This window comes from Olleya sp. NP1-10, from assembly GCF_055804415.1.
This window is the reverse complement of sequence record NZ_CM147840.1, coordinates 2,629,045-3,090,417: the sequence shown is the minus strand read 5'-3', so window position 1 is coordinate 3,090,417 and position 461,373 is coordinate 2,629,045. Positions and strand designations below refer to the sequence as shown.

General features: G+C 30.6%; 412 protein-coding genes, 2 other RNA genes, 32 pseudogenes and 1 riboswitch (2 of these 447 cut by a window edge). Of the genes and pseudogenes, 253 read left to right on the top strand and 193 right to left on the bottom strand.

Annotation, left to right across the window (positions count from 1 at the left end):
* Nucleotides 1–208: the beginning of a heparan-alpha-glucosaminide N-acetyltransferase domain-containing protein gene (locus tag AC0L4B_RS14525; RefSeq protein ID WP_473437559.1), read on the bottom strand. The gene continues 881 nt to the left of window position 1, outside the view; the window shows 208 of its 1,089 coding nt (coding positions 1–208); it begins with the start codon at nucleotides 206–208; its stop codon lies beyond the left edge, outside the window.
* A 65-nt stretch (nucleotides 209–273) separates the two neighbouring features.
* Here AC0L4B_RS14525 and AC0L4B_RS14520 point away from each other — a divergent pair, with 65 nt between their 5' ends.
* Together AC0L4B_RS14520 and AC0L4B_RS14515 are read left to right on the top strand one after the other, a co-directional pair.
* On the top strand, nucleotides 274–1,650 hold the full coding sequence (locus AC0L4B_RS14520) for an alanine/glycine:cation symporter family protein (protein ID WP_473437558.1): 1,377 nt from the start codon (nucleotides 274–276) through the stop codon (nucleotides 1,648–1,650).
* Nucleotides 1,651–1,779: 129 nt separating this feature from the next.
* Nucleotides 1,780–2,853: a right-handed parallel beta-helix repeat-containing protein gene (locus AC0L4B_RS14515; RefSeq protein WP_473437557.1), complete on the top strand. Its 1,074-nt coding sequence runs from the start codon at nucleotides 1,780–1,782 to the stop codon at nucleotides 2,851–2,853.
* Between the two features lie 132 nt (nucleotides 2,854–2,985).
* Here the strand turns inward: AC0L4B_RS14515 and AC0L4B_RS14510 are convergent, their stop codons facing one another.
* The 4 genes from AC0L4B_RS14510 to AC0L4B_RS14495 all read right to left on the bottom strand — a co-directional run bounded on the left by AC0L4B_RS14510 (nucleotide 2,986) and on the right by AC0L4B_RS14495 (nucleotide 8,190).
* The gene (locus AC0L4B_RS14510) at nucleotides 2,986–3,702 is read right to left on the bottom strand and encodes a hypothetical protein (protein ID WP_473437556.1); all 717 of its coding nucleotides are present in this window, start codon (nucleotides 3,700–3,702) and stop codon (nucleotides 2,986–2,988) included.
* Nucleotides 3,703–4,188: 486 nt separating this feature from the next.
* Nucleotides 4,189–4,911 carry a hypothetical protein gene (locus AC0L4B_RS14505; protein WP_473437555.1) on the bottom strand — a complete coding sequence of 241 codons (723 nt, stop codon included), beginning with the start codon at nucleotides 4,909–4,911 and terminating at the stop codon, nucleotides 4,189–4,191.
* A 238-nt stretch (nucleotides 4,912–5,149) separates the two neighbouring features.
* Entirely contained in the window at nucleotides 5,150–6,925 is a 1,776-nt protein-coding gene (locus tag AC0L4B_RS14500; protein ID WP_473437554.1) for a transglutaminase-like domain-containing protein, read from the bottom strand.
* Between the two features lie 344 nt (nucleotides 6,926–7,269).
* On the bottom strand, nucleotides 7,270–8,190 hold the full coding sequence (locus AC0L4B_RS14495; protein WP_473437553.1) for an AraC family transcriptional regulator: 921 nt from the start codon (nucleotides 8,188–8,190) through the stop codon (nucleotides 7,270–7,272).
* A 172-nt stretch (nucleotides 8,191–8,362) separates the two neighbouring features.
* Here AC0L4B_RS14495 and AC0L4B_RS14490 point away from each other — a divergent pair, with 172 nt between their 5' ends.
* From AC0L4B_RS14490 to acs, 10 genes and pseudogenes are all read left to right on the top strand, one after another.
* A complete protein-coding gene (locus AC0L4B_RS14490) occupies nucleotides 8,363–9,862 on the top strand; it encodes an aldehyde dehydrogenase family protein (RefSeq protein ID WP_473437552.1) in 1,500 nt (499 codons plus the stop codon).
* Between the two features lie 66 nt (nucleotides 9,863–9,928).
* Complete coding sequence (locus tag AC0L4B_RS14485; protein ID WP_473437551.1) at nucleotides 9,929–10,282, top strand: DUF779 domain-containing protein; 354 nt, start codon at nucleotides 9,929–9,931, stop codon at nucleotides 10,280–10,282.
* Between the two features lie 160 nt (nucleotides 10,283–10,442).
* Nucleotides 10,443–10,862, top strand: a complete 420-nt coding sequence (locus AC0L4B_RS14480) for a transposase-like zinc-binding domain-containing protein (RefSeq protein ID WP_473437550.1) — start codon at nucleotides 10,443–10,445, stop codon at nucleotides 10,860–10,862.
* Nucleotides 10,863–10,968: 106 nt separating this feature from the next.
* Nucleotides 10,969–12,216 carry a hypothetical protein gene (locus AC0L4B_RS14475; protein WP_473437549.1) on the top strand — a complete coding sequence of 416 codons (1,248 nt, stop codon included), beginning with the start codon at nucleotides 10,969–10,971 and terminating at the stop codon, nucleotides 12,214–12,216.
* Between the two features lie 12 nt (nucleotides 12,217–12,228).
* Nucleotides 12,229–12,489 (top strand): DUF4212 domain-containing protein, encoded by a 261-nt coding sequence (locus AC0L4B_RS14470; RefSeq protein ID WP_054851225.1) that lies wholly within the window; start codon nucleotides 12,229–12,231, stop codon nucleotides 12,487–12,489.
* 32 nt (nucleotides 12,490–12,521) lie between these two features.
* Nucleotides 12,522–14,288 (top strand): sodium:solute symporter family protein, encoded by a 1,767-nt coding sequence (locus tag AC0L4B_RS14465; protein ID WP_473437548.1) that lies wholly within the window; start codon nucleotides 12,522–12,524, stop codon nucleotides 14,286–14,288.
* Nucleotides 14,289–14,645: 357 nt separating this feature from the next.
* Nucleotides 14,646–17,335: pseudogene (locus AC0L4B_RS14460) on the top strand (ATP-binding protein).
* A 17-nt stretch (nucleotides 17,336–17,352) separates the two neighbouring features.
* Nucleotides 17,353–17,718, top strand: a complete 366-nt coding sequence (locus tag AC0L4B_RS14455) for a response regulator transcription factor (protein ID WP_028606278.1) — start codon at nucleotides 17,353–17,355, stop codon at nucleotides 17,716–17,718.
* A 292-nt stretch (nucleotides 17,719–18,010) separates the two neighbouring features.
* Nucleotides 18,011–19,906 carry an acetate--CoA ligase gene (locus AC0L4B_RS14450; protein WP_473437547.1) on the top strand — a complete coding sequence of 632 codons (1,896 nt, stop codon included), beginning with the start codon at nucleotides 18,011–18,013 and terminating at the stop codon, nucleotides 19,904–19,906.
* Between the two features lie 52 nt (nucleotides 19,907–19,958).
* Nucleotides 19,959–21,866 carry an acetate--CoA ligase gene (acs, locus tag AC0L4B_RS14445; RefSeq protein WP_473437546.1) on the top strand — a complete coding sequence of 636 codons (1,908 nt, stop codon included), beginning with the start codon at nucleotides 19,959–19,961 and terminating at the stop codon, nucleotides 21,864–21,866.
* Between the two features lie 163 nt (nucleotides 21,867–22,029).
* Here the strand turns inward: acs and AC0L4B_RS14440 are convergent, their stop codons facing one another.
* A complete protein-coding gene (locus AC0L4B_RS14440) occupies nucleotides 22,030–22,644 on the bottom strand; it encodes a fumarylacetoacetate hydrolase family protein (RefSeq protein ID WP_473437545.1) in 615 nt (204 codons plus the stop codon).
* 143 nt (nucleotides 22,645–22,787) lie between these two features.
* Between AC0L4B_RS14440 and AC0L4B_RS14435 the strand changes: the two are divergent.
* From AC0L4B_RS14435 to AC0L4B_RS14420, 4 genes and pseudogenes are all read left to right on the top strand, one after another.
* Nucleotides 22,788–23,359 (top strand): annotated as a pseudogene (locus AC0L4B_RS14435) (Crp/Fnr family transcriptional regulator).
* A gap of 60 nt (nucleotides 23,360–23,419) precedes the next feature.
* Nucleotides 23,420–24,153, top strand: a pseudogene (locus tag AC0L4B_RS14430) (acyl-CoA desaturase).
* A gap of 55 nt (nucleotides 24,154–24,208) precedes the next feature.
* Nucleotides 24,209–25,273 (top strand): class I SAM-dependent rRNA methyltransferase, encoded by a 1,065-nt coding sequence (locus AC0L4B_RS14425; protein WP_473437544.1) that lies wholly within the window; start codon nucleotides 24,209–24,211, stop codon nucleotides 25,271–25,273.
* A 4-nt stretch (nucleotides 25,274–25,277) separates the two neighbouring features.
* Nucleotides 25,278–25,433, top strand: a complete 156-nt coding sequence (locus AC0L4B_RS14420; RefSeq protein WP_473437543.1) for a hypothetical protein — start codon at nucleotides 25,278–25,280, stop codon at nucleotides 25,431–25,433.
* Nucleotides 25,434–25,659: 226 nt separating this feature from the next.
* Here AC0L4B_RS14420 and AC0L4B_RS14415 read toward each other — a convergent pair whose 3' ends face one another.
* Nucleotides 25,660–27,561 carry a DUF294 nucleotidyltransferase-like domain-containing protein gene (locus AC0L4B_RS14415; protein WP_473437542.1) on the bottom strand — a complete coding sequence of 634 codons (1,902 nt, stop codon included), beginning with the start codon at nucleotides 27,559–27,561 and terminating at the stop codon, nucleotides 25,660–25,662.
* 153 nt (nucleotides 27,562–27,714) lie between these two features.
* Here AC0L4B_RS14415 and AC0L4B_RS14410 point away from each other — a divergent pair, with 153 nt between their 5' ends.
* Complete coding sequence (locus AC0L4B_RS14410; protein WP_473437541.1) at nucleotides 27,715–28,347, top strand: MarC family NAAT transporter; 633 nt, start codon at nucleotides 27,715–27,717, stop codon at nucleotides 28,345–28,347.
* Here the strand turns inward: AC0L4B_RS14410 and AC0L4B_RS14405 are convergent.
* From AC0L4B_RS14405 to AC0L4B_RS14375, 7 genes and pseudogenes are all read right to left on the bottom strand, one after another.
* Nucleotides 28,344–29,558 (bottom strand): multidrug effflux MFS transporter, encoded by a 1,215-nt coding sequence (locus tag AC0L4B_RS14405; protein WP_473437540.1) that lies wholly within the window; start codon nucleotides 29,556–29,558, stop codon nucleotides 28,344–28,346. The two genes, AC0L4B_RS14410 and AC0L4B_RS14405, sit on opposite strands and share 4 nt — an antisense overlap.
* 124 nt (nucleotides 29,559–29,682) lie before the next feature.
* Nucleotides 29,683–31,224 carry an acyl-CoA carboxylase subunit beta gene (locus tag AC0L4B_RS14400; protein ID WP_473437539.1) on the bottom strand — a complete coding sequence of 514 codons (1,542 nt, stop codon included), beginning with the start codon at nucleotides 31,222–31,224 and terminating at the stop codon, nucleotides 29,683–29,685.
* Nucleotides 31,225–31,284: 60 nt separating this feature from the next.
* Nucleotides 31,285–32,726, bottom strand: a pseudogene (gene accC, locus AC0L4B_RS14395) (acetyl-CoA carboxylase biotin carboxylase subunit).
* A gap of 1 nt (nucleotide 32,727) precedes the next feature.
* Nucleotides 32,728–33,213: a biotin/lipoyl-containing protein gene (locus tag AC0L4B_RS14390; protein WP_473437538.1), complete on the bottom strand. Its 486-nt coding sequence runs from the start codon at nucleotides 33,211–33,213 to the stop codon at nucleotides 32,728–32,730.
* A 65-nt stretch (nucleotides 33,214–33,278) separates the two neighbouring features.
* Nucleotides 33,279–33,956 (bottom strand): PrsW family intramembrane metalloprotease, encoded by a 678-nt coding sequence (locus AC0L4B_RS14385; RefSeq protein ID WP_473437537.1) that lies wholly within the window; start codon nucleotides 33,954–33,956, stop codon nucleotides 33,279–33,281.
* A gap of 9 nt (nucleotides 33,957–33,965) precedes the next feature.
* Nucleotides 33,966–34,520, bottom strand: a complete 555-nt coding sequence (locus AC0L4B_RS14380; protein ID WP_473437536.1) for an NUDIX hydrolase — start codon at nucleotides 34,518–34,520, stop codon at nucleotides 33,966–33,968.
* 62 nt (nucleotides 34,521–34,582) lie between these two features.
* Nucleotides 34,583–35,674: a M42 family metallopeptidase gene (locus tag AC0L4B_RS14375; RefSeq protein WP_473437535.1), complete on the bottom strand. Its 1,092-nt coding sequence runs from the start codon at nucleotides 35,672–35,674 to the stop codon at nucleotides 34,583–34,585.
* 164 nt (nucleotides 35,675–35,838) lie between these two features.
* On the opposite strand from AC0L4B_RS14375, the gene AC0L4B_RS14370 reads away from it, so the two are divergent.
* Together AC0L4B_RS14370 and trhA are read left to right on the top strand one after the other, a co-directional pair.
* Nucleotides 35,839–36,468 (top strand): DUF4294 domain-containing protein, encoded by a 630-nt coding sequence (locus AC0L4B_RS14370; protein WP_473437534.1) that lies wholly within the window; start codon nucleotides 35,839–35,841, stop codon nucleotides 36,466–36,468.
* 11 nt (nucleotides 36,469–36,479) lie between these two features.
* Nucleotides 36,480–37,106 carry a PAQR family membrane homeostasis protein TrhA gene (gene trhA, locus AC0L4B_RS14365; RefSeq protein WP_473437533.1) on the top strand — a complete coding sequence of 209 codons (627 nt, stop codon included), beginning with the start codon at nucleotides 36,480–36,482 and terminating at the stop codon, nucleotides 37,104–37,106.
* Here the strand turns inward: trhA and AC0L4B_RS14360 are convergent.
* The 8 genes and pseudogenes from AC0L4B_RS14360 to AC0L4B_RS14325 form a co-directional block, all read right to left on the bottom strand.
* Nucleotides 37,107–37,708 (bottom strand): annotated as a pseudogene (locus AC0L4B_RS14360) (short chain dehydrogenase).
* Between the two features lie 18 nt (nucleotides 37,709–37,726).
* Nucleotides 37,727–38,437, bottom strand: a complete 711-nt coding sequence (locus tag AC0L4B_RS14355) for a flavodoxin family protein (protein ID WP_473437532.1) — start codon at nucleotides 38,435–38,437, stop codon at nucleotides 37,727–37,729.
* An 84-nt stretch (nucleotides 38,438–38,521) separates the two neighbouring features.
* The gene (locus AC0L4B_RS14350) at nucleotides 38,522–39,187 is read right to left on the bottom strand and encodes an aspartate/glutamate racemase family protein (RefSeq protein WP_473437531.1); all 666 of its coding nucleotides are present in this window, start codon (nucleotides 39,185–39,187) and stop codon (nucleotides 38,522–38,524) included.
* Between the two features lies 1 nt (nucleotide 39,188).
* Nucleotides 39,189–40,139 (bottom strand): L-histidine N(alpha)-methyltransferase, encoded by a 951-nt coding sequence (locus tag AC0L4B_RS14345; protein WP_473437530.1) that lies wholly within the window; start codon nucleotides 40,137–40,139, stop codon nucleotides 39,189–39,191.
* Nucleotide 40,140: 1 nt separating this feature from the next.
* Complete coding sequence (egtB, locus tag AC0L4B_RS14340) at nucleotides 40,141–41,289, bottom strand: ergothioneine biosynthesis protein EgtB (RefSeq protein WP_473437529.1); 1,149 nt, start codon at nucleotides 41,287–41,289, stop codon at nucleotides 40,141–40,143.
* A 277-nt stretch (nucleotides 41,290–41,566) separates the two neighbouring features.
* Nucleotides 41,567–41,995, bottom strand: coding sequence for a DUF4268 domain-containing protein (locus AC0L4B_RS14335; protein WP_473437528.1), 429 nt, complete (start codon nucleotides 41,993–41,995; stop codon nucleotides 41,567–41,569).
* A gap of 40 nt (nucleotides 41,996–42,035) precedes the next feature.
* Nucleotides 42,036–42,707, bottom strand: a complete 672-nt coding sequence (locus AC0L4B_RS14330) for a ZIP family metal transporter (protein ID WP_473437527.1) — start codon at nucleotides 42,705–42,707, stop codon at nucleotides 42,036–42,038.
* A gap of 8 nt (nucleotides 42,708–42,715) precedes the next feature.
* Entirely contained in the window at nucleotides 42,716–43,447 is a 732-nt protein-coding gene (locus AC0L4B_RS14325) for a class I SAM-dependent methyltransferase (protein WP_473437526.1), read from the bottom strand.
* Nucleotides 43,448–43,615: 168 nt separating this feature from the next.
* Between AC0L4B_RS14325 and AC0L4B_RS14320 the strand changes: the two genes are divergently transcribed.
* Nucleotides 43,616–44,776: a THUMP domain-containing class I SAM-dependent RNA methyltransferase gene (locus AC0L4B_RS14320; RefSeq protein WP_473437525.1), complete on the top strand. Its 1,161-nt coding sequence runs from the start codon at nucleotides 43,616–43,618 to the stop codon at nucleotides 44,774–44,776.
* On the opposite strand, the gene AC0L4B_RS14315 is transcribed toward AC0L4B_RS14320, so the two are convergent.
* A complete protein-coding gene (locus tag AC0L4B_RS14315; RefSeq protein WP_473437524.1) occupies nucleotides 44,724–46,055 on the bottom strand; it encodes a DUF6048 family protein in 1,332 nt (443 codons plus the stop codon). The two genes, AC0L4B_RS14320 and AC0L4B_RS14315, sit on opposite strands and share 53 nt — an antisense overlap.
* Before the next feature lie 12 nt (nucleotides 46,056–46,067).
* Nucleotides 46,068–47,480, bottom strand: coding sequence for a 23S rRNA (uracil(1939)-C(5))-methyltransferase RlmD (rlmD, locus tag AC0L4B_RS14310; RefSeq protein ID WP_473437523.1), 1,413 nt, complete (start codon nucleotides 47,478–47,480; stop codon nucleotides 46,068–46,070).
* 184 nt (nucleotides 47,481–47,664) lie between these two features.
* On the opposite strand from rlmD, the gene rocD reads away from it, so the two are divergent.
* The 4 genes from rocD (at nucleotide 47,665) to AC0L4B_RS14290 (ending at nucleotide 49,836) form a co-directional block, all read left to right on the top strand.
* Nucleotides 47,665–48,945, top strand: coding sequence for an ornithine--oxo-acid transaminase (gene rocD, locus AC0L4B_RS14305; RefSeq protein ID WP_473437522.1), 1,281 nt, complete (start codon nucleotides 47,665–47,667; stop codon nucleotides 48,943–48,945).
* Between the two features lie 146 nt (nucleotides 48,946–49,091).
* Nucleotides 49,092–49,280, top strand: coding sequence for a hypothetical protein (locus tag AC0L4B_RS14300; protein WP_473437521.1), 189 nt, complete (start codon nucleotides 49,092–49,094; stop codon nucleotides 49,278–49,280).
* Entirely contained in the window at nucleotides 49,277–49,519 is a 243-nt protein-coding gene (locus tag AC0L4B_RS14295) for a hypothetical protein (protein WP_473437520.1), read from the top strand. The genes AC0L4B_RS14300 and AC0L4B_RS14295 overlap by 4 nt, the downstream gene beginning before the upstream one ends.
* Before the next feature lie 26 nt (nucleotides 49,520–49,545).
* Nucleotides 49,546–49,836 carry a Smr/MutS family protein gene (locus tag AC0L4B_RS14290; protein ID WP_473437519.1) on the top strand — a complete coding sequence of 97 codons (291 nt, stop codon included), beginning with the start codon at nucleotides 49,546–49,548 and terminating at the stop codon, nucleotides 49,834–49,836.
* On the opposite strand, the gene AC0L4B_RS14285 is transcribed toward AC0L4B_RS14290, so the two are convergent.
* Nucleotides 49,833–50,765: a hypothetical protein gene (locus AC0L4B_RS14285; protein WP_473437518.1), complete on the bottom strand. Its 933-nt coding sequence runs from the start codon at nucleotides 50,763–50,765 to the stop codon at nucleotides 49,833–49,835. The two genes, AC0L4B_RS14290 and AC0L4B_RS14285, sit on opposite strands and share 4 nt — an antisense overlap.
* A 111-nt stretch (nucleotides 50,766–50,876) precedes the next feature.
* On the opposite strand from AC0L4B_RS14285, the gene AC0L4B_RS14280 reads away from it, so the two are divergent.
* Together AC0L4B_RS14280 and AC0L4B_RS14275 are read left to right on the top strand one after the other, a co-directional pair.
* The gene (locus AC0L4B_RS14280) at nucleotides 50,877–52,019 is read left to right on the top strand and encodes a cysteine desulfurase family protein (RefSeq protein ID WP_473437517.1); all 1,143 of its coding nucleotides are present in this window, start codon (nucleotides 50,877–50,879) and stop codon (nucleotides 52,017–52,019) included.
* A 39-nt stretch (nucleotides 52,020–52,058) separates the two neighbouring features.
* Nucleotides 52,059–52,847 (top strand): alpha/beta fold hydrolase, encoded by a 789-nt coding sequence (locus tag AC0L4B_RS14275; protein ID WP_473437516.1) that lies wholly within the window; start codon nucleotides 52,059–52,061, stop codon nucleotides 52,845–52,847.
* Here AC0L4B_RS14275 and AC0L4B_RS14270 read toward each other — a convergent pair.
* The 4 genes from AC0L4B_RS14270 to AC0L4B_RS14255 form a co-directional block, all read right to left on the bottom strand.
* Nucleotides 52,844–53,014, bottom strand: a complete 171-nt coding sequence (locus tag AC0L4B_RS14270; RefSeq protein ID WP_473437515.1) for a Lacal_2735 family protein — start codon at nucleotides 53,012–53,014, stop codon at nucleotides 52,844–52,846. The two genes, AC0L4B_RS14275 and AC0L4B_RS14270, sit on opposite strands and share 4 nt — an antisense overlap.
* 60 nt (nucleotides 53,015–53,074) lie before the next feature.
* Complete coding sequence (locus AC0L4B_RS14265) at nucleotides 53,075–53,461, bottom strand: DUF2306 domain-containing protein (RefSeq protein ID WP_473437514.1); 387 nt, start codon at nucleotides 53,459–53,461, stop codon at nucleotides 53,075–53,077.
* Between the two features lie 97 nt (nucleotides 53,462–53,558).
* Entirely contained in the window at nucleotides 53,559–56,024 is a 2,466-nt protein-coding gene (locus AC0L4B_RS14260; RefSeq protein WP_473437513.1) for a TonB-dependent receptor, read from the bottom strand.
* 11 nt (nucleotides 56,025–56,035) lie between these two features.
* Nucleotides 56,036–57,724 (bottom strand): M23 family metallopeptidase, encoded by a 1,689-nt coding sequence (locus AC0L4B_RS14255; protein WP_473437512.1) that lies wholly within the window; start codon nucleotides 57,722–57,724, stop codon nucleotides 56,036–56,038.
* A 174-nt stretch (nucleotides 57,725–57,898) separates the two neighbouring features.
* Here AC0L4B_RS14255 and AC0L4B_RS14250 point away from each other — a divergent pair, with 174 nt between their 5' ends.
* The 4 genes from AC0L4B_RS14250 to rny all read left to right on the top strand — a co-directional run bounded on the left by AC0L4B_RS14250 (nucleotide 57,899) and on the right by rny (nucleotide 60,306).
* Nucleotides 57,899–58,189, top strand: a complete 291-nt coding sequence (locus AC0L4B_RS14250) for a hypothetical protein (protein WP_028606247.1) — start codon at nucleotides 57,899–57,901, stop codon at nucleotides 58,187–58,189.
* A 16-nt stretch (nucleotides 58,190–58,205) separates the two neighbouring features.
* Nucleotides 58,206–58,499 carry a cell division protein ZapA gene (locus tag AC0L4B_RS14245; protein WP_473437511.1) on the top strand — a complete coding sequence of 98 codons (294 nt, stop codon included), beginning with the start codon at nucleotides 58,206–58,208 and terminating at the stop codon, nucleotides 58,497–58,499.
* Nucleotides 58,500–58,558: 59 nt separating this feature from the next.
* Nucleotides 58,559–58,684, top strand: a non-coding RNA gene (ssrS, locus tag AC0L4B_RS14240) — 6S RNA.
* 50 nt (nucleotides 58,685–58,734) lie between these two features.
* Nucleotides 58,735–60,306, top strand: a complete 1,572-nt coding sequence (rny, locus tag AC0L4B_RS14235; protein ID WP_473437510.1) for a ribonuclease Y — start codon at nucleotides 58,735–58,737, stop codon at nucleotides 60,304–60,306.
* A 34-nt stretch (nucleotides 60,307–60,340) separates the two neighbouring features.
* On the opposite strand, the gene AC0L4B_RS14230 is transcribed toward rny, so the two are convergent.
* From AC0L4B_RS14230 to xerD, 4 genes are all read right to left on the bottom strand, one after another.
* Nucleotides 60,341–60,640, bottom strand: coding sequence for an ATP-binding protein (locus AC0L4B_RS14230; RefSeq protein WP_473439447.1), 300 nt, complete (start codon nucleotides 60,638–60,640; stop codon nucleotides 60,341–60,343).
* Between the two features lie 149 nt (nucleotides 60,641–60,789).
* Entirely contained in the window at nucleotides 60,790–61,455 is a 666-nt protein-coding gene (locus AC0L4B_RS14225) for a PAS domain-containing protein (RefSeq protein ID WP_473437509.1), read from the bottom strand.
* Between the two features lie 136 nt (nucleotides 61,456–61,591).
* Nucleotides 61,592–62,725, bottom strand: coding sequence for a PAS domain-containing sensor histidine kinase (locus tag AC0L4B_RS14220; protein ID WP_473437508.1), 1,134 nt, complete (start codon nucleotides 62,723–62,725; stop codon nucleotides 61,592–61,594).
* An 89-nt stretch (nucleotides 62,726–62,814) separates the two neighbouring features.
* A complete protein-coding gene (xerD, locus tag AC0L4B_RS14215; RefSeq protein ID WP_473437507.1) occupies nucleotides 62,815–63,711 on the bottom strand; it encodes a site-specific tyrosine recombinase XerD in 897 nt (298 codons plus the stop codon).
* Between the two features lie 183 nt (nucleotides 63,712–63,894).
* Between xerD and AC0L4B_RS14210 the strand changes: the two genes are divergently transcribed.
* The 5 genes from AC0L4B_RS14210 to AC0L4B_RS14190 all read left to right on the top strand — a co-directional run bounded on the left by AC0L4B_RS14210 (nucleotide 63,895) and on the right by AC0L4B_RS14190 (nucleotide 69,318).
* Complete coding sequence (locus AC0L4B_RS14210) at nucleotides 63,895–64,545, top strand: porin family protein (protein ID WP_473437506.1); 651 nt, start codon at nucleotides 63,895–63,897, stop codon at nucleotides 64,543–64,545.
* Between the two features lie 423 nt (nucleotides 64,546–64,968).
* Nucleotides 64,969–65,565 carry an outer membrane beta-barrel protein gene (locus tag AC0L4B_RS14205; protein WP_473437505.1) on the top strand — a complete coding sequence of 199 codons (597 nt, stop codon included), beginning with the start codon at nucleotides 64,969–64,971 and terminating at the stop codon, nucleotides 65,563–65,565.
* Nucleotides 65,566–65,647: 82 nt separating this feature from the next.
* Entirely contained in the window at nucleotides 65,648–66,064 is a 417-nt protein-coding gene (gene aroQ, locus AC0L4B_RS14200) for a type II 3-dehydroquinate dehydratase (protein ID WP_473437504.1), read from the top strand.
* A gap of 720 nt (nucleotides 66,065–66,784) precedes the next feature.
* Nucleotides 66,785–68,074, top strand: coding sequence for a S8 family serine peptidase (locus AC0L4B_RS14195; protein ID WP_473437503.1), 1,290 nt, complete (start codon nucleotides 66,785–66,787; stop codon nucleotides 68,072–68,074).
* 602 nt (nucleotides 68,075–68,676) lie between these two features.
* Nucleotides 68,677–69,318, top strand: a complete 642-nt coding sequence (locus AC0L4B_RS14190; RefSeq protein WP_473437502.1) for a porin family protein — start codon at nucleotides 68,677–68,679, stop codon at nucleotides 69,316–69,318.
* Between the two features lie 75 nt (nucleotides 69,319–69,393).
* Here the strand turns inward: AC0L4B_RS14190 and lpdA (AC0L4B_RS14185) are convergent, their stop codons facing one another.
* Nucleotides 69,394–70,770 (bottom strand): dihydrolipoyl dehydrogenase, encoded by a 1,377-nt coding sequence (lpdA, locus tag AC0L4B_RS14185; RefSeq protein WP_473437501.1) that lies wholly within the window; start codon nucleotides 70,768–70,770, stop codon nucleotides 69,394–69,396.
* A gap of 117 nt (nucleotides 70,771–70,887) precedes the next feature.
* On the opposite strand from lpdA (AC0L4B_RS14185), the gene AC0L4B_RS14180 reads away from it, so the two are divergent.
* Nucleotides 70,888–72,171, top strand: a complete 1,284-nt coding sequence (locus tag AC0L4B_RS14180) for an NAD(P)/FAD-dependent oxidoreductase (protein ID WP_473437500.1) — start codon at nucleotides 70,888–70,890, stop codon at nucleotides 72,169–72,171.
* Between the two features lie 3 nt (nucleotides 72,172–72,174).
* Here the strand turns inward: AC0L4B_RS14180 and AC0L4B_RS14175 are convergent, their stop codons facing one another.
* Genes AC0L4B_RS14175 through msrB (AC0L4B_RS14165) form a run of 3 tightly spaced genes read right to left on the bottom strand, consistent with a single transcriptional unit; the run spans nucleotide 72,175 to nucleotide 73,571 of the window.
* Nucleotides 72,175–72,705: a DUF1572 family protein gene (locus AC0L4B_RS14175; protein ID WP_473437499.1), complete on the bottom strand. Its 531-nt coding sequence runs from the start codon at nucleotides 72,703–72,705 to the stop codon at nucleotides 72,175–72,177.
* Complete coding sequence (msrB, locus tag AC0L4B_RS14170) at nucleotides 72,698–73,093, bottom strand: peptide-methionine (R)-S-oxide reductase MsrB (RefSeq protein WP_473437498.1); 396 nt, start codon at nucleotides 73,091–73,093, stop codon at nucleotides 72,698–72,700. Before msrB (AC0L4B_RS14170) ends, AC0L4B_RS14175 begins: the two co-directional genes overlap by 8 nt.
* Entirely contained in the window at nucleotides 73,086–73,571 is a 486-nt protein-coding gene (msrB, locus tag AC0L4B_RS14165) for a peptide-methionine (R)-S-oxide reductase MsrB (RefSeq protein ID WP_473437497.1), read from the bottom strand. The genes msrB (AC0L4B_RS14170) and msrB (AC0L4B_RS14165) overlap by 8 nt, the downstream gene beginning before the upstream one ends.
* Before the next feature lie 128 nt (nucleotides 73,572–73,699).
* Here msrB (AC0L4B_RS14165) and AC0L4B_RS14160 point away from each other — a divergent pair, with 128 nt between their 5' ends.
* The 7 genes and pseudogenes from AC0L4B_RS14160 to AC0L4B_RS14130 all read left to right on the top strand — a co-directional run bounded on the left by AC0L4B_RS14160 (nucleotide 73,700) and on the right by AC0L4B_RS14130 (nucleotide 84,075).
* Nucleotides 73,700–75,103: a glycogen synthase gene (locus AC0L4B_RS14160; protein ID WP_473437496.1), complete on the top strand. Its 1,404-nt coding sequence runs from the start codon at nucleotides 73,700–73,702 to the stop codon at nucleotides 75,101–75,103.
* Nucleotides 75,104–75,109: 6 nt separating this feature from the next.
* Nucleotides 75,110–76,375: a glucose-1-phosphate adenylyltransferase gene (locus tag AC0L4B_RS14155; protein WP_473437495.1), complete on the top strand. Its 1,266-nt coding sequence runs from the start codon at nucleotides 75,110–75,112 to the stop codon at nucleotides 76,373–76,375.
* 3 nt (nucleotides 76,376–76,378) lie between these two features.
* Nucleotides 76,379–78,298, top strand: coding sequence for a 1,4-alpha-glucan branching protein GlgB (gene glgB, locus AC0L4B_RS14150; protein WP_473437494.1), 1,920 nt, complete (start codon nucleotides 76,379–76,381; stop codon nucleotides 78,296–78,298).
* Between the two features lie 171 nt (nucleotides 78,299–78,469).
* On the top strand, nucleotides 78,470–80,875 hold the full coding sequence (locus AC0L4B_RS14145; RefSeq protein ID WP_473437493.1) for a glycoside hydrolase family 31 protein: 2,406 nt from the start codon (nucleotides 78,470–78,472) through the stop codon (nucleotides 80,873–80,875).
* Between the two features lie 131 nt (nucleotides 80,876–81,006).
* Nucleotides 81,007–81,837 carry a M48 family metallopeptidase gene (locus AC0L4B_RS14140; protein WP_028290912.1) on the top strand — a complete coding sequence of 277 codons (831 nt, stop codon included), beginning with the start codon at nucleotides 81,007–81,009 and terminating at the stop codon, nucleotides 81,835–81,837.
* A gap of 90 nt (nucleotides 81,838–81,927) precedes the next feature.
* Nucleotides 81,928–83,228: pseudogene (locus AC0L4B_RS14135) on the top strand (MFS transporter).
* A 34-nt stretch (nucleotides 83,229–83,262) separates the two neighbouring features.
* Nucleotides 83,263–84,075 carry a hypothetical protein gene (locus tag AC0L4B_RS14130; RefSeq protein WP_473437492.1) on the top strand — a complete coding sequence of 271 codons (813 nt, stop codon included), beginning with the start codon at nucleotides 83,263–83,265 and terminating at the stop codon, nucleotides 84,073–84,075.
* A 66-nt stretch (nucleotides 84,076–84,141) separates the two neighbouring features.
* Here the strand turns inward: AC0L4B_RS14130 and AC0L4B_RS14125 are convergent, their stop codons facing one another.
* The 11 genes from AC0L4B_RS14125 to AC0L4B_RS14075 all read right to left on the bottom strand — a co-directional run bounded on the left by AC0L4B_RS14125 (nucleotide 84,142) and on the right by AC0L4B_RS14075 (nucleotide 91,154).
* Nucleotides 84,142–85,680: a polyamine aminopropyltransferase gene (locus AC0L4B_RS14125; protein ID WP_473437491.1), complete on the bottom strand. Its 1,539-nt coding sequence runs from the start codon at nucleotides 85,678–85,680 to the stop codon at nucleotides 84,142–84,144.
* An 85-nt stretch (nucleotides 85,681–85,765) separates the two neighbouring features.
* Nucleotides 85,766–86,152 (bottom strand): hypothetical protein, encoded by a 387-nt coding sequence (locus tag AC0L4B_RS14120; protein ID WP_473437490.1) that lies wholly within the window; start codon nucleotides 86,150–86,152, stop codon nucleotides 85,766–85,768.
* A gap of 13 nt (nucleotides 86,153–86,165) precedes the next feature.
* Entirely contained in the window at nucleotides 86,166–86,450 is a 285-nt protein-coding gene (locus AC0L4B_RS14115) for a hypothetical protein (RefSeq protein WP_473437489.1), read from the bottom strand.
* Nucleotides 86,451–86,471: 21 nt separating this feature from the next.
* Nucleotides 86,472–86,930: a DUF4178 domain-containing protein gene (locus AC0L4B_RS14110; protein ID WP_473437488.1), complete on the bottom strand. Its 459-nt coding sequence runs from the start codon at nucleotides 86,928–86,930 to the stop codon at nucleotides 86,472–86,474.
* Between the two features lie 4 nt (nucleotides 86,931–86,934).
* On the bottom strand, nucleotides 86,935–87,729 hold the full coding sequence (locus tag AC0L4B_RS14105) for an ion transporter (RefSeq protein ID WP_473437487.1): 795 nt from the start codon (nucleotides 87,727–87,729) through the stop codon (nucleotides 86,935–86,937).
* A 2-nt stretch (nucleotides 87,730–87,731) separates the two neighbouring features.
* Nucleotides 87,732–88,094, bottom strand: a complete 363-nt coding sequence (gene speD / locus AC0L4B_RS14100; protein ID WP_473437486.1) for an adenosylmethionine decarboxylase — start codon at nucleotides 88,092–88,094, stop codon at nucleotides 87,732–87,734.
* A 121-nt stretch (nucleotides 88,095–88,215) separates the two neighbouring features.
* Nucleotides 88,216–88,950 (bottom strand): head GIN domain-containing protein, encoded by a 735-nt coding sequence (locus AC0L4B_RS14095; RefSeq protein ID WP_473437485.1) that lies wholly within the window; start codon nucleotides 88,948–88,950, stop codon nucleotides 88,216–88,218.
* Nucleotides 88,951–88,977: 27 nt separating this feature from the next.
* Nucleotides 88,978–89,691, bottom strand: a complete 714-nt coding sequence (locus tag AC0L4B_RS14090) for a DUF4097 family beta strand repeat-containing protein (protein ID WP_473437484.1) — start codon at nucleotides 89,689–89,691, stop codon at nucleotides 88,978–88,980.
* Nucleotides 89,692–89,693: 2 nt separating this feature from the next.
* Nucleotides 89,694–90,059 carry a hypothetical protein gene (locus tag AC0L4B_RS14085; protein WP_473437483.1) on the bottom strand — a complete coding sequence of 122 codons (366 nt, stop codon included), beginning with the start codon at nucleotides 90,057–90,059 and terminating at the stop codon, nucleotides 89,694–89,696.
* On the bottom strand, nucleotides 90,043–90,594 hold the full coding sequence (locus AC0L4B_RS14080; protein ID WP_473437482.1) for a hypothetical protein: 552 nt from the start codon (nucleotides 90,592–90,594) through the stop codon (nucleotides 90,043–90,045). Before AC0L4B_RS14080 ends, AC0L4B_RS14085 begins: the two co-directional genes overlap by 17 nt.
* Nucleotides 90,595–90,599: 5 nt before the next feature.
* Nucleotides 90,600–91,154 carry an RNA polymerase sigma factor gene (locus AC0L4B_RS14075; RefSeq protein ID WP_028290901.1) on the bottom strand — a complete coding sequence of 185 codons (555 nt, stop codon included), beginning with the start codon at nucleotides 91,152–91,154 and terminating at the stop codon, nucleotides 90,600–90,602.
* Nucleotides 91,155–91,426: 272 nt separating this feature from the next.
* Here AC0L4B_RS14075 and lon point away from each other — a divergent pair, with 272 nt between their 5' ends.
* From lon to porQ, 3 genes are all read left to right on the top strand, one after another.
* On the top strand, nucleotides 91,427–93,874 hold the full coding sequence (gene lon, locus AC0L4B_RS14070; protein ID WP_473437481.1) for an endopeptidase La: 2,448 nt from the start codon (nucleotides 91,427–91,429) through the stop codon (nucleotides 93,872–93,874).
* 204 nt (nucleotides 93,875–94,078) lie between these two features.
* Nucleotides 94,079–95,134: a LysM peptidoglycan-binding domain-containing protein gene (locus tag AC0L4B_RS14065; protein WP_473437480.1), complete on the top strand. Its 1,056-nt coding sequence runs from the start codon at nucleotides 94,079–94,081 to the stop codon at nucleotides 95,132–95,134.
* Nucleotides 95,135–95,189: 55 nt separating this feature from the next.
* Nucleotides 95,190–96,212 carry a type IX secretion system protein PorQ gene (gene porQ, locus AC0L4B_RS14060; RefSeq protein ID WP_473437479.1) on the top strand — a complete coding sequence of 341 codons (1,023 nt, stop codon included), beginning with the start codon at nucleotides 95,190–95,192 and terminating at the stop codon, nucleotides 96,210–96,212.
* A gap of 9 nt (nucleotides 96,213–96,221) precedes the next feature.
* Here porQ and AC0L4B_RS14055 read toward each other — a convergent pair whose 3' ends face one another.
* A complete protein-coding gene (locus AC0L4B_RS14055; protein WP_473437478.1) occupies nucleotides 96,222–96,788 on the bottom strand; it encodes a GNAT family N-acetyltransferase in 567 nt (188 codons plus the stop codon).
* A 44-nt stretch (nucleotides 96,789–96,832) separates the two neighbouring features.
* On the opposite strand from AC0L4B_RS14055, the gene AC0L4B_RS14050 reads away from it, so the two are divergent.
* The 6 genes from AC0L4B_RS14050 (at nucleotide 96,833) to AC0L4B_RS14025 (ending at nucleotide 101,545) form a co-directional block, all read left to right on the top strand.
* Nucleotides 96,833–97,258, top strand: coding sequence for a PaaI family thioesterase (locus tag AC0L4B_RS14050; protein ID WP_473437477.1), 426 nt, complete (start codon nucleotides 96,833–96,835; stop codon nucleotides 97,256–97,258).
* A 3-nt stretch (nucleotides 97,259–97,261) separates the two neighbouring features.
* Nucleotides 97,262–98,377 (top strand): chorismate-binding protein, encoded by a 1,116-nt coding sequence (locus AC0L4B_RS14045; protein ID WP_473437476.1) that lies wholly within the window; start codon nucleotides 97,262–97,264, stop codon nucleotides 98,375–98,377.
* Between the two features lie 42 nt (nucleotides 98,378–98,419).
* A complete protein-coding gene (locus AC0L4B_RS14040; RefSeq protein ID WP_473437475.1) occupies nucleotides 98,420–99,373 on the top strand; it encodes a thiamine pyrophosphate-binding protein in 954 nt (317 codons plus the stop codon).
* 86 nt (nucleotides 99,374–99,459) lie between these two features.
* A complete protein-coding gene (locus AC0L4B_RS14035; protein WP_473437474.1) occupies nucleotides 99,460–100,170 on the top strand; it encodes a thiamine pyrophosphate-dependent enzyme in 711 nt (236 codons plus the stop codon).
* A 125-nt stretch (nucleotides 100,171–100,295) separates the two neighbouring features.
* On the top strand, nucleotides 100,296–100,637 hold the full coding sequence (locus AC0L4B_RS14030; protein ID WP_028290893.1) for a DUF2853 family protein: 342 nt from the start codon (nucleotides 100,296–100,298) through the stop codon (nucleotides 100,635–100,637).
* A gap of 68 nt (nucleotides 100,638–100,705) precedes the next feature.
* On the top strand, nucleotides 100,706–101,545 hold the full coding sequence (locus AC0L4B_RS14025; protein WP_473437473.1) for a CvfB family protein: 840 nt from the start codon (nucleotides 100,706–100,708) through the stop codon (nucleotides 101,543–101,545).
* Here the strand turns inward: AC0L4B_RS14025 and AC0L4B_RS14020 are convergent.
* From AC0L4B_RS14020 to AC0L4B_RS14010, 3 genes are all read right to left on the bottom strand, one after another.
* A complete protein-coding gene (locus tag AC0L4B_RS14020) occupies nucleotides 101,529–101,966 on the bottom strand; it encodes a hypothetical protein (RefSeq protein WP_473437472.1) in 438 nt (145 codons plus the stop codon). The genes AC0L4B_RS14025 and AC0L4B_RS14020 overlap by 17 nt on opposite strands.
* A gap of 176 nt (nucleotides 101,967–102,142) precedes the next feature.
* A complete protein-coding gene (locus AC0L4B_RS14015) occupies nucleotides 102,143–102,565 on the bottom strand; it encodes a hypothetical protein (RefSeq protein WP_473437471.1) in 423 nt (140 codons plus the stop codon).
* Between the two features lie 214 nt (nucleotides 102,566–102,779).
* Nucleotides 102,780–103,190 carry a hypothetical protein gene (locus AC0L4B_RS14010; protein ID WP_473437470.1) on the bottom strand — a complete coding sequence of 137 codons (411 nt, stop codon included), beginning with the start codon at nucleotides 103,188–103,190 and terminating at the stop codon, nucleotides 102,780–102,782.
* Nucleotides 103,191–103,469: 279 nt separating this feature from the next.
* Between AC0L4B_RS14010 and AC0L4B_RS14005 the strand changes: the two are divergent.
* From AC0L4B_RS14005 to AC0L4B_RS13975, 7 genes and pseudogenes are all read left to right on the top strand, one after another.
* Nucleotides 103,470–104,308 (top strand): annotated as a pseudogene (locus AC0L4B_RS14005) (1,4-dihydroxy-2-naphthoyl-CoA synthase).
* 3 nt (nucleotides 104,309–104,311) lie between these two features.
* Entirely contained in the window at nucleotides 104,312–105,214 is a 903-nt protein-coding gene (gene menA / locus AC0L4B_RS14000; RefSeq protein ID WP_473437469.1) for a 1,4-dihydroxy-2-naphthoate octaprenyltransferase, read from the top strand.
* A gap of 13 nt (nucleotides 105,215–105,227) precedes the next feature.
* On the top strand, nucleotides 105,228–105,905 hold the full coding sequence (locus AC0L4B_RS13995; RefSeq protein WP_473437468.1) for a metal-dependent hydrolase: 678 nt from the start codon (nucleotides 105,228–105,230) through the stop codon (nucleotides 105,903–105,905).
* Nucleotides 105,906–105,920: 15 nt separating this feature from the next.
* Complete coding sequence (locus AC0L4B_RS13990; RefSeq protein ID WP_473437467.1) at nucleotides 105,921–106,955, top strand: o-succinylbenzoate synthase; 1,035 nt, start codon at nucleotides 105,921–105,923, stop codon at nucleotides 106,953–106,955.
* A gap of 3 nt (nucleotides 106,956–106,958) precedes the next feature.
* Nucleotides 106,959–107,915 (top strand): lysostaphin resistance A-like protein, encoded by a 957-nt coding sequence (locus AC0L4B_RS13985; RefSeq protein ID WP_473437466.1) that lies wholly within the window; start codon nucleotides 106,959–106,961, stop codon nucleotides 107,913–107,915.
* A gap of 3 nt (nucleotides 107,916–107,918) precedes the next feature.
* Entirely contained in the window at nucleotides 107,919–108,977 is a 1,059-nt protein-coding gene (locus tag AC0L4B_RS13980) for an AMP-binding protein (RefSeq protein ID WP_473437465.1), read from the top strand.
* A 91-nt stretch (nucleotides 108,978–109,068) separates the two neighbouring features.
* Nucleotides 109,069–111,171 (top strand): vWA domain-containing protein, encoded by a 2,103-nt coding sequence (locus AC0L4B_RS13975; protein ID WP_473437464.1) that lies wholly within the window; start codon nucleotides 109,069–109,071, stop codon nucleotides 111,169–111,171.
* Nucleotides 111,172–111,243: 72 nt separating this feature from the next.
* On the opposite strand, the gene AC0L4B_RS13970 is transcribed toward AC0L4B_RS13975, so the two are convergent.
* From AC0L4B_RS13970 to AC0L4B_RS13950, 5 genes are read right to left on the bottom strand one after another with little or no spacing between them, the layout of a single operon-like run.
* Complete coding sequence (locus AC0L4B_RS13970) at nucleotides 111,244–112,128, bottom strand: hypothetical protein (RefSeq protein WP_473437463.1); 885 nt, start codon at nucleotides 112,126–112,128, stop codon at nucleotides 111,244–111,246.
* Entirely contained in the window at nucleotides 112,128–112,268 is a 141-nt protein-coding gene (locus tag AC0L4B_RS13965; protein ID WP_473437462.1) for a hypothetical protein, read from the bottom strand. Before AC0L4B_RS13965 ends, AC0L4B_RS13970 begins: the two co-directional genes overlap by 1 nt.
* 44 nt (nucleotides 112,269–112,312) lie before the next feature.
* Nucleotides 112,313–112,957 carry a hypothetical protein gene (locus AC0L4B_RS13960; RefSeq protein ID WP_473437461.1) on the bottom strand — a complete coding sequence of 215 codons (645 nt, stop codon included), beginning with the start codon at nucleotides 112,955–112,957 and terminating at the stop codon, nucleotides 112,313–112,315.
* Nucleotides 112,958–112,970: 13 nt separating this feature from the next.
* Nucleotides 112,971–114,962: a DUF3352 domain-containing protein gene (locus AC0L4B_RS13955; RefSeq protein WP_473437460.1), complete on the bottom strand. Its 1,992-nt coding sequence runs from the start codon at nucleotides 114,960–114,962 to the stop codon at nucleotides 112,971–112,973.
* 6 nt (nucleotides 114,963–114,968) lie between these two features.
* On the bottom strand, nucleotides 114,969–116,597 hold the full coding sequence (locus AC0L4B_RS13950) for an acyl-CoA carboxylase subunit beta (RefSeq protein WP_473437459.1): 1,629 nt from the start codon (nucleotides 116,595–116,597) through the stop codon (nucleotides 114,969–114,971).
* A 152-nt stretch (nucleotides 116,598–116,749) separates the two neighbouring features.
* On the opposite strand from AC0L4B_RS13950, the gene AC0L4B_RS13945 reads away from it, so the two are divergent.
* From AC0L4B_RS13945 to ettA, 5 genes are all read left to right on the top strand, one after another.
* Nucleotides 116,750–117,283, top strand: coding sequence for an NADPH-dependent FMN reductase (locus AC0L4B_RS13945; RefSeq protein ID WP_473437458.1), 534 nt, complete (start codon nucleotides 116,750–116,752; stop codon nucleotides 117,281–117,283).
* 8 nt (nucleotides 117,284–117,291) lie between these two features.
* Entirely contained in the window at nucleotides 117,292–117,732 is a 441-nt protein-coding gene (locus tag AC0L4B_RS13940) for a MarR family winged helix-turn-helix transcriptional regulator (protein WP_473437457.1), read from the top strand.
* A gap of 2 nt (nucleotides 117,733–117,734) precedes the next feature.
* Nucleotides 117,735–118,451, top strand: a complete 717-nt coding sequence (locus AC0L4B_RS13935) for a pirin family protein (RefSeq protein ID WP_473437456.1) — start codon at nucleotides 117,735–117,737, stop codon at nucleotides 118,449–118,451.
* 97 nt (nucleotides 118,452–118,548) lie between these two features.
* On the top strand, nucleotides 118,549–118,731 hold the full coding sequence (locus AC0L4B_RS13930) for a CAL67264 family membrane protein (protein ID WP_473437455.1): 183 nt from the start codon (nucleotides 118,549–118,551) through the stop codon (nucleotides 118,729–118,731).
* A 28-nt stretch (nucleotides 118,732–118,759) separates the two neighbouring features.
* Nucleotides 118,760–120,451, top strand: coding sequence for an energy-dependent translational throttle protein EttA (gene ettA, locus AC0L4B_RS13925; RefSeq protein ID WP_473437454.1), 1,692 nt, complete (start codon nucleotides 118,760–118,762; stop codon nucleotides 120,449–120,451).
* Nucleotides 120,452–120,620: 169 nt separating this feature from the next.
* Here ettA and AC0L4B_RS13920 read toward each other — a convergent pair whose 3' ends face one another.
* The gene (locus AC0L4B_RS13920; RefSeq protein WP_473437453.1) at nucleotides 120,621–121,403 is read right to left on the bottom strand and encodes an MBL fold metallo-hydrolase; all 783 of its coding nucleotides are present in this window, start codon (nucleotides 121,401–121,403) and stop codon (nucleotides 120,621–120,623) included.
* 167 nt (nucleotides 121,404–121,570) lie between these two features.
* On the opposite strand from AC0L4B_RS13920, the gene AC0L4B_RS13915 reads away from it, so the two are divergent.
* The 8 genes from AC0L4B_RS13915 to AC0L4B_RS13880 all read left to right on the top strand — a co-directional run bounded on the left by AC0L4B_RS13915 (nucleotide 121,571) and on the right by AC0L4B_RS13880 (nucleotide 131,387).
* Nucleotides 121,571–122,908, top strand: coding sequence for a microtubule-binding protein (locus tag AC0L4B_RS13915; RefSeq protein ID WP_473437452.1), 1,338 nt, complete (start codon nucleotides 121,571–121,573; stop codon nucleotides 122,906–122,908).
* 412 nt (nucleotides 122,909–123,320) lie between these two features.
* Entirely contained in the window at nucleotides 123,321–124,376 is a 1,056-nt protein-coding gene (locus AC0L4B_RS13910; RefSeq protein WP_473437451.1) for a hypothetical protein, read from the top strand.
* 65 nt (nucleotides 124,377–124,441) lie between these two features.
* Nucleotides 124,442–126,397, top strand: coding sequence for an AAA family ATPase (locus tag AC0L4B_RS13905; protein ID WP_473437450.1), 1,956 nt, complete (start codon nucleotides 124,442–124,444; stop codon nucleotides 126,395–126,397).
* A 35-nt stretch (nucleotides 126,398–126,432) separates the two neighbouring features.
* Complete coding sequence (locus AC0L4B_RS13900) at nucleotides 126,433–127,020, top strand: NUDIX domain-containing protein (RefSeq protein WP_473437449.1); 588 nt, start codon at nucleotides 126,433–126,435, stop codon at nucleotides 127,018–127,020.
* A 13-nt stretch (nucleotides 127,021–127,033) separates the two neighbouring features.
* Entirely contained in the window at nucleotides 127,034–127,663 is a 630-nt protein-coding gene (locus AC0L4B_RS13895) for a hypothetical protein (RefSeq protein WP_473437448.1), read from the top strand.
* Between the two features lie 5 nt (nucleotides 127,664–127,668).
* On the top strand, nucleotides 127,669–128,904 hold the full coding sequence (locus AC0L4B_RS13890) for a DUF6638 family protein (RefSeq protein WP_473437447.1): 1,236 nt from the start codon (nucleotides 127,669–127,671) through the stop codon (nucleotides 128,902–128,904).
* Nucleotides 128,905–129,092: 188 nt separating this feature from the next.
* Nucleotides 129,093–129,503 (top strand): hypothetical protein, encoded by a 411-nt coding sequence (locus AC0L4B_RS13885; protein ID WP_473437446.1) that lies wholly within the window; start codon nucleotides 129,093–129,095, stop codon nucleotides 129,501–129,503.
* Between the two features lie 123 nt (nucleotides 129,504–129,626).
* Nucleotides 129,627–131,387, top strand: coding sequence for a hypothetical protein (locus AC0L4B_RS13880; RefSeq protein ID WP_473437445.1), 1,761 nt, complete (start codon nucleotides 129,627–129,629; stop codon nucleotides 131,385–131,387).
* 1 nt (nucleotide 131,388) lies between these two features.
* On the opposite strand, the gene AC0L4B_RS13875 is transcribed toward AC0L4B_RS13880, so the two are convergent.
* From AC0L4B_RS13875 to AC0L4B_RS13865, 3 genes are read right to left on the bottom strand one after another with little or no spacing between them, the layout of a single operon-like run.
* Entirely contained in the window at nucleotides 131,389–131,868 is a 480-nt protein-coding gene (locus AC0L4B_RS13875) for a GNAT family N-acetyltransferase (RefSeq protein ID WP_473437444.1), read from the bottom strand.
* A gap of 1 nt (nucleotide 131,869) precedes the next feature.
* Nucleotides 131,870–132,160: a hypothetical protein gene (locus AC0L4B_RS13870; RefSeq protein ID WP_473437443.1), complete on the bottom strand. Its 291-nt coding sequence runs from the start codon at nucleotides 132,158–132,160 to the stop codon at nucleotides 131,870–131,872.
* Complete coding sequence (locus tag AC0L4B_RS13865) at nucleotides 132,153–133,181, bottom strand: formimidoylglutamase (RefSeq protein WP_473437442.1); 1,029 nt, start codon at nucleotides 133,179–133,181, stop codon at nucleotides 132,153–132,155. The genes AC0L4B_RS13870 and AC0L4B_RS13865 overlap by 8 nt, the downstream gene beginning before the upstream one ends.
* Before the next feature lie 99 nt (nucleotides 133,182–133,280).
* Between AC0L4B_RS13865 and AC0L4B_RS13860 the strand changes: the two genes are divergently transcribed.
* Entirely contained in the window at nucleotides 133,281–133,406 is a 126-nt protein-coding gene (locus tag AC0L4B_RS13860; protein ID WP_473437441.1) for a hypothetical protein, read from the top strand.
* Nucleotides 133,403–134,164, top strand: coding sequence for a chromosome partitioning protein ParA (locus AC0L4B_RS13855; protein WP_473437440.1), 762 nt, complete (start codon nucleotides 133,403–133,405; stop codon nucleotides 134,162–134,164). Before AC0L4B_RS13860 ends, AC0L4B_RS13855 begins: the two co-directional genes overlap by 4 nt.
* A 74-nt stretch (nucleotides 134,165–134,238) precedes the next feature.
* On the opposite strand, the gene hutI is transcribed toward AC0L4B_RS13855, so the two are convergent.
* On the bottom strand, nucleotides 134,239–135,474 hold the full coding sequence (hutI, locus tag AC0L4B_RS13850; RefSeq protein WP_473437439.1) for an imidazolonepropionase: 1,236 nt from the start codon (nucleotides 135,472–135,474) through the stop codon (nucleotides 134,239–134,241).
* Between the two features lie 158 nt (nucleotides 135,475–135,632).
* Between hutI and AC0L4B_RS13845 the strand changes: the two genes are divergently transcribed.
* Nucleotides 135,633–136,223, top strand: coding sequence for a Crp/Fnr family transcriptional regulator (locus AC0L4B_RS13845; protein ID WP_473437438.1), 591 nt, complete (start codon nucleotides 135,633–135,635; stop codon nucleotides 136,221–136,223).
* A gap of 159 nt (nucleotides 136,224–136,382) precedes the next feature.
* Here the strand turns inward: AC0L4B_RS13845 and fumC are convergent, their stop codons facing one another.
* Nucleotides 136,383–137,780, bottom strand: coding sequence for a class II fumarate hydratase (fumC, locus tag AC0L4B_RS13840; RefSeq protein ID WP_473437437.1), 1,398 nt, complete (start codon nucleotides 137,778–137,780; stop codon nucleotides 136,383–136,385).
* Nucleotides 137,781–137,965: 185 nt separating this feature from the next.
* On the opposite strand from fumC, the gene AC0L4B_RS13835 reads away from it, so the two are divergent.
* From AC0L4B_RS13835 to AC0L4B_RS13820, 4 genes are all read left to right on the top strand, one after another.
* Nucleotides 137,966–138,271 (top strand): hypothetical protein, encoded by a 306-nt coding sequence (locus tag AC0L4B_RS13835; RefSeq protein ID WP_473437436.1) that lies wholly within the window; start codon nucleotides 137,966–137,968, stop codon nucleotides 138,269–138,271.
* Nucleotides 138,272–138,309: 38 nt separating this feature from the next.
* On the top strand, nucleotides 138,310–138,612 hold the full coding sequence (locus AC0L4B_RS13830) for a hypothetical protein (RefSeq protein ID WP_473437435.1): 303 nt from the start codon (nucleotides 138,310–138,312) through the stop codon (nucleotides 138,610–138,612).
* A 230-nt stretch (nucleotides 138,613–138,842) separates the two neighbouring features.
* Nucleotides 138,843–139,613 carry a sensor histidine kinase gene (locus tag AC0L4B_RS13825; protein ID WP_473437434.1) on the top strand — a complete coding sequence of 257 codons (771 nt, stop codon included), beginning with the start codon at nucleotides 138,843–138,845 and terminating at the stop codon, nucleotides 139,611–139,613.
* Nucleotides 139,614–139,723: 110 nt separating this feature from the next.
* Entirely contained in the window at nucleotides 139,724–139,909 is a 186-nt protein-coding gene (locus AC0L4B_RS13820) for a hypothetical protein (RefSeq protein WP_473437433.1), read from the top strand.
* Between the two features lie 157 nt (nucleotides 139,910–140,066).
* Here AC0L4B_RS13820 and AC0L4B_RS13815 read toward each other — a convergent pair whose 3' ends face one another.
* From AC0L4B_RS13815 to prfB, 4 genes are all read right to left on the bottom strand, one after another.
* Nucleotides 140,067–142,526: a TonB-dependent receptor gene (locus AC0L4B_RS13815; RefSeq protein ID WP_473437432.1), complete on the bottom strand. Its 2,460-nt coding sequence runs from the start codon at nucleotides 142,524–142,526 to the stop codon at nucleotides 140,067–140,069.
* A gap of 86 nt (nucleotides 142,527–142,612) precedes the next feature.
* Complete coding sequence (locus AC0L4B_RS13810) at nucleotides 142,613–142,990, bottom strand: ArsC/Spx/MgsR family protein (protein ID WP_473437431.1); 378 nt, start codon at nucleotides 142,988–142,990, stop codon at nucleotides 142,613–142,615.
* A gap of 46 nt (nucleotides 142,991–143,036) precedes the next feature.
* Complete coding sequence (gene arsC, locus AC0L4B_RS13805; RefSeq protein ID WP_473437430.1) at nucleotides 143,037–143,378, bottom strand: arsenate reductase (glutaredoxin); 342 nt, start codon at nucleotides 143,376–143,378, stop codon at nucleotides 143,037–143,039.
* A gap of 3 nt (nucleotides 143,379–143,381) precedes the next feature.
* Nucleotides 143,382–144,489 (bottom strand): peptide chain release factor 2 gene (prfB, locus tag AC0L4B_RS13800; protein WP_473437429.1). Its coding sequence is split into 2 segments (ribosomal slippage): nucleotides 143,382–144,425 and nucleotides 144,427–144,489, totalling 1,107 coding nucleotides; the frame shifts between segments, so codons are not numbered across the junction.
* A gap of 100 nt (nucleotides 144,490–144,589) precedes the next feature.
* Here prfB and AC0L4B_RS13795 point away from each other — a divergent pair.
* Both AC0L4B_RS13795 and AC0L4B_RS13790 read left to right on the top strand, forming a co-directional pair.
* A complete protein-coding gene (locus AC0L4B_RS13795) occupies nucleotides 144,590–145,609 on the top strand; it encodes a threonine aldolase family protein (protein WP_473437428.1) in 1,020 nt (339 codons plus the stop codon).
* A 213-nt stretch (nucleotides 145,610–145,822) separates the two neighbouring features.
* Nucleotides 145,823–148,054 (top strand): OmpA family protein, encoded by a 2,232-nt coding sequence (locus AC0L4B_RS13790; RefSeq protein ID WP_473437427.1) that lies wholly within the window; start codon nucleotides 145,823–145,825, stop codon nucleotides 148,052–148,054.
* Between the two features lie 68 nt (nucleotides 148,055–148,122).
* On the opposite strand, the pseudogene AC0L4B_RS13785 reads toward AC0L4B_RS13790, so the two are convergent.
* Nucleotides 148,123–148,445, bottom strand: a pseudogene (locus AC0L4B_RS13785) (YbaB/EbfC family nucleoid-associated protein).
* A gap of 136 nt (nucleotides 148,446–148,581) precedes the next feature.
* Between AC0L4B_RS13785 and AC0L4B_RS13780 the strand changes: the two are divergent.
* The 3 genes from AC0L4B_RS13780 to AC0L4B_RS13770 all read left to right on the top strand — a co-directional run bounded on the left by AC0L4B_RS13780 (nucleotide 148,582) and on the right by AC0L4B_RS13770 (nucleotide 153,202).
* Nucleotides 148,582–150,645, top strand: coding sequence for a S9 family peptidase (locus AC0L4B_RS13780; RefSeq protein WP_473437426.1), 2,064 nt, complete (start codon nucleotides 148,582–148,584; stop codon nucleotides 150,643–150,645).
* A 68-nt stretch (nucleotides 150,646–150,713) separates the two neighbouring features.
* Entirely contained in the window at nucleotides 150,714–151,757 is a 1,044-nt protein-coding gene (locus AC0L4B_RS13775; protein WP_473439446.1) for a PLP-dependent cysteine synthase family protein, read from the top strand.
* 185 nt (nucleotides 151,758–151,942) lie between these two features.
* The gene (locus AC0L4B_RS13770) at nucleotides 151,943–153,202 is read left to right on the top strand and encodes an aminotransferase class I/II-fold pyridoxal phosphate-dependent enzyme (RefSeq protein WP_473437425.1); all 1,260 of its coding nucleotides are present in this window, start codon (nucleotides 151,943–151,945) and stop codon (nucleotides 153,200–153,202) included.
* Nucleotides 153,203–153,284: 82 nt separating this feature from the next.
* Here AC0L4B_RS13770 and AC0L4B_RS13765 read toward each other — a convergent pair.
* Nucleotides 153,285–154,402: pseudogene (locus tag AC0L4B_RS13765) on the bottom strand (GTP cyclohydrolase).
* A gap of 18 nt (nucleotides 154,403–154,420) precedes the next feature.
* Complete coding sequence (locus AC0L4B_RS13760; RefSeq protein WP_473437424.1) at nucleotides 154,421–155,482, bottom strand: transporter; 1,062 nt, start codon at nucleotides 155,480–155,482, stop codon at nucleotides 154,421–154,423.
* Between the two features lie 119 nt (nucleotides 155,483–155,601).
* On the opposite strand from AC0L4B_RS13760, the gene AC0L4B_RS13755 reads away from it, so the two are divergent.
* From AC0L4B_RS13755 to AC0L4B_RS13740, 4 genes and pseudogenes are all read left to right on the top strand, one after another.
* The gene (locus tag AC0L4B_RS13755; RefSeq protein WP_028290847.1) at nucleotides 155,602–155,853 is read left to right on the top strand and encodes a DUF4834 family protein; all 252 of its coding nucleotides are present in this window, start codon (nucleotides 155,602–155,604) and stop codon (nucleotides 155,851–155,853) included.
* A gap of 30 nt (nucleotides 155,854–155,883) precedes the next feature.
* Nucleotides 155,884–158,322 (top strand): YfhO family protein, encoded by a 2,439-nt coding sequence (locus AC0L4B_RS13750; protein ID WP_473437423.1) that lies wholly within the window; start codon nucleotides 155,884–155,886, stop codon nucleotides 158,320–158,322.
* 56 nt (nucleotides 158,323–158,378) lie between these two features.
* Nucleotides 158,379–159,643: pseudogene (locus AC0L4B_RS13745) on the top strand (glycosyltransferase family 4 protein).
* 26 nt (nucleotides 159,644–159,669) lie between these two features.
* Nucleotides 159,670–161,121, top strand: a complete 1,452-nt coding sequence (locus AC0L4B_RS13740) for a lipopolysaccharide biosynthesis protein (protein ID WP_473437422.1) — start codon at nucleotides 159,670–159,672, stop codon at nucleotides 161,119–161,121.
* Between the two features lie 71 nt (nucleotides 161,122–161,192).
* Here AC0L4B_RS13740 and AC0L4B_RS13735 read toward each other — a convergent pair whose 3' ends face one another.
* The 3 genes from AC0L4B_RS13735 to uvrA form a co-directional block, all read right to left on the bottom strand.
* Nucleotides 161,193–162,209, bottom strand: coding sequence for a hypothetical protein (locus AC0L4B_RS13735; RefSeq protein ID WP_473437421.1), 1,017 nt, complete (start codon nucleotides 162,207–162,209; stop codon nucleotides 161,193–161,195).
* A gap of 162 nt (nucleotides 162,210–162,371) precedes the next feature.
* On the bottom strand, nucleotides 162,372–163,019 hold the full coding sequence (locus tag AC0L4B_RS13730) for a hypothetical protein (protein WP_473437420.1): 648 nt from the start codon (nucleotides 163,017–163,019) through the stop codon (nucleotides 162,372–162,374).
* 253 nt (nucleotides 163,020–163,272) lie between these two features.
* Nucleotides 163,273–166,056, bottom strand: coding sequence for an excinuclease ABC subunit UvrA (uvrA, locus tag AC0L4B_RS13725; RefSeq protein WP_473437419.1), 2,784 nt, complete (start codon nucleotides 166,054–166,056; stop codon nucleotides 163,273–163,275).
* 233 nt (nucleotides 166,057–166,289) lie between these two features.
* Here uvrA and AC0L4B_RS13720 point away from each other — a divergent pair, with 233 nt between their 5' ends.
* Nucleotides 166,290–166,874: an RNA polymerase sigma factor gene (locus tag AC0L4B_RS13720; RefSeq protein ID WP_289044354.1), complete on the top strand. Its 585-nt coding sequence runs from the start codon at nucleotides 166,290–166,292 to the stop codon at nucleotides 166,872–166,874.
* A 56-nt stretch (nucleotides 166,875–166,930) separates the two neighbouring features.
* A complete protein-coding gene (locus AC0L4B_RS13715; protein ID WP_473437418.1) occupies nucleotides 166,931–167,086 on the top strand; it encodes a hypothetical protein in 156 nt (51 codons plus the stop codon).
* Between the two features lie 87 nt (nucleotides 167,087–167,173).
* On the opposite strand, the gene AC0L4B_RS13710 is transcribed toward AC0L4B_RS13715, so the two are convergent.
* Nucleotides 167,174–167,824, bottom strand: coding sequence for an endonuclease III domain-containing protein (locus AC0L4B_RS13710; RefSeq protein ID WP_473437417.1), 651 nt, complete (start codon nucleotides 167,822–167,824; stop codon nucleotides 167,174–167,176).
* A 35-nt stretch (nucleotides 167,825–167,859) separates the two neighbouring features.
* Between AC0L4B_RS13710 and bcp the strand changes: the two genes are divergently transcribed.
* Entirely contained in the window at nucleotides 167,860–168,315 is a 456-nt protein-coding gene (gene bcp, locus AC0L4B_RS13705) for a thioredoxin-dependent thiol peroxidase (RefSeq protein WP_473437416.1), read from the top strand.
* Nucleotides 168,316–168,387: 72 nt separating this feature from the next.
* On the opposite strand, the gene AC0L4B_RS13700 is transcribed toward bcp, so the two are convergent.
* The 9 genes from AC0L4B_RS13700 to AC0L4B_RS13660 form a co-directional block, all read right to left on the bottom strand.
* Complete coding sequence (locus AC0L4B_RS13700; protein ID WP_473437415.1) at nucleotides 168,388–169,107, bottom strand: YebC/PmpR family DNA-binding transcriptional regulator; 720 nt, start codon at nucleotides 169,105–169,107, stop codon at nucleotides 168,388–168,390.
* Between the two features lie 124 nt (nucleotides 169,108–169,231).
* Nucleotides 169,232–171,277, bottom strand: a complete 2,046-nt coding sequence (locus tag AC0L4B_RS13695; protein ID WP_473437414.1) for a S41 family peptidase — start codon at nucleotides 171,275–171,277, stop codon at nucleotides 169,232–169,234.
* Between the two features lie 17 nt (nucleotides 171,278–171,294).
* Entirely contained in the window at nucleotides 171,295–171,588 is a 294-nt protein-coding gene (locus AC0L4B_RS13690; protein WP_054851113.1) for a 4a-hydroxytetrahydrobiopterin dehydratase, read from the bottom strand.
* A 26-nt stretch (nucleotides 171,589–171,614) separates the two neighbouring features.
* Nucleotides 171,615–172,445, bottom strand: a complete 831-nt coding sequence (locus tag AC0L4B_RS13685; protein WP_473437413.1) for a sugar nucleotide-binding protein — start codon at nucleotides 172,443–172,445, stop codon at nucleotides 171,615–171,617.
* Nucleotides 172,446–172,460: 15 nt separating this feature from the next.
* On the bottom strand, nucleotides 172,461–173,375 hold the full coding sequence (locus AC0L4B_RS13680) for a glutaminase (RefSeq protein WP_473437412.1): 915 nt from the start codon (nucleotides 173,373–173,375) through the stop codon (nucleotides 172,461–172,463).
* Between the two features lie 7 nt (nucleotides 173,376–173,382).
* The gene (gcvT, locus tag AC0L4B_RS13675; RefSeq protein ID WP_116822857.1) at nucleotides 173,383–174,453 is read right to left on the bottom strand and encodes a glycine cleavage system aminomethyltransferase GcvT; all 1,071 of its coding nucleotides are present in this window, start codon (nucleotides 174,451–174,453) and stop codon (nucleotides 173,383–173,385) included.
* Between the two features lie 153 nt (nucleotides 174,454–174,606).
* Complete coding sequence (locus tag AC0L4B_RS13670) at nucleotides 174,607–175,737, bottom strand: YARHG domain-containing protein (RefSeq protein ID WP_473437411.1); 1,131 nt, start codon at nucleotides 175,735–175,737, stop codon at nucleotides 174,607–174,609.
* Between the two features lie 144 nt (nucleotides 175,738–175,881).
* On the bottom strand, nucleotides 175,882–176,802 hold the full coding sequence (locus AC0L4B_RS13665; RefSeq protein WP_473437410.1) for a YeiH family protein: 921 nt from the start codon (nucleotides 176,800–176,802) through the stop codon (nucleotides 175,882–175,884).
* A 75-nt stretch (nucleotides 176,803–176,877) separates the two neighbouring features.
* Entirely contained in the window at nucleotides 176,878–177,762 is an 885-nt protein-coding gene (locus AC0L4B_RS13660; protein ID WP_473437409.1) for a LysR substrate-binding domain-containing protein, read from the bottom strand.
* A 176-nt stretch (nucleotides 177,763–177,938) separates the two neighbouring features.
* On the opposite strand from AC0L4B_RS13660, the pseudogene AC0L4B_RS13655 reads away from it, so the two are divergent.
* Nucleotides 177,939–178,585 (top strand): annotated as a pseudogene (locus AC0L4B_RS13655) (SDR family oxidoreductase).
* 142 nt (nucleotides 178,586–178,727) lie between these two features.
* On the opposite strand, the gene AC0L4B_RS13650 reads toward AC0L4B_RS13655, so the two are convergent.
* The 5 genes from AC0L4B_RS13650 to AC0L4B_RS13630 form a co-directional block, all read right to left on the bottom strand.
* Nucleotides 178,728–179,249, bottom strand: a complete 522-nt coding sequence (locus tag AC0L4B_RS13650) for a hypothetical protein (protein WP_473437408.1) — start codon at nucleotides 179,247–179,249, stop codon at nucleotides 178,728–178,730.
* A 1,446-nt stretch (nucleotides 179,250–180,695) separates the two neighbouring features.
* Nucleotides 180,696–181,061, bottom strand: coding sequence for a hypothetical protein (locus AC0L4B_RS13645; RefSeq protein ID WP_473437407.1), 366 nt, complete (start codon nucleotides 181,059–181,061; stop codon nucleotides 180,696–180,698).
* Between the two features lie 141 nt (nucleotides 181,062–181,202).
* Complete coding sequence (locus AC0L4B_RS13640) at nucleotides 181,203–181,880, bottom strand: hypothetical protein (protein WP_473437406.1); 678 nt, start codon at nucleotides 181,878–181,880, stop codon at nucleotides 181,203–181,205.
* A 6-nt stretch (nucleotides 181,881–181,886) separates the two neighbouring features.
* Nucleotides 181,887–182,687 (bottom strand): hypothetical protein, encoded by an 801-nt coding sequence (locus AC0L4B_RS13635; protein WP_473437405.1) that lies wholly within the window; start codon nucleotides 182,685–182,687, stop codon nucleotides 181,887–181,889.
* 579 nt (nucleotides 182,688–183,266) lie between these two features.
* Nucleotides 183,267–184,184 carry a DUF1963 domain-containing protein gene (locus tag AC0L4B_RS13630; protein WP_473437404.1) on the bottom strand — a complete coding sequence of 306 codons (918 nt, stop codon included), beginning with the start codon at nucleotides 184,182–184,184 and terminating at the stop codon, nucleotides 183,267–183,269.
* Nucleotides 184,185–184,624: 440 nt separating this feature from the next.
* On the opposite strand from AC0L4B_RS13630, the gene AC0L4B_RS13625 reads away from it, so the two are divergent.
* The 4 genes from AC0L4B_RS13625 (at nucleotide 184,625) to AC0L4B_RS13610 (ending at nucleotide 188,810) form a co-directional block, all read left to right on the top strand.
* The gene (locus tag AC0L4B_RS13625; protein ID WP_473437403.1) at nucleotides 184,625–186,679 is read left to right on the top strand and encodes an ATP-binding protein; all 2,055 of its coding nucleotides are present in this window, start codon (nucleotides 184,625–184,627) and stop codon (nucleotides 186,677–186,679) included.
* 5 nt (nucleotides 186,680–186,684) lie between these two features.
* Nucleotides 186,685–187,326 carry a response regulator gene (locus AC0L4B_RS13620; RefSeq protein WP_473437402.1) on the top strand — a complete coding sequence of 214 codons (642 nt, stop codon included), beginning with the start codon at nucleotides 186,685–186,687 and terminating at the stop codon, nucleotides 187,324–187,326.
* Nucleotides 187,327–187,674: 348 nt separating this feature from the next.
* A complete protein-coding gene (locus tag AC0L4B_RS13615; RefSeq protein ID WP_473437401.1) occupies nucleotides 187,675–188,094 on the top strand; it encodes a hypothetical protein in 420 nt (139 codons plus the stop codon).
* 35 nt (nucleotides 188,095–188,129) lie between these two features.
* Entirely contained in the window at nucleotides 188,130–188,810 is a 681-nt protein-coding gene (locus AC0L4B_RS13610) for a Lipl32 family lipoprotein (RefSeq protein ID WP_473437400.1), read from the top strand.
* A 218-nt stretch (nucleotides 188,811–189,028) separates the two neighbouring features.
* Here AC0L4B_RS13610 and AC0L4B_RS13605 read toward each other — a convergent pair whose 3' ends face one another.
* The 25 genes from AC0L4B_RS13605 to AC0L4B_RS13485 form a co-directional block, all read right to left on the bottom strand.
* On the bottom strand, nucleotides 189,029–189,697 hold the full coding sequence (locus AC0L4B_RS13605; RefSeq protein WP_473437399.1) for a hypothetical protein: 669 nt from the start codon (nucleotides 189,695–189,697) through the stop codon (nucleotides 189,029–189,031).
* 36 nt (nucleotides 189,698–189,733) lie between these two features.
* The gene (locus tag AC0L4B_RS13600) at nucleotides 189,734–190,483 is read right to left on the bottom strand and encodes a L,D-transpeptidase family protein (protein ID WP_473437398.1); all 750 of its coding nucleotides are present in this window, start codon (nucleotides 190,481–190,483) and stop codon (nucleotides 189,734–189,736) included.
* A gap of 152 nt (nucleotides 190,484–190,635) precedes the next feature.
* A complete protein-coding gene (locus AC0L4B_RS13595; RefSeq protein WP_473437397.1) occupies nucleotides 190,636–191,265 on the bottom strand; it encodes a hypothetical protein in 630 nt (209 codons plus the stop codon).
* 51 nt (nucleotides 191,266–191,316) lie between these two features.
* A complete protein-coding gene (locus AC0L4B_RS13590; RefSeq protein ID WP_473437396.1) occupies nucleotides 191,317–192,036 on the bottom strand; it encodes an SH3 domain-containing protein in 720 nt (239 codons plus the stop codon).
* Between the two features lie 115 nt (nucleotides 192,037–192,151).
* Nucleotides 192,152–192,532, bottom strand: a complete 381-nt coding sequence (locus AC0L4B_RS13585; RefSeq protein ID WP_473437395.1) for a hypothetical protein — start codon at nucleotides 192,530–192,532, stop codon at nucleotides 192,152–192,154.
* A 26-nt stretch (nucleotides 192,533–192,558) separates the two neighbouring features.
* Nucleotides 192,559–192,960, bottom strand: a complete 402-nt coding sequence (locus AC0L4B_RS13580) for a hypothetical protein (protein ID WP_473437394.1) — start codon at nucleotides 192,958–192,960, stop codon at nucleotides 192,559–192,561.
* A gap of 1,597 nt (nucleotides 192,961–194,557) precedes the next feature.
* Nucleotides 194,558–194,767: a hypothetical protein gene (locus AC0L4B_RS13575; protein WP_473437393.1), complete on the bottom strand. Its 210-nt coding sequence runs from the start codon at nucleotides 194,765–194,767 to the stop codon at nucleotides 194,558–194,560.
* A 219-nt stretch (nucleotides 194,768–194,986) separates the two neighbouring features.
* Entirely contained in the window at nucleotides 194,987–195,592 is a 606-nt protein-coding gene (locus tag AC0L4B_RS13570; RefSeq protein WP_473437392.1) for a hypothetical protein, read from the bottom strand.
* 262 nt (nucleotides 195,593–195,854) lie between these two features.
* Nucleotides 195,855–196,160: a hypothetical protein gene (locus tag AC0L4B_RS13565; RefSeq protein ID WP_473437391.1), complete on the bottom strand. Its 306-nt coding sequence runs from the start codon at nucleotides 196,158–196,160 to the stop codon at nucleotides 195,855–195,857.
* A complete protein-coding gene (locus AC0L4B_RS13560) occupies nucleotides 196,127–197,266 on the bottom strand; it encodes an SH3 domain-containing protein (RefSeq protein ID WP_473437390.1) in 1,140 nt (379 codons plus the stop codon). The genes AC0L4B_RS13565 and AC0L4B_RS13560 overlap by 34 nt, the downstream gene beginning before the upstream one ends.
* Nucleotides 197,267–197,692: 426 nt before the next feature.
* Nucleotides 197,693–198,160 (bottom strand): hypothetical protein, encoded by a 468-nt coding sequence (locus AC0L4B_RS13555; RefSeq protein WP_473437389.1) that lies wholly within the window; start codon nucleotides 198,158–198,160, stop codon nucleotides 197,693–197,695.
* Nucleotides 198,161–199,025: 865 nt separating this feature from the next.
* Nucleotides 199,026–199,583, bottom strand: coding sequence for a hypothetical protein (locus AC0L4B_RS13550; RefSeq protein ID WP_473437388.1), 558 nt, complete (start codon nucleotides 199,581–199,583; stop codon nucleotides 199,026–199,028).
* 134 nt (nucleotides 199,584–199,717) lie between these two features.
* Complete coding sequence (locus tag AC0L4B_RS13545) at nucleotides 199,718–200,530, bottom strand: hypothetical protein (RefSeq protein ID WP_473437387.1); 813 nt, start codon at nucleotides 200,528–200,530, stop codon at nucleotides 199,718–199,720.
* Between the two features lie 160 nt (nucleotides 200,531–200,690).
* Nucleotides 200,691–201,410, bottom strand: coding sequence for a hypothetical protein (locus AC0L4B_RS13540; protein ID WP_473437386.1), 720 nt, complete (start codon nucleotides 201,408–201,410; stop codon nucleotides 200,691–200,693).
* A 283-nt stretch (nucleotides 201,411–201,693) separates the two neighbouring features.
* Complete coding sequence (locus AC0L4B_RS13535; protein ID WP_473437385.1) at nucleotides 201,694–202,614, bottom strand: competence protein CoiA family protein; 921 nt, start codon at nucleotides 202,612–202,614, stop codon at nucleotides 201,694–201,696.
* Nucleotides 202,615–202,773: 159 nt separating this feature from the next.
* Complete coding sequence (locus AC0L4B_RS13530; RefSeq protein WP_473437384.1) at nucleotides 202,774–204,033, bottom strand: DUF6161 domain-containing protein; 1,260 nt, start codon at nucleotides 204,031–204,033, stop codon at nucleotides 202,774–202,776.
* Between the two features lie 218 nt (nucleotides 204,034–204,251).
* Nucleotides 204,252–204,776: a hypothetical protein gene (locus tag AC0L4B_RS13525; protein ID WP_473437383.1), complete on the bottom strand. Its 525-nt coding sequence runs from the start codon at nucleotides 204,774–204,776 to the stop codon at nucleotides 204,252–204,254.
* A 575-nt stretch (nucleotides 204,777–205,351) separates the two neighbouring features.
* On the bottom strand, nucleotides 205,352–206,038 hold the full coding sequence (locus AC0L4B_RS13520; protein ID WP_473437382.1) for a hypothetical protein: 687 nt from the start codon (nucleotides 206,036–206,038) through the stop codon (nucleotides 205,352–205,354).
* A 155-nt stretch (nucleotides 206,039–206,193) separates the two neighbouring features.
* On the bottom strand, nucleotides 206,194–208,032 hold the full coding sequence (locus AC0L4B_RS13515) for a hypothetical protein (RefSeq protein ID WP_473437381.1): 1,839 nt from the start codon (nucleotides 208,030–208,032) through the stop codon (nucleotides 206,194–206,196).
* Between the two features lie 132 nt (nucleotides 208,033–208,164).
* Nucleotides 208,165–208,602 carry a hypothetical protein gene (locus AC0L4B_RS13510; RefSeq protein WP_473437380.1) on the bottom strand — a complete coding sequence of 146 codons (438 nt, stop codon included), beginning with the start codon at nucleotides 208,600–208,602 and terminating at the stop codon, nucleotides 208,165–208,167.
* A 292-nt stretch (nucleotides 208,603–208,894) separates the two neighbouring features.
* On the bottom strand, nucleotides 208,895–209,152 hold the full coding sequence (locus AC0L4B_RS13505) for a DUF6952 family protein (protein ID WP_028606173.1): 258 nt from the start codon (nucleotides 209,150–209,152) through the stop codon (nucleotides 208,895–208,897).
* Between the two features lie 88 nt (nucleotides 209,153–209,240).
* Nucleotides 209,241–209,549 (bottom strand): thioredoxin family protein, encoded by a 309-nt coding sequence (locus AC0L4B_RS13500; protein ID WP_473437379.1) that lies wholly within the window; start codon nucleotides 209,547–209,549, stop codon nucleotides 209,241–209,243.
* A 6-nt stretch (nucleotides 209,550–209,555) separates the two neighbouring features.
* The gene (locus AC0L4B_RS13495; protein ID WP_028290820.1) at nucleotides 209,556–210,200 is read right to left on the bottom strand and encodes a peroxiredoxin; all 645 of its coding nucleotides are present in this window, start codon (nucleotides 210,198–210,200) and stop codon (nucleotides 209,556–209,558) included.
* 145 nt (nucleotides 210,201–210,345) lie between these two features.
* Nucleotides 210,346–212,013, bottom strand: coding sequence for a Na+/H+ antiporter NhaC family protein (locus tag AC0L4B_RS13490; RefSeq protein ID WP_473437378.1), 1,668 nt, complete (start codon nucleotides 212,011–212,013; stop codon nucleotides 210,346–210,348).
* 230 nt (nucleotides 212,014–212,243) lie between these two features.
* Nucleotides 212,244–213,443 (bottom strand): aminotransferase class I/II-fold pyridoxal phosphate-dependent enzyme, encoded by a 1,200-nt coding sequence (locus AC0L4B_RS13485; RefSeq protein WP_473437377.1) that lies wholly within the window; start codon nucleotides 213,441–213,443, stop codon nucleotides 212,244–212,246.
* 162 nt (nucleotides 213,444–213,605) lie between these two features.
* Between AC0L4B_RS13485 and AC0L4B_RS13480 the strand changes: the two genes are divergently transcribed.
* From AC0L4B_RS13480 to AC0L4B_RS13415, 14 genes are all read left to right on the top strand, one after another.
* Nucleotides 213,606–214,064 carry an Lrp/AsnC family transcriptional regulator gene (locus AC0L4B_RS13480; protein ID WP_473437376.1) on the top strand — a complete coding sequence of 153 codons (459 nt, stop codon included), beginning with the start codon at nucleotides 213,606–213,608 and terminating at the stop codon, nucleotides 214,062–214,064.
* A 65-nt stretch (nucleotides 214,065–214,129) separates the two neighbouring features.
* Nucleotides 214,130–214,576, top strand: a complete 447-nt coding sequence (locus AC0L4B_RS13475; RefSeq protein ID WP_473437375.1) for a porin family protein — start codon at nucleotides 214,130–214,132, stop codon at nucleotides 214,574–214,576.
* A gap of 209 nt (nucleotides 214,577–214,785) precedes the next feature.
* Nucleotides 214,786–216,186, top strand: coding sequence for a dihydrolipoyl dehydrogenase (gene lpdA, locus AC0L4B_RS13470; RefSeq protein WP_473437374.1), 1,401 nt, complete (start codon nucleotides 214,786–214,788; stop codon nucleotides 216,184–216,186).
* A 133-nt stretch (nucleotides 216,187–216,319) separates the two neighbouring features.
* Nucleotides 216,320–217,018: a type VI secretion system tube protein TssD gene (gene tssD / locus AC0L4B_RS13465; protein ID WP_473437373.1), complete on the top strand. Its 699-nt coding sequence runs from the start codon at nucleotides 216,320–216,322 to the stop codon at nucleotides 217,016–217,018.
* A gap of 2 nt (nucleotides 217,019–217,020) precedes the next feature.
* The gene (locus AC0L4B_RS13460; RefSeq protein ID WP_473437372.1) at nucleotides 217,021–217,887 is read left to right on the top strand and encodes a hypothetical protein; all 867 of its coding nucleotides are present in this window, start codon (nucleotides 217,021–217,023) and stop codon (nucleotides 217,885–217,887) included.
* A gap of 1 nt (nucleotide 217,888) precedes the next feature.
* On the top strand, nucleotides 217,889–218,665 hold the full coding sequence (locus AC0L4B_RS13455; protein WP_473437371.1) for a hypothetical protein: 777 nt from the start codon (nucleotides 217,889–217,891) through the stop codon (nucleotides 218,663–218,665).
* An 82-nt stretch (nucleotides 218,666–218,747) separates the two neighbouring features.
* The gene (locus AC0L4B_RS13450) at nucleotides 218,748–219,254 is read left to right on the top strand and encodes a hypothetical protein (RefSeq protein WP_473437370.1); all 507 of its coding nucleotides are present in this window, start codon (nucleotides 218,748–218,750) and stop codon (nucleotides 219,252–219,254) included.
* Between the two features lie 252 nt (nucleotides 219,255–219,506).
* Nucleotides 219,507–220,118: a toxin-antitoxin system YwqK family antitoxin gene (locus tag AC0L4B_RS13445; protein WP_473437369.1), complete on the top strand. Its 612-nt coding sequence runs from the start codon at nucleotides 219,507–219,509 to the stop codon at nucleotides 220,116–220,118.
* Nucleotides 220,119–220,208: 90 nt separating this feature from the next.
* Nucleotides 220,209–220,376, top strand: coding sequence for a hypothetical protein (locus AC0L4B_RS13440; RefSeq protein ID WP_473437368.1), 168 nt, complete (start codon nucleotides 220,209–220,211; stop codon nucleotides 220,374–220,376).
* Nucleotides 220,377–220,427: 51 nt separating this feature from the next.
* Entirely contained in the window at nucleotides 220,428–220,619 is a 192-nt protein-coding gene (locus tag AC0L4B_RS13435) for a hypothetical protein (protein ID WP_473437367.1), read from the top strand.
* Nucleotides 220,620–220,624: 5 nt separating this feature from the next.
* Nucleotides 220,625–220,876, top strand: coding sequence for a hypothetical protein (locus tag AC0L4B_RS13430; RefSeq protein WP_473437366.1), 252 nt, complete (start codon nucleotides 220,625–220,627; stop codon nucleotides 220,874–220,876).
* A complete protein-coding gene (locus AC0L4B_RS13425; protein WP_473437365.1) occupies nucleotides 220,861–221,235 on the top strand; it encodes a toxin-antitoxin system YwqK family antitoxin in 375 nt (124 codons plus the stop codon). Before AC0L4B_RS13430 ends, AC0L4B_RS13425 begins: the two co-directional genes overlap by 16 nt.
* 200 nt (nucleotides 221,236–221,435) lie before the next feature.
* Nucleotides 221,436–221,771 (top strand): hypothetical protein, encoded by a 336-nt coding sequence (locus tag AC0L4B_RS13420; protein WP_473437364.1) that lies wholly within the window; start codon nucleotides 221,436–221,438, stop codon nucleotides 221,769–221,771.
* 371 nt (nucleotides 221,772–222,142) lie between these two features.
* Nucleotides 222,143–222,490 carry a hypothetical protein gene (locus AC0L4B_RS13415; protein ID WP_473437363.1) on the top strand — a complete coding sequence of 116 codons (348 nt, stop codon included), beginning with the start codon at nucleotides 222,143–222,145 and terminating at the stop codon, nucleotides 222,488–222,490.
* 54 nt (nucleotides 222,491–222,544) lie between these two features.
* Here AC0L4B_RS13415 and AC0L4B_RS13410 read toward each other — a convergent pair whose 3' ends face one another.
* Together AC0L4B_RS13410 and AC0L4B_RS13405 are read right to left on the bottom strand one after the other, a co-directional pair.
* Nucleotides 222,545–223,897, bottom strand: a complete 1,353-nt coding sequence (locus AC0L4B_RS13410; RefSeq protein ID WP_473437362.1) for a DEAD/DEAH box helicase — start codon at nucleotides 223,895–223,897, stop codon at nucleotides 222,545–222,547.
* 42 nt (nucleotides 223,898–223,939) lie between these two features.
* On the bottom strand, nucleotides 223,940–224,830 hold the full coding sequence (locus tag AC0L4B_RS13405) for an aldose 1-epimerase family protein (RefSeq protein ID WP_473437361.1): 891 nt from the start codon (nucleotides 224,828–224,830) through the stop codon (nucleotides 223,940–223,942).
* A 79-nt stretch (nucleotides 224,831–224,909) separates the two neighbouring features.
* Between AC0L4B_RS13405 and AC0L4B_RS13400 the strand changes: the two genes are divergently transcribed.
* From AC0L4B_RS13400 to AC0L4B_RS13345, 12 genes and pseudogenes are all read left to right on the top strand, one after another.
* Nucleotides 224,910–226,217, top strand: a complete 1,308-nt coding sequence (locus AC0L4B_RS13400) for an anthranilate synthase component I family protein (protein WP_473437360.1) — start codon at nucleotides 224,910–224,912, stop codon at nucleotides 226,215–226,217.
* 91 nt (nucleotides 226,218–226,308) lie between these two features.
* A complete protein-coding gene (locus AC0L4B_RS13395; protein ID WP_473437359.1) occupies nucleotides 226,309–226,662 on the top strand; it encodes a four helix bundle protein in 354 nt (117 codons plus the stop codon).
* A gap of 17 nt (nucleotides 226,663–226,679) precedes the next feature.
* Nucleotides 226,680–228,017, top strand: coding sequence for a tRNA lysidine(34) synthetase TilS (gene tilS, locus AC0L4B_RS13390; RefSeq protein WP_473437358.1), 1,338 nt, complete (start codon nucleotides 226,680–226,682; stop codon nucleotides 228,015–228,017).
* On the top strand, nucleotides 228,018–230,393 hold the full coding sequence (locus tag AC0L4B_RS13385; RefSeq protein ID WP_473437357.1) for a protein-disulfide reductase DsbD family protein: 2,376 nt from the start codon (nucleotides 228,018–228,020) through the stop codon (nucleotides 230,391–230,393).
* Between the two features lie 49 nt (nucleotides 230,394–230,442).
* Nucleotides 230,443–232,068: an adenine deaminase gene (ade, locus tag AC0L4B_RS13380; RefSeq protein ID WP_473437356.1), complete on the top strand. Its 1,626-nt coding sequence runs from the start codon at nucleotides 230,443–230,445 to the stop codon at nucleotides 232,066–232,068.
* Between the two features lie 26 nt (nucleotides 232,069–232,094).
* A complete protein-coding gene (locus AC0L4B_RS13375) occupies nucleotides 232,095–233,054 on the top strand; it encodes a YheT family hydrolase (protein ID WP_473437355.1) in 960 nt (319 codons plus the stop codon).
* 62 nt (nucleotides 233,055–233,116) lie between these two features.
* Nucleotides 233,117–234,992: pseudogene (locus AC0L4B_RS13370) on the top strand (CocE/NonD family hydrolase).
* Nucleotides 234,993–235,038: 46 nt separating this feature from the next.
* A pseudogene (locus AC0L4B_RS13365) lies at nucleotides 235,039–236,573 on the top strand (YifB family Mg chelatase-like AAA ATPase).
* 75 nt (nucleotides 236,574–236,648) lie between these two features.
* Complete coding sequence (locus tag AC0L4B_RS13360) at nucleotides 236,649–237,008, top strand: hypothetical protein (protein WP_473437354.1); 360 nt, start codon at nucleotides 236,649–236,651, stop codon at nucleotides 237,006–237,008.
* A gap of 979 nt (nucleotides 237,009–237,987) precedes the next feature.
* Nucleotides 237,988–238,350, top strand: coding sequence for a hypothetical protein (locus AC0L4B_RS13355; protein WP_473437353.1), 363 nt, complete (start codon nucleotides 237,988–237,990; stop codon nucleotides 238,348–238,350).
* A gap of 9 nt (nucleotides 238,351–238,359) precedes the next feature.
* Nucleotides 238,360–239,067: a hypothetical protein gene (locus AC0L4B_RS13350; protein ID WP_473437352.1), complete on the top strand. Its 708-nt coding sequence runs from the start codon at nucleotides 238,360–238,362 to the stop codon at nucleotides 239,065–239,067.
* 352 nt (nucleotides 239,068–239,419) lie between these two features.
* Entirely contained in the window at nucleotides 239,420–240,076 is a 657-nt protein-coding gene (locus AC0L4B_RS13345; RefSeq protein WP_473437351.1) for a sensor histidine kinase, read from the top strand.
* A gap of 13 nt (nucleotides 240,077–240,089) precedes the next feature.
* Here the strand turns inward: AC0L4B_RS13345 and AC0L4B_RS13340 are convergent, their stop codons facing one another.
* The 3 genes and pseudogenes from AC0L4B_RS13340 to panB all read right to left on the bottom strand — a co-directional run bounded on the left by AC0L4B_RS13340 (nucleotide 240,090) and on the right by panB (nucleotide 243,135).
* Entirely contained in the window at nucleotides 240,090–241,460 is a 1,371-nt protein-coding gene (locus AC0L4B_RS13340; protein WP_473437350.1) for an aldehyde dehydrogenase, read from the bottom strand.
* A 140-nt stretch (nucleotides 241,461–241,600) separates the two neighbouring features.
* Nucleotides 241,601–242,294 (bottom strand): annotated as a pseudogene (locus tag AC0L4B_RS13335) (RluA family pseudouridine synthase).
* 22 nt (nucleotides 242,295–242,316) lie between these two features.
* On the bottom strand, nucleotides 242,317–243,135 hold the full coding sequence (panB, locus tag AC0L4B_RS13330) for a 3-methyl-2-oxobutanoate hydroxymethyltransferase (RefSeq protein ID WP_473437349.1): 819 nt from the start codon (nucleotides 243,133–243,135) through the stop codon (nucleotides 242,317–242,319).
* 143 nt (nucleotides 243,136–243,278) lie between these two features.
* On the opposite strand from panB, the gene AC0L4B_RS13325 reads away from it, so the two are divergent.
* Complete coding sequence (locus tag AC0L4B_RS13325; RefSeq protein WP_473437348.1) at nucleotides 243,279–243,701, top strand: nuclear transport factor 2 family protein; 423 nt, start codon at nucleotides 243,279–243,281, stop codon at nucleotides 243,699–243,701.
* On the opposite strand, the pseudogene AC0L4B_RS13320 reads toward AC0L4B_RS13325, so the two are convergent.
* Nucleotides 243,698–245,118, bottom strand: a pseudogene (locus AC0L4B_RS13320) (L-serine ammonia-lyase). The gene AC0L4B_RS13325 and the pseudogene AC0L4B_RS13320 overlap by 4 nt on opposite strands.
* Before the next feature lie 180 nt (nucleotides 245,119–245,298).
* Between AC0L4B_RS13320 and dnaK the strand changes: the two are divergent.
* The 4 genes from dnaK to cmk all read left to right on the top strand — a co-directional run bounded on the left by dnaK (nucleotide 245,299) and on the right by cmk (nucleotide 249,506).
* Nucleotides 245,299–247,203: a molecular chaperone DnaK gene (gene dnaK, locus AC0L4B_RS13315; RefSeq protein ID WP_028290782.1), complete on the top strand. Its 1,905-nt coding sequence runs from the start codon at nucleotides 245,299–245,301 to the stop codon at nucleotides 247,201–247,203.
* A 146-nt stretch (nucleotides 247,204–247,349) separates the two neighbouring features.
* The gene (locus tag AC0L4B_RS13310) at nucleotides 247,350–248,297 is read left to right on the top strand and encodes an NAD(P)H-dependent flavin oxidoreductase (protein ID WP_473437347.1); all 948 of its coding nucleotides are present in this window, start codon (nucleotides 247,350–247,352) and stop codon (nucleotides 248,295–248,297) included.
* A gap of 9 nt (nucleotides 248,298–248,306) precedes the next feature.
* Nucleotides 248,307–248,747, top strand: a complete 441-nt coding sequence (locus tag AC0L4B_RS13305) for a hypothetical protein (protein WP_473437346.1) — start codon at nucleotides 248,307–248,309, stop codon at nucleotides 248,745–248,747.
* A gap of 69 nt (nucleotides 248,748–248,816) precedes the next feature.
* On the top strand, nucleotides 248,817–249,506 hold the full coding sequence (gene cmk, locus AC0L4B_RS13300; RefSeq protein WP_473437345.1) for a (d)CMP kinase: 690 nt from the start codon (nucleotides 248,817–248,819) through the stop codon (nucleotides 249,504–249,506).
* An 84-nt stretch (nucleotides 249,507–249,590) separates the two neighbouring features.
* On the opposite strand, the gene AC0L4B_RS13295 is transcribed toward cmk, so the two are convergent.
* On the bottom strand, nucleotides 249,591–249,971 hold the full coding sequence (locus AC0L4B_RS13295; RefSeq protein WP_473437344.1) for a LysM peptidoglycan-binding domain-containing protein: 381 nt from the start codon (nucleotides 249,969–249,971) through the stop codon (nucleotides 249,591–249,593).
* A gap of 342 nt (nucleotides 249,972–250,313) precedes the next feature.
* Here AC0L4B_RS13295 and rpsA point away from each other — a divergent pair, with 342 nt between their 5' ends.
* The 6 genes and pseudogenes from rpsA (at nucleotide 250,314) to AC0L4B_RS13265 (ending at nucleotide 255,662) form a co-directional block, all read left to right on the top strand.
* The gene (gene rpsA, locus AC0L4B_RS13290; RefSeq protein ID WP_473437343.1) at nucleotides 250,314–252,152 is read left to right on the top strand and encodes a 30S ribosomal protein S1; all 1,839 of its coding nucleotides are present in this window, start codon (nucleotides 250,314–250,316) and stop codon (nucleotides 252,150–252,152) included.
* A gap of 475 nt (nucleotides 252,153–252,627) precedes the next feature.
* Nucleotides 252,628–252,738, top strand: a pseudogene (locus tag AC0L4B_RS13285) (T9SS type A sorting domain-containing protein); the annotation flags it as partial.
* 150 nt (nucleotides 252,739–252,888) lie between these two features.
* Complete coding sequence (gene pyrR / locus AC0L4B_RS13280; RefSeq protein ID WP_473437342.1) at nucleotides 252,889–253,428, top strand: bifunctional pyr operon transcriptional regulator/uracil phosphoribosyltransferase PyrR; 540 nt, start codon at nucleotides 252,889–252,891, stop codon at nucleotides 253,426–253,428.
* 60 nt (nucleotides 253,429–253,488) lie between these two features.
* Complete coding sequence (locus AC0L4B_RS13275) at nucleotides 253,489–254,418, top strand: aspartate carbamoyltransferase catalytic subunit (RefSeq protein WP_473437341.1); 930 nt, start codon at nucleotides 253,489–253,491, stop codon at nucleotides 254,416–254,418.
* Nucleotides 254,419–254,420: 2 nt separating this feature from the next.
* Complete coding sequence (locus tag AC0L4B_RS13270) at nucleotides 254,421–254,753, top strand: ribonuclease Z (RefSeq protein WP_473437340.1); 333 nt, start codon at nucleotides 254,421–254,423, stop codon at nucleotides 254,751–254,753.
* Between the two features lie 3 nt (nucleotides 254,754–254,756).
* The gene (locus AC0L4B_RS13265) at nucleotides 254,757–255,662 is read left to right on the top strand and encodes a ribonuclease Z (protein WP_473437339.1); all 906 of its coding nucleotides are present in this window, start codon (nucleotides 254,757–254,759) and stop codon (nucleotides 255,660–255,662) included.
* Here AC0L4B_RS13265 and AC0L4B_RS13260 read toward each other — a convergent pair.
* Nucleotides 255,659–255,967 (bottom strand): DUF3784 domain-containing protein, encoded by a 309-nt coding sequence (locus AC0L4B_RS13260; RefSeq protein ID WP_473437338.1) that lies wholly within the window; start codon nucleotides 255,965–255,967, stop codon nucleotides 255,659–255,661. The two genes, AC0L4B_RS13265 and AC0L4B_RS13260, sit on opposite strands and share 4 nt — an antisense overlap.
* A gap of 44 nt (nucleotides 255,968–256,011) precedes the next feature.
* On the opposite strand from AC0L4B_RS13260, the pseudogene pdxH reads away from it, so the two are divergent.
* Both pdxH and AC0L4B_RS13250 read left to right on the top strand, forming a co-directional pair.
* A pseudogene (gene pdxH, locus AC0L4B_RS13255) lies at nucleotides 256,012–256,658 on the top strand (pyridoxamine 5'-phosphate oxidase).
* 158 nt (nucleotides 256,659–256,816) lie between these two features.
* The gene (locus AC0L4B_RS13250; protein ID WP_473437337.1) at nucleotides 256,817–257,308 is read left to right on the top strand and encodes a CAP domain-containing protein; all 492 of its coding nucleotides are present in this window, start codon (nucleotides 256,817–256,819) and stop codon (nucleotides 257,306–257,308) included.
* A gap of 233 nt (nucleotides 257,309–257,541) precedes the next feature.
* On the opposite strand, the gene AC0L4B_RS13245 is transcribed toward AC0L4B_RS13250, so the two are convergent.
* Genes AC0L4B_RS13245 through AC0L4B_RS13235 form a run of 3 tightly spaced genes read right to left on the bottom strand, consistent with a single transcriptional unit; the run spans nucleotide 257,542 to nucleotide 270,455 of the window.
* Complete coding sequence (locus AC0L4B_RS13245) at nucleotides 257,542–259,488, bottom strand: OmpA family protein (protein WP_473437336.1); 1,947 nt, start codon at nucleotides 259,486–259,488, stop codon at nucleotides 257,542–257,544.
* Between the two features lie 3 nt (nucleotides 259,489–259,491).
* Nucleotides 259,492–260,439 carry a PorP/SprF family type IX secretion system membrane protein gene (locus AC0L4B_RS13240; protein ID WP_473437335.1) on the bottom strand — a complete coding sequence of 316 codons (948 nt, stop codon included), beginning with the start codon at nucleotides 260,437–260,439 and terminating at the stop codon, nucleotides 259,492–259,494.
* Between the two features lie 8 nt (nucleotides 260,440–260,447).
* Complete coding sequence (locus AC0L4B_RS13235) at nucleotides 260,448–270,455, bottom strand: DUF7507 domain-containing protein (RefSeq protein WP_473437334.1); 10,008 nt, start codon at nucleotides 270,453–270,455, stop codon at nucleotides 260,448–260,450.
* 532 nt (nucleotides 270,456–270,987) lie between these two features.
* Here AC0L4B_RS13235 and AC0L4B_RS13230 point away from each other — a divergent pair.
* The 4 genes from AC0L4B_RS13230 to AC0L4B_RS13215 all read left to right on the top strand — a co-directional run bounded on the left by AC0L4B_RS13230 (nucleotide 270,988) and on the right by AC0L4B_RS13215 (nucleotide 274,925).
* Nucleotides 270,988–271,287 (top strand): hypothetical protein, encoded by a 300-nt coding sequence (locus AC0L4B_RS13230; protein WP_473437333.1) that lies wholly within the window; start codon nucleotides 270,988–270,990, stop codon nucleotides 271,285–271,287.
* A gap of 41 nt (nucleotides 271,288–271,328) precedes the next feature.
* The gene (gene ppk1, locus AC0L4B_RS13225) at nucleotides 271,329–273,389 is read left to right on the top strand and encodes a polyphosphate kinase 1 (protein ID WP_473437332.1); all 2,061 of its coding nucleotides are present in this window, start codon (nucleotides 271,329–271,331) and stop codon (nucleotides 273,387–273,389) included.
* Nucleotides 273,382–274,293, top strand: a complete 912-nt coding sequence (locus AC0L4B_RS13220) for a Ppx/GppA phosphatase family protein (RefSeq protein ID WP_473437331.1) — start codon at nucleotides 273,382–273,384, stop codon at nucleotides 274,291–274,293. The genes ppk1 and AC0L4B_RS13220 overlap by 8 nt, the downstream gene beginning before the upstream one ends.
* Nucleotides 274,294–274,388: 95 nt before the next feature.
* Nucleotides 274,389–274,925: a porin family protein gene (locus tag AC0L4B_RS13215; protein WP_473437330.1), complete on the top strand. Its 537-nt coding sequence runs from the start codon at nucleotides 274,389–274,391 to the stop codon at nucleotides 274,923–274,925.
* A gap of 74 nt (nucleotides 274,926–274,999) precedes the next feature.
* Here AC0L4B_RS13215 and AC0L4B_RS13210 read toward each other — a convergent pair whose 3' ends face one another.
* Genes AC0L4B_RS13210 through dnaX form a run of 3 tightly spaced genes read right to left on the bottom strand, consistent with a single transcriptional unit; the run spans nucleotide 275,000 to nucleotide 277,862 of the window.
* Nucleotides 275,000–275,581 carry a MiaE family protein gene (locus tag AC0L4B_RS13210; protein ID WP_473437329.1) on the bottom strand — a complete coding sequence of 194 codons (582 nt, stop codon included), beginning with the start codon at nucleotides 275,579–275,581 and terminating at the stop codon, nucleotides 275,000–275,002.
* A 19-nt stretch (nucleotides 275,582–275,600) separates the two neighbouring features.
* Nucleotides 275,601–276,134 carry a hypothetical protein gene (locus tag AC0L4B_RS13205; protein WP_473437328.1) on the bottom strand — a complete coding sequence of 178 codons (534 nt, stop codon included), beginning with the start codon at nucleotides 276,132–276,134 and terminating at the stop codon, nucleotides 275,601–275,603.
* A gap of 3 nt (nucleotides 276,135–276,137) precedes the next feature.
* Nucleotides 276,138–277,862, bottom strand: a complete 1,725-nt coding sequence (gene dnaX, locus AC0L4B_RS13200) for a DNA polymerase III subunit gamma/tau (protein ID WP_473437327.1) — start codon at nucleotides 277,860–277,862, stop codon at nucleotides 276,138–276,140.
* A 191-nt stretch (nucleotides 277,863–278,053) separates the two neighbouring features.
* Between dnaX and rnpB the strand changes: the two genes are divergently transcribed.
* Nucleotides 278,054–278,363, top strand: an RNA gene (gene rnpB, locus AC0L4B_RS13195) — RNase P RNA component class A.
* A 35-nt stretch (nucleotides 278,364–278,398) separates the two neighbouring features.
* Here the strand turns inward: rnpB and rsmD are convergent.
* From rsmD to AC0L4B_RS13180, 3 genes and pseudogenes are all read right to left on the bottom strand, one after another.
* Nucleotides 278,399–278,956, bottom strand: a complete 558-nt coding sequence (gene rsmD / locus AC0L4B_RS13190) for a 16S rRNA (guanine(966)-N(2))-methyltransferase RsmD (RefSeq protein WP_473437326.1) — start codon at nucleotides 278,954–278,956, stop codon at nucleotides 278,399–278,401.
* A pseudogene (locus AC0L4B_RS13185) lies at nucleotides 278,956–279,776 on the bottom strand (DUF3822 family protein). Before AC0L4B_RS13185 ends, rsmD begins: the two are co-directional and overlap by 1 nt.
* The gene (locus tag AC0L4B_RS13180) at nucleotides 279,760–280,503 is read right to left on the bottom strand and encodes a hypothetical protein (protein ID WP_473437325.1); all 744 of its coding nucleotides are present in this window, start codon (nucleotides 280,501–280,503) and stop codon (nucleotides 279,760–279,762) included. The pseudogene AC0L4B_RS13185 and the gene AC0L4B_RS13180 overlap by 17 nt, the downstream one beginning before the upstream one ends.
* Nucleotides 280,504–280,623: 120 nt before the next feature.
* On the opposite strand from AC0L4B_RS13180, the gene AC0L4B_RS13175 reads away from it, so the two are divergent.
* From AC0L4B_RS13175 to AC0L4B_RS13150, 6 genes are read left to right on the top strand one after another with little or no spacing between them, the layout of a single operon-like run.
* Nucleotides 280,624–282,054, top strand: a complete 1,431-nt coding sequence (locus tag AC0L4B_RS13175; protein WP_473437324.1) for an ATP-dependent DNA helicase — start codon at nucleotides 280,624–280,626, stop codon at nucleotides 282,052–282,054.
* A gap of 35 nt (nucleotides 282,055–282,089) precedes the next feature.
* Entirely contained in the window at nucleotides 282,090–282,818 is a 729-nt protein-coding gene (gene kdsB, locus AC0L4B_RS13170) for a 3-deoxy-manno-octulosonate cytidylyltransferase (protein WP_473437323.1), read from the top strand.
* A complete protein-coding gene (locus AC0L4B_RS13165; protein ID WP_473437322.1) occupies nucleotides 282,809–283,516 on the top strand; it encodes an HAD family hydrolase in 708 nt (235 codons plus the stop codon). The genes kdsB and AC0L4B_RS13165 overlap by 10 nt, the downstream gene beginning before the upstream one ends.
* A complete protein-coding gene (locus AC0L4B_RS13160) occupies nucleotides 283,517–284,134 on the top strand; it encodes a CatA-like O-acetyltransferase (protein ID WP_473437321.1) in 618 nt (205 codons plus the stop codon).
* A gap of 28 nt (nucleotides 284,135–284,162) precedes the next feature.
* A complete protein-coding gene (locus AC0L4B_RS13155; protein WP_473437320.1) occupies nucleotides 284,163–285,245 on the top strand; it encodes an iron-containing alcohol dehydrogenase family protein in 1,083 nt (360 codons plus the stop codon).
* Nucleotides 285,246–285,248: 3 nt separating this feature from the next.
* Nucleotides 285,249–285,797 (top strand): 1-acyl-sn-glycerol-3-phosphate acyltransferase, encoded by a 549-nt coding sequence (locus AC0L4B_RS13150; RefSeq protein ID WP_028289854.1) that lies wholly within the window; start codon nucleotides 285,249–285,251, stop codon nucleotides 285,795–285,797.
* A gap of 192 nt (nucleotides 285,798–285,989) precedes the next feature.
* Here the strand turns inward: AC0L4B_RS13150 and AC0L4B_RS13145 are convergent.
* Nucleotides 285,990–287,443, bottom strand: a pseudogene (locus tag AC0L4B_RS13145) (TonB-dependent receptor).
* Nucleotides 287,444–287,536: 93 nt separating this feature from the next.
* On the opposite strand from AC0L4B_RS13145, the gene AC0L4B_RS13140 reads away from it, so the two are divergent.
* Together AC0L4B_RS13140 and AC0L4B_RS13135 are read left to right on the top strand one after the other, a co-directional pair.
* Nucleotides 287,537–288,298, top strand: a complete 762-nt coding sequence (locus AC0L4B_RS13140) for an MBL fold metallo-hydrolase (protein ID WP_473437319.1) — start codon at nucleotides 287,537–287,539, stop codon at nucleotides 288,296–288,298.
* Nucleotides 288,299–288,312: 14 nt separating this feature from the next.
* The gene (locus AC0L4B_RS13135; protein ID WP_473437318.1) at nucleotides 288,313–288,810 is read left to right on the top strand and encodes a hydrolase; all 498 of its coding nucleotides are present in this window, start codon (nucleotides 288,313–288,315) and stop codon (nucleotides 288,808–288,810) included.
* A gap of 141 nt (nucleotides 288,811–288,951) precedes the next feature.
* Here AC0L4B_RS13135 and AC0L4B_RS13130 read toward each other — a convergent pair whose 3' ends face one another.
* The 4 genes from AC0L4B_RS13130 to AC0L4B_RS13115 are packed head-to-tail and all read right to left on the bottom strand — an operon-like array spanning nucleotide 288,952 to nucleotide 293,111.
* Nucleotides 288,952–289,599: an alpha/beta hydrolase gene (locus AC0L4B_RS13130; RefSeq protein ID WP_473437317.1), complete on the bottom strand. Its 648-nt coding sequence runs from the start codon at nucleotides 289,597–289,599 to the stop codon at nucleotides 288,952–288,954.
* Nucleotides 289,599–289,931, bottom strand: coding sequence for a hypothetical protein (locus tag AC0L4B_RS13125; protein WP_473437316.1), 333 nt, complete (start codon nucleotides 289,929–289,931; stop codon nucleotides 289,599–289,601). Before AC0L4B_RS13125 ends, AC0L4B_RS13130 begins: the two co-directional genes overlap by 1 nt.
* Nucleotides 289,932–289,935: 4 nt before the next feature.
* Nucleotides 289,936–291,186 (bottom strand): dihydroorotase, encoded by a 1,251-nt coding sequence (locus AC0L4B_RS13120; RefSeq protein WP_473437315.1) that lies wholly within the window; start codon nucleotides 291,184–291,186, stop codon nucleotides 289,936–289,938.
* Nucleotides 291,183–293,111, bottom strand: coding sequence for a vWA domain-containing protein (locus AC0L4B_RS13115; protein ID WP_473437314.1), 1,929 nt, complete (start codon nucleotides 293,109–293,111; stop codon nucleotides 291,183–291,185). The genes AC0L4B_RS13120 and AC0L4B_RS13115 overlap by 4 nt, the downstream gene beginning before the upstream one ends.
* Before the next feature lie 154 nt (nucleotides 293,112–293,265).
* Here AC0L4B_RS13115 and AC0L4B_RS13110 point away from each other — a divergent pair, with 154 nt between their 5' ends.
* On the top strand, nucleotides 293,266–295,161 hold the full coding sequence (locus AC0L4B_RS13110) for a M61 family metallopeptidase (RefSeq protein ID WP_473437313.1): 1,896 nt from the start codon (nucleotides 293,266–293,268) through the stop codon (nucleotides 295,159–295,161).
* A gap of 105 nt (nucleotides 295,162–295,266) precedes the next feature.
* Nucleotides 295,267–295,590, top strand: a complete 324-nt coding sequence (locus AC0L4B_RS13105) for a DUF6799 domain-containing protein (protein WP_473437312.1) — start codon at nucleotides 295,267–295,269, stop codon at nucleotides 295,588–295,590.
* A 50-nt stretch (nucleotides 295,591–295,640) separates the two neighbouring features.
* Here AC0L4B_RS13105 and AC0L4B_RS13100 read toward each other — a convergent pair whose 3' ends face one another.
* The 9 genes and pseudogenes from AC0L4B_RS13100 to AC0L4B_RS13060 form a co-directional block, all read right to left on the bottom strand.
* Complete coding sequence (locus AC0L4B_RS13100; protein WP_473437311.1) at nucleotides 295,641–296,342, bottom strand: sensor histidine kinase; 702 nt, start codon at nucleotides 296,340–296,342, stop codon at nucleotides 295,641–295,643.
* A gap of 53 nt (nucleotides 296,343–296,395) precedes the next feature.
* A complete protein-coding gene (locus tag AC0L4B_RS13095; protein ID WP_473437310.1) occupies nucleotides 296,396–296,833 on the bottom strand; it encodes a GAF domain-containing protein in 438 nt (145 codons plus the stop codon).
* A 26-nt stretch (nucleotides 296,834–296,859) separates the two neighbouring features.
* Nucleotides 296,860–297,561, bottom strand: coding sequence for a cupin domain-containing protein (locus AC0L4B_RS13090; protein WP_473437309.1), 702 nt, complete (start codon nucleotides 297,559–297,561; stop codon nucleotides 296,860–296,862).
* 124 nt (nucleotides 297,562–297,685) lie between these two features.
* Complete coding sequence (locus tag AC0L4B_RS13085; protein ID WP_473437308.1) at nucleotides 297,686–298,456, bottom strand: TIGR02757 family protein; 771 nt, start codon at nucleotides 298,454–298,456, stop codon at nucleotides 297,686–297,688.
* Between the two features lie 52 nt (nucleotides 298,457–298,508).
* Nucleotides 298,509–299,021, bottom strand: a pseudogene (locus AC0L4B_RS13080) (DUF2400 domain-containing protein); the annotation flags it as partial.
* Nucleotides 299,022–299,032: 11 nt separating this feature from the next.
* On the bottom strand, nucleotides 299,033–299,179 hold the full coding sequence (locus tag AC0L4B_RS13075; protein ID WP_473437307.1) for a hypothetical protein: 147 nt from the start codon (nucleotides 299,177–299,179) through the stop codon (nucleotides 299,033–299,035).
* Between the two features lie 180 nt (nucleotides 299,180–299,359).
* A complete protein-coding gene (locus AC0L4B_RS13070) occupies nucleotides 299,360–299,905 on the bottom strand; it encodes a CPBP family intramembrane glutamic endopeptidase (RefSeq protein ID WP_473437306.1) in 546 nt (181 codons plus the stop codon).
* Nucleotides 299,906–299,907: 2 nt separating this feature from the next.
* Nucleotides 299,908–300,567, bottom strand: coding sequence for an ABC transporter ATP-binding protein (locus tag AC0L4B_RS13065; RefSeq protein WP_473437305.1), 660 nt, complete (start codon nucleotides 300,565–300,567; stop codon nucleotides 299,908–299,910).
* 59 nt (nucleotides 300,568–300,626) lie between these two features.
* Nucleotides 300,627–303,080, bottom strand: a complete 2,454-nt coding sequence (locus tag AC0L4B_RS13060) for a DUF5916 domain-containing protein (protein WP_473437304.1) — start codon at nucleotides 303,078–303,080, stop codon at nucleotides 300,627–300,629.
* Nucleotides 303,081–303,255: 175 nt separating this feature from the next.
* On the opposite strand from AC0L4B_RS13060, the gene msrA reads away from it, so the two are divergent.
* The 4 genes from msrA (at nucleotide 303,256) to AC0L4B_RS13040 (ending at nucleotide 306,271) form a co-directional block, all read left to right on the top strand.
* Complete coding sequence (gene msrA, locus AC0L4B_RS13055) at nucleotides 303,256–303,810, top strand: peptide-methionine (S)-S-oxide reductase MsrA (protein WP_473437303.1); 555 nt, start codon at nucleotides 303,256–303,258, stop codon at nucleotides 303,808–303,810.
* Between the two features lie 372 nt (nucleotides 303,811–304,182).
* On the top strand, nucleotides 304,183–304,347 hold the full coding sequence (locus AC0L4B_RS13050) for a hypothetical protein (RefSeq protein WP_473437302.1): 165 nt from the start codon (nucleotides 304,183–304,185) through the stop codon (nucleotides 304,345–304,347).
* Nucleotides 304,348–304,433: 86 nt separating this feature from the next.
* Nucleotides 304,434–305,624 carry an MFS transporter gene (locus tag AC0L4B_RS13045; protein WP_473437301.1) on the top strand — a complete coding sequence of 397 codons (1,191 nt, stop codon included), beginning with the start codon at nucleotides 304,434–304,436 and terminating at the stop codon, nucleotides 305,622–305,624.
* The gene (locus AC0L4B_RS13040) at nucleotides 305,621–306,271 is read left to right on the top strand and encodes a helix-turn-helix domain-containing protein (protein WP_473437300.1); all 651 of its coding nucleotides are present in this window, start codon (nucleotides 305,621–305,623) and stop codon (nucleotides 306,269–306,271) included. The genes AC0L4B_RS13045 and AC0L4B_RS13040 overlap by 4 nt, the downstream gene beginning before the upstream one ends.
* A gap of 159 nt (nucleotides 306,272–306,430) precedes the next feature.
* On the opposite strand, the gene AC0L4B_RS13035 is transcribed toward AC0L4B_RS13040, so the two are convergent.
* From AC0L4B_RS13035 to AC0L4B_RS12995, 9 genes and pseudogenes are all read right to left on the bottom strand, one after another.
* Nucleotides 306,431–307,009, bottom strand: coding sequence for a type 1 periplasmic binding fold superfamily protein (locus AC0L4B_RS13035; protein WP_473437299.1), 579 nt, complete (start codon nucleotides 307,007–307,009; stop codon nucleotides 306,431–306,433).
* Between the two features lie 15 nt (nucleotides 307,010–307,024).
* Entirely contained in the window at nucleotides 307,025–309,424 is a 2,400-nt protein-coding gene (locus AC0L4B_RS13030) for a TonB-dependent receptor (protein WP_473437298.1), read from the bottom strand.
* A gap of 31 nt (nucleotides 309,425–309,455) precedes the next feature.
* Nucleotides 309,456–309,794 (bottom strand): hypothetical protein, encoded by a 339-nt coding sequence (locus tag AC0L4B_RS13025; protein ID WP_473437297.1) that lies wholly within the window; start codon nucleotides 309,792–309,794, stop codon nucleotides 309,456–309,458.
* The gene (locus AC0L4B_RS13020; RefSeq protein WP_473437296.1) at nucleotides 309,795–310,286 is read right to left on the bottom strand and encodes a DUF6787 family protein; all 492 of its coding nucleotides are present in this window, start codon (nucleotides 310,284–310,286) and stop codon (nucleotides 309,795–309,797) included.
* 36 nt (nucleotides 310,287–310,322) lie between these two features.
* Nucleotides 310,323–310,754, bottom strand: coding sequence for a DUF6146 family protein (locus AC0L4B_RS13015; protein ID WP_473437295.1), 432 nt, complete (start codon nucleotides 310,752–310,754; stop codon nucleotides 310,323–310,325).
* 102 nt (nucleotides 310,755–310,856) lie between these two features.
* Nucleotides 310,857–311,489 (bottom strand): DUF937 domain-containing protein, encoded by a 633-nt coding sequence (locus AC0L4B_RS13010; protein WP_473437294.1) that lies wholly within the window; start codon nucleotides 311,487–311,489, stop codon nucleotides 310,857–310,859.
* Between the two features lie 120 nt (nucleotides 311,490–311,609).
* Entirely contained in the window at nucleotides 311,610–312,566 is a 957-nt protein-coding gene (locus AC0L4B_RS13005) for a D-2-hydroxyacid dehydrogenase (protein WP_054850928.1), read from the bottom strand.
* Between the two features lie 82 nt (nucleotides 312,567–312,648).
* Nucleotides 312,649–313,709 (bottom strand): annotated as a pseudogene (gene serC, locus AC0L4B_RS13000) (3-phosphoserine/phosphohydroxythreonine transaminase).
* A 109-nt stretch (nucleotides 313,710–313,818) separates the two neighbouring features.
* Nucleotides 313,819–314,880, bottom strand: coding sequence for an acyl-CoA reductase (locus AC0L4B_RS12995; RefSeq protein ID WP_473437293.1), 1,062 nt, complete (start codon nucleotides 314,878–314,880; stop codon nucleotides 313,819–313,821).
* 76 nt (nucleotides 314,881–314,956) lie between these two features.
* Here AC0L4B_RS12995 and AC0L4B_RS12990 point away from each other — a divergent pair, with 76 nt between their 5' ends.
* A complete protein-coding gene (locus AC0L4B_RS12990) occupies nucleotides 314,957–315,310 on the top strand; it encodes a 4Fe-4S dicluster domain-containing protein (protein WP_473437292.1) in 354 nt (117 codons plus the stop codon).
* Nucleotides 315,311–315,410: 100 nt separating this feature from the next.
* Here the strand turns inward: AC0L4B_RS12990 and AC0L4B_RS12985 are convergent, their stop codons facing one another.
* Nucleotides 315,411–318,293 (bottom strand): TonB-dependent receptor, encoded by a 2,883-nt coding sequence (locus AC0L4B_RS12985; RefSeq protein WP_473437291.1) that lies wholly within the window; start codon nucleotides 318,291–318,293, stop codon nucleotides 315,411–315,413.
* 227 nt (nucleotides 318,294–318,520) lie between these two features.
* Between AC0L4B_RS12985 and ychF the strand changes: the two genes are divergently transcribed.
* From ychF to AC0L4B_RS12960, 5 genes are all read left to right on the top strand, one after another.
* On the top strand, nucleotides 318,521–319,615 hold the full coding sequence (gene ychF, locus AC0L4B_RS12980; protein WP_473437290.1) for a redox-regulated ATPase YchF: 1,095 nt from the start codon (nucleotides 318,521–318,523) through the stop codon (nucleotides 319,613–319,615).
* A gap of 73 nt (nucleotides 319,616–319,688) precedes the next feature.
* Nucleotides 319,689–320,147 (top strand): SRPBCC family protein, encoded by a 459-nt coding sequence (locus AC0L4B_RS12975; RefSeq protein ID WP_473437289.1) that lies wholly within the window; start codon nucleotides 319,689–319,691, stop codon nucleotides 320,145–320,147.
* Nucleotides 320,148–320,259: 112 nt separating this feature from the next.
* Nucleotides 320,260–322,119 carry a DNA topoisomerase IV subunit B gene (locus tag AC0L4B_RS12970; RefSeq protein WP_473437288.1) on the top strand — a complete coding sequence of 620 codons (1,860 nt, stop codon included), beginning with the start codon at nucleotides 320,260–320,262 and terminating at the stop codon, nucleotides 322,117–322,119.
* Entirely contained in the window at nucleotides 322,120–324,807 is a 2,688-nt protein-coding gene (locus tag AC0L4B_RS12965) for a DNA gyrase/topoisomerase IV subunit A (protein WP_473437287.1), read from the top strand.
* 90 nt (nucleotides 324,808–324,897) lie between these two features.
* Nucleotides 324,898–325,938: a hypothetical protein gene (locus tag AC0L4B_RS12960; protein ID WP_473437286.1), complete on the top strand. Its 1,041-nt coding sequence runs from the start codon at nucleotides 324,898–324,900 to the stop codon at nucleotides 325,936–325,938.
* Nucleotides 325,939–325,984: 46 nt separating this feature from the next.
* Here AC0L4B_RS12960 and AC0L4B_RS12955 read toward each other — a convergent pair whose 3' ends face one another.
* The 3 genes and pseudogenes from AC0L4B_RS12955 to AC0L4B_RS12945 form a co-directional block, all read right to left on the bottom strand.
* The gene (locus AC0L4B_RS12955) at nucleotides 325,985–326,770 is read right to left on the bottom strand and encodes a TerC family protein (protein ID WP_473437285.1); all 786 of its coding nucleotides are present in this window, start codon (nucleotides 326,768–326,770) and stop codon (nucleotides 325,985–325,987) included.
* A gap of 3 nt (nucleotides 326,771–326,773) precedes the next feature.
* Entirely contained in the window at nucleotides 326,774–327,148 is a 375-nt protein-coding gene (locus AC0L4B_RS12950) for a DNA topoisomerase IV (protein ID WP_473437284.1), read from the bottom strand.
* Nucleotides 327,149–327,371: 223 nt separating this feature from the next.
* Nucleotides 327,372–327,817: pseudogene (locus tag AC0L4B_RS12945) on the bottom strand (helix-turn-helix domain-containing protein).
* A 312-nt stretch (nucleotides 327,818–328,129) separates the two neighbouring features.
* Here AC0L4B_RS12945 and AC0L4B_RS12940 point away from each other — a divergent pair.
* The 4 genes from AC0L4B_RS12940 to AC0L4B_RS12925 all read left to right on the top strand — a co-directional run bounded on the left by AC0L4B_RS12940 (nucleotide 328,130) and on the right by AC0L4B_RS12925 (nucleotide 330,413).
* On the top strand, nucleotides 328,130–328,327 hold the full coding sequence (locus AC0L4B_RS12940) for a hypothetical protein (RefSeq protein ID WP_473437283.1): 198 nt from the start codon (nucleotides 328,130–328,132) through the stop codon (nucleotides 328,325–328,327).
* Nucleotides 328,327–329,265, top strand: a complete 939-nt coding sequence (locus tag AC0L4B_RS12935; RefSeq protein WP_473437282.1) for a M14 family zinc carboxypeptidase — start codon at nucleotides 328,327–328,329, stop codon at nucleotides 329,263–329,265. The genes AC0L4B_RS12940 and AC0L4B_RS12935 overlap by 1 nt, the downstream gene beginning before the upstream one ends.
* Nucleotides 329,266–329,338: 73 nt before the next feature.
* A complete protein-coding gene (locus tag AC0L4B_RS12930; protein WP_028289815.1) occupies nucleotides 329,339–329,818 on the top strand; it encodes an Lrp/AsnC family transcriptional regulator in 480 nt (159 codons plus the stop codon).
* Between the two features lie 79 nt (nucleotides 329,819–329,897).
* Nucleotides 329,898–330,413, top strand: coding sequence for a DinB family protein (locus AC0L4B_RS12925; RefSeq protein ID WP_473437281.1), 516 nt, complete (start codon nucleotides 329,898–329,900; stop codon nucleotides 330,411–330,413).
* On the opposite strand, the gene AC0L4B_RS12920 is transcribed toward AC0L4B_RS12925, so the two are convergent.
* Together AC0L4B_RS12920 and aroB are read right to left on the bottom strand one after the other, a co-directional pair.
* Nucleotides 330,414–330,710: a hypothetical protein gene (locus AC0L4B_RS12920; RefSeq protein ID WP_473437280.1), complete on the bottom strand. Its 297-nt coding sequence runs from the start codon at nucleotides 330,708–330,710 to the stop codon at nucleotides 330,414–330,416.
* A gap of 85 nt (nucleotides 330,711–330,795) precedes the next feature.
* Entirely contained in the window at nucleotides 330,796–331,860 is a 1,065-nt protein-coding gene (gene aroB, locus AC0L4B_RS12915; protein ID WP_473437279.1) for a 3-dehydroquinate synthase, read from the bottom strand.
* Between the two features lie 95 nt (nucleotides 331,861–331,955).
* On the opposite strand from aroB, the gene AC0L4B_RS12910 reads away from it, so the two are divergent.
* Nucleotides 331,956–333,131, top strand: a complete 1,176-nt coding sequence (locus AC0L4B_RS12910) for a proline dehydrogenase family protein (RefSeq protein ID WP_473437278.1) — start codon at nucleotides 331,956–331,958, stop codon at nucleotides 333,129–333,131.
* Nucleotides 333,132–333,580: 449 nt separating this feature from the next.
* On the opposite strand, the gene AC0L4B_RS12905 is transcribed toward AC0L4B_RS12910, so the two are convergent.
* From AC0L4B_RS12905 to porX, 5 genes and pseudogenes are all read right to left on the bottom strand, one after another.
* Nucleotides 333,581–334,780: an alanine dehydrogenase gene (locus AC0L4B_RS12905; RefSeq protein WP_473437277.1), complete on the bottom strand. Its 1,200-nt coding sequence runs from the start codon at nucleotides 334,778–334,780 to the stop codon at nucleotides 333,581–333,583.
* A gap of 237 nt (nucleotides 334,781–335,017) precedes the next feature.
* A complete protein-coding gene (locus AC0L4B_RS12900; protein WP_236011255.1) occupies nucleotides 335,018–335,539 on the bottom strand; it encodes a hypothetical protein in 522 nt (173 codons plus the stop codon).
* Nucleotides 335,502–335,645 (bottom strand): hypothetical protein, encoded by a 144-nt coding sequence (locus AC0L4B_RS12895; protein ID WP_473437276.1) that lies wholly within the window; start codon nucleotides 335,643–335,645, stop codon nucleotides 335,502–335,504. Before AC0L4B_RS12895 ends, AC0L4B_RS12900 begins: the two co-directional genes overlap by 38 nt.
* 169 nt (nucleotides 335,646–335,814) lie before the next feature.
* On the bottom strand, nucleotides 335,815–336,228 hold the full coding sequence (gene tsaE, locus AC0L4B_RS12890) for a tRNA (adenosine(37)-N6)-threonylcarbamoyltransferase complex ATPase subunit type 1 TsaE (RefSeq protein WP_473437275.1): 414 nt from the start codon (nucleotides 336,226–336,228) through the stop codon (nucleotides 335,815–335,817).
* 19 nt (nucleotides 336,229–336,247) lie between these two features.
* Nucleotides 336,248–337,800, bottom strand: a pseudogene (porX, locus tag AC0L4B_RS12885) (T9SS response regulator signal transducer PorX).
* A 37-nt stretch (nucleotides 337,801–337,837) separates the two neighbouring features.
* On the opposite strand from porX, the pseudogene AC0L4B_RS12880 reads away from it, so the two are divergent.
* From AC0L4B_RS12880 to hisIE, 21 genes and pseudogenes are all read left to right on the top strand, one after another.
* A pseudogene (locus AC0L4B_RS12880) lies at nucleotides 337,838–339,066 on the top strand (HD domain-containing protein).
* A gap of 25 nt (nucleotides 339,067–339,091) precedes the next feature.
* A pseudogene (lpxD, locus tag AC0L4B_RS12875) lies at nucleotides 339,092–340,090 on the top strand (UDP-3-O-(3-hydroxymyristoyl)glucosamine N-acyltransferase); the annotation flags it as partial.
* A 15-nt stretch (nucleotides 340,091–340,105) separates the two neighbouring features.
* Nucleotides 340,106–341,512 carry a bifunctional UDP-3-O-[3-hydroxymyristoyl] N-acetylglucosamine deacetylase/3-hydroxyacyl-ACP dehydratase gene (locus tag AC0L4B_RS12870; RefSeq protein WP_473439445.1) on the top strand — a complete coding sequence of 469 codons (1,407 nt, stop codon included), beginning with the start codon at nucleotides 340,106–340,108 and terminating at the stop codon, nucleotides 341,510–341,512.
* Between the two features lie 11 nt (nucleotides 341,513–341,523).
* Nucleotides 341,524–342,309, top strand: a complete 786-nt coding sequence (gene lpxA, locus AC0L4B_RS12865) for an acyl-ACP--UDP-N-acetylglucosamine O-acyltransferase (RefSeq protein WP_028289802.1) — start codon at nucleotides 341,524–341,526, stop codon at nucleotides 342,307–342,309.
* A gap of 21 nt (nucleotides 342,310–342,330) precedes the next feature.
* Nucleotides 342,331–342,897 (top strand): elongation factor P, encoded by a 567-nt coding sequence (gene efp / locus AC0L4B_RS12860; protein WP_028289801.1) that lies wholly within the window; start codon nucleotides 342,331–342,333, stop codon nucleotides 342,895–342,897.
* Nucleotides 342,898–342,908: 11 nt separating this feature from the next.
* A complete protein-coding gene (locus AC0L4B_RS12855; protein ID WP_473437274.1) occupies nucleotides 342,909–343,844 on the top strand; it encodes a UDP-3-O-(3-hydroxymyristoyl)glucosamine N-acyltransferase in 936 nt (311 codons plus the stop codon).
* Nucleotides 343,845–344,234, top strand: a complete 390-nt coding sequence (locus tag AC0L4B_RS12850; RefSeq protein WP_473437273.1) for a nuclear transport factor 2 family protein — start codon at nucleotides 343,845–343,847, stop codon at nucleotides 344,232–344,234.
* Between the two features lie 98 nt (nucleotides 344,235–344,332).
* Nucleotides 344,333–345,205 (top strand): succinate--CoA ligase subunit alpha, encoded by an 873-nt coding sequence (gene sucD, locus AC0L4B_RS12845; RefSeq protein ID WP_473437272.1) that lies wholly within the window; start codon nucleotides 344,333–344,335, stop codon nucleotides 345,203–345,205.
* A 105-nt stretch (nucleotides 345,206–345,310) separates the two neighbouring features.
* A complete protein-coding gene (locus AC0L4B_RS12840) occupies nucleotides 345,311–348,280 on the top strand; it encodes a M16 family metallopeptidase (protein ID WP_473437271.1) in 2,970 nt (989 codons plus the stop codon).
* Nucleotides 348,281–348,442: 162 nt separating this feature from the next.
* Nucleotides 348,443–349,189 (top strand): 3-oxoacyl-[acyl-carrier-protein] reductase, encoded by a 747-nt coding sequence (gene fabG, locus AC0L4B_RS12835; RefSeq protein WP_028289796.1) that lies wholly within the window; start codon nucleotides 348,443–348,445, stop codon nucleotides 349,187–349,189.
* Nucleotides 349,190–349,197: 8 nt separating this feature from the next.
* Nucleotides 349,198–351,231 carry a VWA domain-containing protein gene (locus AC0L4B_RS12830; protein ID WP_473437270.1) on the top strand — a complete coding sequence of 678 codons (2,034 nt, stop codon included), beginning with the start codon at nucleotides 349,198–349,200 and terminating at the stop codon, nucleotides 351,229–351,231.
* A 14-nt stretch (nucleotides 351,232–351,245) separates the two neighbouring features.
* Nucleotides 351,246–352,058 carry a prohibitin family protein gene (locus AC0L4B_RS12825; protein ID WP_028289794.1) on the top strand — a complete coding sequence of 271 codons (813 nt, stop codon included), beginning with the start codon at nucleotides 351,246–351,248 and terminating at the stop codon, nucleotides 352,056–352,058.
* Between the two features lie 270 nt (nucleotides 352,059–352,328).
* Nucleotides 352,329–353,186 carry an ATP phosphoribosyltransferase gene (hisG, locus tag AC0L4B_RS12820; RefSeq protein ID WP_473437269.1) on the top strand — a complete coding sequence of 286 codons (858 nt, stop codon included), beginning with the start codon at nucleotides 352,329–352,331 and terminating at the stop codon, nucleotides 353,184–353,186.
* Nucleotides 353,187–354,470 carry a histidinol dehydrogenase gene (gene hisD, locus AC0L4B_RS12815; RefSeq protein ID WP_473437268.1) on the top strand — a complete coding sequence of 428 codons (1,284 nt, stop codon included), beginning with the start codon at nucleotides 353,187–353,189 and terminating at the stop codon, nucleotides 354,468–354,470.
* A gap of 333 nt (nucleotides 354,471–354,803) precedes the next feature.
* Nucleotides 354,804–355,838, top strand: a complete 1,035-nt coding sequence (gene hisC / locus AC0L4B_RS12810) for a histidinol-phosphate transaminase (protein ID WP_473437267.1) — start codon at nucleotides 354,804–354,806, stop codon at nucleotides 355,836–355,838.
* Between the two features lie 43 nt (nucleotides 355,839–355,881).
* On the top strand, nucleotides 355,882–357,021 hold the full coding sequence (hisB, locus tag AC0L4B_RS12805) for a bifunctional histidinol-phosphatase/imidazoleglycerol-phosphate dehydratase HisB (protein ID WP_473437266.1): 1,140 nt from the start codon (nucleotides 355,882–355,884) through the stop codon (nucleotides 357,019–357,021).
* Nucleotides 357,021–357,602 carry an imidazole glycerol phosphate synthase subunit HisH gene (gene hisH / locus AC0L4B_RS12800; RefSeq protein ID WP_473437265.1) on the top strand — a complete coding sequence of 194 codons (582 nt, stop codon included), beginning with the start codon at nucleotides 357,021–357,023 and terminating at the stop codon, nucleotides 357,600–357,602. The genes hisB and hisH overlap by 1 nt, the downstream gene beginning before the upstream one ends.
* A 167-nt stretch (nucleotides 357,603–357,769) precedes the next feature.
* On the top strand, nucleotides 357,770–358,504 hold the full coding sequence (hisA, locus tag AC0L4B_RS12795) for a 1-(5-phosphoribosyl)-5-[(5-phosphoribosylamino)methylideneamino]imidazole-4-carboxamide isomerase (RefSeq protein ID WP_473437264.1): 735 nt from the start codon (nucleotides 357,770–357,772) through the stop codon (nucleotides 358,502–358,504).
* Nucleotides 358,505–358,625: 121 nt separating this feature from the next.
* Nucleotides 358,626–360,737, top strand: a complete 2,112-nt coding sequence (locus AC0L4B_RS12790; protein WP_473437263.1) for a NosD domain-containing protein — start codon at nucleotides 358,626–358,628, stop codon at nucleotides 360,735–360,737.
* Between the two features lie 83 nt (nucleotides 360,738–360,820).
* Nucleotides 360,821–361,576, top strand: coding sequence for an imidazole glycerol phosphate synthase subunit HisF (gene hisF / locus AC0L4B_RS12785; RefSeq protein WP_473437262.1), 756 nt, complete (start codon nucleotides 360,821–360,823; stop codon nucleotides 361,574–361,576).
* A gap of 116 nt (nucleotides 361,577–361,692) precedes the next feature.
* A pseudogene (hisIE, locus tag AC0L4B_RS12780) lies at nucleotides 361,693–362,291 on the top strand (bifunctional phosphoribosyl-AMP cyclohydrolase/phosphoribosyl-ATP diphosphatase HisIE).
* A gap of 105 nt (nucleotides 362,292–362,396) precedes the next feature.
* Here the strand turns inward: hisIE and AC0L4B_RS12775 are convergent.
* Nucleotides 362,397–363,272 (bottom strand): T9SS type A sorting domain-containing protein, encoded by an 876-nt coding sequence (locus AC0L4B_RS12775; RefSeq protein WP_473437261.1) that lies wholly within the window; start codon nucleotides 363,270–363,272, stop codon nucleotides 362,397–362,399.
* A 309-nt stretch (nucleotides 363,273–363,581) separates the two neighbouring features.
* On the opposite strand from AC0L4B_RS12775, the pseudogene AC0L4B_RS12770 reads away from it, so the two are divergent.
* Nucleotides 363,582–363,805, top strand: a pseudogene (locus tag AC0L4B_RS12770) (phosphoribosyl-ATP pyrophosphatase); the annotation flags it as partial.
* On the top strand, nucleotides 363,802–365,217 hold the full coding sequence (locus AC0L4B_RS12765) for a right-handed parallel beta-helix repeat-containing protein (protein ID WP_473437260.1): 1,416 nt from the start codon (nucleotides 363,802–363,804) through the stop codon (nucleotides 365,215–365,217). The pseudogene AC0L4B_RS12770 and the gene AC0L4B_RS12765, both read left to right, overlap by 4 nt.
* A gap of 69 nt (nucleotides 365,218–365,286) precedes the next feature.
* On the opposite strand, the gene AC0L4B_RS12760 is transcribed toward AC0L4B_RS12765, so the two are convergent.
* Nucleotides 365,287–365,703: a hypothetical protein gene (locus AC0L4B_RS12760; RefSeq protein WP_473437259.1), complete on the bottom strand. Its 417-nt coding sequence runs from the start codon at nucleotides 365,701–365,703 to the stop codon at nucleotides 365,287–365,289.
* Nucleotides 365,704–365,795: 92 nt separating this feature from the next.
* Between AC0L4B_RS12760 and AC0L4B_RS12755 the strand changes: the two genes are divergently transcribed.
* The 7 genes from AC0L4B_RS12755 to AC0L4B_RS12725 all read left to right on the top strand — a co-directional run bounded on the left by AC0L4B_RS12755 (nucleotide 365,796) and on the right by AC0L4B_RS12725 (nucleotide 369,714).
* Entirely contained in the window at nucleotides 365,796–366,575 is a 780-nt protein-coding gene (locus AC0L4B_RS12755) for a tRNA pseudouridine synthase A (RefSeq protein WP_473437258.1), read from the top strand.
* A gap of 177 nt (nucleotides 366,576–366,752) precedes the next feature.
* A complete protein-coding gene (locus AC0L4B_RS12750; RefSeq protein ID WP_473437257.1) occupies nucleotides 366,753–367,256 on the top strand; it encodes a Dps family protein in 504 nt (167 codons plus the stop codon).
* Between the two features lie 45 nt (nucleotides 367,257–367,301).
* Nucleotides 367,302–368,207: a mechanosensitive ion channel family protein gene (locus tag AC0L4B_RS12745; protein WP_473437256.1), complete on the top strand. Its 906-nt coding sequence runs from the start codon at nucleotides 367,302–367,304 to the stop codon at nucleotides 368,205–368,207.
* Nucleotides 368,208–368,258: 51 nt separating this feature from the next.
* Entirely contained in the window at nucleotides 368,259–368,420 is a 162-nt protein-coding gene (locus AC0L4B_RS12740) for a DUF1328 domain-containing protein (protein WP_028289780.1), read from the top strand.
* Between the two features lie 96 nt (nucleotides 368,421–368,516).
* Nucleotides 368,517–368,726: a hypothetical protein gene (locus tag AC0L4B_RS12735; protein WP_028289779.1), complete on the top strand. Its 210-nt coding sequence runs from the start codon at nucleotides 368,517–368,519 to the stop codon at nucleotides 368,724–368,726.
* Nucleotides 368,727–368,779: 53 nt separating this feature from the next.
* Nucleotides 368,780–368,920, top strand: a complete 141-nt coding sequence (locus AC0L4B_RS12730; RefSeq protein WP_473437255.1) for a hypothetical protein — start codon at nucleotides 368,780–368,782, stop codon at nucleotides 368,918–368,920.
* A 122-nt stretch (nucleotides 368,921–369,042) separates the two neighbouring features.
* Nucleotides 369,043–369,714 (top strand): DUF2461 domain-containing protein, encoded by a 672-nt coding sequence (locus AC0L4B_RS12725; protein WP_473437254.1) that lies wholly within the window; start codon nucleotides 369,043–369,045, stop codon nucleotides 369,712–369,714.
* 69 nt (nucleotides 369,715–369,783) lie between these two features.
* On the opposite strand, the gene AC0L4B_RS12720 is transcribed toward AC0L4B_RS12725, so the two are convergent.
* The gene (locus tag AC0L4B_RS12720; RefSeq protein WP_473437253.1) at nucleotides 369,784–370,200 is read right to left on the bottom strand and encodes a glyoxalase; all 417 of its coding nucleotides are present in this window, start codon (nucleotides 370,198–370,200) and stop codon (nucleotides 369,784–369,786) included.
* Nucleotides 370,201–370,318: 118 nt separating this feature from the next.
* Here AC0L4B_RS12720 and AC0L4B_RS12715 point away from each other — a divergent pair, with 118 nt between their 5' ends.
* A complete protein-coding gene (locus AC0L4B_RS12715) occupies nucleotides 370,319–370,705 on the top strand; it encodes an acyl-CoA thioesterase (protein ID WP_473437252.1) in 387 nt (128 codons plus the stop codon).
* 6 nt (nucleotides 370,706–370,711) lie between these two features.
* Here AC0L4B_RS12715 and AC0L4B_RS12710 read toward each other — a convergent pair whose 3' ends face one another.
* Complete coding sequence (locus tag AC0L4B_RS12710) at nucleotides 370,712–370,987, bottom strand: DUF3817 domain-containing protein (protein ID WP_028289775.1); 276 nt, start codon at nucleotides 370,985–370,987, stop codon at nucleotides 370,712–370,714.
* Between the two features lie 92 nt (nucleotides 370,988–371,079).
* On the opposite strand from AC0L4B_RS12710, the pseudogene AC0L4B_RS12705 reads away from it, so the two are divergent.
* Together AC0L4B_RS12705 and AC0L4B_RS12700 are read left to right on the top strand one after the other, a co-directional pair.
* Nucleotides 371,080–372,020 (top strand): annotated as a pseudogene (locus AC0L4B_RS12705) (EamA family transporter).
* A gap of 184 nt (nucleotides 372,021–372,204) precedes the next feature.
* Nucleotides 372,205–372,658 (top strand): annotated as a pseudogene (locus AC0L4B_RS12700) (cold-shock protein).
* 66 nt (nucleotides 372,659–372,724) lie between these two features.
* Here the strand turns inward: AC0L4B_RS12700 and AC0L4B_RS12695 are convergent.
* Entirely contained in the window at nucleotides 372,725–373,456 is a 732-nt protein-coding gene (locus AC0L4B_RS12695) for an NUDIX hydrolase (protein WP_473437251.1), read from the bottom strand.
* Between the two features lie 250 nt (nucleotides 373,457–373,706).
* Between AC0L4B_RS12695 and AC0L4B_RS12690 the strand changes: the two genes are divergently transcribed.
* The 17 genes and pseudogenes from AC0L4B_RS12690 to AC0L4B_RS12610 all read left to right on the top strand — a co-directional run bounded on the left by AC0L4B_RS12690 (nucleotide 373,707) and on the right by AC0L4B_RS12610 (nucleotide 392,005).
* Nucleotides 373,707–374,528 carry a hypothetical protein gene (locus AC0L4B_RS12690; protein WP_473437250.1) on the top strand — a complete coding sequence of 274 codons (822 nt, stop codon included), beginning with the start codon at nucleotides 373,707–373,709 and terminating at the stop codon, nucleotides 374,526–374,528.
* 55 nt (nucleotides 374,529–374,583) lie between these two features.
* Complete coding sequence (locus AC0L4B_RS12685) at nucleotides 374,584–375,642, top strand: substrate-binding domain-containing protein (RefSeq protein WP_473437249.1); 1,059 nt, start codon at nucleotides 374,584–374,586, stop codon at nucleotides 375,640–375,642.
* 15 nt (nucleotides 375,643–375,657) lie between these two features.
* Nucleotides 375,658–377,181, top strand: coding sequence for a sugar ABC transporter ATP-binding protein (locus AC0L4B_RS12680; RefSeq protein ID WP_473437248.1), 1,524 nt, complete (start codon nucleotides 375,658–375,660; stop codon nucleotides 377,179–377,181).
* A gap of 20 nt (nucleotides 377,182–377,201) precedes the next feature.
* Nucleotides 377,202–378,170: an ABC transporter permease gene (locus tag AC0L4B_RS12675; protein WP_473437247.1), complete on the top strand. Its 969-nt coding sequence runs from the start codon at nucleotides 377,202–377,204 to the stop codon at nucleotides 378,168–378,170.
* Between the two features lie 14 nt (nucleotides 378,171–378,184).
* Nucleotides 378,185–379,669, top strand: coding sequence for a mannitol dehydrogenase family protein (locus tag AC0L4B_RS12670; RefSeq protein WP_473437246.1), 1,485 nt, complete (start codon nucleotides 378,185–378,187; stop codon nucleotides 379,667–379,669).
* Between the two features lie 11 nt (nucleotides 379,670–379,680).
* Nucleotides 379,681–380,568, top strand: coding sequence for a carbohydrate kinase family protein (locus AC0L4B_RS12665; RefSeq protein ID WP_473437245.1), 888 nt, complete (start codon nucleotides 379,681–379,683; stop codon nucleotides 380,566–380,568).
* Nucleotides 380,569–380,705: 137 nt separating this feature from the next.
* Complete coding sequence (locus AC0L4B_RS12660; RefSeq protein ID WP_473437244.1) at nucleotides 380,706–382,043, top strand: DEAD/DEAH box helicase; 1,338 nt, start codon at nucleotides 380,706–380,708, stop codon at nucleotides 382,041–382,043.
* Between the two features lie 5 nt (nucleotides 382,044–382,048).
* Nucleotides 382,049–383,359 (top strand): DEAD/DEAH box helicase, encoded by a 1,311-nt coding sequence (locus tag AC0L4B_RS12655; RefSeq protein WP_473437243.1) that lies wholly within the window; start codon nucleotides 382,049–382,051, stop codon nucleotides 383,357–383,359.
* Between the two features lie 221 nt (nucleotides 383,360–383,580).
* Nucleotides 383,581–384,086 (top strand): annotated as a pseudogene (locus tag AC0L4B_RS12650) (peroxiredoxin-like family protein).
* Nucleotides 384,087–384,133: 47 nt separating this feature from the next.
* The gene (locus AC0L4B_RS12645; RefSeq protein WP_473437242.1) at nucleotides 384,134–385,531 is read left to right on the top strand and encodes an NAD-dependent succinate-semialdehyde dehydrogenase; all 1,398 of its coding nucleotides are present in this window, start codon (nucleotides 384,134–384,136) and stop codon (nucleotides 385,529–385,531) included.
* Nucleotides 385,532–385,840: 309 nt separating this feature from the next.
* A complete protein-coding gene (locus AC0L4B_RS12640; RefSeq protein WP_028289761.1) occupies nucleotides 385,841–386,032 on the top strand; it encodes a cold-shock protein in 192 nt (63 codons plus the stop codon).
* A gap of 318 nt (nucleotides 386,033–386,350) precedes the next feature.
* Nucleotides 386,351–387,496 carry a hypothetical protein gene (locus AC0L4B_RS12635; RefSeq protein ID WP_473437241.1) on the top strand — a complete coding sequence of 382 codons (1,146 nt, stop codon included), beginning with the start codon at nucleotides 386,351–386,353 and terminating at the stop codon, nucleotides 387,494–387,496.
* Nucleotides 387,486–387,656, top strand: a complete 171-nt coding sequence (locus AC0L4B_RS12630) for a hypothetical protein (protein ID WP_473437240.1) — start codon at nucleotides 387,486–387,488, stop codon at nucleotides 387,654–387,656. The genes AC0L4B_RS12635 and AC0L4B_RS12630 overlap by 11 nt, the downstream gene beginning before the upstream one ends.
* Before the next feature lie 27 nt (nucleotides 387,657–387,683).
* Complete coding sequence (locus tag AC0L4B_RS12625; RefSeq protein WP_473437239.1) at nucleotides 387,684–388,106, top strand: hypothetical protein; 423 nt, start codon at nucleotides 387,684–387,686, stop codon at nucleotides 388,104–388,106.
* A gap of 544 nt (nucleotides 388,107–388,650) precedes the next feature.
* Nucleotides 388,651–389,793, top strand: coding sequence for a Shedu anti-phage system protein SduA domain-containing protein (locus AC0L4B_RS12620; RefSeq protein WP_473437238.1), 1,143 nt, complete (start codon nucleotides 388,651–388,653; stop codon nucleotides 389,791–389,793).
* Between the two features lie 639 nt (nucleotides 389,794–390,432).
* On the top strand, nucleotides 390,433–391,350 hold the full coding sequence (locus AC0L4B_RS12615) for an IS3 family transposase (protein ID WP_473439444.1): 918 nt from the start codon (nucleotides 390,433–390,435) through the stop codon (nucleotides 391,348–391,350).
* A gap of 52 nt (nucleotides 391,351–391,402) precedes the next feature.
* Nucleotides 391,403–392,005 (top strand): hypothetical protein, encoded by a 603-nt coding sequence (locus tag AC0L4B_RS12610; protein ID WP_473437237.1) that lies wholly within the window; start codon nucleotides 391,403–391,405, stop codon nucleotides 392,003–392,005.
* A 154-nt stretch (nucleotides 392,006–392,159) separates the two neighbouring features.
* On the opposite strand, the gene AC0L4B_RS12605 is transcribed toward AC0L4B_RS12610, so the two are convergent.
* Nucleotides 392,160–393,152, bottom strand: a complete 993-nt coding sequence (locus tag AC0L4B_RS12605) for an IS110 family RNA-guided transposase (protein WP_473437236.1) — start codon at nucleotides 393,150–393,152, stop codon at nucleotides 392,160–392,162.
* A gap of 211 nt (nucleotides 393,153–393,363) precedes the next feature.
* On the opposite strand from AC0L4B_RS12605, the gene AC0L4B_RS12600 reads away from it, so the two are divergent.
* The 6 genes and pseudogenes from AC0L4B_RS12600 to AC0L4B_RS12575 all read left to right on the top strand — a co-directional run bounded on the left by AC0L4B_RS12600 (nucleotide 393,364) and on the right by AC0L4B_RS12575 (nucleotide 398,038).
* A complete protein-coding gene (locus AC0L4B_RS12600; protein ID WP_473437235.1) occupies nucleotides 393,364–393,966 on the top strand; it encodes a hypothetical protein in 603 nt (200 codons plus the stop codon).
* A gap of 172 nt (nucleotides 393,967–394,138) precedes the next feature.
* Complete coding sequence (locus AC0L4B_RS12595) at nucleotides 394,139–394,732, top strand: hypothetical protein (RefSeq protein WP_473437234.1); 594 nt, start codon at nucleotides 394,139–394,141, stop codon at nucleotides 394,730–394,732.
* Nucleotides 394,669–395,352, top strand: a complete 684-nt coding sequence (locus AC0L4B_RS12590) for an RNA-directed DNA polymerase (RefSeq protein WP_473437233.1) — start codon at nucleotides 394,669–394,671, stop codon at nucleotides 395,350–395,352. The genes AC0L4B_RS12595 and AC0L4B_RS12590 overlap by 64 nt, the downstream gene beginning before the upstream one ends.
* A gap of 503 nt (nucleotides 395,353–395,855) precedes the next feature.
* Nucleotides 395,856–396,955, top strand: a pseudogene (locus AC0L4B_RS12585) (RNA 2'-phosphotransferase).
* Nucleotides 396,956–397,052: 97 nt separating this feature from the next.
* Nucleotides 397,053–397,400: a hypothetical protein gene (locus AC0L4B_RS12580; RefSeq protein WP_473437232.1), complete on the top strand. Its 348-nt coding sequence runs from the start codon at nucleotides 397,053–397,055 to the stop codon at nucleotides 397,398–397,400.
* Between the two features lie 260 nt (nucleotides 397,401–397,660).
* Entirely contained in the window at nucleotides 397,661–398,038 is a 378-nt protein-coding gene (locus AC0L4B_RS12575; protein WP_473437231.1) for a hypothetical protein, read from the top strand.
* A 269-nt stretch (nucleotides 398,039–398,307) separates the two neighbouring features.
* Here AC0L4B_RS12575 and AC0L4B_RS12570 read toward each other — a convergent pair whose 3' ends face one another.
* Nucleotides 398,308–398,652, bottom strand: a complete 345-nt coding sequence (locus tag AC0L4B_RS12570) for a mannan-binding lectin (RefSeq protein WP_473437230.1) — start codon at nucleotides 398,650–398,652, stop codon at nucleotides 398,308–398,310.
* Nucleotides 398,653–399,093: 441 nt separating this feature from the next.
* Between AC0L4B_RS12570 and AC0L4B_RS12565 the strand changes: the two genes are divergently transcribed.
* From AC0L4B_RS12565 to AC0L4B_RS12510, 12 genes are all read left to right on the top strand, one after another.
* On the top strand, nucleotides 399,094–399,519 hold the full coding sequence (locus AC0L4B_RS12565) for a lipocalin-like domain-containing protein (protein ID WP_473437229.1): 426 nt from the start codon (nucleotides 399,094–399,096) through the stop codon (nucleotides 399,517–399,519).
* 99 nt (nucleotides 399,520–399,618) lie between these two features.
* A complete protein-coding gene (locus AC0L4B_RS12560) occupies nucleotides 399,619–400,182 on the top strand; it encodes a 2OG-Fe(II) oxygenase (protein ID WP_473437228.1) in 564 nt (187 codons plus the stop codon).
* Between the two features lie 297 nt (nucleotides 400,183–400,479).
* Nucleotides 400,480–400,800: a DUF7677 family protein gene (locus AC0L4B_RS12555; RefSeq protein ID WP_473437227.1), complete on the top strand. Its 321-nt coding sequence runs from the start codon at nucleotides 400,480–400,482 to the stop codon at nucleotides 400,798–400,800.
* The gene (locus AC0L4B_RS12550) at nucleotides 400,801–401,130 is read left to right on the top strand and encodes a hypothetical protein (protein WP_473437226.1); all 330 of its coding nucleotides are present in this window, start codon (nucleotides 400,801–400,803) and stop codon (nucleotides 401,128–401,130) included.
* 653 nt (nucleotides 401,131–401,783) lie between these two features.
* Complete coding sequence (locus tag AC0L4B_RS12545; RefSeq protein WP_473437225.1) at nucleotides 401,784–402,026, top strand: hypothetical protein; 243 nt, start codon at nucleotides 401,784–401,786, stop codon at nucleotides 402,024–402,026.
* 3 nt (nucleotides 402,027–402,029) lie between these two features.
* Nucleotides 402,030–402,536, top strand: a complete 507-nt coding sequence (locus AC0L4B_RS12540) for a DUF4272 domain-containing protein (protein WP_473437224.1) — start codon at nucleotides 402,030–402,032, stop codon at nucleotides 402,534–402,536.
* Between the two features lie 149 nt (nucleotides 402,537–402,685).
* On the top strand, nucleotides 402,686–403,135 hold the full coding sequence (locus tag AC0L4B_RS12535) for a hypothetical protein (RefSeq protein WP_473437223.1): 450 nt from the start codon (nucleotides 402,686–402,688) through the stop codon (nucleotides 403,133–403,135).
* A 147-nt stretch (nucleotides 403,136–403,282) separates the two neighbouring features.
* Entirely contained in the window at nucleotides 403,283–403,726 is a 444-nt protein-coding gene (locus AC0L4B_RS12530; protein ID WP_473437222.1) for a hypothetical protein, read from the top strand.
* A 38-nt stretch (nucleotides 403,727–403,764) separates the two neighbouring features.
* Nucleotides 403,765–404,334 carry a hypothetical protein gene (locus AC0L4B_RS12525; protein WP_473437221.1) on the top strand — a complete coding sequence of 190 codons (570 nt, stop codon included), beginning with the start codon at nucleotides 403,765–403,767 and terminating at the stop codon, nucleotides 404,332–404,334.
* A gap of 102 nt (nucleotides 404,335–404,436) precedes the next feature.
* Nucleotides 404,437–405,420 (top strand): TolB-like translocation protein, encoded by a 984-nt coding sequence (locus tag AC0L4B_RS12520; protein WP_473437220.1) that lies wholly within the window; start codon nucleotides 404,437–404,439, stop codon nucleotides 405,418–405,420.
* Between the two features lie 50 nt (nucleotides 405,421–405,470).
* Nucleotides 405,471–405,707, top strand: a complete 237-nt coding sequence (locus AC0L4B_RS12515) for a Sir2 family NAD-dependent protein deacetylase (RefSeq protein ID WP_473437219.1) — start codon at nucleotides 405,471–405,473, stop codon at nucleotides 405,705–405,707.
* The gene (locus tag AC0L4B_RS12510) at nucleotides 405,704–406,225 is read left to right on the top strand and encodes an SIR2 family NAD-dependent protein deacylase (protein ID WP_473437218.1); all 522 of its coding nucleotides are present in this window, start codon (nucleotides 405,704–405,706) and stop codon (nucleotides 406,223–406,225) included. Before AC0L4B_RS12515 ends, AC0L4B_RS12510 begins: the two co-directional genes overlap by 4 nt.
* A 258-nt stretch (nucleotides 406,226–406,483) precedes the next feature.
* Here AC0L4B_RS12510 and AC0L4B_RS12505 read toward each other — a convergent pair.
* The 7 genes and pseudogenes from AC0L4B_RS12505 to AC0L4B_RS12475 form a co-directional block, all read right to left on the bottom strand.
* A pseudogene (locus tag AC0L4B_RS12505) lies at nucleotides 406,484–407,289 on the bottom strand (type 1 glutamine amidotransferase domain-containing protein).
* A gap of 106 nt (nucleotides 407,290–407,395) precedes the next feature.
* A complete protein-coding gene (locus AC0L4B_RS12500) occupies nucleotides 407,396–408,556 on the bottom strand; it encodes an iron-containing alcohol dehydrogenase (RefSeq protein WP_473437217.1) in 1,161 nt (386 codons plus the stop codon).
* Between the two features lie 21 nt (nucleotides 408,557–408,577).
* Nucleotides 408,578–409,573, bottom strand: coding sequence for an NADP-dependent oxidoreductase (locus AC0L4B_RS12495; protein WP_473437216.1), 996 nt, complete (start codon nucleotides 409,571–409,573; stop codon nucleotides 408,578–408,580).
* A 12-nt stretch (nucleotides 409,574–409,585) separates the two neighbouring features.
* A complete protein-coding gene (locus tag AC0L4B_RS12490) occupies nucleotides 409,586–410,218 on the bottom strand; it encodes an NAD(P)H-dependent oxidoreductase (RefSeq protein WP_473437215.1) in 633 nt (210 codons plus the stop codon).
* A 9-nt stretch (nucleotides 410,219–410,227) separates the two neighbouring features.
* A complete protein-coding gene (locus AC0L4B_RS12485; RefSeq protein WP_473437214.1) occupies nucleotides 410,228–410,893 on the bottom strand; it encodes an NAD(P)H-binding protein in 666 nt (221 codons plus the stop codon).
* Nucleotide 410,894: 1 nt separating this feature from the next.
* Nucleotides 410,895–411,479 carry a TetR/AcrR family transcriptional regulator gene (locus tag AC0L4B_RS12480; protein ID WP_473437213.1) on the bottom strand — a complete coding sequence of 195 codons (585 nt, stop codon included), beginning with the start codon at nucleotides 411,477–411,479 and terminating at the stop codon, nucleotides 410,895–410,897.
* Nucleotides 411,480–411,617: 138 nt separating this feature from the next.
* Nucleotides 411,618–412,820: a sensor histidine kinase gene (locus tag AC0L4B_RS12475; RefSeq protein WP_473437212.1), complete on the bottom strand. Its 1,203-nt coding sequence runs from the start codon at nucleotides 412,818–412,820 to the stop codon at nucleotides 411,618–411,620.
* 256 nt (nucleotides 412,821–413,076) lie between these two features.
* Here AC0L4B_RS12475 and AC0L4B_RS12470 point away from each other — a divergent pair, with 256 nt between their 5' ends.
* Nucleotides 413,077–414,165 (top strand): alkene reductase, encoded by a 1,089-nt coding sequence (locus AC0L4B_RS12470; RefSeq protein WP_473437211.1) that lies wholly within the window; start codon nucleotides 413,077–413,079, stop codon nucleotides 414,163–414,165.
* 76 nt (nucleotides 414,166–414,241) lie between these two features.
* On the opposite strand, the gene AC0L4B_RS12465 is transcribed toward AC0L4B_RS12470, so the two are convergent.
* Entirely contained in the window at nucleotides 414,242–415,561 is a 1,320-nt protein-coding gene (locus AC0L4B_RS12465; RefSeq protein WP_473439443.1) for a Na+/H+ antiporter NhaC family protein, read from the bottom strand.
* Between the two features lie 50 nt (nucleotides 415,562–415,611).
* Nucleotides 415,612–415,708: riboswitch (SAM-I-IV-variant riboswitch) on the bottom strand.
* A 189-nt stretch (nucleotides 415,709–415,897) separates the two neighbouring features.
* Here AC0L4B_RS12465 and AC0L4B_RS12460 point away from each other — a divergent pair.
* The 11 genes from AC0L4B_RS12460 (at nucleotide 415,898) to AC0L4B_RS12410 (ending at nucleotide 426,722) form a co-directional block, all read left to right on the top strand.
* Nucleotides 415,898–417,217 carry a TolC family protein gene (locus AC0L4B_RS12460; protein WP_473437210.1) on the top strand — a complete coding sequence of 440 codons (1,320 nt, stop codon included), beginning with the start codon at nucleotides 415,898–415,900 and terminating at the stop codon, nucleotides 417,215–417,217.
* Between the two features lie 28 nt (nucleotides 417,218–417,245).
* Complete coding sequence (locus AC0L4B_RS12455) at nucleotides 417,246–418,433, top strand: efflux RND transporter periplasmic adaptor subunit (protein ID WP_473439442.1); 1,188 nt, start codon at nucleotides 417,246–417,248, stop codon at nucleotides 418,431–418,433.
* A gap of 6 nt (nucleotides 418,434–418,439) precedes the next feature.
* Nucleotides 418,440–419,183, top strand: a complete 744-nt coding sequence (locus AC0L4B_RS12450; RefSeq protein WP_473437209.1) for an ABC transporter ATP-binding protein — start codon at nucleotides 418,440–418,442, stop codon at nucleotides 419,181–419,183.
* Between the two features lie 2 nt (nucleotides 419,184–419,185).
* Nucleotides 419,186–420,406: an ABC transporter permease gene (locus AC0L4B_RS12445; RefSeq protein ID WP_473437208.1), complete on the top strand. Its 1,221-nt coding sequence runs from the start codon at nucleotides 419,186–419,188 to the stop codon at nucleotides 420,404–420,406.
* Nucleotides 420,407–420,510: 104 nt separating this feature from the next.
* The gene (locus AC0L4B_RS12440; protein ID WP_473437207.1) at nucleotides 420,511–421,521 is read left to right on the top strand and encodes a hypothetical protein; all 1,011 of its coding nucleotides are present in this window, start codon (nucleotides 420,511–420,513) and stop codon (nucleotides 421,519–421,521) included.
* 13 nt (nucleotides 421,522–421,534) lie between these two features.
* Nucleotides 421,535–422,134: a YbhB/YbcL family Raf kinase inhibitor-like protein gene (locus tag AC0L4B_RS12435; RefSeq protein WP_473437206.1), complete on the top strand. Its 600-nt coding sequence runs from the start codon at nucleotides 421,535–421,537 to the stop codon at nucleotides 422,132–422,134.
* 11 nt (nucleotides 422,135–422,145) lie between these two features.
* Nucleotides 422,146–423,450 (top strand): YHYH protein, encoded by a 1,305-nt coding sequence (locus tag AC0L4B_RS12430; RefSeq protein WP_473437205.1) that lies wholly within the window; start codon nucleotides 422,146–422,148, stop codon nucleotides 423,448–423,450.
* 453 nt (nucleotides 423,451–423,903) lie between these two features.
* On the top strand, nucleotides 423,904–424,737 hold the full coding sequence (locus AC0L4B_RS12425; RefSeq protein ID WP_473437204.1) for a sensor histidine kinase: 834 nt from the start codon (nucleotides 423,904–423,906) through the stop codon (nucleotides 424,735–424,737).
* A gap of 3 nt (nucleotides 424,738–424,740) precedes the next feature.
* Entirely contained in the window at nucleotides 424,741–425,469 is a 729-nt protein-coding gene (locus tag AC0L4B_RS12420) for a LytR/AlgR family response regulator transcription factor (protein ID WP_473437203.1), read from the top strand.
* Nucleotides 425,470–425,601: 132 nt separating this feature from the next.
* Nucleotides 425,602–425,901, top strand: coding sequence for a hypothetical protein (locus tag AC0L4B_RS12415; RefSeq protein WP_473437202.1), 300 nt, complete (start codon nucleotides 425,602–425,604; stop codon nucleotides 425,899–425,901).
* A gap of 230 nt (nucleotides 425,902–426,131) precedes the next feature.
* Nucleotides 426,132–426,722: a DUF6515 family protein gene (locus AC0L4B_RS12410; RefSeq protein ID WP_473437201.1), complete on the top strand. Its 591-nt coding sequence runs from the start codon at nucleotides 426,132–426,134 to the stop codon at nucleotides 426,720–426,722.
* A gap of 72 nt (nucleotides 426,723–426,794) precedes the next feature.
* Here the strand turns inward: AC0L4B_RS12410 and AC0L4B_RS12405 are convergent, their stop codons facing one another.
* A complete protein-coding gene (locus AC0L4B_RS12405) occupies nucleotides 426,795–427,505 on the bottom strand; it encodes a hypothetical protein (protein WP_473437200.1) in 711 nt (236 codons plus the stop codon).
* Between the two features lie 305 nt (nucleotides 427,506–427,810).
* Here AC0L4B_RS12405 and AC0L4B_RS12400 point away from each other — a divergent pair, with 305 nt between their 5' ends.
* Entirely contained in the window at nucleotides 427,811–428,626 is an 816-nt protein-coding gene (locus AC0L4B_RS12400; RefSeq protein WP_473437199.1) for an aspartate/glutamate racemase family protein, read from the top strand.
* Here AC0L4B_RS12400 and AC0L4B_RS12395 read toward each other — a convergent pair.
* Entirely contained in the window at nucleotides 428,562–429,458 is an 897-nt protein-coding gene (locus AC0L4B_RS12395; RefSeq protein WP_473437198.1) for an AraC family transcriptional regulator, read from the bottom strand. The genes AC0L4B_RS12400 and AC0L4B_RS12395 overlap by 65 nt on opposite strands.
* Nucleotides 429,459–429,636: 178 nt before the next feature.
* Between AC0L4B_RS12395 and AC0L4B_RS12390 the strand changes: the two genes are divergently transcribed.
* From AC0L4B_RS12390 to nfsB, 3 genes are all read left to right on the top strand, one after another.
* Nucleotides 429,637–431,124 carry a BCCT family transporter gene (locus tag AC0L4B_RS12390; protein ID WP_473437197.1) on the top strand — a complete coding sequence of 496 codons (1,488 nt, stop codon included), beginning with the start codon at nucleotides 429,637–429,639 and terminating at the stop codon, nucleotides 431,122–431,124.
* A gap of 5 nt (nucleotides 431,125–431,129) precedes the next feature.
* The gene (locus AC0L4B_RS12385) at nucleotides 431,130–431,759 is read left to right on the top strand and encodes an alpha-ketoglutarate-dependent dioxygenase AlkB family protein (protein ID WP_473437196.1); all 630 of its coding nucleotides are present in this window, start codon (nucleotides 431,130–431,132) and stop codon (nucleotides 431,757–431,759) included.
* Between the two features lie 217 nt (nucleotides 431,760–431,976).
* On the top strand, nucleotides 431,977–432,636 hold the full coding sequence (nfsB, locus tag AC0L4B_RS12380) for an oxygen-insensitive NAD(P)H nitroreductase (protein WP_473437195.1): 660 nt from the start codon (nucleotides 431,977–431,979) through the stop codon (nucleotides 432,634–432,636).
* A 249-nt stretch (nucleotides 432,637–432,885) separates the two neighbouring features.
* On the opposite strand, the gene AC0L4B_RS12375 is transcribed toward nfsB, so the two are convergent.
* The 3 genes from AC0L4B_RS12375 to AC0L4B_RS12365 all read right to left on the bottom strand — a co-directional run bounded on the left by AC0L4B_RS12375 (nucleotide 432,886) and on the right by AC0L4B_RS12365 (nucleotide 435,043).
* Nucleotides 432,886–433,167, bottom strand: coding sequence for a hypothetical protein (locus tag AC0L4B_RS12375; RefSeq protein WP_473437194.1), 282 nt, complete (start codon nucleotides 433,165–433,167; stop codon nucleotides 432,886–432,888).
* Nucleotides 433,168–433,707: 540 nt separating this feature from the next.
* Nucleotides 433,708–434,610 (bottom strand): EamA family transporter, encoded by a 903-nt coding sequence (locus AC0L4B_RS12370; RefSeq protein WP_473437193.1) that lies wholly within the window; start codon nucleotides 434,608–434,610, stop codon nucleotides 433,708–433,710.
* A gap of 49 nt (nucleotides 434,611–434,659) precedes the next feature.
* On the bottom strand, nucleotides 434,660–435,043 hold the full coding sequence (locus AC0L4B_RS12365) for a DUF983 domain-containing protein (RefSeq protein ID WP_473437192.1): 384 nt from the start codon (nucleotides 435,041–435,043) through the stop codon (nucleotides 434,660–434,662).
* A gap of 144 nt (nucleotides 435,044–435,187) precedes the next feature.
* On the opposite strand from AC0L4B_RS12365, the gene AC0L4B_RS12360 reads away from it, so the two are divergent.
* Complete coding sequence (locus tag AC0L4B_RS12360; protein WP_473437191.1) at nucleotides 435,188–435,451, top strand: AraC family ligand binding domain-containing protein; 264 nt, start codon at nucleotides 435,188–435,190, stop codon at nucleotides 435,449–435,451.
* Nucleotides 435,424–436,065, top strand: coding sequence for a helix-turn-helix domain-containing protein (locus tag AC0L4B_RS12355; protein ID WP_473437190.1), 642 nt, complete (start codon nucleotides 435,424–435,426; stop codon nucleotides 436,063–436,065). The genes AC0L4B_RS12360 and AC0L4B_RS12355 overlap by 28 nt, the downstream gene beginning before the upstream one ends.
* Here AC0L4B_RS12355 and AC0L4B_RS12350 read toward each other — a convergent pair whose 3' ends face one another.
* The 8 genes from AC0L4B_RS12350 to AC0L4B_RS12315 form a co-directional block, all read right to left on the bottom strand.
* A complete protein-coding gene (locus tag AC0L4B_RS12350; RefSeq protein WP_473437189.1) occupies nucleotides 436,066–436,599 on the bottom strand; it encodes a thiamine phosphate synthase in 534 nt (177 codons plus the stop codon).
* The gene (locus AC0L4B_RS12345) at nucleotides 436,568–436,714 is read right to left on the bottom strand and encodes a hypothetical protein (protein WP_473437188.1); all 147 of its coding nucleotides are present in this window, start codon (nucleotides 436,712–436,714) and stop codon (nucleotides 436,568–436,570) included. Before AC0L4B_RS12345 ends, AC0L4B_RS12350 begins: the two co-directional genes overlap by 32 nt.
* An 82-nt stretch (nucleotides 436,715–436,796) precedes the next feature.
* The gene (locus AC0L4B_RS12340; RefSeq protein WP_473437187.1) at nucleotides 436,797–437,795 is read right to left on the bottom strand and encodes a PorP/SprF family type IX secretion system membrane protein; all 999 of its coding nucleotides are present in this window, start codon (nucleotides 437,793–437,795) and stop codon (nucleotides 436,797–436,799) included.
* Nucleotides 437,796–437,818: 23 nt separating this feature from the next.
* A complete protein-coding gene (locus tag AC0L4B_RS12335; RefSeq protein ID WP_473437186.1) occupies nucleotides 437,819–451,654 on the bottom strand; it encodes a T9SS type B sorting domain-containing protein in 13,836 nt (4,611 codons plus the stop codon).
* Nucleotides 451,655–451,724: 70 nt separating this feature from the next.
* Nucleotides 451,725–454,454 carry a PorP/SprF family type IX secretion system membrane protein gene (locus tag AC0L4B_RS12330; RefSeq protein ID WP_473437185.1) on the bottom strand — a complete coding sequence of 910 codons (2,730 nt, stop codon included), beginning with the start codon at nucleotides 454,452–454,454 and terminating at the stop codon, nucleotides 451,725–451,727.
* A 1-nt stretch (nucleotide 454,455) separates the two neighbouring features.
* Nucleotides 454,456–455,925, bottom strand: coding sequence for a T9SS type B sorting domain-containing protein (locus AC0L4B_RS12325; protein WP_473437184.1), 1,470 nt, complete (start codon nucleotides 455,923–455,925; stop codon nucleotides 454,456–454,458).
* Nucleotides 455,926–455,993: 68 nt separating this feature from the next.
* Entirely contained in the window at nucleotides 455,994–457,289 is a 1,296-nt protein-coding gene (locus AC0L4B_RS12320) for a hypothetical protein (RefSeq protein ID WP_473437183.1), read from the bottom strand.
* Between the two features lie 167 nt (nucleotides 457,290–457,456).
* Entirely contained in the window at nucleotides 457,457–457,963 is a 507-nt protein-coding gene (locus tag AC0L4B_RS12315; RefSeq protein ID WP_473437182.1) for a hypothetical protein, read from the bottom strand.
* Between the two features lie 394 nt (nucleotides 457,964–458,357).
* Between AC0L4B_RS12315 and AC0L4B_RS12310 the strand changes: the two genes are divergently transcribed.
* Both AC0L4B_RS12310 and AC0L4B_RS12305 read left to right on the top strand, forming a co-directional pair.
* Nucleotides 458,358–459,368, top strand: a complete 1,011-nt coding sequence (locus AC0L4B_RS12310) for an LLM class flavin-dependent oxidoreductase (RefSeq protein ID WP_473437181.1) — start codon at nucleotides 458,358–458,360, stop codon at nucleotides 459,366–459,368.
* Between the two features lie 50 nt (nucleotides 459,369–459,418).
* Complete coding sequence (locus AC0L4B_RS12305; protein ID WP_473437180.1) at nucleotides 459,419–460,465, top strand: ArsO family NAD(P)H-dependent flavin-containing monooxygenase; 1,047 nt, start codon at nucleotides 459,419–459,421, stop codon at nucleotides 460,463–460,465.
* Nucleotides 460,466–460,596: 131 nt separating this feature from the next.
* Here the strand turns inward: AC0L4B_RS12305 and AC0L4B_RS12300 are convergent, their stop codons facing one another.
* A protein-coding gene (locus tag AC0L4B_RS12300; protein ID WP_473437179.1) for an outer membrane beta-barrel protein crosses the window boundary here: on the bottom strand, nucleotides 460,597–461,373 show its 3' portion. Its footprint extends 87 nt past the window's final position; the window shows 777 of its 864 coding nt (coding positions 88–864); the start codon falls outside the window, past its right edge; the stop codon is at nucleotides 460,597–460,599.

Here is a 461,373-nt window from a genome sequence, read left to right as displayed (position 1 = left end):
TTAATAATAAATACACAAAAACTAAACCTGTAATTGTAAAAAAAGTAGGAGCAGTAATCCCTCTAAAGTAATTCCAGATATTATAAATAGTGTTATTTGTGTCTCTGTAAATTGGATTTAATAGGGTGTCAATAAAATGACCTTGAAGCATCATTAAAATAGCAAATGCACGTACAGCATCAAGAAAAAATAGACGAGTTGGTTTCAATGGATAATAGTTGTTAGCGATGTAAAGATAATGGTTATATTTAAAGTCTAAAACTTTGTATTTGTATGTACGATAAAATAAACGATTTTATAGCTGACTTTGCCACATTTGTTTGGGGTTTACCTTTATTAATTTTATTAATTGGTGGTGGATTATATCTGCTTATTCTTTCTAGATTTTTACCATTTAGATATCTAGGACATGCCATACAAGTGCTGAGAGGTAAATATGATAATAAGGATGACGAAGGAGAAATCACCCATTTTCAAGCTCTAACTACAGCATTATCTTCTACCATTGGTATGGGGAACATTGCAGGAGTGGCAGTTGCTATTTCAATTGGTGGTCCTGGAGCAGTATTTTGGATGTGGATTAGCGCAATAGTAGGTATGTCAACTAAATTTTTCACCTCTAGTTTAGCTATAATGTATAGAGGTAAAGACAGTGCAGGAAACACTCAAGGAGGACCAATGTATTTTATAACGGAAGGTTTGGGTAAACACTGGAAACCGCTAGCTATCTTATTTAGTTTTTGTGGATTGATTGGTGCTTTACCTGTGTTTAATGTCAATCAATTAACTCAAGCCATAAATGATATTGTTTTAAAGCCAAACGGAATTACAGTAAATTTCACCTCTAATTTAATCATTGGATTAGTATTAGTAACCATTACATCGGTTGTTATTTTAGGTGGATTAAACAGAATTAGCAAAGTAGCATCCAAATTAGTACCAAGTATGGTGTTGCTATATTTTGTTTTAATACTTGTTATTTTGTTCGCTAATGCGGAAGTCGTGCCAACGTATTTTAAACTTATTTTTACAGATGCTTTTGCAGCAGAAAATTATAAAGGCGATGCATTTTTAGGTGGTCTTTTAGGCGGATTGATCGTGCTTGGAATCCGAAGAGGTGCGTTTTCAAACGAAGCTGGTATTGGTACAGCACCTTTAGCACATGGAGCTGCAAAAACAAACGAGCCTATTCGTGAAGGTTTAGTAGCCATGTTAGGACCAGCAATAGATACTTTAATTGTATGTACACTAACAGCTTTAGCAATTCTAGTTACAGGTGTTTGGCAAACAACAGAAGCTAATGGTGTAAGTCTAACAGCTAACGCTTTTGGAGTAGCGATGCCAACTTTTGGTCGCTATTTGTTACTGCTATGTATTATCATTTTTAGTGTGTCATCATTATTTTCTTATGCATATTATGGAGGGAAATGTCTGTCGTTTTTAATAGGAGATAAATACAAACACTACTACAACTATTTTTATATTTTAAGTATAATCCTAGGTGCAACAACATCTCTTGCATTAATGATTAATTTAATTGATGGTGTATTTGCTTTAATGGCAATTCCAACCATGACAGCTACATTAATTCTAGCTCCTAAGGTTTTAAAAGAAGCCAAAGCATATTTTAAAAGGATGAGAGAATCATAAATATAGTTATTAATGATCTAGATTTTTTATGTTAAAATAATAGCTATTAAAAGTTTTTTTGTTAGATGATCCAAAAAGTAAACTTCATACGTACATAATGTTTAATTAATCCTTTAAATTATATTTTGTATGAAACAATTATTTACTTTTCTATTTTTATTATCGTTTGTTAATGGTTTTTCTCAAGTTAAACCCGATTTAACAAATACAGGGACAACTGGTACATTAACAGCATACACTGGAACAACCACAATAACTACAGATAATTTTATTCTGGAGAATGCAATTATTTCAGGTTCTTTAAATATTAAAGCAAATAATGTCACCATTAAAAATTGTTTAATAGAAACTGGCGGTTATTATGGTATACGTTGTAACTACGAAGACTCTAACGGTAATGATTATACTAATTTATTAATTGAAGATTGTGAAATTAGAGGAATGCAAAGCGCAGCTATTTATGGAGATAATTTTACAGCCAGAAGATGTAATATATGGAATAGTGGAAATGATGGATTAAAACCAGTAAGTAATTTTTTAATCGAATCCTGCTATATTCACGAGTTAGGTTATGCAGATGGAGCTCATGCAGATGGAGTACAAATGGTAAATGGAGGCAATGGTATAATGAGATGGAATAATTTTGATATGCCTTGGGATAATCCTACTTATGCTAATAGTCAGTGTATTATAATGTCTACTAATGTTGGAATTATAGACGATGTTTTAATTGAAGAAAATTGGATTAACGGAGGAGGTTATAGTGTGCAGATAATTGATAAAGGAAATGGTTTTGGTGTTCCTACAAACGTTTCTGTTATAAATAATTTATTTGGTAGAGATCATCAATTTGGTCCTCAAAGAACAGATGCAGGTGTCGTTTGGCAATGTAATACGTATGAGGATGATGGTGAAGCTATTGGTGAGTGTCCTTCGTTAACAGTAGAGAGTTTAACTACTTCTAAAGGAATTAAAATGTATCCAAATCCAGCGTCAGATAATTTAAACTTTAATTTCTCAATTGATTTTTCTGGTACGTTATTTATGTATGATGTAACGGGAAGACAAGTGTTAGAGTTAACACTTGAAAATACTTTAGACAAGACAGTTTCTGTAAATTGTTCTGAATTTACTCCTGGAATGTATTTTGTTAAAATGAATAGTAAAAACAAATCGTATGCTACTAAAATTCTTATTGAGTAATTAGCGTATGTAAACGATAAGAGAATATTTATTATTGAAGGCTAGATAACTTCTCAAGATTGATAATAAGTATTACGTATAATAAAAAGGTCACATTTGTTTAAAATGTGACCTTTTTATTAATAAGCTTTTTTAAGCTTTCTTTAAAAGAATTTTTTCATGAGTAAATTGTAAGGCTTCTTCTAAAAACTTAACTAATAGTGGCCAATCTTTGTTTAGAAGAAAAGAACTTTTGTACGCTTTTTTAGTATCAATAATAAGAAGTTTTCCCTCTAATTTAGCAGTGCTAATAAAAGAACCTGCACTATTATCTACTGACTTGTTTAATTTATCCAATCCATTAACAATATAACCTTCTGGAATTTCTAGTTTTATTTGGTAGTTTATTGATCGTGGAAATTTCATATGGACATTTTCGGTTCTTATCTTTTGGTCTTTGTCAAGATCAATTTGTCCACCAATAAATTTTCCTATTTCAAAAATATAATTTGGACCAGCTTTTTTAATTAAACTATTTTCTATGCTATAAGTTTCTTCAAATGAAAAAGTAGAGTTTAGACCATAACGTCCTGTACTTTTAATATCATAGTTGTAACCTTTTGCATCTTGTATATTAAATTCATTTTCAATACTTTTTTTAAGATTTTCTTTTTGTCTTTTCTCTAGTTTTTCAATTAAAGCGCTAAATTCTTTTTCAAATTTGTTTTTTATCTTTTTATTACGAATAAGTTCTAGTAAAGATTCTGTTCCATATTTATCATAATCTTCATATACATAGTCGTGAAGTAATAAGGTAGAGTATTGTTCGTCTTCTTTAAAGTGACCTTTGAATTTATTTAATGTTACCACATTTATTTTTGAAAAATCCTGATTTAATGATAATGAGATTTCTTTTTGTGTTACATTATCTTTAAAAGTTGAACTTGGTAACTTACTTTTAGTAATACCATCAATACGACCTTTAGAATTAGAAAGTAAATAAACATCAGTACCTTCTAAATAGGGCGAATATTGATTGATACTTGTATGTGGTCCAAAAAAGAGGCATATAAAGGAGAAGGTGTTTTCACCTTTAAAAGTACAGAAACATTTTGTTCTATTAAAAGATCATCGATGGTGCCATCATACTTTTTCTTAGCAATTACTATGTCATAATCTATTTTTTGACGTTTTAGAAAGGATGTAAAGTGTCTGATAAACTGTTTCTCGTTTTCAATAAATACAGGGGAATTTCCATAGTAAGAAAATGGATAATTTAGTATACTTGCCTCATTTGAAAAAAAGCTTCAATAAATCGTGTTAAGTAGTAATGGCGCATATAATAATACGCATCTGTTACTTTTTTAGAGTCATCAGTATATTTCTTTTTTTGAAAAAACCTTTAAGGTCTCCAATATCTCCTTGTGGTTTAAAACGATGTTCATAAAGTTCTAAAACGTCCTCTTCAGATACACTTTTTTTTACTATAGCTTCTTTTGGAGACAAAAATGCTAAGGCTCTTTTTTCATAAGTACTTCTTCTTGCAAAGAAAACCTGAAATTTATAGGATGGTAATTCTAATAGTGAATAATACCAAATAGGAAATTCTATTTTTTCAATATCGTTTACTTCTAATTTATACCGACGTTGATTGTTTTTTTCAGAAGCTAACTCTTCTAATTCAGGCGCACCATTATATGTGTTGAAGTTTAAAAAATCATTTTCAGTTTCAAAAAAGAGTTTAAATTCTAAGATAGGATATTCTTCAGATAAGGTGTTTTCAACAGGGTCAAAGCCTACAGGGTAAGTAGACTTGAAAGGTTCTACTTTGTAAAAGTAATAATCTATAATATCTCCAACTTCAAGATTAGATATGGCTAATTTATTTTCTCCATCGACTGTAACTGCATCTTTAGAAACATCAATGATAATTTCTTTCCCATCAGGTTTTACTATTTTAACTCCAATCACATTATTACCCTTACTTCTCCAAGTATAGCGTCCTTTATTTGATCTAAATCTATTTACAAAAGAAAATTCAGAAAATTCTTCTACAGCAGCAGCATCTAATAATTTCACACGTTTTCTAATAGAAGTTGTATAGGTTACATTTTTTCCAAACTTATGGAAATCGTAATTTTCATTTTTATAGAGGATTACAGCAGATTCGTTAGCCCATTTTTTCGGGATATCAAAACTTGATTTATGTGTATCATTTGCTCCCCAAAAAAAGCTTCTGCCTCTTTTGCGATTTTTGTTTGACTAAATAATTGAGTCGAAAGAATAAAAGCGAACGTTAGTATTAGTGATTTTTTCATTATTGCTTGGTTAGGATAATTTGTTCTTTATATAGATTAGAAAGTTGTGAGATAAAATTATTCCATTCAGGGAAATCTTTTTTCTCAATTTTAGCATTTGTAATTTTGAAAGATTTACTGTACTTTATAATGTTGTTTTCTTTCAAGAAACTTACAGATAAATTATAATTCTCATTTTTTATACTTATATCTTTAGGTAACTCTGAAACGGTATACCCTGAAGGAATTTTTAAGCGTGTATTAGATTCTATATGTTTTTTAGAACTAAAAACAAAGTCGGTCTCTCGGTCTTTAAAGTCATAGTTTAAAAATTCTTTATCAAAATCTAAGTCCACGTATAACGTGTTGTCAAATGAAGATACAGCATTGTTTACTTTAACATCATATGATATGTCAATATTTGATTCTCTATTGTTTAAGTCTGTTGTATTAATGTTTGAAACTATAATATTATTATTTCCTTCATTTAAATAATATTCTAAAAACGTATTTTTTTTATCATTTTCAATAGTATTAAAGTAATACAGTAAACTTGATCGACTTTCTCCATTATATTGTTCTGTAGCTTTCCCTATTATGGCTTCTCCTTTTAATGACAGGTCATAATTAAAGACTTCTTTGTTAAAGGAGGCTTTGCTGATTGGTACTGTTTTTATAATATATTTATTAGAATCTTCAATTAAAACTTGTTTACCTTGAATGCGATCTGCATATTCTCCATATGGATTAAATTTTTCTGTAGCATCTAAAAAGATGGTTTTTCCATCTTTAAATAAAGTGCATATCATATGGTTGTCAACGGATAAACTTGGTATAGAATAATCATAAGCAATTCTTTTAGTACCAATCCAAGTTAATCTAGCGTCAAATCCAGCCTCAACAAGCATTTGTTTAGTCAGGTTTGCCATACCTTTACAATCTCCAAAGCGTTTAGTGAATACAGAGGAAGCTTCATCAGGCTTAAAACCTGCAATGCCATCTTCAAAAGCAATATATCTAATATTATCTTGAACCCAATAATAGATGTTTTTTATTTTATCTTCATCAGTTTTTGCGTTTTGTGTCAGTTCAATAACTTTATTTTTTAGTATTGAATTATCATTTTTTAATTCATTAACAAGAGATTTATACCAATTGTATAAGTCTAGAGTATTTGCAAAAAGTACTTTTTTATCATTTTTTATAGTATATGATTTAGCAAGTATTAAAATGTGAGGATAAATATAAGTTGGGCCAGGAGAATTTCTCTCTTTAGACATTGCTTTTATATTTGTAATGTTGTAAGTATGTGTGTTGGACTTTCTTTTTGGATTATTTATGATTGTTTTTTTGATGTCGTAACCATCAAAATTCACCTCTTTTAATTCAATATCTAACCAGTCAGGTACTTCAATTTTAATGGTTTTATTGACGGTAGGATAATTACTATTAAAATATAATTTAGTCAGATATTTTACATCTAAATATTTTTTGTTAATGGTATTATGATATTTGTATCCTAATAAAGGAAAATCTATATTAGTGTATTTTACACGAGTGTCGACGTGAAATAAACCTTGACTAGTGTAGGCTTCATCTTTAATGTAAAATTGGGTGTCCTTATTTGTTTTATATGTTATATTAAATTCATTTACTTCAGTTTGATCATCATAAAAACAGTATAATTGAATATCCGAACGTGAATCTAAATTGATAAGTGTTTCTTTTAAGATATGATTAACAGTGACTTTGTCGTTGTTTTTATTATAGTTAAAAGTAAGAATATCCTTACTCATATCTAAAGCGATATTATCATCCGGAAATTGTTTTTTTAATTGCTCAGCGTAGTGTTGTTCTGAGTCTGTTGGATCTGCTTTTTTTGAGCTAATAAAAATTGAAAAGAAAATAAGGTTAGAATAAGGTAGACTGTAATCTTGAGCATAGCGTTTATTTAGAAAACGAATATAATTTTTTTCAAACGTTTACAAAAATAGTATCCTGTATTTTCGATAGATTATATTGATAGTTACTAGTAAATTTAATTTTATGAGGCAAGTAATTACATGTAAATATCTTTAATATATTCTGCAAAAAATAGTTGAAATAAAATATATTCTACATCGTAACTATTGCAAAAAAATTACCCTTTATTTATCGAAGCCTTAAATTGTTGAGGTGTCATTAGTTCCATTTTTTTAAATTGTCGGTTAAAATAACTGGTATTATTAAAACCAGATTTAAAAGCAATTTCGGACATTCTAAAATCTTTAGATTCTTTAATTAGTTTTTTAGAAAATTTGATTTTTTCAGAATTTATGTAGTCTATCGGAGAAATTCCTAAAGTGTTTTTAAACTGTTTATGGAAGTGAGACGTGCTCATGTAAGCTTTTTTGGCCAATAAGTCAACACTAATATCTTTGTTAGTTAAGTTATTTTTAATAAATTTTATAACATTTCCAATCCTAGTGTCGTTAAACACCTGATTGGGATCATTTATAATTAATGACTTAGCTTTAGTTTGGAGTAGTCTGACAATCAATTCTTGTATCATCAAATCCAATAATACATCTTTAGATTTATTGTTATTGGTAAACGTATAGGTTAATCTTTCAATTAAATGATTAACGTCTGTGTTATTTATTAAATGCGATGTACTTTGATCTAAATCCCAATTGTTATTCTCGTTTTCAATAGCGACATGTTGGTTAAATTTTTCGACAACTTCGTCAATTTTAAAAGCATCAATACCTAAGGCTAAACATTGCGTTGGTTGTTGTTTTGTAGCAATAGGAAAATCGATAATCATTTCCTTGTTAGTTGGCATGACTACGGATTCACCAGGAAAAAAATTAAAAGCTTCAAAACCATCGATATGCATAATTTTCTGTCCAGTTAACATACTTGCAATAATCGGGAAGTTAAAAGTTAACGACACTTTTTCCGCGAAAGCGTGTGTTTCATAAATATTAAGTTCTGCATAATCTGCATTATAGGTCGTTCTGTTCTCCACTAAGGTGGTCAGTTTTCGGTTGTTTCTATGATGATTTAATAAGGACTGCATATTCAATACTACAAAAAATTAATACACTTATCTGTTAATAATAGATATGTTCAAGATTATGATAATTATGTTCAGGATAATTAGAATATGATAAAATAACTTTATCAAAAATAAATATAATATATTTTTTAAACTAAAAAATTATCTATTCACTAATTTAACAAGAAATTATATGAGTTATTCTAAACCAAAATTTAAAGAAAAATATGGCAATTTTATAAACGGAAAATTTGTAGAACCCTTAGATGGTCAATATTTTGAAAATACGTCTCCAATAGACAACAGTTTAATAGCTAAATATCCAAGATCGCAAAAGGAAGATGTCGAAATGGCTTTGGATGCAGCTAATGCAGCAAAAGAAGCTTGGGGAAACACCTCAGCTACAGAAAGAGCAACGTTGTTAAATAAAGTAGCAGATATTATTGAAGCCAATTTAGAGGAATTTGCTATTATGGAAACCTGTGATAATGGTAAACCTATTAGAGAAACTTTAAACGCAGACATGCCATTATGTGTGGATCATTGGCGTTATTTTGCAGCTTGTATTAGATCTGAAGAAGGCAGTGCAACCGAGTTAGACCAACACACATTATCCATGAATATTAAGGAACCACTAGGTGTGGTTGGACAAATTATTCCTTGGAATTTTCCTCTATTAATGTTGTCTTGGAAGTTGCCTCCAGCTTTAGTCACAGGAAATTGTGTGGTTTTAAAACCAGCAGAACAAACACCATCAACAGCCACTTTGTTAATGGAAAAAATAGCTGATGTATTTCCTCCTGGTGTTATAAATATTGTACACGGATTTGGTCCTGAAGCAGGTAAACCATTGGCATCAAGCCCTAAAGTAGATAAAGTGGCGTTTACAGGCGAAACTACAACAGGTCAATTAATTATGCAGTACGCCTCTAAAAATTTAAATCCTGTAACAATGGAATTAGGTGGTAAATCGCCAAACGTATTCTTTAATTCGGTTATGGATCACGACGATGCTTTTTTAGATAAAGCAATTGAAGGCGCTGTTTTATTTGCCTTTAATCAAGGAGAGGTGTGTACCGCTCCTTCTAGAATTTTGGTTCAAGAGGATATTTATGATGCTTTCATGAAGCGTGTAGTTGAAAGAACGAATGCTATAATACAAGACAATCCACTAGATGTAAATACAATGGTTGGTGCTCAAGCGTCCAAAGATCAATACGAAAAAATACAATCTTATATAGAGATAGGAAAAGAAGAAGGTGCAAAAGTGCTGGCAGGAGGATCTGCTAATACATTATCGGGTAATTTAGCTGAAGGGTTTTATATCAAACCAACAATACTAGAAGGTCATAATAAAATGCGAGTGTTCCAAGAAGAAATTTTTGGGCCTGTAGTTTGTGTTACAAAATTTAAAGACGAAGCTGAAGCTTTAGAAATAGCAAATGATACACTTTATGGGCTTGGAGCAGGAGTATGGACCAGAGATGCACATCAATTATACCAAATACCAAGAGCTATTAAAGCGGGTCGTGTATGGGTAAATTGTTATCATTCTTATCCAGCACATGCGCCATTTGGTGGTTATAAAAAATCTGGTTTTGGTAGAGAGAATCATGTGATGATGTTAAATTATTATCGTCAAACTAAAAACATGTTAATCTCTTACGATAAAAATAAATTAGGTTTCTTTTAGTAGAAACAGATTAATAGCATAAAGGCTGATTTATTTAATAATTCAGCCTTTTTAATAACTTAAATTATGGAAAGAGTAGCAATTACAGAAAAAGCAGCAAAAGTTTTAGACCAATTAAAAACAAAACATGGAGGTTTAATTTTTCATCAAAGTGGAGGTTGTTGCGATGGTTCTGCACCTATGGTTTTTGAAAAAGGTGATTTATATTTAGATGAAAGTGATATATTGTTAGGGACCTTAAACGGTGTTAATTTTTATATGAATCAGGATCAATTCGAATATTGGAAACATACGCACTTAACGGTAGATATTACGGAAGGTAGAGGTGCAAGTTTCTCGTTAGAGATTCCGTTAGGATTACGTTTTTTTATTCACTCAAGACTATTAACTAAAGATGAAGACATATTTTTTAATAAGTGATTCTGTGTAAATTTGTTGTTTTATGTTTTTAATAATTTAAGCTTTAAAAATTAGTGATATTCACTATTTTAAGGCTTTTTTTATGTGTAAAATTTAATTATTTAAGTAATTAATGTTTAATTTATTGCTAAATTGATATATTTATGCTAAATTAATATATATGACTGTAGATTTATGTCCTAATTGTGGGGCAGACCATTACATTAAAAGCGGAATTGTTAACAACAGACAACGTTATAAGTGTAAAAAATGCAACTATTTTTTCTCTGTTAATAAGATAGGTAAAAAGATAGACGACTACTATGTTAACAAGTCACTGCAACTATATTTGGAAGGGTTGACTTATAGAGAAATAGAGCGTATTTTAGGGATTTCTCATGTTAGTATCATGAATTGGGTAAAAAAATACAATATCAAACGTCCTAATAACTCTAATTATCATCCTACTTATAAAATTTTAAATGCTTCAGAGCTTGCTGTTTACTTTTCAGAAGCTTCTAATATAAAAGGGGCAGGTGTTGTAGTCACAGAGTTAGGAGATAAATTTATGTTAATTAAATGGGAGCGTTTTAAGGATTAGTATATTAAATTAACAGTTAGATATATTAATTTTCTGTTAATACATTGTTTTTAAGAGCTTAGTAGTGCACACAAAATCAATTAATTACTAATTAATCCCTTAAACAATGAAAAAACAAACCTTAATATTGTTTGGACTCTTATTAGTGTCTATTCAATTAATCAAGGCTCAAGGCTCTCCTGATTATGATGGAGGTCTTAAGTTTAAATTTAACGAAGATGGTTCTAAATATCTTCGGCTTATTTCTTGGGCACAAGTCCAAGCTAATTACAACACAGATGACACTTTTGATGCTAACGGAAACGAAAACAGTAAATTAGATTTTAATTTACGTCGTGCTCGTATTTTAATGTTTGCACAAATTAATAAAGACTTTTTAATCGTTACACATTTCGGGTTAAACAGTTTAACAAGTGCTACACTTAGTCCAACCGGAAAAGGAGATGGTTCTCAACTCTTTTTTCATGATGTATGGGCACAATACAATTTAGGTAAGGACCACACAATTGGTGGTGGTTTGCATTATTTTAATGGTATTTCTAGATTAAATAACCAAAGTACCCTTAATATGATGACGTTGGATAACAACCGTCAGTCTTGGGCAACAATTGGGTTATCAGATCAATTTGCACGTCATTTAGGTGTCTTTGCAAAAGGTAAATTTGATAAGTTTCAATATCGCGTTGCTATTAATGATGCTTCAGTTTCAACTTTAGATGCTCGAACTGCTGTTGCAGGAGGAGAAGCAGTCTATAATGGACGTGCAACTTTAGGTTCTAAAGCTGCTGGTAAAACATACGCTGGTTATTTTGATTATAATTTCTTAGATCAGGAATCCAATTTTCTGCCTTATAAAGTAGGTAGTTATTTAGGTGGAAAAAAGATTTTTAATGTTGGAGCAGGTTTCTTCTTGCATCCAAAAGGCGCTGTAATAGATACAGGAACAGTATTAACGCCAAATTTAGAAGGAGAAGACGTGTCTATATTTGCAGTAGATGCTTTTTATGATGCTCCAATTGGAGAAGAAGGAAGTGCAATTACTGCCTATGCTGTTTATCAAAACAGTGATTACGGTAAAGACTATTTATATAGTGCGTATGGGACAAGTAGCATGGTTTATGGTCATGTTGGCTATGTTTTTAAAGGCGATAATACCAAAACAAGATACCAGCCTTACGTTAGTTATGGTACGCATAGTTATGATGCGGTAAGTGACGATAGGTCTACTTTAGGTATTGGTGTAAATGCTTATATGAGTGGGCATAATTCAAAATTAACTTTAGAATATAAAAATCAAGAATTTGGAGCATTAGATTCTAATACTATTTCGCTTCAAGCTATGATATATCTATAAAAACTAACAACTATGAGTGATAAACAAAAACACGCGTCAGCGTATTGGAAAGAAAATATTAAATATTTAGCCATATTACTAGTCATATGGTTTGCAGTGTCTTTTGGATGCGGAATCTTATTTAGAGAAGAATTGGATCAATTTAGGTTGGGTGGTTTTAAACTAGGTTTCTGGTTTGCACAACAAGGCTCAATATACGTATTTGTAATATTAATATTTGTATACGTAAGATTAATGAATAAACTAGATAAAAAATACGGTTTTGACGATTAGTCTTAACTAATAACTTTAAAAACAATAATATTATGAGTGTACAATTTTGGACATGGTTATTAGTAGGACTTACTTTTGCCTTATATTTTGGAATCGCAATTTGGGCAAGAGCAGGCTCAACTAAAGAGTTTTATGTTGCTGGTGGAGGTGTTTCTCCCTTAGCAAATGGTATGGCTACAGCAGCTGATTGGATGAGTGCAGCCTCTTTTATTAGTATGGCTGGTATCATTTCCTTTTCAGGTTATGATGGTTCTGTTTACCTTATGGGTTGGACAGGTGGATATGTGCTTTTAGCACTATTATTAGCACCATATTTAAGAAAATTTGGAAAGTTTACAGTTCCAGATTTTATTGGAGATAGATATTACTCAAATACAGCAAGAACAGTAGCAGTCATTTGTGCATTAATTGTTTCGTTTACTTATGTTGCAGGACAAATGCGTGGTGTTGGTATTGTGTTTTCTCAATTTTTACAGGTAGATATTAATATAGGTGTAATAATTGGTATGGCAGTGGTTTTAACCTTTGCTTTATTAGGAGGAATGAAAGGTATTACATACACACAAGTGGCTCAGTATTGTGTATTAATATTTGCATTTATGGTTCCTGCGTTTTTTATCTCAATGCAAATGACCGGAAATATCATCCCTCAAATAGGGATGGGAGGAAAAGTTGAAGGTGGCGCTTTTTTACTAGATAAATTAGATACTTTGCATACTCAATTAGGTTTTAACGAATATACAAGCGGTACCAAAAGTACTTGGGATGTTTTTGCTATTACCTTAGCATTAATGACAGGTACAGCAGGATTACCACACGTAATTGTCCGTTTTTTCACTGTTCCAAAAGTAAAAGATGCTCGTAAATCTGCTGGTTATGCTTTGTTTTTAATAGCTATTTTATACACAACAGCACCTGCAATTGCAGTATTTTCAAGAACTAATTTAATTGAAACTGTTAGTAATAAAGAATATAAAGAAATTCCAGAATGGTTTAAAAATTGGGAAAACACAGGATTGATAGCCTGGTCTGATAAAAATGGAGATGGAAAAATTCAATATGTTGCAGGAAACGCTTTATCAGGTAAAAAACCAGAATATACTGATGCAAGAGGAGCAAATGGAGAGCGTGTAGTAGCTAACGTAAGTGATGCTTCAAACGAGTTATACGTAGATAGAGATATTATGGTATTAGCAAATCCAGAGATTGCTAATTTACCTAATTGGGTTATTGGCTTAGTCGCAGCAGGAGGATTGGCAGCAGCATTGTCTACAGCAGCAGGATTACTATTGGTGATTTCGACATCTGTATCTCACGATTTAGTTAAAAAACAATTAAAGCCAGATATCTCTGATAAAGACGAATTAAAAGTAGCTAGAATAGCCATATTTGTAGCTATATTAATTGCAGGTTATTTTGGTATTAATCCACCCGGATTTGTGGCAGCAGTCGTCGCGCTAGCATTTGGTTTGGCAGCAGCCTCCTTTTTTCCTGCTATTATCTTGGGTATTTTTGATAAACGTATGAATAGCCAAGGAGCCATTTCAGGTATGGTTGTAGGTATTGTACTAATGCTATTTTACATGATGAAATTTAAACTAAATATGTTTGGTGGTGGTACAAGTGCAGATTGGTGGTTTGGTACTTCTCCAGAAGGATTTGGTACTATTGCAATGTGCGTAAATATTGTAATATCATTAGTCGTTTCTAGATTAACACCAGCACCTCCACAAGATGTACAAGATATGGTTGAAAGTATTAGAATCCCTTCAGGAGCAGGTGAAGCTCAAGACCATTAAAATATTGAGTTCTGTCTGAATATTTTTTAACAAAAGCTAAAGAAGAATATTGAACTTAATTTAAATTTAGTTAGTTAGGAAGTCAGCATTACATTTAGTAGTGCTGATTTTCTTATATTAGTGATATCATAAAATTTTCGCTTTCGCGGAAAAGAAATTCAATAAACCAAATGAAAAAAAGACACGAACAAAAGCTAGTAGTTTTATCTATAGCATTGTGTTTAATTTTTAATGTACCATTCATATTAATTTTTAATTTTGAAGGCGCTCTTTTTGGTATCCCGACCTTATATTTTTCAATATTTTCAATTTGGTTGCTATCCATCGTTATTTCATATATTGTATTAAAACGCCATTATGAATAACTACGCATTAGTAATCATAATTATAATGTACTTAGCAGTGTTATTTTACATTGCTTTTCTTGCTGAAAAAAACGACAAAGTAAGTGGGTAAATAATCCATATGTGTATACATTATCATTGGCAGTCTATTGTTCTGCTTGGACGTATTATGGTAGTGTTGGTATTGCAGCAAATTCGGGTATTAATTTTTTACCTATTTATTTAGGGCCAGTTATTGCTGCACCTTTATGGATTGTTGTACTTAGAAAGATTATCAGGATTTCAAAACAACATAAAATCTCATCTATTGCAGATTTTATTTCATTACGTTATGGTAATAGTAGATTTCTAGGTGCTTTAGTAACCATTGTATGTTTATTTGGGACGTTGCCATACATTTCATTACAATTAAAAGCAGTCTCTGAAACGTTTGAGATCATGTCCGACGATACTAGTTATGTCTCCACAACAGTAATAGACGATTCCACATTTTACGTTGCGTTATTATTAGCCATATTTGCTACTTTTTTTGGAACACAAAATGCTGATGCTTCCGAAAAACATAAAGGAATCATTGCTACTGTAGCTTTTGAGTCAATTTTAAAACTGGTCTTCTTTTTGGCAATAGGAGTTTATGTGACGTTTTATCTATTTGATGGTACAACAGATATTTATGAGAAAATTTCAGTTACCGAAAATTTTAAACAGCTCACCACACTAAGTGGAATAGAAGATGGTTTTAATTGGTTTTTCTTAATTGGTTTGTCTTTTATGGCCATATTTTTACTACCAAGACAATTTCAGGTTTCGGTTTTAGAAAACAACAGAGAAAAGCATTTAAAAAAGGCAATTTGGTTGTTTCCTTTGTATCTTTTATTATTTAATCTGTTTGTTGTTTTTATTGCTTGGGCTGGTAAGCTAACCTTTGGTGAGACGCAAAACTCAGAATATTATTCGTTACTACTTCCTTTAGAAAACGGAAATTCGTTTCTAGCAACATTGGTGTTTTTGGGTGGTTTTTCGGCTGTAATATCAATGGTTATTGTCTCTACTTTAGCATTGTCTACAATGGTAAGTAATAACTTAATTATTCCTTATGGTTTTTTAGAGAAGTTTATAAAAAACCAGCCAGAACGCAATTCTAAATACATTAAAAACATTCGTCGTATTTCTATTTTTACCATCATAATAACTGCATATTTCTTTTATGTGATTTTTTCAAAAGAATTGTCATTGTATTCTATTGGTTTAATATCGTTTGTTATTATATCACAATTAGCTCCTTCTTTTTTTATTGGTTTGTATTGGAATCGTGGATCGTCAAAAGCAGCAATTATAGGTATACTAGTTGGTTTTTTTATAGCAATATATACTTTGATATTGCCATTTACATTACAAGTATATACAGGAACAGATAATTTTACACAATTTGGGTTGTTTGGTATTTCAGCTTTAAAACCTTACGCTTTATTTGGTATAGATTTTTTAAGCCCTCCAGCGCATGCTTTTTTCTGGAGTATGACGTTTAACATCATGAGTTATTTAGTGTTTTCATTAACCTCAAAAGGAAATTACCGAGAACGTAATTATGCAGAGATGTTTGTAGATAGCAATAATTTTACAACGCTTCAGGATAGTGCGTTGGTTTGGAAAGGAGAAGCATATGTTGCAGATATTAAAAATGTATTGATTCGTTTTTTAGGTGAAAAAAGAGCCACTCGAGCATTAAAAATATTCTTCACAAAATATAAATTGCCTCAGGACACCCAATTAGCAGACGCACGATTAATTAATTTTTCTGAAAAATTGTTAACAGGAAGCATTGGTTCGGCTTCAGCCAAAATATTAATTGCTAGCGTAGTCAAGGAAGAACAGATTAGCTTAGTAGAAGTGTTGAAAATTTTAGAAGAGTCTAAAGAAAACATTGTTAGTAATAAGGTACTATTAGAAAAGTCAAATGAGTTATCTAAACTGTCTTCAAAATTAAAAGATGTCAATGAAGAGTTATTAACCAAAGACAAGCAAAAAGACGAGTTTTTAGACACTGTAGCGCACGAGCTTAAAACACCAATTACAGGTATTAGAGCAGCTACCGAGCTTTTGATGGATGAAGACGATGACATGCCTCAAGAAATAAAAGCACAGTTTCTAAAAAATATACTACAAGATTCAGATCGTTTGGGACGCTTAATACACAATATTCTTGATTTTGAAAAGTTGGAAACTGGTCGTTTACATTTAGATTTGCAGTATCAAGATCTTCAAAAAACTATAACTAAAGCTATTAGTAGCATCTCGCAAATTGCTAGTAAAAAAGAGGTGAAAATAATTAATAATAATAGTCATAGTTTTAAAACTAATTATGACGAGGATCGTATCCTTCAAGTGTTAACTAATTTATTGTCCAATGCAATCAAGTTTTGCAATCCTAAAACCGGAGAAATTATTGTTGATTTAAAATTAGGTAATGCTGTAGTAGAAATTTCTGTAAGTGACAACGGTAAAGGTATTCCGGAAGAAGATCAGGATTATATTTTTGATAAATTTTACCAATCAAAACACCAAAATACTATTAAACCAGAAGGTAGCGGATTAGGTTTAGCAATAACAAAACAAATAGTAGAAAAGCATAACGGAAAAATTTGGGCAAAAAAAGACGTTAAAAATGGTGCTACACTTGTTTTTACAATACCTTTTAAGTAAATTGTTGTCTATAAAGTATGAAGAAGAAAATTTTAATTGTAGACGACGAACCCAATATTGTCATGTCGTTAGAATATACTTTCAAAAAACAAGGTTTTGAAGTATTTATTGCAAGAGATGGAAGTGAAGCTTTAGAGATTTTAAAACATCATATTCCTAATGTAATATTGTTAGATGTTATGATGCCAAATGTAGACGGTTATCAAACTTTGACACATATTAAAAATACAGACAGTTTAAAGGCAACCAAAGTGGTGTTTTTAACAGCTAAAAATAAGGCTTCAGATATTGAAAAAGGTTTAAAACTTGGAGCAGATAAATATTTAACAAAACCTTTTTCAGTAAAAAAAATAGTTTCAGAAATACTGGAACTAGTGACTTAAAGCAGTTTTTTAAGTTTATTTAAAATTGGTTTTGTGTGCAAACAAACTAAGTTTAATTAAAGTTTAAAGACATGAAATTTCACATCAATCCATTAGCGTCAGATATTATAATCAGTATTTATATTATCGTTACGCTTTATCTTAGGTTTAAATTTGAAAGTCAAACCTATACAAGTCCTATGCTATCTATAGTTTTGGGATTATGTTTTGTGCTTATAATCTATGCACTTATCAAATTAAAAGTACTTAATCCTAATTGGTTCGGCTTATTTAATACTAAAAAGGCCTAATTATGTATTATGATCAATTTTATAAAAAAAGTATAAAGCAACCTGAGCTATTTTGGCAAGAACAGGCCTTACAATTAGATTGGCTTAAAACACCAAAGCGCATATTGTCTAAAGATAAATATGACTATGATCAATGGTTTCAGGATGGAGAACTTAACTTGAGTTATTTATGTATAGACAAACATATTAATGATGGTTTTGGAGAACAGAATGCTATAATTTATGACTCTCCAGTTACAAATACAAAACAACATATCACCTTCAATCAATTACACCACGAAGTATCAAAACTAGCAGGTGGCTTACAAGGTTTAGGATTACAAAAAGGCGATACTTGTATCATTTATATGCCTATGATTCCGCAAGCAATTTATGCTATGCTCGCCTGTGCAAGAATTGGTGTAATACATTCGGTTGTTTTTGGAGGTTTTGCACCACATGAATTAGCAATTAGAATTAACGATTGTAAGCCAAAAGCAATTATTACAGCATCAAACGGAGTAGAAATCCAGAAAATTATTCCATACAAACCGTTTGTAGATCAAGCAATCGCTAAAGCGGAAGTAAAGCCAGAATATGTCATTGTTTTTGATAGACAATTAGGTGTGGATATTCCTAAGAAAAGCTACGATATAGATTACCAAACTTTAGTCGAAGGATCTCCATCAATACAAGCTATTCCTGTACAATCTACGCATCCTTCATACATATTATACACTTCTGGAACCACAGGAACTCCAAAAGGAATTATTAGAGATACAGGAGGTTATGCAACCGCTTTAAAATTCTCTATGAAATATATTTATGGAGTAAACGAAGGCCAAACCTTTTGGGCAGCAAGTGATGTTGGTTGGGTTGTTGGGCACAGTTTTATTGCTTACGGACCATTATTAAACAGAAACACAACTATTGTTTTTGAAGGAAAGCCTATTAAAACACCAGATGCTTCAACATTTTGGCGTGTGATTAGTGAGCATAATGTAAAAGCAATGTTTACAGCTCCAACAGCTATCAGAGCTATTAAAAAAGAAGATCCTAAAGGACAAATGCTAAAGCGTTTTGATTTGTCTTGTCTAAAATATTTGTTTTTAGCAGGAGAGCGTTGTGATGTTGCAACTCTAAGTTGGACAGAAGAAAAACTTCAAATTCCTGTAATTGACCATTGGTGGCAAACCGAAAGCGGATGGCCAATGATTTGTAATATGGTTGGAGTAGGATTACAGGATGTAAAACCAGGTTCGGCTGGATTACCTGTTTGTGGCTATGATATTCATATTTTAAATGAAGAAGGAGAGCAAGTAAAATCTAGTGTAGAAGGCTACGTTGTAATAAAATTGCCATTACCACCAGGAACATTAAGTAACCTTTGGGGAAATCCAGAACGTTTTAAATCTGGTTATTTAAATCGTTTTCCTGGTTATTATTTTTCTGGAGATGGAGGTTATAAAGATGAAGATGACTATGTATTTATAACAGGTCGTGTAGACGATGTTATAAACGTTGCAGGACATCGTTTATCCACAGCCGAAATGGAAGAAATTGTATCCTCACACAAATCTGTTGCAGAATGTGCAGTATTTGGTGTGCATTGCCAACTTAAAGGTCAAAAATCATTAGGATTAGTGGTTTTAAAAACAGAAACAGCTTTAAATAATGATGCCATTCAAAAAGAAATTATACAAGATGTACGTCGCGAAATTGGTGCAGTAGCCTCCTTTAGAGAGGTCTTGGTAGTAAACCGATTACCAAAGACGCGTAGTGGAAAAATTCTTCGTAAATTGTTGCGTAATATCGCTGATGAGCAACAGTATAATATACCATCAACTATAGATGACGTAACAATAATAGACGAAATTAAAATAGTATATAAAACCCATAAGATTGGGATTCATAAATAAAATCTAAATTGTAATTAGACTATAAAACAACTAAAAAAACAACTAAATAAACATGAGTAATTATCACATAAAACACTTAGAAGAGTATTATCAAGTATACCGTAAATCCGTCCGTAATCCAGAAAGTTTTTGGGAAGAAATTGCCGAAGAACATTTTATGTGGCGAAAAAAATGGGATAATGTGTTAAGTTGGGACTTTTCAAAACCAGAAGTCAAGTGGTTTGAAGGTGCTAAATTAAATATTACCGAAAACTGTATAGACAGACATTTATACACAAGAGGAGATAAAACAGCCATTATTTTTGAACCTAACAGTCCAGATGAAGAAGCACTACATATTACCTACAGAGAATTACACGATCGTGTTTGTAGGTTTGCCAACGTATTAAAAGAAAACGGAATAACTAAAGGAGACAGAGTCTGTATTTATTTACCAATGATTCCAGAATTAGCAGTATCTGTTTTAGCATGCGCTCGTATTGGAGCAATACATTCTGTGGTATTTGCAGGTTTTTCGGCTACAGCCTTAGCAACCAGAATTAAAGATAGTGATTGTAAAATGGTAATAACATCAGACGGTTCTTATCGTGGTGCAAAAACAATAGACTTAAAAGGTATTGTAGACGAAGCGCTTCTGGAATGTCCTGGTGTAAATAACGTTTTAGTTGCAAAACGTATTAATTCAGAGATTAATATGCAACAAGGTCGTGACCAGTGGTTACAACCATTATTGGATGAAGCCTATCATGACTGTGTGCCAGAAATTATGGATGCAGAAGATCCATTATTTATATTATACACTTCAGGGTCTACAGGTACACCAAAAGGGATGGTACATACCACAGGAGGTTACATGGTCTATTCTGCATATACGTTTAAAAATGTATTTCAATATCGCGAAAAAGATGTTTATTGGTGTACAGCAGATATTGGATGGATTACAGGACACAGTTATATTGTTTACGGACCATTATGTAATGGAGCAACAACCGTAATGTTTGAAGGTGTCCCAAGTTACCCAGATTTTGGACGCTTCTGGGAAATTGTAGAAAAACATAAAGTTAGTCAATTTTACACAGCTCCAACAGCAATTCGTGCATTAGCAAAAGAAGGTGTAGACCATCTAGAAAAACACGATTTATCATCATTAAAAGTATTGGGTACAGTTGGAGAGCCAATTAACGAAGAAGCTTGGCACTGGTACGATGATAACGTAGGTAAACGTAAAGCGCCAATTGTAGATACGTGGTGGCAAACCGAAACTGGAGGTATCATGATAACACCAATAGCCTTTGCAACACCAACCAAGCCAACCTATGCAACCTTACCATTTATTGGTATTCAACCAGCATTAATGGATGAACATGGTAAAGAAATTAAAGGCAATCAAGTCGATGGTCGTTTATGTATAAAATTCCCTTGGCCAAGTATGGCAAGAACCATTTGGGGAAATCACCAACGTTATAAAGACACCTATTTTTCTGCCTACGATAATAAGTACTTTACAGGAGATGGTGCGTTACGCGATGAGGTTGGATATTACCGTATAACAGGTCGTGTAGACGATGTTATTATTGTTTCTGGACACAACCTTGGAACTGCTCCAATAGAAGATGCCATTAACGAGCATCCAGCAGTCTCAGAAAGTGCAATAGTAGGTTTTCCTCATGACATTAAAGGTAACGCACTGTATGGTTACGTAACCCTTAAAGAAACAGGCGAAAGCAGAAAACACGATAATTTGCGTAAAGAAATTAACCAACTTATTACAGAGCAAATAGGACCAATCGCTAAGCTAGATAAAATACAGTTTACTAACGGATTACCTAAAACACGAAGCGGAAAAATCATGCGTCGTATTTTGCGTAAAATAGCAAGTAACGACACGAGTAATCTTGGAGATATAAGTACTTTATTAAATCCAGAATGTGTTGAAGATATAATGGATAATGTATTGTAAATAAGTATTTGGGCATTACACTTTTCCGCTTAAGCTACAAAGTGTCGGGCTTTCACTACTCGCTCTCTACGAGGAGCTCAAACAGACCGTTCAATCCCTAATGCAAAAACAAAATAGGCAACCTTTTAGGGTTGCCTGTTTTATTTTAAATAGGTTGTATAAATTAGATTACTTTAAAATCTAACAATAACTCTCCTTCAATATAAGCCTGTAAATGGTCACCTTTAACACTTTCACCAGTACCAAAAGCAGGAGTCCCAGTAAAGATTAAATCTCCAGGATTTAAAGTCATAAATTGGGAAGTAAACGCAATAATTTCAGCAAAATTATAAATCATAAAATCTGTGTTTCCGACCTGTTTTTCTTCATTATTAATAGTCAAACTAAAATTTATGTCGTTTAAATCTTTAAAATTAGACACAGGTACGAAACTAGATATAGGTGCAGCTCCATCAAACCCTTTAGCTAACTCCCAAGGACCTTTACCTTCACGTACTTGATTTAATACATCTTTGGCAGTATAATCAATACCAATTGCAATGTCTGATATATAATCAGAAGCATCTGTAATGTTTATGTGTTTACCAGTTTTTCCTATTTTAATAACTAATTCAGCTTCATAAACCAATTTTGAAGTAAATTCAGGATAAACTAAATCTTTATTATTAGTCAATAAACTAGATTCAGGTTTAGAAAAAATCATCTGAAACCCTTTGTCAATTGCCTCAAGTTCTGACTTGTCTTTAACATAGTTCTTACCAATAGCTAGTATTTTCATTTTATTTGTTTGTTGATTAAAGATTTAAAAGTAGTTTATTATATTAAATAATTAGATTTTTATTAAAATAAAAAATAGAGTATTTATTAGATAATTGTAATCACTGTTAATTTAAATAACGTTCTTTGCAATAAGCTTTACACATGAAAAATATTAGAGACTATATAGAAAAAACGGTTGTGATATCTGACGAGGATTGGCAACTTTTTTCATCTAAATTAAAGAATAGAGTGTTTAAAAAAAGAGCATAATTCTTGACGTAGGTGAAACAGAAAACTATATATCTTTTATAGAAAGTGGTATTGCTAGGTTTTTAATTCCTAAAGAAGATAAGGATAAGGACATTACGTTTGGCTTCTGTTTTAAAAACGAATTTGTAAGTGCATATGATTCTTTTTTGACCAGGAAACCATCATTATATAGACTACAAGCTTTGTCAGATATTTCTATGTGGAGCATTTCTTACTCAGACTTACAAGAGGTTTACGCTAAGAGTTTTGCTGGTAATGTTATAGGTCGATTGTCGTCAGAACGATTATTTTTAATAAAATCAAAACGCGAACAATCGTTACTAAATCACACTGCAGAAGAGCGTTACCTTAAACTATTTACAGAGCGACCTAATTTAATAAAAGAGATTCCATTAAAATATATAGCGTCTTATATAGGTGTTACTGCACAAGCATTAAGCAGGATTAGAAAACGTATTTCTTAACTTAAGTTCATTTTAATTGACTTTAAGTATATAGACCTTTGTAAAATTAAAGCAAAGACTATGACAATTTTAATATTTATAATTATTCTGTGGTATACAGGACTATTTTTTCAAACCTTTTTTTACATCGTTACGCAGCACACCAAACGTTTACAATGTCAAAAGTAACAGAACGTGTGTGTTTTGTTTTAACTTGGGTATTTCAGGGTAGTAACTATTTAAGCGCATATGGTTATGGTGTAATGCATAGGATGCATCATGCTTATGCAGATACAGATAAAGACCCACACTCACCTAAATACGATTCTAATGTGTTTTCTATGATGTGGAGAACAAAAAACATATACCAAGACATTAATAAAAAGCGAATAGCAGTAGCGGACAAGTTTACTAAAAACGTACCACAATGGAAAAGTTTTGACAAGTTTGCAAGCTCTAGAGTATCGCGATTAACTTGGGGAACAGCCTACACCATATTTTTTATTGTATTTGCAACCGCTTGGTGGCAATGGTTATTGTTGCCAGTAGCCTTTTTAATGGCTCCAATACATGGTGTTATTATTAATTGGTTTGCACATATTTATGGTTACCGTAATTTTAAAGTTAGTGATACCTCAAAAAACCTTTTACCAATAGATATTTTAATGATGGGAGAAGGCTACCATAACAACCATCATTCGCACAGTGGACGCGCAAATTTTGGAGTACGTTGGTTTGAAATAGATTTTACGTATTTAATAATGGTGGTTTTAGATAAGCTTAAAATTATTAAAATTAAAAAAACAGCAGTATAGTTTAATGTTGGTAAAACATGTAAAGCAATCTTAAAAAAATACATAATTTTGCGACATGAATTTATCAAACGTAATACCATCCAATTTAAAGCCAAAACGCTTAGCAGTAAAACTAACAGCCAATGGCGAGCAATATGTACACCAAGGTCATCCTTGGGTATTTTCGGATAGTATTGTTAAGATTAACAAAGACGCTAAAACAGGTGACTTAGCCATCATTTTTGGTAAACGAAAAAATGCCATGATTGGTATAGGTTTGTATGATGCAAACTCGCCAATACAAATAAAAATGATTTATAATAACACAGCATCAGTGGTAATTGATGCTGTGTTTTTTAAACAAAAAATACAAACAGCCTACTCCAAAAGGCTACCATTATTACAAACTAATACAAATAGTTACCGACTATTATTTGGAGAAAACGACGGATTTCCATCTTTAATAGCAGACGTCTATGCAGACGTGTTAGTAGTAAAACTATATTCCGAAATTTGGTTACCCTACATTCACACCATTTTAGAAAGTTTAATAGAAGTTTCTAAATGCAAAACAGTAGTTATGCGTTTAAGTAGAGGCTTACAAAACTCTAAAACCCATCAGTTAGAAGATGGAGCAGTCGTTTATGGTACACTTAACAATGAGGTTGTACAATTTATAGAACATGGTGTAAACTTCTCGGCTAACGTAATAAAAGGGCACAAAACAGGATATTTTCTAGATCACAGAGATAACCGTAGGCAAGTAGGATTATACAGTAAAGATAAAACGGTTTTAGATGTATTTAGTTATGCAGGTGGATTTTCGGTACATGCATTAGCCAATCAAGCGACAGAAGTAACAAGTTTAGATATAAGTGCTCAAGCCTTAGAAATTGCTAAACAAAACGGAAAATTAAACACCTACACAGGAAAACATCACACCATTGCGGACGATGCTTTTAAAGCCTTAAAACAGTTAGTCAAAAAAGGCGTTGTATATGATGTGGTCGTCATTGATCCACCAAGTTTTGCCAAACAACAAACCGAAATTGATTTAGCCAAAAAAATACGCACAATTAGCACAATTAGGAGAGCAGTTAACAGCCAAAAACGGACTATTAGTTTTAGCAAGTTGCTCTAGTCGTGTGACAGCACAAGTCTTTTATGACATTAATACAACAACATTAAAAGCTAGTCAAAGAGCTTTTAAAACCATAAAAACCACACAGCATGATACAGATCATCCAATAGGTTTTCCTGAAGGTGCCTATTTAAAATGTGGATACTATCGTTTAGATTAAATAGTAGTTAAAAAGTATTAGGGCATTACCTTTTGCCTTTTTTATTAAGGCAAAACGTCAGGCTGTCCGTTATATCTTTTTTAAGAAAAATAAAAAAGGATGCCACTTCCATCCTTAATGCAAAAACAAAAAACACAGCTTTAGGGTTGTGTTTTTTGTTTTAAGTTAGATTTTCAATTTCAAATAATACTTATTGTAAGCACGTAAAGTGTTTTCCGCGAAAGCGTTATTTATACTGAGATAATTTATACCTACCATGCAACAACTCCTGAATATCTTTAATAGGTTTAAAACATCCTTTAAGTTTAAGTTTATTGTTTTTACTTAAGTTTTTAACATTAACAAACTGTCCAGAATCGTTGTGTTTTAACCCTTGTTTAGTCCTAAAACGCAATAAAACTCTAAAGGCATTAATACAAGAATTGTATAATGCTTTATGCTGAGGTTCTAGTTCAGATAATTTTTTAAACCTTGCAATAGTACTATTAATATCCTTTACGTGATGTGATAAAAGTAACACTCTAGCAGCATCAACAAGAGGCATTATAGCTCTAGATTTAATATCAAATTGGTTTTTATGTTCTCCAGAAATTTCAACCAAAAACGTTTTAAAAAAGCTTAAAGGTGCAGGTTTTTTTATGGCATTACGACCCATATAAGTTAAAAATATCGGATTTGTTTCTAGGGTTTCAAACACGTAATCAGACATGCTGCTTACTAAATTCTGATTTCCATAAACATAGTTATAATCAAAAAAGATATTAAATAAAGCCATTTTATCCTGGTCCGCATGGGTAATCCAATTGCCAAATTGTGCTTGCCAATCAGAAACCGTTAAACACCATTTTGGGTTGCTAGCCATCATGTTTGCAGGACATAATTTAAAACCAACAATAGCTAGTTTTTGGTTTACAGCTTCGGCTAATTTTAAAAAATAAGCTTTGGTTTTGATATCTTCAGTAGAGTCTTCATACACTAAAGCATTATCTTGATCTGTATATAACAATTGCTCTTTTCTACCTTGGCTACCAATAGCTAACCAAGCAAAAGAGACAGGTGGTTCTTGATTAAATTCGGCAATTGACAAATCAATAATTCGTTTAGTAATAGCTTCATTTATTGCAGTTATTATTTTAGAAATAAAACCAATTGGTATGCTTTGTTTTAAATAGCCTTTTAATAAATCTTGAGCTTTAGCACGTATGTATTTTAAACTTTCGGCAGAATTGGCACGTTTGATATCTTTTATTAAAACCGAGGGATTATTTCCATTAACTACAATAATATCTTGTTGGGATAGTATGCCAATTAATTCTGAGTTTGGTGTACCATCTTTAGTAATGCATAGGTAAGTTAAATCGTTTTTTAATAAACCTATTTGGGCTTCGGCTACAGAAATGTTTTTTGGAAAAGTAAAAACAGGAGCGTACATAATAGCCTCTACAGGCTCTGTAATAGCATGAATACCTGTTGCTACTTTATGTCTTAAATCTTTATCTGTAATAATTCCAATTGGCTTTTTATTATCTGTAATAACTATAGATCCTACCTTGTTTTTACTCATGATAATAGCAGCTTCTTTAATGCTAGTACCAGGTTCGCAAACTTTAGGATTTGTAGAGTATTTAGCCGATTGGATTTCGGTAAAATTTGAAGTTTCAGGTTTTAGTATACCAATATTAGCAAATAAAGTACCTTTATCCTCATCACTATAAGGGTTACGAGTATTGGTTGCAAAACTGGCAATTAAAAACTGATTAGCTTTAGGATTGTTTATTATAATGTCTTCTAATAATTTAGAAGGAATACTGTATACAATACTATCTTCAATACCTTTAGCATCTAACAAATATTGATCTTTACGGATTAAAGCACGTAGCCCAAAAATATCTCCAGTATCACATTTATCGACTAAATCTAATTGTCTAAACACGCCAATTGCACCTTCTTTTACTACGTAAAAATAATCGTGTAAGGGTTCATTTTGTTTAAAAACAAAATTATCCTTTTCTAAATATAATACTTTAACTTCTTGAGCAATAGTTAGTAATTGCTCATCTGTTAAAGCATCAAAAGGAGGGAAGCCTTTTAAAAAGTGTAATATTAATTGGGCATTAGTTTGTTTCATAACACTAAATTATTGAAATGAAATTGAAATGACTTCATTTTTATAAAATTCTTAATAAATAGTTATGGTTTCAATTTAACTTTTCGGTAAAGTATAAATAACCATTAGGCAACTTTGTAATGTTTAAAATTCACGGAATTTGCAAAAAAAACAATGGAGTTATTTTTAGTCGCTTTTGGCGCATTATTTTCGATTATGAATCCCTTAGGAACCGTTCCTGTTTTTGTAGCATTAACACAAGAACACACTAAAAAAGAACGCGCTTTAACAGCATTTTGGACTGCCATGGATGTACTTATTATTTTGATGTTATCGTTTTTTGCAGGTAAGTACATTTTGTCTTTTTTTGGAATTAGTTTAAATGCTTTAAAAATTGCAGGAGGTATGATTATTACGTCTTCCGGTTTTGCTTTGTTAACTGGTAAGTTTAGAGAGCATAAAGGAATGAAACGTCAAAAAGTACAAGATGATATTCATTCTAGAGATGGTATTAGTTTGACGCCTTTAGCAATACCAATGTTAGCAGGACCAGGTACTATATCTTTATTAATAACTTATAACCAAGAATTTGTTTTGTCCAGTCAGATTTTAACTATTGTTGGAGCAATATTGTTAGCAGCAGTTGTAATTTATATTATCTTAAAAAGTGCACATTTTATAGTTAAGTTTTTAGGTGCTTCAGGTATAAATGCTTTGTCGAGAATTATTGGTTTTATAGTAATTGCAATAGGTGTGGAGTATATTATATCTTCAGTAGTAGATATTTTGACTAATATTGATTTTTAATCAATTAGACTAATGTTTTTTTTAGTCATTTTTACATAAGTGAAAATTAAAAAAGAGAGTGTTCCGAAAACAGTAAAACCTATAAATAAAGGTAATGCCGTGTCATGTACAAAACTACCAATATAATTAGCAATTGGTACAGCCATTATTGTGGATATAAAACCTGTAAGTGCAGCACCAATACCTGCTATATGACCAATAGGTTCCATTGCTATGGCTCTTAAATTTCCAAAAATAAAGCCAATAGTAAAAAACTGAATAGCCATAAAAAACAAAATAATGACTAAGGAAGGATTGCTAGTTGCATTCCAAAATAACAGAACATAAAGAAAGGCATTTAGACTAAAGGTAATAATAGCAATATAAGATAAACGCCACATACCCAATCGCATTACGAAGCTTCCGTTTAAAAAAGTAGATAAACCAACACCAGCAGCTAAGCCAGCAAAAATATATGGAAACTCTTCAATTAAACCATATTGAGTTTCAAAAATAACTTGTGAAGCACTTAAATAGACAATGAAGGCTCCAGAAATAAATCCAGAGATGATTGTAAAAGCAATTGTTTCTTTGTGCTTAATAAGCTCTTTTATACCATCAATAAAAACGTGCTTACTAAATTTAATTTTGTATTCTGGTTTAAGGGTTTCTGGCTGTCTTTTCCAAAACCAAAGACTGACAATTATAGCCATTATTAATTGTACATAAAAAATACCAGACCAATGGTAATGGTTTAAAATAAATTTACCCATTACAGGAGCTATTACAGGAACTAATATAAAAAATGTGGTTACAAATGACATGATTTTAGCCATGTAATCTCCTTTATACATGTCTCTAATTACTGCAATAGCAATGGTACGTGGAGCAGCTAAACCAATACCTTGAAGTATACGTCCTAAAACCATAATCTGTAAGCTGCCAGATAAAACACAAATAATACTACCAACTGCAAACACTGAAAATCCAATGTATACAATGGGTTTACGACCAAAACTATCTGATAAAGGTCCAAATAATAGTTGTCCAAAACCTAACCCTAAAAAAATCATTGTGATTAACAATTGATTATTATTAGTGTCTAAACTGTTTATTGACACGCCAATATGCGTCATAGCTGGTAAAATAGCGTCTATAGCTAAAGCTACAATGGACATTAGTGAAGCCATTAAAGCAATAAATTCTAATCTTACAGTTTGGTTTTCTTGCATCCTGCAAAGGTAGTTTAAATTACGAAGCCCCTAAATTTTTACGTTGTGAAATAGCTGTTAAATTATTGTGATAATGACAAATAAAAAGAGCCTCGATTGAGGCTCTTTTTTAAAGATTAAATTGTTATAAAGGAATGTTACCATGTTTTCGGTTAGGTAATACTTCTTCTTTATGTTCAAGCATTGTAAACGCTTTAATTAATTTACGTCTTGTGTTTTCAGGTAGAATAACTTCATCTATAAAACCACGTTCTGCAGCTTTATAAGGGTTAGCAAACAAGTCTGCATATTCAGCTTCTTTTTCTAGTAATTTATCCTCAGGATTATCGGCTGCTTGTATTTCTTTTCTGAAAATAATTTCACTAGCACCTTTGGCTCCCATTACCGCAATTTCAGCACTTGGCCAAGCATAATTAAGATCAGCTCCAATGTGTTTGGAGTTCATGACATCGTAAGCTCCACCATAGGCTTTACGTGTAATAACGGTCACTTTTGGTACTGTAGCTTCGCTTAATGCATATAATAATTTTGCACCATGAACAATAATACCGTTCCATTCTTGATCTGTTCCAGGTAAAAAACCAGGGACATCAACTAATACTAAAAGCGGAATATTAAAAGCGTCACAAAAACGTGTAAAACGTGCAGCTTTACGTGAGCTATTAACATCTAAAACTCCTGCTAAAAATAGAGGCTGATTAGCAACTATACCAACGCTTTTACCACCAATTCTAGCAAATCCAACAATAATATTTTCGGCAAAGTCTTTATGTATTTCAAAAAAGCTATCCTCATCTATTAAACCTTTTATAACATTATGCATGTCGTATGGTTTATTAGCATTGTCAGGTATGATTGATTTTAGTTCATCTCTAACTTCTACACCTAAAGTGTAAGGTATATCTTTTGGTTTTTCAAGGTTACTTTGTGGTAAGTAACTTAAAAGGCGCTTAACATCTTCAAGACAATCTATATCATTAGAAGAAGTAACGTGAGCAACTCCAGATTTAGTCGAGTGTGTACTTGCGCCTCCTAATTCTTCGCTTGTTACAGCTTCATTAGTTACTGTTTTCACTACATTTGGACCAGTTACAAACATGTAACTAGTGTCTTCCACCATCATTGTAAAATCTGTCATTGCAGGACTGTAAACAGCACCTCCAGCACATGGTCCCATAATTGCTGAAATTTGGGGTATTACTCCCGAAGCTTTTACATTACGATGAAAAATATCTGCATAACCACCTAAAGATCTTACACCTTCTTGGATACGTGCTCCACCAGAGTCATTTAATCCAATTAAAGGCGCTCCAACTTTTAAAGACAAGTCCATTATTTTACAGATTTTTTCGGCATGCGTTTCTGATAAAGCACCTCCAAAAACAGTAAAATCTTGTGCAAAAACATAGACTAAACGTCCATTAATAGTACCATAACCAGTAATTACACCATCACCATAAAATTTTTGATTTTGCATACCAAAATCTACGGTTCTGTGTGTTACTAAAGCACCAATTTCTTCAAAAGACCCTTCATCCATTAAATAGGTGACACGTTCTCTTGCTGTTAATTTTTTCTTTTGGTGTTGTTTATCTATTCTAGCTTGTCCTCCTCCTAATTTGGATAGTTCTAGTTTTTCGTTTAAAGTTTTTCTTTTGGATTCCATAGGGTTTCAATTAATAAACATTAACATTCTTAATCTTTTACTATTATGACATAGTTAAGATTAGTAGTTAGGTAGTCTAAGTTGTTTTTGATCTTCTAAATATTGTTTAACAGCTATCATTGCAGCAATTTTAGCTTCTGCTTCTGAGGCTTGATGTAAAGCTTCAGGTGAGTAATGTTTTCTAACAAAATGAGTATCAAAATTTCCAGACTTAAAAGCCTCATGATTACAAACAAATGTACCAAAAGGTAAAGTGGTTTTAATCCCTTCAACTTGATAATCTTCAATAGCTTTAATCATAAGTTGTATAGCTTCTTCTCGAGTTTTTCCGTAGGTAATTAATTTAGCTAACATTGGGTCATAATAGATAGGGACATCCATACCTTGCTTAAAACCATTATCTACTCTTATGCCTTTACCAACAGGAAGCTTATAAACATCTAAATGTCCTACACTTGGTAAAAAATCGTTTAAAGGATCTTCTGCATACACACGTAACTCTAAAGCGTGTCCATTAATTTTTAAATCCTCTTGTTTGATATTTAATGCCTCACCACGAGCTACTTTTATTTGTAATTCTACTAAGTCAACACCAGCAATAATTTCTGATACAGGATGCTCAACTTGTAGTCTAGTATTCATTTCTAAAAAGTAAAAGTTTTTATTTTCGTCTAACAAAAACTCGACCGTACCTGCACCAACATAATCACAAGCTTTAGCAACCTTTATAGCGGCTTGTCCCATTTCCTCTCTTAATTCTGGAGTTAAAACAACACTTGGCGCTTCTTCAACAACTTTTTGATGACGACGTTGAATACTACATTCGCGTTCAAAAAGATGAATTACATTATCATGTGAATCTGCCATAACCTGAATTTCGATATGACGAGGAGATCCAACATACTTTTCAATAAAAACCGAACCATCACCAAAAGCATTAACTGCTTCACTAATCGCACGATTCATTTGAGATTCAAATTCTGATTCTTTTTCAACAACACGCATTCCTTTTCCGCCTCCTCCAGCAGATGCTTTTATAAGAATAGGAAAACCTATGGTTTTAGCTATTTTTTTGCTTCAGGAATATCTGTTATGGCTTGATCTGTACCAGGAACCATAGGTATATCATAGGCTTTTACAGCTTCTTTTGCTGCTAACTTACTTCCCATAACTTTTATAGCATGAGATTTAGGACCTATAAATTGGATGTTGTTTTTTTCGCAAAGCTCTGCAAAATCTGCGTTTTCACTTAAAAAACCATAACCAGGATGTATACCATCTACATTTAGGCTTTTTGCAACTTCAATAATTTTATCGCCTAGTAAATAAGATTGATTAGAAGGGGCTTCACCAATTAAAACAGCTTCATCAGCAAAAGTAACGTGAGGAGCATGTCTGTCTGCAGTCGAGTAAACTGCTACTGTTTTAATACCCATTTTTTGGGCAGTACTCATGACTCTTATTGCAATTTCGCCTCGATTAGCGACTAGTATTTTTTTCATGTTATTCAAATTCAATTAACAATTCACCTTTATCAACAGTATTTCCTTTTGTTCCAGAAACTGACTTTATCACACCATCTCTAGGAGACACAATACTGTTTTCCATTTTCATGGCTTCTAGAATAAGTAAAGGTGTATCTACAGTAACTTGATCTCCAGGTTTAACCATTATATCCAAGATTAATCCTGGCATTGGTGCTTTAATGTCATTAACCATTTTTGAAGCACCAACTTCAAAACCTAAAGATTTGATTAAGACATCTAAGTCGTCTTCAATTTTGACAGTATAACTGTTGTTATTGACTTTGACAGTATAAGTTTTGGTGTTAAAATCACTGTCTGTAATTTGTATATTAAACGGTTTACTTTTTTCTAAAAGATGAAATAATTGAGTTTTTGTTTCAATTATATCTAGATTTTTAGCGGATTCTGAATCAATTGTAAATTGAAGCGAATCATTAACTTTTGTGTTAAATTTTTGATTCATTAAAAATGATGTTTAAAGGTATAAAGATAAACAACTATAACGTTTTAGTAAAATTGTAGAATCATTTATTCTGTTTTAAATACAGAGTTGTTTTGATGATATTTTATAGCTTTTTTAGACAGGAATATTCCGATACCTAATGATATAAATGCACCAACCCAAATACCAGGAACAAAGTCTATAAATAGAAAGAAGTCATAGGCACCATGAAAAAGTATAGCAAAGCACAAACCAAGTAGATTTAAATATAATTTGTTAGGTGCAAACTTGGCTTTTCCCATAAAATAACCCATTAAAATTCCAAAAGTAGCATGAGCAGGTACTGCTGTAAATGCTCTAGCTAGAGCAGTAGCAGGACCACTTTGTAGTACGTACATTAGGTTTTCGGTAGCAGCAAAACCCATAGACACCATTACAGCATAGACAATTCCGTCAAAGGGTTCGTTAAATTCTTTATGACGTTGTGCGTATAGTAGGACGATTAAAAATTTACTTAATTCTTCTGAAAAGCCTACTACAAAAAAGGCTTGTTTAAACTGCTCCCAAATACTTAGCTTATCTTGTAAAGGCACTAGTATATTAAAAACAGAGTAAAGTAATGTTGTTATTATAATACTGACTATTGCTCCTAATAAAAAAGAGGCAAATAGAAGTCTTTTAGGTTCTTTTTCATATTTATCTTTTAAATAAATGTAAAATATGATGACAAAAATTGGCGCTAAAGCCATTATTATTAATTGCATAAAACTGATTTAAGATAATTTATTAGAAATAGCTTGGATGACTTTAAGGTAATATTCTGTATTTGAGGCTACAAAATGCCCATTATTTTTACTGTTTTTTAATAAGGATTTAAATTCTGATAGTGTTACTAGTTTTAAAGCTTTTACTTCTTCTGGTTGTGCTTTTAAATTAACAATATCTACTTCTAATGGTGTTATAAAAGTATTATGAAACTCGTTATCGTTAATTCCGTTGGGATAAGATTGAAAACATTCAAATACTCCAATTTTTTCTAGTTTAGATGTTTCAATATGTAACCCAATCTCTTCTTTAATTTCTCTAATTGCTCCATTTATAATAGTTTCACCAGCATCAATATGTCCAGCAACAGAAACATCCCAAAGTAAAGGGTAAATTATTTTTGAGGCAGCACGTTGTGCTAACAATATCTGACCATTTGATGTATACAACCAAATGTGTGCAGTATTATGTAGATACCCTTTAGTGTGAATAATCGATTTTAATGCTGTTTGACCAGTTGGATTACCTGTTTTATCTACAATATCAATAATGTCTTTTTTCATATATAAAAAAGCCTCAAAATCGAGGCTTTTATGTTTGTTTTAATGCTAGTTAATGATGCTTTTTACTTTTTAAAGTATGAAAAAGTTTCGCCATCTTCAATTTTAAGTAATGTTTCATAAATTAATTTAATCACATTTTCAACATCATCTTTATGTACAGTTTCTACAGTAGTATGCATGTAACGTAAAGGTAATGAGATTAAAGCCGAAGCAACTCCACCATTACTGTAAGCAAAAGCATCTGTATCAGTACCAGTTGCGCGAGAGCATGCAGCACGTTGAAACGGAATGTCTTTTTCATCTGCAGTATCTGTGATTAAATCTCGTAATTTTTGTTGCACAGCAGGAGCATAAGCAACAACAGGACCTTTACCATTTTCTACATGACCTTGTACTTTTTGATCTATCATTGGTGTTGTAGTATCATGTGTTACATCAGTAACAATAGCGACATTAGGTTTTATAGTTTCTGTAATCATTTGAGCACCACGAAGTCCAATTTCTTCTTGAACCGAGTTTACAATGTATAATCCAAAAGGTAATTCTTTTTTGTTTTCTTTTAATAAACGCGCCACTTCAGCAATCATAAATCCACCCATACGATTATCTAAAGCACGACAAACAAAGTTGTTTTCGTTTAAAATATGAAACTCATCTGGATACGTTATCACACAACCAACATGCACACCAAGTGCTTCGACCTCTTCCTTAGTCTTACAACCACAGTCAATAAATATATTGTTTGGTTTTGGCGCTTCTTCTTTAGATTTGTTACGTGTGTGTATTGCTGGCCATCCAAAAACACCTTTTACAATTCCGTTTTTAGTATGGATATTTACAATTTTACTAGGTGCAATTTGGTGATCACTTCCTCCATTACGGATAACATAAATTAATCCGTTGTCAGAAATGTAATTAACATACCATGAGATTTCGTCTGCATGCCCTTCAATTACTACTTTATATTTAGCTTTTGGGTTAATAACACCAACAGCTGTACCGTATGTATCTGTAAAAAACTCGTCTACATAAGGTTTTAAGTAATCCATCCATATGTTTTGACCATCCCACTCATAACCAGTAGGAGCTGCATTATTTAAATATGTTTCTAAAAAGTCCATTGACTTTTTGTTTAATATGCTTTTTGTTGCCATTTGATATAATTTTTGTCTAAAAATAAGAATAATCGGAGTTATATAGTAGTTAGCAATGCGTTAATTCTTAATTTTACAATATAAAATTTTAAGTTTTGGAATGATTTTAGTAGTTTTTGAATTATGAAGTATATATTTTTTCTTTTTTTAGTGTTCCGTTTATTTTGTTTTCTCAAGACATAAATGAAGTAGCACAAGATACTACAGATGTTGAATACGTTATAATTGCAGGAGACTCAGTGGTGCAAAAATCTATCTATTTAGACGAAATTGTTTTATTAGATAAATTAAGATTTAAAAATAAAGAGGGTAGAAGACGGTATTTAATTTTAAGACGAAAAACCCTTAAAGTATATCCTTATGCTAAGTTGGCAGCCGACAGACTTAGAGCTTTAAACACTAAATTGGAAACGATTAGTAAAAAAAGAGATAAAAAGAAATATGCTAAAAAAGTACAAAAATATATTGAAGAACAATTTTCCGAGGAATTAAAAAAATTAACTAAAACTGAAGGCCAAATTTTAGTCAAATTGATACATCGACAGACTGGTGAAACAGCTTTTAACCTGATTAAAACTTTACGTAATGGTTGGCGTGCTTTTTGGTATAACAGTACAGCTTACATGTTTAATATTTCTTTAAAACGTGAATATGACCCAATGGAGGTTGAAGAAGATTATTTAATTGAAAATATTTTAATTAGAGCTTGGCAAGATGGACATTTGAAATTAGTAAAATCACCTTTAAATTTTGAATATTTTAATTTGACCAATAAATGGGGTACAATATATTAAAGTGCTAAACCATGAGAAAACAAACTCCTTTTGAAGAAAAATTAAATGCCTTAACTCATGGTATTGGAGCGGTTTTTGGTATTGTAGCTTTGGTACTGCTTATTGTTTTTGAAACTAAAAAAACAGAATTTAGTCTGTTTAGTGTTATTGTTTATGGATTATCTATAATTATACTATTTACTGCGTCCACATTATACCATATAATTACCGACGAGACAAAGAAACATTACTTTAGGATTGTAGATCATGTTAGTATCTACCTATTGATAGCAGGAACTTACACACCAGTTTTACTAATTACTTTAGAGCAAAGTCTAGGTTGGACTTTGTTTTTTACAGTTTGGGGTATTGCTGCTTTTGGAGTTGTTTTAAAACTGTTTTTTACAGGACGCTTTAATACGTTTTCAACGTTATTGTATTTAGTTATGGGTTGGTTAGTTGTATTTGATTTTAGTAATTTATCAGATATTATGGATTCAAATGGTATTGTGCTATTAATGGCAGGAGGTTTATTATATACCGTTGGGATTGTATTTTATGCTATAGAAAAAATACCATACAATCATGTTATATGGCATTTATTTGTGCTTGGAGGAGCCATTTGTCATTTTTTTATGGTCCTATTGTATGTAGTATAATTACTCGTAAATTCTTATAATTTCTCCGTTCCCTTTACCTAAAACACTTCTCACATAACCGTTAACCACTTTGGTCATTGGGATAGGATTATGTCCAGGAAAATAATCTTTATACTTGTCATAAGCAGCTTCAACCATACCAGAAGATACTACATTAACTCTAATATTATTTTCTATTTCTAAAGCTACTGCTTGCACAAAACTATGTATCGCTCCATTTACCATTGCTGCACTAGTTGTTTTTATAACAGGGTCATCTGCAAGTATTCCTGTGGATAAAGTTATAGACCCTTTGTTATTTAAAAAGTGTTGTCCAATTCTAACAAGATTGACTTGACCCATCAATTTACTTTTAATTCCGATGTAGTAATCGTCCTCAGATAAAGCATTAAAATTATCCCATTTAGCTTCACCTGCAATACAAATTATAGCATCTAAAGGACCTGTTTTTTCAAACATAGATTGTATGGACTTACTGTCTTCAATATTTACAGTTACATCTGCGTTGGTTCTACCTGCAATAATGATATCATGCGAAGTTTTGAAATGAGACACTACTGTTTTCCTATAGTTCCGTTACCACCAATAATTAAAATTTTCATTGTGTTTGTTTTTAATTGTTATCTGTATTCTGGATTATCAAAGCTCCATCGTGTACCATCATCCCAACCTTCTCTGGAGTTTCCGTAAGCAGAATATCCTTTATGTTGCTTAAGCATATTAGCTAAATGTAATAAATTATAAGTCATGAAGGTCGTATTTCGGTTAGTGAAATCGTTGTTTTTTGCATCACTAACTTCATCTAAATAACTTGGTCCTGGACCAACTTCTCCTATCCAACCAGCATCAGCTTGAGGCGGAATAGAATAGCCTACATGTTGCAACGCATATAAAATACCCATTGCACAGTGCTTTACACCATCTTCGTTTCCTGTAATAATACAACCACCAACTTTTCCATAAAATAAATATTGACCTTTATCATTAGTTTTACCGCTCATACTATATAATCTTTCGATTAGCTTTTGACAAACTGAAGATTTTTCGCCTAACCAAATAGGTGTACCAATTATAATAATATCTGCTTCAAAAATACGCTCAAATAGTGTTGGCCATTCATCTTTAGCAACACCTTCTTTAGTCATATCTGGTTGCACACCAAATGCGACATCATGGTCTATAAACCTAATATCATCAACAGTAACGCCTTCGTTTTTCATGATGTTTTTAGAAACATCAATCAATCCTTGAGTATGACTTTGTCTTGGAGATTGTTTTAGCGTACAATTTATGTATACCGCTTTAAGCTTTGAAAAATCTGGTGTATTCATTGTATATTTTGTTTTAAGATTAGTATTCTTAAAATACAAAACATATACTACAATCAGCCTTGGTTTATCAAGACTTTAACACCTTTAAGTATAGCTTTTAATGGCTTTTTCTATTTGAAGCAATGCCATATCTACCACTGTTTTAGAATCATATTTTGGACTCCAAATAGATAGTTCTGTACAAGCAACAACAACGCAACTATCTTGGTTATATTTAGAAATTAAATATGAATAGTTTGATTGGTCTGCGTCAGTTTCAGAATAATTATAAATCTGTTTACGACAATTGTCAATTGTAATTTGATCTTGTTTATTAGGAAAAGAAATTGAGATGTCTTCTTTTTTAAATAAGTCAGAAATATAGCTAGAGGTCATAGTATACAAGGAACCAAATAAAGTTACCTTGTTAATATTATGTGCTTTTAGGTGTTTAATACACAAGCTAATTGGATGTATAATTGAAACAGGTGTGTGCAACTGATCAACAGTTTCATGCAAAGTGATATTAGGTATGATGCATGAAGAAATGTTATATTGAGTCAAGCGATTAAGATACTTGGCAACGACAGGTTTTAATACGTCAAATTGATTTGGTAAATAAGGATTTATGGTATTAAAATCAACCGAATAAGTTATAGAAGGGAAGGTGTGATATTCTCCTTTTATATCATGAAACTTAGCGTTTAGTTGCTTAAGGTAAAATAAGGTGCTTCTGGTACCAAGCCCTAAAATAGCAATAGTGGGTTGCATGTTATTCATCTTTATTTAAAATATAATCTGCAAAGTAATTATTTGTATCCATTAGTTTATCAATTATATTTAAATCGGTTTTATTTAAAAATCCTTTCAAAATAGCATCATTGTATTTTCTTGAAGTTTCAGTATGGATACGTTCGCCTTCCATAAAATGGAATGATTTATTTAAAGCTTTAATAGTTACGGTTTGTGATTTTGTACTGACTAAATAACTTCTTGCAATACCTTCATCTTCGGTATATTCTGGTTGATGCTTAAAATTGTCAATATCAAAATTGGCATCAAACTCTTTATTAATTCTTTCTAGTAAATTTAAATTAAAACGTTTAGTAATTCCTTGACTATCATTGTATGCAGGTAAAACTATTTTTTCAGATTTAATAAGGTCTAAGCCTATACAAACTTTGTCATTAACTTGTAAACTATCTGCTAATTTTGTTAAAAAATCTTGAGCTAGAATATCGTTTAAATTACCTATGTTTGATCCTAAAAACAATATGACTTTTGGATGATTAGATTGTCTTAAAGAGGCTAATACATTAAAATAATCTCCTTGTTTAGGTGTTGTATTTATATTTGGTAATTCGCTATTTATACTAGATTTTAGTTGGTCTAATGCATTTTGAGAAATGTCTATTGGTACGTAATTAAAATTATAATTATCGGTATCTAAAGCTTTTAAAAGTTGTTTGGTTTTGGTACCATCACCAGCACCAAGTTCTATCAATTCAAAAAAAGTGTCTTTTTTAAGTTTTAAAGCTTCAATTAGATTTTGAGTTTGATTTTTAAAGATATCAAATTCTGCTCTAGTTAAATAATACTCAGGCATATTCATGATATCGACAAAAAGTGCATCACCAATTTTATCATAAAAATATTTAGATAGTAAATATTTAGGAGTACTACTTAGGCCTTTATCGACGTCGTTTAGAAATGTGTTATTCATATTATTTGGCTAGTCTAATTCCAGCGAATTGCCACTGTGTGTGTGATTGAAAAAAATTGCGGTACGTGTGTCTACTATGGTTTTTAGAAGTTGCAACTGAAGCTCCACGAAGTACCATTTGATTACTCATAAATTTACCGTTATATTCTCCAACAGCACCTTTAGCAATTTCAAAGTTTGGATAGGGTAGGTAGGCAGAGTTGGTCCATTCCCAACGTTTTCCCCAATTTAAATGTTTGGAAGCGACTTCCCATTCAAATTCAGTAGGTAACCTCATACCTTTATAAAAAGCAAAAGCTGCAGCTTCAAAATAAGAAATATGAGATAATATTGCATCAGGATTAACAGGTTTTAAGCCTGATAAAGTGTAATGATGCCAGGTGTTTTTTATTTTTATCCAATATAAAGGTTGGGTTATTTTATTACTGTTTATCCAATGCCAACCTTCATCTAACCAATAGTTAGCAGTTTTATAACCATCTGCTTCAATAAATTCAACAAATTCTTGATTGGTTATTAATGCTTTATTTATACTAAAGGGTTGTATGTATGTTTTATGTACACCAAGTTCGTTATCAAAACAAAATCCATCCGTATCATGTCCAATATTGTAAACGCCTTCGGTTATATCTAACCAACCAGAATCGGTGTTGGTATCTTCTACTAAATTTAAATCTGTGTATTTAGGACAAATTGGGTTTAACGAGAACGTGTATTTTAAATCTGTAAGAAGTAATTCTTGATGTTGTTGCTCATGATTAATCCCTAAAACTGTTAATGATTTTACTGTTTCATCCTCAGTTGTTTTTAAAAGCTGGGTCATGTGTTGGTCTACATATTCACGATATTTAAAAATAACATCAATATTTGGTCTTGTAATTAGACCTCTGTTGTGTCTTTCAATACGTTTGCCAATTGCATTATAATAGCTGTTAAAAAGATATGAATACTCATTATCAAAGATTTGATAATTTGGAGAGTAGGTTTTTAAAATCATTTCTTCAAAAAACCAAGTAGTATGCGCAATGTGCCATTTGGTTGGACTAGCAAAAGCAGCAGATTGAGGTGTGAAATCCTCGGTTTGTAAAGGTTTGCAAAGTGTGTTAGTGTATTGTCTAGTTGTTAAATACTGGTTTAAAATGTTATCCATAGCTTCTCAAATATAATAAGGAAATGGCTACAGATATACTGAAAAGCCTAAATTTAATCTTATTTTAACTTTATTTCACCTTAAAATTTAGACTTTATTTAAAGCTAAAAACAAAGAAAATAAAATATGAAATTAACCAAAAAATGGTTGCTAAACTTTTAAAGTATAGTTTGATACTTTATATCTAAAACTCTTTTAAAAGCTTCACTGGATGTAAGTCGTAACAATTAAAAATTCCTGACAGAGAAGGATTGTTATTTAATATAAACCATATTAATTAACCTTCAATAACCTCTTTGTATTCCTCAAAAAAGGCTTCAAATAAAGACATGTGTGTATTAAAAAACACCATAACATCTTGCCAAGAGTTTTTATTATGGATAGATACTTTTTGCTCTAAAGGCACATAAATACGTGATATTTCTTTACCATTATCCAAAATATATTCTTCATTATAAATGGCTTCTGGAAGATAGTCGTCCAGTAAAATAGATTTTAAGGCTACTAATTTTTCCCAGTATTTAATACGATGTTCTAAATCGTCCTCTATATCCAAAGCCACTAATGCAGTTTTATTATCAAAATGAAATTTAAAACTAAACCCTTTAAGTTTTGTATTGTAAAGCAACCATTTTCTTGGAAAAGATTTACCAAAGCTGGTCCAAAATAGCTCTTTTAGTTGTCTTGACTCTTCTTTACTAAACATGTTTTATTGACTTTTAATTATGAATAACAATTGGATAAAATTAAAGAAGGTATGCTAAAACTATACCTAAAATAATGGTACTTAATTTGGCTAAATTAAATTTATGACCTTCACTACTTTCAAATAAAATGGTAGTACTAATATGTAAAAATATACCAATAACTAAAGCCGAAACCTCATAATAATAGTTTTTAAAGAACTCAAATTGCATAGATAAAAAGACACCTAAAGGAGTCATTAAAGCAAAAAGAATTAAAAATAAAAAGCATTTAAGTTTGCTTATATCTGAGGCTAAAAAAAACGTCGATAAAATTATAGCAACGGGTAATTTATGGATAATAATTCCATAAATCAGATGTTCATGAGCTTCAATTGGTATGCCTTCTAAAACACTATGTATGCTTAAACTTATAAATAATAACCACGGAAAATCTACACGAGATTTATCAATATGTACATGTCCATGCTCTGCACCTTTAGAGAAAAATTCTAAAATTATTTGCAGTAAAATACCAATCATTATAAATAAACCTACAGGTTTATCATGGCTATTGTAAACTTCTGGTAAAAAATGAAAAACGGTTGTAGATAATAAAAATGATCCACTAAAAGCTAGAAGTAATTTTAAATTACGATTTTGTTTTGGCTTAAATAATAAGACAATTAAAAACCCTAAACCAACAGATAAAATTGGAAATATAAAATTTTGCATCAATTTATTTATTTAAAAATCATAACCAAACGTTGTGATGTAGATTTGTCAAATTTACTTAATTTATAATCTCCAAAAATATCAAGTAAATATACACCAGCTTGTTCAAATAAGGCTTTAAAATCAGATAAGCTAAAAGCCTTAACACGCTCTTGAAATTGATAATCTTCACCTTCAAAAGAAAAACTAATATCCTTAATTATATATCCATTTTCAATACGTCTTTGTTGTAAAAAGTCAATTCCGTCCACGGTTTTAACATCTTCAGCAACTAGGTTGTCAATCACGTAATCCGTATTCATAAAATCTATTACACCAAAACCAGAATCGTTTAAATTTGCTTTTATAGCTTTGATTGTTGCAAGATTATCAGACTCGTTTTCAAAATAACCAAAGCTTGTAAATAAATTAAACACAGCATCAAAAGTTTCGCCGAAAGGCTCGCACATATTATGCACTTTAAAATGCAAGGTATCATTTTCAAATTGCTTAGCATGACTAATACTGTTTTCTGACAAATCAGCACCAATCACATCATAACCAATAGCATTTAAATACACAGCATGTCTACCTTTTCCGCAAGCTAAATCTAATATTTTTCCGTTTTCAGGTACATTAAGATACTCGGTTAAATTGGACATAAACTGTTCCGCTTCGTTATGATCTCTATCTTTATAAAGTATGTGGTAAAATGGACTATCAAACCAAGATGCGTACCATTTTTTATCGTTTTTTTTCATATATTTTTTTGGGGTTTAAACTTCCGCTTAAGCTCCAGTTTACCAGGCTCTCGCAACTCGCTCTCTGTGAGGAGCTCAAACAAATTGCTCCATCCTTAACCCATTTATTTGTAAAGGTCCTATTTTCGGCAAAAATAAAGTATTTTTGCAAGGTAACAGACGTAAAGAATGGAAGAAAATTTCAAGATGGTTGCCAAAACTTTATTTGGCTTTGAAGAATTACTAGAAAAAGAGCTTAAACAACTTGGAGCACAACAGGTTAAAAAAGGTGTGCGAAACGTGACTTTTGTTGGTGATAAAGGCTTTATGTATAAAGCTAATATGGCTTTGCGTACAGCCACTAAAATTTTAAAACCAATGCATAGTTTTAAAATAAAAACCGAACAAGATTTATATGATCAAGTTTATAAAATGGACTGGACGCCATATTTAAAATCTACAGGTAGTTTAGCAATTGATGCAACAGTAAACTCAACAGTGTTTACACACTCGTTATATATATCTCAAAAAACTAAAGATGCTATTGTTGACAAGTTTAGAGATGAGACTGGTGAGCGTCCTAATGTTGATTTAAAATTTCCGGATGTTAAAATAAATGTGCATATAGACCGTCAGTCTTGTAATATTTCTTTAGACTCGTCAGGAGATTCTTTACACAAACGAGGTTATAAATTAGCAACCAATATTGCACCAATAAACGAAGTGTTAGCAGCAGGAATTATCATGATGTCAGGTTGGGATGGACAATCAGATTTTATAGATCCAATGTGTGGTAGTGGTACCATATTAGCCGAAGCTGCAATGATAGCTTGTAATATACCACCAAACTTGATGCGTAAAGAATTTGCTTTTGAGCGTTGGTCAGATTGGGATGTTGATTTATTTGAAAAAATAGAAGAATCTTTACTTAATAAAACCAGAGATTTTCATCATAAAATTATAGGTTATGATAAATCACCAAGTGCTGTAACTAAAGCAAAAGAAAATATTGCTAATGCACATTTAGACGAGCTTGTTAGTGTCCAACATGAGGACTTTTTTAAGACACAACGTGGAGGAGAAGCAAAGTTACACATGGTATTTAACCCTCCATATGGAGAACGTTTAGATATTGAAATGGAAAGCTTTTATAAAGATATTGGAGATACTTTAAAGCAAAATTATCCTAATACAAATGCATGGTTTATCACTTCTAATTTAGAGGCTTTAAAACATGTAGGCCTGAGACCCTCTAGAAAAATACATTTAATGAATGCAAAATTAGAGTCGCGTTTGGTTAAATATGAAATTTATGCAGGAAGTAAAAAAGGAAAATATATGAATAAGTAAATAAATTTTCACTTATTAAAAAAGGAAGTTGATTACTTATCAACTTCCTTTTTTCTTCCTCTTCTTTTTTAGCTTTGTTTTTCTTCTTTTTAAAAATTGGTATCATATAGGATACGGTATAACTATAACCTACACCAATACGTCCTGAGTCAAAAGTTTTATTAAAGCCAGGAACGTATAAATTTTCAAATTCAACAGGTTGATCCTGAGTAATCATGCCTTTAAGTTGTGTATTAATACCAAAATATAAATTGTTTAATACTTCTGCTTTAATACCAATAATTAATTCTAGCCAAATAGCAGATAATCCTGAAGATTCTAAACTATCTGAAGAGCTATTTTGTGGTGCCCAATATTGGTCTGTAGAATATACAGTGTAATTGGTTCTGGTTTGACTAAAAGTACTAGCGCCAATTCTAAATCCAGCAAAAATCATATTGTCTAATCCAGCCCAATTATCATACATATTGTAATCAAAACCAGCTTTAAAATAGCTTCCTTTTGCTGTGACGCTTAAAAAGTCATTGGTTGTTGTTTTTTCTTCATTACCAATTTCTCCAGCAATAAACCAATTTTCTGTAAGTCTGTAGTCACCATTAATTTCAAATCCAGTATAGTCATCATCTAAAGCTGTACGGATAAGTTTACTAGCATCAGTACCTAAACGTAATCCATATTGCAATTTTAAAGTGTCTTGCTTAATTTGAGTAGCATCTACAGTGTCTTGTGCTTGAAGTGTACCACATAGGCACAACAAAAAGTTAATGATAAAAAAGTAGTGTGTCGTTGTGTCATCTTCAATTGTTAAATTATCATTTGCAGCTTCATTAAAAATCACCCAATTACCATCAGTACCACCATCAATGGTTGCAACTACATTTTCAAAAGTTGTTTTATAACCACAAGCTCTTGATACGTAAACATCTTTTCTGGCGTAAGTAATTGTTAAAATATCAGTATTTCCTGAGGTAATGTTTCCGTCATCATCTAAGACAGTATTGCTGGTTATATTAAACGTTGTAATGTCTTCATCTGTACGTAATGGTAAGATTAATTGATTTACGTTTTCTAGATTATAACCTGTTAAAACTTCTTCATTGTCTTGACCAATAACATAAATATCCACTACGTTTTTTCGGCTATCTTGCGCATTATTGTTATAAAAATCAATAACAAAACTAGGCGTAGTAGGTGTGGTTTCAGGACATAAATCATCACGCTCACAAGTTAAAAAACTTAAAGTTGAGATTAATAGTAAATACAGTTTTAGGTGTTTCATGTAATACAATTATTATTTCTTTTCTAAAAGTACAATATTTTCTACATGATGTGTCTGCGGAAACATATCTACAGCCTGTACTTTAGTAATATTATAGTGTTCTTTCATTAACGCTAAATCTCTAGCTTGTGTCGCACTATTACAACTTACATAAACAACTTTTTGTGGTGCAATATTTAATATTTGTTGCACAACGTCTTTATGCATTCCGTCTCTTGGTGGATCTGTAATAATAACGTCTGGTTGACCATGAGTATTTATAAATTCTTGGTTAAAAACATTTTTCATGTCTCCTACAAAAAACTCGCAATTTGTAATATTATTGCGTTCAGCGTTTTCTTTTGCAGCACTAATAGCATCAGGAACAGCCTCTACACCAACTACTTTTTTAGCTTTTTTAGATACAAATTGTGCAATTGTACCAGTACCTGTGTACAAGTCGTAAACAAGCTCGTCACCTTTTAAATCGGCAAATTGACGTGTTAATTTATATAATTCAAAAGCTTGATCAGAATTAGTTTGGTAAAAAGATTTGGCATTAATCTTAAACTTTAAACCTTCCATTTCTTCAAAAATATGGTCTTCTCCTTTATAACAAATGACGTCTTGGTCATAAATAGTATCATTAGCCTTTTGGTTAATAATGTATTGCAAAGATGTTATTTCTGGGAAAGTTTCGGCAACATAATTTAATAGCAATTCACGTTTTTCTTTATCTTCTTTAAAAAACTGAATGACAACCATAATATCTTTGGTTGAAGAGGTACGTATCATCATAGTACGTAATAATCCTGTTTGATTTCTAGTATTAAAAAATTCTAATCCATTTTCAATCGAAAAATCTCTTACAGCATTACGGATTGCATTAGACGGATCTGCTTGTAAATGACATTTTTTAATATCTAAAATTTTGTCCCACATTCCTGGAATATGAAAACCAAGCGCATTACGATCTCCTAAATCTTCGTCAGACTGAACTTCTTCTAAAGTTAACCATCTAGAGTCACTAAAAGAAAACTCCATTTTATTTCTATAAAAATACTGCTCGGCAGATCCTAAAATAGGAGTCACTTCTGGCAAGTCCAAATGTCCAATTCTAGTCAGGTTATTAGTGACTTCATTTTGTTTGTAAAACAATTGATGCTCATAACCCATATCTTGCCATTTACAACCTCCGCAAACACCAAAATGCTGACACTCTGGAGTAACACGTTTATCACTTAGTTTATGAAAAACGGTTGCTTTACCTTCAAAATAAGCTTTACGCTTTTTAAAAGTTTGCACATCAACGACATCTCCAGGTACAGCGTTGGGTAAAAATATTACACGTCCATCAGGTGCTTTAGCTATAGTTTTTCCTTTAGCCGCAGCATCTAATACTTCAACATTTGTAAATATTTGTTTTCTTCTATTTTTTCTTGCCATAATTGCAAAAGTACTTTGTTTTTTTGTTAGTAAAAAACTACTCACAATTATTTTAATAACGCTTTTATTTACTAATTTGCGATTTCTTAGGGATGATTTCTTTCCCACGCTGAATTTTCGGAACTTTTCGAAAGGATAAAGGTAGATAAGGAATGGTTATTTTATAAATTTAAAATTATTAAAAATGGCTGTTTTAGACCAATTAACATCGCAACAAGCGATGGACTTAGAAAACAAATACGGAGCACACAATTATCATCCATTACCAGTTGTATTAAGCAAAGGTGAAGGTGTATTTGTTTGGGACGTAGAAGGAAAAAAATACTATGATTTTTTATCTGCATATTCTGCAGTAAATCAAGGACATTGTCATCCAAAAATTGTTGGAGCAATGGTAGAGCAAGCAAAAACTTTAACGCTAACGTCACGTGCATTTTATAATGACATGTTAGGTAAGTTTGAAAAATTTGCTACCGAAACGTTTAATTACGACAAGTTATTACCAATGAATACAGGAGCTGAAGCGGTTGAAACAGCTTTGAAACTATGTAGAAAATGGGCTTATGAAGTAAAAGGTATTGATGAGAATGAAGCCGAAATTATTGTTTGCGAAAACAACTTTCATGGTCGTACCACAACAATTATTTCGTTTTCAAACGATCCTGTAGCACGTAAAAACTTTGGACCTTACACTAAAGGTTTTATTAAAATAGAATATGATAATCTTCAAGCACTTGAAGATGCATTAACTAATAATAAAAATGTTGCTGGATTTTTAGTAGAACCAATTCAAGGTGAAGCAGGTGTTTATGTGCCAAGTGAAGGGTATTTAGCTAAAGCAAAAGCCTTGTGCGAAAAACACAATGTTTTATTTATTGCAGACGAAGTGCAAACAGGTATTGCAAGAACGGGACGTTTATTAGCAACTTGTGGAGATTGTAGTTGTGCAGACAAACATTGTTCTGGTATACCAGAAGTAAAAGCAGATATCCTAATTTTGGGTAAAGCATTATCAGGAGGAGCTTATCCAGTAAGTGCTGTATTAGCAAATGATGAGATAATGAATGTTATTAAACCAGGAAATCACGGAAGTACATTTGGTGGTAATCCAGTTGCAGCAGCTATTGGTACAGCAGCTTTAGAGGTTATTAAAGATGAAGCTTTAGCAGATAATGCTTTTAATTTAGGACAAGTATTTAGAGCAGAAATGACTAAATACATCGAAACTTCAAACATTGTAAACGCTGTTAGAGGTAAAGGTTTATTAAATGCCATATTAATTAATGATACAGAAGATAGCGATACAGCTTGGAATATCTGTATGGCTTTACGTGATAATGGATTATTAGCAAAACCTACACATGGTAACATTATAAGATTTGCACCACCATTAGTAATGACCAAGGAGCAACTTATGGATTGTGTTGGTATTATTACCAAAACATTAAAACAATTTGAAAAATAGAAAACCAAAATTTCTATTACTATAAAAAAAAGCTATCAAATTTGATAGCTTTTTTTATGTCCAATCTTTATATAGATTGAAGTTTAAAACTTTATTTTTGCTTAAATAATTTAGATTTAGTGTTGAAAAATAAATATATATATTACTTGTCAATTGTAATAGGTAGTGCAGTAGCTATTTATGCTAATGCTTCAGAGCAACAAAATACTTTAGTTTTGATATTAGGAATTGTCTTTTTGATGTTCGGTATTTTTAAAATTCAAAGTACAATTCCAAGTAAAAAAGAAAAAGAGACTTTTGTAGAGTCCGAACCTTTTGAAGACGAAGAAGAATGAAATTAAAAATAGGAGATACGGTTGATGTTTTAGATGATGTTTTATCAGGTCAAGTTACAGCAATAAAAGACAATGTTGTGACTATTGAAACTGATGAAGGGTTTGAGCTTACTTTTAATGCTTCAGAATTAGTAAAAACTAAATCATCAACGTTAAGAAATAACGTATTTAATTCGGCTTCTTTAAAACAAGTTTTGTCTGAAAAAACTGAAAAAAGAGACACAGTACAGTTAAGGTAAAAGCTAAAGAACGCTATTTACCGACCATGGAAGTCGATTTACATTTACATAAATTAGTTAATAACGAACGTGGTATGACTAATTTTGATAAATTAAGTGTCCAATTGGATACCGCAAGACATAAACTAGAATTTGCTATAAAAAAGCGCATCCAGAAAATTGTATTTATTCACGGAGTTGGTGAAGGTGTTTTAAAAATGGAATTAGAAACCCTTTTTAGTCGTTATGATAATATAAAATACTATGAAGCTGACTATAAAAAATATGGACTTGGTGCTACAGAAGTCTATATTTTACAAAACCCAAATAACCGTTAGTTAAAAGGAGGTGTAACAGGTCTTGAAGCTGACATTGAGCTATCTTCTAAAGTTCCAAAATTAGTGGTTTCATAAATAATTTCAGGAAAACTAACGTCTTGTAATAATAACGTTACGGTAAAAGTTTGTTGTATGGTGTGTGATCTAAAAGATGTTGGTGCATTGTTGTTTGTGTCCACAATACTATTTAAGTAATCAGCACCTACAGTACTATCTGTAACATCATTAGTTGGATTATTGTCAAAGGTGTTAAATTCTTCATTTCTAGTTGGTACACCATCACCATCATCGTCATTATCTAAGTAATTTGGTATGCCATCTCCATCTGTGTCCAAAGCATTAGTTAAACCATCAGTTTCAGTATAATTAACACTTTCACTTGATGTTAATACATTATCACCATCATCATCAATGTCTAAAAAGTCAGGTAAACCATCACCATCAGTATCATCATCATAGTAATCACCATTATTGTTCCTATCTTCTAATTCGGCAGGAATACCATCATTATCATCTTCTAATAAAGCCATTGTAAAATAAGCTTCTCCAGTTGTAGAGGTATATTCTTCTGTAACTTCAATACCACTTGGAGGTACATCTTGACAGAAAAAATTTGAAGGATCACTAGTATAACTTCTAAATTGTAACCTATTTGCAATAGAAAAAACACTTGATTCTGCTGCTACTAAATTGACAAGTAAATCATTAGTTTCATCAGCTTCAGTTTCAATTAAATCTGCAATAGTAAAATCAGGACTGCTTAATTGTATGGATAGACTTTCATTTGGATCTGTTTTAGTTTTATGAAATACTAAATCACCACAAGCTTCAAATGTATCGTCAAACTCAAGATCAGTTGTTATTATATCACCATCATCACAAGATAATACACTTAATAAAACACTAAAAACAACTAAAAATTTACGCATAGTTTACAAGTTTAAAAAAACAAAAATAATAGAATTGTTAAACTTATAACGAGGCTTAACACAATTAATTTTATTTAAAGTATTTTTGTGCTCAATTAGAGTAGAAATTACATGAAATCTGTTTATTTTGATAATGCTGCAACGACGCAGTTACGCCCAGAAATTATTGAAAAAATGACGCAAGTCATGCATCAAAATTATGGTAATGCTTCCTCAACGCATAGTTTTGGTCGTGCAACTAAAGCTTTGGTTGAACAAGCAAGAAAAACAGTTGCCAAATATTTTAATGTAACAGCGTCAGAAATTGTGTTTACTTCTGGTGGTACTGAAGCAGATAATTTAGCTTTAACAAGTGCAGTTAGAGATTTAAGTGTAAAACGTATTATTACTTCCAAAATAGAACATCATGCTGTTTTTAATACTGTTTCACAACTTAAAAAACAATACGAAATAAGTGTAGATTATGTTAACCTTGATGATACAGGACAGATAGATTATTTACATTTAGAGCAATTATTGCATAAAGCAAACGATAAGACTTTAGTAAGTTTAATGCACGTTAATAATGAGGTTGGTAATATTTTAGACCTTAAACGCGTAGGTCAATTGTGTCAAGACAACAACGCGTTATTCCATAGTGATACTGTCCAGTCTGTTGGACATTATATTTTAGATTTACAAGATATTCCGTTGGATTTTATGGCTGTTAGTGGACATAAATTTCATGGTCCTAAAGGCGTTGGTTTTGCTTTTGTAAGAAAAAAATCTGGTTTAAAACCTTTGATTTTTGGAGGTGAACAAGAACGTGGTCTTAGAGCAGGTACAGAGTCTGTACATAATATTGTTGGTATGACCGAAGCTTTAAAATTATCTTATCTAAATTTAGAAGAAGAGAAATTCTACATTCAAAATCTAAAACAGTACTTTATAGAGAGATTAAATACCGAGATTAAAGGTGTTAAATTTAATGGTACTTCTTCAGATTTTGAAAAAAGTACTTATACTGTTTTAAATGTTTGTTTTCCTTTTCCACCAGAAAAAGAGTCTATTTTGTTATTTCAATTAGATTTAAAAGGAATCGCTTGCTCTAAGGGTAGTGCCTGCCAAAGTGGAAGCCCTAAAGGAAGTCACGTATTATCTCAAATTTTAAACAATGAAGATCTAGATAAACCTTCTTTAAGATTTTCATTTAGTAAATACAATACTAATGAAGAGGTGGATTATGTTATTGAGGTGTTAAAAGAATTTATTTAATATTGTTTATATCGTATTTTTGTAATTCAAAAAAAATAATTGCTAAACTATACAACTTACTTAAATGCCAATTCTAATCAATGGGTAACTTTTGTTCATGGAGCAGGAGGTAGCAGTGCTATTTGGTTTAAACAAATTAGAGCGTTTAAAGCAGAATTTAATGTGCTTGTTTTGGATTTACGAGGACATGGAAGCAGTAAGCCTAAGTTAAAAGATGCTTTTAAATCCAAATATACTTTTGATGCAATAACTAACGATATTATTGAAGTTATTAACCATTTAAAAATCACTAATAGTCATTTTATTGGTATTTCTTTAGGTACTATTTTAATTAGGAATTTAGCAGAAAAACATCCAAGTAAAGTATTAAGTATGATTATGGGTGGAGCTATAATGAAACTTAATTTTAGGTCTCAAATACTTATAAAATTAGGTGTTACCTTTAAAAGTATAGTACCTTATATGTATTTATATAAGTTATTTGCATTTATCATTATGCCTAGAAAAAATCATAAAAAATCAAGATTAATTTTTGTTAAAGAAGCAAAGAAACTTTACCAAAAAGAGTTTGTAAGATGGTTTAAATTAACTTCAGAAATCAATCCTTTGTTACGATTTTTTAGAACCAAAGATATTAACATTCCGACTTTATATGTCATGGGAGCAGAGGATCATTTGTTTTTACCTTCAATAAAAAAAATCACCGAAAAGCATTTAAAATCAACACTTTTGGTGATTGAAAAATGTGGACATGTTGTTAATATAGAACAGCCAGAAGTATTTAATTCGAATACTATTCAATTTATTAAAAACAGGTTGTTAGATTAGTTTTCTTTTAAAATTTCTATTTGTTCTAAAACTACTTGTGCTTCAGCTTGTTTAGCATCACTTAAGCTTCGGTTGCTAGTAGATAATTTATAAGATTCTTCTAATAGTTTTTTATACTCATCTTGTAGCTTTTCTAGCTTACTTTTCTTTTTAAAAAATTTGAACATCGCTTTTTTATCAAAAATAATGAAATATTAGGTATTTAATTTTAAATACGATGTTAATTATTATCCAAAAACTAAGCTATGCATATAGCGTCCTGGCATAAAAGTAAAAGCACCAGCAATTAACATAGCGCCAACATATAAGCCTATCATTTTGTACTTATGACGCTTAATATGTCCTTTTTTAACAGCAATATAGGCTGTTGGAACTGTGTAAATGGTTAAGAAGCTAAAACAATGTATCCAACCAAAATGATTAAATAATTGAGGGCCAACAAAAGACGGCATAAATAAAGTAATGATTGCAGTGGTTAGCATTAAAACCATATAAACGCGACCTATATATTTGTGGGTTTTTGTTCCTTTTTTTAAAATGAAACTGAGCGTTCCAAGGATAAAAGCAGGAAGTATGGTTGCTAAATGAAGGTACATTAAAGTGGTATAAGACATAGTTTTTATTATTTATGTCAAACTTAAATGAATATGGGTTTTAATAAAATTTAGCTTTACTGAAGTGTTGTTTAATAACGACGACTTGTAATTGAGTTTAAAATCGCATTGTAGTTCTAATATTAAACACACGAGGTGTTAAGTAGTTTGGTATAGCATACTGACGTTTGCTGTATACATCTCTTACCCAAGTATTGGTAATTGAGTTTTGTACATTAAATACATTAAAAATTTCAAAACCAAAGGATAGTGCTTTAAATGGTTTTTTCCAACCATTATCAAATTGTTTGTCTGCATCTACTATCACAAACTGAAAACCAATATCTGCACGTTTATAATCTGGTAAACGACTCTGGAAAATATAAGGGTCTGCATAACTTGGTGATCCACCTGGTAATCCTGTATTATAAACAAGATTTAAATACATTTTCATACTTGGTATGTTTGGTACATAATCTTGAAACAATGCAGCAAATTTTAAACGTTGGTCTGTTGGACGTGCAATATAGCCTCTGTCATTAATGTTTTCTTCGGTCTTAAGATAGCCAAAACTAAACCAGCTTTCTGTACCAGGAACAAATTCTCCGTTTAAACGTAAATCCAAACCATAGGCATAGGCTTCAGCATTATTAGTCGCATTATATCTAATACGAACATTTTCCAAAGTATAAGGATTGACATCAGTCATTTTTTTATAGTAAGCCTCACTAGTTAATTTAAAAGGTCTGTCCCACATTTTAAAACTGTAATCATTACCAAGCACAACATGCACAGATTTTTGAGCTTTGACATCAGCTTGTACAATTCCGTTTTGATCACGTAATTCTCTGTAAAAAGGAGGTTGATAATATAATCCACCACTAAGTCTAAATAACATATCTTTATCCCAATTTGGCTTGATAGCAAATTGAGCACGTGGACTAAACACGTTTTGTGATACATTTTTATTTGTAGCTTGGTCATCCACAGTCCAGCTATGGTTTCTAACTCCTGCGTTGTACCACACATCATGCTCTCCAATAGTACTACGTTTGCTCCATTGTAAGTAAGTTTGTAGTCTAGTTATGGTTGTATTATTTCTAGCTCTTACGTTTTGATAGGCTTCCAAAGGACCCTCATAAGGTGTGTAGGGTTGATTATTAAACGCATCTGAACTAGGAGGATTAATTGAAAAACCTGCAGAATCCACAACTTCCCATTCTATTAATCTATCACGAATATCTTCATTGGTGTATTTAATAGAAAACTTAAATTCGTTTTCATCTTTAGTATAAGTCCCTTTAGCTTCAATGTTGGTTATTAAGGCGTCCAAATCATTACGACCATGATTAAGTTGGCTTCCAATACCTTCAGCAAATTCTACTTCACCTAAATTTTCATCTCCAATATTACTGTTAACTTCTCCTAATGCATATTGTGCAAGTATGTCAAAATATTCTTCTTCGGTAGTGTGATAAGTGGATGTTACTAACGATAAAGATAAATCATCATTAACTTGGTAATTGGCACTTAAAGCACCAAAAAGCGTTTGGTATTGATCTTTTTCTTGACCTTGGTATTGAACAATTAAAGCTTGTGGATTGTCTAATGTTCCAAAATTAGTTTGTCTTGTTAATGGTATGTAATTGTATTTGTTAAGCGAAGCATTTCCTAAAAAGCTTAATTCTAGTTTATCTGTAAACTGATAGGTCAAATAACTTTGTACATCTGCAAAAGTAGGATTAAAGTTGGTTTCGGTTTCTTTAGCATCGACTAGTAGGCTATTATCTCTATAACGCAATCCAACTATACCGTTAAATTTTGAATCTTTACTAACTGTTTCAAGTGCTACACTAGCTCCTAATAGGCTAGCATCAATAGCTATTGCTTTTTCAGTCGGTTTACGGTAAGTAATGTCTAAAACCGATGATAATTTATCACCATACTTAGCCTGAAATCCACCTGCTGAAAAATCTACGTTTTGCACTAAATCTGAATTAACAAAACTTAAACCTTCCTGTTGACCAGAGCGTATTAAAAACGGACGATATACTTCAATACCATTAACGTAAATAAGATTTTCGTCATAATTACCACCTCTAACCGAGTATTGTGTGCTTAGCTCGTTATTACTACTAACTCCTGGTAACGTTTTAAGTAAGTTTTCTACACCAGCTTGTGCTCCTGGTATTTTGATTAAAGTAGCAGGATCTATATTTACAATACCTTGTACATCTTTTCGTTTTCGACCATTAATAACGACTGTAGATATTTGTTCTACATTTTCTTTCATGACAGGATTAAACTTAAAGTTTTCTCCGTTTTTAAGGTTAAATGTTACTGTAACATTTTTATGAGATACATGAGAAAATACAACCTTTACGTCTGTATTAGCTGTGATTTTTAGTTCGTAAAAACCGTTACTATTAGTTTGTGTCCCATAATCACCACTTTTAATGTTAACAGCATCAATGGGTTGGTTAAACTCGTTTAAAATAACTCCAGTTACTGTTCCTGTTTGAGCTAAACAAAACAAAGGAAATAAAAATATAAATACAGTTAAGGTTAGGTTAGTTTTAGTCAAAAGGTGTCGTTTTATTTTCTGAAAAAGCTTGCTTCAAATGTAGTGCTATTTCCAACATTATCTGTAACAATAACTTTTAAATTGTTTTTAGTATCAGTAACGATATTATCGTTAAAATCGTATATCAAAGTTTTCTTTTTATAATCGTATTCCATTAAAATCCATTTCCCATTAATGGTCGCTCTGTAATTGCTAATACCTGTATGTTTATCGTCAATTTTCAATTTTAAATAGCGATACTTGCTTAACCATTGTTTGTCTTTAAAATTAACAGCTTTAATGGTTGGATTAACGGTATCTCTTGCTAGACAATAGGTACCAAGATTTTTGGTACGCGTATAAAGAGTATTGTCTTTTCTTTTGGTAGAGGAGTAGCTTAAGTAATTGTTCCAGCCCACCAATCTAGCTATGTAAATTTGTTTTAAATCTTCAGGTGTGTAATTGCTAACATCATAAGAAATTGTGAAATATTTTTTAGCTGCACGATTATTTTCGCCTAACTTTAAAGTATCCACATTAACACTGTAATCTATAAAGAAATCGTCATAAAAGGTTTCTTTAGGGAATTCTACTTTAATATTATTATCTTCTAAAACTGAAACATCACTTGATTGTATGTAGTAAGGTGAGGTAAAAGGAGTTTCAATATCATTAGGCTGTTTGTCTTCGCCTTTAATATTGATATCAATGTTTGTAGTGTTACCTTCAAAGTCAGTAATTTTGACTTTGTAAACATTAGAAATTGTGTCGTAAATAACCAAATAACCATCATCTATAATGTTATCATACATACTTAAGGGGTTATTGCTATCTATAAATAATTTCTGTAAGCGCTCTTTTTCATCTTTATAATGTTTATAATCGATAAGTCTGTTAAGGTGTTTAGTTTCGGCAAACGAAAACTTTTTAAAATCGATAGTCAAATTTTGCATTCCGTTGTAAAACGTTTCGATTTTATAAACCCCATTTTTATTGGCAGCTAAATCTTGTCTGTCAATCGAGTTAATAGCAAACCCGATTTTACCATAAGCAGTTAAATCTTCAACCTTATAATCACCATTTTTTAAAGGGACTAATCTTAGTTTCTGTTTTAAATTAGATCCATTAATATGTGACAAATCATCAATAGGGTAAACATAAACACTGCGTACTATTGGTTTTTTTGAATCTTTTACTTTAAACCCAAATAATAAAGGGTTAATTGGTCGTTCTTGATTATCTCTTATTTCAAAATGAAGGTGAGGACCTCCAGATCCACCAGTATTACCTGAATAAGCAATAACATCACCTTTGGTTACGACTAAATCGTTAAGGTCAGGAAAAAGCTCTATTTCAAAACTCTCTTTTTCATATTGTCTAGCTTTAACATAAGCTTCAATTTTATCAGAAAATCGTTGTAAATGTCCATGTACAGTTACATAACCATTAGGATGTGTGATATAAACAGCTTTACCATATCCATAGTGTGAGACCTTTATACGACTAACATAACCGCTTGCTGTAGCATAAATATTTAAACCTTCACGTTGTTTTGTTTTTAAATCTAAACCTGAATGAAAGTGGTTGCTTCTTAACTCTCCAAAAGTACCCGATAAAATCAGTTCTATATCTAGAGGAGATCTAAAATAATCTTGTGGATAAATGCTTTGAGCTTGAGTAAAACTTACAGAAAATACTAATAAAAAAAGGATGTGTCGCATAAATAAATGGTTACTGCTAAAATAGAAATAAGGTTTTAATTACCAAAGTAAAATTAAATACTAAGCCATATAATTGATAATGAGTTGAATTATTGCTACTTAAAAAAATATTGAAAATTAATTGTAAAGTGTTACGGTTTGATTAACTTTGTAAGATAAGTATAGTATTGGTTAATGAGTAAGATTGAAAACATTGTTGATGCTCTAGAAAGTAAAATTAATAAAGTCTTAAATAGACAAAAAGATTTAAAACTAGAAAATACTAAGCTGAAAAAAGCTTTAGAACAATCTCAATCAAAATTAACTGCAAAGGATTTAGAATTAAAAACTTGGCAAGATAATTACAACACATTAAAGATGGCTAATACAATACTTGGCAGTGACAAAGATAAACGAGAAACAAAGCTCAAAATAAATACATTAATTAGAGAGATTGACCATTGTATTAGTCAATTATCAAGTTAAAGTTTAAATAGTTTTTATGGAAGACGTGCTTAAAATAAAATTATCTATAGCAAACAGAGTCTACCCTTTAACTATAACACCTAGTCAAGAAGAAGGTTTGCGTTTAGCAGCAAAGAAGATAGAGACTATGATAAATAAGTTTGAGCAAAGCTACTCTGTTAGAGATAAGCAAGATGTATTAGCCATGTGTGCCCTACAATTTGCTAGTCAAGTAGAACAGAAAGCCTTAGATAAAGATCATGTGGAAGAACACGTTCAGAAAAAGTTAGAAACTTTAAATGAATTGTTACAGTCACATCTTAGTTTATAATACGTTCATACAACATAATAAAATTAGGTTACTGCCTACATTAATTATTTTTTTGATAAACTCAACGTTGATTCTTTTAAAAAGGGTGAGTTCTAAGTTGTAAAAGCATGCTGCTAATAACGTTTACGTTATTTAGGCAGACCCTTGATCAGCTTGTTAGCCCTAAACTTGATTTTAAGGAGTTTATACAAAACCAAAGTTAGTGTAGGCTTTTTTTATATATAAACAATCAATAATGGATAAAACAATTTTAATTATAGCAGGTGTTGCAATAGGAGCAATAATAGGCTTTGTTATTGCAAAAATATTAGAGCGTAATAATGCATCAAAGCTAATAAAAAGTGCTAAAAAATCTGCTGGAGCAATACTTAAAGAAGCTAAAGTCGAAGGAGAAGGAATAAAAAAAGATAAAATATTACAAGCTAAAGAAAAATTTTTAGAGCTTAAAGCAGAGCACGAAAAAGTAATCTTATCTAGAGATAAAAAAATGGCTGATGCCGAAAAACGTGTTCGTGATAAAGAATCTCAAATTTCAAGCGAATTATCTAAAAACAAGAAACTTAATACTGAGTTTGAAGGTAAAGTTAAAGATTACAACCACAGACTTGATGTACTAGATAAAAAACAAGACGAATTAGACAGACTTCATAAAAGCCAAGTAGAGCAATTAGAAGTCATTTCTAGTTTATCTGCTGATGAAGCAAAAGCACAATTAGTAGAATCATTAAAAGGTGAAGCTAAAAATGATGCTATGGCTTACGTCCAAGGTAAAATGGAAGAAGCTAAACTTACAGCACAACAGGACGCTAAAAAAATTATTATAAATACAATCCAGCGTATTGGTACAGAAGAAGCAGTAGATAACTGTGTCTCTGTGTTTAATATAGAAAGTGATGATGTAAAAGGTCGTATTATTGGTCGTGAAGGACGTAACATTCGTGCAATTGAAGCTGCGACAGGAGTAGAGATTATAGTTGATGATACTCCAGAAGCGATTATCTTATCATGTTTTGATTCGGTTAGGCGTGAAGTTGCAAGATTATCTTTACACAAGTTAGTAACAGATGGTCGTATTCACCCAGCAAGAATTGAAGAAGTTGTTAGAAAAACACAAAAACAAATTGAACAAGAAATAATTGAAGTTGGAAAACGTACAGTTATAGATTTAGGTATTCATGGTTTACATCCAGAATTAATAAAAATGGTTGGACGTATGAAATACCGTTCGTCATATGGGCAAAACTTGTTACAACACTCACGTGAAGTTGCAAAACTTTGTGGTGTTATGGCAGCAGAATTAGGTTTAAATCCAAAATTAGCTAAACGCGCAGGATTATTACATGATATTGGTAAAGTGCCAGACGCTGAGGCTGATATGGAAACTCCTCACGCTATTTTAGGTATGCAATGGGCTGAAAAGTATGGAGAAAAAGGCGAGGTATGTAATGCTATTGGTGCTCACCACGATGAAATAGAAATGAAATCGTTATTATCTCCAATCATTCAAGTTTGTGATGCTATATCTGGAGCACGTCCAGGAGCTAGACGTCAAGTATTAGATAGTTACATACAACGTTTAAAAGATCTAGAAGAAATTGCTTTTGGATTTAACGGAGTTAAAAAGGCCTATGCTATTCAAGCAGGTAGGGAATTGCGTGTTATAGTTGAAAGCGAAAAAGTAAGCGATCAAAATGCATCTGATTTATCATTTAGTATTTCTCAAAAAATACAAACGGATATGACTTATCCTGGTCAGGTTAAAGTAACAGTAATTAGAGAGACTAGAGCAGTAAATATTGCAAAGTAAATCTTATAAGATATAACCCATAAAAAAATCCAGCCTATAGCTGGATTTTTTTATGAATAGGAATTACTATTTTAAACGTGGTTCCAATATCGACTTGGCTATCTACGTCAATGGTGCCTCCATAAGCTTCGATTTGATTTTTTATTAAATACAAGCCAACACCTTCAGCTTCGGGATTATTATGAAACGTTTTATATAACTCAAAAATTTTATCCTTAAACTTATCTAAATCAATACCTAAACCATTATCAGATATTGTTAAAACTAAATTTTCACTACAACTTTCTGTTTTAATTTTTATTACAGGTGGTCTGTCTGGATGTTTATAATTAATAGAATTAGTAATTAAATTTTGAACAATACTATGAAGATAACTTGAATCAAAATTGATTACACAATCCTCATTTATATCATTATATATTACAGCACTGCTTTTTGAAATTATATAATTAAGCTCTTCAATAACAGCATTAATCTCATGACTTACATTAACCTTATTTTGAATTGAGTTTTTTTGGTTTGTATACTAACGACTTCATTTAGATTTTTAAGTGTTTTTGTTAATGACTTTGATATCGTTCTTAAATGGTAATATAATTCTTGTTTTTCTGCATCAGATTCGACTTCTTCATTTAAATTTAAAATACTTTCAAAATTTCCTGCATGAGATTTTAAATTATGAGTTACAATGTGAGCAAAACTTTTAAGCTTATTATTCTGAGAAGTAGTTAAATCTATAGACCTTTTTAAAGCTAATTCTGTTTCTTTTTGTTTTGTAATGTCAGTGTGTGTACCTATAATGCGTGTAGGTTTTCCCTCTAAATCACGCTCTACAACTTTACCTTTATCTAAAATCCATCTGTATGAATTGTCCTTATGTAGTACTCGGTGTACATTTACATATTCAGAAATTTCACCATTTATATGATTTTTAAAATCTTCAAAATATTCTAATTTATCTTCACGATGTACTCGATCATCCCATTCTGAAGGTTTTGACCCTATTTCATGATCTTCAAAACCTAGTATTTTTTTTGATTCTTTAGAATAAAATACTTCGTTAGTTTTTGAATTCCAATCCCAAACTCCAATTCCGGAATTTTCAAGAGCAAAATGCCATTTTTGGTTTTTAATTGTTTGATTTTCCATTTTTTAGATTATGAGGTGTCTAACAAATATTAAAAATTTTATAAATTTTTAATATTTGTTAGAGTCCCTAAAACGTTATATCGATAAACTACTTAATTTGTAGTTAAAACGTTGGTTTTTGATGATTATTGTGCGCCTAGTTTGGAATTTTAATCGTGAGAGTAGTACCTTTATTAACTTTACTTTTGATATCAATGGTACCATTAAAGGCTTCAATTTGATTTTTTACTAAATACAAACCAACACCTTCTGAATCTGTGTTTTTATGGAATGTTTTGTATAATCCAAATATATCTTTTCCAAACTTGTCTAAATCTATGCCACGACCATTATCTGTAAATTCAATATGAACCATATTATTTACTTGTTTTGAGCTTATTTTAATTTCTGGATTTCTATCTTTATGTTTATACTTTATAGCATTACTAATCAAGTTTTGTGTGATACTTTGAAAGTAGGAGGTATTAAAGTTAATAAAGCAATCTGTTTGAATATCTGTTATAATATTTGCTTTTTGTTCATGTATATAAAAATCTAATCCTTGTAAGACTAAATCAATTTCTTTACAAATACATAGTTTATTTTCAGTGTTATTATGTTTGGATTGTACAGTAACAATTTCGTTTAAATTATTGATTGTTTGTGTTAAGGATTTAGATAGCGTTTTAAGGTAGTCAAGCATTTCTACCTTTTCTTCTTCGGTATTTGCTTCTTCATAAAAACCTAAAAGACTTTCAAAGTTTCCTGCATGTTGTTTTAAATTGTGTGTTACAATATGTGCAAAATTTTGAAGTTTATTATTTTGTTTTACTACAAGGTCTAGGGTTTCCTCAACCTTTTTTTCAGATTCAGCATACTCTGTAATGTCAACATGGGTACCAATTATTCTAGAGGCTTCACCATGTTTATCTTTTTCAATTATTTTTCCTCTATCTAAAATCCATCTATATGATCCATCATTATGAAGTACACGATGTTTGTTTTCGTATAATGGTTTTAAACCATTTAAATGGTCTTTAAAGTCCTGATAATATTGCTGCCTGTCTTCTGGATGAACACGATCATTCCAATCTGTGGCATTTTTTCCAAAATTAATATTGTCTTGTGTTCCAATAATGGCTTTAGATGGTGTAGTGAATGATATTTGGTCAGTTTTAGAACTATAATCCCATATACCTACTTTAGATATTTCTAATGCAAGTTTCCATTTTTGTAGATCAAAATTTGAGGTATTTTGATTTAGTCCAATACCTTTAATTAACTCAGACATAAAGTTTTGTTTTTATATGCTAGCAATTAGGGAGTGTTGCCTAAAACATTCAGGATAAGACAAATATAAGTAAAATTGCCTAATGTTAGTTAGCGTCTTGGATGAAAATTATTAATAACATTGGTTAATTGGGTTTTGTCAACATGCGTGTAAATTTCTGTAGTAGTTATGCTTTCATGTCCTAACATAAGCTGTATAGCTCTTAAGTCTGCACCATTTTCTAGTAAATGTGTTGCAAAAGAGTGTCTAAATGTATGTGGCGAAATATTTTTATTAAGTTCTATTTTTTTAGCTAATTCTTTAATAATTGTAAATATCATAGCTCTAGTTAGTTGTTTGCCACGTCTATTTAAAAATAGAATATCATTATGTTCAGGATGAATGTTTAAATGATTTCTTATGTGTGTGTTATATATAGTAATATATTTTTGTGTGTCTTCAAGTATAGGTACAAACCTTTGTTTGTCTCCTTTTCCTGTTACTTTTATAAAGCCCTCTTCAAAAAACAAATCGGATATTTTTAGATTGGTTAATTCACTTACACGTAAACCGCAACTGTACAAAACTTCTATAATAGCTTTGTTTCGTTCGCCCTGCGGATGGCTTAAATCAATAGCTTTTATTAGGTTGTTAATTTCGTTTTCGCTTAATGTATCAGGTAGTTTTCGACCAATTTTTGGAGAGTCTATAGTATCTACAGGATTATCTTGTCTATAATCTTCAAATACTAGATAATTAAAAAAACCTTTTAAACCTGATATTAATCTGGATTGAGATCTTGCATTTAAGTTTTTTGCAGCTTCATAAATAAATTGCTTAATAGTAATTGTATCAATAGTTATTGCATTTGTTTGTATGGCATTTGCATCTAAATATTTTATTAATTTGTTTACATCTAAAACGTAACTATTAATCGAGTTGTCGGATAATCCTCTTTCTATTTTTAGATATAATGTGTAATCTTTTAGTGCTTGAGTCCAGGTCATAGGTTATAAATATAAAACATTTGTTAACTTAAAAATAACAATACTCATAAGTTGTTGATAGTGAGATTTAAACATTTTGTTTTAAGTTTTCACATGTTAATGCTTTGTTAAAACGAATGATTGCTTTGTTAAAGAATAACTAAATTTGTTGAGTTATTAATCATAAACAAACTTAATTAAATTATGAAAAAAATTTTTACAATTGCAGCAATCGCTGTACTAGGAATGACAAGCGTAAATGCACAAGATGTTAATTTCGGAGCAAAAGCAGGTGTTAACTTTGCTACAGTAACTGGTGATGAAACTGATGGACTTGATTCTAAAACAGGTTTTCATGTTGGAGTAGTTGCTGAAATTATATTGTCTGACAAATTTTCATTCCAACCAGAATTAGTTTATTCTACTCAGGGAGCTAAAATTTCTGAATCAGGAACAGAAGATTTTGGAGGTATTACATATCAATATGAAGAAGAAGCAACAAGAAAATTAGATTATTTAAACTTACCATTAATGGCTAAGTATTACGTGAGTGAAGGTTTAAGTATAGAAGCAGGTCCACAAATTGGTTTTTTAATTAATTCAGAAGCAGAATATGAGTATTCTGCAACGTATGAAGGAACAACTGAAAGTGAATCAGAAACTGAAGATTTATCAGATTATACAAGTAGTATTGACTTTGGTTTTAACTTTGGTTTAGGGTATAAGTTAGAAAACGGACTAAATTTTGGAGCTAGATATAACTTAGGTTTATCAAACATCAATGATTCTGAAGATTCAGATGATTACAAAAATCAAAATGCAGTGTTCCAAGTATCAGTTGGATTTTTCTTCTAGAAAATAATCACACTATTATTTTATTTAAACCGAAGCTTTTTAGCTTCGGTTTTTTTAATTTTAAATTTAGTGTTTTGAAGTGTTTAATTGCGATTTTATTTAATTTGTTTAACGATTATATTATAATTAACTTGGTTAGTATAGTGGTGTTTTTAATGTTTCTTTATTGTTAAATAAGTAGTTTTTATGTGTTTTTTGGTAACATTTAGTTAATATTTAATAATGTTTTCGATTCTTTGTTATGCTTTTGTTTACAAGGTGTTTTAGGTTTTTTTATCAAAATAAAAAGTTAAATTTTAAAGTTAATAAGCTGAAAGTTAGTTTCATACTTTTTATTTGATTTTTTTACGAGTTTTTACTTGTGTAAACTTATTTAAGCATCTAATTTTGTAGGCTCAAATAATTTAAAATTTAAATTTAATTATGAAAAAATTATTATTTACAGCTGCAATCGCAGTATTAGGATTTACAAGTGTTAATGCACAAGATGAAATGACTACAGTTGGTGGTTTCGAAGAAGGAGATGTTTTTATTTCTGGTTCAGTTGGATTTGGTAATGAATCTTTCGGAGAAGAAAGTACAAACGTTTTTTCAATTGCTCCAAAAGCTGGATATTTTTTATCTGATAACATTGCAGCAGGTTTAAAAGTAGGTTACACGTCTTTTTCAGGAGATGATGACGGAGTTGATTTTATTGATGCAAGTGAATTAGCTATTGGAGTATTTGGAAGATATTACTTTACTGCAGATGATCAATTTTCATTATTTACAGAATTAGGTGTTGATTATACTTCAACTGATGATAAATTAGCAGATGCTAAGAGTGATGGTTTTGATATTGCTTTTGCTCCAGGTATTAGTTATTTTGTTTCTGATAATTTTGCAATCGAAGCAACTGTTGGTGTTTTAGGATATTCTACAGAAAAAGCAGATTTCGATGGCGCTGAGTCTAGAAATAATTTTGATTTTGGTGTAAATTTTGCTGATATCAACTTTGGTGTTGTTTATAAATTTAACTAAGTATTAGTAAATTAAATATTTTAAAAAAACCGAAGCCTAATAGCTTCGGTTTTTTTATGCTTAAATTATTTATCTTTACTATATGAAAAAACTAATTATAATTAATGGTCCTAATTTAAATTTATTAGGAAAACGTGAGCCTAATATATACGGTAGCTTATCTTTTACTGAGTTTTTAGATACAATTAAGCAAAAATATCAAGATGTTTCTATAGAGCACTTTCAATCTAACATAGAAGGAGAACTAATAGATAAACTTCAAGAAGTTGGTTTTAGTTATGACGGAATCATCCTTAATGCTGCTGCTTATACACACACTTCTGTTGGTATAGGTGATTGTGTAAAAGCTATTGAAACTCCTGTTGTAGAGGTGCATATTTCAAATACTTTTGGGAGAGAAGAGTTTAGACACCAATCTCATATTTCGGCTAATGCAAAAGGTGTTATACTTGGTTTTGGATTACAAAGTTATGAGTTAGCTATTCAAAGTTTTGTCTAATTTTATGAGTCTAAAATGCACAAAACAAAGTCTTTATTTAGGTTAAAGTAATTGTAGTCTATGATTTAGTAATCTTTCTATTTTTTTGAAGTCTATTTTCCATAGAAAAAAACTTCTAATTACATCTATTATACTTCTGTTGTTTATAGCTCTTGCCTGCGCTTAATTTAATGTCGCTTTGTTCTTTTTTAAATGCGCATGTTTAACGATTTAAGTGTTACCTATTCTACCTCGTATTGGTGAATTTTGCTTCAACTCTCTTGATACAGTATTTCTGTGTGCATTTAAATGGATGCTATTTTTATTTGGTTTTAACCAGCTTGTAAGAGACATTAAATTTGATTCCGTTGTCTTAAGGTTAGTTGTTTATAATTTTTCACGCAAGTCCAATATAAATATTGATCTTAAAATGACAGGTGTCAAAGTTAATGGTTTTAAATATTTATGTTACACTAATTAGTTTAACTCAGCCTTCATTATACAATACGATTCTTAAATGAAATAATGTACATGCCAAAAGCAAAATATTTAAACACTATTTTTAATAAAATTTAAACTAACTAATTGAAGACTAGCGAAGTGATTAATAATTAGCATAGTCTATAAAAAGCTATTTTATTCTCAATGTTTTAACATAAAAACAATAATATTCTTTTTTTGTTGTTTTTTTTAGATAGATTTAACATTCATTAAAATAAGTTCAACCAAAACAAATTATTTATGAAAATTTTAAGTAAATTTTTAGTAGGCGCTTCACTAGGAGCGTTAGTATTAGTATCCTGTCAGAATGAGCAAGTGCAAAGCAACCCTGAAGACGCACTTGGTAGCACACCTGATTTACCGATACTACCAACCAGTTCTGCCGGAGATGTTATTCCTGGTAAGTACATTATTACTTTTGACGAATCTAAAATAAGTCCTACCTCAAAAGTATTAGAAGGGACTTTATTTACAGATCGATCTGAGAAGTCAAAAGCAGTTCGGGAAATTTCTATCAATTCCGTTGAAAAAATTAATACTATAATATCTAACAATGGAATAGATGAAGCTAAAATCACAAATTATTATACAACAATGATTTCTGGAGTAGCAGTAGAATTAAACGATGAAGAATTAGCTGCTCTATCTAAAGATAGTAATGTAGTTTCTATTGAGCATGATAGAAATGTTTCATTATCTAATTTTAGTGTGGAAAATGTTGTGTCTAGCAATAGTGCTGCTGTGATGGCGCAACAAACACCGTGTGGTATTAGCAATGCAGGTGGTGCAGTTGATGGTGGAAGCAAAAACACTTGGATTTGGATTATTGATAGTGGTATAGACTTAGACCACCCAGATTTAAATGTTGTAACAAATACGACTTATGCAAAATCTTTTGTCGGTGGATCAGCTAATGATTGTAATGGACATGGAACACATGTAGCAGGTACAGCAGCAGCTATTGATAATAACGAAGGTGTTGTTGGTGTATCAGCTGGTGCAAGTGTAGTACCTGTAAGAGTATTTGGATGTGATGGAGGTAGTAGTACATCTACTATTTTATCAGGAATTGACCACGTAGGTGAGTTTGACCTTGCTGGTGATGTTGCTAACTTGAGTTTAGGAGGGTATTTTGGATCAAATTGCAGTAGCAATTCTTCTTACCGAAGTTCATTACAATCTTTAGGAAATAGCGGGACACTTGTCGCTTTAGCTGCTGGAAACAGTTCAGCTAATGCTGCAAATTATCAGCCAGCTTGCGTAGGTGGTACAAATATATTTACTGTAGCATCTATGACTTGTAGTTTTAATTTCTCATCTTTTTCAAATTATAACTTAAACCCTATTGATGTAATTGCAACAGGAAGTAGCGTTGTGAGCACATACTTAAATGGTGGTTACGCGACACTTAGCGGAACATCAATGGCATCACCACACGTAGCAGGTATTATGCATGCAAGAAGTGGAGCGCCAAGACAGTCAGGTTCTGTTAGTTTTAGTGGAGAAAATTATCCAGTAGCAGTGAGATAATATAATTTTCAACTAAATTAAGCTTTAAAATAAATAAAGTTAAACCATCTGTTTTTAAAATAACAGATGGTTTTTTTTATAAAATTTATTTTTTCAGTTTTACTATAAAACGTTGTTAACTTAAATAGTAAATCAATATTTTGTTCTCATTCTGTTGATAATTAAGTTTTTAATTAAATCAGTGCTCTTTCTACTAAAATATCAACGGTATAAATCATAATTAATTAAACTACTTCATTCTTCAATAGCTTGTTTTTTTCTATGAGAATTAAATTCCTTTAGGATAAAATTATTATGACATCTATGTAAGCTTTATGATAACAAATCATAGCATCTAAATAAAAACTCTTTGAATATCTAATTCATGTCTATTTATAAATTGTTTCATGACTAATGCACTGTTCTGAGTCATTATTGAGTCGATGAGTAATTAGCTCTAGACTTCATTTTTATATTTCAATAATGATGCTATTCATTTTTTAGTTCTGCAGTGATCTTAAAGACTGTTAAAAGCAATAGCATTGTTGTTAAACCATGTTAATGTAACATCTGTAACTTATTTTGACATCGTAGTTAGGGTATATTAACCTAAAAACAATATGATGAAAAAAATAATTTTAAGTACTGTTGTACTATTTATTTCAGGAGTAACAATGTTAAATGCTCAAGCAGATAGAAAAGATGTTCAAATAGGTGTAAAAGGAGGTGTTAACTCGTCTACTATAAGTGGAGATGACTTTGGAGATTTGAAATCAAGAACTAGTTTTAATGCTGGTTTAGTTGCCGAAATACCTATAACTGAGCGTTTATCTTTTCAACCAGAGATTTTTTATTCTGGACAAGGTTTTGATTTACAAGAAATTGATCAAGACAATGTTTTTGATACAGATGATAATATCGAATACCAGTTAGATTATATTCAGGTACCATTGTTATTAAAAGCTTATTTGGTAAAAGGATTAAGTGTTGAAGCAGGTCCACAATTTGGGTATAAAATTCATGAAGAATTTGACTCTCAACCAACAAGTGATGGAGGAGACATCGAAATTGATTCTGATGACTCTTACGTTAAAGATTTTGACACTAGTGTTGCAGTAGGTGCATCTTATAAGTTTGATAGTGGCTTTTTCTTAAGCGGTCGTTATAATTTTGGAGTTAGAGATATTTTTGAAGATGGGACACCATTTGAAGGTGTTGATGCTAAAAATAATGTTTGGCAATTTGGTTTAGGTTTTATGTTTTAAAACCTAACGTATATAAATAAAAAAGTTCCAGAAAATTCTGGAACTTTTTTATTTAAACTATATAAGTTTAGATTTTTATAAATGAATCACTTCATCATAAGCATCTGCAACAGCTTCCATTACAGCTTCGCTCATAGTTGGGTGTGGATGTATAGCTTTTAATACTTCGTGTCCTGTAGTTTCTAGTTTACGTCCTAAAACAGCTTCAGCTATCATATCTGTAACACCTGCACCAATCATGTGGCATCCTAACCATTCGCCATATTTAGCATCAAAGATTACTTTTACAAAACCTTCTTTGTTTCCTCCAGCACTAGCTTTACCAGACGCAGAGAATGGGAATTTTCCAACTTTAAGATCGTAACCTTGTTCTTTTGCTTGTTTTTCTGTTAAACCAACACTTGCAATTTCTGGAGTAGCATAGGTACAACCAGGCACATTACCATAATCTAAGGCTTCTACATGCATTCCTGCAATTTTTTCAACACATAAAATAGCTTCAGCAGACGCAACGTGCGCTAAGGCTTGACCAGGAGTAATATCTCCAATTGCATAATATCCAGGAATATTAGTTTGGTAATAATCATTAACTAATACTTTGTCTCTATCAACTGCAATTCCAACATCCTCAAGACCAATATTTTCAATATTAGATTTAATACCAACAGCAGATAATACGATGTCAGCTTCTAATACTTCTTCTCCTTTTTTTGTTTTAACGGTTGCTTTAACTCCTTCACCAGAGGTGTCAACACTAGTAACTTCTGCAGAAGTCATCACTTTAATACCGCTTTTCTTAAACGAACGCTCTAATTGCTTAGAGATATCTTCGTCTTCAACAGGTACAATTCTATCTAAATATTCTACGATTGTTACTTCAGTTCCCATAGAGTTATAGAAGTAAGCAAACTCAACACCAATAGCTCCTGATCCAACAACGATTAGTTTTTTAGGTTGCTTTGGTAATGACATTGCTTGTCTGTAACCAATTACTTTTTCACCATCTTGAGGTAAACTTGGTAACTCTCTAGAGCGTGCTCCAGTTGCAATAATTATATGATCTGCACTGTACTCTTTACCATCAACATCAATTTTCTTTCCTGTTTTTAATGTTCCAAAACCATCAATGACATCAATTTTGTTTTTTTTCATCAAAAACTTAACACCATTACTCATGCCTTCTGCAACACCACGACTACGTTTAACAACAGCATTAAAATCTTTATCGTATTCTTTAACAGAAAGACCATAGTCTTCTGCATGTTTTAAATATTCAAAAACTTGAGCCGATTTTAATAATGCTTTTGTAGGAATACATCCCCAATTTAAGCATATTCCACCAAGATTTTCTTTTTCAATAATAGCAGTTTTAAAACCTAATTGAGATGCTCTAATAGCAGCTACGTAGCCTCCAGGACCACTACCAAGTACAATAATATCGTATTTACTCATTGTGTATTTTTTTGTAGTTTTAAGAAGTTACGAAGTTACAAAACCAAAATTGAATAAAGAATTTAGAATCTTAAAAAAATATATCTTTTAGTACCTTTGTGCAGCAAGTTTTAAAATATGAACATACCTAAGTCTAGTTTTCCACGAGTAATAATTATTGGTGGAGGTTTTGCAGGCATCGCTTTAGCAAAAAAATTATCAAAGCAAGAAGTGCAAGTTGTACTTTTAGATAAGCATAATTATCACACATTTCAGCCATTATTATATCAAGTGTCAACAGGTGGATTAGAGCCAGACTCTATCGCTTATCCTATACGTAAGGTTTTACAAGACTTTCCTAATTTTTTCTTTAGACTAGCTAATGTTTCAGAAATAAACACAGAAAATAATCGTGTTATTACTAATATAGGTGAATTAAAGTATGATTATTTGGTAGTGGCTTCTGGATCTAAAACCAATTATTTTGGTAACAAATCCATTAAAGAAAATAGTATGGAAATGAAAACCGTACCACAGTCTTTAAATTTAAGAAGTTTAATTCTTGAAAATTTTGAAGATGCTTTGTTAACTTCAGATTTAAACGAAAGAAATGCTTTAATGAATTTTGTAATTGTTGGAGCAGGACCAACAGGTGTTGAGCTTGCTGGAGCTTTAGCCGAAATTAAAAAAGGAATACTACCAAAAGATTATCCAGATTTAGATACACGATTAGCACAAATTAACTTAATACAATCTGGAGATAAAATTTTAAAAGCTATGAGTGTTAAGGCTTCTAAAAAAGCTGAGGACTTTTTGGAAGATTTAGGGGTACACGTTTGGAAAAATGTTAGAGTTACTGGTTATGACGGAAAAACGGTCACAACAAATAGCGATTTAACTTTTGATGCAGCAACAGTAGTTTGGGCTGCAGGAGTAAAAGGAGCTGCTATTAAAGGTATAGATGCCGAACAGTTTGTGACTAGAGGAAACAGAATTATTGTAAATGAATTTAATCAAGTAAAAGGTTTAGATAATATTTTTGCAATTGGAGATGTGGCACAAATGGAAACTGAAGCAGTACCTTCTGGACATCCAATGATGGCTCAACCTGCTATACAACAAGGTAAATTATTAGGAGAAAACTTACTAAAGTTATTAGAAAATAAACCAATGAAACCTTTTGTGTATAATGATAAAGGATCTATGGCTACTATTGGAAGAAACAAAGCTGTTGTAGATTTACCAAAATTTAAATTCCAAGGTGTTTTTGCTTGGTTTGTTTGGATGTTTGTACACTTGTTTTTCTTAATTGGATTTAGAAACAGAATGGTTGTTTTTATAAACTGGGTATATAATTACATTAGGTTTGACAGAGAAGCTCGTTTAATTATTAGACCTTACAAAAAAGAATTAAAATCTTAAAAGTTATTGTTTAGTCTTACTAAATTTTTCAGCGTTAAATTGACTGGATTGTCCTTTAGGTATAGATAGACTTTCCCAAGCTTCATTTTTAATAAGCTTACCAATATGTGCTATTTGCCCAATGTGATAACTATAATGTCCTAATTGTCTAAAAATAGCTTCGGCAACCAGATGGCTTTCATTTCTAATATAAACAGTACGATCTAAATCCTGATTGTTTAAAGGTGTAATAGCATTAAATAAGCAAGTCCAACCTTTTTCCCAATCGGCTAATAACTCAGCTTTTGTAGTATAAGTAGCTTCAAATTCTTGTTCGCGTTGTCTCCAGGTTTTTTCGCCATCTTCGGTTAAAAAATTAGTCCAACGACTTAGCATGTTACCAACCATATGCTTTACTATAATAGATATACTATTGGAATTGTTGTGGGATTGCCAATTCATTTCACTAAAAGATAACTGCTGGAGTGTTTTATCTCCAGCAGTTTTGTAATAGTTAAACTGTTTTATAATACTTGTAATGTGGCTGTTATTCATTTTTAAAATCGACGCTTGCACTGTTTACACAAAATCTAGTTCCTGTTTCTGTTGGGCCATCATTAAATACATGACCTAAGTGACCACCACAATTAGAGCACACAATTTCGGTTCTAATCATGCCATGTGTTTTGTCTAACACGTTAGTGATACTTCCTGGAATGGCATCATCAAAACTTGGCCAACCACAACTGGATTCAAATTTACTATCGCTTTCAAATAATTGCTGGTTGCATGCTGCGCAATGGTATGCTCCAGACTCGAAATGTAAATTGTACTTTCCTGTATGTGGCATTTCGGTACCCTTTTTACGTAAAATACGATATTGCTCGTCTGTTAGCTCGTTACGCCATTCTTCTTCAGTTTTATTAACTTTAAAATTATTCATTATTTGGTTTAAAATTTAATGCGACTCCGTTTATACAATGTCTTTGTCCTGTAGTTGCTTTTGGACCATCATTAAACACGTGACCTAAATGACCACCACATGTTGCGCAATGTTCTTCATCTCTGGTGTATCCAATTTTAGTATCTGTACCAAATGCAACATTTCCTTTGATTTCTTGGTCAAAACTAGGCCAGCCTGTTCCTGAGTCAAATTTGTTTTCACTTTTAAACAGTGGAGTGTCACAAGCTGCACAGTGATAAACACCAGCTCTTTTTTCGTTGTTTAAGCTACTGCTAAAAGGACGTTCTGTTCCTGCTTGACGTAAAACATAATATTCTTTATCAGACAGTTCGGCTTTCCATTCGGCATCAGTTTTACTAATTTCAAAAGTTTTAGAGTCTCCTTTTTTAACTTCTTCTTGTGCGTTAGATTTACAATTAAATAGACATATTAAAAGTAATAATGCAATTTTTTTCATAATTTTTCTTTTTTATAAAGATATCGTAAAATCTTAAAATAGAATTAATACAGACTTAATTTTAAATTAAAAATAACATTTCATTCTTTATAATTTAAAGTGTAACTTTCATCAATAAATTAATATAAATGAAAATTATACACATAAGTGCAGAGTGCTATCCAGTTGCAAAAGTTGGAGGATTAGCAGACGTTGTTGGAGCTTTACCTAAATACCAAAACGCCTTGGAACATCCTTCCTCTGTAATTATGCCTTTTTATGATAATAAATATACTCAAGACCATACGTTTGAAAAGATTTATGAAGCCGAGTTTAATTTAGGTCATAATTATTATGTTTTTAGTGTTTTAAAAACTAAAGATTCATATTTAGATATCGATGTTTTTTTAATTGATATCCCTGATTTATTGTACAAAAACTTTGTGTATTCAGTAGACGATACTAAGCGCTTTATAGCATTTCAAATAGCCACTTTAGATTGGATTAAAACACATAAACAACAACCAGATATTATACATTGTCATGATCATCACACAGGGTTAATTCCTTTTATGTTGCAGGAGTGTTTTGATTATCAGGTTTTAAATACAATACCTGTTATTACTACTATTCATAATGCACAATACCAAGGTTGGTTTGGTTATGATAAACTAAATTTAATTCCTGATTTTAATGAAGAAAAAATAGGATTATTAGATTGGAATGGTTGTATAAATCCATTAGCTGTAGCTATTAAATGTGCTTGGAGAGTCACAACGGTATCACCAAGCTACATGGAGGAATTAAAGCAAAACGCAAATGGTTTAGAAAGTTTATTAAATCATGAAAGTCAAAAGTGTCAAGGCATTTTAAATGGGATTGATACTCAAGTATGGAATCCAGAAATCGATGATTTTATTATCGAGAAATTTACAAAAGACACAATTAGTACAAGTAGAAAAGCTAATAAGAATTGGTTATGTAAAGAGTATAATTTAGACCCAAAAAAACCATTATTTGGGTTTATAGGTCGATTGGTTACAGAAAAAGGTGTCGAAATTTTCCCTGATGTTTTTAAAAATGTTTTAGAAACGGAAGCGGTATCTATTTTATTATTAGGATCTGGAGATAAAGAAACCGAAAAGGCTTTAAAAAGCTTAAAACCAATGTTTAAAGGAAAATATAATGCGTATATTGGTTATAGCGAAAGATTATCGCACCTTGTTTATGCAGGAGTAGACTTTTTATTAATGCCCTCAAAAGTAGAACCTTGTGGTTTAAATCAAATGTATGCTTTACGTTATGGAGCCATACCTATAGTTAGACGTATTGGAGGATTAAAAGACACTGTAATAGATATTGATCAAGATGGATTTGGAATATGTCATGATGATGTTAGCGTTTATGAAGTGGAGTACGCAATTAAAAGAGCTGTCGCATTATACAGTGATACCAAAAGATTTAAAAAATTACAAAAACAAATAATGACAATTGACCATTCTTGGGATGTGTCTGCCAAAGCTTATATTAATTTATACCAATCCATAAACTAGAACACTATGATTAACGACAAAGTACTCTCCATTATTTTAGGAGGAGGTCAAGGCACAAGATTGTATCCATTAACTGCTTCACGCTCTAAACCAGCTGTACCAATAGCCGGAAAATACAGATTGGTGGATATACCAATTTCTAACTGTATAAATTCAAACATCAAACGTATGTTTGTACTAACACAGTTTAATTCTGCGTCGTTAAATAGACACATCAAAAACACGTACCATTTTAGTTTTTTTAGTTCTGCTTTTGTGGATGTATTAGCAGCCGAACAAACACCAGGAAACAAAACTTGGTTTCAAGGCACAGCAGATGCTGTTAGACAAAGTATGCATCATTTTTTAGAGCATGATTTTGAGTATGCTTTAATCCTTTCAGGAGATCAATTGTACCAAATGGATTTTAACGAAATGATAGATGCGCATATAAATGCAGGAGCAGATATATCTATAGCAACAATTCCTGTTAATGCAAAAGACGCGACCTCTTTTGGTATTTTGAAAACTAACGAGGATAACTTGATTACTTCATTTATAGAAAAACCAAATTCAGATTTATTGCCAGAATGGACCTCACCTGTGAGTCCTGATATGGAAAAACAAGGTAAAAACCATTTGGCTTCAATGGGTATTTATATTTTTAATAGAGACCTTTTAGTAGATTTAATGAATGATCCTAAAACAATAGATTTTGGTAAAGAAATCATTCCACAATCCATAAGTGCACATAAAGTCGTAAGTTATCAATACGAAGGTTATTGGACAGACATTGGTAACATAGATTCGTTTTTTGAGGCAAATATTGGTATTACGGATGATATCCCAAAATTCAATCTTTATGACATAGACCAAAGAGTGTATACACGTGCTAGAATTTTGCCAACGTCTAAAATTTCTGGTACAGCTTTAGATAAAACCGTTATTGCAGAAGGTTGTATTGTACATGCTTCTAAGATTGAAAAATCTGTAATTGGTATTAGATCTAGAATTGGTAAAGAAACCACAATTATTAATACCTATATGATGGGTAGTGATGCTTATGAGTCTTTAGAAGAAATTGAAAAAAATAATATTAAAATCTTATTAGGAATTGGTGAGCGTTGTTTTATTAAAAATGCAATTTTAGATAAAAATATCAGGATTGGTGATGATGTAAGAATTAATGGAGGACGTCATTTAGAAGATCAAGAAACAGATACTTATATTATAAAAGAAGGTATTGTAGTCATTAAAAAAGGTGCAATAATACCTAACGGATTTGTAATTTAATATATGGCAGAAGTAACAGTATTTAGCTTATTTACAGATTTTGATGTTAATCTTTTTAAAGCAGGAAAGCATTGTAAGTTGTACGAAAAGTTTGGGTCACATATTACGACTTTAAATGGAGTAGAAGGGACTTACTTTGCTGTTTGGGCACCAAGTGCTAAACAAGTGTCTGTCGTTGGAGATTTTAATTATTGGACTGAAGGCGAGCACCTTTTAAATGTACGTTGGGATGAAAGTGGTATTTGGGAAGGCTTTATACCAAATGTAGGTAAAGGCACAACTTATAAATATAAAATACAGAGCCACAATAATAATATAGTTACAGAAAAGGCAGATCCTTATGCTAGGCGTTTTGAGCATAATCCAAATACAGCCTCAATAATTTGGGATGATAATTATACATGGCAAGATGATAATTGGATGTCTAACCGGAAACAAAACAATGCGTTAGATGCACCATATTCGGTTTACGAAGTACATTTAGGATCTTGGAAAAAACAAATAGAAGACAATCGGTTTTTATCTTATGTAGAGTTGGCAGATCATTTAGTAGATTATGTCAAAGAGATGAATTTTACGCACGTCGAGTTAATGCCAATTATGGAGTTTCCCTATGATCCAAGTTGGGGATATCAAATTACAGGATATTTCGCGCCAACGTCTAGGTTTGGTTATCCAGAAGAGTTTAAATTACTAGTCGACAAACTTCATCAAAATAACATAGGCATTATTCTAGATTGGGTACCATCACATTTTCCAGAAGATGCTCATGGTTTGGGCTTTTTTGATGGATCATGTTTATATGAGCATCCAGACAAACGTAAAGGCTACCATCAAGATTGGAAAAGTTTAATCTTTAACTATGGTCGCAACGAGGTAAAATCTTTTTTAATCAGTAATGCATTGTTCTGGCTAGATCAATATCATGCAGATGGATTACGTGTAGATGCGGTTGCCTCTATGTTATTTTTAGATTACAGTAGGGAAGAAGGAGCATGGGAACCTAACATGTATGGAGGAAGAGAAAACCTAGAAGCGATAGCTTTTTTAAAAGAATTAAACACAGCAGTATACAGTAATTTTACAGATGTTCAGACTATTGCAGAAGAATCTACAGCGTTTCCAGGCGTATCAAAACCTGTTTTTTTAGGAGGCTTGGGATTTGGTATGAAATGGATGATGGGTTGGATGCATGATACACTACAATATTTTAAAAAAGAACCTATTTATAGAAAACATCATCAAAATGATATTACGTTTTCTATGACTTATGCTTTTACCGAAAATTTTATGCTACCCTTAAGTCATGACGAAGTTGTTTATGGTAAAAAATCCATCTTAGGTCGTATGCCAGGAGATGAATGGCAACGTTTTGCTAATTTAAGAGTACTTTACGGTTATATGTTTACACATCCAGGGACTAAGTTATTGTTTCAAGGAGCAGATATAGGACAAAGTGAAGAATGGAATTTTCAGCAGAGTTTAGATTGGTATTTACTGCAGTATAAACCTCATAAGGGTATTAATAACTATATAAAAGCTTTAAATAAAGTTTATAAATCACAACCAGCTTTATTTGAAAAACAATTTTCTTTTGAAGGATTTGAATGGATAGATTATGGAGATGCAGAGCACTCTGTTTTAGTATATATTAGAAAAGGTAATAAGACAAAAGATAATTTAATTATTACTTGTAATATGACACCTGTTCCTTTAGAAAATTACCGCATTGGTCTGCCTAAAAAAGGACAATTAACCGAAATTTTTAATAGTGATGATAGTTCCTATTTTGGAACAGGAGACTATAAAAATCAAACTTTAATAAGTCAATCCAAATTATGGCATTCTAGAAAAAATTCGGTTGAAATTACAATTCCTCCATTAGGGATTTCAATATTAAAATATCAATCTAAAACTAAATAAAAGGGATGCGTGTCAATATCATTTTATTAGTTTTAAGGTCTGAAAATAAAGCATTTAATAATTTTTTAAATCTAAAACGTTGTAGTTAATAATTTGTAAGAATTAACATTAGCAATGTTTTAGTAACAATATAATTTTCCGTTTTTTTACTATATATAATAATAGATAACTATGATTGTAAATACCGAATTAGAGCAAAAAGGAAATTTATTTCCATCAAGAATAATAAAGTTTCAAAAGGATGTCGATACATTATATTTTTATACCGAAAATAATGTTGTTCTTCAATTAACAGTTTTAAGAGATAGTGTATTAAGATTTAGATACACTACAACAGGTACTTTTGAAAATGATTTTTCATATGCAATTACTAAGTACGCAAGTACAGGTTATAATAAATTAGAAATCATTGAGAATGATGATTTTTATACCATCATTACTTCAAAGTTAAAATGTGAAGTTTCTAAAAAAGATGCACGAGTCACTATTTATGATGTGCTTACAGACCAAATAATTAATCAAGATGAAATAGGGTTTCATTGGGAAGAAAGTTATGAGTTTGGAGGAAACATCGTTAAGATGAGTAAAACAGTTAATGAACGTGAAAGTTATTTTGGGCTAGGGGATAAGCCAGAGCATTTAAACTTAAAAGGAAAGCGATTTCAAAATTGGGTTACAGACTCTTATGCATTTGGTAAACACACAGATCCAATATATAAGGCTATTCCGTTTTTTACAGGTTTACATCATGGTAAGGCCTATGGTATTTTCTTTGATAATACCTTTAGATCTTATTTTGATTTTGGTCAAGAACGTCGTAACGTCACAAGTTTTTGGGCTCAAGGAGGAGAGATGAACTATTATTTTATCTATGGACCTAAAATGGAAACAGTTGTAGAAAACTATACAGACCTAACAGGTAAACCACACCAATTACCACCTTTATGGGCTTTAGGTTTTCATCAATGTAAATGGAGTTATTATCCAGAAGCAGAAGTCAAAGCAATTACATCTAAGTTTAGAGAGCTTCAAATACCATGTGATGCTATTTATTTAGATATAGATTATATGGATGGTTTTAGATGTTTTACATGGAATAAAGACTATTTTCCAGATCCAAAACGCATGGTTAAAGAGTTGGCAGACGATGGGTTTAAAACCGTAGCTATTATTGATCCAGGAATTAAAATAGATCCAGAATATTCAGTATTTAAAGAAGCTTTGGATAAGGACTATTTTTGTAAACGTGCAGATGGTCCTTATATGAAAGGTAAGGTATGGCCTGGAGAATGTTTTTTTCCAGATTTTACTAAACCAGAGGTTAGAGATTGGTGGTCTGGATTATTTAAAGAGTTAGTAGAAGACATCGGTATCCAAGGTGTTTGGAATGATATGAACGAGCCTGCAGTAATGGAAGTGCCAAATAAGACTTTTCCAGATGATGTACGTCATGATTACGATGGTAATCCTTGTAGCCACAGAAAAGCACATAATGTTTATGGTATGCAAATGGCAAGAGCTACTTACCATGGCATGAAAAAGTTTAATTACCCAAAACGTCCTTTTGTAATAACTAGAGCAGCTTATTCTGGTACTCAACGCTATACTTCTACTTGGACAGGTGATAATGTAGCAACTTGGGAGCATTTATGGATTGCTAATGTTCAAGCGCAACGTATGGCAATGTCTGGGTTTAGTTTTGCTGGAAGTGATATTGGTGGATTTGCAGAGCAACCTCAAGGAGAGTTATTTACTAGATGGATTCAATTAGGGATTTTCCATCCATTTTGTCGTGTGCACTCATCAGGCGATCACGGAGATCAAGAACCTTGGGCTTTTGACGAGGATGTAACAGACGTGGTTAGAAAGTTTATTGAAATTAGATATCAACTTTTACCATATTTATATACAGCCTTTTGGAATTTGGTAGAACATGGAACACCAATTTTGAAATCTTTGGTTATGTATGACCAAGAAGATAGTCAAACGCATTATAGAACAGACGAATTTATGTATGGTAACCAAATACTAGTTTGTCCAATACAAGAGCCAAATGCTAAAGGACGCAGAATGTATATACCAAGAGGTACTTGGTATAACTTCTGGACAGATGAGGTTATACAAGGAGGAAAAGAAAAATGGGTAGATGCAGAGATAGATAGTATGCCAATTTTTATAAAAGAAGGTGCTATTATCCCTAAATACCCAAAACAACAATATGTAGACGAAAAAGTTATTGACGAAATAACCTTAGATGTGTATTATAAAAAAGGTAAAGAGTCTTCACAATTATTTGATGATGCTCACGATGGTTATGATTATACCAAAGGACGTTATAGTTTCAGAACTTTTAAATTAACAGGTAAGTCAAACGAGTTGATTTTACAACAACACAAAGAAGGAAAGTATGAAGCGACCTTTAAAACCTTCAAATTAAATATTCATGGGTTACCTTTTGAAATAAAAGAAATTCAGTTAGATAACGAAACTATTTCTATAGAACATTTAAAAGTTGATGGCACAATAGCAATGGTAGTGGATAAAAAATTCACTGAAATTCATTTAATAGGAGCATAATTATATTCTAAAAGCATTTCAAAGTATTTTTGTGTATTTAATCGATATATCAGGTGGTCTTTATAGTGTGAAATATGTTAAATTTGCCTAAGTTTTTGTAGCTTTATAGAAAGAAATAATTAAAAATAGTCATGAAATTTAAAAAATCCATAGTTGCAACATTAGTTTTACTTTTAGTAATGTCTTGTGCAACTAACCCATTTACAGGAAAAAAAACATTAGCATTTGTATCTAATGCACAATTGTTTCCTACAGCTTTTGCACAGTATAATCAGGTACTAACAGAAAGTAAAGTAGAAACAGGGACAACTCGTGCAGATATGATTAAACGTGTTGGACAACGTATTGCAGTTGCTGCAGAACGTTGGTTAAATGCCAATGGACAACAAGGTTACCTTAATGATTATAAGTGGGAATATAACTTAATTGAAGAAGATGTTGTAAACGCATGGTGTATGCCTGGAGGAAAAATAGTGTTTTACACAGGTATTTTACCAGTAGCAGCTAACGAGACTGCTGTTGCAGCAATTATGGGTCATGAAGTTGCACACGCATTAGCTAATCATGGTCAACAACGTATGAGTGCTTCTTACATTCAGCAAGGTCTAGCTGTTGCAGGAAACATTGCTATTACAGATGATAACCAACGTAATGCTTTTAATCAGTATTATGGCGTTGGATCTAATGTTTTAGGAATGTTACCATTTAGTAGAAGTCATGAAACAGAAGCAGATCGTATTGGTTTAATTTTAACTGCAATAGCAGGATATAATCCAGATGAAGCTGCAAACTTATGGAGACGTATGGCTCAAGCTAGTGGTGGATCTGCACCACCAGAGTTTTTAAGTACGCATCCAGCTAACCAAACACGTATAGATAACTTAACTGCATTGTCACCTACAGCTAAAGCAGAAGCTAAAAAATTTGGTGTCTCTAGCTTTAGACCGTTAGGTCAATATTAAGTTAGTATTAAAATATTAAATTACTTTACAAGCTGTTCTTGATATCAAGAGCAGCTTTTGTATTTTTAGGCACTAACTAATCAAAATTAAATGGAACATCTTAAAAAAGGAAGTAAAAAGTTGTTGAATGCTTGGGCATTTTATGATTGGGCAAATTCAGTATATACCTTAACTATAGCATCGTCAATATTTCCTTTGTTTTATGGAACTTTGTTTACCTCTGAAGACGAAACTATAGCTGCTTTTGGCTTTGTAATGAAGCCAACTGTGTTAATTTCAATTATTACAGCTTTTACTTTTTTAGTCGTAACTTTTACATCACCAATTTTATCTGGTATTGCAGATTATGTAGGTAATAAAAAAACTTTATGAAGTTTTTTTGTTACTTAGGTAGTTTTGGTTGTATTGGACTGTACTGGTTTTCAAAAGAAAGTATTCATGTTAGTTTATTATTCTATTTCATGGGACTGTTAGGGTATTGGGGAAGTTTAGTATTCTATAATTCCTATTTACCAGATATAGCTTTTGATGAGCAACAAGATCAAATTAGTGCCAAAGGATTTTCTTTAGGTTACATTGGTAGTGTTATATTACTTGTTGCTAATTTAGGGATGGTTATGACTCAGGAAACTGGAGCCGAAAAAGTTGAAATGATGAGGTATTCATTTATAACCGTTGGTATTTGGTGGTTAGTATTTAGTCAATACACTTTTTATATATTACCAAAAGGAGTTTCTCAAGGACATAAAGTGACAAAAGACGTATTGTTTAATGGATTTAAAGAGTTGAAAATAGTTTGGTTTCAACTAAAACAAAATTTAAGATTAAAACGCTATTTATATGCCTTTTTCGTGTTTAGTATGGCTGTGCAAACTATAATGTTAATGGCGGTTTATTTTGGAGAAAAAGAAATTGCATGGCTAGATGATGCCCAAAAAACACAAGGTTTGATTGTTAGTATATTAGTCATACAACTTGTGGCAATATTAGGAGCTATTTTAACTTCTAAAGCTTCAGCAAAATATGGTAACGTTAAAACTTTAATTGTTGTTAATATAATATGGATGCTGTTATGTTTTTACGCCTATTTTATGATTACACCAGTTCAGTTTTATATAGCAGCAGGATTTGTAGGTTTAGTTATGGGAGGTGTCCAAAGTTTAGCAAGGTCTACTTATTCAAAATTTTTACCAGATAATACTGAAGATACAACATCATATTTTAGCTTTTTTGATGTCGCAGAAAAAATAGGTATTGTTATAGGTATGACTGTTTTTGCTGTTGTAGACCAAATTAGTACGATGCGAAATGCAATTTTGTTTTTATTTATCTTTTTTTTAATTGGAATTGTATTGCTTTTTAGAGTACCAAAACAAGGAGAATTAAATTAATTATCTTAAGTTTATTGTCTAAAACTTATATAACATGAAAAAAACTTTATCGCTATTATCCTTATTATTAATTGTATTTAGTTGTGAAAACGAAGCATTAGAAGGTTTTGACCTTGAAACAAACAGTGATTCACCATTTGAAAATAATGATGTTATTGGAGAATCTGGAGGTGAGTCTACAGGTGACTATTGGCCAATGGCTACAGGAAATAAATGGACTTTTGATAACTATATTGATGGTCAACAAGAAGAAGATGGTATTATGGAAATTTCTTTACAGGAAGATTATTTAGGTTTCCCTTCTTATTTATATAGTTCTTTTTTGCCAAGTTCAACTAGTACAGACGGCTCTGTAACAGGAGATTTAGAGGTTAATTGGTATTCTAGTAAAAATGGAGGAGATTATCACATTAGTGCAGCTAGTACATCTTTTGAAGTTAGTGGTGTTTATCAAATTTCTCAATCGTCTTACAGTTTTATAATATTAAAGGACTATTTAGAAGTTGGAGAGACATGGACCAGTAATTACAGTATAACGACTTCTACAGAAGTATTAATGGATGGTTTACCTGATGTCCCAGATAGTAGCGTTAATGTAACTTATAATAATGAAATTATGGAAAAAGGGATAAGCGTTGAGGTTAATGGTACTACTTATAGTCCAGTAATTAAAGTTAAAGCAAACTCTACATATCAAGTAGCTGGATTACCGGATAGTTCAGCTGAATACTTTTATTATTTTGCAGAAGATGTAGGTCTTATTAAATACGAAGGAAATGTTTACGATGGTGATGATAGTATTACAACTTCTGTTTTAGCAGAACTAAACGAAGTTATTTTAAACTAAAATATTATAATTAGAAAAAAGAAAGCCACTATTTAATAGTGGCTTTTTTTGTAATAATACTGGTATTTAGTATAAATTCCAATTCCCTTCTTTATAGTAAGTATATAATTTAGGGTTAAAAATAGTGTTGATTTTAATGTTTGTTGTGTCAGACAAAGGTTTGCCAAATGATGTTAGTAAGTGTATAGATTGATTATTTAACCATTTTAAAGAGTCAATTTTAGATACATCTATATTTTGTATTTGTTGGCTAGAAATTTTTTGTTTGCTACCTATAATCCAACCCCATTCTCCAAGAGTTAAAATTTGATTATGTAAGGGTATAGTATTAAAATTAGCTGCTTGCATAGTTTTTTCAATACAATAAAAAGCTTTAGTTGCATAGTATGGACTGCCACTTTGAGTAATCATTATTCCATTTTTTGTTAACCTTTGACTGCATAGTAGATAAAACTCTTTGGTGTATAGTTTATTTAAATCAACATTATTAGGGTCAGGAAGATCAACAAAAATCACATCATAATCAATTGTTTTATTTTCTAAAAAAGTAAAAGCATCTGCAGCAATTGTTTTTATTTTAGAGTTGTTTAAAGCATTGTTGTTTAGTGATTTAAAAGTTTTGTTGTTTTTTCCTAATTCCAACATAACTGGATCTAAATCAACTAAAGTTATTGTTTCAATATTATCATATTTTAAAACCTCTCTAGCTAAACAGCCATCTCCACCACCTAAAATTAAAATATTATTTTTTTCGGCTAAATTCATAGTCATGTGAGCCATAGGCTCGTGATACATAAATTCGTCAAATGAAGATAATTGCTGATTACCATTTATGTATAAGGAGTGCCATTCATTCCATTTAGTAATTACAATTTTTTGATATTTTGTTTGTTGGCTAAAAACAATTTTATCTTTGTATTTTGCTTGTTCTCCATATTGTATAATAGGATTAGCAAAATAGATACCTAAAGCAATACAGCTTGTAACAACTATGTATGCTAATATTAAGGTTTTTTTTATTTTAGTTGAAAAAGTGTCTTTTAAAACTACAAATAGCCAAAATGACACACTTAGGTTTAGAAAACCTAAAATAAAAGGAGTGTAAGTTAAACCTAAGTAGGGCAGACCTACAAAAGCAAAAAATAAGCCTCCAATTAGACTTCCAAAATAGTCTTTTTCTAAAATATTAGAGATGTTAAGTCTAAGCTCTTCGTAATCATCATTAATACGTGTAGCAAGTGGTATTTCTAAACCAATTAACAATCCAATTAGTATGGAAAACATATATATTATTAACCATGAAAAATCTGTATATCCATAAATTAAATAACAAATTATAGCTGAAAAAGATATAAATACAGATAATACTAACTCAGTAATTACAAATGATAGGACGACGTTACCAGTAAATAGTCTAGATAACCGACTACCTAAGCCCATTGCAAATAACATAATAGAAACAATTAAAGTGAATTGCAATATTGCGTTACCAATAAAGTATGATGCCAAAGTAGATAGTATATATTCTGCGACAATACCACTTAATCCTGTTGCAAATAATGCAATTTTTAATGCAAATGATTTTTGCTTTTTTGTGTATCCCAAAATATCTATTTTCCTATTCCACCTGATCTAGATCGTGTACTTGATCCTGATTTGTACCTAGAAGAGCTTCTACTTGTTCTTTTTTCTAGATTATTCCAACTGGTAGAGTTTTGACTTTTTCTTGTAAAAAATGAAGGTCTTGATTTTTTTGATAACTACTTCTGGTACCATGAGTATAAGTATTATTGTTATTTTGCCCATAATAACTTCTTCCAGAGGTATTATACGTTCTGTAATTATTATAATCATTTCTAAAAAAACTTCTTCTTGAGCCTAACCATAACCAGAAGAAAGGACTAGTAGAATGAGTTCTCCAGCGTCCATGAGATGATGTGCCATGAGATTTAGTACTTGTACTGTCTGTAGAAGTTTCTTCCCATTCACCATGTGCACTATTACCAATTGCCCAACCATAACCAACAGGTTGTGCCAATGTGGAAACTTTACCATTATGTCTAGATAAAATTTCCATTCCTAAATCATTTTTATGGTTTAAAAAAGCTTTGATTAACTACAGACCAATCTTTGTCAGTACTATGTAAGGAGTCGTTTTTTAATTCTAATACCTTGTATTTGTGCTTATGTACTATTAAATTTTCTGTTTCATCAATCTTCATATCATCTAAAACAATTGAAAAATCGTTGTTAGCTATACTTTTTAATATGGCTTGAGAAGGTTCAATAGTAATTGTTTTAATTTCTTTATCAGAAGAACTACAGGATATAAATAAGATGCTAATTATAGTAGTATATATAAGATGTTTAGTCATTTTATAAAGTGTTTATGTTAGTTATTTTTTTGGTTTAATTTCTTCTCCAATAAAGCTTTCGATGCTACCATCATTCCATTTTTCAATAGTAATGCATTTAGCTTTAAAGTAAAACTGATAACTTGTAAGGTTTTCTGTACTTGTAAAAGTAGTCATATTTCTATAAGATCCTGAGTATGTTTCTTCTAATTTATATTTCTTGTTTTCAAATAATAAATAGCCATCTACAATGATTAAATCTAAATTTATATTATTTAAAGTTAAAGCTTCACTGTAAATGACTTCAAATTTTCCTCTGTAAAATTCTACTTCTAAAAATGCTTTTTTATCAGAATTTTCAATTGTATATTCAACACTCATGTTACCAGAATTCCAGCTATATTCTGCAATTTCAATGATGTCCCATTGTTGTTTAAATAGTTTAAACGAAAAGCCAACTTTAAGTTTATTTAATGGGTATTGTTCTTTGTTTGCAAACATTATTCTATAATTTCTTTTTTACAATGCGGACAAAAGCATCGTTGTGATTTTTTTGATTTCTAATTTCTTCAATATAAGCAGAGCTAATTATACCTGTAGGTAGTGCAACAAAACCAATACCTAACAGGGCAATAACAGCACTCATTATTTTGCCCAAACCTGTTATTGGGTAAATATCACCATACCCTACAGTTGTAAGTGTTGCAACTGCCCACCAAAGGGCTTGACCAATGTTTTCAAAAGCTTCTGGTTGTGCTTTATTTTCAATATAAAACATTAATGTAGAGGCTATTATTAATAGTATAAAAACTAAAATTGCTGATACCAAAATTTCGTTTTTTGTCTTAACAATAACAGACCTTATAACTGCTAAACTTTTAAAATTACGGTTTAATTTTAAAACTCTAAGTAGCCTAAACAAACGTAACAATCTAATAATTCTTAAGTCTAAAGTGACAATAAATGGAAGATAAAAAGGTAAAATAGAGGCTAAGTCTACAAGACCCATAAATGAAAATATGTATTTTAATCTAGCTTTTGTAGGTGATAATTTGGGATAAATTAAATCTGAAACCCAAATACGAATAATATATTCAGTTGAAAATATTATAATTGAAAAGAGCTCAATAAAAGTGAATACAAACTTATATTTAGTATAAATCGATTGGTAGGATTCTAGTATGATTGCTAGAACGTTAATTAAAATTAAAACAGAAATAAAATATTCTAAAAAAGCTTCACCTTTTGCATTTCCTTTTTCGTCATCAAAATAATTAGCTATTGTTTTTTTTAAACTCATAGTTATATTATTTTGGTTAGAAAACCTCTTTGAGAAAATTGTTGTTCTATTTTATCAGATTTAAATTGTTTTTGAATCCATAAAATACCTTCTTCTAAATCGTTAAAAGTACTACAAGTAAAAAAATCTAGAGCCACATAGTTGTGTTCAGGCCAAGTATGTATGGCAATATGACTTTCTTTAATAACAATAACTCCACTGATACCAATTGGAGAAAACTGATGTATTGTGGTATTAACAATGTTTAACTGCATTAATTTAGCAGCTTTTTCTAATATGTCAGTAATTGCAGAAACAGAATTAATGATGTCGTGGTTACAATTATAAAAATCTACAGTGGTTTGATATCCTAAGCTTTTTTGCATAGCTCAAATATAATATTCCTGTAGGAATATTTTTAAATCATAAAAAAAGATTTACCAATAAAAGTAAAAAGCCATTACTTGTTTGACAAATAATGGCTTTTAAAACTTATGTTAAGGGACTCTAGTCGCTAATATCTCCAGATCCAGTGATTTTTTTATCAACATTTGAAGGATTACCTTTATAATGTATATCTCCAGAACCTGTTACTTTAGCTTTTAAACTATTATTGCTGTATACTTTTATACCTCCAGAACCTGTAACTTTTGCTTCGGTATTATCGGATTGTAATTTTTCTCCATGAAAATCTCCAGAACCTGTAACGCTAGCGTTTAAGTTTTTAGTGTTTCCTGTTAATGTTAGATCTCCAGAACCTGTTACACTACCTTCAATAGATGAGGATTGTACATCTAAAGTAACATCTCCAGAACCTGATACTCTAGCTTCAAATTTTTTGGAGTTAATAGTTGTATTAGAGGTAACATCTCCAGAACCTGATAATGTTACTTTGTCAATATCTTCAAACGGAACAGTAATTTTAATGGTTTTGTTTCCGCTAGGTTTTAAGTTTATATTGTTTTCAATTTTAATTATTAAGCTGTTAGATTTAACTTCAGTTGTAATATAGTTTAATAAGTTTTCTTCTCCTTCTAAAATAATAGTGCCTTCTGTACCAGAGACCAATTCAAAATCCATCCAACCTGCTAATTTAATGGCATCATAATCTGATGTAGATCTTTTTATTGTGGTGTAATTTCCGTTACCTTTTATCTTTTTTCCGTTTCCCCATTGTGCATTACAAGAGGTCAAACTCATTACAGTTAAGGCTAAGACTAGTGTTGTTTTTAATAGTTTCATGATGATTGATTATTTATTGTTAATTGATTATTTTTTATCAAAGGTTACGCTTCCGTATTCTGAGTTTATTCTAATTAAATTACCAGAGGTATTGCTGTTATGGTAACCTGTGTAATATTTGTCTGAGTTTTTGATGCTTTTGGTTTGTATATTAAAGTCGTCTTCTCCTTTAAGGTTACCATATTCAAGATTGATATCAAAATCAAAAGCATAATCAGGATCAATACCAATTTTGATACCTACATAATCAGATTCAATAGTGACATCACCTGCATTTTTATTCATCTTTCCTATTTTGATAGAACCATAATCTGCATTAAGATTTACATTTTTGTAAACATCACCTAGCACTACAGTAAGATAGTTTCCGTTACCAGAAATGGTGTTTAATTTATTTACCCTTAGGCTACCATAGTCACAATTATATTTTATGTTTTCTGCTATTTCAACTAAAGACTTAGTATAATCAGCAATAATAGTAAGCTCTTTAGTTTTTGCGACTGTAAAACCACTGTAATCCGCATTGATTTTTCCACTTTTGATGTATTCAAAATAACTATTATTAGTGTAGTCAAACTTGATTATGTTGTTATCTGCAAGTAACTCTTTAGTTGTTATTTTACCATAATCACAGCTAATTTCAGCACGACCTTTAAGTGTGTCTACAGTTATATTACCGTAGTCGTTATTTAGGTTTACATTATTAGTAATTGGTAGTTTTATTATGTAATTAATTTTCATGTTTACATCGTCATTACTAGACCAATTCCACCAAGAGCTTTTTTCTTTTTACCAATAATAGTTTCAGCAGACACATAACTTGACGTAGCAGAAAAGGTTACATCTATTTCATTTAAACGTTTTTGTACATCTTCTAAATCATTACCATTGGTAGTGATTGTAACTTCAATAGCAATGGTGTTTCCTGTCCATGTAACAATATCTAAATTTCCATATTTGTTAGCTACTTTTAATGTAGCATTGTCACTTACAGTATATTCTTTATTAATTTTTTTAGTTTTAGTGTGTTTACCTTCCCAAGTACCATTATTTGCTATTGCAAATACAGGTAATAAAAGACAAAGTGTTAGTTTATATAGTAGTTTCATAGGAGTTTTGTTTTAAGTTTTTAACCGCTTCAATTTGTAACAATGTACTTTGTAGTAGGTCTATTCGGTTTTGAAAATTGGTAATCATAGCGTAAATAACACGTTGGTCTTCGCCACTTTCAATTAGGTTTAATTTTAAGTTTTGGTATTCAGTTTCAAGTTGTTCTAAACGTGTTAAAGCATCGTTTACTAGTTTTTGTGTTTCAGGACTTTTTTCTGTGTTTAGTTTATTTAATTCAAAAGCTATAGTGTTAGAAAAAAAGTTTTGTGTCTCTGCTAATTCGGGAGATATACTTGCTAAATCCTTTGTTTTCTGTTCTGGTTTTAAATTAAACGTTAGCGTAACTATTAATACTATAGATGCTGCTACAGCTAATAGTGGCTTCCAGTAAGTCTTTTTAGTATGTGCTACTACAGTTTCGGTTTTGGAACTGTTTAGCTTATCTAAAAACCGCTGTTGGTGTCCTAAATTTGGGGTTTCGACATCAAATTGATTGTCTAAACTTTTAAATAAATTATCTATATCGTTGTTCATAACAATTAGTTTAATTGTTCTAATTTTTTTCTTAAACTCTCTTTTGCTCTAGAGACTGTTGTTCTGCAATTAGCATAGCTAATTTCCATTATTTGGCTAATTTCTTCGTAATCATATCCTTCAATTAAATGTAGGGTTAGTGCAATTTTATAATTAGATTTTAATTGGTTTAAATGGTCTAAAATTTGTTTTGCTTTAACAGATGTTATTTCGGTTGTTGTGTCTACACCTTGATGGTCTTCAATTTTGTATAATACATCGTCCAATCCAACTTCTCCGTTTTTTTTATTTTTATTAAAAGCTTGTATGCTATTATTAACAACTATACGCTTTAACCAAGCAGTAAATGTGCTAATTTCTTTTAGTTTTTCAAGCTTAGTAAATGCGGTCAAAAAGGACTCTTGCATTATATCTTCAGCTTCAAAACTATTGTTTACAATTCTATAAGACGTATTGTACATGGCTTTGTAATATCTGTTATATATTTCCAATTGCGCTAATTGGTTTCCAGATATGCAAAGCGTTACAAGTTGCTCTATAGTATGTTTGGTTAGTGTCAAAAATGGTTTGTTTTATATAAAGAGGAAAGTTAAAACAGTTTGTTACACTTTTTTTTAAAAAAATATTTTTATTTAAAATAATCATCAAGTTCTATTTAATGCTAAAAACATTATTGTGGCACATTAATTGAATTTTTAATACTGAAAGTATGCTACATTATATTGATAAGCTTAATCATATCAACATAATAGCAAATTTTAAGTTTAATATTAAAAAAAGAAATAGTCCATTTGAAACTATTTTAGTGACATTTTGACTTATATATATATCTATGAAAAAATCAAACTTTATTTCACTTGACAGTTTGTCATTACAAGACTTTGATGAAAACTCAGAGCTAATACCGTTAATGACTCCAGAAGATGAAGAAAAAATAGCTAAAGAAGAGCTGCCAGAATCTTTGCCTATTTTATCATTACGTAACACCGTATTATTTCCAGGTGTTGTAATCCCAATTACAGCAGGTAGAGATAAGTCTATAAAATTAATTAATGATGCCAATAAAGGCGGAAAAGTTATTGGTGTAGTGTCTCAGATTGATGAAGCTGTTGAAGACCCAAAAGCTGAGGATTTACATAAAATAGGTACAGTTGCCAGAATTTTAAAGGTATTAAAAATGCCTGATGGTAATACAACAGTTATCATACAAGGTAAAAAACGCTTTGAAATAGATCAAGTTATTACTGAAGAGCCTTACATTAAAGCTACAGTAAAAGAAGTGCCTCAAGCAAAACCAGCAGCTAAAAATAAAGAGTTTGCTGCCATTATTGATAGTATTAAAGAGCTTGCAGTACAAATTATTAAGGATAGTCCAAATATCCCAACAGAAGCAACGTTTGCTATTAAAAATATTGAAAGCGATTCGTTTTTAATAAACTTTGTCTCGTCTAACATGAATTTAAAAGTAGACGAAAAACAAGCGCTTTTAGAAATGAATCATCTTAAAGAGCGTGCTTTAGAAACACTACGTTACATGAACGTCGAGTTTCAAAAACTAGAACTTAAAAACGATATTCAGTCTAAAGTACAAAGCGATTTAAACCAACAACAACGTGAGTACTTTTTAAATCAGCAATTAAAAACCATTCAAGAAGAACTTGGAGGTGGTAATGCTGAGGAGATTGAAGACATGAAAAGACGTGCTAAAACTAAAAAATGGGACGAGAAAGTTGGGAAACATTTTGATAAAGAATTAGCTAAAATGCAACGTATGAATCCTCAGGTAGCCGAGTATTCTATACAACGTAATTACCTAGATTTATTTTTAGATTTACCTTGGAGTTCTTTTAGTAAAGATAAATTTGATTTACAACGTGCTGAAAAAATATTAGATCGTGATCATTATGGATTAGATGATGTTAAAAAACGTATTATCGAGCATCTTGCTGTTTTAAAACTACGTAACGATATGAAATCTCCAATTCTTTGTCTTTACGGACCTCCAGGAGTTGGTAAAACATCGTTAGGTAAATCTATAGCAGAAGCTTTAGGTCGTGAATATGTACGCATGAGTTTAGGTGGTTTGCGTGATGAGGCTGAGATTAGAGGACACCGTAAAACATACATTGGTGCTATGCCAGGACGTATTTTACAAAGCCTTAAAAAAGCAGGTACATCAAATCCGGTTTTTGTTTTAGATGAAATCGATAAGCTTTCAAACTCTCATCAAGGTGATCCATCGTCTGCATTGTTAGAAGTTTTAGATCCAGAACAAAATGGCGAGTTTCATGATAATTTCCTAGAAATGGGATACGATTTATCTAAAGTCATGTTTATTGCGACGTCAAATAGCTTAAATACTATTCAGCCTGCTTTAAGAGACAGAATGGAAATAATTAACGTTACGGGTTATACTATTGAAGAAAAAGTAGAAATTGCTAAACGTCATTTATTACCAAAACAATTAAAAGAACACGGTTTAACAGATAAGCACTTAAAAATAGGTAAGCCTCAACTTGAAAAAATAGTAGAAGGTTACACACGTGAGTCTGGTGTACGTGGTTTAGAAAAACAAATTGCTAAAATGGTGCGTTATGCTGCCAAAAATATAGCGATGGAACAGGACTATAATATTAAAATTTCAAACGAAAATATTATTGAAGTTTTAGGTGGTCCAAAACTAGAACGCGATAAATACGAAAACAACAATGTTGCAGGAGTTGTTACAGGTTTAGCTTGGACTAGAGTAGGAGGAGATATCTTGTTTATAGAATCTATTTTATCTAAAGGTAAAGGTGCTTTAAATATTACAGGTAACTTAGGTAAGGTAATGAAGGAGTCGTCTACCATTGCAATGGAATACATTAAAGCGCATGCTGAGGAATTAAATATTAAACCAGAGGTGTTTGAAAAATATAATGTTCATATCCACGTGCCAGAAGGAGCAACACCAAAAGATGGACCTAGTGCAGGTGTAACGATGTTAACTTCTTTAGTATCATTATTTACTCAGCGTAAAGTTAAGAAAAGTCTTGCTATGACAGGCGAAATTACCCTTCGTGGTAAAGTTTTACCAGTTGGAGGGATAAAAGAAAAAATATTAGCAGCAAAACGAGCAAGAATTAAAGAAATACTACTTTGTGAAGATAACAGACGTGATATTGAAGACATCAAACCAGAATATTTAAAAGGATTAACCTTTCATTACGTTTCTGATATGATGGATGTTGTTAAAATTGCAATTACGGATCAAAAAGTAAAACAAGCTAAAAAAATATAAATAATAAAAATAACACCAATTCAGTAGTTTAAACTATTGTAGTAATACTGTTTTTAAACTGAATAAGTATTACCTTAAAACAACTTTAAGTTGACACAAAAAAAGCTCTTTTATTTTAAAAGGGCTTTTTTTATTCAAAACTAATTAGAGTATTACAATAATTGTCAATAGTTTATATTTGTTAAAATAAATCAAATAATTACAATGAAAAACATATTAGTTATAGTCATGTTTTTAAGTGCATATATTGCAAGAGCACAAGATAATCTAGAGGAATTTTTGCCAATTATAGTTGAAGATAAAGAAGCCTTCATGTCTACTAAAACAGGTGAATATGTTTTTAGGGCTCATGATAAAACTAATGCTGAGCAATTAAAAACAACACCAAACGGAGTTGTCTATATTGATGTTGTAGTGCACCAAGTAAAAAAAGGAGAAACGCTAACGACACTATCAAAAAAATATGATATCGATGAAGCACAAATCAAAAAAGATAATGCGTTAAAATTAAATACATTAAAGTCAGGTCAAAATATAAAAATTATTCATCGTGTTTTAGTGCCTTCAAGTAGTCCAGTTATTAGTTATGTTGGAGAAGAACGCGTTATAGCAAAACTTAGACCTGGTCAATCACCTTCAACAATTGCTCCACCACCAACACAGTCAACACAAGTTGTGGTTCAAGCGACAACTTCAGATAAAACAACTAGTCCTGATGCTAAAAAAGTTATAAAAAAGAAAAGCACTTACTCTAAACCATTAATGGTACCTGTTGTTGATAATAGTAACGAGAATAGTATAGATGACCATGACTCAAAAGAGGTCGCTAAGGCTGAAAAAAAATTAGCTAAAGCGAAAAAGAAATTAGAAGCAGCTAAAAGAAAAGAAGAAAAAGCAAAGGAAAAAGAAAGATTAAAAGCTGAAAAAAAGGCAAGAAAAGAGGTTCAAGAAGTTGTGATTCAGGAAAAAAATGAAACTGTAGTCTCTGAATCTTTTAAAAATGAATTAGCAACAATTGAAAAAGAAGAGGAAAAAGTTAAAGAATTAATTGAAGTTGAAAAACAAAAAGAAGCTTCTGAGACTAAAAAAAATATAGGAACAAATAACTATCAAGAAGGTGTTGATTATCATACTGTTGTTAAAGGTGATAATTTGTTTAGACTTTCTAAAAAATACAATACTACGGTTAAAAAGTTAACAGAACTAAACAACGTAAAATTCAATAATTTACAAATAGGACAAAAGCTAAAATTGAAGTAAAAAAATAAATGTTCTTTATCTGCGTTTTAAAGTAGATTTATTTACTTTGCAACCTATGTTTAAAACTAAAATTGTCCCACTTTTAATCCTGCTATTTGGCGTATTTGGTTATGCTCAATTGGGTGGACAATCAACGTATCAATTTTTAAACTTAGTATCTTCACCAAGACAAGCAGCTTTAGGAGGTAAAGTGTTAACTAATATAGATTACGACGTTACACAAGGTTTGTATAATCCCTCTGCAATTAATCCAGAAATGGATAACCAATTCGCATTAAACTTTAGTAATTATTTAGGTGGTATCACATATGGTACAGCAGCTTATGCTTACACTTGGGACAGGCGTACACAAACGTTTCATGCAGGAATGACCTATATTAATTATGGCGATTTTGATGGTTATGACGAAAACGGAATTTCAACCGGAACCTTTACTGGTACAGAAGCAGCTTTATCATTAGGTTATGCGTTGCAAATTGGATATTCAGATTTTTACTTTGGTACTAATGTTAAGTTTATTACATCAACGTTAGAGCAATATAATTCATTTGGTATCGCTACAGATTTAGGGTTAATGTATGTTAATGAAGATTTAGAATTTCAAGCAGCTTTAGTTGTTCGAAATTTAGGGACGCAAATCACAACTTATGCTGGACAAAACGAAAGTTTACCATTGGACATTACATTAGGTTTATCTCAAACGCTAGAACATGTTCCATTACGTTGGCATTTAACTTTTGAAAATCTTCAGCAGTGGCCAATTGCAGAAGCTAATCCAGCAAGAACAACTACAGATTTAGAAGGTAACCAAACTGAAGAAAAAGTAGGTTTTTTAAGTAATGTAATTAGGCACACAATTTTAGGAGCAGAATTGTTTCCTGATAAGGGTTTTAATATTAGACTGGGTTATAACTTTAGACGTGCTGAAGAATTGCGAATTGTTGATCAACGTAATTTTTCTGGTTTATCAGCAGGTTTTGCTTTAAAGATTAATAAATTAAGGTTTAGCTATACACATGCAAAATACACAGCAGCAAGTAATGCTAACTTTTTTGGATTAAATATAGATCTCAAGTAATACTATCAATTACTTAAATCGCTCTAATTTAATAGTATTCCATTCACTTTTTAAAATACCATAACAACAAGTATTTCGTCTAAAGCCATCATTCATTATAGTATTTTGGCGTAACAAACCTTCTAAGGTGGTACCTAACTTTTCTACAGCTTTTCTGGATTTAATATTACGTTCATCAATTCTAAATTCTACTTTTTCAAAATCTAAAGTTTCAAAAGCATATTGAAGCATTAAAAATTTCATCTGACTATTTAATCCTGTGCCTTGAAAAGTTTTTCCAATCCATGTCCAACCAATATGTAAGACTTTGTTTTTGTGATGTATTAATCCAAAACGCGTACTTCCAGCAAAAGCTTGTTTGTCTTTATCAAAAACAATAAATGGTAATGTTGTATTCTGTTTAAATCCATCTAAAGCAACTTGCACATACTGTTTTAAAGTTTCTGGTGTGTCTATTTGGTTAGGTGAGTAATAGATTAAGTCTTTTTCACTAGCAATAGTAGTTAAATGTTTGTAATTGGTTAAATCTAAAGGTATTAATTTAACACGATCATTTTCCAATGTTATAGCTTTCATTTTGTGTGCTTTGTTTTGTATTTTTACATTAAAATTAAAGATACATGAAGTATACTAAACAACAAGTAATTACTAAAGCAAATCAAGCGAGTAAAAACACATTAATGGAAACATTAGAGATTGAGTTTATTGACTTTGGTGATGACTTTTTAGTGTCTAGAATGCCTGTTACACCTAAAGTGCATCAACCTGATGGTGTTTTGCATGGTGGAGCAACTGCTGCGTTAGCAGAAAGTGTAGGTAGTTTTGCAGCTATATTATTTTCTGACCAAGAAAAAGTAATGGTCAGAGGTCTAGAAATTACAGCAAACCATTTAAAAAGCGTAAAATCAGGATTTATATATGCTAGAGCAACGTTTATCCATAAAGGACGTACAACACAGTTGTTAGATATTCGCGTAACAGATGAATCAGATAACCTTATTTCTGTGTGTAAATTGTCAACCATTTCTTTACCAAAAAAGAAATAATTTATGACAACACCCGATTTTTTTGAACAATTAAATATTCATTTCAACAATAATTTACCATTTGTAGCTTATCGTAAACCAAATGAAAGCGTTGTAAAGGCAATGCTTCAGGACGACACTAAGCTTCATTATACCAAAGATTTTAAAGCAAGTGGTTTTGTGTTTTCGCCTTTTCAAAATAAAAACGAAAACATTTTATTTCCTTTAGAAAATTGCAAAATATTAAAAACTAGTTTTGAAATAGAGAATAAGGCAATTACGACTAATTTAGAGTCTTCAATTTCTGAAACATCAAAACAAAAACATATAGATTTAGTCGAAAAGGCTATAGCTGAAATAAATACAAACACGTTTAAAAAAGTAGTGGTTTCTAGAGTAGAAGCACAAGATTTTTCTAAAACCGAAACATTAAGCTTACTTCAAAAACTGTTAAATACTTACACCACAGCTATGGTGTATTGTTGGTACCATCCTCAAGTAGGGTTGTGGTTAGGTGCAACTCCAGAAACTTTGTTAAAGGTAGAAGGTAATCGTTTTTTAACCATGTCATTAGCAGGTACTCAGCCTTATATTGATACAGAAGAGGTTATTTGGCAAGCTAAAGAAAAAGAAGAACAACAATTGGTCACTAGTTTTATTGTGGATAGTTTACAAGATAATGTAAACACTTTAAATGTTAGTCAAACCGAAACTATAAAAGCTGGTAAGTTATTGCATTTACGTACTAAAATTTCAGGATTATTAAATCCAGAAAAAGGATTAGCATCTGTAATACAACAACTGCATCCAACACCTGCTGTTTGTGGTTTACCCAAACAAAATGCACAGCAATTTATTATAAATAACGAAGGTTATAATCGTGAGTTTTATACAGGTTTTTTAGGCGAAATCAATCTAAAACAATCTAAAACCAGAAATACAAACCGCAGAAATGTAGAAAATAACGCTTATGCAACCGTAAAAAGTGTGTCGCATGTGTTTGTTAACTTAAGATGTCTTCAAATAAAAGACAATCAAGCTTTAATTTATGTTGGAGGTGGTATTACCAAAGATTCTATTCCTGAAAAAGAGTGGGACGAAACCGTTGCCAAATCCAAGACTGTTAAAAACCTCTTATAAACATTTTATTTAGGTTTAGGGTTTCGTATTTTTGTAACACACATGAAACACCCAAAAATACCTTTAGCGCAAACCGTTGTTCAGCTTTGTAAAGCCAAGAATATACAACACATAGTCTTGTCACCAGGAAGCAGAAATGCACCTTTAACTATTGGTTTTACTCACGATCCATTTTTTAAATGCTATAGTATTGTTGATGAGCGTTGTGCTGCGTTTTTCGCCTTAGGTATTGCTCAACAAATCAAACATCCAGTAGCAGTTGTATGTACCTCAGGAAGTGCTTTGCTAAACTATTATCCAGCAGTTTCAGAAGCTTTTTATAGTCACATTCCATTAGTGGTTTTAAGTGCAGATAGACCAAAATATCTAGTCGGAATTGGTGATGGTCAAACCATACAACAAGAAGGTATTTACAATAACCACATTCAATATCAAGCCAATTTAAAGCAAGATTTAGATCCGAAAAATAATAACGCTTTCGCGGAAGAATTGCCGATAATAAAGAGCATTGAAAATAAAATTGAAAAATTTTTAGAGTTGCAACAAAGTGTCCAACACTACAATGAAACCGAAATAAACCAAGCTTTAAATACAGCAATTAGCACACAAGGACCAGTTCATGTAAATATTCCGTTTAACGAACCCTTGTACGATAGAGTAGATCAATTATCAGTAAATCCAACTAACTTGATACCTGTTAATAATATTGAAGAGGATCAAGATTATAACGCTTTCGCGGAAATTTGGAATGGTTCAAAACAAAAGTTAGTCTTAGTAGGTGTTTTACCTCCAAACAGTGTAGAGCAACAATTTTTAGATGTTTTAGCAGAAGATGAAAGTGTGTTAGTACTTACCGAAACGACGTCTAATTTGCATCATGACAAATTTTGCCCAAGTATAGATAAGTTAATAGGAGCCTTGCCTGATAACGAATTGCAAGTCTTACAGCCTGATATTTTACTAACTTTTGGAGGTTTAATTGTATCCAAAAAATAAAGAAGTTTTTAAGAACTCATAAACCAATACACCATTGGCATGTTGCCAAAAATGGAGCTAATGATACTTTTTTCGTTTTAAATAAAGTGTTTAAGCAAAGTATAAATTCGTTTTTTAAACATTTTATACCATTAACAAAAGCTGTAAAAAGTAATTATAATCCTTATTGGTCTAATCAAATGACTATAAGACGTGAAAAACATGAGCGTTATATGGATTTAATTTCGTTTTCAGATTTTAAAGCTTTTGATCACATATTAAATGGGCTACCCGATAATACGCAACTACAAGTAAGTAACAGTTCTACGATAAGGTATGCTCAGCTTTTTGATTTAAATCCAACACTAGAAGTTTTTTGCAATAGAGGTACAAGTGGTATAGATGGTAGTACAAGTACTGCAATTGGTGCAGCTTTAGCTAATCCTAAACCTACGCTTTTTATAACTGGTGATTTAAGCTTTTTTTACGACAGTAATGCTTTATGGAATAACTACATACCTAATAATTTTAGAATAATAGTCATTAATAACGAAGGAGGAGGAATATTTAGGATTTTACCAGGACATAAAAACACAGATAACTTTGATTATTTTTTTGAAACTAAACATCATTTAACAGCAAAACAATTATGTGATATGTATGGTTTTGCATATGAAAAAGCGGATAATGAAGCAACTTTACAGTCCGCATTAAAAACGCTTTATACGCCTTCTAATCAACCTAAACTGTTAGAAGTGTTTACACCATCCAGAGATAATGATGCTATATTATTGGATTATTTTAAATATGTAAAATAGCTTTTTGTCGATTAAAATCGTCTTTTGTCGTAATTTGTTTTTAAAAACTTGACGTTTAAAAAAAGAAATAAAATTATTGTACCTTTAAATAGCTTAAAAACATTAATCTAAAATTTTTTATTATTATGAGTAAACGTGATGAATTAATAGCAAAGTATGCAACTGACTTAAAAGACAAATGTGGTGTAACTCCAGATATGGACTTTTTAACTAAAGTAACAATAGGTTGTGGGCCATCAATATACAATAAAGACGCTGCAACTGTTTCTGGATCTGATGATTCTGAATTAGCTACAGTAAAAAACAATTTTTTAATTAAAAAGTTAGGTTTAGAAGATAGTGCAGACTTAGATAAAGCTATAGATTCTGTAATGGAAACTTATGGTAGATCAAACAGAAATAAATACAGAGCTGTAGTTTATTATTTATTAGCTAAGCACTTTAAAAAAGAAGCTATTTACAAATAGAATAAAATTTTATATAAAAAAAGCGTTACAGTTCTGTAACGCTTTTTTTATATGCTTACCTTTGCAGTATGATACAGATAGGAGAGTTTAATACACTTGAGATTTTAAGAGACACAGAACCTGGATTATTTTTAGGTGATGCAGATAATAATGAAGTTTTATTACCAAACAGATACGTACCAGAACATTTTGAAATTGGTGATGATATAGAGGTCTTTATTTATTTAGACAATGAAGAGCGAATGATTGCAACAACTGACGAACCTTATATTATTAAAGGTGAATTTGCGATGTTGCGTTGTAATGCTGTTTCTAAAATTGGAGCCTTTTTAGACTTTGGTTTAGTTAAAGAATTATTTTGTCCTTTTAAAGAACAAGCTTTTCCTATGAAAAAAGGAGGTTGGTATCTTGTACATTGTTATTTAGATGAAGTTACAGAGCGTTTAGTAGCTTCTAGTAAAACTAATCGTTTTTTAGATAATAAAGAGTTGACTGTAGATCAGTTTGATCAAGTCGATTTAATAGTTTCTCATCCAAGTGATTTAGGGATGAATGTTATTGTAAATAATAAGCATATTGGATTGATATACAAAGACAATATCTTTCAAGATATTAGTGTAGGAGATCGCTTAAAAGGTATCGTTAAAAAAGTGCGTCCAGGAAATAAGTTAGATATTAGCTTAGGTAATATTGGTTACAGAAATATAGAGCCTAATGCCGATAAAATCATGCAAGAGTTAACCGATGGTAATGGGTTTTTAGCTTTAACAGATAAATCAAATCCTGAAGCAATCAAAGAGCAATTGCAGATGAGTAAAAAAACGTTTAAAAAAGCAATAGGTACATTATACAAGCAAAAGCTTGTAGATTTAAAACCGGATGGGATTTATCTTAAGACGCAAGATTAGTTTGGTTGTTAATAGCTGCATTTTGTTCCTTAGCCCAATCAATTGCTTTGTAAAGATCATCAAATCTTATAATATCTGTTTTACAAAATAAGCGTTCCATTAAAGCATTAAACCAACTGTTTTCACTTTTGGTAATTACAGCATAGCCATTTAATTGATTACTAGTATTTCTGAAAAACTTTAACCAATCAGATGGTTTTAAAGAATAGTTGTTAACACGATTTGATAGATAACAAACACTTATGTTTGGTCCGTAAAAATCATGTGCAGCTTGTATAACTTTTGAAGCCTCATTAAAAGTGTAGGTAATTCCTTCGTTTATTTCAGAAATAACCATGCCTTCTAAAAAGTAAAAATTACCTTGTTTAGTTATATGAATATCTAAAATGGAATCCGCTAGTGTAGAGTCAACTATTTTCATTTTGGAGAATTTTATTACAAATTTAATATTTAGAAAAGCGCTGTTAGAGAATAGAAAATGGTATTCGATAACCGTTTTAATAAAACAGTTAAAAGGTTGCTTTTTTTGATGTAAAATCTATCTATTCAATATTTTATTATTGAATCAAATTAGACTTAATAGATGTATTTGTGTTTTTAAGCACTAATATTTTTTTTGTTTAGAAATTGATTTGCAAATTTATAGGCATTATTTATAGAGGAAAAACTTTTATAGGGTACTTTGCAAAATTGTTTTTCAATATAAATATTCATTTTATCAAAATGAGAGTAACTAATGATTGCAAATAATTCTAAATTAGGTAATATTTGGCTTATTTTAGGGTAGTCTAACACTTCAATTGAGTAATTGTTTACTCTATTAGAGATGTAAGCAAACTTTTTATTTTGACCATAATAATTATAAATATAGTTTAAAAATTCTTGAGTATTTTCAATTGTTAAATGCTTTCCTTCGTTAATTTCAGATATAATAACATCTTCTAAAATGTAAAATGTTCCGAGTTTGGAAGTAAAGACATCTTTGACTTGATTTGCTAGCTGACTGTTAATAGTTTTCATAAATTTAATAGCGTTTACACAAATTTATGTTTCTATTGTCTGTTTAAATAATTGATAGTCTGTGTAATATGTGTTTTCGATTAAACTCCAATTAGTGTCGATTAAATACAAAATAAGCTATCAGAATAAGGTTAGGGCTTATTAAGATAGCTTATAATGCTTCTAATTGTAATAGATTAGTATTGCAAAGTAATCACGCTATAATTATGTTTATTTAAATTAACACTTTAGGTTTAATATAATTAAATGCTTCATTTAGATTTTTAAATGTTCTTGACTTTGTATTACTACAATTGTTTTGTTGAAACTTTTTAGTTTCGTTTAAATTAGAATAGTCAACAATACCATGAAGGTGTAAGTTTGAAAATAGATTAGTGTACTTGTCACAATTTGAATCTTCAAGAGTATACACATTAATATTATTAGAAATTAAAGCAAAATTCTGTTGTTTTAGTTCGTAAAACATGTATAATTCTTTCAAAATATCTTCAAATGAATTTTTAGTTACATGTTGACCTTTATTAACTTGTAAAACAGCTACATCTTGAAGCATGTACAAATCTCCTAAGTTGTAATTAATCTCTTTTAATACCAAATGGTAAAATGTTGAGTCAGTAATATTCATTACTCATAATATTATAAAATTTAATAGCGAATTAAAGCGTAAATATAATAAAATTTATCAAATAGACAAAAAGCGTTTTTTATAGATTAAGTGTTGTTGTTGGTTTTGTTGTTATAATATCAATTTATTGCTATTCAGCGTTTTATTATGGTTTGTGTTAAATTTCATGATTTTAAGCGGATTCTTAAATGTAAAATCATTCTATAGATTGTAAGCTAATTATTTTCATTTAAAAACTAATAATTCCGTATTTTTATACTTTAAAAATTAGATGAAAATATGAGTGATATAAAATGGCAAAAAGCCAAGGATTATGAAGATATAACCTATAGTAAATGTAATGGTGTAGCACGTATAGCTTTTAACAGACCAAATGTTAGAAATGCTTTTAGACCAAAAACTACTAAAGAGCTATATGATGCATTTTATGATGCAGGTGAGGACACATCAATTGGAGTGGTTTTATTATCAGCTGAAGGTCCATCGACTAAAGATGGTGTCTATAGTTTTTGTTCAGGAGGTGATCAAAAAGCTAGAGGTCATCAAGGTTATGTAGGAGAGGATGGTTACCACAGACTTAATATACTTGAAGTTCAGCGTTTAATACGTTTTATGCCTAAAGCTGTTATAGCAGTTGTACCAGGTTGGGCTGTTGGTGGAGGACATAGTTTACATGTCGTTTGTGATTTAACATTAGCGAGTAAAGAACACGCTATTTTTAAACAAACAGATGCAGACGTAACTAGTTTTGATGGTGGATATGGATCTGCTTATTTAGCTAAAATGGTTGGTCAAAAAAAGCTAGAGAAATCTTCTTTTTAGGAAGAAATTATTCTGCTCAAGAAGCTTATGAAATGGGAATGGTTAATGCTGTTATACCTCATGATGAGCTTGAAAGCACTGCTTATCAATGGGCTCAAGAGATTTTAGAAAAATCACCAACGTCTATTAAAATGTTGAAATTTGCTATGAATTTAACTGATGACGGAATGGTTGGTCAGCAGGTTTTTGCTGGAGAAGCAACACGTTTGGCCTATATGACAGATGAAGCTAAAGAGGGTAGAGATGCGTTTCTAGAAAAACGTAAACCTAACTTTCCAAAACAATGGATACCATAGTCTATGAATAATACTAAAAAATGGTTGTCAGCAATGCGTTTGCGTACATTACCATTATCAATTTCTGGTATTATTCTAGGCTCTTGTTTAGCTAAGCTTAATGGTTTTTTTAATATCACAATATTTGTATTTGCAATTCTAACAACCTTAAGTTTTCAGATTTTATCAAATCTTGCAAACGATTATGGAGATGGTGTGAAAGGGACAGATAATGACGATAGGATAGGACCAACACGTGCTTTACAATCTGGAGAAATTACACAAAAACAAATGTATAAGGCAATTAGGTTAAATGTAATAATCAGTATTGTATTGGCTATTTTACTAATATATGTGTCTTTTGGAGCATCCAATGTTCTATTGGGTATATTCTTTTTACTGATTGCTGGTTTTTCTATTTATGCAGCCATAAAATATACTGTAGGTGATAACGCTTATGGTTACAAGGGTAAAGGTGACATATTTGTATTTGTGTTTTTTGGTTTGGTTAGTGTGATTGGCTCATATATATTGTATGCTAAACACGTAGATGTAATAACATTGCTTCCAGCCATTAGTATTGGCTTATTAAGTACAGCAGTGCTTAATTTAAATAACATGCGTGATATTGTATCAGATAAAACCTCTAATAAAATTACATTAGCGGTTAAATTAGGCGCTGTTAAGGCAAAACAATATCATTATATTTTGATAATTACAGCTGTTATTTTAACTGTTGTATTTGGACTTATTTATTATAAAACACCATTTAATTTAATCTATTTTATTGCTTATTTACCTTTATTATTACATTTAAAAAAAGTAAACACTGTTACAAATCCTAAAGATTTTGATCCAGAATTAAAAAAATTAGCATTAACCACAGTTTTGTTAAGTATTTTAATAGGTATAGGACAATTATTATAAAATCCATTATAAAATGAAAATCACTTTTTACGGTCATGCAAGTATAGGAATTCAAATAGAAGATATACATCTTTTGGTAGATCCATACATAACAGCTAATCCAAAAGCTAGTCATATAGATATTAATACGATTAAAGCAGATTACATTTTGCTAACACATGCACATCAAGATCATATTTTAGATGTCGAAGCTATTGCAAAACGAACAAATGCTGTAATTGTCTCTAATTTTGAAATTGTTGCACATTTTCAAAATTTAGGATTTGAAGGTCATCCTATGAATTTTGGTGGAACTTGGGGTTTTGATTTTGGTCGCTTAAAATATGTTAATGCTGTGCATACATCTTCGTTTCCTGATGGAAGTTATGGTGGACAACCTGGTGGATTTGTATTGGAAGGCGAACACAAAAATATTTATATAGCTGGTGATACTGCTTTGACTTTTGATATGAAATTAATACCAATGCACACCAAATTAGATTTGGCTATTTTACCAATAGGAGACAATTTTACAATGGGAATTGATGATGCTATTCTTGCTAGTGATTTTGTAGATTGTGATAAAGTTTTAGGATATCATTTTGATACATTTGGTTACATAGAAATTGACCATGAAGTAGCTAAACGAAAGTTTTTTGATAAAAATAAAGACTTAATGCTTTTAGAAATTGGAGAAAGTATAGATTTATAAAGTTTAATTATTTTAATGAAAGCAACTTACCACAAACATATTTTAAACTTCAAAAGACCAAGCGGAACGTCAAGAGGCGTTTTAAAAACTAAAGAAACTTGGTTTGTTATAATTGAAAAAGAGGGTAAACAAGGCATTGGAGAGTGCGGAATTTTAAGAGGCTTAAGTGCAGACGATACACCTAATTACGAAGCGCAACTACATTATACGTGTCAAAATATTCATTTAGGTTTAGAGGTTTTATATGCCAAAAACCATGAGTATCCAAGTATTCAAATTGGTCTAGAGATGGCTTTTAATAGCCTAAAAAGTCAAGATCCATTTATTTTGTATCCTTCACAGTTTACTTGTGGTAAAGCATCAATAGATATAAATGGTTTGATTTGGATGGGTGACCAAACTTTTATGACAACTCAAATAAAAAACAAAATAGCGTCTGGATTTAGTTGTATAAAACTTAAAATTGGCGCTATAGATTTTCAAACAGAACTTGATATTTTAAAAGGTATTAGGCAAAACTTCAGCGAAAGCGATATTGAATTGCGTGTCGATGCTAATGGTGCTTTTAATCCAAATGAAGCTTTAGAAAAACTGAAGCAGCTTTCAGAGTATAATTTGCATTCCATCGAGCAACCTATTAAAGCTAGTCAATTTGAAGCTATGGCTAACTTGTGCGGACAAACGCCTTTACCAATAGCTTTAGATGAAGAGCTAATTGGTGTATTTGATGATAGTAAAAAAGAAGCCTTATTACAGGCTATTAATCCGCAATATATAATTTTAAAGCCTAGTTTTATTGGTGGTTTTAAAGGTAGTGATACTTGGATTAATTTAGCAGAACAACAAAATATTGGCTGGTGGATTACTAGTGCTTTGGAAAGTAATGTTGGCTTAAATGCTATTGCACAATATACATTTACTAAACAAAGCAAGTTGCCTCAAGGTTTGGGTACTGGTAGTTTATTTACAAATAACATTAATTCGCCTTTACAGGTTAAAAACGGTACATTGCAGTACAATATTAATACAAATTGGGATTTTAAATTTTAAACTATGGATTTTATAAAACAGGCATTTAAAGTTAAGCACGAATTTTGGCGCTACTTGATTGGGTCTTTGATTATTGCAATATTTGCTGTGATTGGACAATTGCCCTTTACCATTGCTGCTATCATGAAACATGTTGCAGAAGGAGGTTCTGTTTACGCTGTGGACGAGCAGCACTTAATGACAATATTAGAGCCAAATTTAAATTTATTTTTACTGTTGTTATCCTTTGCTTTTGGCTTTTTAGGTTTAATTATTGCTGTTAAATATTTACATAAACAAACCATGTTGTCTGTAACTACAGCTAGATTAAAAATAGACTGGAAGCGTGTTATGTTTGCATTTTTGTTTTGGGGTTTAATAAGTTCTGGAATGATTGTTATTGATTACTTAGCTTCACCAGAAAATTATGTGTGGAATTTTGAGCTAGAACGTTTTTTAATTTTATTGGTAATAGCTATACTTTTAATACCAATTCAAACCAGTTTGGAAGAATATATTTTTAGAGGGTATTTAATGCAAGGTTTTGGTTTATTAGCAAAAAACAGATGGTTTCCGTTAGTAATGACGTCAGTTATTTTTGGAGGAATGCACGTCTTTAATCCTGAGGTTGCAAAACTAGGTTATGGTGTTATGGTCTATTACATTGGTACAGGATTGTTTTTAGGTATTTTGACTTTAATGGACGAAGGTATGGAGTTGGCTTTAGGGTTTCATGCAGCTAATAATTTATTTGGCGCTTTATTGTTAACTAGCGATTGGACTGTTTTACAAACACACTCTGTTTTAAAAGATGTTGCCGAACCTGGAGCAGGATTTGGAGACATTATTATACCTGTTTTTGTAGTATTCCCTATTTTGTTATTCATTTTTGCTAAGGTTTATAAATGGACTAATTGGAAAGATAAATTATTCGGAAAAATTGAAGTGCCAATAGAAAACGATTATACAATTTCAGATTAAGTTATGACACCTACCTTTAATAAAATACATAATAGATTTAAGCTTAACGGAAATTACTTTTCTTTTGATGGCTTAAAAGAAGTTGCTTATAGTTATATTAAAGAGGGTGAAACTTATGAACAAGAAATTGGTGTGTTTTTATTAGATTGGTTAGATGATAACGAGTTTTTATCAGTTAATACTTCAGGGTCTACTGGTCAACCTAAAAGCATTATGTTAAGCAAGCAAGCTATGGTTAATTCGGCTATTGCTACTGGAGATTATTTTAATTTAAAACCAGGAAATACAGCTTTATTATGCTTGCCAGCAAGTTATATTGCAGGAAAAATGATGTTGGTTCGCGCTTTAATTTTAGGCTTAGAAATAGACAATGTACAGCCAACAACAACCCCTAAAATTAATCAAAATAAGCATTATGACTTCTGTGCAATGATTCCTGCGCAAGTAGAAAAATCTTTAGATCAATTAGATGCTATTAAAACGCTAATTGTTGGTGGAGCACAAGTGTCTACAGCTTTAAAGCAACAATTTTTAGGATTAACAACTCAGGTTTTTGAAACCTACGGAATGACCGAAACTATTACCCATATTGCTGTTAAGCAAATAAATAATACCACAAGTAATATTTTTACCACGCTTCCAGGTACTGCAATTAGCCAAAACAAAAAAGAATGTTTGGTTATTGATGCTCCACAATTAACAACAAATCAAATTATTACTAATGACGTTGTAAAATTACATGGTAAAACTACATTTGAATGGTTAGGTCGTATTGATAATGTTATAAATTCAGGAGGAGTAAAGCTGTTTCCTGAGCAAATAGAAGCAAAACTTCAGTCTAAAATTGAAGGTCGTTTTTTTATAACAGCTCAAAAAGATGACACTTTTGGAGAAGTCCCTGTTTTGGTGCTAGAAGCAAAAAATAATAACGTTAATCCAGACGCTTTTACAGGTTTAACAAACATACAAACACCTAAAATTATATTAGCTATTAACGCTTTCGCGGAAACGTCCTCAGGTAAGGTTAATAGGTTAAAAACAATGCAGTTGCTTAAAAAGTAAAGTTCCCTAACCCAAAATGATACTTCACTCATTATTGGTTTTAAAATCCTAAGGATGGTTATAGGTTTGTTTTAAACAAAAAACAACCATTATGAAAACAGGATTAAACTTACTAATTGCATTATGTATGATGATGCAAGTACAAGCACAACAAAAAACAATTTCAGGAACAATAAGTGATGAAAACGGTTCACCACTTCCATCAGCCAACGTGATTATAAAAGGTAGCACTATTGGAGTAAATTCTAATTTTGATGGGTATTATAGCTTACAAGTAAATGTTGGAGACGTACTAGTCTTCAGTTATGTTGGTTATTCAAGTCAAGATATTACTGTAGGATCATCAAATACAATCAATGTGACATTGCAACCAGACAATAGTTTGGATGAAGTAGTGGTTACAGCTTATGCAATTAGAAAGCAAAAAAAGACTTTTAGTAACAGCGTTAGTAAGATTAGTGCAGAATCTTTGTCAGTGACTAAGAGTTATTCTAATCAATTAGCAGGACGAGTGTCTGGTGTTAAAGTAGCAGATTCAAACACCAAATCAAATAACAATTCAAATATTATTATAAGAGGTTATGCTTCTGTGTCAGATAATAATACGCCTTTATATGTGGTAGATGGTAAAATTGTTTCAAAGTCAAAAGTAGATCAAATAAAGTCTAAAAAAGTAGCAGAAATACAAGTTGTAAAAAAGTATGCTGGACAAGCATTATATGGTAGTCAAGGTGCTAATGGCGTAATTTTAATAAAGACTAAACGTAGTAATTATCAGTTTCCTAATATTAATAAAATTGAAAATGAATCTTACACTAAAATACATGAAAATAAATTTAAGTTAGCCAATGCAAACCCATTGTCAACATTCTCAATAGACGTAGATAAAGCAGGATACAGTAACATTAGACGTATGCTTAATAATGGACAAGTAATACCTTCTAACGCTGTAAAAATTGAAGAGATGGTTAATTATTTTAATTATGATTATCCACAACCTAATGACAAGCATCCTTTTTCAATAAATACTGAAGTGGTTAATACACCATGGAATAAACAAACGCAATTAGTTAGAATTGGTTTACAAGGTAAAACTTATGAAAACAAAGAGTTACCAGCTGCTAACCTTACGTTTTTGATAGATGTTTCAGGCTCAATGAATAATCAGAACAAATTACCATTATTAAAAAATGCTTTTAAGTTATTAGTCAATCAATTAAGAGATAAAGATAAAGTTGCTATAGTTGTTTATGCAGGAGCAGCAGGAGTAGTTTTAAAGCCAACCTCAGGGAAAAACAAAGAAAAAATTATTGAGGCACTAAATAATTTAAGTGCTGGAGGATCAACAGCTGGTGGAGAAGGTATCGAGTTGGCTTATAAATTAGCACAAGAGAATTTTTCTAAAAAAGGAAATAATAGAGTGATTCTAGCAACTGATGGTGATTTTAATGTTGGCGCATCTACCAATGATGCAATGGAAAAATTGATTGTACAAAAAAGAGAATCTGGTGTGTTTTTATCTGTATTAGGTTTTGGCTACGGAAACTATAAAGATGATAAGCTAGAAATATTAGCAGATAAAGGTAACGGTAACCATGCCTACATAGATACAATGCAGGAAGCACGACGTATTTTTGAAACAGAATTTGGTGGTACTTTGTTTACAATAGCTAAAGATGTTAAAATTCAAGTTGAATTTAACCCTAATCTTGTTCAGGCTTATCGATTAATTGGTTATGAAAACAGATTATTGGCTAACGAAGACTTTGTTAATGATGCAATTGATGCTGGAGAATTAGGTGCTGGTCATACTGTTACAGCTTTATATGAAGTGATACCTGTTGGAGTAGAAAGTCATTTTATTAGAGATCAAATTGATTTAAAATATACAAAAAGAACTGAAGTAAATACTAATTATAAAGATGAATTATTTACTGTAAAATTTAGATATAAAAAACCAGATCAAGATACAAGTATAGAAATGGTGCATATGCAAAAAAACGAAACAAGTATTGCTAGCCCAGACATGAACTTTGCAAGTGCTGTAGCATTATTTGGTATGCAATTGCGACACTCTCAGTTTTATAATGACTCAACTATTAAAGACGTTATATCATTAGCAGAAAAGGGTAGAGGGAAGGATCAATCTGGTTATAAAGCAGAGTTTATTAGATTAGTAAACGCTATTAAATAATAGGTTTAATGGTTGACTATTATTTAAAACAAAAGGAATGCGTTTAGCATTCCTTTTGTTATTTGTTTTACATTAATCTTCTGTAGTATGAAAAAAATTAATTTTAGTATTGTGTTTCTTTAAAACTTCTTTAGCTCTTTTATGTTGATCATTGAAAGTATACAAATTAGTGCCTTTACATATTCCGTAATCATAATGGTATTTTAAAATTTCTAAGTCAAAATTTGTTAATTTAACGTCGTCTTGATAACAACCTGAAAAGAAATTTTCACAATCTAGTTCATCATTAAAACTAAAGTATCCTAGTGTCAATACAAATAATTTTTTCATTTTGTTTAATCTAAGAGCTTCGTTAAATAGTTTATCATCTCTAATTCTTATCGAGCCTTTAAATAGTTGGCTATTTCTCCAGTGGACATAAAAATCAGAATATGTATTATTTGACATTCTACTTTCATATTCATAACTACTTGAATAATAAACAATGTAATTAGATTCTTCAACTTTTTTAACAACATCTAATTTTAAAGAATCTACCTGTTCAATTATATTTTTCGCAAAATCTAAGAATTTTTTTAGTTTTTTTTGAATTTTATTATCTATATATAATTTAATGTGTTGTTTCCAATACTTAGAAGTAGTAGAATCGTTATAGATATTATTTTTATGACTAAACCCTATTTTACTATATTGACTTAAAAAAATAGAGTCTTTATAAGTGTATGGTATACTAACACCTTTTTTATTGAATACTTCATTTTCTTCTAATAGAATTAATGTTATACCATCTTTTTCTAATAAATTTAGTGAATCTTTTTTAGTTAGTGGTTCTGGATGAAATTTTTTATATTCTACTAAAGGAATGTATCTTTTAGTTATTTTATGAGTTACTTTGTTTTGGCAATAGCTAAATTGTATAAAACCAATTAAAAATAAAATTTGTAGAGTGTATTTCATTATTTTTCGTTTTTAATAGTTTGTAATTTTTTAAAAGTTTTTAAGTTAACTTTAAAATCATAAATATTAAAATAATGCATTTTTAATATTAAAATATCATCTCCATTTAGTTTGTCTATATGGTTTGTATCAAAATCCAAAACAGACCCTTTTGGAGCTCCATATGCTAAAACATTGAAGTTTCCTAAAGAAATAAAAAAGCTTTTTTTAGTTTAGTCATCATATTATCATCATTTAGTATTGAAGGACTAAGTTTTAATAAACAAGCGTAGCTATTTTTATTATTATCGTTAAAATTTATTCTTTTAATTTTTTCAAAAACTAAGTTTTTTCGTTTTTCTTTGGTATAATCTTTTAGTACATTATCAGGTATACCGTAAAAACTTTTTTCAGCAACTTTAATGTAATAATTGCTCTCATCTATGTTGTTTACAAATTCAAAAGATAAATTTTTAATTTCAGGTATATTAAGTACAAATTTTTTAAACTCTTCTGATAAGTTTGGTTCTAAATTTGGATCAATGTATATTTTAAGAGGTTTAATGAATTGATGTATTTGACTATTTTTTCTTGAAAAAACAGCATTTATATAATCTCGAGTTAAAGATTTATTATCTAAATAATCAAACTTATATATAAAATTTAATTTGTCTTTATTTGTTATTAAGTATGTTGTGTCTTTTAGGCTATTATTATTATTATTATCAATTGTCTGCATTATTTTTACTTGTTTTCTCAAAGGAATAGAATCAAGATTAGATTGAGAAAAACAGGTATAAGTAATTAAAGTTGAAATGAGTAATATGTAGTTTTTAATAGCTTTTTTCATTTGTTTAATTTAATTAAAATCGTTTTTTAAAGACTACATCTTCGTTATAATCATAAACTCGCCAAGTACTGACTTGTTTATCTTTACGGTAGCGACCAGAAATTTTTAATTTTCCGTTAGAATAGTATGATTTATAAGTACCGTGTTTTAAACCATCTTTTAGTTCGACTAAAAATTTTAAATTTCCGTTAGAATATTTTTTGCCAAACTTATCTGAAGTTAAATCCGATGGATATATTTCAGGGATTTTAAAGACAGTGTTTTTATCAATGTTACTAGTTGTAATTTCTGTGTCCTGATTACTTTTTGAGTTAGTTGGTTTTACTGCATCTTTAAAAATGTAATTTGCTTTTACATCTTCAGGAGATTCATAATTAATTACTATTTTACTTTCAAAAAAACTTTTTTCTGGAGTTAATTGTATACCAATTAACGGAAAACAAATAACATAGTCTTTATTTGATTTTAATTGTTTTTTTGTTGCATAATCAACAAAATTATAGGCATTATTATAGACATTTGGTGTGTTAATGTAGGCGTATACACTTGAACGTCTATCAAAATTGTCATTAAAGTCATCAAAAGGTTCAAAATTATCTAGAGTCTGTTTGTCGATGTAAGAGTTTATAATACTTTTTAAAGTATTGGGCTCATTACTAAACACTACGTAATCTTCAATTATAGTAAAGTAAGGTTTTTCAATTTCAGAAAATAAATTACCAAGTAGTATTTTAAAGAAACCTTTGATTGACATAAAGTTGATGTCATGTTCTTTATAGTTTATGGCCTTGAACTTTACAGGAGAACGCTTTCTTATTTGTTCTAAAATAAAATCTAAATTCTCTTTAGCATCATCAATATCGTTAGCCTTTAATACTAATGCAACATCTTTAGAGGATTCCGAAACATTGGAGTTTAATTGAAGCAAAGCGATTTCATCATCAATCCAACTCATAAAATGTTTTTTAAGATTGATTTTTAAGAAATTTTCAATCTTCTCTGTACCATCTAAATAACTTTTAAATTGCTCAGGTTTTTCTTTTTGAATATTTTCAAAATTAGTATAAAACTCTTCAAAACTACTAAATCCAAAACTTAAATATAATGCAGTTTCTTTTGGAGCAATAGTATTAATTGTACGTTTACCTTTTCCAGATTTTTGAAGTGCTTTTAAGTATGATGAAGCTTGATCATTAGTGTTTGTAATACCATTAGCAATAATGGTGTTGTCATCTAAATCAAAACTAAAACCACTAAACTCTAAACTTTTGCTTAAGGTTTCGGTGGTATAACCAGGTTTATCAGAAAAGACTTTCATGTATTCATCTAAATAGTCATATTGAAAATATAATCTAAACATATCGTCATTATCAACTTGCTTTTTGACTTCAATAAAATTTAGATTTCTGCCTATTTCAGGTTCTGCATATTGGTCAATAGAGGCTTCCACTAGAGTGTGAACATAGGACACAATCATTTGATTTTTTATAAAACTAATGTAAAGTGTTTCTCTGCTTTTAGTATCATAAACTTCTGTAATTTCATGCTTATGATATTTACGTTTACTGACTTTGTAACTACTATTTATTAAGGTGTTTAGGTTGTTTTTGATTAGGTTTAGTTTGGCTATTTTTTGTAAATCTACGACGTACAAAAAACTGTATTTTTTAGGAGCATATACATGAGCTGATATTATAACATCTCTATTACCAATACGGTTAAAGACACCTTGCTTTTGCTTAAATATAGTATCTAATTTATTTAAGTTTTTTGCTAATGTATTAAAGTAATTATTGGTGTTTAAATGTTTCCAGATGTCACTTCTACTAATGGCATCCCAATTGTCTATTGGTTCTTGGGTCTCTATAATATATACAGCATCTTTAGGTACCAAATAAATGGATTGTATATTATCATTATTATCAAAATAGAAAATATAAACTTGATACAATCCATAACCAACAAGTAAGGTTAGTAATATTGTAAATATTGTGCGTTTTTTCATGATTAACTATACTTGTAAAACTCCCATATTAAACTGCTTTTCAATAGGAGCGTGGTTTGCTGCCTCAATACCCATACTTATCCAAGTTCTAGTATCTAAAGGATTAATAACTGCATCTGTCCAAATTCTAGCTGCTGCATAATATGGTGACACTTGATTGTCATATCTTGCTTTAATTTTGTTAAATAATTCGTCTTCTTTTTCTTTTGTAATGGTTTCACCTTTCTTTTTAAGCGAAGCAGTTTCGATTTGTAATAATACTTTTGCAGCACTATTACCACTCATAACTGCTAATTCAGCACTTGGCCAAGCAGCAATAAGTCTTGGATCGTATGCTTTACCACACATTGCATAATTCCCTGCGCCATAACTGTTACCTAATACAATCGTAAATTTAGGCACCACACTATTACTAACTGCGTTTACCATTTTGGCACCATCTTTTATAATTCCAGAATGCTCACTTTTGCTACCAACCATAAAACCAGTAACATCTTGAAGGAATACTAAGGGGATTTTTTTCTGGTTACAATTAGCTATAAATCTAGTCGATTTATCTGCACTGTCATTATAAATAACACCTCCAAATTGCATTTCGCCTTTTTTAGTTTTAACTAAAGTACGTTGGTTAGCAATAATACCTACTGCCCAACCATCTATTCTGGCATATGCTGTAATTATAGATTTTCCGTAGTCTTCTTTATATTCATCAAACTCAGAGTTGTCAACTAATCGTTTGATAATTTCTTTCATATCATATTGATCAGCTCTTGATCTTGGTAAAATTCCGTAGATATCCTCAGGGTTTTCTTTAGGTTTTTTAGGTTCGTTTCTATTAAAACCAGCTTTGTCATAATCACCTATTTTATCAACGATACGTTTTATTTTGTCTAAAGCATCTTTATCGTCAGTAGCTTTATAATCTGTTACACCACTAATTTCACAGTGTGTTGTTGCTCCTCCAAGAGTTTCGTTATCTATACTTTCTCCAATTGCAGCTTTTACAAGATAGCTTCCTGCAAGAAAAATACTTGCTGTTTTATCAACAATAATAGCTTCATCACTCATAATAGGTAAATAGGCTCCACCAGCAACACAGCTTCCCATTATTGCGGATATTTGCGTTATTCCCATACTACTCATAACTGCATTATTTCTAAAAATACGACCAAAGTGTTCTTTGTCTGGAAAAATTTCGTCTTGCATAGGTAGGTAGACTCCAGCAGAATCTACTAAGTATATGATTGGTAATTTATTTTCAATTGCAATTTCTTGAGCACGTAAGTTTTTCTTTCCTGTAATAGGAAACCAAGCTCCTGCTTTTACTGTAGCATCATTAGCAACAACAATACATTGTTTACCTTGTATATATCCCATTTTAACTACCACACCACCTGATGGACATCCACCATGTTCAGCATACATGTCTTCTCCTGCAAAAGCACCAATTTCAATGCTTTTCTTTTTAGAATCTAAAAGGTAATTAACACGCTCTCTAGCAGTCATTTTTCCTTTTGCATGATGCTTTTCTATACGTTTTTCTCCACCTCCTAATTTAACTTTCGCTAATTTATTTTTAAGGTCAGAAACTAGTAATTTATTATGATCTTCGTTTTTATTGAAGTTGATATCCATAGGTTATAATTTGTTACGAATTTACAAAAACTAAACGCCTTTTAAAACAGGTTTTTTATTTAGGTTAATAATTTCTTAAAATAGAAGTCATTGTAAATAGTTTCCTTGGAATATATTATTATTTGTTTTACTTTTGAAATAAAATAACAATTATGACTAAAAATATTATTGCTTTTGCTGGAAGTAACAGTAAAACTTCAATAAATAAACAATTAGCAGTTTATGCTTCAAGTTTAATTAAAGACGTTAATGTAAATGTTTTAGATTTAAACGACTATAAACTTCCTCTTTACGGAGTAGATTTAGAGACTGAAAAAGGTTTTCCTGAAGATGCGTTAAAGTTTTATAAGCTTTTAAGTAATGCTGATGGATTAATTATATCATTAGCAGAGCATAATGGAGCATATACTACAGTTTTTAAAAATTTAATGGATTGGTTGTCGCGTGTAGATGCTAATATGTTTCAGGCAAAACCTATGTTATTAATGAGTACTTCTCCAGGAGCGAGAGCAGGTCAATCTGTGTTTGAAATTGCTGAAGATAGATTCCCTAGGCATAATGCTAATATTGTAGCAAAGTTTAGTTTGCCTTCTTTTAATGATAATTTTAAAGATGAAAAAGTGGTAAATTCAGAACTTAATAATCTATTAAAAGCAGAAGTTGAGACTTTAGTTAAACACCTGTAATTTATAAAATGGGAAACTTTGCAGAAGATATCAAGTCTAGATTTGAGAATAACAAAGTAAAAGCAATGCTAAATATTTTGTATACCGCTAATCATATTACAAGTATACAAAACGATTTTTTTAAACCTTTTGGACTTTCACCACAACAATATAATATCTTAAGAATTTTAAGAGGAGCTAAAAAACCTATAAAAGTTCAGACAATTAAGGAGCGCATGATAGAGCGTGCTCCTAATTTGACACGTTTAACAGATAAAATGTGTGATAAAAATTTAATTAAACGAATTGCTTATCCTGATGACAGACGTGTGGTGTTAATCGAAATTACAGAACACGGTTTAGACTTACTAAATAAAATTCAACCAAATAATCCATTACACAATTTGTTAGATAACTTAACCGAAGTTGAAGCAGGTCAATTAAGTGATTTATTAGATAAAATGAGATAAACATGAAAACCATTTTACACAAAGCCTCAGACAGAGGGTTCGCTAACCATGGATGGTTACAAGCCAATCACAGTTTTAGTTTTGCTAATTTTTTTGATGCCGAAAAAATACAATTTGGAGCATTACGCGTTTTAAATGACGACGTTATTGCACCAAGTATGGGTTTTAGTACACATCCTCATGATAACATGGAGATTATAACTATACCGTTAAAAGGTACTTTAAAACATAAAGATTCCATGGGAAACCAGTGGGAAACAATAAAGGCAGGAGAAGTACAAGTGATGAGTGCTGGAAGTGGTTTATTACATTCTGAAATGAATGCTAATACAGATGAATATTTGAGTTTGTTTCAAATATGGATCATTCCAAACAAAAGAAATGTAGAACCTAGATATGATCAACAGTTTTTTAAAGCTGAAGATAGGCAAGGTCAATTGCAAACTTTAGTAACTTCAATTGATACTAATGATGAAGGTTTAAAAATTCATCAAGATGCTAAGTTGTCCAGAATAGATTTAAATCAAAAACAACAATTTATTTATAAGACTAAAACACTTGATCATGGTACTTATGTTATGGTGATCTCTGGCGAGGTTATAATTAATGATAAAATACTAAAATCAAGAGACGCTATTGGTGTTTCTAAAACAGAAAGTTTTAATATAACAACAAATTCAAACAGTCAGTTGTTGTTTATAGAAGTACCTATGTCTTAGTATTGTGCAACCCATAAATTAAAAAAGCATCCTATTTAGGATGCTTTTTGTGTTAAATAATCGATATTTGTAATTCACATTTTACTAAAAACAGATTATGGCAATGAATAAAAATACTGTGTTAGCTTGGGCTACCACAATAATGATACTAGTAGGATTAGCATTAATAGCACTAGGTGCTTTTAGATATGATGATGTAGCAGGATGGGGTTTTGCAGCAGTAGGTGTAGGCTTTTTTGCTGTAGCATGGGTTTTTAATGCATTAAAAGGACGCGTTTAATTAATATTTAAATTAAAACATTTTAAAAATGTCAGACGATAAAAAAGTAATTTTCTCAATGTCTGGTTTGACCAAGACATTTCAAAGTGCACAAACACCTGTACTTAAAAACATTTATTTAAGCTTTTTTTATGGAGCTAAAATTGGAATCTTAGGTCTTAACGGTTCTGGTAAATCTACTTTATTAAAAATTATTGCAGGAGTAGATAAAAATTATCAAGGTGATGTGGTATTTTCTCCAGGGTATTCTGTTGGATATCTAGAGCAAGAGCCACAATTAGACGATGATAAAACAGTAATGGAAGTTGTCCGTGAAGGTGCTGCAGAAACCGTTGCTATTCTAGATGAATATAATAAGATTAACGATCAATTTGGTTTAGAAGAAGTCTACAGTGATGTAGACAAAATGGAAAAGCTAATGAATCGTCAAGCAGAATTACAGGATCAAATTGATGCTTCAGGTGCTTGGGAGTTAGATACCAAATTAGAAATCGCTATGGATGCATTACGTACTCCAGATGGTGATAAAAAAATTGGAGTACTATCTGGAGGAGAAAGACGTCGTGTTGCTTTATGTAGATTGCTTTTACAAGAACCAGATGTATTATTATTAGATGAGCCAACCAACCACTTGGATGCTGAGTCTGTACATTGGTTAGAGCATCACTTAGCACAATATAAAGGGACTGTAATAGCAGTGACGCACGATAGATACTTTTTAGATAATGTTGCTGGATGGATTTTAGAATTAGATAGAGGAGAGGGTATACCTTGGAAGGGTAATTATTCTTCATGGCTAGACCAAAAATCTAAGCGTATGGCTCAAGAAAGCAAAACAGCGTCTAAGCGTCAAAAAACATTAGAGCGAGAGCTAGAATGGGTTAAACAAGGTGCAAAAGGTCGTCAAACAAAGCAAAAAGCACGTTTGAAAAACTATGACAAATTAATGAGTCAAGACCAAAAGCAATTAGACGAAAAATTAGAAATTTATATACCTAATGGTCCACGTTTAGGGACAAATGTAATTGAAGCAGTTGGAGTAAGTAAAGCGTTTGGAGACAAGTTACTTTATGAAGACTTAAACTTTAATTTACCTCAAGCAGGTATTGTTGGTGTTATTGGTCCAAATGGTGCTGGTAAGACAACAATCTTCAGAATGATTATGGGTGAAGAAACGCCTGATAAAGGTGAGTTTAAAACTGGTGAGACTGCAAAAGTATCTTACGTTGATCAAGCCCATTCTAATATTGATCCAGAAAAATCTATTTGGCAAAACTTTAGTGATGAGCAAGAGTTGGTTTTAATGGGAGGTAAAGAAGTTAATTCTAGAGCTTACTTAAGTCGTTTCAACTTTTCAGGAAGCGAACAAAACAAAAAAGTAAAGTTATTATCTGGTGGAGAGCGTAACCGTTTACATTTAGCAATGACGCTAAAAGAAGAAGGAAACGTATTATTGTTAGATGAGCCTACCAATGATTTAGATGTTAATACATTACGTGCTTTAGAAGAAGGACTAGAAAACTTTGCTGGATGTGCAGTAGTAATTAGTCACGACAGATGGTTTTTAGACAGAATTTGTACACACATCTTAGCATTTGAAGGAGATTCTCAAGTGTATTTCTTTGAAGGTGGATTTAGTGAATACGAAGAAAATAAGAAGAAACGTTTAGGTGGAGACTTAATGCCTAAGCGTATTAAATATAAAAAGCTAGTAAGATAAGTTTACTAGTTTATGTAAATAAAAAAGCCTGCAAATCGCAGGCTTTTTTATTTATAAATAGTAATCAATCTGATCTATTATTTTATTGAAATCATTTTTATACTCACTACTCACTACTCACTACTCACTACTCACTACTCACTACTCACTACTCACTACTCACTACTCACTATTTCTCAGGATACCAATCTAGCTGCACCACTTCAATCTCAGGATTAGCTTCATTTACAATTGTTTTAAATTTATCTACGTTGCTAAGACCTTCGGTACCTCTGTAATGATAAGGATAGACTTGTTTAGGTTTAAAATCTAATACAGCACTTGCAGCACTGTCAACAGTCATAGTGTAAGGTAAATTCATACATACAAAAGCTTTGTCAATACTAGTCAATTGTCTCATTTCTGGTATGTCTTCAGTATCACCAGAGATGTAAATACGTTCTTTATTAATCGTTAATATATAACCATTACCACGACCTTTAGAGTGAAATTTTAAAGCTTCTTCACGTAAATTATACATAGGTATCGCTTGTATGGTAACACTGTTAATCATGGTTACATCGTCATTAGCTAAAACACTGTAATTTGGTTTAAAATCTTCAGTAAATTTATCAACAACAGCTTGAGGAGCAACAATCATGGCATTACTTAAATCTAAAGCTTTTAAAGTTTCTAGATTTAAATGATCACCATGTATATCTGTAATTAATACTAAAGTTGGTGCTTTTTGTCCTTCAAAAGCAGCTTTGCCTCCTGTTGGATCCACATAAATTGTTTCTTTTCCATAGTTTAAAACCATAGTCGCATGGCTAATAGGTATGATTTCTAAAGTTTTTTCAACAGGTATTTCAGTTTTAGTTTCTGTTAATTCAGCAACATTAGTTTTTGTTTCTTTTTTACAACTAATTAATATTAAGGTTGTTGCTATTAAGGTTAGCGTGATTTTTTTCATTTTAAAAGTTTTGTTTTAAAGGTACTTACTTTTTTTCTTTTAAATAATTTGTAACAATTTTATAACAAATAATACTGATAATATGAGCAACAAATATTTTCACAACTAATATTTTTTAACGAAATTGCTTTCAATAAATTTATCCAACCTTAAAAACTGAAATATATATGTCTGATGATTTTGATTTATTAGAAACTAACGCTAACGAAAAAACCGAGAAAGTAGATGTCAATTGGGGAAAAGCAATTGATACCATGAAATCTAAATTAGCGCAAGAGGACGACCCAGAAAGTCGTCAAAAAATCTTAAACGCAACCTTGGACGATGTTGTCGGTATGGCAGAAAAAGATCGTACAACACTTTTAGATGCTATTAAAGATTTAACAGATTACCAAGACGAGGTTGGTATCTTGTTTGAGCGCTTTTCATCTTTAAACGAGACTGAACAAAAAGTCATTGACGATGCTCAAAAAGCATTAGAGCGTGCTAAAATCGAGTTAGAAGATGCACAAAACAAACCAGACACTTGGTGGAATAATCTTTGGGGACGCAAAAGCAAAATTAAAGCTGCCGAAAAAGCTTTAGAAGCAGCCGAAAAAGTACGTGCAGGAGCAGACAATAAAGCAAAAGCAATGTTTCAAGAACGTATCGAGAGTGCAGACATACAAACACTATTAAGTGAGTTATCATACAAATCTCAAGCAGCAGTAACACGTCTTAAAAATCGTGAGGTAGAAATCAAAGAAGTAGAAGATAAGTTGCAAGATGCAATCGTAGAAGCGTCTAAAAACCATACCAAAGCTTTAGAGAAAAAAGCCGAAACTGAAGCTAAATTAGAAACGCAATACGCTTTATTAAAGCAAGCACGTCAAGCATTAGAAGAAGTTGCAGATAAGCAATCTACAGAATACTCTGAAGCATTATCAAAAGTAACAAAATTAGAGCAAGAAGTAGAAGAGTTAGAAGGACTTAAAAACGCCTATACAACCCTTGCAGCCTCTAAAGATAGTTTTGTACACAAGCATAATTTAACAATCAAAGTATTGACTTCATTACGTAGTAATTTACAAACACATCGTGCAAAATTAAAGTCAGATACAGAAGAGCGTCTTAAATATTACGACGGTTATGTAGTAGCATTAAAAGCACGTACAGACCAAGAGTTTGCTGCAATATTAGAGCATTTAGGAGTTAAGACAGATGAGCACATCGGAGAAACTTTAGCATCAATGCATACCGCAAGTGCAAAAGCACGTCAAGAGATGATGGACAACATTCCAGTACACGAAAAAGTTATGCAAGGGGTTTACCGTAGTTACGCAGAAGCGTTACAAGAAATCAGAGCTAAAGATGTAGACATTCAAAAGAATTTTGCAGACCGTTACGGTATTGACATGAAAGAGATTTTTGAAGAATATTACAGCTCTGAAAATGCACCTTCAGGAGATGATGCACCAGCAGGAGCACCAAAACCAGAAGCTTCTAACGACGATTTATTGTCTTAAAATTAGTTTAGCGTTACCTACTTTAGCTTTTAAGGGCTAAAGTAGGTCAGGCTTTACGTTATATCTTTTGCAAAAAAGCAAAAGGATGCCACTTCAATCCTTAACGCGCTTACTCAAGCCTTAAAGTGCAAATCAAAAATAAAAGTCAATAGTAAAATGTCAAAACAATTAAGATTAGTAATTGCAATTATAATCATGATAGGTTTTGTTTTACTTGGTACCTACATTCTAAAAACCAGTAATACACTTATAGGTCAAATAATAGGTTGGACAAATATTCTCTTTTTTCTAGGTTTTCTAGTTTGGGCTTTCATTAAATATATGACCAATAAAAAAAGATAATTACAACTAAAACAATCAAGTTATAACAGACTTAAAACGGACTATAACAACTGAATATTGAACATTTAAAATGAGTATAAACCACATTGTCACACCATTAGATTCATCTATATTAGATAGTAAAGATCAATATGTGTTTTATCACAAAAAGGTAGATTTTGCCTTAAAAGAATTAATTGTTGGCGTACAACAAAATGACTTATGTACTCCACAAGAAATTGTTTTCTTTAAGCAATACTGTGACTTGCTACTATACTCCATAGAAGCCATGCGTGTCAAATATATGTACGATGAGGAAGACAACATGAAGGTAGACGTTACAGATTCTGGTTTTCCTAATTATTTAGAGTTTAGATACCTATATAACGACCTGTCTTTACGCGACAACTATTTAAACAAATTAAAAGATGTGTCAGAACTTCAAGACGAATTTCTGGACCAATTATTACGCAAAAAACAACCTGTTAGACGTGATAAATTATTTCAAGCAGCATCAATAGTATATTATACATCAGTAGAGCAGCAATATATTTTTAACCGTTTTGTACAAGGTAAAATTATAAAAGCGCCAGAAGGTAGTCAAGCAACTTATATGACCAGTTGGAGTTTTTACGATGTCTCCTTAAACCGTCCCTTTATTTGCTATATGTACTTTGATTATGATGGTAAAGATCCATTAAAAGAAAAGGAAGACATATATGACACTTTAAAAACAGTAGCTGATCGTAAAATGAATATGGATACCATGGCTTATGGTATTGATAGACGATTAAAAAATGTATTTCCAAAACACATAAAACGCTTAGACATAGGTGCTTTTCATAACGTGTTTGCTAAAGACGATAACGATTTAACGCACACCATTCTAGAAGCAATAGGTAAAAAAGAAATCCCTTTAGAAGCCTATGCTTTATCTTTTAAAGTACACGAGGTATTTACAGGTGGCCAATTTAAAGAAGGTGGATATTTTAGCAAACAAACACTCCAAAATTGGAGTACACCAATAAAAGAAGGTTACGTATTTGCACCACATCGTATTATTCAATTATTATACAACAAAAACCCAGAAATTATGAATAAGTTGGCAAAACCACCTTTTCAAGTTTCAGACTTAAAAATCAAATAAATAGACTAAACAGTTTAAGTTTTTTTAGTAATAAAATTATTAACTGTTAATAGAAAACCCAAAACATGGAACACAACTCGACTTTCCCTATAAAAAAATCAGAATTAGACGTATTACGTGACGAAGCTTCATCTTATTTAAAAAGTATAAGTTGGGAGCAAGGTGGACGTGCTAAAAATAAAGATAAAGAAGCAAAAGACGAATCTATTTTATTGTACTTATCTAAAGCCAATAATGGGTCTTCAACGTCAATAACTTCGGTTTCTAAAACCATTTTAGCGTTAAAAAAACGATTATTACCAGATTCGGTAGCCATACCAATTCTTTTAAACCAAACATTATATGCTGTTCAAGAAGGGTTAACCTTAGGAATTTGGATTAAAGACAGTTATTATGATGCCTCAGGTTTATCTAGTTTAAGCGAGCGTAAATCTGCTTTAGATACAGATGGTAAACGTGAGTATGAAAGTAAAATGCAAACATCTAGTGCATTTATGTTGTTTGCTTCAGCATATAAAATCTTACATTTATTAAAACCTCATGCTTCAGACGATTTAAATGTGATGAAGCAAAAATTTGCAGGCATACCAGAATTATCTCTAATGTCGCCATTAAAAGCAATTTCATGTGCATTATTTTATTACGATAAATATTTAGCTCATCCAGATATTGTTAAGTCAGATAAGGATGTTGCGGATTTTACTGTTGTGTTTTTTGAAGCCTTAATAGACGAGATTAACCTGCGTAAAAGTAGCTTAGAATATACAGAAACAATAGTTGACAGAACCTATAAATTAGAAAATAGCGATTTTGCTATTTCTGGTTGGGAAAATACATTTCAAGGTACAGCAAAAAGTATTGAATTTAATAAAATTAAATTTGAACAAATTGTTGGTAACAGAGATGCAAAACACTTTTCTAGACGTTTAACAGAGCGTATGTTGAGCTATGATTTTGAAGCAAAGAAAAATCCTTTTCAAGAGCTTGGTGGATTTATGCCAGTATTTATGGGTTACGGTATTCCTGGTACAGGAAAAAGTATGCTAATTGCTGCAATTGCAACACGATTAAAAGAACATTGTGATAATTTAGATATTCCGTTTTTATTTCACCCAATGCCTGATACTTTAATTAGTACTTTTCAAGGTGGTTCTGCCGAAAAAATGGTGGATTGGATGAAACCAATGCAAGATCCTTCTAAATTAATTTTTGCACCTATTGATGATGCCGAAAATAACCTACAAGAACGTACAGCTCAAGGTGTGTCTGCAGGTGTAAAGGAAGTTATTGGTGTGTTTTTAAGATATACAGAAGGTGCTTATGCAGTAAATTATGGAAACAGCTCGATTGGTTTATTTACTAATCTTCCAGAAATGTTAGATAAAGCGGTTATTTCTCGTGTGCAAGGTCGTTTTAAAATTGATGGAGCAAGAACAGAGCATGATTTTTTAGATCAAGATCATTTATGGTGGAGTAAGTTAGACAAAACCATGCCTGATTTTGTTAATATGCAAGGTCCTGCAGATTATAAATATTTGCAAGATCAAGGTTTAGCGACTAATATGGGAGAAATCTTAAAAGTGTCTGAAAAACCTACTGAACTTCGTGTATTGGAAGCATATGACAAAGCCGAAAAACAGCATAAGGCTACAGATCATTTATTTTATGCGACATTATATAAAGAGATTCAAAAAATATTTCCATTTTTCTCTTCTCGTGACGTTCGTAACATACAAAGTGCAGTATCATTAAGATTAACAGATTTTGATTTAGAACAAAGCTGGTTTGATAATCCTGAAACGTATTTCAAAAAGGATTATCAAACTAAATTTAACATGTTGCAAGAGTTAATGAAGTCTAACATGAAAGGTTTAAACTTTTCTGAAATAAGAAGACAAGAAGTTGTTCGTTATTTAGATAATGTTGCAACTATTGCAGACACTGATTTTAAACGTAAAGTAGATGCTAGAATAAACCAATTAAATATAGAGACTAAAGCTAGAGAACAATTTGGTGCATAGTTCAAGGTTTTAAAATTAACAGTCAAGTATTACATATGGATACCAGCCGAATTAAAAATCTTAAAACCGATTTACTATCTGACCAATGGTATACTTTAAATAAGCTAACCTTTGATTATTTACAAAGTAATGGTCAATGGATAGAAATTGTTAGAGAATGCTACGATAAAGGTGATGGAGCTGTTATTTTATTGTTTAATAAAACAAAAAAGACAGTAATGTTAACTAAACAGTTACGCATACCTACTTATGTAAATGGTAATAAAGACGGTTTTTTAATAGAGGCTTGTGCAGGACTTTTAGATAATGATTTACCTGAAGATTGTATTAAAAAAGAAGTCTTAGAAGAAACTGGTTATAAAATTGAACACGTAGAAAAAGTAATGGAAGCGTATTCAGCACCAGGAGCTGTAACAGAAAAATTGCATTATTTTATTGGCGAATTTACAGATGACATGAAAGTTAATAATGGAGGAGGAGCAGCTGATGAAACTGAAGATATTGAGGTTTTAGAAATGCCTTTTGAATCTGCTGTTAATATAATAAATACAGGCGAAATAAAAGATATAAAAACTATTTGTTTGTTGCAGTATGCACAGATAAATAACATCATGAAACCTTAGTTAGTAGAAAAAGATGAGTAACAAAACAACTGGTAGTAAATTATCACAAATTGGATTACAAGACTATTTGTCTATTGGTTATTTGTTTTTATTAATTTTAGGTGTTGTATACGAGTCTATTTACTATAAGTTTTTAGGGATTAATATTTTAGAATATTCTTCCGTTTTAGATGTGTTAATTAGTCCAATAGCAGTAATGACAGGAAATTTAATCTTAGGATTAGCAGTCATATTTAGCATAATTATGGCTTATGTCATGGTTAAAATTACACCTAAATATTATAAATGGTTAAGCAAAAAGACTAAATACCAATCCGGAAAAAATAAATTAAAGTTAGAAAAAGCACAAGCTAAAATAAATGCTAAAGACGCTGTTATAACCATGATTGCTTTTTATGTCTTTTCAGTTTTTATAGGTTTAGGTATAGGAAGTGGTTATAAAACTAACAAACGAGTAGAAACTAACGATTATAAAATAAGTCATAAATTAACCTTTAATAATGGTTTAACTCAAGATATTAAAATGCTAGGTAAAAATAGTTTATATGTGTTTTATGTTCTTAAAGATGATAAAGAAGTAATTATAGCACCTATTGAAGGTAATATAAAAATGATTAAAAAATTGAAGCAAGAAAATAATTAGGTGTAATGCAAAAACTTAAACTAGCAAATCTTTACAGAAGCGAACTAATTCCTATTAGTGGTAAATTAGTAGACCGATACAATCAGTGTCTTATAAAATTAGGATTTACACCAACAAAATTAACTAAATTTTCAATAGATGGACTGGGTTATAGTCCAGAAATTGCTGAAGAAAAAGGGTCTACAATGTACCTAAATAATGGCGAAGCTAATCCACATGCTATAATTATTTCGCCTTTACAAAAAGGTAAACCTGTATATTCTCCATTTCATAGTTTTGACAGAGAAATGATGAAACAAGTGTTTCAAGTACATGGTCAAAAAATAAATGATATTACTAGAGATTCAGCTATATGCATCGATTTTGACCAAGATATTGATGCGTTTTACGAGCCTCTTGACGTTTTAAAATATAATAAGGTTTATATTAAATTTCATTTAGTAAATAACCTAGATAAAATTCAAAAAGAACAACAACAATTAATAAATACTTTTAAAGAAGGTAATAATTTTATAGATGAAGAATTACATGCCAAAATCCTAGCTTCTGCTAAAGAATATGGAGATTTACGTGGTCGTGATTTGAGTTTGCATAGTTTGCAATATCAAACAGATTCATTTTACACAAAATCGTTTGGAGGCGTATACCTTTTACGTGATTTTATAACGCCAATTATTATTTTTGAAAATAAAAAATGGTACAAACAAGCTATTAAAGACACCATTCAAGACGTTACAATTTATCACATACTACAACCTGAATTAATGGACAAACTTCGTGATCATGTTATAATAGAACATGACTTGGAAGAAGCCCTAAACACAGACCGTTACCAGCGTATTAAAAAAATGGAGTTTGCTATGGCTTTAAAAGATACGCAACATCCATTACGTGATATTTTAAGTGATCCAGTATTGTTTAAAAGCTATTTAAACAGACTTGATATTTCAACTAGAAAACGAGTTATGGGAGTAGAATTGTACTTAGATAAAATAGCGGTTAGTAACCAATATAAAATTGCAGATATCGTTGATGTTAATTTGTTTAATGCCTTGCATATTCCACATAGTTCTTTAACAGCCAGACATCAAGATTTAATCTGGAAGTTATTAATTAATGTGTCTCCTAGAGATGTATTATTTTTATATTGGTATGATAAAGAGGAGTTTTACAAACAATATAATACTTGGGACGACTCATTTAAAGACTGGGTAATAGAAACTATTAGTAACAATATTTAAAAATTATAGACTAATTTAGTAGAGGCTGTATAAATAGCTATTACTAATCAAAAAAATAAAACCATGGGTTTAGAAATTATTATATTTTTGGAGCAATCCTTTTCGGAATTTTCTTGTATTGGACAGAATCTAAAAGCAATGCAATATACCGTACTTTTAATAAAATTTTCAACAGTAAAGCATTACAAATGAAGCCTACAGAAACTAAAGGTTTTATATATAAACAAGATGTTTTGCCAAGAGTTTTAACTGTAGCAGTTTTGTTTTTAGTTGTAGCATTAATTATTCAATTTTTAACACCAATAGCTATTTTTGGTAGCTATTATGGTATTTCTTCTCTAGCATCAGCTATCTTCGGAACTCTAATTGGTACCTACGTTGCTAATTTTGTTATAAAATCTGGTGAAGTTATAGAAGAACAAACAGATAGCCTTGAGGATGTAGTAAAAGAGGGTTTTAATAAAGGAAAAGAATTTTTAGAAGACCTTAAAACTCAAGATGCAAAAGTTGTTCAGGAAGCTAAAAAAGAAATTAAAGAGACACCAAAAGCACCAGAAAAAAGCGCAAGAGAGCGTTTAAAAGACAAAGGATTAATGTAATTTATCATTATTATTAAAAGTCATTATTATCTAAATGTTCAGTTTTCAGCTTAAAGCTGAAAATATTTAAACTAACAAACGATTCGGTTGGAGTAATAAGCGATCAACCTAAATATAAAATATATGATTAAAAATTATTGGAATCAAGGCGGAAAACAAAAAGCAATTGTCATCATTTTAGGATTAATTGTATTTGGGTTATTGTTCTTTTTAAGGGATGATTATCAACCATTATTGCTGTTTTTTCGTAAATATATTTTTGTAATAGTATTAAGTGCAATTGTTTTATTTTTTGGATTACGTAAATTTCGTAATTCAGCTTCAACAGGTATAAGATTAGGGGTTTTAGGATTACTTTTAGCCTTTTTTGGGTTATTGTATGCAGCAGGTTGGCATTTTCAGTTGTATGATTACATGCGTACTTACAATGTATTTAATGACTTAAATAAAATTGAAATTAATGAACTACCATTAACTCAAAACGAACGTATCCAACCTTTACGTAACATTTTTTCTATGGCTAATGAAAGTGTGGGAGAAACCAAAGATGTATCCTTACCACATTTAGTACGTATTGATGATCAAAATAAATGGACTATGGCTATTCAACCAACCGAAAAATACGTTTGGCAAGGGATAAGCGATAATACAGAAGAAGTTTTTTCAGTATCAAGTACAACACCTTTTCCAAGATTTTCTAACGAAAACCGAATATCAGCAACATTCTCTATTGGTGAATCATTAAAATTTAGCCGAAACACATACAATGCAGTTGTGCAACGTTTTAATCCTTGGATGTTATTTAATTACGAGCCAAGTGATACTTTTTACATGAAAAACGATTCTGGTCAATGGGTTGAAGTTGTAAGTTTAATTAAATGGAAAGGTTTTTTCTTTCCGTATCCAACCTTTGGAGGTGTTATGGTAATCGATAATGGTGCACACGATTTTAACGATTACATAGAGCGTGTAACCATCGGTAAAGGGACTTTTATAGCTCCTGATCAAATGAAAAACCATCCTTATCTGACACGTCAAAATACTTTATCAGAAAAAGTATCTCGTTTGCAAGCAGAATCTTTAAAGTTTTTAGGTGGTTTTAGCGATCCATTACCTTGGAATATGGAAACAGCAGTAAAAATTCCAAACCTTCCAGATGATCAAAACCAGCAACCATTTGTTACAGATTTTGATTTTTCAGATTCAAAGTCAGAGGCTTATAATGGTCTATACCATTGGTTTGGATTAGAGCCAGTAGGAGAGGAGCGTACCAGTTTAACCTTTAGTGTATTTGTGCCTGCAGATGGTACAAATAGACTGTATTATTATGATCATGCTTCAAAAAAACAAGGTTATGCAGGAGTTTCGGCAATGCCTTTAAAAGTTATTGAATCTAGAAAAGAATATGATTGGTCGGTAAATAAACCAGTAGAATTTAGACCATATATTAAAAATATTGCAGGTCGTAAACGTATGTTTTTTTTAGGAACAATTTCATCTATAAAAGAAGAAGGCGCACAATTTGATGGTAGTGCTACACCAGATTTAGCTTTAATAGATAGCGAATACAGAGATGTAGTTTGGATTGATGCTAAACATCCAAGTCAATGGGAAAAATCGGTGTATGATCAATTAAATGAAGCTTGGAGATCTAGTGAAGGTATTGAAGAATTTTATTTTGACGAAGACAAAGCTACAGAAGCCATTGTTAAAGATTTAAACGAGCAATACATGGCTATTGATAGTACAACAACATTGCCTAATACAACTAAGACAGAGTCTTTAGATGCTTTACAACGTAAATATGATTCTATTTTAAAAGAAAAAGAAGCTAGTAAAATTGAAAGTTTAAAGCGTAAAATAGATTCGCTTGAAGGACTTTAATTTAAGCGTTTAAATTGTATTCCATTTTAATATCAGCACGTTGGTAAGGCGAGTTTGTTTCAAGCACGACCTCTTCAAAACCAAATTTGCGATACAAATAAATAGCATTTTCTAGTTTTGTACTAGAATATAATAGTAATTTTTTAAAGTTTTGTTGTTTAGCAAAAGCAATACAATGGGTTAGTAGTTGTTGACCTATTTTAAATCCTCTATAGTCAGGAGCAACACTCATTTTAGTAAGTTCAAAACCAGGCTCATTTTTTAAAGGCATAAAAGCATAAGTCCCAACAATTTTATGATTTAATTGACCAAAAAATATAAAACCACCTTTATTAATAATATATTTTTGAGGTTGACTTAATACAGCTCTATCATAATCCTCAATTACAAAATAACGATCTAACCACTCAATATTTAAATCATAAAACTCTGGTGATAAATCTGAATCAAAAGGAATAATTTTAATGATATTATCGGTCATTTTAATTTAAAATTTTAATAGAAAAAAACAATAATGCTATTGAGATAACAGAAATAAAAAACGTCAAATTAAATATAGATTTATCCGCTACTTTTTTACGTACTAAATCTACAATCATCCACAACGGAATACCAATGCATAGTATTAGCAATGGAATAGCCATAACTTGAGATAAGCTGTTAAACCAGTTAATAGTAACTTGATTTATATGTAAAAATAGAGGCGTTATTATTAGAGCAAATACAATAACTGTAAGTGCTAATCTTAAATATTCTAACTGTAATTTAGTCATTAATTTTGGCGTTTGAGCGGATAAAATCTGTTATTAAATAGCTAATCAATTTACCTATTTGCGGTCCATTTTTCTTTTTAGCAACAGCTTCACTAATATGTAAATAATTGGCGTTACTCTGTGAAGCAAAATGATGTAAAAACTGTCTTGTTTTTTCAACCGAAAACCCACTTGGTGTTTGTGCGCTACTACTAATATTTAGAATGGCATCACAATCAATATCTATCCCAAAATTAGTTTTTCCAACGTGTTTTGTAGCTTGTTTAAGCGCTTTTTTAAATTTTAATTCTTGTCGTACAGCAATAGCTTCGTAGGTATTATAATCTAAATGTTTATTGTTATTAAATTGGCTAAATATAGATGCTGACGTATAGTTTTCATGCAATCCAAAAGCATAGTATCGTTTTAAAAAACCTTCAGCGTAAGCGTAACTAAATCCATTACCACTGTGTCTTCCTTCTAAAGCTCTAAAATCTGTATGAGCATCAAAATTAATACTATTTATTGGTCGTTTTAAAGCCAAGCTAGTTCCTTTAATCATACCATAAGCGTTATTGTGTCCTCCACCAATGGCTATTGGTATTTTACCAGCATTAACTATAGTTGATACTAAATCAACTACATGTTTATCCATTTTAGCGACTAATTTTCTGGCTCTTATAATTTGTTTTGGATTATTTTGATTTAATTCTGTAAGTTCTTTCTGCTCTTTGGTGAAATCTAAGTGCCCTAAAATTAATATTTTATTAGCCTCATTAAAAATATTATTTTGTGTGTTTAACAAAATTTTAATTACATGCTCCCATGTGTTGCAAGCTCCTGATTTACCGAGGTTTGCAAAAACACCAACATCTTCTGGCAATCCAAATAAAACATACTTAACGTCTAAACCTTTAAGTGTGTCGTATATATTGGAAACACTAGTTAACTTAATGATTTGTTGACCAAATTTGGTTTCACCAGAACGCGCATTAATTAAGTTGTCTGAAAAGGAATTATTAAATAAAACTAATTTATTCATTTACTTTTTATGTAGATTTGAAAAAATAAAATTACGTTTTTATTATTACAATAATAATAAGATTTTAAAATTAATGTTTAACTCATAGATTAAAAGATTATGGCAAATAACACAGCAAGTACAGGTTTAAAAGTAGCCTTAGGAATCGCTTTAGCATTATTTATTGGTACAGGTATTTACACTTCTACATTGTACAAAGAAAAAAAGAAAATGAACAACAGTTGACGCAAGAAAAAAACGATGTGTTGACAGACTTAAATACTATGGCAGCAAAATATGACGTTGCTTTAAGTGAAACTCAAGTAACTAATCAAAATTTAGTAGAAGCTAGAGATCGTATTCAAGATTTAATAGATTCTTTAAAAGTTTCTGAAACTAACGTAAGAAATTTAGGACGCTACTACAATAAATACAACGCTCTTAAAACTGAAATGGATGCGCTTTTAACTGAAAATGATAGATTGAAAGTTGAAAACATGCAGTTAGCTACAACATTAGACAGTACTAATGTTAAATATGAAGAGAGTAGAATGTTTAATGACTCTTTACTTATACAAAACACTGCTTTAGCTGATGTTGTTGAAAAAGCAGCAGTACTTAATGCTGTTAACTTAAAAGGTTTTGGAGTAATACAACGTAATAATGGTAAGTTAATACCTACTGAAAGAGCAAAACGTAGTGATAAAATTAGAGTTTGTTTTACTGTTACTAAAAACAGATTGGTGTTGTCTGGAGATAAAGAATTTTATGTTCAAGTAATAGATCCTAGTAGTAAGATATTAGGAGCTGATGAACAGGTAAAGTTTGGAGAACAAATGCTAAATTATAGTCTAATTAGTAAGTTTAACTATGAAAATGGAAACCTAGATATTTGTGAGTTTATTGATAATAAAAATGATGAGAAATTTGAATCAGGACGTTATCAAATTAATGTTTTTGATGCCAATGAATTAATATCAAGTACAGAATTTTCCCTTAAATAGTCGTACTTAATAATAGTAATTAAAAAAATCCATTAAAAAACCTGAAAGCTTATAGTTTTCAGGTTTTTTTAATTTTAAATCAAAATACCATTTATAATAACTTGATCAATATGATTATCTCCAAAAGCATAAGGTAAATAGTTATATCCTGAAACAGGTTTAGTTATAATTATGTTTGCTTTTTTTCCTTTAGTAATACTTCCATATTCCTTAGATATACCCATTGCGTAAGCACCATTTAATGTTGCAGCATTTATGGCTTCTTCAGGTGTTAATTTCATTTTAATACAAGCTGTACTAACAACAAAATTCATGTTTCCTGAAGGAGTAGAGCCAGGATTATAATCTGTAGCTAAAGCTAAAGGTAATCCAGAATCAATAAGTTGTCTTCCTGGTGTATATGGAATACTTAAAAAATAGGAACAAGAAGGTAAAGCCACAGGCATTGTACTACTTCCTTTTAAAGCTTCAATATCTTCAGTGTTTAATTCTTCTAAATGATCAACACTTACAGCTCCATATTTTACAGCTAAAGCGATACCACCAAAAGCATTAAATTGATTAACATGTATTTTAGGGATTAAATTATATTGTAAACCAGCTTCTAATATTTGAGCAGTATCGTTTAAATCAAAATACCCTTTTTCGCAAAAGACATCAATATATTGTGCTAAGTTTTCTTTTGCTATTTTTGGTAGCATGTCATTAATAATTTGATCTAAATACCCTTGCTTATTTGTTTTAAATTCAAGTGGTAATGCATGAGCACCTAAAAAAGTAGCCTTTACTTTTACAGGAAAATCTTTTTTAATTCTCTTAATTACTCGTAACATTTTAAGTTCTGCATCTGGTGTTAAACCATAACCAGATTTAATCTCAATAGCACCTGTACCTAATTGCATTACATTTTTAACACGTTGTATAGATTGGTTATATAAATCGTCTTCACTTGTGTTTTGAAGTGTTTTAGCGCTATTGACAATACCACCACCACGATTTGCAATATCTTCATAACTTAATCCGTTAATACGATCTACAAATTCTTGAGATCTATCTCCAGCATAAACTATATGAGTATGAGAGTCACACCAAGTAGGTAATACCAATTTATTTTTTGCATCAATCGTTTTATCGGCCTTTACATTACTTACGTCTATCATTGATCCAAAATCTACAATTGTATCATCTTCAATTAACAGATAAGCATTAGTTATTGATGGTAAATCTTTCATTTGACTTCCAGAAACTTTTAAAGTGTTTTCGTCTCTAACTTGTAGTAATTTCTTGATGTTTGTTATTAAAATTGACATGTAAATTGTTTCGGTTTAATTTTCAAATATAGACAAATAACATAGTGTTGAACGATTTTGTTTAACTTACTTATTGTTATTCTTTATTTGCGATACATCGAAAAGATATATCTTAAATAAATAAAAGGTATACATTTATCTGTGTGTAAATTAAAATTATGGTAGCAGAAAAGCAAACATCTTATGAAGATATATATGCTTATATGTGTTCTTTTTATAAAATGTCTATCCAATCGTTTGATTTGATCTTTAATTGTTCGGTATTTAGAGCGTTACCCGCTGGTACGATATTGGATGATTCTGGTGATATACCTGACAAAATTTATTTAATAGTAAAAGGGGTTATGCGTTCTTATGTTAGATTAGAAAGTGGTAAAGAGGTAACAAAGTCTTTATTTACACCAATGACAATAATTGCGTCTTTTGAGGCATTATTAAATCAGATACCTTCTGAAAGCACTTATGAATGTCTGACTGATAGTGAAATCTATGTTTTAGATTTTACTAAATTTAAAGAATTATATAAGTCTAATACTGAAATATTGGGTTTTTATGCTAAATTTTTAGAAGCTTTAGTCTGTGAGAAAGACAAAAAATATATCGAAGTATTAACAATGAATGCTACTGAACGTTATTTAAATTTAAGAAAAATAATTCCTAATATTGATAATTTAATTCCTCAGTATCAAATCGCTAAATTTTTGAGTATTACTCCTGTTCAATTAAGTAGAGTAAGAGGTAAACTTTAGTTTTATTAACATATGTTAATGCGTATTATTTAGAATTGTTATAAATTTGAGTGGTTATTTATCCATCCCTATTATTTTTTTATTTAATAACTAACTAAACTAAAAAAACCGATAAAGCTTACTTATCGGTTTTTTAAATTTATAAAAAGTTGTGAGCGCTTATTTTAAGCTTCCAACCATCTCTTCAGGTTTTACCCATTCATCATATTCTTCAGCAGTAACATACCCTAAATTAACAGCTTCAACTTTTAGAGTTGTTCCGTTTTTATGAGCAGTATTAGCTATTTCTGCAGCTTTATAATATCCTATTTTAGTATTTAAAGCTGTAACTAGCATTAAAGAGTTGTTTAAAAGCTCTTTAATTACTTCGTGATTTGGTTCTATACCTGCAGCACAATTAAGATCAAAACTTACACAAGCATCACCAATTAACTGCGCAGATTGTAAGATGTTTGCAGCCATCATTGGTTTAAAGACGTTAAGCTCGTAATGTCCTTGTGTACCACCAACACTAATAGCAACATCGTTACCCATAACCTGAGCACATACCATTGTTAAAGCTTCGCATTGTGTAGGATTAACTTTTCCTGGCATTATTGAACTTCCTGGCTCATTAGCAGGAATGATAATTTCACCAATTCCTGATCTTGGTCCAGATGCCATCATACGTATGTCATTAGCAATTTTGTTTAAAGAGACTGCTAATTGTTTTAAAGCACCATGACTTTCAACAATAGCATCGTGTGCTGCTAAAGCTTCAAATTTATTAGGAGCCGTAATAAACGGTTGTCCTGTAAATTCTGCTATATATTCAGCGACACGTTTTGAGTATCCTTTTGGAGTGTTTAGACCTGTACCAACAGCAGTTCCACCTAAAGCTATTTCGCTTAGATGTGGTAAAGTGTTTTCTAAAGCTTTAAGTCCATGGTCTAACTGTGAGACATATCCAGAAAATTCTTGTCCTAAAGTTAATGGTGTAGCATCCATTAAATGCGTACGACCAATTTTTACTACATTTTTAAAAGTTTCTGATTTTTTCTTTAAAGTATCACGTAATTGCTTAACACCAGGAATAGTGTTTTTTACAATTTTTGTGTAAGCAGCAATATGCATTCCTGTTGGAAAAGTATCGTTTGATGATTGTGACTTATTAACATCATCATTAGGTTGTATAGTTTTATCTCCTTCACCTATAGTTTTTCCAGCTAATTGGTGTGCTCTGTTAGCAATAACCTCATTTACATTCATGTTAGACTGAGTTCCAGAACCTGTTTGCCAGATTACTAAAGGAAACTGATCATCATGTTTGCCTTTTAAGATTTCATCACAAACAGTTGCAATTAAATCTCTTTTTTCAATAGGTAAAACTCCAAGTTCACAGTTAGTATAAGCAGCAGCTTTTTTTAGGTAAGCAAATCCGTAAACCACTTCAAGTGGCATTGATGCAACGTTTCCAATTTTAAAATTATTTCTAGAACGTTCTGTTTGTGCTCCCCAAAGCTTGTCTGCAGGCACTTTAACTTCGCCCATGGTGTCTTTTTCTATTCTATATTCCATTTGATAATTGATTAAATTATGATTGTAAAATTACAAAATTTTGTGGTTTTAAATTAACAGTTTTATATAATTAAAATTTAAAAATAAAGAATATAACAAGTTGTTAGTTTCTGTTTAAAAAAGCCCATTAATTATCGTTAATTCATTTTAAAAAGATTAAAATATAATAAAAATCAGTTATCTTTATGGTCAATAATGAATCTGTTTTTAGTACACTAATGTTTGTATCATATTCTATTAAAAATATAAAATATTACCTTACAGTATTAGTGATTTTAATTATTGGTGCTGTATTGTTGAATAGATTATTAAGTAAAAACAATCAACTAGAACAACAAAAAATTGAAGCTGAATTAAAAAAAGCTCATACAGAGGCTATTAATAATGCTAAATCCGGAATACAGGTGTATGCTACATTAGTTTCTTCAATAAAAAGTTACACTAAAAATTCAGAAACATTTCCTTCTGAAAAAAACTTCAAATATATTTAAAGGATTTACTTAAAAATATAAAATTTGATGATTCAATATTGGTTAATTACATTGACAAAGAACATATATTTAAATATGTTATCACTCCCAATCAAATAGATCCTCAAAACCTTAAAGGTGTCTCAGGAAAAACATTTTTATCTCCTGACAGAATGCTTGATTTAGAGCAGCATATGTATGATGATAAAATAAGGTTATTTTTACCAGTAAATTTACGTGAAGGTTGGACAGGTTTTCCTTTTAACTTTTCAGCTAGGAATAATAAAAATGAAGTGTTGGGTTATTTTTCGCCAATCATTAATGTCAAATATTTATTGGATTTTTTTACACAAATAATTTAGAGAAAACATTTCTGCATAAATTTATAATTAAAGATAGTTTTGATCTTACAAGAGAAGGGTTTTACAACGATACCAAGATTTATTCTGAAGCCAAAGATGAAGAATATTATAAAAATTATAATATTAATGATTCAGATTATATTTATTCTTCAATCGATTTATTTGGTTTAGAACTAAAAGTAGGAAGTGCTTTTAAAGTTAAGCCACAAATAAATATTAAAAATAATTACATGGCATATGGTTGGTATGCATTATTATCTGTTTTAATACTAATATCCTTAAGTCAATATTTAAAAAATAGACGTTTAAATCAAACTTTAAAAGAGGTAAATAATTTGGTTGTTCATAAAAATGATGAATTAGAAATTAACTTAAAGAAAATTCAAACTTTAATAAAAGAGATACACCATCGAATAAAAAATAACATGCAGATGGTTGCTGGTATATTATTAATGCAAGAAAACGAATATGAAGATGAAAACATTAAACAAGCATTAAAGGATAGTCAAAATAGGATACGTTCCATGTCTTTAATACATGAAAAGCTTTATGGAAATACTACTTTAAAAGATGTGAAAACAAGAGAATACGTTGAACAATTATTAGAGTATGTCGAAGATACTGTAAAAAATAAATCAATGCATTTACTTAAAGACATTAATATTGATGAAACATTATTTTTTGATGCAGAAACAGCGTCAGACCTAGGTTTAATTTTAAATGAATTAGTGACAAACTCATTTAAATATAGTTTTAAAGATAATGAGAATAATAGATTAAGTATTACTATTGAAGATAATAGTCCTAGTTTTAAATTAATCTATAAAGATTATGGTGATGGATTATCTGATGATTTTAATTATAAAACGTCAGACTCATTAGGGATGGAGTTGATTAATATTTTAACCGAGCAATTACAAGGCGATTTAGAATATAAAAAGTTACCTGAAAGCACGTTTATAATTAATTTTAAACCTCATGACAATAGTTTTAATGGTTAATAGTTATAAAGTATATTAATAATACCATTAATAAATTTTTACTTTATATTGTATAAAAAACAAGATTACTTTATATTTGCAATAATAATAAACACGAAACTAAACACAGTATGTTCGAATTTGACCAATATTTAGGCTTTTTAGCATTTTTAACTATCTTAACCATAGGTTTTTGGTTAATGATATTTTTAATAACATTTGTAGTTCCTTATTGGATTGGAGGAAGTTTAATCGAGCGTTTAAACGAGATTAAAGAAGAAAAAAGGCTAAGCGTAACGCTTAGTTATAAAATATAGATAGTTTTATTTAGTTTAGACTTAATAAAATTCAATTTTAAAAAAGGGAATCAATATTGATTCCCTTTTTTTATGACCTATATTTAAAATAAAAGGACTTTGGATATAAAAAAAGCTGCTAGAATTTCTAGCAGCTTTTTATTATGGTATTAATATTTTATCCTTCAAATTCATCACCACCACCATCACCATAGTTTCCACGTTGAGTACGTTTCTTTTTCTGGTTAAATCTGTAAGTAAATGAAAGATTAAAACTTCGTTCTCTCCATTGAAATTCGCTGTCGCTAATATAAGTTGGAGTAGTTGTAGTTTGTTGTCTTTTTCTGCTATTAAATAAATCGCTAACATTAAAAGCTATTGAAGCTCTTTCGTTAAATAGATCTTTACTAAAAGCCATAGAGGTTGTAAAAATACCTTCATTATCGTTTTGAGCATCTTGACTTGGACCGTTGTAGAATAAATTTGTTTGCCAATCAATACTTGCAGGTAAAGTATATTTGTTACTTAATCTAGCAAACCAACTTGTATTTTTGTTATCAAGTGACAATCCGTTAGGAGTAGTACCTTCAACTTCAGATTGGAAAAAATTGAAGTTAGTATTTATTCTCCATTTTCTTGATGGATTATAAGTTAAAGTAAATTCGGCTCCAATTCTGTCTTCAGTTGCTAAATTAATAGGAGAACGTTGTATAACGTTAACATCTTGTCCAGAAATTGTAACGACTTCACCTGTGTCAAAACTTATAAAATTAAAACCATCTGTTGCATGTGAGTAGTAAGTGGATGCATTAAATGTAAACTTACCAAAACGTCTTAAATATCCTAAATCAAATTGTCCAGAGTAACTAGGGTCTAATTCTGGATTACCTCTAAATACACTTGTTAAGCTTGAAAAAGAAGGAAAAGGATTAATAAAACGAGAGCGTGGTCTACGTAAACGTCTAGCATAACCTAAGGTTACGTTTTCTCTGTCACTAATTTCATAACTTAAATTTACTGTTGGAAACAAACCAGTGTAGTTACGTTTACTAAAATCTCCACTTGTTGGTTGATCAATAGTTAATCGGGTATTTTCTAATCTTAAACCTAAAAGGTATGAAAACTTACCAATTTTACTACCAAATTGAGAATATACAGCAATTAAATCTTCCCCATAGTTAAATAAATTAGATTGTGTATTGTCAAGCTCTAAAGCGCCTTCATCATTTACAGATTGCACAATAAAATCTGTAGATTGTGTGTTGAAATTACCTCTAAATCCTGCTTCAAATTGAGAGTTTTCTCCGATTGGAAGTACGTAATCTGTTTGTAGTAAGATACGCTCTTGTTCTTCAAAACTAGAAATATCATCAGATATTACATTATCCGAAAGTATGATTGAATTTTCATTTTCATTATTTTCTTCATATTGAAAATCAAAAGTCAAAGTATGACCACTATCATTAAAGTTTTTATTGAAGTTTAATGAATACTGTATGGTTTTATCATCTTCTAATTCTGGATCTATACGCACATTTGTAGAGGTATTACCTAAGGCATCTGTTTGTAAAGTGGTATTGGTTGTGTTTCTTTCGTTATCACTATCTCTGTATAAAAAAGAAGTCGTTAAAGAGGCAGAATCATTAACATACCATTCTACACCAAAATTTGTATTTAAACCTTTTCTTATACGCTCATAATCTCTAGTTTCTTCTGTGAATGTATCAGGATTATCAGAGATTAGATTTCCGTCATCATCAAAATCTGTATTTAAATATTGTGTGTAAGCATAAGAATTACCAGGAGATTCTCTGTAACTATATCCTGTAGTATTAAAAATATTAATATCTCCCGTTCTGTAATTTATGTTTCCTGATATTCCTGCTGCAGGATTATATCCAACGTTTGTGGTTATAGCACCATTTAAACCTTGTAGCTTACTTCTTTTAAGAATAATGTTTAGTATACCTGCTGTACCTTCTGATTCATATCTAGCAGAAGGAGAGGTAATAACTTCAACTCTTTCAATAGACTCTGCAGGTAACTGTCTTAAGGCATCTGTAGAACTTAAACCAACCAAACCAGATGGTTTTCCGTTAATTAATATACGTACGTTATCATTACCACGTAAAGCAACAGTACCTTCAACATCAACTGAAACTGAAGGGACATTATCTAAAACATCACTTACGGTTCCACCACGTACAGTTAAATCTTTACCAACGTTGTATATTTTTTTATCTAATCTTATTTCAACAGTTGTTTTTTCTGCAACAATTTCTATTTCATCTAATGTTTCTGCATCAATTGCTAAATATTGAGTTGGTAGCGTTTGATTAGAAGTTATAGATTTATTGTTTAATACTTCGGTTTTAAAGCCAATGTATTCAAAACTAACAGTATAATTACCTGTTTTTACTTCAACTGAATAATTACCGTTAGCATCTGTAATTCCTCCAGAAACATCATTAGGTGATGAAATACTTTTGAATACTACTGTAGCATACTCTAGAGGTGCATTTGTGTCTTTTTCAAGAATCTTTCCTTTAATGGTTACTGATTTTTGATTTGCATTTTGCGCAAAAGAAAAATTGGCGCATATTAGCAGTAAGCAAAAGGAAATAATATTTTTAGTCATAGATTTTGGTTTGTTAATATGACCACAAAAATACTTTAAGGTTTAAGCGTGTTTGGTTAAAGCTTTGTTAAATAAAAAAGCACAAATCATAAAGTAGAGTTTTGGTTTGGCTTGATATTAAATATAAGTTTTGCTGGTTTACCAACGACTGCTTTTCCTCCATTTATTACAATTGGTCGCTCTATAATATCTTGATATTCAATCATTATATCAATTAAACTATCATTGTTAAATTGTTGACCTTCATCTACTAAGGGTTTAAAGTTTTCAATCCATACTTTACTGTCTTTTCTGATTAATTCATCAGGTTTAATGTTTAACAGATTTATAATTTTAATTAATTTTGGTTTATCTAGAGGTCTATCTTGGTATTTTATGACTTCGTGATCATGTTTTGAGGTTTCTAAAATTTCAAGGCAAGCGTTTGAGTCTGATGACTCAGGATTGTGATATATTATTATCATTAGTTTAGTGAGGGAGTTTGATTGTACTGAAATAATCGTTAATAAACTATAATATTGTTTTTATCAGTTCAGTTGGTCTACCAATAACTGCTGAGTTTTTATTGGTAACAATTGGTCTTTCAATTAGTTTAGGATGGGCTTGTAAAGCCTCAATAATTTGATTGTCTGTTAGGGTTTTATTTTTGTAGTTGTCTTTCCAAATGGCTTCGTTTTTTCTAACTAGTTCAATTGGTTTAATATTAAGAGCAGTAAGGATCTCTTTAATTTCTTTTATAGTTAATGGATTGTCAAGATATTTAATAATTTCAAACTCTTGGTTTGTGTCTTCTAATAACTGTAAACCTTGTCTAGATTTACTGCATCTTGGATTATGGTAAATTTTTATCATTGTCTAAAGGTTGTCTGTATTAATATCTTGTTGTCCCATCATCATAAGATAGGCTTTCAAAAAGGGTTCTATATTTCCATCTAAAACAGCATCTACATTTCCTGTTTCATGGCTGCTTCTAACATCTTTTATTAGCTTGTATGGATGTAAAACATAATTTCTTATTTGGCTTCCCCATTCAATTTTCATTTTACTAGCTTCAATGTCTTCACGTTGTGCTAATTGCTTTTGAAGTTCGATTTCATACAACTGAGACTTTAACATCTGCATTGCTCTGGATCTATTGTCATGTTGAGACCTGGTTTCTGAACATGAAATTTGTATTCCAGAAGGCTTGTGCGTAAGTTGTACTTTAGTTTCAACTTTATTTACATTTTGTCCACCTGCACCACTGGATCTAGCGGTTGTAATTTCAATATCAGCAGGATTTATATCAATTTCTATAGTATCATCCACTAAAGGGTAAACATAAACCGAAGCAAAACTAGTATGTCGTTTTGCATTACTATCAAAAGGAGAAATGCGTACTAATCTGTGTACACCATTTTCACCTTTTAACCAACCAAAAGCAAAGTCACCTTCAATTTCTAGCGTTACAGTTTTAATACCAGCAACATCTCCTTCTTGAAAGTTTAACTCTTTAACTTTAAAGCCATTTTTTTCGGCATACATTAAATACATACGCATTAACATATTTGCCCAATCACAACTCTCTGTTCCGCCAGCTCCTGCTGTAATTTGTAAAACAGCACTTAAACTGTCACCTTCTTCAGATAACATGTTTTTAAACTCTAATTCTTCAATTAAAGTCAGTGCTTTATTGTAACGCTCTTCAACATCAGTTAAAGTAGCTTCATCTTCTTTATAAAACTCGTATATAACCTCTAAATCTTCAATATATAATTTAGAGTCTTCGTAATCGTTTATCCATTTTTTCTCTCTTAAGGATTTCATAACTAATTCTGCAGCAGCAGAATCATTCCAAAAGTTAGGATCAAACGTTTGCTCTTCTTCATTTTGAATCGCAACTAGCTTATTATCAATGTCAAAGATATTGCCTTAACGATTTAAGGCGTGTATTAAGGTTTTTTATGTGTTCTGAAGTTATCATAAGTTTAACTTTGAGTGGGTAACAAAAATAGAATTATTACTAAGATTTAAAAATATTTAGCTACAATTTTAATAATTTTATCAAGATTAAAACTAAAGATATGTTTATTGATTTAAGAAGTGATACCGTTACTAAACCTAGTTTAGAAATGATGGAAGCCATGATGACAGCTAAGGTTGGTGATGATGTGTATAAAGAAGACGAAACTATTAATGCTCTAGAAGAAAAGGTAGCCAAACAGTTTGGTAAGTCACACGCTATGTTTTTTCCTAGTGGTACGATGGCTAATCAAACCGCTTTAAAACTACATACCAATCCTGGAGATCAAGTTATATGTGACCAGTATGCTCATATATATAATTATGAAGGTGGAGGAGCCTCTTTTAATAGTGGTATTTCTTGTAAGTTATTAGATGGTCATAGAGGGATGTTTACTGCTAGTCAAGTTGAAGAAGCTATTAATCCACCAGAATTTTACCATAGTCCTTTAACAACTTTAGTTGAAATTGAAAATACAACAAACAAAGGAGGAGGAGCGTGTTGGGATTTTAATGAAATTTTAAAAATTAAAAACCTTTGTAAAACTCATAATTTAGGGTTTCATTTAGATGGAGCAAGATTATGGAATGCTTTAGTTGCTAAAAATGAAACTACAGCACAATATGGAGCTGCTTTTGATACCATATCTGTTTGTCTTAGTAAAGGATTGGGTTGTCCAATCGGATCAGTACTTGTTGGTGATGAAGCAATCATGAAAAATGCTATAAGAATTAGAAAGATTTTAGGAGGAGGTATGCGCCAAGGCGGATTTTTAGCAGCAGCAGGATTATATGCTCTAGAGCATAATATTGAAAGATTAAAAGAAGACCACTTAAAAGCTAAACAATTAGCAGAAGTATTGCTTAAATCTTCTTTTGTTAAAAAGGTTGAACCTGTTGAAACTAATATTGTGATTTTTCAACTTAACGAAAAATATTCAGAAAATGATTTTTTAGAGGTGCTTTCTGATAAAAATATTAAAATCATTAGTATGGGAAATGGGAAATTAAGATTAGTAACCCATTTAAATTACTCTGATAATCAGCATGATAAAGTGCTAAATGTGTTAAAAAAGTTGTAATTTAGACAGAAAGTTTATTAAAACAAAAAACACTGTTCATTTTTCATATGTAGTTAAGCTGAATTTTAACACTGTTGGTCGAAATTTTAACTTAGTGTTATGAATAAAAGTGACTATTTGTTTGATAAGTATTTTTTTTGAATGAAATTAGAGAACAGTCGTTATTAGTTTCGACTAAATATGTTTAATAAATAACCATTTAAATTAACAACAATGAAAAAAGTATTACTAACAATTTTATCTTTTGTAGTCTGCTCAGCAGTTTTTGCACAAGATTTACCAACAAATCCTGAACCAGGGAAATGTTATGTACGTTGTGTAACTCCTGATGTATGGGTTAACCAAGACATTACAGTACAGGTAGCACCAGCTTATAAAAAGTTAAGTGTTGTTCCTGCACAGTACAGAACAGAAAACGAAGAAGTTGTAACTCAATCAGCTGGACAAGAATTATCAGTAGTTCCTGCTAAATATGAAACACAAACTTTTGAAGTTGTTACACAAGAAGCTTCTCAGAAGTTAGAAAAAGTACCTGGTTCTACAGATACTACAACTGAAGAAATGATTATTCAACCATCTTACCAAGAGCTTTCAGTAGTTCCTGCTAAGTATGCTACAGAAAATTTTGAGGTTGTTTCTTCTGAAGGAGGTCAAACTTTATCAGTAGTTCCTGCTAAATTAGGAACAGAAAACTTTGAAGTGGTAGTAAAAGAAGCTGGACAACGTTTAGAGGTTATTCCTGCAAAATATGAAAACAGAACTGAAACAGTATTGGTTGAAGCGGCTTACACTAAGTTACAATCTATACCTGCTAAATATGAAACAAGAACAGAAACTGTTGTTGTAAAAGAAGCATCTCAACGTTTAGAAGTGGTTCCTGCAAAATGGACTACAGAAAACGTAACAGTATTAGTACAACCTGAGTCTTCAAGATTAGAAATTGTTCCAGCAAAATATGGTACAGAAACTTTTGAAGTAGTTGTTAAAGAAGCATCTCAACGTTTAGAAGTTATTCCTGCAAAATGGGGTAATGAAACTTTATCTTATAAGAAGCAACAGTTTGGTTCTACTTTATCTGTAGTTCCTGCTAAATTTACTTCAGGTTATGAGGTAATAGAAGTTAAGCCTGCAACAGCAAAATGGGGAATGAGTGATACTCCAGCAGCAGATTGTGCTTCAAGTGACCCTAACGATTGTAGATACTGGTGTTACAAAAATATTCCAGCTCAAAACATTACAATAAATACTACAGAATTAGCTTCTGATGCTCAAGTAATGACTAAGCCAGGATGTGATCAAGCACCTAATAGTTCTGAGGATTGTGGAATGGGAACGTATACAAGACGTGTGGTTTTAACTCCAGCTACAACTAGAGTTATTGAAATTCCTGCTGTAACAAAAACGGTTAAGAAAACTGTAATGGTTACACCTCCAACAACAAGAACAATTCCAATTCCTGCTGTTAATAAAACAGTTAAGAAAACGGTTTTAGTATCACCAGCTACAACAAGAGTTATCGATATTCCTGCTGTAACTGAGCAAGTAACAAGAAAAGTAATGGTTACACCTCCAACAACAAGAACAATTGAAGTTCCTGCTGTAACAAAAGAGGTGACTAGAACAGTAATGGTAACACCTCCAACAACAAGAGTTATTGATATTCCTGCTGTAACAAAAACGATGAAACGTACTATAGTTGTTGATGCTGCTACAACAAGAGTGACTGAAATTCCTGCAGTAACTAAAACAATGAAGCGTACTGTAATGGCAACACCTCCTACAACAAGAGCGGTTGATATTCCTTCAAAGTCTACTACATTAAGAAAAACTATCATTACTCCTGAAACTACAAGAGTAGTAACTATACCATCTACGTCTACAACAATGAAACGTACTGTAATGGCTACACCTCCAACAACAAGAGTTATTGAAGTACCTCAAAAAACAGCTACTTTAAAGCGTACTGTTTTAGCTAACGATGCTAGAGTAGAAGAGAAAACTGTACCAGCTGTTAACAAAACTGTTACTAAAGAAGTATTACAGAAAAAAGGTGGTTTAACAACTTGGAAAGAAGTTGATTGTAAAATCGTTGAATATAACGACTTAAACATAAACTGGAATTTAGGTTCTGCATCATTAACTGCAGCTGCTAAAGCTGAAATCGATGCTAAATTATTACCTGTATTAGCTGATGGTGTATCAGTAGAGATTGCTTCTCACACAGATTCAAGAGGTTCTAAATCATCTAACAGATCTTTATCAGAAAGAAGAGCTCAAGCGGTAACTAACTACTTAATCTCTAAAGGAATCAATTCTTCAAGAATTGTATCTAATGGATATGGTGAGTCTAGATTAGCAAACAGATGTTCTGATGGTGTTTCTTGTACAGAAAGAGAGCACTTAGCAAACAGACGTACTCAATTTAGAGTTATTAATGCTAACTAATTAGTATATATTACATAAAATAAAAAAGGAAGCCAATTGGCTTCCTTTTTTTATACTTCAACATTAAATTATTTAAACATATCCATGCCTGGTATATTTGGCATACCTTCTTTAGTAACAGCAGCTAATTCAGTTTCATTAATCTCTGTTGCTTTGGCAATAGCTTTGTTTAGTGTTAATATTAAGTAATCTTCAAGTTGCTCTTTGTCTTCTAATAAATCATCACTAATAGTAATAGATTTAATTTCTCTATTGGCAGTCAATGTGACTTTTAGTAAATTATCACTACTATTTTGATCTACTAAAACAGTATTTAATCTTTTTTTGTTTCCTCTACTTTTTGTTGGGTCTCTTTTAGTTTTCCCATCATACCCATTAAATCTCCAAACATTTTATTTAATTTTAAGTTTAAGCTACAAATTTATTAAATTGATAGTTTAAAACTCAAAAAAATTAAATATGAAAAACAGTATATGCTAATTATTATAAGTTTTACATTTGTGTTTTCCTGTAAAAACGATAATATAATGACTAAAACTAATGTAAATCCACCTATAGCTAAAAAGGTTGAAAAGCAATTACAAATTCATAATGACACCAGAATTGATAATTATTATTGGTTAAATCAAAGAGAAGATCAAGAGGTTTTAGATTATTTAAATGCTGAAAACAATTACACTGAGTCAATTTTAAAACATACAGAAGGTTTTCAAAAATCATTATTTGATGAGATGAAAGCTAGAATTAAAGAAGATGACCAAAGTGTGCCATATAAACAGAATGGGTATTGGTACATCACTAGATATGAGGAAGGTAAAGATTACCCAATTTATACCAGAAAAAAAGACAGTCTTACAGCAGATGAAGAAATTTTATTTGATTGTAATCTTATGGCTAAAGGACATAGTTATTTTAAACTAGGCGGTTTAACTATTAGTACAGACAACACCTTAGCAGCCTTTGCTGTAGATACAGTAAGTAGAAGACAATATACTATCAAAATTAAAAATTTAGTAACAGGAGAAATTTATGATGATGTTATTGTAAATACAACAGGTGGAATGACTTGGGCTAATGACAATAAAACATTATTTTACAGTAAAAAAGATGAAGTTACTTTACGTTCTGATAAAATTTTCAAGCATAAATTAGGTGCTGATGCATCAACAGATCAATTGGTTTTTCATGAAAAAGACGAAACTTATAACACCTACGTCTACAAAACTAAATCTAAAAAATATTTAATTATTGGAAGTTCAAGTACTTTGGCTACCGAGTATCAAATACTTGAAGCAGACCAACCTGACAATGATTTTAGAGTTTTTAATTCTCGTGAAAAAGATTTAGAATATTCAATAGCTCATTTTGATGATAGCTTTTATATTATCACTAACAAAGATGGAGCGACAAACTTTAAGCTTCAAAAAACAAACGAAAGTAATACCTCAAGTGATAATTGGACAGATGTATTACCACACAGAGAAGATGTTTTATTAGAAGATATCGAAATCTTTAAAGATTATTTAATAGTAAACGAAAGACAAAACGGATTAAACCAATTAAGAATTATTAGTTGGAATGGAGCAGAGAACTATTATTTAGATTTTGAAAGTGAAACTTACACAGCTCAATTAGGAAACAATCCTGACTTTGAAAGCGAAACTTTAAGATATGGCTTTAATTCGTTAACCAATCCAAGTTCAATAATAGATTACAATTTTAAAACAAAAGAAAAAACAGTTAAAAAAGAACAAACCGTTTTAGACCCTAATTTTAATAAAGACAACTATCAATCTAAGCGTATTTGGGCTACAGCTAGAGATGGTGAGAAAATACCAATGTCTATTGTTTATAAAAAAGGAATGACACTTAATGGTCAAAACCCAGTATTACAATATGCTTATGGATCTTATGGATCTACAATAGATCCTTATTTTTCATCTATCAGACTAAGTTTGCTAGACAGAGGTTTTATTTATGTTATATCACATATTAGAGGGAGTGAGTATTTAGGAAGACCTTGGTATGAAAATGGAAAACTATTAACCAAAAAGAATACATTCACAGATTTTATTGATTGTTCAAAGTTTTTAATAGACAATAACTACACGTCACAAAAGCATTTATACGCAATGGGTGGAAGTGCAGGAGGATTATTAATGGGAGCAATTATTAATATGAATCCAGAACTGTATAATGGAGTAGTAGCTGCAGTACCTTTTGTAGATGTTGTAACCACAATGTTAGACGATTCAATACCATTAACGACTGGAGAATATGATGAATGGGGAAATCCAAATGATAAAACCTATTATGATTACATGAAATCTTATTCACCTTATGACAATGTAGAACAAAAAGAGTATCCAAATCTATTAGTCACTACAGGTTTACATGATTCTCAAGTTCAATATTGGGAACCAGCAAAATGGGTAGCAAAATTAAGAGAGTTAAAAACTGACTCCAATTTATTATTATTAAAAACAGACATGGAAGCAGGTCATGGTGGTGCTTCAGGTCGTTTTGAGGCCTTAAAAGAGGTCGCTTTAGAATACGCTTTTCTATTTGATTTGGAAGGAATAAATAAATAGTCAAAAAAATCATTACTTTTGCATGGTTTGATTTTAAAAATCAAAAAAATAAGTAGCTTTTAAATAGCATTTATGGAACAAAAAAACAAGTTTTTGATAACGTATTAGATTTAATTGGTAATACGCCAATGATAAAACTAAAAAAAATGACATCAGGTTTTAAAGGTAATTACCTAGCAAAGGTAGAGGCTTTTAATCCAGGTCACTCTTCAAAAGATAGAATTGCACTATATATTATAGAGCAAGCAGAAAAGCAAGGTATCATCAAACCTGGTGACACTATTATTGAAACAACTTCGGGTAACACTGGATTTAGTATTGCAATGGTTAGTGTAATTAAAGGTTACGATTGTATTTTAGCTGTAAGTTCAAAGTCCTCTGCAGATAAAATTGACATGTTAAAAAACATGGGAGCAAAAGTTTATGTTTGCCCTGCAAATGTAAGTGCTGATGATCCTAGAAGTTATTATCAAGTTGCAAAACGTCTACATGATGAAATTAAAGGATCTGTTTATATAAACCAATATTTTAATCAGTTAAATATAGATGCACATTACCAATCTACAGGTCCTGAAATATGGAATCAAACAGAAGGTAAAATAACACACCTTGTTGCTTGTAGTGGTACAGGAGGAACTATTTCTGGTACAGCAAAATATTTGAAAGAGCAAAATCCAAATATCAAAGTTATTGGTGTTGATGCTTATGGATCGGTATTAAAAAAATACCATGAAACAAGAGAGTTTGATGATAAAGAGATTTACCCTTATCGTATTGAAGGATTGGGTAAAAATTTAATACCAACAGCAACAGATTTTGATAGTATTGATGAGTTTGTTAAAGTTACAGATGAAGAAAGTGCACATACAGCAAGAGAAATAGCTCAAACCGAAGGATTGTTTGTAGGTTATACTTCTGGAGCAGCAATGCAAGCACTTAAACAATTAAATGAATCAAATGAATTTAAGGATACAGATAACGTAGTTGTTATTTTTCCTGATCATGGTTCAAGATATATGAGTAAAGTATACAGTGACAAGTGGATGACTGAACAAGGTTTCTTTGACAGTAAAAATGAAGCTGCAGCACAAAGTATTCAATATATAAAGTAAACGTTACAAAACATAGAAAAAAGTTAATCTTATATTTATAGTAAGATTGACTTTTTTTATTAAAAATCCATAGGTTATTTGTTATGCATGAATAATAAAATTGCCTAATTTTGTAACATCTAACTAAAATTTAATAGCTTAAGCTAATTATACCTAATTATGATAGCTTAAAAATCGCATTTTACATGAAAGATTTATTTGAAAAAATATACAAGGACAAAGGACCATTGGGTAAATGGGCTGCTCAAGCAGAAGGTTACTTTGTATTCCCAAAATTAGAAGGAGAGATTTCTAACCGTATGAAATTTCAAGGTAAGGAAGTTATCACATGGAGTATCAACGATTATTTAGGGTTAGCAAACCACCCAGAAGTACGTAAAGTAGATGCAGAAGCAGCTGCTGCTTATGGATCTGCATATCCAATGGGAGCACGTATGATGTCTGGTCACACAGAACTACACGAACAATTACAGAATGAGTTGGCAGAATTTGTTGAGAAAGAAGCAGCTTACTTATTAAACTTTGGTTACCAAGGGATGGTGTCTACCGTAGATGCATTAGTAGGTAAAGATGATATAATTGTTTATGACGTTGATGCACATGCATGTATTATTGATGGTGTTAGATTACATCACGGTAAACGTTTTACATACAAACACAATGATATTGAAAGTTTAGAAAAAAACTTAGTACGTGCTACTAAAATGGCTGAAACTACTGGAGGTGGAATCTTAGTGATTTCTGAAGGTGTTTTTGGAATGCGTGGTGAACAAGGTCGTTTAAAAGAAATTGTTGCTTTAAAACAAAAATATAACTTCAGATTATTTGTTGATGATGCTCATGGTTTTGGTACTTTAGGTAAAACAGGAGCAGGAGCAGGACAAGAGCAAGGCGTACAAGATGATATTGATGTTTATTTTGCAACATTTGCTAAATCTTTAGCTAGTACAGGAGCTTTTATAGCTGCAGATCAAGAAATTATTGATTATTTAAAATATAACTTACGTTCTCAAATGTTTGCCAAATCATTGCAAATGCAATTGGTTGTTGGAGCATTAAAGCGTTTAGATATGTTACGTACAATGCCTGAGTTAAAACAAAACTTATGGAAAATTGTAGATGCATTACAGTCAGGTCTTAAAGATCGTGGATTTGATATTGGTACAACTCAAAGTTGTGTAACACCAGTTTACTTAAATGGAAGTATTCCAGAAGCTATGGCTTTAGTTAGAGATTTAAGAGAAAACTATGGTATTTTCTGTTCAATAGTTGTGTATCCAGTAATTCCTAAAGGATTAATATTATTAAGAATGATTCCTACTGCAACACATACATTACAAGATGTGTCAGAAACATTAGATGCTTTTGAAGCGATTAGAGAGCGTTTAGTTAACGGTACTTACAAGCGTATGTCTGCTGCTTTAATTAAATCAATGGGTGAATAAAATTATTATTTTAAACATACAAAAAATCCGATTCAGTTTTGAATCGGATTTTTTAGTTTAGATAATTATTTGTTTTCTAAAATTATAATTGTTTTTTATAAGTACAACGTCTTATATATACTTCTGGACTAAAATGCTTCCATATTTTTCTTATAGCTTCATTATCTTCTAACTCAGGTGTGCGATAACACATTTTTATACCTCTTTCAGTAAATGTGTTATAATACTCGTTAAATATTACTGCATGTACACCTTTATTTTGGTAATCAGGATGTACACCTATTAGGTAAAACATCACATCTTTACTTTCCTTTTTAGCTTTTAATAGTTTTAAAAAACCTAATGGAAAAAGTTTTCCATTTATTTGTTGTAAAGCTTCTGCAAAACCAGGCATAACTACAGCAAATGCAATTAATTTATCATCACTATCTACAACAAATTTTATGTATTCTGGATTTATAAAACTAATAAACTTCTTTTTAAAATATTCTTTCTGAATATCTGTGATAGCTACAAAAGAGGATAGTGAAGCATAAGTTTCGTTAAATAAATCAAACATCTTATCTGCATAAGGCATAACTTCTGATGTCTTTTTTAAATCTAAAGCTCTTAGTTTGTAACGACGTTTAATTAATTCTTGTGCTTTATAGAAAAATTCAGGTTTAACATTTTCAAAAGGGAATCTGCTTTCGATATATTTTTTTCAACAGTAAAACCATGAGTTTGGTAGTGTTTAACATAATAACTGTGATTATACCATGTTACCATGTTGCTTAAGTTATCATAACCTTCAGTCATTACTCCAACTTTATCTAAGTTAGAAAAACCAACTGGACCTTCACTATATGCTAAATTATGTTTTTTACCAATGGTATAAACTTCATTTAAAAGTGCTTTACTTACTTCTAAATCGTCAATAAAATCAAACCAACCAAAACGCATTTTTTTTAAGTCTTGATCTTTGACTTCTAGCCAATTTATAATCGCAGCAATACGTCCTACAACTTTGTTAGCTTTATAGGCTAAAAATAATGTTGCCTGGGCATCATTAAATATTGGATTTTTATCTTTATCAAATGTGGCTAATTCTTGACTAATAATAGGAGGCACCCAATACTTAGAATCCTTATATATTTGAAAAGGAAATTTTACAAACGTCTTATAGTCTGCTTTTGTCTCTACTTTTTTAATTGTAATCATATGGTAAAAAAGGCCTAGTTAGTTTTCGTCATCAAAATCAATCTCCTTAGTTTCTTTTTTACGTTTTCCAGAATCTGAAGGAGTATCAGAATCATCACCTTTATTCTTGTTTTTCTTATTACGGTTCGCTTTACGTTCGTATTCTTCTAAAACATTAGTACCATTATCTATATTAGTATCTGGGTCTTTATGAAAGTCTAAACGATAAGAAGCTCCAAAGTTAACGCTAAATACAGAAGGTGTATCCTTGGTGTTAAAAGTAACTGCAGTATCTAACTGAAAATCTTTATTCCATAAGTAAGCTCCACCAAATCTAAAAAGGTTATCAGCATAGTAGTCGCTTTTAATACCTTCAGTTTCACCAAAAAGGACCCATTGTTGGTTGATGGCTTTTGTTAGTGTTAAGATATATTGAAAATCTGAATAATCTGTACCTATTCTATCTTTAGCAAAATTCATAACTAAAACCCAGCCACTATTAAAATTATGTTGTGTTGCAATCATTACTTTTGGCGAAAATCCACCTTCATAATTAGGTCGTGTCAAAGGATTGGTATATGGCACGTACGAGTTGTTGTCTGCATCATAGTTGGCTCCAACATAAACAGAAACAGCTGGAATCAGGCTACTCCATCTAAATTTGCGATTAGCATGATAACTAAAAATATTTGGTTTTTCTTCTCCTAGTTTTTTGTATGGATCATACACTAAGTATTTAGCACCAAGGGTCAAATATCTAAAATTTGCGCGATCTGTTTCAATAGGAGTGTTTACAGATCTGTTGTCAGTAAATGTGTCATTTTGATACGTTCCTTCTATGTTTAGTTCTAGTTGTTCCCAAAGTAAACCATATCTGGCAGCAAAATCAATACCAAAACCAGAAGCTTCATTTTTTAGAGGTGTGTGTTCTTCTTTAACAAGGTATGGACCAACTTCAAGTTGAGCCACATTTTTACCAACAGAAAACGCGCTTCTTGACACACCAGGTCTGTTAGAGTTAATAACTTCAGTATATTGCGCAGTAGCAGTAAAACTTGCTAATAGCAATACATAAGTGAATACTATTTTTGGGTTAAGCATAAATATTTGTTTGAAGTCAAATATAAGATTTTATATTTTTTTTATGTATTTAAAACTTAATTTAAAACTGAAGAATTGTATTTTTGTTAAAGAAATGATTACTTATTAAATATTACAACATGGGTTTATTAAGAACCATCCTTATAATTATATTAATTTATTACGGTTTAAAAATCTTATCTCGTTTGTTTGCTCCTGCGCTTTTTAAATATGCAGCTAAAAAAGCTACACAACGTTTTGGTGGTGCTTTTAACCAACAAAGACAAGAACCACTAAAAAAAGAAGGCGAAATTACGATAGATAAAATGCCTGAAAATAAATCTTCAAATAAAAATGTTGGTGAGTATGTAGATTACGAAGAAATTGAGTAATTTTCGACCTCACAGTTTTTAAAATCATTTATGCAATTCTCTTTTAAAAAAATCTTGCCTCATCTTTTAATTTTGGTAGGATTTATTATCTGCTCATTAACTTATTTTAGTCCTATTTTACAAGGAAAAGTCATTTACCAAAGTGATATTGTTCACTACACAGGAATGGCTAAACAACAAAAAGATTTTAAAGCCCAAACCGGTCAAGAAACCTACTGGACTAATAGTGCTTTTGGAGGTATGCCAACCTACCAATTAGGTGCAAAATATCCTCATAATTATATTAAAAAGTTAGACTTGTCTTTAAGGTTTTTACCTAGGCCAGCAGATTATTTGTTTTTGTACTTTTTAGGGTTTTATGTTTTGCTTTTGGTGTTAAAAGTCGATTGGAAATTAGCAGGTCTTGGTGCTTTAGCATTTGGTTTTTCTACCTATCTTATTATAATATTAGGTGTTGGACATAATAGTAAAGCGCACGCTATAGCTTATATGCCTTTAGTTTTAAGCGGAATTGTATTAACCTTTAGAGGTAAGTTTATATCTGGATTTTTATTAACGACTGTAGCTATGGGTCTTGAGTTAGTTGCTAACCATTATCAAATGACCTATTATTTGATGTTATTAGTTTTAGTGTTAGGTGTTGCATATTTGGTAGACGCGTATCGTAAAAAAATAATCCCTCATTTTTTTAAAGCTGTAGGTGTGTTGTTAGTTGCTGTAATTTTAGCAATAGGTTTAAATGCTACTAATATATTAGCCACTCAGGAGTATGTTAAAGAAAGTACTCGTGGGCAAAGTGAGATTACTATTAATGCTGATGGTTCTAAAAAAGAAATCACAAACGGGTTAAGTAAAGACTACATCACAGAATACAGTTATGGTAAACTAGAAACCTTTAATTTATTTGTACCAAGATTTTTAGGAGGAGGAAGTGGAGAAGACGTCGGAAAAGATTCTGCGATGTATGATTATTTTGTATCGCAAGGTGTGCCACCTGTTCAAGCTAGAGATTATGCTAAAGGCTTACCAACATATTGGGGAAGCCAAACTATAGTTGAAGCTCCAGCCTATATTGGTGCTGTAGTACTATTTTTATTTGTCCTTGGTTTATTTTTAGTCAAAGGACGTCTAAAATGGTGGCTTGCTGGCGGAACGGTTTTATCATTATTACTATCATACGGTAAAAATTTAGAGTTTTTAACCAACTTTTTTATAGATTTTGTACCATTTTATAATAAGTTTAGAGCAGTGAGTTCTATTCAGGTTATTCTAGAGTTGTGTATTCCTGTTTTAGCTGTTTTTGCATTAGTTAGATTATTTAATGAAGTTGTAAAAACCGAAGAAAAATTAAAAGCTTTAAAATATACCGTTTATACAACAGCAGGTTTAGCAGTTTTATTTTTAGTAGCAAAATTTGCAGGACTTATAAATTTTGTTGGAGGATCTGATGGACAAATAAGAGCCAGTTACGGTCAAGCCTTTTTGGATGCTTTAAAAGAAGACAGAGCAAGTTTTTTTACTAATGACACTCTAAGGACTTTAGTGTTTGTTTTACTAGCAGCAGCAGTTATTTATTTCTTTTTGAATAAAAAACTAAACGAAACCAAAGTTGTAGTCATTATGGCTTTATTAATTGTTATAGATCTTGTTGGTGTTGACAGACGTTATGTTAACAACGAAGATTTTGTGTCTAAACTAAAAATGGAACGTCCATATCAAGCCAATGGTGCAGATCTAGAAATCCTTAAGGATACAGACAACTTCCGTGTGTTTGATATTACTTCAGGAGGAGCAAAAGCTAGTTATTTCCATAATGCATTAGGTGGTTATCATGCTGCAAAACCAAAACGATATCAAGATTTATACGAGTTTTATATCTCTAAAAATAATATAAACGTGTTAAGTATGCTTAATGCAAAATATATTATCGGTCAAGCCGAAAACAACCAGCCATTTCCGTATGTTAATAATGATGCTAATGGTAATGCTTGGTTTGTGCAAAACTTAAAAGAAGTTGCTAGTCCTACTGATGAAATATTAGCATTAGATACATTAAAAAGTAAGGAAACAGCCATTTATTCAAGAGAGCAAATTAAAAGTGTTAACTTACCTAAGATATTTAAAACGGACTCGTTAGCATCAATTAAAGTTGCAACGTATAAACCAAACTACATAAAATATCAATCTGATAATACTAACGATGGTTTTGCTGTGTTTTCAGAAATGTACTATGGTAATGGATGGAATGCTTATATCGATGGTCAATTACAGCCACATTATAAGGTTAATTATGCTTTAAGAGGTTTGGAAGTACCAAAAGGAAACCACACAATAGAATTTAAGTTTGAGCCAAAGGTGGTTGAAACAGGTAGTACTATTGCATTAGCAAGTTCGGTAATATTTGGATTGCTTGTATTAGGTGGTTTATTTTTAGGATTTAAAAGTTTTCGTAACAAGGAAAACGCTTAATCATACTTGGCTTAATTTCCGCGAAAGCGTTATATCATGGATAAAAAAAGGTACTTATAATTACATATTATTGGCCACCAGCAGGAGGACCAGGAGTACAGCGTTGGTTAAAATTTGTAAAGTATTTGCCAGAGTTTAATATTGAGCCAATTGTGTATTGTCCTTCTAATGCTAATTACCCTATTTTAGACCAGACTTTACAGTCAGAAGTTGATCCAAGTATAACTATTTTAAAACAACCTATTAAAGAGCCTTATAAGCTTGCACAATTGTTTTCTAAAAAAGCAAAACAATTAGTAAAGGGATTATTGCCGAAAAAAATAAACAAAGCTTAATTGAGCGTTTGATGTTATTTGTTAGAGGTAATTTTTTTATACCTGATGCTAGAAAAAATTGGGTTAAGCCTTCAGTCAATTATTTATCTACTTACATTTTAGATTTTAATATTGATACAATTATTACTAGTGGTCCACCACATAGTTTGCATTTAATTGGTTTGCAATTACAGCAAAAATTAGACGTCAAATGGATAGCAGATTTTAGAGATCCTTGGACAAGTATAGGTTACCATAAGCAATTAAAACTGACTAAAACATCTGCTAAAAAGCATAAAAATTTAGAGCGAAAAGTACTAAATAGTGCCAACCAGATTATTGTAACTAGTCCAAGTACTAAAACGGAGTTTGAACAGATAACTAATCAGCCAATTTCTGTCATAACTAATGGTTATGACAAAGAGAAAGTTGTTGTAAGTCAGTTAGATAAAAAGTTTACTTTATCGCATATTGGGTCTTTATTGTCTAAGAGAAATCCTGAAGTTTTATGGAAAGTACTACAAGATTTAAAACAGGAAGATCAAGATTTTGCAAATCAGTTTCAGTTAAATTTAGTAGGCTCAGTTGGTGAAGAAGTACTTCAATCTATCGCTTTTTTTGATTTAACTAATAGTTTAAGTAATGTTGGTTATTTATCTCATATTGAAGCGGTTGAATATCAGAAAAAATCCCAGTTATTATTGTTGATTGAAATAGATAGTGAAGATACAAAAGCAATCATACCAGGAAAAATATTTGAATACATGGTTGCTAACAGACCGATTATTGCAATTGGTCCAAAAGGTGCAGATGTGGCTTCAATTATTAAAGAAACAAACACTGGAGTGTTTTTTAATTATCAAGAATATGAGGCTTTAAAACAAACTATAAAAAATCATTTTGAAGCTTATAAAAATAGTAATTTGTCAACCAATCCTATCGGATTGCAACGCTATTCAAGACAACAATTAACCAAAAAATTAGCGAGTTTAATTAACCCTTGTTAATTTAGTTTTTAATCCACCACTACCTTATGGGAATAGTTGTTAATCAATCCATCAAAAATACTATAATTACATACATTGGATTTGGTGTTGGAGCTATTAATGTCATTTTTTTATACACTCAGTTTTTAAGTGAAGCCTATTTTGGATTAATAACTTTTATATTATCTACAGCAAATATTTTAATGCCTTTAATGGCTTTTGGTGTTCATAATACTATTGTCAAATTTTATTCTTCATTTAAGACCAGACAATCTCAAAATAGCTTTTTAACCTTAATGTTAGTCTTACCTTTAGCAGTAGTAATTCCTGCAGGAATTGTGACACATTTTGGTTATGATTACATCGCAAATTGGTTATCTAAAAAAAATAGCATCATCAAAGATTACACATGGCTAATATATGTTTGTGCTGTTATGTTTGCTTATTTTGAGGTGTTTTATGCTTGGAGTAGAGTGCAAATGCAAAGTGTTTTTGGAAACTTTATGAAAGAGGTGTTTCATAGAGTGTGCATTATGGTTTTATTGTTGCTATTGCATTATAAATATCTAACTGTAGATCAATTAATATACAGTATTGTTTTAGTTTATATTTTAAGAACTTTAATAATGAAATTGTATGCGTTTAGCTTGAGACTTCCTGTTTTAAAGTTAGTTAAGATTCCAAATTTAAAATCGGTTTTAAAATATTCTGCTTTAATAATAATTGCAGGCTCTGTGGCAAATATAGTCTTAGAAATTGATAAGTTTATGCTTGGTCAGTTTGAAGCTATTACAAATGTAGCGTATTATGGTGTAGCTATTTATATTGCAGCTGTTATTGGTGTGCCTTCAAGAGCTATGCATTTAATAACGCATCCAATTACTGCTAAATTACTAAATGATAAGGATAAGATTGGTTTAAATACTTTGTATCAAAAAAGCTCCATTAACTTGTTTATCATTAGTGGGTTTATTTTTTTGTGTATCATCATAAATATTAATCAACTGTATTTATTAATTCCTGATAATTATAGTGAAGGCTTTATGGTGGTTTTAATAATTGGATTAGCTAAACTGTCTGATAGTTTAACAGGAAATAACAACGCTATACTTTTTAATAGTGACTATTATAGAATGGTGTTGGTTTTTGGAGTCATGTTAGCAATTTTGACAGTATTATTAAATTATATGTTTATTCCGTCGTTTGGATTAAACGGAGCAGCTTACGCAAGCGGTATTACTATTGTATTGTACAACATGGTTAAACTGCTGTTTGTGTATAGTAAGTTTAAGATTCAACCCTTTACAATTTCAACTTTAAAAACTTTAGTTTTAATAGCTGTTTGTGGATTAGCACTGTATTTTTGGGAATTTAGTTTTAATCCAATACTTAATATTGTTTTAAAAACTATAATACTGATAGTTTTATATGGATTTTCGGTTTTAAAATTCAATTTATCTAAAGACATCTTGGCTATTTTCAACCGTTTTATCCCATAAAAAAATCCTACTTAGATTGTTTGATTAACAATCTATAATAGGATTTTTTGACTATTCAAATGTGTTTATTTTTATCTTCTAGATCTTGTGCTTCTTGTAGTTGATTTAGCTCTACTTGTACTTCTTGTTCTTGGCTTAGCAACCGATGATTTTGTTCTATTCCTAGGTGTATTTGTTCTAGTGTTATTAGTTCTAGGTTTAGAGTTTACCGTTTTATTTGTTCTTGTTCTTGGTGTACTAGTCGTAACTCTATTGTTTCTGGTTCTAGGAGTAGAAGTTGCAGACTGGCTACCTCTAGTTCTTGTAGTAACTGTTTGGTTTCTTCTTGTTCTAGGTGTTGAAACAGCATTGTTTCTTGATCTAGTTGTATTTGTTGCTCTTGGAGTTCTTCCATTTGTTCTAGAGGCTAAAGCTCTGTTTCTAGAGATGGTATTTCCTCTTCTGTTAGCAACAGCTGTTCTACGTCTACTATTATTTAAATATGGTCTATCATATCTGTATCTAACAGGTCTGTAGTTTTGTCTATATGGTGTTGTATATAATACTCTATAATGTACAGTAGGTAAGATATAGTAGTTGTGCCATGGTCTATAAACATAGGCTCTGTTGTAAATGTTTATAAATCCAGTACAATGTGAGTATCTGTTATAACGGTTGTAATGAACATATAATCCTCCAACACGTGTCACATAACCTCTGTTGTTATAGTTTATGTTAACATTTCCAACTTGCGTAACACGACCGTAATAATCATAATAAACAGGTGTGTTTTCAACTTGTATAACAGCTCCATATTCGTCATACTGTACATAAGCACCATAATCATAACCAGTGTTAAAGCTAATACTAGTGTTTCTAGTGTTGATGTTTACATTAACTTTAGGACCATAATTAGGCATATAAAAGTCAAACTGACCATCTGCATAAACCGAAAACTCGATACCTGCTTCTTGAAATATAAATTGATTACCATACCCTCTTACATAAGAGTTATTAATAATACCATTATCTACTGTGTTGTTAGTGTCTGCATTAACAGTAAATCCACTAAGGAATAAAGCTGATAATAAAAGGAATAAATGTTTCATAACTAATTGTTTTAAGATTGAACAATTAACTAATTACAAGCATCGTGCCAAAATACAAAACAGTAACAATATCAAGGGGTTATGAAGGTTGTGACTTTTTAAAACAACAAAACCCATAAATCTTGTTTATGGGTTTTTCATATTTAAAATGTAAAAAGGGTATTATCTTTTTCTAGTTTCTGTTACAATTTTCTTTTGTTCTTGCTTATAATAATAGTTGTCATTGTTATTTTGGTTATATTCATAATGACCATTATTAGTTTGGTTAACAATAGGAGTGGAGTTATAGTTATTATTGTATCTGTTTATTTGACCTACAGTTCTTACCAATTGACCAAACCTATTGTATTGTAAACGCATGCCACCAATTTGACTAACTAAACCTTGACGGTTATAACTTATGTAAACCGATCCTAATCTTTTAATTTGTCCGCTTCTGTTATAATTTAAAAACACATTACCAACACGTCTAACTTTACCGTCTCTATCATGTGTGATAATAACACCATTGTCTTTTGGGTTAAAATATTGTGTTCCAGGAGCACCATAAGTAGTGTTTAAAGTACGTCTTTTATTAGTGCTTTGTTTGTAATAAATGTCACCTTGAGTTTGTGATAACTGTGTGTTAAAATCAAAAGTTCCGTCATTAAATAATAAAAACTCAACACCACGTTCAATAAAAGAAATAGGTTGTGTGTAATAATTTCTGTTTTGTACTAAATCTTCACCTTGCGATGCAGACTTAGTTTCTGCTGTAACGGTTGTTAATCCCATTAACAAACCTGTAAATAATAGTACTAATTTTTTCATAGTAAAAAGGATTTAGATTTTGCCTACTTATCAAGCGTTTCGGCATTCGCTATATTGACTATTTAGTTTCAATAGCTGTGCCAAACTTGTTAAGTATTGATTTTACTATGCTTTTCAGCTTATTTTAAAAGTGTTTTTTTCGGTTAAACCGAAATTAAATAACGGAATAAATACATTTGTCAGCTAATTTGAAATTGACTAACAACAATCTTAAGACTGTTTCAAGCCGAAACATTGTATCAAGATTTATAACTTATAATTTCTCTTTTAAGTATTGGGCAGTTAAACTTGCTTTTTCTATAACAACTTCTTCTGGTGTACCAAAAGCAACTAAATGACCACCATTTTCACCTCCTTCAGGACCTAAATCAATAATATGATCAGCACATTTTATTAAATCTAAATTATGCTCCACCACAATAATTGAATGTCCTTTAGCAATTAAAGCATAAAACGATTTTAATAGCTTCTGAATATCATGAAAATGTAGACCAGTTGTAGGTTCGTCAAAAATAAATAATGCTTTATCTTTTGTATTTCCTTTACCTAAAAAGGTTGCTAATTTTATACGTTGTGCTTCTCCACCAGATAAGGTAGAACTACTTTGTCCTAAAGCAACATAACCTAAACCAACATCTTGTAAAGGTTGTAGCTTGTTTTTGATTTTAGTTACTCCGTTTTTATCAAAAAATGCAATAGCATCATCGATAGTTAGATTTAAAATGTCGTCAATGTTTTTATCGGCAAAGGTGACTTCTAAAACTTCCTTTTTAAAGCGCTTACCTTTACAGGTTTCGCATTCTAAATGGACATCAGCCATAAATTGCATTTCAATAGTAACAACACCTTCACCTTTACAGGTTTCGCAACGTCCACCATCCACATTAAAGCTAAAATGTTTGGCTGCATAATTGCGTATTTGACTTAACTTTTGTTTGCTATATAGTGCTCTAATATCATCATAGGCTTTGACGTAAGTAACAGGATTAGATCTTGAGGATCTACCAATTGGGTTTTGGTCAATAAACTCGATATTTTTAATATTAACAAAGTTACCTTGAAGTTCAGAAAACTGTCCAGCTTTATCACTAACACCAGTTAAATGCTTTTGAATAGCAGGATATAATATTTTTTTAACCAAAGTACTTTTTCCACTTCCAGATACACCAGTAATTACGGTTAACATCTCTAAAGGAAACGATACGTCAATATTTTTCAGGTTGTTTTCTCTTGCTCCAATAACATCAATACTATATTTACTAGTACGTCTAGTTTTAGGGACTTCAATTTGAAGAGATTCGTTTAAATATTGTGCTGTTAAAGATTTAGATTTTAAAATGTCTTTAAAAGTTCCGACTGCGACAACCTCACCTCCTAATGTACCTGCCTCTGGGCCAATATCTATAATTTGATCGGCTTCTTTCATGATGTCTTCATCATGCTCTACCACAATTACAGTATTACCTAAATCACGTAATTGTTTTAATACTAGTATTAAACGTTCGGTATCTTTTGGATGTAAACCAATACTGGGTTCGTCCAGAATATACATGGATCCAACCAAGCTACTTCCTAAAGAGGTTGCTAGATTGATACGTTGACTTTCTCCACCAGACAAGGTATTTGACTTTCGGTTTAAGGTTAAATAATCTAAACCTACATTATGTAAAAATTTTAGTCTGTTTTTAATTTCGACTAATAATCGTTCTGCAATTTTAGTATCGTATTCATTTAATTTTAAGTTTTCAAAAAATACGGATAACTTGTTTAAAGGAAGTTCGACTAAATCTGTAAGTGTTTTATCTCCAATTTTTATAAAATTAGATTCTGGTCTTAAGCGTTTGCCATGACATACTTTACACTGCGTTTTACCTCTGTAACGCGATAACATTACTCTGTTTTGAATTTTATAAGCTTTGCTTTCTAACTCAGCAAAAAAGCTATTAAGGCCTTCAAAGTGTTTATTACCATCCCAAATAAGATTTTTATGAGCTTCGGTTAATTCAAAATAAGGTTTGTGTATAGGAAAATTAAATTTATGAGAGTTGTTAACCAGTTGGTCTTTATACCAACTCATACTGTCTCCACGCCAAGGGTAAATAGCGTTTTCGTATATTGATAAGGCAGTGTTTGGTATAACTAATTCTTCATCAATACCAATAACATCTCCATATCCTTCACATTTTGGACAAGCTCCATAAGGATTATTAAAGCTGAATAAATGAACGTTTGGTTCTAAAAATTGAAGCCCATCTAATTCAAATTTATTACTAAAATGACGTAAAGTTTGATCTGCTAAGGTTTCGATATAACAATTTCCTTTACCTTCAAAAAACGCAGTTTGTATAGCGTCTGCTAAACGGTTGTAAAAGTCATCATCATCTTTAGTTACAATCCTGTCAACAACCAAAAATACGCCTTCTGTAGACGTTAAATCTTTAGCATCATCAATACGCACAACTTTATCTTTAACTTTTAGTCTTGCATACCCTTGAGCATTTAATGCTTTTAACTTGTCTTGTAATTCACGACCTTCCTCTAATAATAAAGGAGCTAACAATAAAAGTTTTTGATTTAACTCTAAAGTTTTTATGTAATTTATTACGTCTGTTACAGTGTCTTTTTTTACTTCTTGACCAGAAATAGGAGAGTAGGTACGTCCAACTCTGGCAAATAACAGTTTTAAATAGTCGTAAATTTCGGTGGTTGTACCAACTGTTGATCTAGGGTTGGTGCTGTTTACTTTTTGCTCGATTGCAATTGCAGGAGCAATACCTTTAATATAATCTACTTTTGGTTTGTTTAATCTACCTAAAAATTGTCTTGCATAACTGCTTAAGCTTTCTACATAACGACGTTGACCTTCAGCATACAATGTGTCAAAAGCTAAACTAGATTTTCCAGAACCTGATAATCCAGTTATGACCACTAATTTACGACGTGGTATAACAACATCTATATTTTTAAGGTTGTGCAATTTTGCACCTTTGATAATAATATTTTCTTTTGGATTTACTTCAGAAAGTATAGTGCTCATAGTTAATTTAGCCTGTAAGAATGCAAAGATAACATAAGTTACGCTCCTTTTAAAACAGATTATTGTGCAATAAAATGTTAAAAGTTTAATTTAATTTTGTTTTTTCGGAATGATTGTTGTTATATTTGGAGCATATCAAATCCTAACAAAACCTTTTTGCCTATACAATAACATTACTTTTAAATTTTTAAACCCCAACCAGAACACTTTTTTGGTGCCTAAAAGTAATGATTATGCGAAAAGACACAATTACAGATGCTATTCTTGTTAGTAACTATATTAAAGGAGAGGAATCTGCTTTAGAAGTGCTAATTACAAAACATAAACAACGTATTTATAGTTTTATTTACTCAAAAGTTTACGACAGAGATGTTGCTGAAGATGTCTTTCAGGATACTTTTATTAAGGTTATCCGAACTTTAAAACGAGGAAAATATAACGAAGAAGGTAAGTTTTTACCATGGGTTATGCGTATTGCACATAACTTGGTGATTGATCATTTTAGAAAAAATAGTAGAATGCCTAAATTTGATAACTCTGGCGAGTTTAATATTTTTTCAGTCATTAGTGATAATGCACTTAATGCAGAAAAAGTGATTATTAAAGAACAAGTTGAAGCTGATGTTAGACGTTTAATTGATGAGCTACCAGAGGATCAAAAAGAAGTTTTAATGATGCGTATGTATAATGATATGAGTTTTAAAGAAATATCAGAACGCACAGGAGTTAGTATTAATACTGCTTTAGGACGTATGCGTTATGCTTTAATAAACATGAGAAAGGTTATTGATAAGCATAATATTGTTTTGACTAACTAAAAGTGCAATAAAGTTATTTTTTTGTCGTTATCTTTTAAGAACAAAACTAAAGATATATGGCGAAAATTTACTCTGAAGAATCTAATACCCCAAAAAACCAGGATTTTAAATTAAATCCTAAAAATGAAACGATTAGTTTTATTTTAAATTACTCCAAGGCTTTAAGTGTTATAAATTATAAAAATTTGAAGTTTGAAGCACTTCAAAACTAAATTTTAAAAACGTCCTGAAAATTGCTCCAGGACGTTTTTTTAATTATATGAGTTAGGTTAAAAATAGTTTGTATTTAAAGAAACTCATTATTTTTTTGCATATTCTTTTAAAACAGATGCACGACCAATAGTTTTGGTTATAATATCTTTATCCAAATCCCAACCTCTTGCAGGCGAATATTCGCGACCATACCATATGATTTGAAGATGTAAGTCATTCCATAGTTCTCTAGGAAATAATCGTTTAGCATCTTTTTCAGTTTGTTGTACGCTTTTTCCGTTAGTTAAATTCCAACGATACATTAATCTATGTATGTGCGTGTCCACAGGAAAGGCAGGTACACCAAAAGCTTGACTCATAACTACGCTTGCAGTTTTATGACCTACAGCAGGAAAAGATTCTAAAGCTTCAAAAGATTCAGGTACAACTCCGTTATAATCTTCAACTAACATCTTAGATAAGCCATAAATACCTTTACTTTTCATTGGAGATAAACCACAAGGTCTGATAATGTCTTTAATTTCATCAACACTCATTTTAATCATATCATAAGGATTATCTGCTTTTGCAAATAATAATGGTGTGATTTGGTTAACCCTAACATCTGTACATTGAGCAGATAATAATACAGCTACTAGCAGAGTATAAGGGTCTTTATGATCCAATGGAATAGGTATCTCTGGATATAACTTTTTTAACGTATTTATAACAAATTCTACCTTTTCTTGCTTAGTCATTAGTTGTATTTTTGAATAAAACCAAAATTACAACTATGAACACATTAAAACAAGGTGATAAAGTACCTAATTTTACAGTAAATGATCAGGATGGAAACCCAGTATCTTTATCGGATTATAAAGGAAAAAAACTAGTGGTTTTCTTTTACCCAAAAGCGAGTACACCTGGTTGTACTGCTGAAGCTTGTAATTTGACAGATAATTATACTGCTTTGCAAGATAAAGGTTACGAAATTTTAGGTGTAAGTGCAGACTCTGAAAAAAGGCAAACTAATTTTAGAAATAAATACAGTTTTCCGTTTCCATTATTAGCCGATGAAGACAAAGAAGTTATTAATGCTTTTGGTGTTTGGGGTTTAAAAAAGTTTATGGGTAAGGAATATGATGGCATCCATAGAAAAACATTTTTAGTAGATGAAAATGGAGTAGTAGCACATGTTATTGATAAAGTAAAAACTAAAGATCATGCAGCACAAATACTTGAACTGTAACTTTAATTTTAAATTGATAGAAAATAAAAAAGCGACCATTGGTCGCTTTTTTATTTATACTATTGGAATAGACTAATCTTCAGTTTCTTCCATTGTATGATAGACGTTTTGTACATCATCATCTTCTTCTAACTTTTCTAATAGTTTTTCTACGTCAGCAGCTTGCTCAGCTGTTAATCCTTTAGTGACTTGTGGTATGCGCTCGAAACCTGAAGATAATATTTCTATTTCACGACTTTCTAATTCTGCTTGAATAGCTCCAAAGCTTTCAAAAGGTGCGTAGATTAAAATTCCGTCATCATCAGCAAAAACTTCTTCTGCTCCAAAATCTATAAATTCTAATTCTAATTCTTCTGGATCTAAACCTTCTGCATTAACTCTAAAGTTACAAGTGTGGTCAAACATAAAAACTACAGATCCTGACGTCCCTAAGCTACCATCACATTTATTAAAATAACTACGTACGTTAGCTACTGTTCTGGTATTATTATCTGTTGCAGTCTCAACTAAAACAGCAATACCATGAGGAGCATAACCTTCAAAAATAACTTCCTTGTAGTCACCTTGTCCTTTTTCGCTAGCTTTTTTAATGGCACGTTGCACATTATCTTTAGGCATGTTTACTGCTTTGGCATTTTGTATAACTGCACGTAAACGCGAGTTACTAGCTGGATCTGGTCCACCTTCTTTTACAGCCATTACAATATCTTTACCAATACGTGTAAAGGCCTTACTCATAGCAGACCAACGTTTCATTTTACGTGCTTTTCTAAATTCGAAAGCTCTTCCCATGTTATATATGTTTTTAAATTTCCGCTACAGCGAAAACTAAATAGTTAAATTTTTAATAGTTACAAATTTAAAAAAACTTTAATTTTTTGATGCAGTCGGTTTGAATAATTTTAAAATTGATTACTTATTGACTGATTTTAATTAAATCCTTTAAAATATTATAGCTTTCTGCAATATAAACATCTTTAGATAATTGTAGGATGACGTCTTGATTTAAACGATTGTCATCTGGATTTTTATCTAATAATTGTTGTGTAGATCTTGTGTTGTTAATAGCTATTAATGCTTGCTTAGTTTGCTCTGTAAAAATTTGATTGTATAAAGCCTTTTTGTTGTTTTGATTTTTAAAAACATTATCAATTGTAAGTGTGTATTTTTCACCTTTATTATATATGCTTTGTTTTAGTTTTAGGTTACTATTAGCTATTTTGGTAAAGGTAGAGTCAGACTTTAAGCGTTGTTTGTTAGTACTAATAACATAATCATAATTAGGTTTTGCTAAAGGATTATGTTTTAGTGTTGGCGTTACACTATGGTTTTTTAGTGCATAATTATAGTATTGCTCTTGACTATTTAGATTGTCATAGATAGAAGGTAATTTAATATCTGGTATTATACCTATGGATTGGTGACTTTGTCCTGTAACGCGATAAAAGGTTTCCATGGTAATTTTGCAAAACCCTAAGTTTTTTTCAATATCAAGCGGAAGTATACCTTGTGCACTAGATTTACCATGAGTTGTAGATCCAACAATTAATGCGCGATTATAATCTTGCATTGCAGATGCAAAAAACTCTGACGCAGAAGCGCTATAAGAATTAACTAGTACAACTATTGGTTTATTAAAAAATGTCCCACGTTTAACATCTCTAATGGTGTAAGTCTCTTTTTGATTGGTTTCAATAATTGTGACAGGTCCACGATCTATAAGCATGCCTATTAACTCGATTGCTTCTTGCATAGATCCACCACCATTAAAACGCAGATCTATAAGTAAACCTTGAATTTGTTGTTTTTGTAGTTTGTATAATTCTTTTGCAAAATCAGAGGATACACCACGACCATTTAATGATTCGTCATTAGTATAAAAACTTGGTATTTTTATGTACCCTAAATCTTGATCAGAACCAATTAAATAGCCTCTAATAGCATTGTCTTCGACTTTAATTTTAGTTTTAGTAATGCTTATGGTTTGTATGGTTCCGTTTTTCTTTTTTATAGTAAAAGCAATAGTTTTATGGCCTTCTTTATTACTAAATGCTTTTATGGCGTCATTAGATACGCATAAAGTGTTGAAGGTTGTACCGTTTGCAGTTAAGGATATTATGATATCATCCACCTCAAAGTTTCCGTTTATAAAAGCAGCACTTCCTGGAGTAATTTGTGCTATTGTGATTTGACCTTCTTTATTTTTTTCGGTAGTAATACCAAAGGACAATTGGTTACTAGATAGTTCTCCTTCATATATTAACTTTTCGGTTGGATTAAAAAATACAGAATGCGGATCATGATATTGTAAAAAGGCATTTATAAATGCGTCTTTTACATATCTATCTAAACCACCACTATTAGTAGTAAATTCTTCTAAGACACACAGTTGGTTTTTTACAATGTCTAATCTAGATTTAGCTTCTAGGATTTCAAAATTGTCTTTTATATATTGAATGTCTTGATTAGTATTTAATACATCTTTTAGCACTTTTAAAGCAACAACTTTTTCAATATTTAAAGCTAAAGTATCTAAGTTTTTAGCATAGGTATACTCTTTTTCTGGAACGTATTGCCATACTAAACCTCCAGAATAATCTAGTGTTTTGGTGTTTAATGACTCTAGGATTGCTTTGGTGTCTTTTATGCGTTGTGCTAATACCGTTTTAAAAGAGTCTATAAATAAGCAATTATCAGCATTTAAATACTCGTCTAATTGTAGTTGTTGGTTTTTAAATTGTTTGATATCTGATTGTAAAAAGAAATCTTTATCACTATCTAAATTAGTGATAAACAAATCAAAAACAGCTTGTGATAGGCTGTCATTAATAACTTTAGGTTGGTAATGGTTGTCTGTCACTAACTGTTTTACAGCAACTAATTGTTGACAAAAAATAGAGTCGTTTTGTGCTATAGAGACATTAAAAAATAAGGTAATAAGTAGGAGTAGGGGTTTATACATTTAGGGCATTTATTGTTTTAATCTTCATCCTCTTCAACAATATGCTCTATTGCTAATGCTAATTTAAAATCTTTATCAGTAACACTTCCAGCATCATGTGTTGTTAATGTTATTTTTAAGACATTATACTCGTTGGTCCATTCTGGATGATGGTTTAATGCTTCGCACTCAAAAGCAATACGACTCATGGCACTAAAACAATCTTTAAAATTTTCGAATTCAAATTCAGCATGAATCGCATTATCATAATATTCCCACTCAGGAAGTCTAAGTAAACGTTGTTCAATTTCTAATTTAGTAAGTGCAGTCATAAATTTTTTATTTAAAAATAAGAAATTTATACTTCTAAATCTGTTAAAATATCTTGACTTACTAATTGTAAATGGTCTGGAAGTTTATTTTTACTTGATAATACAGCAAGATAACGGTTGTTATTGGTTGTAAACACTTGCTTAAAGTTGGGTTTGCTAACACCAAGTGAGTTTAAAATTTCTTTAAAAAAATCGTCATGATGCACTAAATCTTCACTTCCTAAATGGAAGATTCCAGATTTATTTTGATTAATTATGTAGTGTATTTGTTGGGTGACTTTACTATCTGTAGTCACATTCATTATCAGGTTTGGAAAGACTTCTATAGGCTGTTTTTCTTTTAAAAAAAACTTTATTTCTTCTACTCTAGGTGAGTATGCACCAAATACCATTGGTAGTCTAATGATGGCATAATGTTGTTTTGGTAGACGCAACAACATGTTTTCTATTTTAATTTTAAAATGACCATACATGCTATGACTTAAGGTTTTGTCATCCTCATAGCTAGGAAACTTGCTGTAAGCATCAAACACATTGGCAGAGGATAAAAATATAAGCTTACTATCGTTAGCAATTAGATATTCTGTAAGATGATGATGTGCTATAATTTGAGCCGAAAAATTACCACGTAATGCCGAAATAATTATGGTAGGTTTTACAGTGTCAAGGATTTCAAAAATATCGTCTTCTTCTATATTATATTGAAAATAATGCTGGTTTTTACTAAACGCATAATTGTCTACAAAATAGGTTCCGTAGGTATTGAAATAGCCACAAAGCTCTTTATATAAAGCTTGTCCTAAAAAGCCACTAGCCCCTAAAATTAGAATACGATGTTTGTTATTTATCCCTTTCATTATAAGATATAACGTTTAGAAAATGGATAAATTGGTTTGAGTAGTAAATTGTTCTAAAGCTTGCATGCCTATTAATGAGTTTCCTTTGGCGTTTAAACCAGGAGCCCAAGTCGTTATAACGTATTGATTAGGCAGTAAGGCAACAATACCACCACCAACACCACTCTTACCAGGTAAACCAACCTCAAAAGCAAACTCACCAGACTCGTCATAAAAACCACAAGTTAACATGATAGCATTAATACGTTTGGCTTGACTACTTGAAATGTGTTGTTTATTATTAACACAACGTCCTTTATTAGCAAACACATAAAAGGCTTTAGCTACTTGAGAACATGTCATCTCTAAAGCACACTGATGAAAATAAAAATCCATAACAACATCAACATCGTTATTAAGATTACCAAAAGACTTTAATAAATTGGCAGCTGCCAAGTTATTAAAACCTGTTTCTTTTTCTGAAGCTGCAACTTTTAAATTATAGTCAATAGATTGGTCGTTTGCAATAGTTCTAACATACTGTAAAAACTCTTGCTTTGGGTTTTTAAACTGACTACATAATATGTCTGCAATTACAATTGCACCAGCATTTATTAACGGATTTCTAGGAATTCCGTTTTCTAGCTCTAATAAAGATAGGTGGTTAAATGGGTTTCCAGACGGTTCTACATCTACACGTTTCCAAATGTCATTACTTTCAAAAGCTATGGCTTTAGATAAGGATAATACTTTAGAAATACTTTGTATTGAAAAAGGCACTTCGGCATCACCAACACTAAAACTTTGACCGTTCATGTGCTGAATAAAAATACCAAACTGATTGACATCTTGTTTGGATAACTCTGGAATATAAGAAGCAACAACACCCTTAACAACGTTGTCTTTTAAGTTGTTATGGATGTTGTTTATAATTGTATTAAAATCTTGCATAAAGTATTTACGCCTTGTAAAATGGAAGTTTTACAACAGTTGCAGCCACTGCTTTTTTACGTATTTGAATATTAATTTTACTGTTTACATCTGCAAATACCGTTGGTACATAACCAAGTCCAATCCCTTTACCTAACATAGGAGACATAGTACCAGAGGTTACAACACCAATAGTTTTACCTTGACCATCAACAATATCATAACCTTGTCTTGGTATACCACGCTCATCAAGCTCAAAAGCCACTAATTTACGATCTACACCTTTGCGTTTTTGTGCTTCTAAGGCTTCGCTATTAGTAAAGGTTTTAGTAAATTTTGTTACCCAACCTAAACCAGCTTCAATAGGTGATGTTGTATCATCAATGTCATTTCCGTAAAGGCAATATCCCATTTCTAAACGTAAGGTATCTCTAGCAGCTAATCCAATTGGTTTAGCACCAGCTTCAGTAACTTTGTCCCAAATTTGTTTGACTTCGTCATTTTTACAATAAATCTCAAAACCACCACTTCCAGTATATCCAGTTGCAGAAATGATTACATTGTCAATACCAGCAAAATCGCCAACTTTAAAGTTGTAAAATTTAATTTCTGATAAATCATGACTAGATAAAGCTTGCATTTTTTCAACTGCATTTGGACCTTGAATGGCTAATAACGAGTAGTCTTCAGATAAATCACGCATATCTGCACCAACTGTATTTTTAGAGCTTATCCAGTTCCAATCCTTTTCTATATTACTAGCATTAACAACTAATAAATACTGTTCTTCTTTTAATTTATAAATAATTAAATCGTCAACAATTCCACCATCATCATTTGGTAAACAAGCATATTGTGCCTTGCCAATAGTTAACTTAGATGCATCATTACTGCTTACACTTTGTATTAAATCTAAAGCTTTAGGACCAGAAATTAAAAATTCTCCCATGTGTGATACATCAAACACACCACAGTCTTTTCTAACTGCTTCATGTTCTATATTTACACCATCATATTGTACAGGCATATTGTAACCTGCAAAAGGGACCATTTTTGCACCAAGTGCTTCGTGTGTTGCTGTTAAAGCTGTGTTTTTCATGAAATATATTTTTGTTTTACCGTCAAGCGGAAATTTTAAAATGTTGTCTAACAAAAGTATTGAAAATTATCGAGTTGGTTTTATGGATTACAGGTAATATCAAGTTAAAATTTTAGAGTATTAAATTTAAAATATAATATGTTATTATATCGTTTACTCCCAAGTATTACTCTTGACTACAGTTAGCCAATCCATGACTTGATTACTTAAGGTTTCTAGTTTAGCAACATAATTAGGGTTAGGTTTATACCAACTTTGTGTTAAGTAGTAATCTTGAATCACTTTTGTTTTAAAAACATAACCTTTTATGGCAAAGGGTAAGTTTCTTAATATTTTATAGGAATCTTCATCAATAGATTTTGTACACGTGTTATTTTCTTCTTTATAAAATTTAATACTATAGGGTAAATTATGCTTGGTATAATCAAATACATCATAATAATCTTTCATATAGGTAGCACTAGAGTAGAGACTTAATTCGCCTTTAGGCTTAAAGTTTTTCTTTTTAAAACTAATCTTACCACTATTGGTAATAAACTTTGTGTCTTTTGCTTTACTGTATTCATTTACATGATTAAATACTCTACCATCTTCAATATACCATTCGTTTTTATCTTCAAAAAAAGTATTCGAAATATTAAAATCTTGGTTGATTCCCATATCAATATTAAGAGTAAAGTCATCTATCTGATTATTTCCCCATCTATTGGCAGCTGTTAAGATATAATCAAAACTATATCTTTCTAAGACTGACCCTGACATATTAAAACGGTAAGTGTGTTTAATGGTATTTATACCTGGTTTAAAATTAGTATTAAAATAATATACGTAGTAAAACTCTGGACTATTACTATTAAAGTCTTCACCAATAACTTCTGATTCAGATTTTGCATCAATTGCACCATTAATGTAATAATTATCAGTATTAACCATAGCAGTTTTATGTTTCAAAAACTGGTTATTCATGATCACATCAAAATTTGAAATGTATGGATGTTCACCATTTTTTGGATAACCATTAACGTCTCCAAAAGGTGAAGGCGCCTCAAAACCTACTAAAATAGCTTTGCTTTTACTAGAATTAAAAAAAGTATAATCTACAGTGACATATACATAAGTTTCTCCATCCACAACTTTTCTAACAAGCGTCAAAACCTCTTTAGTAACTGTAACATCAGTCTCGTTAATAGGTATTAATTGGTTTCCGGAAGCGTAATACGCTCCATCATTTGCAAAGCAGTTAAAACCAAAAAGGAATAGGAATAAACCAAATTTAAAATTCATTATAGACTATTTAAAAGTTTTATATTTTTTTACCGTCAAGCGGAAAATAAGCCTGTGGTCTAACAAAAGTATTGAAAATTAAATTGCCAATTTGAAGTATAACAGCTTATATATAGCTTTAAGTTTATAACTGAAGCTATTGTTTTAATTTAAAATATACATTAATGAAAATACAGATATAAAAATCCATAAACTAACTGCTAAAAGTACAGGTTTACTTCCCAAAGCTTTTAAGTCCTTGATGTATAAAGTAGATCCAACAATAAATAATGTTAAGACCAAAAGACGTTTGGCAATAGTAACAATACTTAGAGTAATGTTTTGAGGTAATAGTTGGTAGCTATTAATAATTATAGCAATCACAAAAAGAATAATAAAGTATGGTATTTTAATTTTTTCGCCTTTAGTTTTAAAGTAAAACATCGTGAAAATGGATAAGGGAATAATCCACAATGTTCTAGATAATTTAACTGTAGTTGCAATTTTTAAAGCTTGATCTCCATAGGTTAATGCAGCTCCAACAACAGAGCTGGTGTCATGTATAGCAACAGCACACCATAACCCAAATTGCTCTTGAGTAAGGTTGAAAACATGACCTAAGGCAGGAAATACAAATAAGGCAACCGAATTTAATAAAAACACAATCCCTAAAGCAATACTAATAACACTACTTTTAGCCTTAATAATTGGTGCTATTGCAGCAATTGCACTACCACCACAAATAGACGTTCCAGAGGTAATTAAATGCCCCAGTTTTAAATCCATTTTTAAAGCTTTAGCTAATAAAACACCAAAAGTAACTGTTAATACAATTGAAAACACTGTTAATCCAAACCCTTGTTTTGTAGTTTGTAATGTGTCTTTAAAAAGCATACCAAAACCTAAACCAATTATAGATAGTTTTAGCAAATAACTAATAACTTTATGACTGTAAGTTTTAAAAGGGTTATCAAAAAGTAATGTAAATCCAAAACCTAACAACAATGCTGAAGTGCTATTTATGTAACCTAAAGCAATAGTTATTACAATAACAAGGTATAGGATTTTAGATAGTTTAGATTTCATATTACAAAATTAATGCAATACAAAAGTAAACTTAACAAATAACTAATAAGAGTATTAATTTGTTATTTAGTATAACTATAGGTTATAGTTATTGGTGATAAAAGTCTCAAAATAGTCAAGCATATTAGATTGAAAACCAGTGCGTTTAACAAAGTAAAACCATCTTTGTATGGATAGGTTTTTTATATCAATAATTTTTAATTGATTGTTAACTAAGTCCTTACTTACTGCGTGTACAGATATTAAGGCGTAATGATCAGAATGGTACAAGTAGTTTTTAATAGACTCTGTACTATTAAGTGTTACAACAGTATTTAGGGACTTAATGTTATGTTTTAATAAAAACTGATCAATAATATCTTTAGTACCAGATCCGTTTTCACGAACTATCATTGGTAGACTTTGTAAGGTTTGTGTATCAATGCTTCCATTTTTAAAAGCAGGATTACTACTATTAGTCACCAGTACAATTTCATCTTTAATAAACTTATCGTAATGTAGTTTAGGATTAGATTTATTACCTTCTGTTATACCAAAATCTAGGTCTTCGTTTAAAATTAAGTCTTCAATAGTCTCAGAGTTATTACTAATTATTTCAAATTTAGTTTTTGGATATTGTTGTCTAAATTTTGAAATAACTTTAGGTATAATGTAATTAGATACTGTAGTGCTAACACCAAAGCTAAAGTGTTCTGGGAAAGAGTCGTTTTTATGTAAAAACTGAGTGTCCATTTGATTATAAATGGCTAATATTTTATTGACATATAATAAAAAGGATTGCCCTTCTGTGGTTAGTTCAATCGAGTTTCGTTTTCTTACAAATAAGGTTGTTTTATATTCTTCTTCAAGATTTCTAATAGATTTTGAAACTGCAGGTTGCGATATAAATAATTGTTCAGCAGCTTTAGTAAAACTTAACGTTTTAGCTACAATCTTAAATATGTGTAATTTAGTTTTCATGTACTAATAATTGAAGTCACAATATACAAAGCTTACTAGTAGTTTAGCTTTAATTTATAGCATAGAATTGTTAAAAATATTAGTAAATATGGTGTTTTCACCTTGTCTTATACTAAACTATAGTTAAACCAAGTGCTGTAATTTGGTGTTACTTAATGTGTTGATTAACTTGAAGCATGGAAAATATATTAGTAGCAGGTGCCAATGGTACCACAGGAAAAAAATAGTAAATCTTTTAAATCAATCTCAATATTTTAACCCAATTGCAATGGTTAGAAAAGAAGAGCAAAAAGCTTTTTTTGAGGCTAAGCAAATAGATACTGTTTTAGGTGATTTAGAAGAAGATATATCTCATGTATTTAATAATAAAACGATAGATAAGGTTTTATTTGCAGCAGGATCTGGAGGAAAAAAAGTAGTTGAAGTAGATCAAGAAGGCGCAAAGCGAATGGTTGATGCATCTAAAAAGAATAACGTTAAAAAGTTTGTAATGTTAAGTTCAATGGGAGCAGACCAACCTGAAAAAGCGGAGCAATTACAAGAGTATTTAAAAGCTAAACATAATGCAGATGAGTATTTAAAATCCTCTGGACTAAACTATAGTATTGTTAGACCAGGATCTTTAACTAATGGTGAGTTAACCAATAAGATACAGCTAAATCAAAAATTAGATACACAAGGCGAAATTAGCAGAAATGATGTTGCACAGACTTTAGTTAGTACATTAAATGATGATGTTGCTAATCAAGCAACTTTTGAAATTTTAAAAGGAGAGACGTTAATTGGAGAAGCTTTAGATAAAGTATCTGCAGTTAATGCATAAGATTAATTTTCACTTTTAATTTGAATAAAAAAAGCTACCATTTGGTAGCTTTTTTTATGAAGTTTTATTTGTATATATGTTGGCAATATTTATTTTAAATTCACAGAGTTGTTCAAATTCTGATTTTTTTGAACTCTTAATCTTATAAAGTTTCTATAACTTTAATCCTTATGCCAATAAAACAATCGTCCTCACATTGATTATTTTCATAACCACAAGTCGAAATCATTCCATTATTTTCGGTTTCAAAGTAAGTTGTAGTATTACTTCTTTCAATTAGCCAATCATTTTGAGCTTTATCATAAACTTCATCTATTGTAATTGGTTCAGCTCCGTTTTCGTGAGAACCTATTTCAGAACCTGTTTCTGTCCATTGAATTTCGTCTGGCTGAATGTCAGTTGATATACCATCAGTGACCGTGTATTCAAAATCTCTTTGAGTCACAATTCCATTTTCAACGATTATTGTAGTTTCCCAAACGAATCCTACCCACGAACCAAGTGTTACAGTGTATTTGTATGAATTGTTGGAATTTTCTTTAAAATTTAACCAAGTTTTATGACTGATTTCAAATTTGTCTTGGTATTCTAAATCATCTGAATCACAAGAGTTGAATATACTTACGATTAATAATAGAACAATTAAATAAGTTGTATTTTTCATTTTTTGCAGTTTTTTTATTCATTTGCTATTAAATATCTTGTCCTGAAATATGGCGCAGGTTAAAATTGAATTATGCTGAAAATTTATTTAACAAAATTTATGTTTAAAAAAATAAAGATAAGCTTAATATTATTTGGTTGTATAAATTTATTACATTTTTTTAGATTGCTTAGCGTGTACTACTTTATTAAAAGTTTGTCCAGATAAAATTCGTCTTTAAGATTCCGTTTACGAGTTCTTTCATTTTAATTTTATAACAGAGATTTTTTTCTGTTATACTAAGTTGCTTTTCTTACCATATTTTGAGATTTGTTTTTAAACCTTACAATTATTCGTCCAAAATATTTTTGGTATTCAGTCAGCGTTTCGTATTCGTAGCCAATTCCGTTTTGGATATTCAACCCCTTTGTTATTCTGCCAATATGAAATATAAGCCAGAGGTTTTCATTACTTTTTATCCTTATAAATTCGAATGTAATTTGTCCGTTTTTATAGGATTTGATTTTGTTATAATTCAATAATGTCCGCCAAGAATATTGTCCATTTCGTTATTCTTAAACATCTTGATTGGGTTCCAATTTCCACCAAACATTAGATTAAATCGAATTTTTACATTCTCGAGATTTTCTAATTTTAAGATGTCATTTAGCTTGATGGGATTCATTGGCGTTTTTTTTTAAATATTTGCTAACGTTAACTGTATTGTTTGTGGCGCATTAAAATTCTATAAGTTTCAGTTTAGAAATAATCTTTATAAAAAAATACGAACCTTTGTATTTAGTACCTTGTAACCATTAACTATACAGAAACTAAAGGGCAATATCTTAAAATAGATCGTTCGTTATTTGGAAATCCTGGGTTCTTTTTTGTTAGAATTGAACAACAAGGTGTTGTTACAACTAAAAAAATTCTAGTAAACTAAAAAAAATAGAAACTAGTAATTAAATTCATGCCTTTAGGTTGCTAAAAAGGTGTATTTAACCTTTTTAAAGCCAAAATTTTATTTAAATTTTCAGAACGTTTAAAAACCCGATGGAGATTAAAAATTATAAAGGCATGAATTTATAATATGATAAAGATTTATTAAGTATACTTGAGGATGGTAACTATATCCATCCATAATTGCTATTTTAATTCTGAATCTCTTGATTTATCTAAAAAATATAAATTGATTTTCTGTAGGGCTTTAATCTGTGGTTTCAGGATACAATAATGCTAATATTGAAAATCTGATTTAATTATGGGACAAAAATAGAATGTCTAAAGTCCCTTATTTTTGGTAAAAAAAATGTGATTAAAAATACTTATTTGACTTTGTATGAAAAGTAAAAAAGATTTCTGTTTATAATATTATTTATTAATCAGTCTTTGTATCTGGATTTTTAAACCAAGTTAATATTTCAATAACGTGGTTGTATTCAAGTTCCTTATTTTTCAAGTGTTTTTCTAACTGTTTCTTTTTTTAACAAATCGATCAAGATCTTTAATTGGAGAATCAAGTCGCCAATTTTGATTTATACCATTAATAAAATTAAATAATTTTTGGTAAGTGTTTATAGCTTTTTCTTTGTTTTTTAATGATAAATATGCTCTTCCTAAATATCTATAACACGATACTGTATGGTCTACATTGTTATTTAAATCTATGTTTTTAATATGGTTTTCGCAAAAAAATACTAAGGCTTCGTCGTCGTTTATAACCAACTCATAGTACCTCATTAAACTTAGTGCACATTCTCCGTTTGGCACATATTCTAATCCTTTATTAAACCAGTAGATAGTTTCTTTGTGTTCAGGACTGGCTTTACCCATAACATTACAACACTTTTCTAATAATTTAGGATCTTGTTTTTTTATTATCTAAAGCCTCTTCTATTATAGGTTTTAATATTTCTAAAGCTTCTTTGTGTTTATATCTTAATACTAAATTATAAGCTTGTTTTTGAGCTATTTTTAAGCTTGGTTTGGGCCTTTTTTTATTTTTGTGACTTTTCTTTTAAAATGTTTTAAAAAAGTATTTCCTGTTTTTTTTGCTTTTTCACCCCATAAATCAAGAACTAATTGTTGCTCTATTTTATTTTTCAATAAAGCTTGTACTACATTTATTTTTGTTTGCTTGTTAGGTTGAAAATAGATGAATGGACCAAGGTTTCTGTCTGATGACACAATTTTAACGACTTCTATGTTAGCTAAATAGTTTTTAAGATCTTTATCTTTCTCTAATTTAATATAAGTTGTTCCTAAGCATACATTTATTAAAAAATTTTCTAATTCATAACAATCATCACTGTTTTTTGGCCACTCTTCTCGTTTAAAGTCTATTGAATATAAGCAATTGTCCTGTTTGTCATATTCTTCATACTGAATATTTTCTATCCCTCTATATATGTCTTCTATAGAGGTTTCATAATCATTATCCCATTTTTCATCATTTAGATATTCATACTCTCCACTACTTTGATTTGTACTAAGTCCTAATGCAAAACTACTACCTGTCCAGTTTAATTGAATGTATTTATAGTCTTTTAAAGGATATTTAAGAATTTCGGCTTTATAACTAGTATATATTTTATGACTTAATTTTTCGAACCATTTGTCTGGAGCGTCATTATTTTGTTTTATAATTTTCAAATTCATTTATTTAATATTATTACGTAAAACGTATTGTTTTATAAAACGGTTGTTAATATACAAATCGACTTTTTTATCTGCTTTTTGTACTAATTTTATAGGTAAAATGACTTTCTGGTTATGCTTTCCTTCTAATTTTTCCTTACACAAATTGTAATCGAATGGAAACTCTTGAGAAAATAAGTTACCAGTCTTACTAGAAATACACTGGAATTGAATTGTGTTGGTAAATCTTGGAATATGCCTTAAATCATCCTGATTATTAATAGCATTTATATTATTGGTTTTTTTTAGTTCAATAGTTGTAATGTGATATTTAAATTTCACGTCGTTTGTAAAAGAAATACTATGTATTAAGGGGTTGACGTTTGAGTCGGTTATAATTTCTATTTGGCACAAACTGTAATTCTCGTTATGATAACGTATAGCACTGTAATAATTAGTAAAATACACTGCTAACAGACGACCTATTACCAATAAAGCGATGATACTTAAAGAGACTACATAAACTATTTTTGGGGTGTGGACTTTACTTAAGTAGCAAACCAAACAAAAACCACAAAGAAATATAGAAAACATTAAAAAGGTTGGACTTATATATTCTGAGGCGTTTATATTGTGGTTAGAACCATTTGGGGTTGCATGCTTTATTCCTACGTAAAGAAATGAAATAATATATGCAATAAAACCCGTAATAATTATAGCCGCAGACCAATGTGTAAATCGTAACAATAGCCATTGGATACTAGCAACGATTAATGTTAAAATTATTAATGCCACTATTATTATTTTATTATCTTCAGTCATAGTTTATTTGTCTTAAATTATTTTAATACAACCTATTTCAGTAAAATTTAAATTAAGAGAGGTTTAAATAAAAAGTTATTTTATTGCTATGTGATTATCACATTTATTTTTAAGTTTTTTTATTTAACAATCTTATTATTTACTGTTAATTAAAACATCAAAATTAAATGGATATGATTATTTAAATCTCCCTGTTTTCAGGTAATTTTCTAAAGTGAGAAATATAAAAGACTTGTAGGTTGCTATAACTAAACCCTAGTTTAAGACCTTATAAATCCTTTTATGTAGTAGTGATATTTTAACTTTAATTAATATCTCTTTTAAAATTTGTTGGTTAAAAAAATAAAACACTTCGTTTAGGATTGTAATTATTAATAGTTTTTTAACGTAATTAATCCATTTTCATAAAAATCACAAATATCAACAAGTATAAAATTACAGGTAAATTTATTTTTATGAAGTAATGAAACTGTATACATTAATCACGGTTTTCAAGGATGGTAATGCACTTTGTATTAGCCACATTTGCGCCTGATTTTTAAGTTTAAAAACTGTGTTGATAATCACAATTTTTGAAAACTATGTGCCTTGCATAACAAAAACACATTCATCAAAATCGGTGTTAATTAAATCTTTTTCTCTAATCCCGAAATAGCCTATAGCACTACCAATTTTACTAAATAGTGGTATTGATAATACATTTATAAATTCTTCAGCTAATTCGTCATCATCATCATATTCGTCATCATCATATTCGTCAAAATCATAATCTTCATCCATAAACTCTCCATCAGGATCTCCTTTTGTTTTGTATGAAAGCGCCCAATCAAGAGCAATATTTTCTTGTAAAGGAGTTGGGATACCTGATATTTGAGTGATTTCTAACAGATCTTTTAATTGATTTTCATGAAATTGAATGATAGATTGATTGTCCTGATATGAAAGATTATCATCAAACTCAGTATAATCATAAATATCATTAGGAATTTGAAAAATGGATTCAAAAGTTATAGCTATTTCTTTAAATTTATAGTCAGGAAATATGTTGTCTGGGAAAGGTTTATTTTGTAACTGTGTATATTCACCGTTAAAATACAGTATTTTATACTTTTCTTTAGGTTGTATAAAATGAAATTCTGCACCAAATTTATTCAAGGGTTTATCATAATGTGCAAAAAAATATAAAACACCACTTTTAGGTAAGTGTTCTTCAATGTTATAGCTGGCTATTTCAGTTAAATTTAACTGCGCCAAAAACACCATAGGCTCATCATTATATTTTGGCCATTCAAGATTAGAAGGTAGGTGAGGAGTACCAGCTATTTTAGACATTCCTAAACCTACAGATTTAGAAGGAGCTTCATTTATTTTTATAGCAGGTACAGTTCCTGATTCAATAAACTTGAAATACTCTTTTTTAACAGCTACTTTGTTTTCCCATTTAAAGTTATCAAATTTGTTTTTCAGTGTATTTAAATATTCTTCTTTACTAATCATAATGTTATGTTATTTATAAGCCAAAATTAAATGTAAGGAACAAATTAAAACTCCCTGTTTTCAGGTAATTTTCTAAAGTGAGGAATATAAAAGACATATAGGTTGCTAAAACTAAACCCTAGTTTAAGACCTTATATATCGTTTTATGTAGTAGTGATATTTTAACTTTAATTAATATTTTTTTTAAAGCTTGTTGGTCAAAAAAATAAAACACTTCGTGTAGAGTTGTAATTACTAATAGTTTTTTTAACGTAATTAATTCATTTTCATAAAAATAAAAATCATAAATATCTATAAGTGTAAAACTACATGTAAATTAATTTTTGTGAAGTAATGAAACTTAATACATTAAACACGGTTTTCAGGGATGGTAATCCACTTTGTATTAGTTACATTTGTGCATGATTTTTAAGTTTAAAAACATATTTATTTTTCTGTTTTTGTGTAATACATATTTAAGTATTTCGCAAAATTCAGTATCTAATTCAAAAGGTGAGGAGGAAAAAGTAGCTCAATTAATAGACTATTTTAATAATGGCCAACACCAAAAAGCCTACCAACAAGCTCATGTTTTGTTACCTACTTTTAAACTTACTAAATCTAAAGCTAATACCAATTTATTATTAGCGTATTACCACAACAGGTATGTAGCAACAGACTCGTCTATATACTACACCCACAAAGCTCTTGAAAACAAACATAAGGTAAACGATTCTTTAGGTATAAGATTGACTATTTTATCTTATGAGTTACTAGCATTAAATAATAAAAATAAAGGATTATATCAAGAAAGTAAAAATTGGCATTTAAAAGGTGCAGAATTAAGTGAAAAGCATAACGAAAAAAATCTATATTATTCTCACTTACACGGTTTGGCTAGTACTTATATTACTCTTGGTGAAATAGATGAAGCTTTAAAATTGTTTGAAAAATGTGTGAAATTTTCTGACGATAAAGAAATTATTTTAGGTAGTTATATTAATTTAGGAGCCATATATTCTTCACTGTCAAAATACAAAATATCTAATAACTATTTACAAAAAGCAAAAGCGATCTGTGAAAAAGATGAATTCAGAATAAAAGCTTTAGTAAATATACTATTAATTATAGGCGACAACTATTTAAATACAGATAAGGATAAAGCACTATCCTATTTCAATGAAGCAAAAGATATAAGTTTTAAAAATAGGTTTTATAATTTAGAGATAAAAGCATTAGATAAAATCGGAAACATTTTATTTAATAAGCAGTTGGACAATGAATCGCTCTTAATTTTTAGTGATATTTTAGTTAAGGCAAAAGAATCGGGTAATTTAGATGATGAGATGAATAGTTATTTTATGTTAGAAAAAATTTCGGTTAGAAAAAAAGATTACAGAAATGCTTATAACTTCGGTAAAAAATATTATCAGATAAAGGACAGTATAGATAACTCTATAACAGAAAAAGAAATTAACCGACTAGAAGTTAAGTTTAAAACCTTAGAAAAAGAAAAAACTATAAAATCTTTACAAATTGAAAATTTAAATAAAAGCTTAAATATTAAGAAAAAAGAAGCTGATATTGAAAAGTACAAACTGCAAAAAGCGATTATAGCTAAGCAAAATGAAAATCAAGTACTGCAATTACAAAATGGTGTAAAAAAACGAAAAAATGAAATTTTATTACTCAAAGAAAAAGAAGCAGTTAAAGCAATAGAGTTAGACAGAGAAAGAACTATTAAATACATTATATTAATTGCTTTTTTTATTTTATTAGTGCCAATTATAGGACTTTTAGTTATTTATTACCAAAAATTACAAGCCCAAAGTTTACTTATTCTAAAAGAAAAACAAATTAGCGAACAGCATGTGATTTCGTTAAAAAAAGATCAAGAATTAAAACTTATAAAAGCCTCTGTTAGAGGGCAAGATATAGAACGAAAAAAAATAGCACAGGTTATGCATGATAACGTAGGAGGTAACCTAGCAGCTATAAAATTACAGTTTAGTCAATTATCTAACCATCCTGAAAAATTAAAATTAATTTATAGTCAATTAGACGATACTTATGAGCAGGTAAGAAACTTATCTCATAATTTATTACCTAAAAAAATAAGAGAAAATGACTTTGTATTTTTAATTAAAGAATACGTCAAAACAGTAGAAGATGCAAGTCAAATAAAAATAAACCTATCTTTTTTTGATGAGATAAAAATTAATAAACTGAACAAGATCTTGCAAAATGAGTTGTTTTCTATTTTTCAAGAATTAACCACGAACACGATAAAATACGCTAAAGCTAAAACAATAGACATACAGCTTGATTATCTAGAAGAAGGATTGTTTTTTGTTTATGAGGATGATGGAGTTGGTTTTGATATTTCTAATACTACTTTAGGTATTGGTTTAACAAACATTAAAAATAGAGTACAAAATTATAAGGGTATATTACATATTGATTCTAAACCCAACAGAGGGACTAATATTAATATAGAAATCCCTCTAAAAGCATAAACAAAATGAAGCATAATCTTATTATAGCAGATGACCACAAAATGTTTTTGGATGGTTTGCTAAGCATTATAAATACAGAAAGTAATTACAATATTTTGTGTACAGCAAAACATGGAGGAGAAGTTCAAAAATACATTTCTATAAATACAGACGAAAAAATCGATCTTGTTATTACAGATGTTACTATGCCAGAAGTAGATGGTATTACTTTAAATAAATGGATTAAAAGTACTTCTAGAAATATTAAAACATTGGTCGTTAGTATGCATAACACTCCAGATATAATTGACAATCTTATTGATAGCGATGTGGATGGTTACTTACAAAAAAATGCTAAAAAAGAAGAGTTTTTAAAAGCTATTGAAACGATTTTAAGTGGAGAAAAATATTTTTCTAAAGCTATAAAAGATATTTACCTTCAAAGTAAATTTGAAAAAAATAAAGACAAAGACATTAAGCTAACTAAACGTGAAGTAGAAGTCATATCGCTAATTGCGGAAGAGTACACTACACAAGAAATTGCCGATAAGTTGTTTTTAAGCAAGCATACTATAGAGAGTTATCGCAAAAACCTTATAACTAAACTAAACGTTAGAAATCTAGCAGGTCTAACTAAATATGCTATAAAAAAAGGCTATGTTTCTTAGTATTATTTGAGCAACTAACAATTAAAAAAGGTTCTAATTTTAGGCCTTTTTTTTGTCCTAATATTTCTTGTTAAATCAAAATAGCTTCAATTCAAATTCTTTAAAACATATTATTTATCAATATTATGTTTTTAGCAGTAAAAAAAGATTTAAATTTTTGTTTTAACAACCTGTAAATCAACTGTTTGTTTTGTTGGTCACTGTATTCAGGGTATTCAATTTCACTAAATATGGTGATATCCAATGCTGTTTATTGATATACATTTGCCTCAGGATATTTGAAATAGAAAAAAACAAACTGTTTCAATTATAAACAAAAACTAATTTTAACCATTTAAACAAAACATTATGACTTTTGGAATTACATTAATCTTATTAAGTATTATCGCAGTGCCTTCATTACTATTATCAAAAAAACCTAATGCTAAAGAACTTTTAGACAAAATTGAACCTTACCAAGGTTGGATTGGATTAGCTTTTTGTTTTTATGGTGTTTGGGGAATCATTTTTTCAATATTAAATTTAGGATGGATTACAACATTCCCAATATGGTGGGCAACTTTATTAGTAGGTAGTATTGCAGAAGCTATTTTAGGGTTTATGTTAGGATTTACTCTTATTAATAAACTTGTTTTATCTAAAAATGAAGCTGCAAAAGAAAAAGCTATAGCTTTAAGAGAGAAATTAGCTCCAAAACAAGGTAAACTTGGTGTAGTAGGATTATTTGTTGGTGCTTGGATGATTGTAGCATCAATATTATTCTTTTAAAAAAATAAATTATCAACTATAAATTAAATAACAAAATGAAAATTAAATTAGTAGCATTATCAGTGTTAGCTTTTTGTGCAATGTTTAGCGCAGAAGCTCAGAAATTGAAAAAGTTTGGAAGTTCAACAGAAAAGAAAATTGGACCAAAAACAATTAAAGTGCCTTATACAGATGTAATATCTTATGCTGGTTATGCTTCTCCAGGAAACGAAGATGAAGTAAAAGATGGTAAAAAAATGTATTACATATACGTTTGGGTACCAATTGTTGCTCCAGAATTAGGTGTAAGAATGGTGTCTCCAGTAGGAAAAAACAAAGTTAAATCTGCTACAAAATCTGAAGCGTATACAGAAAATGCATCATCAGAAGATTTTTTTGATACTTATATCACTTTAGAACGTTCTACAATATTAAAAAAAGAAGATGTAAATGAAGCATCTGTAAAAAGTGCAACTTGGACAACATTAGCTAGTAATGATGATAGTAGCGAGATGCCAAAACAACCAAGTGGAAGTAGTTACAATTCGCTTTTAAGATATAAAAGTGAAACAGGAAATCCAACAAAAGCTTTAACTGCAGGTTTATACAGAGTAGGTTTTACTACTTATAAAACAGGTGAAGTAAAAGGAACATTTTTAGCAGAAGTTGCTGCTCCAGTAAAATTACCTGGTGTTGTAATGGCTAAAACTATTGAAGATCTAAAAAAAGAACTTTAATATAATTTGGTTATTTATATTAAACAAACACACCTCTTTATTAATTTAAAGAGGTGTTGTTATTATAGGCTATAATTTAAATTTATTAAAGAATTATATTTATTTTTTAGAGGTTAATGCTATAAACAACCAACTGATACCTAAAACTAAAAATACTAATCCAAAAGGATCTTCAAATCCACGAATTGCTGCTCTAATAAAACCTAATATAGACATGATTACTGGACCTTTCCAAGTGCCAAAAAATCCTTTTTTTCAACAGTAGTATTTTTAATTATTCTTTCCTGTTCTTTCTCATCCATAATAAATTCTGGGCAAAAAGTATTAAAGCTTGGTTTAGAATAATCTATATTACATATTAAACCTGTTTTAGAATCAAATGTCTTGTTTATACATATTTTACATAGACTTAATCTTTCTGAATTTGTAGTATAAGCTTTTCCTTTTAAGACTTCGATATTAAAACTACTCTCTCTTATATTATTATTATTATAGCTTCCTAATAATTGCTTTCTAATTTTAAACGCATTAAATGCTATGTAAAATATAGCTATGTTTAATAATAAAGTAACTATTACAATAAAATGTTTTAATAATCTAGGTGCTTGTACTAAGTGTATTATTGTTGTTAAGGTAAATAAGATTTTAAAAGCAATAACAACATATAATGCATATTCAAAAATACGCAGTTTTTTGTCTATAGTTTTTGATTTTATGGAGTTGTTTAATGTTTGTATAAAACCAAAAAAGACTATTATTTCTAATACGTTAAATACATTACTTAAGCTTGTATAGTAAAAATAAGTACTAAAAATCTTTTTTATAAATAAAATAGTGATAGTAATTAATATTACAATTGATAAGTTATATGTATTTTTCCAATTCATGATTTGGTGTTTTTTTATTTTAAATTATGGTTTTTGTTAATCAAAGATATAATTTCCGTCTTGTGTAAAATCAATTTTTAATGCTTTCTTATCTTTGTTAAAACGATCGTATCCCCTTTTTAGATTAATCCAAAAATCAATTAGTATTGGGTTTCTTTTATACTTTTTAGTATAATCCATAAATTTTTGATCTGTCATTTTAAAAGGAAAGATATACACTGGGATATTATGTTGACCATTATTTTTTGCGTGTATGGCATACAGATAAATTTCTTTAATTATATCATTAGTCATTGGTATACAACCAATGGTTAAGCAGTCTCCATGAATAAAAATATTTCCACCAAGTTGTTTGGCATTGCTTTTTTTCTTGTCAGACTCATTAGGATAATTGATTCCTATTGAAAGATGAAAATTACTTTCTGGGTTATATCTATCAACAAAATAAAAGCCTTCAGGAACCTGAGCATCGCCTTGTTTTCTTTTTGGACCTAAAATTCCGGACGTGTCACAAATAGCATACGTTGTAAGTATATTGTATAACGAGTCTGTTTTATTTTTTGCAAATATTTGCAATTCACTTTCTTCTTTGTAGGCAACTATTAGTATGTTTAATTCGTTTAAATTAATTTCTTTTTGATTTAATTTACTTTTAATATACGTTCCTTTTTCGTTGATTGCATTTCTTACTCTTTCATATTGTTTTTGATTTTTTACGTAATCTGTTTGTGCTAATGTATTAAAGTAAATTATTGATATTATAAGTATTGATATAGCTTTTTTCATTAATAAATTTTTATTTAATTTTTTTGAGATACCGTTGTATTTTTAAATATTAAAAAAATAATATAAGGTCTTGTATTTCTTGCTTTTAACCAATTAAAACAATCATTACAAGTTGGTGAGATTTAACATTTATGAAGTGTGTTGTATAAGGTTTATTTAAATATACTTTTAAGTTTTTCTATAATAGAAAGTGGATTTAAAGGACTTGAAATATTTGATTCCTTAAGGATTTTTCTAGCTTTAGTCTTTATAATTAAATCTCCATTATTAGCCAGTACTGTTATTCTATCAAACCAAATTTTGGATTCTAATATATTATCGTCTTTATCAAGCTCAATTAAATACCAATCAATAACATCTAAAAGTTCTTTATTAAATTTTGATTCATTTTGAAGATTAAGTGAAGAGGTTAAAAACTCCATGATATCAATATATATGTTTTCTGTTTTTGAATATATGTCTTCGGTTTCAATATCTGTAAGGACTTCTAAATATTCGGGTTTTATTTTTTTGTTTTTAGCAAGAGTGACTACACGTTTTATTTCTTCAAATAAGAATTCGTTATAATCTACAGAATATTCTGATAATGCTTCATAAATAATACTTAAGCTGGAAAATTCAGTTGGAATAGTATTGAGGCAGTATTGTTTAATATTATTAAAATTGTCTTTAGAATATTTTATCAACTCTTTTGAAAGTTTTCTAGACTCTTTTTCGCTACTATCAATCCATTGCTCAAGTTTATTTTCTTCATGGTATTTTAATTGTTCTATAATAGTCATAATATTTTAGGATTGATTTTATTAATTATGCATCGTTTTGTATTCAGTTATTTATTCAGCCATAGCACCAATAAAAATATTTGATACTTTACCTTTTTCAAAATTAAATACAATGCCACCATATATTGTACCAACGATAACCTGATTTTCATTAAAAGTCATATCATCAATATATTTAGTGTAAGTTTTAAACACGTCTTGAATAGGAGAGTTAATTCCAATGCTTTTCGAGTTTTTATAATCACATGGTTTTGATATTGTTATCATAAAAATCTTCTTTTCTGCCTCTAAGGAGTCAGATGTCATATGTAATGTTATACCGTTTTTTTTGTAGTTCCATTTTTGAACATATGCAGCAATTGCTTCCCAATATTCAGTTTTTCCTTTATCTGTTGGTTTTCCTAATTTATTAATAACTTCATTTTCGTTAGTTTCTAGTTTTAGCCAAGAATCAAATTCTTCTTCGTAATAATCATATTCTAAATATTCTATTATTTCAAGATATTCTTTAAAGACAAAACCTTTTATTTTATTAGTTTCTATTTTCACCCAATATCCATTAATAATTTGATTATTATCTTCTAATTTGAGTTTTTCAAGTGTCCTTTCGATTATTGTCACTTTCTGATTATAATCAAGTTTTCCTGTTTTTTTACTTTTTAAGGTAGGTTTTTCTCTAACATTTAAACCAGATTTAGCTGTTACTTTACATTCTTGCGAATAAAAATTTAAAGTTGTCAGTAGTAAAATTATTAAGATTAAATTTTTCAATTTCAATTTCAATTTTGAGATTTAGTATTTTGTATGCTTTGTAGGAAATATAACACTAATATTTTATAAAATACTTAGATATTAAAGCTTAACATTGTTCTTCTTATGGTAAATCTTACCAACTATTAATGTTTTTTCGTTCAGATTGTTGCTTACGTGTGGCTTCTGGTGTGTTTAAATAGCTTGAGTACAATGGTTTTAAAAATTTTTTTGCTTTTCTTTGGTTGTAGTCTATTTGTCTGTATGGATCAAAAACTTCACCAGGCGGTAAAGGCCTTCTTTTATCCATATACCATATAATATAGGAGTAAAAATCATCTAAATACGTCCCTAGGTATAAGATAAAAACACCAGAGTTATCCTTATTACTTACGTCTTTTGTGACTAAACAATAACTAGATAATCCTCTAGAGTGGTATAATTTTTTATGAAATTTAAACTGATTAAAAGGTATGGTAATGGTCTTTTTGTTATACTTAGAGCTAGGGTAAGTCACAGTATTTTCTTTTCTATTGAAAACTATTACTTTTTTCCAGCAACGAAAAAAAGAAATAAATTAAATAAGCCTATTACCATTGGTATGATATAAATTAGATTAGCAATAGATAAATGTTTGATTAAATTGAAAATATTATTATCATAATTTATAAGATCAATTATTAAAATAAATAACAACAGCAAACACCCTATACCAAAAAATATTTTGAAGTTTAATTTAGTGGTAGTTATATTTTGTATTAATTTTATGTTGTTAGCAATTAAGTACTTTTTTTCCTTGAGATCTTTAAGTGTAACGTGAACATTTTTATTAGGATTTGTGTTGATTTTACGATGTAAAGGAGAACGTTCAAAAATGTTATTTTTGTATTTAAATTTTTTAAGAGTATAAAATAAATCGATATAATATCTTTCGTTATAATCCATTGGATATTTCTTAGATTTATTATCGGTTTTGATTAAAATATAGTTTGTTTTTACTTCATTACCATTTTCGTCTACTCCATAATTTATAACTAAGGTTATATCTTTAATTTGACTTTTTTTATATTCTTTATGTATCCAAAAAAATCAAATTTTTTATTATTAATTTTTCGTTGTTTATTTCAAAATAATATAGGAAATGACCGCCTAATATGATTGGCAATATAGAAGAAGGTATTGACCAGTATAGATTTTTTATGTCATAAAAACAGCCTGAAATTATAGGTAAACTTAGTCCTAATAGAAAATATAACATTCCGTTAGTGAGAAAAATTTGTTTTTTTAGACTGTTAGAATTAAACATGTAAAGTAACTTTAATAGGTTGATTCTTTTTGGTTAATATTTTGAATTAGTCCAATTCTTAAATTGTAAATTCAGGTAAATTTACACTAATTTTCTACAGGACTGCATTTGATATTTAAATGTACTTGGATAGGTTTTCTTAATTCTGGGCTAAAATGTGCTTTAAAATTGTTGCCAATATGGTCTGCTTGCTTAGCTGTTTTTTGTGTACGATCTTTACTTTTGATGGTTTGTTTTAAGCTATACTTGTATTCAAGCGTTTTATTGATTGGTTTTGCTATCGCCTTTTTATAAGAATTGTATTGTTTAGTGATACTTATTGTGATGATGTTGTCTTTAGTGTAAGTTGTACACCAAGGCTACTTAATTACACAAACCTTAATACTATATACTTAAATTGTTTGGTTTTATATTAGGCTTAGTCCTTACTGACTTTCTTTATGCCTACTATAAGCATGTTATAAGTACGTTATAAGCATGCTATAACCACGCTATAACCTATATTGAGGCATAGGATAAATAGCTGTTTGTCAGGTAGTTGTGTGAGTTTTTGATTTTGTGGTAAAACAGGCTGAAATTACCCCTTGTTTTTGGGGTTTAAACGGTATAATTTTAATACGTTTTTTGTGTTTTACTTTAAGGTTAGATATAGTGCCAATATTTAAAGTGTCTTAATTTAAGTTTTACATTTTTTATATGTAAGGCTTAAAAAAATGTCTGCTAAATTTAGTTGTATCAATAAAATATTTTGAAGAGATTAAGTATCTGTTAGTTTCTTTACTATCGATATATTAATTATTAGACCCCCTTTTTTTATGAACTTATTTTTATTTTTTACTGTTCTATAAAGTAGGGTGATATTTTTATTAGAATCATATCTAATGTTAGATTTATAATTTAATAGATCTTTTAAAGTTTCAAATTATCCAGATAAAAGCTTACTAGCTGTATCATTATAAATAGGCAATGTACTGCAAGTTTTAAACTTGTGAGACCAAGAGTTTATCTCTTGTTTTACAGTTTTAATATTTTAAAGTATAGTTTTTTTGTTTACAATTATAGAATTAATTGAAGAAAGGTTTTGCAATAACAACCTTAATTTAGACTTTGTTTTATTGACATATTGATATTTAAAAATATAATAACCTAAAAGAAAAACGGGAAAGACAATCATCAATACAAAAATTGGTAATGCTGGATATTGATAGTTGATAAATTTTAGATGGGATTGTAAACCTATTGAATAATTTGGTAAACCTTCTTTTTTTGTGCTTCAATAATTTTTGAAAGATGTGGTTGTATTTCCTTATGAAATGATATGAATTCTCGAAGTTTAGAAAAGAATACTCCATCTGTAAATACACCATCTTCTTTTAAAATTTCATTACCTATAACAAGTAAATATTTTAATTGCCTTGAATAGTTGTCATTTATTTCGGTCATCATTTATTTTAGGCATTAATATTCAATAGAAATTTTTATTTCTTTAATTACGAAGTTAATTATATTTATTAATATATCTGTACGTTGTGATGTGGTTATTAAAACAGGCTTTTGCAGTAGCAAAATTAGGATTAACTTATAATCATAATTATATAAGTGTTTTATCTAAACATTAGTTAGTTTATACTTGTTTTTTACACAGTACTTTGTTGGCTAATCGTTCTATTTAAATTCTTTAACCTTATTTATGGTGATATATGAAAGAGCTTTGTCAAAATCAGCTAAAATCCAACAAGCTATATTTGCGTTTGTTTCAATAATAGTTTTAGCAAAATTTTTGGCTTTTTCTAAATTATCAAATAAACGATATATTTCTCCTTCACCTGAATACAATTCTTGATTTAGGTTTAGTCTTTTTCCAGTACTGACTTCTTCTAATGTTAACACAACTTGATTTTCATTAAGAATAGGGAATTTAGTTTCATCTTTTAATTCCAACTCTATATGATCTTCAAAATCTTTTAAAAAAAGAGGCTTTCTGTTTTCATAAGGTTTCCAATTATTTTTTAAAGCAAATTTAATAATTTGTCTTATTGTTTTAGGAGTTATAATTGTTCTTTGATGAAGGCTCCAACTTTGTATTTCACCATTACCCTTGAAATTTGTTATACGATTACTTTTGTATGAAACATTTCCGGATAATAGCTGACCATTTACATTATAAAGGCCTATTAGAAAACCAATTCCATAATCTTCTCCAGTAATTTTATATTGATATGTAATGTCATCCACTACAATTTTTCTAAATCCTTTTTTGGGAAGAGTCATTTTTTTAATGTTTGCCAACGGTTAGTATAAAAAATCGTAGGGCAGAGGATGAGTATTGCATTTGGATTTGATACTAAGCAAAATATAGAATTCTACTTTTAACTTAAATATTGAAAACGTCAAATTTTATATTTGGCGATATTGTGGCACAGTCCAAACTTTCAATTAAGTTCAAAAATTTCCTTATATTTTTATAAACTGTTACCTGATAGTTTTTCTTTTTAATTTTAATGATGTATCCTTTTTTGAGGAAATTGACTTACTATTTATAATATTCAAATTCTTGAATATAATCTCTATAAAATTTTCCGTTCCTGAATGTCTTTTTTAATGTCCAATTACCATAATGGTCATATTTATATTGATATTCATAGACGTCTTTATTATTGCTATTATCATTATCATATTCAATATACTTTATTAATTGCGAATTGTAATTATAGTATGAAACTCTAGTGTGTTTTGTTACAACATCTGAATAGTGAGTATAGTATATTACCTTAGAATAATTTTTTTTATAAGAATAATCTTCAGTTAATAATTCTTGTTCTTTATTTTGATAATACATTGTTCTAAATATTTTTTTCTAACTAATTTGTTATTCATATAGTTCTTAACAACGCGTTCATCATAGTTTCCGCCACCACCAGAAAAAGAAAAGTCAGGTAATTGGCTTTCTGCACAATCAAAAAATTCCTCTTTAACTAAATTGTTATTTTTGTCATATACTTTTATTATTGATGTATATATTTTTCCTTCTTTTTTGTCTTCTTTAAAATATTCTATAAACTTTTCAATAGTATATTCAGAAGTTTCTTCAAATGTTCTTTTAGAAGTTATTCTTTTAGTTCCATTAGGATTTATTTTATGTACAGACATTAAAATTGTATCATTTTTGTATTTATATATATAATGTCTATCTAGTTCTTCATTATAATTATAGTATTTAGACTCAAGAATATTGTTTTTGCTATTGTAGGACATAACCCATTTGAAATTTGATTTATCTTTAAAATAGTCGTAGTCTTTAGAGATTATATTTCCTTTTTTATCAAATGTTCTAATTGTTTTTAAATAAGGTGTTCCATCATTTTTTACTTGGTACTCTTCAATCTCATTACCATTATCATCATATTTATAGCTAAAAGAATCGTAACTTCCGTTACTTTCAATTAACAGGCCTTTGTCATTATAAATTTTATGAGTAGATATTTCCCAAATAGTATCTCTGCTGTTGTAGTAATAATCTTTAATTAGTTCGCCATTTTCGTTAAATTCTCGCCAATCTGCGTTTTGCATACCTCCGTTGTAAAAGGTATGATTTTTAAATGATTTAACTTTGCCATAGATGCCATAACCATAGCCTTTTATGTCGTAATCCCTTTTAGTAAAGCCATCAAAAACATAGCCATTACCAAATTCACTTTCAACTTTTACCCAATTTCCTTTTATTTTTATTTCGTTTTCAGTTAGGCTAAATTCATCAGCAATATTTGATTCTTCTACTTTAAACTTGTAGTCGTAAGGTAGTTTGCCAACCCGTTCAGTCTTGGTAGATGGTCCTTGACGTATTATTAATCCATTAATGGCTTTTACGGTGTAAATACGTTGAGAGAAAGATAAATTACAAAATAAAGTAGCAATAATGGATATTAATAATGTTTTTGGGGTCATAATATTTAAATTGAATAAGCTGATTTTTGATCTACAAGTATCGTAATTATTATATATATATTATTTGCTAATTTATAAAAGAAAAATAAGTTATTCTGAATAATAGCAGGTAACGTCTCGGCTATTGTTAGTACGGGAATTAAAAGCACTAAACTTTTGATTAAGTACTTTGCCAAAACTTTTTATTTTGTTTTATCTTTTTAATTATAAAATCAAATCAAAAGATTTGGCGGATTAGGTTATAAGCTCTAAACTTAATTTGAAGCTACTAAACCCGTATTAATTATAGCTTTTGTTATGAGGTGTTTTTTCTATAGCTTAATTTTTTGCTGATATTTTCATCGAATTGTTCTTTTATTACTAACACTTTAGAATAATTATTCTAGTTCAGTTTAGGTAGTGGTATGTTCTTTCTTATTTTAAGATTTATTTAAGTTTTTCAATACAAGTTTCTATAATATCATCACAACTGTCACAATCCAATCTCTGAAAATCTAATATAGAGAATAAGCCTGAACCACTCAAAAAAACTAGATATTTTTTATCCACCTCAATTTTTGGCTTACCATAGTGTTTTATTGTATTAAATTTATATGGTTTACCAAAAATCTCATTTTCAATCTTCACCTTGTAATGTACCTGTTCTGAGCGGGTTCCTTTGCGAATATGTTCTGCGCTTTCTATAGTTACAATAGCAACGATTCCATTGTCTGACTTAACAGTTTTAAATGTATCTGTACTTATATTAATCGTTCTCGAACTCATTTGCTTATTGTTATCTTGGGCAGAAGTAAAATTAAAAAATAACATTATGCCTAAACTTGATAACCACCATTTTAATGGATTTAGATATTTAACCATCTCTTTATTCGGGTTTGGTAATTTGTTTTGCAATTATATTTTTAGTAAAATGTTAACTGTATTATACTGAAATAGGTTGACTCTTTTTTTGTTATTATTTTAACTCGTTCAATCCTTAAATTGTAAGTTCAGGTAAAATTACATTATTTTTTCTATAGGATTTGTATTTGATATTTTGATTTAACTGTTTTTTTGGTAGGTTCTATTAATTAGAAGCTAAAATGTGTTTTTAAATTCTTGTCAATATGGACTGCTTGCTCAGCCTTTTTTTGTGTATGATCTGTACTCTTGATGGTTTATTTTAAGCTATAGCTGTATTTAAGCATTTTATTTGTTGGTTTAACAATAGTGTTTTAACACAGGTTGTATTGTTTAGTGATACTTATTGTTTTACTGATGTTTTTAATAAAAGTTGGGTACTTAGGCTACTGAAATATATAACCCTTAACGCTACATACTTAAACTGCTTGGTTTTATATTAGGGTTAGATATTACTGACTCTCTTTATTTACACTATAAGCATGTTATAAGTACGTTATAACCATGCTATAACCATGCTATAACCTTTATTAAGAGATGTGCTAACTAGTTGTTTTACAGGTGTTTGTGTGTGAATTAGATTTTACGGTAAAATAAGCAGGAATTATCCCATGTTATTGAAATTTAAACGGTATTGATTTTATTATTTGTGTGCAGTTTAAACGCTTGTAAATACAAGAAGTATTACAAAGCAATACATAGACAATTAGTAGCTAAAGGGAAGCGTAAAAAAATAGAGATAATAGCTGTTTGAGATAATAAAATAAGAACTCAGTTATGATACTAATTATAGCAGTGCTTTAGCTAAACATTAGTTAGTTTTAAGTTGTTTTTTAGATCAGTACTTTGTTGTAGGTAGTTATTCTTTATTCCATTCAGGTGAAACACAAGAGATCAGATTGTTTTTATCGTCAGTAGCTCCAATATAACCATAACCCTTTTTGTAATAAAACATATAAGTTACGTTAGTGAATTCTCCTTTAATGACTAAAAGGTTTTTATATTTACAATACGGTGTTTCTAATTCCCCTTTAAAAGTTTCTATACTATATTTACTTTTTTTGTCGGCAGTTTTCCAAGATTTTCCTTTTTTGAATTTAGAGTCAAATCTTACGGTTTCTGAATCACAACATTTTTCATATTGGTAAATTACTCCGTTTTCTTCTCTTAAAAAAAGACTTTCTGTGTTTCCAGTTTTCCAACTTTGAGAATATTCAAGATACTCTTTGTTATTAATTTTTTTAGTTCCAACTATTTCTTCAAAATAATAAGAGCCCTGCCATAGAATTTTCTTTTTTTCTATATTCAAAGGAAAATAGTCTTCATTTTTAAATTCAGAACAGAAATTCTGTCCCTCGGTTTGAGAAAATAATGGAAGACAAATTAAGACTATTAAAGAAGTAAATATTGATTTCATTGGTGATTTTTGTTTTAATTATCTACAGTGTATTTTTATGCGTTTTTTACGTGGTTAAGCAACTAAGTTAGTAAACCCTTTACAGACTCCATGAAAACTCATTAGGGGTGTTTGTAAGTAGGCTTAGCAAGCAATTAATACACCGTATTAGCGTTGCTTTTTATTGTTTTTCCATTAAATTTAGCTCTAAATTCTATTGTCTCATTTTCATACATTCTATATATTTTCATTGGATGTGAATGGTTTTTTGGTGGTCTTGGAAAATTATTATTTATAAAAAAATTGCTTTTTGTAGTAATAGCTAGACTTTTAGTAATTGTTGAATCTGGAATATTATTGTCTGCATAAACACTTAAATAAAATTTTAGATTGCGCCAATCTTTAGGTCCATAGTAAGTTTGTAATTTTTCTCGGAAACTTATAATATCAGACTCTAGATTATTTAAAGAATTAGACAGTTCAGTTTTTCCTTTAATTTTATTGTTTTCGATATACATGAAAATTTTCATTCCATAGATAGGGTCTAATTTTACTAATTCAGCTGAATCTGTTTTTGGTAAAGTAAATTCAATTCCAAATTTTTTATGTAGATATTCAGAGTAGCTTTTCGTTCTAAGTAAATTTAATTTATGTTTACCATAATTACTGTTTATGGTACCAATTAGACTATCTTTTTTACTTGAAAGTTTGTAATCAATACTGACCTTATTGATAGTATCAACAAATTCTCCCATTGAATTTCTATCGAAAGTTGGAATTTCCAGTCTTATTTGTGATTTATTGGCTTTCCATTCTGTTTTCTTTTGAGTAATTCCTGAATATTTAAAAACTATGCTATCAGGATAAAAGTGCCAAGTACTATATTCATTTTCAATATCACGCCAATGTCCATTTAGTTCTTTTTCGGACGAATTTTGTTTACAAGAAAACGCAAATAATATAATCAATAAGCTTAATATGTAAATCTGTTTTTTCAAATTATTGCCAATGTATATGTAAGGGGTTGTTGCGAGATTTAAGTACTAAAGTTAGTAAATATAAACCGAATAAAAAATCGGCGAGTATTTTTGAAAGTAAGAGCATGTTAGTCCTTAATTTAATATGGTGTTATCTAACGTTTGTTATTATATTTTCTATTTCTAAATCTGTTTTAATTTTTTCACCTTTTTCTGTAAACTCAAATAACAAAGGTTTTTTTGAAGTATTCTCAATATATTTATTCTCAATTAATAAATTGAAATATTTTCTTATTTCCTCTCTTTTATAACCTGTAGATTTCGAAACTTCCTGAATAGAATACCAAATACTTCCAATTGGTTTTGTACAATCATCTGATTGAAACCAAAGTTCCTTTAATAGACTTTTGAGTGTTTTTAATTCAAATGTTTGTTCTATTCCGCTTTTAATTTTTTCAATCCAATCTTTATCAGTTGGTTGTATAATAATTGTTTTAAAATTAAATCTTTTGCCCTCAATCCCGACACCTTTTAAATCGTCAATGTGTAAATCAAAATTAAAAGCAGGAGGATACTTCGAGGAGTTAATATTTCGAGATTTTAAAACTCTTCGATTTTCTTTTTCGTTTACAATTTTGTTTACTTCTATTCCGTAATATCTTAAAGTCCGTCTTATTTTTCTTTTACTACGAAATGATGTCGTATAAATATGAATTTTGTGTCCTTGATTTTGTAAGTCTGTAACTAGTTCTTGTGTTCCTTTTCGAATTTCTTCAATCCCAAAAAATTTGGCCATTACACTTCTGGTTTCAGTTTCAAATTCTTTTCCATTAGGAATCAATGTGCTGTCAAGGTCAAAACTGATATTCATTTTTTATTTTATTACTGTTTTTAGTTTAATTTGGTCGTTTTTGACAAATGTTTTCCAACTAATTAAATAAAGCCCTTTATTACTAACCTCCTGTAAATTAAATAGGTTATTATAACGTATAAAGTCCTTAATTACGAAGTTAGTTATATTTATTACTATATCTGTACGTTGTGATGTGGTTAAACATTTTGATGTGTCTATTAAAAAGACTTTTCAATAATAAAATTAGGACTAAGTTATAATGATAATTATAGAAGTGCTTTAGTTAAACATTAGTTGGTTTTTATCTGTTTTTTTCTTTATAATGTCTTACAAATTTTTCTTTACTATATTTTTTAACGATTATTCCGTTTGATGATTTTATGTTTTCGATATTTCTGTATAAATAATCGTCACCTAAATCAAAGAATATAGGTTGTTCAGCTTCATACCATCTTTTATGTTTGTTTTTCCAAATCATTAGTAGATGAACATCTGTTTTATCTAATTCACTAATTACTTTTAAGTTTGTTAAGTTTTCATCTGAATAAGAATAGCCTTTTATATTTGGATTCTCATTTTTTTCAGCAATTAAGGCTTTCAGTACTCTTTTTGCTGATGAAGATTTATTATTATATTTAAAGTAAGCAGGAAAATATTTGTTTTTTATTCTAGAGTAATATTCAATTGTTTTATTAAACTTATTTTCTGATTTGGTTATTTCTAATTGAAGTTTCTTGTCTTTAACTTTTTTAATTAATTGACAATCTTTACTAATTATTCTGTCAGTAAATTTATCAAATGCTTTAAATATATTTGAATTGAAACTTATATTTTTTTTATGATGCGTTAAATCTATAATCCATATTAGTTTCTCATAGAATGACTCACGTGCTTTAATTTCATTAATTTCAATTGGTGAGTGTTGAAACTCAATTGTTAAATTAATGTTTTTTAAATGAATATCAGCTATATGTTTTTCTCCATTTTCAGGATTAAACATTATATATTCTTGATTCTCTTTTTTGAATTTGTTCTTCCATTCTCTATGCCATTGGGTTTCGCTTTCATGCCATTTATCACATTCGCTTAACTTAATATGTTTCCAATGATGTATTATTATTTTACCACAATAAGATCTTACTTTTTCACCACAACAAATACATTCAGCAACTAAATTTGGTTTAGCTTCAATTCTTTTATTATTTAGAAGAGCGTATTTCATTAGATTGAGTTAGTAAATTACTTGTAAAGGTTTGTTTTATTAGTAGTTGATTGATTTAGCGGTTAGATTTACAAATATACATGAAACTGAAAATCCGGGAGGGTTTTCGTAAGTAGGGGAGAACTAGTGATAAATTTTATAAGGTGTTGTCTGCGGGCTTTATTTATTTATAAATTTCCCTATAATATCATTCGGCATAGTTGGTGTTGAATCATCTTTTAAAAGTCCAGTTTCTGCTCGACTAAATAATGCTTGCATAATCAGTTGTTTTTCCTCCTTGTCTACTTTTGAATCTTTTAACAGAGATAAGTAGAAATATGTTAAAGTATGCCTTTCTTCACAATCACGAGCTAAATGAAATGAACTAAACATAACTTTCGTAACAGCTTTTATTGAAAATGCCATAAATGAAATAAAAGTTATATAAATTATTGACCACCTAACTGCTGTACTTTTATCTCCATTAAAAAACGATTTATAGATGTGTTCTGGTGTTATCCAAAGTAACTTTCCTAAAGAGAAAGCAACAATTAGTACTAGTCCAACTAAAACAGCTAAAGCAATCCAACCTTGTTTTTTTAGTTTTTCGGCTCTTCTTGACCAATATAATGCAGGTTCTTCTAGCTTTAATTTTTCTTGATAAGTTTCCTCAAGCTCTTTTAAACGGTCATCAGATTTTTTGCTAAATTTTTCATAAGAACCTTTTGTGTTAATGAACCAGTCAGAGTATGTTTTTTCTTTTTCTTCTTTAAACTTGTCTAAAGATATTCCAAACTCCTCGTATTTTTCTGTGCTATTTTTTAGATGCTCTACAAGATCACTATCTAACTTGGGAAGACTATTTTGAAAATCATTTCTTAATTTAGAAAGAGAAGATTTTTCTTTATTTGTTCTCTCTGTTATTAAAGTTGAGTCTTTTAATGTAAACTCATACGCTAACAAATAACCATTAAAATTATCTTTTACAGATATATTTTGATTGAGATCTCCAGTTATATAAGTATGTGCACCAATAAATGATTTAGTATGATTTTTATATACTTCAATTAAAAATTCAGTTTCTGGGCAATCATAAGTGAAATTTGTTATTGTTTGTCTTTGAATTTGATTTTGTTGGCTTCTAAAATAACTTTTTAAATGCGCCTCATTTTCTTGACTTCCGTATGTATTTATAAAGTTAATTAGTAGGCTTTCTATAATTTTAAAATGCTTTTTTGATGCAAGTAATTCATTTGGTAAGTTTTCAGATAACTTTTCCCAACCTTTGATTTGTTGACTTAAAAATTTATGAATATGCCCGAAGCCTTTAAATTTAAAACTTAAATTAAGATGAGTATATCTCAAGTTAATTTCAACTGAATTGAACCATTTAGTGTTTTTTGTTTCGGATAATTTTTTTCTAAATTCAGTTTGCGTCATTGTTTTCTGCTTGCAGGTAACCTTGAGTGTATGGTTAATATGGGAATAGAAAGTTCCAAGACTTTCAGTTTAGCACTTAGCCAAAACTTTTTATTTTGTTTTATCTTTTTTGTTCTAAAGCCAAATCAAACGATTTGGAGGACTTAGTAAAAATACACAAAACTTTGGATTAAGAACAAAAGCCCGTATTAATTATACACATTGTTAGGCACTGGCGTTTATTTATTTTCTAGACTTTCTAGTCTTTTTTGTAATTCAAGTAGTTTTAAATTCAAGACCTTTAAAGTTTCATTTTCTTCTTCAAGCTTTTTGTTTTTTGATTCAATTGTGTTTAGTCGTTTCTCTTGTTGAATAGTATAAAGTGTTAATTCTTCTATTTTTTGCAATAATTTAGAATCCATTTCTCCAAGTAGAACCCCGTTTTTTTCTACTTCCTCAGCACTTGGAATGTCTTTTAAGTGACCTTTTTCTTTAATATAATTTTCAACCTCTATAAGTGTTGGTAAATTATATTCCTTTTCGAAAACAAAATCAGACCAACCTATTAAATCTACCTTAACTTCTTTTGTGTGTATTTTTCCATTTACTGATAATTTTGAATCAGGAGTTGTTGTTCCGATTCCAACATTTCCGTTTTTTAAATTCATTAAATTCACATTTACTCCTCCATTTCCATATATATTAAATGCCCCAGAAAACCCCGTTTCTTTTATAGAAAAGCTACTATCGGCATTTGAAATCAATCTCCAACTTGAATTAATTTCTAAATTAGAAATTCTTAGCCCTCCATTAACTTCTAGTTTTTCGTTTGGTGTAGTTGTTCCAATTCCAATATTACCAGTTGAAGTAATTCTAAATCTTTCAATTCCATTGGTAAAGTTATATGCTCCCGATTTATAAACTAAATCACCACTTCCTGCATCAAAACCTAAAATACCTCGTTCAGCGACACTGTTTTCGGCCCAATAAATATAACTTCCATACCCAGCATCTGGTCTTAAATGGATTATTTGAGTGTTAGGACTACTTAATCGTAAAAAGTCTTTAATATATAATTTTCCATTAATAGTTTCATCTTGAGCTCTAATCCCAAAGGTTATACCAACTAATGCGATTAATAATTTTTTTCATAATATTTTTTATATTGTAATTATTTATGTTCAGTTTTTCGCTTGTGCCTAACGTGTTTGTATATGGAAAGTTGCGGGTCTGTATGCGAGGATTTTCCGAAGGAAAATCAGATGCAGCAAACACACAATTGCCTTTGATTAAGCACTAAACCGCAATTATTTTTTACCCGGTGTTGTGCATAGTACTTTTATATTTTTAAAAATTCAAATAATTCTACATTCCACTCATCTTTCATAAACATTTCATCAAGTAGTAATAATCGTAAATTCTTTTTTGATAAATTATATTCAGGTTTCCAGAACGAATTATAATCTGTTTTCCCTATTGTTTTTGTTTCCTGAAGATGAATTTTATTTCTTAATTTCCTTAAATGATTTAAATCTTTGAAAAACTGATTTTCTTGTTTTAATACCTTTTTTGTTTCTATTTTTTTTATCATTTGGTCAAAGGTCATTGATTCAAATTCAGAATCTGATTCTGCATTTTTTTCAAAAAGTTTAGTTTCACTTTTTAATGATTTTTGGTCAATTTTAAACTCTGATTTTCCAATAGTCTTAAACTCCTTCCAAATTACTTTTTTTCTTAAGTTTTCATTACAACATATTAAGTAAAAAATAGCCTCAATTATGGAAGTGCTGATAACGATAAAACTTTTGATTGTTTGGATTTCTATAACAGAGGGAAGGTTTAATTCATTTAAAGTTTTTCTTAAATACTGAACGTATTGAATGTTATAGCTTATGTTGGCGATAATAAATTTTGAATCAGGACATAACTTTTCATCAATCTCGTATTTTGTCAAATGATTCTTTATTTTATGTATCGGAATAGGATACCATCTTTCTTCAGATCCATTTCCAATTAATTCACTCATAGTTTTTTTGTATTATGCACAACGGTCTCGGCTATGAGTAGTTGCGTGGGTTAGCACTTAACTTTGCAAGTACACATCAAGCTGAAAATCCGCGAGGATTTTCAGAAGTAGGCGAGAACAAGCAATTACTTATAGCCATTGTTAGCAAAAGTTATTTAATTCAAATTTCCTGAAAAATTGGTGACATTCGGTCCAGATAATATTTCAAAAGTATCACCAGAGTTATTTGTTATCCTTACTTCAATATTTTTAAGATTACTTATATAAACATTTGTTGAAAATGTTATTGTATTATAACCATTTGAATTAGATGTATGAAACTGTGAATTTAAAGGAATAAAATTACCATTTTCTTCATATCCAAAATCTATTTTAATTGTTTTTCCAACTGCTAAATCATCTATGCCTAAAGTTAAGTTGAAAGTATAATACCCTACAGAAGTAGTATAATAACTTTCAGAAGTAAGGTCAAATGAATCCGCACTGTCTTGTATAATATTTGACCAATCTATTTTTATTCTATTAGAGCCTGATGGTATCATTAAATTTGATGCTGATGTATAGCGATTGTCAACAATGAAGAAAGGTGAATTATTATTATCAACAATGGTTATACCATTATGAATAACTAAATTATTTCCTTGCGAAAATCCAGGTTTTATTTCGTAAAAATTAGAATCATTAATTTCATTTGGAAAGTCAGTATATAAATTGTTATCCCTGACAATAGAAAAGTTAATACGATTATTTAATTCTATAGCACTTTCAAAGTTGGACAATAATATGTCATTAAGAGGTATGCCGTTATTATCAATTCTAGTCGTCGTACCATATCTAAAAAAGTTATTATTTACATTAATACCTGAAACGTAATTATCAAAATTGTAAAAACCTCCAATATTACAAGCACTTTTTATATAGTGGCTATTAACAAACCTATTTAATGTAACTTCAGCATTAATTGATGATTTTAGCCAGATGTGATGATTATTGTTTCCATCAAATTCTACTTCTTTTACATTAAATCCATTTGGATTTGCTTGTACTCTATCTATTACAATTCCAGCTGTGTTAGAGTTACCATTAAAACCACATCCAGTTATTAGACCTCCTTCAACAGAAGATGAATGTCCTGCTGTATATATTCCTCCGTTTTCACATCTATAAATTTTAAGGTTTTTAGAACTGAAATTGAAGCCTAATCCATTTTCTCCATTCACAGCATAACCATCACAGTAATCTATAGAAACATTCTCAATTCTGGTCGATGTAGACGCATAAGAATCAGGGTTATCAAACTCACTAATTATGAAGTTGTTGAACTGTTGATTTAAATAGACTGATAATGAGCTTACTAAAGGTGCGTAAATACCATTTTCTGAAAATTGGTTATTTTCAAATCCTATTATACTAAAATTGTTATAACTAAAAGCTCTACAACCAAACATAAGTACACCTCCTTTAGGTGATTCATTATTTGTATTACAAATTCCTGTATTTTCGGAAGGTAAACTAGGACTATAAATAGAGAAATCTGTAAAAAAACCGTTTGTTTGGAATTTATATGGTATTAATTCGTTAGAAGAGTTCTTAACTCCAATCAATTTGAAAGCATAATCATTACTTCTATTAATAAAAATAGTACTATTAATTCCATCACCTTGTATTTTTAGTCCTGTTGGATTCAAAATATTCGAGTTATTTGTGTTTGCTACGATATTAATTTCTGGGGTAAAGACAATAGGGCAGTCTAAATGATAAATACCAGCATCAATAACTAAAATGGCATCATTTGATTCATTAATAGCCTGTTGTAAAGCTTGAGAGTCATCAATACCATCATTTGGTGTAATAGAATATTCCTCATTAACAAAAACATATTTTGCTTGAGAAGAGTTGTCTTCTGCTAAATTTGTTTCTGTAAAATCGTCTTCCTGAACGCAACTAAAAAAAGCGGCAATTGTAAATAGTACTAATAATTTTCTTGTTTTCATCTTGGTTTTAATTTTTGCTAACGGTCTAGTATAACCGTCAGTTACGGGTTAATATGCGTTAATTTTCGGTTTAGCACTAGCCTTAGCAATTCCGAGTGGATTCGGACGTAGTCGAATCCGCCGTAATTGCGGTTATACATTGTTGTGTGCCGTTTTTTCTTCTTTTTTTGGTTTAAGTTTGAGTTCAAATTCACTAGCGATTATTTCAATCACATTGTCATAAGTATGAAAAATATAATGTTCGTGAGAGTCTTTTACTTTTATATCTCCATCGTATGCGTTTTTAAATTTAGAAATTCTTCTAGAGTCAATTACTTTCTCAAAACTTGAAACATAATTTTTGTCATTATAAAAGTCAAGTTCAGTTATCTTAAATTCAAGAATTCCTTTAAAGCTTATTTCGTAAGGAATGTATTTCCCATTTTCATCATTCACATTTTCACAGAGCGAACCATTAAAATCTCCAGTCAATTTTACAGAGTGAGTTCCCTCAAATTCAATTCCGTCAAGAAAGATTGCATCTCTTCCCCAAACTTTTCCTAATTCGGCAATTATTATTGGTTCGTTCATAGTTTTCTCTAATGGCACACAACTAGTATAGTTGTTTTTGGGGTTGTATTTCCCGTTATGACAACTTTTAGTAACTTATATCAAATAAGTTTTATTTTATTATAGCTGTATTATTAGTAAGCTAAACTACAATTACTAAATAATAATTACAATACGTATAACTACGTATTTTTATTTGTAGTAAAGGTATTACAAGGTTAGGGGATAGGCCTTACGGTTTTACGTAACAGCATAAAAAAAACCACCTTGCAAGATTGCAAAGTGGCTTTTAAATTTTTCTTTTTCTTTAGTCTTATTTATCAATAGATCCTAAAACACGTTTCATAAAGTTATTTACCGCTTCTTTTTTAGGAGTACCGTCTTTAATCATTTTATTAACTTCAATTGCACCATACATATTAGAGATTAGCTCTCCGATAACGTCTAGCTCTTCATCTTTTAAGGATGGTACTTCGGTTAATGCTTCTAGCGTTTCAATGGTTTCGATAACGTAATCTTCGTCGTTATCTTCTATAAATTGCGCTAGGTGTTTTATTACTGGTAATTTCATTGATAAGTATTTTTTAATTTCTGTGTCAACAGTTGTTCTGGATACCATTTTTAGTATCTCAAAATCACTAGAACTGACGTTTTTTGTATTAGGCTACTTCGTTTACTAAGTCTTTTAATACGTCAAATTTGTTAGTCTGTGTTTGATTTACAAATTTTCCGTCTTTAAATGTGGCAAACGTCGGTAAATTATCTACCGTAGCTAATTGTCTTGATTCCGGAAATTTTTCCGCATCAGCGATAACAAACGTAATGTTTTCTAGCTCACCAGCTAATTTCTTAACCTTTGGTTTCATGATACGACAGTTACCACACCAAGTTGCAGAATATTGTACTACAACGGTGTTGTTGTTTGCAATAATTTCTGATAAATTGTCTTGACTTAATTCTTGAACCATAATAGCTTAGTTTACGTGATTTGCTAAATACTCAGCAGTACCAGTTCTGTTAGCGCTCATTGCGTCTTTACCTTCTTCCCAGTTTGCAGGACAAACTTCTCCTTTTTCTTGTACGTGCGTTAAGGCATCAATGATACGTAAAAACTCGTTTACGTTTCTTCCGATTGGCATGTTGTTAACTCCTTCGTGTTGCACAACACCATCTTCGTCGATTACGTAAGTGGCTCTGTAAGTTACGTTGTCACCTTCAACGGTTACGACACCTGTTTCTTCGTTATAAGTTTCGTTAGTGATATCTAAAATACCTAAAGTAGAGGCTAGGTTACGGTTAGAGTCTGCTAAAATTGGGTAAGTTACTCCTTCAATTCCACCATTATCTTTAGGTGTATTTAACCAAGCAAAGTGTACTTCTGGAGTATCACAAGAGGCACCAATTACTATAGTATTTCTTTTTGCAAACTCTTCTTTTGCAGCTTCAAAAGCGTGTAATTCTGTTGGGCAAACAAAAGTAAAATCTTTTGGGTACCAGAATAATACTACTTTTTTCTTGTTGTTTTTTGCTTCTTCAAGAACGTTAAGTTTAAAGGTGTCACCCATTTCGTTCATTGCGTCTACTGTTAAGTCTGGAAATTGTTTTCCTACTATAGCCATAGTGTTAAAAATTTTTAGTTATTAGATTAATTTTTGAGTGGCAAAGATATGGTTGAATGTTAAAAAAACAAGCCCAATAAAATTTTAAAATCTTATTGGGCTATAAATTTTTGTTATAGTTTGTTTGTCTAAAAATAGTTTGGAGCTATTTACTTATTAGCTGTCTTATTTTAATTGAAAACGCAGCAAATAGCAATGTAGTAATAGGGCTTAACCAGTTAAAGACAGCGTATACAAAATAATCTGCAACACTAACACCTAATACACCGGATTGGTAAGCACCACAGGTGTTCCAGGGGATTAGTACTGAGGTTACTGTACCAGAGTCTTCTAAGGTACGACTCAAGTTTTCTGGCGCAAGCCCTCTGTCTTTATAGGCTTTTTTAAACATTTTACCAGGTATTACAATTGCTAAATATTGGTCTGATGCTATAGCATTTAATCCTAAGCAGCTTATTACTGTGCTTGTGAATAAACCAAAGACGCTAGTGGCAATTTTAAGTAACTCTTTAGTGATTCTAGATAAGGCACCAATTGCGTCCATGATACCACCAAAGACCATGGCACAGCAAATTAAAAAGATGGTCCATAGCATTCCGTTCATCCCTCCAGCTCCAAATAATTTTTTTAATCGTTTAATGGTGATTAGTTTGTCTAAATTTTCGGCTTTTTTATCTATTACTGATTGCTCTGAGTATGATGTTGCAAAAAACTGTTTTAATGATGTTAACGTGTATACACCATTTAGGTCATTATCTGTAAATAAATTTTCTAGTTTGTCTGTGTCTTTATTTATTTTTTGGATGTCTTTTTCTGTAAAGTGTTCTAAGTATTTTTCGTTAGAAATTTCGACATTAGTATCAACCAATACAGCATTAATGATTGTATTAGTAGATGAGTCTGTTATTGATGTTAATAATTTAGGTTGAAACACAAATGCAAAAACAATTGCCAATGCTACACCAGATACTAATGCTATTAAAGGTTTTGTTTTTAATAAAATTAGACCTACAACTGCGACTGGTACTAAAAATAACCAAGGTGTGATATTAAAATATTGGTCTATGGTTTGCAGTATAAATGTTGTGTCAGAGCTACCTGTAGAGTCAATAGAAAAGCTAATGATTGTAAATACAATTAACGTTACTACTAGAGTAGGTACTGTAGTATATGCCATGTATTTAATATGCGTAAACAAATCTGTACCAGCCATAGCAGGAGCTAGGTTTGTGGTGTCGCTTAATGGTGACATTTTATCTCCAAAATAAGCGCCAGAGATAACTGCTCCAGCAATCATACCTGGTGCAATACCCAATGCGCTACCAATACCAATTAACGCAATACCAACGGTTGCAGATGTGGTCCAGCTACTACCAGTTGCAATGGATATTATTGCAGCAATTATAACCGAAGCCGGTAAAAATATAGCAGGATTTAAGACTTGCAACCCGTAATATACCATTGCAGGAATAATACCACTAACTAACCAAGTACCAGCAAGTGCACCCACTAAAAACAGTATCATAATAGGTACAAAAACGCTTTTAAGGTTTTCCCAGATTTCTTTTAACATTAAAGTTACAGAGACTTTATTAAATAGCCCAACACCAGCAGCGACAAGTCCACCAATTAATAAAATGATATGATTGGTATATGTCCCAAACCATTCCTGACCCTCTACAAAAAAGATATTGTAAGCTAATAGAGACATTAGGATTACCACCGGAATTAAGGCTTCTAATAAGCTTAACTCTTTATTGTCAATAATCTTTTGGTCATTAATGTCGATTTTGGAAATATTGTCGTCTTGCATTTAGTTAGTTTTTAGGAAGTGTAATGTTACGATTTTACAAGATGTTTTGCAAATTGAATTATGTTCTGACAATTAGTATGTTAGGTGTTTTAGACGATGCTTTGTCTGTTTTTGCTTAACTTTTATTTAATTATTAGTTACAAATTAGATCACCCGAAATACTGTTTGAATAGTATTTAAAATAATAAAAGGTTTAGCGTTAACTAAACCTTTTATACACTGATGTGGTCTTAAATTATGCTTAAGTCCTTCATGCAGGTGTGCATTATTTGGTAAGTACGCTGTATGTCTGCATCTAAACCAATAGAAAACCTAATTAATCCATTACTTAATCCCATTGCTTCTTGTTCGTCCTCAGGAATCTCTGAAGATGTTGAGCTACCAGGAGCAGAAAATAACGTTTTATAAAAGCCTAAACTTACCGCTAAATAGCCAAGGTTTTTTTCTTGCATTAGCTCCATTAACGCATTCGCTTTATCTAAAGATCCAGCGTCAATAGTTAGCATACCACCAAAACCGTATTTGTCATTCATCATAGCTTTAAATAGACTATGCGAAGGATGAGAGGGTAAACCAGGATAGACGGTTTTAAGTCCTAAAGCTTCAAATTTTTGAGCTAGATATAAAGCATTAGCACTGTGTTGCTGCATTCTGATGTGTAGCGTGCGTAAGTTTTTTAAAACAGAAGCAGCTCTTAAACTATCCATAGTGCTGCCTAAAAGCATGCAAGCGCCATCGTTAACATTTCTTAGGCTGTCAATACACTCTTGTGTACCACAAACGACTCCGCCAACCGTATCTGAGGAGCCATTAATAAACTTAGTTAAACTATGTATTACGATATCAGCACCTAATAGCGCAGGTGAAATAGATAAAGGCGAAAACGTATTGTCTACAACCAGTTTTAAATTATACTTTTTGGCAAGTTTAGCTAAACCTTTAATATCCGCAACCTCTAGTAAAGGGTTGCTAACGGACTCGCAATACAACACTTTAGTGTTATTTGTTATTGCAGCTTCAACAGTATCTAATTTTGTAATGTCAACAAAACTGGTGTTGACACCAAATCTAGGTGTAAAGTTTTTTAAAAACGCATAGGTACCACCATAAATGGTTCGGCTGGATACAATGTGGTCTCCTTGACCACATAATTGCATGATTACAGGTGTGATTGCTCCCATACCAGACGCAGTGACGTTAGCGGTTTCAGTCCCTTCCATAGCAGCTAAAGCTTCGCCTAGATATAAATTTGAAGGTGTAGAATGTCTAGAGTAGAGGTAGCATCCATCTGCATTGCCTTCAAACGTATCAAACATTGTTTTTGCTGATAAAAACGTATAGGTAGAGGAGTCGGAAATAGAAGGATTAACACCTCCAAATTCGCCAAAATACTGTAAATCTTGTATGTTGTTTGCTGGTTTAAATGACATAATAATAGTTTTAGTGTTGATTACACCAAATATCAGTATTATTAGATTATTAATCAATGTAATTAATAATATTAGGAATATAAAACTAACATATGTTGATTTATTAGAAATTTAATTTATTATATTTGAAATTGATTAACTAAAACTGAAAATTTTTCCTTTATGACCTTTGATGCTATTGACCAAAAACTACTACAATTATTACAAACCGATAGTAAACAGACTAATAAAGAGCTGTCTAATGCATTAAACTTATCTGTTACTGCTGTTTTTGAGCGTATTAAGAAATTAGAAAACAATGGTGTTATTAATAAGTATGTTGCGTTAGTTAAAAAAGAAAAAGTAGATAAAAGTTTTGTTGCTTTTTGTCATATTAAACTCTCACAACACATTCAAGAATACGTAGTACAATTTGAAAAAGAGGTGACTAATTTAACAGAAGTTTTAGAGTGCCATCATATTAGTGGAGATTATGATTACCTGCTTAAGGTTGTGGTTAAAGACATGGAAGCTTTTAGAGAATTTATGGTAGAAAAGCTAACTAATATCAATCATATTGGTAGTACACACAGTATGTTTGTTATTAGCGAAGTTAAAAGTACTACCGCAATACCTATTTAATTTTTACTGTGTCGTTTAAGCTATAAACTTTATTTTTAACAGTAGTAATCTATTTAAATCAAAATATGAAACACCATTTAATTTATTTGTTATTAGTAATATCAGCCCTAAGTTTTGCACAAAAAAACAATAAGCCCTCTTATTTTGGAATAAAAGTAGGAGGTAATATCGCTACTATTTCTGGTGATTTTTCAGACGAGTATTCATCACGTTTTAGCTTTCATATAGGTATGACAGGAGCGTTGGAGATTAATAAAACATTACAATTAGTGCCAGAAGTATTGTTTAGTTCTGTAGGTGCTGAAGATGTTGTCTTAAATTATATAACCTTACCCATTGGCTTGAGGTATTATCCAGACAAAAATTTTTATTTAGAAGCAGGACCACAAGTCGGTTTTTCTGTAGGCGCAGTAAAAGAGGTTGGGTCAACACAATTTGGAAATGACATAACCAATGTTAATCAAACCGATTTTGGAGCTAACATAGGAGTTAGGAGTGAAAACAGATTCTAGAGTGTTGTTTGGACTACGGTATTATTTTGGACTATCCAATTTAATCCAAGATCAAACGTATAACAATTATAATAGGGTTTTTCAGTTTTCAATAGCATATTTATTCAAAAATTAGCTTTAAGTCTTTAGTGAATAATCACACAAAATTGTACTTTTGTTTATAGAAAGTAACATTTAATAATTTCCGCGAAAGCGAAAAAACAAAATATATGAGTCAATACGACGTAGCAATTATAGGTTCTGGTCCAGGTGGATACGTAGCAGCAATACGTTGCGCGCAATTAGGAATGAAGACAGCGATTATCGAAAAATATTCGACATTAGGTGGTACCTGTCTTAATGTTGGATGTATCCCAAGTAAGGCATTATTAGCCTCTTCACACCATTATGAAGAAGCGACTAAGCACTTTGAGGATCATGGAATTGAAATTCCTGGAGACATTAAAGTTAATCTTGAAAAAATGATTGGTCGTAAGCAAGCAGTTGTAGATCAAACTACTGGTGGAATTGACTTTTTAATGAAAAAAAACAATATTGATGTTTTTACAGGTGTAGGAAGTTTTAAAGATGCTACACATATTAGAATTGAAGGCGAAGAAACGACTACTATTGAAGCTAAAAATACAATAATTGCAACGGGTAGTAAGCCTTCTACCTTACCTTTTATAACATTAGATAAAGAGCGTATTATCACCTCTACAGAAGCTTTAAAACTAAAAGAAATCCCTAAGCACATGATTGTGATTGGAGGAGGTGTTATTGGTTTAGAACTTGGTCAAGTTTATAGACGTTTAGGCGCAGAAGTTACTGTTATTGAGTACATGGACAGAATTTTACCTACAATGGATAAAGCGTTGTCTAAAGAGTTAAATAAGGTATTTAAGAAAGCTAAATTTAACATGATGCTATCTCATAAAGTTCAATCTGTTGAACGTCATGGAGATGAAGTGATTGTTAAAGCAGAAAACAAAAAAGGAGAGGTTGTTGAGTTTAAAGGAGACTACTGTTTAGTGTCTGTAGGACGTAAACCTTATACAGATGGTTTAAATGCTGATGCAGCAGGTGTAAAATTAACAGATCGAGGTCAAATTGAAGTTAATGAGCATTTACAAACCAATGTTAGTAATATTTATGCTATTGGAGATGTTGTAAAAGGTGCGATGTTAGCACATAAAGCTGAAGAAGAAGGTGTATTTGTTGCCGAAACTTTAGCAGGACAAAAGCCACATATTGACTATAACTTAATACCAGGTGTTGTTTACACTTGGCCAGAAGTTGCAGCAGTAGGTAAAACTGAAGAAGAATTAAAAGATGCTGGAGCAGATTATAAAGTTGGTCAATTTCCTTTTAGAGCGTTAGGACGTGCTAGAGCAGGAGGAGATATTGATGGGTTTGTTAAAATATTGGCAGATAAAACTACAGACGAAGTATTAGGCGTACATATGATTGGTGCACGTTGTGCAGATCTTATTGCAGAAGCAGTAACAGCTATGGAGTTTAGAGCCTCTGCCGAAGATATTTCGCGTATGTCGCATGCACATCCAACGTTTGCAGAAGCTGTTAAAGAAGCCGCATTAGCAGCTACAGATGACAGAGCATTACACGTGTAATTACAGTATAATATAACATTTCAACATCGTTGAAATGCAATATAAAAAAGCAAACCGAATGGTTTGCTTTTTTTATATGAAAATTCTTGTTAAATCGATTTAATAAATTAATTTAGTCCTATTAATCAATATTATGAGTATTACAGCAAAACTATATGTTGAAGATAAAGTTTTTAATATTTTAAATTTTAACTTCTCTTTTAATCAGCAATCTAGTATGTCTGGACTTCCCTCTGCAAAACCAACAGGTGGACAGTTTGATATCGTACTAGAAGCCACCAAGGATCCCATTTTTTATGAGTGGATGACCTCCAACAGTTTAATGGGTAGGGTCAAAATAGAAATTTCTCAATCTTTTACTTTTGGTAAAACAAGACAAATAGAGCTTATAGACGTCTATTGTTTGTTGCATCAAGATACATTTAATGGTGTTAATAACCAACCTATGCAAACGTTAATAAAATTATCTCCAGCAATACTGTTGCAAAATGGAGAGAAAATGTTTGAATGGTATTGGAAGGTTACGGATTTGGATGCGGAAGTTGAGGAGACGGTTTTGGATACTACAGAACCAAAATTGCTAAACTATTACATTGAAGATTTAGAAAATAATAGAATCAACGACGCTTCTATTAAAGAAAATCAAGAGATTTATCTAGTTATAAATTCTGAAAATACCCAAGGAGAAGTCGTTGATATAGATTTAGAAAATCATGCCATAGATTTTGAATACAATGGTCAATGGATGAAAGATGATATAATAAATGATGTCGTATTAAATGACACTTTTACTAAAGTTAAACTAAAAGCTGTAAAGCAAAAAGAAAACTAGTTATGGGAATTATTACTTTAAAAAACTATCCTAACGAGACACTTAGCTTTGAACTGCCAAAGGTTGAGAGTGATACTATAGAGATAAATATTCATATGGTTAGGGTTTATAATGATGGTGAGACTGCTATCAGTGTTTTAAATTTAAAAACTGAAATTGGAAGTTATTACTATGCTACAGTTTCAGATCCTAGGACATCACCTGCTAAAGAAGGCCAATATTTTGGTTATTTAATTAGAAGGCATGACAATAAAGATGAAATAGACAAGTCTAATCCGGATGGACAAAAGACAAAAAAACGAATTGAAAACATATTTAATAAACTGAAAAAGTTTGATGAAAGGTTACCTGAAGAATTTCAAAGTGGAAAGCAAAATTATAATTATGGTGGGCATAATGGATTAAGGATATTTCAACAAAACTTGCCTTATAAAGAATTTGAACATTGGACAAGATTAAATGGTGGTAATAGATTTTTTCATGTAGCTAATTTGTCTGGTCAAGTTATTGGTTGTGAAGGTTTGGGGTTTTATGCAGATATTTATGTAGAAGAAGAGAATGAGGATGATAAAAGTTTTGAATATGCAGTTTGGAAATCTAGAGAGGCAACTGCAGATTTTTTAAATAATATAATTGCAGTATATGAAGAAAATATAGACAGAACAGAGCAATCAGCTGTACATATAAATATTGAGATTGAGGATAATATTCAATCTACAATAAAAAAAGGTGATAAGCTTGATCCAAGAGATTTATATAATAAACTGTATCCACCTCGTGAAAAAGCGAAACGTATTGAGACACCAAAATCTAAAGGATTAAAACAAGCAGAAATAGAAACTGAAAACATTGATTTTAATAAACAATAATATGAAAGTACTTATAGCTTTTTTGATACTAGTCTATTCAATAAGTGGCTTTGGCCAAAGAATTTGTGATTATGGAGATTATAATTTGATTTTAAACAAAATAAAAGGAGTAGATACATCAAAATTTTCAGAAGTTAAAGTTCTAAATAATGATAAACTTTTATTTGCTTACAAGTATGATTCATTAGCACGTTTAACAGAAGCTAATTATTATGTAGATAGAATAGAAACTACATGTTATGGTATAAATGATTCTTATTATGTTTATCCTGAAATGGAGCAGCCTGATAAGATAAAGGTTACTGATGACTACAGTACACACGATGCCATTTTAACCTATTATGATAATGGAAACTTAAAACAAATCAATTATAATGATTTTCTGTTTGTCGATTATGAATACAATCTTAAAAACCAAATCAAAACGATAAAGAAAGACCGTAAAGTGTATAGCTATTTATGGAATGAAGATAATAAAATTGAAAAAATTACAATTGATTTTTTAAGTAATGGTAGAAAACAGGAGTATAAGTTTTTATATAAAAATAATAGAATAGAAGAAATTTTCCATACCCAATTAAGTAGAGGGTATCTTCAAATTAATAGTCAATATTCATTTTCATATAATAATGAACGTCTTTGTGAGATTATGTATAAAAACAAACGTTCAAACGACATAAAGTATTATCATTATAACTATGATGAAAAAGATAAATTAATTATTAATATTAAAGATGCTAACAAAAAATATATAAGTCATTATGAATGTTATTATTAATGCTTGTTTATTTGTAACGATTGTATAGAGTTTTTCGGGTTTAAATGTCTAATGTTTAATCAGAGGAGGGTCCAATAACTAAATGTTTAAAAAAATAATAATTTATATAGTCATAATAGTAGGGTTTTCTTGCGTAGAGAATAAGCATAATACAATAGTTGATTCTTCTGAGTCTAAATTTAAATCTTATACAGAAATTGAAAACCTTTATTTTGGAGTATCTCTTAACTATCCTGATTTTTATTCAACCTTATTATTTAAGTCGGATTTGAATAAAACAATATTATTTTCTTGTAACGAGAAAGGTAATCCTAATTTTTCATGCGAAAATATATCAACATTTGAAATACCAACTTCAGAAAAAATAAAATCGCTTTTTCAAATTCCTTTTCAGATTAGAAATGCAGAAACAAAAGAATCATTGCTTCAGCTTAATGATCATTCCTATTATGTACTTAAATTTAAAGATAAAGCTAATGAGGATAAAGACGTTTATATATCATCAGATTTCTCTAATTTAAACCAAGAAACAAAATTGTATATGCTTAAAATATCTCAAGTTATTAATAAATTAGAAACAAGGTTTTAAAGACTACTCTTTTAGTTATTTTAAAGAAAAAATAATAATAATTATAAGTGTTTTATATGATTCAACTTAAAAAAAGAAACTACATTATTGATTGTCAGAGATGTTCAAATGTAGACTATAGATACTCTTGTGTTTTTGAAGAAGGAAAAACTGAAAATATAATGGACTATAGTGAGGTTTCATTATCTTTTGTAAACCCCAATGGGATGCAATGCAAGATGATATCGTTAAATTTTATAATATTAAATAAGCATGAAAATCCCAATTACTTTAATAGCATTAATATTTTGTGTTTATTCCTTTGGCCAACAACCAAATGCCTTACCAGAAACTCCAATTACACCGATTAGTTCATTGCAATTGAAAATTGAAATAATTGATGGGTTAAAACATTATTCACGTTCTGAAAAAAACAGAAAATTATTTAATATGGGCTATTTAATAATAGAAAAAAATGATAATGACACTACTAAACTGCGTTTTGGAGATATTAGAAAGAATGCAGGTTTATTTTTTAAGGGGAAATCAACAGGTATTACAACTCAAGGCGCTTTCAACAATGGTTATAAGAATGGGTTTTGGAAAATGTCATTGGATAGGGAGTTGGTGCAAACTATGAATTATAAAAATGGTTTAGTAATAGGTCGATATAGAGTGTATAATGTAAGTGGAGACTTAATTTATAAAACAACTTTTGGTAGTGTAGGGAATGGTAAATACAAAGATTTTTATTACAAAACTGGAATATTGAAAGAAGAGGGTAATTATCAAAATGGTAAAAAAGAAGGTGAGTGGTTTAAATATAATGAACAAGGAGAGTTAATAGACACCACAAACTATATTAAAGGTGTGCCAGAAGAATAATTTTATTATTACTTATTACCAACTTCAGAAAAAATAAAATCGCTTTTTCAAATTCCTTTTCAGATTAGAAATGCAGAAACAAAAGAATCATTGCTTCAGCTTAATGATCATTCCTATTATGTACTTAAATTTAAAGATAAAGCTAATGAGGATAAAGATGTTTATATATCTTCAGATTTCTCTAATTTAAACCAAGAAGCAAAATTGTATATGCTTAAAATATCTCAAGTTATTAATAAATTAGAAACAAGGTTTTAAAGGTTACTCTTTTAGTTATTTTAAAGAAAAAATAATTATAAGTACTTTTATATGATTCAACTTAAAAAAAGAAACTACATTATTGATTGTCAGAGATGTTCAAATGTAGACTATAGATACTCTTGTGTTTTTGAAGAAGGAAATACTGAAAATATAATGGACTATAGTGAGGTTTCATTATCTTTTTGGAAACACCAATGGATAGCCATGCAAGATGATATTGTTAAATTTTATAATATTTAATAAATATGAAAATACCATTTACTTTAATACTGTTAGTATTTTGTATTTATTCCTTTGGGCAAAAATCGGAGGAAAAACTAAAAAAAATAATCATTCCAATCAGCTCATTGGAACTGAAAACGGAAACTATAAATGGGACAACTTATTACAGTCGTATTAAAAAAAACAGTAAACTATATAATAGGGGCTATTTAATAATAGAAAAGATTGATAGTGAAGCTGCTAAATTAGACCCAAGAAGTTGGAGAAAAAATTAGGTTTGTTTTTTGTAGGAGAATCAACAGGTATTACAACTCAAGGCGCTTTTAACAATGGTTATAAAAATGGATTTTGGAAAAGGCTATTAGATAAGAAGTTGGTGCAAACTATGAATTATAAAAATGGTTTAGTTATAGGTAGATACAGAGTGTATAATGTAAGTGGAGACTTAATTTATAAAACAACTTTTGGTAGTGTAGGTAATGGCAAATACAAAGATTTTTATTACAAAACAGGGATATTGAAAGAAGAGGGTAATTATCAAAATGGTAAAAAAGAAGGTGAGTGGTTTAAATATAATGAACAAGGAGAGTTAATAGACACCACAAACTATATTAAAGGTGTGCCAGAAGAATAATTTTATTATCATTAACAGCTTTGTTACAAATTGTTATCATGTAATATGTGATTAAGTGAGTATGAATTATGGTTGATTCTTCAATTGGTATGGATGGTTTAAGTTTCTGTAAAAATTACAGATGTCTAATTAAAGAGTATAAAGTCAATGATTCTTTAGTGACTTTAAGTTATATTAAGCTCAACTAAAATAGAACTGAAATGAGGATTGTAATTTTCTTAATGTTTTTAATAATAAATGGATGTAAATCTAGTCCTACGATTTACAAAGGATATGTTTATCATGAAAACAAGCCACTAGTTAATGTAAGAGTAATAAAAGATTATCCTAACGATAGAAAAGATTCGACTTTAACAGATTCAACTGGTTATTTTGAATTACCTAAAGCTCCCAATTCTTTAGTTGCTTTAATTTTTTTAAAGCAAGACTTTAGAGTTGATACAATTCCTTCTGTTTGGACACAACATGGAGAAAAAGTTAACTATAATTTTTTGAATAAAGTCTTTGATACTGTAAGATTGAAAAAAGCACAGTAAAGTAACTATTATCATATAAGTGATTTGGTCGTTGATTCATGCATTACAGCGTTTATTTATTTTATTAAATTGTATTTTATCGATAAAAATTACATTTAATCGTTTTTATTTATATATTTGTAATCTCAAATTATAAATATATCCTATTATGAAAACGACCTATTTTTCACTTTTGTTTTGCTTTTTTTAGTTTCTGGTTTTTCTCAAAATCAAAAAAAGCGATTGTAGAAAATTTTATTGAAAACTTTAATAAAAAAGATTCTACAGCAGTTTTTGAAGCTTTACATAAAAACTTTTCTGAATATTGGCAGAAACTGGTCGTTAATGAAGACAAAAAAGATTACTCTAAATTTTTCTCTTGGGCAAAGGAAATGCAAGAAAATGAAGCGATTGACATTGTTAGTGTTAAAGGAAACAAAGTCGTTGTAAACTCGACATACTACTCTGATTTGGACAGGCTACTTGGTAAATTACCATATAAGTGTAAAAGGACTTTTGTGATATCTAATGGTAAAATAATTAAGATAATTAATGATAAACATAAGAGTTATGATTACTATCAAAACAAACGTAAAAGTTCTTATATCTCTTTTAAAAATTGGTTAAGATCTACTCACGGACTTAAACGTCAGGATTTTAGTCTTAATTTAGAAGATGCCAAAAAAATGAAAAGTATTTTATTAGAGTACATCTCAGAAGTTGATGTTGCTAAATTGTAAGTAACACCATATTAAAACTATAAAAAAAGCGAACCAAATGGTTCGCTTTTTTTATTACTTCTTGTTACGTTTATTATAATTTTTATCTCCTCTGGTTTTAGGTTTTTTATATTTAGCAGCGATCTTAAATTTATAGCTTCCTCCCAAATTTTCTTTAGAGTTTTTAGCAGATTTTTCATGAAAAGCAGCTCCAGGCGCATCTTCATCTTTTCTTCGTTTTGTTGGATTGTTACGTTCTTTAATAACCGTACGTTCTTCTTCAATCAATTCAGTAGAAATGGTAACGCTATCCGGAATCTTCAATTCAGGAATTTCCATTTGCATTAACTCTTCAATCTTTTTAAGACTGTCTTGTTCTTTTTCAGTACTAAAAACAACAGCTTGTCCTTCACGTTCTGCACGACCAGTTCTACCTATTCTGTGCATATAGTTTTCAGGAAAATTAGGTGTGTCAAAATTAAATACGTGCGTTACGTTATCTATATCTAAACCACGAGCCATAACGTCTGTAGCGACTAAAATACGATTGACACCTTCTCTAAATTGCTCAATACTACGTAGTCTGTAGTTTTGTGTTTTATTAGAGTGGATGACACATAGTTCTTCTTTAAAAAACTCGTCTAAAGCTTCAAATAATCTGTCAGCCATTCTTTTATTAGACACAAAAACTAAAACTTTATTATAGGTTTCAGCATCTTGTAATATATGGACTAGTAAATTAAGTTTAGTGTAATAATTAGGAACCCTGTATTTGGTTTGTGCAATATTTTCTAGAGGTGTTCCAGAAATAGCAATAGATACTTTTTGTGGCGCAGTAAAAAAGTCAGTAATTAAATCGTCAACATCCTCAGTCATTGTTGCAGAAAACATGATGTTTTGTCTGCGTTCTGGAAGAATATCAAAAATATTAATTAATTGGTGTCTAAACCCTAAATCTAGCATGACATCTACTTCGTCAATAACCAAACGCTCTAAAGATTTAAGTTGTAGTACACGACTAACCGCTAAATCATATAATCGACCAGGCGTTGCAACAATAATGTCTTGACCTTGAGCAACAGCTTGTTTTTGTGTGTTTATATTTGTACCTCCATACACACCAAGGACACGTGTATTAATGTATTTGGCTAATTTTTCTATTTCATCAACCACTTGCACAACCAGCTCTCTAGTTGGTACTAATATTAAAACACGAGGATTGTCTTGTTTAGAAAATTTAAGGTTTTTTAGTATTGGTAACATGTAAGCAAAGGTTTTACCTGTACCAGTTTGTGCTATACCAACCATGTCTTTTCCGCTAGCAACAACATTAAATGCTTCTGCTTGAATTGGCGTAGGTTGTGTAAACCCTAAATCGTCAATAGCGTTATATAAAGGTGTATTTAAATTTAAATCTCTAAAGTTCAAAACGTATTATTTTAGCCTACAAAATTACTACTTATATTTTGTTTACCCTAAATGCTGCTCATGTATTTGTATACTGTAGGTTGCATTAAAGGTTTCATTTATAGGTAATTTAATAATGCCTTCTTTTGTTTTTAAATCTTGTGTAGTGTTTTCAGCATCTGCAATACCTAACCAAGGTTCTATACAAACATAAGGTGCATTTGGTTTTGCCCAAATCCCTAAATAGTTAAAGTCTTTAAAACTAACGTTTAATATTTCGCCATGAGTTTTACTAACCAAAGCGACTTGTCTTGATTTTAAATCTTTAAAAATAATCGCATCTTCATTAAATAGATCTGGTCTTAAGTTAATGGTGTTTTTAGTATCAAAAACCGGTTTGGTTTGGCTGGTAACCAGTCCATTGGTCTTATTAAGTAAATAAGTTTCAGCAGTTTCTTGTTTACTAAATACTAAGCTATAATCTGTGTAGTTTTCGTTATTATAAATAGGGCATTTAAAAGCAGGATGACCACCAATACTAAAGTAAATGGGTTTATCGTCAAGATTTTTTACTGTATGTGTAATATCTAAGGTATTATGGTTTAAAGTATATGTTATTGAAAACTCAAATTTAAACGGAAACAGTTTTAATAAACCCTCATTATGTTTTAAGCTAAAGGTTAAGCTATTTTTAGTTTCATTGCTTAGTGCAATCGTTTTGTTATGTCTAACAAAACCATGTTTTGGCATGTTGTAAGTTTGACCTTCAAACATGTATTGATCATCCTTTAAACTACCTATTACAGGAAATAAGTTTGGTGCAAAGCTTCCCCAAATATCAGGATCTGCATGCCACATAAACTGCTTGTTGTTTTTGACTGACGCAATTTCACATAGTTCTGCGCCTTTCGGTTTAACCGAAATTTTTAATACCTCATTACTTAATTGAAACATCTATTTTATATTTAATCTCATGACTAAAATACTCGTTTTTTTTAACATTTCTGTTTAACTTTACCCAACATTTTTTTCAGTGAGAACAATTACAAAACATAAACTAACTAATCCTGAGGTATTCAAGCAAAATTTATTGGCTTGGAGCCAGCAATTTGACGATGTTGTTTGGTTAGATTCTAATAACTACCAACAACAATATTCAAGTTATGACGCAGTATTGGCTGTGGATGCTTTTACAGGAATCCAAACCGATTATCATAACGCTTTTGAGCAATTTAAAGAGTATCAGTCGCTTACTAACGATTGGGTTTTTGGTTATTTATCTTACGATTTAAAAAATGATGTGGAGCAATTAAAATCTTCAAATTATGACGATTTAGCGTTTCCTGAATTATATTTTTTTCAGCCTAAAAAAATCTTTTTAATTAAAGGTGAACGTCTTGAAGTACAGTATTTAAAAATGGTTGATGATGAAGTAGAAATAGATTTAAATGAAATACGTCATTACAAGGATGAATTACATAGTAATCTACACAATGAAAACAACCCAATAAAAATCCAGCTTAGAATACATAAAGACGAATACTTTAATAAAATTGAAACCATGTTAAGTCACATTAACAGAGGTGATATTTACGAAGCTAATTTTTGTCAAGAATTTTATGCTAAAGACACGACAATAAATCCGTTAGAGACATATAATAAGTTAAACACGATTTCAAAACCTCCATTTGCAGCATTTTTAAAGTTAAATGATAAGTATTTATTATCTGCATCACCAGAACGTTATATAAAAAAAGAAGGGACTAAAATTATATCTCAGCCTATAAAAGGGACAGCCAAACGCGAGGACGATTTTATGTTGGATTCTATTTTGAAAAATAATTTAGTGTCAGATGAAAAAGAACGTAGTGAAAACGTTATGATTGTAGATTTGGTGCGTAATGATTTGTCACAAACAGCCACAAAAGGTAGCGTAAAAGTAGAAGAATTATGTAAGATTTACACGTTTAATCAAGTGCATCAAATGATATCTACAGTAACGTCAGAGGTAGATCAAAAAACACACCCAATAGATGTTATAAAAAGTACATTTCCGATGGGAAGTATGACAGGAGCTCCTAAAATTTCGGCAATGAAAATTATTGAATCTTTAGAAGAAACCAAACGTGGTCTATATTCTGGTGCAGTTGGCTATATTTCGCCATCAGGCGACTTTGATTTTAATGTCGTAATACGTAGTATTTTATACAACGCAACCAATAAATATGTGTCTTATTCTGTTGGTGGTGCCATTACTGCAAAATCAGACCCTTTAAACGAATATGAAGAATGTTTGATCAAAGCTAAAGCAATGAGAACTGTTTTAGAAGGAGGTAATTAGCCCAAAAGCATTAGTATAAAGGGATAAGATATTTGCTAAATGTAAAGTTAAAGGCTGAAAAACACTTATAAAAAAAACGTAAATTTGGTAAATGAAGAGTTATAGAGATTTGATAGTTTGGCAAAAATCAGTAGACCTGGTAACTCATGTTTATCGTTTATTGAAGCTATTTCCTGAAGATGAAAAATATGGCTTGACTTCGCAAATAAAAAGAAGTGCTGTTTCTATTTCATCTAATATAGCGGAAGGTTATGGTCGTAATTATACTAAGGAATATGTTCGGTTTTTAAATATTTCTAGAGGATCATTATACGAGATGCAAACACAATTACAAATCGCAGTTAATTTAGAGTTTTTAAAAAGTAATGACTTAATTAATGTTAATGATTTGTCTTTACAAATAGAAAAAATGCTTAACTCATTAATAAAAAAGTTGGCTGTATAACTTATGCCTTTTGACTTATGCCTTATAACTTACTAGAACACTTCCAAAATCACATAAACAATGCACTTCCTTTTCTTAAAAAAAGCAAACTATTAATTGCTATTTCAGGAGGATTAGATAGTGTTATATTAACGCATTTATGTCAACAATCAAATTTAAATATAACTTTAGCTCACTGTAATTTTAATTTAAGAGGAATAGAAAGTGATGCTGACGAAAAATTTGTTCTAGATTTAGCAGACAGTCTAAATTTAGAGATTTTTACCGAAAGTTTTAATACCGAAGCTTACGCTGAAAACACGAAGCAATCCATACAAATGGCAGCAAGATCCTTGCGTTACAATTGGTTTCAGGATTTGGCTGTACAGTTAGATTTTGATTATATTTTAACTGCGCATCATGCAGACGATAATTTAGAAACCTTTTTAATTAACCTGACAAGAGGTACAGGTTTAGAAGGTTTAAAAGGAATTCCGGAAATAAACCATAACATAGTACGTCCTTTATTACAGTTTTCTAGAGAAACTATTGAAGCTTATGCTAATCTAAACCAACTACAATGGAGGGAAGACAGTAGTAATGCATCAACTAAATACCTTCGTAATAAATTAAGGCACGATGTAATTCCTATTTTAAAAGATATCAATAGTAATGTATTGACTAATTTTAAAAATACGATTAGTAACATCAATGACACTTCAGATATTGTTGAAGAAAGTGTGCAAGCTGTACTAAAACGAGCAATTATTGATATTGACAATACTCAGATTAGTTATAAAATTTCAGAATTTATTAAAGTCCACAATCCTAAAGCATATTTATATGAAATTTTTAAAGACTACGGATTTACACAATGGACTGACATAGTCAATTTATTGACAGCACAAAGCGGGAAACAAGTCTTTTCTGCAACGCATCAATTACTTAAAAATAGAGACACCTTGATTTTAAGTGAATTAAAAAGTGAGGCTGATCAGCATCAAAATGAAGCTTCAGTTATAATCAACAATTTAGAAAATGAAATTGAGGTTTCGTCAGGTGTTTTATCTTTTGAAACAGTAGCAACTATGGACAAATCAGAGCCTTCTACAATCTATATTGATAAAGAAAAGTTAAAATTACCTTTAACTGTAAGACATTGGCAAGAAGGAGACTATTTTTACCCTTTAGGTATGCTTGGTAAGAAAAAACTCAGCAAGTTTTTTAAAGATCAAAAATTATCTGTTTTAGCAAAACAAAAAGTTTTATTATTGTGTAGCCAAGATAAAATTGTTTGGGTTGTCAACCATCGTGCGGACGATAGGTTTAAAGTTACAAACCAAACTAAATCAATACTAAAAATTAAACTATCATAAATGAAGCATATAACCGCTTTTATACTATTTTTTATCACTGTATTTACTGTTAATGCTCAGTTAGCTCCTGTAAAATGGACTACTGAAGTTGAAAAAATATCTGACACAGAATACAACCTAATTTATAATGCCAACATAGACGATCATTGGCATTTGTACGCTCAGACTTTACCAGAAGGTGGTGCAATTCCAACTGAGTTTTTCTATCAAGATGAAGCATTGAGCAATGATTTTGAGTTAATTGGTAAAGCTTCGGAAAGCGAAAGTATCACCAAGTTTGATAAAGTGTTTCAAATGGAATTGTCCTATTTTGATAATTCGGCAACCTTCACTCAAAAAATAAAGCTTAAAAATCCAGATGTATCTCAAATTGAAGCCGAAATTAGTTTTCAAGCTTGTGATGATGCCAAATGTATTTTTGAAAGTGAGATTGTTACATTTCAACTTAAACAAGAAAAAAATAAAATTTTTGACCCTGTACAATGGACCTCTTCAATAAATAAACTAAATGACACAGATTATCAATTAGTTTATACAGCTACTTTAGAAGATAAATGGCACATTTATTCTCAGAATAATACTGAGCCGATGGGTCCAATTCCAACCGAAATTACCTTTAAAGATAATGTCAATAAAGACTATCAATTAATTGGAGAATTAAAGGAGTCTAAAACAGTTACAAAATATGAAAATGCATTTGCAATGGATGTCACATATTTTGATGATAAAGCAGTGTTTACACAAAAAATTAAAGTATTAAATCCTGCGCTTAAAAAAATTGAAGCAGAAGTCTTTTATCAAGCTTGTGATGACGAGAAATGTTTGGCACCAACGACTTTTGAGTTTGTAAACAATTTAGATGGTACAGAAGCAGCTATTAAAACTTTAAATATTGATGCAACAGATTTAGATAAATCTAAAGCTTTAAATTTAGGTGTTACAGGTTGGGATAAATATGAAAAAGAAGAAGTTAAAGAAAAAACTAATTTTGGGATATTTATACTTGGCTTCATTGGTGGGTTAATTGCTTTATTAACACCATGCGTCTTCCCGATGATTCCTTTAACAGTATCCTTTTTTACAAAAGGTGCAGAAAACACACAAAAAGGGTTAGCCAATGCTATAATCTATGGCTTATTTATATTGGTTATATATGTGTTACTTTCGTTACCATTTCACTTTTTAGATTCATTAAATCCAGAAATTTTAAACACAATATCAACTAACGTTATATTAAATATAATTTTCTTTTTGATTTTAGCGTTTTTTGCTTTTTCATTTTTTGGTTTTTATGAAATCACTTTACCTGCATCTTGGGGAAATAAAATGGACGAAACATCATCTAGAGTTGGAGGTATTATAGGTATCTTTTTTATGGCTTTAACTTTAGCTATTGTATCTTTTTCTTGTACAGGACCAATTTTAGGCTCACTGTTAGCAGGCTCTTTAACCAGTGATGGAGGAGCCATGCAATTAACAGCAGGAATGTCTGGTTTTGGTTTGGCATTAGCATTACCATTTACCTTATTTGCAATGTTTCCAAAATGGTTAAACTCGTTACCAAAATCTGGAGGTTGGTTAAATTCGGTTAAAGTTGTTTTAGGATTTTTAGAATTAGGTATGGCATTTAAATTTTTGTCCAATGCAGATTTAGTAAAACATTGGGGACTTTTAAAACGTGAAGTATTTATAGGAATCTGGATTATTATTGGGATTGGATTATTATTGTATTTATTGGGGAAAATTAAGTTTCCACACGATAGCCCTTTAAAAAAGTTAAGTTTTAGTCGCATATCTTTTGCAGTATTAGTTGGTGCATTTGTAGTGTATTTAATTCCTGGTTTGACTAATACTAAATATGCTAATTTAAAGCTGTTAAGTGGGTTTCCGCCACCTTTACCATACAGTATTTATGAGAAAGATAGTGACTGTCCTTTAGGATTAAATTGTTATAAAGATATTGAAGAAGGTATTACTGCTGCTAAGGCAGAAAATAAACCAATAATGTTAGATTTTACAGGTTGGGCTTGTGTAAACTGTAGAAAAATGGAAGAGCAGGTGTGGAGTCAAGATAAAATATACGAACTATTAAAGGACAAATATATTATCGTGTCTTTATATGTTGATGATCGTAAAGAGTTACCTGAAGACCAGCAATTTAAATTTGTAAAAGCTAACGGAAAGCTTAAAAACATTAAAACCATAGGAGACAAATGGGCAACATTACAAACCCTTAATTTCCAGAATAATTCGCAACCATTTTATGTGTTAGTAAATGATAAAATGGAGCTTTTAAATCATACTACAGCCTACACACCAAATGCAGACGAGTATTTAAAATGGCTAGAAATTGGATTAGAAAATTTTAAAAATTAAATTAAAAGTCCTGCAATCGCAGGATTTTTTTACTGTTATATAGTACAATATGAAAACAATACAAGGACAAATAGTAGATATACAAAACCAACGCATTTTTAGTGGCGAAATCACCATTGATTCAGGTAAAATAAAATCTATTACAGAAAAAGAACACGATGTAAAACACTACATTTTACCTGGTTTTGTTGATGCACACATACATATTGAAAGCTCGATGTTAGTCCCATCAGAGTTTGCTAAAATAGCAGTTAAACATGGGACTATTGCAACGGTTAGTGATCCGCATGAAATAGCAAATGTTTTAGGAGTAGCAGGAGTGGAGTTCATGATTGAAAACGGAAAACAAACCCCTTTTAAATTCAATTTTGGAGCGCCAAGTTGCGTGCCAGCGACTACTTTTGAGTCGGCTGGAGCAATTATAGATTCTGACGACATCAAAACCTTGATGGCTAATCCAGATATTAAGTATCTAGCCGAAATGATGAATTATCCTGGTGTATTGTTTGATGATCCAGAAGTGCTTAAAAAAATAGCTTGGGCCAAACACTACAACAAACCAGTAGATGGTCATGCACCAGGTTTAAGAGGTGATGATGTTACTAAATACATTAATGCAGGCATTAGCACAGATCACGAATGTTTTACTTATGACGAGGCATTGGAAAAACTTCAAAAAGGAATGAAGATTTTAATCCGAGAGGGTAGTGCTGCCAAAAATTTTGAAGCGTTAATAGACTTGCTACCTGAGCATTATCAAAACATGATGTTTTGTAGTGACGACAAGCATCCAGATGATTTATTATTAAACCATATCAACGCGCTTTGTGCTAGAGCTGTTGCTAAAGGTATGGATGTCTTTAAAGTATTGCAAGTAGCGTGTATTAATCCCGTTAAGCATTATAATTTAGACGTTGGATTATTACAAAAAAATGATGTAGCAGATTTTATTATAGTTGAAGATTTAAAAGCATTTAAAACCCTTCAAACGTATATTGATGGAGCATTAGTGTTTGATAACGGAACGTCCTTAGTAAAAGACGTAACGTTTGAAAATCTTAATAATTTTGATACAGAAATTAAAACAATTGAAGATTTTAAAGTCGAAAGTTCGGCTAAACAAATACGTGTTATTGAAGCTTTAGAAGGTCAATTGGTAACTAATCAGTTAACAGAAGAGGCAACTATCCAAAATGGAAACTTGGTATCTAATACAGAAACGGATGTTTTAAAAATGACAGTGGTCAACCGTTATAAAAATGATGTGCCAGCACTAGCATTTATTAAAAACTTTGGATTAAAGGAAGGTGCTATTGCAAGTTCTGTTGGACATGATTCTCATAATATTATTGCAGTTGGTGTAAGTGATGAAGCCATTTGTAAAGCAGTAAACTTAATAATTGAAAACAAAGGTGGGATTTGTGCTGTGTCAGATACAGGTCAAAAAATAATATCCCTTCCTGTGGCTGGAATTATGAGTGATAAAAATGCTGAAGCTATTGGTCACGCTTACGCGGAATTGGATACGTTTGCTAAACAATTGGGTACAACATTAAATGCACCATATATGACCTTATCTTTTATGGCTTTATTGGTAATTCCTGCGCTTAAATTAAGTGATAAAGGCTTGTTTGATGGCGGAAAATTTGAGTTTACAAGTTTAGAGGTTAATTAATATTTCGACCATTAATAAAATAATCTATGCCAATAATTGAATCACATTACAAACCTAAATTCATCTTCAGAAATGGACACTTATCCACTATATATTCTGGTGTATTTCGTAAAGTAGAAGGTGTATCTCAAAAACGAGAACGCATTACTTTGCCAGATTCAGATTTTATAGATTTAGATTGGAGCCATGCAAATAAACCAACCAATCAATTATTGATTATTATCCATGGTCTAGAAGGTAATGCACAACGTCATTACATGTTAGGGTCTGCAAAAATTGCTAACCATAATGGTATTGATGCAGTTTGTATAAATTTAAGAGGTTGTAGTGGAGAGGTTAATACAAGTTTTCAATCGTATCATTCAGGTAAAACAGACGATTTAGCTTCGGTTTTAAACCACATAATATCAAAATATAATTATGATACTATTTTTTTAAATGGTTTTAGTTTAGGAGGAAATCTTATTTTAAAGTATTTAGGAGAAACTGCTAAGCTTCCAAAAGAAGTTAAAGCAGCTGTAACCGTTTCTGTTCCTGTGTATTTAAAAGGATCCTTACAACGTTTAATGGCCTCAGGAAATGTTATGTATTCTACTAAGTTTTTAAAAGATTTAAAAGAAAAACTAAAACAGAAGCAACAACAATTTCCTGAAAAAATTAAAACTTCAGATTTCAATTCCGTTAAGACTTTAAAAGATTTTGACGATGTGTATACCTCAAAAGCGCATGGTTTTAAGGATGCTTATGATTATTACCAAAAATCAAGTAGTCTTCAGTATTTAAAACATATTTCAATACCTACGTTACTAATAAATGCTCAAAACGATTCGTTTTTATCCAAAGAATGTTATCCTATTGAAGCTGCACAGCAAAACCCCAATTTATATTTAGAAATGCCAAAATATGGTGGTCATGTCGGTTTTTATCAAACCAAAGCGACCTATTATTCAGAACAAAGAATGCTTCAGTTTTTAACAGAATTGTAGATTAGTACTCTTATTCAATTTATATATAAATACTTATCTTTAGTTTTTCAAAATAAAAACTAATGAAACGTATCCTAATTCTACTAGTTTTAACACTAGTATTTTCGTCTTGTAAAGACCAAGTAAAACCTGACACACAAACCACTGCAAAAGCAATAGATGACTACGTTGTTGCAGAGCATTACACTAAAAAAGAAGTGTCCATTACAATGCGTGATGGTATTAAACTGCACACCACAATTTATTCTCCTAAAGATACGTCAAAACAGTATCCTATATTGATGCAACGTACACCTTACAGTTGTAAACCCTATGGTGATAACGAGTTTAAATCTAAAATAGGACCTAATCAATATTTAATGAAAGAAGGTAATATTATAGTCTATCAAGATGTACGTGGACGATGGAATAGTGAAGGCGTTTATGATAATATGCGTGCGTTTATACCAAACAAAACAGGTGAACAATTTGATGAAGCAAGTGACACGTACGACACAATAGATTGGTTGGTTAAAAACGTTGACAATAATAACGGAAACGTTGGTACTTGGGGAATTTCATATCCTGGTTTTTATACCACATATTCTACATTATCTGGTCATCCAGCTTTAAAAGCAGCCTCACCACAAGCTTGTATTGGAGATTTCTTTTTTGATGACTTTTTCCATAACGGAGCATTTTTATTAAGTTATTGGAGAGCAACCTCTGTATTTGGTTACATGAAGGACCAACCTACAAAAGAGGCTTGGTATAAATTTCCAGACATTGGTACAGAGGACCAATACCAGTTTTTTAGACGCTGGACCACTTAGTAATTTAAATTCATACTATGGTGAAGATAATGAGTTTTGGAACCAAATTAAAAGCCATCCAAATTATGACGAGTTTTGGCAGAGTAGAGGTATTATTCAGCATTTAAAAGATGTTAAACCAGCGACATTAATTGTTGGAGGTTTATTTGATGCAGAGGATTTATATGGTCCTTTTAATACTTATAAAAGTATTGAAAAAAATAGTGATAATTACAACGCTGTTGTTTTTGGACCTTGGAGTCATGGTGATTGGGCAAGAAATAAAGACCGTCAAGTTGTTGGTAATATTCATTTTGGTGATCAAATTTCTGATGATTTTCAAAAAAATATCGAAACAAAATTCTTTAATCATTTCTTAAAAGGAAAAGCAGACGGAACGTTAGATTTACCTGAAGCTCACTTTTTTAATACAGGTACTAAACAATGGACAGATTTTACAGCTTGGCCACCAGAAAACAGTGTTAAGGAAAGTTATTTTATGCAACCAGAACAACGTTTAACGCAACAAGCTAATCGTATGGTAGCTACAAGTGATTTTATTAGTGATCCTAAAAAACCTGTGCCTTACACAGAAGATGTTAAAGTCGTGTTTACACCACGTAAATTTATGACGGACGACCAACGTTTTGCTTCTAGACGTCCAGACGTGTTAACATTTGAAACTGAAGTTTTAGAAAACGATGTGACTTTAGCTGGCGATATCCTAGCAAAACTACAAGTATCAACAACTGGTACTTCTGCAGATTGGATTGTAAAAGTTATTGATGTGTTTCCTGCAGAAACCGAAAACACAGACGATGTACAAGACCATTTAAAGCTTAGTAATTACCATATGATGGTTAGAAGTGAAACCATGCGTGGACGTTTTAGAAACAGTATGAGTACTCCAGAACCTTTTGTGCCAAATCAAAAAACAGCTGTTAATATTAAGTTACAAGACGTGTTGCATACCTTTAAAAAAGGACATAAAATACAGGTACAAGTGCAAAGTACATTTTTTCCTTACATAGATATCAATCCACAAACATATGTAGATAATATTTTTGAAGCTAAAGCTTCAGATTTTAAAGCACAAACCCATAAAGTTTATAATGATTCAGAAATAGAGTTTACAGTTTTGAAGTAAATTTTAGAAAACTTTTCCTACATTTAGTAACTAAATTAACCATTTTATGCTTAAAAAAGTTTTTGGAAGTGCTGTTTTTGGTGTTGAAGCCACAACAGTAACCGTTGAAGTTAACGTAGATAGTGGTATTGGCTATCATCTTGTTGGACTTCCGGATAATGCAATTAAAGAAAGTAATTTTAGGATTGCAGCTGCGCTTCAGAATAATGGTTATAAAATTCCTGGAAAAAAATAATTATCAATATGTCACCAGCAGACCTTCGTAAAGAAGGTTCTGCTTATGACTTAACATTGGCAATGGGTATTTTAGCAGCTTCAAAACAAATAGTTGCTGAAAATTTGGAAGAGTTTTTAATCATGGGAGAATTATCCTTAGACGGAACCTTACAACCTATTAAAGGCGCTTTACCAATTGCTATCAAAGCTAGAGAAGAAGGTTATAAAGGATTTATACTTCCTATTCAAAATGTTAAAGAAGCTGCTATTGTTGATGGTCTTGAAGTGTATGGCGTTGAAAATATTAAACAAGTCATTAATTATTTTGATAAAGGTGAAGCTTTAGAGCAAACAGTAATTGATACAAGAAAAGAATTTGAAAAAAGTCTTGATTTTCCGGAGTTTGATTTTAGTGATGTAAAAGGTCAAGAAAGTATAAAGCGTTGCATGGAAATTGCAGCAGCAGGTGGACATAATATTATTTTGATTGGTCCTCCAGGAGCAGGTAAGACAATGTTAGCAAAACGCTTACCTAGTATTTTACCACCAATGACGTTACATGAAGCTTTAGAGACAACTAAAATACATAGTGTTGTAGGTCGTGTCAAAGATTCAGGATTAATGGCTCAAAGACCATTTAGAAGTCCGCATCACACTATTAGTGATGTAGCTTTAGTTGGAGGAGGAGCTTATCCACAGCCAGGAGAAATATCATTATCACACAATGGTGTTTTATTTTTAGATGAATTACCAGAATTTAAACGAGGTGTTTTAGAAGTTATGCGTCAACCTTTAGAGGATAGAGAAGTCACCATTTCTAGAGCTAGATTTACAGTAACTTATCCATCATCGTTTATGTTAGTTGCTAGTATGAATCCTAGTCCAAGTGGTTATTTTAACGATCCTGATGCTCCTGTAACTAGTAGTCCAGCTGAAATGCAACGGTATTTAAGTAAAATTTCTGGACCGCTTTTAGACAGGATAGATATACATATAGAAGTGACTCCAGTTCCTTTTGAAAAATTATCAGAAGAACGTAAAGGCGAATCTTCAGTCGATATCAGAAAACGTGTTACAACAGCACGTCAAATACAAACAGCACGTTTTAAAGATTTTGAGAATGTACATTATAACGCACAAATGTCTACTAAGCAAATTAGAGTGTATTGTAAACTAGAAGACGCTTCAAAACAATTACTTAAAACAGCAATGGAACGTTTAAATCTTTCTGCTAGAGCGTATGACAGAATTTTAAAAGTTTCTAGGACTATTGCAGATCTGGAAGGTAGTGACGCTGTATTAGGCAATCACATAAGTGAAGCAATACAATACAGAAGTTTAGATAGAGAAGGTTGGTTGGGTTGATTTTCTTAAAAAATTAACATTTTTTTATTACATTAGTACTCTAGCTATTAATAATTTTAAACAATTGTCAAAAAAATGTCAAGACCAACCGGAAAAATCACAGCGACTGAAGCTGAAGAATTAAATGATGCATGGACTAATTTACGTAAAAATGCCAATGATACAGCAGCAGGTAAACCTGATAATAGATCAACTTGGTATTCTCTAGAAGATATGGAAGCTTTTATCGAAATGATAAAAGATGAAAATTCAACAGTAAATGGAGTTAGGTGTTATTTAGGAGTACAAAAAACGGATCAAGATCCAAAGGGATATACTACCATATTTATGGTGCCTACTGAAAAAAATGGTAATATAAACCAAGATATAATTGGTGCCAATGGAATGGATAGAGGAGATGGTGGAATGCCACCTGATCAAGGATATCCAAACTAAGTCATATGGAGAGTTTTTTACATCAAAACTATAGTTTTTTAACTAAATTTTTTATTCTGATAGCAGTTGTTTCTGGAATTGTATCTTACAAGAAATACAAAGGGACACCTGCTATTTTTTTTATCAAAATTGTATTATTTCTTTTTTTAATAGAAATAATTGGTTCTTATTATAAACTGAAAGGCTTACATCGCTTTTTTGATCCCATATTTAGTTCGGTATTTAAGAAAAATTTTTGGTGGTACACCATAGCATTTGATATAGTAGTAATTGTATTATTCTCTGTACTATTTCAAAAAGTAATAGCAAATAAATCCTTCAAAAGGATATTAAAGTATACTACATACTGTTTTATATTATTTTCATTAATTCATATCTTATATAACAAAGACTTATTTTTTATTCAGTTTTTTCCAATGATTCAAATTGCTGGAGCCTTGGTAATCCTAAGTTGTAGTATATTGTATTTTATTGAATTATTACTCACTAATAAAATTCTTAAATTTTATAAATTTATTTATTTCTATATAGTAATTGCCATATTTATTTGGTGGCTAGTTGTTACACCATTAACTTTTTATGATGTTTATATGGTTAATAGTGATTGGGAGTATATATTTTTAAAATGGCAAATTTACTTAACATTAAACTTCATAATGTATATGTTATTTGCAATTGGTTTTTTTATCTCAGAACCTCAAACTTTGCCAACAACAAACAAAAAAATTAATAATAATTGAATATTCCATTTAAATAAGTATGATTGAATATTCAATTCATTCAAAACATTGATTTTGTATGCTTTATAATAGTATGATTTGTTTTTGAAAATAACAATATTATATGGTTCGCTAAAAATATTGTTTTTCTTATTCTTTGCTAAGGCTTCTAGTTTAAAAGAAAAACTTTAGCTATTAATATAATTTAAGTACTTTCGTGCTCGAGCTATTAATAACTATTAACAATAATTAAAAAAAAGATGTCAAAACCAAAAGGAGTGATTACAGCAAAAGAAGCGATAGCGCTTAGTGATCAATGGACTAAATTAAGAAAAGAGGCTAATGATAAAGCAGCCGACAAACCAGATAACAGATCTTCATGGTACTCGTTGGAGGAGATGGAAACCTTTATCAAAATGATTAAAGAAGAAAATAAATCTGTAAACGGTGTTAGGTTTTATCTAGGAGTAGATAAAGTTTCAAAATTAGATCCTAAAGGATACACGACTATTTTTATGGTGCCAACTGAAGAAATAAATGGTGGTAATCATGACATAATTGGTGCAAACGGAATGGATAGAGCAGGTAATGGTAATCCACCACAATCAGGTTGTCCACAATAAAACAATCTAATGCTAGATTTTTTATTTAAAAACTATTTTCTAATTACACATACATTAGAAGCAACAACAGCTGTAATAGGTCTTTTCTGTTTGAAAAAATATAAAGACACAGCTGTTGTTTTTTTTATTAAAATTTTAGTGTTTTTATTTTTTGTAGATTTTTTAGGTTCTTATACTCTATATTTAAATAGTTTTGAATTTTTTAAACCTATTAAAGGCACTAAGTTCGCCAATAATACCTGGTGGTTTACTTTGTTTTTTGATGTTTTTGCAGTTTCTTTTTTAACTTTTTTCTATATCAAACTTTTTAAAAATATTTTGTTAAAACAAATTATTAAAATAATTTTACTATCATTCTGGATTTATTGTTTTGCAAAGATCTTTAATGATTTTGATAGTTTATTTTATACTTCAGATCCTATAATATACATATTTGGAGCAATATTAATTATTGGGTGTACTTCAATATATTTTATACAATTATTACAAAACGAAAATCTATTAAAGTTTTCAACATCACCTTATTTTTATATAAGTATATCTTTGTTTTTATGGTGGTTAATCGTTACACCATTAGTATTTTATGATAAGTACTACATCTTAGAAGATAAAAGCTTTATTAACTTAAAACGCAGTATTTACGTGTTTTCAAATTTGTTTATGTATTCTACATTTGCTATTGGGCTTTTGGTCTCAAAACGTGAACAATTAAAATAATATTATAATTCTAAGCTTCTATTTATGTTTTTTAGTTGATTTTATAGGTGTAACAAATTTGAATAACCATCTGCATTACAAAATTCTGTATTGTTAAAATTAAAAACGTTAGCTATTTCTGTTTACTATTATATTTATGTATACTTGTTTTACAACAAGACTTATAGTCTTTAAAACACGATTTAAACATGACTAATTTATTATTGTTTTTACAATCACCTCAAGTATCTACTGCTGCAGAACGGTACTTATTAATATATATGATTGGTGTTCTAATAGTCGTAACTACACTAGTTATTTTATTCTTTATTGTCTTTCAAAAAGAAAAAATCAATTATTATTAGATCAAATTATGCAGCAACAAGCTTTTGAAGCAGAATTGTCTAATGCACAAACAGAAATACAAGAACAAACCTTAAAAAATATTGGTTGGGAGCTGCATGATAATGTTGGACAACTATTAGCAGCTGCAAGTATGCAACTTAACATTCTAAAAACTAAACTGAATACCGAAGCGCAAGACAATTTTTCTGAAGCTTCAGATTTTGTTAAACAAAGTTTAAAAGAAGTAAGGATGTTATCTAGGTCGTTAAACAACGAAGTTATATTAAATATTGGTTTTGAGCAGTCTATAACTAACGAGTTGAATAGGCTTAAAAAGATGAAGTTTGCTTCTGCAGAACTTCATGTTAAAGGTGAAGTTATACCTTTTAATAATAAAAAACACGAAATTATAATCTTTAGAATATTACAAGAGTTTTTTTCCAATACAGTTAAGTATTCTGATGCAAAAAACCTTTCAGTTATTCTTAATTATGAGCATGATAAATTAGTTATAAAAGCTACAGATGATGGTAAGGGATTTAACACAGAAACCGTAGAAAAGGGCTCTGGATTATTAAATATGAAAAGTCGCGCAGAACTTATAAATACTACTTTTAGTTTGCAATCAAATCCAGGTGAAGGTGTTGAGTTGCAACTTGAATATCCTTTAAATCAACCAGCATAAACTTTGTAGGAAGCTATAACCATTTAAGCACTTTTTTAATAGTGTTTAGTTTACCTTTATAAGGTGCATAGCGTACAGGGATATCTAACCAATTTGCTTTTTTTACAACTCCTTTTTTATGACTAAACGTGTCAAAAGTATGTTGACCATGATAAGCTCCAATACCGCTATTACCAACTCCTCCAAACGGTAGTTTATGATTGGCAAAATGTACTAAAGTATCGTTTATGCAACCTCCTCCAAACGAATATTTTTTTATTAATTGTTTCGCTTTCGCGGAATTTGTGCTAAATACATACAAACTTAAAGGTTTGTTATAAGATAATATAATGCTATCTAAAGTAGAATCGTCTTGATAAGAAATAACAGGAAGTATAGGCCCAAATATTTCATCTCTCATGATTTCGCTATCTAATTTAGGTTCGTCTACAATGGTAGGCGCGATGTATAAGTCGTTAGCATTTGTTTGACCTCCAATAATGCATTTTTGATTGACTAACATCTCTGACAAACGTTCAAAATTTTTGATATTTATAATTCTAGCTAAATCTTTTGAATCTTCAGGTTTTTGTCCATAAGCTAATTCTATTTCATGTTGTATAGCTTTATAAAAGGCTTCCTTTTTTGTATGATGTATCAAAACATAATCAGGAGCAATACAGGTTTGACCAGCATTAACAAATTTACCCCAAACGACTCGTTTTGCAGTAAGTTTAATATTGGCAGTGTCGTCTATTATACAAGGATTTTTGCCTCCTAATTCTAATGTTATTGGTGTTAAATTTGGTGCTGCAGCTTTGGCTACTATTTTACCAACATTAACACTACCTGTAAAGAAAATATAATCCCAATGTTGATGTAATAATTGTGTAGATGTGCCAACACCACCCTGAACTACAGTAACATGCTCTGGTTTAAATACCTTTTTTATAATATCACTCAATAAAGCAGAGGTGTTTGGTGTAAGTTCACTTGGTTTAAGTATAACTGTATTTCCTGCTGCAACAGCTCCAACTAAAGGAGCTATTGCTAGTTGGTATGGGTAGTTCCAAGGCGCGATGATTAAAATATTTCCATAAGGTTCTGAATACAAATAATCTGATGAAGGAAAATTTAATAATGCAGGAAAAACACGTTTTGGTTTAGCCCATTTACTTAATTTTTTTATGGTATGTTTTAAATCTTGTATTACAATAGTAGTTTCGGTTAAAACGCTTTCAAATTCTGGCTTTTTAAAATCTTTATATAACGCCTCTGTGATTTCTTGTTCTCTAGTCGTTAAATGGTTTAAAAGTGATTTTAAGACCTTTTTACGGTAAGTCACCTCTAAAGTTTGTCCTGTTTTAAAAAACGTTTCTTGAGCATTTAATAGATCTGGAATCATGGATTTGTTTTAATTTTAAAGGTGTGTTTTTTTAGATTATTACTATTGCGTTAGTGGTAGAAATGGCATCCTTTTTTGCTGCCATATATGGCAAAAAAAGATATAATGGATGACACGACCCTTGTGGTAACGCCATAATATTAAAGACAAGCGTCCCAAATGGGATCTTTAGGTAAAGGTGCTGTAATATTTAAATCGACTTTTGATACTGGGTGTGTAAAAGTGATGTTTCTGGCATGTAAACTAATACTTGCGTCTTTATTACTGCGATCAAATCCGTATTTTAAATCTCCTTTTATTGGGCTACCTATTGTGGATAATTGTACACGTATCTGATGATGACGTCCTGTTTCTAGATTAACTTCTAATAGATAATAATTGTCTAATTTTTTTAAAGTTTTGTAATGTAATATTGCTTTTTTACTATCAGGAACTTCTTTTTGTAAGCTCTGGATTTGTTGTTTTTAGGATTTTTTTAAGCCAATGTATCAAGGTTCCAGAGGAGTTTTCTGGTGGATTTTTGACTAAAGCCCAATAGGTTTTAGAAATGTCTTTAGATACAAATAGCTTGTTTAAACGTGGTAATGCTTTACTTGTTTTAGAAAAAATGACTAATCCTGTGGTTGGTCTATCTAACCTATGCACAGTCCCTAAATAGACATTTCCTGGTTTATTGTATTTAACAGCTATAAAATTTTTGACGACATCACTTAAAGGCGTATCTCCTGTTTTGTCTCCTTGAACAATATCTCCAGCACGTTTATTTACAACAATAATGTGATTGTCTTCATAAATAACCTGAAGATTCTCTTTATTAGATACTGTCTTTGACATTTTTAATGTTAACTATTGTAAGTTAATATTGCTCTTTATCGCTTGGAAAATCTCCACTTTTTACATCCTTACCATATTGAGTAAACGCTTTAGTCATGTCTTCGTAAAGATTCATGTAACGACGTAAAAATCTTGGGTTAAACTCGTGTGTCATCCCAATCATGTCATGCGTTACTAATACTTGACCATCAACACCATTTCCTGCTCCAATACCAATTACAGGAATAGAAACACTCTCGGCTACTTCTTGTGCTAATTTTGCTGGTATTTTTTCTAATACAATTGCAAAACATCCCGCTTTTTCAAGCATTAAGGCATCGTCTTTTAATTGTTTAGCTTCTTGCTCTTCTTTAGCACGTACAGTGTAGGTACCAAATTTATATATAGATTGAGGAGTTAATCCTAAATGTCCCATAACAGGTATTCCTGCATGTAGGATACGTTTAATAGAGTCTTTTACCTCTTTACCACCTTCCATTTTAACAGCATGTCCACCAGATTCTTTCATGATTCTAATAGCACTCCGTAAGGCTTCTTTTGGGTCACTTTGGTAACTACCAAACGGTAAGTCAACCACAACTAATGATCTGTCTATTGCTCTAACAACAGAGGACGCATGATAAATCATTTGGTCTAATGTTATAGGTAAAGTAGTTTCATGTCCAGCCATAACATTACTAGCAGAATCACCTACTAAAATAACGTCTGTACCTGCACTATCCACTATTTTAGCCATAGTATAGTCGTAAGCAGTTAGCATAGAGATTTTTTCTCCATTCTTTTTCATTTCTACTAATGACTTAACAGTTACTCTTTTGTATTCTTTTTTTGCTACAGACATATTTAGTTTCGTTTTTGTATAGATTGTAAATGTACAAAATTAAGGATTAAGGCTAAATTTTTCTTTAGTACTGAAAATCTTATATTTACGTTTTAATCATAAATTAAAATATTATATGAGATTTGTTTTTAGTCTTTTTTATATTGAACGTAGCTATTGTCTATGCACAAAATAATGCAGAAGAAGAGATGGTTATAAAAACAATCACTAACTTTTTTGAAGGTTTTCATGCTCAGGATAGCACTAAAATGTATAATGCTGTTTATAAAACAGTAATAATGCAATCTATTAGTAAAACAACGTCTAAAGATGTAACATTGTCTTTGACTAATTTTGATGCTTTTGTAGGTCAAATTAAATCAATTCCAAAAACCAATTCTTTTAAAGAAGTTTTATTAAGTTTTGAAGTGAAGATTGATGGTAATATGGCTAATGTTTGGACACCTTATGAGTTTTGGTACAATGACAAAAAAAGTCATTGTGGTGTTAACTCGTTTCAATTAATAAAAGAGAACAAACTGTGGAAAATATTTTATATAGTAGATACCAGACGCTCTTGTAATTAGCAATCTGCCAAACTTACACGAACTGCTAAACCACCTTCACTGGTTTCTTTATATTTGGTATTCATGTCTTTTGCAGTTTCCCACATAGTATCTACAACTTTATCTAAAGGTACTTTTACATTTTTGGATCTGTGTCAAGAGCAAGTTCTGCAGCGTTAATAGCTTTAATTGCTCCCATACTGTTGCGCTCTATACAAGGTATTTGTACTAAACCACCAATTGGGTCACAGGTTAGGCCAAGGTGATGTTCCATAGCTATTTCTGCAGCAATCATAACTTGTTCTGGTGTTCCACCAGAAAGTTGACATAATCCAGCAGCAGCCATTGCAGACGACACTCCAATTTCGGCTTGACATCCACCCATTGCAGCACTAATTGTAGCTCCTTTTTTAAAGATACTACCAATTTCACTAGCGACTAATAAAAAGGTTTTTATATCGTCAAAGTTAGCATCATGATTTTCAATAACCATATAATACATTAATACAGCAGGTATTACTCCAGCGCTTCCGTTAGTTGGTGCAGTTACTACACGTCCAAGTGAGGCATTTACCTCGTTAACAGCTAATGCAAAACAACTAACCCACTTTAGTATTTGTCTAAACTTAACTTCACTATGTCTAATACTTTCTAACCATTCTTGAGGTGTGTTGTATGGGACTTCTATATTCAATCTTTGGTGTGTATCAAAAGCACGACGTCTAACATTTAAACCTCCTGGTAAATTACCTTCCGTGTGACAACCAACAAACATACATTCTAACATGGTGTCCCAAATACGTTTTAGCTCAAAATCAATATCCTCATCAGATCTAAGTGAGCGTTCGTTTTCTAAAACAATTTCAGAAATAGATTTATTTTCATTATTACAAAAAGCTAATAGTTCTGAAGCTTTATCAATAGGAAAAGGAAATTCTTTTTTTAGTTCTTTATTTTCGGCATCAACCGTTCGTTCTTCTTTAACTACAAATCCACCACCAATAGAGTAGAAGGTAGAGGTGTGTATTTGGTTTTCCGCGAAAGCGGTAAACTTTATTCCATTTGCATGAAAAGGCAAGAAGGCACGATTAAAAACAATATCCTTTTTGATGTCAAAAGGGATAACACGCTCGTTATTTAAAACTAATTTTTCAGTATTATTAATAGAGGCTATAATAATATCTATGGTATCTGTTGGGATGCGTTCTGGATCTGCACCACTTAAACCAAGCATGACTGCTAAGTCAGTAGCATGTCCTTTACCTGTCAATGACAACGATCCGTAAAGGTCTATAGTTACGTTTTGGATACTATCAAAAAGATTGGCTTCTTTTAGCTCGTATATCCAACGCTCAGCAGCTCGCCAAGGACCTAAAGTATGAGAACTAGAAGGACCTACGCCAATTTTAAGCATGTCAAAAACAGAAATACACTCCATAACTTCGAAATCGTTTTAGTATTGAGCGACAAATATAGTTTTTTGTATCACATATTAATATTAAAAAGAAATAGATTTTAAAAGTGATTATGACATCGTGTCAGTCCTATTGTCTTGGCATAATCATTGACTTATTGAAACCGTAATAGTTACAACACAAAAATAAAAATATATAAAATTATGAGTAAGATTATTGGAATCGATTTAGGAACAACAAATTCATGCGTTTCTGTAATGGAAGGTAATGAAGCTGTTGTTATCCCAAACGCAGAAGGTAAACGTACGACACCTTCAGTTATCGCTTTTGTAGAAGGAGGCGAAATTAAAGTTGGAGATCCAGCTAAAAGACAAGCAGTAACAAACCCAACAAAAACAGTTTATTCTATTAAACGTTTTATGGGTAACAAATATTCTGAATCTAAAAAAGAAGCAGAACGTGTACCTTACAAAGTAGTAAAAGGAGATAATGACACACCACGTGTTGATATTGATGGTCGTTTATACACACCACAAGAATTATCTGCAATGGTATTACAAAAAATGAAAAAAACTGCTGAAGACTACTTAGGTCAAGATGTATCTGAAGCAGTAATTACAGTACCAGCATATTTTAATGACTCGCAAAGACAAGCTACTAAAGAAGCTGGTGAAATTGCAGGACTTAAAGTACGTCGTATTATTAACGAGCCTACTGCAGCAGCATTAGCTTATGGTATGGACAAAAAAGGTACTGACCAAAAAATTGTTGTATTTGACTTTGGTGGTGGTACACATGATGTATCTATCCTAGAATTAGGAGATGGTGTATTTGAAGTATTATCTACAGATGGAGATACGCACTTAGGAGGAGATGACGTTGATCAAAAAATTATAGACTGGTTAGCTGACGAGTTTAAAAACGAAGAAGGAATGGATTTAAGAGAAGATCCAATGTCTTTACAACGTGTTAAGGAAGCTGCAGAAAAAGCTAAGATTGAATTATCATCTTCTGAGCAAACAGAAATCAATTTACCATACATTACAGCTACAGCTAGTGGACCAAAACACTTAGTACGTACTTTAACACGTAGTAAATTTGAACAATTAATTGACGATTTAGTAAAACGTACTATTGAGCCATGTCAAACTGCATTAAAATCTGCAGGTTTATCAAAATCTGATATTGACGAAGTTATTTTAGTAGGTGGATCTACACGTATACCAGCAGTACAAAAAGCAGTAGAAGCATTTTTTGGAAAAGCACCAAGTAAAGGAGTAAACCCAGATGAGGTAGTATCTTTAGGAGCAGGAATCCAAGGAGGAGTTTTAACTGGAGATGTAAAAGATGTATTATTATTAGATGTTACACCTTTATCATTAGGTATCGAGACTATGGGTAACGTATTTACTAAGTTAATTGAAGCAAATACAACAATACCAACTAAAAAGTCTCAGGTTTTCTCAACAGCAGCAGATAACCAACCATCAGTAGAGATTCACGTATTACAAGGTGAACGTGCTATGGCAGCAGACAATAAAACAATTGGACGTTTCCATTTAGATGGTCTTCCACCAGCACAAAGAGGAACACCTCAAATTGAAGTAACTTTTGATATTGATGCTAACGGAATTATTAAAGTATCTGCTACAGATAAAGCTACAGGAAAATCTCAAGATATTCGTATTGAAGCGTCTTCTGGTTTAACTGAAGAAGAAATTCAAAAAATGAAAGCTGATGCTGAAGCAAATGCTGAAGCAGATGAAAAAGCAGCAGAAACAGCTAAAAAATTAAATGAGGCTGACTCTATGATTTTCCAAACAGAAAATCAATTAAAAGAATTTGGTGACAAATTATCTGATGATAAAAAAGCACCAATTGAAGCAGCTTTAGCAGAATTAAAAACAGCTTACGAAAGTAAAGATCTTGCTGTTATCGAGCCAGCGTTAGAAAAAATTAACGAAGCTTGGAAAGTTGCAAGTGAAGAAATGTATAAAGCTCAAGCAGAAGCTCAAGGTGGACAACCTGGACCAGATGCAGGAGCAGGAGCAGACAACTCAGCGGAAGGAAACGATGTTGAAGATGTGGACTTTGAAGAAGTAAAATAATTATAGATCTGATTAAATATCAGAATCACATAATATTTAAAACGCAATCATTAACTTGGTTGCGTTTTTTTGTTTTCAATCAAGCAAAAAAACTATGCATGCATAATAAATTTATTCCTATATTTGTATGTATAACAAACTGAACAATGGAAACTAAATTAACTCAACTATTAAATATAAAATATCCAATAATTCAAGCACCAATGTTTTTAGTGTCTAATGTTGCTATGGTGACAGAGGGAATGAAAGCTGGTGTTGCTGGTTGTATACCTGCGTTAAATTATCGTACTTTAGAAGAGCTTAAAGCTGCAATACAGCAATTAAAGGCTAATAAAGTTGAAGGAGGATCTTTTGGATTTAATTTAATAGTTAATAAATCTAATATCAAATATAAAGAGCAACTTAGAGTGTTGTGTGAGGAAGGATGTGATTTTATTATAACGTCTTTAGGTAGCCCAGAAGAAACCATTAATCAAGCACATAAAGCAGGAATAAAAGTGTTTTGTGATGTTACGGATTTGCGTTTTGCTAAAAAAGTAGAACAATTGGGTGCAGATGCTGCAATAGCAGTTAATAATCAAGCAGGTGGACATCGTGGTAATATCTCTCCTCAAGAATTAACTAATCAATTAAGTAAAGCTTTAAGTATACCTGTGATTTCAGCTGGTGGAGTAGGATGTAAAGCAGATATTGATACCATGCTTAGTTATGGTGCAGAAGGTGTATCTGTTGGTAGTCCTTTTATAGCATCAATAGAAGCAGGTGTTACAGACGAATATAAGCAAGCTTGTGTTGATTATGGAGCAGAAGATATTATAATGACAGAACGTATCTCTGGGACACCATGTACAGTTATTAATACACCTTATGTACAGAAAATAGGGACTAAGCAAACTTGGTTAGAACGTGTATTAAATAAAAATAAAAAATTGAAAAAATGGGTTAAAATGATTCGTTTTTCAATAGGAATGAAAGCTACAGAAAAAGCAGCTAAAAAGGCGACTTATAAAACGGTTTGGGTTGCAGGTCCTAGTATAGAGCATACAAAAGAAATTTTACCAATAAAAGACATTGTTTCTAACTTGACAAAATAGATATTGACTATGGCTATCGATTCTAAATTTATAATAAAGTTTTTACAGGTAGCCTTAGCTTGTTTTATTTTAGGTGTAGGTGTTATTTTTTTTACATTAATATATGAGAAGAAAGAAGATGTGTCAGATGTTAAACCGTATTCAGAATATTTGAATATTCCTTTCAAATTAAATGATTATGCAACCATACAATGGTCTGATACTAAAATAAGGTTTTCGCATTATAGTTTAAATCTAAACGAAGCTTCAGATTACGACAGGGAAGACATAAAATCTGTCAAAGTTTATAAACCAGGCGAAACTATTACTTTTCATAAAGCAAAAAAGTTTTCTCACCTTCATACAGGCACAACCTATTATCTTATAGGTCGTGATACTATAGATACAGGAGAAATCATTGATTTTGAATATCATTATTCAAGTGGACTTTCTCCTTTTTCAATCAATTAGTAAAGCCCCTAAAGTCAAGCTTATTTTTTCGAATTATAATTCCTACTTTTGCAATCTAAAATAATATAAGTGCAAAAAATAACCATAGCAATAGACGGTTTTTCATCTACAGGTAAAAGTACTGTAGCTAAACAATTAGCAAAACACTTAGGATATGTATATGTAGATACAGGAGCTATGTATAGAGCTGTTACATTATTTACTATGCAAAATGGATGGATTGATAATGATCAGTTTGATGTGGTTGCTTTGGTATCTCATTTAGATACTATTACAATTAATTTTCAGTTTAATCCAACATTAGGTTTTGCAGAAGTGTATTTAAACGGAAACAATGTAGAGCATCAAATAAGAACTCTTGAAGTCTCTAGTTTTGTTAGTAAAGTTGCAGCAATCCCTGAAGTCCGCTATCAGTTAGTAAAGCAACAACAACAAATGGGAAAAGATAAAGGTGTTGTTATGGATGGTCGCGATATTGGTACAGTAGTTTTTCCTTATGCAGAACTAAAAATTTTTATGACAGCTTCAGCAGATAAACGTGCTAAACGACGTTTTGATGAATTGATAAGTCGTGGTGATGAGGTTAGGTATGAAGACGTTTTACGTAATGTTCAAGAGCGTGATTATATAGATAGTCACAGAGAGGATTCTCCTTTAGTAAAGGCAGATGACGCTATAGAGATTGATAATTCTGATTTGACCTTAAAAGAACAGTTTGACAAAGTTTTAGATTTAGTAACAAAAACAGTTAGTAGCTAAAAACTAAATATTAAATACTGAAGCATAAAAAAAGCGAATTGATAGTTAATTATCAATTCGCTTTTTTAGTTACTTATAATAAGCCTATAAGTTAGGTATTTTTAATTCTTGATCTACTTTGATCATGTCAGGATTATCTAAGATATCTTTATTAGCTTCAAAAATAGCAGTGTATTTTGCAGCATTACCATAGTAATGTTTAGCAATTTTACCTAAAGTGTCTCCACCAGCAACAGTATGTCTAGCATAAACAGAATCATCTGCAACTTCAATATTAGCTAATATGTCAGAAGGGCTATCTCCACCAGCTTCTTTAATAGCATCCCAAATAAGGTTTTTATCATATTGTGTAGCAGCAGTACCTTTAACTTTTAATACACCATTCTCTTCAGTAACGTCACCGTTAGCGATATTTAATTTTTCTCCTAAATCAAGTACACCTTGATATTTTGCTCTTACAGCCATAAAATATTTGTTTTAATTTGTTAATCAGTTTAAAGATAGTAATTAAAATAGCAGAAATATTAACAAAATATTACTTTTGTTAAAAGTTAGATAAAGTGCTTTATTTGTCGGTTAAACTGTTTTTAACGTGATTTCTCAGAATTTTTTAAAGTATTAAAAATCAGTATTTTAATATTTTTTAATAACCATTAGGCAGTATGATTAAAAAGTAGTATTTTTGCACACCTTTTTAGCGCATATAAGAAAGATAGGAAGGGACTAAAACAATTTTATTTATAACACTTCTGTGTGTTAGCGCCTTTAATCTTCTAAAACACAACAGAATACAAATTATTATCTGCAATGGCTGAAAAAGCAAAACAAGCAGACGTTGAAGCTCAAGCAGCTGCAACAGCAAAACAAGACGCTCCAGTAATATCTGAAGCACAAGCAAACCCTGAAAAATTCTTAGCTGAGTTTAACTGGCACAATTACCAAGAAGGTATTGATGAGGTTGAAGATTCTCAATTAAAAGAATTTGAAAAATTAGTATCAGAAAATTTCGTAGACACTTTAGATGACGAAGTTGTAGAAGGAGAAGTAATTCATATTACAGATCGTGATGCAATCATTGACATCAATGCAAAATCTGAAGGTGTTATTTCATTAAACGAATTTAGATACAACCCAGACTTAAAAGTAGGAGACAAAGTAGAAGTATTAATTGATGTACGTGAAGACGCAACAGGACAATTAGTATTATCTCACAGAAAAGCTCGTGTAATTAAGGCTTGGGACAGAGTAATCAAAGCTAACGAAACTGGAGAAATCGTAAATGGTTTTGTAAAGTGTCGTACTAAAGGTGGTATGATTGTAGATGTTTTTGGTATTGAAGCTTTCTTACCAGGATCTCAAATCGATGTTAAGCCTATTAGAGATTACGATCAGTACGTAAACAAAACTATGGAATTTAAAGTTGTGAAAATCAACCACGAATTCAAAAACGTAGTAGTTTCTCATAAAGCTTTAATTGAAGCTGATATTGAAGAGCAAAAGAAAGAAATTATTGGTCAATTAGAAAAAGGTCAAGTACTAGAAGGTGTTGTTAAAAACATTACTTCTTATGGTGTATTTATTGATCTTGGAGGAGTTGATGGATTAGTTCATATTACAGATTTATCTTGGTCTCGTATCAACCATCCAAATGAAATTGTTGAGTTAGATCAAAAATTAAATGTTGTAATCTTAGACTTTGATGAAGATAAGTCTAGAATCCAATTAGGTCTTAAACAATTATCTAAACACCCATGGGATGCATTAGGTGAAACTGTTGCTGTTGGAGATAAAGTAAAAGGTAAAGTTGTTGTAATCGCTGATTATGGTGCATTTATCGAAGTTGCAGAAGGTGTTGAAGGTTTAGTACACGTGTCAGAAATGTCATGGTCTACTCACTTACGTTCGGCTAACGACTTTGTAAAAGTTGGAGACGAAATTGATGCAGTTATCTTAACATTAGATAGAGAAGATCGTAAAATGTCATTAGGTATCAAACAATTATCTGCAGATCCTTGGACAGATATTACAACTAAATACCCTGTAGGTTCTAAGCACACAGGTATTGTACGTAACTTTACAAACTTTGGTGTATTTGTTGAATTAGAAGAAGGTATTGATGGATTAATTTACATCTCTGACTTATCTTGGACTAAGAAAATCAAACACCCATCAGAGTTCTGTAACGTAGGAGACAAATTAGATGTTGTTGTATTAGAGTTAGATGTTGAAGGACGTAAATTATCTTTAGGTCACAAACAAACAACTGAAAACCCTTGGGATAAATACGAAACTGAGTTTGCTTTAGATACAACTCACACAGCTGAAATCGCTGATGTTGTAGATAAAGGAGCTACTATTGAATTTAACGAAGATATCGTTGCTTTTGTACCTTCTCGTCACCTTGAAAAAGAAGACGGTAAGATGTTAAAGAAAGGTGATTCTGCAGAATTCAAGATTATCGAATTTAACAAAGAATTCAAACGTGTTGTTGCTTCTCATACTGCTATATTTAAAGCAGAAGAAATGGCAAATGTAAAAGCTGCTGCTAAGAAAGCTGCTGCTCAAGCTGAAGAGTCTAAACCTACTTTAGGTGATGCTAACGAAGCTTTACAAGCGTTAAAAGATAAAATGGACGGTAAAGCATAAGCTTTAAGTTTATATCTTATATTTAAAAAGCCTCTCATTAATGAGAGGTTTTTTTATTTTATAAAACATTTGTAAATTATCCTACTTTAATATTAGATTGAAATAATAAATTATAACGATTAAGTCCGCAATAACAAGATTAAATGTTAAAGTTTTATATAAATAATAGTTTTTTATTTGTAATTGCTTTATATTTAGGATGATAACACAGTGAATATATGCAAAAAACTACTTCAATTTTCTTATTATTCTTTATAATATCCTTTTCAACACTAGGAAGTACTAGTTGTGTTTTGACAGAAAATACTACTACTTTTATTAATTCTAGTATTCTAAAAAGTTCATTAGATATTAATATTCAAGATCCTAAACTTAATTATTTTGTAAAACAAAATCTTATTAAGATAACTAATAATACAAGTTTCAAAAATTATGAAGTCTATAATATTTTAGGAAAAAAAGTACTTCAAAAAAAGATCATAAATATATCGATACCATTAATATTTCTGATTTAGCAAAAGGCGTTTATATCCTTAAAATGTCTAATAATAATACATTTAAAACCTTAAAATTTATAAAACAATAAACACTATATTTTGACTAGTAAAATCAATTTTGAAAAAAAGGAAAGCAAATAGCTTTCTTTTTTTATAGAAAAACTTTTAACTATTACTTCAGTAATTGCAAACACTAATTTTTTACCTTAACTTTGTTTACCAAATCCGTTTGGAACACTATGAGTCAAAAAGTGCTACTTAATGCTAAAGAAGTCAATATCATTCTACATAGATTGGCTTGTCAGCTCATCGAAAATCATAATGATTTTTCAAATACCGTATTAATTGGTTTGCAACCAAGAGGAAAATATTTGGCAAACCGTTTAGCTGCAATGCTTAAGGATGAGTACAAAATCAAAAATTTACAATTAGGTCATCTAGATATTACTTTTTATCGTGATGACTTCAGAAGAGGAGATAAACCTTTAGAAGCTAATAGTACAGAAATAAATGTACACGTCGAAGATAAAAAAGTTGTTTTTATAGATGATGTTTTATATACAGGACGTAGCATACGTGCAGCATTAACTGCAATACAGTCTTTTGGAAGACCAACCGAAATTGAATTACTTACACTAATAGATAGACGTTTTAGTAGACATTTACCTATACAGCCTAATTACAGAGGACGTCAAGTCGATGCTATTAATAACGAAAAAGTAAAAGTAAATTGGTTAGAAAATGAGGGAGAAGATGCAGTTTACTTAATACAAAATTAGGGTTACATTAAATTAATTGACTAACAGGTAATTAATTTTACCACTAGAATACTAAATACTATGAGCGAGTTAAGTGTCAATCACTTATTAGGAATTAAATATCTTAACAAACAAGATATTGAGCTTATTTTTAAAACAGCCGATCATTTTAAAGAGGTGATTAATCGTCCGATTAAAAAAGTACCTTCATTACGTGATATTACAATAGCCAATTTGTTTTTTGAAAACTCGACTCGTACCAAATTGTCTTTTGAATTAGCCGAAAAACGTTTGTCTGCTGACGTGATTAACTTTTCAGCATCTCAATCTTCGGTTAAAAAAGGTGAAACTTTAATAGATACAGTAAATAATATATTATCCATGAAAGTGGATATGGTAGTAATACGTCATCCAAATCCAGGAGCAGGTGTTTTTTTATCTAAGCATGTTAACGCTAGTATTATTAATGCAGGAGATGGTGCACATGAGCATCCAACCCAAGCCTTATTAGATAGTTATTCAATAAGAGAACGATTAGGAGAAGTTAAAGGGAAAAATGTAGTTATAGTTGGAGATATTTTACACAGTCGTGTAGCATTGTCTAATATATACGCATTAAAATTGCAAGGAGCCAATGTTATGGTTTGTGGACCAAAAACATTATTACCTAAACATATTGAAAAATTGGGAGTAACGGTTGAAACCAATTTAAGAAAAGCATTAAACTGGTGTGATGTTGCAAATATGTTACGTGTTCAAAACGAACGTATGGATATTAGTTACTTTCCATCAACCAGAGAATACACTCAACAATTTGGAGTTAATAAAGCACTTTTAGACAGTCTTGACAAAGAGATTACTATTATGCATCCAGGACCAATTAACAGAGGTGTGGAAATTACTAGTGATGTCGCAGACTCAAAACAAGCTATAATATTAGATCAAGTACAAAATGGAGTAGCAGTAAGGATGGCAGTAATCTACTTATTAGCTTCAAAAATAAAACAATAGTCATGATTATAGATCAAAACGAAAACACGACCATTATTACCCAAGAGAAGGCTTCGGTTATAGAATTGGTCAAAAAAATAGAAACGCTGTATCCAAAATATAAAAACAATAATATTATTGTTAATTTAAACACAGGTACCCCAATTTCCTTAGAAAAAATAATAGAATTTTTAAGATTATCTAATCAACATCGTTCTGCAAAACATTCATTTGTAATTGTAAACGAAGGGATTGATGTAGATAAAACTCCAGATGAAATTATCATAGTACCAACTTTACAAGAAGCCTATGATATTATTGAAATGGAAGATATGGAACGTGATTTAGGATTTTAAATAATGAAATTAAATATTCTAGGCTGTTACAGTGCAACACCACGTACATTTACAAATCCAACTGCTCAAGTTTTAGAAATAAACAATCATATTTTTTTAATTGATTGTGGAGAAGGTACTCAAGTACAATTAAGAAAAAATAAAGTTAAGTTTAACAGGATTAAACATATCTTTATTTCGCATTTACATGGTGATCATTTTTTTGGTTTAGTTGGACTAATTTCAACTTTTAGATTATTGGGACGTGATACAGATTTACATATTTATGCTCCTAAAGGATTAAAAGAAGTAATAACACTTCAGATGAAATTGTCTAATTCGTGGACCAATTATAATCTGTATTTTCATGAATTAACAAGTAAATCTTCTGAAATTATTTTCGAAGATCAAAAAGTTACTGTCCAAACCATACCATTGGATCATCGCGTATATACTAATGGATTTTTATTTAAAGAAAAAGAAGGTGAGCGTAAGTTAAACATGAACGCTGTACTAAATAGCGATATAGATGTGTCTTACTACCGTAAGTTAAAACAAGGCTTTGACGTCACAAATGAAGCTGGTACGTTAATTAAAAATAATACAGTCACTTTCCCTCCAAATAAGCCTAAAAGTTATGCTTTTTGTAGTGATACAGCTTATAACGAAGCGATAATACCAATAATAAATGAAGTGGATGTTTTATATCATGAATCTACCTTTTTGGATCAACACGCTAAGTTAGCAGCACCAACAAAACATAGTACAGCTAAACAAGCCGCAAGTATAGCTAAACAAGCTAATGTTGGGCAATTAATATTAGGACATTATTCTACAAGATATTCAGATTTAAATGTTTTTAAAGATGAAGCTCAAACAATATTTGATAACGTTAAGTTAGGGGACGATGGTAAAGTTTTTGAGTTTTAAAGTTTAAAACGTTTATTAACTATTATCAAACCAATGATAAGAACCACAATAATAATTATTGTATTGCAATACATGACTATACGATTGCTAATTAAACACATTGTTAATATAGCATAATTAATAATGCAAAATACACCTAAACCTACTAGCAGACGTTTTAAAAAGTTGGATAAACTAACAATATCAATTTTAGCTTTTTTAATTTTAGGTAACGTATTATAACCAGCAATTAAGTTGGGATATTTTTTAACTAAGTAACCTGTAGCAATTAGTATAAAACTAATAAGTAATTGAGAATAAACCATATACTAAAATAGCAAAAAATCTTTTAAATATTTAAATTACGGTCATGGAAAAAGACTTAAGTAACTATAGAAAATCTTACGAAAAAGGAGAACTACTCCTTAAAGGCACTCCTGAAAATCCTTTTGAATTGTTTAGAACATGGTTTAATGATGTAGATAAACATTTTCCAGAGGATGAAACTAATGCAATGACAATATCTACCATAGGAGTAGATGGATATCCTAAAAGTAGAGTAGTACTGCTTAAAAAGTTTACTTACGAAGGTTTTATCTTTTATACAAATTACGAAAGTGAAAAAGGGAAAGCTATACAACACAATCCTAACGTATGTTTATCTTTTTTTGGCATGGAGCAGAAAGACAAATTATTATTAAAGGTGAAGCTACTAAAATAGCAGATAATTTAAGTGATGGATATTTTGAGTCCAGACCACGAGGTAGTCAACTAGGTGCAATTGCATCCAACCAAAGCAGTATTGTTGAAAACAGAATAGTTTTAGAGCAAAAACTAAAGCAATTAGAAGTCGATTATGAGGGTATAACTATAGAAAGACCAGATTTTTGGGGTGGATATATTGTTAAGCCTATTTCTATTGAGTTTTGGCAAGGAAGACCTAACAGATTGCATGACAGAATCTTATATGATTTAGATGCTGAATTCAATTGGGTTAAAAATCGATTATCACCATAATTTCACGGATAAAATGTAAGTAAAACCATTAAAACATCGACGAAAAGCATGTATTAGCGTTAAAATACATGTTTTTAATCGATTTTAACATTTTATTAACAGTTTTAAAGGTAGTAGTGTTCTACTTTAGCAATCCCAAACCTATAGAACACAATAAAATGAGACATTTTACTTACCTACTTACTGTTATTTGTTTTACAATTACAATGTCTTCTTGCTCATCAGATAGTGAAGATCAACCTAATCAAGATGTTAACGCATTAGTTATTCCTGAGGCTAAACCAATTGAAATTGAAATTTTGGAATTAATTAATCAACACAGAATTAGTATTGGTTTAAATAGTTTAGAAAGTCATCAATTAATTAAAGGTCAGGCGTATTCTCATACAGACTATATGGTTGATGTTAGTGAAGTAAATCATGATAATTTTTTTAGCAGAAAGTCATTTTTAGTAGACAATGCTAATGCTATTAAAGTTTCAGAAAATGTTGCTTATGGTTTTACAAGTGCTGAGTCGGTAGTTAATGCTTGGTTAAATAGTGAAGGACACAAAGGTAATATTGAAGGAGACTATACAGATTTTGAAATTTCTGCAGAATTGGGTAAAAATAATAAGTGGTATTTTACTAATATATTCATGAAAAGATAAAAATTTAATCATTATACTTAAAAGCCTTTCCAAATTCGGAAAGGCTTTTTTATTTAGCTATTTGAGTTAATTCTATTTACTTTAAATCTTATTTAAGCTAATTATTGCTAATCTATATAAGTATTGTAACAGTCTTTATTTGAATGATCTTCTAATGTGACCTTATAGATTAAAACAGAAAAGCCATTCTAAATTTAGAATGGCTTTTCTGTTTGTTAATTATTTAAAATAACTTATTGATACTCATTGGTAATAATAAATTTAGAGCGTCTGTTTTCCTCATGTTTCTCATCGGTACACTTAACTCCGTTTTTACACTCATTAAGTATTTGGGATTCTCCATAACCTATAGCACTCAGTATTCTGTCTGTTGCAATACCTCTGGAGAATAAGTAATCTCTAGTTGATTTAGCACGTCTATCAGATAATTTTAAATTATAGTTATCTCTACCACGACTATCTGTATGAGATTCAATTTTAATAATCATCTTTGGATGTTCTCTCATAACCGCTACAATATTTTCTAATTCATAAGCAGCATCAGGTCTAATATTGGACTTATCGTAGTCAAAATAAATTGGATTAATAACTATTTCGTTATCAATAATCAATGGTTTTAAGTATAAATCAACTGTAGGTTTATCTTGATTTTTAGGTGAGGTTACAAAATCTTTCTTGTTAGATTTATAAACTACTCTTTCTCCTAAGATGGTGTAGGTTTTATCACAACCAATGTCTTTAAATTCATACTTACCATCTTCTTTAGTAAAGAAAGTTTCAATCACTTTACCATTATCATCTAATAAAGATACCATTACTTTATCTAATGGTTCTTTTGTGAGTTCATCATACATAACACCAGATACTAATTGCTTGCAATCGTATTTTCCAAAGCTATATATATCATCTCCACCTTTTCCACCTTCACGATTAGAAGAGAAATAGCCAGTTTGTGTCTCTGAATCAATGAAATAACAAAAATCGTCAAACGGGCTGTTATATGGTGCACCAAGGTTTTTAATATAAACTTGGGTTGTGTCGGTTTCTTTAATTTTTAAAATATTGGATTCAAAAATATCTAACAAACCTAAATTTAAATTTCCATCACTGGAAAAATATAATGTAGAATCTTTAGCTACAAACGGAAATTTTTCATTTCCTTCAGTATTAATATCATTTCCTAAATTTATAGGTGTACCATATGAACCATCAGGCTTGATAGCAATTTTATACAAATCCGTTTGTCCAAAACCACCTTCCATATCTGATACAAAATATAATGTTTTGTTATCAGGACTTAAAGCAGGTGCACCACAAGAGTAAGCATCATTATTAAATGGAAGTTCGACTATATTATCCCAACTGTCATCAGATTTACTTGCTCTGTAAATTTTTAAATTAGATGTACCTTCTTTTGAGTATTGACGTCTTTCTTTTTTATTAACGTTATTTCTTGTAAAATATATTGTTTGACCATCATTAGTAATTGTTACTAATCCTTCATGATCATCTTTTGTATTTACTGAAGAATTTAATTTTACAGGTTCTCCAAAACTTTTTTCTTTATTTTCAACTTTAATTTCAGATTGAAAAATATTTAAGAAGGGTTCTTTATTCCATTCATATAGTTCTTTTTCATTTGTGATAGAATCTTTAACCCAAGTAGAGTAGAAGTACAATGTATTATTATGTTCATAACCACCAAAATCAGAATAAGCAGTATTTAACGGAAGGTTTTCAATGTCGACATAAACTTTTTCGGTATTAGTCAACTGATTATAATTTTCGATATTAAAATTATCAATATCTTTAATACGTTTATCTCTCTTATTGGATTCATTAAATGTTCTTAAATAATCATTTGCTAAATCATATTTTTTTTGACTCCTTAAAGTTTGAACATATTTGTATATGTACTCTGAGTTTATTTTTGGGTACTTATCAATAGCTTTTTTATACCAAAACTCAGCTTTTTCAACTTTACTTGTGTTAAAGTAGCTATCACCAATTCTAGTTAATATATGCTCAGTACTATCTTCTTTTTTTAAAGCTTCTTTGTAAAGTTCTGCAGCTTTTTCGTAGGCATAATCTCTAAAAAAATTGTCAGCAACTTTTGTTTGTGCAATAGTAAATTGAACAAAAAAGAATAGAAAAAAATATAAAGTTATTTTTAGTTTCATTTTTTAAAAATATCTAGGTGATTTTACACGTTTTGTTGGTTTAAATACCTCAAACATTAGTAGTATTTCATGTGTTCCACCAGTGTAAGGTCTTAAATCCGATATATAATGTTCGTAGGCATATCCAATTCTTAATTGTGGTGATACCTGGAAATCAGCAAGAGCACCTAAAGTAGAAGTATCTGAATTATATCTATAACTTCCACCTAACCAAAATGTTTCGTCAAATAATAAATGTGCACTAACATCAAACGAAATAGGAGCTCCATTTGTAACTTTTACTAGTGTAGAAGGCTTTAATTTAAGATTGTCATTTAAATCTAATACATATCCTGCTGTAAAATAATATCCAACACGTTCAATAGCTATATAGTCTATCTCAGGATCTAAATCACTTTCGTTATAATCAGTATTTAAAATTCTAGGTGCGGAAAGTCCTACATACCATTTATTTTGGTGTAAGTATGCACCAACTCCAATATTAGGATTCCATCTATTGGTAAAATTACTAAAAAATGGATCTGTTGATACTGTTGGATCATCAAGAAAACCTTCTTGATCAAGATTATAATGCGTAAATCCCGCTTTTAAACCTAAGGCTAATTTTGTTTTTTCTGATACTTGTATCGTATATGAAAAATCTCCATAAGCATAAACAAAATTTTCATAACCTAACTCATCATTAATTACAGATAAACCAAGTCCGACTTTTTCATTTTTAAGAGGTGCGTGAGCAGAGATAGTAGAAGTTGTTGGTGCGCCAGCAAGGCCAACCCATTGACTTCTATGTAATCCAACAATACTAATAGTTTCTCTACTTCCAGCATATGCAGGATTTATAGAGATTGTATTAAACATATATTGCGAAAATTGTGGTAATTGCTGCGCTAGTAGTTGTGTGCAACTAAACATAATCAATGTACCAACAATATATATATTTACTTTTTTCATTTATCGTTTTATTTAGTTCCTAAATAAAGAGGTCCTGCTAGGGTATCAATTCCACTATCTAATATGTTAACTACGTAGTAATATGTTCCGTTTGGTAGGCGTCCAGCTGATCCAACTGACCCACTTGGACTTTGTCCACTCCAATCGTTTTGGTAATCTGAAGATTTAAAAACAATATCCCCAAATCTATTAAAGATTTTAATATCGATGATATAACCACACTGCTCAAGCCCACCAACTACAAAAGTCTCGTTGTAATTATCTCCATTTGGTGTTACAGCCTTAGATATTTTTAAATCATCTTCACCACAGGGTAATACTATACAATCATCATTAATTGTCAATGTTAACTCGTAGGATGTTAAACAAGTGCCATTTGAAGTTGTATAAGTAAATACGTAATCTCCTAATTCTACTTCAAGTGGATCAAATATTCCATCAGTTATTTCTGTACCATCAGTTAGTACGTCCCATTCTATTGATGTATCAGCATCTACAGGTAAATATTCATATAAATCTATTAACCCATCTAAAGTACATCTTTCTTCATTTAGCGGAATCGTAAAGTTTTCTATTGAAACATTAGTAACATGAGTAATAATAGTATCATTACTACAATTATCTGTTGCAGTCCATGTCCAAACTAAATCATAGATTTCTTCATTTCCTGTAAACTCTGTTGTTTCGTTAAATACAACTGTGATATCTGTAGTAGAACAACCATCTTCAAATACTAATTCTGGTATTTCAGGAATAGTTGAACAAGTGACACTATTTGGTAAATCGATAGTAGATACTAATGAAGGGCCTGTTGTATCAATTATTGTTAGAGTTGCTGTAAGCGTACTAAAGTTTCCTGAAGTGTCTGTTAAAGTATATATCACATCAATTGCTCCGCTAAAACCACAAGTTGTTACAAAATTATCAAAATTAAAATCAGATGTAATTAATACGTTAGCATCACATGCATCTGTAACACAATTTTCAAGAGCAGAAAGGTTTGAATTGTTCCAAGTTTCAGCTAATGTTTCGTTATTATTTCCATCACATTCAATAGTTGTATCTAAGATTTCACAATCATTAGAAGCTGGAGCTGTAGTATCTTCAATCAATTCAGTCGTAATTTGATCTGTATCTGTAACAGTATTTCCGTTTAATATAGCTTCAGCTGAAACGGTTGCTGTATTGACTACTTCTGTAGCATCAATATCTAATTGTGTTATTAAATAAGTTGCTGTGTACAACCAAGTTTCGGTTGGAGCAAGATGACCATTGTTATCTAAATCTCCAGAAATATAAGTTATTGTGACAGCTGGAGTTGCATTTTCTAATAGAGGATCAGAAATGATTACATTTTCTAATGAAATTGAACCAGTATTAGTTATTGTAAAAGTGTAAGTGATGGTTTCATCTACTTCACTACATTCGTTTAAATTGTCATTATTGAAGACACCTGTTTTAACTATATTGACACCTATTGTAGAATCACAGAAGCTTACTTCTGTATTATCTTGATCAATGACATATATATCGTTATCAGTTACATTAGTATTATCTAAAACATCATTACCATTAACTGTTACTGTGTTAGTAATACTTCCAGAATCAACATCTGCTTGAGTAACTGTATAATTAGGAGCAGTATAAGTCCAAGTTTCAGTAGGCTGTAAGATATTATCATTGTTACTATCACCAGCAAGAGTAACATCAGCAGTAATATCACCACCAAGCAATGTATCGTTAATAGTAATAGTATCAATAGATACCGAACCAGTATTGGTAACGGTAAAAGTATAAGTAGCCTGACTATCAACCGCTAAACATGTATCACCATTAGTAATAGTAGCAGTTTTGACAACATTGATACCTATTGTAGGGTCACAGAAACTTACTTCTGTATTATCTTGATCAATGACATATGTATCGTTATCAGTTACATTAGTATTATCTAAAACATCATTACCATTAACTGTTACTGTGTTAGTAATACTTCCAGAATCAACATCTGCTTGAGTAACTGTATAATTAGGAGCAGTATAAGTCCAAGTTTCAGTAGGTTGTAAGATATTATCATTATTAGTATCACCAGCAAGAGTAACATCAGCAGTAATATCACCACCAAGCAATGTATCGTTAATAGTAATAGTATCAATAGATACTGAACCAGTATTGGTAACGGTAAAAGTATAAATAACCTGACTATCAATCGCTAAGCATGTATCACCATTTGCAATAGCAGCAGTTTTAACAACATTGATACCTGAAGAAGTACAAAGTGTAATTACTGTTGTATTATCAGTATCTACTGTAGTTCCTGATATATCAGATACAGTAATGTTATCAATATTCGTAGCTGAAACTGTCGCTTGATTTTCTACTAAACCAGAATCAATTTGAGTTTGATTTATTGGGTAATTTGCTGTATATATCCAAGTTTCATTTTGTTCTAAAATATTATTAGAGTTTTCATCACCTGAAACTAAAGTTATAATTGTATTCGGATTAGAATTTTCGAATAAAGGATCAGAAATAATAATGTTCTCTAAAGGAGTATTACCGTTGTTAGTGACTGTAAATGTATAGGTTATAGTTTCGTTTGAATTAGAACAATTATCTTGATTTTCATCATTATATACTCCTGTTTTAACGATGTTAATACATGAATTAGTTATTGTAACAGGTAAAGTTATGCTACAATTGTTAGCATCTGTTATGGTTACATTATAAGTATTAGCATCTAGGTTAGTTGCTGTTGGAGTACTTTGTGCTGAATTGTCATTCCATAAATACTCGTATGGTTCAGTACCACCTTCTACGGATATAGTAGCAGATCCGTTAGAGGAGCCACATATTGTATTTATTTGTGAATTCACACTAGCAGATAACACCGCATCCGGTTGAGTAATAGTCACAGATTGATCAAAGGAACATCCATTAGCATCTAAAACGGTAATGGTATAATTACCTTGCGTTAGATTACTAAACGTTCCATTATTTTGGTAAGTATTTCCACCATCAATAGAGTAAGAGTAAGGACTAATTCCCCCATTACCAACAATGGTTACTTGTCCATTATCACCATCAAAACAATCTACATTAGTTTGCGCATTAATAGTTGCATTAACGTTAGTATCAGGTTCTAGTATAGTAGCAGAATCAGTAGTAGTACAGCCTTTATCATCAGTAATAATAACGGTGTAAGTCCCAGCAGGTACATTAATTAAATCTTCCGTAGTAGAAGCATTAGCATCATCCCACAGGAAAGTATAGTTTCCATTTCCACCATTAACTGCTAAATCTAAAGCACCAGTTAGCTCACCTTTACAAAGTATGTTTGACACTGCAATAGCTGAACTTAGTTGATTAGGTTCATTAATAGTAATAGTTGTATTGGCAGTACACAGGGTTATTTGATCCGTAACAGTAATTGTGTAATCACCAGCAGGTAGATCACTAACAGCAGTTGTTGTATTAGTAATAGTATCCCAAGCATAAGTAAAGTTACCAGACCCACCAGTTACTGTAGCATTAATAGTTCCATTACTTTGTCCAAAACACACCGCAGGAGTAGAAGTACCAGTCACAGAGAGGTTATTACAAGAACCAGGATTAACAGTTACAGTAACCGTGTCAGTACATCCATTAGCATCAGTAACGGTTACGGTATAGTTTCCAGCACTAAGTCCAGTAATTTGATTCATATTTTGCCCATCAGGCGACCAAGAGTATTGGTAAGGTTGTACACCACCAGTAGCAGTAGCAGTAGCAGTTCCGTCACCAGTAGCAGGACCAGATTCATCAGTTGTAACAGCAGTTACATTAAGCGCATTACTAGGTTCTGTAATAGAGATAGTTTCTTCAACCGCTTGACAAACTGTTCCATCAATAGTCACACTAACAGAGTACACACCAGCAGTTTGATTTGATAAAGTACTAGAGGTTACTCCAGCATTTACTTGACCATTTGACCAAGTAAAAGTAAAGGTCGCATTAGGATTAGCATCAGAACTAGCCGATACAGTCGCAGCACCAGTACTTTCATTAGTACAAAGTACATTGGTTATAGTATCGATATTAATTTCTGCATCACAAGTGTTAACACATAGTATAACAATACTTTGTGTGATTTGACAGCCATTAGCATCAGTAATGGTAACAGCGTGAGTTCCTTCTGATAAATTATTAGCAGTAGCAGTCGTTTGGTTATTAGCAGAAGCACTCCACAGGTAAGTATATCCAGCAGTTCCACCAGACACAATAGCAGTAGCTTGTCCATCATTACAACCTTGAGCAGATGTAGCATCAATTTTAGTAATATTTAAACTAAGCGGAGTAGCCGGTTCAGAAATAGTATCACTTATCGTTGTTGTACAGCCATTAGCATCCGTAATGGTAACATTATAAGCACCAGCAATAACATTATTTAAGTCTTGAGTTGTAGTATTATTAGTATCGTTCCAGATATAAGAGTAAGGCGCAGTACCACCAGTTACAGAGATATCAATACTACCAGTCGCTTCGCTATTACATAATACATCGGTTATAGATACTATAGTAGCAGATAGCACCGCATCCGGTTGAGAGATAGTAACTGATTGATCAAAGGAACATCCATTAGCATCTAAAACGGTAATGGTATAATTACCTTGCGTTAGATTACTAAACGTTCCATTATTTTGGTAAGTATTTCCACCATCAATAGAGTAAGAGTAAGGACTAATTCCCCCATTACCAACAATGGTTACTTGTCCATTATCACCATCAAAACAATCTACATTAGTTTGCGCATTAATAGTTGCATTAACGTTAGTATCAGGTTCTAGTATAGTAGCAGAATCAGTAGTAGTACAGCCTTTATCATCAGTAATAATAACGGTGTAAGTCCCAGCAGGTACATTAATTAAATCTTCCGTAGTAGAAGCATTAGCATCATCCCACAGGAAAGTATAGTTTCCATTTCCACCATTAACTGCTAAATCTAAAGCACCAGTTAGCTCACCTTTACAAAGTATGTTTGACACTGCAATAGCTGAACTTAGTTGATTAGGTTCATTAATAGTAATAGTTGTATTGGCAGTACACAGGGTTATTTGATCCGTAACAGTAATTGTGTAATCACCAGCAGGTAGATCACTAACAGCAGTTGTTGTATTAGTAATAGTATCCCAAGCATAAGTAAAGTTACCAGACCCACCAGTTACTGTAGCATTAATAGTTCCATTACTTTGTCCAAAACACACCGCAGGAGTAGAAGTACCAGTCACAGAGAGGTTATTACAAGAACCAGGATTAACAGTTACAGTAACCGTGTCAGTACATCCATTAGCATCAGTAACGGTTACGGTATAGTTTCCAGCACTAAGTCCAGTAATTTGATTCATATTTTGCCCATCAGGCGACCAAGAGTATTGGTAAGGTTGTACACCACCAGTAGCAGTAGCAGTAGCAGTTCCGTCACCAGTAGCAGGACCAGATTCATCAGTTGTAACAGCAGTTACATTAAGCGCATTACTAGGTTCTGTAATAGAGATAGTTTCTTCAACCGCTTGACAAACTGTTCCATCAATAGTCACACTAACAGAGTACACACCAGCAGTTTGATTTGATAAAGTACTAGAGGTTACTCCAGCATTTACTTGACCATTTGACCAAGTAAAAGTAAAGGTCGCATTAGGATTAGCATCAGAACTAGCCGATACAGTCGCAGCACCAGTATTTTCATTAGTACAAAGTACATTGGTTATAGTATCAATATTAATTTCTGCATCACAAGTGTTAACACATAGTATAACAATACTTTGCGTGATTTGACAGCCATTGGCATCAGTAATGGTAACAGCGTGAGTTCCTTCAGGTAAATTATTAGCAGTAGCAGTTGTTTGGTTATTAGCAGAAGCACTCCACAGGTAAGTATATCCAGCAGTTCCACCAGACACAATAGCAGTAGCTTGTCCATCATTACAACCTTGAGCAGATGTAGCATCAATTTTAGTAATATTTAAACTAAGCGGAGTAGCCGGTTCAGAAATAGTATCACTTATCGTTGTTGTACAGCCATTAGCATCCGTAATGGTAACATTATAAGCACCAGCAATAACATTATTTAAGTCTTGAGTTGTAGTATTATTAGTATCGTTCCAGATATAAGAGTAAGGCGCAGTACCACCAGTTACAGAGATATCAATACTACCAGTCGCTTCGCTATTACATAATACATCGGTTATAGATACTATAGTAGCAGATAGCACCGCATCCGGTTGAGAGATAGTAACTGATTGATCAAAGGAACATCCATTAGCATCTAAAACGGTAATGGTATAATTACCCTGCGTTAGATTACTAAACGTTCCATTGTTTTGGTAAGTATTTCCAGCATCAATAGAGTAAGAGTAAGGACTAATTCCCCCATTACCAACAATGGTTATTTGTCCATTATCACCATCAAAACAATCTACGTTAGTTTGCGCATCAATAGTTGCGTTAACGTTAGTATCAGGTTCTAGTATAGTAGCAGAGTTAGTAGTGGTACAGCCTTTATCATCAGTAATAATAACGGTGTAAGTCCCAGCAGGCACATTAATTAAGTCTTCCGTAGTAGAAGCATTAGCGTCATCCCACAGGAAAGTATAGTTTCCATTTCCACCATTAACTGCTAAATCTAAAGCACCAGTTAGATTACCTTTACAAAGTATGTTTGAAACAGCAATAGCTGAACTTAGTTGATTAGGTTGATTAATAGTAATAGTTGTATTGGCAGTACATTGAGTTATTTGATCGGTAACAGTAATTGTGTAATCACCAGCAGGCAGATCACTAACAGCAGTTGTTGTATTAGTAATAGTATCCCAAGTATAAGTGAAGTTACCAGAGCCACCAGTTACTGTAGCATTAATAGTTCCATTACTTTGACCAAAACACACCGCAGGAGTAGAAGTACCAGTCACAGAGAGGTTATTACAAGAACCAGGATTAACAGTTACAGTAACCGTATCTGTACATCCATTAGCATCAGTAACGGTTACGGTATAGTTACCAGCACTAAGTCCAGTAATTTGATTCGTATTTTGCCCATCAGGCGACCAAGAGTATTGGTAAGGTTGTACACCACCAGTAGCAGTAGCAGTAGCAGTTCCGTCACCAGTTGCAGGACCAGATTCATCAGTTGTAACAGCAGTTACATTAAGCGCATTACTAGGTTCTGTAATAGAGATAGTTTCTTCAACCGCTTGACAAACTGTTCCGTCAATAGTCACACTAACAGAGTACACACCAGCAGTTTGATTATCTAAAGTACTAGAGGTTACACCGGTATTTACTTGACCATTTGACCAAGTAAAAGTAAAGGTCGCATTAGGATTAGCATCAGAGCTAGCCGATACAGTAGCAGCACCAGTACTTTCATTAGTACAAAGGACATTGGTTATAGTATCAATATTAATTTCAGCATCACAAGTGTTAACACATAGTATAACAATACTTTGCGTGATTTGACAGCCATTGGCATCAGTAATGGTAACAGCGTGAGTTCCTTCAGGTAAATTATTAGCAGTAGCAGTTGTTTGGTTATTAGCAGAAGCACTCCATAGGTAAGTATATCCAGCAGTTCCACCAGACACAATAGCAGTAGCTTGTCCATCATTACAACCTTGAGCAGATGTAGCATCCATTTTAGTAATATTTAAACTAAGCGGAGTAGCCGGTTCAGAAATAGTATCACTTAAAGTCGTTGTACATCCATTAGCATCCGTAATGGTAACATTATAAGCACCAGCAATAACATTATTTAAGTCTTGAGTTGTAGTATTATTAGTATCGTTCCAGATGTAAGAGTAAGGTGCAGTACCACCAGTTACAGAAATATCAATACTACCAGTAGCTTCGCTATTACATAATACATCGGTTATAGATACTATACTAGCTGATAGCACAGGTTGAGTCACTGTTATTGTTTGTGTATGACTTACTGTTAAGTCACATTCATCTGTTGCTATCCATGTTCTAGTTATGGTATAACTTCCGTCACAAATATTACCAGTTTCAGTTTCAGAAAAAGATACAACTGCCTCTCCGCAGTTATCTGTAGCTGTTACAGTAGTAACGTTTGGTATATTGTCACTAGTCACAGTTATGTCATTTGGTAGAGTACTATCAAAATTAGGAGGCGTAGTATCTTCAATGGTAATTATTTGTACATAATTTGAAATTGTACGACCACAGGAATCTGTAAAATTCCATGTATTTGTATAAGTACCAATGGTTGGACAATTTGAACTTGATACGAATGGACCAGAAGTTTTGATTATAGTAAGGCCTGAACAGGATGCTTGAGGAAATAAAGCTTGAGCAGAATTTAATGCATTTGTATCATTACATTCAATTGTTCGATCAAGATCATTTGCATTTGTAATCCAAGTGGCTTTTGCAGGAGCATTCACAGTAACAATAGTATTTAAGTTGTTACCAATATTGCATTCATCTACATCGTTAGAACTATTACTGACAAAATCTTTAATATTTAATTCTCCACTGTAATGAGCAACTAGGTTAGATTCTAAAATGTCTGAACAATTATTAGTTAAATAATAACATTGATCGTTTATTGTTGTTTGATACTGTAAATCTAAACTTTCGTTTGTGTCTAATAAACCATTATTTATACCAAAAGTCAAGACTCTTGTGTTGTTATCATAACTATAACTTATACCAGAAGCTAAACCTATAATTGGTAATGTTAATTCAGAACCTAAAGGAATAACTGTACTTAAAGAAACATTATTAGCATTATCATTACCTATGTTGGATACATTAGCTGAATAAGTAACTGTTTGAGCAGTGTTACTAGGAGTAATATTAGATGGTGATGCAGTAAAAATAGTTTGTATAATAGGTTCGTAAACTTCAACCGAAAATCCCAAAGCAAAAAGGCCATAAGTTTCTTGATTAGAGGTTAATCTAAAAGTTGCAGAAGTTTGATTATTGTCAAGTATATTATTTCCATTATTACTTAAAGAAAACACAGCAGCATCAAAACCTAGAGTATTTAAACTTGCAGGATTTCTATCTGTAAAATTATTGTTATCTACAGTTATTCTACTATTAAAGAAATTGAAAGTATTTCTTTGTGGAGCATCAATATCCACAAAGTTATTTGATGTATTTCGTATTTGTAATCTATCACCAGATAAAGATCTGTCTCCTTCTAAAGCACCAATTACAATATCTGCTTTAACGCTTCCGTTAGGTACTGTTTGAAAACCAGAGACATCAATATTAAAGTTGTTTTGAGAGCTTGTTACATTAGCATAACCATCAAAAAGTGTAATGTTTCTAGTTTTTAAATTTTCACTTTTATATACCATTATAATCTGCCAACCTCCAGAAGTACCAGTGTTTGTATTTTCATGAGAAATTAAAAAGCCGGTTTTAGCCTCAACATTAGCTACTTGAAATTTACCAAATGGATTGCTTAAATTATTTACATTGTTTGTAATATCTTTAACACAAACGTATGGGTCATTGTTAATAAGCGGGTTTTCATCTCGACCTCTATAAATGACATCATCAGCAGTTATAGTTGTATAACTAGTTTGGCCAGGTAACATTAATTTTACATCATTGTAATTCCAGTTTGGTTGGTTGTCAGTTTGGGTTCCATTAGGTGTATCAGTACCTCTGTCTGCAGCTGCCCAATATAATAGTACTTTTTCAATTTGAAGACATGGATCATTTGGTCTTGGGTTAGAAAGGTTTGCACTACTAGAATTAAATGTTGTATTATCGTTATCTATATCAACATATACATTATTGGTAAAAGTATGATTATCTCCATTACCATTGTAATTATTAGTAGCTGTTCTTGACAGCATATTGTTAGCAATAATTGTTACATCACCTGTTAAAGTAGAGTTATAACGAGGTGCAAATTCTTTTTTGACCTGTGCTTTAATAGAAAAGCTAGCAAAAAGAGGTACTATAAATAGTAATTGCTTAATAAAATTTAGTTTAATTTTTTTCAAAACTTTTTTTATTGTAAATTTTAAGCATTGAAGGACAAAACTGGTTTATTTTGTATAAACTAGTAAGATAATTGTTTACTACCCTCATAATATAAATATTATTGCGTTAAAATATATTTTTAATTTTTTGCTAAAAAACTTTACAAAATTGGGGAGAATTACCACAAGTGCTAATTGTAGTTTATTGTTATTTTTTAGATTTTAGGGATGAAATCAATTAATAGCACAACAAATGAAGTATGAAAATTGCTCTAAATCAAATAAATATGTTATAGCACCCAAAAACACGTTAAAATGTATTGTGAAAAAACTTTATCGATAAAAAATGATTTTAAACGACCGTTATGAGTAAAAAGATACAATTTATCAGGCACGCTAAATCGTCATGGAAATATGATGTTTCTGATCATGAACGACCTTTAAAAAAAGAGGGGTAAATGACGTAATATTAATATGTAAACATTTAAAAACTAAAATTTTAAAACCAGAAGCTATTTTTTCTAGTTCAGCCAATCGGGCAAAAACTACAGCAATGTTGTTCGTCGATAATTTGAAGTTAAATTCGGTAAAAATTGAGTACAAAAGCCAACTTTATGACTTTTCTGGAGACTCTGTTTTAAGTTTTTTAAAATCTTGTGACAATTCAATTAATACTATAATGTTATTTGGTCATAATTATGCGCTAACCAATTTGTGTAACTCTTTAGGAAATATAAGTATTGACAATGTAACAACCTCAGGATTTGTAGAAATAGAATTTGAACAATCGTCATGGAAAGACATAAAAAACGGAAACACAACCAAAATTGTATTCCCAAAACATTTAAAATAGCCAATCTATTTAGATATATTTGTAGTAAAACCTGCAAGTAAATGACGGATCATATTTTAGACAAAAAGTATATAAATAGAGAGTTAAGTTGGTTACAGTTTAATCATCGTGTTTTGCAAGAAGCAGCAGATGAGACTGTTCCGTTAATTGAGAGACTTCGTTTTTTAGGAATATTTTCTAATAATTTAGATGAGTTTTTTAAAGTTAGATATGCTACTGTTAAGCGTATTGATTATGCAGGTAAAGCAGGTAAAAGTCAATTGGGAGGTATAAAAGCTTCAGAATTATTAGAGATTATTACCAATATTGTTATCAAGCATCAAACCGAAAGTCTAAAGATTTTGAATGACATTCAAAAAAAATTAGAAGCCGAAAATATTTTCATTCTAAGAGAAAATAAAGTAACAAAAAAACAAAAAGAATATCTTAGAAAATATTTTCTTGATAAAGTCAGTCCAGCACTTGTAACTATAGTTTTAAATTCTGAAATTAAATTACCTAATCTTAAGGACAGTGCAGCTTACCTTGCTGTTAATATGCATATGGAAGGCCAAAATAACCAATATGCTTTGATAGAAATATCAAAAAATATGGATCGTTTTATTGTTTTACCAAAAGATGGTGATACAGATAATATTATTATGTTAGACGATTTGTTAAGGCTATTTTTAGATGATATTTTTAATATTTTTGATTACACTAAAATTACTGCACATATGATAAAAATCACTCGTGATGCCGAGTTGGATTTAGACAGTGATTTGACTAAAAGTTTCATGGAAAAAATTAGTGATAGTGTAAAAGATAGACAAGAAGGCGAGCCAGTACGATTTGTTTATGATAAAACTATAGATAAGTCAACACTAGCTTTTTTAATGGACAAAATGGGAATTGATAATACAGATAGTATAATTCCTGGTGGAAGATATCATAATCGTAGAGATTATATGGATTTCCCTAGTTTAGGACGTACAGATTTGTTGTACGATAAGATTGTCCCATTGCCTATTAAAGGACTAAGTTTAGAAGGTAGTATTTTTGAAGCTATAGCACAAAAAGACTATTTGCAATACGCACCTTATCATACGTTTTCTTACATTGTAAAGTTTTTACGTGAGGCAGCTTTAGACCCTAAAGTTAAAACCATAAAAATCACAATTTATAGATTAGCACAAATATCTCACGTTGCTAGCTCTTTAATTAATGCAGCTAAAAACGGAAAAAAAGTTATTGTTTCTATGGAGATACAAGCGCGTTTTGATGAAGAAGCAAATATCGCTTACGCGGAACAAATGCAGCGTGAAGGCATACAGTTAATTTTTGGAGTACAAGGCTTAAAAGTACACAGTAAAATGTGTATGATTGAAAGAGAAGAAGGTAAAAAAATGAAGCGTTATGGTTTTATTAGTACAGGAAACTTCAACGAATCTACCGCAAAAATATACACAGATTATACTTTATTTACAGCTAATCAAAAAATATTAAAAGACGTCAATAAAGTTTTTAACTTTTTTGAAGTAAATTATAAAGTACATCGTTTTAAGCACATAATAACATCACCTCATTATACTAAAAACAAGCTTTTTCAATTAATAGATAAAGAAATTAGTAATGTAAAAGAGGGTAAACCTGCTTATATAAAACTTAAAATGAATAGTATATCTAGCTATCAAATGGTAGATAAACTATATGAAGCAAGTCAAGCAGGAGTTAAAATACAAATGATTGTTAGAGGTATTTGTTGTTTAGTACCAGGAGTTAAAGGTATTAGCGAAAATATTGAAGTTATCAGTATTGTCGATAAGTTTTTAGAACACACAAGACTATATGTGTTTTGTAATAACGACGATCCAAAAGTGTATATCTCATCTGCAGATTGGATGACAAGAAATATAGAAAATAGAGTAGAAGTAAGCTGTCCAATATATGATCAAGAAATTAAAGAAGAATTAATTCATACGTTTCATATTTGTTGGAATGATAATGTTAAAGCTAGAATTTTAAATAAAGCACAAAACAACATTTACAAAAAAAATGAGGCACCTAAACTAAGGTCTCAATTTGAAGCTTATAATTACTTAAAAAATAAATTAGATGCTTAAAATTCAAAAATTTGCAGCAATAGATATAGGTTCAAACGCAGTAAGATTGTTAATATCTAATATTGTAGAAGAAAAAAACAAGCCTACACGATTTAAAAAAAGCTCGTTAGTTAGGGTTCCAGTGCGACTTGGTGCAGATGTATTTATTAAAGAAGAAATTTCAGAAAACAACATCATGCGTATGTTGGATACAATGCAAGCCTTTAAATTATTAATGCAAACACATGGTGTTGTAAAATATAAGGCTTGTGCGACATCAGCAATGCGTGAGGCTAATAATGGTAAAGACTTAGCTAAGTTAATCAAGAAAAAAACAGGACTTCAAATTGATATTATTGAAGGAGAAGAAGAAGCAGCAATTATAGCAGCAACAGATTTACAATCTTATATAGATCCAAATAAAATTTATCTTTATGTTGATGTAGGAGGAGGAAGTGCAGAATTTTCTGTAATAGACAAAGGGATAAAAACAGCGTCCAAATCTTTTAAAATAGGTACCGTTCGTCTATTAAACGACATGGTCAAAAAGGATGCTTGGTTAGAATTAGAGCAATGGATAAAAACAAAAACTTCAAAACACGACAAAATTCAAGTTATTGGTTCTGGAGGAAACATTAATAAAATATTTAAAGTTTCAGGTAAAGCAATGGGTAAACCGTTATCGTATTTTTACTTAACTTCATACTATAACATGCTTCAAACGTACTCATATGAGGAGCGTATCTCTATATTAGATTTAAATCAAGATAGAGCAGATGTTATTATTCCTGCAACACGTATATATTTATCCGCAATGAAATGGTGTGGAGCAAAAGATATTTTTGTTCCAAAAATTGGTTTATCAGACGGAATAATTAAAAGTATGTATAATGACACAGTTTCTAGTCATACAAAGTTAAAATAATACACTTTATCTATTTAATAGCTGGTTTTTGTCAAAAAAAATTATATTTACACTTATAACTATTTCAAAAAACTAACCAATTTAACTTATTTCATATGAAAAAAACTATTATACTTTTTACGTTCATGCTAGCCTCTTTTTATGGCTTTTCTCAAGATGCTTTATATGGTGTTAGAGCAGGATATACAATCTCTAATCTAGATTTTGATCCAGAAGTACCAGCAGGTATTGAAAATGCACACAGAAATGGTTTTTTTATTGGTTTTTTTGGTGAATATAGTATATCTAAAACCTTTTCTTTTGCTCCAGAAATTCAGTTTTCTGCAGAAGGTGCTAAAGAGCAAAATTTGAGAATTAACTACATTCAAATGCCTTTATTTTTCAAATTTAAAATAGATGAGAGTTTATCTATAGGTGTAGGACCACAAGCTAGTTTAAAAGGACATTCTTATGAGGATGGATTTAAAAACTTTGGATTTTCTGCTTTAGGTGGTTTAGAATATTTAATTACGGACGAAGTTTTTATTGACTTCAGATATTCTTATGGTTTAACTAACGTTTTTGATGACAATGATATTGATTTAGAAGCTAAAAATACTAACATGCAAATAGGTGTTGGATTAAAGTTTTAATCTAACTAACATTATAAAACATAAAAAAGCCAACTATAATTTATAGTTGGCTTTTTTAGTTTAACAGGTTTTAGTTAACCATGTATTGTTTCTGTTTTACTAAGGTTTTTCATTATATCTGCTTCGTAGTCAAGTAAATCATTCCATTTTTGATCTACTTCTTTACGGTCACCATATTGTCTTGCAAACCCTAAAAACATAGTATAATGGTTAGCTTCACTAACCATTAGTTTTCGGTAAAATTCAGCTAAAGATTTATCTTCTAACTGCTCAGATAATAATCTAAAGCGCTCACAGCTTCTTGCTTCAATTAACGCAGCATACAGTAGTCTGTGTACTAATTGAGTAGTTCTGCTTCCTCCTTTAGGAAAAAACTTTAAGAGTTGTATCACATAATCATCCTTACGATCACGACCTAAAACCCAACCGTTTTTTAAGATTAAATCATGTACCATTTTAAAGTGGCTAATCTCTTCTTTAACTAAGGCTACCATTTCTTGAACTAAGTCAGTGTATTCAGGAAAACTCACAATTAATGATATTGCTGTACTTGTTGCCTTTTGTTCACAGTAAGCATGATCTGTCAAAATATCTTCAATATTTTTTTCTACTATATTCACCCAACGTGGATCTGTTGGTAGTTTAAGTCCAAGCATATTTATTGTTTTTAGATATTTATATTTTAGTAATTAAATAATCACCTTTTGGATCAATAGCAATATTATAAACAGGGCAATTTACTGTTCTTGGTATACATGCTGATGCTACAAGATGCAATGTATTGGTGTTTAAGGATTTTATTTCGTCAATATAGACTTGATTTAATACATAATCTGTGTTAGATAGCGATAGAAATGCATCATCTAATACATGCTTAAAAATTTGCTTATTATTTTTATAAACTTCAACTTCTGTTATTACTTCTCTAAAATAATGTTTATTATTAGTAGTTGACGTTTTAAATGACTGTAAAACATTGTTTTTCATGTCAGAATAGTTTTTTATTTTGACAGTAAAACCATTGCTTAAAATGGTATCATTAGTAAACTCAGTGTATGCTTCAGGAAAGTACTTAACATTTTCTGTAAATGATAGTAGCAATTCTTTTGCAGCAACTTTATTTACAGGTTGTTTTTTTAAACGATAACGTCCATCACAACTGAATAATGTGATAATTATAACAATAATTATAAAGGAGTACTTAGTCATAATTTATACGTCTAAATCAAAAGTTTTTCTTAGTAATTCTAAATTAGGATTTTTTTCTTTTAATTTTTCATATTTTTCAACAGGTGTGTAAGCATATTTTGTCTCTAACTGTTCATCAACAGTAATATCCAAAACTATATCATAGTTTTTAAGATGTTTACGTAAATAAGTCATTAAATCAAAAGACTGTCGTTCAACCTCCACTTTGTTGGTGGAATTAGGAAAAGTCAACTCAATTGATACACCATCTGCTGCCAATGTAGGTTTGTCAATAGATAATATAGATGCTAAATTAAACTTTCCTTCTTTCTCAATTTTTGACACAAAAGTATTCCAAACTTCAGTTAAGTCATCTTGATGAAACGGTTCTCTTGGTAAGTTTTCTTCATCAACAACAACTTCTAATTGTTTAATTTGATGTTCTTTTTTTGCTCTTATACTTTTTAGCGATAAGCCAGATGTTCTTTTTTTATTAGTTGCAATACCATTTTCTAAAACAATTTTTGGTTTAGATGGAGTAGTAGGTTTTACTGCTTCCGCAGAAACTTTTGCAGTTGTATTTGTGTTACTTACTGTGGCTTCAACTTTTGGTTTAGTAACCTTAACAGGAGTTATTCCTATTTTTTTGAAATATGAAGGCGGAATTATGAACCGACTGCTATTTTTTTCTCCATCAAAAGTGATAGAGGCTAATTGCATTAGGGTAAGTTCAACTAGGAGTCGCTGATTTTTACTGCTTTTATATTTCAAATCACACTCATTAGCCAAGTTAATTCCTTTAATTAAAAAGTCTTGACTTGCTTTTTGAGATTGTTCTAAATATTTAGCTTTAGTGTCTTCACCAACTTCAAGTAACTCTATAGTTACTGGGTTTTTACAAACTAATAAGTCTCTAAAATGAGACGCTAAACCTGCAATATAATGGTGACCATCAAATCCCTTTGATAAGGTTTTATTAAACTGAATTAATAATTCAGGTATTTTATTTTCTAGGATGTAGTCAGTGCTTTCAAAGTAAGTTTCGTAATCTAAAACATTTAAATTTTCAGTAACAGACTGTCTTGTTAGTTCTTTACCAGAAAAACTAACGACACGATCAAATATAGACAATGCATCACGCATGGCTCCATCTGCTTTCTGAGCAATAATATGTAAAGCATCATCTTCAGCATTTATGCCTTGTTCTGTTGCTATGTATTTCAAATAATTTTTAGCGTCTTTGACAGTAATTCGTTTAAAGTCAAAAATTTGACAACGCGATAATATGGTTGGTATTATCTTATGTTTTTCTGTGGTTGCTAAAATAAAAATACAGTGTTTTGGTGGTTCTTCTAAAGTCTTTAAAAAAGCATTAAAAGCGGATTGAGATAACATGTGTACCTCGTCAATAATATAGACTTTGTATTTACCAACTTGAGGCGGAATACGAACTTGGTCTGTTAGATTTCTGATATCATCAACCGAGTTGTTTGAGGCAGCATCTAATTCAAAAATATTAAATGCAAAATCTTCGTCTTCAGACTCAGTGCCATCACTATTTATCATTTTAGCTAAAATACGTGCACAACTAGTTTTACCAACACCACGTGGTCCTGTAAATAGTAAGGCTTGAGCTAAATGATTGTTTTCAATAGCATTTAGTAAGGTATTTGTAATAGCAGATTGCCCAACAACGTCCTTAAAGGTTTGCGGTCTATATTTTCTGGCAGATACTACAAAGTGTTCCAAATTATATCGAATTTTTAAACATCAGATTGATGTGATAATAGTGAATAACAAATTTAAAAAATACCCATTAAACAAAGAAACCTTATCCTTGATTTTATGGATAGTTATTAACAAAACTGTAGTTAATGGATTTGTTGAAACTATTTAAAGTTTATTGTATACCAAATGTATTGTTTGTTGTAATTTTGTATTTAGTAAATCGCCTTATCGCTTTAAATTTAGTTTAAAGAGGAAAGTCCGGACACCATAGTGTAATCATAGTGGTTAACAGCCATCCACCGAAAGGTGAGGAAAAGTGCAACAGAAAGTATGTACAGGTCATGCTGTAGTGAAACCAGGTAAACTCTATGAGGTGCAATACCATGTATACTAACGTTTGAGCGTACACGCGCGATTGTTAGAGGGTAGGTAGCTAAAGCGTGTTGGTAACAGCAAGCTCAGATAAATGATAAGGGCTCTTTGTTAAGAGTACAAAATCCGGCTTATAGATTTGCTTAACTATAAAAAAACCATCTATTTCTAGATGGTTTTTTGTTTTATTCTTCTTCGTCTTTAGTTGTGTTTTCAAAAAAACTAAAGACGTTTCCACCATAACTTTTAGAGTGTGTATAGTTTTGTAATTGTGATAAATCTGTGTGTTTAGAATGTTCTACAATTAATAAACCTTCAGTTTCTAATAAATTATTTTTAAAAACTAAAGTAGGAATCTTTGCAAATTCTTCAACAGGAAAATCATAAGGTGGATCTGCAAATATGATAGTATGTTGTTGTTTGCTTTTTTCTAGAAACTTAAAAACATCGCTTTTTATGGTTTGTATATCCATTTCAAAACTAGTAGCAGTTTCGTTTATAAATTTGATGCAACCATAATCTTGATCTACACATAAAATTTGTTCTGTACCTCTAGAAGCAAACTCATAGCTTATGTTTCCTGTACCAGCAAATAGGTCTAATACCGAAATATCATCAAAATAAAACTGGTTATTTAAAATGTTAAATAAGGCTTCCTTTGCCATATCTGTTGTTGGACGTACTGGTAGCTTTTTTGGAGCTGTTATCCTTCTTCCTTTAAATTGTCCTGATACGATGCGCATTATAAGCTTTTTAGTAATGTAAAATGTAAGTGGTTCTCTTTTGGTTTTTCGGTAAAATCTAAATTGTCATTTCTATTTCCAAAAGACACATGTCTAATGTATTTATATGAAATTTGATAGATAGGATCTTCCTCTGTAACACTTCCTAAAAACACCACGTTTATAGTTTCTGGATTTAGTTTTAATTGCTCCAGAGTAAATATTAAGTAATAGATAAAATCTTCCTTTGTATGATACTCAAAGGTATTATATAACAAAAGTTTTCCTTTTTGTATTGCTATAATTTGAAAATTAGAACTAGAAATATTAACGTATACCTTAGCTTGGTCATTATGTTTTTCTAAAATTAATAGTTTTTCTATTAATATAGTAGAGAAGTGGTTGTAAGTAAATGTACCAAATTGATCAAATATAAAATTGTTTACATTGGTAAAAGGGACATAAACATTAACGCTGTCGTTACTAATTATAGTATCAAATGTGATGAAGTCTGTCTTTAAAATTTTGGTGTTAAATTTTAAATAATCAGCTAAAGCGTCTTCTTTAAATAATGGTTTAGGTACTAATGTTGCCCAATCATTAACATGAATAATATTGATATTATCAAACTTGATTTTTAATAACGCTTCTGTGCTAAAAAGGTTTTTAACAGCTTCTAATAACTCTGTAGGTGTTTTTTTATTTTAAAGTCCTGAGACTTTAAATGTAGGACAGTATTATTGTCTTTTTTTAAAACACAAAAAGAAAGTCCACTCAAACTAATTTGAATGGACAATTCTAAGTTGCTTGAATTATGTGTTGTATTACTCGTTAACGCCATAAGTTTTAGGCCAGTTTCCAAGTGTTTTAAAATCACTCATAGATCCTACACGTAAAGCATCACCATTAACACCTTCAACAGATATTACTTGGTTTTCTTTAAGTCTTAAGTTTTTGTCTTGATCGTATAAAATATCATCTTTTTTAACATATGCTTCAAAAACAGGAATTTCATTTCCGTTTTCATCTTCTAACATACCAGCATCCATTGTAAATTTAGTACCTTCTTTTGCAAGTGGTACATTCATCATGGTTTTGTATCGGTCTGTATTTTTAAATAATCTGTCTTTTACTGGCTCATAACCAATAGTGTCTACAATTACAATCTCTTTGTAAGATGTTACACCACCATAAGCTTTAGTTCTTTCTTCATCAACAACGCTTGTGTCTCTTCTTTCCACTAATGTAAATTTACCGTTTTCGATAAATCTAATTAATTCGTCATAACTTTTAGTAAATTTTCCAGTAACAGTTCTATGCGCTAATTGTGCATCTCTAATATCTATTAAACGCTCAATAGCTGCAGCGTAACGTTTTTCTTTAAGTTTATTAAATTCAATTTCGCCATAAACAGAATTAAATGTGATATAACCTAAAAAGATTATAAGTGCCCAAAGCGCTATTGTTAAAAAAGGTTTTGCTTTAGTTGGGATAAATTTGTCAATAAGCCAAACAATCAAAATTGTTAGTAAAATTGCTCCAAGTACAATAAGTGCTAATTTTATCATAGTATTTTATTAAATTTAATTAAGGTCAGTGACAAATCTACAATTTTTTTATTCGTTAAAACCATTGTTGGTAAAAATGATTTATATATTTGATAAAAAGTTTACAATCTACACAATTTAATGACTAGTTCTCAATTTTATTCCCTTATAAAACAGCATTTTCCGTTTAATCCAACCACAAAACAAGATATTTTACTTTTACAACTTTCTGAATTTATTTTAAATGATAAAGAAAATGGAGTGTTTTTGTTAAAAGGTTACGCTGGTACTGGTAAAACCACCATTATTGGTACAATTGTAGCAAATTTATGGAAGATTAAAAAAAGTGCAGTATTGATGGCTCCAACAGGTCGAGCAGCTAAAGTAATCTCTAATTATTCTAAAAAAGAAGCGTTTACTATCCATAAAAAAATATATTTTCCTAAAAAGGAAAGAGGAGGAGGTGTAAAGTTTGTTTTGCAACCCAATAAACATAAAAACACCATTTTTATTGTTGATGAAGCTTCTATGATTCCGGATTCACCAAGCGATTCTAAATTGTTTGAAAACGGATCTTTGTTGGATGACTTGATGCAATATGTTTATCAAGGACATAAGTGTAAACTGCTTTTAATTGGTGACACTGCTCAGTTGCCTCCAGTTAAATTAGATATTAGTCCAGCTTTAGATGTTAATACGCTTAGTTTAAGCTATAATAAGTCAGTGACTAAAATGGAACTTGATGAAGTTGTACGTCAAGGTGAAGATTCTGGTATCTTAGAAAACGCTACTATTTTAAGAGAAACAATTTCTGATGGTTTTTATGACAGCTTTAAATTTAATTTAAAAACTTTTAAAGATATAGTTAGATTAGTCGATGGATATGAAATTATGGATGCTATAAATGATTCTTACAGTAGTTTAGGTCATGAAGAAACCAGTATTATAGTTAGAAGTAATAAGCGTGCAAACCTATATAATCAACAAATACGTAGTCGTATTTTATTTAATGAAAACGAACTATCTGCAGGTGATTACCTAATGGTTGTTAAAAATAACTACTTTTGGATTAAGCCAACAACCGAAGCTGGTTTTATTGCAAATGGCGATATTATTGAAGTTTTAGAAATCTTTAGTATTAAAGAACTATACGGCTTCAGGTTTGCAGAAGTCAAAGTACGCATGGTTGATTACCCTAAAATGCAACCATTTGAAACTGTTTTAATGTTAGATACCATTGAAGCTGAAACACCATCATTACCTTATGAAGAGTCTAACCGATTGTATCAAGAAGTTCAAAAGGATTATGAGGATGAGACTAGTAACTATAAAAAATTCTTAAAAATAAAAGGGAATAACTACTTTAACGCACTTCAAGTCAAATTTAGTTATGCTATAACGTGTCATAAATCACAAGGTGGCCAATGGAATACGGTTTTTATAGAGCAACCTTACCTGCCTAACGGAATAGATAAAGATTACCTTAGGTGGCTATACACTGCAATTACTCGTGCAAAAGAAAAACTATATTTAATTGGTTTTAAAGACGAATTTTTTGAAGAAGACCACTAAAATACCTTATTTTTATACTCTAATTTAAAACTTAGATGAAAATAATAGCAATGATTCCTGCACGATATAGTGCATCTCGTTTTCCTGGTAAATTAATGAAAGATTTAGGAGGAAAACCTGTCATTACACGTACTTATCAAGCAACAGTAGACACTAAACTATTTGATGATGTGATTGTTGTAACAGATAGCGATATAATTTATGACGAAATCAATAAAATTGGTGGTCATGTTTTAATGAGTAAAAAAGAACACGAATGTGGTAGCGATCGTATTGCCGAAGCAGTTCAAGATTTAGATATAGATATAGTTATTAATGTACAAGGTGATGAGCCATTTACTGATGCAGAGTCTTTAAAAAAACTAATTCAGGTTTTTAAAGAAGATAAAGATCAAAAAGTAGATTTAGCATCATTAATGGTAAATATTTCTAACTGGGAAGAAATTAAAAATCCAAATACAGTTAAGGTCATTGTAGATCAGCAAGATTTTGCGTTATATTTTTCAAGAAGCCCAATACCTTATCCAAGGGATGAAAGTGTTGCTGTAAAATACTATAAACACAAAGGTGTCTATGCTTTTAGAAAACAAGCCATACTTGATTTTTACAAGCTACCAATGCTAACACTAGAAGCTTCAGAAAAAATTGAATGTATTAGATATTTAGAATACGGTAAACGTATTAAAATGGTTGAAACTGATATCGAAGGAGTAGAAATCGACACACCCGAAGATTTAGAACGCGCAAAAAAACTATGGAAGTAGATTACAGTCATATTAAAGTCGTTGGTTTTGATGCTGATGATACACTTTGGGTAAACGAAACTTATTTTAGAAACGCTGAGCAAGAATTTGCCAAACTTTTAAGTCAGTTTGAAACCGAAAATAAAATAGACCAAGAATTATTTAAAATGGAAATTAAAAATCTTCCAGTATATGGTTATGGTGTAAAAGGTTTTGTGTTATCTATGGTAGAAATGGCTTTAGAGCTATCAAACCATACGGTTTCAAATGCAACTATAGCTAAAATTTTAGATATAGGTAAAAGCATGATTAATGAAAAGGTAGAGTTATTAGATGGAGTAGAGGGTGTACTTAAACAGTTATCTAAAAAATATAAGTTAATTGTTGCTACTAAAGGCGATTTATTGGATCAAGAACGTAAACTTGAAAAGTCAGGATTGTTAGATTATTTTCATCATATCGAAGTTTTAAGTGATAAAAAAGAAGCTAATTATTCTAAATTATTAAACCATCTAGATATTAAACCTTCGGAATTTTTAATGATAGGTAACTCTTTAAAATCTGATGTTTTACCACTTGTTAATTTAAAAGCCAGTGCCATACATGTTCCGTTTCACACGACTTGGTTACATGAGCAAGTTGATGTTAATACCAATGATTCAAAACAATATCAAACTCTAAAAAGTCTAAAAGACTTACCCAAATTATTAAAATTATAATTGAAAACTTTAGATATAAACACCTGGAACAGAAAACAGCATTTTGAGCATTTTTCAAAATTGAAGGATCCTTATTTTGGAGTAACAATTCCTATTAATGTAACCAAAGCTCATGCTTATGCTAAAGTTAATAAAGTAAGCTTTTTTGGTGTTTATCTTCATGCTTGTATGACTGCTATAAATGCAGTAGAAAATTTAAAATATAGAATAGTAGATGATGCTATTCAAATTTGTGATACTATTCATGCTTCGGCTACAATTTTGAGAAGTGATAAAACTTTTGGTTTTTCATTTATAAATTATCATAAAGACTTAAATGTGTTTTTATCTAATTTATCTGCTGAAAAACGAAGAATTGAAAACTCACAGGACCTGTTTCCACCAGTAAATGCTAATAATTGCATACATTGCTCTGCATTACCATGGGTAAATTTTTCTGGGCATAAAGAACCAAGTTCAGGAGCAGTAGAATCCGTTCCTAAATTAGCATTTAGTAAAGCAATTAAAGATAATGACAAATTAATTATGAATGTAGCAATTAGTGTTAATCACGCGTTAGTGGATGGTTACCATGTTAGTTTATTTTCAGAATTATTTCAAGAACAATTAAATAAGTAATAAATTTACAAATAAAGACTAAAAGTCAATGAGTTATAAAAATTTTCCAATGGTGTCTAATGTAGTATTTGGACGTGGTAGTTTTAATCAATTAGCAGATATTATTCAGCCAAAAAGATTAAACACTAAAGCACCATTTATATTTTTTGTAGATGATGTCTTTAAAGGAAATGCTTGGTTAACCTCAAGAATACCATTATCCTATCAAGATAAAGTAGTTTTTGTATCTGCCAAAGAAGAGCCAAAAACTGAACAAATAGATCAGTACGTAGAAGATATAATATTAAATTTTAAAGAACGTCCTTCTGGTATTATAGGTATTGGAGGCGGTTGTTTGCTAGATGTAGCAAAAGCTGTTGCTATAATGCTTAATAATGATGGAGAAAGTAAAGATTACCAAGGTTGGGATTTGGTTAAAAATGAAGCTGTTTATCATGTTGGTATACCTACAATTTCTGGTACAGGAGCAGAAGTTTCTAGAACGACTATTTTAACTGGTCCTGAACGTAAATTAGGTATCAATAGTGATTATACTCCTTTTGATCAAGTTATATTGGATCCAGAATTAACTAAAGACGTACCGACTAATCAATGGTTTTATACAGGAATGGATTGTTATGTGCATTGTATAGAATCTTTAAACGGAACTTATTTAAATGCTTTTAGCCAATCTTATGGAGAAAAAGCATTAGAGCTTTGTAAAGATATTTTTCTAGGAGATCATTTAACGGAAGAAGAAGCGCAAGATCAATTAATGATGGCCAGTTGGCATGGAGGTATGAGTATTGCCTATTCTCAAGTTGGTGTTGCACACGCTTTGAGTTATGGTTTAGGTTACTTATTAGGTGTCAAACACGGTGTTGGTAATTGTATTGTATTTGATCATTTAGAAGATTACTATCCTGAAGGTGTAGCTATTTTTAAACAAATGAAGGCCAAGCATAATATAACTTTGCCAAAAGGTATTTGTAAAGATTTATCTGATAAAGATTTTGATATTATGATAAATGTTGCCTTAAGTTTAGAGCCTTTATGGGAAAATGCAATTGGAGAAAACTGGAAAGACACAATCACTCACGCTACGCTTAAGGCATTATACAAAAAAATGTAATATATGTACTGGTTAGCAAAATTTATATATTTTAAAGTTATTGGTTGGAAAGTAGTTGGAAACACTAATTTTTCTCAAGATACTATTAAAAAAGCTGTTTTTATATCTGCACCACATACTAGTAATTTCGATTTTATTATTGGTATACTATTACGTAAAGTTACACAGGTAAAAACTAATTTTATAGGTAAAAAATCACTGTTTACTTGGCCTTTTGGTTATTATTTTAGAGCTGTTGGTGGTGTGCCTGTTGACAGAAAAAACAAAGAGAATAAAGTTTTGTCTATAGCTAAGCTGTTTGAAAATAAAGACGAGTTTAGATTAACCTTAGCACCTGAAGGTACTAGAAGTAAAGTAGAAGAGTGGAGAACAGGTTTTTATTATATTGCTAAACAAGCCAATGTGCCTATCATTATGTTTACAATGGATTTTGGTAATAAACAAAATAAAATATCAGAACCTTTTTACCCAACGGATGATGTAGAAGCAGATTTTAAATATATGAAGTCCTTTTTCAAAGGAGTTAGAGGTAAAATTTCAAAAAATTCGTAATAAAATAAGTTTTTTTATTGAAAATTAAATTTTGGTACGGGATTTGTAATACAATAATTGTAGTACTTGATGAAACATACAGTAAACTTCAGTCACTAAAAAGAAACATTAAAACTACTACGCTTACACAAATAAAAAGCGCTTTTAAGTTTATCTTAAAAGCGCTTTATTTTTTATAGAATTTATATTGTTTTATTTTTTATTAGGAATTTCTTCAGTTTCACAATTAAATAAACTTTGTTCCATGATTAGTTTAGAAACCCCTTCTGGTAACATTTGTTGCCATCCATCTTCACCAGAGTTTATCATTTTTAAAACCCTTCTAGAAAATACCTCTAATGTACTAGGGTCAAAATCTGTAATATCTACAACCTTTCCATTGTATTTAAAGAATTTGTATAATTCTTTCATACGTGGGTGTACTTTTAATGTATCACTTGTAGTTAAAGTACCATCTTCATCTTTCATTGGGTAAAGGTAAACACGTAAATCTTTAAAGAATAATTTACCAAATGCTTCTAATATTCCACCACTTAAGTGTCTGTAATATTTCTCGTCAAAAATATCTACAAGATTATTAACTCCCATTGCTAATCCCATTCTGTTTTTAGAATATTGAGAGAAGTATTCTACTAATTTATAGTATTCTTGGAAGTTTGAAATCAATACAGTATGTCCTAAAGAGCATAACAAACGTGCACGATCCATAAAATCTTGCTCGTCAATTTCACCCTCAGCTCTTAAATTAGATAAAGTAATTTCAAAAATAACTTGAGTATTATTTTCGTCTACTTTATTTTCTTTAATAAACATCTCTAAAGACTTCTCATACATATCAATATTAACTTTAGTTACAGGTCTAAAACTACCACGTAACGCTAATATATTTTTCTTGTACAAAACTCTTGCTGGTAATACATTGTTTCCGTCAGGAGCAAACATAACAGCATCAGTCATTCCGTTTTTAACTAATTGTAAACTCATTAGACGGTTGTCTACATCTTTAAAGACTGGTCCAGAAAAGTTAATAGTATCAATTTCTATTTGATCCTTATCTAAGTGATCGTATAAGTAACGTAACAGTTTTCTAGGTTCGTTGTACTTATAAAAAGCACCATAAATTAGGTTTGTACCTAAAATACCTAAAGTTTCTTGTTGTAATCTTGCATCGTTTTCTTTAAAACGTATGTGCAAAACAATTTCGTTATATTCTTCTTCTTCAGGATCAATTTGGTATTTAATTCCTACCCAACCATGTCCTTTATATTTTTTCGCAAAATCTATAGTTGCCACAGTATTAGCAAAACTAAAAAACATTTTGTTTGGATTTTTTCTCTTCCAATACGTTCTTCAATTAATCTAATTTCATGAGCCACCATTTTACGTAAACGTGCTTCGGTTACGTAACGTCTATCGTTTTCAATACCATAAATAGCATCACTAAATTCTTTATCATAGGCAGACATTGCTTTTGCAATAGTACCAGACGCTCCTCCAGCTCTAAAAAAGTGACGCACAGTTTCTTGTCCGGCTCCAATTTCAGAAAACGTTCCGTAAATATTTTCGTTTAAATTAATACGTAATGCTTTGTCCTTCAGAGACGGAATATTTTCAAACTCTTTATCTCCTTTTAGCCTTATTTCCATATAAAATTTACAATGATGTTAAGTTTTACAAAGGTATCAAATAACTATAGCAAACAAAAAAAATATTCTATTTTTGTGAGAAATCTTCATCCATTGAAAATAACATTTTTAGGCACAGGTACATCACAAGGAATTCCTATTATAGGAAGCACTCATCCTGTGTGTTTAAGCCAAAATCCTAAAGACAAAAGGTTACGTGTGTCTGTAATGATAGAGTGGGATAAAAATACTTTTGTTATAGACTGTGGACCAGATTTTAGACAACAAATGTTACTTAATAATCCTACAAAAATTGATGCTTTATTATTTACACATGAACATGCAGACCACACCGCAGGATTAGATGATATAAGACCATTTTGTTTCCGACAAGGCGAATTACCAATTTATGCACATAAACGTGTTATTAATGAGCTTAAAAAGCGTTTTGAATATGTTTTTGAAACCGAAAATAGATATCCTGGTGCTCCAACTGTAGCAGTTAATACTATTGAAAATAAGCCTTTTGAAATTAATAATAAATCAATAATTCCTATTGAAGGGTTGCATTACAAGCTTCAAGTATTTGGTTTTAGATTTGAAAATTTTGCTTATTTGACAGATTTTAAAACAATTACTGAAACCGAATTAGATAAACTGAAAAACTTAGATGTATTAGTTATAAATGCGTTGCGTATGGAAGCTCATATTTCGCATTTTAATCTAGAAGAAGCTTTAGCAATTATAAAAATTTTACAACCTAAACGCACCTATTTAACACACATTAGCCATTTGTTAGGGTTTCATGACGAAGTCCAAAAACAATTGCCAGATAACGTGTATTTAGCTTACGACCAATTACAAATTACGATTTAACAAAATTTAAAAAAATGAAGAACAAAATCTTTATGTACCTGTTTATTTTTACATTACTAATTGTAGTGTTTCAATATGTAAACTCTAAAAAAATATTAGAAGACAGTAGTAAACGTATAGAAGTTTTAAGGGTTAATAACGAATCTATGAAAGATTCTTTAACAATATTAAACGATGAGTTGTCGGATTTATCATTGTTTGATTTGCGTTACAATCAAGATGCAAAAGATTATTTTTATAACAAACAATTAGATACTGAAGCATTAATTCCGTTTTTAAAAAACGAATTATATAAATTAAATGAAACTGAAGGAGAACATCCTTTAATTCCTTTTGCTGCTTCAGAAGGCAGAAAATTACAATTTAATACTATTAAAATGTTAAATCACAGATGGATTGTTGCTGATTTCTCTGACGGTCAATTTTGGGGAGAATTACTAATACAATATTTTATAACTCCAGAGCAAAATGTTGATTTTGAAGTCTTAGATTACCTTTTATATACCAGATAAGTTAAGATATATTATTTTTCAATTAATGTAATTATTAAGTTTTTACATTGTTTAAGTTTGAAAAATATAAGATGAAAAAATCCCTAATTTGTAAATAAGCATTTATAATTAGGGATTTTTTTATTATTTAATTGTAGAGTGTTAAATCAAATCCACTAACCAATCTTTAAATTCGTAAAAATTTTGAGGTGCAACACCATGTCCAACAGGAAACTCGCTAAACTGATGTTTAATGTTTAATGCTTCTAAGAATTTTGGAGCTTGTCTTGCCCAATCCACAGGAATAACCTGGTCTACAGTACCATGTGATCCATAAAAGTTTAAGTGTTTATAAGCCGAAGCATCTTTAGTAGTAAATAAATCTTCATTGACATAACCACTTAAAGCGATAATATTATTTACTTTTTCTGGGTATGTTAAAGCTACTGCATAGCTTAAAATACAACCTTGACTAAAACCTAATAAGGATACACTGTTTTTATTTACAGGATAGTTAGCAATAGCCTGATCTATAAAATTAGCTATTAAATCTCTAGATTGTATGGCTTGATCATTATCGCTCCATTTACCTTGTTCTGCATCAAAATTAATGGCATACCATGCATTACCGTAGGGTTGCATTGGGTAAGGAGCTCTAACAGATATGATAAATAATTCTTCTGGTAACTCTGTTGCAAAGCTAAATAAGTCGTTTTCGTCGCTACCATAACCATGAAACAAAATAAGTAAAGGTGCATTTTCTTTTAATGTTGATGGTCTTGTGATGTGATGTAAGTTAAAGTTTTCCATTATTTACCTAGTCCTTTAAATAGTTTTTGAAATAGTGGTCCAATAACCGGAATTGGTTTCATGGATCCATTAATAGCTGTCATTACACCTAAAAATAAAAGTGCTCCCATACTTATCCAAAAGGCAATAGATATTTGCATGTTATCAAATTGACTAACAAAATAGGCAATAAACATCCACAAAAGGCATAAGCCTAGACCTTGTCTATTATGAAAACTTGTAAATTCATTTTTCTTATCTCCATTCATTATTATAGCAATAATGCTACCTATTATGGTTAAATAGCTAACGACTGCTAATGTTTTTCCTTCTTCAATGGTGTTTTGATTCATTATATTATAATACTGTTTTATTATTTGCGATTATTCCGTAAGCTTTTCCTTTTAATTCTTGACCCAAAAAGGCACTATTTTTAGATTTTGAAACGATATCACTTTCCGCGAAAGCGTATTTTATATCAGGATTAAACAAAGTTAGGTTTGCTACTTCACCTTCTTTAATGCTATTTGTTTGTTGGCCAAACCTTGTTTTTCCTTGTGTTAATAATTCAATAGCTTTTTCAGTAGAAACCACTGTGTTTAAAGCTCCAAAAGCACTTTCAAGTCCAATGGTACCAAAAGCAGCATGATCAAATTCTACTTTTTTGTCTTCAATTGTTTTTGGATTATGATCACTGGTTACCATATCAATGGTTCCGTCTTTTAAACCTTCAATTAAGGAATCAACGTCCTTTTTAATCCTAAGAGGTGGATTGACTTTGTAATTGGTGTCAAATTGAACTAAAACATCATCAGTTAAGCATAAATTATGAATGGCAACACTACAGGTTACATCAAGTTTTTTGCTTTTTGCCTCTCTAATTAGTGCAACACTTTCAGCGGTTGAAATGGTTGGTATGTGTAGTTTTCCTTCCGTGTATTCAAGTAAAAATAAATCTCTAGCCACTTGCATAGCTTCAGCTAAATTTGGACTTCCTTTTAAACCCAAAGATGTACTCGTTAATTCTTCATTAACAATTCCTTTTCCAGATATTTTTGTTTCAATAGGAAAAGAACAAACTAAGCCATCAAAATTACTTGCATATTGCAACGCTATTTTTAATAAATTAGGATTACTTATTGGTTTTTTATAATCAGAAAAAGCAACAGCACCAGCGTTTTTCATATCAAATAATTCAGCTAAATCAATACTTTCACTGTTTCTAGTTAAAGCACCTATTGGTAGTAAGTTAACTGCATTGTTTTGTGCTTTAGATAAGACAAAAGCTACATTGGCATTGGTGTCTATAATTGGATTTGTGTTGGCTTGTACAGCTACACTTGTAAATCCAGATTTTGCTGCAGTTTTTAATCCATTAGCAATGGTTTCTCTATCTTCAAAACCAGGTTCTCCAAAACTAACACTACTATCAAACCAACCTTTTGAAACGTGTAAATTATCTAAGGTTATAGTTTTGTAATTGTTAGTATTATCTATGCTTTTAGCAATTTTAGTAATCTTACCTTTTTCGATTAAAATATCGCAAATTTGGTTATTAAATTTGCTAGAAGGATCAATTATTGTTGCTGTTTTTATTAAGGCGTTCATTTAAAGTATTTTAAGATGAGCATTTCTAAAATTAGTAACACGAGTCCCAAAATTACAAACCATTTCCATAATTCGTTAACTTTAGTATCGTTATTTATGTTTTCAAAAACAGAGGTAATCGAGTTACTGACTGTTGCGTTATTATAATTATCAAGATTAAGGTAGCTTAAGTTACTCTCGGTACGATTGTAATTGTAACTTACATTTTCCAATATTTTGGTTTTATCTTTAATATCGTAAATACCTGCTAATTCTGGCATATCATTAGTTTTGATAAGGACTTTATTATTAAAATAATATTGTTCTGGGATGATTTTGTCATTACCATTAACCAAAGTTAATACAGCATCTTGCTGTAAATTTGTAGCCACATCATAACTAGTATTTTGTCCAATAGTGTAGTACAATCTGGTTGTGTTTAAGCTTTGCTTTGCTATGTTGTAAAACGTTGGAACAATTAAATTTATATTTTTAAAATTTGAATTGTCTTTATTGATAGGAGCAGAAAAGGCATATACAGACTGGTTTTGTGACAAAAAAGGTTTGTTATCTTCAAACTGTAAAACAGGTGTTGCTTTTAGATTGACCTGCGGAAAATAGTGATTTACTTTAGGATATTGAAAATTATCTACTCGTTTTTCAAATACACCATTTGCATACAGTGGATGTGCATAATTTATGGTTGTAATGCGCTTTTGGTTGGCGTTTATTGCGCTAAAAGGTGCAAAGTTAAAACGTTGTAAAAAGGTGTTGTAATTATTAAGGTTTCCGTTAGCATTTGGTATAAAAACAACCGAACCTCCTTGGTCTGCAAAAGCTTTTAGAGCAGTTGTTAGACTTTCTGGCAAAGCTTCAATTTCATCAAGAATCACTAAATTTTGTGAGTCAAAAAGACTGTAATCTAGCGTATTTGTAGTTTTTGTAGTAAAAATGAATTCATCTTCTGTAAAAATTCGACTTAAATAAGTGTCATTGGTATCACTAATGGCTAAAACATTAATTTTTGAAGGCGAGTTTATATTGAAATATAAGCTGTTATCAAATTGTAACTGTGTGTCTTCAATAGTTATTTTCCCTTTTATAATTTGATCATTAGGAATAGTAAATACAGTAGACGCTTTTTTGTTTAAATCTACAGTTGCTTTGGATAATAAATTATCATTATTATAAATTGAAACCGGTAAAATAACTTCTGACTTGCTATTGCTTTTTAATATAACGGATAATTCTGTATTACTGGCTGTTTGTTTAGAAATATACAAACTATCAATACTTATATTACTTGTGTTTTCAGGTTTTAATTGCACTAAATTTACAATAATATTTGTGTCTTTTTTTATAGTGAAATCCGAGTCTTTTTGCTGAAAATCTGAAATAAAAATTAAATTTTTTACGGTATTATCTTGATTGTTAAATGTTTTGCTAGCTTTAAGTAAAGCAGCACTATAACTTAATTGATTAGAAGAATAATTAAGTTGTAATAAGTAGTTTTTAATAGCTTTAATGGTCGTATTTAAATATGTGTCTGTATTAGTGACTATTGACAGGTTTTGGTTTTCTGGAAGCGTCTCTATTAACTCTTGAATAGCACGTTTTAATAATGGACCTTTATCGCCTTTAGCTTGCATACTAAACGAGTTGTCAAGATAGACAACGGTTTGTTTGGTGGTATTAAAAGCTTTTATTTTTGAAGTATAGGGTTGCGCAAAAGCTATAATAATAGCAGCTAATAACAATAAACGTGTTAAAAGTGTTAACCATTTTTTTATAGTAGCACTTTTACGAGTTTGTAATTGTACTTTTTTAAGCACATCAACATTAGTAAAGTATTCTTTCTGAAACTTTCTAAGCTGAAATAAATGAACAATAATAGGGATGAGCAGTAAGAAAAGCGCGTAAAGAAGTTCTGGATTTTTAAACTGCATTAATTTTAAAGTTTGTCAAAGATAATAATTGCATTTATATAATGGCTATTCCCAAAATAACATTTTAACAAAATCTTAATGTTTATATTATGTAACAAATAATACTTTTAAGCGTCTCTATAGGTAAGACCATTAACAAACATAATAATTAACAATGAAAAAACTATTAGTAACTACATTAGCAACAGGACTTTTATTAGTGGGTTGTAAAAGTACACAAACAACCGACAAATTAGCGTCACAAACTCCAATTGCAACATCCATTGACTTATCTAAAGTCATTAACGATAAAGCTCCTGTTACCATTAATCCAGGACGTTTTACCACGCAAACCGTAACTTATAGACTGCCAAGAGTCGTACAAGGTACTTACTCTGTAAGTGATTTTGGAAAATATATTGACGATTTTAAAGCTTTTGATTATAACGGTAACGAGTTGCCAGCTACTAAAGTAGATACTAACACTTGGACTATAACAAATGCTACACAATTAGACTACATTACATATCTTGCAAACGATACATTTGATCAAGAAGCTAATTCTGGTGGTGGAATAGGAGGAGAGGTACCATTTTCTCCTGCTGGAACAAATATCGAACCTACAAACTATGTTTTAAATTTACACGGATTTATTGGTTATTTTGATAGCCTTAAGGATAGTCAATATAGTTTAGATGTTACTGCACCAGCAGACTTTAAACGTACTTCAGCATTGCAAGAAACAGGTAAAACAACCAGTGAGGATGGTAAATTAGCAACTTCAAGTTATTTTGCACCACGTTATTTTGACATTACTGATAATCCAATGTTTTATGGAGAATTAGATGTTGAAGAATTTCAAGTTGGAGATATTAAAATTGTATTAAGCGTTTACTCGCCTAACAAAGTACATACAGCAGCTAGCATTAAAGAAGTAATGGAAAAAATGATGCAAGCTCAAAAAACATATTTAGGTGACGTTAATAGCACACCAAGATATGATATCTATTTATATTTATCTGAAGGAAAGCCAGAATCACCTAAAGGATTTGGTGCATTAGAGCATCATACGTCTACAGTTGTAGTTTTAAGTGAAGATTCTCCTTTTGAAGCTTTAGCCGAAAGCATGATAGATGTTGTTTCTCATGAGTTTTTTCATATTGTAACACCATTAAGTGTGCACTCTGAAGATGTACACTATTTTGATTACAATCAACCAACATTTTCTAAGCATTTATGGATGTATGAAGGTGTGACTGAATATTTTGCTACTTTATTTCAAGTCGATCAAGGTTTAGTAGATAATCAAGAATTTTATGGAGATATTTTAGCTAAAATTCAAACTTCTGCTAACTTAGATGACAGTATGAGTTTTACCGAAATGAGTGAAAATGTTTTGGACGAACCTTATGCGCCACAATATTATAACGTGTACATGAAAGGAGCCTTAATAGGTATGTGTATTGATATTATTATGCGTGAAGAAAGTAACGGTAACAGAGGTATTTTATCTTTAATGAAAGAATTATCTAACAAATATGGTAAAAACAAACCATTTGAAGACGATAAATTAATTGATGAAATTATTGCAATGACTTACCCAAGTGTTGGTGAGTTTTTAAATACTCATGTTGTTGGAGGTACACCAATTGACTACTCAGTTTATTTTGAAAAAGTAGGCTTAAAACTAGATTCTGGTCGTGTAAAAACTAATTATATTCAAAACGATGGAGCTTTAATTTTTACTCCAAATCGTGAAACAATGACCATTCCTTTTAGTGAAGCTGTAAAAGACAATAGTTTTTGGGCAGAAAATGGCGTGTTACCAGGTGATGTTATAAAGTCTGTTGATGGAGAAGCTTTAACTATGGGATCAGCACAAAAAATATTAACTAATATGTATATGTGGCAACCAGGAAAAGATATTAATGTGGTTTTAGATAGAGCAGGAAAAGAGATTATTATCAAAACTAAATTAACACAGTCTTATACAACAGGAACCAAATTAAAGGAGAATCCTGACGCAACAGCTACTCAAAAAGCAACAAGACAAGCTTGGTTAAAAGGCTAAATATTTATTAAATAGTTTGGCGCAAAAATTGAAATGTTTAATTTTAAACAATGATTTGTAGATACTTACATTTTAATTAAGATACAAACTTAAAAAAATATTACAATGAAAAATTTTATTATGATTGCTTTTGCTTTATTATTAGGATTAAGCACAGTACAAGCTCAAGACGCTAAACAAATTGAAGATGCAAACTATGTTATACTTTTAGATAGCAAAGTGTATCATTACACTGCAACAGGTGTTGAGCAGCTGCGTAAAGAGTTAAAATTAAACAACGGAACGTTAGTAAAAACTGATGGAACTTATATAACTGATGATAAAACCTTGAAACTTAAAGATGGACAATGTTTAGGGATGAGTGGTACGTTATATAAGAATCAAGAAACACTAAATAAAAAGCTTATTAAATACATGAAGCAATCATAGTATATGATTTCAAATTAACAAAAAAAGCCTAATCTAATGATTAGGCTTTTTTATTTTTCTATTGTAAAGGTGAAAGAACTTCCTTTATTCAATTCAGAGTCAATAGTTATATGACCACCTAGTTTTTTGACCAAATTTTTAACTGTAAATAAGCCAATGCCTGTGCCTTTTTTACCTTTAACATCTATTTGGTTATTGTTGTTAAACAATTCAAACACTTTTTCTTGTTGTTGGTTGTCAATACCATTACCATTGTCCCTAACAGTAAATGAATAGTATTTTTGATCCTCAGTAAAGCTTAAATAAACAACAGGATTAGCTTTGTTATTATATTTTAAGCCATTATCAACCAAATTTATTAAGACCTGTGTAACAGCAGCAATATTAGTAAAAATTTGATTGCTATAAATTGTTGTTTTTAATTGGTTATCATCTAACAAAAGTATGCGTTGTATTTCTTTAAATAAATCATTTACATTTATATAATTTTTGTCTTCTTTTAATAACTCGTTAGATTTATAATGAATTAATATTCCGTCAATATAGTTTTTTAAAGATTTGGCAGAGTCTTCAATGTAATTAAGAAACTCAGTAGATTCTTTTGTAAAAGTATTTTCACTTTCTTCTTTTAAAAAGCCAGTTAAGGAGGTAATATTTGCTAAAGGAGATTTTAAATCATGAGATACGTGGCTAGCAAACTTATTAAGTTCATTATTTCGGTCTGCTAACTCTTGTTTAGCTTGATCTAACAATCTGTTATTAAGTCTTAATTCAAATAAATTAACTACCTGTTTTGCTATAGTTTTTAATACTTTTTTTGTGTGTCAGATAACTGTCTAGGCTTATGATCGTAGATGCATAATGTACCTAAAGGATAACCATTTTTGGTAATTAATGGTACACCTGCATAAAAGATTGTTTGATAAAGTTCAATAATAGGGTTGTCCTTAAATCTTGGATCAATTCTAGCATCTTCGACTATAAAAATGTCATCTTGTAATATAGCGTGACTACAAAATGAAGTGTTTCGAGGTGTTTCATTAAAATCTAGTCCATAATGAGATTTAAAAAAATTACGATCTGCGTCTAAAATGGTAATTAATGAAATAGGAACATCAAAAATTGTAGATAATAAACTAGTAATATTATCAAAATCACTTTCTGGTAAGGTGTCCACTAATTTGTAATTGTTGACTTCAGATTGTCTTTCAATTTCATTAATTGGATAATCAGGTATTATCATATTATCAAGTGATTGTTACTTTTTATTTAATTCATAGTTGGATCAGATCGTTTAACACCTTCGTTAGTATGAACATTACCAACTTCAGTAATAACAGCACCTTCGGGTCCAGCCATTTGCCAATGTGGAGATTCTACTTTTTGTAATTTAGCAAAACCACCTTCGTTAACTTCAATAATATGATTGGTTGTTACTTTACCATCCCAATGCGACTTAGGGACTACAACTTGTGGGAATTGGTCTCTGTTATTCTCTCCGATTCCTGCAACATAGCTTTTACCGTGTCTAATCAACCAACCTTCCAATTTTGCAGGATTACCTTTAGCAGCATAATGCATATGTTCTCCTAACATTTGACCTGGTAATAAAAATATATCCATTAACATGTATTTGTCTTCTTCATCATTAACAAACATCACAGAAGCTAGACCTAATTCTGCGTAATTACCTTTATTGTAATCTGTTAACCATATTTTGTCTCTCAAGCCTTCAAAAATTGGATAATCATGAAATTCTAATAATTCTATTAATGCGTCTTTTGCCTTTTCTTTTAAAAAATTACCATCATCATCATAAAATTGCTCGTTGGTAAATTTTAATTCTTTTTTTACTGTAGTAGTATTGTTACTTACAACTGTTGTTTCTGTATTTTGTTTCGTTTCGGTTTTATTTTTGCAACTTAAAATAGTAAGTAATAAAACTATATTAAGTAGATACAATTTTTTCATAAAATTATTATTTATTCTATTAGAAGGGTGGTTATAGTTAAAGTTAATCTTTTTTTAATAAATACAAACTAAACTTAATTACTTTAAGCAATATTTATATTAAAATTAACTTATGTCTAAAGCATTAAAATTTTTCAAATACACCTAAACCAAATAATGCAAAATCATATTTAACAGGATCAGTTGCATCTAGTTGTCTTAAACTATTGTCTAATTGGGTTAAAGCTTTTCCGTCATTTTGTTTTCTATCTAATAAACCTAATTTACGTGCTACATTTCCAGAATGCACATCTAAAGGACAGGATAGTTGAGCAGGAGTGAGGCTAGTCCAAATCCCTAAATCTACTTTGGTGTTACTAGGTCTTACCATCCAACGTAAAAACATATTAATTCTTTTGGCAGCAGAACCTTTTAATGGGTCACTAACATGTTTAGTTGTTCTAGCTGGATGGTTTATCTCAAAGAATACTTTCTTGAATTCTGAAATTGCATTTTGTGTTGAGTTATTAGAAACATTCTTTGAGAAGACGCTTTCAAGACCATTATGATTTGAGTAAATGTTGTTCAAACTTTTTATAAAATAACCTAAATCATGACTATTGAAGGTTCTGTGTACAAAACCGTCCAACCTTTCAAGGTCTTCTTCTGTGTGACTCATGACGAAGTCAAATGGAGAATTTCCCATCAACTCCATCATCTGATTTGCATTTTTTAGTATACTTTTTCTATTTCCCCAAGAAATAGTGGCAGCCAAAAAACCAGATATCTCTATATCTTCTTTTTTAACATATCTATGAGGGATTGAAATCGGGTCTGAATCAATAAACTCTGGAGTGTTATATTGGTTAACTTTATTATCTAAAAATTCTTTTAGGTCTGTTTTACTTAGGTTCATCCGCTAAAGGTAGTAAACTTAAAGTAATTTTATTAACCCTCTTTTATGAATATATAAACATGTTAATGCGTTTTGCTGCACTATTTTTAAGAGGATCACTAATGTGTTTTTGGGTACGTGGTAAGTGTTCTATTTCAAAAAAAGAGTGTTTAAATTGATGGATAGATTGTTGTAAACTGTTTGAAGTTGTATGTTTTGTAAAAATAGCTTCTAAACCATTGTGGTTAGTGTAAATGTGTTGCAATCCTTTTATAAACGTTATAAAATCTGTACCATTAAAAGTACGATGTACAAAGGTTTCAAGTTTTTCTAAATCAGATTCTTGATGATTCATCACAAAATCAAATGGAGATTGACCTAATAAATCCATCATTTTATGACAATTATTTATAATGCTTTTACGGTTTCCCCAAGATATAGTTGCACTTAAAAAACCTGCAATTTCTATATCTTCTTTTTTAGTGAATAAATGCGGAATTTGTATTGGATCACTGTCAATAAATTGTGGCGTATTATATTGTTCTACTTTACTATCAAGAAACTCTTTAAGGTCTTGCTGTGTCATTTATTAATTGGTTACAGAATGATAAATGTATTTGAAGTTGTTGTAAAGATATTGCTATTTGAAGTTTCTATAGTTAATGTTAGCTTAAATTCTGTTTGTGACGGAATTGTTTCGTTAAAAATGAATAAGACATCATCTGGAGATTTTTGATGATTCATATTTGTTTCAGATGGATTGTAAAATTTCAGTATATTCTGAAGTCTAAAGTATTCATTTGTTGTTATTTGTGTGTTGTCTGTTAAATTAAAGATTTCAACATATTGTAAATTATCTAAATACGTTTTATTTACAACAAGAAAATAGTAAACATTAGTTTTAGTTGCGTTTAAAACTCTTAATTATTCTAATAATAATACAGCAGGAATAATTAAAGCTCCATTGTAACACGCGTGTAAAAGCATAGAATATAGTAATCCTAATCTTACGCGTATGTAACCAAATACTAGACCTATAACTATTTGTGGAGCTACTAATAAAGGAGAAAGTAACAATATTTGTGAGGTTATTTCAAAATTAAAAATGTGTACATATCCAAACAGAATAGCTATTAGGTAAAACGCTATTTTAAAATACTTTGTACTGAATAAGGTTAGAGGACCTCTAAATATTAATTCTTCAATCACAGGAGCCATAATAACAGCAGTAAAAATTATAGTAAAAGGAGTTTCTTTCTCCATTAATTTACTAATTGCATGACTATCTTGACTGTATAAACCCAAACTTTCAAGCGCACCAATAAACAGTCCAAATCCTAACCCTAATAAAATACATATTGGAATTGCTGTAAAAACAATGCTTAATTTTTGAGATATTGTAACGTGTTTTAATTGTTTTAAACGCGGATTTTTAACATAGTTTAATATGGAGTTAAATAATAGCTTCATAGTTATATAATGTTTCCGTCTACCATAGTTAATTTACGATCTGCTAAATTTGCTAAAGTTTTATTGTGTGTAACAATAACAAAGGTTTGTCCAAATTGGTCACGTAATTTAAAAAATAGGTTATGTAAATTTTCAGCACTTTCGCTATCTAAATTTCCAGAAGGTTCATCTGCAAAAATCAGTTCTGGATTATTCACTAAGGCTCTAGCTACAGCAACACGTTGTTGCTCTCCACCAGACAGCTCGCTTGGTTTATGGTTATAACGATGTGATAAGCCTAGAAAATCAAGCAATTCTTTAGCTCTGTTTTCAGCTTCGGTTTTATTAGTCCCTTTAATATAAGCTGGAATACAAACGTTTTCAATAGCAGTAAACTCTGGTAATAACTGATGAAACTGAAATATAAATCCTATATGATGATTTCTAAATTGTGCTAATTGTTTTTCGGTTAAACCAGTAATATCTTTACCGTTAATTTCTAGCTGACTTTCTTTTTTATTTTCAATAAAGTCTAAAGTTCCTAAAATTTGTAATAAAGTTGTTTTTCCTGCTCCAGAAGCTCCTACAACACTTACAATTTCGCCTTTTTTGATATGAACATCAACACCTTTTAGTACGTGTAAATCTCCATAATGTTTATGTATATTTTTTGCTTTAATCATAGTTATTTATAAAGAACGGAAATTACTACTTTATAAATTATTAGACAACAAATAATGGGTTAGCTTTGTTTTTTTAAGACGTTTTTAATATCGTTATAGTCAACAAAATAGACTAACCTTAATGAAACAGTGTTGCGTTGTTCTTGTTTAAATAAGTCTGATGTACTTTCAAACAAGTTAGCTTCAGAGTCGTTAGATAAGTTAAAAATCTGATTACGATATAAAGCTGTTAGTTGACTTCCTGGTGCAAATTGCCATGTGTAGCTTAAATCTAAATTCCAAGTATTAAAATTAATGTCTGGATCGTAATCAGGATCACTATTTATAGTGTTTTTGGTGTAAATAGAAGACCGTTCCAAACGTCCATTATCCTGTAAAACATACATGTCGTTATCATAAGTTACAGTACTTAAATAGTTTCTGAAACTTAAAGTCAAAGCGTTAAATGAGTTAAAGTTGTAACTACCAGAAATACTTGCAGTCATATCTAAACGATCACGTTGACCAAAAATAATCCTATCGTCAATATCTTGACCATTTACATAACCTCTGTCTGCTGTATAGTTGTCATAGTCAAAGCCTAATACCATTAAAAACTTATCATTAAATTTAAATCTTGGATTTAAACCAAACCAAATATTGTTAAAATTTTTGCGTGTGTCATTAAACAAACGTCCGTAACCAAGATTAGCATCTAGAGCAAAAAACAAGTTGTAATTACTGGATATCCAAGCGTTGGATTGTGCGTAGTTTTCGGTAATAAAATAGCTATCAAAGCCATTTCTAGGTTCGAAATAGTCATATTGTTTACCAAAATTAAAATTACCATTTATACCTAGATTGTGTAATGTTTTAGTCTGACCATTAAAGTTAAAACCAGTATTAGCACCTGTAAATGTATTTGGATTAGCCAGTTGGTTGTAATTTATCCAAGTGCCAAAATAAGTATTGTTAAAGGTTTTTCCTGGTTCAAAGGTACGATAGCTTACTTCTGCATTAAAATTACTGTAATTGTTTCTAAATAATATACCTAGATCATTAATATCATAGTTTTCATCAGCATAATCATAAGTCGCACTATAACGTAAATTACCGCTATTTTTTCCTAATCCAACTCTTGCTGTATAGCCATTATCTTTTGATGCTACATCATTAAAAGTGCTCATTTTAACTTCTGCAATTGCTCCATACGTGTTTCGCTTGTTAACTAAATCTAACAATAGTCCTGTTACATTAGCGTCTCTAAAATCACCATCTCTAGTTACATTAGTATTAATTAAGGTTACAGCAGAGTTTTTATTAAATTGTTGGTCTAAAACCATAATATTGTAATTGGCTAATGGCTCAATCACTTGGCTACGTTTTTGACCAGTTTCAGTATTTGTAATATCTACAGTAGTTTTTTCTGTAATAGCATTAAAAAAGCCAATACCTAAACCTTGTTTTGTTCGACCAGAAACTTTTACAGCATTTAATAGTTGTACTTTTTCAGGAAATTCTTCAAAAGTTTCATTGTCTTCAAGATTTAACCTTCCTGAAGCGCGATCTCCAATACGTCTTGAATAAAATAAGTTTCCTTTGCTAAAAAGGTCTACACCTTCAGTAAAAAACTGACGTTGTTCAGAAAATTGTTGCTCAAAAGGACCAAGGTTTAATTGCACATCATCAAAACCTGCTTGACTAAAGTCAGGTATTAGTGTAGCATCTAGGGTTAAATTTTCGGTTAAACCGTATTTAATATCCATTCCTGCAGCAAAATCGCTTTCGGTTTCACCGTTAAAAGTACTAACTAATCCAGAAGCGTACGGAAAAAAGCTTAATCTTGTAGGAGGGCTAATGTTTTTAATCCCTTTTAATTCAGCGTTATAAAGTCCTGCGTTACCTTTGGTAACATCAATTGGACTCCAAGTCATTTGTTCTCGAGTTTTACGATAATGTCTATGAAACTGAATTCCCCAAGTTGGATCCTCTTGTTGGGTAAAACGTAAAGCACGATATGGTATTTTAATTTCGACAATCCAACCGTCATCAACCAAGGTTACACTGCTTTCCCAAACCGCATTCCATCCAAAATCTTCGCCATAATTTGGACTTTCTACTGCATCTGCTTGTGTGCCAGAGCTAAAAACAAAAAATTCGGTATTATTTTGTGCATCGTTATTGGGATTAAATATCAATCCAAAAAAATCAGCTTGACCAAAATTATCACGTTGTGTAAATTGACGCATGATGTCTTCTTTTACATCATAACAATATGCTGCAACGTAGATTCCAGAATCGTCATATGTCATTTTAACAGATGTTCTTTTATTGTCTGGAGCCACATCACCAACATCAGGTTTAAACTCGGTAAAATTTGTTGCAATTTGGGCATCACTCCAAGCTTTATCATCTAATACTCCATCTATTTTAGGAGGATGGTCTGTACGTTTAATTTGATACGTGGGTTTAACTTGTGCAAACGTTTGAATTGATACAAAAGCGACTAATAATAAAGTAAAAAAAGATTTCATTTAATGTTTTGGTTGATGATTACTGCACTAAAGACTAATTATTATTTACATTGTTACAGTATGATTTTGCAAAACTATATTTGAACATAAAAAAATCTCTTAATTAAACGTTAAATATTCCTTATGTCTATAGTTATATAAACATAAGCTATTCGTAAATGGTTATTTTTATATAATGAAAGAAGAAAATTTACAAACAGCAACTTTTGCAGGAGGCTGTTTTTGGTGTACCGAAGCAGTTTTTTTACGTATAAAAGGTGTTGAAAAAGTGGTCTCTGGTTACACAGGAGGTTCTATTAAAAATCCAGCTTACAGAGAGATTGGTACAGGTAGAACAGGTCATGCTGAAGGTATACAGATTTTTTATGATGCCACTACAGTTGGTTATACTGAGCTTTTAGAGTTATTTTTTGCAACACATGATCCTACAACTTTAAATAGGCAAGGACACGATATTGGTACACAGTATAGGTCTGCAATATTTTATAGTACAGAAGATCAAAAAGATAAAGCAGAAGCTTTTATACAATTACTTGAAGCCCAAAACGTATTTAACGACCCAATTGTTACAGAAGTTACCCAATTGGGTCCATTTTATATAGCTGAAGACGTACATCAAAGTTATTACGATAGAAATAAAGAAGCCTCTTATTGTCAGTTTGTTATTGATCCAAAAATTAATAAATTGAAACAATATTACAGTAACAAATTAAAAGAAAACCATATCTAAGATCCCTTGCTCAAATTTCAAGAATGTAACATGTAAGTCTCCGAAGATGTTAAGTAGTGTTATAAAGTTATTATTCAAGAGTTAGGTTAAGATAGTCAATACTAGGGGTTCTTAAAAACACTAGAACGTGCAGCAAAAGCAATGCAGTTTTTAACTCAAGGTTATAATCATGATGTGGCTGATTTTTTTGGAATACTATTTGCTTTCTATTAATTAGAAATACAAAATATTATAAATGAATATTAATAACACAAATAAATACGCCAAACTTTTTTAGGAATTATCTTTGATGCTTTAGGTTACGTAAGTTTTATTATACCAGGTATTGGAGAGTTTTCTGATATTATTTGGGCTCCAGCTTCGGCTTGGTTAATGACTAAATTGTATAAAGGAAGAACAGGTAAAATTGCAGCAGTTTTTTCTTTTATAGAAGAAGCTTTACCAGGTTTAGATATTATACCATCATTTACCCTAATGTGGTTGTATACTTATGTGTTTAGTGATCAAGCTAAATCAGATCAAGTAATGACTAAATAATAATTTATTAAAATTGTTTCCATATTTGCACACGTAATTAGATGTATTGTAAACGTTAAGTTGGACAATAACCTGAAATTTGTAATATGAAACAGATATCAAACTTCGGGATTTTTACACTACTATTTGTTAGTAGTTTAACCATAATGGTAGGTACAGTTATTGCTCCTTCTTTATCAGGTATTGCACAACATAAAAATTTAGATTTTTCACCTAGTTGGTTAATTACTTTACCCTCACTAGGTGTTGTTCTTTTTGCACCAATAATAGGACGATTATTACCTAAACTAGGTACAATTAAACTTTTAAGTTTAGGACTTATACCATATGCAGTATTAGGTTTTATTGGTGTGTTTATTACCAATAATTATATATTAATATTAGATCGTATTTTACTTGGTGCAGCAACTGTTGCTATACAAGTATCAGTTACAGCATACATTGCAGATTTCTTTACTGGAGAAGCTAGAATAAAAATGATAGCTTGGCAAGGCATGTCTATAGAGTTAGGAGGTGTGGTGTTTTTAGCAATTGGTGGAGTATTAGGTCAAATACATTGGCAATTTCCTTTTTATATTTATTTAGTAGCTGTTATTTGCTTGTTTTTGGTTGTTAAAACATTGCCGAAAGCTAAATTGAAATCACAGAATATAACAAAGGATACAATCATAAATAAAAGTAACACAAGACAAGTAAACTTAATATTTATAGCGTCACTTTTAGCTATGATGTTATTTTTTGTTGGTTTTGTAACCTTACCATTATACTTGCCTAATACTTTTGGTTTTACAGAGTCAGAAACAGGATATTTAATGGCTTTTATATCTTTAATAGCTATTGTTACAGCAAGCCAAATGCCAAAAATGGTAAATACCTTTGGAGATAGCAAAACAGTAACTATTGGTTTTGTTTTCTTTATGTTAGGTTATTTAGTGCTATCTACAACATTTATTCTATCGTTTTTGGTGTTGGCAGCTACTTTTATTGGTGTTGGTTTTGGATTCACAATTCCGTTATTAAACCATATGATGTTAGAGGCAAGTACTTTAAAAACTCAAGGTAAAAATCTAGGACTTTTTTCAATGGGTGTTTTTGGAGGACAATTTTTATCTACATTTATAGAGTATGTTTCTAGTAATTATATTGCAATCTATGCAATTTCAGCAGGATTAGCTGTAATAATAGGTAGTGTTTTATTTATTCTTTTTCAAAAAAATCTAAGTATTAAATATGAAAAAAATCTTCTTACTTTTGAAGTAGACTTTAAAAGTAAATGAAGGTAGAGCAGTGGAATAGTAAAATTATAATTATTGAACAATTTGAAAGTAACAATCAATTACTATCAGATACTTCAATGGGAATTTACTTTGAATTTGAAGGCAATAACCAGATGATCATTCATTTTAAACCTCTAAACGAAGTGTTTAAACATGAAGTTTTTACGACATCTGAAGGTGTTCTGATAAATTTTGAACGTGATTTAATAGATGAAGATGATATAGAATATGCTTTAGATGTCATGTCACTGTTTAATAAATATCCTAAGTTTATTTTAAACAAATTAGTAGAAATAAAGCAAATACAAAATATTATAGGTTTACTTAAAACTGAATATAATAATAAAGAAGCCTCTTATATAATGTTTAAAACAGTTTTGAAGGTCTTAATTTTACATTTAATAAGATATCAAAACAATCAGTTTCTAGATCAAGATTTAAAGCAAAAAAGAGTGTTTCAGTTTTTAGAACTTATGGAAGCAGAGTTCTTAAATCAAACTAAAACCCTATACTATGCTAATCAAATTGGAATAAGCTCTAAAAGATTAAATCAAATTTTAAAAGAAAAATTAAATCTTACAGCTAAGCAAATCATACAACAACGTCAAGTAACTGAAGCAAAAGAAGACTTATTAAAAGCGAAATAACGACTAAAGAATTAGCTTTTTTACTGGACTTTGATTCGGTTAGTAGTTTTTCTAGGTTTTTTAAAAAAATGTTGGTGTTAATCCAACCATTTTCAAAATAGATTATAAAAAAATATCCCGTAAAATTTTACGGGATATTTTTTTATAAAATAATAGAGGTTACTCTACTTCTACAGGGAAAGTAGCCATAATATCTGTTTCTCCACCAGCATTAGTAGCATCTCCATCACTTACACCTTCAGCAGACTTGTTTGGTAAGTGTTGTAACTGTATTGTAATGTTTCCTGTTGAGGCAACATCAGCAGTTGTTAAAGTAAATTCTAATCCTAATGGATTTCCGTCACCATCAAAATCTGAATAAGCAAATGTTGCAACATCATCTGATGCTGTGTAAAAAAATTGGTGCTCATCATCCTCTTCTTCAATTTCTTCATTAATTGATTCAGCAGGACTTTCTGTTTCATTTAATAACTCTAAGCTTACATCATAAGTTGTACCAACTGCTAAAGGAGAAGATACTGTAATTACCGCATCATCTGGACCATCACCATCCATATCTTGAGATACAAAAGTAATTTCTGTTCCTCCACCAACAGGAGTTAATGTTGCTGTTAAAGTTGTAATCACTTCCTCTTCGTTTACAGGTACTGGGTTGTCTGTAGCATCATCGTCGTTAGAACATGATACAAATGCAATAGCTGCTAATACGATAAGTGATAATTGTTTTAAATTTTTCATTGTTTGTGATTTGTGTTAATAGTTTAATTTTAATTGTAACATAATATTTCTTCCTAGATCATCAGCAAAATATCTTGATCTATTCAGGTTTTCTCGGTAATCTGTATTAAATATATTAGTAATATTAAGACCAACATTTAAATTGGTTTTTTCAGATATATTTAATGTTATATTACTTTGTAAGTGTAATAAATGATAGGTTGGAGGTGTAGTACTTACATCTACCAATACCATTTCATCAATCGTAGGGTTATAAACTTCAAAATTATTGTTTGGATAATTGTTCTGTCTAAAAACCAATTCGCTTTGTAATTCGGTATTTAAATTCAACCATTTTTTATTAGTATATCCAATACTATTTACGGTTTTTGTTGAAGGCATATCAATTAAAGCATCATTTCTAGTTAAATCTTTTCCTTTAATAAAAGACGATTTATTATTTATATACCATTGGTCATTAAAGCTATAATTAGCAGTTAGATCCAATCCATATAAACTAGCATTGGTTTGATTATAACTCCAAACCGGAAACGCACCACGTATGGTTTGTGTTGTTCCTGTTGGCTCTATAAAAATATAATCGCTTATGTGATTATAAAATGCTTCAATGTTTAATGTCAATGCTTCCTTTTTATAGTTATACGAACCAGAGACACGATTGGATGTTTCTTGCTTAATACGTAAATCTCCTAACTCAATTCTTGCTGCAGAGTGATGTAAACCATCACTAAATAGTTCAGATGGATTAGGAGCTCTATTTGATAAACCGTAATTAAAAATAAAATTACTATCGTCATCTAATTGATAAGATATACCTGCAGAAGCAGATACATTATGGTAATTTAACACAGGATTTACTAGTAATTGCGTGCCTAAATCATCTATAACAAGATCTGGAAAATCTATATCATAACCTAAATTTTCCCAACTACTTGTTCTATAGAATTTTTTAGCATCAATTTGATTAAAGTCATAACGTAAGCCAAAATCTAAATTAATATCATTATTTAGTCTTAAAGACGAAATAACATAAGTACCTAAATCATATTTATCATAATCAGGTATTAAACGTCTGACACCAGTTGTTGGATCTGCAAAATTATTCTGAAAACTTGCATTTACACCAAATTGGTAGGTCACATTGCTTTTAGAATCTAATTTTACATTAGTTTTTAAAGTATGCGTTTTTAATGTTAAATCTACTGAAGGCTTATCTTTATCGTCTCCAACACGAATATCATATTCATAGCGATGATTGTTTTGATAGTCGTACTGAATGTCAACACGTCCAAATTTTTTAAAACGTTTATAAAATTCGGTTTTAAAGACTTGATGCGTTACTTCTTGTTTTGGAGCGTTAATATCATAGCTAAAATCGTCAGTAACTAAAGGTTCAGGACTATTTATAGCATTTACTAAATCGTTAACGTTTCCTATGTGTGATGCTCTTAAAATACCTATTTCGTTATTTAAATAACTATAATAAATATTAAACCCTTTTTCAAAAGTTTTAAAACCACCATTTACAGAATATCCCTTAGTGTTTAAACCTGTATTGGTTAAGCTATAATCAGGTGCTTCAAAATCACCAAAACGTTTTATTGAAGCTTGAGCACCTAAATACCAACCTTTTTTATACGTTTTAGTTAATGAAGAGTTTAGATTATAACCTCTACCATTACTATGACCAGTAATAATTGTTTTACCGTAAAGCGAGTCTTTTAAACTAATTTTTGAAGGCTTAACTACAATTACTCCACCAATAGCGTCTCCACCATAGGCTAAAGCATTTGCGCCTTTAATAACATTAATACTTCCTGCTGTATTTAAATCAATGTTTGGTGCATGCTCAATTCCCCATTCTTGGTCTTGAAGCCTAACACCATTAGTCATAACAATAATTCTGCTACTATGTAATCCATTAATAACAGGTTTTACTATCGTACTACCTGTATTAATAGAAGATACACCACTAACTTGTTTTAAAGCATCACCTAAATTAAGCGAGCTAAAACGGTCAATAGTTTCGGTTTTTAGAATCGTTTCTTGAGTTGTTTTAGTTAATTTGGATGTGTTGACACCTTTAACTTCAACTTCACTTAACGCTTCAATATGATGTTCTAGATTTATTTCTAAATAGGTGTCACCATTAATAGTTACGTCCATTTTTTTGGTTTCGCAAGCTAAATGAGAAACCTCTATATTAATGAGGTCATTACATAGGTTATTAATAGAAAACTGTCCGTTAACATCAGTAGTAGTATACTTGTTAAGCTTTTCAATAAAAATAGTAGCATTTATTATTGGCGTACCATCATGAAAATCATGCACTTCTCCAGAAAATGTAGAACTGCAATTTTGACTTTGTACAAAACTGAAAACAGAGAAGCACAAAATCGATATAAAATATTTCATTGTAAAAAAATTAGTTTAAAAAACACTTATTTTAAACCACAAAAGGAGGTCCTCGAAGAGAGTAGGATAATTGCTGATAATTAAACTGAAAGTTATAATATGTATCGTTAATTTTAGAGTAGTTGTCTTCGATTATTAAATCGAAATTCTCTAAAAGTGTATAATATTGTGTATTGAGTTTAAATTTGAAAAATTCGCACTCTAAATCAATTTCATGCATATGATTAGTTGAATAATCTGTACACACTTCGTGCTTATGATCTTCAAAAACATGCGTAAACTTAACCACAGAGGGAAGCATTACAGCTAAAAGTAAGACTATAGCTGCACATTTAAGTATAATATGCTGTTCTTGTGGGTTGTTTTTCAATTAATCTACAAATTTTCCTAATCCAAATCGTCTAATCATTTTCTTTTCAAACTCCCAAAAGAATTTATGTTGACCAGCTAACCAGCCAAAGCAAACCAATAAGATTTGATAAAAAATAAGGCCAATGATAATATATAATATCCAATAGACGAAAACATTTAAGTTTTCTTTAGTAATTCCAATCCACTTAATTATTGGTCGTCCAATAAATACAGACGAACTTCCTGTAGCAGCAAATACCATAAAAATGCGAATCATTTCCCATTTATAATCTACTTTCCATTTGTTTTCTAGTTTTTTAAAAAGAAATAAAATAAATTTTAATAAACCAAAAGTAATCACAATTGTACAGATGATAACTAACAACAAATTACTGCTAATTAATAAATTAGCTAATTTGTAGCTAGAGTAGGCTAGGGCTAAAAAACCTAAAATAGGGAATAATAGTTGCCAATTTTGTTGGATTTCCCAACGTGTTTTAAATGTATTCATTTCAATTTTTGTCGTTGCAAATATATTGAAAAGCCTTTAATTAAGAGGAATCCGACCACCTAAAAGATTTTGTTTGTATCGATTTTGAAAGTAAACAAAGTAGTTATACAGCTTATAGTTAACTTCATAGCCATAATTTATATTGGATTGATAGTCTATATTTAATTCGTAAAGACTTGGACTAAAGCGTTGTGGTTGTCTTACACGACTATTCCACTCATTAACATAAAATAAGTTTTTATTTTCTAAGTATTGCTGCGAGTAATACCCTTCAGGTTGGGCTATACTGTTTAACCAAGCATTAAAACCAGGTTCTATAATTATTATATCATACTCAGTATCTTGACTTGAAAGTGTAATAGTATCTCCAACTTGTGCTGGACCTTTATCTGTATTAGTTATGTTTTTTGGCGAACCACAACTAAAAGCTATTAGTATGATAGTTAATATAAATAGTGCATTTTTCATAACAAGATGTTTTTATTAAAAATACAAAATAATTAAACTTGTATCAAATAAAAAAGCCAAACATAAGTTTGGCTTTTAAATATATACTTTACAATTTGGATTTTATTTTCCGAAAAGTCCACCTAGTAAACCTCCAAGTCCACCTTTTTTAGAACCTCCTAAAACCATTCCTGCTACATCGTCAATTACACTACCATCACCATCTGCATCTAATATTTTTTCTAAAAAGCTTTGTTCATTTTTAGTTTCGCTACCACCAAGTAATCCACCTAATAATCCACTTAATCCGTTTGTAGAACTTACATTACTTTGCGAGGCTTGTTTACCTAAAACACCCATTAAAATAGGAGCTGCAACTTTTAATATATTTCCAACAGCACCAGATTCTAATCCAGATTTTTGACCAATAACTTGCTCAACACCATTTCTTTTAGTTCCTAATACGTGACCTAAAATTTTATCACCATCATTTACTACCTCTTCATTTACTCCACCTCCAAAAAGGTCTCTTAAATTATCTAATATTCCACCATCATGTTTTCCTTTAATTGCTCCTAATAATCCTTCTGCACCTTCTGGTGTTGAAGCATTACGTTCCATTGCCTTCATTAATACAGGTAAAGCCATAGTTAATACGCTTCCTGTTTTATCTTGATCAGTACCTGTTGATCCTGAAACACCACTGATAATTGTTTTTCCTAAATCTGAGTTTAGTAAGTCTAAAATTCCTGCCATTTTATAAAAAGTTTAATAGGTTATTTATTTGATATTTTAAAATTACAAAAAAAGCCACATTTTAACAATGTGACTTTTAATATATTAAACACTTTACAAAACATCGATAAAAATAATGATTTATCCGTTTAAAAGTATATTTTTAATTTGTGTAGCTAACTCTGTTCCAATTCTATCTTGCGCTTCATTGGTTGCTGCACCAATGTGAGGTGTTAAAGATATTCTACCATTCATTAATAATTGTACTGCAGGAGTAGGCTCGTTTTGAAAAGTATCTAAACCAGCAAAAGCTAATTTACCACTTTCTAAAGCGTTAACTAATTCTACTTCATTAACAACACCACCTCTTGCTGCATTTATAATAGCAGATCCATCTTTCATGTTGTCAAATTGAGCTTTATCAATTATGTAGTCTTCTTGTGCAGGTACATGTAATGTTACAAAATCCGATTGCTTTAAAACCTCATCCATAGATTGTGTTTTAATATTGAAACTTACAGATTGACCATCAAAAAAGTCTACTTTAACATCTGCAGCTTCAATAAATTTATCTGCAGCTATAACTTTCATTCCAACACCTAAACCAATTTTGGCAACTTCTTGTCCAATACGTCCAAATCCAACAACACCAAGTGTTTTTCCTCTTAATTCAACACCTTTTGCATAGTTTTTCTTTAGTTTTTTAAACTGAGAATCGCCATCTAAAGGCATGTTTCTGTTAGCGTCATGTAAAAATCTTACACCACCATAAAGGTGAGCAAATACTAATTCTGCTACAGATTGTGATGAAGCTGCAGGAGTATTGATGACGTGTAATCCTTTTTCTCTAGCATATTCAACATCTATATTATCCATACCAACACCACCACGACCAATGATTTTCAATTCTGGACAAGCATCAATCAAGTCTTTTCTTACTGTTGTTGCACTTCTAACTAGAAGTACAGTAATATTTTTCTCGTTGATGTAGTTAATTAATTGTTCTTGAGCAACGGTTGTTGTACTGACTTCAAATCCTGCTGCTTCTAATGCATCAATTCCGCTTTGTGATACACCATCGTTTGCTAATACTTTCATTTTTTTAAGGTTTAAAGCTAAAATGTTTAATATTTAGCTTTAGTTAATTTATTTTAAATATTACAGTTTTTAAAACTGTTAATTATGCTTTACTTTCTAGTTCACTCATAACTTCAACAAGTACTTTTACACTATCTAAAGACAATGCGTTATACATGCTTGCTCTGTATCCTCCAACACTTCTGTGACCATTTAAACCATTAATTCCTGCTTCTTTCCACATGGTGTCAAACGTATCTTTTAAATCGTCATTGGTTAATGTAAAGGTTGCATTCATGTCAGAACGGTCTTCTTTAGCAGCAAACCCTTTAAATAATGGGTTTAAATCAATTTCAGAATACATTAAACGAGATTTTTTCTCGTTTTCTTTCTCGATAGCAGCAATTCCACCTAAATCTTTTAACCATTGTAAGGTTAACATTGATGTGTATACAGCAAAAACAGGAGGAGTATTAAACATACTACTTTTGTCAATGTGTACTTTATAATCTAACATTGATGGAATTTTACGAGAAACTTTTCCTAAAATGTCCTCTTTAACAACCACTAAAGTTGTACCAGCTGGTCCCATGTTTTTTTGTGCTCCAGCATAAATTAAATCAAATTGAGAGAAGTCTAATGTACGTGAAAAAATATCACTACTCATATCACAAACTAATGGAATAGGAGATTTAGGAAAGTTTTTAATTTGTGTACCAAATATGGTGTTGTTTGATGTTAAATGAAAATAATCATGATCTTCAGGTATATCAAACCCTTTTGGTATATAATTAAAATTTGCTGATTTAGATGAGGCAACTTCTGTTATGTCATCAAATATTTTTGCTTCTTTTATAGCTTTATCAGACCAAGTTCCTGTATTTAAATAAGCAGCTTTTTTTCTAGTAAATTTTGAGCTACCATTAAAAACTGTGTACTAGCTCCACCTTGTAAAAACAATGCTTTATATCCTTTACCTTCTAAACCTAATAACTCTAAAGCTAAGGCTCTTGCTTGCTCCATAACATCAACAAAAGCCTTGCTTCTGTGGGATATTTCAATTAAAGATAAACCGTTGTCAAAATCTAATAAAGCTTGTGATGCTTTTTGTAATACTTCTTGTGGTAAAACGCATGGTCCTGCGCTAAAATTATGTCTTTGCATGGTTACAAATTTTGTTTCTGTTTAACAGAAATTATGTTTTATTTTTTTACAATTAACAAAGGTGATAATTATTGTATTAATTTAAGTTAAGAATATAATAATTTATTAACTAGATTTTTAATAAAAACGTAATGGTATCTACATCATCTGCATAATCTGAAAGTTCAGGTTTTTGAGTTTTTCCAAACGGAATTTCATTTTCATCAAAACCACTAGCTACGATACATTGTATTAGGTCTTTGTCAGTTTTAATTTTTTGCTGTAAAGCTTCAGTTGAATCATAAAATTCATAAAAAACAGTAGCAATTGGTGATGCGTAACTTTGGTCTTCTTTAATCATTAAAAAACCATTTTCCAACATGTCAAATTCACTCATTAAGTATACAGCCTTATTATAGTCATAATTATTAGCGTATTTGGCTTCGTTAATAATTGGATTCCATTTGTACATGGCTTCAAAAAACGCATCAAAATTATAATTTTTTGGCACAAATAGTTTTGATACGTTTCGGCATCCTAAACCATAATATCTAAAAATGTCTTCAGATAATAAGTCTAATTGTTCTTTGGTTTCTTGACCTGTTAATATTGCTGTCGAATTTCTGTTTTTTCTTATTATTGATGGTTTGTCTTTAAAATAGTAGTCAAAATAACGTGCTGTGTTATTGCTTCCTGTTGCAATAACAGCATCGTAATTTTCTAATTTATCTTCAGTAAACCTGATGTTTCCTTTTAATTCTGGAGCTACAGTTTCTAAATACTTAGCTAAAAAGGGTAGTAGATGTTTGTCATTAGAGGACTGCTTGACTAATACATTATGACCTGTTATTAAAACACTTAAAAAGTCATGAAAGCCAACCATAGGAATATTTCCAGCCATAATAATAGCAACAGTTTTTGGTTGTATATCGCTAAAATTATAATCTTTAGTCCATTGTTTAAGGTTGTCTTCAGATAATTGTTTACTCCAACCATCTAATGCAAATTGAATGTTTTTTTGTGTAAACCAACCGTTATACTCGTTGGCTAATTTGATTTGATGTTTAAAACCATCAAAAAATAAATCGTTATGTGGAATGGTTTCATTTTTAGTAATTCCTTCTGAAGAAAATTGACTAATAAACTGACCTAATTTTACAAAAGCTTCTAATATGTAATCTTTGTTGCTCATTATTATTTGTATAACACCTTTTTTGGCTTTATTTTTGTACCACAAAGTTAAGTAAACCAAAAAGAAAAATTACAATATGGCTATTATTATAACAGATGAATGTATTAATTGTGGAGCTTGTGAGCCTGAATGCCCTAATACTGCAATTTACGAAGGTGCTGACGATTGGAGATATAAAGATGGAACAAGTCTTGACGGAAGTTTAGTATTGCCTAACGGAAAGGAAGTTGATGCAGATGAAGCACAAGAACCAATAAGTGATGAGATATATTATATTGTACCTGACAAATGTACAGAGTGTGTAGGTTTTCATGAAGAACCACAATGTGCTGCGGTTTGTCCTGTAGATTGTTGTGTGCCTGATGACGACAATGTTGAAACTGAAGATGTGCTGTTAGGAAAACAAAAGTTTATGCATCCAAATGGATAGATTATAAAACCTGAGCTTTAGCTCAATACTTTATATTATAATTAAAAAAGCAACTCAAATTTGAGTTGCTTTTTTGGTTTTAATAAGAGGGTCAGATTTTTTAAAACTTATAATTTAAAGATAAATTAAACATTGTTCCAAGTTGACTAAAATGGTAACCATCATAAGTCATTTGCGAGTAACGTTGGTTAAATGTAATTAAATTAGATTGGTTTTTTGTAGCTGCAGGATCTGCTAAAATAGCATCACCAGCTGCATTTTCTGCTTTAAATTCCCACTCAGGTAACACATTTAATAGGTTATTAATGTTTAACGACAGTGTTAGTTTTTCTGAAGCATTATAATTAATACCTAAATCTGTAACTATCTTAGGTATAAATTCTGTTCGTAAATCATTACTCATACCTTGTTGTTTAAAAGTGGTTTTACCAAAGTAGGTGTTGTTAAGTGAGAAACCAAATTTGTTAATGTCATAATTAGCACCTAAAATCCATTTAGATTTTGGTCTAGAAGTGAAAAACAAGGCTTCTTGCGTGGCGTTTACAACAGACTGTCCTGCATTTGCGACTAGAGCGATGTCTTTAACATCACCGTCTCTTTCGTTTTGAATTGTATAGTTACCAGATAAGTTTAAATCTAAGTCACCTTCGCCAATACCTATATTTTTTTTGCTTAATACTAGATCTATTCCTGAGGTGCGTGTGTCTATTGCATTAGAGAAAAAACTAACATCACTTAAATTATTATCTCTTAAAATATCATCTAAGGGAGTTGTTCCTATGTTGTTTCCATCATCATCAAACTCTGTTCCTGTTATTTCAGAACCTAGTATTATCCTGTCGTCAACTGAAATATTATAATAGTCTACAGTAAAAGTTAAGTTGTTGGCTAATTTACCACCAAAACCAATTGTAAAGTTATTAGATGTTTCAGCATCTAATTCTGGTATACCTAATAGCTTTGCTTGAGTGGAAACATTATTAATTAAACCTCCAACTTGTATTCCTTGACCAGGTATAAAACTGTATTGTGCTTTTTGTGTATATATTTGGTGTAATGTTGGTGCTCTAAATCCTGAAGAAATAGAAGCTCTTGCAGTTAGATTGTCAGTTAATTTGTATCGTGTACTTAATTTATAAACAAAAGTATTACCAAAATCAGAGTAATTTTCAGTTCTTATAGTTCCGCTTAATAAAAAAGCATCACTAACATCATAGTCTAAAGAGAAATATCCACCAATATTATAGCGGTTAAATTTTCCTGAATTTTCAGGACTATTTCCAGCAAACGAATCTGCACCACCACCATCATAAGATGCTAATTCCCCTTCAATAATTTCAAAGGTTTCATTTCTAAATTCAGCACCAAAACCAACACTAACTTTATCAGATAGCACTCTAGAGATATCTATATTACCAACATTATGGGTAAATTTAGTTCCTCCTGGATCAAAAGATTGTTGACTATTTTCTCTGTAAAGTTCAGTTGGCTCAAATTCACCTGTGTCAGGGTTGTAGGTAGGTGAAAATACAGCATTTCTGTTATGGGATTGACTAACGGTATAGGTTTGTGTGTTTCCTCCAGTTGTATAACTCAAATCAACATTCCAATCGTTAATTTTAGTTTTAATTCCAATAGTACCATTGTAGTCGTTTAGTAATCCTTCAAAAGTAGGTGCGTACCCATCATACCCTCCAGGAGTATTAGGATTGTTGCCAGGAAAAAAATCATCTAAATAAGAGAAGTAGTCAACACCATCAACATCATCAGGGTTAAAAGCTTGGGCACGTCTCCAGTATGGCGTTCTGTTATTTGCAAAACTATTCACCTTTTTATAGACGTAAGCAGCATTCATGTATAATTCTGTATTGTCACTTAGGTCAAATCCACCGTTTATTAAAAATTTAGAAGCTGCATTTTCAGGAGATCCATTAATATTATCTGCATCAGGATTACGTGAAAGGTATTCATTTACAGAGGCTAATCCAATAGTGTTTCCTGTAATGATATTTGTTGCATTTGGTAATGGGTTTCCATCAGAATCGTTTGGGTTAACATATACAAAATCATTAAATTCTCCTTCAGCATCAACCGTTCCTGGTCTATTGGCTAAGTTAGTTTTAGAAAAATCAATAGTATAATTTATAAAACCTTTATTATCGCCAATTGTAGATCCATTATTGACTGCAATACCAATCATTTCTCCATCACCTTCACTTGTTATTCCACTTCTTAAGGTAGCAGAACCAAAGTTTGCGTTGTCTTTAAGTATTATATTCATTACACCAGCAATAGCATCAGATCCATACTGTGCAGACGCACCATCACGAAGTATTTCTACACGTTTAATAGCATCAGTTGGTATTGCAGAAATATCTGCACCAGTTTCTCCACGACCAGGAGAAGTTTGTGTGTATAATAAAGCACTTAAGTTTTTACGTTTCCCGTTAATTAAAATTAATGTTCTACTTGGTCCCATGTTTCTAATTTCATAAGGATCCAATAAGGATGTAGCATCATTAACAGGAGTTTGTACAGTATTGAATGAGGGGATTCTGTACTGTAGGGCCTTATCAAAAGTAGGTTGTCCAGTAGAAGTTAATTCTTTTACTCCAACAACATCAATAGGTAATGCACTATTAACATTACTTCTTGGTGCTGTTCTGGATCCAACCAATACAACTTCGTCTAAAGCTTCTCCGCTTGTTAATGTAACATTAAAGTTGGTTGCGTTGTCCACTTTTAGTTCTTTAGTTTCATAGCCAACATAGCTAAACACTAACACAGCTCCATTAGAAACATTAAGTGTGTAATTACCATCAAAATCCGTTGTGGTTCCGTTTGACGTCCCTTTTTCGACAACATTAACGGTTGGTATTCCGTAGCCATTAATGTCTGTCACTGTTCCGGTAACACCAGTTTGTGCGTGTGCAAATGCTACAGTAAATAGTAGCAAAAACATAATTTTCAATTTTTTAATCATTTAAATGAAATTTTGGTTAATTACTGCTAATTTATGTTAAAATTACTACAATACGAATTATTATTATTCTAAATTTAATACAAAACATATTGATAATGTATGTTTTAAGTTAAATTATTATATAAAATTAAATTTATTTTTGAATTTATTTAATTCTTGTTAAGTGAGAAATAGTTAATGATATAGTACTATATTTGCATCCTTAATTTGTGATAAATTTTTAGTAAATGAAAGCAGGAATTGTAGGATTGCCTAACGTTGGTAAATCAACCTTATTTAATTGTTTGTCTAATGCAAAAGCGCAAAGTGCAAACTTTCCGTTTTGTACTATAGAGCCAAACATTGGAGTCGTTAACGTACCAGATCCAAGATTAGAAAAATTAGAAAGCTTAGTTAATCCAGAGCGTGTATTACCAGCAACTGTTGAGATTGTAGATATTGCAGGATTAGTTAAAGGTGCTAGTAAAGGAGAAGGTTTAGGAAATCAGTTTTTAGCTAATATTAGAGAAACTGACGCCATCTTACATGTTTTACGTTGTTTTGATAATGACAATATCGTACATGTTGATGGTAATGTAAATCCAATTAGAGATAAGGAAACTATTGACATGGAGTTACAGCTAAAAGATTTAGAAACTGTAGATAAAAAATTAGATAAAGTAAAGCGTGCTGCTAAAACGGGAAATAAAGAAGCTCAAGCAGAAGAAGCTGTTTTACTTAAGATAAAAGAAGCTTTAGAAGCAGGAATATCTGTTAGGGCTGTCGAATTTTCAGAAGAAGATTATAAAGATTACGTAAAACCGTCTCAATTAATTACCGACAAACCAGTAATGTATGTTTGTAATGTAGACGAAGGAAGTGCGGTTTCGGGTAATCAATATGTAGATTTGGTTAAAGAAGCTGTTAAAGATGAAAACGCTGAAGTGTTAGTGTTAGCTGTTGGAACAGAAGCAGATATTAACGAGTTAGATGATTACGAAGAGCGTCAAATGTTTCTTGCGGATATAGGTTTGGAAGAGCCAGGAGCAGCTAAATTAATTAGATCAGCTTATAAATTATTAAACCAACAAACGTATTTTACTGCTGGTGTTAAAGAGGTTAGGGCATGGACCGTAAATGTTGGTGCTACAGGTCCTCAAGCAGCAGGAGTCATTCACACAGATTTTGAAAAAGGTTTTATTCGTGCTGAAGTTATTGGTTACGATGATTATGTAGAGTTTGGAAGTGAAGCTAAGGTTAAAGAAGCTGGTAAGATGCGTGTTGAAGGTAAAAATTATATAGTTAAAGATGGAGATGTAATGCATTTCTTATTTAACGTGTAAATAAATTATTACAACAACATTTAAACGCCATAATGATGTTAGTCATTATGGCGTTTTTGTATATATTTACATCATGCCATTAATAACACTTAAAACTATAATTGATGCGGATATCAAAACGTGTTTTGATTTATCAAGAAATATAGATTTTCATACTGAATCACTAAAACATTCAAAAGAAAAAGCTATTACTGGTAAAACATCTGGCTTAATTGAACTAGGAGAAACTGTAACATGGGAAGCGTTTCATTTTGGTGTTAAACAACAACTAACATCAAGAATAACACAATTTAATTCACCTAATTATTTTGTTGACGAAATGGTTTCAGGAGCGTTTAAAAGTTTTAAGCATGAACATATTTTTTCTGTTCAAAATAATAAAACAATAATGGTAGATAAATTTTATTTTAAATCTCCTTTTGGAGTTTTGGGTAAAATTGCAAATGTTTTATTTTTAAAAAAATACATCACCAATTTGCTTAATACAAGAAATAAAAGTTTAAAATTCAAGGTAGAAACACTTAAGAAATGAGATTTTTAATCAGATAAATTATCTATTGTTAATTACTTTATTAAGTCAGTGTTTCATTTTTTAATGTGTTATATTATATTAGCACAGTATCTCTAAATTGCACCAAAACCATATGTCAGAACAAACTAAATATACCGAAGACAATATACGATCACTAGACTGGAAAGAGCATATACGTATGCGTCCTGGTATGTATATTGGTAAACTTGGTGATGGTTCGTCTCCCGATGATGGTATATATATCCTTGTAAAAGAGGTGTTAGACAACTCGATTGATGAGTTTGTTATGGGAGCAGGTAAGACCATCGAGATTTCTATTCAAGGTACTAAAGTTATTGTACGAGATTATGGTCGTGGTATTCCTTTAGGTAAAGTGGTAGACGTTGTATCTAAAATGAATACAGGTGGAAAGTATGATAGTAAAGCCTTTAAAAAATCTGTTGGATTAAATGGTGTAGGTACTAAAGCTGTAAATGCTTTGTCTTCTTATTTTAGAGTAGAATCTTCAAGAGATGGTAAAAGTGCTTCTGCTGACTTTGAGCAAGGTAACCTTGTAAATCAAGAATTTTTAGAAGAAACCAGTCGACGTAAAGGTACCAAAGTATCTTTTGTTCCTGATGATTTAATATTTAAAAACTACAAATTTAGAGCAGAATATGTAGTTAAAATGCTTAAAAACTATGTCTATTTAAATCCAGGTTTAACCATCGTTTTTAATGGAGAGAAATTTTATAGCGAAAACGGTTTAAAGGATTTATTAGCCGAAAAAATAGCTGAAACCGACCTGTTATATCCTATCATTCATTTACGAGGTGATGATATTGAAGTAGCAATTACACATAGTAAAACACAGTATAGTGAAGAGTATAATAGTTTTGTAAACGGACAAAATACCACTCAAGGTGGTACGCACTTAAATGCCTTCAGAGAAGGTTTAGTTAAAACTATTAGAGACTTTTTTGGTAAACAATATGATGCCTCAGATATACGTAAATCTGTAGTTAGTGCTGTCGCAATAAAGGTAATGGAGCCTGTTTTTGAAAGTCAAACCAAAACAAAATTAGGATCTACAGATATGGGAGGAGAGCTTCCAACTGTACGTACTTATGTAACAGACTTTTTAAAAACGTATTTAGATAATTATCTGCATAAAAATCCAGAAACTGCAGACAAGTTACAACGTAAAATATTACAGGCCGAAAGAGAGCGTAAAGAGCTATCAGGAATACGTAAATTAGCTAAAGATAGAGCTAAAAAAGCCAGTTTACATAACAAAAAATTACGTGATTGTCGTGTACATTTTGGAGACACAAAAAATGAACGCAACTTAGAAAGTACACTGTTTATAACAGAGGGAGACTCTGCATCAGGTAGTATAACAAAATCTAGAGATGTTAATACACAAGCGGTTTTTAGTCTTAAAGGAAAACCTTTAAACTGTTATGGTTTAACAAAAAAGATTGTGTACGAAAATGAAGAGTTTAACTTACTTCAAGCAGCTTTAAATATTGAAGAATCCTTAGAGGACTTAAGATATAATAACGTAGTAATAGCAACAGATGCCGATGTCGATGGAATGCACATTAGGTTATTATTAATAACCTTCTTTTTACAATTTTTTCCAGAAGTCATTAAAGAAGGACATTTATATATTTTACAAACTCCATTATTTAGAGTTCGTAATAAAAAAGAAACCATCTATTGTTACTCTGAACAAGAACGTGTAGATGCAATTGAAAAATTGAAACCTAAACCAGAAATTACTCGATTTAAAGGATTAGGTGAAATTAGTCCAGACGAATTTGTACATTTTATTGGTGAAGATATTAGATTAGATCCAGTAATGTTGGATGATAATATGTCTATTGAAGAACTGTTATCCTTTTACATGGGAAAAAACACGCCTAAAAGACAAGAATTTATAATAGATAATCTTAAAGTAGAACTTGATTTAATTGAGGAAAGTAAATAAATGGCAGAAGACAACGACGACCTAACCAACGACAATTTAGATAATATAGAAAACCAAGAGCCTCAAGAAACCATTACCAGAATTACTGGTATGTATAAAGAGTGGTTTTTAGATTACGCATCCTATGTGATTCTAGAACGTGCAGTACCAGCTATTGAAGATGGTTTTAAACCTGTACAACGTCGTATCATGCATTCAATGAAGGATTTAGATGATGGACGTTACAATAAAGTAGCAAACATTGTAGGTCACACCATGCAGTATCATCCACATGGTGATGCTAGTATTGCTGATGCTATGGTCCAAATTGGTCAAAAAGATTTACTTATAGATACTCAAGGAAACTGGGGAAATATCTTAACAGGAGATCGTGCTGCAGCCTCAAGATATATTGAAGCCAGAATATCAAAATTTGGTTTAGACGTTGTTTATAATCCTAAAATTACTGAGTGGCAAGCCTCTTATGATGGTCGTCGTAAAGAGCCTGTAAATTTACCAGTAATGTTTCCGTTATTGTTAGCTCAAGGTGGAGAAGGTATTGCAGTAGGTTTATCAACCAAAATATTACCTCATAATTTTATTGAGCTTATTGATGCTTCTGTAAAGCATCTTCAAGGTAAACGTTTTACATTAGTACCAGATTTTCCAACAGGAGGAATTGCTGATTGTAGTCAATATAATGATGGATTACGTGGTGGAAAAATACGTTGTCGTGCCAAGATTAATCAATTAGATAAAAATACTTTAGTGATAAATGAGTTGCCTTTTGGGACAACAACATCATCATTAATAGATTCTATTTTAAAGGCTAACGACAAAGGAAAAATAAAAATTAAAAAAATTGAAGATAATACATCTGCTGAAGTAGAAATATTAATTCATTTACCTTCAGGATTATCTCCAGACAAAACTATAGATGCTTTATATGCCTTTACTGCATGCGAGTCTTCAATTTCGCCTTTAGGTTGTGTTATTGAAGATAATAAACCACTATTTATAGGTGTTACAGACATGTTACGTCGTAGTACAGATAACACAGTTCAGTTATTAAAACAGGAACTAGAAATTAAGCTTGGAGAGTTTGAAGAGCAATGGCATTTTGCGAGTTTAGAGCGTATTTTTATCGAAAATCGTATCTATCGTGATATTGAAGAAGAAGAAACTTGGGAAGGCGTAATTGAAGCTATAGATAAAGGTTTAAAACCTCACATTAAGCATTTAAAACGTGCTGTTACTGTTGAAGATATAACACGATTGACAGAAATTCGTATTAAACGTATTTCAAAGTTTGATATTGATAAAGCTCAACAAAAAATTGATGCTTTAGAAGAGCAAATTGCCGAAGTAAAACACCATTTAGCAAATTTAATAGAGTATGCAATTGCGTATTTTACTAGATTAAAAAAGGAATATGGCGAAGGTAGAGAGCGTAAAACAGAATTGCGTGCTTTTGAGGATGTAGATGCTACCAAGGTGGTTATACGTAACACAAAATTATACGTTAATAGGGCAGAAGGCTTCTTAGGTACGTCTTTGCGTCGTGACGAATATGTTTGTGATTGTAGTGATATTGATGATATTATTGCTTTTACTGCAGATGGTAAAATGATGGTTACTAAAGTGGATAGCAAAACCTTTATTGGTAAAAATATTATCCACGTAGCGGTCTTTAAAAAGAAAGATAAACGTACCATTTATAACATGATTTATCGTGATGGAAGTAAAGGTCCATCCTATGTTAAGCGTTTTGCTGTAACTGCAATGACACGTGATAAACTTTACGATTTAACCAATGGTAATAAAGGGTCTAAAGCTTGGTATTTTTCTGCTAATCCTAATGGTGAAGCAGAAGTAGTGGCAATAAGTTTACGTCAAGTTGGAAGTGTTAAAAAGTTGAAATGGGATTTAGATTTTGCTGATATTTTAATTAAAGGACGTGCTTCTAAAGGTAATTTGGTAACTAAATATGCTATCAAATCTGTTGACTTAAAAGAGAAAGGAATTTCTACATTAAAACCTCGTAAAATTTGGTTTGACGAGACTGTACAACGTATTAATGTTGATGGAAGAGGAGAGCTTATTGGCGAATTTAAAGGAGAGGATAAGCTGTTGCTAATTAATCAAAAAGGTATCGTAAAAACAGTAACTCCAGAAGTGACTTTACACTTTGATAGTGATATGATTATCATGGAAAAATGGATACCCAAAAAACCAATTTCCGCAGTATATTTTGATGGAGATAAAGAACGATATTACGTAAAACGTTTTTTAATTGAAAATGAAAATAAAGAAGAATTATTTATAACCGATCATCCTAACTCGCAATTAGAAATTGTTTCTACCGATTGGATACCAGTCGCTGAAATAGTATTTTCAAAAGAAAGAGGTAAAGATAGAAAGGATAATGAAGAGGTGAATTTAGAGGAATTTATTGCTATTAAAGGGATTTCTGCTTTAGGAAACCAATTAACTAAAGATAAAGTAAATGCCATTAATTTATTAGATCCAATACCTTTTGAATCACCAGAAGAAATTTCAGCTGAAACAGTTGAAGTGGTTGATGAAGAAGTAATTTCTGATAAAAAAGAAAATAATTCTGATACTAATAATTCTGAAGAAAAAGAGACTAAATCTAATGATAGTCAGGATGGTAGTTCAGACGATAAAGGTCAGGCTAGTTTGTTTTAATTGTTAAGTAAATCATAAAATGTTAAATATTTAAAACCTTGTTTTTGTTGTTTACGTAAGTACAGCAAAACCAATAAATATTTAACTTTTATGAAAACAACAAGATTAACAAAGACCACAATTTTTTCTCTATTTGCAACTTTTTCATTGTTATCATGCAGTGATGATGATGATAATTCTGTAGCTATGGATGATCAACCAGCAGCTTCCGTACAATTATATGCTTCAAATAATTCTGACGGAAATATTACCATTTATGATGTAACAGATCAAAATTCAGTTGCAACTTCCACTTTAGTAACTGCAAGCTTAGCAGCAGATGGAGTATATTATAATCAAGATGAAGATTTTTTACTACAAGCATCAAGGTCAGATTTAGGTTTAGAAGGTTACAATGCTACAAGTATTTTAACTTCTGGAACCACAATAGAAGTAGATGCAGACGGAACAAATGATATGGAGAGTCCTAGGGAAGTAGCAGTTAACGGTAATTTAATTGTTGTTGCAGATAATGCAGATGTAGATGGTGATACTACTACACCAGATGGACGACTTTTTATTTACAGTAAATCAGGTAATACTATAACTTTAAGAAACACTATAATAACAGATTTTAAACTTTGGGGTATTACCTTTAAAGGTGATGATTTGTATGCTATAGTTGATGCTACAAATCAATTAGCAGTATTTACAGACTTCTTAAATAATACAACAGATATGTCATTAAGCGCCACAAAAACGATAGCTGTTGAAGGTATAGTTAGAACTCATGGTTTGACTTATGATACACAATCAGACGTTATGATTTTGACTGATATTGGAGAAGCCTCAAATGGTCAAGATGATGGAGGCTTTCATTATATAGAAGGTTTTACAAATAAATTTAACACGCTTTCAGAAGGAGAAACTTTAGCTTTAGATCAGCAGGTTAGAGTTTCTGGATCAGCAACATTAATGGGTAATCCAGTAGATGTAGCTTACGACGCAACAACACAAACGGTTTATATTGCAGAAGCAGGTAATAGTGGAGGCCAAATTTTAGCTTTCAATAATTTTGAAACAGGAGGTAATATTGCTCCTTTTATAAATAATAGTTTGGCAGCTGCTTCATCAGTCTATTTATCAAAGTAATCTTAGCATAAGATATAAAAAAAGCCATCCTTTCGGATGGCTTTTTTTATTTTTTCTTGCTAATTTTCTGATTTAAAAACTCAACAAATAAAGAAAAAGCAATAGCAAAATATAAATAACCTTTAGGTATTGCTCCAACTGTATTACCAAAAAATGTAGTGTGCGATAAGTGACCAGCTTCTGTAATTAACATAAAACCAATTAAAATTAAAAACGATAACCCTAATATTTGTATACTAGGATTACTCTCTATAAAGCGTCTAATTTTATTAGCAAAAGAAATCATTATTATTATAGAAATTATAACTGCAACGATCATTAAAATTAAGTTGTAATTATGGTTTTCTGATAATCCATTAGTCATACCAACAGCTGTTAAAATAGAGTCTATTGAAAATATAAAATCTATAATTAAAATCTGAACTACTGCTTGTTGTAAGGACTTAATTACTTTTCCTTTAACTTGGTCTTCATCATGCTTAGGTGTATCAACTTTTTCTCTAATTTCAGAAGTTGACTTGTATATTAAAAACAGTCCTCCAAAAAATAATATTAAAGCTTGCCAACTTAACTCAAGATGCATCCAGTCTAAATCTAGCTTATAAAAAGGCTCTGATAATCCAACTAAAAATGATACAAAAAACAATAGTATTATACGTTGGACCATTGCTAACAACAATCCAATATTAGTGACTTTACTACGTTGCTCTTCTGGTAATTTGTTTGCAGCAATAGAGATGAATACAATATTATCTATTCCTAAAATTATTTCAAGAAAAGTTAAGGTAAGCAAGGCAAATATGGCATCACTTGAAGTAAAAAAATCTAACATAATTTATTGTTTTATATAAGCAGTTCCTTTTTGTTTATTTGTTTCACCTACATATGAATATTCAAAAGTATAAGAAGAATCTGTTGTGGTTAAAATTTTAAGATGAACATCTTTGCGTTCAGCCATGTTTTTAGGATTAATAGTTTTGTAAATCACTTCACAATCATTGACCCATCTTACTTGTGTACTATCAATTTTGCCATCATAAGTTTCAATTTGTAAACTGTCATTTCTAGTAAAATTAGATTTATAGATAATATCTCCAATTTTCACTTCACTATAAAATTGTCCTGTTTTAAAAGTTTTACAATCTCTTTCAATAGTGTAGCAGTTAAAAAATGTAGTTAGTAATAGTAGGTATAAAAATTTTATTTTCATCAAAAAACGGTTTACTACAAAATTAATCAAATGTTTGCTTATTTAACTAAAAAAGCAACCTTTCTATAAATCGCGTATTTGAAAAATTTATGTACCTAACATCAAATTCGTAAAATTTGAAAAAATCAATTTATCTAGTAAAAAGTATATTTCTACTTAAAAAAAGAGAAATAGCTTCGATTTTTTAAAATTGAAAATTTTTAGATAATATTTAAAATTAATTTCAATTTTCATAATTAGAAAAACTACCATCAGAATAAAAAATGACAATGCGATCAATTTTTTTCCTTTTGAAATATTAGGATTTAAATTTTGAAAAGCTTCAATATTTTTTAATTCTGGATTTTTAGGAATTTCTGAATCTAAGTTTTCAGAATTAGTGAATAAGTCCTGATCCAGTTTTTTTGGAGTAGGAGGTTTTTCGATTTTTGGAACTGATATACTTTTTGGAAAATGTCCTTTTCCATTCATCAACCAATATAACTCTACTTCAGGAAAAGTGTCTAATACCTTCAAAACAAATTCTAAACTTGGTTTGTTTCTACCTGATAATATATGTGAAATACTAGAGCGTTGTACACCTACTTTTTCAGCAAAAGAAGAGGCGCTTTCACTGTAATAATCGATGACTTTTTGAAGTCTTTTAGAAAATTCTGCATTGTTTATCATGTGATACAAATGTAAACAATTGAATCAAATAAACAATGTTACAATTGTAAAAAGAGGTGTTTGTTTTACAATTAAAGCTGTTTATAAGGTGGTTTTTTAATAAAGTATAACTTTAAATTATAGTTTATAAATACTTGATTTAAAATATTTTATAGATTAATAAATCTGATTTGTAATTATTTGTGTTTTAAGCACTTATTTTATTGCGCTTTGAATAGTAATTCGTTTACAAAAGTAAATTACAAATGTAAAACACTATGTTTACAAATGTAAATAACTAAAGTGTTACATTTGTAAACGAAATAAACACCTATGGATAATACACTTTTAAATACTTTATATGATACGTATAAAGAACCCAAAATTTTTGGTCGATATATTACCTTAAAAGACCTTATTCCGTTAATGGATAAACTGTCCGATGTTTTTACAATTGATTGTATTGGTCAGTCAGTATTGGGTAAAAATATTAATACCATAACTTTAGGTAAAGGACCAAAAAAATCTTGATGTGGTCTCAAATGCATGGTAACGAGTCTACAACTACTAAAGCTTGTTTTGACCTTTTAAATACCATATATGATGGTCAGTTAAAGTCTGTTTTAGATAAATGTACTATTAAAATCATCCCAATGCTTAATCCAGATGGATCTGAAGCTTATACTAGACTAAATGCTAATCAAGTAGATTTAAATCGTGACGCACAAGATTTAACTCAACCAGAAAGCCAAGTATTACAAGACTGTTATGCTACTTTTAAACCTGACTTTTGTCTTAATTTACATGGTCAGCGTACTTTATTTAGTGCTGGACAAACCAGCAATATAGCTACATTATCTTTTTTATCACCAGCTGCCGATGTTGATCGTAGCTTAACCTTAGCAAGGAAACAAGCTATGGAAGTTATTAACGCTATAAACCATACGCTTCAATTGGATTTACCAGACCAAATAGGACGTTATGACGATGGTTTTAATATAAACTGTGTTGGAGATACGTTTCAAAACTTAAGCACACCTACGGTCTTATTTGAGGCTGGTCATTATAAAGATGATTATGATAGGGAAGAGGTAAGGCGATTTGTTTTTAAATCTTTAGTAGTGACATTAAATTACATTGCAAACCATGACGTTACTGGTAAAAATCATCAAGATTATTTTAAAATTCCAGAAAACGGAAAGCTTTTTTATGATATAATAATTAAAAATGCACTATTTGATAAAGGTGTTTTTGATATTGGAATTAACTATCAAGAACGATTAATTGATAAGCAACTAAAATTTATTCCTAAAATTATAGCTATTGAGGATTTGTCAAAATTCCATGCTCATAAAGTGCTGATTGTTAATAATAGTAAGGTTTTTACTTCAAATAATGAAGTTGTGTCAATTAACAACGAAATCGATTTCGTAATCGTAAACAATGTGAAATTATCATTAAATCTTTAAAATTCTTAAATTTTAATATAGATAATTCATTAAAAATGTTTTAATTTTGTTTATTATTTAATAAAAACACAAAATGGCAAAGTTTAAATTGGATGAAATTGATCATCAAATTCTTGATATGTTAATCGAAAACACAAGAGTACCTTTTACTGATATCGCAAAAAAATTATTGATTTCTGCTGGTACAGTTCATGTTAGAGTAAAGAAAATGGAAGATGCAGGAATAATCAAAGGGTCGTCATTGACTTTAGATTATAAAAAACTTGGGTATTCATTTATTGCTTATGTTGGTGTTTTTCTTCAAAACACGTCTAAAACATCATTTGTTTTAGAGCGTATTAGTGAGATACCTTATGTAACTGTTGCACATGTAACAACAGGTAAATTTAATATCTTTTGTAAGATTAGAGCAAGAAATACAGAGCATGCAAAGGACGTTATCTTTATGTTAGATGACATTGAAGGTGTGTACAGAACAGAAACTATGATTTCTTTAGACGAGAGTATAAACGACAAAAAACGTTTAATGCACAGTATTTTTAACGATTTGTAAGTCGTTTTAAATTATTACAACTTTAGAAAACGCTTCATTTTTGAAGCGTTTTTTGTTTAATTTACTTAAAATTCAATTTATGACAATTTTAGATTTAAAAAATGACGAGTATATTCCTTATTTTAAAGGTTATATAGATTTAGCTGTTGATATAGAATTAGTTCCTGGTTTGATTTCGGGTTTAAATACTAATCTAGACTTTTATAAGTCAATTATAGAATCTAAATTGGATTACAGGTATGCTGAAGGAAAATGGACTATAAAAGAGATTATAAGTCATTTAATTGATACAGAGCGTATTTTTTGTTATCGTGCGCTACGTTTTGCTAGACAAGACAAAACAGCTTTATTAGGTTTTAATGAAAATGACTATGTTGACGTGTCAAAAGCATCTAATCGTTCTTTAGATAGCTTGTTAGAGGAGTATGAGAGTGTGAGGCAAGCAACTTTAACATTGTTTAAAAGTTTTGATGTTCAAACTTTAAAAAGTAAAGGGATTGCTGGAGCAGGAGAGGTGTCTGTAAGAGCTTTAGGGTTTTTAATTATTGGTCATGAAATACATCATAATAGCGTTATAAAAAGACTTTACTTATAATTATTCCTCTTCACTGTCTAGTGTTTTGTCTTCTATTTCTGTGATGATATGTCCATTATCATTGGTCTTAAAGACTTCTGAATTGTCAAAATTTGTCATAGTGTAATGCAGTTTACTGCTGACTTTAACAAGGTAAATAGTGTCGTTTGTTTTGACTTCAACAGCTTCAATGGTCTCATTTCTATGATTATCAAAGGTTATAATGTCATTATCACCATAACCATCAGGAAATTTTGAGGTTAACAGATTGAGTACTTCTGGAGTCAATTTTTTGTAATCTACAATAACTTTTCGCATACCAATTTAGTTTAAATTAACTGATTGGAGAGTCTTGCAATTTTTGCAATTACTTAAAATTACAATTTTTTGTAATACAAAAGTGTTAATTATTGTAAAACTTAAACGATTTGATTATCAGTTCATTAGTTGTGGTTTGATTGATTTTTGGATCGCCTATACTATTTAATAATACAAAGTTAATATTACCTTTTACATTTTTCTTATCAAACTTCATTAGCTCGATAATAGGAAGGTAGTCTTCTTCAGGAATTTCAACTTTACCATAAACCTTTATGGTGTTTTCTTTTATAAGTTGCATTTTATCTTCCGGAAAATCTAATAATTGATTAGATAGATAAGTTTCTAAAATCATACCAATAGCTATAGCTTCTCCGTGTAATAAAGCTTTAGATTCATGGTTTAAATAAAACGACTCAATTGCATGACCTAGCGTGTGTCCAAAATTAAGAGATTTTCTTAAATTTTGTTCAGTAGGATCTTGTTCAACAATATCTTTTTTGATTAAAATCGAATCATAAATTAACTGATCTAAATCTTCAAGTGTTAGTTTAGATAATGTTGATAAATCATTGTAGTATAATTCATTGTGTATTAATCCATGTTTAAGCATTTCGGCTAATCCAGATCTCATTTCTCGACTTGATAATGTAGATAAATAGTCTGTATCTACTAATACCATATTTGGTGTTTTTATAATCCCAACTTGGTTTTTTATAGCACCTAAATCCACGCCATTTTTTCCTCCAATTGACGCGTCAACCATAGATAAAAGAGTTGTAGGGATATTTATAAAGTCAATACCTCTTTGATATGTACAGGCAACAAAACCACCTAAATCAGTAACGACTCCACCACCCAAATTTAGCATTAAGGATTTACGGTCTGCACCTAACTCAGATAAAGTTTGCCAAACACCTAAACAAGTCTCGATAGTTTTATGTTGTTCTCCTGCTTCAATCTCAATAACTTCTATAGTTAATTCTGTATTTAACTGAGATAAAAGTTTGGGTAAACAAAGATCAGAAGTATTACTATCTACTAGTATAAAAATGTTTGAAAACGTATTGTTTTGAATGTAATTGCTTAAGGATGAATAGCAATCTGAGTTAAACTGAATACTATAGTCTTGAGTTGTAATTGGAGTCATGAAAAACTTGAAAACGTTAAGCTGTAAAATTAATGGTTTTTTTAAAAACTATTGGTAATACATAGTATATTTGTTTCGTCTTAAAAAATATAAATATGATAAAGGACTCTTTTTTTGAAAATACAGAAGTGGCTTTTAGATTAAAAAGTGATTCGGAATTAGAACGAGCTTACTTTTTATTTAAAATGATTTCTAATCAACCGCTTGTTAGAATTGGTACAGCTGCTACTAATTTTGCTTTAAAAGCTCATTTGCCTGTAGAAGGTTTAATACGTGCTACTGTATTTGATCATTTTTGTGGAGGTGTTAATGAAGATGACTGTTTAAGTGTTATAGACAAAATGTATACAGCAGGTGTTTGTTCTGTTTTGGATTATTCTGTCGAAGGAAAAGCGGTTGAAAATCAATTTGATTCTGCTAAAGAAAAAATCATCAAACTAGTTCATTTTTGTGATGAAAAAGAAGCGATGCCAATAGTTGTATTTAAGCCAACTGGTTTAGGACGTTTTTATTTGTTTCAGAAAAAAGGGGAAGGGAAATCTTTTACTAACGAAGAAGCTGCGGAATGGAGTAGGATTGTAGAGCGTTATCATGCTATATGTAAGTTAGCCAAAGCTAAAGATGTGGAGGTTTTAATTGATGGTGAAGAAAGCTGGATGCAAGAGGCTGCAGATGAGCTAGCTGAAGACATGATGAAAGTTTATAATACAGGTAAACCAATTGTGTATAATACGCTTCAAACTTATAGACATGATAGACTTGAATATTTAAAAGCATCGAATGAAAGAGCTAAACAAGGTAGATATACGTTAGGGTATAAAATTGTACGTGGTGCTTACATGGAAAAAGAGCGTGAGCGTGCGCTTGAAAAAGGGTATGATTCACCAATATGTAAAGATAAAATTACTACTGACAAAAATTTTAACAATTGCCTATTATATATACTAGAGAACTTAAGTGATATTTCAATTTTTGTAGGAACACATAACGAAGAAAGTACTTATTTAGCCATGAAAATAATGGATGAACTAGGTATAGATAAAAAAGATAATCGCGTGTGGTTTGGTCAGTTATACGGAATGAGTGATCATATTAGTTTTAATTTGGCAGCTCAAGGATATAATGTTGCAAAGTATTTGCCATTTGGACCTGTTAAAGATGTGATGCCATACTTAATTAGACGTGCAGAAGAAAATACATCTGTTGCAGGACAAACAGGTCGCGAGTTAACTTTGTTGAAAGCAGAACGTAAACGCAGAAAGAGTAAATAGAAGTATTTACTCTTAATTTTGGATTTGTTTTTTTAGATTTTATTAATCTAATTGTTTAATAGATTGCATTGTGGCAATACTATCGCAATTTTGAACTAATAATTCAAATTGTTTTTTGTCTTTTGTAGTTCCAGAAATATAGTAAATCCCACAAGGTTCTTGTCTTGGTTGACTTTTAGAAAAGTCAACACCTCCTTCTTTTAATAAATAACTAATAGCAGCTGTGTCAATAGTCTTTGTAGCAAGAATAGTTTTGCTGGCTTCGGAAAACTGAAGTGTTTTAGTTCTTATGCTTTTTAATACACGACCTTCAGGACCGTAATTATACTCGCAAGAAACACCTCTTCCGTTTAAAAAAAGGCTAGTAATACTAATCCTATTGCAAAACCTCCTAAATAATAGCCAATACGTTGTAATATTTTCATTTTAAATTTTTTCGAACTGCAAATTTAAAATATTAAAAGGTTAATATCACTATGTTTTAAGTCAAACCATTCTCCAACTGCACGATTTGTTAAAATTCCGTGGTAAAAATAGAGTCCGTTTTTTAAACCTTTATCAAATCTAATAGCGTGTTCAAGCCCACCATTATCTGCTATTTCTAATAAATATGGTGTAAAAATATTACTTATAGAAGCAGAAGCAGTTCTAGAATATCTTGCAGGAATATTTGGTACACAATAATGTATAACTCCGTTCTTTCTAAAAGTTGGGTTATTGTGTGATGTGACTTCGCTAGTTTCAAAACATCCACCCATATCAATACTAACATCAATAATTACAGATCCTTTTTTCATAGTTTCAACCATAGTTTCGGATACAATAATAGGGGCTCTGTCTTTGCCTCTTACAGCGCCAATAACTACATCGCAACGCTTTAAAGCTTTGCCTAAGTATTTTGGTTGTAAAGTTGATGTGTAAATTGTACGACCTAAATTAGCTTGTAAACAACGTAGTTTTGTAATAGAATTGTCAAAAACCTTAATGTTTGCACCAAGTCCAATAGCACTTCTTGCTGCAAACTCTCCAACAGTTCCTGCACCAAGTATTACTACTTCTATTGGAGGAACACCACTAATATTACCAAACATTAATCCGTTACCATTGCTAGAATTGCTTAATAATTCAGATGCAATTAATACAGATGCAGTTCCTGCAATTTCGCTTAATGCTCTAACTGCAGGATAAGCACCATCTTCATCACGAATAAATTCAAAAGCCAAAGCTGTGATACGTTTTGATGCTAATTTTTCAAAATATTTTTTTGATTGTGTTTTAAGTTGTAGTGCAGATATTAGAGTAGTTTGTGGATTTATTAAGTTTAATTCTTCTAGAGTAGGAGGTTCAACTTTTAAAATCATAGGACAAGAGTACACCTTTGCGGTGTCTTTGGTAACTTCAGCTCCAGCTTCGCTGTAATCTTTGTCACTAAAATTAGCGCCTTTACCAGCTTCTGACTCTATAAGTACACGATGACCATTGCTTACAATTGCAGATACAGCATCTGGAGTAAGGCAAACACGTTTTTCTTGAAAAGCTGTTTCTTTGGGGATTCCTATAAAAAGACTGCTTTTGTGCTTAAAAATCTCTAAAGTTTCTTCTTGAGGGATTAATTCTGCTTTAGAAAATGGAGACAGTGGTTTGGACATAATTTAGTTGATTTTTAAAACAACAAATTACAAAATTATTGCAACTTATTGTACTAAAAATAAAGTCTTATTTTTTCCCACAGGTTGGTCGGTTTTCTTAACAAATCTTCCTCTTGTTGTTGTAGTGTCAAGTTAGATTTATTTTTGGTTGTTTTTATTTTAAATTTTATAGCTGTATTTAGGAGATTGTTTAGCATGTTTAGGGTAGTGGGTTATTAATTATAGGTAATAGGCTAGTTAAAAATATTGCCTGATTTTCCCCCAAAGTGTTTTTGGTTTTATGGTTAGTTCATCTTCTAAATCTTGAAGCGATTTGTTTACTGTATTTATTTTGTTAAAAATCCTTGCTCTAACTAAATAGATAGATGGGATTACTATAGCCATCATGATTACTAGATACAAAAATTGGTTTGTATCTACATATTTTAAATCCTCGTTTATTACAGTAGCAAATTGAAAAAAATACATGATTATAGGTATTAATAATGCATGGTACCACCAATGGCGACAGGTGAAAAACCAGATTATTAATAAATATAATGGTACAAATTTTCCAATAATAGTCCATATTCCTACTTGAGCGCTCAAGTAGTATTTACTATCGTAATTAAACAAAAAAGTATTCCAAATTTTCACGTCTGGAACACTTTCATAGTAATAGAAAATATATGGGGTTATAGCTATAAATGTAGCTATAATACTACCTATTATAAAAGATTTATTATCCGTGAGTTGGGATTTTGATTCTATTTCTGTCAATTTCTGTTGTTTGTTGTTCATTTAAATCAATAAGATTTGACGCTTGTGCAGAGAATATTACTCCACCAAAAATAGCAATCACTATTACATATTTTTTAGTTCTCATTTTAGTAGGGATTAAATTAGTTTACATCTCGAATTTAGATAAAAAGTTAATTCAAAAACCTGTTAAATGTTAAAAATATGTTAAAAAATGACTTTTTTGAATTTTTCACTGTGGTTAAAACCGCAATTGATTGTAAAAACACTTTTTTTGAAAGACAAAAGTGCTGATTTTAGCTAAAATTTTCTAAGGTTAGGTAACGTGTAGATTTTTCTGACAGTTTAATGCGGATAATACTATAGCTGTCTTGAATTAAAGGTTTTAATAGTTCTGGCCATTCTACCAACACATAATTATTATTGTAAAGGTAAGTGTCAATACCAAAGTCGTACAACTCCGTTTCGTCTTCTATCCTATAAAGGTCAAAATGATAAATAGTATCATTTTGACCTTTGTATTCATTTACTAAAGAAAAAGTAGGGCTACTAACATTGTCAATACTTCCTAAAAGTTTAACTAAGGTTTTAATAAGTGTGGTTTTTCCAACACCCATTTCTCCTTCAAATAATATTGTTTTGGAAGTAGCAGTTTCTAAAACTTGTTTAGCAACAGCTTCTACATTCTCTAAGTTATAGTTTATATCCACTTTTTTAAGCAAAAATAGTTTATTTAGGATTTAATACAACAAAAGGTATTATCATTTCTTCTAAAGACACACCTCCATGTTGGTAGGTGTTGCGATAATAGCTAACATAGTGGTTGTAATTATTAGGGTAAGCAAAAAACAAATCGTTTTTAGCAAATATAAACGAGCTATTCATGTTAATGGTTGGAAGATGTATTGATTTTGGGTCTTTAGCAGCCAAAACATCTTTGTTTTCATAACTTAAACTACGTCCTGTTTTATAACGTAAATTTAAACTTGTATCTCTGTCTCCAATAACTTTAGATGGATTTTTCACATTGATAGTACCATGGTCTGTAGTGATAATTAATTTAAAGCCTAATTGTTGAGCTTGCTGTATCATTTCAAGCAAAGGAGAGTTTTTAAACCAACTTTGGGTTAAACTTCTATAAGCTTTATCGTTTGATGCTAATTCTTTTACGACATCCATCTCTGTTTTGCTGTGTGATAACATGTCAACAAAATTATAAACAACTACGGTTAAGTCATTATCTTTAAGTCCTTTGAAGTTGTCTGCTAATTTTTTTCCTGCAGCTAGATTTGTAATTTTATAATACTCATGCTTAAGTTTTGTTAAACCTAAACGTTTCATTTGTGCATTTAAAAAATCGGCTTCATGAAGATTTTTCCCGCCTTCGTCAGTATCGTTTTTCCAATATTCAGGATGTAAACTTTCCATGTCTCTTGGCATTAATCCAGAGAATATGGCATTTCTAGCATATTGTGTTGCTGTTGGAAGTATGCTGTAAAAAGCTTCTTCTTTTGTTTTTTTGTAATGGTTATTTACAAAAGGTTCAAAAGCTTTCCATTGATCATAACGTAAATTGTCAACAACAACAAGCAGTGTTGGTTGCTCTTTACTAAGTTCTGGTGCAATTTTTTCTCTAAATAATGTATGTGATAAAGTAGGAGCGTCTGTATTTGGCTCAAACCAAGACGGATAATGTTTATCTATAAATTTCCCGAATTGAGTATTGGCTTCGTTTTTTTGTGATTCTAAAATTTCAAACATGCTAGGATCTTCAATATCTTCTAGTTGAATTTCCCAATAAATTAATTTTTTGTATAAATCTGCCCATTCTTCATAACTATTGACCATAGCCATGTCCATTGCTATTTTTCGGAATTCTTGTTGGTAATTAGAGGTCGTTTTTTCAGACACTAATCTAGAATGGTCTAAATTCTTTTTAAGACTTAAAAGTATTTGGTTTGGGTTTACAGGTTTTATAAGGTAATCGGCTATTTTATTACCTATAGCTTCTTCCATAATGTATTCTTCTTCACTTTTAGTAATCATTACTACTGGAAGTGTGTCTTGCTTTTCTTTAATTTCATGTAGTGTTTCCAAGCCTGTTAATCCTGGCATGTTTTCGTCTAAAAAAACAATATCAAATTTTTTGTCGTCCAGAATTTCTATGGCTTCTGTACCGCTATTACAGGTTGTGACATTGTAATTTTTTTCTCTAAAAACAGGATATGAGGTTTTAGTAAATCAATTTCGTCGTCAACCCAAAGAATATTTATATTGTTCATGTATATTTGTGTATATTAATTAAATAAAGGCTTAAGCTTGAAACCAAGTAACAAACTTAAAATATTAAACGACCCAATTTACGGATTTATTACTATTCCAAATTCTATAATTTTTGATTTAATTGAGCATCCTTTTTTCAAAGACTTAGAAGGATCTCACAAATGGGATTATCATATCTAGTGTATCCAGGTGCGCATCATACAAGATTTCATCATGCCATTGGTTGTATGCATCTAATGCAAAAAGCAATACAAGTACTTAGATTTAAAGGGGTTAAGATTTCTGAAGAAGAAGAAAAAGCGCTATGTATAGCTATTTTGCTACATGATATTGGTCATGGCCCTTTTAGTCATGCAATGGAGCATAGTATAGTTAGTGGTGTTTCTCATGAAGAGATTTCGTCATTATTCATGCAAGAACTAAATGCAGAATTTAACGACGATTTAACACTAGCCATCCAAATCTTTAAAGGACAGTACCATCGTAAGTTTATGTTACAACTTATATCAAGTCAAATTGATATGGATCGTGCAGATTATTTAAAGCGTGATAGTTTTTACACAGGTGTGTCTGAAGGTAATATAAATAGCGAGCGTCTGATTACCATGTTACATGTAAAAGACGACCAATTAGTTATTGAAGATAAAGGTATTTATAGTATCGAAAAATTTTTAGTAGCCAGACGTTTAATGTATTGGCAAGTGTATTTACATAAAACAAGCTTAGTCGCAGAGCAATTATTGATTAGAGTATTAAAAAGAGCTAAAGAATTAGTTAAAAGTGGAGTGAAATTACAAGCTAGTAAACCATTATCCTTCTTTTTAGAAAATGAAATCACTTTAAATGAATTTAACTCAGGTTGTCTTGAAACCTTTGCAAAATTAGATGATTATGATATTGTTTCAGCAATGAAAAATTGGCAATATCATGATGATTTTGTGCTAAAAAATCTTTGCGATATGATAATTAATAGACATTTATTAAAGGTTAAGATAAAAAAGAAACCTATAAAGCAAAGTATACTAGATAATCATAAAAAAACGTTGCAACAAAAACATAGTATTTCAGATCATGAAGCTAATTATTTTGTCTTTACCGGACAAATAAGTAATCAAGCTTATACTAGAAAAAAACAAAATATAAATATTTTATACAAAAACGGTAAAGTAGAGGATATAGTTAAGGCTTCAGACCAACTAAATTTAAAAGCACTGTCAAAAACAGTGACTAAATATTATATATGTTATCCAAAAGACAAACTTTAGTACATTTTTTCTATTTTTGCTAATAATGAAATTTACAGCAGAACAAATCGCTGGTATTTTAGATGGTGTCGTAGAGGGTAATCCTCAGGCAGAGGTATCTAAATTATCAAAAATAGAAGAAGGAGTAGAAGGTGCTTTAACCTTTTTAGCTAATCCTAAATACACACCTTATATTTATACCACAAAAGCAACAATAGCTATTGTTGGTAAAGACTTTGTGCCAGAACAAGATATAACTTGTACGCTAATTAAAGTAGAAGATGCTTATAAGTCATTTTCAAAATTATTAGAATACTATAATCAAGTTAAGTTAAATAAGTTTGGTATAGAGCAACCAACATCTATATCAGATTCGGCTAAAATCGGAAAGGATATTTATATTGGTGCATTTACCGTAGTAGGTGATAATGTAACAATAGGTGATAATGTTAAGATTTTTCCTAACAGTTATATTGGTGACAATGTAATAATACAGGACAATACAGTTGTATTTTCTGGAGCAAAAATTTATTCAGATTGTGTTATTGGAAAAAATTGTGTTATAAATTCTGGAGCAATAATTGGTGCAGATGGATTTGGTTTTGCTCCAAATGAAAACGGAGAATATAGTAAAGTACCACAAATCGGTAACGTTATACTGGAAGACTTTGTAGATGTTGGTGCAGCTACCACTATAGATAGAGCTACTTTAGGCTCTACAATTATACGAAAAGGTGTAAAGTTGGATAATCAAATTCAGATAGCACACAATGTTGAGATTGGTAAAAACACTGTTATTGCTGCTCAAACAGGTATAGCGGGTTCTACCAAAATTGGTGAAAATTGCCAAATTGGTGGACAGGTTGGTATTGTAGGACACATTGTTATTGGTAATAATGTAAAAATACAAGCACAATCAGGAATAGGACGTAATGTTAAAGACAACGAGGTACTTCAAGGTTCTCCAGCTTTATCTTATGGAGATTATAATAAATCCTATGTATATTTTAAAAACTTACCAAAATTGGTAAAAACTATAAACGAATTAGAAAAAAAGGAAATGGGAATAGTTAGTACTGACATAAAGCAAAAAACAATTCAAAAGGAAATATCCTTAACAGGAGTTGGCTTACATACAGGAAAAGAGGTAACATTAACTTTTAAACCAGCTTCAGAAAACTCAGGATTTGCTTTTAAACGTATTGATTTAGAAGGGACTCCTGTAATTGAAGCAGATGCAAACTATGTAACTAGCACACAGCGTGGTACTTGTTTAGAAAAAAACGGAGTAACTATTCAAACTTGTGAGCATGTATTAGCTGCATTAATTGGTTTAGATATTGACAATGCCATCTTAGAATTAGACAACTCTGAGCCACCAATTATGGATGGTTCATCAAAGTTTTTTGTAGAAGCTATTGAAAAAGCAGGTATCCAAGAACAAGAAGCTTTCAGAGAGGTTTATGAGGTTACCGATGTTATATCTTATACAGACGAAGAATCGGGAAGTGAGATTTTAGTCATGCCTTCTAAAGAGTATCAAGTAACAACAATGGTTGATTTTGGTACAAAAGTTTTAGGAACTCAAAATGCAACTTTAAATAAAATATCTAACTTTAAAAAGGATATATCAGACTCTAGGACTTTTAGTTTTTTACATGAATTAGAAGCATTACTAGAGCATGGTTTGATTAAAGGAGGTGATTTAAATAATGCCATAGTATATGTAGATAAAGAATTATCCGATTCTACTATGGAAAAACTTAAAGAAGCATTTAATAAAGAGGCTATATCAGTTAAACCTAATGGAATTTTAGATAATTTAACTTTGCATTATCCAAACGAAGCAGCTAGACATAAATTATTAGATGTTATTGGTGATTTAGCTTTAATCGGTACACGTATTAGAGGTAAAGTTATAGCTAATAAACCAGGACATTTTGTAAACACACAGTTTGCAAAAAAAATGTCTAAACTTATTAAAAACGAAAGACGTAATAACGTACCAAATATTGATTTAAACCAAACACCAGTTATGGATGTAAATCAAATTATGGATATGTTACCACATAGACAACCTTTTTTATTACTTGATAAAGTTTTTGAATTATCTGAAAACAAAGTTATAGGAATGAAAAATGTGACCATGAATGAAGAATTTTTTAAAGGTCACTTTCCAGGAGCTCCAGTAATGCCAGGAGTTTTAATAGTGGAAGCTATGGCACAAACAGGAGGTATTTTAGTACTTAGTACTGTTCCTGATCCAGAAAATTACTTGACATTTTTCATGAAAATGGATAAAGTTAAATTTAAGCAAAAAGTAGTACCAGGAGATACATTAATCTTCAAATGCTCGTTAATAACACCAATAAGACGTGGTATTTGCCATATGCAAGGTTACGCTTATGCAAATGGTAAATTATGTGCCGAAGCCGAATTAATGGCACAAATAACTAAAGTAAAATAATACAATAAAAAATGAACCAACCTTTAGCATACGTACATCCAGGTGCGAAAATTGCCAAAAATGTGGTTATTGAACCATTCACAACCATTAGTAATAATGTAATTATTGGAGAAGGCACATGGATAGGTAGTAACGTCACTATAATGGAAGGCGCAAGAATCGGAAAAAATTGTAATATTTTTCCAGGCTCAGTGATTTCTGCAGTACCACAAGACCTTAAATATAACGATGAAGACACATTAACTATAATAGGTGATAATGTAACCATTAGAGAATGTGTGACTATAAACAGAGGAACAACAGACCGAATGAAAACGGTTGTTGGTGATAATTGTTTAATAATGGCTTATTGTCACATTGCACATGACTGTATTGTGGGTAATAACTGTATCTTTTCTAATAACAGTACATTAGCAGGGCATATCAATATTGGAGATTATGTTGTGCTTGCAGGTATGACAGCTGTACACCAATTTTGTTCAGTAGGTAGTCATGCTTTTGTAACAGGAGGATCTTTGGTGCGTAAAGATGTACCACCTTTTGTAAAAGCAGGTAGAGAGCCTTTGTCTTACGTAGGTATTAATTCTGTTGGATTAAGACGTAGAGGGTATTCCACTGAGAAAATTAGAGAAATTCAAGATATATTTAGAATATTATATCAAAAAAACTATAATAATACACAAGCAGCAGCTATTATTGAAGCAGAAATGGAAGCGACAACGGAGCGTGACGAGATACTTCAATTTATCAAAAACTCTCATAGAGGTATTATGAAAGGTTATTTTAAATCAAATTAAAAATTAAAACAAAATTATAAAATGGTTACAACATCAGATATTAGAAACGGATTATGCTTAAGATATAATAATGATATCTATAAAATAATTGAATTTTTACATGTAAAACCAGGTAAAGGTCCAGCTTTTGTTAGAACAAAATTAAAAAGTGTAACTAACGGTAAAGTTATTGATAACACATTTTCAGCAGGTCACAAATTAGAAGATGTTAGAGTAGAAACTCATAAATTTCAATATTTATATAATGATGGTGAATTTTACCATTTTATGAATGAAGCTGATTATACTCAAATTAGATTATTAGAAGCAGCTTTAGATCGTCCAGAATTAATGAAAGAAGGAGAAGTTGTAACTGTAATTATAAATACAGAAGATAATAGTCCTTTATCAGTAGAATTACCTGCAAGTGTTGTTTTAGAAATTACAGCTACAGAACCAGGAGTTAAAGGGAATACTGCAACTAATGCTACAAAACCAGCAACAGTTGAAACAGGAGCTATTGTTAATGTACCTTTATTTATAAATGAAGGAGATAAAATTAAAGTAGAAACTGTAAAAGGGACTTATAAAGAACGTGTTAAAGAATAGTTAGTTAACACATGAAATTCCCTAAACCATATACATTAAAAGTAATAGCTTCACTTATTGATAGCGCTTTTGTTGGAGACGAAAATTTTCAGGTTTTAGGCATGAATGAAATTCATGTTGTTGAGCCAGGAGACATCGTATTTGTTGACCATCCTAAATATTATGACAAGGCTTTAAACAGTAAAGCTACTATTATTTTAATTAATAAAGAGGTAGACTGTCCAGAAGGCAAAGCATTATTAATTAGTGATGACCCGTTTAGAGATTTTAATAAATTAACGTCTCATTTCAAGCCTTTTCAAAGTGCTAATTCTGCTATTTCAGCTTCAGCTAAAATAGGAAACAATACAGTTATTCAACCAAATTGTTTTATTGGACATAATGTTGTTATTGGTGACAATTGCGTCATACATTCCAATGTTAGTATTTATGATGATGCAGTAATTGGTAATAATGTAACCATTCATGCTGGTACTATTTTAGGTGCAAGCGCTTTTTATTATAAAAATAGACCAGAAGGATTTGATCAACTTAAATCTGGAGGTAGGGTTGTTATTAAAGATAATGTAGATATTGGAGCACTTTGTACTATTGATAAAGGAGTTACAGGAGATACAATTATTGGAGAAGGCTCTAAATTAGATAATCAAATACAAGTTGGGCATGATACTGTAATCGGTAAAAAGTGCTTAATTGCATCACAAACAGGTATTGCAGGATGTTGTATTATAGAGGGTGAAGTGACACTTTGGGGACAAGTTGGTACTACCAGCGGAATTACAATTGGTAAAAAAGCCAATGTTTTAGGTCAAACAGGTGTTACAAAATCTATCGAAGGTGGTAAATCTTATTTTGGTACTCCAATTGAAGAATCACGAGTTAAATTAAAAGAATTAGCTTACATCAAGCGAATTCCAGAAATTATCAAACAATTAAAAAATAAATAGATGTCAGCAAGAGCGGTTGTAAAAGCATTTTATAATTTAGATTTAGCAAAATCAGAAAATGCTATTGACATGTTTGACAAAGATTGTCAATTACATTGGAATAGTAGCAAAGGCTATTTAGCTTTAGATCATGATGGTATCAAAGCTAAATTAGAAGATATTAGACAGTCATTTGTAACGTTTACATATAAATTAAGCCATTTATTAAAAGAAAACGATACAATTACTGCAAGATATACTGCTTATGCAGCAACAATTGAAAGACCAGATGAAATCGAACCAATAGCACACTTTATTTCTATTTGGGAAGTTAAAAACGGACTATTGTATAAAGGATACGAAATTAGTCAGTTGTTTGACGAGAATCCTGAAAGCTTATCATCATTTTAATAAATTAAATATTAAATTCGTTTTCAATTAGCAGACAAAAACTTACTTTTGTAAAGTAAATAACAATTCAACATAAAACTTCTTAATCAATACAAAACATGAGCGTTTTAGTAAACAAAGATTCAAAAATAATAGTTCAAGGATTTACAGGTAGTGAAGGTACTTTTCACGCAGGTCAAATGATTGAATATGGAACAAATGTAGTAGGTGGTGTTACACCAGGTAAAGGTGGTCAAACGCACTTAGACAAACCAGTTTTTAATACAGTTCAAGAAGCTGTTGATAAAGTAGGTGCAGATACAACAATCATTTTTGTACCACCAGCTTTTGCTGCAGACGCAATCATGGAAGCTGCTAACGCTGGAATTAAAGTAATTATTACTATTACAGAAGGTATTCCTGTTGCAGATATGATTAAAGCTGCAGATTATATTAAAGATAAAGACTGTCGTTTAGTAGGTCCTAACTGTCCAGGAGTAATCACTCCAGGTGAAGCTAAAGTTGGTATTATGCCAGGTTTTGTTTTCAAAAAAGGTAAAGTAGGTGTAGTCTCTAAATCAGGTACTTTAACTTATGAAACAGCAGACCAAGTTGTAAAACAAGGTTTAGGTATCACAACAGCAATTGGTATTGGAGGAGATCCAATTATTGGAACAACTACTAAAGAAGCTGTAGAGTTATTAATTAACGATCCGGAAACTGAATGTGTTGTTATGATTGGTGAAATTGGAGGTCAATTAGAAGCTGATGCTGCTAAATGGTACAAAGAGTCTGGTAGTAAAAAACCAATCGTTGGATTTATTGCAGGTGAAACTGCTCCAGCAGGACGTACAATGGGTCACGCAGGTGCAATTGTAGGTGGATCTGATGATACAGCTCAAGCTAAAAAAGCGATTATGAAAGAATGTGGTATCCACGTTGTAGATTCTCCAGCTGAAATTGGTAAAAAAGTAGCAGAAGTATTAGGATAAGAAATCTCTTGATTTTCTGTTAAAAAACTCAAAATATAATACCCTTTAAAGTTCGTTAGCTTAATTTAGCTAACGAACTTTTTTATTAATATAATCAATCAAAAAATGAAACACTTAAAATTAGTCTTAACTATTGCTCTGATTACTTTAGTTGCTAGTTGCAAAAAAGGTAATACAGCATCTTCGGTAGCTAAGTCAGAAACCCAAAAAGATGCTAATGGTTTTAGTTATCAAACCGTTGCAAATGATCCAACAGGATTACGTTTATACACTTTAGATAATGGATTAAAAGTGTATTTAAGTAAAAACACAGACGAACCTAAAATACAAACCTATATTGCTGTTAGAGCAGGTTCAAATTATGATCCTAAACAATCTACAGGATTAGCGCACTATTTAGAGCACATGGTTTTTAAAGGAACAGATAAAATTGGTACTATTGACTGGGAAACTGAAAAAAAATATCTAGATACTATTTCTAATTTATACGAAAAACATAGAGCAGAAAAAAATCCGGATAACAAACTAGCTATTTATAAAGAAATTGACAGAGTGTCATTAGCAGCTTCAGATTTTTCTGTTGCTAATGAGTATGATAAAATGTCAAGTTCACTTGGTGCTACTGGTACAAATGCATACACATGGTTTGAGCAAACGGTTTACACAAATAAAATTCCAGCTAACGAGCTTGATAAATTTTTAAAACTTGAAAGTGAGCGTTTTGGACAAGTTGTTTTACGTTTATTTCACACTGAGTTAGAAGCTGTTTTTGAAGAATTTAATAGAGGTCAAGATAGTGATGGACGTAAACGTTATGCCGCAATGCTTAAAGGTTTATTTCCTAACCATCCATACGGTCAGCAAACAACTATTGGTACTGCAGAGCATTTAAAAAACCCATCAATGGTTGATATTCATAATTATTTTGATAAATATTATGTTCCAAATAACATGGCTGTCGTATTAGTAGGTGATTTAGATTTTGACGCTACCATAACTAAAGTAAATGAAAGCTTTGGTAAATTAGAGAAAAAAGAAGTTACTCATCCAGAATTACCTAAAGAAGAAACGTTAACTAATGTGGTTGAAAACGAAGTTTTTGGACCAACAGCAGAAAGTATTTCTATTGCTTATCGCACAGGAGGAGTGAAAACCAAGGATGAAAAACTAGTAACTTTAGCAGATATGATTTTAGCTAACGGAAACGCAGGTTTAATGGATTTAAACTTAAATCAAAAACAACTAGTGCAATATGCTGGATCGTCACCTACATTTTTAAACGACTATGGTTATCACGTTTTAAGCGGAGCACCAAAAGAAGGACAGTCTTTAGATGAACTTAAAGAATTACTTTTAGAGCAAATTGAAAAGCTTAAAAAAGGAGAGTTTGAAGATTGGATGATTGATGCTGTAATTAATGACTTAAAAAAATCTCAACTTAAACAATATGAAAGTAGTACAGCTGTTGCAGATGCGTATGTAAATGCTTTTATCCATGACGAAAACTGGGAAGATAAAGTTAAGTTTTTAGATGATCTTAAAAAGATTACTAAGCAAGAATTAGTTGACTTTGCTAATTCATTTTACAAAGACAATTACGTAGTAACTTACAAACGTAAAGGTGTTGATGAAAATATTGTAAAGGTTCAAAATCCGGGAATTACACCAGTAAATTTAAATAGAGGATCTAATTCTGAATTTATTGAAGCGTTTAATAATATTGAATCTGAAGCTCTTAAACCTGTTTATGTGGATTATGCGTCAGCTATAAAAGAAACTAAAACTGATAGCGGAATTAAAGTATCCTACATTGAAAACGAAATTAATGATTTGTTTGATATGAATATCATTTTTGACATGGGAAGTGATAATGATAAAAAATTAGACTTAGCTGTTGGGTACTTAGAGTATTTAGGAACAGAAAAGTATTCTAATGAGCAACTTAAAAAAGAGTTTTATAAGTTAGGGGTTGATTATTACGTTAATACTGGTAACGAAAAAACATACATTGGTTTAAGTGGTTTAAAAGAAAACCTTCCAAAAGGATTAGAATTACTAGAACATTTGTTAGATAATGCTGTTGCAGATCAAGACGCTTATGATAAATATGTACAATCTATAGCTAAAGGAAGACAAAATACTAAAACTAATAAAGGTAGTATTTTAAGACGTGGATTACTTAACTATGCTAAATATGGCGAAAATTCTAGTTTCCGTAATATAATTTCGGTTTCAGAATTAAATAAAATTAATCCTGAGGAATTGGTTGCTTTAGCAAAAGATTTAAAAAATTATAAGCAACGTATGTTTTACTATGGTAAGGACGTTGACAATGCTGTATCTGCCTTAAATGCATCACATAAAGTTAATGCACAATTAAAAGATTATCCTGAAGCTATGACTTTTGAGGAAAAAGAAACTGGTGGAAATGTATATTTTGTAGATTTTGATATGGTACAATCAGAAATGATGTTTTTAGCTAAAGGAGAGCCTTTTAAAGCTGAAAACATGGCTGCTTCAACATTATTCAACACTTATTTTGGTGGTGGATTATCTTCTATTGTATTCCAAGAAATTAGAGAGTCTAAATCATTAGCATATTCTGCTTGGTCAAGCTACAGTACAGCTAGAGAAAAAGATGATGCTAATTACGTGATGGCTTACATTGGTACTCAGGCTAACAAAATGCCAGAAGCTGTTGATGCTATGATGGGATTAATGAATGATATGCCAGAATCTGAAGCTCAGTTTGAAGCAGCTAAAGAGTCTACGCTTAAAAAAATAGCAGCGCAACGTATTAATAAATCAAGTATTTTTTGGAATTATGAAAGACTTCAAAAATTAGGAATATCTGAAGATAACAGAGAAGCCATGTATAATGCTATTAAAGATATGACTTTAGCAGATTTACGCGAGTTTTTTAATAAAAACATTAAAGGAGAAGATTACAACGTCATGGTTATTGGTAATAAAAAAGATGTTGATTTGAAGGCTTTAGATAAATTAGGAAAAGTTCAAGAAATGGATATTGACCATTTATTTAATTACGAAAAATCTGAAGACGTAAAAATGTAATTTTAATAGTCTATTGACTAAAAAGAATTAGAATACTAAAACCTCATAATTACTATAAATTATGAGGTTTTTTTATACATAACAATTTGTAATTACTATATTTGAAATAGTAAACTAACAATGTATTTTCGTGTAAACGAAAACAAATCAAATATTATTTTAATGAAACTTTTAGAAGGAAAAACAGCAATAATTACAGGTGCTTCAAGAGGTATTGGTAAAGGTATTGCTCAAGTATTTGCTCAGCAAGGTGCTAATGTTGCATTTACATACAGTTCATCTGTAGACGCAGCAAATGAGTTAGAAAAAGAATTAATAGCTTTAGGTGTTAAAGCAAAAGGATATAAAAGTAATGCTGCTAGTTTTGACGAAGCTCAAACTTTGGCTCAAGATGTACTTACAGAATTTGGAAGTATTGATGTTTTAATAAACAATGCAGGAATTACTAAAGATAATCTGTTAATGCGTATTAGTGAAGAGGACTTTGATAAAGTAATCGAAGTAAATCTTAAGTCTGTATTTAACATGACAAAAGCTGTACAACGTACAATGCTAAAACAACGTAAAGGCTCTATTATTAACATGAGTTCTGTAGTTGGTGTTAAAGGTAATGCTGGGCAAACTAATTATGCAGCATCAAAAGCTGGTATTATTGGCTTTTCTAAGTCTGTTGCTTTAGAGTTAGGTTCAAGAAACATTAGAAGTAATGTGATTGCTCCAGGTTTTATTGAAACCGAAATGACAGCAAAATTAGACGAAAATACAGTTAAAGAATGGCGTAATGCAATTCCTTTAAAGCGTGGTGGTACACCAGAAGATATTGCAAATGTATGTGTGTTTTTAGCATCAGATATGTCTGCTTATGTTACTGGTCAGACGTTAAATGTTGATGGAGGAATGTTAACGTAATTTATTTAATGTCAACAGAAACAGTATTATATATCATTTTAGCAGGAGTAGTAGCACTTGTACTAGCTCTGTTTCAATATAAATATAAAGCAAAAGGCGCATCAACATCTAATGCGCTTTTTGCTTTTTTGCGTTTCATTACTTTATTTTCAGTATTGTTATTACTGATTAACCCAAAGTTTGAGCAAGTTAAATATGATATTATAAAACCAAATCTGGTAATTGCTGTAGATAATTCATCGTCTATAAAGCACTTAAAACAAGATATAAAAGCTCAAGAATTTGTAAATACAATTACGAATAATGCTGAATTAAATAATAAGTTTAATGTTGAATTGTTTTCATTCGGAAACACATTAAATTCTAATGATAGCTTATCATTTAATCAAAATCAGACTAACTTAGATAAGGTTTTTAAGCAGTTATCTCAAGTTTATAAAAATAGCACAGCACCAACAATTGTTGTGTCTGACGGAAACCAAACCATTGGTAATGATTATCAATTTTCGGCTAAAAAATACAATCAACCTATTTATCCTATTATTTTAGGAGACACTGTTGTGTATTCAGACCTACAAATTAGTAAGCTTAACGTTAATAAATATGCCTATTTAAAGAATAAATTTCCTGTAGAAGCTATAGTTGTATATAATGGAGATCAAGCTATTTCAAGTAAATTTGTGGTTACTAAAGGAAATACTACTGTATTTTCTAAAGTAATGACCTTAGATAAATCAAAAAACAGTGAGGTTTTAAACTTTAATTTATCAGCTAATAGTGTTGGAGTACAAGATTACAAAGCACAAGTAATTCCGTTAACTACCGAAAAAAATAAAACCAATAATTATAAAAATTTTGCAGTAGAAGTCATTGATCAAAAGTCTAAAATTGCAATTGTAAGTACTGTTTTACATCCTGATTTGGGTGCTTTAAAAAAGAGTATTGAAAGTAATGAGCAACGTGAAGTTGTATTTTTAAGTCCAAACAAAATTTTAAATCAATTAAATGATTTTCAATTATTTATATTATATCAGCCAAACAATTTGTTTAAGTCTTTATTTGCTGAATTAGAAAAGCAAAACAAAAATAAATGGGTAATATCAGGACCCAAAACAGATTGGTTATTTTTAAATGAAATCCAAACAGATTATAATTTAGAAGTAACGTCTCAAACCGAAGATTACCAACCTAATTTAAACACTAATTATTCAGCTTTTATAATTGAAGATTTAGATTTTAATAATTTTCCGCCTCTAAAATCTACTTTTGGAGAAGCAGATTTTAATTTACCGTCAGAAACAATTTTATATAAAACCGTTTCTGGTATTCAAACTAAACAGCCATTATTAACAACTCTAGAAATTAATGGTAGGAGAGAAGCTATATTATTTGGAGAAGATCTTTGGAAGTGGAGAGCGCAAAGTTATTTAAACGAAGATGGTTTTCTGAAATTTGATAATTTTATTGGTAAACTAGTACAGTATTTAGCGTCCAACCAACGAAAAAATAGATTGAACATCGATTATAATTCATTTTATAACGGAAGTGATAATATTATAATTATTGCTCAGTTTTTTAATAAAAATTACGAGTTTGATGACAATGCATCATTATCTATTGCAGTAAAAAATAAAGCATCTTTAGTAACAATAACAAGGCCTTTAATTTTAAAAGGTAATAATTACCAAGTAAATTTAAATGGTTTAGAGTCTGGAAGCTATAGTTTTACAGCTAAATCTTCCTCAGAAAACATTTCAGTGTCTGGTAATTTCAAGATTATTGAATATAACGTCGAGCAACAATTTTTAAATGCAGATGTAACAAAACTACAACAAGTTGCTACTAATAGTAACGGAAACGCTTTTTTTATAAGTAATTACAAAGCATTAGCTAATGACTTATTAAGCGACAAGCGTTACCAACCCATTCAAAAAAGTAATAAAAGTGTCGTACCTTTGATAGATTGGTATTATTTACTCTTTATTATCGTGCTTAGCTTAGCACTGGAGTGGTTTATCAGAAAATACAAAGGATTAATTTAAATTAAAAAATTACAATGGATAAATTACCAAAAGTGGCTTTCCCTGTTTTATTTGCAGTTATAGTCGGAATTATTATTATCACCAAATCTGTTAAAACTATTGACTCTGGTCATGCTGGAGTTTTATATCAATTAGGAGGAGGAGTTGATCCAAATAGCGAGCCTTTAGGAGAAGGTATTAATTTTGTTGCACCTTGGAACAGTGTTATTGATTATGAGGTTAGACAGCAAGAATTACCAGAAAAAATGTCTGTATTATCTTCAAATGGACTAGATATTAAATTAGATGCGTCTGTATTATATCAGCCAGATTACAAAAACTTAAGTAAACTACACAAAGAAAAAGGTAGAGAATACGTTAGTCGTGTCTTACAACCAGCTATCCGTAGTGCAGCAAGAAGTGTTGTAGGTCGTTATACACCAGAACAATTATATTCTAGTAAAAGAGACGCTATTCAAGATGAAATTTTTGAAGAAACTAAAAAAATAGTCGAATCTCAGTATATTCAATTAAACAATATTTTAATTAGAGATGTAACATTACCACCAACAATTAAAGATGCAATTGAGCGTAAATTAAAACAAGAACAAGAATCTTTAGAATATGAGTTTAGGTTAGTTACAGCAGCTAAAGAAGCCGAAAAAGTAATAATTGAGGCACAAGGTAAGGCTGATGCAAATAAAATTTTAAGTGCATCTTTAACAGATAAAATATTACAAGATAAAGGTATTGAAGCTACTGTAAAGCTTTCAGAATCAAATAATAGCAAAGTTATAGTTATTGGTTCTGGAGACTCTGGTATGCCAATTATTTTAGGTAATCAATAAGGCTTAACATTAATTTAATGTACTTAAATTTGGATTTGTAATATTATTTTTACAATCTTTGTTAAGACAAAAAAAGAAACATGAATTTTATTCAATTACATCATCATCATTTCCATACTAGCACTCAAGCCAGATAGAAATGTATTGAATAAATCCAAAATATTTTTAAAACCGTTTGAGTAAATCAAACGGTTTTTTGTTTTTAAAAACGTCGTTAAAAGATTTACTCAAATTTTCAAAAAAATCTAAAAAATTAAAAAAGAAACTAAAATGAGTAAATTAAAAATTGCAGTTCAAAAGTCAGGAAGATTAAATGAGGATTCAATGAAAATCCTTAAAGCTGTCGGAATTTCTATAGACAATGGAAAAGATCAATTAAAGGCTTCGGCTAAAAATTTTCCTCTAGAAATTTTTTATCTGCGTAATGGAGACATTCCTCAATACCTTAAAGATGGTGTGGTAGACGTTGCTATTATTGGAGAAAATGTTTTGATCGAAAAAGGAAACGACATTACAATTGCCGAAAAATTAGGTTTTTCTTCATGTAAAGTTTCTGTAGCAGTTCCAAAAGGCACTTCATACAATTCGGTTAAAGATTTAGAAGGAAAACGTATTGCAACCTCTTACCCAAATACAGTAAATCAGTTTTTAGATAAAAACGGAATTAAAGCAAACTTGCACATTATTAATGGTTCTGTAGAAATTGCACCAAATATTGGCTTAGCAGATGCAATTGTAGATATTGTTTCTAGCGGTAGCACATTATTTAAAAACGGTTTAAAAGAAGCAGAAGTTATTTTAAAATCGGAAGCTGTTTTAGCAGTATCTCCAAAAATTTCTGAAGACAATCAAGCTATTTTAAATAAATTACAATTTAGATTACAGTCTGTTTTAAAAGCTAGACAATCACGTTATGTGTTGTTAAATGCACCAAACAATAAGGTAGACGATATTATAAATATTCTTCCAGGTATGAAAAGCCCAACGGTTTTACCGCTTGCTAAAGCGGGTTGGAGTTCAATTCACTCTGTGATAAATAAAAATGCTTTTTGGGAAATTATCGACGAGCTAAAAGAAAATGGAGCAGAAGGTATCCTAGTTTGTCCAATCGAAAATATGGTGATATAAATGAAAACTATTAGCAATCCAAACCCATCGACATGGTCAGATATTTTAAAACGACCAACACAAACCGTTAATGATATTGAAACTACGGTAACTCAAATTTTTGATGATGTACAACGTAACGGAGATCAAGCAATAGCAAAATACACACAATTATTTGATGGAGCAGAATTAGCGTCAAATACTGTAACTACTGAAGAAGTAGAAGTAGCAAGTGCTAAAATCTCTACCGAATTAAAACAAGCCATACAACAAGCCAAAACAAATATAGAAACTTTTCATAAGGCACAAAAAACTGAAAAAGTTAGTGTGCAAACTGCCGAAGGTGTTAACTGCTGGCAAGAAAAAAGAGCTATTCAAAAAGTTGGGATTTACATTCCTGCTGGTACTGCACCTTTATTTTCAACCGTTTTAATGTTGGCTGTTCCCGCTCAAATAGCAGGATGTAAAGAGATTGTATTGTGCTCACCTCCAAATAAAGAAGGGAAAATTGCTAACGAAATTTTATACACAGCACAATTATGTGGTGTTACTAAAATTATTAAAGTTGGTGGTATTCAGGCAATCGCTGGATTAACTTTTGGAACAGCATCTATTCCGCAAGTTTACAAGATTTTTGGCCCAGGAAATCAGTTTGTTACTGTCGCTAAACAATTAGCAACCAAATATGGCGTGGCAATCGATATGCCTGCTGGACCAAGTGAGTTATTAGTCGTGGCAGATGATACTGCAAACGCTAGTTATGTGGCTTCAGATTTGTTATCTCAAGCAGAACATGGCGCAGATAGTCAAGTTATTTTAGTATCTACATCTCAAAATTTAATTAACGCTGTAGCGGAAGAAATAGAGGTTCAAATTAAAGCACTTCCTAGACAAGGTATTGCTAAACAAGCGATTGTGAATTCTAAATCTATTTTAGTTGAAACGGATGCAATAGCTCTAGATTTGATTAATCAATATGGACCAGAACACTTTATTGTATGTACAAAAGATGATGACTTTTATGTTAATGGAATTGAAAATGCAGGATCAGTATTTATAGGTAATTACACACCAGAAAGTGCTGGAGATTATGCTTCAGGAACCAATCATACTTTACCAACAAACGGTTTTAGTAAAGCATATTCTGGAGTAAATTTGGATAGTTTTACAAAAGCAATTACGTTTCAAAAAATTACAGAAGAGGGTATAAAAAATATTGGTAAAACAATTGAGTTAATGGCTGAAGCTGAAGGTTTACAAGCACACAAAAATGCAGTTTCAATTAGATTAAAAGATTTAAAATAATCAAACGTCATACTGAACTTGTTTCAGTATCACACAAGCTTTAAATAATGAGACACTGAAATAAATTCAGTTTGACGAAATATTTTAAATAAAGATTAAAAACAAGAGATAAGTTTAAATACTATCGTAACGTCATACTAAACTCGTTTCAGTATCACACAAGCTTTAAATAATGAGACACTGAAATAAATTCAGTGTGACGAAAGATTTAAAGTAACGAATTGAAAACAAGAGATAAGTTTTAAACAATATCACAACGTCATACCGAACTCGTTTCAGTATCACACAAATACAGATAATAGAGAACTGCAATTTATTCAGTAATTATAAAAAATGAATACAACATTCAACATAAATAACCTAGTTAGAGATAACATCAAAGCTTTAAAACCGTATTCATCTGCAAGAGATGAGTATAAAGGGACTGCAGATGTGTTTTTAGATGCTAACGAAAATCCGTTTGGAGATTTAAATCGTTATCCAGATCCTCAGCAATCAAAAATTAAAGAAAAATTATCTTCAATTAAATCTGTAAATACTAACCAGATCTTTATTGGTAATGGTAGTGATGAAGTTATAGATTTAGCCTTTCGTATTTTTTGTGAACCAGGTAAAGACAAAGTCTTAACTTTTACACCAACTTACGGAATGTACGATGTGTCAGCAAACATCAATAATATTGAGGTGATTAAACAACCTTTGATTAACGATTTTCAAATAAACCTAAATCAATTACAACCGTATTTAGATTTTGAAGAGGTTAAAATTATCTTTATTTGCTCACCAAACAATCCAACAGGAAATACAATTAATACGGATGATATTGAATACATTCTTGAGAATTTTAATGGTATCGTGATTGTAGACGAAGCTTATATAGATTTCAGCTCGCAAGCATCATTCATTAAAAATATTAATAAATACAACAATCTAATTGTAAGTCAAACCTTTAGTAAAGCTTGGGGATTAGCAGGTGTTAGAGTAGGAGTTGCCTATGCTAGCGAAGCAATTATTACGCTTTATAATCGTGTAAAACCACCTTATAATGTAAGTACTTTAAATCAGGAAGCAGTTTTAAATAGCTTAAATAATCAAGCTGAAGTAGCTAAGAATATTGATATAATTCTTTCAGAAAGAACTAAACTAAAAGAAGATTTAAGTCAGTTAACTATCGTTAAAAAAATATATCCTACAGATGCTAACTTTCTATTAGTTGAAGTTGATAATGCGGATAAAACCTATCAATATTTAATAGATGAAAAAGTAATTATTAGAAACAGAAATACTCAGGTTGAGAATTGTATTCGAATTACTGTTGGAACTGCTGTTGAAAACCAAAAACTAATTGAAGCTTTAAAAAATATATAACGTAGTTCTGAACTTGTTCAGAATCTCACAAGAACATATAATTATGAAAAAAGTATTATTCATAGACAGAGACGGAACTTTGGTATTAGAGCCACCTGTAGATTATCAACTAGATAGTTTAGAGAAATTAGAGTTCTACCCAAAAGTATTTCAATACATGGCTAAAATAGCATCAGAGTTGGATTTTGAGCTAGTTATGGTAACTAATCAAGATGGTTTAGGAACCGATTCTTTTCCGGAAGATACCTTTTGGCCTGCGCAAAACAAAGTGATTTCAGCATTCCAAAAAGAAGGTGTTGTCTTTTCTGAAGTTTGTATAGACAAAACATTTCCGCATGAAAATGCCGAAACACGTAAGCCAAGAACAGGTTTACTAACAAAGTATTTTGATAAAGCTGAATACGATTTAGAAAACAGTTTTGTTTTAGGTGACCGAATTACAGATATGGAATTGGCTAAAAACCTTGGAGCAAAAGGTATATTTCTATCTGAAAATCCAGAATTAGGAGCAGATGAAATTGAAACGTCTAAACAAGCTATTTTAGATTCTATCGCATTAACAAGTACAGATTGGAAAGCGATTTACGAATTTTTAAAATTAAATGATCGTGTAGAAGAGATCACTCGTAATACCAACGAAACTAAAATTTATATTAAATTGAATCTTGATGGTTCAGGTAAAAACGATATTGATACAGGTTTATCATTCTTCGATCATATGTTAGATCAAATTGGTCGTCATGGTGCAATGGATTTAACTATAAAAGTTGATGGAGATTTAGAGGTAGATGAACACCATACGATTGAAGACACAATGATTGCTTTAGGCGAATTATTTAATAAAGCTTTAGGTAATAAATTAGGGATTGAGCGTTATGGATTTTGTTTACCTATGGACGATTGCTTAGCACAAGTAGCAGTTGACTTTGGAGGTAGAAACTGGTTAGAATGGGAAGCCGATTTTAAACGCGAAAAAATAGGTGATATGCCAACCGAAATGTTTTTCCATTTGTTTAAATCGTTTACAGATGGCGCAAAATGTAATTTAAATATTAAAGCAGAAGGTACAAACGAACACCACAAAATAGAAGGTATTTTTAAAGCCTTTGCAAAAGCAATGAAAATGGCTGTAAAACGTGATGCAAATAAAATGTTCTTGCCATCAACTAAAGGTATGTTGTAATGAAATTAGTAATAATAGATTACGGAGCAGGTAATATAAAAAGTATACAATTTGCCTTTAAACGTTTAGGTTACGATGCTATTTTATCTAATAATCCAGATGAAATTGAAGCAGCAGATAAAGTGATTTTTCCAGGTGTTGGTGAAGCAAGTTCAGCAATGCAAATGCTAAAAGAAAGTGGTTTAGACACTTTAATTCCAACATTAAAACAACCCGTTTTAGGAATTTGTTTAGGTATGCAGCTCATGTGTAAATCTTCAGAAGAAGGTAATACAAAAGGTTTGGGTATTTTTGATGTAGACGTCAAGCGTTTCAACAATACAGTTAAAGTACCACAAATGGGATGGAATACGATAACAGATTTAAAATCGGAGTTATTTAAAGATATTAAAGATGAAGCGTTCATGTATTCTGTACATAGTTTTTATGCTGAAGCTTGTAAAGAAAGCATTGCCACAACAACATATAGTTTAGATTTTGCTTCAGCTTTACAAAAAGATAATTTTTATGGTGTGCAATTTCATCCAGAAAAATCATCAGTAGTAGGAGAGCAAATATTAAAGAATTTTATAGCACTTTAATTTAAAGTTGCTGTCTCCTCGAGCGCAGTCGTGAGGTTGTTTAAAGATAGAGGTCTCGACTGCGCTCGACCAAACGAAAAGTAAATTTGTTATTCCTGCATACGCAGAAATGCACAAGTAAAAGAAAATATTAATTAAAAAGATTCCCACTTTCGTGGGAAATGAATATGAGAATAATACCAGCAATAGATATCATAGACGGTAAATGTGTACGCTTAACAAAAGGCGATTACAATACCACTAAAATTTACAATGAAAACCCTTTAGAGGTTGCAAAACAATTTGAAGGCGCAGGAATCGAGTATTTACATATGGTAGATTTAGATGGTGCAAAAGCCGATCATGTTGTAAACTACCGCGTTTTAGAACAAGTTGCATCTAAAACAAATTTAAAAATTGATTTTGGAGGTGGTTTAAAATCTGATAACGATATAATTACAGCATTCAATTCTGGAGCAAAACAAATTACAGGAGGTAGTATTGCTGTTAAAAATAGAGATACGTTTGAGCGTTGGATTAGTAAATATGGTTCTCAAAAAATCATTTTAGGAGCAGACTGTAAAAACGAAAAAATAGCCATTAGTGGTTGGTTAGAAGAAAGTAGCTTAGAGGTCATTCCGTTTATTAAAGGGTATCAAAAACAAGGCATTAAATATGTGGTTTGTACCGATATATCTAAAGATGGTATGTTAGAAGGACCATCAATAGATTTGTATAAAAATATTATTGAAGAATGTACAAATGACAGTTCTAGACAGTCTGTAAAATTAATAGCTTCAGGTGGTGTAACTACTATTGAAGATTTAGAAAAACTTGCAGATATCGGATGTGAGGGTGTTATAATAGGTAAAGCTATTTATGAAAATAGAATTACTTTAAAAGAATTAGAGCGCTTTTTATAATGTTATTGAAAATCAATATAATTATTGGTTATCAATTAAAACAAATTATTTAATACATTTCTTATCAAAATTGATTAGTCGATAGATTTGAGTAATTACAAACCTAATTTTAAATTAAAAGATGAAAAAAATAATTACATTTCTATTACTAATATTTACAATACTAACGTCATGTAAAACAGATGATACTATTGTTAATGAAAATCAAGAATCAGGGACCGCAGAAGAGATTCTTATCACTGCAACAGAAACTTGTTTATATAGCGATTTTAATATTCAAGAAAATACATCAGTTGTTATAAACTGCTTGTTAGATTTAGAAGGACAAACAATTACTGTACCGACAGGTGTCACTTTTAATTTTGAAGGCGGTAATATTTTTAATGGGACATTAAATTTTGAAGGTTCAGGAACAATTGCAGGAGAATTGTTAAATTCAGATTTAACTGTAGAAGGAAATGTAGCCTTAGTAGATCAAGATTTTGTTTTTTACCCATTCAGATGGGGAATCGTAGAAGTTGAAGGCGAAAATAATCCTGAGCCTTCTTCGCAAGTGGATGCTTATAATAATTATCAAATTATCAAAAACACTTTAAATACAGTTTATGATATGGGAGCTTCTGTGTTTACTATTGGTAAGCTTAACGCTTTTTTTGATTGTCATAATGGAGAGGATAATGCAGCTGCTGCTTTTAATGCAGTATTATTTTTACCATCATCTAATTTTCATTTAAAAATGGCTGACAATACGTATATAAGAGCTTTACCTGTGAATAGTATTTTAAGTTCTAAACTTGTTAAAATATACCAATCCACTAATGTCAATGTTTCTGGAGGTCATTTAATTGGTGATAGATTAAGACATGGACCAACAGTAGGTGGTAGTCATGTATTACAGATTACAGGAGCAGAAAACACAGTTATAGATAATGTAAGTGTTAGTTTTGCTGGAGATAGTGGAATAGTAATCCAAAGTTATTCTTTTCACCAAAACAGTGACTATATACCAAGTCAAAATGTGATAGTAAAGAACTGTATAATGGATTCTAATGCAAAAAATAATATTCAGGTTACAGATGGAATGGATGTTATTATTGAAGACTGTTATTCTTATAGAGCAGGTATTGATGTTGAAACACCCTTTGGGACATCTGAAGGAAGGGCTCCAAAAATCGGAATATTAACTGAGACACAGGTAATGCAAGTGGTATCAGGGGTTATTATTAGAAATAATTTTGTTGAAGATAGCTATTCAAGTTCTAATCATGATATTTTAACGGTTGGTTCTACTGATATTGAAATTTCTGGTAATACTGCAGAGAATAGTATTGGATGGAGTACATCACTTAATGTAAGGGTTACAAATAATACTTCAGGTAAAATTTATGGAGGATTTTTAGGATTTAATGGTATAGATAATATTGTGTCAGGTAATACAGTGACCAATCCAGATGGTGTTGGTATCTTTTTAACTGATCAAAATGTAGAAGTCTATGATAATAATCTTATCAACTGTAAGGTTGGTATTCAATTAGCTTCTTTATTGAATGCAGAAGTTTATGATAATAACTTCGAAAGTAACATTGAAAACTCTGTTGGTATACTAGGACAAACGTATTTAGATAATGTAAATGTTTATGATAATGATTTTGCTTTAGAAGACGGAAAACCTTTAAATATACTGGCTATAAATACAGAATCTACGCATGAGGATTATCAATTTGCTTTTATGAATAATATAATAAATGCATCTAGAAGTGGAATAATATCAGGGTCATCTAATATAACTGTTATGGGTAATGAGTTTAACGGTGCTGGTTTAGGGCTTTCCGGAACTAGTAATACTATGATAAAAAATAATATACTAATAAATTCTAGTAATGGAGTTACTTTTGGTGCTGGTAATTCAGCAGATGTAGAAATCACAGGTAATACATTTGAAGGAACTAATGATGGGAATTTATCTACAGCTGTAACGTTATCAGGATCAAATATTATTTTTAATGATAACATCGTTAAGTCTGTTGGAAATAATAACACAGGAATTTCTGTTACTGAAGGAGCGTATATATCTATCGAAAATAATACGGTTAATAACGAGTCTACTTTTCGATCCCCTTTACATTTTTTAGGAAATAACTCTACAATCATGAATAATACTTTTATAAATAGTAATGGTTTAGAAGGTTTTTTTGATGGTGGCGTAAATAATGTTTTTTCAGGAAATAATTAACAAATAAGTATCATGATAAAGGACCAAGCAATTTTTATTAAAAAAGGATGGTCTGATTATCGTAAAATATCAAACGTATAACTATGCTTACAAAACGAATCATACCATGCTTAGACATTAAAGACGGAAGAACTGTTAAAGGTGTCAATTTTGTAAACCTACGCGATGCTGGTGATCCAGTAGAATTAGCAAAACAATACGCTATAAAAGGTGCAGACGAATTAGTATTTTTAGATATTTCAGCAACATTAGAAGGGCGAAAAACCATGATTGATATGGTTTTAAAAGTAGCAGAACATGTTAATATTCCGTTTACGGTTGGAGGTGGTATTTCTTCAATAGCAGATGTTGATATATTATTAAAGTCTGGTGCCGACAAAGTGTCTATCAACTCTTCAGCAGTTAAGAGACCTGAATTAGTAAACGAATTGGCTAATAAATTTGGGAGTCAGTGTGTTGTGGTTGCTATTGATGCTAAGCAAATTGATGGCGAATGGATGGTGCATTTGGCAGGAGGAAGTATTCTAACCGAGTTGAATTTATTCGATTGGGCAAAAGAGGTTGAAAGTAGAGGCGCAGGTGAAATACTATTCACATCCATGAATAACGATGGCACCAAAGCTGGTTTTGCAAACCAAGCTTTAGCTAAGTTATCTGACACTTTAAATATTCCTATAATAGCTTCAGGAGGAGCTGGAACTGTACAACATTTCGTAGATACCTTTAAAGATGGTAAGTCTGATGCTGCTTTAGCTGCAAGCGTTTTTCATTTTGGTGAAATTGCAATAAAAGAATTAAAAGAAGAATTAAGAGATAATAATATAGCAGTACGACTATAAGTCGTCATGCTGAACTTGTTTCAGCATCTCTTAAAAATTAATGTCACCTCGAGCGCAGTCGAGAGGTTATTTAAAAATAGAGGTCACGACTGCGCTCGACCTGACAAAACAAAACTATGAATATAGATTTTAATAAAAATAATGACGGATTAGTACCAGCAGTAATTCAAGATGTAACAACAAAAAATGTATTAATGTTGGGTTACATGAACGAAGAAGCGTTTAATAAAACTAAAGATACTAAATTAGTCACTTTTTTAGCAGAACAAAAAACCGCTTATGGACAAAAGGCGAAGAAAGTGGTAATGTATTAAATTTAGTAGATATTAAATTAGATTGTGATAATGATACGTTATTAATACTAGTTAACCCTAAAGGACCAACATGTCATACAGGAAGTGATACTTGCTGGAATGGAGATAACAACGAAAGTTTTGGGTTTATCTCTAAACTAGAAAATACAATTGAAAGTCGTGTAAAGGCTGGAGATTCTGAAAAATCTTATGTCGCTTCATTATTCGCTAAAGGCATTAATAAAGTGGCTCAAAAAGTAGGAGAAGAAGCAGTAGAAGTGGTTATTGAAGCTAAAGATGATAATGACGATTTGTTTTTAAACGAAAGTGCAGATTTGCTATTTCATTATTTAATGCTATTACAAGCTAAAGGTTTTAAACTTAATGATGTAGTTAACGTGTTAAAAGGAAGAGAGAAATAAAATCATGTTTAATCATTCTTTTTTAGCTTTAATTAAATAAAAAAAGCAGTTATTCCAATAAAGAAATAACTGCTTTTATAACAGTGATACTTATTTAAATAAGTGTTATTTTTTTATAAACTTTCGAGTTTCATTATTACCCTTTTTATCTGTTAATTTAACAATATAAATACCAGAGGTTAATGATGATGTGTAAATAGTTGATTCAGTATAATTAACAGGGATTTTCACTCCTAATATCGTATATATTTGTACACTAGATAGTTCTATGCCTTTTACATATATATTATCTTTTGTAGGATTTGGATATAGTTCCATCGTAGCAGGATTAGAGAAGTCTATTGTAGATAAAGTTGTTGTTTCTTCTATCTTAAAATTATCTATAAATACATTTGTAGCCAGAGCTGTAAGAGGGCCTTCAAAAGCATACAAAGCAAATTGTACATTATTTATAAAATAAGAAGGATCAGTTAACTCTACCGATATTGTTTCGCCTTCGGTTGCAATAGGATTAGCATTACTAAATGATATTAATTCGGTAAAGGTAGTTCCTTGATCTAAAGATATAAGTAATTTAATTCTATCTCCAGCATTCATGTCTTGATATAAAGTTTCGCTATTATTTTGTCTATAAGACATATCCCAAGACACGGTAACTGTACCAGTTGTAGCTGATAAATCTACTAAAGGAGCCAATAAGAAATCCCGTTTTGCATTATTTGTCATATTAATTCTCATAGCGCCTGTAGTTCCATTATTATTATAGCCATCTACAATCCAAGCTCCACCATTGTCTGCCGACCAGCCATCATCAGAAGAAGTATTATTGTCTCTCAATTGATTCCAACCTGCTAAAGAAAAACTATTTCCAACACCAGTAGCTGCTGAAAAATCTTCTTCTAATAGTGCGTTTTGAGCATTTATTATGTTAAGCGATGTAAATGTGATAAAAATTAATAAAAATTGTAATTTTTTAGTCATAATGATATGTTTTTGGTTAAAAAAATGGTTTTTCAAATGTATTGAATGATTTAAAGCGAAAAAATTATATACTCCATATTTGGAGTTGAAGAAGGTATTTTTATCAATTATAAATTTAAAATCAAAATTTTTAATAATAGTCAATATATAGATGATTTCAACTCCTCATTTTTTTCAATTTAATATTTGTTTTTAGTTTCATTAGACATGTATATCAGAATAGTGCTGTTTTTTTTACTGATTATGGAATACTTAGGAATCGTTTTTACTGTTAATTAATTTAGCCTAATGGAAAAGCATCAATAAATATTGGCTCAAAAATTTAGAGAAGAAGCAGTAGAAGAGCATATTGAAGCAAAAGAAGATAATGACGATTTGTTTTTAAATGAAAGCACAGATTACTGTTTAACTACTTAATGTTATTACAAGCTAAGGGCTTTAAAATTAACGATCTTGTAGACGTATTAAAAGGACGTGAAAAAAATAAAGTCTTTTTTTGGTTTTGTACGTATATAATTAAACTAAAAAAATGATCAACCAAATCAATTTTAGAAATTACTTCCTAGCTTTAAGTTTGGCTTTATCTTTAACATCTTGTTTTGATGATATGGATGATGACCAAACAGCTACGGTTGTAGCACCTTTAAGCCCAACAGACCCTGATAATCCAAATCCATTTAACGGAGTTATGGCACCAGTAGATGTCATGCCTTATAGTCAAATCAATTCTCAGCGATATTGTATTGATCTTCAAACTTGGGACATACCAAATAATAGAACAGAACCAGTTAAAACAACAGATAATATTCAAGCTGCTATAGATTGGGCTATAACACAAGGTTATGGTGAAGTTTGTTTGCCTGCAGGGCATTATCTAATAGGTAAATATGGTAATGATATTTATCAAGCAGGAATAGTATTAGATAGTAATATGGCGTTGTTATTAGATCAAAATGCTATAATTGAAATGGCTCCAAATAATAAATGGAATTATTGTGCTATTGCTATACGTGGTAAATCTCATGTTGTGATTTCTGGAGGAACCATTCTAGGAGATAGAGATAATCATGAATATACTCCAAGAATCAGTGATGATGCAATAGCACACGATGAAGGACATTTAATTTGTATAGAAGATGAAAGTGAATATGTTACCATTGAAAATGTAACCTTAGGTAAAGCTAATGGTGACGGAATTTTATTAGTTGGTAGTCCAAGTGATGCTGATCAACAATTATTAAAGAATATTGACATTAGAAGAAATAATTTTTCAGATAATAGACGTCAAGGTATTTCGCTTGTTGGAAGTGCTGAAGTTTTGATAGAAAACAATGAAATTCATCATACAAATGGTGTTGCTCCACAATTTGGAATTGATTTAGAAGGTGCAGGACGATTAAATGAAAATATTACAATCAGAAATAATTATTTTCATAATAATAGAGGTGGAGATATTGTAAATACGGATGGTAAAAATGTTTTACTTGAAGATAATATTTTATTACAAGGTGAAGATAGTCAATATATTGATGGACCAATAGTATATTGGAAAAATGCAGATTGGACTATTAGAAATAATAGTATAACCATGCGTACAGTATCTGTTAATAACTGGAATGGTATTATTATGTACTCTAATGATAACCCTAAAACTAATCCATCGACAACATATATATATGACAATACTTTAAATAATTGTGGAATGTACATGTATAAAGGTGCTGATCTAGAAATATCAAATAACTTTATGGATAATGGTCACTTAGCTTTTAAAGAGATGACTAATCTTACATTAACAAATAATACAGTTGAACACCCAAGTCAATGTTGGGCTTATCGTTTTTTAGAAGTTAGTGGTAGTGCTTCAGGTAACATTTATAACCAAGAACCATTTGATATACCTTTAGAAGAAAACACTCCATGGGATGGATGTTGGATTAATTAAAATGTTTAGTTAATTTATGAATAAAAAAACATCAGTTAAATGCTGATGTTTTTTTTGTGAGTTATAATATTAAGATAGCCATCCTTTTTTTGTAGCATGATCTGATAACCACACTAAGCCTATACCAACTAAAATTATCATTGGTGTCATTGCATTAGCCATTTTTAGTACAAAAGCTAAATAACACATTTGTATTATTGCTGCTACTAATGATATTAATAGTACATTAAATGCCCATTTCTTTTTTAATACAAGAGCTAAACTACCAATAGTTCCAGCAAATACAGCTATAGCAAATGCACCAAGGTACCAAGAAGGTAAATTAGCATACATGTCTTGTTCTGTTTTAGGTAATTGTGCAATCATCTCATCTGTCATTAAAGTTTGTCCTAGGTAGGCCATAACACCTAATGCATTCCATATTAAAGCAATAATACTAATAACTAAAAACCACATTGGTGGTTTTTGAGTGGTTACGTTAGTCATAATTTAAGTTTTTAGTTAGTTAAAGTGTTTCAAGGTATAAAATTTTTGCGATATGTGGCGTAAAGCAGTATTTTCGGCATTCAAAATTAGATATGCAGAAAAAGTTTTTTTACGTGATAAGCGTACAGTATTTAGGATACAGGTTTCATGGTTGGCAAAAACAACCAAACTTAAAGACGTTGCATTTAATGATTGATAGGACATTAAACTTCATTTTAGAAAAAAAGAAATTTAAAACGTTAACTTCAGGTCGTACAGATGCTATGGTTAGTGCAGAAAGTGCAGCTTTTGAACTTTTTTTAGAAGAACCTATTGAAGACGCTGAAGCTTTTTTAGCACTATTTAACACCAATTTACCACAAGACATCAGAGCCTTACAAATACGCGAGGTAGATAGCAAGTTTAATATTATACAACACTCTAAAGTAAAAGAATACTTATATATGTTTGCTTTTGGAGATAAGTTTCATCCATTTTGCGCTCCAATTTTAACGACTATACTAGATCCTTTGGATATAGAATTAATGAAAGAAGGAGCAAAGTTATTTGAAGGTGAGCATTATTTGAAAAAATATTGTTACAAGCCAACAGATAATGGGATCTATAATCGTACCATATTAAAATGCGAAATTGTAGAGAATACCATTTATACTGCTAGTTTTTTTCCTGAGAAAAGTTACATATTACGTGTAAAAGGGAAGGGTTTTATGCGAAACCAAATACGATTGATGATGGGAGCTTTAATACATTTAGGGCAAGGTAAACGTACTTTACAAGATATAGAAGCTAGTTTAAAACCAGATTTTACAGGAGAGGTGTATTACGTTGCGCCAGCTTCTGGACTGATTTTAAACAGTATTCAATTTGAGTAAAAAACCAAAAACTACTCGTTTTTCTTCATTTTAACACTAATTTATTAAGAAAACACCCTGTTTTATGCCTATTTGTTGTAATTCTATAACATTCTAAAAAAATAATATAACATGTAAACTGTATTCGTGTTGCATCTTTGTACCAGAGATAATTAACAACCTAAAAAAACAGAACACATGAATTATTTGAATATGCAAGATGAAAAACTATTACCTGTAGTTATAGAGTTAAATACCTTATTAGCAGATTACAATATATATTATCAAAAACTAAGAAGCTTTCACTGGAACGTGTTAGGAAAAAACTTTTTTGACTTACACGAAAAGTTTGAAAACATGTACAATGAGGCTAAAGTAAAAGTAGATGAAATAGCAGAACGTATTCTAACTTTAAGACATCACCCAGTTAGTAAATTTAGCGACTATTTAAAATTATCATCTTTATCTGAAGCTTCTAGCATGATTACAGATCAAGAAATGATTGATGAGTTGTTAAACGATCACAAAACAATGTTATCTCAAATGACACAAGTCTTAAGTAAGTCTGAAGATGCTGGAGACGAAGGTACTATTGACTTAATAGGAGCTTACATCAGAGAGTTAGAAAAATCTAGTTGGATGTTAAATGCTTGGTCAAAAGCTACATCAGATCAACTTAATAAAGTGGTAACAAGTAGTTAATACTTTTAAGTTTTACTTAAATATTAACGAATAATACCAATTACTATGAAAAATCAATTATCAGAAGCCTATAGTTTGTTAGTAGACAAGCTAGAAGGTTGGTTAAATGCCATAATATCTAACATACCAAATTTATTACTTGCAATTGTAGTCCTTTTTGTCTCTTATTTTATTGCAAAATACGTTAATAAATACGTTACAAAATTAGTAGCAAGACGCGTACATCAAAACTCTATTACAAACATGATTGGACGTTTGTCCTCTGTAGTAGTAGTGCTTGCAGGACTATTTTTAGCTTTAGGAATTTTAAACTTAAGTAAAACATTAACCTCTTTATTAGCTGGTGCAGGTGTTGCAGGTTTAGCAATTGGTTTAGCCTTGCAAGGGACTTTATCTAACACTTTTGCTGGTATTGTTTTATCCTTCAGGAAAAAGATTCAAATTGGACATTGGGTAGAAACCAATGGGTTTTCCGGAGAAGTTATAGACATTAACTTAAAAGATTTTACCATAAAAGAAGCTGATAATAACATGGTTGTTATACCTAATAAAATGATTTTAGAAAATCCTTTGAAAAATTACACATTAACCACTAAAATGAGAGTTTTCTTGGAGTGTGGAGTAGGATACGAGTCAGATTTAGACCATGTAGAACAATTAACAAAACAAACTATTTGCAACACATTTGATCAAATAGATTCACCCGATGATGTAGAGTTTTACTTTACCGAGTATGGTGGAAGCTCGATTAATTACTTATGTAGATTTTGGATTGATGCTGAAAATGCTCTTGAAAAAATGAGATCTAAAAGTAAAGCCATAATCGAGATTAAAAAAGCTTATGACAAAGAAAATATAAACATACCCTTTCCTATTAGGACGCTTCAATTTGATAACAAATTATCTTTTGATGCACCTCAGGAAGTCGAGAAATCATTCTCAAATAACTAATAGTAAAGTACTTTTAGTTACTAATATTAATCATTTAAAACCAAAAAAATTATGTTACGTTGGACAATCACATTTATTATTATAGCACTAATCGCAGGAGTCTTAGGATTTGGCGGAATTGCAGGAGCATCTGCAGGAATTGCTAAAATTTTATTCTTCATTTTTATAGTATTATTTGTACTATCATTAATTAAAGGAGCAGTAAAATCATAAAATCAATACAGTAAAACTAATCAGTCATCCTATATAGTTTAGAAGCAAAAATAAGTCGACTGATTAGCTTTTATTAAACCTTAAAAACCAAAAACAATGAAAAAGTTATTATACACTTTTCTAATTCTATTTTCACTGTCACTAGTGGTTACAGGATGTAGAGAAGAAAAATCAACAGAAGAAACAGTCGAAGAGGCTATTGATGACGTTGAAGATGGACTAGAAGATGCTTCAGACGAAGTTGAAGACGCTATGGACGATGTTGAAGACAACATTGATGATACTGTAGATGATATTGAGGATTAATTTCTTCATTTAAAAAATCAACCAAAATATTAACCACACCAAAAATACAAACTATGAAAAAATTAGCATATACCTTTATTTTATTATTCTCTTTATCTGTAATATTAACAGGTTGTAGAGAAGAAACAACAGGAGAAAAAGTAGAAGATGCTGTAGAAGATGTAGCAGATGACGTTGAAGATGCAGTAGATTAAATCACATTGTTGTGAAAAGAAAAAATAACTATCATATATAAATTATATGTTAGATTAACAGTAACAAAAGCCTCAATTTATTTGAGGCTTTTGTATTTTTACAAATAAAACTAAAACAGGTTATGAGCATTAAAATAGCTTTAAATTTTCTTAATAAATTAAAATCTAATAATAATCGTGATTGGTTTGCAGACCAAAAGCCAGAATACGATAAAGCTTTAAAAGTGGTCAAAACTTTATTTAATGAGGTTTACACTAATTTGCAATCTCATGACGAATTTGAAAAACTCAAAATATTCAGAATTTACAGAGATGTAAGATTTTCTAAAAATAAATTACCATACAAAAATAACTTTGGCGCAGCTTTTCATCGTGTTAAACCTAGATTACGTGGTGGATATTATATGCAAATAGAACCAGGTAACAATTTTATAGCTGTGGGATTTTGGAATCCAGAAAAAGACGATTTACTACGTATTAGAAAAGAATTTGAAATGGATGATCAAGAGGTTAGAGATATTATCAATGAAAAGTCTTTACAACAGGTTTGGGGAAATTTACAAGGTGAAGAGTTAAAAACAGCTCCAAGAGATTTTGATAAAAATCATCCAGCTATTGATTTAATAAGGAAAAAACAATTCATTTTTACTAAGCAATATTCTGATGCAGAGATTACTGCACCAGATTTTGCAAAACAAGTCAGTGATGATTTTAAAACCATCAGACCATTTTTTGATTATATGAGTGATGTTTTAACCACAGACTTAAATGGAGAATCTTTAATAACAGATTAAACAACATTAGTAATGGGATCTGTTGATTGTAACCTTTCTAAAGTTGTTGTCTTATTATCATTGTTCAAGCTAAACAGCCTTTAAGTTTTTTGGTTTTTCAAATAGTTGAATATTACTTTGTAAACGTTGTTTAACAATATTCATCATTCGCTTATTTAAAGCGGACGAATTTAGTATATATGTTTGATATTCATCTATGGTAAATTGACCAATAATCATTCCTTTCAAACTATTTCTAAACTTGATGTCTTTGTGTATAGCGTTTTCAATGTAAGTCATTCTTTTTTCAATAGTTAACTGGTAAAATACATTTTTATGTTTAGCGATGTGATTTCTAAAAACTGCTATAAACAAATCGTTTTGAAGTTTAATTATTGGACGTAATGTGGTGTTCTGGAAACGCTCATCATCACTCATGTCTGGACTAATGATTATGCTTTTAATAATTGGTCTAATGGCTAATAGTTGTGTGTCTCTTGTAGTCATAATTATTAAATTTTATTAAAAATATCGATAATAAAGATTAATAGTAGTATCAATAAATATAGTTTTTAACTGTGTTGTTAACAATTAAGATTATTTATCTTTGAGGTAAAGATTTAATATGAGATTTCACACAAGAAAATGGGTTAAACCCGAAGATTTAAATCCAAATGGAACACTGTTTGGAGGTCAGTTATTAGCATGGATAGATGAAGAAGCTGCTTTGTATACCATTATACAATTGGAAAACAATAAAGTGGTTACAAAATATATGAGCGAAATTAACTTTATGGCTAAAGCTGTAGAAGGTGATATTGTCGAAATTGGTATGGAAGTACAAAAATTTGGACGTAGCTCGATTACTTTAAATTGTGAAGTACGAAACATGCGTACACGCGAAACTATTATTACTGTAGAAAATATTATTATGGTAAATTTAGATCAAGATGGTAATCCTAAACCACACGGAAAAACTAAAATAGAGTTTGTTAAAGACCGCCTAAAATAATTAGTATTAAGATTTTAGATATTTTTTATCTACATAAAAGGTCCCAAACGGTAGGATAGAAGCTAATAATACTATTCCAAATACTTTATTAGACCATTTTTGTTCAGGTTTAATTAAAAATGCTAATGCGATATAGGCTACAAACAGTAATCCATGTGGCATACCAAGAAGTCTGACGTAATAATCATCTCCTCCTGGTAATCGTTTATATATAGCAGCAGCCATTAAAAATAGATAAGATAAACCTTCTAATAAAGCTACAATTCTAAATGTATTTAGCATAATAATTAACTTTTGCGCAAAGATAATTTATAGTTTTCTTTTTTTAGGTTTTATCAAGTGATTTATCACTAAATTCGTTTAAAATTAACGTTATGGATACTACAAGAAAATCTATACTAATTATACTGGCATTTTTCTCTATTTACTGTATTTGGGGATCAACGTATTTACTTAATAAGGTTGTGGTATCAGAGGTGTCACCATTATTTTTGGCATCCATCCGTTTTTTTGCGCAGGGATTTTAATTTTTGGTATTGCAAAAATTCTAAAAATATCTCTTAAAGCAAGTACAGTACAATTAAAAAATTCGGCTTTCGCTGGATTTTTATTTTTAGTGTATGGTAACGGTGTTTTTGTATGGGCTTTAAAATACGTTGATAGCGGTTTTGCAGCGCTAATAGCAGCAACACAACCGTTATTTGTTATTTTTTTAATGCGTATTTTACAAGGCTCTAAAATTCAAACAAAATCTATTATTGGTGTTGTTTTGGGTGTTATTGGGATGTATTTGTTGGTAAGCCAAGATACATTACAATTAGACCAAAAGGGTATTATAGGTATAGTCGTTATTTTTACTTGCGTTTTAAGCTGGAGTTATGGTAGTATTTTTGTGTCCAAAGCAGATTTACCAAAAAACTTTTTTGTAGCTACTGGTTATCAAATGGTTTTTGCTAGTTTATTTTTAGTCATCTTTAGTTTAACAGTTAAAGAAGTTTGGAAATCACCTTTAGAATGGAGTTTAAACGCACAAGGAGCCATGCTGTTATTAATTGTTTTTGGTGGTATAGTGGCTTTTACAGCATTTAATTATTTACTAAAAGAGGTCTCAACAGAAAAGGTGTCGACCTCTGCTTACGTTAATCCAGTAATTGCTTTATTTTTGGGATGGTATGTCTTGGACGAGCAAATTACAAAGCAATCTATGGTTGCTGCTTTGGTTTTATTAACAGGAGTATATTTTATAAATTCTAAGAAAAAAATCATTATTTTCTCTAGATTTAAACGTAAAAAGCTACAAAATTTAAAAAAATAGTCTAAATAGCTTAAAGACTTAACATACAATTAATTAAAAAGTTAGTATCTTTGTAACTCATAAAAGCAGGTAAACCATTTGTAACAGTCGCTTTCTACGACGTTAAAATTGTTAAGCAGAACATAGCTTTTTATTACTTTCTGCCTTTATGAATTCATTTTAATACACACATTTAAAAACGCTAATGGCAAAATCGCAACAAACATTTAATAAAAGTGAAAAAGAAAAAACGCTTAAAGAAAAGAGAAGATAAGCGTAAGAAGATGGAAGCTCGTAAAGCCGAAAAAGAGGCTAATGGAGGTTCTGATGGTATCCAGTTTGCATATGTAGACTTTAATGGTAATTTGGTAGATACTCCACCAGATCCAGAGATGAGAGAAAAGATAGATGCAGAAGAAATTGTTTTAGGAGTTCCTAAAAAAGTTGAAGGAGAAGAAGAAGATCCAGTAAGAAAAGGGAAAGTATCATTTTTTGATACCTCTAAAGGTTTTGGATTTATTATTGACACAGAAAATAACGAAAAGTATTTTTGTCACGTCAGTGGTTTAATAGATCAAATTGCTGAAAATGACAAAGTATCTTTTGAACTTGAAAAAGGTATGAAAGGTATGAATGCTGTAAAAGTGAAGAAAATCTAATAATTAGCTAGATTTAGCACATATAAAAAACCCATTAAGAATCAATCTTAATGGGTTTTTTATTATTTATATATTTATTAAATAGTTTTTCTTAAAAACTTTATCATAAATATCCTTACTAAACATATATAATTGCGCAGGTTTTTTGGATACACCTACTTGTTTTTCATCTAAAGCAATAATGTATTTTTTATTAATTAATTTACGTCTAAAATTTCTGTTGTCAATTTCAATACCTAATATAGATTGGTATAAATCCTGAACTTCATTAATAGTAAATTTATCAGGTAAAAGTTTGAATATAATAGGCTCTGACAGACACTTCTCTTTTAAATCATTATAAGCTTCCATGATAATTTTTTCATGATCAAATCCAACTTCAGGCAATTCGTTTACCGGAAACCATTCCGCATTATTGGTATTTTTACTTAAATCTACATCTTCAGTTTTTAGTAAAAAATAATAGGCAACGGTAATGGTTCTTAAATTAAACGCTTCATTTTTAATCCAAATTAAATCCTTTTCATTTGACAAACGGTTAGGGTCTCCAAATACCTTAAATTGTTTTTTATATTGATTTGTTAATCCAGTTAATTCTTTTAATACTCTAGTAGCTGTATCATCCAAGTTTTCATGCGTATATACATGATAACCAGTTAATACATAGTCATCAACTAAAATTTTTTGTTTATCTTTTAGGTAACGCTTAATCATTAAAACGTTTAAAGATTTAGTAGTAGTGTCATAACCAAATACAACACAATCTACAGATATGTTTAATATTTTTTCAGGCTTCATAATTATCTCAGCTTCAAATAAGTAATAATAAATTTATCTAATATCACAATTAAACGTCAAATTTACATTAGCAATAATAATACTTTTTATTTGAATTTTAGACATTATATAGTCAATATAGCATACATAAATGTTAATTTAACATACTTTTTTTGTGTTTTATTAGGTTTTGTAAAGTTTTTTATAATACATTTGAAAAACAAACGTAAATATGACGTTTATAAAATAACCAACTAAAACTATTTTAATTATGAATCAAAAATCAAAAACAATTACAATCGTTTTATGTCTTTTAGCCTGTTTTACTTTAAATATAGTCTGGGCTCAAGAAGAAGAAGAAAGAGAAGAGTATTCTCCTTTTAGTATTAGTGCACATTTAAAAAACATGCATACTTGGCATGGATTTGTTGTGCATCCAGGAGCAATGATAGCGAGTAGCTTGGAATATAATTCAAAAAATAAAAAATTCACATTTGGTTTTTGGGGAGGAGCAAGTTTCTCTACCGTAGATGTAGATAATATTGTTACAGGAGAAAACGAAAGTGCTTATTATAAAGAAGTTTCGATTTATACAAAATACCGTTTTTCAGATAAATTCTTTATTGAAGCGGTAACACATAATAACTATACAGGTGTTGAAGAAAGAGGAGATAAATTAAGTTACTGGAGTTATGATAAAACACAAGGTTACAACTTTGTAGATTTAAATTTTGGCTATAATGTAACACCAAACACCTTATTATATTTTGCAACAATTATAAATGGTGGTTCGGGTGATTACGAAGTACAAGACAATGGAGACTTAGAAGATTCTTGGACACATTATTTTGAGGTTAGTAGTAAAGTTTGGCAGAATGAAAATTCTAGTTTATCTCTATTCGCAGGAGGAGCTTGGTCTTTTATTACAGATAAAACATTTTATACTGAAGGTTCTGGAAACATTATTAACGTAGGTGCTACTTTTAATAAACAACTAGAAGTTTATAAACATAAAGTACCTGTGGATGTAACTTTAATGTGGAATCCAGAGCAAGAGAAAACGGTTATCCAATTAGACCTTACTTTATTTTAATAGCTAAATATAATCCCTTAACTTTCATTGTATTAAAATCATAAACAAACTAATTATGAAAACTAAAACTACTATAGTCAATACTTTAAAATTGACATTGTCAATGGTTGTAATTGTATTAATGTTCTCTGGTTGTGCAGAGCAATTAAATGATGCAGATACATCGTCTAATTCTTCCGAAGACATTGGTGATGTTTTTAAAAGCGAAATCGATTTAGCTGGTAAAAAAATCGGGTATTGTTCACCTTCGTTAAATGCACCATATTATCAAGCGTTATGGCAAAGTATAAAATCCACCACAGAAAAAAATGGAATGCAATTTTTATCTGCAGATGGTCAAGATGATATAAATAAACAAATAGCTGCTGTAGAAGATTTAATTACAAAGGGTGTGGATGCTTTATTACTTAATCCTAAAGATCCAGATGCTTTAGTTGGTGTCACAAAAATTGCTAAAGCTGCAGGCATACCTGTTTTTATTATTGATAGTTCTATTAGTCCAGAGGCAGAATTTGTAACTACAATACAATCTAACAACTTAGCTAATGGTGAGTTAGCAGGCGAGTGGTTAGCTAAAAAGTTTGGAAACAAACCAATGAACATCGCTTTATTAAGTGGTAACGCAGGAAACCCAGTGGGTCGTACGCGTAAACAAGGATTATTACAAGGTATTACAGAAGAGCAATTACGTACACAAGGAAAAATAAACCTTAATGTAAAAACACAAGCCTATACCGAGTGGTCTTATGCTGGCGGACTTAAAGCTATGGAAGATATTTTAGTAGCACATCCTGATGTTAATGTAGTTATTACAGAATCAGATGTTTGTGTTTTAGGTGCAATTAAAGCGATTGCACAAGCTGGTAAAACCGACGATATTTTAATTGTTGCTGGAGCAGATGGACAAAAAGAAGCCATAAAATATATCATGGAAACCGATTTTTACGGTTGTACTGCAATGAATAGTCCTGTGCAAATTGGTAAAAATGCAGTACAATATGCTGTAGAATATATGAATGGTAAAACAGATTTTGATAAAAAATCTTACACAGCACCTTTACTAATTACCAAAGAGAATGCTGCTAAGTATTACAATCCAAATGCAATTTTCTAATTAAAACTTATGGATATGAAAAATTCAACAAACGATTATCGTTTAGAAATGTCAGGAATTTCCAAAAGTTTTGGTGTTGTTTCTGTACTTAAAGATGTAAACTTAAAAGTAAAGTCTGGAGAAATTCATGCTTTATTAGGTGAAAATGGAGCTGGTAAATCTACTTTAATTAAAATATTAAGTGGTGTACATCAAAAAGATGCTGGTACAGTGGTTTTAGATGGTCAAGAAATTAAACCAAAAAACACGCATGAAGGTCAGGTTTTAGGTATTAATGTAGTGTATCAAGAATTGTCTTTAGTGAATGATTTATCGGTTGCTGAAAATATTTATTTACACAAATTAGGAGCTAGTAAATCTTGGATGAACTGGAAAGGTTTAATTCATGATGCGCAAGAATTATTAGATTCTTTAGACTTTAAAATCGATGCTTCAGCAAAAGTAAAAGACCTAAGTATTGTTCAAAAACAAGTGGTTGAAATTGCTAAAGCTATTTCAGAAGACACGAAAATTTTGGTTTTAGATGAGCCTACAACAGTCTTCGATCCCAAGGATGTAAAAAAGTTGTTTCAAATTCTTTTCAGATTAAAAGAACAAGGTATTTCTATTATATACATATCCCATCATTTAGATGAAATTTTCAAAATAGCAGATACCGTTACAGTACTTAGAGATGGTGTAGACACTGGTAGTATGCCAATATCAGAAACCGATAAAGATGGTGTTATTCACTTAATGATTGGTCGTGAACTTAAAGATTTATATCCAAAAAGAGATATTAAAATAGGAGAGGTGCCAATCTTTCAAGTTAAAAATTTAACAGCAAAAGAGACCATGGTTAAAAATGTGTCTTTTAATGTAAAACCTGGTGAAGTTCTTGGTATTGCTGGTTTAGGTGGAAGCGGAAGAACAGAAACTGCAAAATTAATTTTTGGAGCAGATAAAAAGAAATCTGGGACTTTAATTTTAGAAGGAAAAGTGATTAAAACCAATTCTCCTGTAGATGCAGCTGGTTATCAAATTGGATTTGTATCTGAAGATAGAAAAGAGGAAGGTGTGTTTTTACCATTGTCTATTCGAAGAAATATTAGTGTCACTAGTTTTAAATCAATTTCTAGTAAACTAGGCTTTATAAACGTAGAAAACGAATATAAAAAGGTATTGGGTTTAATTGAAAAACTTAATATCAAAACGCCAAATTCTGAGGTTAATGTAAAAAACCTTAGTGGTGGTAATCAACAAAAAGTAGCATTAGCAAAATGGTTGAGTATTGATAGTAAAGTCATTTTTATTGATGAACCAACTAGAGGAGTAGATGTAGGTGCAAAAATAGAAATCTATAACCTTATTAATGAAGTTGCTAAAAAAGGCGTTGGTGTTGTTGTAATATCTTCAGATATGCCAGAAATTATGGGCATTGCAGACCGTATTCTTGTAATGCATGAAGGGACTATTTATGGCGAATTACAAAAAGAACAATTTTCAGAAGAAAACATTTTACGTTACTCTATTGGAGAACCATTAAAACAATTAAACTAAACTAATTAAATATTTACGTTATGGCTTTAACATTAAAACAACAATTTAGTACACCAGGCGGTATACTTAAGTTTTTAGTAAAGTATAATACTATATTCATTTTTATATTATTAGTGATTTTTTCAGCACTAATTTCAGATGTGTTTTTTACTTCTGTAAACCTTTCAAATTTATTAAAACAAGTATCTGGTATTGGTATTATTAGTATCGGTATGCTCATAGTTATATTAACTGGTGGTATTGATTTGTCTGTTGGTTCAATGGTTGCTTTGCTAGCTGTCGCATTTGCCATTTTGGTCAATATTTTTGCACTACCATTGGCTATTTTAATGACCATAGTTATTGGTTTTGGATTAGGGAGTATTTCAGGATATTTGGTTGCCTATCAAAAAATGGCACCTTTTGTTGCTACGCTAGCTTTAATGACAGTTGCAAGAGGTTTAAGTTTTATATACTCAAAAGGATCTCCAGTAACCTTTACAACGGTTGGTGGACAGTACATGTCTAACTTTGCAAACAATTCTACTTTAGGGATTCCAAACATTGCAATCGTATTTTTTGTTATCGTTATCTGTACTATGGTTATGTTACGTTACAACGTTTTTGGACGATTAATTATCGCTATTGGTAGTAATGAAGAAGCCTCTCGTTTATCGGGAATTAAAGTCAATAAATACAAATTTCTAGTCTATGCTATTTCTGGAGCTTTAGCGGCAACTGCTGCTATAATTGTGGCTTCTAGAACCAACTTAGGGTCTCCAAATATGGGAATGGCTTGGGAGTTAGATGCTATTGCAGCTGTAGTTATTGGTGGTGCAAGTTTAAATGGAGGAAAAGGAACTGCAATAAATACCTTAATGGGAGTCCTTATTTTAGGATTAATAGGAAATATTTTAAACTTATTAAATGTGCCTTCGTATCCGCAACAAGTGGTTAAAGGTGCAATCATCATTTTCGCAGTATTATTACAAAGATTCGAAAGCAAATAAATATATATTCTGTAATGGAAAACTTAAAATTAAATACTAAAAATTTGTCCGCAATATCAGAAAGAATTGCGGTACCAACATACAATAGAGAAGCAATTAAAACAGGTATTGTACATGTAGGTATTGGCGGATTTCATAGAGCACACGAAGCCTTTTATACAGACCAATTATTACATGATGAAACTGTAAAAGATTGGGGAATTTGTGGTGTGGCTTTATTAGATTTTGATACCAAAATTTACAATACGCTAAAAGAGCAGGATGGCTTATATACGTTAATTGTTAAAGAGTTAGATGGTACACATACTAAACGTGTAATAGGTGCAATAACTGAGTATTTATTTGCTCCGGAAAATCCATTAAAAGTCATTGAAAAAATGGCGAGTCCAGAGGTTAAAATTATCACATTAACAATTACGGAAGGTGGTTACAATTATAATGAAGCGACTAAAACATTCGATTTTAATAATCCTTTAATTATTCACGATTTAGAACATCCTAACGCTCCAAAAACCATATTTGGTTACCTAACACAAGCTTTAAAATTAAGGCAAGAACGCGGTTTAAAAGGAATCACTATTCAGTCTTGTGACAATATTCAAGGTAATGGTCACATGACACAAAACATGTTGCTAAGTTATGTGTCTAAAGCAGAACCTAGTTTAACAGATTGGATTAACGAGAATGTTTCTTTTCCAAATGCTATGGTAGACCGTATTACACCTGTAACTACAATAGAAGATATTACACATTTAAAAGAAACTTCTGGTATTGATGATGCTTGGCCAGTAGTTTGTGAGCCTTTTAAACAATGGGTTATTGAAGATAATTTTATAGCAGGAAGACCTGCTTGGGAAACTGTAGGCGCACAATTTGTAAACGATGTTGTGCCTTATGAAAAAATGAAATTAAGTTTATTAAATGCAGGACATTCGGTATTAGGAATTTTAGGTGATTTAATTGGTTATAACACTATTGATGAAGCTGTAAACAACCCAAATATAAGAGCGTTTTTAAAGCATTATATGGATGAAGAAGTTACACCAACACTAAGCGGTTTAGAAGGAATTAATTTAGATGACTATAAGCAGTCGTTGTTAGAGCGCTTTGGAAACATCAATATTAAAGATCAAATAGATCGTATTTGTTCAGAAACTTCAGCAAAATATCCCATTTTTATTTTACCAACCATTCAATCTCAATTACAGCATAATGGTGGTATACAACTAGCAGCATTTGTAACTGCTGCTTGGGCAATTTATAGTTTGGGTACAAACGAAAAAGGAGACACTTTAAATATTAAAGATGTTTTAAAGCTTCAGTTACATGAAAAAGCAAAAGAAGCAAAACAAAATCCTATAGCATTTTTAGAATTAGAAACCGTTTTTGGTTCATTAAAACAAAATCAATTGTTTACAGAGGTTTACATAAATGCTTATGAAGACATCACTAACAATGGTATAGAACATTGTGTTAAACAAATTAATAGTTATTATTAAAAGTATTCAGTATGAAAAATATAGTATGTTTTGGCGAAGTGTTGTGGGATGTTTTTCCTACGCACAAAAAAATTGGAGGAGCACCTTTAAATTTTGCAATTAGATTAAAATCGTTAAACAATAATGTTTCTATTATCAGTAGAATTGGTAAAGATAAATTAGGTAAAAAAGGAGTGTTTTTTATTGTCGATAAAGGTATTAATACTGAAAATCTTCAGCTTGATGATACACTTCAAACAGGAAAAGTAAAAGTAGCCTTAGATTTAGATGGACAAGCAACTTATGATATACAATACCCTAGAGCTTGGGATAATATTCAGCTTACAGAAGGCACTAAACAAGCCACTTTAGATGCAGATGCTTTTGTTTATGGTAGTTTAGCTGCTAGAGATAATACTAGTAAGCATACCTTGTATGAGCTTTTAAAAATTGCAAAAAACAAGATTTTTGATGTCAATTTAAGACCACCTTATTACGATATAGATATTGTCAAGCATTTAATGAGTGAAGCCGATTTTATTAAATTTAATGATGATGAGATTGATATGGTTTGTGCTGATATGCAATTTGATAAACACTCTTTAGAAGATAAAATCAAATATATTGCAGAACAGACTAATACAAAATCCATTTGTGTTACAAAAGGAGATAAAGGTGCTATTTTATATTATTATGATGAGTTTTATTATAACGAAGGCTATCCAATTCAAGTCATAGATACAGTTGGAGCAGGAGACTCATTTTTAGCAACCTTAATCAATAAGTTATTAAATAATGACAATCCACAAGAAGCTATAGATTTTGCATGTGCAATTGGTGCTATTGTAGCAGGTAGTGAAGGTGCAAACCCAAAAATAACAGTAGAAGATATTACTAATTTTATTGAGAGTAATAGTTAGATTTTTAAATAACTTTATAGCAAACCCTTTAAAGCTTTATGATAAATCATAAAGCTTTTTTATTTACTACACTTAAACTACTGTTGCTTTGTGTGTTCTTTTAAATTTACAAGCTATCTTTGCACAAAATTTAATATATGTCAAATTCGTTTTCTAGTTTAGGGATTAACAGTGTAATAAATAACACGTTATCTAATTTAAACATCACTGTTCCTACAGATATTCAATCTAAAGTAATTCCTGTAATTCTTAATTCTAAGGATGATATTGTCGCTATAGCAAAAACAGGTACAGGTAAAACAGCAGCGTTTGGTTTACCTTTATTACAGTTAATAAAGCTAGATAACACTAACATTCAAACAGTTATATTAGCACCAACTAGAGAGTTAGGACAACAAATTTTAAAAAATTTAGAGAGCTTTAATTCTGAAGAATTAGCAGTGTCAATTGCAGGTATTTTTGGTGGTATACCTATAAAACCTCAAATAGAAAGACTTAAACAGCAAACTCATATTGTAGTTGCTACTCCAGGTCGTTTAGCAGATGTAATAGATCGTAAAGCTATTGATGTGAGTCAAATTAATTATTTTGTTTTGGATGAAGCAGACGAAATGGTTAGTGCTCATAAAGAAGGGCTTGAGGCTATACTTAAAGCTTTACCAAAATCAAGACGAACGTTATTATTTACAGCAACTATGCCAGGAACCATAAAACAATTGGTTCAAAATAGCTTGGCTAAAACAGTGACTACAATTGAAGCAGATATGCAAACTGTAGGTCATCAAGGTATAGAACATCAATTTGTAGTTGTAGAGCCTATTGAGAAACTAAATGTTTTAATGCATTTTTTAAATTCAAACGATGGACAACGTGGTATCATTTTCTGTAAAACTAAAGCAGCAGTCAACAAACTAGCAAAAAATTTAGCAATCAATAAATTTTCATCAGGAGCTATTCATGGTAGTTTATCGCAAGGGATTCGTGATCGAATCATGGGACAATTTCGAGAGGGTCACATTAATATTTTAGTCGCAACAGATTTAGCAGCTCGTGGTATAGATGTTAAAGATTTAGCTTTTGTTGTTAATTACCATTTGCCAGATACTTATGAAGCTTATGTTCACAGAAGTGGTCGTACAGCTAGAGCAGGAGCTAAGGGATTAGCGTTAAGTGTTATTCAAGAAGATGAAGTGCAAGATATTCCTGAATTTGAAGACGAGTTAGGGATTACGTTCAAACAATACCAAAAAACGGATGCTAAAAGCATCGAGCAAAATAACGGATTATTATGGGCAAGAAAGATCTTTAAAACAAAACCTAATCGAGATATTCCTGAAGATTTTAAAGCTAAAGTCAAAACTATATTTCATCATTTAACAAAAGAAGAATTAGTAGATAAAATTCTTGCTAATTATATAGCAGAAAACAATACAATTGTAGAGAAGCAAGCTACTACAAAGCGAAAAAAGAAATAGTAATTATGTCTAATTATTTAAAGATACAACAAGATATTTTAGATAAGCTAAATATCAAAGCGCTTAATCCAATGCAGGAAGAAGCCTTGTTATCTATTACTAATACTGAAAACACAGTGTTATTATCACCTACAGGAACAGGTAAAACACTTGCCTTTTTATTGCCAACTATAACAGCTTTAGATGCCAATTGTACAGGTGTGCAGTTATTAATTTTAGTGCCTTCACGCGAGTTAGCCATTCAAATAGAACAAGTCGTACGTACCATGGGTTCTGGTTTTAAGGCCAATGCGGTATATGGAGGACGTCCTTTTAGTAAAGATAAAATAGATTTAGCACACACACCAGCTATAATTATTGGTACTCCTGGTCGTGTTGCAGACCATTTACGTCGCGAAACTTTTGCTGTAGATAATATAAACACGTTGGTGTTAGACGAGTTTGATAAGTCTTTAGAAGTTGGTTTTGAAAAAGAAATGAGTCAAATCATTAATAATTTACCTCATATAAAAAAACGAATCCTTACTTCGGCGACTCAAGATATGGACATTCCACGTTTTGTAGGTTTAGAAAACGAAATCATTATAGATTATTCGGATACTAAAATTTCAAAGTTACAGATTAAACAAGTGTTGTCTCCTGACAAAAATAAGCTTCAAACCTTAGTCGATCTATTACATGACATTGGTAACAAACCAGGTATTATATTTTGTAATTACAAAGACACTATACAATTTGTAAGCGATTTTTTAAACAAAAATAATATTGCGCATGGTTGTTTTCAAGGTGGTATGGAACAAATAGATAGAGAGCGCGCTTTAATTAAGTTTAGAAACGGAACACACCAAATTATAATTGCTACAGATTTGGCTGCACGTGGTTTAGATATTCCAGAGCTTAATTATATCATTCACTATCAATTGCCTTTAAAAGCCGAGGAGTTTACCCATCGTAATGGTCGTACTGCACGTATGAATGCAGAAGGGACAGCCTATGTTTTACAATGGGAAGAAGAGCGTTTACCAGACTTTATAACTGTTGACGATACGGTTACACCAAACGGAAAGCTTACCAAGATGGCTACGGATTGGTCCACTTTATTTATTTCTGGAGGACGAAAAGATAAAATATCAAAAGGAGATGTTGCTGGTGTACTATTTAAACAATGCCATCTAGAAAAATCAGAAATTGGTATTATAGAGCTTAAGCAAGATTGTGCATTTGTTGCTGTTCCTAAAGCCAAAGCAACTAGTATTATTGACAAAATAAACAATACACGATTAAAGAAAAAGAAAGTTCGTGTTTATACTATATAATACAATTTCAGTTTTAAATGTTAAAAGCCTCAGGATATCAGTAATATCTTGAGGCTTTTTTTGTACTCTAATAATATGATAATCCTATAACACACTCGCATAATTGTATAATGCTTTTACTGGTAATAGTTAAGACCTTTGTGTAAACAAATTTATAATCATAAAAGCCTAAGGTTTCGGTTAACTAATCCACCTTAGCTTTTAATAAAATACACAATATAATGATAAAACCAAGAGAAAAAGCACCAGAACTAGAGATACAATTAGTAAACGATACCACTTGGAAGTTAAGTGACCAGTCGCCTAAAAATTTCACATTAATATTATTTTACAGAGGTAAACATTGCCCAGTTTGTAAGACTCAGTTAGAAGAACTTCAAAAAAAATCAGCAAGTTTACAGAGCGTGGTGTAAATATTATTGCTATTAGTAGCGATACAGAAGCGGTTGCAAAAGCAACACATGATGACTGGGATATAGCCAATATACCATTGGGTTATGGTTTGTCTATTGATGAAGCTAGAAAATGGGGTTTATTTATTTCGGAAGGTATTAAAGACGAGCCAGAACTGTTTACAGAACCAGGTTTGTTTTTACTAACACCTGACCAAACCGTGTATTGGGAATCTTTACAATCTATGCCATTTGGACGTCCAAGTTTTAATGATGTATTAGGAGGTATTGATTACATCTTCAAAGCAGATTATCCTGCTAGAGGAGAGGCGTAATACCTAACAACCCTCAATACTATTTATTAATTAAAATGAAAAAGAAAATGACAAAGACATCAGATAAAGGATTTTCGACTATAAATCCAGCAACAGAAAAAGAAATACAACATTATAATTACATGACAGAAGATGAGGCTTTAAAAGCGGTAAACGACTGTGATAAAGCATATCAAGACTGGAGACTTAAATCTTTAGATGAACGCGCTAAAATAGTAAAATCCATTGGCGAAGGACTTAAAAAAGTTAAAGAGGAGTACGCAAAACTTATGACCCAAGAAATGGGTAAATTAGTCAAACAAAGTCATGACGAAATTGAATTGTGTATTGGTATTTGTGAGTATACTGCAACCGAAGGAAGAAAAAAGCTTGAAGATGAAGTAAGAACCATGGAAAATGGAGGTAAAGGTATTATACAACAAGCACCTTTAGGTGTTATTTATGGAATACAACCATGGAATTTTCCTTTATATCAAGCCATAAGATATGCAATAGTTAACTTAATGGCAGGAAACGGAGACCTTTTAAAGCACGCTAAAAATGTAACAGGATCTGCTTTAATGCTTAAAAAAGTATTTGAAGATGCTGGATTACCAAAAAATCTATTTACTGTTTTAATTATAGACCATGACACATCAGACAAAATTATAGAACACAAATTAGTTAGAGGTGTAACACTTACAGGAAGCTCTAAAGCAGGTGAGTACATTGCACAAAAAGCAGGAAAAGCATTAAAAAAGACGGTTTTAGAATTAGGGAGCAACGATGCCTATTTAGTTTTAGAGGATGCAGATGTGGATTTAGCTGTAAAAACCAGTGTGTTTGGTCGTACATATAATAACGGAGAAACCTGTGTTGCAGCAAAACGTTTTGTGGTAGTAGACAAAGTGTACGACCAATTTAAAGAGGCGTTTGTAAAAGGTATGTCCCAAATAAATCACGGAGATCCAATGGACAAAGAGTCTAAATTAGGTCCTGTCGCTAGAAAAGATTTAAGAGATAAATTACATGACCAAGTAGAAGAAAGCGTTACTAAAGGTGCTGAGGTATTATGTGGAGGAGAGATACCTGATATTACAGGATATTATTATCCATCAACAATCTTAGGCAACGTTAAACCAGGTCAACCAGCTTATGACGACGAACTTTTTGGACCAGTTGCGTCACTTATAAAAGCTAAAGATGATCAGGACGCTATGCGAATAGCAAACGATAGTCGTTTTGGACTAGGAGGTGGGATTTTTAGTAAAGATGAAGACAAAGCCATACAATTAGCCAAAAATCATTTTCATACAGGAATGATAAACATAAACTCTTACGGATTAGCACATCCAAACATGCCATTTGGTGGTATTAAAGATTCTGGTTATGGACGTGAGCATGGTGGTTTTGGTATCACAGAGTTTGTTAATACCAAAGCAATTATGCTTAACAATAGTAAATAATACCAATTAAATAGTGACATATATAAAAGATCAAGTTTAATACTTGGTCTTTTTTGTATTTTAATAATACAAACGTGCAGTTAAACACAATAATTGATAATTTAATTAAATAAACGTGTAATCATCAGTAAAATATAGGTTATTCAGATATTAGCACTCTAAATAAGGTTAATTTAATGCATATTTAAAATGAACTTAAAGTTATGATTGTAATAAAAAAGAAAAATAATTGAATAAAAAAATTGAAGTTTCAATATTTGGCACTATACTTGTAAACTATTAAGTATTAATAAAATAAATTATATTACAATGAGTAGAGGTACAGTAAAATTTTTCAACGACACAAAAGGATTTGGTTTCATAACTGAAGAAGGAGTTGATAAAGACCATTTTGTACATATTTCTGGATTAATCGATGAGATTAGAGAAGGAGATGAGGTTGAATTCGATTTAAAAGAAGGAAACAAAGGATTAAATGCAGTAAACGTAAAAGTTATCTAATATATATCCATTACAATTAAAAAAGGCTACCTAAGAAGGTGGCCTTTTTTTGTGCCTAAACTTTAGTAATTATGTATTAATTACTACTTTGGAGGTCTAATTTGTAAAATGCAATTATTTTATACAACGAAGTAAGATTACATCTATCTTTAGACTATAAAACACCTAATATGGTATACAAATTATCAGTTTAAAAATCAATTTTAACCTGTAGCCATATTTCATGACCAGATAATAGAAAAATATTTTGGTAATAATTTACAATAACAAAACATTTACTTAAAAAACAAAATGAACAAAATGAACAAAATGAACAAAATGAAATTATTGATTGCTATTACAGCAATTTCATGTGGATTAAATGCACAAAACACAGATTTGAATAACAATACAGATTATATAAGAATACAAAAAAGTGGTGAATCTGATTTTTCTAGAGCATTTGGTATTAACTCATCTAATAATTTGTATATAGGCAGTGTAGAAAAAACTATAGGCAACATTTATTTCTTCAATAAAGGAGTGAATCATTTAATGACAATTAAACCAAACGGAAATATTGGAATAGGTACCACTACACCAGCTGCTAAGCTTCAACTTCATATAAATGGAAATGAAAGAGCTTTTAGAATTAAAAATGACCTTAATAATGCTCAGTTTAATTTTTGGACAAATGAGGTCAATAATAATAAACAATTAAGGATAGATGAAGATACAAATGGTAATAATATAGCAACCTTTTATCAAAATGGGAATGTTGGCATTGGAACAACTACTCCAGTGCATCAATTACATGTCTCTTCAAACACCAATACTAGAATACAAGCTGAAACAAAAAATTTAACCAACGTAGCTAGAGTAGCTGTTAAATCACCAACAATGGAGTGGGATTTTAGAACTGGGGATAATGATGACAGACTAGACATCACAGGAGTTAATTTGGGAAGACTAATTTCTATTACAAAAACAAAAAATGTTGGAATTGGAATAACAACACCATCTGAAAAATTAGATGTTAATGGTAATGCATATGTTAGAAAAAGTATTATTTGGGGACATCAAGGAAATTCTTCTTTAACAGAGGATCAAGGAGGAAGTATTAAACTAGGAGGACTTACTCCAAGCTCAACACCATATATAGATTTCTATAATGACCCAGCAAGTAGTTCAAAAGCTCGTTTTATTCTTACGAGTGATAATGTACTTACTTTGAGTAAAGTAAACTTTGGTATAGGAACAACTATAACAGGAGAACATAAATTAGCTGTGGAAGGTTCAATAGGAGCTAGAAAAATAAAAGTTGAAGCATATCCTAATTGGTCTGACTTTGTTTTTGAAAAAGAATACAATTTACCTAAGTTATCTGAAGTAGAAAATCACATTAATAAAAAAGGACATTTAAAAGGTATACCAAGCGCAGAAGAAGTTAAAAAAATGGATTTTTTTAGGAGAAATGGATTCTAAATTATTACAAAAAATAGAGGAACTGACACTCTATACTATTGAACAGCAGAAAGAAATTGAGATTCTGAGAAAGGATAAAGAAGAATTGAATTCAATAAACACGAAACTTATTGAATTACAAAAAAGACTAGAGAAATTAGAAAAAAATAAAGCCAACTAACCACACACCAAACCGTTACCTATAATTATGAAAAATAGTCCCTTAATTATTATTTTCATGACATTTGTTTCATTTTATTCATTTGGACAATATGACTCAAGTTACATAAACGAAACCCAATTTGAATCTGTTTTTCAAAATTTAGAATCAGGAAAATATCAAGGAACTATTAATGTAATTTTAATTGTTAAAGATTTTGACGACAAACAATCTCTATTAGATTTTCAAGGAAGTTTTGCTAAATTAGAAATAGAAAAAGACGAACACAAAGTGTACGATGTAAGTCGTAAAAAGTATAAAGGAAAAACAACAAGTGGAAAAACAGAAATAAAATACGAAACTTATGCTTATGCAAACTCCTTTGGAATTGAACTAAAAGGAGAATATTATTATTTAAACCTAATTGATGGTGCTTGTGATTTCATAATTAAAGGACTTGAATACTCTTAATATATCTGAAAAAAGTACTGAATATCTAATGCTACAATTTACAGAAGAAGTAAAACTAATGAATGATTACGATAATAAAATTAGAAAAACTATAAAGGTATTACCTAATTCAACTCTGATATTCGCTATAAGTAGAAACAAAAAACTATAGCTAACAATAGTAACCGTTGCACAAGACAATAAATTTTAAAAAATAAACTTCTATAATTGCCTTTTAAGGCGTTTTCTTTTTTTAATACACTTTATAAATGGTTATTTTAAGGTTACTTAAAAACAACTGTTCTGTCATAAGAGGTCTAATAATTAAACTCTTAATTACAAGTACCAATCAAAACACAAAATAAATTCAGGCAAAAAAAATACGTAGTTCTACGTATTGTACTTGCAGGCGGATTATTGTAGTTTAGCTTTTAATAATACAGCTATTGTAAAATGACTCTTATTTGATATAAGTTACAAAAAGTTGTCATAACAGGAAATAAACCCCAAAAACAACTATATTAGTTGTTATATAACTAGTTGTAGCTAATTTAACAAAACTCAAATGAAGAAGAAAAACAGACTTTCAAAATGGAAAAATAACGAAAAGTTCCCTTTGGTTTTTGAAAGTCCAACAGACCCTGATTTTGATAAATTTCTTGAAATAAAAAATAACAAAAATATTTCTGATGAAAAAGAATATTTGAGAACGAATTACGACTTAATGAAAATGACTCGAGAGTTGATTTTTGATATCAAAAAAGGAATTCCTATTTTTCATTATATCTGCCCAATGTTAGATACTAAAGAACTAGAATTATCATATCATCATCTAATAGATAGTGTAATTGATGGTAATAAAAAGGAAATAGAAAGTGCCGTTATTGATACACTTGGTCTTGCTACAGCTCTTGAAGTGCCAATTTACCCTAACAATGAAAAAGTTGAAAAAGAATTATCCAACTATTATCAGAAACTAATTGAAAACGGATTTACAGCACCTGATGAACAAGGAAATGATGTCAAAATAGTACCAGTCAATTCAAAAAAGATGGATGACTTTAAAATTGATATGCTTTCAAAAATAGATTTAACCAAATTTTGGTCACCTACAGATTTATTACTATTAAAACAATCGATTAAAGAAGAGTTCTTAAAATTAAATAACGCTCATCGGACTTTATCGATGTTAGAAATGGCAATTGAACAATTAGAAACTCTTTTAGATACTACAAAAAGAAATGAAAACAGTTTACAAAGTTGTATTACTAAGAACCCGATACTTCTTGGACTTGATTATGCTAAGATAATACCAAAACATAAATTAGGGTCTGAATTTGAAGTTGATTATGCTTTAGAAAAATTTAATGGTTTAGTTGACCTAATGGAAATTGAATCAAGTACTTTACCTGTTTTTACCAAACAAGGAAACCCTTCGAGTTATTTAGTACACGCTGAACAACAAGTAATTGATTGGCTAGATTGGATTGAAAAAAACAATTCCTATGCTCGTAATGGACTAGATGGTTTAATATCACCAAAAGGATTTGTAATAATTGGTAGAACTTCGACATTAACTGAAAAAACTAAGGGTAGTTTAATACGCAGAAATAAAGCATTTAATGGTACAATATCAATTCTTACTTATGATGATGTATTGTCAAAAGCAAAAAGTTTAAGAGAAATATTGAAAACAGAAAAAAACTAGCTACAACACCGTGTATAATTAATTGCTTTTTACGTGCTTACTTGCGAAAATTCCTGCGGAATTTTCTCTGGTCCGTTAAAGTTTGATAACTTAGTTGCCAAACCACGCAACTAACCATACACAAACACGTTAGCATTCAGCAGAACACTGAACTTTCCTGAAATAGGTTGACTAAAAATTAAGCAATTAATTACAGTCACTTATGAAAACACAAAATGAACACTGGCGAAAAAAAGCTACCAAAAAGCAACTTTAGAGACTAAACTTTTAGTCGTTGACCAAATACTTACAGGACAACTATCCAATAACCAAGCTTCAAAAAAATATGACATTCCTAGAACAACTATTTCCTATTGGTTAAGAAAATACAGTACTTAAGTGCAACAAAATACTGGCATGAGTAAAAACGATGAACTGCGAAGCCCATCACGAATACCTTTAAAAATAGAAAATAATGAGTAAATTAAAAGATTAAAGGAAAAGATTGAAGAACTTGAGTTTCAAAAAGACTTTCAACAAGACATTATCGCTGATATGGAACTTATTACAGGAGTCGATATGTCAAAAAAGTCATTACCCACTTGAGCGAAGCGGATGCATGAGTACCAATACATTTAATATAATCCACACGAATAAAACATTAGCAAAAGAGATAGAGCTAAAGAAAAAGGCACGTATAAAAGAAAGTGGCTTTATGGATGTTTTGGGGTTAGCAAACAAGCCTTCTACAAAAGACTCAAAGCTCAACGAAAACAAGAAATAGACCATCAAAAACTAATTAAATTGGTGAAAGACTACCGTAAAAAGGTAGGCTCGAAAACCGGTGGAATTAAGCTATATAAAGAACTTAAGCTAGACTTTATAAACGCTAATATTAAGATCGGAAGAGGCAAGTTCTATCGCTTCCTTAGACTAAATAACCTTTTGATTCCTAAAACTAAAAATTACATCACAACCACAAACTCTAACCACATGTACAAAAAATATAAAAACCTGGTCAAAGACCAAGTTCCTTCTCGACCAGAACAACTATGGGTAAGCGATATAACCTACATTAAAACCGAAAAAGGACACAACTACCTAGCATTAGTCACAGACGCCTATTCTAAACAGATTATGGGTTACAAACTTGATAATCATATGAGAACATCACTTTGCTCAGATGCACTCGCTATGGCCATTAAAAACAGAAAATACCCTAATCAAAAACTTATTCACCATTCAGATAGAGGTTTCCAATACTGCAACACCAAATACACGAAGTTTGCTGAAGATAATGGAATGACAATGAGTATGACTGAACAATACGATCCTTACGAAAATGCAGTAGCTGAACGAATTAATAGAACGTTGAAATACGAATACGGACTAAAACAAAACATTAAAAACACTGTATTAGCACAAAAAATGACACAACAAGCTGTCTATATTTATAACAATTTGAGAACCCATTTTAGCCTGAATCTCAGAAAACCTGCTGAAGTACATTTAAATCCTAATATCAAATACAAGTCGTATCGAAAAAATAAAGTAAATTTACATGAACTAACGATTTAAGAACCGAGAATTTTAACTAAAAAAGAGTCAACCTATATCAGTATAATACACAATGAATACTAAAGATATACTTGGAGAAAGAATTAAAGACATTCTTGTTTGGTCAAAAATGGAAGTTGGCGGACTTGACCAAGGACAAGTTTTCATTGAATTAAACAACGAAAAAACCATTTCGATACCTTGGGATTTTGAATCTGAAAATATTGAAACCAAACCTTTAGCTAAATCTCAAAGTTTAATACTGAAATCTAGCGATAAAATCAGAATTGAATCAACTGAATTTAATTTTCCAGAGGGCAAAACTTGGAAAGACGTAAGAGAAGATGTTAAAAGGAATCAAAACTCAACTTTATTCGGGCGACTAAAATATAAACTCGGAATTAAAAACGGAATTCCTAAAAAGTACACTTCCAAATCAACAGAAATAGTTGACAACGAAATGAAAAAGTTTCAGAATCTTAAAATCGTGGATTTCATAATGTTTGAGGACTATGATTCTAGAGGATTTTTGGAATTAGAAAATGGAAATATAATAACCGAAACACTAACTGCACCTCACGGAACTGGAATGGCAGGACTAAACATTTTTGAAAACATAAAAGACTTTGAGGAAAATTGTGGAACTGAATATAAACGATTAAAAAACAGCTACTAACACCGTGTATAATTAATTGCTTGTGACTTGCCTACGTGGAAATTCCTTCGGAATTTCCTCTCGTTCGGTTCATTTTTGCTAACTTAGTTGCCTAACCACGCAACGAAATCATACACGTATTCCAAGATCAAATCCTAATAAAAAAACATTTTTTTTAAGCTGCATATTGATCAAGAACCACATAAGGTGTTCCTCTCTTTACCACAGCAAAAGCTCTTGCTATTAATTTATTTCGAACATTGTTGACTGCAATCATAGTTTTTTTACCCTCACCTAATTTTCGTTTGTAATATAAACGCAACTCACTATCGTGTTGTATAGCTGATACTGCTGCCATACTCAATAGACTTTTCATTTTTCTATCTCCTAAATAATGACATTGTTTTCGTCTATGGATACTTGTTCCTGAGCGATGTTCATAGGGTGCGGTACCGCAATAACTTGAAAATGCTCGCCAATTATCAAAACGGGTAAAATTACCGGTGTGATATATTAATTGACATGCCACTACCAAACCTATTCCTTTTAAACTACTTAATAATTTATAGTTTGTATTCATCGATTCATTCGCTGATATAATTTCTTTTATTCGTGCTTCAACACTGGTTACTTGCTTGGTTAAATAGTCTATACTGCGTTTTAAACTAATACAACCTAAATCTGTTGTTGGGCTAGATAAAAGCATTTTCATTTCTTTTAAAGTCCCCTTAAGTCCTGCATTGTTTCTAACTATTTGGTCGCGCAAGGCTAACAATCTACCTAATTCTAATTGTGAATTACTCTTGACACTGCTTGGCGCTAACTCTTCTCTATATAGCCATGCGTATCGTGCGATTAGCTGAGCATCTAATTTATCCGTCTTTTCTTTAACTATTCCTGAAGAGCGCTTGATTTTTAAAGGGCTCTCTTCTACATAAACAATTGATTGATTACTTAAATAAAGGGCCAGTTTTAATGAGTAATAACCTGTATTCTCAAAACAATAAAATAAAGACCTTCCTTTTGCTTGCTTTAAAACCCATTTTATAAGACTTTTATAGCCTGTTAAATCATTTACAAACACTTTGTGTACTTCACTTTGATAACAATAAACATCTAATGTTTTCTTTGAAACATCGATTCCTACAACTTCTTCATAATTTTTCATATTTTTACAATTACAGTTAATAATTATGTTGCTTTAACTACTTCCTTTATCGGGAGATAATACTTCTAGTATTCCAAATGGTTCTTTGCAACTTTATAGAAAGAGAGGACTGGTACGTGTCATGGACCTAATATTCTAAAACACGTTGTAGTTCTCCTCTTTTTCTATCTAAATATAATTTATTACAAACTAAAGAAACACGTTGTAAACAATGCCGAAACAAACTAAATACATATTAAAAAGTTTATTATTTATGTTTTTGATTATAGTGTTAGCCTGTAATGAAAATCATAAATCTGATAATAAAAAATTTATTGCCGAAAAGAGCAAATCTTACTTTGAGCTTCATTTTGCTGATACAGTTCAAATTAATAGAACATATCGTGGTTTGCTATTCTATAACAGTAGTAGTACAATAGATTCTATTACAGACAAATTAGAACACGAAAAAGACACAATTAGAATATTAACTTTTTATTTAAAAAACTCTAAAACTGCTATAAAAGATTCCGCTGACTTGATTATAAATAACCCCAAATCTAAATTGTTTATGTCTGATATACCTGATTCAATATATTATGAATATAAATTTAAAGAAACTGGACATCAATATCTAGAAGGTGTACTTCAAGATGAAATAACATATGCGACATTTGATGAGGAATATCCCGTAAACGTTACAACAGAAACCATTCATATTAGTTGTCCGATTTATGTGACAGACAATATGAACTTCAAAAATAAATTAGGAAGTATTATTAGAAAATCAGAGAATGGAACAACTGAAAGTTTATTTTACAATTTGAATGAATAATTATTAAAAGCACTGTTTACAACACCGTATAAAATTAAGTGCTAGTTTTAGCTTGTTTACGAAAATCCCTTCGGATTTTCTAGTTAGTATTTATTTACTAATTTAGTTGCTTAACCACGCACCTAACCTTATACATAAACGTTGTACTTCATACCTAAAAACCAAAAGATTAATGCGAAACATACTTGAATTAAATGGAATAGAAGCTAGAGAATTCCTATTAAAAGAAGAGTCGTATTTAAGTCTTGATTTACCATCATATTTTTCTTTTCAAAATCTACTCAACAAAATAGACAAGAAGTTAGATGGAAAAAAATTATCAGATTTTCGCACCGTAAACCCTAGAGATTTTGATGATGTAAATTATCAATTACTAACAAACAAAGATGGAAAATTCGCTTGGAGGCCTTTTAAGTTAATTCATCCGGCAATATATGTTTCATTAATACATAATATAACAGAGGAAAGTAACTGGCAAGTAATTAAAAATAGGTTTAACCATTTTGGTCAAAATAAAAAAATTGAATGTCATAGTTTACCAATTATTTCAGAAGATAAAAGTGAACCAAATAAAAATTACCAAATACTTCACTGGTGGCAAAAAATCGAACAAGAATCTATTATTATGTCGCTTGATTACAAATATGAATTACAAACTGACATTACGGACTGTTACGGCTCTATCTATACACATTCAATTTCTTGGGCACTTCATACCAAAGTAGAAGCAAAAAAAGAGAAAACCGTAATAACAATTCATTTATAGGTGTTTCCATTGACAATCATTTACAAGATATGAGCTTTGGACAAACTAATGGAATACCACAAGGAAGTATTGCTATGGATTTCATAGCAGAAATAGTTTTGGGATATATTGACACATTACTTTCTGACAAGCTTTCTGATTTAGAAATTGAAAACTATAAAATTCTGAGGTATAGAGATGATTACAGAATTTTCACAAATAACCCTTTTGAAGCGGAACAAATAACAAAAATACTATCTGAAATATTGCCTGATTTTGGTATGAGACTAAGTCCCGAAAAAACTAAAGCTTCTGATAATATAATTAAAAACTCAATTAAGGCTGACAAAAGATATTGGATAGCCAATAAAAGAAAAACAGAAAGCAAACAAAAATGGTTAATCCAATTGTTTTTACTCTCAGAACAGTTTCTAAATTCAGGAACATTAGATACTCAAATGAAAGAATTTTTGAAATTTTTAAAAAAGAGTAAAAGAACAGATTTCAATATTGAAACTCTGATAAGTATAGTCACAGACATTGCATTTAGGAATCCTCGTGTATCATCTACATCAATTGCAATATTAAGTTTACTAATTAAGCAAATCGAAAGTTCTGATGAAAAAAAGCAATTCTTTTAAGAATAAAATCCAAGTTCTCATTAATTCCCAATTCTGCCTTTCTAAAAGTTTGGTTACAAAGATTATATTTAAAAATTGATGACACCATTGAGTATGATGAAATACTTTGTAAAAAAGTTCTGGATGAAAAACAAAAAATATGGAATACTGAATGGTTAAATCCTTCTCTAAAAAAGTTGATTAACACTACACCGATTGTCAAACACGAAAAATTGATTAAAATTAAAGATGTTGTTTCTAAAAAGGAAATAAAAACAATTTTAAGAAGGGAACAACAACACTCGCTATAAGTACGAAAGTACAACAATGTATAAAAAAACATAGGGCATTTGTGGGTTAACCGAAAGTCTGTGCTTGTTTACAAAGTCCGCTAAATATAAAATTTGGCGTTTATTTTAGAAAAGATAAAAGCAAAATATTTATATTTAGCTATGTAATAAATCGAAACGATAGTGCTTATCAACTGCCCTACGTTTCTTATACTGAACGTTAGCGATAATTGAATGAAAGAGTTAAAAGATATAGAACTTAGTAAATTCTTGAGTTTGATTTTACGACATTCTCCAGGAACGATAGACATAAGCTTGGATAAGTTTGGGTTTATCGAGATGGATACTCTGATTATTAATGCTAATAAGCACGGTTATTTGGTAGAGAAAGAACAACTGCTTAAAGTGGTTGAAAACAGTACAAAAAAAGATTCAAAATAGACTCTACAGGCAAAAAAATAAAAGCCAATCAAGGCCATTCATTCTCTGTAGATTTAAATTTGAAACCAGTAAAACCTCCAAAATTTCTATATCATGGAACTCGGGAAGGATATAAATCTAAAATTGAACAAGAAGGATTAAAGAAAATTAAAAGGACTCATGTCCACATGAATTCCAATTATTTGAAATCCTATATTACTGGAGGCAGAAGTAGTAAAATTTCAATTGTTTTTCAAATTGACTCAGAAAGCATGTATGAAGACGGCTTTGATTTTCTACATACTGAAAATGATGTTTGGCTTACGGAATATGTGCCTCAGAAATATCTTGAGAGTCTTTCAATTGAAACATACATTAAAAACCCATTATGTATTCAGATTAACAAGAAACTGACATATACAAAATTAGTGGATGCAAGCTATGATATCCCATCAGAGTCATCAATAGGAATGAATTTAAGTCGTGTCTACTGCTACATATGCGGAAGGGATAATGCGAGTTACAGATTTGAATCTAAAAAAATAATTTGTACAGAATTAAGTTATGAAAGAAATACTATGCAATATACCCTAGAATGTATTTCAGATCAAATGAAAATCGTTCAGGACGAAAAATTTATTGAAGTATGTCGATCAAGTAAATTAACAATTCCTACAAAGGAATTAAATCAATTCAAGCAACAAATAGAAAACCGAAAACTTGAGGGAAACTTGGATTTCGAGGGAACTGGTTTAAGGTTCGAATGTCCCAATTGCAATCATGAAAATCGAGTGTTTAATATCGTAAGAATTGGAGAAGAAATAGGATGTAGCAATTGCAACAAGCCTATTCTTAAAACGGAAAATAAAGTCAAAATCGAAATAAATATCGCTAACAATGGGTATAGTGCATAGCACCCTTCGGGATGCTACGATACCATACCCGAAACGTTATATATAATGTGATCAACGAATTCTGAAAACACAATTTAAACATTAAAATAAGAAAATTATGAGGAAAATATTTATTACAGTAGGTCTAATTTTTGCACTAGGAATGAGTAGCTATGCGCAAGAAGAAATAAAAAACGAAAATGAATTAACCTATTTTGCAGATGAATTAGTCAAACTTGACTCTGATAAAGAAACAATTACTCTTATTGGAAATGCGAATCTAAAAACTAGTGTGTTTGAATTTGTGAATGCTGAGAAAATTGTTATTGACAAAAAGACTCAAGAAGTATTAGTATTTGGAGCTTTTAAAGTTAATCTAAATGGAGGAACAATAAGTCAAGAACCTGAATTGAAAAAGCATCAATTAAGATATAAAATAGGAGAGAATATTGCGTACGTAGAATAAAACACTACATACAACACTGTATAGAATTAATTGCTTGGCTTGGGCTTATCTGGAGTATTCCTTCGGAACATTCTCAGACTCGGTTTTGTTTGCTAAATTAGTTGCTTACACACGCAACGTATCATATACAGAACCGTTACAAATAATTAAAAACTAAAACTTACGAAATGAAAAAAATTAAAATATTATTTGGAATCTTAATCGGTTTATCAATTTTATCTTGTTCATCCGATGATAGCAATGAGAATACACAATTAACTATGTCTGAATTATTAAGTCAAAATAGTCCTTGGATTTTTGACAATTATGAAATGTTAAATATAATTGATGCTGGGAATTCTGATTTTACAGAGACAGAAATAGAAGAAGAAACTAACTCTTTTTATAACGGACAAGTTTTAACTTTCAACGCAGATGGAACCGGATCTTCTGTATTTCCAGCTGATGAAAATGATACTTGGAACTGGGAAATAATTAATGAAAACCAACTAGAGTTAACATTTGATGGAGGAAATTCAAGCATTATAGAAAATATTATTGTTACTAATTCTCAATTAATAATTCAAATTGAAAGTGTAACATATGATGAAAGCGTTATGTATGAAGTAGTACATAATGGGAATTATATTTACGAATAATAACTGTTTGTAACACAGTATATAATTCATTGCTAGTTATAGCCTACTTATAAAAATCCTCGCGGACTTTCTATCTGTAATTTATTTGCTAAATTTAGTGCTCAAACCAAGCAACGAAATCTGATAAGAGACGTTATGCCTAATCAAGGAAAATATTTAAAATAGAATTACTTGATTCTATTAGCTAAACGAGGGATTCATTTAATAGTTAAAAAAATAATTTACTTCAAACATAGATTACAAATATGTTTGAAGTAAATTTTTAACTATTAAAACGTATATTTTATTTCAATAACGCTCATTACACCTTCAACAATTGTTGACCACTGACCAGTAAATTCTGCACCATAAGACGCTGCAATTGCAGGTCCAAATTTTTGTGCATCCTCATTGCTCCATAATGGACCAGCTAGTACATTCGTTTTATACTCGTTAGTACCAGAATTTTTAGTGTTTAATTCAACTTCAACAACGCTCATTTGATTTTCAACGACTGTTGTCCATTGACCTGTGAATTTTCCTTGGTGTGCTGCTGCTACTTTTGGTCCAGTTACTTGAGCTTCGTCGTTACTAAATAATGGTCCTGCTGGAATGTTTACTTTAAAATTTGACATAATTAATTTTTTTATAAAATTTGTCTTACTCTATTTAAAACAGGCTTTTCAGATTTCGCCTTTGTAATAAAAATGATAGTAGCTACTCAATCGAATAATTTTAATTACATCACAAATATCCGATGATATTAGAATATATTTTAGAGTATAAATACTCTAGTTATAAAATTAAGTATTTATACTTAGCACAAGTGTTTCTAATATTTGATAATCCAAAATTGAGGAATTAATGACTTTGATTATGAAAAAAAGTTATGATAGCTTGATATTTATACATGATTGAACTAATTCTAGCTAAAAAAAAGGCACAACAAAATATAAACGTAATAGCAGTTTAATACTTCAGTACAAGTTTGTATCTTTATAAAAGCGTGGTAATAATTTAAATTCTGCGACTACACTTGTACATATAAACACAGTATTAATAACTACATAATAATTATGAGAAAAATAAATTTGATGTTAATCCCTATTGCTTTTACAGTATTACTTTCTTGTAATAGTGATGACGATAATGACGTTATACCAGAGGGTCAAGAGTTAAATGAATTAATTATAGGAGAATGGAATTTTTCTTATCAAACAATCAATGGAGTTAATGAAGAATATTCTGATCCTTGTCATCAAGAATTTGAAATTTTAAGCTTTGAAAATGACAACACATATACTCAAACTGAGTTTGAAAATCTTAATGGAAGTGGATGTGAAGAAGTAGATCCTACCACTGGAACTTGGGTAATAAATGAAAATGAGCTTAGTTTAAATGGACAAATAGTTGAAATCTTAGATTTAACAGCAACTGAACTCTCTATTACTTATACTGACGATAATGAAGTTATTATAGATCATCTTACAAAGGTGGAGTAAAACAGTTTATACTTATATTTTAAGAATTGAACGAGATCAAAACTAATAACAAAAAAAGTCAACTTATATCAGTAGAATAAACTAAACTAATATAATAATATGAAAGTTCAGCATTTAACAGATTCTATATGGATAATTGAAAATTTCCTGACTCAAATTGAATGTAATGAGCTGATTATATTTAGCGAACAAAAAGGTTATGAAGAAGCGACAGTTAGCTTAAAATCTGGCGCAAAAATGATGAAAGGAGTACGAAATAATTATCGATTAATCCACTCTGATTCAAATTTAGCAGATAAATATTGGAAGAAATTAAATCAATTTTGTCCAAAGAAAATTGAAGACAATAATGCTGTTGGACTAAACGAACAATTTAGATTCTATAAATATGAATCAGAACAAAGGTTTAAAAAACATATTGACGGACGCTTTGAAAGAAATGAATTTGAAGAAAGCCGAATAACTTTTATGATTTACCTAAATGACGACTATATTGGAGGAGAAACTAAATTTAATAACGTAACTATTAATCCAAAAACTGGAACTGCATTATGTTTTATCCATGAACAAAAACACGAAGGAGCACCAGTAATAGAAGGAGAAAAATTTGTATTAAGATCAGATGTTATGTATCGAAAAATCACAACAAAACACTATGCTTAAAACAAGGAAAAACTGATTTAGGTATAACCAAGTTTCTTCAGTAAAAATCATAATATATTAATCCTTATCTAGACTACTAATATTGCAGCTTTTGCACTTTTATTTGGCTACTAAGGGTTCATAAATTACTTGACAAACCTTACTATTTTTGCACACATTTAAATAGACTGCTTACAATCTAGTTTTTTTGAGAATTTAACTGTTTTTCCAAAAGGTTCTGTAAAGTTTGACAATGCGCTTTTGATGAGAGATATTGAACACGAGTGGATTGGATTAGAAAAAATATAGAACTATCACATGAAATTAAGTCATTCATTTAGCGGAGCTTTAAGAACATTTGCATATTTCATTGCAAGCGGAACTCATTATCAATTAGACGGAATTGAATATTTGGATTTATTTGGAGAAGAACCAAGTGCAATTGAACAAGCTTTTGCAATATTTGCTAACGTCATTGAATTAGACGATTATGGAAACGTCCTGAATGCAAAATATGCCGAAAAAAGAGCTATAGATTATATTCGCTCTTACTGTGACTCTAAATATCAAGTTAAACCACCTTATGAAGATTGGGAAACAGAATTACATTCTGCGCCACCAATAAAAGACAGAATTTAAATGACTAACGAAGTAGCAGAAAGTATTGTAGAAAGTATTCTTGAATGCAGACAAAAAGATATTAATGATGAAAAATTGATTGTTAAAGAATTAATGACCAAGTTTAACGGAAATGAAGATGATTTTTATTGGGCAATTGAAATGATGAATACAGGTAGTTTTAGAGCATCTATAATGAGTTCAGGTAATTCTTATCCTAAATCAAACATAAAAATTGAGGATCATCCCATATTAAAAGTTGCATTTAAAAAGTGCTGGATTGACTTAAAAGGAGAAGACCATTTCATTAAAAATTATGAAAAAAGTAAAAAATGGTGGAACATATTCTAACAAAAACTCCTACCAACAAAGTTCTGTGGTTAAAAATAAGTAAAAAACTAACCAAGGTATAACTAAATTTCTCCTGTAAAAATCATAATAGATTAATCCTTATGTAGATCACTAATATTACAACTTTTGCACTTTCCCTTGGCTGCTAATCGTTCATAAACTACTCGACAAGATCTGTTTTATTATAAGCATTAAACTTTCCATTTAAATAACACAAATAATACCGTTTAAAATCACTATTAAACCCAAAATTCAATTCTATTTTGATATATCATCAAAATTCATGTTAAGCAATTGTAAATTAAGTACTTACAAGATGTTTACAAGATATTTTAATATAGGTTATAGCGTGGTTATAGTATGGTTATAGCGTAGTTATAACGTGATTATAGCATAGTTATAGTAAGATTAAAACAATATTGTAGCATAGTAATAACTAGATAGTTAGGACTAAGCGTAATAAAAGGCTAAATAAGTCAAGACTATAAGGTTAAGGCATGTACAATGTATTACTGGTTATAATTAATTTGTAAAAGCCCTCTCGGACTTTATAGCTACAATTTATTTGCTAACTTAGTGCACAAAACAAGCAATTAATCAGTAATAAAACCATTAGAAACAATCACAAATAAAGAATTATAAATATGAGTTTTTTGAAAAAAATATTTGGTACAAAACAGAATAACATATCTGAAGGAGAAGTAAAAAATGAAAATAATTTGGATTCCTTTAAAAAAGTACCTTGGATGACAGATGCAAGACTTGAAAACATATCTATTTGCCTTGACGCTGGATTTTTACCTGCTACTTCTTTACCTACAGAATTTGAACGAGAATTACGACCTTCAATTGAAATTGCTCAAAGATTAGGTGCCATAAAAGCTCTAATCCTGTGATTAATGGTTCCGCAAGAAAATTTAGATAATGATAAAATCCTCCTTTTTATTGATAACAATAACCTTATGCAATTTATGGACGACGATGAAAAAGAAATACTTAATAAAGAAAGAGATGATGAAGAAGCAAGAAATGCTATAGGTTGGAAATTTGAAAATGCTTGGTCGTTAGCATGGTATTTTGGATATAAAGAACCTGACATTTATGGCGAAGTGATGTCTGGCCAACAAATGCAAGAAATTTTATCAGACTTTAGTTGCCCATTAGACAAAAAGATTGAAGATTGGATTAAAGATATAAAGACACTTTCAGAAGAAAAATTAAGGCAAAAGGAAGATCTGTTTTATTGTTTACATAATGCTGTAAGAAGCGCTCAATTAGGTAAAGATACAGTTCCTAATGGTTTTCACCCAATGGGAAATGGTGGTGTAATTCACGAAAGAAGACACGCTTTAACATGGATGTTATCAAACGGAGTAAATTGGGAAGAAACAGATTTAAGTACATAAAACAGTTGTTGGCAAAACCTGTATGATTAATTATTTTAAGAAGGGCTTATTTATAAAACAAATCTAGAATACTATTGCGTTAAATTTTATTTATTAAATTATTTGTTTAAATACAAGGCAAGCTATACACAAAGACTTTGGTAACAATTATGAGTAACAGGCGTAAAGACGATAATCCTAAAGAGATTGCTGAAATTGTCAGTAAAAAATATCTTGAAAAAGGTTATAATTTAGATTTTAGTTTGAAAAGTTTGGAATACGAAATAGACAAAATTTTAGAAAATGAAATTTCAGAAGATTGGATTGAATCTTCAAAATTAGGATCTGAATTAACAGCTTATTTCGGAGAAACATTGTGTAGAATTTTTGACACAAAATGGAAAGGTGAATATTATTCGGAAAATAACGGAATTAATTTTTACACTACAAAAATTGAGAAAAACGGTTTTGAATTCGGACCAAGCCATTTTATTGGCTATTATTTAAGTAATGGAAAGAAACATGAAGGGAGTTTTAAAGATTACTTGTACTCTAGAGATTATTCTAAAGGAATATTTAATGACTTTCTTGGTGGTGGGTTGATAAACAAAATAAGATAGAAAAAATAACTATTGCCAAAACCACCTATAATTAATGCCACAATAATACTTACTAATTATTTTGTTCGGTTTCTATTTGCTAGATTAGTTACTTAAAACACATCACTAATCATACAAAAATACGTTTAACACATTAGAATTAAATAAATGAAAATATTGAAACCATTTGTGATTTTATTTTTGATGATTTTATTTCAGTCTTGTACTAATAAACATAAATTACGCATGGATAAAATGAATTATAAATATGGGAATGTTATTGAATTGAAAATAAATGAAGTTATTACTATAGATGATTCTTTAACTGTTAAATTAATTTACTTTACGCACAAACGACCACAATCTCATGTTGGAAGTTCGACCAAAGCGACAGCATGCTTTATTGCATCTAAAAACTCAATATCTGAAGAAATATGCCTCTCTATAAGAGGTCGAAACAGAATGACTGAAACAGAAGATGGACTGACTAAAAATGAGCGTTTTAAACCTGTTTTATGGAACGGTTATAAATTTCAATTAGTAGAAAAATTTGGTGCTAACTATGGCGAATCTATTAAAGTTATCATTCTAAAAGATGAAGAATACAAATAATATTGAGTATAAGAAGCAATAATTAAATCTAATAACAAATGCACAAAACCATAGTCCTTTTATTATTTTGTACAATCGGAATCATTTCTTGTAAAAACACTAAAAATGATATTGATAGAGTAGACATATCTAAACAATATTTTGAGCATCTTAATAGTTCGGACTTCTCTAAACTATCAAAATTTATTGCAGATACTATTATTACGATAGAAGGAGAGTATAAAAATACATATTCTAAAAAAGAATATTTTAAGGTTTTAAAATGGGATTCTGTTTTTAAACCTAACTATAAAATTTTAACAATTGAAAAGAACGATGATATTGTTAAAGCAAAAATTTCAAAAATAGGCAAGAGGATTGCTTTTTTACATGAAAAACCTTTTGTAATGAATCAATTTTTCAGGTTTAAAAACAATAAAATAGTTAGTATAGAAACGGAATACTTAAATTTTGATTATTGGACATGGGATAAAAATAAAAATGAATTGCTGAGCTGGGTTAATAATAATCATGCTGATTTAATTAGATTTATGACCAACATGACAGTATCTGGTGGTGTATTATATTTAAAGGTAATTAAATTATATGAAAACAGAGATCACATGTAATAATACACTAAATAACAATCGTTTTATTTAAATTTTAATTAGCATCGTAGATATTTTATCTATTTTTACTAAATAACTATTAACGAACAAACACAAAAAATAGTGTTCAAAATAAAATATATTGTCATCCTCTTATTAAATTTTATTCTGTTTACTTGCAAGACAAAGACTAAAAAAGAAGTCATACCAGTAACTAATGCTGTAAATATTAAAACAACAGCTAATCAATTAACTTTATTAGGAGAACAGGTCATTTCTACACCATTATATGAAAGGGATTTGGCAATTTCACCAGAAGGTAATGAGCTTATTTATACCTTAGGAGATTATAAACAAAATAAAAGATGTTTAGTATACCTTACTAAAGACGAAGGAGTTTGGACTGAGCCACAACTTTTAAATATATCAGGAAAATATCAAGATATAGAACCTTTTTATACTAACAACGGAAACCGATTGTATTTTGCATCAAACAGACCAATTTATAATGATACTTTAAGAAACGATTATAATATTTGGTACAGCGACCGTGTAAATAATAAATGGTCTAATCCAGTAGCGTTAGATTCTACTATAAATACTAAAACCGATGAGTTTTATCCGTCGTTAAGTCATAATGGAAATTTATATTTTACTGCAACTAAAGCTTCTGGTATAGGAAGAGAAGATATTTTTATGTCTGAATTTAAAGATGGTCAATTTCAATCTCCAAAACCATTACCTAAAGCTATAAATACCACTTCATTTGAATTTAATGCTTATATAAATCCTGAAGAAAACATTCTTATCTTTAGTTCTTTTGGAAGATCTGATGGTTTAGGAGGAGGAGATTTGTACATGAGTCGTAAAGACAGTTTAGGACAATGGACAGCATCCAAAAACTTAGGAAAAACGATAAATTCTGATAAATTAGATTATTGTCCATTTGTAGATTGGAAATCAAATAATTTTTATTTTACAAGTGAAAGAAAACCACTTAATAACAATAAAATAGACCATGTAAAAACATTGAAAGCACTATCTAATAGTCCATTAAATGGTTATGGAAATATCTATAAAATAGGATTTGATAAATTAGAGTTATAAGTTTCAAGATTTAATCGATTTGATATCAACGAATATTATATTTAATTTAAATGAACCAACTAAATGAAGTTATAAAAGAAGTATTTAAGAAAGAGAAACGAAACAAATTCACTTTCTTAACTGGTGCTGGAATTTCAGCTGACAGTGGAATACCAACCTATCGTGGTTCTGATGGAATATGGGTAAAAGGAACTAAGTATCATAAACCAGAAGAATTTGGGACTTATAAGTATTTTATCGAGCATCAAGAAGAAGTTTGGCAATATACATTGTTTAGAAAAAAATGATTGAAAATGCAATACCAAACGAAAGTCATAATATTCTTGCAAATATTGAAAAGACTTTAGATGACAGATTTCATTTAATAACACAAAATATTGACAATCTTCATAGAAGAGCAGGAAATGAAAATATTTATGAAATTCACGGAAACTATAGAGAAGTAAAATGTTCTATTAATTGTAAAGGTATCTTACCTATACCTAATAATTTAACCGGAAAAGATTTAAAACAAAATCTTAGAAAAGATGAAATTGATTCGCTGAAATGTCCAGAGTGTGGCAATTGGTTAAGACCCAATATTTTATGGTTTGACGAATATTATGATGAAAATACTAACAAAAAATTCAGTTCATTAAAAGTTGCCAAAAACAGCGGTATTTTATTTATAGTCGGAACATCAGGTGCAACAAGTTTACCAATAGAAATTGCACGATCAACTTTAAAATATGGAGGATATGCTATAGATATGAATATTGAAGACAATCATTTTACTGAACTTTTAAAAGGAAAAAAAGAGGGATAGTACTAAGAGAGAGAAGTTCAGTGATTCTTCCCAAAATTAATGATATGATAAAAAACTGTACATAATAATCTTGCTAAATAAATTTATGTTTAAATTATATTAATAAGTGTTACTTCGTAATACTTTAATACATCAAGATAATACTTATCTTGTGGTATATGAAAACGAAGTTTTAACGACTACAACTATTTAGTAACTATAACTAACAAAAAAGGGGTAACCAAACGGTTAACCCTTTTTTATACTATATAATTTAGCTTATTTTAAGCTTTCTAATAACTTTTCAGCAACTAACTCAGAGGATGCTGGGTTTTGACCAGTAATTAAATTACCATCTTGAATAGCGTAAGCTGCCCAATCTTCTTTTTTAGAGTAAATTCCACCGTTTTCATTTAACATATCTTCCACTAAAAACGGTACAACGTCTGTTAAACCAACAGCAGCTTCTTCAGAATTTGTAAAACCTGTTACTTTTTTACCTTTTACTAATGGTTCTCCATCTGTTCCTTTTACACCTTTTAATGCAGCAGGAGCGTGGCATACAAATGCTATAGGCTTCTCTTGAGTATTAAATTTTTCGATTAAAGCAATTGACGTTTCATCGTTTGCTAAATCCCATAATGGTCCATGACCTCCTGGATAAAATACAGCATCAAAATCGTCTGCATTCATATCTGATAATTTATGTGTAGTTGCAATTAATGCTTGTGTTGCCTCATCTTTATTATAACGCTCAGTATCTTCTGTTGCAGCATCTGGCGAATCGCTACTTGGATCGATTGGTGCAGCACCACCATTTGGTGTTGCAATAGTAATTTTAGCACCTTTGTCTAATAATGTGTAATATGGATTTGCGAATTCTTCAACCCAAAATCCTGTTTTTTTCCTGTATCTCCTAATTTATCATGAGATGTTAATACAAATAATACGTTCATTTCTTTTTCTTTTTTGGTTTCTATTTTGTCTTCTGAAACGGTTTCAGAAGTTGTGTTGTTTGTTTTGTCTTTACAACTTGAAGTTGTAATTATAGTTAGCGTTATAGCTATTGTTTTTAATATTTTCATTTTAAATGAATAATTAAATATTATCATTCTGAATACAGCCGAAAACCTTAGAATTTTGCTGTTATAGCATAACGACTGTATCCATCATGACAATTAAAAAGACTTATTAGTAAGCCATTTTTACTATTTCTTCTACTTTTTCTGGAGATAAACTTTGGTGTTCACCTAATCCAGTCCAACCACGTTTTGTAAAACGTTCAGAGATTTCTTCTGCGGTTCCTTCGTAATCTTCAGTGTAGTCTGATAATTTCGTGTCGATACCTAATTCATGGAAAAAAGCAACTGTTTTTTCAATTGCTGCATAGGCTTTGTCGTCTGTGCTTCCTTCAGTAATATTCCAAACGCGTTCGCCATATTGTGCTAATTTTTCCTTTTTAGATTCAAAATTAAACTTGTAATGACTTGGTGCAATTACAGCTAAAGTACGTGCGTGATCGATACCAAATAAAGCAGTTAATTCGTGACCAATAGCATGTACTGCCCAATCCGTTGGAACACCTTTTTGGATTAATCCATTTAACGCCATAGTACAACTCCACATAAAGTTTGAAGCTGCTTTATAATCTGTTGGGTCTTTTAAAACCGTTGGCGCAACTTCAATTAAGGTTTGTAAAATGCTTTCTGCAAAACGGTCTTGTAATAAGGCACCAATAGGATACGTCATATATTGCTCTAAAACGTGTGTAAACGCATCGGTTAAACCATTAGCTAATTGACGTTCTGGAATAGAAGTTATTACTTGAGGATCCAGAATAGAGAACTCAGGAAATAAACCTGGTCCACCCATAGCTAGTTTTTCTTTAGTTTCTTTACGTGTTATTACTGCACCAGAATTCATTTCAGATCCTGTAGCTGGTAAGGTTAACACAGTACCAAAAGGCATTCCTTTTTCTGTTCTAATATTCTTAGTTAAAATATCCCAAGGTGTATCGCCATCGTAAACTGCAGCTGCAGATAAAAATTTAGTACCGTCAATTACAGAGCCACCACCAACAGCTAGTAAATAGGTGATATTTTCGTCTTTAATAACTTTTAAAGCCTGCATTAAGGTTGCGTATTCTGGATTTGCAGGAATACCTCCAAACTCAGTGACATCAACGTCTGCTAAAGCGGTTTTTACTTGGTCATAAATTCCGTTTTTCTTAATACTTCCTCCACCATAAAGCAATAAAACTTTAGCATCTGCAGGAATTTCTTCTTTTACTTTTTCTATAGTATCCTTACCAAAAATAATTTTGGTAGGATTTTTAAAATCAAAATTGTTCATCTTCTTTTTCTTTTTTGGTTATTAAATTTTTACAATCATTTTCCCTTTGTTTTTACCTTCAAATAAATCGATAAAAGCTTGAGGAATATTATCGAAACCTTCAACAATAGTTTCTGTATAGGTTAATTTGTCTTCAGATAACCAACCAGCTAATTTTTGAATGGCTTCCGGGAATTTTTCAGCATAGTTACTTACTATAAAACCTTGCATTAACGCGCTGTTTTTTACTAAAAATGGTTGAACGCTTATACTTTTAGGTGTTTCAGTCTCGTTGTAAACCGAAATAGCACCACAAATTATAATTCTTGCAAATTGATTAATATTGAATAAAACTGCGTCAGAAATTGGTCCGCCTACATTATCAAAATACACATCTACGCCATTTGGCGCTGCTTCTGCAATAGCAGATGTCATGTCTTTAGTGGTGTTGTAATTAATACCTTCATCAAAACCGAACTTACTTTTTAGCATCTCGATTTTTTCATCTGTACCAGCAATACCAATAACGCGCAAGCCTAGTATTTTTGCTATTTGTCCAACAACACTACCAACAGCTCCTGCAGCTCCAGAAACTACAATGGTTTCGCCTTTTTTAGGTTTTCCTATTTCGGTTAAACCTAAATAAGCTGTTAAACCTGTCATACCTAAAACACCTAAATAGGTACTTAATGGTGCTTTTTCTGGATCAACTTTGTTTAAGCCTTCACCATTTGACACTTGTTGAGTTGACCAGTTTAGCATACCAGAAACGTAATCTCCAACTTGGAATTTTTCGTTTTTAGATTCTAAAACTTTAGCCACAACACCAGAGTGCACAGGTTCATCTAATTTAAAAGGTGGAACGTAAGATTTTGCATCGCTCATGCGTCCTCTTAAGTATGGGTCTACTGAAACATAAGCTGCTTCTAGTAAAATCTCACCATCTGAGACTGTTAGCGTTTTATCTTCTTCTATAAATTCAAAATTTGAAAGTGTAGGTTTTCCTTCAGGTCTATTTTTTAATTGTATCGTTTTCATATTCTTTATCATTTATTCAATTACAGTTACAATCTCGTCCATTGGTCTTCTAACTTTAACAAGATTTACTAGCCAGTCTTCATCTTCTTTTCTATAACCAATAGGCAATAGCACAGCACTACGTAATCCTTTTTCGCGTAATCCTAAAATTTTATCTACAGCGTCTGGCTCAAAACCTTCTAAAGGTGTCGCATCTACACCTTCAAAAGCTGCAGCTGTTAAAGCTTCGGTAAATGCAATGTAGGCTTGTTTAGAGGCGTGGATAAAGTTTTCTTCTGGATCTTTTTGAGGATACATGCTTAATAGCATTTGTCTATAATTTTCCCAACCTTCGTTTTTAAAACCACGAATATCATTGGTTAAATCGAACATATAATTAATACGTTCTGACGTGTAATGATCCCAAGCAGCAAAAACTAAAAGGTGAGAACAGTCTGTAATTACAGATTGATTCCAAGCAATTGGTCTAATTTGTTCTTTAATATCTTGGTTTTTTACAACAAATATTTCAAAAGGTTGTAAACCTGATGATGTAGGAGCCAAGCGTGCAGCTTCTAAAATACGTTCTATTTTATCTTCGGCTACTTTCTCTCCATTCATGGCTTTTGCAGCGTATCTCCAATTTAATTTGTCTAATAATTCCATATCTGTTTTTTATTTATTTTTTGTGATTCTTTTTATATCGTTTGAAGTAATAATGACTTCGGCATGACTTTTACTGTTGGCTAAATTTATCATGGCTTGAGCCATGTTTTTAGGATCTGTAATTTTGTATTTCTTTAATTTTCCAAAGAATAAAGGTTGAATAACTTTAAATATAGCTTTACCAATATCTTCTAGAGTGCGACTTTCTTTACGATCTCCACCAATTAACGACGGTTGAAAAATGAACGTTTTTTTTATATTTTGTTTTAACACATCGCGTTCCATTTCGCCTTTAGTTTTATTGTAAAACACGCTACTTTTTGTATTAGCACCTAAAGCAGATATCACTAAATAAGTCTCTATTTTATTAGCTTTAGCTAATTTTGCTGCCGAAACCGGAATACCATAATCTATTTTTTTATATAACTCTTTATCAGGAGTTTTAGATTTGGTTGTACCAACACAACAGAATACTTGGTCTCCAGTAAAATCGTTTTTAAACTGTTCTAGCTCTAATAAATCTCCTATAAATTGTGTGACTTTGCTTGGTAAACCTTTAAGTTTTGAACGTGAAAATAATTTGATGCTTTCGTAACGCTCATCTTTAATAAGTAGATCTAATAATAAACCTCCTGTTAATCCTGAAGCACCTAATATAATTGCTGTTTTTTTCATGTTATTGACATACTTTTATGCTGCTCCAAGCAGATTGATAGGCTTCTTCTAAATAGGTTTTATCTAATGTAAAAACACCGCGTTTTTGTATAATCATTAAAAATGATAATGGATTAATAGCATAGGCATATAATAAATAATCGGATAACGGTTTAATGATACCTTCTTGTCTACCACGTTCCCAAAGGTCGAGTAGTGGTTGTAAGTGTTTTATACCTTCTTGTCTACTTATCTCATCAATCATTGGCGTGTTGTCACATTGTGCTAAAAACATAGCGTTTTCACATTCTTTAAGTTTAAAGTCTGCAATACGATTCCAAATTAGTTTAAAGCCTGCTTCAACAGACATCGTTTCATCATAAGTAGCAAACGCATATTCAGTGTATTCGGCTTTCACTTCGACGTAAGTCTTATTTACTAAATCTTGTTTATTTTCAAAATACAAATAGATTGTAGCAGGAGAGACCTTAGCCATCTTAGCTATTTTACTCATTGGTGTTGCATGAAAACCGTTGTTGTTTACCAACTCGATTGTCGCTTTTACCAATGCGTTACGTTTGTCTATACTTTTTTGAAGTTTTGCCATTTTTATTTAAATTCTGATGCAAAGATACATAAAAATGAATGTTCATTCTTTTTTTAACAAAGGTTTATATTTTAATAAAATTGTATAATTAACCTATGCTAGTAAAACTATAAATAAGTGAGTATAAGTGCAGAGTAATTATTTTAAAATAGTAAATATAAATGAAGATCCTTTATCAATTTTAGAAGTTGCTATTATGGTACCACCTGATTTGCTAACTAGTTTACTAACAATAGGAAGCCCTAAGCCAGAACCTTCATTACCATATTTATCTGTTTTAGATAATTTTATAAAAATTTTAAAGATTTTTTCTAGGTATTCTTCTTTTATTCCTGGTCCATTATCACTTACTATAAACTTATAATGGGTGTCTGTTTCAGAAATATCAATATTGACTTTTACAGTTGGTTTGTCTGTATATTTTTCGGCATTATTGATAAGATTGGTTAAAATTTGACCAATAATAACAGTGTTAATGTGTAATTTTTTTAAAGTGGAAGTAAAGGTGAGTTCTAAAATCTGATCATTGGCATAATACTCCAAAATATCTTTTTTAAAGGCAGTAATCGTTACATCTTCTTTAACATCTTCAAGTTGGTCTAACTTTGTACTGTATTCCATCAAACGATCTAAAAATTTATAAGATTGTTCAGTATATTTTAAAATAAGTTCAATAATGTTAGTGCCTTTAGGGTCTATTTTGTCTTTATAATCTGCTAAAAACATTCCTGCTAAATTAGATATATTTGATAGTGGAGATTTTATATCATGAGAGGCAGCGTAAGCAAATTGCTCTAAATCTGAATTTTTTTCTTCTAATTGTGTGTTTAAGTCCTTTAGTTTAAAATTCTTTTTTCTTAATGCTAAAAGGTTTATGACTTGTTTTGATAAAGCGTTTAACGCTTCATTTTGACTATCAGACAAAACCCTAGGTTTAGAGTCAATGACACATAAAGTACCTAGTGGTAGTCCATTTGGAGATTTTAAGGGTACTCCTGTGTAAAATATCACTTCAGGTTCTCCAATAACTAGTGGGTTATCAAAAAAGCGTTTGTCTTTTCTTGCATCTTCTACAATTAGCGTATTGTCTATATCATTTATTGCATGACCACAAAAGGATATGTCTCTTGGTGTCTCAGTAGCGTCTAAACCATAACTAGATTTAAACCATTGTCTATTGTCATCTACAAGACTGATTAATGCAATTGGCACATCACATATTTGTGCAGCGATTTTAGTTAAACCATCATAATCTTGTTCAGGTAAAGTGTCAAGAATATTATAGGATTTTAACTCTGTTAATCGTTCTACTTCGTTAATATGTTTTTTTGGAGTAATCATAGACTAATGTTATTTAATATGCAATATACTGTTTTTTTGAAATTAAGAATTAAAAACATCATAGAAGACATTGCTTTTCAGTAGTTTAGTTGTAATTTTATTTGTAAGAAAACCTGTCTGCTTTGTTAGTTTAAAAATGAATTTGCTTTATCAAAACGCTTAAATTTTATTTTTATAGCTTAGTTAAACTTTTTAAAAAGTGTCGTTAAAAAATTAGATGTATCATAGTTTTGTATAAAAAGAAATAAAAATTACTATGAATAAACAACACCTTTTAACCCCTTACAAAAAAAACATTTCATTAGATAACAGAGTAGTTATGGCACCAATGACGCGTAGTCGTGCAAATAATGAAGGTAAAGTACCAACTAACGATTTACAGGGTTTGTATTACGAGCAACGAGCATCTGCTGGATTAATAATTACCGAAGGATCTCAAGTCTCTAAACAAGCTGTTGGCTATATAAACACACCAGGAATCCATACTGAAGCACAAGTAGAAGGTTGGAAAAAAGTTACACAACGTGTCCATGACAAAGGCGGAAAAATCTTTATACAATTATGGCATGTCGGACGTATGTCTCATCCAGATTTTCATGATGGCGATTTACCAGTTTCGGCTTCAGCCATAAATCCTGATGCCAAATCATTTACACCAGATGGGTTCAAGGACACTGTGACGCCAAAAGCAATGACTATTGAAGAAATTAAACAAACGGTTAAAGATTTTCAAGATGCTACAGCAAATGCGATAAAAGCTGGTTTTGATGGAGTAGAAATACACTCGTCTAACGGTTATTTATTTCAACAATTTTTTAATGCTTGTTCTAATGAAAGAACCGATGAATATGGAGGTTCGATTGAAAATAGAGCACGTTTCTTTTTTGAAGTTTTAGATGCCATGAAAGAAGTGATTCCTCAGGAAAAAATAGGCGCACGTTTTAATCCTTCGTTACATGGTATGTCAGGAATTACAGTAGATGAAGAGACTATTCCTACGTTTGAATACATTATCAAAAAGCTGAACGATTACAATTTAGCGTATATTCACTTATCTGAACCTTTTACAGATGTCTCTGAAGTACCTTTTACTGTCACAGAAATTGCAAAACATTTTAGACCATTATACAACGGAACATTAATGATTAATACCAATTTTGATCAAGATAAAGGAAACCAAGTTTTAGAAGCTGGTGATGCTGATTTAGTAGCTTACGGAAAACCATTTATTTCTAATCCAGATTTAGTAGAACGTTTTGAAAACAACATTGAATTAGCTGATTGGGATAAAGATACATTTTATACCACAGGACCTGAAGGATACACAGATTACCCGAAAGCATAACTCCTATAAATAATCAACATTAAAAAGCGTCTAAATTAATTTTTAGACGCTTTTTGTTTTGACTTAAACTATTGGTTTATAATTTATTAAGTTTAGTTTTCACTAGTAAAGGTTTAAATGATATAAATAAAATAGTGTAAATAAATAACAGTAATAAATACCAAGTATTAGATATTAAATCTAAGTAATCTATCTTTCCTTTTGAAAAGCTTAAAATCATTAAAACTTGCGCGCCATAAGGTAAAATACCTTGTACAATACAAGCAAAAATATCTAAAATGGAAGCAGTTTTTTTATTGTCTAATCCATACTCATCGTTAATAGTTTTAGCAATTGGACCAGCAATAATTATTGATACAGTATTATTGGCGATCGCCATGTTTATGGTACCAACTAAAGAGGCAATTCCTAACTGTGCAGACGTCTTGTTTTTAATCAGTTTTTTTATTTTATTTAATATATAATCTATTCCTCCATTTTTTGAAACTAAAGCAGCTAAACCACCAGTTAATAACGATAGTAAAAATATTTCGGTCATACTTGTAAAGCCTGTGTATGCTATTTTAGTAGATTCAATTAGCGTAAAATCTCCATAAATAATTCCTAAAAGTCCACCAGTAATAACACCTAAAAGTAAAGTGACAAATACGTTAATTCCTATAATAGACAGTATGATAACTAATAAATAAGGTAATATTTTAAATACAGAATAGTTGTAAATCGTAGAGTCTTCAACATTAGTTTCTAATCCCAAACCTTGAATAATTAGTATAGCAATAGTAAATAAAGCTGCTGGCAACGCTATTTTAATGTTCTGCTTAAATTTATCGCTCATTTTACAGCCTAGCGATTGGGTTGCTGCTATGGTAGTGTCTGATATTACAGATAAATTATCACCAAACATACTTCCGCCTAAAAGTGCGCCACAAAGTATTGCTAAATCTACACTACTTTTGTCTGCAAAACCAATTACAATAGGTGCTAAAGCAACGATGGCTCCAACCGAAGTTCCTGTAGAAACCGATAAAAATGCAGCAATGACAAACACACCAAAATAGATGTATTGTATGGCAATAAAGTCTAATCCTAAATTAACAATAGCGTCAACACTTCCTGTGGCTTTGGTAATGGTAGCAAAAGCACCTGCTAATAAGTAGATTAAACACATGGTTAAAATCTTATCATCTCCACAACCTTTTAAAAGCGTTTCAATTTTAGAATTAATCGATTGTCTAAACATTAAAAAAGCAACAATAATACCAACTATAACTGCAATTGGAGCAGGAAGTGCATAAAAATCGTTTTGATAAATTCCAACACCTAAAAACGTAAATACAAATACAAATAGCGGAATTAAAGCTGAAAATTTTGGAGTAATTTGTTGTGGACTTGCCATTTTGTTTTTCATTTTAAAAAAGGAAATAGCAATCAAAATAATAAGAAAGATGTGTTAACATTTGTTCCAATCAATTGGCTTATCTATTTAGCACCTTGCTCGTTATTGCAGGTTGCTATCTCCTTTTAGAGATTCTTGATAATTAATTTTAAGTCTGCAAAAATAGGGCAGAAAGCAATACGTAATTCTTAAAAAGTGTTAATTTTTAAAATAGCCAAAATTCTCGTCGATAGATTACATGATTTCGTATAGTTAAAACCCTCAAACGTCTATTGCTTTATAATAAGATAGCATATAGTTTCATCTTTGAAGTGTAGAATTTAAATACCTTTTAAAATGAAATTATATTTAATCATCATCAGTTTATTTTTTGTGCAACTGTCGTTTGCTCAAGAAACATCAACTAAAATTTGGTCGCTTCAAGATTGTATAGATTATGCAATTGAGCATAATATTACGGTAAAAGATGCCGCTTTAGATAAAGACCTTGCCGAAGTAGATTACAGCAAAGCTAAGTCATCTAGACTACCTAATTTATTTGGTAGTGCATCGCAAAGTTTTTCAAATGGAAGTACTATCGATCCAATTACAAGCGATTATGTTACAGATCAAATCCATAGTACAAATGTTGGTATTAATAGTTCGATGACTTTATTTCAAGGTAATCAACTTAGCAACCAAATCAAGCAAAACAAGATTTTATTAGAGCAGAGTATTTTTCTAGAAGAAGTCGAAAAAAATAATATTGTTTTAAACATTTTAGAAGTGTATTTACAAACACTTTATAGTAAAGAAAGTATTGCTATTGCAGAAAATAATGTCGTTGCATCTGAAAAAGAAGTACAACGTGCAAAGGCTAGATTAGATGTAGGTACCATTGCTTTAGGAGATTATACAGAAGCACAAAGTCAAGCAGCAACCAATAAGTATAATGTAATATCTGCTAAAAATAATTACCAGCAATATATCATTCAACTTAAGCAATTATTAGAATTATCTCCTCTAGAAGATATAGAAATTGAAACCATTGATGAAAACATGGATTTAATTAACCTAAACATTGATAAAAATCAATTATACAATAACGCAATAGGTTTTTTACCAGAAGTACAAGCAAGCAATTTAAATATAGCCGCCAACGAAAAAGAGTTAGATATAGCTAAAGGAGGTTTTTTACCAACCTTATCATTAACAGGAAGTATTGGATCTGGTTACACAAGTGTTGATACTAATACATTTTCAGATCAATTTGATATTAATTTCAATCAAAAATTAGGATTGTCATTGTCCATACCAATTTTTAACAGAAATCAAACTAAAGCAGCTGTACAAACAGCATCAATTAACATAGAAAAAGCACAAATACAGAAACAAACAACAGAAAAAGAAGTGTATAAAAAAGTAGCAGCTGCTTATCAAAACGCAGTATCAGCACAAGAACAAGTAATAGCTGCAGAAGCATCAAAAGAAGCAGCATCGCAAAGTTATAAACTAGCACAAAAAAAATACGAGTTAGGTGCTTTAAGTACAACAGATTTAGTAATAAGTCAAAATACATACACTAATGCACAACAAAACTATTTACAGTCTAAATACTTAAATATTTTATACCACGAATTATTACAGTTTTACCAAGGAAACGATATTAAAATTTAATCAACAAAGTCATGAAAAATAAAAAAACATCATAATAAGTAGCATCGTATTAATTGCGATTGCAATTGGTGGTTACAGCTTTTTAAAAAGTGATAACGCCATAATAATAGAAGCTAAAACAGTTACAGCAAAAAAAGCAAATGTAACTACAATGGTAACTGCTACCGGAACTATTGAACCGATCAACCAAGTAGATGTTGGTACACAAGTTTCTGGTGTGGTAGAGAAAATTTATGTTGACTATAACAGTGTTGTTAAAGAAGGGCAACTTATAGCAGAGCTAGATAAAACTAATTTACAAGCGTCAAAAACGCAAGCACAAGCGGCTTATGATAATGCAATTAGTCAGAAAAATTATACTAAAACAATTTACGACAGACAAAAAACATTATACGATAATCAAGTAATTAGTAAATCTGATTTTGATGATGCTGCATATGCTTATCAAACAGCAAAAGGTACGGTAACACAACGTTATTCAGATTTACAATCAGCAATAACAAATTTAGGATATGCTAATATTTACTCTCCTATAGATGGTGTGGTTTTGTCTAGAGATATAGAAGAAGGACAAACAGTGGCTGCAAGTTATAGTACACCCACCTTATTTACTATTGCACAAGATTTAAAAGAAATGCAAGTAGAAGCAGATGTAGATGAGGCAGATATAGGACAAGTTATAGAAGGACAACGTGTAGAGTTTACCGTAGATGCCTACATAGGAGAAACGTTTAATGGTATAGTAACTCAAGTCCGTTTAGATCCTACAGTAACCTCTAATGTAGTGACTTATACTGTAGTTATTAAGGCAGAAAATGAAGATTTAAAACTTAAACCAGGTTTAACAGCTACCATTTCTATTTTCACATTAGAGTTAAATAATGTACTAACAGCAGAAGCTAAAGCTATTAATTTTAAACCAGAGAGAGAAACTTTTACAACGTATAATCAACAACATAAATTAGAGGCAAATACTACTGAAAGATCAAGAGAAAGTAAAACACTTTGGGTGCTAGAATCTAATGGAGCTATTACATCTAAAGTAGTAACACTTGGTGCTAGCGATGGAGTTAATGTTCAAATTTTAAGTGGTGTTAACGAAGGCGATAAATTAGTATACAGTTTAAAAGCAGTATCTAAATCAGAAGCAGAAACTTCAGAAAAAAGTGAAAGCCCATTTATGCCACAACGTCCAGGAGGTAACAGAAAAAAATAAGAAGCCATGAGTAAAGAAATTATTAAAATACAAGATTTAAAGCGCGAATTTACCATGGGAACAGAAACGGTTCATGCGCTTAAGGGTATCTCGTTTGATATTAACGAAGGTGAGTTTGTAACCATAATGGGATCTAGTGGTTCTGGTAAAAGTACGATGCTAAATATTTTAGGATGTTTAGACCAGCCAACTTCTGGTTTGTATGAGATTGATGGGGTTAGCGTAAAAGATTTAGACAGGAATCAATTAGCAACTATTAGGAATGAAAAGATCGGTTTTATTTTTCAATCCTATAATTTATTAGCAAGAACATCTGCTATTGAAAATGTAGAACTTCCATTGTTGTACAACAGTAAAGTTTCGTCTGAAGAACGTAGAGAACGTGCTATTAAAGCTTTACAAATGGTTGGATTAGGTCAACGATTACATCATACACCAGCACAGCTATCCGGAGGACAGCAACAACGTGTAGCTATTGCTAGATCATTAGTTAATAATCCAGTTATGATTTTAGCAGATGAAGCTACAGGAAATTTAGATACGCGTACTTCTTACGAGATTATGTCGTTATTTCAAGAATTAAATAAACAAGGTATTACTATAACATTTGTTACGCACGAACCTGATATTGCTACATTTAGTAGTAGAACTATTGTGTTAAAAGATGGAGAAATTATGCAAGATTATAAAAATCATAACATACAATCTGCAGCAGATGAATTAGCTAAATTACCTAAACAAGACCATTAATTATGAGACTATTAAACTTATTTAAAATAGCAACAAAAGCAATTATTCTTAATAAAACAAGAACCTTGCTTACCATGTTAGGTATTATCATTGGTGTAGCTTCTGTAATTGCGATGCTAGCCATTGGAGAAGGTTCTAAAGAGAGCATACGTACAACTATTTCTGCCATGGGATCTAATATGATAACGATACAGCCAGGAGCAGATAGCAGAGGTCCAGCAAGAGGTAGTGGTGGTGACGTACAAACGTTAACACTTGATAATTATAAAACTATAAAAGAACAATCTAATTTGCTTAGCTACATAACGCCTGTGGTAAATGGTTCAGGTCAAGTTATTAACGGTTCTAACAACTGGCCTTCTTCAATTTATGGCGTAAATCCTGAGTATTTAGATATTAAGGTTGTTGGTTTACAAAGTGGTAGTATGTTTACAGATGCCGAAGTTACTGCTGCTTCTAAAGTTGCAGTAATTGGTCAAACTGTGGTAGAAAACGTGTTTCCTGATGGTCAAGAACCCGTAGGGCAAATGATTCGTTTTAATAATATTCCGTTTAAAGTGATTGGTGTTTTAGAAGAAAAAGGCGAAAACACTTTTGGTCAAGATCAAGATGATGTTGTGGTTGCCCCATACACAACCGTACAAAAACGTATTTTGGCAATAGATCATCTAAACCAAATAATAGCTTCTGCAATTAGCGAAGATGATGCACCAGCAGCAGTAACTCAAGTATCCGAAATTTTAAGAACGGAACATAAATTATTGGATAATGAAGAAGATGATTTTAGTGTACGTTCTATGGAAGAGTTAATTTCTACATTTAGTTCTACCAGTGAAATGCTTACTGTTTTATTAGTTGCAGTAGCTAGTATATCGTTATTAATTGGTGGTATAGGAATTATGAATATTATGTATGTATCTGTAAAAGAACGTACCAAAGAAATTGGATTGCGAATGGCAGTTGGTGGAAAAGGTTCTGATATTTTAATGCAATTTTTAATAGAAGCTATTTTAATAAGTATTACAGGAGGAATTTTAGGTGTTTTATTAGGACTAGGCGCAACTGTATTTATAGAAAAATTCTTAAATTGGCCTACAAGCGTTGCCATGTATTCTATTGTAATTTCGTTTGCAGTATGTGCTGTAACAGGTATCTTTTTTGGATGGTATCCTGCAAGAAAAGCATCGGCTTTAGATCCTATAACAGCTTTACGCTACGAGTAAATTTAATACGATTCTAAAATAGAATTATAGAAAAATAATTGTAATAATTTAAATCGGATAGAAGTATTTTTAAAGTAAGCATTAAAACAATAAAAACTTAACCAATGAGAGAGATATGTCGTTTGCTAATAATAGCATTATTAATAGTTAGCTGTAAAGAAAATAAAACAAAAACAAATGAAGTTGCAAGTACTACTAAAGCTACAAATTACAAAGGAACGGCAAGTGTAACTCAAGGTATAGCAACTACTATTGTTGAAGATCTTTATTCTTGTGAACGTGGACGAAAGACAGATGTTGGTGAAATTATGTCTACAGATGGTAAACAATGGATTGTACCTGCGCAGACAAATTTCACAAATGAAAACTTTCCAAGTTCAGGTGATTTATTTAATGCTTGCGAAGGTAAAAATTATGCAACAGCAGAAGAAGCATTATCTCATTTTGATGCTTCTAAAATTATTGAAATAGATAGTGATGGTACAGTTTTTACAGCTTATGTTTTTGCCGATAATTACTTCGAAATGTATATTAATGGTGTTCCCGTAGGAAAAGACAATGTGCCTTTTACACAATTTAACTCAAGTATTGTAAAATTTAAAGTTCAGAAACCGTTTACAGTAGCAATGAAATTAGTGGATTGGGAAGAAGAACTTGGTATTGGTTGCGAAGCTAATAGAGGTAAAGCTTTCCATAATGGAGATGGTGGAATGGTAGCAGTAATTAAAGATGAGCAAAACAAAATTATTGCAACCACAAATAAAAACTGGAAAGCACAGACGTTTTACACTGCACCAATAAAAGATTTAAGTTGTGTTACAGAAACCGGAAACTATAGGTATTCACAAAATTGTGATACCAATGGAGGACAAGATGGGGCTTCTTTCTACGCTTTACATTGGGCATTACCAAAGGATTGGATGCATACAAATTTTGATGATTCTAATTGGCCAAATGCAACTACGTTTACCAATGAAACCATTGGTGTAGATAATAAACCAGCTTACATTAATTTTACATCTATTTTTGATGCTCCTGAGGAAGATGCAAAATTTATATGGTCCACTAATGTGATTTTAGACAATGAAGTTTTAGTTAGATATACAGTTAAATAAATAGAATTGATATATGATTATAAATAATGTAAACAAACTTTCATCGCTATTATTACTATTGTTTTTAAGTGTTTCTTGTAGCAATAAAAGTAAAGTTGCAAATAATTATGAAGATTTTAAAACAGTTAATCCTGACTTTAAATTAACAAGTAAAGCTGTTAAAAACGGATTTTTATTAGAAGCATATAAATGTGAGAAAAAAGTAAATGATGTTGAGAACTCAATACCACTTTCTTGGTCTAATGTTCCTGAAGGCACAAATTCTCTTGCCATAATAATGTATCATTACCCAAAGAAAGAAGATAAAAGTGAAGTGAATTCTTATTTGTTATTATGGGATATAGATCCAAGTATTACTAAAATCCCTTATAAAATGGCGAATAATCCAAATTGGTTTATGGGTTCTAATAAAGACGGAACAGCTATTTCTTATACTTCGCCATGCTCGCATGGACCAGGAGCTCATGAATACACTATTGCATTATTTGCACTATCTGAAACACCAAAATCACTTCCTAAATCAAATTCATTAGAAGTTAATTATGATACTATTATAGAAGCCATTTCGGAAGTTACCATAATAGACAGAACAACTTTAGATTTTATAGATTAATATAAATAGCCATGAAAAAACTAATTTTATTACTACTAATTCATTTTTTTACGACTAGTATTTATGCGCACGAGCATGGACATAAAACTACAATGAAAGTATGGCACTTTATAAATTCTGAAAAAAACCTAAAAGCAGATTTTATAGAAAAAATAAAGGAAGATGTTTATTTAATGAATGCCGAACACCAAGTTGTAACTTTTAATATTTCTGAGTTCACAAATAATGAGCAGCAATACATTTTAAATAAATCAAACTGGATTCATAACATAAACAGTACACAGAAAACAGAGCAATTATTAATTGTAAATTATTCTCAAATTTTAATCTTTTTGGGTTTTGTTGTTTTACTATGGACGCTATTCAGCCTTAAAAAAGGGAATCGGGTGCAAATTGTTACTTATAGTCTTATTGGAATATCTATTGTTTTAGTAGCTTGTCAAGCTAAAGTTTCTTCTAAAGCCATAAAAATGGCAATTAATAATACATCTTATTTAGAAGCTGTTTTTGGAGTGTTTGATAAAGTAAATACACGTTATGATGATAACTATTTTTACGTAGAATCAAATGGAATACCAGACCACGAAATGATGACGGGTATTACCAATTGGCAACAACAAGTACCTATTAATCACGATTACTCTGGAGACAATGCTTGGGCAATTCCGTTACAACCAGAACTCGCAGAACAATCTTTATCTACAAAAAATAATTTTATGAAAGGAGCTATTGCTATTGGAGCAAATGGCATTCCAATATTTAATCCTTTAAATAATAGAGGAGAAGATGCTAATGTTATAGGAGAATTAGATAAATGGGGAGGACATTGCGGAAGAGCAGACGATTATCATTATCATTTACCACCAACACATTTACAAGCTAAAGTAGGAAGTAATAAACCTATTGCGTATGCCTTAGATGGCTTTCCAGTGTTTAGAGAAACTAATGAAGCATTAGACGAAAATTTAGGACGATTTACATCAGATAGTACATATCAGTATCACGCAGTTAAAGAATATCCTTATTTAATTGCAGCCATGAAAGGTAAAGTAAAAATAAATCCTAAAACAAAAGCTCCAGAAAATGAAATTATGCCTCAAGCCAAAACAAGAGGAGTGAGACCAGATTTAAGACCTTTACGTGGTGCAGAAATTATTAGTTTTAAAAACATGGAAACAAACCAATTCATTCTAAAATATAAAATAGATACAAGTATTTACAGTATAAATTATGGTTGGGATACTAATGGGAATTATAATTACGAATTTATAAATTCAGATGGAACATCAACAAATTCTATTTACAAAAGAAAGTAAAAAAAATGCTCCATTACGGTTAAAGTATTTTAATTAAATACTAGAAAATTTCATCGTTAAAATCCTTGTATTGGTATAGTAAATCATCCAAATCATCAATAACATTAAAAATAAACAATAATAAAATTTACCTTTGATTGGTATCTTAATTAATATTTACTTGAGATTATTATCCTAAAAGTTATCACTATAGCATTAATAGTATGCACTGTGTAAAAATTAGATAGATAAGATTAATAAATTAGAATTTTATGTATAAAAATAAAACCATTACAATCTCTTTACATATTCTTGTATGGCTAACATTATTTTGCTTGCCTTACTTGTTGTCTTATGGACAAGATCAAGAATTGGATAGGGTTAAAGCACACTTCTGGATTCCATTGTTTTTTTCAGCAATAATCTTCTACCTTAATTATTTTGAATTAGTAGATCGCTATTTGTTTCCAAAAAATGCTACAATTTATCATAATAAATTTAGTGTTAGTGCTATTTTTCTTGTTTCTAAAAGAATATATCGAAGACCATTATTTTCAGCAATTAGTAAAAAAACGATTAGAAAATACTAGAAGAACAGAGCCACCATTTAGAATAGCTATTTACATCCAAATATTAACCTATATGGCTCCATTATTTTTTGCAATTGCTCTTAAAAGTACCCAACGTTGGGTTAAAACAGAAGCACAACGAAAAGAAGCTGCAAATTTTAAACTACAATCTGAGTTACAACATTTACACTATCAATTACAACCACATTTCTTTTTTAATTCTTTAAATAATATATATGCTATGGTAGATATTTCGCCAGATCAAGCGAAAACATCTATTCATAGTTTAAGTAAATTAATGCGTTATATGTTGTATGAAACGAATGTGGAATCTATTCTTTTATCAAAGGAAATCGATTTTATGAAAAAATATATAGACTTAATGAAGCTACGTGTTTCAGATAAAACAGTAGTTAATTATAGTTTTCCTGTAAAAGAAACAGGTATAAAAATTGCGCCTTTATTATTTATATCCTTAATCGAGAATGCTTTTAAACATGGTGTGTCTGCAAGTAATGAAAGTTTAATATCTATAGATATGACTTGCTCTGAAAATACAGTTACTTTTAACATAGAAAACGATAATTACCCAAAACTTACCCAAGATAAAAGCGGTTCTGGTATAGGGTTACAAAACATAGTAAAACGTTTAGAGTTATTATACCCTAATAAACATGAGTTTAAAACAACACTAAAAGCTGATCGTTTTTTAGTACATTTAGAAATCGAAACAAGCTAAAAAATGAGTACTAAAAAAATAACATGTATTGTTGTAGATGATGAACCTATGGCACTTAATTTAGTAGAAAGTTATGTTGAAAAAACGCCATTTCTTGAGCTAAAAAAGAAGTGTAGTAGCGCTATTGAAGCTATGGAATTTATAAAAAAAGAACCAGTAGATTTACTTTTTTTAGATATACAAATGCCAGATTTAACAGGTATTGAATTCTCAAAAATGCTTCCTAAGGAAACACGAGTAATTTTCACTACAGCCTTCGATCATTATGCTTTAGAAGGTTTTAAAGTAGAAGCTATAGATTACCTTTTAAAACCTTTTGATTATGCGGAGTTTCTTGCAGCTGCAAATAAAGCTAACACTTGGTTTGAATTAGTAAAAGGAAAGAAGCAGCCTTTAGTTTCTGAAGAAAAAGAATTTCTTTTTGTAAAATCAGAATATAAACAATTACGCATTAAGCTTGCAGATGTTTTATATTTTGAAGGCTTAAAGGATTATATCAAAATCTGGTTAAAAGACAACCCTAAAGCTATTTTAACTTTGATGAGCTTAAAATCTTTAGAAGAGGAATTGCCAGAATCACAATTTATGCGCGTACATCGTTCTTTTATAGTATCTCTAAATAATATTGATGTTATTGAACGTAGCCAAATAATAATAAATGAGCAACGCATAACAGTTTCAGAACATTACAAACCAAAATTTTTAGAATTCATCAATAATAATTCTCTTTAAAAGCGCATAGTTCTAGTTTCGTCTATACATTTACTTAAATGGTATAGAAATTATAAGTGTTTGTAGATTGTTTTTTCTATTTAATAAATAAGAAATACTTTTGCACAGTAATTAATAAAACAGATATAAATCATGAAAAAAATTATATTATCATTAGCTTTAGCTTCAACAATATTAAGTTGTAATAGTGTAAAAAATATGAATACATCAAATATTTCAGACGCAGCAACATTATTAAGTTCTTTAAGCTCTAATTCTACAGTACAGCAAATATCAAGTCTTTTTACTTTATTAGATAGTAATAATGATGAGGCAATTAGTTCTACAGAAGCAATAGGTTCTGTTTCAGATAACTTCAACACATTAGATACCGATAATAATTCTAGTTTAAATCTTACAGAATTAACAGGTTTATTAGGTTTATTAAAATAAAAGATAAAACCTCCTTTTATAAAAAAAGACATGCTATAATAGCATGTCTTTTTTTATTTTACTTGTTTTCTTACCGCATATATCTATACAATCTTTTAATTGGTAGATACAATTTAAGCAACTGTCTATTTATTTTTTTATAAAGAATAATACAAATACCTTTAAACTATCAATGTTAAAAGAAGTCTTAATATTGAAAAAAGAAGTTTAACCTTTAAATTTTAAAAAGCATGAAAACATTTATAAAAACATTTGTTTTACCATCGTTATTTATGGTGGCATTTACAACACAGGTAATAGGGCAAACAAAAAGAATTACTAAAACAAGTAATAAGAAAGTAACAACAACTACTAAACGTACAGTTGCTAAGCGTGTACCAAGCACAAAAGTAACATATAAAACACCCAAGCGAAAAGTAGCTTCGGTAAGAACAGTACCTAACAGAACAGTGGTACCTTATAAAGGTCAAAATTATTATTACGCTAATAATAAGTATTATACACAGTCTAGAGGTCGTTATATCGTTATAGCTCCAAAAGTTGGATTTAAAATTAAAACGTTACCAGTAAATTATAAAAGAGTAAATTTTAATAATCATAATTATTACAATGCGCATGGTGTCTTTTATATTCAAATAAATAATGAATACGAAGTTGTAGATCCAGAAATTGGTACTATAGTTTATGAGTTACCAGATGATTATGAAAAGGTTGTTGTTAATAATGAAACCTTCTATGAATATGCAAATATTTTATACGAGAAAGTTCAAGTAGATGGTACCAGAGCTTATGAAGTTGTTGGTATTATTGAGATGGAATAGTTACGTTTGATTTTGGTTGATTGATTTGTAACATGAAAAAAGGATAATGTAAAAGTTATCCTTTTTTCTATTTTAAAAATATTGTTTTTTAATGTTTTTAGGATCCACTGGTTTAGTTTCAGAAATAAATTTCATAAACAAATAAACACCTACATAATGGCAAATAATATTTATAACTGTAAAAGTTTGGTTGTGAAAAAAGTATTCATTTATTGGCGATAATCCAATTTGAAACAAAGAGAATAATCCTGATGCAAGTAAAATAGTTCCGTTTTTGTAATTATTATTATGATAGACAATTGCAAAAGTGACTGCATATACCAAAACAGATATAGCACAAATAAACATGTAAATCTGACTACTGTTAGGGATTTTATCTAATAATAACTCGATAACAGCATAGGTTATATAAACGACTAAAAAACCTCCAATTACAGATGGTATAGTTAGTAAAGACTTTAATTTACTATGAATTAAATATTTTTTTAATAAAAACGTATATAATATTAAATATAGAGAGGTTAATAAGCATATTACCCCAAAATAGTCATCAAAAGAGTAAAATGTCAAAAAATTAATGCTAAATAAAGCTACTAGAGCTGTTAAAAATAATGGATTAACATTTGTTTTAACAACGCTAATGTATTTTAAAAATATTGTAACTATAACTACCGGACAAATATATAATAAATTGCTTTTTTCCATTGTTAGGCTCATGCCAACCGCAATAAATAAAGCAATAACAAACAGTATGTCAAAAATTGGAAGTTTAGTTTTTAGCATTAGTATCAATAAATGAATAAATCTATACAATCAAATATAAATATTTACTTAGCAATAAATTAAGTTAATTTTAATTTAGAATCAATCTTTAACTATCATAAGATACGGTATGTAAGTGTATTTATTTGATATTATGTTTTTTAAGTTTCTGATTTTCAAAATTAATCTTTTATAAAAATTACTTCAGAATAGTAATTAATAGACTCAAAGAATTTAATTCAAAAATTACGATAATATTAAGAAAGATTTTCAATTAAAGGCCTTTAATTTGGTGGCTTATTCTTTATAACTTAAAGAAAGTACTTATGATGACAAACAAAATGATTGGTATAGTTGGTGGAGTAGGTAGCTACGCAGGAATCGACTTAATAAAAAAGGTGTACGATTTAACCGAAGCAACTTCAGATCAAGACCATTTACCAGTTTCAATGTTGTCTGTGCCTCATAAAATTATTGATAGAACAAAATTTCTTTTAGGAGAAACCGATACTAATCCTGGTATAGCTATAGCAGAAATTATAGCCTCTTTAATAGCAAGTGGATCTTCTATTATTGGTATTCCTTGTAATACAGCTCACGCCAAACCTATTTTAAATTTAATTGAAAAAAGTATTCCTGAATCTTGTGTTTTAGTCAATTTAATTGAAGAAGTAGGGCTTTATATTTCCACAAAGCATCCAGAAATTAATAAAGTCGGAGTTTTAGGTACCACAGGAACTATTCTAGCAAAAGTATATCCTGAAGTTTTGTCTAAATATAACATTGAGGTTATTCAACCTTCTGAAGATATTCAGGATTTATTTGTACATCCATCAATTTATGATACATCCTACGGTATTAAAGCTTTTTCAAATCCTGTAAATGAAAAGGCAAAAGAAAACTTAAGTATGGCAGCGACCTATTTGTCAAGAAAAGGAGCACAAGCTGTGATTTTGGGTTGCACTGAAATTCCGTTAGCCATCCAATACGAAAAAATTGAAGATAGTTTAATAATTGATGCTACAACCGTTTTAGCAAGTGCTTTAATTAGAGAATCTAAAAAGATGGAACAATTAGTTAAACGCTTATTTTGGGCGAGCAACTACCACGTTTCAACATCATATACTCTCCATTATTTTTAAATTCACGTATAGAAGTTCCAGCGTAACGTTTAAAAGTTTTAGACAAATGGCTAACGTCTGTAAAACCCAATTCATCAGCAATTTGTGTTAATGTAAAATCGGAATTCAATAAACGAATTTCAACTAATTTTAGCTTCGCTTTTATAATATATTCGCGTAACGACATGTTTACTTGTTTCTTAAAAAATTCGCTAACGTAAGTTGAAGACATCATAAAAACATCTGCTAAATTTTCAATTTTAAGCAGTTCTGTTTTGTCAATGTTTTCGTTTATATAAGTTAGCATTTTAGTAATTCTGTCGTCATTACTATGATTTGGTACTTCGTAATAACGACTCTTTTTAATATTTCTAATTAACAACTCTAAAACGCTATTCATTAGGCTGGTAACAAGGTTTGCCGAAGTGTTTTCGTGATTTCTAGACTCTTGCAAAATCATGCTAATCAAACTAGTTAAATGGCTTCTATCAATTTCATTTTTAATAATATCACCAGGTAATTGATTGTAATTAGACAAAATGTATGAAGCTTCTTTAAACCATTCGTTTCTATCAATATTTATTCTATTTACATTTTTAAAAAACGAATCTGTAAATTTTAAAAACACAAAACGCGTTGGTTTTACAATAGTAAAAGAGTGACACTTTAAAGGTGGCAATAAAAATATACTGTCTTTTGTATAACTATAATCGTTATAATTTATGCACTGTGTACCTTCTCCATCTTGTATTAAAACCAGTTCGAAGAAATTATTTTTAACAGGACGTTGTTTCCAAGTTTTTAATTCTATTTCTTGTATTTCAAAAGGTTTATAAGCTTCTAATACTTGCATAATTATATTTTTTATGAATAATCAAGTGTAAATCTAGATAAATATTCATTTAATTACTGTTAATTCGATATTAAAACCTTTTAAAGTACATAATTATCCTTTTTATTTACCTTAACACCTTAAGTTTCTAGAATTGGTTTAACTTATAAATGTCTATTTTTACATAAAAACATATCTTTTGTATTTAAAATATATTAAAAAGCATAGTATTTTAACCGTTTCTATAAGCATTATTTTTGTTTGTAGTTTCATCGTGTTTTTTGCAACCGAAGCTAGTTACAACGCTATAGATCGTGCTTCTTTATGGGTTAGAAACTATTTTGGATATTTTTATTTATACTTAGGTTTAGCTTGTGTCTTAGCATTATTTGCTCTTGCTTTTTCAAAATACGGGAAGATAAAATTAGGAAAACCAAATACCAAACCTGAATACTCGCTTTGGTCTTGGATTGCTATGTTATATAGTGCAGGAATGGGTTCTGGTATATTGCTACGTGCAGTACAAGAACCCGTTTTTATGCAACAAAATCCACCATTTAAATCTAATTTATCTAATAATATTTTGGCATTAGAATTCACTTTTTATCAATGGGGATTTACTGCTTGGGCATTTTATGGACTTTTTGCTGTAGTTGTTGGTTATGCTTTACATGTAAAGAAAAAGAAAGTGCGAATAAGTGCCACAATAGAAGATCATATAAAAAATAAAAGTGTTAAAAATGGAGTAGACGTTATAACAATAATTACAACGGTTTTTGGTTTAATTGCTGCAATTGGCTTAGGGACAACACAAATTAATGGTGGACTTAACCATATGTTTAATAATAGTTTTGGACTATCAGCAACTATTTTACTTTGTGTTTTTATTGCTACAGTTGCCTGTTATTCTGCGTGGCAAGGTGTAAATAAAGGTATTAAGATATTTTCTAAAGTCAATATTATTGTCACATCGTTAATCTTGATTTTTGTGTTTGTAACCAATAATATGCAAGTGAGTTTATTATCATTTTGCAAAGCAACATTTTATTATATCATAGATTTTATTCCTTTAAGTTTAGCTTTTGGAGATTACAATCCTGGTTTAGAATTTTTAACCGGTTGGACCTTTTATTATTGGGCTTTTTGGTTAGCTTGGGCACCTTTTACAGGTATTTTTATTGCACGTATTTCTAAAGGAAGAACAATAAGGCAATTGTTATTAGGTGTGTTGATTATTCCGTCCATCGGAACTTTCTTTTGGTTTTCGGTTTTTGGAACTTCAGCTTTTAATTTAATTGAAACTTGGGGAGCGTATAACAACGAATTCGGAAATGTATTCAGCTCTATTTTTGTGTTTTTCGAGCAGTATCCGTTTGCTACCGTTTTAAATATTACCTCGATATTTTTATTAATCAGTTTTCTTATAACTTCAGTCGATTCTGCTGTTTTTGTACTCAGTATGTTTACAGATCAAGGTCGTAAAAACCCAAATAAATTACATCGTGTCATTTGGTCAGTCTTCATTTTAATTGCAACAATCGCTTTAGTGTTTTTAGGTAATATAAAAGCAAATATTAATGTTTTAGAAGCAGTACAACGCTTGCTAATTATCACTTCGTTGCCTTTTGCATTCTTTATTGTGGTTATGTTTTTCTTCTTTTTAAAAGATGTTTATAAGAAAGGTTAGCTAATATGAAAACATTTAATCAACCCGATTTATTTTCTACTGAAGAAGTCCGTAAAACAATATACGATTTACCAGGAGCAGATGTTACTTTATTCGAAAATTTCTTCACTATAGAAGAAAGCAATAAATTGTATAAAACTTTACTAAAAAACACGCCTTGGCAACAAGAGCAAATTACAATTCATGGAAAATTAATTGATTATCCAAGATTAACTGCGTGGTTTGGTAATGAGGAAAAAGATGTAACGTACACCAAAACTAAAAGCAAAATACATTTATGGAATGACGATTTACTTTTCATTAAACAACGCATAGAGCAGGAGGTAGACGTTAAATTTACGAGATGTTTACTTAACTATTACAGAGATGGAAATGATAGTGTAGATTGGCATCAAGATTATAAAGGTGAGCAACGCAAAAATACTATTATTGCTTCTGTTACTTTTGGAGAAACGCGACCGTTTCAGTTAAAACACGTCTCTCGTAAAGATTTAAAACGTGTAGATATTCCTCTAGCTCATGGTAGTTTATTACTCATGCAAGGCGCTACTCAACAAAATTGGAAACACAAGATACCTAAAACAAAAAAACAAATTCAGCCTAGAATAAATCTAACTTTTAGATGGATTAATTAGATTTTAATCTTGTATTAATAAAGGTTTAGCATTTAGTTAATGTACGTTTAAGCGTCAAAAAACTGTTGTTTTTACCCGTTTTAGGAAAATTTTAAGAAAAAACCACAAATAAACCTCTTTTTGTACCTGTATTACCTTTTTTTGTACACTAAAAAAAGATGTATGTGTACATACCTTTGCTGTGTAATTATTAATCAACTCATAAAAACACATACAAATGAATTTAAAAGAAATTTTAAACTGGAGATACACAACTAAGGAATACGATGCAAGCAAAAAAATATCGGATGCAGATATGGCTGAAATCAAAAACTTATTAAGAATGAGCCCATCGAGTGTGAACTTACAACCTTGGCATTTTATAGTAGCTGAAACTACAGAAGGTAAAGCACGTGTTGCAAAAGGAACACAAGGCTTCTTCAGTTTTAACGAACCTAAAGTAACTAATGCTTCTGCAGTAGTTTTGTTTTGTGTAAAAACGGATGCAGATGATCCGTATTACCAACATATTGCAGATACTGAAGATAAAAATGGAAGATTTCCAAATGAAGATATAAAAAACGGATTTCTAGGTGCTGTTAAAGCGTTTGCAGGTATACATAAGTATGATTTAAAAGATCAACAACACTGGATGGAAAAGCAAGTGTATCTAAACATTGGTAGCTTTTTATTAGGTGTTGCCAGTTTAGGTATAGATGCTACACCAATGGAAGGTATTGATGTAAAAGCACTAGATGAAGAATTCGGGTTAAGAGAAAAAGGTTTCACAGCTTTAGTTGCTGTTTCTATAGGTTACAGAGCCGAATCTGACTTTAATTCAACAGACAAAACACCAAAATCTAGATTAGCCGAAAGCGAATTATTTACTGAAATATAAATAGTATTGGTTTTTTAAATTTTAATTATAAGATGTAATATTATGATTAACACAAAGAAGCAACCAAATTACTTTGGTTGCTCTTTGTGTTTACTAAATCTAAGCATATAACAATAAACATAAGCTTATTAATTTTTAGAGAGTCGCTATTAATGAAAAAATTAAAGAGTAATTGGTACAATATTTTTTGAACATCTATAAAATTGATTTATAAAAAGAGATTACATAACGTATTTTAAAAAATACAGATTAGAAGTATTTCTTTTTTAAATTTTCTTTTTGAATAATTTTTGTTTCAGCTATAAACTTCATGCATAAATATATTGATGCAATGTGAGTTATGGTAATCAAAACGGTAAAGGTTTGTGAGAAGTATACAAACTCGTTAATTGATGTTAAAGCAATATGAAACATACTAAATATGCCAGATGTTAATATTAATGTGGCATTATCATAATAGTCGTTTATATAAATAATAGCACATGATACAACATAGCCAATTAATATAAAAGTAACTATAATAGTGTACACTAGATTTTTTTGTTAGGTGTTCAATAATTAAATCTAATACAGAATATATTATGTAACTTGTCAATAGTAGACCAATTAAAACAGATAAAAACAAAATATTTTCTAATTTAGATTTCTTTATATATTGTTTCAATATAAAACTACTACAAATTAGATAAGTAGATGTTAATATACTTATCCACGAAAATAATTTATCAAAATCACTAAAAGTCAATATGTCAGAAATAATAATTGCTATTAATCCTATTACAAACAAATAGTTAGGTTTACCTTTAGTTAGGTTAATATATTTTAGTAATAATGTAAAAATTACAACAGGTGTAAAATAGATTAGTGTATTTTTTTCCATTACAACACTAATTAAAATAGTTACTGCAAAACTTAAATAAAATAAAACATCATATATATAACCTTTTTGTTTAATAAAATTTAAATAAATTGATTTTAAGTTAAACATTTAAAGCTTGAAAGTTGGTTTAGTTGTTTATTTTAAATATAATCAATTGTTTAATATTTGAACTAACAATTACTATCAACTTTTTAATTCGTGTACAAAATTAATCCAACACCAATTAATATTCCAATTAACGGTATTAGTTTTTGTCTCTTATTTTTCTCTTTAAAAATTAGTCCACCAATAACAACAGCAATTATAATTTGACTTCGTTTTATAGCAGAAAGTAACATGATTAATGCATCAGGATCTTGTAGCGCTTTAAAGTAAAAATAATCGGCAGATTGTAATAAAATACCAACAGCAATTATAGACCATCTAAAGGTGAATGCTTGGCGCTTTTCTGCATACGGAAACCAAGTTATAGTTAAGATTACTAATAAAATTAAAATGGTATATAAACAAAACCAAAATTGTAAAGTTTGCGGATTTAAACTTAAACTCTGTATTAAAAACTTATCATATAATCCACTGGAAGCACCTAAAAAAGTAGCTCCAATAATGGCGAAAATCCATTTGTTACGTTTAAAATTTATGCCTTCTTTTTTACCAATTCTAGAATATAATATAACCGAAAATATTATTAGAAAAAATCCAATCCATTGGTAGGCATTTGGACTTTCCTTATAAATTAAAATAGCACCTATAAAAGTAAAAAATGGTCCAGCAGATCGTATTGGTGTTACTATAGTTATCGGTAAATGTTTTAAAGCTTGATAAGCTAAAACCCAAGAGCTAGCCATTATCATAGACTTTATAAATATAAAACCATGTGTTGCAGCATCTATTTCTTGAAAGTTGTAACCATTACTTAACGCATTTTCAGGTTTAAATATGGAAAACAAATAAAATCCAGCAATAAATATAAATCCGCTAGAAACAGTCCCTAAAAGCACAGGGAACACCTCGTTACCTTGTACTGCGTGCTTTTTACACAAGTTGTGCAATCCTAAAAAAAGTGCTGCTAATAAGCCTAAATACATCCACATGGCGCGAATATACTTTATTGTGATGTTTTGTGATTATTTTTTTATAAAATTAATCAGATTTGGTTTTATCATAGTGCATAAAAATATTGATCCAAATATTTCTAGATAGCCTTAAAATAATTGGTAAACATAGTAACATAAATAAAACAAGTATAATGTAAGATGTTAATAATGAAAACTCTAAAACCATATAAGAAATAAATAAAGAAAATGCTCCAAATATTAAACCTACAGGATAACTAACATACATGGCTCCAAAAAAGAATGAGGGTTCAATCTTATATTTGGTATTACAGTGACTACAACGTTCTTCCATTGTTAATGTACTTGTAACTTTGTATGGATTATTTACAGTGTACATACTTTCATTTTGACAAACAGGACAACTACCTAATAGTATACTGTTTAGTTTTGTTCCTTTTAAAAATCTCATTATTAACCTAAAATTGAATAAACTAGCTTTGTTACTTTAACTTTTTTAATATTAGCTTATATTACTTTATAAAAGTAGTTTATACACTTCGTAATTAAATAGTATCAATGTTGCTACTTTTTGTATATTTAGGACATTTATAATATGAAAAAGTTACCAGTTTTAAACATAAATCAATTTAAGAATCAAGAAGCATTAACTAGTTTTTATAGTAATGATTTAAATGTGCATTTAAAACAAAATTCCAAAATTGTACATAAGCCTCATAGTCACAATTTTTATTTATGTGTTTGTTTTACAGAAGGAAATGGTACACATGAAATAGATTTTAATAGTTATAATGTTACCAAAGGAAGTGTCTTTTTTTACGTCCAGGACAAATGCATCGTTGGCATTTTACAAGTTTAGTTAATGGATTTATCTTTTTTCATACTCAGGAGTTTTTTCAACTTAACATTATAAATACTAATTTAAATGAATTCCCTTTTTATTTTTCTTTAGAAAACACTCCAAAACTTCAACTTGAAAATTATCAATTAGATAAAATGAGTTCTATTTTTCAAAGTATTAATGATGAGTTTCATGGTCAAATGGTTTTTAAAACTCAAAAAACAGCAAGCTTAATTAACTTGATATACATTGATTTATCAAGACTATATTCTGAAAAAGCATCTAAATCCACTAGTACTTCTTCTTCTTATTTAAATATTTTAAGACTATTGGAACAAAATATAGAGTTATATTTTAAAGTAGAAAAGTCTGTACAGTTTTATGCAGACCTTTTAAATATTACTCCTAAACATTTAAATCGAGTTGTAAAATCTACAATAGATAAAACAACTTCTGAATTTATCACAGATCGAGTTTTATTAGAAGCAAAACGATTAATAGTACATTCTAAAAATTCATTATCACTAACCGCTGAGACTTTAGGATTTTATGATTATGCTCATTTCTCAAAATTATTTAAATCTAAAGTTGGTATTACAGCTTTGGAGTTCAGGGCAAAACATAGATTGTAATTATTGTGACTTAAAACTATGTCTTTGCTCTTGAGTAGAAGAGGCTTGCAACAAGGTATTAAAAGTTTTAATTGAATCAAAGTTTTGTGTTATTGCTGAAGAAATAGCTAAACCAGATATTCCAGTTTTTAAAATTGGTTTGATATCATCAGTAGTTATTTCACCAAAACCTAAAATTGGAGTTTCAGTCTCTAATGCTTCGATAATAGTTTTAAAACCGTCTAAGCCTAAACTCTCTAAAATTGGATTATTTTTTTCATTTTGTTTAAAAGGGCTTAAGGTAATATAGTCTATTTGCGCTTTTAAAACAGTTTTACAATCTTGTAAGTTATGTGCAGTAATACCAATAATCTGCCAAGTATATAAATGTTGTCTAACAGTAGGAGTGAAGTCTTCTTTATTTTTAAAGTGTACACCATCTGCTTTGATGGTTTTTGCAACTTTATAAAACTTATTTATGATTAATCTAGTCTGAAAATGAGAGGTGATTTTTATAGCTTCTTTAGCAATTTTCAATACTTTTTTCTGAAGCATTTTCAATATTTAATTGAACTAATTCTGCTCCAGAAGTACAAGCTTTTTGAATGTTTTCTAATATTATTTTAGGAGAGTCACCTTGAGTGATGTAATGTAATTTAGGTATTACCATTGTAAAAAAGCTTTATTAATTTTGCGAAAATACAATTATTATAATCTAAATGACATTACATACAACTAAGGTTTTCATTTTATTATTTTTTATTTAATCCAGCTTCTCTATATCTTCTCCAGCTAGTTCCTTGGGTACATTTACAACCTGTTAAGCCTTGTAAAAAGTCTATACCAATTGTTATTGCATGTGTACCAGAATTAAAACTAGATAAATCATTCATCGTAATTTGGTAAGAGTAAGCAAAATAAAATCCATTTTTCATTATTCCAGCCATAGGTCCAATATTAAGAGGTTTGAAAGGTTGGTCATTTAAAAAACGATATGAAGCTCCAGCCCAATAGTAATCACCAGAACGATTAAATTTTCTATACTTAAAATTGACATCAGTACTAGAACGTCCATCGTTATTATATCTTTGGTAAAAGATTGAAGGTTCTAGTTCGGTATTTTTTGATGTTTGAATAATATAACCAGTATAAGCTTGAAAGTTTAATAATTTACTTGGTTCAATTCCTGTAAAATTATCGATGTCTTTATCTAAAATGTTATTAGCATTTAGACTAGCATAAAATAGTTTGTAACGGTATAAAATACCAACATCAAAATTACTATTATTAATAGATCTGTCATCTGTTATACTTGGATCAACGATTGGCATCTCGTCATTACCTTCAAAATTTTCTATTTCAACTCTAAAACTATTTAGGTTATACGATAAACCAAAGGAAAGATATTGTTGAGAATAATCACTTAAAGTAATATGATGCGCAAAAGAAAATTTAGCTCCTTTTTGTCTAGTATTTCCATTTTTATCATTGTATAATGATAAACCAACTCCTGTTTTATTTCCAATTCTAAAATCGGCATACAATGCTTGATTATCTGGCGCATTTTTTATACCAACCCATTGTGTTAAACCATTGGCTCTAATTCTTACATTATCACCAATACCTGCGTAAGTAGGAGAAATAACAAAATCGTTATCTGCTAAATACTGAGTAAATACAGGTAAGTTTAATTCTTGCGCAAAAGAGAAAGAAGTAAAAAGAACAACGATGTATAGTGCTAATTTTTTCATTTGTCTATTTTTTTAAATTCTTTTTATCTGTATAATGTGAAATGTCCAACATACTCTTTATCTAATAATGTACTGTTTGTTTTTACAACATACCAGTAATCTCCAGTTGGTAATTCTGTTCCATCATATTTACCATCCCAATATTCTCCAACTCTATAAGTCGCAATTTTACGACCATATCTGTCAAAAATATCAAATGTTAAATCTGGGAAGTCTTCTACACAACCAGGAGCCCAAGTATCAGCTACACCATCATTATTAGGAGTAAAGTAGTTAGAAATACATGGTCCAACAACTTCGATATCTATAGAAGCTTCAGCTTGACATCCAGCACTATCAGTTACAATTACTATGTATGTACCAGTTTGTGTTACAACAAATTGATTTGTACTTCCGTGATTAGTATTATTTAACGTGTAAGTATAATCACCTGTACCTCCAGTTGTTTCAGCAATAATTTCTCCAGGACCACTTCCTTCAGATAATATTAATGCAAGAGGTTGATAATCTTCAATATCAAAGAACCCGGTGTATTGTACACATCCATTTGTATGAGTTACCTCTACAGAATAATTTGTTCCAACAGGTACATTATTGAAAATGTTACTTGATTGAGGGGTTCCTCCATCTAATGAGAATTCTAAAAGACTCATATCTGTAATACTTTCATCAAATAATACAGTTACGATGTTTGTTAATATATTATTATCACATAAGTAATCAACTTGAACCGTTGGGTCAATAGTTACAGAATCTGGGAATGTGATATTAAAAAAAGGATTACAACCTGCATCATCTATAATGTATACAATATGATCACCACCTCCTAAGTTTGTAAAGTCAAACACAGTTTGTGTTGGACCACCTGTTATATATGTTCCATTAGGATCATCAAGTACTACACTGTAAGGTAGGCTTCCTCCAGAAATTTCAATACTAAACGCTCCATCAGCTTCACCTTCACAAGTTTCACCCATTAATGAGTCTGGAACTATTTGAATTAATACAGCTTGAGGATCAACAATCGTAAACGTATCAGTATAGTAACAACCTAATTCATCTTGAGCAATAAATACATAATCACCAGCTTCTAAGTTTTCAAAGACATTAGTATCAAAGAATTGGTTTAATTGAGGTGATAGTGCATATTTTATTACACCTGTTCCACCTGTAGCATTGATCTCTAAAGTACCATTATCTTCACCGCTACAAGTAATATCTGTAGCTACAAATGTAACTTGTAATGCAGATGTAGGTTCTGTAATAGTTATAGTTTCAACTTCAGTTAAACAGTTATCACTAACTACTTCAACTTGGTAAGTACCAGCAAATAGATCTGTGAAACTTGCAGGACTCTCTGTTGTAGTTTCAATAACAGTTCCTGATCCATCTAATAAATTATAAGTATAGTTACCTAATCCACCTTGAGCTGTAGCTACAATGCTTCCGCTATTATCTCCAGCACAATTAATTGTTGGGTTATCACTTTGTAAGTTGATCACAAAATCTTGTAAAGGATCAATGGTTATTTCATTTGAAACCATTGCTGTACAATTATTAGCGTCTGTTACATAGTATTGGTGTGTACCTGTTGATACAGGAATTGTAGTAGATGTTGTAAACGTACCTAAAATATTGGTAAAGTTACTATCGTCACTATAGCTATAAATCCCTGTTCCTCCAGTTGCTGATAATGTAAGCTCATAAGCTACAGGACAAACATTTGTACTAGAATTAACTAAACTAACCGCTATTTGTTCTGGTTGTCCAATAACAATATCTGCAGAAGTAAATGTACAATTTAAACCATCTGCTACAGATACTGTATATGTACCAGCAGCTAAGTTTGTAAATACATTTGAAGTTTGAGGTCCAGAGTTACTTGCTGTAGGAGAAGAACTATTTAATATATAAGTATAGTTTTCACCTTGACCACCAGTTACATTACTAACAGTAATACTAACATCTTGATCTCCGAAACATAATAATGTTGAAGCACTTGCAGTAACAGTAGCATCAATAGGTGCTGGTAAACTTAAAACAACAACTTCTGAAACAATACATCCTTGGAAGTCTCTAACACTAACAGTATAAGTACCAGCTGATAAATCTGTAAACGTTCCGTTAGAAGAATATGGTACAGTAGCGTCACCAGATAATTCATATTCTAAATTACCCCATCCACCTGTTCCAACAGCTGAAATACTTCCCATACCATCAAGACATGTTACTGATGTCTGTGTTGTACTTAAAGCTAAAGTTTCTGTTGGTCTTGTAATTGTAAAACTCTGACTAACAGTACAGAATGGAGTAGCAGTTAAAGTTGCATTTACTGTATATGTACCACCAACTAATCCTGAAATTGTTACAGGACCAGCATCTGTTGTTGTTCCAGAATTAACAGTTGAACCTGAACTATCTAAAATAGTATAGTCAAAAGGTCCTGCTTGATCTGGGTTGTTTGCATTAATAACTTGATCTATAAATGTAATATTTACGCTTCCATCATTGTCATCAAAACATGTTACATCTACAACAGTATCTATTAATAATTCAAATGTATTTGGATCATTAACATAATGCGTGCTTTGTAAACTACAACCAGTATCTAAATTAGTAACTGTAATTATATAGTTAGTGACATCTAATCCTGTAAATACTCCTGTAGTATTTGTTTGACTATAAACACCACCTGTTACAGATCCAGTTACATCTTCTAAAGTAAATTCTAAATTAGTAGGTGTACCGTTAGTAGCAGATACAGTTACTGTAATATCTTCCAGGTTAGTACAAGTAATAGCATTATCAACTACAACTGTTATAGCATCTAAATCAATGTAAGGATCAATAGTTACTGTACTAGTTGTTGTTCCTAAACATCCTTGGTCGTCATAGACATTAATTGTATAAGTTCCACCAGAGCTATCAGATTCAGTATAAACATTACTAGTTCCTGATTGAACTACAGTACCACTTTCAACAAATTCATAAATCGTATAAGTACCAGATCCGCCTGTTACATTATCCACTGTAATTGAAGCATAATTAATAGTGTTTGTTCCTGTAGTACATTCATATTGAACAACTGTTGGAGCAGATACAACTATTATATTAGGTTCTGCAATTACTACATCTTCAGTAGCAAAACAACCTCTTCCAGAATTTACTTGTACAGTATAAGTACCAGCAGCTAATCCTGTAAATATGTTTGAGTTTTGTGGACCAACTGTTATTGGTGCAGTTATTTGATAAGTATAAATAGGGTTATCATTACTTGCAGGTAAATCTACAGTAATAACTCCATTACTTTCACCATTACAAGTTACATCATCTACACTTGTAGTAAATGTAACTGGTGTTGCTGTATCTAAAGTTATAGTTGCATCGTTTGTACAAGAAGTAGTTGTATCCGTAATTGTTACTACATATGTACCAGAAGGCACTCCTGTAAATACATTACCTGTTAATGATATTGATGCAGGATTTGGACTAATTGCATACGTATAGTTACCTGTTCCTCCAAAACCTGTAGCTGTAATTTGACCATCGTCATCACTACAACTTGGTGAAACTCCTGTAAGTGAAATAGCAACAGGATCGTCAATAGAATAAGTTACGGTATCTGAACAACCATTGGCATCTCTAACAGTTATGGTATAAGTTCCAGAAGCACTAACTGTAAATGTAGGACTAGTTTGGAATCCATTACCAATACTATATTCATAAGGAGCGATTCCTGAAGCAACATTTACTGTAAATGAATAGTCATTTGAAGGACTTATACATTGTGATCCAGTAACTGTAATTCCAGATGGAATTGGATCTGTGTCTATAGTAATTGTTAAAGGTGTTGTTATTACACAACCATTAGTATCTTGTACATATACATCCCAAGTAGTAGAGACTGCTGGATCTAATACAGCAGAATTTGAACTTGAATATGTTCCTGCTGGAGAACCACTAACTACAAATGAGTAGCTGTAATTTCCGTTTCCTCCTGAAGCAGTAACACTAACTTGTGCACCATCATTACAATTTGCATTTACAAATGCATCAGCAATTAAATCTAAAGGAGCAGATTGATCAACGTCCACTGAAGCAGTCGCTGTACAGCCTGTAGCTTCATCAGTAATTATTATTGTTTGTGTACTTGCAGAAGTTAATCCAGAAACTGTAACTGTTGGGTTAGTTTGACCAGTCACATCTGGAGCTCCATTTATAGAATAGCTGTAAGTACTTTCAAAATTAGAAATTGTAAATGTTACTTCTCCATCTGTTCCAGGATTACAAGTAACATCACTAACTAACTGACCATTTACTTCTATATTTTCAACATCTTCAATAGTATAAAGTTCTTCATAAGTACAGCCATTAGCATCTGTAACTTGGAAAGTGTAATCACCTATAGTCAATCCTGTAAATATTCCATTTGATGCACCTGATGTATTACCAGTAGCACTTGCAGGTGAAAGTATTTCAAAACTTAAAGCTGTAGTTCCACCTGTAGCAGTAACTGTAACGTCACTTGTGCTTACTAAACATGTAATCGGAGTAGAGGTGAAGTCTAAGTCTGTTGGTGGATCTAAAGGATCTACCATTACAGATCCAGAAACTTCACAACCATTAGCGTCTCTAACAATATATGTTATAGTTTGAACTGTTCCATTATCATTTACTGTATAAGTATTTGTTGTAGAAAAACCATTTCCGTTAAACTCATAGAAATAATCACCAGAAGTTGTAGGCGTGCCATCTTGACCTAATACAGTAATTATAGTTTCTACATCACAATTAGTTATTGCTGATAAAGAATCTGTAGCATATAAAATAGTCGGCTCATCAATAGTAATAGGAGCACTTGCATACGTACAAGAACTAGCATCTATTACAGTTATTGTATAAGATCCTTGAGTTAAACCAGTGAATACATTTGAACTTTGAGGTGTTCCTGAATCTAATTGATACATGAAAGGTCCTGTAGCAGATGTAGTTGTTACCGTAATAGTTCCATCGTTACCTCCATTACAGCTTACATCTGTTTCTACAGTTGTAAATGTAGTTGGTTGTATAGCGTCCACAGTATAAGTTGTAGTAGACTCACAACCAGCAGCATCCGTAACCATAAAAGTATAGGTTCCTGCTGAAGCAGCAGAATACACATTGGTAGCCATTGGACTAAATGTTATTCCGTCTGTTGATACTTCATAAGTATAAGTTGTATTATCTCCACCTGTAGCAGTTAAAGTGATTTCTGCATTTGGTGTCGCAGTACAATCTAAAGGACTAGTTAATGCAGCACTTAATAATAACTGATCATTTACAACGTATGGTGTTGAAGCCACACATCCATTTCCATCTTGAATATATAAAGTATAAGTTCCTGGAGAGGATACTGAAAAATCAGGACTAGAAACAAATGTTGTTCCATTCATACTATATAATGGACTACCAACAGATACACTACCTGTAATTGTAATGTTTATTGGACTACCATCAAAACAAGGTGCTGTTTGAGGATCAATAATAGGCTCAGCATCTCTAGTTAAAGTTAAATCTACATCTCTAATACATCCATAGGCATCTATAGCATATACGGTATAAACATTAGCTGGTACATTAAATGTATTTGCAGAAGCCCAAGCTGTGCTTGTTGCATCTGGAGCTGTATCAGTTTCTAATAAAATTTGATATTGATAAGGTGCAGTTCCATCTGTTGCAATTCCTGTTATTACTCCTAAATCATTACAATTTTCATTAGAGGTTACAGAAGCTGTAAGACCAAAACTAATAGCCGACTCTGTAATATTGAAAGTTGAAGTTATAATACCACAACCTGCATTAGTTCCAGAAGTTTGAGAAATTAAAACATAATAATTTCCATATGGTAAAGGTCCTAAGTCAGATACTGGTAAAGCTCCATTTGCTGGTACAGTTCCAGAACCTGTAATACCTGTAGTTGTTATTGACAATGAATTAAATATTTCATAATCAACATCAATTGCCGAAGATTCAGGGTTGTTAATAGTAAACGAAACATTCCCATCAGCATTACCTGTACATGTAATATTATTTGACGTTAAAGAATCAACTGTTAATGTCGAATTTGTTGGGATAGGCGAATCAGCAGTTTCAAAATATGTACAACCTGTTAATGAGTCATAAACTATAAATGTATACGTAACACCACTAGTTAATCCTGTAAAAGTTACTGATCCTGGAGAAGACTCTAGTTGCCATGTTCCTCCTGGTGGAGGTGGTGGAATAGTTCCGTCATAAATATCAAAATAAAATGGCCCATTTCCTGCTAAAGCAGTACTTACTGTCACAGTAGCTTCACCACCTGTTGTACAATCTACTGTTGAATCTATAACTATATCTAAATCATCTGGAGGAGAGGCAACTAATACATCTTGAATCAAGACTGAACATCCATTGCTATCTACAATATTTATTTGGTATAACCCGAAATCAACAACATCAAAAGTTGTAGAGGTATCTCCAATATTATTTAATTCTGATTCATCATAACCATTTGTTCCTGTTACGAAGTAGTTATAAGGACCTGTACCACCAGTTACACTATCTACAATTACTGATCCTTGTGAAGTACCGTTTGCTGTATCACAAGTAATTGGCACAGTTGAGTGATTTACTGTAATAGCATCAGGTTGGTTAATGGTAATTAACTCTACTTCAGTACAGCCATTAGCATCAGTTACTGTTACAGTATAGTCTCCTGCAGGTAAACCTGAAGTTTGAGTACCATAAGAAGTACTTGTCGTTGTATTATAGACTTCATAATCATAAGGAGCTTGACCTACGGTAGTATCTGGAGTTATTGAAATTGAAGCGGTTTCTTCTGCATTACAATTAATAAATCCTGTTTGAGTTACAGTAATATCAGGAGCTGTTGCTGGTGTAATTTCAATAGCTGTTGTTGTTTCAACAGTACAAGTATTAGCATCAGTTACCATAAAAATGTAACTTCCAGGAGTGTTAGTATTAAACACATTACTAGCTATTGTTGTAAAAGTTGTACCACCATCAGTTGAATAGGCATAAGTATAAGTTGTTGCATCACCACCAGTTGCAGTTAAAGTAACTTGAGCTTGATCTGGTAGTGAACATGTTATGTCTTTATCTAATACTGCAGAAAGAGATAATTGAGGGTTTACTGTTACAGTATCAGTAATAATACAACCATTTCCATCTCTTGCAGTTATTGTATAAGTTCCGGCAGTCACGTTAAAAGTGTTACCAGATTGGAAGTTTGTTCCATCAATACTATACATTAAGGTTGCAACACCTGTAGCAGTAGCAGTAATAGTGAAATTATTTCCTGTTCCTGTACATTGATTATCAATAGTAGCAGTAACGGTAGGTAAAGGATCACTAATAATAGTAACAGTATCCATAACAGCACAATTATTACTGTCCATTACATAAACATCAATAACTAAACCTAGTGTAGCCGTATCAACTATTGTATTTGTTCCATAGTCACCAGCTGAAGGAGCAGTATCACCAGAAGTAACATAAGCATAAGTGTATCCGCCAGAACCACCTGTTAAACTTGTGAAGCTAATAGTAGATTCTGTTGTATTACAGTTTATGTTAGTAGCTGATGCTGTGAAAGTAATTTGTGTAGTAGGATCAATTGTAATTGATGCAGAGTCAGAACAACCTGTTGCAGTATCTATAACATCAAAAGTATATGTACCTACAGGTAGGTTTGTAATCGAAACTTCATTATCAGTCTGAGTGATTGTTCCTGCTGAAGGTGATAGAGTATAAGTATAGTTACCTAAACTACTAACATCTGTCATGGTAAATACAGCAGAACCATCATCTGAACCAAAACATACTTGATTTGTATTAGTTTGTGCAATAGCTATATTAATTTCAGGATCAATTGTATGAGAAGCACTAATTGTACATCCATTTGAATCTGTAATTTGGAACGTGTAATTTCCAGGAGCTAAGTTTGTAAATGTTCCTGAAGTAGCTCCTGAAACGTTTGATGTTTCTGAAGCTGGAGCTGTAATTTCAAAAGTAAATGGAGCTACACCATCAATTGGTGTTACGGTTACATTTGTAGTAGTGTCATTACATGTAATTACATTAGAATCCGCAAAAGTCATACCTGTTAAAGGATTGTAAGGCGGAATATCTATAGTTTCGGTATCTATACAACCATTTGCATCTCTCACGGAGTAAGTGATAGTTTGAGTTGCGTTAGTATTAGTTACTGTTAAGATATTATTAGCAGTATAAGATGTACTTCCATTAAAACTGAATTCATAATTTCCTGCACCACCTGTAGCACTTACCGTAATTTCTGTAGTTGTACTACAGTTAGTGTTATTTGAAATTATTGCAGTAGCTTCTACTTCTGTAGGGTTGTTTAATGTAATAGTATAAACAGGAGACACACAGTTATTACTGTCTTGTATTTGATATGTATATTCTGTTGTAGTTGCTGTAGTCGTATTTGCATCTAACCCGTCATAAAATGACGTTGCAGTAAAGGCACTACCATTAAAACTAAAAGTATAGCCTCCAGAACCACCATCTGCAAATAATTGAATTTCTCCATTTGCATCATCAAAACATAAAGGATCTATACCATTTGCTGTACCTGTTGGTGTTGAAATTGCATCTATAGTATTTATTTCAGATTCAGCAATACAACCTAAAGCATCAGTTACTTGAAATTGGTAAGTACCATCAGTAGGAGCAGAGTAAGTAAAAGGTGTACCTGTAGTTCCTAAATCTGTATAAGCACCACCGTTTTCTGAAACAGCATAGGTGTAAGGAGCTGTACCTCCAGTTATTGTTCCTGTAATTTCAGCATCTGGAGATGTTGTACAATCTAAATTTTTAGTAATTGTAGTATTTAATACTAATTCTGGTTCAATAGTTTCGGCTGGTAAAGTAACTTCACATCCATAAGTATCTCTAACAATTATAGTATAAGTACCTGGAGTAAGATTTTCAAAAGTATTTTCATCTTGAAATTCACCTCCATTAATATTATATTCATAAGGCGCTACACCACCAGAAGCAGTAACCTCTAAAGTAGCACCATTTGCAGCATCATAACAATAATCTGAAGTAGTACTAATAGTTGCTGTTGGAGCAACAGGTGCATCTAAAACTAATGTTGTAGAGTTTGTACAATTAGCAGCATCAGTTACTTCGACTGTATATGTACCAGGAGCAACATCTGTTAGGACACCATTATTAAAATCTGTGGCTGTAAAAGGAGCAACTGTATCAATTAATTGAAAAGAATAACCAGGAGTTCCGTCTGTAGCAGAAACTGTTATTGTAGCACCTTCAAGACAGGTAACCTCAGTATTAGTAACATTTATTGTTAAAGGGTCAGCAGATGTAATTGTTTCTGTGAAATCCAATTGACAGGTATCAGCTGCATCATCATAACGAACACTAATGTTGTATGTATCATCGGTTAATCCAGTAATTGTAAATGGAGAAGTTGATTGTGCAATCCAAGTCACTCCATTATCTATTGAGTATTCAAATCCATTTGTTGTATCATAATTTTGTACAGCTATAGTTACTTCACCATCTGCATTACCTGAACAACTTACCATTGATGTACCAGTAATATCTGCAGTAAAAGCATTATCTGAGTCAATAATAAAAGGGAAATCTACAATAGTAGTACATGACTGAGGTAGTTGAAATACTCTAATATCATCTATTGCAACATCATTACCACCTGTTTGCTGTACATTAGACCTTAGAACAAAAGTTAAACTAGTATTTGGTCCTGGATCTAATGTTGCAGGTGAAGTAGGATATTCTATCCAATTATTTGTTTTTGGAATATCTCCTGTACTGTAAGAATCAATTATATTACCACCAGCATCAATTAATTCGACTACTAAATTAGGATCAAATCCATTTGTCCCAACTCTAAGTAAATTAAGTGCAGCAAATTCAACTTGTATTGGTTGATTAGGGATAATATCATTTATTTCTTTTTGGTATAGTATAGCTGTAACAGGAATAGAAGCTCCAATGTTTACAACTAAAAATCTACCATCTTGTGTTGGAGGAGTTGTTGGAGGAGTATGATCAACTGGATCTAACCATGTACCAAACGGATTTATTATATCTGAAGTAACAGAATATTCACCGTCATTGATATGTGTTGTACCATTACAAGCTCCAGGCGCTATTTGATGTTCAAAGCAATAATAAGTAGTATTTATTCCAGGAGAGGTAGTATTTTGACCATAACCAAAGGTTTCTAGTAATAAATTACTAAATGTTGGAACATCTTGCAATGTATACTCTACACTAACTGTATGAGTACCTGTTGGTACATCAGTAAATACTTCTGGATTTGTAGTATCTGGATTTAAAACTCCATCTAGATAATACTCATAAGAAAAGTTAGAACCACCATTGTTTGTTACAGTAACTGTTGCATTACCTGTTCCATCACAATTGTAGTTTGTATCACCAATTTCTATAGTTGGAGCAGGAGGTTCTTGATCTAGAATAGTATCTTCCATAGAATAGATACATCCATTAGCATCACGTATATAAACTGTATAAGTTCCTGGTGTTACAAAAGATTCATTTGTTGTGACCCATGTAGCCTGATTATCAAAACTATATTCATATAAATTTGGTGCAGGAAAAGGTGTTCCTCCTTGTGGGTTTGTTATTCTAATTGTACCTTCTCCAGAAGGACCACAACCTGCTAAAGCAGATATTCCAGCTGTTGCAGTTAAAGCAGCATCAGGCTGATTTATTGTTATAGTTTCAGGAGTTGTAAAACATTCAGAACCATCTAATTCATAACTAATAATTACTTCATAATCGCCTGCATCTAAATTATTAAATGTTGGATTGGCAGAAAAAGTAGTTCCGTTATCAATACTGTATTCTAAAGTATAACCATTAGCATTAGTAACATTAATATCAATTTGACCGTTTGCATCATTATAACATAAAATATCTGTGCTATTTATTGTATAAACTGGAGCTGGGATATCATCAATTGTAATAGTAGTAGTAGCAATACAGTTATTAGAATCTACAACTGTAATGTCATAAGTTCCAGCTGAAGTAACAACTACTTCAGGAACCGTTTGAAAATCTGTTGTACTATTTATAAAATAGAAATAAGGTGCGGTTCCACCATCAGGATAAATTGTTATTTCACCATCATTACAAGTTAAAGGACTTGTAATTGCTGCAGTTACAGTTAATAAAGGTGGTTCTACAATAATTACATCTTCAGTGTAAGTACAACCATCTTCAGTTTCAACAGTAGCGGTGTAAGTTCCTGGATTTAAATTTTCAAAAGCATGTGTGTTTTCTAATATTGGACCAACACTATTAACTAAAGCTCCGTTTTGGAATAGTTCAAAAGTATATTGTGGTTCTACATCATTAGCTGCTAGTTGTATGGTTCCTAGGTCACCATTACAGAAAGGCTGAATAACTGTAGAAGATACTGTAAAATCACGAACTCTGATTTGAATATCTGGAACTGTAAATACACAAGGATTAGTATCTACATCAACTTGTCTAATGTAAACTGTATAAATTCCAGCTGCTGTAACACTAAAAACATTACTTGCTTGATAATTAATATCATCTAAGCTATATTCATAACCAGAAGGTACATCATTAACAGTAATACTTCCGTCTGTAGTACAAATTATGTCTGTCGATTCAACTGTAGGATTTAAAATATTTTGGTATACATTAAAATAAAATTGAACGAAACATCCTCCATCATAATTAATTGTTATTCTAAATTGACCAGATGTATTTGCTAAATAATTTGGTCCATTTTCAACTTCGTTCCATACACAACTATTGTCTTCATTTGCACAATCTGAATTTGAAACTGCATCACAACTAGTTTCGTCTAATTGTTCCCATATAACAGATTCCGCACCAGCGATACTAGTTTCTATAAAAGTGGAATCATTAATACCACATAAAAATATATTTGGCAATAATTTTCCGTTATCAGGACAAGTAACAACTTCGTCCGCATAAGGAATAACTGGATTTTCAATATTACCACCAAAAAGATCTACAACAAATTCCTGTTGAATAGATTGACATGGTGCAATTGCGGTATTATATACATAATATGTACCTGTTTGATCTACAGTTATATTTTGTCCTGTACCAATTACTGGAGAGCCTGTTTCACTAGTTGACCAAGAGTAAGAGTCATATCCATTTGCAGCAGTTAACTCTAGAGTTGCACCACAAAGAATTTCATTTTGTGTAAATTCACAATCTAAATTAGCTAAAAAATTAGTTGCTTGAGGGGTAATTAAACAGCCTGTATTAGCATTTAAACTAGGGTCATCCGAAATTTCAAAAGTTGGATTGAAAAAACCATTATAAGTTGCATAAGCTTGATTGTTTATTATATTGGAACAAGCATCTGCTAACTGATTACAAGCATCAACAACTCGAGCCTCTATTCTTATTTCATAAACAGGATCATTTTCTTCGACTAAATAATCTTCAATATCTAAAATTAATTCACGCGTAGTAGGATCATAACTAGCTACTGTAACTCCTGGTGGTAAAATTAAATCTGTCGGATAGTCAAACAAAATATTAACAGGAAGTATATCTCTTATTTGAAAATTAGTAGCATTATCATTTCCTGTATTTTGAAAACCAATAACATAATTTAAACTATCACCTAAACCTACTTCAAGTCCACCAATATTATTACCTGCATCATCCTCTACAATTTTTGTTAAAACAATATTGGGTTCTATTATCTCTACTGCAAAAGCGAAAAAATACGGAAAATAAGTATCTCCACTAGTTTCTAATCTAACCGTCGCTGAAGTGGCATCATTTGCAATTACAGAATTGCCTGGGTTGGGTATAGATAATATACCCGTATCGAATCCTAATGTATTTGTACTATTAGGATTACGATTATTTACTGGAGTAGCATCTAATTGTGTAACAGAACTATTAAAAAAGTTGTTAACTGGTCTATCCGCAGCAGACAATGCTGTACCATTTAATCTTAATCTATCACCTGAAATAGGTTTATCTCCTTCTAAAGCTGCAAAAGCAAAATTAGCTCTAACTGGTGCAGGCCCAGGTATCGTTCTAAATCCATCAACTAAGATATCTGCTGTTGGATTTTGAGAAGCACTTATTGCACTGAAACCATCAAAACTTGTAATTGACTTACCAGGTAGAGTAGGGTCTTCATATACAACAAATAAAGACCAACCTGCAGATTGACCTGTACCATTATATGGATTAAAATTTGCTGTTTCGCCAGTACCTGATGATACGTTTGCTACAGTATAGGTTCCTAGATTATTTGTTACACTAGTAACTAAACTAGTAACATCAGCATAACACGCATATGAAAAACTATTACCTCCATCAACAGAATTAGTTCCTGCTTCATAAATTATAGTTCCTTGAATATCTGTATATCCACCCTCAGGTGCCATAAACCTCACTTGATCGATAGGTTGATTGCCAGGATTTACAGCTCCCCAATATAATCCAGCGTATTTAATTTCATAACAGTTTGGATTTGGTATTTCTAAATCCGCACTAGATGAACTAAATGTAGTATCATCATTATCAATGTCAATATAGTTCATTTCTACATTATGATTGAATGACGAATTATTATTAAAAGCATTATTACTAGGTCCTAAAATATTATTTCCAATTAATAAAATATCTCCTTTTAAATCATCATTAAATCTAGGTGTAAATCCTTGAAAGTTTTGTGATACCATTGTATAGCTACAAAAGAAGAGTAGAAATAAAATGGCAATCTTAGAATAAGTAGGTCTTTCCATGATACTATTATTTTTAAATCAATTTTCAAAAAAGGTTTTGAGAATAGATAAGGGATTAATTTACTTTGTTTTATTCAATTTTTATGATTGAAATATTTTTATTGTAAGGCTTATCATCTACTGAATTAAATGCCTTATTTGCATTTTGGATACTATTATATTTACTGTAATAGATATAGTACTTACTTGTATTTACATCGTAGAAGAAGTTAATATCACTACGTCCAGCTTGAACAGCTTTGGTTAAAAATTCATCACGTTTTTTAACATCTGTATGAACTGCTAAAACTAAATAATATCCCTTATCTTCTTTATTGATGTTTTCAAGAATTTTTATACCATTTTGTTTTTCACCAAAATCAAAATCTTCTACTGTTAATGGTGTAGTGCTTAAAGTAGTTGTTTCTTTAATTTGTTTTAATGCTGCACGATCTTCTTCGTATCGTCCTCCTTCATCAACAAAAGTTGCTCGTTTAATTCTTCTTTTTCTTTCAAATTCTGTAGAGATCCTAATCTCTTCTAATGTAGCTTCTAATCTATTTTTAGCATTAATAGCTATAGCTTGTTCAGATTCTAGTTGTTTAATCTTTTTACTAAAAAATAGATTAACATTATCTAACATTTCAATATCTGAATCAGATTGTTCTTCATATAGTTTTTTAAGATTTGCGATCTCTTCATTCCTTTCTTCTATACTACTTTCTAATCCTAATTTAATTCTGTTTAGTCTATTATTTTCTTCAGTAATACTTTTGAAAGCTCGTTGTTTTACAGCAATACCTTGTTCTACCAAATCATTTTCTTCTTTTAAAATTTTAAGATCTTCGTCTTTAACTTGAATAATATCATCAAAACGTTGTAATAAATCATCCTGATTTTCTTTAGATTTATCTGCCTGTTTTGTTAGTGCCAATAATTCTTTACCTGATTCAGTTATTGGATTTATGTTAGCTTCTTCTTGAGCTTTTTGTTGTGCCAAACGTGCTGCTTCAGCATCAGCTTCTTCTTGAGCTTTTTGTTGTGCTAAACGTGCTGCTTCAGCATCAGCTTCTTCTTGAGCTTTTTGTTGTGCCAAACGTGCTGCTTCAGCATCAGCTTCTTCTTGAGCTTTTTGTTGTGCCAAACGTGCTGCTTCAGCATCAGCTTCTTCTTGAGCTTTTTGTTGTGCCAAACGTGCTGCTTCAGCATCAGCTTCTTCTTGAGCTTTTTGTTGTGCCAAACGTGCTGCTTCAGCATCAGCTTCTTCTTGAGCTTTTTGTTGTGCTAAACGAGCTGCTTCAGCATCAGCTTCTTCTTGAGCTTTTTGTTGTGCCAAACGTGCTGCTTCAGCATCAGCTTCTTCTTGAGCTTTTTGTTGTGCCAAACGTGCTGCTTCAGCATCAGCTTCTTCTTGAGCTTTTTGTTGTGCTAAACGAGCTGCTTCAGCATCAGCTTCTTCTTGAGCTTTTTGTTGTGCCAAACGTGCTGCTTCAGCATCAGCTTCTTCTTGAGCTTTTTGTTGTGCTAAACGAGCTGCTTCAGCATCAGCTTCTTCTTGAGCTTTTTGTTGTGCTAAACGAGCTGCTTCAGCATCAGCTTCTTCTTGAGTTTTTTGTTGTGCCAGACGTGTTGCATCATCATCAGCTTCTTCTTGAGTATTTTGTTCTGCCAAACGTGCTGCTTCAGCATCAGCTTCTTCTTTAGCTTTTAATTCAGCTAATTTCGCAGCTTTAAGATCTTCTCTTTCTTGAAGTTTTGCTAATCTTTTTGCTTCTAATTCTGCTTTTTCAAGTTCTTTTCTTTCAGCAATAGCTTTACGATCTACTTTAACTGTTGGTTTTCTTCTTTTTCTAGGGTTACCAGATAAAATACTCCCAACTTCATCACCACTACTATAATAATATCGTTCTTTATTTTTAAATCTGTAAGCTAAAGAAATATCATGTGAAGGACCAAAATCAGTTAAATCTCCAATAGCTTTTTCAAAGTTATATTCAATTGCAATTTGGGTTGATATATTTATACCTAAACCTACAGATGCACCATACACAGTATTATAACCAATTTGTCCCCAAATACCTTTTGGTACAGTTAACATAGCTAGTCCAGAAATGATTGTTTCATCTTTTCTAAACTCAGACTTTATTAAACCAGAAAATTTGGTTTCGTCAAAAAAACCACGTGTATCAAAATAACCTGTGTACATTAAATGGGCTTGAACCCCTTGTTCGGGATTATCTTCAAGCATTAATGAAGTTTCAAAATTATAGGCAACAATATTTTTTATTGAAACACCAATATCTAAAAAACCTGTTCCATAATTGATTCCAGGGTTTATTGATAATAATAAATTTTCTGGAACATTTTCTATTGATGGATCATCAAAATTAACAATAACACTACCTGTATTTAAACCACTTTTGTAAGCACCAACATTAAGACCAAAAGTTAAATTACTATCTCTATCTAATTCTACATTATAAGCAAAATTCAAAATTCCACCAAATGTCGTTAAAACACCATAGTTTTGTTGAAAGACTCCAATACCTGCACCAATATTTTCGCCGAATCTTCCAGAATAACTAGCTAAATAGGTTAGGGGAGCATCTTCAAATTGAACCCACTCACGTTTATTGGAAACACTAATGTACTTAGTTTGTTCTCTTACAAAACTAAATGTTGGGTTTATTGTGTAACGATTAAATGTTAATGAATTTCTGAAAGGCATATCAAATGCAACAACACCATCATCGACTTCTTGAGATAATGTTAATTGACATGTACTAATACATAAAAGTAAAATTAGAAAGTATTTTTTCATTCTATTTTATGATGGTTATTGAACCTTTTTTTACTTGGTTATCTGATGTTACTATAATGTAATAAAACACTTTATTTATATTAGTTAAGTTAAGATCGTTTTCAGGCCAATTATTTAAATATTCATTAGTCTGAAGAACAACTTCGCCACGATTTGACAAAATTGTTACTTGTGTATCTGATCCTGCAGTATATTGTTGTGGTATAATCCAGGTATCATTAATATTATCTCCATTTGGACTAATAAGATTTGGGATTTTATCTATATCCGGAAAAGCATCAAAAGGTTCAATTATTGAGAAAAAGAAAGATACAGAAGTTGCGCAACCTTGAGTCTCTGTAACTATAATTTCGTAATCCCCTAATTCTGTTGCATTAAAGCTATTTTGTGTGACACCAGATAGTATTTGACCATTTAATAACCATTGATATTCTGGTGACATTGCAGTATCAGATAGTATTACAGATAAAGATTCTCCTTCCGCTAATTCATTAGTGTCATCAACATTGATAGCTCCGATAAATTCTTGGCTATCTAAAATTATTTCACCTGCTCCAGAACAGCCTCCTAAATCTACTTGTACAGCAAATGTTCCGGACTCAGTCGTTTCATAACTTTGCTCTGTTGCATTTGGAATTATAATACCATTCTTATACCACTGATAACTATTTGCGTTAACTGTACTTAATATTGTCGCTCCTTGATCTGGACAAAAGTTTGTACCTAAACTAGAATTTATTTCTATATTCGTTACACCTGATGTGGATTCACTAATAGTCACACGGTTAGAAAATGAATCTGATGTACAACTACCATAATTTGTTTCTACAAAATAAGTACCTTCTTCGTCTACTGATAAACTAGATCCCTCACCAACAAATTCTGATGTTGTAGGACCAGTTTCTCTATACCATAAATAAGTTAAAGATGGATAGTTTAAAGGAGAAATATTATCACCTGTTCCTGGGTTATCGATAGTTAATAAATAACTACTTCCAGAACAATAAGCAGCTGTAGATACTAAATTATTGATAGTAAAAGGTGTATCGTGTAGTTTAAAGTAAGCTGGAAAAGGTTGAGAAGGAGTACTGGTTGATACTGGAGCACTACTTGACAACCTCAGTCTGTAGGCTTCTCCAGCAGTGTCTTGAGGAAATGATATATATATTGTTGCTGGTGAAGTTAATATTTCACCAGGTTCTGAGGTATAAATATAATTAGGCGTACCATTAAAGTCACCATTAGCATCCGATAATTCAATTTTAAATTGATTTGAAGCTTGAATAGCATCATCAGGCGTAAATGTAAATCCAACTTCAAAACTGTTAAAATCTACTTTTGCACATGCTGCATTTACGATATCAATATCAGGTGCACTTAATACTACTTGAGCGTTAACTGTTTGACAAAATAATACAATTAACAAACTTACTATTAAATATAGCTTTGAATTTTGGGAGATGGTTTGCATTTGGTTGGTCAGTAATCTTCTATACTATATAAATAATATTTATGTTAATAAATTAAACACATGTCTTATTAATTATCTGTCTTAGAGGCAGCAATTTTATTTATAATTAACCTATAATCAGGTCTATCAGTGCTTTGAGCGTCAATAAAGGTTTCGCTATCTGGTCCTTTAGAATATACATTATTAAATGCACGACTACCATACCAGTTTTCTAAATCTTCATTTACAGTTGTATTTTTCACAAAGATATTACCTTCACAATTATTAAAATAAGTACTAGTAAATTGAATTTTATCAAGACTTTCACTATTAACTCTAATTTTGCTATCTAAATATACTGCTGGCTTAAATCCAGAAATAACACTTTTATCAATACTAAAATTAGCATCCCTACCAATGAAAATTGCTTCATTTACTAAACCTACTTGAATATCATAACTTAAATCTTTACTAACATTAATCAATGTTAAATTTTCTGCTGCAAGTGTAGTGTTGATTTCAGCAAAAGCTTCATCATCATCATTATTTAATGCATATATACATCTTGAAGCTTGAGCACCTGAAATGTATGGAGATTTAACAGCTAAAGAATTCATTAATCTACACTGAGCACCATTACTAACTTTAAAATCATTAGCACTAGACTTGTAAGATACAAACTTTTCTAATTCTACTTGACCTCCTTTAACACTAAACGAGTTACCTCTACATAAACTCACCATAATATTATTTAATATGGTTTCACTACCAACACCAGCAAGTGTTAATCCGTTAAAATAACCATATTCTTTTGTTCTTTTTCCTGCATATTCAATTCTTACGTATTCTATAACACCTGAATTACTTTCAGGATTATCGCCTCCATAAACAATATTTTTAGAATTAGAAGCACTTAAACCGTAGTTTAATCTTTCTGAACCTCCTTCTTTTGTAGTTGGAGCATCACCTAGAATAAAAATACCACCCCAATCTCCTGGTTTTTTCAAACTTTGACTTGAAGTAAAAATTATTGGATCAGTACTCTCACCTTTCGCCATAATTTTAGATCCATTTGCAATTGTTAGAGTAGCTTTAGTTTTAAAATCACCAATAATTACTGTCCCAGGCTCGATTGTTAAAGTTGTACTGTCTGTTACAAATACATCACCTAAAAGTAAATATGTGTTTCGTTTTAATAATTTAGTATCTTTTGTGATATCACCACTAATAATCTGGTTAGGTTTATTATAACTAACTTTATTAGGTGTAAAATCTGTCCAAGGGTTTAACCAGTTGTCAAATCCTGTGATACCTTTTTCCTGTTGTGCATTTACAATGTTAAATGCTAATATAAATAATACTGAGGTAAATAATAGTTTTTTCATAATGGTTAAATTTCATTTAATGAATTACTAATTAATTTTATATAAATCAAATATAAACATAAATATCTTTTAAAACGTGATTTATTTTCGATAAAATGTAATTTGATATAAAAAACCGAACGAAATTTATTATCCGCTCTTTTGTTAAAACTTGTTAAAGTCTTGATTTAATCAACTTTAAAGTCGTCGTAGGTAAATAACGATTTAATAGTTTGTTCGTAAAATAAAATAGCAGTAATAATATTACTAGTATCTGAATATGGTAAAATCAATCTCTGAAAATCTACAGTTCTGTCAAAATACTCTACCGAAGCTTCTTGATTTGCCTGTAACGTTTTTTTGTTTTCTTTAGTTTCTGGAATACCAACAGAAGCCATAGTTACATTTGGCTTTGTAGCAAATGCTATATTTGGTAAAATATTTACTAAAACTTCAATTCGTTGAATGTATAATGTTAATAATTGACCTTTTTGTAATTTATTTAATTCCTCTAAAGTGTGGTATTTATTTATACTCACTTTTCCAGAAATTAATCGTGGTGAAGATTTTTGAGCATAGCCAATACTGACTAAAATAAAAAAATCACGGTTAATAAAGTAGTTTTTGTTTTCATTGTGTAAGGTATTTAATGTGTAATAATGAAACAAATCTATGTAAATAATTAAAATAAACAACGAAAATTGTCTTTTTTTTACATTTTAGATTCTGTGTAGAGTAAAATAATCAGATGAAATGCACTTTTGAAGGATGAATAGCAGATATTAACGATAAAATACATCGATTAGAATTTAGTAAAATAAACTCTAAATACATGTTTTTCTAAAAAAATAAAGTGTGATTTGTGTAACACTTTAACAAAAAAAACAATTTTAATATATACTTAAATAATAATGGGTGCCAAAAATATTAAAATATATTAAAATTACAAACAATTATATTTATTTTTATCTTTTAATAATTCAAAAAACATATTTATTTAATATTGAATAATTTATATGTTTACCAATAAAGTTTTTTTATAAAATTATTACAATTCATTCTTAAAATTAGATTTTAGATATATAGTTCATGAAAATAAATAAAATAGGCTATTCGGTATTAGATTTAGCTTTAATCTCTCAAGATCATGTATTACAACAAACCTTTAACAATGTTTTAAAATTAGCTTTAAAAGTTGAAGATTTTGGGTATAAACGTTATTGGCTAGCCGAACATCATAACTCTTCAAATATTGGTAGTAGTGCAACTTCCATTTTAATTGGTTATGTAGCTCAAGGCACAAAAAGTATACGTATTGGTTCTGGTGGTATTATGTTGCCTAATCATTCTCCTTTGATTATAGCTGAACAATTTGGTACTTTGGCTACCTTATATCCTAATAGAATTGATTTAGGTTTAGGTCGCGCTCCTGGAACAGATCGTGAAACAGCAGAAGCTATACGTTCTGATTTCATGAAAGCATCACAATCCTTTCCTAATGAGCTTGAAAAAATTCAGAAGTATTTTTCAATAAACAATTCTCAATCAAAAGTACGAGCTACTGTTGCAGAAGGCACTGATGTCCCTTTGTATATATTGGGTTCAAGTACAGATAGCGCACATTTAGCAGCAGCAAAAGGTTTACCTTATGCTTTTGCAAGCCATTTTGCAACTTCACAGTTGTTTACTGCTTTGGAGATTTACCGAAACGAGTTTAAATCTTCTGAATTCTTAAAACAACCTTATGTTATTGTTGGTGTTAATATAATTGTAGCAGACACAGATAAAGAAGCACAACGTTTATATACATCATTAATACAAATGATTGTTGGTTTGTTTACAGGTAAAAAAGAAAAAGTACAGCCACCAACCGATAAAACAGCATACCACACTCAGGTCTTAGAAAACCCACAAGTAAATCAAATGTTAAAATACTCTTTTGTTGGCAGTAAATCTACAGTTAAAGCCGAAATAGAGACGTTTATTGAACAAACAAAAGCCAACGAATTAATTGCTGTTACTAACATATATGATATTGAAGATAGAATTAAATCTTACAAGTATTTTGCCGAAATAATAGATGATATTAATAATGAATAATTGTTTTAAATAATTAGTTAAGACCACTTAACTAATCAAAAAAAATCCAAATGAAAATATACGAAACTCTTATTATTGGAGGAGGCCAAGCTGGCTTGTCTGTTGCTTACTTTTTAAGACGTTATAAAATAGACTATTTAATTTTGGATGATCAAGATAACGCTGGTGGCTCGTGGTTACAAACATGGGATAACCTAAATTTATTCTCTCCAACCGAGTTTAGCTCTTTATCTGGTAGGGCAATGCCTAAAGGAGAAACTGAATATCCAAGTAAAACTGATTTCATTGACTATTTAGAGCAATATCAAAAGCGTTATAATTTTAATATTGAACGTCAAATCAAAGTATTAGAAGTTCATAAAATAGACTTTGGTTTTAAAGTTAAAACTAATACCAGAGATTATTACTGTAAAACTTTAGTTAGCGCAACAGGAACAGCACAAAATCCATTTATACCTAATTACACTAATCAGGAGCAATTTTTAGGTACTATGTTACATTCTTCTAATTATAAAAATGCTAATACTTTTAAAAACAAGTCCGTTTTGATTATAGGAGGTGGAAACTCGGGCGCTCAGATTTTAGCAGATGTATCAAGAGTCGCAAGCACACAATGGGTAACATTGTCTGAACCAAGTTTCTTACCAGATGACATCGATGGACGTTATTTATTTAATGATGCAACAGATAAATTTTATGGTAAATCAGGTAAAACTACTGCAGGATCAAAAACGTCATTAAGTGATATAGTAATGGTTAAAAGTGTTAAAGAGGCAAGAAGTAGAGGTGTATTACATACTAAAAGACCTTTTAAGTCTTTTTTCAACCATGGAGTGATTTGGGAAGATAATACAAAAACTAAGTTTGATATAGTGATTTGGTGTACAGGGTTTAAAGCTAACCTAAAACATTTAAAAACGTTAAATATAATAGAAAATAACAAAATTGAAACTAATTATACACAAAGTAAAAAACTACCAAATTTATGGCTTGTTGGCTATGGTAGTTGGACTGGATTTGCTTCTGCAACTATTTATGGTGTTGGTAAAACTGCTAGACATACTGTAAACAGTATCGTTTCGTTATTAAGAACTTAAATTAAGGAAAATACTTATTATCACTATGTCAATAAAAAGTGTGTTTTATGACAACTTTATAAAAATTAAACCAAAAAAACCCATTAAAACTAATATTTAATGGGCTTTTAAATTATTGTGTGTGGTAATAATTAATTGTTTTTAGAAGATCCTTTAAACCTGTAAGTAATACCAAAATTAACACCAAAAGACGAATAAGGTACCTTTTGAGATAATTGTTTAGAGCTATCTGTATTGTCGTTTGGTAAGCTATCTACGTATGTCGTTTTTTTATTTACACCATTAGGTAAGTTGTCTATAGTATATAAACCTGATTGTGCAAGCGTACCATCTGGCAAGAAAACATCTGTATTAAATTCTGATAATTCAGAATCTTTACGCTTTAAACTAATTCCATAATATTCAGCTTCTACAAATAAATTTAAATTATTATTTATATTAAACTTGTAACCTAAAGCACCAACAAAACCTAAAGGGAAATGACCATGAAAGTCTTCTTTATAATTAGTCTCAGTGTAAGATCCTTGAGGCAACCCAAATGCATTAGCTTCTGCCTCTGATAATACTTGTTGTCTGTAAACAACTGCTTCTGTTTTACCTCCAATTTTTACTAATGCTCCAAAACGACCATAAAGGTTATCTGTAAACTTATACACTAAAGCCAAAGAACCTCCAAAAGCACGAGATCTTGCAACAGCGTCAATTTCAGTTCCAGGTAAACTAACCATAGATACATCCTGATCATCACCATTAAGGTATCCGACACTTAAATCAGCACCAAATGATTCGTTAAAATAATATGTTCCTCTTAATTGTACATTTACACCTTCACCATAACTACCATAAGAGTTTTCTGTTTGAGAAATATTGATGCTTTCCCCTAATTTCATTTCTGCACTTCCAGCAGC

What these genes read in the sequence shown, in the direction of transcription:
- AC0L4B_RS13650 (WP_473437408.1), bottom strand. Translation starts at nt 179,249, where the DNA reads ATGAAAAATACAACTTATTTAATTGTTCTATTATTAATCGTAAGTATA.
- AC0L4B_RS13730 (WP_473437420.1), bottom strand. Translation starts at nt 163,019, where the DNA reads ATGAAAAAATTAGTACTATTATTTACAGGTTTGTTAATGGGATTAACA.
- AC0L4B_RS12950 (WP_473437284.1), bottom strand. Translation starts at nt 327,148, where the DNA reads ATGAAAATAAAATTTTTATACCTACTATTACTAACTACATTTTTTAAC.
- hisD (WP_473437268.1), top strand. Translation starts at nt 353,187, where the DNA reads ATGAAAACTATTAGCAATCCAAACCCATCGACATGGTCAGATATTTTA.
- tssD (WP_473437373.1), top strand. Translation starts at nt 216,320, where the DNA reads ATGAGTATTACAGCAAAACTATATGTTGAAGATAAAGTTTTTAATATT.
- AC0L4B_RS14145 (WP_473437493.1), top strand. Translation starts at nt 78,470, where the DNA reads ATGATTGTAAATACCGAATTAGAGCAAAAAGGAAATTTATTTCCATCA.
- AC0L4B_RS14330 (WP_473437527.1), bottom strand. Translation starts at nt 42,707, where the DNA reads ATGCAAAATTTTATATTTCCAATTTTATCTGTTGGTTTAGGGTTTTTA.
- AC0L4B_RS12350 (WP_473437189.1), bottom strand. Translation starts at nt 436,599, where the DNA reads ATGCTTCAGAAAAAAGTATTGAAAATTGCTAAAGAAGCTATAAAAATC.
- AC0L4B_RS13420 (WP_473437364.1), top strand. Translation starts at nt 221,436, where the DNA reads ATGAGGATTGTAATTTTCTTAATGTTTTTAATAATAAATGGATGTAAA.
- AC0L4B_RS12530 (WP_473437222.1), top strand. Translation starts at nt 403,283, where the DNA reads ATGAAAATATTGAAACCATTTGTGATTTTATTTTTGATGATTTTATTT.
- AC0L4B_RS13835 (WP_473437436.1), top strand. Translation starts at nt 137,966, where the DNA reads ATGGTCAATAATGAATCTGTTTTTAGTACACTAATGTTTGTATCATAT.
- AC0L4B_RS14255 (WP_473437512.1), bottom strand. Translation starts at nt 57,724, where the DNA reads ATGCGACACATCCTTTTTTTATTAGTATTTTCTGTAAGTTTTACTCAA.
- AC0L4B_RS13075 (WP_473437307.1), bottom strand. Translation starts at nt 299,179, where the DNA reads ATGAATCATCAAAAATCTCCAGATGATGTCTTATTCATTTTTAACGAA.
- AC0L4B_RS14295 (WP_473437520.1), top strand. Translation starts at nt 49,277, where the DNA reads ATGAAATTAAAAATAGGAGATACGGTTGATGTTTTAGATGATGTTTTA.
- AC0L4B_RS13270 (WP_473437340.1), top strand. Translation starts at nt 254,421, where the DNA reads ATGATTATAGATCAAAACGAAAACACGACCATTATTACCCAAGAGAAG.
- AC0L4B_RS14155 (WP_473437495.1), top strand. Translation starts at nt 75,110, where the DNA reads ATGATTAACGACAAAGTACTCTCCATTATTTTAGGAGGAGGTCAAGGC.
- AC0L4B_RS12730 (WP_473437255.1), top strand. Translation starts at nt 368,780, where the DNA reads ATGAAAAAATTAGCATATACCTTTATTTTATTATTCTCTTTATCTGTA.
- AC0L4B_RS13455 (WP_473437371.1), top strand. Translation starts at nt 217,889, where the DNA reads ATGAAAGTACTTATAGCTTTTTTGATACTAGTCTATTCAATAAGTGGC.
- AC0L4B_RS13305 (WP_473437346.1), top strand. Translation starts at nt 248,307, where the DNA reads ATGGCTATCGATTCTAAATTTATAATAAAGTTTTTACAGGTAGCCTTA.
- AC0L4B_RS12605 (WP_473437236.1), bottom strand. Translation starts at nt 393,152, where the DNA reads ATGAAAAATTATGAAGAAGTTGTAGGAATCGATGTTTCAAAGAAAACA.
- AC0L4B_RS12925 (WP_473437281.1), top strand. Translation starts at nt 329,898, where the DNA reads ATGACAATTTTAGATTTAAAAAATGACGAGTATATTCCTTATTTTAAA.
- AC0L4B_RS14160 (WP_473437496.1), top strand. Translation starts at nt 73,700, where the DNA reads ATGAAAATTATACACATAAGTGCAGAGTGCTATCCAGTTGCAAAAGTT.
- AC0L4B_RS14265 (WP_473437514.1), bottom strand. Translation starts at nt 53,461, where the DNA reads ATGTCTTATACCACTTTAATGTACCTTCATTTAGCAACCATACTTCCT.
- AC0L4B_RS12330 (WP_473437185.1), bottom strand. Translation starts at nt 454,454, where the DNA reads ATGAAAAAATACTTTCTAATTTTACTTTTATGTATTAGTACATGTCAA.
- AC0L4B_RS14475 (WP_473437549.1), top strand. Translation starts at nt 10,969, where the DNA reads ATGAAAAAACAAACCTTAATATTGTTTGGACTCTTATTAGTGTCTATT.
- AC0L4B_RS14045 (WP_473437476.1), top strand. Translation starts at nt 97,262, where the DNA reads ATGACAACACCCGATTTTTTTGAACAATTAAATATTCATTTCAACAAT.
- AC0L4B_RS12425 (WP_473437204.1), top strand. Translation starts at nt 423,904, where the DNA reads ATGCTACAATTTATCATAATAAATTTAGTGTTAGTGCTATTTTTCTTG.
- AC0L4B_RS13720 (WP_289044354.1), top strand. Translation starts at nt 166,290, where the DNA reads ATGCGAAAAGACACAATTACAGATGCTATTCTTGTTAGTAACTATATT.
- AC0L4B_RS13740 (WP_473437422.1), top strand. Translation starts at nt 159,670, where the DNA reads ATGGGAATAGTTGTTAATCAATCCATCAAAAATACTATAATTACATAC.
- AC0L4B_RS12990 (WP_473437292.1), top strand. Translation starts at nt 314,957, where the DNA reads ATGGCTATTATTATAACAGATGAATGTATTAATTGTGGAGCTTGTGAG.
- AC0L4B_RS12340 (WP_473437187.1), bottom strand. Translation starts at nt 437,795, where the DNA reads ATGAAAAAATTAGCACTATACATCGTTGTTCTTTTTACTTCTTTCTCT.
- AC0L4B_RS12930 (WP_028289815.1), top strand. Translation starts at nt 329,339, where the DNA reads ATGGCAAAGTTTAAATTGGATGAAATTGATCATCAAATTCTTGATATG.
- AC0L4B_RS14490 (WP_473437552.1), top strand. Translation starts at nt 8,363, where the DNA reads ATGAGTTATTCTAAACCAAAATTTAAAGAAAAATATGGCAATTTTATA.
- AC0L4B_RS13755 (WP_028290847.1), top strand. Translation starts at nt 155,602, where the DNA reads ATGGGTTTATTAAGAACCATCCTTATAATTATATTAATTTATTACGGT.
- AC0L4B_RS12510 (WP_473437218.1), top strand. Translation starts at nt 405,704, where the DNA reads ATGATTGAAAATGCAATACCAAACGAAAGTCATAATATTCTTGCAAAT.
- AC0L4B_RS12745 (WP_473437256.1), top strand. Translation starts at nt 367,302, where the DNA reads ATGAAAAATCAATTATCAGAAGCCTATAGTTTGTTAGTAGACAAGCTA.
- AC0L4B_RS12635 (WP_473437241.1), top strand. Translation starts at nt 386,351, where the DNA reads ATGAAATTATTGATTGCTATTACAGCAATTTCATGTGGATTAAATGCA.
- speD (WP_473437486.1), bottom strand. Translation starts at nt 88,094, where the DNA reads ATGCAAAAAAGCTTAGGATATCAAACCACTGTAGATTTTTATAATTGT.
- nfsB (WP_473437195.1), top strand. Translation starts at nt 431,977, where the DNA reads ATGAATTTAAAAGAAATTTTAAACTGGAGATACACAACTAAGGAATAC.
- AC0L4B_RS13050 (WP_473437302.1), top strand. Translation starts at nt 304,183, where the DNA reads ATGACTAAATTGTATAAAGGAAGAACAGGTAAAATTGCAGCAGTTTTT.
- AC0L4B_RS13540 (WP_473437386.1), bottom strand. Translation starts at nt 201,410, where the DNA reads ATGAATATCAGTTTTGACCTTGACAGCACATTGATTCCTAATGGAAAA.
- AC0L4B_RS12400 (WP_473437199.1), top strand. Translation starts at nt 427,811, where the DNA reads ATGATGACAAACAAAATGATTGGTATAGTTGGTGGAGTAGGTAGCTAC.
- AC0L4B_RS14080 (WP_473437482.1), bottom strand. Translation starts at nt 90,594, where the DNA reads ATGAACAACGATATAGATAATTTATTTAAAAGTTTAGACAATCAATTT.
- AC0L4B_RS12680 (WP_473437248.1), top strand. Translation starts at nt 375,658, where the DNA reads ATGAAAAATTCAACAAACGATTATCGTTTAGAAATGTCAGGAATTTCC.
- AC0L4B_RS14095 (WP_473437485.1), bottom strand. Translation starts at nt 88,950, where the DNA reads ATGAAACTATTAAAAACAACACTAGTCTTAGCCTTAACTGTAATGAGT.
- ychF (WP_473437290.1), top strand. Translation starts at nt 318,521, where the DNA reads ATGAAAGCAGGAATTGTAGGATTGCCTAACGTTGGTAAATCAACCTTA.
- AC0L4B_RS12905 (WP_473437277.1), bottom strand. Translation starts at nt 334,780, where the DNA reads ATGTCCAAACCACTGTCTCCATTTTCTAAAGCAGAATTAATCCCTCAA.
- AC0L4B_RS14495 (WP_473437553.1), bottom strand. Translation starts at nt 8,190, where the DNA reads ATGCAGTCCTTATTAAATCATCATAGAAACAACCGAAAACTGACCACC.
- AC0L4B_RS14455 (WP_028606278.1), top strand. Translation starts at nt 17,353, where the DNA reads ATGAAGAAGAAAATTTTAATTGTAGACGACGAACCCAATATTGTCATG.
- AC0L4B_RS14450 (WP_473437547.1), top strand. Translation starts at nt 18,011, where the DNA reads ATGTATTATGATCAATTTTATAAAAAAAGTATAAAGCAACCTGAGCTA.
- ppk1 (WP_473437332.1), top strand. Translation starts at nt 271,329, where the DNA reads ATGACGGATCATATTTTAGACAAAAAGTATATAAATAGAGAGTTAAGT.
- aroB (WP_473437279.1), bottom strand. Translation starts at nt 331,860, where the DNA reads ATGACTCCAATTACAACTCAAGACTATAGTATTCAGTTTAACTCAGAT.
- AC0L4B_RS13750 (WP_473437423.1), top strand. Translation starts at nt 155,884, where the DNA reads ATGCAATTCTCTTTTAAAAAAATCTTGCCTCATCTTTTAATTTTGGTA.
- AC0L4B_RS13870 (WP_473437443.1), bottom strand. Translation starts at nt 132,160, where the DNA reads ATGACTAAATTACAGTTAGAATATTTAAGATTAGCACTTACAGTTATT.
- AC0L4B_RS12685 (WP_473437249.1), top strand. Translation starts at nt 374,584, where the DNA reads ATGAAAACTAAAACTACTATAGTCAATACTTTAAAATTGACATTGTCA.
- AC0L4B_RS13020 (WP_473437296.1), bottom strand. Translation starts at nt 310,286, where the DNA reads ATGAATACATTTAAAACACGTTGGGAAATCCAACAAAATTGGCAACTA.
- AC0L4B_RS13945 (WP_473437458.1), top strand. Translation starts at nt 116,750, where the DNA reads ATGACTAAAAATATTATTGCTTTTGCTGGAAGTAACAGTAAAACTTCA.
- AC0L4B_RS13060 (WP_473437304.1), bottom strand. Translation starts at nt 303,080, where the DNA reads ATGAAATCTTTTTTTACTTTATTATTAGTCGCTTTTGTATCAATTCAA.
- AC0L4B_RS13680 (WP_473437412.1), bottom strand. Translation starts at nt 173,375, where the DNA reads ATGCAAGATTTTAATACAATTATAAACAACATCCATAACAACTTAAAA.
- AC0L4B_RS12920 (WP_473437280.1), bottom strand. Translation starts at nt 330,710, where the DNA reads ATGCGAAAAGTTATTGTAGATTACAAAAAATTGACTCCAGAAGTACTC.
- AC0L4B_RS12410 (WP_473437201.1), top strand. Translation starts at nt 426,132, where the DNA reads ATGAAAACATTTATAAAAACATTTGTTTTACCATCGTTATTTATGGTG.
- AC0L4B_RS14180 (WP_473437500.1), top strand. Translation starts at nt 70,888, where the DNA reads ATGAACATACCTAAGTCTAGTTTTCCACGAGTAATAATTATTGGTGGA.
- AC0L4B_RS13065 (WP_473437305.1), bottom strand. Translation starts at nt 300,567, where the DNA reads ATGATTAAAGCAAAAAATATACATAAACATTATGGAGATTTACACGTA.
- dnaK (WP_028290782.1), top strand. Translation starts at nt 245,299, where the DNA reads ATGAGTAAGATTATTGGAATCGATTTAGGAACAACAAATTCATGCGTT.
- rny (WP_473437510.1), top strand. Translation starts at nt 58,735, where the DNA reads ATGGATAAAACAATTTTAATTATAGCAGGTGTTGCAATAGGAGCAATA.
- AC0L4B_RS12435 (WP_473437206.1), top strand. Translation starts at nt 421,535, where the DNA reads ATGATTATAAATAATGTAAACAAACTTTCATCGCTATTATTACTATTG.
- AC0L4B_RS14385 (WP_473437537.1), bottom strand. Translation starts at nt 33,956, where the DNA reads ATGCAATTAATAATAATGGCTTTAGCGCCAATTTTTGTCATCATATTT.
- AC0L4B_RS14010 (WP_473437470.1), bottom strand. Translation starts at nt 103,190, where the DNA reads ATGAATATTACTGACTCAACATTTTACCATTTGGTATTAAAAGAGATT.
- pyrR (WP_473437342.1), top strand. Translation starts at nt 252,889, where the DNA reads ATGAGTCAAAAAGTGCTACTTAATGCTAAAGAAGTCAATATCATTCTA.
- AC0L4B_RS14415 (WP_473437542.1), bottom strand. Translation starts at nt 27,561, where the DNA reads ATGAAACAAACTAATGCCCAATTAATATTACACTTTTTAAAAGGCTTC.
- AC0L4B_RS13480 (WP_473437376.1), top strand. Translation starts at nt 213,606, where the DNA reads ATGACCTTTGATGCTATTGACCAAAAACTACTACAATTATTACAAACC.
- AC0L4B_RS14440 (WP_473437545.1), bottom strand. Translation starts at nt 22,644, where the DNA reads ATGAAAATACTAGCTATTGGTAAGAACTATGTTAAAGACAAGTCAGAA.
- AC0L4B_RS14055 (WP_473437478.1), bottom strand. Translation starts at nt 96,788, where the DNA reads ATGAAAGCTATAACATTGGAAAATGATCGTGTTAAATTAATACCTTTA.
- AC0L4B_RS13660 (WP_473437409.1), bottom strand. Translation starts at nt 177,762, where the DNA reads ATGAAAACTAAATTACACATATTTAAGATTGTAGCTAAAACGTTAAGT.
- AC0L4B_RS13015 (WP_473437295.1), bottom strand. Translation starts at nt 310,754, where the DNA reads ATGAAAAATGCACTATTTATATTAACTATCATACTAATAGCTTTTAGT.
- AC0L4B_RS13030 (WP_473437298.1), bottom strand. Translation starts at nt 309,424, where the DNA reads ATGAAATATTTTATATCGATTTTGTGCTTCTCTGTTTTCAGTTTTGTA.
- AC0L4B_RS13485 (WP_473437377.1), bottom strand. Translation starts at nt 213,443, where the DNA reads ATGTCATTTAAACCAGCAAACAACATACAAGATTTACAGTATTTTGGC.
- AC0L4B_RS13665 (WP_473437410.1), bottom strand. Translation starts at nt 176,802, where the DNA reads ATGAAATCTAAACTATCTAAAATCCTATACCTTGTTATTGTAATAACT.
- AC0L4B_RS12850 (WP_473437273.1), top strand. Translation starts at nt 343,845, where the DNA reads ATGTCAGCAAGAGCGGTTGTAAAAGCATTTTATAATTTAGATTTAGCA.
- AC0L4B_RS12695 (WP_473437251.1), bottom strand. Translation starts at nt 373,456, where the DNA reads ATGAAGCCTGAAAAAATATTAAACATATCTGTAGATTGTGTTGTATTT.
- AC0L4B_RS14355 (WP_473437532.1), bottom strand. Translation starts at nt 38,437, where the DNA reads ATGAATACACCAGATTTTTCAAAGCTTAAAGCGGTATACATAAATTGT.
- AC0L4B_RS14410 (WP_473437541.1), top strand. Translation starts at nt 27,715, where the DNA reads ATGGAGTTATTTTTAGTCGCTTTTGGCGCATTATTTTCGATTATGAAT.
- lpxA (WP_028289802.1), top strand. Translation starts at nt 341,524, where the DNA reads ATGAACCAACCTTTAGCATACGTACATCCAGGTGCGAAAATTGCCAAA.
- AC0L4B_RS13155 (WP_473437320.1), top strand. Translation starts at nt 284,163, where the DNA reads ATGAGTTATAAAAATTTTCCAATGGTGTCTAATGTAGTATTTGGACGT.
- hisH (WP_473437265.1), top strand. Translation starts at nt 357,021, where the DNA reads ATGAAATTAGTAATAATAGATTACGGAGCAGGTAATATAAAAAGTATA.
- AC0L4B_RS12690 (WP_473437250.1), top strand. Translation starts at nt 373,707, where the DNA reads ATGAATCAAAAATCAAAAACAATTACAATCGTTTTATGTCTTTTAGCC.
- AC0L4B_RS13790 (WP_473437427.1), top strand. Translation starts at nt 145,823, where the DNA reads ATGAAAAAAGTATTACTAACAATTTTATCTTTTGTAGTCTGCTCAGCA.
- AC0L4B_RS12550 (WP_473437226.1), top strand. Translation starts at nt 400,801, where the DNA reads ATGACTAACGAAGTAGCAGAAAGTATTGTAGAAAGTATTCTTGAATGC.
- AC0L4B_RS13890 (WP_473437447.1), top strand. Translation starts at nt 127,669, where the DNA reads ATGCAAAAACTTAAACTAGCAAATCTTTACAGAAGCGAACTAATTCCT.
- AC0L4B_RS13385 (WP_473437357.1), top strand. Translation starts at nt 228,018, where the DNA reads ATGAAGCATATAACCGCTTTTATACTATTTTTTATCACTGTATTTACT.
- AC0L4B_RS13735 (WP_473437421.1), bottom strand. Translation starts at nt 162,209, where the DNA reads ATGAAACATTTATTCCTTTTATTATCAGCTTTATTCCTTAGTGGATTT.
- AC0L4B_RS14320 (WP_473437525.1), top strand. Translation starts at nt 43,616, where the DNA reads ATGGAAGAAAATTTCAAGATGGTTGCCAAAACTTTATTTGGCTTTGAA.
- AC0L4B_RS12655 (WP_473437243.1), top strand. Translation starts at nt 382,049, where the DNA reads ATGTCTAATTATTTAAAGATACAACAAGATATTTTAGATAAGCTAAAT.
- AC0L4B_RS12395 (WP_473437198.1), bottom strand. Translation starts at nt 429,458, where the DNA reads ATGCAAGTATTAGAAGCTTATAAACCTTTTGAAATACAAGAAATAGAA.
- AC0L4B_RS14470 (WP_054851225.1), top strand. Translation starts at nt 12,229, where the DNA reads ATGAGTGATAAACAAAAACACGCGTCAGCGTATTGGAAAGAAAATATT.
- AC0L4B_RS12755 (WP_473437258.1), top strand. Translation starts at nt 365,796, where the DNA reads ATGCAGAAAAAGTTTTTTTACGTGATAAGCGTACAGTATTTAGGATAC.
- AC0L4B_RS13940 (WP_473437457.1), top strand. Translation starts at nt 117,292, where the DNA reads ATGGGAAACTTTGCAGAAGATATCAAGTCTAGATTTGAGAATAACAAA.
- AC0L4B_RS13885 (WP_473437446.1), top strand. Translation starts at nt 129,093, where the DNA reads ATGAAGCCTACAGAAACTAAAGGTTTTATATATAAACAAGATGTTTTG.
- AC0L4B_RS12600 (WP_473437235.1), top strand. Translation starts at nt 393,364, where the DNA reads ATGCCGAAACAAACTAAATACATATTAAAAAGTTTATTATTTATGTTT.
- AC0L4B_RS13575 (WP_473437393.1), bottom strand. Translation starts at nt 194,767, where the DNA reads ATGATGACCGAAATAAATGACAACTATTCAAGGCAATTAAAATATTTA.
- hisC (WP_473437267.1), top strand. Translation starts at nt 354,804, where the DNA reads ATGAATACAACATTCAACATAAATAACCTAGTTAGAGATAACATCAAA.
- AC0L4B_RS13515 (WP_473437381.1), bottom strand. Translation starts at nt 208,032, where the DNA reads ATGAAAACAAGAAAATTATTAGTACTATTTACAATTGCCGCTTTTTTT.
- AC0L4B_RS13920 (WP_473437453.1), bottom strand. Translation starts at nt 121,403, where the DNA reads ATGAAAAAAATCACGCTAACCTTAATAGCAACAACCTTAATATTAATT.
- AC0L4B_RS12910 (WP_473437278.1), top strand. Translation starts at nt 331,956, where the DNA reads ATGATAAAGGACTCTTTTTTTGAAAATACAGAAGTGGCTTTTAGATTA.
- AC0L4B_RS12620 (WP_473437238.1), top strand. Translation starts at nt 388,651, where the DNA reads ATGAAGAAGAAAAACAGACTTTCAAAATGGAAAAATAACGAAAAGTTC.
- AC0L4B_RS13090 (WP_473437309.1), bottom strand. Translation starts at nt 297,561, where the DNA reads ATGAAAAAATTGTATCTACTTAATATAGTTTTATTACTTACTATTTTA.
- AC0L4B_RS12475 (WP_473437212.1), bottom strand. Translation starts at nt 412,820, where the DNA reads ATGATTACTCCAAAAAAACATATTAACGAAGTAGAACGATTAACAGAG.
- msrB (WP_473437497.1), bottom strand. Translation starts at nt 73,571, where the DNA reads ATGAAAAAAATTGCATTATTACTTTTAATATGTCTATTTAATTGTAAA.
- AC0L4B_RS13310 (WP_473437347.1), top strand. Translation starts at nt 247,350, where the DNA reads ATGGAAACTAAATTAACTCAACTATTAAATATAAAATATCCAATAATT.
- AC0L4B_RS12715 (WP_473437252.1), top strand. Translation starts at nt 370,319, where the DNA reads ATGAGATTTCACACAAGAAAATGGGTTAAACCCGAAGATTTAAATCCA.
- AC0L4B_RS14040 (WP_473437475.1), top strand. Translation starts at nt 98,420, where the DNA reads ATGAAACACCCAAAAATACCTTTAGCGCAAACCGTTGTTCAGCTTTGT.
- AC0L4B_RS12765 (WP_473437260.1), top strand. Translation starts at nt 363,802, where the DNA reads ATGATCAACCAAATCAATTTTAGAAATTACTTCCTAGCTTTAAGTTTG.
- AC0L4B_RS12525 (WP_473437221.1), top strand. Translation starts at nt 403,765, where the DNA reads ATGCACAAAACCATAGTCCTTTTATTATTTTGTACAATCGGAATCATT.
- AC0L4B_RS14350 (WP_473437531.1), bottom strand. Translation starts at nt 39,187, where the DNA reads ATGCAACCCACTATTGCTATTTTAGGGCTTGGTACCAGAAGCACCTTA.
- AC0L4B_RS14220 (WP_473437508.1), bottom strand. Translation starts at nt 62,725, where the DNA reads ATGTCTGAGTTAATTAAAGGTATTGGACTAAATCAAAATACCTCAAAT.
- AC0L4B_RS13135 (WP_473437318.1), top strand. Translation starts at nt 288,313, where the DNA reads ATGAAGAACAAAATCTTTATGTACCTGTTTATTTTTACATTACTAATT.
- AC0L4B_RS14195 (WP_473437503.1), top strand. Translation starts at nt 66,785, where the DNA reads ATGAAAATTTTAAGTAAATTTTTAGTAGGCGCTTCACTAGGAGCGTTA.
- AC0L4B_RS12325 (WP_473437184.1), bottom strand. Translation starts at nt 455,925, where the DNA reads ATGCAAACCATCTCCCAAAATTCAAAGCTATATTTAATAGTAAGTTTG.
- AC0L4B_RS13150 (WP_028289854.1), top strand. Translation starts at nt 285,249, where the DNA reads ATGTACTGGTTAGCAAAATTTATATATTTTAAAGTTATTGGTTGGAAA.
- AC0L4B_RS13860 (WP_473437441.1), top strand. Translation starts at nt 133,281, where the DNA reads ATGGCAAATAACACAGCAAGTACAGGTTTAAAAGTAGCCTTAGGAATC.
- AC0L4B_RS13220 (WP_473437331.1), top strand. Translation starts at nt 273,382, where the DNA reads ATGCTTAAAATTCAAAAATTTGCAGCAATAGATATAGGTTCAAACGCA.
- AC0L4B_RS12870 (WP_473439445.1), top strand. Translation starts at nt 340,106, where the DNA reads ATGGGAATAGTTAGTACTGACATAAAGCAAAAAACAATTCAAAAGGAA.
- AC0L4B_RS13825 (WP_473437434.1), top strand. Translation starts at nt 138,843, where the DNA reads ATGGCATATGGTTGGTATGCATTATTATCTGTTTTAATACTAATATCC.
- AC0L4B_RS14335 (WP_473437528.1), bottom strand. Translation starts at nt 41,995, where the DNA reads ATGTTTAGTAAAGAAGAGTCAAGACAACTAAAAGAGCTATTTTGGACC.
- porQ (WP_473437479.1), top strand. Translation starts at nt 95,190, where the DNA reads ATGTTTAAAACTAAAATTGTCCCACTTTTAATCCTGCTATTTGGCGTA.
- AC0L4B_RS13430 (WP_473437366.1), top strand. Translation starts at nt 220,625, where the DNA reads ATGAAAATACCATTTACTTTAATACTGTTAGTATTTTGTATTTATTCC.
- AC0L4B_RS13120 (WP_473437315.1), bottom strand. Translation starts at nt 291,186, where the DNA reads ATGAACGCCTTAATAAAAACAGCAACAATAATTGATCCTTCTAGCAAA.
- AC0L4B_RS12405 (WP_473437200.1), bottom strand. Translation starts at nt 427,505, where the DNA reads ATGCTAAAAACTAAACTTCCAATTTTTGACATACTGTTTGTTATTGCT.
- AC0L4B_RS13615 (WP_473437401.1), top strand. Translation starts at nt 187,675, where the DNA reads ATGACTTTTGGAATTACATTAATCTTATTAAGTATTATCGCAGTGCCT.
- AC0L4B_RS12645 (WP_473437242.1), top strand. Translation starts at nt 384,134, where the DNA reads ATGACAAAGACATCAGATAAAGGATTTTCGACTATAAATCCAGCAACA.
- AC0L4B_RS12360 (WP_473437191.1), top strand. Translation starts at nt 435,188, where the DNA reads ATGAAAAAGTTACCAGTTTTAAACATAAATCAATTTAAGAATCAAGAA.
- AC0L4B_RS13605 (WP_473437399.1), bottom strand. Translation starts at nt 189,697, where the DNA reads ATGAATTGGAAAAATACATATAACTTATCAATTGTAATATTAATTACT.
- AC0L4B_RS14020 (WP_473437472.1), bottom strand. Translation starts at nt 101,966, where the DNA reads ATGAAAATAGTTGACTCTACACTAGCGGATTCCATTTTAGATATTCAT.
- AC0L4B_RS12995 (WP_473437293.1), bottom strand. Translation starts at nt 314,880, where the DNA reads ATGAGCAACAAAGATTACATATTAGAAGCTTTTGTAAAATTAGGTCAG.
- AC0L4B_RS13610 (WP_473437400.1), top strand. Translation starts at nt 188,130, where the DNA reads ATGAAAATTAAATTAGTAGCATTATCAGTGTTAGCTTTTTGTGCAATG.
- AC0L4B_RS13210 (WP_473437329.1), bottom strand. Translation starts at nt 275,581, where the DNA reads ATGCTTGGACTTAAACTACCAACAGATCCACGTTGGGTGAATATAGTA.
- AC0L4B_RS12430 (WP_473437205.1), top strand. Translation starts at nt 422,146, where the DNA reads ATGAAAAAACTAATTTTATTACTACTAATTCATTTTTTTACGACTAGT.
- AC0L4B_RS12310 (WP_473437181.1), top strand. Translation starts at nt 458,358, where the DNA reads ATGAAAATAAATAAAATAGGCTATTCGGTATTAGATTTAGCTTTAATC.
- AC0L4B_RS13955 (WP_473437460.1), bottom strand. Translation starts at nt 114,962, where the DNA reads ATGAAAAAACGCACAATATTTACAATATTACTAACCTTACTTGTTGGT.
- hisG (WP_473437269.1), top strand. Translation starts at nt 352,329, where the DNA reads ATGAGTAAATTAAAAATTGCAGTTCAAAAGTCAGGAAGATTAAATGAG.
- AC0L4B_RS13770 (WP_473437425.1), top strand. Translation starts at nt 151,943, where the DNA reads ATGAAAGATTTATTTGAAAAAATATACAAGGACAAAGGACCATTGGGT.
- AC0L4B_RS13710 (WP_473437417.1), bottom strand. Translation starts at nt 167,824, where the DNA reads ATGACTAAGCAAGAAAAGGTAGAATTTGTTATAAATACGTTAAAAAAG.
- AC0L4B_RS14205 (WP_473437505.1), top strand. Translation starts at nt 64,969, where the DNA reads ATGAAAAAATTATTATTTACAGCTGCAATCGCAGTATTAGGATTTACA.
- AC0L4B_RS14390 (WP_473437538.1), bottom strand. Translation starts at nt 33,213, where the DNA reads ATGAATCAAAAATTTAACACAAAAGTTAATGATTCGCTTCAATTTACA.
- AC0L4B_RS14425 (WP_473437544.1), top strand. Translation starts at nt 24,209, where the DNA reads ATGAATTTATCAAACGTAATACCATCCAATTTAAAGCCAAAACGCTTA.
- AC0L4B_RS12470 (WP_473437211.1), top strand. Translation starts at nt 413,077, where the DNA reads ATGAATAAACAACACCTTTTAACCCCTTACAAAAAAAACATTTCATTA.
- rsmD (WP_473437326.1), bottom strand. Translation starts at nt 278,956, where the DNA reads ATGCGCATCGTATCAGGACAATTTAAAGGAAGAAGGATAACAGCTCCA.
- AC0L4B_RS13435 (WP_473437367.1), top strand. Translation starts at nt 220,428, where the DNA reads ATGATTCAACTTAAAAAAAGAAACTACATTATTGATTGTCAGAGATGT.
- AC0L4B_RS12970 (WP_473437288.1), top strand. Translation starts at nt 320,260, where the DNA reads ATGTCAGAACAAACTAAATATACCGAAGACAATATACGATCACTAGAC.
- AC0L4B_RS13245 (WP_473437336.1), bottom strand. Translation starts at nt 259,488, where the DNA reads ATGAAACTAAAAATAACTTTATATTTTTTTCTATTCTTTTTTGTTCAA.
- AC0L4B_RS14515 (WP_473437557.1), top strand. Translation starts at nt 1,780, where the DNA reads ATGAAACAATTATTTACTTTTCTATTTTTATTATCGTTTGTTAATGGT.
- AC0L4B_RS13845 (WP_473437438.1), top strand. Translation starts at nt 135,633, where the DNA reads ATGGTAGCAGAAAAGCAAACATCTTATGAAGATATATATGCTTATATG.
- AC0L4B_RS12790 (WP_473437263.1), top strand. Translation starts at nt 358,626, where the DNA reads ATGAAAAAAATAATTACATTTCTATTACTAATATTTACAATACTAACG.
- lon (WP_473437481.1), top strand. Translation starts at nt 91,427, where the DNA reads ATGAAAAAATCAAACTTTATTTCACTTGACAGTTTGTCATTACAAGAC.
- AC0L4B_RS14025 (WP_473437473.1), top strand. Translation starts at nt 100,706, where the DNA reads ATGATACAGATAGGAGAGTTTAATACACTTGAGATTTTAAGAGACACA.
- AC0L4B_RS13930 (WP_473437455.1), top strand. Translation starts at nt 118,549, where the DNA reads ATGGCAATGAATAAAAATACTGTGTTAGCTTGGGCTACCACAATAATG.
- AC0L4B_RS14345 (WP_473437530.1), bottom strand. Translation starts at nt 40,139, where the DNA reads ATGAATAACACATTTCTAAACGACGTCGATAAAGGCCTAAGTAGTACT.
- AC0L4B_RS13125 (WP_473437316.1), bottom strand. Translation starts at nt 289,931, where the DNA reads ATGAATCAAAACACCATTGAAGAAGGAAAAACATTAGCAGTCGTTAGC.
- AC0L4B_RS12445 (WP_473437208.1), top strand. Translation starts at nt 419,186, where the DNA reads ATGAGACTATTAAACTTATTTAAAATAGCAACAAAAGCAATTATTCTT.
- AC0L4B_RS13980 (WP_473437465.1), top strand. Translation starts at nt 107,919, where the DNA reads ATGACACCTACCTTTAATAAAATACATAATAGATTTAAGCTTAACGGA.
- AC0L4B_RS14115 (WP_473437489.1), bottom strand. Translation starts at nt 86,450, where the DNA reads ATGACTAAACATCTTATATATACTACTATAATTAGCATCTTATTTATA.
- efp (WP_028289801.1), top strand. Translation starts at nt 342,331, where the DNA reads ATGGTTACAACATCAGATATTAGAAACGGATTATGCTTAAGATATAAT.
- AC0L4B_RS12320 (WP_473437183.1), bottom strand. Translation starts at nt 457,289, where the DNA reads ATGAAAAAACTATTATTTACCTCAGTATTATTTATATTAGCATTTAAC.
- msrA (WP_473437303.1), top strand. Translation starts at nt 303,256, where the DNA reads ATGAAAGAAGAAAATTTACAAACAGCAACTTTTGCAGGAGGCTGTTTT.
- AC0L4B_RS12565 (WP_473437229.1), top strand. Translation starts at nt 399,094, where the DNA reads ATGAGAAAAATAAATTTGATGTTAATCCCTATTGCTTTTACAGTATTA.
- AC0L4B_RS12955 (WP_473437285.1), bottom strand. Translation starts at nt 326,770, where the DNA reads ATGTTAGATTTTTTTACTTCAAGTGATGCCATATTTGCCTTGCTTACC.
- AC0L4B_RS13695 (WP_473437414.1), bottom strand. Translation starts at nt 171,277, where the DNA reads ATGTATAAACCCCTACTCCTACTTATTACCTTATTTTTTAATGTCTCT.
- AC0L4B_RS14245 (WP_473437511.1), top strand. Translation starts at nt 58,206, where the DNA reads ATGGAAGACGTGCTTAAAATAAAATTATCTATAGCAAACAGAGTCTAC.
- AC0L4B_RS13115 (WP_473437314.1), bottom strand. Translation starts at nt 293,111, where the DNA reads ATGCAGTTTAAAAATCCAGAACTTCTTTACGCGCTTTTCTTACTGCTC.
- AC0L4B_RS12985 (WP_473437291.1), bottom strand. Translation starts at nt 318,293, where the DNA reads ATGATTAAAAAATTGAAAATTATGTTTTTGCTACTATTTACTGTAGCA.
- lpdA (WP_473437501.1), bottom strand. Translation starts at nt 70,770, where the DNA reads ATGAGTAAATACGATATTATTGTACTTGGTAGTGGTCCTGGAGGCTAC.
- AC0L4B_RS12485 (WP_473437214.1), bottom strand. Translation starts at nt 410,893, where the DNA reads ATGAAAAAAACAGCAATTATATTAGGTGCTTCAGGATTAACAGGAGGT.
- AC0L4B_RS13205 (WP_473437328.1), bottom strand. Translation starts at nt 276,134, where the DNA reads ATGACTAAGTACTCCTTTATAATTATTGTTATAATTATCACATTATTC.
- AC0L4B_RS13995 (WP_473437468.1), top strand. Translation starts at nt 105,228, where the DNA reads ATGAAAATCACTTTTTACGGTCATGCAAGTATAGGAATTCAAATAGAA.
- AC0L4B_RS12625 (WP_473437239.1), top strand. Translation starts at nt 387,684, where the DNA reads ATGAAAAATAGTCCCTTAATTATTATTTTCATGACATTTGTTTCATTT.
- AC0L4B_RS12935 (WP_473437282.1), top strand. Translation starts at nt 328,327, where the DNA reads ATGTGGTCTCAAATGCATGGTAACGAGTCTACAACTACTAAAGCTTGT.
- AC0L4B_RS13670 (WP_473437411.1), bottom strand. Translation starts at nt 175,737, where the DNA reads ATGAATTTTAAATTTGGTTTATTCCTATTCCTTTTTGGTTTTAACTGC.
- fabG (WP_028289796.1), top strand. Translation starts at nt 348,443, where the DNA reads ATGAAACTTTTAGAAGGAAAAACAGCAATAATTACAGGTGCTTCAAGA.
- AC0L4B_RS13445 (WP_473437369.1), top strand. Translation starts at nt 219,507, where the DNA reads ATGAAAATCCCAATTACTTTAATAGCATTAATATTTTGTGTTTATTCC.
- rpsA (WP_473437343.1), top strand. Translation starts at nt 250,314, where the DNA reads ATGGCTGAAAAAGCAAAACAAGCAGACGTTGAAGCTCAAGCAGCTGCA.
- AC0L4B_RS13910 (WP_473437451.1), top strand. Translation starts at nt 123,321, where the DNA reads ATGAGTATAAACCACATTGTCACACCATTAGATTCATCTATATTAGAT.
- AC0L4B_RS14380 (WP_473437536.1), bottom strand. Translation starts at nt 34,520, where the DNA reads ATGAAAAAAGACATTATTGATATTGTAGATAAAACAGGTAATCCAACT.
- AC0L4B_RS12750 (WP_473437257.1), top strand. Translation starts at nt 366,753, where the DNA reads ATGAATTATTTGAATATGCAAGATGAAAAACTATTACCTGTAGTTATA.
- AC0L4B_RS13490 (WP_473437378.1), bottom strand. Translation starts at nt 212,013, where the DNA reads ATGCAAGACGACAATATTTCCAAAATCGACATTAATGACCAAAAGATT.
- AC0L4B_RS14375 (WP_473437535.1), bottom strand. Translation starts at nt 35,674, where the DNA reads ATGGCAACAAAAAGCATATTAAACAAAAAGTCAATGGACTTTTTAGAA.
- AC0L4B_RS13985 (WP_473437466.1), top strand. Translation starts at nt 106,959, where the DNA reads ATGGATTTTATAAAACAGGCATTTAAAGTTAAGCACGAATTTTGGCGC.
- arsC (WP_473437430.1), bottom strand. Translation starts at nt 143,378, where the DNA reads ATGATAAAAATTTACCATAATCCAAGATGCAGTAAATCTAGACAAGGT.
- AC0L4B_RS13895 (WP_473437448.1), top strand. Translation starts at nt 127,034, where the DNA reads ATGAGTAACAAAACAACTGGTAGTAAATTATCACAAATTGGATTACAA.
- AC0L4B_RS14130 (WP_473437492.1), top strand. Translation starts at nt 83,263, where the DNA reads ATGAAAAAAACTTTATCGCTATTATCCTTATTATTAATTGTATTTAGT.
- AC0L4B_RS13180 (WP_473437325.1), bottom strand. Translation starts at nt 280,503, where the DNA reads ATGATAAAATTAGCACTTATTGTACTTGGAGCAATTTTACTAACAATT.
- AC0L4B_RS12895 (WP_473437276.1), bottom strand. Translation starts at nt 335,645, where the DNA reads ATGAGAACTAAAAAATATGTAATAGTGATTGCTATTTTTGGTGGAGTA.
- AC0L4B_RS13345 (WP_473437351.1), top strand. Translation starts at nt 239,420, where the DNA reads ATGCAGCAACAAGCTTTTGAAGCAGAATTGTCTAATGCACAAACAGAA.
- AC0L4B_RS13510 (WP_473437380.1), bottom strand. Translation starts at nt 208,602, where the DNA reads ATGAACGAACCAATAATAATTGCCGAATTAGGAAAAGTTTGGGGAAGA.
- AC0L4B_RS13035 (WP_473437299.1), bottom strand. Translation starts at nt 307,009, where the DNA reads ATGAAAAATTTAAAACAATTATCACTTATCGTATTAGCAGCTATTGCA.
- AC0L4B_RS14120 (WP_473437490.1), bottom strand. Translation starts at nt 86,152, where the DNA reads ATGGAAATTTTATCTAGACATAATGGTAAAGTTTCCACATTGGCACAA.
- menA (WP_473437469.1), top strand. Translation starts at nt 104,312, where the DNA reads ATGAATAATACTAAAAAATGGTTGTCAGCAATGCGTTTGCGTACATTA.
- AC0L4B_RS12450 (WP_473437209.1), top strand. Translation starts at nt 418,440, where the DNA reads ATGAGTAAAGAAATTATTAAAATACAAGATTTAAAGCGCGAATTTACC.
- AC0L4B_RS12420 (WP_473437203.1), top strand. Translation starts at nt 424,741, where the DNA reads ATGAGTACTAAAAAAATAACATGTATTGTTGTAGATGATGAACCTATG.
- AC0L4B_RS12595 (WP_473437234.1), top strand. Translation starts at nt 394,139, where the DNA reads ATGCGAAACATACTTGAATTAAATGGAATAGAAGCTAGAGAATTCCTA.
- AC0L4B_RS13265 (WP_473437339.1), top strand. Translation starts at nt 254,757, where the DNA reads ATGAAATTAAATATTCTAGGCTGTTACAGTGCAACACCACGTACATTT.
- AC0L4B_RS12735 (WP_028289779.1), top strand. Translation starts at nt 368,517, where the DNA reads ATGAAAAAGTTATTATACACTTTTCTAATTCTATTTTCACTGTCACTA.
- AC0L4B_RS12305 (WP_473437180.1), top strand. Translation starts at nt 459,419, where the DNA reads ATGAAAATATACGAAACTCTTATTATTGGAGGAGGCCAAGCTGGCTTG.
- tilS (WP_473437358.1), top strand. Translation starts at nt 226,680, where the DNA reads ATGCCTTATAACTTACTAGAACACTTCCAAAATCACATAAACAATGCA.
- AC0L4B_RS12665 (WP_473437245.1), top strand. Translation starts at nt 379,681, where the DNA reads ATGAAAAATATAGTATGTTTTGGCGAAGTGTTGTGGGATGTTTTTCCT.
- AC0L4B_RS13260 (WP_473437338.1), bottom strand. Translation starts at nt 255,967, where the DNA reads ATGGTTTATTCTCAATTACTTATTAGTTTTATACTAATTGCTACAGGT.
- xerD (WP_473437507.1), bottom strand. Translation starts at nt 63,711, where the DNA reads ATGACCTGGACTCAAGCACTAAAAGATTACACATTATATCTAAAAATA.
- AC0L4B_RS12535 (WP_473437223.1), top strand. Translation starts at nt 402,686, where the DNA reads ATGAGTAACAGGCGTAAAGACGATAATCCTAAAGAGATTGCTGAAATT.
- AC0L4B_RS14175 (WP_473437499.1), bottom strand. Translation starts at nt 72,705, where the DNA reads ATGAATAACAGCCACATTACAAGTATTATAAAACAGTTTAACTATTAC.
- AC0L4B_RS13105 (WP_473437312.1), top strand. Translation starts at nt 295,267, where the DNA reads ATGAAAAATTTTATTATGATTGCTTTTGCTTTATTATTAGGATTAAGC.
- AC0L4B_RS13815 (WP_473437432.1), bottom strand. Translation starts at nt 142,526, where the DNA reads ATGACTAAAAATATTATTTCCTTTTGCTTACTGCTAATATGCGCCAAT.
- AC0L4B_RS13700 (WP_473437415.1), bottom strand. Translation starts at nt 169,107, where the DNA reads ATGGGAAGAGCTTTCGAATTTAGAAAAGCACGTAAAATGAAACGTTGG.
- AC0L4B_RS12760 (WP_473437259.1), bottom strand. Translation starts at nt 365,703, where the DNA reads ATGACTAACGTAACCACTCAAAAACCACCAATGTGGTTTTTAGTTATT.
- AC0L4B_RS14105 (WP_473437487.1), bottom strand. Translation starts at nt 87,729, where the DNA reads ATGAGTTTAAAAAAAACAATAGCTAATTATTTTGATGACGAAAAAGGA.
- AC0L4B_RS13350 (WP_473437352.1), top strand. Translation starts at nt 238,360, where the DNA reads ATGCTAGATTTTTTATTTAAAAACTATTTTCTAATTACACATACATTA.
- AC0L4B_RS13240 (WP_473437335.1), bottom strand. Translation starts at nt 260,439, where the DNA reads ATGAAAAAAGTAAATATATATATTGTTGGTACATTGATTATGTTTAGT.
- AC0L4B_RS14500 (WP_473437554.1), bottom strand. Translation starts at nt 6,925, where the DNA reads ATGAGTAAGGATATTCTTACTTTTAACTATAATAAAAACAACGACAAA.
- AC0L4B_RS13970 (WP_473437463.1), bottom strand. Translation starts at nt 112,128, where the DNA reads ATGAAATACACTCTACAAATTTTATTTTTAATTGGTTTTATACAATTT.
- AC0L4B_RS13130 (WP_473437317.1), bottom strand. Translation starts at nt 289,599, where the DNA reads ATGGAAAACTTTAACTTACATCACATCACAAGACCATCAACATTAAAA.
- AC0L4B_RS13990 (WP_473437467.1), top strand. Translation starts at nt 105,921, where the DNA reads ATGAAAGCAACTTACCACAAACATATTTTAAACTTCAAAAGACCAAGC.
- AC0L4B_RS14015 (WP_473437471.1), bottom strand. Translation starts at nt 102,565, where the DNA reads ATGAAAACTATTAACAGTCAGCTAGCAAATCAAGTCAAAGATGTCTTT.
- AC0L4B_RS12610 (WP_473437237.1), top strand. Translation starts at nt 391,403, where the DNA reads ATGAATACTAAAGATATACTTGGAGAAAGAATTAAAGACATTCTTGTT.
- AC0L4B_RS13415 (WP_473437363.1), top strand. Translation starts at nt 222,143, where the DNA reads ATGCAAGAAAATGAAGCGATTGACATTGTTAGTGTTAAAGGAAACAAA.
- AC0L4B_RS12840 (WP_473437271.1), top strand. Translation starts at nt 345,311, where the DNA reads ATGAAACACTTAAAATTAGTCTTAACTATTGCTCTGATTACTTTAGTT.
- AC0L4B_RS12965 (WP_473437287.1), top strand. Translation starts at nt 322,120, where the DNA reads ATGGCAGAAGACAACGACGACCTAACCAACGACAATTTAGATAATATA.
- AC0L4B_RS13950 (WP_473437459.1), bottom strand. Translation starts at nt 116,597, where the DNA reads ATGGATATCAACTTCAATAAAAACGAAGATCATAATAAATTACTAGTT.
- AC0L4B_RS12575 (WP_473437231.1), top strand. Translation starts at nt 397,661, where the DNA reads ATGTCTGAATTATTAAGTCAAAATAGTCCTTGGATTTTTGACAATTAT.
- AC0L4B_RS12960 (WP_473437286.1), top strand. Translation starts at nt 324,898, where the DNA reads ATGAAAACAACAAGATTAACAAAGACCACAATTTTTTCTCTATTTGCA.
- AC0L4B_RS12975 (WP_473437289.1), top strand. Translation starts at nt 319,689, where the DNA reads ATGCCATTAATAACACTTAAAACTATAATTGATGCGGATATCAAAACG.
- AC0L4B_RS13340 (WP_473437350.1), bottom strand. Translation starts at nt 241,460, where the DNA reads ATGATTCCAGATCTATTAAATGCTCAAGAAACGTTTTTTAAAACAGGA.
- AC0L4B_RS14085 (WP_473437483.1), bottom strand. Translation starts at nt 90,059, where the DNA reads ATGAAACTACTATATAAACTAACACTTTGTCTTTTATTACCTGTATTT.
- AC0L4B_RS13010 (WP_473437294.1), bottom strand. Translation starts at nt 311,489, where the DNA reads ATGGCAGGAATTTTAGACTTACTAAACTCAGATTTAGGAAAAACAATT.
- AC0L4B_RS12385 (WP_473437196.1), top strand. Translation starts at nt 431,130, where the DNA reads ATGAAAACATTTAATCAACCCGATTTATTTTCTACTGAAGAAGTCCGT.
- AC0L4B_RS13685 (WP_473437413.1), bottom strand. Translation starts at nt 172,445, where the DNA reads ATGAAAGGGATAAATAACAAACATCGTATTCTAATTTTAGGGGCTAGT.
- AC0L4B_RS12355 (WP_473437190.1), top strand. Translation starts at nt 435,424, where the DNA reads ATGCATCGTTGGCATTTTACAAGTTTAGTTAATGGATTTATCTTTTTT.
- AC0L4B_RS12640 (WP_028289761.1), top strand. Translation starts at nt 385,841, where the DNA reads ATGAGTAGAGGTACAGTAAAATTTTTCAACGACACAAAAGGATTTGGT.
- ade (WP_473437356.1), top strand. Translation starts at nt 230,443, where the DNA reads ATGAAAACAATACAAGGACAAATAGTAGATATACAAAACCAACGCATT.
- AC0L4B_RS13975 (WP_473437464.1), top strand. Translation starts at nt 109,069, where the DNA reads ATGAAAACAGGATTAAACTTACTAATTGCATTATGTATGATGATGCAA.
- AC0L4B_RS12440 (WP_473437207.1), top strand. Translation starts at nt 420,511, where the DNA reads ATGAGAGAGATATGTCGTTTGCTAATAATAGCATTATTAATAGTTAGC.
- AC0L4B_RS13560 (WP_473437390.1), bottom strand. Translation starts at nt 197,266, where the DNA reads ATGACCCCAAAAACATTATTAATATCCATTATTGCTACTTTATTTTGT.
- AC0L4B_RS13165 (WP_473437322.1), top strand. Translation starts at nt 282,809, where the DNA reads ATGGAAGTAGATTACAGTCATATTAAAGTCGTTGGTTTTGATGCTGAT.
- AC0L4B_RS13395 (WP_473437359.1), top strand. Translation starts at nt 226,309, where the DNA reads ATGAAGAGTTATAGAGATTTGATAGTTTGGCAAAAATCAGTAGACCTG.
- AC0L4B_RS13505 (WP_028606173.1), bottom strand. Translation starts at nt 209,152, where the DNA reads ATGAAATTACCAGTAATAAAACACCTAGCGCAATTTATAGAAGATAAC.
- AC0L4B_RS12670 (WP_473437246.1), top strand. Translation starts at nt 378,185, where the DNA reads ATGGAAAACTTAAAATTAAATACTAAAAATTTGTCCGCAATATCAGAA.
- AC0L4B_RS13175 (WP_473437324.1), top strand. Translation starts at nt 280,624, where the DNA reads ATGACTAGTTCTCAATTTTATTCCCTTATAAAACAGCATTTTCCGTTT.
- AC0L4B_RS14400 (WP_473437539.1), bottom strand. Translation starts at nt 31,224, where the DNA reads ATGGAATCCAAAAGAAAAACTTTAAACGAAAAACTAGAACTATCCAAA.
- AC0L4B_RS13620 (WP_473437402.1), top strand. Translation starts at nt 186,685, where the DNA reads ATGAAGCATAATCTTATTATAGCAGATGACCACAAAATGTTTTTGGAT.
- AC0L4B_RS13275 (WP_473437341.1), top strand. Translation starts at nt 253,489, where the DNA reads ATGAGCGAGTTAAGTGTCAATCACTTATTAGGAATTAAATATCTTAAC.
- AC0L4B_RS13475 (WP_473437375.1), top strand. Translation starts at nt 214,130, where the DNA reads ATGAAACACCATTTAATTTATTTGTTATTAGTAATATCAGCCCTAAGT.
- AC0L4B_RS13690 (WP_054851113.1), bottom strand. Translation starts at nt 171,588, where the DNA reads ATGACTGCACTTACTAAATTAGAAATTGAACAACGTTTACTTAGACTT.
- AC0L4B_RS13040 (WP_473437300.1), top strand. Translation starts at nt 305,621, where the DNA reads ATGAAGGTAGAGCAGTGGAATAGTAAAATTATAATTATTGAACAATTT.
- AC0L4B_RS13880 (WP_473437445.1), top strand. Translation starts at nt 129,627, where the DNA reads ATGATTAAAAATTATTGGAATCAAGGCGGAAAACAAAAAGCAATTGTC.
- AC0L4B_RS12720 (WP_473437253.1), bottom strand. Translation starts at nt 370,200, where the DNA reads ATGACTACAAGAGACACACAACTATTAGCCATTAGACCAATTATTAAA.
- AC0L4B_RS13630 (WP_473437404.1), bottom strand. Translation starts at nt 184,184, where the DNA reads ATGATTAGTAAAGAAGAATATTTAAATACACTGAAAAACAAATTTGAT.
- AC0L4B_RS14480 (WP_473437550.1), top strand. Translation starts at nt 10,443, where the DNA reads ATGACTGTAGATTTATGTCCTAATTGTGGGGCAGACCATTACATTAAA.
- AC0L4B_RS12500 (WP_473437217.1), bottom strand. Translation starts at nt 408,556, where the DNA reads ATGAACAATTTTGATTTTAAAAATCCTACCAAAATTATTTTTGGTAAG.
- AC0L4B_RS14485 (WP_473437551.1), top strand. Translation starts at nt 9,929, where the DNA reads ATGGAAAGAGTAGCAATTACAGAAAAAGCAGCAAAAGTTTTAGACCAA.
- AC0L4B_RS12855 (WP_473437274.1), top strand. Translation starts at nt 342,909, where the DNA reads ATGAAATTCCCTAAACCATATACATTAAAAGTAATAGCTTCACTTATT.
- AC0L4B_RS13520 (WP_473437382.1), bottom strand. Translation starts at nt 206,038, where the DNA reads ATGAGTGAATTAATTGGAAATGGATCTGAAGAAAGATGGTATCCTATT.
- AC0L4B_RS13635 (WP_473437405.1), bottom strand. Translation starts at nt 182,687, where the DNA reads ATGACTGAAGATAATAAAATAATAATAGTGGCATTAATAATTTTAACA.
- AC0L4B_RS13760 (WP_473437424.1), bottom strand. Translation starts at nt 155,482, where the DNA reads ATGCTTAACCCAAAAATAGTATTCACTTATGTATTGCTATTAGCAAGT.
- uvrA (WP_473437419.1), bottom strand. Translation starts at nt 166,056, where the DNA reads ATGAGCACTATACTTTCTGAAGTAAATCCAAAAGAAAATATTATTATC.
- AC0L4B_RS14210 (WP_473437506.1), top strand. Translation starts at nt 63,895, where the DNA reads ATGAAAAAAATTTTTACAATTGCAGCAATCGCTGTACTAGGAATGACA.
- kdsB (WP_473437323.1), top strand. Translation starts at nt 282,090, where the DNA reads ATGAAAATAATAGCAATGATTCCTGCACGATATAGTGCATCTCGTTTT.
- AC0L4B_RS13715 (WP_473437418.1), top strand. Translation starts at nt 166,931, where the DNA reads ATGGCGAAAATTTACTCTGAAGAATCTAATACCCCAAAAAACCAGGAT.
- AC0L4B_RS13085 (WP_473437308.1), bottom strand. Translation starts at nt 298,456, where the DNA reads ATGAACCTAAGTAAAACAGACCTAAAAGAATTTTTAGATAATAAAGTT.
- AC0L4B_RS14065 (WP_473437480.1), top strand. Translation starts at nt 94,079, where the DNA reads ATGAAAAACATATTAGTTATAGTCATGTTTTTAAGTGCATATATTGCA.
- AC0L4B_RS13570 (WP_473437392.1), bottom strand. Translation starts at nt 195,592, where the DNA reads ATGACTCTTCCCAAAAAAGGATTTAGAAAAATTGTAGTGGATGACATT.
- AC0L4B_RS13095 (WP_473437310.1), bottom strand. Translation starts at nt 296,833, where the DNA reads ATGATAATACCTGATTATCCAATTAATGAAATTGAAAGACAATCTGAA.
- AC0L4B_RS12580 (WP_473437232.1), top strand. Translation starts at nt 397,053, where the DNA reads ATGAGGAAAATATTTATTACAGTAGGTCTAATTTTTGCACTAGGAATG.
- AC0L4B_RS14405 (WP_473437540.1), bottom strand. Translation starts at nt 29,558, where the DNA reads ATGCAAGAAAACCAAACTGTAAGATTAGAATTTATTGCTTTAATGGCT.
- AC0L4B_RS14280 (WP_473437517.1), top strand. Translation starts at nt 50,877, where the DNA reads ATGAAATCTGTTTATTTTGATAATGCTGCAACGACGCAGTTACGCCCA.
- AC0L4B_RS13905 (WP_473437450.1), top strand. Translation starts at nt 124,442, where the DNA reads ATGGAACACAACTCGACTTTCCCTATAAAAAAATCAGAATTAGACGTA.
- AC0L4B_RS14285 (WP_473437518.1), bottom strand. Translation starts at nt 50,765, where the DNA reads ATGCGTAAATTTTTAGTTGTTTTTAGTGTTTTATTAAGTGTATTATCT.
- AC0L4B_RS13865 (WP_473437442.1), bottom strand. Translation starts at nt 133,181, where the DNA reads ATGAATAAATTAGTTTTATTTAATAATTCCTTTTCAGACAACTTAATT.
- AC0L4B_RS12740 (WP_028289780.1), top strand. Translation starts at nt 368,259, where the DNA reads ATGTTACGTTGGACAATCACATTTATTATTATAGCACTAATCGCAGGA.
- AC0L4B_RS13810 (WP_473437431.1), bottom strand. Translation starts at nt 142,990, where the DNA reads ATGATAATAATATATCACAATCCTGAGTCATCAGACTCAAACGCTTGC.
- AC0L4B_RS13795 (WP_473437428.1), top strand. Translation starts at nt 144,590, where the DNA reads ATGTTTATTGATTTAAGAAGTGATACCGTTACTAAACCTAGTTTAGAA.
- AC0L4B_RS13565 (WP_473437391.1), bottom strand. Translation starts at nt 196,160, where the DNA reads ATGTATTATCAAAATAAAGAACAAGAATTATTAACTGAAGATTATTCT.
- AC0L4B_RS13580 (WP_473437394.1), bottom strand. Translation starts at nt 192,960, where the DNA reads ATGGATTATAACGAAAGATATTATATCGATTTATTTTATACTCTTAAA.
- AC0L4B_RS13595 (WP_473437397.1), bottom strand. Translation starts at nt 191,265, where the DNA reads ATGACTATTATAGAACAATTAAAATACCATGAAGAAAATAAACTTGAG.
- AC0L4B_RS14270 (WP_473437515.1), bottom strand. Translation starts at nt 53,014, where the DNA reads ATGTTCAAATTTTTTAAAAAGAAAAGTAAGCTAGAAAAGCTACAAGAT.
- trhA (WP_473437533.1), top strand. Translation starts at nt 36,480, where the DNA reads ATGAGAAAACAAACTCCTTTTGAAGAAAAATTAAATGCCTTAACTCAT.
- AC0L4B_RS12415 (WP_473437202.1), top strand. Translation starts at nt 425,602, where the DNA reads ATGAAAAAAATTATATTATCATTAGCTTTAGCTTCAACAATATTAAGT.
- AC0L4B_RS14225 (WP_473437509.1), bottom strand. Translation starts at nt 61,455, where the DNA reads ATGGAAAATCAAACAATTAAAAACCAAAAATGGCATTTTGCTCTTGAA.
- AC0L4B_RS12495 (WP_473437216.1), bottom strand. Translation starts at nt 409,573, where the DNA reads ATGAAAACGATACAATTAAAAAATAGACCTGAAGGAAAACCTACACTT.
- AC0L4B_RS12490 (WP_473437215.1), bottom strand. Translation starts at nt 410,218, where the DNA reads ATGGAATTATTAGACAAATTAAATTGGAGATACGCTGCAAAAGCCATG.
- AC0L4B_RS13495 (WP_028290820.1), bottom strand. Translation starts at nt 210,200, where the DNA reads ATGGCTATAGTAGGAAAACAATTTCCAGACTTAACAGTAGACGCAATG.
- AC0L4B_RS13110 (WP_473437313.1), top strand. Translation starts at nt 293,266, where the DNA reads ATGAAAAAACTATTAGTAACTACATTAGCAACAGGACTTTTATTAGTG.
- rocD (WP_473437522.1), top strand. Translation starts at nt 47,665, where the DNA reads ATGGCTGTTTTAGACCAATTAACATCGCAACAAGCGATGGACTTAGAA.
- AC0L4B_RS14520 (WP_473437558.1), top strand. Translation starts at nt 274, where the DNA reads ATGTACGATAAAATAAACGATTTTATAGCTGACTTTGCCACATTTGTT.
- AC0L4B_RS13070 (WP_473437306.1), bottom strand. Translation starts at nt 299,905, where the DNA reads ATGAAGCTATTATTTAACTCCATATTAAACTATGTTAAAAATCCGCGT.
- msrB (WP_473437498.1), bottom strand. Translation starts at nt 73,093, where the DNA reads ATGAATAATTTTAAAGTTAATAAAACTGAAGAAGAATGGCGTAACGAG.
- AC0L4B_RS13935 (WP_473437456.1), top strand. Translation starts at nt 117,735, where the DNA reads ATGAAAACCATTTTACACAAAGCCTCAGACAGAGGGTTCGCTAACCAT.
- AC0L4B_RS14110 (WP_473437488.1), bottom strand. Translation starts at nt 86,930, where the DNA reads ATGTTTGCAAACAAAGAACAATACCCATTAAATAAACTTAAAGTTGGC.
- AC0L4B_RS13500 (WP_473437379.1), bottom strand. Translation starts at nt 209,549, where the DNA reads ATGGTTCAAGAATTAAGTCAAGACAATTTATCAGAAATTATTGCAAAC.
- AC0L4B_RS12370 (WP_473437193.1), bottom strand. Translation starts at nt 434,610, where the DNA reads ATGTGGATGTATTTAGGCTTATTAGCAGCACTTTTTTTAGGATTGCAC.
- AC0L4B_RS12725 (WP_473437254.1), top strand. Translation starts at nt 369,043, where the DNA reads ATGAGCATTAAAATAGCTTTAAATTTTCTTAATAAATTAAAATCTAAT.
- AC0L4B_RS14465 (WP_473437548.1), top strand. Translation starts at nt 12,522, where the DNA reads ATGAGTGTACAATTTTGGACATGGTTATTAGTAGGACTTACTTTTGCC.
- AC0L4B_RS13450 (WP_473437370.1), top strand. Translation starts at nt 218,748, where the DNA reads ATGTTTAAAAAAATAATAATTTATATAGTCATAATAGTAGGGTTTTCT.
- bcp (WP_473437416.1), top strand. Translation starts at nt 167,860, where the DNA reads ATGAACACATTAAAACAAGGTGATAAAGTACCTAATTTTACAGTAAAT.
- AC0L4B_RS13295 (WP_473437344.1), bottom strand. Translation starts at nt 249,971, where the DNA reads ATGGCTGTAAGAGCAAAATATCAAGGTGTACTTGATTTAGGAGAAAAA.
- AC0L4B_RS13875 (WP_473437444.1), bottom strand. Translation starts at nt 131,868, where the DNA reads ATGACCGATAATATCATTAAAATTATTCCTTTTGATTCAGATTTATCA.
- AC0L4B_RS12570 (WP_473437230.1), bottom strand. Translation starts at nt 398,652, where the DNA reads ATGTCAAATTTTAAAGTAAACATTCCAGCAGGACCATTATTTAGTAAC.
- AC0L4B_RS12630 (WP_473437240.1), top strand. Translation starts at nt 387,486, where the DNA reads ATGGATTCTAAATTATTACAAAAAATAGAGGAACTGACACTCTATACT.
- AC0L4B_RS13005 (WP_054850928.1), bottom strand. Translation starts at nt 312,566, where the DNA reads ATGAAAGTATTAGCAAACGATGGTGTATCACAAAGCGGAATTGATGCA.
- AC0L4B_RS14140 (WP_028290912.1), top strand. Translation starts at nt 81,007, where the DNA reads ATGAAATTTAAAAAATCCATAGTTGCAACATTAGTTTTACTTTTAGTA.
- glgB (WP_473437494.1), top strand. Translation starts at nt 76,379, where the DNA reads ATGGCAGAAGTAACAGTATTTAGCTTATTTACAGATTTTGATGTTAAT.
- AC0L4B_RS12675 (WP_473437247.1), top strand. Translation starts at nt 377,202, where the DNA reads ATGGCTTTAACATTAAAACAACAATTTAGTACACCAGGCGGTATACTT.
- sucD (WP_473437272.1), top strand. Translation starts at nt 344,333, where the DNA reads ATGAGCGTTTTAGTAAACAAAGATTCAAAAATAATAGTTCAAGGATTT.
- AC0L4B_RS14030 (WP_028290893.1), top strand. Translation starts at nt 100,296, where the DNA reads ATGAGTAAACGTGATGAATTAATAGCAAAGTATGCAACTGACTTAAAA.
- AC0L4B_RS13215 (WP_473437330.1), top strand. Translation starts at nt 274,389, where the DNA reads ATGAAAAAAACTATTATACTTTTTACGTTCATGCTAGCCTCTTTTTAT.
- lpdA (WP_473437374.1), top strand. Translation starts at nt 214,786, where the DNA reads ATGAGTCAATACGACGTAGCAATTATAGGTTCTGGTCCAGGTGGATAC.
- fumC (WP_473437437.1), bottom strand. Translation starts at nt 137,780, where the DNA reads ATGGAATATAGAATAGAAAAAGACACCATGGGCGAAGTTAAAGTGCCT.
- AC0L4B_RS12480 (WP_473437213.1), bottom strand. Translation starts at nt 411,479, where the DNA reads ATGGCAAAACTTCAAAAAAGTATAGACAAACGTAACGCATTGGTAAAA.
- AC0L4B_RS12830 (WP_473437270.1), top strand. Translation starts at nt 349,198, where the DNA reads ATGTCAACAGAAACAGTATTATATATCATTTTAGCAGGAGTAGTAGCA.
- AC0L4B_RS13780 (WP_473437426.1), top strand. Translation starts at nt 148,582, where the DNA reads ATGACTAAAACTAATGTAAATCCACCTATAGCTAAAAAGGTTGAAAAG.
- AC0L4B_RS12825 (WP_028289794.1), top strand. Translation starts at nt 351,246, where the DNA reads ATGGATAAATTACCAAAAGTGGCTTTCCCTGTTTTATTTGCAGTTATA.
- AC0L4B_RS13405 (WP_473437361.1), bottom strand. Translation starts at nt 224,830, where the DNA reads ATGTTTCAATTAAGTAATGAGGTATTAAAAATTTCGGTTAAACCGAAA.
- acs (WP_473437546.1), top strand. Translation starts at nt 19,959, where the DNA reads ATGAGTAATTATCACATAAAACACTTAGAAGAGTATTATCAAGTATAC.
- AC0L4B_RS12775 (WP_473437261.1), bottom strand. Translation starts at nt 363,272, where the DNA reads ATGACTAAAAAATTACAATTTTTATTAATTTTTATCACATTTACATCG.
- AC0L4B_RS14190 (WP_473437502.1), top strand. Translation starts at nt 68,677, where the DNA reads ATGAAAAAAATAATTTTAAGTACTGTTGTACTATTTATTTCAGGAGTA.
- AC0L4B_RS13360 (WP_473437354.1), top strand. Translation starts at nt 236,649, where the DNA reads ATGTCAAGACCAACCGGAAAAATCACAGCGACTGAAGCTGAAGAATTA.
- AC0L4B_RS12345 (WP_473437188.1), bottom strand. Translation starts at nt 436,714, where the DNA reads ATGGTAATACCTAAATTACATTACATCACTCAAGGTGACTCTCCTAAA.
- AC0L4B_RS13375 (WP_473437355.1), top strand. Translation starts at nt 232,095, where the DNA reads ATGCCAATAATTGAATCACATTACAAACCTAAATTCATCTTCAGAAAT.
- AC0L4B_RS12555 (WP_473437227.1), top strand. Translation starts at nt 400,480, where the DNA reads ATGAAATTAAGTCATTCATTTAGCGGAGCTTTAAGAACATTTGCATAT.
- AC0L4B_RS12540 (WP_473437224.1), top strand. Translation starts at nt 402,030, where the DNA reads ATGGTTCCGCAAGAAAATTTAGATAATGATAAAATCCTCCTTTTTATT.
- AC0L4B_RS12365 (WP_473437192.1), bottom strand. Translation starts at nt 435,043, where the DNA reads ATGAGATTTTTAAAAGGAACAAAACTAAACAGTATACTATTAGGTAGT.
- AC0L4B_RS12335 (WP_473437186.1), bottom strand. Translation starts at nt 451,654, where the DNA reads ATGGAAAGACCTACTTATTCTAAGATTGCCATTTTATTTCTACTCTTC.
- AC0L4B_RS14250 (WP_028606247.1), top strand. Translation starts at nt 57,899, where the DNA reads ATGAGTAAGATTGAAAACATTGTTGATGCTCTAGAAAGTAAAATTAAT.
- rlmD (WP_473437523.1), bottom strand. Translation starts at nt 47,480, where the DNA reads ATGGCAAGAAAAAATAGAAGAAAACAAATATTTACAAATGTTGAAGTA.
- AC0L4B_RS13460 (WP_473437372.1), top strand. Translation starts at nt 217,021, where the DNA reads ATGGGAATTATTACTTTAAAAAACTATCCTAACGAGACACTTAGCTTT.
- AC0L4B_RS13600 (WP_473437398.1), bottom strand. Translation starts at nt 190,483, where the DNA reads ATGAAAAAAGCTATATCAATACTTATAATATCAATAATTTACTTTAAT.
- panB (WP_473437349.1), bottom strand. Translation starts at nt 243,135, where the DNA reads ATGTCTGTAGCAAAAAAAGAATACAAAAGAGTAACTGTTAAGTCATTA.
- ettA (WP_473437454.1), top strand. Translation starts at nt 118,760, where the DNA reads ATGTCAGACGATAAAAAAGTAATTTTCTCAATGTCTGGTTTGACCAAG.
- AC0L4B_RS14315 (WP_473437524.1), bottom strand. Translation starts at nt 46,055, where the DNA reads ATGAAACACCTAAAACTGTATTTACTATTAATCTCAACTTTAAGTTTT.
- AC0L4B_RS13915 (WP_473437452.1), top strand. Translation starts at nt 121,571, where the DNA reads ATGTCTGATGATTTTGATTTATTAGAAACTAACGCTAACGAAAAAACC.
- AC0L4B_RS14290 (WP_473437519.1), top strand. Translation starts at nt 49,546, where the DNA reads ATGGAAGTCGATTTACATTTACATAAATTAGTTAATAACGAACGTGGT.
- AC0L4B_RS14090 (WP_473437484.1), bottom strand. Translation starts at nt 89,691, where the DNA reads ATGAAAATTAATTACATAATAAAACTACCAATTACTAATAATGTAAAC.
- AC0L4B_RS12560 (WP_473437228.1), top strand. Translation starts at nt 399,619, where the DNA reads ATGAAAGTTCAGCATTTAACAGATTCTATATGGATAATTGAAAATTTC.
- AC0L4B_RS12465 (WP_473439443.1), bottom strand. Translation starts at nt 415,561, where the DNA reads ATGGCAAGTCCACAACAAATTACTCCAAAATTTTCAGCTTTAATTCCG.
- AC0L4B_RS13535 (WP_473437385.1), bottom strand. Translation starts at nt 202,614, where the DNA reads ATGAAATACGCTCTTCTAAATAATAAAAGAATTGAAGCTAAACCAAAT.
- AC0L4B_RS13900 (WP_473437449.1), top strand. Translation starts at nt 126,433, where the DNA reads ATGGATACCAGCCGAATTAAAAATCTTAAAACCGATTTACTATCTGAC.
- AC0L4B_RS12710 (WP_028289775.1), bottom strand. Translation starts at nt 370,987, where the DNA reads ATGCTAAATACATTTAGAATTGTAGCTTTATTAGAAGGTTTATCTTAT.
- AC0L4B_RS14050 (WP_473437477.1), top strand. Translation starts at nt 96,833, where the DNA reads ATGAAGTATACTAAACAACAAGTAATTACTAAAGCAAATCAAGCGAGT.
- AC0L4B_RS12515 (WP_473437219.1), top strand. Translation starts at nt 405,471, where the DNA reads ATGAACCAACTAAATGAAGTTATAAAAGAAGTATTTAAGAAAGAGAAA.
- hutI (WP_473437439.1), bottom strand. Translation starts at nt 135,474, where the DNA reads ATGTCAATTTTAATAACAAACATCAAGAAATTACTACAAGTTAGAGAC.
- hisF (WP_473437262.1), top strand. Translation starts at nt 360,821, where the DNA reads ATGCTTACAAAACGAATCATACCATGCTTAGACATTAAAGACGGAAGA.
- AC0L4B_RS13045 (WP_473437301.1), top strand. Translation starts at nt 304,434, where the DNA reads ATGAAACAGATATCAAACTTCGGGATTTTTACACTACTATTTGTTAGT.
- gcvT (WP_116822857.1), bottom strand. Translation starts at nt 174,453, where the DNA reads ATGAAAAACACAGCTTTAACAGCAACACACGAAGCACTTGGTGCAAAA.
- AC0L4B_RS13820 (WP_473437433.1), top strand. Translation starts at nt 139,724, where the DNA reads ATGTTCGAATTTGACCAATATTTAGGCTTTTTAGCATTTTTAACTATC.
- AC0L4B_RS12460 (WP_473437210.1), top strand. Translation starts at nt 415,898, where the DNA reads ATGAAATTATATTTAATCATCATCAGTTTATTTTTTGTGCAACTGTCG.
- AC0L4B_RS13355 (WP_473437353.1), top strand. Translation starts at nt 237,988, where the DNA reads ATGTCAAAACCAAAAGGAGTGATTACAGCAAAAGAAGCGATAGCGCTT.
- AC0L4B_RS12940 (WP_473437283.1), top strand. Translation starts at nt 328,130, where the DNA reads ATGGATAATACACTTTTAAATACTTTATATGATACGTATAAAGAACCC.
- AC0L4B_RS13250 (WP_473437337.1), top strand. Translation starts at nt 256,817, where the DNA reads ATGAGACATTTTACTTACCTACTTACTGTTATTTGTTTTACAATTACA.
- hisB (WP_473437266.1), top strand. Translation starts at nt 355,882, where the DNA reads ATGAAAAAAGTATTATTCATAGACAGAGACGGAACTTTGGTATTAGAG.
- egtB (WP_473437529.1), bottom strand. Translation starts at nt 41,289, where the DNA reads ATGGATAACATTTTAAACCAGTATTTAACAACTAGACAATACACTAAC.
- AC0L4B_RS14325 (WP_473437526.1), bottom strand. Translation starts at nt 43,447, where the DNA reads ATGAAAAAAAACGATAAAAAATGGTACGCATCTTGGTTTGATAGTCCA.
- AC0L4B_RS13550 (WP_473437388.1), bottom strand. Translation starts at nt 199,583, where the DNA reads ATGAAATCAATATTTACTTCTTTAATAGTCTTAATTTGTCTTCCATTA.
- AC0L4B_RS13645 (WP_473437407.1), bottom strand. Translation starts at nt 181,061, where the DNA reads ATGGGTAAAGCCAGTCCTGAACACAAAGAAACTATCTACTGGTTTAAT.
- AC0L4B_RS13530 (WP_473437384.1), bottom strand. Translation starts at nt 204,033, where the DNA reads ATGACGCAAACTGAATTTAGAAAAAAATTATCCGAAACAAAAAACACT.
- aroQ (WP_473437504.1), top strand. Translation starts at nt 65,648, where the DNA reads ATGAAAAAACTAATTATAATTAATGGTCCTAATTTAAATTTATTAGGA.
- AC0L4B_RS13960 (WP_473437461.1), bottom strand. Translation starts at nt 112,957, where the DNA reads ATGAAAAAAGCTATTAAAAACTACATATTACTCATTTCAACTTTAATT.
- hisA (WP_473437264.1), top strand. Translation starts at nt 357,770, where the DNA reads ATGAGAATAATACCAGCAATAGATATCATAGACGGTAAATGTGTACGC.
- AC0L4B_RS12660 (WP_473437244.1), top strand. Translation starts at nt 380,706, where the DNA reads ATGTCAAATTCGTTTTCTAGTTTAGGGATTAACAGTGTAATAAATAAC.
- AC0L4B_RS13230 (WP_473437333.1), top strand. Translation starts at nt 270,988, where the DNA reads ATGTTGTTCGTCGATAATTTGAAGTTAAATTCGGTAAAAATTGAGTAC.